Source organism: Bradyrhizobium sp. 192, from assembly GCF_023100965.1.
Taxonomy (GTDB): domain Bacteria; phylum Pseudomonadota; class Alphaproteobacteria; order Rhizobiales; family Xanthobacteraceae; genus Bradyrhizobium; species Bradyrhizobium symbiodeficiens.
The window spans coordinates 1,251,262-1,708,763 of sequence record NZ_CP064690.1; the positions used below are offsets into that span (position 1 = coordinate 1,251,262).

The 457,502-nt window shown below is 63.5% G+C and carries 408 protein-coding genes, 3 tRNA genes, 1 other RNA gene, 8 pseudogenes and 1 riboswitch (2 of these 421 only partly in view); of the genes and pseudogenes, 244 read left to right on the forward strand and 176 right to left on the reverse strand.

The features are described from left to right. A protein-coding gene (locus IVB24_RS05900) for a cyclic nucleotide-binding domain-containing protein (protein WP_166467942.1) crosses the window boundary here: on the forward strand, positions 1–461 show its 3' portion. 16 nt of this gene lie to the left of the window's left edge; only the last 461 of its 477 coding nucleotides appear in the window; its start codon lies off the left edge, out of view; the stop codon is at positions 459–461. Between the two features lie 63 nt (positions 462–524). Here the strand turns inward: IVB24_RS05900 and IVB24_RS05905 are convergent, their stop codons facing one another. From IVB24_RS05905 to IVB24_RS05915, 3 genes are all read right to left on the reverse strand, one after another. Then, positions 525–668, reverse strand: a complete 144-nt coding sequence (locus IVB24_RS05905) for a hypothetical protein (protein ID WP_155527948.1) — start codon at positions 666–668, stop codon at positions 525–527. A gap of 913 nt (positions 669–1,581) precedes the next feature. Continuing rightward, entirely contained in the window at positions 1,582–1,932 is a 351-nt protein-coding gene (locus IVB24_RS05910; protein ID WP_247772358.1) for a RidA family protein, read from the reverse strand. Positions 1,933–2,009: 77 nt separating this feature from the next. Further along, a tRNA-Thr gene (locus IVB24_RS05915) sits at positions 2,010–2,084 on the reverse strand. Between the two features lie 314 nt (positions 2,085–2,398). Here IVB24_RS05915 and IVB24_RS05920 point away from each other — a divergent pair. From IVB24_RS05920 to IVB24_RS05980, 13 genes are all read left to right on the forward strand, one after another. After that, positions 2,399–2,599, forward strand: coding sequence for a hypothetical protein (locus tag IVB24_RS05920; RefSeq protein ID WP_247772359.1), 201 nt, complete (start codon positions 2,399–2,401; stop codon positions 2,597–2,599). A gap of 12 nt (positions 2,600–2,611) precedes the next feature. Further along, a complete protein-coding gene (locus IVB24_RS05925; protein ID WP_247774050.1) occupies positions 2,612–4,318 on the forward strand; it encodes an FAD-dependent oxidoreductase in 1,707 nt (568 codons plus the stop codon). A gap of 267 nt (positions 4,319–4,585) precedes the next feature. Then, positions 4,586–4,894, forward strand: coding sequence for an EthD family reductase (locus tag IVB24_RS05930; RefSeq protein WP_094976523.1), 309 nt, complete (start codon positions 4,586–4,588; stop codon positions 4,892–4,894). A gap of 195 nt (positions 4,895–5,089) precedes the next feature. Then, complete coding sequence (locus IVB24_RS05935) at positions 5,090–5,599, forward strand: hypothetical protein (protein ID WP_247772361.1); 510 nt, start codon at positions 5,090–5,092, stop codon at positions 5,597–5,599. A 128-nt stretch (positions 5,600–5,727) separates the two neighbouring features. Beyond that, positions 5,728–6,552 carry an alpha/beta hydrolase gene (locus IVB24_RS05940; protein ID WP_247772362.1) on the forward strand — a complete coding sequence of 275 codons (825 nt, stop codon included), beginning with the start codon at positions 5,728–5,730 and terminating at the stop codon, positions 6,550–6,552. Between the two features lie 228 nt (positions 6,553–6,780). Further along, the gene (locus IVB24_RS05945; protein ID WP_247772363.1) at positions 6,781–6,945 is read left to right on the forward strand and encodes a hypothetical protein; all 165 of its coding nucleotides are present in this window, start codon (positions 6,781–6,783) and stop codon (positions 6,943–6,945) included. 82 nt (positions 6,946–7,027) lie between these two features. Continuing rightward, entirely contained in the window at positions 7,028–7,477 is a 450-nt protein-coding gene (locus IVB24_RS05950; RefSeq protein WP_094976526.1) for a DUF2948 family protein, read from the forward strand. Positions 7,478–7,620: 143 nt separating this feature from the next. After that, on the forward strand, positions 7,621–8,916 hold the full coding sequence (hisD, locus tag IVB24_RS05955; RefSeq protein WP_094976527.1) for a histidinol dehydrogenase: 1,296 nt from the start codon (positions 7,621–7,623) through the stop codon (positions 8,914–8,916). Continuing rightward, positions 8,913–9,410, forward strand: a complete 498-nt coding sequence (locus IVB24_RS05960; RefSeq protein WP_094976528.1) for a UPF0262 family protein — start codon at positions 8,913–8,915, stop codon at positions 9,408–9,410. Before hisD ends, IVB24_RS05960 begins: the two co-directional genes overlap by 4 nt. Before the next feature lie 6 nt (positions 9,411–9,416). Continuing rightward, the gene (locus tag IVB24_RS05965) at positions 9,417–9,884 is read left to right on the forward strand and encodes an arsenate reductase ArsC (protein WP_247772365.1); all 468 of its coding nucleotides are present in this window, start codon (positions 9,417–9,419) and stop codon (positions 9,882–9,884) included. A 159-nt stretch (positions 9,885–10,043) separates the two neighbouring features. Next, complete coding sequence (locus tag IVB24_RS05970) at positions 10,044–10,673, forward strand: Maf-like protein (protein ID WP_094976530.1); 630 nt, start codon at positions 10,044–10,046, stop codon at positions 10,671–10,673. A gap of 74 nt (positions 10,674–10,747) precedes the next feature. Further along, positions 10,748–10,930, forward strand: a complete 183-nt coding sequence (gene yacG, locus IVB24_RS05975; RefSeq protein WP_166467944.1) for a DNA gyrase inhibitor YacG — start codon at positions 10,748–10,750, stop codon at positions 10,928–10,930. Between the two features lie 174 nt (positions 10,931–11,104). Continuing rightward, positions 11,105–11,180, forward strand: a tRNA-Phe gene (locus IVB24_RS05980). 62 nt (positions 11,181–11,242) lie between these two features. On the opposite strand, the gene IVB24_RS05985 is transcribed toward IVB24_RS05980, so the two are convergent. Genes IVB24_RS05985 through IVB24_RS05995 form a run of 3 tightly spaced genes read right to left on the reverse strand, consistent with a single transcriptional unit; the run spans position 11,243 to position 14,570 of the window. Next, on the reverse strand, positions 11,243–12,460 hold the full coding sequence (locus tag IVB24_RS05985) for a cyclopropane-fatty-acyl-phospholipid synthase family protein (RefSeq protein WP_247772366.1): 1,218 nt from the start codon (positions 12,458–12,460) through the stop codon (positions 11,243–11,245). A 3-nt stretch (positions 12,461–12,463) separates the two neighbouring features. Further along, entirely contained in the window at positions 12,464–13,252 is a 789-nt protein-coding gene (locus IVB24_RS05990) for a DUF1365 domain-containing protein (protein ID WP_247772367.1), read from the reverse strand. 4 nt (positions 13,253–13,256) lie between these two features. Further along, positions 13,257–14,570, reverse strand: a complete 1,314-nt coding sequence (locus IVB24_RS05995; RefSeq protein ID WP_247772369.1) for an FAD-dependent oxidoreductase — start codon at positions 14,568–14,570, stop codon at positions 13,257–13,259. A gap of 168 nt (positions 14,571–14,738) precedes the next feature. On the opposite strand from IVB24_RS05995, the gene IVB24_RS06000 reads away from it, so the two are divergent. Next, positions 14,739–15,542 (forward strand): DUF1295 domain-containing protein, encoded by an 804-nt coding sequence (locus IVB24_RS06000; RefSeq protein WP_247772370.1) that lies wholly within the window; start codon positions 14,739–14,741, stop codon positions 15,540–15,542. Positions 15,543–15,666: 124 nt separating this feature from the next. Beyond that, positions 15,667–16,068 (forward strand): DUF2177 family protein, encoded by a 402-nt coding sequence (locus IVB24_RS06005; protein ID WP_094977058.1) that lies wholly within the window; start codon positions 15,667–15,669, stop codon positions 16,066–16,068. Between the two features lie 35 nt (positions 16,069–16,103). Here the strand turns inward: IVB24_RS06005 and IVB24_RS06010 are convergent, their stop codons facing one another. From IVB24_RS06010 to IVB24_RS06025, 4 genes are all read right to left on the reverse strand, one after another. Then, entirely contained in the window at positions 16,104–16,403 is a 300-nt protein-coding gene (locus IVB24_RS06010; RefSeq protein ID WP_247772371.1) for a hypothetical protein, read from the reverse strand. 19 nt (positions 16,404–16,422) lie between these two features. Further along, entirely contained in the window at positions 16,423–17,007 is a 585-nt protein-coding gene (locus tag IVB24_RS06015) for a sigma-70 family RNA polymerase sigma factor (RefSeq protein ID WP_247772372.1), read from the reverse strand. 79 nt (positions 17,008–17,086) lie between these two features. Next, positions 17,087–17,728: a ChrR family anti-sigma-E factor gene (locus IVB24_RS06020; RefSeq protein ID WP_094976541.1), complete on the reverse strand. Its 642-nt coding sequence runs from the start codon at positions 17,726–17,728 to the stop codon at positions 17,087–17,089. Further along, a complete protein-coding gene (locus IVB24_RS06025) occupies positions 17,725–18,270 on the reverse strand; it encodes a sigma-70 family RNA polymerase sigma factor (RefSeq protein ID WP_140481387.1) in 546 nt (181 codons plus the stop codon). Before IVB24_RS06025 ends, IVB24_RS06020 begins: the two co-directional genes overlap by 4 nt. Positions 18,271–18,568: 298 nt before the next feature. Here IVB24_RS06025 and IVB24_RS06030 point away from each other — a divergent pair, with 298 nt between their 5' ends. From IVB24_RS06030 to IVB24_RS06045, 5 genes are all read left to right on the forward strand, one after another. Beyond that, positions 18,569–18,817 (forward strand): hypothetical protein, encoded by a 249-nt coding sequence (locus IVB24_RS06030; protein ID WP_166467951.1) that lies wholly within the window; start codon positions 18,569–18,571, stop codon positions 18,815–18,817. A gap of 180 nt (positions 18,818–18,997) precedes the next feature. Continuing rightward, the gene (locus tag IVB24_RS40005; RefSeq protein WP_256471568.1) at positions 18,998–19,126 is read left to right on the forward strand and encodes a hypothetical protein; all 129 of its coding nucleotides are present in this window, start codon (positions 18,998–19,000) and stop codon (positions 19,124–19,126) included. A gap of 173 nt (positions 19,127–19,299) precedes the next feature. After that, positions 19,300–19,962 (forward strand): heme-binding beta-barrel domain-containing protein, encoded by a 663-nt coding sequence (locus IVB24_RS06035; protein ID WP_247772374.1) that lies wholly within the window; start codon positions 19,300–19,302, stop codon positions 19,960–19,962. A 21-nt stretch (positions 19,963–19,983) separates the two neighbouring features. Continuing rightward, complete coding sequence (locus IVB24_RS06040) at positions 19,984–20,691, forward strand: dihydrofolate reductase family protein (RefSeq protein ID WP_247772375.1); 708 nt, start codon at positions 19,984–19,986, stop codon at positions 20,689–20,691. 9 nt (positions 20,692–20,700) lie between these two features. After that, on the forward strand, positions 20,701–21,972 hold the full coding sequence (locus tag IVB24_RS06045) for an NAD(P)/FAD-dependent oxidoreductase (RefSeq protein ID WP_247772377.1): 1,272 nt from the start codon (positions 20,701–20,703) through the stop codon (positions 21,970–21,972). Positions 21,973–22,006: 34 nt separating this feature from the next. On the opposite strand, the gene IVB24_RS06050 is transcribed toward IVB24_RS06045, so the two are convergent. Next, on the reverse strand, positions 22,007–22,327 hold the full coding sequence (locus IVB24_RS06050; protein WP_247772379.1) for a hypothetical protein: 321 nt from the start codon (positions 22,325–22,327) through the stop codon (positions 22,007–22,009). A 167-nt stretch (positions 22,328–22,494) separates the two neighbouring features. After that, positions 22,495–23,064 carry a cysteine hydrolase family protein gene (locus IVB24_RS06055; RefSeq protein WP_247772380.1) on the reverse strand — a complete coding sequence of 190 codons (570 nt, stop codon included), beginning with the start codon at positions 23,062–23,064 and terminating at the stop codon, positions 22,495–22,497. Positions 23,065–23,331: 267 nt separating this feature from the next. On the opposite strand from IVB24_RS06055, the pseudogene IVB24_RS06060 reads away from it, so the two are divergent. Further along, positions 23,332–25,157: pseudogene (locus IVB24_RS06060) on the forward strand (AMP-dependent synthetase/ligase). A 94-nt stretch (positions 25,158–25,251) separates the two neighbouring features. Then, positions 25,252–26,812 (forward strand): annotated as a pseudogene (locus tag IVB24_RS06065) (oleate hydratase). Positions 26,813–26,815: 3 nt separating this feature from the next. On the opposite strand, the gene IVB24_RS06070 reads toward IVB24_RS06065, so the two are convergent. The 4 genes from IVB24_RS06070 to IVB24_RS06085 form a co-directional block, all read right to left on the reverse strand. Continuing rightward, a complete protein-coding gene (locus tag IVB24_RS06070; RefSeq protein WP_166476302.1) occupies positions 26,816–27,412 on the reverse strand; it encodes a hypothetical protein in 597 nt (198 codons plus the stop codon). Positions 27,413–27,608: 196 nt separating this feature from the next. After that, positions 27,609–28,922: a tetratricopeptide repeat protein gene (locus IVB24_RS06075; protein WP_247772381.1), complete on the reverse strand. Its 1,314-nt coding sequence runs from the start codon at positions 28,920–28,922 to the stop codon at positions 27,609–27,611. Between the two features lie 15 nt (positions 28,923–28,937). After that, positions 28,938–29,960, reverse strand: coding sequence for an aldo/keto reductase (locus IVB24_RS06080; protein ID WP_247772382.1), 1,023 nt, complete (start codon positions 29,958–29,960; stop codon positions 28,938–28,940). A gap of 152 nt (positions 29,961–30,112) precedes the next feature. After that, positions 30,113–30,538: a PaaI family thioesterase gene (locus IVB24_RS06085; protein WP_162308767.1), complete on the reverse strand. Its 426-nt coding sequence runs from the start codon at positions 30,536–30,538 to the stop codon at positions 30,113–30,115. 71 nt (positions 30,539–30,609) lie between these two features. Here IVB24_RS06085 and IVB24_RS06090 point away from each other — a divergent pair, with 71 nt between their 5' ends. Beyond that, positions 30,610–31,236, forward strand: a complete 627-nt coding sequence (locus tag IVB24_RS06090) for a CoA pyrophosphatase (protein ID WP_162308766.1) — start codon at positions 30,610–30,612, stop codon at positions 31,234–31,236. Positions 31,237–31,289: 53 nt separating this feature from the next. Continuing rightward, positions 31,290–32,507 carry a hypothetical protein gene (locus tag IVB24_RS06095; protein ID WP_247772384.1) on the forward strand — a complete coding sequence of 406 codons (1,218 nt, stop codon included), beginning with the start codon at positions 31,290–31,292 and terminating at the stop codon, positions 32,505–32,507. A 63-nt stretch (positions 32,508–32,570) separates the two neighbouring features. Here IVB24_RS06095 and IVB24_RS06100 read toward each other — a convergent pair whose 3' ends face one another. Next, positions 32,571–33,938 carry an IS30 family transposase gene (locus IVB24_RS06100; protein ID WP_247770902.1) on the reverse strand — a complete coding sequence of 456 codons (1,368 nt, stop codon included), beginning with the start codon at positions 33,936–33,938 and terminating at the stop codon, positions 32,571–32,573. Positions 33,939–34,091: 153 nt separating this feature from the next. Continuing rightward, complete coding sequence (locus tag IVB24_RS06105) at positions 34,092–34,397, reverse strand: hypothetical protein (protein ID WP_094976556.1); 306 nt, start codon at positions 34,395–34,397, stop codon at positions 34,092–34,094. Between the two features lie 197 nt (positions 34,398–34,594). On the opposite strand from IVB24_RS06105, the gene IVB24_RS06110 reads away from it, so the two are divergent. The 5 genes from IVB24_RS06110 to IVB24_RS06130 all read left to right on the forward strand — a co-directional run bounded on the left by IVB24_RS06110 (position 34,595) and on the right by IVB24_RS06130 (position 39,833). Continuing rightward, positions 34,595–35,074, forward strand: a complete 480-nt coding sequence (locus tag IVB24_RS06110; RefSeq protein ID WP_247772385.1) for a hypothetical protein — start codon at positions 34,595–34,597, stop codon at positions 35,072–35,074. A 277-nt stretch (positions 35,075–35,351) separates the two neighbouring features. Continuing rightward, positions 35,352–36,299, forward strand: a complete 948-nt coding sequence (locus IVB24_RS06115) for a TAXI family TRAP transporter solute-binding subunit (RefSeq protein ID WP_247772386.1) — start codon at positions 35,352–35,354, stop codon at positions 36,297–36,299. Between the two features lie 145 nt (positions 36,300–36,444). Beyond that, positions 36,445–38,562 (forward strand): TRAP transporter permease, encoded by a 2,118-nt coding sequence (locus IVB24_RS06120; protein ID WP_247772387.1) that lies wholly within the window; start codon positions 36,445–36,447, stop codon positions 38,560–38,562. Beyond that, positions 38,523–38,936, forward strand: coding sequence for a DUF1850 domain-containing protein (locus tag IVB24_RS06125; protein WP_247772388.1), 414 nt, complete (start codon positions 38,523–38,525; stop codon positions 38,934–38,936). Before IVB24_RS06120 ends, IVB24_RS06125 begins: the two co-directional genes overlap by 40 nt. Positions 38,937–39,026: 90 nt before the next feature. After that, a complete protein-coding gene (locus tag IVB24_RS06130) occupies positions 39,027–39,833 on the forward strand; it encodes a glucose 1-dehydrogenase (RefSeq protein ID WP_247772389.1) in 807 nt (268 codons plus the stop codon). Between the two features lie 54 nt (positions 39,834–39,887). On the opposite strand, the gene IVB24_RS06135 is transcribed toward IVB24_RS06130, so the two are convergent. Together IVB24_RS06135 and IVB24_RS06140 are read right to left on the reverse strand one after the other, a co-directional pair. Then, complete coding sequence (locus tag IVB24_RS06135) at positions 39,888–40,658, reverse strand: hypothetical protein (protein WP_247772390.1); 771 nt, start codon at positions 40,656–40,658, stop codon at positions 39,888–39,890. An 82-nt stretch (positions 40,659–40,740) separates the two neighbouring features. Then, positions 40,741–42,318 (reverse strand): sodium:proton antiporter, encoded by a 1,578-nt coding sequence (locus IVB24_RS06140; protein ID WP_247772392.1) that lies wholly within the window; start codon positions 42,316–42,318, stop codon positions 40,741–40,743. A gap of 92 nt (positions 42,319–42,410) precedes the next feature. Between IVB24_RS06140 and IVB24_RS06145 the strand changes: the two genes are divergently transcribed. The 5 genes from IVB24_RS06145 (at position 42,411) to IVB24_RS06165 (ending at position 48,148) form a co-directional block, all read left to right on the forward strand. Next, on the forward strand, positions 42,411–43,172 hold the full coding sequence (locus tag IVB24_RS06145; protein ID WP_166467963.1) for a tetratricopeptide repeat protein: 762 nt from the start codon (positions 42,411–42,413) through the stop codon (positions 43,170–43,172). A 119-nt stretch (positions 43,173–43,291) separates the two neighbouring features. Then, entirely contained in the window at positions 43,292–44,677 is a 1,386-nt protein-coding gene (locus IVB24_RS06150; protein ID WP_247772393.1) for a tetratricopeptide repeat protein, read from the forward strand. A 239-nt stretch (positions 44,678–44,916) separates the two neighbouring features. Continuing rightward, positions 44,917–46,827: a propionyl-CoA synthetase gene (locus IVB24_RS06155; RefSeq protein WP_094976566.1), complete on the forward strand. Its 1,911-nt coding sequence runs from the start codon at positions 44,917–44,919 to the stop codon at positions 46,825–46,827. A gap of 123 nt (positions 46,828–46,950) precedes the next feature. After that, positions 46,951–47,220 carry a hypothetical protein gene (locus IVB24_RS06160; RefSeq protein WP_247772394.1) on the forward strand — a complete coding sequence of 90 codons (270 nt, stop codon included), beginning with the start codon at positions 46,951–46,953 and terminating at the stop codon, positions 47,218–47,220. A 181-nt stretch (positions 47,221–47,401) separates the two neighbouring features. After that, a complete protein-coding gene (locus tag IVB24_RS06165; protein ID WP_247772395.1) occupies positions 47,402–48,148 on the forward strand; it encodes an OmpW family outer membrane protein in 747 nt (248 codons plus the stop codon). Between the two features lie 111 nt (positions 48,149–48,259). On the opposite strand, the gene IVB24_RS06170 is transcribed toward IVB24_RS06165, so the two are convergent. After that, positions 48,260–48,955, reverse strand: coding sequence for a cell cycle transcriptional regulator TrcR (locus IVB24_RS06170; protein WP_162308764.1), 696 nt, complete (start codon positions 48,953–48,955; stop codon positions 48,260–48,262). 243 nt (positions 48,956–49,198) lie between these two features. On the opposite strand from IVB24_RS06170, the gene ispH reads away from it, so the two are divergent. Genes ispH through rnhA form a run of 3 tightly spaced genes read left to right on the forward strand, consistent with a single transcriptional unit; the run spans position 49,199 to position 51,618 of the window. Further along, a complete protein-coding gene (gene ispH, locus IVB24_RS06175) occupies positions 49,199–50,167 on the forward strand; it encodes a 4-hydroxy-3-methylbut-2-enyl diphosphate reductase (RefSeq protein WP_094976570.1) in 969 nt (322 codons plus the stop codon). A gap of 6 nt (positions 50,168–50,173) precedes the next feature. After that, complete coding sequence (locus IVB24_RS06180; protein ID WP_247772396.1) at positions 50,174–51,157, forward strand: homoserine kinase; 984 nt, start codon at positions 50,174–50,176, stop codon at positions 51,155–51,157. Further along, positions 51,154–51,618 (forward strand): ribonuclease HI, encoded by a 465-nt coding sequence (gene rnhA, locus IVB24_RS06185; protein WP_247772397.1) that lies wholly within the window; start codon positions 51,154–51,156, stop codon positions 51,616–51,618. The genes IVB24_RS06180 and rnhA overlap by 4 nt, the downstream gene beginning before the upstream one ends. 132 nt (positions 51,619–51,750) lie before the next feature. On the opposite strand, the gene IVB24_RS06190 is transcribed toward rnhA, so the two are convergent. The 6 genes from IVB24_RS06190 to IVB24_RS06215 all read right to left on the reverse strand — a co-directional run bounded on the left by IVB24_RS06190 (position 51,751) and on the right by IVB24_RS06215 (position 59,396). Then, positions 51,751–52,236: a peroxiredoxin gene (locus IVB24_RS06190; RefSeq protein ID WP_247772399.1), complete on the reverse strand. Its 486-nt coding sequence runs from the start codon at positions 52,234–52,236 to the stop codon at positions 51,751–51,753. 106 nt (positions 52,237–52,342) lie between these two features. Next, the gene (locus IVB24_RS06195) at positions 52,343–52,897 is read right to left on the reverse strand and encodes a DUF924 family protein (RefSeq protein WP_247772400.1); all 555 of its coding nucleotides are present in this window, start codon (positions 52,895–52,897) and stop codon (positions 52,343–52,345) included. 16 nt (positions 52,898–52,913) lie between these two features. Beyond that, positions 52,914–54,599 carry a long-chain fatty acid--CoA ligase gene (locus tag IVB24_RS06200; RefSeq protein ID WP_140481361.1) on the reverse strand — a complete coding sequence of 562 codons (1,686 nt, stop codon included), beginning with the start codon at positions 54,597–54,599 and terminating at the stop codon, positions 52,914–52,916. A 188-nt stretch (positions 54,600–54,787) separates the two neighbouring features. Beyond that, positions 54,788–56,275, reverse strand: a complete 1,488-nt coding sequence (locus tag IVB24_RS06205) for a D-alanyl-D-alanine carboxypeptidase family protein (RefSeq protein WP_247772402.1) — start codon at positions 56,273–56,275, stop codon at positions 54,788–54,790. A 189-nt stretch (positions 56,276–56,464) separates the two neighbouring features. Continuing rightward, positions 56,465–58,261 (reverse strand): glucan ABC transporter ATP-binding protein/ permease, encoded by a 1,797-nt coding sequence (locus IVB24_RS06210; RefSeq protein ID WP_247772404.1) that lies wholly within the window; start codon positions 58,259–58,261, stop codon positions 56,465–56,467. An 85-nt stretch (positions 58,262–58,346) separates the two neighbouring features. Then, positions 58,347–59,396: an ABC transporter substrate-binding protein gene (locus tag IVB24_RS06215; protein ID WP_247772405.1), complete on the reverse strand. Its 1,050-nt coding sequence runs from the start codon at positions 59,394–59,396 to the stop codon at positions 58,347–58,349. Between the two features lie 225 nt (positions 59,397–59,621). Between IVB24_RS06215 and IVB24_RS06220 the strand changes: the two genes are divergently transcribed. From IVB24_RS06220 to IVB24_RS06260, 9 genes are all read left to right on the forward strand, one after another. After that, positions 59,622–59,990 carry a hypothetical protein gene (locus IVB24_RS06220; protein ID WP_247772406.1) on the forward strand — a complete coding sequence of 123 codons (369 nt, stop codon included), beginning with the start codon at positions 59,622–59,624 and terminating at the stop codon, positions 59,988–59,990. Between the two features lie 116 nt (positions 59,991–60,106). Further along, complete coding sequence (gene hisE, locus IVB24_RS06225; protein WP_247772407.1) at positions 60,107–60,511, forward strand: phosphoribosyl-ATP diphosphatase; 405 nt, start codon at positions 60,107–60,109, stop codon at positions 60,509–60,511. 45 nt (positions 60,512–60,556) lie between these two features. Beyond that, a complete protein-coding gene (locus IVB24_RS06230) occupies positions 60,557–61,159 on the forward strand; it encodes a YqaA family protein (protein WP_162307746.1) in 603 nt (200 codons plus the stop codon). 47 nt (positions 61,160–61,206) lie between these two features. After that, positions 61,207–61,725 carry a hypothetical protein gene (locus IVB24_RS06235; RefSeq protein ID WP_140481356.1) on the forward strand — a complete coding sequence of 173 codons (519 nt, stop codon included), beginning with the start codon at positions 61,207–61,209 and terminating at the stop codon, positions 61,723–61,725. A gap of 30 nt (positions 61,726–61,755) precedes the next feature. Further along, positions 61,756–63,156 (forward strand): aspartate ammonia-lyase, encoded by a 1,401-nt coding sequence (locus IVB24_RS06240; protein ID WP_094976581.1) that lies wholly within the window; start codon positions 61,756–61,758, stop codon positions 63,154–63,156. Positions 63,157–63,342: 186 nt separating this feature from the next. After that, positions 63,343–64,311, forward strand: a complete 969-nt coding sequence (locus tag IVB24_RS06245; RefSeq protein WP_247772408.1) for a nitronate monooxygenase family protein — start codon at positions 63,343–63,345, stop codon at positions 64,309–64,311. 147 nt (positions 64,312–64,458) lie between these two features. Beyond that, complete coding sequence (locus IVB24_RS06250) at positions 64,459–65,232, forward strand: thioesterase family protein (RefSeq protein WP_094976582.1); 774 nt, start codon at positions 64,459–64,461, stop codon at positions 65,230–65,232. A gap of 163 nt (positions 65,233–65,395) precedes the next feature. Continuing rightward, entirely contained in the window at positions 65,396–66,895 is a 1,500-nt protein-coding gene (locus IVB24_RS06255) for an ATPase domain-containing protein (RefSeq protein ID WP_247772409.1), read from the forward strand. Further along, a complete protein-coding gene (locus IVB24_RS06260; RefSeq protein WP_247772410.1) occupies positions 66,892–68,946 on the forward strand; it encodes a hybrid sensor histidine kinase/response regulator in 2,055 nt (684 codons plus the stop codon). Before IVB24_RS06255 ends, IVB24_RS06260 begins: the two co-directional genes overlap by 4 nt. 364 nt (positions 68,947–69,310) lie before the next feature. On the opposite strand, the gene IVB24_RS06265 is transcribed toward IVB24_RS06260, so the two are convergent. Continuing rightward, positions 69,311–70,873: an AMP-binding protein gene (locus IVB24_RS06265; RefSeq protein ID WP_247772411.1), complete on the reverse strand. Its 1,563-nt coding sequence runs from the start codon at positions 70,871–70,873 to the stop codon at positions 69,311–69,313. Between the two features lie 123 nt (positions 70,874–70,996). Between IVB24_RS06265 and IVB24_RS06270 the strand changes: the two genes are divergently transcribed. The 4 genes from IVB24_RS06270 to IVB24_RS06285 all read left to right on the forward strand — a co-directional run bounded on the left by IVB24_RS06270 (position 70,997) and on the right by IVB24_RS06285 (position 73,997). Further along, a complete protein-coding gene (locus tag IVB24_RS06270; RefSeq protein WP_247772412.1) occupies positions 70,997–71,971 on the forward strand; it encodes a nitronate monooxygenase in 975 nt (324 codons plus the stop codon). 140 nt (positions 71,972–72,111) lie between these two features. Beyond that, on the forward strand, positions 72,112–72,360 hold the full coding sequence (locus tag IVB24_RS06275) for a hypothetical protein (RefSeq protein WP_094892973.1): 249 nt from the start codon (positions 72,112–72,114) through the stop codon (positions 72,358–72,360). 131 nt (positions 72,361–72,491) lie between these two features. Beyond that, complete coding sequence (locus tag IVB24_RS06280; protein ID WP_247772413.1) at positions 72,492–73,208, forward strand: hypothetical protein; 717 nt, start codon at positions 72,492–72,494, stop codon at positions 73,206–73,208. 87 nt (positions 73,209–73,295) lie between these two features. Continuing rightward, on the forward strand, positions 73,296–73,997 hold the full coding sequence (locus IVB24_RS06285; RefSeq protein ID WP_247772415.1) for a hypothetical protein: 702 nt from the start codon (positions 73,296–73,298) through the stop codon (positions 73,995–73,997). A gap of 63 nt (positions 73,998–74,060) precedes the next feature. Here IVB24_RS06285 and IVB24_RS06290 read toward each other — a convergent pair whose 3' ends face one another. Further along, the gene (locus IVB24_RS06290; RefSeq protein ID WP_247772416.1) at positions 74,061–75,620 is read right to left on the reverse strand and encodes a winged helix-turn-helix domain-containing protein; all 1,560 of its coding nucleotides are present in this window, start codon (positions 75,618–75,620) and stop codon (positions 74,061–74,063) included. 391 nt (positions 75,621–76,011) lie between these two features. Between IVB24_RS06290 and pcaB the strand changes: the two genes are divergently transcribed. The 4 genes from pcaB (at position 76,012) to IVB24_RS06310 (ending at position 79,814) form a co-directional block, all read left to right on the forward strand. Then, a complete protein-coding gene (pcaB, locus tag IVB24_RS06295; RefSeq protein WP_247772417.1) occupies positions 76,012–77,373 on the forward strand; it encodes a 3-carboxy-cis,cis-muconate cycloisomerase in 1,362 nt (453 codons plus the stop codon). Positions 77,374–77,486: 113 nt separating this feature from the next. After that, positions 77,487–78,743, forward strand: a complete 1,257-nt coding sequence (locus IVB24_RS06300; RefSeq protein WP_094976590.1) for an aminopeptidase — start codon at positions 77,487–77,489, stop codon at positions 78,741–78,743. 25 nt (positions 78,744–78,768) lie between these two features. Beyond that, positions 78,769–78,930 carry a hypothetical protein gene (locus IVB24_RS06305; protein WP_247772419.1) on the forward strand — a complete coding sequence of 54 codons (162 nt, stop codon included), beginning with the start codon at positions 78,769–78,771 and terminating at the stop codon, positions 78,928–78,930. A gap of 428 nt (positions 78,931–79,358) precedes the next feature. After that, on the forward strand, positions 79,359–79,814 hold the full coding sequence (locus tag IVB24_RS06310) for a cupin domain-containing protein (protein WP_162308762.1): 456 nt from the start codon (positions 79,359–79,361) through the stop codon (positions 79,812–79,814). Positions 79,815–79,895: 81 nt separating this feature from the next. Here the strand turns inward: IVB24_RS06310 and IVB24_RS06315 are convergent, their stop codons facing one another. The 5 genes from IVB24_RS06315 to IVB24_RS06335 form a co-directional block, all read right to left on the reverse strand. Continuing rightward, positions 79,896–80,948, reverse strand: coding sequence for an amidohydrolase family protein (locus tag IVB24_RS06315; RefSeq protein WP_247772421.1), 1,053 nt, complete (start codon positions 80,946–80,948; stop codon positions 79,896–79,898). Positions 80,949–81,059: 111 nt separating this feature from the next. Continuing rightward, positions 81,060–81,581 carry a hypothetical protein gene (locus tag IVB24_RS06320; protein WP_247772422.1) on the reverse strand — a complete coding sequence of 174 codons (522 nt, stop codon included), beginning with the start codon at positions 81,579–81,581 and terminating at the stop codon, positions 81,060–81,062. 64 nt (positions 81,582–81,645) lie between these two features. After that, the gene (locus tag IVB24_RS06325; RefSeq protein ID WP_247772423.1) at positions 81,646–82,458 is read right to left on the reverse strand and encodes an MBL fold metallo-hydrolase; all 813 of its coding nucleotides are present in this window, start codon (positions 82,456–82,458) and stop codon (positions 81,646–81,648) included. 91 nt (positions 82,459–82,549) lie between these two features. Beyond that, positions 82,550–84,079, reverse strand: coding sequence for a permease (locus IVB24_RS06330; RefSeq protein WP_247772424.1), 1,530 nt, complete (start codon positions 84,077–84,079; stop codon positions 82,550–82,552). Beyond that, positions 84,076–84,825, reverse strand: coding sequence for an ABC transporter ATP-binding protein (locus IVB24_RS06335; RefSeq protein WP_247774051.1), 750 nt, complete (start codon positions 84,823–84,825; stop codon positions 84,076–84,078). The genes IVB24_RS06330 and IVB24_RS06335 overlap by 4 nt, the downstream gene beginning before the upstream one ends. Positions 84,826–85,098: 273 nt before the next feature. On the opposite strand from IVB24_RS06335, the gene IVB24_RS06340 reads away from it, so the two are divergent. The 6 genes from IVB24_RS06340 (at position 85,099) to IVB24_RS06365 (ending at position 91,889) form a co-directional block, all read left to right on the forward strand. Next, complete coding sequence (locus tag IVB24_RS06340) at positions 85,099–85,974, forward strand: branched-chain amino acid ABC transporter permease (protein ID WP_094976597.1); 876 nt, start codon at positions 85,099–85,101, stop codon at positions 85,972–85,974. A gap of 5 nt (positions 85,975–85,979) precedes the next feature. Next, positions 85,980–87,131, forward strand: coding sequence for a branched-chain amino acid ABC transporter permease (locus IVB24_RS06345; RefSeq protein ID WP_094976598.1), 1,152 nt, complete (start codon positions 85,980–85,982; stop codon positions 87,129–87,131). After that, complete coding sequence (locus tag IVB24_RS06350) at positions 87,128–87,886, forward strand: ABC transporter ATP-binding protein (protein WP_247772426.1); 759 nt, start codon at positions 87,128–87,130, stop codon at positions 87,884–87,886. The genes IVB24_RS06345 and IVB24_RS06350 overlap by 4 nt, the downstream gene beginning before the upstream one ends. A 3-nt stretch (positions 87,887–87,889) precedes the next feature. Further along, the gene (locus IVB24_RS06355) at positions 87,890–88,678 is read left to right on the forward strand and encodes an ABC transporter ATP-binding protein (protein WP_094976600.1); all 789 of its coding nucleotides are present in this window, start codon (positions 87,890–87,892) and stop codon (positions 88,676–88,678) included. A gap of 91 nt (positions 88,679–88,769) precedes the next feature. Next, positions 88,770–90,608 carry an AMP-dependent synthetase/ligase gene (locus IVB24_RS06360; protein WP_247772427.1) on the forward strand — a complete coding sequence of 613 codons (1,839 nt, stop codon included), beginning with the start codon at positions 88,770–88,772 and terminating at the stop codon, positions 90,606–90,608. Positions 90,609–90,689: 81 nt separating this feature from the next. Further along, complete coding sequence (locus IVB24_RS06365) at positions 90,690–91,889, forward strand: ABC transporter substrate-binding protein (RefSeq protein WP_247772429.1); 1,200 nt, start codon at positions 90,690–90,692, stop codon at positions 91,887–91,889. 172 nt (positions 91,890–92,061) lie between these two features. Here IVB24_RS06365 and IVB24_RS06370 read toward each other — a convergent pair whose 3' ends face one another. Both IVB24_RS06370 and IVB24_RS06375 read right to left on the reverse strand, forming a co-directional pair. Continuing rightward, positions 92,062–93,174 (reverse strand): lysozyme inhibitor LprI family protein, encoded by a 1,113-nt coding sequence (locus tag IVB24_RS06370; RefSeq protein WP_247772431.1) that lies wholly within the window; start codon positions 93,172–93,174, stop codon positions 92,062–92,064. Positions 93,175–93,354: 180 nt separating this feature from the next. Beyond that, on the reverse strand, positions 93,355–94,086 hold the full coding sequence (locus tag IVB24_RS06375) for a transglutaminase-like cysteine peptidase (RefSeq protein ID WP_247772432.1): 732 nt from the start codon (positions 94,084–94,086) through the stop codon (positions 93,355–93,357). Positions 94,087–94,743: 657 nt separating this feature from the next. Here IVB24_RS06375 and IVB24_RS06380 point away from each other — a divergent pair. Together IVB24_RS06380 and IVB24_RS06385 are read left to right on the forward strand one after the other, a co-directional pair. Beyond that, on the forward strand, positions 94,744–99,309 hold the full coding sequence (locus tag IVB24_RS06380) for a VCBS domain-containing protein (RefSeq protein WP_247772434.1): 4,566 nt from the start codon (positions 94,744–94,746) through the stop codon (positions 99,307–99,309). A 76-nt stretch (positions 99,310–99,385) separates the two neighbouring features. Beyond that, the gene (locus tag IVB24_RS06385) at positions 99,386–101,617 is read left to right on the forward strand and encodes an adenylate/guanylate cyclase domain-containing protein (RefSeq protein ID WP_247772436.1); all 2,232 of its coding nucleotides are present in this window, start codon (positions 99,386–99,388) and stop codon (positions 101,615–101,617) included. Between the two features lie 124 nt (positions 101,618–101,741). Here IVB24_RS06385 and IVB24_RS06390 read toward each other — a convergent pair whose 3' ends face one another. Further along, positions 101,742–103,337, reverse strand: a complete 1,596-nt coding sequence (locus IVB24_RS06390; protein ID WP_247772438.1) for an ABC transporter substrate-binding protein — start codon at positions 103,335–103,337, stop codon at positions 101,742–101,744. Between the two features lie 199 nt (positions 103,338–103,536). Between IVB24_RS06390 and IVB24_RS06395 the strand changes: the two genes are divergently transcribed. The 12 genes from IVB24_RS06395 (at position 103,537) to IVB24_RS06450 (ending at position 116,928) form a co-directional block, all read left to right on the forward strand. Further along, positions 103,537–105,195 carry an ABC transporter substrate-binding protein gene (locus IVB24_RS06395; protein WP_140481337.1) on the forward strand — a complete coding sequence of 553 codons (1,659 nt, stop codon included), beginning with the start codon at positions 103,537–103,539 and terminating at the stop codon, positions 105,193–105,195. Positions 105,196–105,385: 190 nt separating this feature from the next. Beyond that, positions 105,386–106,339 carry an ABC transporter permease gene (locus IVB24_RS06400; protein ID WP_094976608.1) on the forward strand — a complete coding sequence of 318 codons (954 nt, stop codon included), beginning with the start codon at positions 105,386–105,388 and terminating at the stop codon, positions 106,337–106,339. A 216-nt stretch (positions 106,340–106,555) separates the two neighbouring features. Continuing rightward, positions 106,556–107,458: an ABC transporter permease gene (locus tag IVB24_RS06405; protein WP_247772440.1), complete on the forward strand. Its 903-nt coding sequence runs from the start codon at positions 106,556–106,558 to the stop codon at positions 107,456–107,458. 3 nt (positions 107,459–107,461) lie between these two features. Further along, the gene (locus tag IVB24_RS06410; RefSeq protein WP_247772442.1) at positions 107,462–108,523 is read left to right on the forward strand and encodes an ABC transporter ATP-binding protein; all 1,062 of its coding nucleotides are present in this window, start codon (positions 107,462–107,464) and stop codon (positions 108,521–108,523) included. Next, complete coding sequence (locus IVB24_RS06415) at positions 108,520–108,717, forward strand: hypothetical protein (RefSeq protein WP_094976611.1); 198 nt, start codon at positions 108,520–108,522, stop codon at positions 108,715–108,717. Before IVB24_RS06410 ends, IVB24_RS06415 begins: the two co-directional genes overlap by 4 nt. Continuing rightward, positions 108,714–110,129, forward strand: coding sequence for an amidase (locus tag IVB24_RS06420; protein ID WP_247772444.1), 1,416 nt, complete (start codon positions 108,714–108,716; stop codon positions 110,127–110,129). The genes IVB24_RS06415 and IVB24_RS06420 overlap by 4 nt, the downstream gene beginning before the upstream one ends. Further along, complete coding sequence (locus IVB24_RS06425) at positions 110,126–111,103, forward strand: ABC transporter ATP-binding protein (RefSeq protein WP_247772446.1); 978 nt, start codon at positions 110,126–110,128, stop codon at positions 111,101–111,103. Before IVB24_RS06420 ends, IVB24_RS06425 begins: the two co-directional genes overlap by 4 nt. Before the next feature lie 218 nt (positions 111,104–111,321). Continuing rightward, positions 111,322–111,591: a GlsB/YeaQ/YmgE family stress response membrane protein gene (locus IVB24_RS06430; RefSeq protein WP_094976614.1), complete on the forward strand. Its 270-nt coding sequence runs from the start codon at positions 111,322–111,324 to the stop codon at positions 111,589–111,591. A 263-nt stretch (positions 111,592–111,854) separates the two neighbouring features. Continuing rightward, on the forward strand, positions 111,855–113,603 hold the full coding sequence (locus tag IVB24_RS06435; protein ID WP_247772448.1) for a type I secretion system permease/ATPase: 1,749 nt from the start codon (positions 111,855–111,857) through the stop codon (positions 113,601–113,603). Continuing rightward, positions 113,600–114,934: an HlyD family type I secretion periplasmic adaptor subunit gene (locus tag IVB24_RS06440; protein WP_140481331.1), complete on the forward strand. Its 1,335-nt coding sequence runs from the start codon at positions 113,600–113,602 to the stop codon at positions 114,932–114,934. The genes IVB24_RS06435 and IVB24_RS06440 overlap by 4 nt, the downstream gene beginning before the upstream one ends. A 165-nt stretch (positions 114,935–115,099) precedes the next feature. After that, positions 115,100–116,569 (forward strand): AMP nucleosidase, encoded by a 1,470-nt coding sequence (locus tag IVB24_RS06445; protein ID WP_247772450.1) that lies wholly within the window; start codon positions 115,100–115,102, stop codon positions 116,567–116,569. An 83-nt stretch (positions 116,570–116,652) separates the two neighbouring features. Next, on the forward strand, positions 116,653–116,928 hold the full coding sequence (locus tag IVB24_RS06450) for a DUF1488 family protein (protein ID WP_166476272.1): 276 nt from the start codon (positions 116,653–116,655) through the stop codon (positions 116,926–116,928). 171 nt (positions 116,929–117,099) lie between these two features. Here the strand turns inward: IVB24_RS06450 and IVB24_RS06455 are convergent, their stop codons facing one another. After that, on the reverse strand, positions 117,100–117,582 hold the full coding sequence (locus IVB24_RS06455; RefSeq protein WP_247772451.1) for a CinA family protein: 483 nt from the start codon (positions 117,580–117,582) through the stop codon (positions 117,100–117,102). Between the two features lie 144 nt (positions 117,583–117,726). Between IVB24_RS06455 and IVB24_RS06460 the strand changes: the two genes are divergently transcribed. From IVB24_RS06460 to IVB24_RS06470, 3 genes are read left to right on the forward strand one after another with little or no spacing between them, the layout of a single operon-like run. Continuing rightward, positions 117,727–118,785, forward strand: a complete 1,059-nt coding sequence (locus tag IVB24_RS06460) for an amidohydrolase family protein (RefSeq protein ID WP_166467993.1) — start codon at positions 117,727–117,729, stop codon at positions 118,783–118,785. A gap of 25 nt (positions 118,786–118,810) precedes the next feature. Beyond that, on the forward strand, positions 118,811–119,920 hold the full coding sequence (locus IVB24_RS06465) for an amidohydrolase family protein (RefSeq protein ID WP_247772453.1): 1,110 nt from the start codon (positions 118,811–118,813) through the stop codon (positions 119,918–119,920). After that, complete coding sequence (locus IVB24_RS06470; RefSeq protein ID WP_247772454.1) at positions 119,920–120,333, forward strand: Rieske (2Fe-2S) protein; 414 nt, start codon at positions 119,920–119,922, stop codon at positions 120,331–120,333. The genes IVB24_RS06465 and IVB24_RS06470 overlap by 1 nt, the downstream gene beginning before the upstream one ends. Before the next feature lie 117 nt (positions 120,334–120,450). Here IVB24_RS06470 and IVB24_RS06475 read toward each other — a convergent pair whose 3' ends face one another. Together IVB24_RS06475 and IVB24_RS06480 are read right to left on the reverse strand one after the other, a co-directional pair. Continuing rightward, positions 120,451–121,776, reverse strand: coding sequence for an MFS transporter (locus IVB24_RS06475; protein ID WP_247772455.1), 1,326 nt, complete (start codon positions 121,774–121,776; stop codon positions 120,451–120,453). A 143-nt stretch (positions 121,777–121,919) separates the two neighbouring features. Beyond that, positions 121,920–122,819 carry a transcriptional regulator GcvA gene (locus tag IVB24_RS06480; protein ID WP_247772457.1) on the reverse strand — a complete coding sequence of 300 codons (900 nt, stop codon included), beginning with the start codon at positions 122,817–122,819 and terminating at the stop codon, positions 121,920–121,922. 110 nt (positions 122,820–122,929) lie between these two features. Between IVB24_RS06480 and IVB24_RS06485 the strand changes: the two genes are divergently transcribed. Both IVB24_RS06485 and IVB24_RS06490 read left to right on the forward strand, forming a co-directional pair. Then, positions 122,930–123,133: a DUF1127 domain-containing protein gene (locus tag IVB24_RS06485; protein WP_094976623.1), complete on the forward strand. Its 204-nt coding sequence runs from the start codon at positions 122,930–122,932 to the stop codon at positions 123,131–123,133. Between the two features lie 68 nt (positions 123,134–123,201). After that, positions 123,202–123,825, forward strand: a complete 624-nt coding sequence (locus IVB24_RS06490) for a GNAT family N-acetyltransferase (RefSeq protein WP_094976624.1) — start codon at positions 123,202–123,204, stop codon at positions 123,823–123,825. Between the two features lie 201 nt (positions 123,826–124,026). Here the strand turns inward: IVB24_RS06490 and IVB24_RS06495 are convergent, their stop codons facing one another. Both IVB24_RS06495 and IVB24_RS06500 read right to left on the reverse strand, forming a co-directional pair. Further along, a complete protein-coding gene (locus IVB24_RS06495; RefSeq protein WP_247772458.1) occupies positions 124,027–124,857 on the reverse strand; it encodes an enoyl-CoA hydratase in 831 nt (276 codons plus the stop codon). Between the two features lie 155 nt (positions 124,858–125,012). Then, a complete protein-coding gene (locus IVB24_RS06500) occupies positions 125,013–125,714 on the reverse strand; it encodes an SDR family NAD(P)-dependent oxidoreductase (RefSeq protein WP_247772460.1) in 702 nt (233 codons plus the stop codon). 232 nt (positions 125,715–125,946) lie between these two features. Here IVB24_RS06500 and IVB24_RS06505 point away from each other — a divergent pair, with 232 nt between their 5' ends. Next, entirely contained in the window at positions 125,947–127,731 is a 1,785-nt protein-coding gene (locus tag IVB24_RS06505; RefSeq protein WP_247772462.1) for an acyl-CoA dehydrogenase family protein, read from the forward strand. A gap of 47 nt (positions 127,732–127,778) precedes the next feature. Further along, complete coding sequence (locus IVB24_RS06510; RefSeq protein ID WP_094976628.1) at positions 127,779–128,867, forward strand: Zn-dependent alcohol dehydrogenase; 1,089 nt, start codon at positions 127,779–127,781, stop codon at positions 128,865–128,867. Between the two features lie 33 nt (positions 128,868–128,900). Here IVB24_RS06510 and IVB24_RS06515 read toward each other — a convergent pair whose 3' ends face one another. From IVB24_RS06515 to IVB24_RS06535, 5 genes are all read right to left on the reverse strand, one after another. Then, positions 128,901–130,271 carry a hypothetical protein gene (locus IVB24_RS06515; RefSeq protein ID WP_247772464.1) on the reverse strand — a complete coding sequence of 457 codons (1,371 nt, stop codon included), beginning with the start codon at positions 130,269–130,271 and terminating at the stop codon, positions 128,901–128,903. Between the two features lie 289 nt (positions 130,272–130,560). After that, positions 130,561–132,033, reverse strand: coding sequence for an amidase (locus tag IVB24_RS06520; protein WP_247772465.1), 1,473 nt, complete (start codon positions 132,031–132,033; stop codon positions 130,561–130,563). Between the two features lie 84 nt (positions 132,034–132,117). Next, on the reverse strand, positions 132,118–133,089 hold the full coding sequence (gene mbfA / locus IVB24_RS06525; protein ID WP_094976631.1) for an iron exporter MbfA: 972 nt from the start codon (positions 133,087–133,089) through the stop codon (positions 132,118–132,120). Between the two features lie 67 nt (positions 133,090–133,156). Next, on the reverse strand, positions 133,157–134,305 hold the full coding sequence (locus tag IVB24_RS06530) for an alpha/beta hydrolase (protein ID WP_276578219.1): 1,149 nt from the start codon (positions 134,303–134,305) through the stop codon (positions 133,157–133,159). 154 nt (positions 134,306–134,459) lie between these two features. Next, complete coding sequence (locus IVB24_RS06535; protein ID WP_247772466.1) at positions 134,460–135,104, reverse strand: TetR/AcrR family transcriptional regulator; 645 nt, start codon at positions 135,102–135,104, stop codon at positions 134,460–134,462. A 90-nt stretch (positions 135,105–135,194) separates the two neighbouring features. On the opposite strand from IVB24_RS06535, the gene IVB24_RS06540 reads away from it, so the two are divergent. From IVB24_RS06540 to IVB24_RS06550, 3 genes are read left to right on the forward strand one after another with little or no spacing between them, the layout of a single operon-like run. Then, on the forward strand, positions 135,195–136,271 hold the full coding sequence (locus IVB24_RS06540) for an efflux RND transporter periplasmic adaptor subunit (RefSeq protein WP_247772468.1): 1,077 nt from the start codon (positions 135,195–135,197) through the stop codon (positions 136,269–136,271). Continuing rightward, positions 136,268–137,341, forward strand: a complete 1,074-nt coding sequence (locus IVB24_RS06545; RefSeq protein ID WP_247772470.1) for an efflux RND transporter periplasmic adaptor subunit — start codon at positions 136,268–136,270, stop codon at positions 137,339–137,341. The genes IVB24_RS06540 and IVB24_RS06545 overlap by 4 nt, the downstream gene beginning before the upstream one ends. Continuing rightward, complete coding sequence (locus IVB24_RS06550; protein WP_247772471.1) at positions 137,338–140,391, forward strand: efflux RND transporter permease subunit; 3,054 nt, start codon at positions 137,338–137,340, stop codon at positions 140,389–140,391. The genes IVB24_RS06545 and IVB24_RS06550 overlap by 4 nt, the downstream gene beginning before the upstream one ends. Positions 140,392–140,416: 25 nt before the next feature. Here the strand turns inward: IVB24_RS06550 and IVB24_RS06555 are convergent, their stop codons facing one another. The 4 genes from IVB24_RS06555 to IVB24_RS06570 all read right to left on the reverse strand — a co-directional run bounded on the left by IVB24_RS06555 (position 140,417) and on the right by IVB24_RS06570 (position 143,877). After that, a complete protein-coding gene (locus IVB24_RS06555; RefSeq protein ID WP_247772473.1) occupies positions 140,417–141,289 on the reverse strand; it encodes an MBL fold metallo-hydrolase in 873 nt (290 codons plus the stop codon). Between the two features lie 15 nt (positions 141,290–141,304). Next, positions 141,305–141,916, reverse strand: coding sequence for a glutathione S-transferase family protein (locus tag IVB24_RS06560; protein ID WP_094976635.1), 612 nt, complete (start codon positions 141,914–141,916; stop codon positions 141,305–141,307). A gap of 184 nt (positions 141,917–142,100) precedes the next feature. Continuing rightward, positions 142,101–142,943, reverse strand: coding sequence for a fumarylacetoacetate hydrolase family protein (locus IVB24_RS06565; protein WP_247772475.1), 843 nt, complete (start codon positions 142,941–142,943; stop codon positions 142,101–142,103). A gap of 85 nt (positions 142,944–143,028) precedes the next feature. Next, a complete protein-coding gene (locus IVB24_RS06570; protein ID WP_247772477.1) occupies positions 143,029–143,877 on the reverse strand; it encodes an MBL fold metallo-hydrolase in 849 nt (282 codons plus the stop codon). Positions 143,878–143,990: 113 nt separating this feature from the next. Here IVB24_RS06570 and IVB24_RS06575 point away from each other — a divergent pair, with 113 nt between their 5' ends. Further along, positions 143,991–144,467 carry a DUF3775 domain-containing protein gene (locus IVB24_RS06575; RefSeq protein ID WP_162308759.1) on the forward strand — a complete coding sequence of 159 codons (477 nt, stop codon included), beginning with the start codon at positions 143,991–143,993 and terminating at the stop codon, positions 144,465–144,467. 94 nt (positions 144,468–144,561) lie between these two features. Here IVB24_RS06575 and IVB24_RS06580 read toward each other — a convergent pair whose 3' ends face one another. Further along, positions 144,562–145,344, reverse strand: coding sequence for an SDR family oxidoreductase (locus IVB24_RS06580; protein ID WP_140481313.1), 783 nt, complete (start codon positions 145,342–145,344; stop codon positions 144,562–144,564). Positions 145,345–145,469: 125 nt separating this feature from the next. Continuing rightward, positions 145,470–145,982, reverse strand: coding sequence for a CvpA family protein (locus IVB24_RS06585; protein ID WP_247772478.1), 513 nt, complete (start codon positions 145,980–145,982; stop codon positions 145,470–145,472). A gap of 120 nt (positions 145,983–146,102) precedes the next feature. Between IVB24_RS06585 and IVB24_RS06590 the strand changes: the two genes are divergently transcribed. Next, positions 146,103–146,864 (forward strand): SDR family oxidoreductase, encoded by a 762-nt coding sequence (locus IVB24_RS06590; RefSeq protein WP_140481312.1) that lies wholly within the window; start codon positions 146,103–146,105, stop codon positions 146,862–146,864. A 166-nt stretch (positions 146,865–147,030) separates the two neighbouring features. Here the strand turns inward: IVB24_RS06590 and IVB24_RS06595 are convergent, their stop codons facing one another. Both IVB24_RS06595 and IVB24_RS06600 read right to left on the reverse strand, forming a co-directional pair. Beyond that, a complete protein-coding gene (locus tag IVB24_RS06595; protein ID WP_247772480.1) occupies positions 147,031–148,629 on the reverse strand; it encodes a choline dehydrogenase in 1,599 nt (532 codons plus the stop codon). 140 nt (positions 148,630–148,769) lie between these two features. Then, entirely contained in the window at positions 148,770–150,203 is a 1,434-nt protein-coding gene (locus IVB24_RS06600; RefSeq protein WP_247772481.1) for a coniferyl aldehyde dehydrogenase, read from the reverse strand. Positions 150,204–150,515: 312 nt separating this feature from the next. Here IVB24_RS06600 and IVB24_RS06605 point away from each other — a divergent pair. The 4 genes from IVB24_RS06605 (at position 150,516) to IVB24_RS06620 (ending at position 153,412) form a co-directional block, all read left to right on the forward strand. After that, positions 150,516–150,592, forward strand: a tRNA-Met gene (locus IVB24_RS06605). Positions 150,593–150,982: 390 nt separating this feature from the next. Continuing rightward, positions 150,983–152,152 carry a HipA domain-containing protein gene (locus IVB24_RS06610; protein ID WP_247772483.1) on the forward strand — a complete coding sequence of 390 codons (1,170 nt, stop codon included), beginning with the start codon at positions 150,983–150,985 and terminating at the stop codon, positions 152,150–152,152. After that, the gene (locus tag IVB24_RS06615) at positions 152,128–153,144 is read left to right on the forward strand and encodes a helix-turn-helix transcriptional regulator (RefSeq protein ID WP_247772485.1); all 1,017 of its coding nucleotides are present in this window, start codon (positions 152,128–152,130) and stop codon (positions 153,142–153,144) included. The genes IVB24_RS06610 and IVB24_RS06615 overlap by 25 nt, the downstream gene beginning before the upstream one ends. 10 nt (positions 153,145–153,154) lie before the next feature. Then, positions 153,155–153,412, forward strand: coding sequence for a hypothetical protein (locus tag IVB24_RS06620; RefSeq protein WP_247772486.1), 258 nt, complete (start codon positions 153,155–153,157; stop codon positions 153,410–153,412). Positions 153,413–153,423: 11 nt separating this feature from the next. On the opposite strand, the gene IVB24_RS06625 is transcribed toward IVB24_RS06620, so the two are convergent. Beyond that, positions 153,424–154,577 (reverse strand): IS3 family transposase gene (locus tag IVB24_RS06625; RefSeq protein WP_247768201.1). Its coding sequence is split into 2 segments (ribosomal slippage): positions 153,424–154,328 and positions 154,328–154,577, totalling 1,155 coding nucleotides; the frame shifts between segments, so codons are not numbered across the junction. A gap of 98 nt (positions 154,578–154,675) precedes the next feature. Between IVB24_RS06625 and IVB24_RS06630 the strand changes: the two genes are divergently transcribed. Together IVB24_RS06630 and dusA are read left to right on the forward strand one after the other, a co-directional pair. After that, entirely contained in the window at positions 154,676–155,026 is a 351-nt protein-coding gene (locus tag IVB24_RS06630) for a hypothetical protein (protein WP_247772487.1), read from the forward strand. A 695-nt stretch (positions 155,027–155,721) separates the two neighbouring features. Then, positions 155,722–156,669 (forward strand): tRNA dihydrouridine(20/20a) synthase DusA, encoded by a 948-nt coding sequence (dusA, locus tag IVB24_RS06635; protein ID WP_140481309.1) that lies wholly within the window; start codon positions 155,722–155,724, stop codon positions 156,667–156,669. 180 nt (positions 156,670–156,849) lie between these two features. On the opposite strand, the gene IVB24_RS06640 is transcribed toward dusA, so the two are convergent. Then, complete coding sequence (locus tag IVB24_RS06640) at positions 156,850–157,341, reverse strand: hypothetical protein (protein WP_140481308.1); 492 nt, start codon at positions 157,339–157,341, stop codon at positions 156,850–156,852. Between the two features lie 289 nt (positions 157,342–157,630). Here IVB24_RS06640 and IVB24_RS06645 point away from each other — a divergent pair, with 289 nt between their 5' ends. The 3 genes from IVB24_RS06645 (at position 157,631) to IVB24_RS06655 (ending at position 162,740) form a co-directional block, all read left to right on the forward strand. After that, positions 157,631–160,684 carry an adenylate/guanylate cyclase domain-containing protein gene (locus IVB24_RS06645; RefSeq protein ID WP_247772488.1) on the forward strand — a complete coding sequence of 1,018 codons (3,054 nt, stop codon included), beginning with the start codon at positions 157,631–157,633 and terminating at the stop codon, positions 160,682–160,684. Between the two features lie 323 nt (positions 160,685–161,007). Beyond that, the gene (locus IVB24_RS06650; RefSeq protein WP_247772489.1) at positions 161,008–162,222 is read left to right on the forward strand and encodes an OpgC domain-containing protein; all 1,215 of its coding nucleotides are present in this window, start codon (positions 161,008–161,010) and stop codon (positions 162,220–162,222) included. A 29-nt stretch (positions 162,223–162,251) separates the two neighbouring features. Next, positions 162,252–162,740 carry a DUF2059 domain-containing protein gene (locus IVB24_RS06655; RefSeq protein WP_247772490.1) on the forward strand — a complete coding sequence of 163 codons (489 nt, stop codon included), beginning with the start codon at positions 162,252–162,254 and terminating at the stop codon, positions 162,738–162,740. Between the two features lie 9 nt (positions 162,741–162,749). Here the strand turns inward: IVB24_RS06655 and IVB24_RS06660 are convergent, their stop codons facing one another. The 4 genes from IVB24_RS06660 to IVB24_RS06675 all read right to left on the reverse strand — a co-directional run bounded on the left by IVB24_RS06660 (position 162,750) and on the right by IVB24_RS06675 (position 169,140). Beyond that, on the reverse strand, positions 162,750–163,862 hold the full coding sequence (locus IVB24_RS06660) for an ABC transporter permease (RefSeq protein WP_140483617.1): 1,113 nt from the start codon (positions 163,860–163,862) through the stop codon (positions 162,750–162,752). A gap of 2 nt (positions 163,863–163,864) precedes the next feature. Further along, positions 163,865–166,636, reverse strand: coding sequence for a ribosome-associated ATPase/putative transporter RbbA (rbbA, locus tag IVB24_RS06665; protein ID WP_247772491.1), 2,772 nt, complete (start codon positions 166,634–166,636; stop codon positions 163,865–163,867). Continuing rightward, positions 166,633–167,700: an HlyD family efflux transporter periplasmic adaptor subunit gene (locus IVB24_RS06670; protein ID WP_247772492.1), complete on the reverse strand. Its 1,068-nt coding sequence runs from the start codon at positions 167,698–167,700 to the stop codon at positions 166,633–166,635. The genes rbbA and IVB24_RS06670 overlap by 4 nt, the downstream gene beginning before the upstream one ends. 234 nt (positions 167,701–167,934) lie before the next feature. Then, positions 167,935–169,140, reverse strand: coding sequence for an ABC transporter substrate-binding protein (locus tag IVB24_RS06675; protein ID WP_247772493.1), 1,206 nt, complete (start codon positions 169,138–169,140; stop codon positions 167,935–167,937). A gap of 209 nt (positions 169,141–169,349) precedes the next feature. Here IVB24_RS06675 and IVB24_RS06680 point away from each other — a divergent pair, with 209 nt between their 5' ends. Next, positions 169,350–170,963: an acyl-CoA synthetase gene (locus IVB24_RS06680; protein WP_247772494.1), complete on the forward strand. Its 1,614-nt coding sequence runs from the start codon at positions 169,350–169,352 to the stop codon at positions 170,961–170,963. Between the two features lie 15 nt (positions 170,964–170,978). Next, positions 170,979–171,986, forward strand: coding sequence for an NAD(P)-dependent alcohol dehydrogenase (locus tag IVB24_RS06685; protein ID WP_247772495.1), 1,008 nt, complete (start codon positions 170,979–170,981; stop codon positions 171,984–171,986). Positions 171,987–172,032: 46 nt separating this feature from the next. Here IVB24_RS06685 and IVB24_RS06690 read toward each other — a convergent pair whose 3' ends face one another. Then, positions 172,033–173,235 (reverse strand): MFS transporter, encoded by a 1,203-nt coding sequence (locus IVB24_RS06690; protein WP_166476250.1) that lies wholly within the window; start codon positions 173,233–173,235, stop codon positions 172,033–172,035. Positions 173,236–173,400: 165 nt separating this feature from the next. On the opposite strand from IVB24_RS06690, the gene IVB24_RS06695 reads away from it, so the two are divergent. The 4 genes from IVB24_RS06695 (at position 173,401) to IVB24_RS06710 (ending at position 177,818) form a co-directional block, all read left to right on the forward strand. Then, positions 173,401–174,204, forward strand: coding sequence for an MBL fold metallo-hydrolase (locus IVB24_RS06695; RefSeq protein ID WP_247772496.1), 804 nt, complete (start codon positions 173,401–173,403; stop codon positions 174,202–174,204). A gap of 156 nt (positions 174,205–174,360) precedes the next feature. Beyond that, the gene (locus IVB24_RS06700; RefSeq protein ID WP_247772497.1) at positions 174,361–175,371 is read left to right on the forward strand and encodes an alpha/beta fold hydrolase; all 1,011 of its coding nucleotides are present in this window, start codon (positions 174,361–174,363) and stop codon (positions 175,369–175,371) included. 14 nt (positions 175,372–175,385) lie between these two features. Next, entirely contained in the window at positions 175,386–176,333 is a 948-nt protein-coding gene (locus tag IVB24_RS06705) for a fatty acid desaturase (RefSeq protein WP_247772498.1), read from the forward strand. Between the two features lie 810 nt (positions 176,334–177,143). After that, on the forward strand, positions 177,144–177,818 hold the full coding sequence (locus IVB24_RS06710) for an EAL domain-containing protein (protein WP_247772499.1): 675 nt from the start codon (positions 177,144–177,146) through the stop codon (positions 177,816–177,818). Between the two features lie 55 nt (positions 177,819–177,873). Here IVB24_RS06710 and IVB24_RS06715 read toward each other — a convergent pair whose 3' ends face one another. Both IVB24_RS06715 and IVB24_RS06720 read right to left on the reverse strand, forming a co-directional pair. Further along, positions 177,874–178,116 (reverse strand): hypothetical protein, encoded by a 243-nt coding sequence (locus tag IVB24_RS06715; protein ID WP_106947956.1) that lies wholly within the window; start codon positions 178,114–178,116, stop codon positions 177,874–177,876. A 138-nt stretch (positions 178,117–178,254) separates the two neighbouring features. Further along, entirely contained in the window at positions 178,255–179,235 is a 981-nt protein-coding gene (locus IVB24_RS06720; protein ID WP_247772500.1) for a YafY family protein, read from the reverse strand. Positions 179,236–179,321: 86 nt separating this feature from the next. On the opposite strand from IVB24_RS06720, the gene IVB24_RS06725 reads away from it, so the two are divergent. Continuing rightward, positions 179,322–179,966: a glutathione S-transferase family protein gene (locus tag IVB24_RS06725; RefSeq protein WP_140481296.1), complete on the forward strand. Its 645-nt coding sequence runs from the start codon at positions 179,322–179,324 to the stop codon at positions 179,964–179,966. 18 nt (positions 179,967–179,984) lie between these two features. Here the strand turns inward: IVB24_RS06725 and IVB24_RS06730 are convergent, their stop codons facing one another. The 3 genes from IVB24_RS06730 to IVB24_RS06740 form a co-directional block, all read right to left on the reverse strand. Beyond that, positions 179,985–180,770 (reverse strand): enoyl-CoA hydratase/isomerase family protein, encoded by a 786-nt coding sequence (locus IVB24_RS06730; protein WP_247772501.1) that lies wholly within the window; start codon positions 180,768–180,770, stop codon positions 179,985–179,987. Between the two features lie 12 nt (positions 180,771–180,782). Next, positions 180,783–181,889: a cyclic nucleotide-gated ion channel gene (locus IVB24_RS06735; protein WP_247772502.1), complete on the reverse strand. Its 1,107-nt coding sequence runs from the start codon at positions 181,887–181,889 to the stop codon at positions 180,783–180,785. Positions 181,890–182,097: 208 nt separating this feature from the next. Further along, positions 182,098–183,543: a TAXI family TRAP transporter solute-binding subunit gene (locus IVB24_RS06740; protein ID WP_247772503.1), complete on the reverse strand. Its 1,446-nt coding sequence runs from the start codon at positions 183,541–183,543 to the stop codon at positions 182,098–182,100. Positions 183,544–183,959: 416 nt separating this feature from the next. Between IVB24_RS06740 and IVB24_RS06745 the strand changes: the two genes are divergently transcribed. Further along, on the forward strand, positions 183,960–184,307 hold the full coding sequence (locus tag IVB24_RS06745) for a DUF3307 domain-containing protein (protein WP_049801962.1): 348 nt from the start codon (positions 183,960–183,962) through the stop codon (positions 184,305–184,307). A 275-nt stretch (positions 184,308–184,582) separates the two neighbouring features. Further along, positions 184,583–184,981 (forward strand): hypothetical protein, encoded by a 399-nt coding sequence (locus IVB24_RS06750; RefSeq protein ID WP_247772504.1) that lies wholly within the window; start codon positions 184,583–184,585, stop codon positions 184,979–184,981. On the opposite strand, the gene IVB24_RS06755 is transcribed toward IVB24_RS06750, so the two are convergent. Together IVB24_RS06755 and IVB24_RS06760 are read right to left on the reverse strand one after the other, a co-directional pair. Further along, positions 184,978–185,292: a YkgJ family cysteine cluster protein gene (locus IVB24_RS06755; RefSeq protein ID WP_244621259.1), complete on the reverse strand. Its 315-nt coding sequence runs from the start codon at positions 185,290–185,292 to the stop codon at positions 184,978–184,980. The two genes, IVB24_RS06750 and IVB24_RS06755, sit on opposite strands and share 4 nt — an antisense overlap. A 29-nt stretch (positions 185,293–185,321) precedes the next feature. Further along, a complete protein-coding gene (locus IVB24_RS06760) occupies positions 185,322–186,020 on the reverse strand; it encodes a YafY family protein (RefSeq protein ID WP_094892883.1) in 699 nt (232 codons plus the stop codon). A 113-nt stretch (positions 186,021–186,133) separates the two neighbouring features. Here IVB24_RS06760 and IVB24_RS06765 point away from each other — a divergent pair, with 113 nt between their 5' ends. Then, positions 186,134–186,394 carry a hypothetical protein gene (locus IVB24_RS06765; protein WP_166476238.1) on the forward strand — a complete coding sequence of 87 codons (261 nt, stop codon included), beginning with the start codon at positions 186,134–186,136 and terminating at the stop codon, positions 186,392–186,394. Between the two features lie 37 nt (positions 186,395–186,431). After that, positions 186,432–187,160, forward strand: coding sequence for a glutathione S-transferase family protein (locus IVB24_RS06770; RefSeq protein WP_094976665.1), 729 nt, complete (start codon positions 186,432–186,434; stop codon positions 187,158–187,160). Between the two features lie 194 nt (positions 187,161–187,354). Here IVB24_RS06770 and IVB24_RS06775 read toward each other — a convergent pair whose 3' ends face one another. The 11 genes from IVB24_RS06775 to IVB24_RS06825 all read right to left on the reverse strand — a co-directional run bounded on the left by IVB24_RS06775 (position 187,355) and on the right by IVB24_RS06825 (position 196,798). Continuing rightward, on the reverse strand, positions 187,355–188,506 hold the full coding sequence (locus IVB24_RS06775) for an ABC transporter substrate-binding protein (protein WP_094976667.1): 1,152 nt from the start codon (positions 188,504–188,506) through the stop codon (positions 187,355–187,357). A gap of 90 nt (positions 188,507–188,596) precedes the next feature. Next, positions 188,597–189,016: a thioesterase family protein gene (locus tag IVB24_RS06780; protein ID WP_094976668.1), complete on the reverse strand. Its 420-nt coding sequence runs from the start codon at positions 189,014–189,016 to the stop codon at positions 188,597–188,599. A gap of 12 nt (positions 189,017–189,028) precedes the next feature. After that, on the reverse strand, positions 189,029–189,790 hold the full coding sequence (locus IVB24_RS06785; RefSeq protein ID WP_247772505.1) for an SDR family NAD(P)-dependent oxidoreductase: 762 nt from the start codon (positions 189,788–189,790) through the stop codon (positions 189,029–189,031). Positions 189,791–189,817: 27 nt separating this feature from the next. Then, positions 189,818–191,701 carry a feruloyl-CoA synthase gene (locus IVB24_RS06790; protein WP_247772506.1) on the reverse strand — a complete coding sequence of 628 codons (1,884 nt, stop codon included), beginning with the start codon at positions 191,699–191,701 and terminating at the stop codon, positions 189,818–189,820. Continuing rightward, the gene (locus tag IVB24_RS06795) at positions 191,698–192,507 is read right to left on the reverse strand and encodes a crotonase/enoyl-CoA hydratase family protein (protein ID WP_094976671.1); all 810 of its coding nucleotides are present in this window, start codon (positions 192,505–192,507) and stop codon (positions 191,698–191,700) included. The genes IVB24_RS06790 and IVB24_RS06795 overlap by 4 nt, the downstream gene beginning before the upstream one ends. A gap of 128 nt (positions 192,508–192,635) precedes the next feature. Further along, positions 192,636–193,034, reverse strand: a complete 399-nt coding sequence (locus IVB24_RS06800) for a type II toxin-antitoxin system HicB family antitoxin (RefSeq protein WP_094976672.1) — start codon at positions 193,032–193,034, stop codon at positions 192,636–192,638. Between the two features lie 5 nt (positions 193,035–193,039). Further along, positions 193,040–193,228, reverse strand: coding sequence for a type II toxin-antitoxin system HicA family toxin (locus tag IVB24_RS06805; protein ID WP_094976673.1), 189 nt, complete (start codon positions 193,226–193,228; stop codon positions 193,040–193,042). A 44-nt stretch (positions 193,229–193,272) separates the two neighbouring features. Further along, complete coding sequence (locus IVB24_RS06810; RefSeq protein WP_247772507.1) at positions 193,273–193,734, reverse strand: DUF3237 domain-containing protein; 462 nt, start codon at positions 193,732–193,734, stop codon at positions 193,273–193,275. Between the two features lie 12 nt (positions 193,735–193,746). Further along, positions 193,747–195,066, reverse strand: a complete 1,320-nt coding sequence (locus tag IVB24_RS06815) for a TRAP transporter permease (protein ID WP_094976675.1) — start codon at positions 195,064–195,066, stop codon at positions 193,747–193,749. A gap of 2 nt (positions 195,067–195,068) precedes the next feature. Beyond that, positions 195,069–195,578 carry a TRAP transporter small permease gene (locus IVB24_RS06820; RefSeq protein ID WP_094976676.1) on the reverse strand — a complete coding sequence of 170 codons (510 nt, stop codon included), beginning with the start codon at positions 195,576–195,578 and terminating at the stop codon, positions 195,069–195,071. A 203-nt stretch (positions 195,579–195,781) separates the two neighbouring features. Further along, complete coding sequence (locus tag IVB24_RS06825; RefSeq protein ID WP_094976677.1) at positions 195,782–196,798, reverse strand: TRAP transporter substrate-binding protein; 1,017 nt, start codon at positions 196,796–196,798, stop codon at positions 195,782–195,784. A 266-nt stretch (positions 196,799–197,064) separates the two neighbouring features. Between IVB24_RS06825 and pobA the strand changes: the two genes are divergently transcribed. Both pobA and IVB24_RS06835 read left to right on the forward strand, forming a co-directional pair. Next, positions 197,065–198,234: a 4-hydroxybenzoate 3-monooxygenase gene (gene pobA / locus IVB24_RS06830; RefSeq protein WP_140481288.1), complete on the forward strand. Its 1,170-nt coding sequence runs from the start codon at positions 197,065–197,067 to the stop codon at positions 198,232–198,234. 125 nt (positions 198,235–198,359) lie between these two features. After that, entirely contained in the window at positions 198,360–198,779 is a 420-nt protein-coding gene (locus IVB24_RS06835; protein ID WP_247772508.1) for a PaaI family thioesterase, read from the forward strand. Between the two features lie 134 nt (positions 198,780–198,913). Here IVB24_RS06835 and IVB24_RS06840 read toward each other — a convergent pair whose 3' ends face one another. Continuing rightward, positions 198,914–199,798 carry a LysR family transcriptional regulator gene (locus IVB24_RS06840; protein WP_094976680.1) on the reverse strand — a complete coding sequence of 295 codons (885 nt, stop codon included), beginning with the start codon at positions 199,796–199,798 and terminating at the stop codon, positions 198,914–198,916. A gap of 120 nt (positions 199,799–199,918) precedes the next feature. Between IVB24_RS06840 and IVB24_RS06845 the strand changes: the two genes are divergently transcribed. Beyond that, positions 199,919–200,539, forward strand: coding sequence for a pyridoxamine 5'-phosphate oxidase family protein (locus tag IVB24_RS06845; RefSeq protein WP_247772509.1), 621 nt, complete (start codon positions 199,919–199,921; stop codon positions 200,537–200,539). A 45-nt stretch (positions 200,540–200,584) separates the two neighbouring features. On the opposite strand, the gene IVB24_RS06850 is transcribed toward IVB24_RS06845, so the two are convergent. Genes IVB24_RS06850 through IVB24_RS06860 form a run of 3 tightly spaced genes read right to left on the reverse strand, consistent with a single transcriptional unit; the run spans position 200,585 to position 204,131 of the window. Next, positions 200,585–201,316 carry an ABC transporter ATP-binding protein gene (locus IVB24_RS06850; RefSeq protein ID WP_247772510.1) on the reverse strand — a complete coding sequence of 244 codons (732 nt, stop codon included), beginning with the start codon at positions 201,314–201,316 and terminating at the stop codon, positions 200,585–200,587. Then, the gene (locus IVB24_RS06855; RefSeq protein WP_247772511.1) at positions 201,313–203,082 is read right to left on the reverse strand and encodes a branched-chain amino acid ABC transporter ATP-binding protein/permease; all 1,770 of its coding nucleotides are present in this window, start codon (positions 203,080–203,082) and stop codon (positions 201,313–201,315) included. The genes IVB24_RS06850 and IVB24_RS06855 overlap by 4 nt, the downstream gene beginning before the upstream one ends. A gap of 8 nt (positions 203,083–203,090) precedes the next feature. Then, entirely contained in the window at positions 203,091–204,131 is a 1,041-nt protein-coding gene (locus IVB24_RS06860; protein WP_166476228.1) for a branched-chain amino acid ABC transporter permease, read from the reverse strand. Positions 204,132–204,307: 176 nt separating this feature from the next. Between IVB24_RS06860 and IVB24_RS06865 the strand changes: the two genes are divergently transcribed. Further along, the gene (locus IVB24_RS06865; protein WP_140481282.1) at positions 204,308–204,841 is read left to right on the forward strand and encodes a MarR family transcriptional regulator; all 534 of its coding nucleotides are present in this window, start codon (positions 204,308–204,310) and stop codon (positions 204,839–204,841) included. A 128-nt stretch (positions 204,842–204,969) separates the two neighbouring features. On the opposite strand, the gene IVB24_RS06870 is transcribed toward IVB24_RS06865, so the two are convergent. From IVB24_RS06870 to IVB24_RS06915, 10 genes are all read right to left on the reverse strand, one after another. Next, on the reverse strand, positions 204,970–206,253 hold the full coding sequence (locus IVB24_RS06870; RefSeq protein ID WP_247774053.1) for a glycerate kinase: 1,284 nt from the start codon (positions 206,251–206,253) through the stop codon (positions 204,970–204,972). Between the two features lie 193 nt (positions 206,254–206,446). After that, positions 206,447–207,676 carry an ABC transporter substrate-binding protein gene (locus tag IVB24_RS06875; RefSeq protein ID WP_094977067.1) on the reverse strand — a complete coding sequence of 410 codons (1,230 nt, stop codon included), beginning with the start codon at positions 207,674–207,676 and terminating at the stop codon, positions 206,447–206,449. 174 nt (positions 207,677–207,850) lie between these two features. Next, positions 207,851–209,080 (reverse strand): ABC transporter substrate-binding protein, encoded by a 1,230-nt coding sequence (locus IVB24_RS06880; RefSeq protein ID WP_247772512.1) that lies wholly within the window; start codon positions 209,078–209,080, stop codon positions 207,851–207,853. Between the two features lie 258 nt (positions 209,081–209,338). Further along, the gene (locus tag IVB24_RS06885) at positions 209,339–210,565 is read right to left on the reverse strand and encodes an ABC transporter substrate-binding protein (RefSeq protein ID WP_247772513.1); all 1,227 of its coding nucleotides are present in this window, start codon (positions 210,563–210,565) and stop codon (positions 209,339–209,341) included. A 120-nt stretch (positions 210,566–210,685) separates the two neighbouring features. Beyond that, a complete protein-coding gene (locus IVB24_RS06890; RefSeq protein ID WP_247772514.1) occupies positions 210,686–211,921 on the reverse strand; it encodes an ABC transporter substrate-binding protein in 1,236 nt (411 codons plus the stop codon). 31 nt (positions 211,922–211,952) lie between these two features. After that, entirely contained in the window at positions 211,953–212,972 is a 1,020-nt protein-coding gene (locus IVB24_RS06895; protein WP_094976689.1) for a branched-chain amino acid ABC transporter permease, read from the reverse strand. A gap of 2 nt (positions 212,973–212,974) precedes the next feature. Then, on the reverse strand, positions 212,975–213,853 hold the full coding sequence (locus IVB24_RS06900; RefSeq protein WP_094976690.1) for a branched-chain amino acid ABC transporter permease: 879 nt from the start codon (positions 213,851–213,853) through the stop codon (positions 212,975–212,977). Between the two features lie 14 nt (positions 213,854–213,867). Then, positions 213,868–214,581, reverse strand: coding sequence for an ABC transporter ATP-binding protein (locus IVB24_RS06905; RefSeq protein ID WP_018318824.1), 714 nt, complete (start codon positions 214,579–214,581; stop codon positions 213,868–213,870). Beyond that, positions 214,578–215,375, reverse strand: coding sequence for an ABC transporter ATP-binding protein (locus tag IVB24_RS06910; RefSeq protein ID WP_094976692.1), 798 nt, complete (start codon positions 215,373–215,375; stop codon positions 214,578–214,580). The genes IVB24_RS06905 and IVB24_RS06910 overlap by 4 nt, the downstream gene beginning before the upstream one ends. A gap of 66 nt (positions 215,376–215,441) precedes the next feature. After that, positions 215,442–216,308 carry an IclR family transcriptional regulator gene (locus IVB24_RS06915; protein ID WP_162308938.1) on the reverse strand — a complete coding sequence of 289 codons (867 nt, stop codon included), beginning with the start codon at positions 216,306–216,308 and terminating at the stop codon, positions 215,442–215,444. Between the two features lie 131 nt (positions 216,309–216,439). On the opposite strand from IVB24_RS06915, the gene IVB24_RS06920 reads away from it, so the two are divergent. The 6 genes from IVB24_RS06920 to IVB24_RS06945 all read left to right on the forward strand — a co-directional run bounded on the left by IVB24_RS06920 (position 216,440) and on the right by IVB24_RS06945 (position 225,134). Continuing rightward, positions 216,440–218,536, forward strand: coding sequence for a 3-hydroxyacyl-CoA dehydrogenase NAD-binding domain-containing protein (locus IVB24_RS06920; protein ID WP_094976693.1), 2,097 nt, complete (start codon positions 216,440–216,442; stop codon positions 218,534–218,536). A 158-nt stretch (positions 218,537–218,694) separates the two neighbouring features. Then, entirely contained in the window at positions 218,695–220,377 is a 1,683-nt protein-coding gene (pimA, locus tag IVB24_RS06925; RefSeq protein ID WP_247772515.1) for a dicarboxylate--CoA ligase PimA, read from the forward strand. Continuing rightward, positions 220,374–221,561 carry an acetyl-CoA C-acyltransferase gene (locus IVB24_RS06930; protein ID WP_247772516.1) on the forward strand — a complete coding sequence of 396 codons (1,188 nt, stop codon included), beginning with the start codon at positions 220,374–220,376 and terminating at the stop codon, positions 221,559–221,561. The genes pimA and IVB24_RS06930 overlap by 4 nt, the downstream gene beginning before the upstream one ends. Before the next feature lie 151 nt (positions 221,562–221,712). Then, positions 221,713–222,903: a pimeloyl-CoA dehydrogenase large subunit gene (pimC, locus tag IVB24_RS06935; RefSeq protein WP_140481275.1), complete on the forward strand. Its 1,191-nt coding sequence runs from the start codon at positions 221,713–221,715 to the stop codon at positions 222,901–222,903. Positions 222,904–223,072: 169 nt separating this feature from the next. After that, a complete protein-coding gene (gene pimD / locus IVB24_RS06940; RefSeq protein WP_247772517.1) occupies positions 223,073–224,215 on the forward strand; it encodes a pimeloyl-CoA dehydrogenase small subunit in 1,143 nt (380 codons plus the stop codon). Positions 224,216–224,360: 145 nt separating this feature from the next. Continuing rightward, a complete protein-coding gene (locus IVB24_RS06945) occupies positions 224,361–225,134 on the forward strand; it encodes a glucose 1-dehydrogenase (protein ID WP_166476222.1) in 774 nt (257 codons plus the stop codon). Positions 225,135–225,149: 15 nt separating this feature from the next. On the opposite strand, the gene IVB24_RS06950 is transcribed toward IVB24_RS06945, so the two are convergent. Both IVB24_RS06950 and IVB24_RS06955 read right to left on the reverse strand, forming a co-directional pair. Next, complete coding sequence (locus IVB24_RS06950) at positions 225,150–226,001, reverse strand: hypothetical protein (protein WP_247772518.1); 852 nt, start codon at positions 225,999–226,001, stop codon at positions 225,150–225,152. Between the two features lie 44 nt (positions 226,002–226,045). Further along, positions 226,046–227,404 carry an MBOAT family O-acyltransferase gene (locus IVB24_RS06955; RefSeq protein WP_247772519.1) on the reverse strand — a complete coding sequence of 453 codons (1,359 nt, stop codon included), beginning with the start codon at positions 227,402–227,404 and terminating at the stop codon, positions 226,046–226,048. A 121-nt stretch (positions 227,405–227,525) separates the two neighbouring features. Between IVB24_RS06955 and IVB24_RS06960 the strand changes: the two genes are divergently transcribed. The 3 genes from IVB24_RS06960 to IVB24_RS06970 all read left to right on the forward strand — a co-directional run bounded on the left by IVB24_RS06960 (position 227,526) and on the right by IVB24_RS06970 (position 230,351). Continuing rightward, complete coding sequence (locus IVB24_RS06960; RefSeq protein ID WP_244642671.1) at positions 227,526–227,951, forward strand: endonuclease domain-containing protein; 426 nt, start codon at positions 227,526–227,528, stop codon at positions 227,949–227,951. 278 nt (positions 227,952–228,229) lie between these two features. Further along, positions 228,230–229,735 carry a glycerol kinase GlpK gene (gene glpK, locus IVB24_RS06965; RefSeq protein WP_247772520.1) on the forward strand — a complete coding sequence of 502 codons (1,506 nt, stop codon included), beginning with the start codon at positions 228,230–228,232 and terminating at the stop codon, positions 229,733–229,735. Positions 229,736–229,757: 22 nt separating this feature from the next. Continuing rightward, positions 229,758–230,351, forward strand: coding sequence for a GNAT family N-acetyltransferase (locus IVB24_RS06970; protein ID WP_247772521.1), 594 nt, complete (start codon positions 229,758–229,760; stop codon positions 230,349–230,351). A gap of 79 nt (positions 230,352–230,430) precedes the next feature. Here IVB24_RS06970 and IVB24_RS06975 read toward each other — a convergent pair whose 3' ends face one another. Both IVB24_RS06975 and IVB24_RS06980 read right to left on the reverse strand, forming a co-directional pair. Next, positions 230,431–231,009 carry a hypothetical protein gene (locus IVB24_RS06975; RefSeq protein ID WP_247772522.1) on the reverse strand — a complete coding sequence of 193 codons (579 nt, stop codon included), beginning with the start codon at positions 231,007–231,009 and terminating at the stop codon, positions 230,431–230,433. An 8-nt stretch (positions 231,010–231,017) separates the two neighbouring features. Next, positions 231,018–231,488 (reverse strand): DUF6636 domain-containing protein, encoded by a 471-nt coding sequence (locus IVB24_RS06980; RefSeq protein ID WP_247772523.1) that lies wholly within the window; start codon positions 231,486–231,488, stop codon positions 231,018–231,020. A gap of 63 nt (positions 231,489–231,551) precedes the next feature. On the opposite strand from IVB24_RS06980, the gene IVB24_RS06985 reads away from it, so the two are divergent. Then, positions 231,552–232,181: a glutathione S-transferase family protein gene (locus tag IVB24_RS06985; protein WP_247772524.1), complete on the forward strand. Its 630-nt coding sequence runs from the start codon at positions 231,552–231,554 to the stop codon at positions 232,179–232,181. 223 nt (positions 232,182–232,404) lie between these two features. Here IVB24_RS06985 and metH read toward each other — a convergent pair whose 3' ends face one another. Together metH and metF are read right to left on the reverse strand one after the other, a co-directional pair. Further along, positions 232,405–236,250, reverse strand: coding sequence for a methionine synthase (gene metH / locus IVB24_RS06990; RefSeq protein WP_247772525.1), 3,846 nt, complete (start codon positions 236,248–236,250; stop codon positions 232,405–232,407). A gap of 6 nt (positions 236,251–236,256) precedes the next feature. Next, a complete protein-coding gene (gene metF / locus IVB24_RS06995) occupies positions 236,257–237,177 on the reverse strand; it encodes a methylenetetrahydrofolate reductase [NAD(P)H] (protein WP_166468039.1) in 921 nt (306 codons plus the stop codon). Between the two features lie 399 nt (positions 237,178–237,576). On the opposite strand from metF, the gene IVB24_RS07000 reads away from it, so the two are divergent. Continuing rightward, on the forward strand, positions 237,577–238,590 hold the full coding sequence (locus IVB24_RS07000; RefSeq protein ID WP_247772526.1) for an LLM class flavin-dependent oxidoreductase: 1,014 nt from the start codon (positions 237,577–237,579) through the stop codon (positions 238,588–238,590). A 49-nt stretch (positions 238,591–238,639) separates the two neighbouring features. On the opposite strand, the gene IVB24_RS07005 is transcribed toward IVB24_RS07000, so the two are convergent. Both IVB24_RS07005 and IVB24_RS07010 read right to left on the reverse strand, forming a co-directional pair. After that, on the reverse strand, positions 238,640–239,500 hold the full coding sequence (locus tag IVB24_RS07005; protein ID WP_247772527.1) for a prephenate dehydratase: 861 nt from the start codon (positions 239,498–239,500) through the stop codon (positions 238,640–238,642). 39 nt (positions 239,501–239,539) lie between these two features. Then, positions 239,540–240,280: a 3-deoxy-manno-octulosonate cytidylyltransferase gene (locus IVB24_RS07010; RefSeq protein ID WP_247772528.1), complete on the reverse strand. Its 741-nt coding sequence runs from the start codon at positions 240,278–240,280 to the stop codon at positions 239,540–239,542. Positions 240,281–240,513: 233 nt separating this feature from the next. Between IVB24_RS07010 and IVB24_RS07015 the strand changes: the two genes are divergently transcribed. The 6 genes from IVB24_RS07015 to IVB24_RS07040 all read left to right on the forward strand — a co-directional run bounded on the left by IVB24_RS07015 (position 240,514) and on the right by IVB24_RS07040 (position 249,015). Beyond that, positions 240,514–241,068, forward strand: coding sequence for a cytochrome c family protein (locus IVB24_RS07015; protein ID WP_094976712.1), 555 nt, complete (start codon positions 240,514–240,516; stop codon positions 241,066–241,068). A 212-nt stretch (positions 241,069–241,280) separates the two neighbouring features. Then, positions 241,281–243,182, forward strand: coding sequence for an extracellular solute-binding protein (locus IVB24_RS07020; protein WP_247772529.1), 1,902 nt, complete (start codon positions 241,281–241,283; stop codon positions 243,180–243,182). 14 nt (positions 243,183–243,196) lie between these two features. Then, entirely contained in the window at positions 243,197–245,083 is a 1,887-nt protein-coding gene (locus IVB24_RS07025) for an extracellular solute-binding protein (protein WP_247772530.1), read from the forward strand. A gap of 2 nt (positions 245,084–245,085) precedes the next feature. After that, positions 245,086–246,195 (forward strand): microcin C ABC transporter permease YejB, encoded by a 1,110-nt coding sequence (locus IVB24_RS07030; RefSeq protein WP_247772531.1) that lies wholly within the window; start codon positions 245,086–245,088, stop codon positions 246,193–246,195. After that, on the forward strand, positions 246,195–247,373 hold the full coding sequence (locus tag IVB24_RS07035; RefSeq protein ID WP_247772532.1) for an ABC transporter permease: 1,179 nt from the start codon (positions 246,195–246,197) through the stop codon (positions 247,371–247,373). Before IVB24_RS07030 ends, IVB24_RS07035 begins: the two co-directional genes overlap by 1 nt. A gap of 4 nt (positions 247,374–247,377) precedes the next feature. Then, positions 247,378–249,015 (forward strand): ABC transporter ATP-binding protein, encoded by a 1,638-nt coding sequence (locus IVB24_RS07040; RefSeq protein WP_247772533.1) that lies wholly within the window; start codon positions 247,378–247,380, stop codon positions 249,013–249,015. Positions 249,016–249,021: 6 nt separating this feature from the next. Here IVB24_RS07040 and IVB24_RS07045 read toward each other — a convergent pair whose 3' ends face one another. Together IVB24_RS07045 and IVB24_RS07050 are read right to left on the reverse strand one after the other, a co-directional pair. Beyond that, positions 249,022–249,864 carry a C40 family peptidase gene (locus IVB24_RS07045; protein WP_247772534.1) on the reverse strand — a complete coding sequence of 281 codons (843 nt, stop codon included), beginning with the start codon at positions 249,862–249,864 and terminating at the stop codon, positions 249,022–249,024. After that, positions 249,857–251,230: a leucyl aminopeptidase family protein gene (locus IVB24_RS07050; protein WP_247772535.1), complete on the reverse strand. Its 1,374-nt coding sequence runs from the start codon at positions 251,228–251,230 to the stop codon at positions 249,857–249,859. Before IVB24_RS07050 ends, IVB24_RS07045 begins: the two co-directional genes overlap by 8 nt. A 201-nt stretch (positions 251,231–251,431) precedes the next feature. Here IVB24_RS07050 and IVB24_RS07055 point away from each other — a divergent pair, with 201 nt between their 5' ends. Next, complete coding sequence (locus IVB24_RS07055; RefSeq protein ID WP_140481260.1) at positions 251,432–251,635, forward strand: hypothetical protein; 204 nt, start codon at positions 251,432–251,434, stop codon at positions 251,633–251,635. Positions 251,636–251,827: 192 nt separating this feature from the next. Next, positions 251,828–252,643, forward strand: coding sequence for a tetratricopeptide repeat protein (locus IVB24_RS07060; protein WP_247772536.1), 816 nt, complete (start codon positions 251,828–251,830; stop codon positions 252,641–252,643). Between the two features lie 72 nt (positions 252,644–252,715). Here the strand turns inward: IVB24_RS07060 and IVB24_RS07065 are convergent, their stop codons facing one another. The 10 genes from IVB24_RS07065 to IVB24_RS07110 form a co-directional block, all read right to left on the reverse strand. Then, positions 252,716–253,690: a type II secretion system F family protein gene (locus IVB24_RS07065; protein ID WP_247772537.1), complete on the reverse strand. Its 975-nt coding sequence runs from the start codon at positions 253,688–253,690 to the stop codon at positions 252,716–252,718. A gap of 9 nt (positions 253,691–253,699) precedes the next feature. Further along, positions 253,700–254,677, reverse strand: a complete 978-nt coding sequence (locus tag IVB24_RS07070; RefSeq protein ID WP_247772538.1) for a type II secretion system F family protein — start codon at positions 254,675–254,677, stop codon at positions 253,700–253,702. A 10-nt stretch (positions 254,678–254,687) separates the two neighbouring features. Next, positions 254,688–256,157 (reverse strand): CpaF family protein, encoded by a 1,470-nt coding sequence (locus tag IVB24_RS07075; RefSeq protein WP_247772539.1) that lies wholly within the window; start codon positions 256,155–256,157, stop codon positions 254,688–254,690. A gap of 20 nt (positions 256,158–256,177) precedes the next feature. Further along, complete coding sequence (locus IVB24_RS07080) at positions 256,178–257,446, reverse strand: AAA family ATPase (protein ID WP_094976723.1); 1,269 nt, start codon at positions 257,444–257,446, stop codon at positions 256,178–256,180. After that, on the reverse strand, positions 257,443–258,177 hold the full coding sequence (locus IVB24_RS07085) for a CpaD family pilus assembly protein (protein WP_166468046.1): 735 nt from the start codon (positions 258,175–258,177) through the stop codon (positions 257,443–257,445). Before IVB24_RS07085 ends, IVB24_RS07080 begins: the two co-directional genes overlap by 4 nt. Before the next feature lie 20 nt (positions 258,178–258,197). After that, on the reverse strand, positions 258,198–259,673 hold the full coding sequence (locus tag IVB24_RS07090; RefSeq protein WP_247772540.1) for a type II and III secretion system protein family protein: 1,476 nt from the start codon (positions 259,671–259,673) through the stop codon (positions 258,198–258,200). Positions 259,674–259,684: 11 nt separating this feature from the next. Further along, a complete protein-coding gene (gene cpaB / locus IVB24_RS07095) occupies positions 259,685–260,482 on the reverse strand; it encodes a Flp pilus assembly protein CpaB (RefSeq protein WP_162308752.1) in 798 nt (265 codons plus the stop codon). A gap of 127 nt (positions 260,483–260,609) precedes the next feature. Continuing rightward, positions 260,610–261,134: a prepilin peptidase gene (locus tag IVB24_RS07100; protein WP_018318783.1), complete on the reverse strand. Its 525-nt coding sequence runs from the start codon at positions 261,132–261,134 to the stop codon at positions 260,610–260,612. 123 nt (positions 261,135–261,257) lie between these two features. After that, positions 261,258–261,398, reverse strand: coding sequence for a hypothetical protein (locus tag IVB24_RS07105; RefSeq protein WP_162406235.1), 141 nt, complete (start codon positions 261,396–261,398; stop codon positions 261,258–261,260). Between the two features lie 74 nt (positions 261,399–261,472). Beyond that, on the reverse strand, positions 261,473–261,637 hold the full coding sequence (locus IVB24_RS07110; protein ID WP_094977073.1) for a Flp family type IVb pilin: 165 nt from the start codon (positions 261,635–261,637) through the stop codon (positions 261,473–261,475). A gap of 270 nt (positions 261,638–261,907) precedes the next feature. Between IVB24_RS07110 and IVB24_RS07115 the strand changes: the two genes are divergently transcribed. From IVB24_RS07115 to IVB24_RS07130, 4 genes are all read left to right on the forward strand, one after another. Continuing rightward, entirely contained in the window at positions 261,908–262,735 is an 828-nt protein-coding gene (locus IVB24_RS07115) for a sterol desaturase family protein (RefSeq protein WP_140481254.1), read from the forward strand. Between the two features lie 151 nt (positions 262,736–262,886). Further along, positions 262,887–263,387: a pilus assembly protein N-terminal domain-containing protein gene (locus tag IVB24_RS07120; protein WP_247772541.1), complete on the forward strand. Its 501-nt coding sequence runs from the start codon at positions 262,887–262,889 to the stop codon at positions 263,385–263,387. Between the two features lie 223 nt (positions 263,388–263,610). Beyond that, positions 263,611–264,192, forward strand: a complete 582-nt coding sequence (locus tag IVB24_RS07125; protein ID WP_247774054.1) for a TadE/TadG family type IV pilus assembly protein — start codon at positions 263,611–263,613, stop codon at positions 264,190–264,192. Positions 264,193–264,215: 23 nt separating this feature from the next. Beyond that, positions 264,216–264,830 (forward strand): TadE/TadG family type IV pilus assembly protein, encoded by a 615-nt coding sequence (locus IVB24_RS07130; protein ID WP_247772542.1) that lies wholly within the window; start codon positions 264,216–264,218, stop codon positions 264,828–264,830. 101 nt (positions 264,831–264,931) lie between these two features. Here the strand turns inward: IVB24_RS07130 and IVB24_RS07135 are convergent, their stop codons facing one another. The 3 genes from IVB24_RS07135 to IVB24_RS07145 form a co-directional block, all read right to left on the reverse strand. Next, positions 264,932–265,144 carry a cold-shock protein gene (locus IVB24_RS07135; RefSeq protein WP_028142093.1) on the reverse strand — a complete coding sequence of 71 codons (213 nt, stop codon included), beginning with the start codon at positions 265,142–265,144 and terminating at the stop codon, positions 264,932–264,934. A 265-nt stretch (positions 265,145–265,409) separates the two neighbouring features. Continuing rightward, complete coding sequence (gene infA / locus IVB24_RS07140; protein WP_007599789.1) at positions 265,410–265,697, reverse strand: translation initiation factor IF-1; 288 nt, start codon at positions 265,695–265,697, stop codon at positions 265,410–265,412. 23 nt (positions 265,698–265,720) lie between these two features. Next, on the reverse strand, positions 265,721–267,319 hold the full coding sequence (locus tag IVB24_RS07145) for a DEAD/DEAH box helicase (RefSeq protein WP_247772543.1): 1,599 nt from the start codon (positions 267,317–267,319) through the stop codon (positions 265,721–265,723). Between the two features lie 480 nt (positions 267,320–267,799). On the opposite strand from IVB24_RS07145, the gene urtA reads away from it, so the two are divergent. The 16 genes from urtA to IVB24_RS07225 all read left to right on the forward strand — a co-directional run bounded on the left by urtA (position 267,800) and on the right by IVB24_RS07225 (position 282,117). Next, on the forward strand, positions 267,800–269,122 hold the full coding sequence (gene urtA, locus IVB24_RS07150; RefSeq protein ID WP_166476204.1) for an urea ABC transporter substrate-binding protein: 1,323 nt from the start codon (positions 267,800–267,802) through the stop codon (positions 269,120–269,122). An 84-nt stretch (positions 269,123–269,206) separates the two neighbouring features. Continuing rightward, the gene (gene urtB / locus IVB24_RS07155) at positions 269,207–270,814 is read left to right on the forward strand and encodes an urea ABC transporter permease subunit UrtB (protein ID WP_247772544.1); all 1,608 of its coding nucleotides are present in this window, start codon (positions 269,207–269,209) and stop codon (positions 270,812–270,814) included. Further along, positions 270,811–271,977 carry an urea ABC transporter permease subunit UrtC gene (urtC, locus tag IVB24_RS07160; RefSeq protein ID WP_247772545.1) on the forward strand — a complete coding sequence of 389 codons (1,167 nt, stop codon included), beginning with the start codon at positions 270,811–270,813 and terminating at the stop codon, positions 271,975–271,977. The genes urtB and urtC overlap by 4 nt, the downstream gene beginning before the upstream one ends. A gap of 6 nt (positions 271,978–271,983) precedes the next feature. Further along, positions 271,984–272,745, forward strand: coding sequence for an urea ABC transporter ATP-binding protein UrtD (urtD, locus tag IVB24_RS07165; protein ID WP_094976735.1), 762 nt, complete (start codon positions 271,984–271,986; stop codon positions 272,743–272,745). A gap of 88 nt (positions 272,746–272,833) precedes the next feature. Then, positions 272,834–273,529 carry an urea ABC transporter ATP-binding subunit UrtE gene (urtE, locus tag IVB24_RS07170; RefSeq protein ID WP_094977074.1) on the forward strand — a complete coding sequence of 232 codons (696 nt, stop codon included), beginning with the start codon at positions 272,834–272,836 and terminating at the stop codon, positions 273,527–273,529. Between the two features lie 31 nt (positions 273,530–273,560). Further along, positions 273,561–274,391, forward strand: a complete 831-nt coding sequence (locus tag IVB24_RS07175) for an urease accessory protein UreD (protein WP_247772546.1) — start codon at positions 273,561–273,563, stop codon at positions 274,389–274,391. 24 nt (positions 274,392–274,415) lie between these two features. After that, a complete protein-coding gene (locus tag IVB24_RS07180) occupies positions 274,416–274,718 on the forward strand; it encodes an urease subunit gamma (protein ID WP_247772547.1) in 303 nt (100 codons plus the stop codon). An 11-nt stretch (positions 274,719–274,729) separates the two neighbouring features. Next, a complete protein-coding gene (locus IVB24_RS07185) occupies positions 274,730–275,035 on the forward strand; it encodes an urease subunit beta (protein ID WP_094976737.1) in 306 nt (101 codons plus the stop codon). Between the two features lie 54 nt (positions 275,036–275,089). Next, positions 275,090–275,629 carry an HD domain-containing protein gene (locus IVB24_RS07190; RefSeq protein ID WP_247774055.1) on the forward strand — a complete coding sequence of 180 codons (540 nt, stop codon included), beginning with the start codon at positions 275,090–275,092 and terminating at the stop codon, positions 275,627–275,629. 34 nt (positions 275,630–275,663) lie between these two features. Next, positions 275,664–277,379 (forward strand): urease subunit alpha, encoded by a 1,716-nt coding sequence (gene ureC, locus IVB24_RS07195; RefSeq protein ID WP_094976738.1) that lies wholly within the window; start codon positions 275,664–275,666, stop codon positions 277,377–277,379. 129 nt (positions 277,380–277,508) lie between these two features. Further along, a complete protein-coding gene (locus IVB24_RS07200; RefSeq protein WP_092032158.1) occupies positions 277,509–277,808 on the forward strand; it encodes a putative quinol monooxygenase in 300 nt (99 codons plus the stop codon). A 23-nt stretch (positions 277,809–277,831) separates the two neighbouring features. After that, positions 277,832–278,131, forward strand: coding sequence for a putative quinol monooxygenase (locus IVB24_RS07205; protein WP_247772548.1), 300 nt, complete (start codon positions 277,832–277,834; stop codon positions 278,129–278,131). A gap of 10 nt (positions 278,132–278,141) precedes the next feature. Then, on the forward strand, positions 278,142–278,792 hold the full coding sequence (locus tag IVB24_RS07210) for an urease accessory protein UreE (RefSeq protein WP_247772549.1): 651 nt from the start codon (positions 278,142–278,144) through the stop codon (positions 278,790–278,792). After that, positions 278,773–279,501 carry an urease accessory protein UreF gene (locus IVB24_RS07215; protein ID WP_247774056.1) on the forward strand — a complete coding sequence of 243 codons (729 nt, stop codon included), beginning with the start codon at positions 278,773–278,775 and terminating at the stop codon, positions 279,499–279,501. The genes IVB24_RS07210 and IVB24_RS07215 overlap by 20 nt, the downstream gene beginning before the upstream one ends. Positions 279,502–279,537: 36 nt before the next feature. Then, on the forward strand, positions 279,538–280,161 hold the full coding sequence (ureG, locus tag IVB24_RS07220) for an urease accessory protein UreG (RefSeq protein ID WP_247772550.1): 624 nt from the start codon (positions 279,538–279,540) through the stop codon (positions 280,159–280,161). A 297-nt stretch (positions 280,162–280,458) separates the two neighbouring features. Then, positions 280,459–282,117 (forward strand): HWE histidine kinase domain-containing protein, encoded by a 1,659-nt coding sequence (locus tag IVB24_RS07225; protein WP_247772551.1) that lies wholly within the window; start codon positions 280,459–280,461, stop codon positions 282,115–282,117. A 12-nt stretch (positions 282,118–282,129) separates the two neighbouring features. On the opposite strand, the gene IVB24_RS07230 is transcribed toward IVB24_RS07225, so the two are convergent. The 5 genes from IVB24_RS07230 to IVB24_RS07250 all read right to left on the reverse strand — a co-directional run bounded on the left by IVB24_RS07230 (position 282,130) and on the right by IVB24_RS07250 (position 286,287). Beyond that, entirely contained in the window at positions 282,130–282,744 is a 615-nt protein-coding gene (locus IVB24_RS07230; RefSeq protein ID WP_247772552.1) for a TetR/AcrR family transcriptional regulator, read from the reverse strand. Between the two features lie 102 nt (positions 282,745–282,846). Further along, on the reverse strand, positions 282,847–283,989 hold the full coding sequence (locus IVB24_RS07235) for an OpgC domain-containing protein (RefSeq protein ID WP_247772553.1): 1,143 nt from the start codon (positions 283,987–283,989) through the stop codon (positions 282,847–282,849). A 186-nt stretch (positions 283,990–284,175) separates the two neighbouring features. Next, complete coding sequence (locus IVB24_RS07240) at positions 284,176–284,631, reverse strand: hypothetical protein (protein WP_140481241.1); 456 nt, start codon at positions 284,629–284,631, stop codon at positions 284,176–284,178. Positions 284,632–284,724: 93 nt separating this feature from the next. Next, a complete protein-coding gene (locus IVB24_RS07245; RefSeq protein WP_247772554.1) occupies positions 284,725–285,096 on the reverse strand; it encodes a DUF883 family protein in 372 nt (123 codons plus the stop codon). 78 nt (positions 285,097–285,174) lie between these two features. Next, on the reverse strand, positions 285,175–286,287 hold the full coding sequence (locus IVB24_RS07250; RefSeq protein WP_247772555.1) for an AI-2E family transporter: 1,113 nt from the start codon (positions 286,285–286,287) through the stop codon (positions 285,175–285,177). A gap of 209 nt (positions 286,288–286,496) precedes the next feature. On the opposite strand from IVB24_RS07250, the gene IVB24_RS07255 reads away from it, so the two are divergent. The 3 genes from IVB24_RS07255 (at position 286,497) to IVB24_RS07265 (ending at position 288,470) form a co-directional block, all read left to right on the forward strand. Beyond that, positions 286,497–287,267, forward strand: coding sequence for a L,D-transpeptidase (locus tag IVB24_RS07255; RefSeq protein WP_247772556.1), 771 nt, complete (start codon positions 286,497–286,499; stop codon positions 287,265–287,267). A gap of 11 nt (positions 287,268–287,278) precedes the next feature. After that, entirely contained in the window at positions 287,279–287,926 is a 648-nt protein-coding gene (locus tag IVB24_RS07260) for a DUF2865 domain-containing protein (RefSeq protein ID WP_247772557.1), read from the forward strand. 388 nt (positions 287,927–288,314) lie between these two features. Continuing rightward, positions 288,315–288,470: a Thivi_2564 family membrane protein gene (locus tag IVB24_RS07265; RefSeq protein ID WP_007599832.1), complete on the forward strand. Its 156-nt coding sequence runs from the start codon at positions 288,315–288,317 to the stop codon at positions 288,468–288,470. 68 nt (positions 288,471–288,538) lie between these two features. Here IVB24_RS07265 and IVB24_RS07270 read toward each other — a convergent pair whose 3' ends face one another. The 3 genes from IVB24_RS07270 to cysD form a co-directional block, all read right to left on the reverse strand. After that, positions 288,539–290,704: a malate synthase G gene (locus IVB24_RS07270; RefSeq protein WP_247772558.1), complete on the reverse strand. Its 2,166-nt coding sequence runs from the start codon at positions 290,702–290,704 to the stop codon at positions 288,539–288,541. Positions 290,705–291,062: 358 nt separating this feature from the next. Beyond that, complete coding sequence (gene cysC, locus IVB24_RS07275) at positions 291,063–292,979, reverse strand: adenylyl-sulfate kinase (RefSeq protein WP_247772559.1); 1,917 nt, start codon at positions 292,977–292,979, stop codon at positions 291,063–291,065. Between the two features lie 22 nt (positions 292,980–293,001). Next, complete coding sequence (cysD, locus tag IVB24_RS07280) at positions 293,002–293,796, reverse strand: sulfate adenylyltransferase subunit CysD (protein WP_094893529.1); 795 nt, start codon at positions 293,794–293,796, stop codon at positions 293,002–293,004. A 236-nt stretch (positions 293,797–294,032) separates the two neighbouring features. Here cysD and cysG point away from each other — a divergent pair, with 236 nt between their 5' ends. The 12 genes from cysG to IVB24_RS07340 all read left to right on the forward strand — a co-directional run bounded on the left by cysG (position 294,033) and on the right by IVB24_RS07340 (position 305,256). Next, entirely contained in the window at positions 294,033–295,469 is a 1,437-nt protein-coding gene (gene cysG, locus IVB24_RS07285) for a siroheme synthase CysG (protein ID WP_247772560.1), read from the forward strand. After that, entirely contained in the window at positions 295,466–295,783 is a 318-nt protein-coding gene (locus tag IVB24_RS07290; protein ID WP_140481233.1) for a DUF2849 domain-containing protein, read from the forward strand. Before cysG ends, IVB24_RS07290 begins: the two co-directional genes overlap by 4 nt. An 11-nt stretch (positions 295,784–295,794) precedes the next feature. After that, a complete protein-coding gene (locus tag IVB24_RS07295; RefSeq protein ID WP_166468060.1) occupies positions 295,795–297,450 on the forward strand; it encodes a nitrite/sulfite reductase in 1,656 nt (551 codons plus the stop codon). Continuing rightward, positions 297,437–297,952, forward strand: coding sequence for a DUF934 domain-containing protein (locus IVB24_RS07300; RefSeq protein WP_247772561.1), 516 nt, complete (start codon positions 297,437–297,439; stop codon positions 297,950–297,952). Before IVB24_RS07295 ends, IVB24_RS07300 begins: the two co-directional genes overlap by 14 nt. Continuing rightward, positions 297,949–298,680 carry a phosphoadenylyl-sulfate reductase gene (locus IVB24_RS07305; RefSeq protein ID WP_247772562.1) on the forward strand — a complete coding sequence of 244 codons (732 nt, stop codon included), beginning with the start codon at positions 297,949–297,951 and terminating at the stop codon, positions 298,678–298,680. The genes IVB24_RS07300 and IVB24_RS07305 overlap by 4 nt, the downstream gene beginning before the upstream one ends. Positions 298,681–298,800: 120 nt before the next feature. Then, a complete protein-coding gene (locus IVB24_RS07310; RefSeq protein WP_247772563.1) occupies positions 298,801–299,802 on the forward strand; it encodes a sulfate ABC transporter substrate-binding protein in 1,002 nt (333 codons plus the stop codon). 87 nt (positions 299,803–299,889) lie between these two features. Further along, positions 299,890–300,675, forward strand: a complete 786-nt coding sequence (gene cysT / locus IVB24_RS07315; RefSeq protein WP_244621258.1) for a sulfate ABC transporter permease subunit CysT — start codon at positions 299,890–299,892, stop codon at positions 300,673–300,675. A gap of 9 nt (positions 300,676–300,684) precedes the next feature. Beyond that, a complete protein-coding gene (cysW, locus tag IVB24_RS07320) occupies positions 300,685–301,596 on the forward strand; it encodes a sulfate ABC transporter permease subunit CysW (protein WP_247772564.1) in 912 nt (303 codons plus the stop codon). Continuing rightward, entirely contained in the window at positions 301,586–302,623 is a 1,038-nt protein-coding gene (locus tag IVB24_RS07325) for a sulfate ABC transporter ATP-binding protein (RefSeq protein WP_247772565.1), read from the forward strand. The genes cysW and IVB24_RS07325 overlap by 11 nt, the downstream gene beginning before the upstream one ends. Positions 302,624–302,711: 88 nt before the next feature. Beyond that, positions 302,712–303,212 carry a CAP domain-containing protein gene (locus tag IVB24_RS07330; protein WP_094976760.1) on the forward strand — a complete coding sequence of 167 codons (501 nt, stop codon included), beginning with the start codon at positions 302,712–302,714 and terminating at the stop codon, positions 303,210–303,212. A 78-nt stretch (positions 303,213–303,290) separates the two neighbouring features. After that, positions 303,291–304,466, forward strand: coding sequence for a patatin-like phospholipase family protein (locus tag IVB24_RS07335; RefSeq protein WP_247772566.1), 1,176 nt, complete (start codon positions 303,291–303,293; stop codon positions 304,464–304,466). A 1-nt stretch (position 304,467) separates the two neighbouring features. Beyond that, positions 304,468–305,256, forward strand: a complete 789-nt coding sequence (locus tag IVB24_RS07340; RefSeq protein WP_094976762.1) for a 3-hydroxybutyrate dehydrogenase — start codon at positions 304,468–304,470, stop codon at positions 305,254–305,256. A 118-nt stretch (positions 305,257–305,374) separates the two neighbouring features. Here the strand turns inward: IVB24_RS07340 and IVB24_RS07345 are convergent, their stop codons facing one another. The 3 genes from IVB24_RS07345 to IVB24_RS07355 all read right to left on the reverse strand — a co-directional run bounded on the left by IVB24_RS07345 (position 305,375) and on the right by IVB24_RS07355 (position 308,733). Beyond that, positions 305,375–306,199, reverse strand: coding sequence for a sulfite exporter TauE/SafE family protein (locus tag IVB24_RS07345; protein WP_247772567.1), 825 nt, complete (start codon positions 306,197–306,199; stop codon positions 305,375–305,377). A gap of 196 nt (positions 306,200–306,395) precedes the next feature. After that, positions 306,396–307,754 (reverse strand): flippase, encoded by a 1,359-nt coding sequence (locus tag IVB24_RS07350; protein ID WP_247774057.1) that lies wholly within the window; start codon positions 307,752–307,754, stop codon positions 306,396–306,398. 139 nt (positions 307,755–307,893) lie between these two features. Continuing rightward, entirely contained in the window at positions 307,894–308,733 is an 840-nt protein-coding gene (locus IVB24_RS07355) for a protein-disulfide reductase DsbD domain-containing protein (protein WP_094976764.1), read from the reverse strand. A gap of 142 nt (positions 308,734–308,875) precedes the next feature. On the opposite strand from IVB24_RS07355, the gene IVB24_RS07360 reads away from it, so the two are divergent. Then, positions 308,876–309,520 (forward strand): YqgE/AlgH family protein, encoded by a 645-nt coding sequence (locus IVB24_RS07360; protein ID WP_140481223.1) that lies wholly within the window; start codon positions 308,876–308,878, stop codon positions 309,518–309,520. 104 nt (positions 309,521–309,624) lie between these two features. Here the strand turns inward: IVB24_RS07360 and IVB24_RS07365 are convergent, their stop codons facing one another. Then, positions 309,625–310,512, reverse strand: a complete 888-nt coding sequence (locus IVB24_RS07365) for a TauD/TfdA family dioxygenase (protein ID WP_247772568.1) — start codon at positions 310,510–310,512, stop codon at positions 309,625–309,627. Positions 310,513–310,662: 150 nt separating this feature from the next. After that, positions 310,663–311,442, reverse strand: a complete 780-nt coding sequence (locus IVB24_RS07370; RefSeq protein WP_166468069.1) for an SDR family NAD(P)-dependent oxidoreductase — start codon at positions 311,440–311,442, stop codon at positions 310,663–310,665. Positions 311,443–311,540: 98 nt separating this feature from the next. On the opposite strand from IVB24_RS07370, the gene IVB24_RS07375 reads away from it, so the two are divergent. Together IVB24_RS07375 and IVB24_RS07380 are read left to right on the forward strand one after the other, a co-directional pair. Then, on the forward strand, positions 311,541–312,278 hold the full coding sequence (locus IVB24_RS07375; protein WP_140481221.1) for an SDR family oxidoreductase: 738 nt from the start codon (positions 311,541–311,543) through the stop codon (positions 312,276–312,278). 83 nt (positions 312,279–312,361) lie between these two features. Then, the gene (locus IVB24_RS07380; protein ID WP_094976768.1) at positions 312,362–312,730 is read left to right on the forward strand and encodes a CsbD family protein; all 369 of its coding nucleotides are present in this window, start codon (positions 312,362–312,364) and stop codon (positions 312,728–312,730) included. A gap of 172 nt (positions 312,731–312,902) precedes the next feature. Here the strand turns inward: IVB24_RS07380 and IVB24_RS07385 are convergent, their stop codons facing one another. Together IVB24_RS07385 and IVB24_RS07390 are read right to left on the reverse strand one after the other, a co-directional pair. Next, the gene (locus tag IVB24_RS07385) at positions 312,903–314,615 is read right to left on the reverse strand and encodes an SGNH family hydrolase (RefSeq protein WP_247772569.1); all 1,713 of its coding nucleotides are present in this window, start codon (positions 314,613–314,615) and stop codon (positions 312,903–312,905) included. Positions 314,616–314,784: 169 nt separating this feature from the next. Further along, entirely contained in the window at positions 314,785–316,170 is a 1,386-nt protein-coding gene (locus tag IVB24_RS07390; RefSeq protein WP_247772570.1) for a lytic murein transglycosylase, read from the reverse strand. Positions 316,171–316,388: 218 nt separating this feature from the next. On the opposite strand from IVB24_RS07390, the gene IVB24_RS07395 reads away from it, so the two are divergent. Continuing rightward, complete coding sequence (locus IVB24_RS07395; RefSeq protein WP_094893300.1) at positions 316,389–317,264, forward strand: UTP--glucose-1-phosphate uridylyltransferase; 876 nt, start codon at positions 316,389–316,391, stop codon at positions 317,262–317,264. 195 nt (positions 317,265–317,459) lie between these two features. On the opposite strand, the gene IVB24_RS07400 is transcribed toward IVB24_RS07395, so the two are convergent. Continuing rightward, positions 317,460–318,956 carry a diguanylate cyclase gene (locus IVB24_RS07400; protein ID WP_094976771.1) on the reverse strand — a complete coding sequence of 499 codons (1,497 nt, stop codon included), beginning with the start codon at positions 318,954–318,956 and terminating at the stop codon, positions 317,460–317,462. 156 nt (positions 318,957–319,112) lie between these two features. Here IVB24_RS07400 and IVB24_RS07405 point away from each other — a divergent pair, with 156 nt between their 5' ends. Further along, positions 319,113–319,382 carry a hypothetical protein gene (locus IVB24_RS07405; RefSeq protein WP_094976772.1) on the forward strand — a complete coding sequence of 90 codons (270 nt, stop codon included), beginning with the start codon at positions 319,113–319,115 and terminating at the stop codon, positions 319,380–319,382. 154 nt (positions 319,383–319,536) lie between these two features. Here the strand turns inward: IVB24_RS07405 and IVB24_RS07410 are convergent, their stop codons facing one another. Next, positions 319,537–322,413 (reverse strand): EAL domain-containing protein, encoded by a 2,877-nt coding sequence (locus IVB24_RS07410; RefSeq protein ID WP_162308747.1) that lies wholly within the window; start codon positions 322,411–322,413, stop codon positions 319,537–319,539. A 139-nt stretch (positions 322,414–322,552) separates the two neighbouring features. Beyond that, complete coding sequence (locus IVB24_RS07415) at positions 322,553–323,551, reverse strand: NAD(P)H-quinone oxidoreductase (RefSeq protein ID WP_247772571.1); 999 nt, start codon at positions 323,549–323,551, stop codon at positions 322,553–322,555. 116 nt (positions 323,552–323,667) lie between these two features. Here IVB24_RS07415 and IVB24_RS07420 point away from each other — a divergent pair, with 116 nt between their 5' ends. Next, positions 323,668–323,859: a DUF1192 domain-containing protein gene (locus tag IVB24_RS07420; RefSeq protein WP_247772572.1), complete on the forward strand. Its 192-nt coding sequence runs from the start codon at positions 323,668–323,670 to the stop codon at positions 323,857–323,859. Between the two features lie 464 nt (positions 323,860–324,323). Next, complete coding sequence (locus IVB24_RS07425; RefSeq protein ID WP_094976775.1) at positions 324,324–324,833, forward strand: DUF1465 family protein; 510 nt, start codon at positions 324,324–324,326, stop codon at positions 324,831–324,833. 178 nt (positions 324,834–325,011) lie between these two features. Here IVB24_RS07425 and rpmE read toward each other — a convergent pair whose 3' ends face one another. Further along, positions 325,012–325,239, reverse strand: coding sequence for a 50S ribosomal protein L31 (rpmE, locus tag IVB24_RS07430; RefSeq protein ID WP_008137002.1), 228 nt, complete (start codon positions 325,237–325,239; stop codon positions 325,012–325,014). A gap of 197 nt (positions 325,240–325,436) precedes the next feature. Here rpmE and IVB24_RS07435 point away from each other — a divergent pair, with 197 nt between their 5' ends. Then, entirely contained in the window at positions 325,437–327,287 is a 1,851-nt protein-coding gene (locus IVB24_RS07435) for an ABC transporter ATP-binding protein/permease (RefSeq protein WP_094976776.1), read from the forward strand. Positions 327,288–327,357: 70 nt separating this feature from the next. Here the strand turns inward: IVB24_RS07435 and IVB24_RS07440 are convergent, their stop codons facing one another. From IVB24_RS07440 to IVB24_RS07480, 9 genes are all read right to left on the reverse strand, one after another. Next, positions 327,358–328,416 (reverse strand): DMT family transporter, encoded by a 1,059-nt coding sequence (locus IVB24_RS07440; protein ID WP_247772573.1) that lies wholly within the window; start codon positions 328,414–328,416, stop codon positions 327,358–327,360. Positions 328,417–328,439: 23 nt separating this feature from the next. Then, positions 328,440–328,811 carry a hypothetical protein gene (locus IVB24_RS07445; protein WP_247772574.1) on the reverse strand — a complete coding sequence of 124 codons (372 nt, stop codon included), beginning with the start codon at positions 328,809–328,811 and terminating at the stop codon, positions 328,440–328,442. A gap of 30 nt (positions 328,812–328,841) precedes the next feature. Next, complete coding sequence (locus IVB24_RS07450; protein ID WP_247772575.1) at positions 328,842–331,961, reverse strand: efflux RND transporter permease subunit; 3,120 nt, start codon at positions 331,959–331,961, stop codon at positions 328,842–328,844. A 9-nt stretch (positions 331,962–331,970) separates the two neighbouring features. Continuing rightward, entirely contained in the window at positions 331,971–333,608 is a 1,638-nt protein-coding gene (locus IVB24_RS07455; protein ID WP_247772576.1) for an efflux RND transporter periplasmic adaptor subunit, read from the reverse strand. A gap of 165 nt (positions 333,609–333,773) precedes the next feature. Beyond that, the gene (locus tag IVB24_RS07460; RefSeq protein WP_247772577.1) at positions 333,774–334,208 is read right to left on the reverse strand and encodes a hypothetical protein; all 435 of its coding nucleotides are present in this window, start codon (positions 334,206–334,208) and stop codon (positions 333,774–333,776) included. 155 nt (positions 334,209–334,363) lie between these two features. Beyond that, positions 334,364–334,591: a hypothetical protein gene (locus tag IVB24_RS07465; protein ID WP_247772578.1), complete on the reverse strand. Its 228-nt coding sequence runs from the start codon at positions 334,589–334,591 to the stop codon at positions 334,364–334,366. 79 nt (positions 334,592–334,670) lie between these two features. After that, positions 334,671–335,117, reverse strand: coding sequence for a GNAT family N-acetyltransferase (locus tag IVB24_RS07470; RefSeq protein ID WP_247772579.1), 447 nt, complete (start codon positions 335,115–335,117; stop codon positions 334,671–334,673). Next, positions 335,117–336,145 (reverse strand): peptidoglycan -binding protein, encoded by a 1,029-nt coding sequence (locus tag IVB24_RS07475; protein WP_247772580.1) that lies wholly within the window; start codon positions 336,143–336,145, stop codon positions 335,117–335,119. Before IVB24_RS07475 ends, IVB24_RS07470 begins: the two co-directional genes overlap by 1 nt. A 4-nt stretch (positions 336,146–336,149) precedes the next feature. After that, entirely contained in the window at positions 336,150–337,169 is a 1,020-nt protein-coding gene (locus tag IVB24_RS07480; protein ID WP_162308746.1) for a flagellar motor protein MotA, read from the reverse strand. Positions 337,170–337,336: 167 nt separating this feature from the next. Between IVB24_RS07480 and IVB24_RS07485 the strand changes: the two genes are divergently transcribed. The 5 genes and pseudogenes from IVB24_RS07485 to IVB24_RS07505 all read left to right on the forward strand — a co-directional run. Next, positions 337,337–338,356: a cyclopropane-fatty-acyl-phospholipid synthase family protein gene (locus IVB24_RS07485; protein WP_247772581.1), complete on the forward strand. Its 1,020-nt coding sequence runs from the start codon at positions 337,337–337,339 to the stop codon at positions 338,354–338,356. A 219-nt stretch (positions 338,357–338,575) separates the two neighbouring features. Next, positions 338,576–339,766: an efflux RND transporter periplasmic adaptor subunit gene (locus tag IVB24_RS07490; RefSeq protein ID WP_094976782.1), complete on the forward strand. Its 1,191-nt coding sequence runs from the start codon at positions 338,576–338,578 to the stop codon at positions 339,764–339,766. Positions 339,767–339,772: 6 nt separating this feature from the next. Next, positions 339,773–342,928, forward strand: a complete 3,156-nt coding sequence (locus IVB24_RS07495; protein WP_276578220.1) for a multidrug efflux RND transporter permease subunit — start codon at positions 339,773–339,775, stop codon at positions 342,926–342,928. Positions 342,929–343,350: 422 nt separating this feature from the next. Then, positions 343,351–344,481: an AAA family ATPase gene (locus IVB24_RS07500; protein WP_166476177.1), complete on the forward strand. Its 1,131-nt coding sequence runs from the start codon at positions 343,351–343,353 to the stop codon at positions 344,479–344,481. A gap of 531 nt (positions 344,482–345,012) precedes the next feature. Then, a pseudogene (locus IVB24_RS07505) lies at positions 345,013–345,158 on the forward strand (IS5/IS1182 family transposase); the annotation flags it as partial. Between the two features lie 11 nt (positions 345,159–345,169). Here IVB24_RS07505 and IVB24_RS07510 read toward each other — a convergent pair. The 8 genes from IVB24_RS07510 to tkt form a co-directional block, all read right to left on the reverse strand. Next, complete coding sequence (locus tag IVB24_RS07510) at positions 345,170–345,955, reverse strand: inositol monophosphatase family protein (RefSeq protein WP_166476176.1); 786 nt, start codon at positions 345,953–345,955, stop codon at positions 345,170–345,172. Between the two features lie 98 nt (positions 345,956–346,053). After that, positions 346,054–347,124, reverse strand: coding sequence for a tetratricopeptide repeat protein (locus IVB24_RS07515; protein WP_247772582.1), 1,071 nt, complete (start codon positions 347,122–347,124; stop codon positions 346,054–346,056). An 8-nt stretch (positions 347,125–347,132) separates the two neighbouring features. Next, positions 347,133–347,822 carry a thiamine phosphate synthase gene (locus IVB24_RS07520; protein WP_247772583.1) on the reverse strand — a complete coding sequence of 230 codons (690 nt, stop codon included), beginning with the start codon at positions 347,820–347,822 and terminating at the stop codon, positions 347,133–347,135. A 3-nt stretch (positions 347,823–347,825) separates the two neighbouring features. Then, positions 347,826–348,851: a class I fructose-bisphosphate aldolase gene (locus tag IVB24_RS07525; RefSeq protein ID WP_247772584.1), complete on the reverse strand. Its 1,026-nt coding sequence runs from the start codon at positions 348,849–348,851 to the stop codon at positions 347,826–347,828. A gap of 222 nt (positions 348,852–349,073) precedes the next feature. After that, positions 349,074–350,141, reverse strand: a complete 1,068-nt coding sequence (gene fba, locus IVB24_RS07530; protein WP_166468085.1) for a class II fructose-bisphosphate aldolase — start codon at positions 350,139–350,141, stop codon at positions 349,074–349,076. A gap of 39 nt (positions 350,142–350,180) precedes the next feature. Beyond that, positions 350,181–351,377: a phosphoglycerate kinase gene (locus tag IVB24_RS07535; RefSeq protein WP_247772585.1), complete on the reverse strand. Its 1,197-nt coding sequence runs from the start codon at positions 351,375–351,377 to the stop codon at positions 350,181–350,183. 149 nt (positions 351,378–351,526) lie between these two features. Further along, the gene (gene gap, locus IVB24_RS07540; RefSeq protein ID WP_140481205.1) at positions 351,527–352,534 is read right to left on the reverse strand and encodes a type I glyceraldehyde-3-phosphate dehydrogenase; all 1,008 of its coding nucleotides are present in this window, start codon (positions 352,532–352,534) and stop codon (positions 351,527–351,529) included. A gap of 150 nt (positions 352,535–352,684) precedes the next feature. Then, entirely contained in the window at positions 352,685–354,670 is a 1,986-nt protein-coding gene (gene tkt, locus IVB24_RS07545) for a transketolase (protein ID WP_247772586.1), read from the reverse strand. Positions 354,671–355,071: 401 nt separating this feature from the next. Here tkt and IVB24_RS07550 point away from each other — a divergent pair, with 401 nt between their 5' ends. From IVB24_RS07550 to IVB24_RS07575, 6 genes are all read left to right on the forward strand, one after another. Then, positions 355,072–355,362 (forward strand): DUF4164 domain-containing protein, encoded by a 291-nt coding sequence (locus IVB24_RS07550; protein ID WP_094976793.1) that lies wholly within the window; start codon positions 355,072–355,074, stop codon positions 355,360–355,362. After that, positions 355,359–355,742 (forward strand): cell division protein ZapA, encoded by a 384-nt coding sequence (locus IVB24_RS07555; RefSeq protein WP_106948090.1) that lies wholly within the window; start codon positions 355,359–355,361, stop codon positions 355,740–355,742. The genes IVB24_RS07550 and IVB24_RS07555 overlap by 4 nt, the downstream gene beginning before the upstream one ends. 251 nt (positions 355,743–355,993) lie before the next feature. Next, positions 355,994–356,155: non-coding RNA, 6S RNA (gene ssrS / locus IVB24_RS07560), on the forward strand. Positions 356,156–356,274: 119 nt separating this feature from the next. Next, positions 356,275–356,871 (forward strand): 5-formyltetrahydrofolate cyclo-ligase, encoded by a 597-nt coding sequence (locus tag IVB24_RS07565; RefSeq protein ID WP_247772587.1) that lies wholly within the window; start codon positions 356,275–356,277, stop codon positions 356,869–356,871. After that, complete coding sequence (locus IVB24_RS07570; RefSeq protein WP_247772588.1) at positions 356,849–357,673, forward strand: TIGR00282 family metallophosphoesterase; 825 nt, start codon at positions 356,849–356,851, stop codon at positions 357,671–357,673. Before IVB24_RS07565 ends, IVB24_RS07570 begins: the two co-directional genes overlap by 23 nt. Before the next feature lie 411 nt (positions 357,674–358,084). Continuing rightward, positions 358,085–358,885 (forward strand): tetratricopeptide repeat protein, encoded by an 801-nt coding sequence (locus tag IVB24_RS07575; RefSeq protein WP_166468089.1) that lies wholly within the window; start codon positions 358,085–358,087, stop codon positions 358,883–358,885. 785 nt (positions 358,886–359,670) lie between these two features. On the opposite strand, the gene IVB24_RS07580 is transcribed toward IVB24_RS07575, so the two are convergent. From IVB24_RS07580 to IVB24_RS07605, 6 genes are all read right to left on the reverse strand, one after another. Beyond that, complete coding sequence (locus IVB24_RS07580; protein ID WP_094976797.1) at positions 359,671–360,807, reverse strand: DSD1 family PLP-dependent enzyme; 1,137 nt, start codon at positions 360,805–360,807, stop codon at positions 359,671–359,673. Between the two features lie 190 nt (positions 360,808–360,997). Next, positions 360,998–362,341, reverse strand: a complete 1,344-nt coding sequence (locus IVB24_RS07585; RefSeq protein ID WP_247772589.1) for a cytochrome c — start codon at positions 362,339–362,341, stop codon at positions 360,998–361,000. Next, the gene (locus IVB24_RS07590) at positions 362,338–364,506 is read right to left on the reverse strand and encodes a molybdopterin cofactor-binding domain-containing protein (RefSeq protein WP_247772590.1); all 2,169 of its coding nucleotides are present in this window, start codon (positions 364,504–364,506) and stop codon (positions 362,338–362,340) included. The genes IVB24_RS07585 and IVB24_RS07590 overlap by 4 nt, the downstream gene beginning before the upstream one ends. A gap of 8 nt (positions 364,507–364,514) precedes the next feature. After that, positions 364,515–364,979 (reverse strand): (2Fe-2S)-binding protein, encoded by a 465-nt coding sequence (locus IVB24_RS07595; protein WP_247772591.1) that lies wholly within the window; start codon positions 364,977–364,979, stop codon positions 364,515–364,517. Between the two features lie 444 nt (positions 364,980–365,423). Next, positions 365,424–366,848: a methyl-accepting chemotaxis protein gene (locus IVB24_RS07600; protein ID WP_247772592.1), complete on the reverse strand. Its 1,425-nt coding sequence runs from the start codon at positions 366,846–366,848 to the stop codon at positions 365,424–365,426. Positions 366,849–367,026: 178 nt separating this feature from the next. Then, complete coding sequence (locus IVB24_RS07605; protein WP_247772593.1) at positions 367,027–368,775, reverse strand: methyl-accepting chemotaxis protein; 1,749 nt, start codon at positions 368,773–368,775, stop codon at positions 367,027–367,029. A 203-nt stretch (positions 368,776–368,978) separates the two neighbouring features. On the opposite strand from IVB24_RS07605, the gene IVB24_RS07610 reads away from it, so the two are divergent. The 6 genes and pseudogenes from IVB24_RS07610 to IVB24_RS07635 form a co-directional block, all read left to right on the forward strand. Next, entirely contained in the window at positions 368,979–369,725 is a 747-nt protein-coding gene (locus IVB24_RS07610) for a YebC/PmpR family DNA-binding transcriptional regulator (RefSeq protein WP_094976803.1), read from the forward strand. A 72-nt stretch (positions 369,726–369,797) separates the two neighbouring features. Beyond that, positions 369,798–370,325: a crossover junction endodeoxyribonuclease RuvC gene (gene ruvC, locus IVB24_RS07615; RefSeq protein ID WP_140481196.1), complete on the forward strand. Its 528-nt coding sequence runs from the start codon at positions 369,798–369,800 to the stop codon at positions 370,323–370,325. Then, positions 370,322–370,939, forward strand: coding sequence for a Holliday junction branch migration protein RuvA (gene ruvA / locus IVB24_RS07620; protein ID WP_094976805.1), 618 nt, complete (start codon positions 370,322–370,324; stop codon positions 370,937–370,939). Before ruvC ends, ruvA begins: the two co-directional genes overlap by 4 nt. Positions 370,940–371,064: 125 nt before the next feature. Then, entirely contained in the window at positions 371,065–372,123 is a 1,059-nt protein-coding gene (gene ruvB / locus IVB24_RS07625) for a Holliday junction branch migration DNA helicase RuvB (RefSeq protein WP_094976806.1), read from the forward strand. A 129-nt stretch (positions 372,124–372,252) separates the two neighbouring features. After that, positions 372,253–373,173: a metallophosphoesterase gene (locus IVB24_RS07630; RefSeq protein WP_247772594.1), complete on the forward strand. Its 921-nt coding sequence runs from the start codon at positions 372,253–372,255 to the stop codon at positions 373,171–373,173. A 15-nt stretch (positions 373,174–373,188) separates the two neighbouring features. After that, positions 373,189–373,323, forward strand: a pseudogene (locus IVB24_RS07635) (acyl-CoA thioester hydrolase); the annotation flags it as partial. Here IVB24_RS07635 and IVB24_RS07640 read toward each other — a convergent pair. The 3 genes from IVB24_RS07640 to queD form a co-directional block, all read right to left on the reverse strand. Further along, positions 373,305–375,008, reverse strand: a complete 1,704-nt coding sequence (locus IVB24_RS07640) for a recombinase family protein (protein WP_018454587.1) — start codon at positions 375,006–375,008, stop codon at positions 373,305–373,307. The pseudogene IVB24_RS07635 and the gene IVB24_RS07640 overlap by 19 nt on opposite strands. Positions 375,009–376,181: 1,173 nt before the next feature. Further along, positions 376,182–376,325, reverse strand: coding sequence for a hypothetical protein (locus IVB24_RS07645; protein WP_247406398.1), 144 nt, complete (start codon positions 376,323–376,325; stop codon positions 376,182–376,184). A 485-nt stretch (positions 376,326–376,810) separates the two neighbouring features. After that, a complete protein-coding gene (queD, locus tag IVB24_RS07650; RefSeq protein ID WP_018454585.1) occupies positions 376,811–377,173 on the reverse strand; it encodes a 6-carboxytetrahydropterin synthase QueD in 363 nt (120 codons plus the stop codon). Between the two features lie 784 nt (positions 377,174–377,957). Between queD and IVB24_RS07655 the strand changes: the two genes are divergently transcribed. Both IVB24_RS07655 and IVB24_RS07660 read left to right on the forward strand, forming a co-directional pair. Continuing rightward, positions 377,958–379,385: an MATE family efflux transporter gene (locus tag IVB24_RS07655; RefSeq protein ID WP_247341737.1), complete on the forward strand. Its 1,428-nt coding sequence runs from the start codon at positions 377,958–377,960 to the stop codon at positions 379,383–379,385. Between the two features lie 626 nt (positions 379,386–380,011). After that, on the forward strand, positions 380,012–380,263 hold the full coding sequence (locus IVB24_RS07660; protein ID WP_245288394.1) for a hypothetical protein: 252 nt from the start codon (positions 380,012–380,014) through the stop codon (positions 380,261–380,263). Between the two features lie 856 nt (positions 380,264–381,119). Here the strand turns inward: IVB24_RS07660 and IVB24_RS07665 are convergent. The 3 genes from IVB24_RS07665 to IVB24_RS07675 all read right to left on the reverse strand — a co-directional run bounded on the left by IVB24_RS07665 (position 381,120) and on the right by IVB24_RS07675 (position 385,226). Further along, entirely contained in the window at positions 381,120–382,826 is a 1,707-nt protein-coding gene (locus IVB24_RS07665) for an outer membrane beta-barrel protein (RefSeq protein ID WP_247772595.1), read from the reverse strand. 1,167 nt (positions 382,827–383,993) lie between these two features. Beyond that, the gene (locus tag IVB24_RS07670; RefSeq protein ID WP_247411991.1) at positions 383,994–384,293 is read right to left on the reverse strand and encodes a hypothetical protein; all 300 of its coding nucleotides are present in this window, start codon (positions 384,291–384,293) and stop codon (positions 383,994–383,996) included. Positions 384,294–384,611: 318 nt separating this feature from the next. Then, on the reverse strand, positions 384,612–385,226 hold the full coding sequence (locus IVB24_RS07675) for an IclR family transcriptional regulator (protein ID WP_247772596.1): 615 nt from the start codon (positions 385,224–385,226) through the stop codon (positions 384,612–384,614). A 239-nt stretch (positions 385,227–385,465) separates the two neighbouring features. On the opposite strand from IVB24_RS07675, the gene IVB24_RS07680 reads away from it, so the two are divergent. From IVB24_RS07680 to IVB24_RS07705, 6 genes and pseudogenes are all read left to right on the forward strand, one after another. Next, positions 385,466–386,254 carry an ABC transporter ATP-binding protein gene (locus tag IVB24_RS07680; protein WP_247299133.1) on the forward strand — a complete coding sequence of 263 codons (789 nt, stop codon included), beginning with the start codon at positions 385,466–385,468 and terminating at the stop codon, positions 386,252–386,254. After that, positions 386,238–387,011: an ABC transporter permease gene (locus tag IVB24_RS07685; RefSeq protein ID WP_247283999.1), complete on the forward strand. Its 774-nt coding sequence runs from the start codon at positions 386,238–386,240 to the stop codon at positions 387,009–387,011. Before IVB24_RS07680 ends, IVB24_RS07685 begins: the two co-directional genes overlap by 17 nt. 33 nt (positions 387,012–387,044) lie before the next feature. Further along, positions 387,045–388,067 carry an ABC transporter substrate-binding protein gene (locus IVB24_RS07690; RefSeq protein ID WP_247406405.1) on the forward strand — a complete coding sequence of 341 codons (1,023 nt, stop codon included), beginning with the start codon at positions 387,045–387,047 and terminating at the stop codon, positions 388,065–388,067. Between the two features lie 54 nt (positions 388,068–388,121). After that, a complete protein-coding gene (locus IVB24_RS07695; protein WP_018454575.1) occupies positions 388,122–389,387 on the forward strand; it encodes a CoA transferase in 1,266 nt (421 codons plus the stop codon). A gap of 55 nt (positions 389,388–389,442) precedes the next feature. Next, positions 389,443–390,270 (forward strand): citryl-CoA lyase, encoded by an 828-nt coding sequence (locus IVB24_RS07700; protein WP_018454574.1) that lies wholly within the window; start codon positions 389,443–389,445, stop codon positions 390,268–390,270. After that, positions 390,267–391,147, forward strand: a pseudogene (locus tag IVB24_RS07705) (SMP-30/gluconolactonase/LRE family protein); the annotation flags it as partial. The gene IVB24_RS07700 and the pseudogene IVB24_RS07705, both read left to right, overlap by 4 nt. Positions 391,148–391,724: 577 nt before the next feature. Here the strand turns inward: IVB24_RS07705 and IVB24_RS07710 are convergent. Then, a complete protein-coding gene (locus IVB24_RS07710) occupies positions 391,725–392,237 on the reverse strand; it encodes a GNAT family N-acetyltransferase (RefSeq protein WP_247445048.1) in 513 nt (170 codons plus the stop codon). 600 nt (positions 392,238–392,837) lie between these two features. On the opposite strand from IVB24_RS07710, the gene IVB24_RS07715 reads away from it, so the two are divergent. After that, a complete protein-coding gene (locus IVB24_RS07715; protein ID WP_247406410.1) occupies positions 392,838–394,052 on the forward strand; it encodes an EAL domain-containing response regulator in 1,215 nt (404 codons plus the stop codon). Between the two features lie 620 nt (positions 394,053–394,672). Continuing rightward, complete coding sequence (locus tag IVB24_RS07720) at positions 394,673–394,876, forward strand: 4Fe-4S binding protein (protein ID WP_083926370.1); 204 nt, start codon at positions 394,673–394,675, stop codon at positions 394,874–394,876. A 21-nt stretch (positions 394,877–394,897) separates the two neighbouring features. On the opposite strand, the gene IVB24_RS07725 is transcribed toward IVB24_RS07720, so the two are convergent. Next, positions 394,898–395,164: a hypothetical protein gene (locus IVB24_RS07725; RefSeq protein WP_247772597.1), complete on the reverse strand. Its 267-nt coding sequence runs from the start codon at positions 395,162–395,164 to the stop codon at positions 394,898–394,900. Positions 395,165–395,521: 357 nt separating this feature from the next. Between IVB24_RS07725 and IVB24_RS40010 the strand changes: the two genes are divergently transcribed. The 3 genes from IVB24_RS40010 to IVB24_RS40015 all read left to right on the forward strand — a co-directional run bounded on the left by IVB24_RS40010 (position 395,522) and on the right by IVB24_RS40015 (position 399,101). Continuing rightward, entirely contained in the window at positions 395,522–395,647 is a 126-nt protein-coding gene (locus IVB24_RS40010) for a hypothetical protein (protein ID WP_256471577.1), read from the forward strand. Positions 395,648–395,979: 332 nt separating this feature from the next. Continuing rightward, positions 395,980–396,175, forward strand: a riboswitch (cobalamin riboswitch). A 99-nt stretch (positions 396,176–396,274) separates the two neighbouring features. Then, a complete protein-coding gene (metE, locus tag IVB24_RS07730) occupies positions 396,275–398,590 on the forward strand; it encodes a 5-methyltetrahydropteroyltriglutamate--homocysteine S-methyltransferase (protein ID WP_247772598.1) in 2,316 nt (771 codons plus the stop codon). A gap of 382 nt (positions 398,591–398,972) precedes the next feature. Continuing rightward, on the forward strand, positions 398,973–399,101 hold the full coding sequence (locus IVB24_RS40015; protein ID WP_256464700.1) for a hypothetical protein: 129 nt from the start codon (positions 398,973–398,975) through the stop codon (positions 399,099–399,101). 439 nt (positions 399,102–399,540) lie between these two features. Here the strand turns inward: IVB24_RS40015 and IVB24_RS07735 are convergent, their stop codons facing one another. Together IVB24_RS07735 and IVB24_RS07740 are read right to left on the reverse strand one after the other, a co-directional pair. After that, entirely contained in the window at positions 399,541–399,705 is a 165-nt protein-coding gene (locus tag IVB24_RS07735) for a hypothetical protein (protein WP_247408877.1), read from the reverse strand. An 838-nt stretch (positions 399,706–400,543) separates the two neighbouring features. After that, positions 400,544–401,611, reverse strand: a complete 1,068-nt coding sequence (locus IVB24_RS07740) for a cytochrome-c peroxidase (protein WP_018457668.1) — start codon at positions 401,609–401,611, stop codon at positions 400,544–400,546. A gap of 2,026 nt (positions 401,612–403,637) precedes the next feature. Here IVB24_RS07740 and IVB24_RS07745 point away from each other — a divergent pair. From IVB24_RS07745 to fdxB, 9 genes are all read left to right on the forward strand, one after another. Further along, positions 403,638–403,931 carry a hypothetical protein gene (locus tag IVB24_RS07745; RefSeq protein WP_247347497.1) on the forward strand — a complete coding sequence of 98 codons (294 nt, stop codon included), beginning with the start codon at positions 403,638–403,640 and terminating at the stop codon, positions 403,929–403,931. A 2,067-nt stretch (positions 403,932–405,998) separates the two neighbouring features. Then, the gene (gene nifD / locus IVB24_RS07750) at positions 405,999–407,501 is read left to right on the forward strand and encodes a nitrogenase molybdenum-iron protein alpha chain (RefSeq protein WP_247772599.1); all 1,503 of its coding nucleotides are present in this window, start codon (positions 405,999–406,001) and stop codon (positions 407,499–407,501) included. An 80-nt stretch (positions 407,502–407,581) separates the two neighbouring features. Continuing rightward, the gene (gene nifK / locus IVB24_RS07755; protein ID WP_247347533.1) at positions 407,582–409,141 is read left to right on the forward strand and encodes a nitrogenase molybdenum-iron protein subunit beta; all 1,560 of its coding nucleotides are present in this window, start codon (positions 407,582–407,584) and stop codon (positions 409,139–409,141) included. A 119-nt stretch (positions 409,142–409,260) separates the two neighbouring features. Continuing rightward, positions 409,261–410,895 carry a nitrogenase iron-molybdenum cofactor biosynthesis protein NifE gene (gene nifE, locus IVB24_RS07760; RefSeq protein WP_247347534.1) on the forward strand — a complete coding sequence of 545 codons (1,635 nt, stop codon included), beginning with the start codon at positions 409,261–409,263 and terminating at the stop codon, positions 410,893–410,895. 9 nt (positions 410,896–410,904) lie between these two features. Next, a complete protein-coding gene (gene nifN / locus IVB24_RS07765) occupies positions 410,905–412,287 on the forward strand; it encodes a nitrogenase iron-molybdenum cofactor biosynthesis protein NifN (protein ID WP_247347500.1) in 1,383 nt (460 codons plus the stop codon). Positions 412,288–412,309: 22 nt separating this feature from the next. Continuing rightward, complete coding sequence (nifX, locus tag IVB24_RS07770) at positions 412,310–412,705, forward strand: nitrogen fixation protein NifX (protein ID WP_247347502.1); 396 nt, start codon at positions 412,310–412,312, stop codon at positions 412,703–412,705. A gap of 10 nt (positions 412,706–412,715) precedes the next feature. Beyond that, the gene (locus IVB24_RS07775; RefSeq protein ID WP_018457677.1) at positions 412,716–413,186 is read left to right on the forward strand and encodes a NifX-associated nitrogen fixation protein; all 471 of its coding nucleotides are present in this window, start codon (positions 412,716–412,718) and stop codon (positions 413,184–413,186) included. A 7-nt stretch (positions 413,187–413,193) separates the two neighbouring features. Continuing rightward, positions 413,194–413,394 (forward strand): CCE_0567 family metalloprotein, encoded by a 201-nt coding sequence (locus IVB24_RS07780; RefSeq protein ID WP_018457678.1) that lies wholly within the window; start codon positions 413,194–413,196, stop codon positions 413,392–413,394. Between the two features lie 13 nt (positions 413,395–413,407). After that, a complete protein-coding gene (gene fdxB, locus IVB24_RS07785) occupies positions 413,408–413,692 on the forward strand; it encodes a ferredoxin III, nif-specific (protein ID WP_018457679.1) in 285 nt (94 codons plus the stop codon). 317 nt (positions 413,693–414,009) lie between these two features. Here the strand turns inward: fdxB and IVB24_RS07790 are convergent, their stop codons facing one another. Next, a complete protein-coding gene (locus IVB24_RS07790; RefSeq protein ID WP_247347505.1) occupies positions 414,010–414,450 on the reverse strand; it encodes a hypothetical protein in 441 nt (146 codons plus the stop codon). Positions 414,451–414,867: 417 nt separating this feature from the next. Here IVB24_RS07790 and IVB24_RS07795 point away from each other — a divergent pair, with 417 nt between their 5' ends. The 9 genes and pseudogenes from IVB24_RS07795 (at position 414,868) to IVB24_RS07835 (ending at position 424,950) form a co-directional block, all read left to right on the forward strand. After that, positions 414,868–416,157: a cytochrome P450 gene (locus tag IVB24_RS07795; protein ID WP_247347535.1), complete on the forward strand. Its 1,290-nt coding sequence runs from the start codon at positions 414,868–414,870 to the stop codon at positions 416,155–416,157. Between the two features lies 1 nt (position 416,158). Further along, complete coding sequence (locus tag IVB24_RS07800) at positions 416,159–416,467, forward strand: ferredoxin (protein ID WP_247347507.1); 309 nt, start codon at positions 416,159–416,161, stop codon at positions 416,465–416,467. After that, a pseudogene (locus IVB24_RS07805) lies at positions 416,454–417,289 on the forward strand (SDR family oxidoreductase). Before IVB24_RS07800 ends, IVB24_RS07805 begins: the two are co-directional and overlap by 14 nt. A 5-nt stretch (positions 417,290–417,294) precedes the next feature. Further along, a complete protein-coding gene (locus tag IVB24_RS07810; RefSeq protein ID WP_247347509.1) occupies positions 417,295–418,632 on the forward strand; it encodes a cytochrome P450 in 1,338 nt (445 codons plus the stop codon). A gap of 148 nt (positions 418,633–418,780) precedes the next feature. Next, positions 418,781–419,779, forward strand: coding sequence for a polyprenyl synthetase family protein (locus tag IVB24_RS07815; protein ID WP_247347536.1), 999 nt, complete (start codon positions 418,781–418,783; stop codon positions 419,777–419,779). A gap of 250 nt (positions 419,780–420,029) precedes the next feature. Continuing rightward, positions 420,030–421,580 (forward strand): hypothetical protein, encoded by a 1,551-nt coding sequence (locus tag IVB24_RS07820; protein WP_247772600.1) that lies wholly within the window; start codon positions 420,030–420,032, stop codon positions 421,578–421,580. Continuing rightward, a pseudogene (locus IVB24_RS07825) lies at positions 421,577–422,478 on the forward strand (hypothetical protein). Before IVB24_RS07820 ends, IVB24_RS07825 begins: the two are co-directional and overlap by 4 nt. Before the next feature lie 85 nt (positions 422,479–422,563). Next, positions 422,564–423,613, forward strand: a complete 1,050-nt coding sequence (fni, locus tag IVB24_RS07830; RefSeq protein WP_247772601.1) for a type 2 isopentenyl-diphosphate Delta-isomerase — start codon at positions 422,564–422,566, stop codon at positions 423,611–423,613. Between the two features lie 1,190 nt (positions 423,614–424,803). Further along, positions 424,804–424,950 (forward strand): hypothetical protein, encoded by a 147-nt coding sequence (locus IVB24_RS07835; protein WP_247347514.1) that lies wholly within the window; start codon positions 424,804–424,806, stop codon positions 424,948–424,950. A gap of 732 nt (positions 424,951–425,682) precedes the next feature. Here IVB24_RS07835 and IVB24_RS07840 read toward each other — a convergent pair. Beyond that, positions 425,683–426,273 (reverse strand): hypothetical protein, encoded by a 591-nt coding sequence (locus IVB24_RS07840; RefSeq protein WP_247347515.1) that lies wholly within the window; start codon positions 426,271–426,273, stop codon positions 425,683–425,685. A 328-nt stretch (positions 426,274–426,601) separates the two neighbouring features. On the opposite strand from IVB24_RS07840, the gene IVB24_RS07845 reads away from it, so the two are divergent. The 13 genes and pseudogenes from IVB24_RS07845 to IVB24_RS07905 all read left to right on the forward strand — a co-directional run bounded on the left by IVB24_RS07845 (position 426,602) and on the right by IVB24_RS07905 (position 438,344). Continuing rightward, the gene (locus IVB24_RS07845) at positions 426,602–426,922 is read left to right on the forward strand and encodes an iron-sulfur cluster assembly accessory protein (protein ID WP_018457691.1); all 321 of its coding nucleotides are present in this window, start codon (positions 426,602–426,604) and stop codon (positions 426,920–426,922) included. A 39-nt stretch (positions 426,923–426,961) separates the two neighbouring features. Continuing rightward, complete coding sequence (locus IVB24_RS07850) at positions 426,962–427,255, forward strand: NifU family protein (RefSeq protein WP_247406768.1); 294 nt, start codon at positions 426,962–426,964, stop codon at positions 427,253–427,255. A gap of 18 nt (positions 427,256–427,273) precedes the next feature. Then, the gene (nifS, locus tag IVB24_RS07855) at positions 427,274–428,467 is read left to right on the forward strand and encodes a cysteine desulfurase NifS (protein ID WP_247347524.1); all 1,194 of its coding nucleotides are present in this window, start codon (positions 427,274–427,276) and stop codon (positions 428,465–428,467) included. Continuing rightward, positions 428,464–428,685 (forward strand): putative nitrogen fixation protein NifT, encoded by a 222-nt coding sequence (gene nifT, locus IVB24_RS07860; protein ID WP_247336471.1) that lies wholly within the window; start codon positions 428,464–428,466, stop codon positions 428,683–428,685. The genes nifS and nifT overlap by 4 nt, the downstream gene beginning before the upstream one ends. A gap of 475 nt (positions 428,686–429,160) precedes the next feature. Beyond that, a complete protein-coding gene (locus IVB24_RS07865) occupies positions 429,161–431,278 on the forward strand; it encodes a prolyl oligopeptidase family serine peptidase (protein WP_247772602.1) in 2,118 nt (705 codons plus the stop codon). A gap of 626 nt (positions 431,279–431,904) precedes the next feature. Beyond that, entirely contained in the window at positions 431,905–433,461 is a 1,557-nt protein-coding gene (gene nifB, locus IVB24_RS07870; protein ID WP_247299144.1) for a nitrogenase cofactor biosynthesis protein NifB, read from the forward strand. A 15-nt stretch (positions 433,462–433,476) separates the two neighbouring features. Then, a complete protein-coding gene (locus IVB24_RS07875) occupies positions 433,477–433,698 on the forward strand; it encodes a 4Fe-4S binding protein (RefSeq protein ID WP_247299039.1) in 222 nt (73 codons plus the stop codon). 1,115 nt (positions 433,699–434,813) lie between these two features. After that, a complete protein-coding gene (locus IVB24_RS07880) occupies positions 434,814–435,134 on the forward strand; it encodes a nitrogen fixation protein NifZ (RefSeq protein ID WP_247347529.1) in 321 nt (106 codons plus the stop codon). Continuing rightward, positions 435,131–435,370: a nitrogen fixation protein NifZ gene (locus tag IVB24_RS07885; protein ID WP_247347531.1), complete on the forward strand. Its 240-nt coding sequence runs from the start codon at positions 435,131–435,133 to the stop codon at positions 435,368–435,370. Before IVB24_RS07880 ends, IVB24_RS07885 begins: the two co-directional genes overlap by 4 nt. Positions 435,371–435,381: 11 nt before the next feature. Beyond that, positions 435,382–435,742, forward strand: a pseudogene (locus IVB24_RS07890) (hypothetical protein). A gap of 725 nt (positions 435,743–436,467) precedes the next feature. Then, positions 436,468–437,219 (forward strand): IS5 family transposase gene (locus IVB24_RS07895; protein WP_247772603.1). Its coding sequence is split into 2 segments (ribosomal slippage): positions 436,468–436,798 and positions 436,798–437,219, totalling 753 coding nucleotides; the frame shifts between segments, so codons are not numbered across the junction. Between the two features lie 283 nt (positions 437,220–437,502). Continuing rightward, positions 437,503–437,766, forward strand: coding sequence for a hypothetical protein (locus IVB24_RS07900; protein WP_247341862.1), 264 nt, complete (start codon positions 437,503–437,505; stop codon positions 437,764–437,766). A gap of 428 nt (positions 437,767–438,194) precedes the next feature. Next, a complete protein-coding gene (locus IVB24_RS07905; RefSeq protein ID WP_247299031.1) occupies positions 438,195–438,344 on the forward strand; it encodes a hypothetical protein in 150 nt (49 codons plus the stop codon). Positions 438,345–438,672: 328 nt separating this feature from the next. On the opposite strand, the gene IVB24_RS07910 is transcribed toward IVB24_RS07905, so the two are convergent. After that, positions 438,673–439,227 carry a peroxiredoxin gene (locus IVB24_RS07910; protein WP_247341865.1) on the reverse strand — a complete coding sequence of 185 codons (555 nt, stop codon included), beginning with the start codon at positions 439,225–439,227 and terminating at the stop codon, positions 438,673–438,675. A gap of 517 nt (positions 439,228–439,744) precedes the next feature. Here IVB24_RS07910 and nifH point away from each other — a divergent pair. The 7 genes from nifH to IVB24_RS07945 all read left to right on the forward strand — a co-directional run bounded on the left by nifH (position 439,745) and on the right by IVB24_RS07945 (position 447,570). Further along, positions 439,745–440,635, forward strand: a complete 891-nt coding sequence (gene nifH / locus IVB24_RS07915; RefSeq protein WP_247341867.1) for a nitrogenase iron protein — start codon at positions 439,745–439,747, stop codon at positions 440,633–440,635. 66 nt (positions 440,636–440,701) lie between these two features. Then, the gene (locus IVB24_RS07920) at positions 440,702–441,430 is read left to right on the forward strand and encodes a nitrogen fixation protein NifQ (RefSeq protein ID WP_247341870.1); all 729 of its coding nucleotides are present in this window, start codon (positions 440,702–440,704) and stop codon (positions 441,428–441,430) included. Positions 441,431–441,598: 168 nt separating this feature from the next. Then, complete coding sequence (locus tag IVB24_RS07925; RefSeq protein WP_247341874.1) at positions 441,599–443,281, forward strand: hypothetical protein; 1,683 nt, start codon at positions 441,599–441,601, stop codon at positions 443,279–443,281. 13 nt (positions 443,282–443,294) lie between these two features. Next, entirely contained in the window at positions 443,295–443,627 is a 333-nt protein-coding gene (nifW, locus tag IVB24_RS07930; RefSeq protein WP_247341877.1) for a nitrogenase stabilizing/protective protein NifW, read from the forward strand. A 1,173-nt stretch (positions 443,628–444,800) separates the two neighbouring features. Next, complete coding sequence (locus IVB24_RS07935) at positions 444,801–445,913, forward strand: electron transfer flavoprotein subunit alpha/FixB family protein (RefSeq protein WP_247341983.1); 1,113 nt, start codon at positions 444,801–444,803, stop codon at positions 445,911–445,913. An 11-nt stretch (positions 445,914–445,924) separates the two neighbouring features. Continuing rightward, positions 445,925–447,232 carry an FAD-binding protein gene (locus tag IVB24_RS07940; RefSeq protein WP_247772604.1) on the forward strand — a complete coding sequence of 436 codons (1,308 nt, stop codon included), beginning with the start codon at positions 445,925–445,927 and terminating at the stop codon, positions 447,230–447,232. Positions 447,233–447,273: 41 nt separating this feature from the next. Continuing rightward, a complete protein-coding gene (locus IVB24_RS07945) occupies positions 447,274–447,570 on the forward strand; it encodes a ferredoxin family protein (RefSeq protein WP_247341882.1) in 297 nt (98 codons plus the stop codon). 381 nt (positions 447,571–447,951) lie between these two features. Here the strand turns inward: IVB24_RS07945 and IVB24_RS07950 are convergent. Beyond that, positions 447,952–448,703 (reverse strand): IS5 family transposase gene (locus IVB24_RS07950; RefSeq protein WP_247341885.1). Its coding sequence is split into 2 segments (ribosomal slippage): positions 447,952–448,373 and positions 448,373–448,703, totalling 753 coding nucleotides; the frame shifts between segments, so codons are not numbered across the junction. 1,578 nt (positions 448,704–450,281) lie between these two features. Further along, the gene (locus tag IVB24_RS07955) at positions 450,282–451,115 is read right to left on the reverse strand and encodes an RMD1 family protein (RefSeq protein WP_247341986.1); all 834 of its coding nucleotides are present in this window, start codon (positions 451,113–451,115) and stop codon (positions 450,282–450,284) included. A gap of 720 nt (positions 451,116–451,835) precedes the next feature. On the opposite strand from IVB24_RS07955, the gene IVB24_RS07960 reads away from it, so the two are divergent. Together IVB24_RS07960 and IVB24_RS07965 are read left to right on the forward strand one after the other, a co-directional pair. After that, positions 451,836–452,519, forward strand: a complete 684-nt coding sequence (locus IVB24_RS07960; RefSeq protein WP_247341890.1) for an energy-coupling factor ABC transporter permease — start codon at positions 451,836–451,838, stop codon at positions 452,517–452,519. 399 nt (positions 452,520–452,918) lie between these two features. Further along, entirely contained in the window at positions 452,919–453,551 is a 633-nt protein-coding gene (locus IVB24_RS07965; RefSeq protein WP_346730927.1) for a thermonuclease family protein, read from the forward strand. A gap of 1,868 nt (positions 453,552–455,419) precedes the next feature. Here the strand turns inward: IVB24_RS07965 and sugE are convergent. After that, on the reverse strand, positions 455,420–455,734 hold the full coding sequence (gene sugE / locus IVB24_RS07970; RefSeq protein WP_247336440.1) for a quaternary ammonium compound efflux SMR transporter SugE: 315 nt from the start codon (positions 455,732–455,734) through the stop codon (positions 455,420–455,422). A gap of 114 nt (positions 455,735–455,848) precedes the next feature. Beyond that, positions 455,849–456,556, reverse strand: a complete 708-nt coding sequence (locus tag IVB24_RS07975; RefSeq protein WP_247446678.1) for an SPASM domain-containing protein — start codon at positions 456,554–456,556, stop codon at positions 455,849–455,851. Between the two features lie 929 nt (positions 456,557–457,485). Here IVB24_RS07975 and IVB24_RS07980 point away from each other — a divergent pair. Continuing rightward, a protein-coding gene (locus IVB24_RS07980) for a hypothetical protein (RefSeq protein WP_247341897.1) crosses the window boundary here: on the forward strand, positions 457,486–457,502 show its 5' end (the start). Its footprint extends 250 nt past the window's final position; only the first 17 of its 267 coding nucleotides appear in the window; it begins with the start codon at positions 457,486–457,488; its stop codon lies off the right edge, out of view.

Sequence of the window (457,502 nt, forward strand, 5' to 3'; positions counted from 1 at the left end):
CCGATCTGGAAGCGTTCCTGCTCGCGACGCCGTTTTTCGGCGGTCTCCCGCAGCCGAGCCTCGACCTCCTGATGTCCATGCTGGTCGAGCGCAGCTTCGAGGCAGGCAGCACCGTCGTGTCGGAAGGCGAGCCGGGCCGCTCGATGTTCATCGTCAAATCCGGCCGCCTCGCGGTGAGCAAGCGGACGAAGGCGGGCCGCGTCATCCCGATTTCCGTGCTGCAGCCCGGCGACTTCTTCGGTGAGATGACGCTGATCGAAATGCAAAACCGCTCTGCAACCGTGGTCGCGGAGGCGCCGACGGTGCTGTACGAGCTGACCGCGCAAAATCTCTACGCCTGCTACAAGGCCGACATCCACGCCTATGTGATCGTGCTGCAGAACATCAACCGCGAGCTGAGCCGGCGCCTGCGCCGGTCGGATGATCGGTTCGCGAGGCGCGCGGCGGACAACGACAATTGATCGTCCTACCAGCTACGGTGGACAAGCCGCCCCACCAATCCGCGAGCCCGCGCCCTGATACGGCTACAGCAACGCCATCGAGTGCAGCGAATTTCTATGAAAGCCGAAGGCGACGATGCCGGAGAGAAGCAGCGCAGTCCCAGTCACGATCAGGAAAAACGCGATCACTAGCAAAACCTCCGGTTCGTCACGAATGACGAAGACCATAATAGATAAAACTTTACCGACAATCGAAAGGAAGGATTAACCTTACCAGCGCGGCCCAGTCGCGACCCGTCGGGCAAAACACCTCAACCCCGTCAATCCCCCGCCGCGAAAATATTCCACTTTACCGAAATTCGGAATTACGGCATATTCACGTCATCCCGGCCCGAGGAGAGGGGCGATCGTACGTCGCAACGAACGTGGGCGGGGGTGCGGTGGACGCGGCTGCGTCGGGCACGGCAAGGCGGGACCAGGGCGGGTGAACCCCGTGAGGTCCTTCTCCGTGCGACGAACGAAGCAGTCGCGTACGGCTAAACCACGTGGTCCTGGCTGTCGTTGCTACAGCCAAGCCTTCGCGAAGATGCATCGGCCAACCGGACGCGGTGCATCGGTTTTCGCGAGGTGACGGAGGCCAGAAGGAATTCGGCTCCGGGGAGAGCGGGCATAGGCCGTCAACCCATCGCGCAGGGAAGGCCGGGTGTTTCCGGCCCACCTGTTGTCCGCCTGCGCATTTGCGTGTGCAAATTATTCGCGCAGCGGGTCATGGGTGCCAGCCGGCACCCGGTCTTCCCTGCGCCTTCTTCAAGGAAGAGGGCGAAACAGGAGAGCAAAACTCGGGCGTTTCAAGCCGCGAGAACGTAGCTTCATGTGTGCAAACAGGAACGAACCGACGATCCGCCTCGCAGGTCCCGTGTCTCAGCGCCGCCGGGAGCAAGCGCAAATGAAGCCGACTTCGCTTGCGGCCATCCTTCGAGACGCCCGCCGTTGGCGGGCCCTCAGGATGAGGACCGAATGCGTGGCTGCAGGTCCACGAGCTTCGATGCTGCCTAGCCTCATCCTGAGGAGGCGCCCAAGCGCCGTCTCGAAGGACGAGGCGTGCGCCCAGGTCGCGCACCATCTCATCTGCAATGGACTGTCACCGACGGGCGGCGATCGCCGTCAGCTCCAGCCTGACGCCTGGGCCGAGATCCGCAACGCCCACGGCCGCACGCGCCGGCAGATGGTTCGCGGTGAAATAGCGCTTCCACACCTCGTTGAACACCGCCTTGTCGGCGAGATCAGCCATAAAGATCGTCACCTGCAGAACGCAGGAGAGATCGGAGCCGGCGCCATCGAGCAGGGTCTTCAACTGGCGCAGCACATCGTCGGCCTGGCCCGTCATGTCGAACCCCGCATCTTCAGGGACGATGCCGCCGAGATAGAGCACGCCGTTGTGCTCGACGATCTCGTGGAGCAGTCCTTCATAGGGCAGGGAACGGGTGATCACGATCGCATCCGTGGGTGTTGCGGGCACGCTGCCAAAGGCAAGGCTTGTTTCAACAGGGCTCGCTTCGATGGGGAAAATGGTGCTGCCAGACAGGATTGAACTGTCGACCTCTCCATTACCAATGGAGTGCTCTACCACTGAGCTACGGCAGCATGTGCTGGTGAAGAATCGGGCGCCCTGGGGGCGCTACCAAGCGGGCCGATATCTGCCACAAGCCCCCCTCCTGTGCAAGCTTGCTGGGCCGGTCAAACCGAGAAAATCGGGTCGATATCAGGACCAAAATGCCCGTTTCGGCGCGAAACTGCCGACTTTCTGGCGATTCTGCTCCGATATCCCCGCCAAATGGTCAGTTGCTCCAGGCATCGGATTCGATCCAATTCGCGTTTCGCACGAATGGATCGCGCTCGCCTCTTGAGCTGTCGCCATTCGGTGGCATCCTGCCGCCGACCGATGTGATGGACCCGTGATGGCCGACGAGACCGACAAGAGCACGACCCGGGCGAGGACGTCCCGGGACGACCGCCTGAAATCGGCGCTGCGTGAAAACCTCAAGCGGCGCAAGCTGCAGGCGCGCGAACGCGCCGCGGGCACGGAGCCCTCGCAGAATGAAGATGGTTCCCTAAATGAGGGGGCCGCCGGCAAAGCCGGCACCTGGAATTCGGAATGAGTGAGAATGACGATGGGGCAGAACGGACGGCAACCAAATGACGGTGAGGCGCTGATGTCGCGCTTCATCCGCCCCGAGCAGACCTTTCCGACGCTGACGCCCGCCGAGATCGAGCGCATCAGGCATTTCGGTGAAGTCCGCAGCTATGCCGACGGCGAGTTCCTATTCGAGACCGGCAAGCCCGGGCCCGGCATGTTCGTGGTGCTGAAGGGCCATGTCGCCATCACCCAGCGCGACGGTCTCGGCCACGTCACCCCTGTCATCGACCAGGGACCGGGGCAATTCCTGGCCGAACTCAGCCAGCTCTCGGGACAGCCGGCACTGGTCGACGGCCGCGCCGAGGGCGATGTCGAGACGCTGCTGTTGCCGCCGGAGCGCTTGCGTGCGCTGCTGGTCGCCGAGGCGGAACTCGGCGAGCGCATCATGCGCGCGCTGATCCTGCGCCGGGTCAATCTGATCCAGGACGGCATGGGCGGTCCTGTGCTGATCGGTCCGTCGAACTCCGCCGGCGTGGTGCGATTGCAGGGCTTTCTCACCCGCAACGGTCTGCCGCATCATCTGCTCGATCCCGCAAGGGATCGCGACGCCGCCGAGGTCATCGCGCGCTATTCACCGAAGCCGGAAGACTGGCCGCTGGTCGTTGCCGCCAACGGCGCCGTGCTGCGCAATCCCAACGAGACCGAGCTTGCCCGCGCCATCGGCATGATCGGCGGCGCCAAGGACGATCGCATCTATGACGTTGCAGTCGTCGGCTGCGGCCCGGCCGGGCTCGCCACCGCCGTGTACGCAGCGTCGGAAGGATTGTCCGTCGCGGTGCTCGATACCCGCGCCTTCGGTGGCCAGGCCGGCGCCAGCGCGCGCATCGAGAATTATCTGGGCTTTCCGACCGGCATTTCGGGCCAGGCCCTGACTGCGCGCGCCTTCACCCAGGCGCAGAAATTCGGCGCCGACATCATGATTCCCGTGACGGCGAATTCGCTCGATTGCACGCGCAAGGATGGCGCCTTCGCTGTGGCGCTCGACGGCAGCAATCCCTTGCGTTCGCGTTCGATCGTAGTCGCCAGCGGCGCGCGCTATCGCCGGCCGGAGATCGACAATCTCGACAAGTTCGAAGGACGCGGCGTCTGGTATTGGGCCTCGCCGGTCGAGGCGAAGCTGTGCGCCGGCGAGGAGGTCGCGCTGGTCGGTGCCGGCAATTCGGCGGGCCAGGCCGCGGTGTTCCTGTCGGGTCACGCCAAGAAAGTCCTGATGATCATCCGCGGCGGTGGCTTGGGAGCCAGCATGTCGCGCTATCTCATCGAGCGCATCGAAGCGGCGCCGAACATCGAATTGATGTTCAACACCGAGATCACGGCGCTCGAGGGCGACGAGGCCGCGCTGCTGCGGCGCATCCGCTGGAAGAGCCGGCTGTCCGATGACGAGGATTCCGCCGACATCCGCAATCTGTTCCTGTTTGTCGGCGCCGATCCCGCCACCTCCTGGCTCGACGGCTGCGGCGTGACGCTAGATCGCGGCGGCTTCGTCGTGACCGGCGCGCAGTCCGAGCAGAACCAGGGCAGGCTGGTGGCGCCGCTCGAGACGTCGGTGCCCGGCGTCTATGCCGTCGGCGACGTCCGCTCCGGCTCGGTCAAGCGGGTCGGCGGCGCCATCGGCGAGGGCGCCCAGGTCGTGGCCTCCCTGCACGGCTATCTCGGCGACGCCGCAAAACCGGCGCTATAGAGCACGATCCGGAAAAGTGTGAAGCGGTTTTCCGGCAAGATCGTGCTCAAAGAAATAAGTCAAGGACAAGACAAGGTAATGGCAAGTCGAATGAGGCTTGCGGTTTTGCCGGCAACTGCAGACTATCTCCTCATCCTGAGGAGCGCGTAGCGCGTCTCGAAGGATGATGGCCCGGATTCAACAGCCGGGCCTGCATGGTTCGAGACGGCGCTCGCGCGCCTCCTCACCATGAGGGTCTAAAGACAACAAACTCAACGGGAGGACTAAATGGCTGAAATCGTCGTGCTGTACAAAACCCCCAAGGATGCTGCTGCCTTCGACAAGTACTATGCCGAGACCCACATTCCACTCGCCAAGAAACTTCCCGGCCTGAAGAAATACGCCGTGAGCAAGGGGCCGGTCGCATCTCCCGCCGGCCCATCCGGAATCCATCTCGTTGCCATTCTCACCTTCGACAGCGTGGCCGACATCCAGAAGGCTTTCGGCAGCGAAGAGGGCAAGGCGACCGGCGCCGACGTGCCGAAATTCGCCAGCGGCGGCGCCGACCTCCTGATCTTCGACACCAAGGAAGTTTGAATTTCCGATTCAACTTTCGTCGAAATCTGCCGTCGTTTGTGACAGCGGTGCAAAAAATTCAGCCATGCGCTTGTCGATTCGCACGATGGCGCATGGCTTCGCACCTGCATGTGACGACAACGCAGGTGGCAATCCCATGAGGGTCGTAATACTAATCTCCTGAATTTTAATGCCGGACGATTAGGAGACGATGTCATGGTCCTTGGCTTGAGCTTGCCCGCCTTCACGTTGGTCCATGTCGTCATCAGCCTGATCGGCATCGTCGCCGGCCTCGTCGTGATGTTCGGCCTGCTCGGCTCGAAGTCGATGCCGGGCCTGACCGCGATCTTCCTTGCTTTCACGATCCTCACCAGCGTCACCGGCTTCCTGTTTCCGTTCGAGAAGCTGCTGCCGTCGCACATCATCGGCATCATCTCGCTGGTGCTGCTCGCCATCGCCTGCTTCGCGCTGTACGGCATGAAGCTCGCGGGTGCCTGGCGCCCGGTCTATGTCGTGACCGCGATGATCTCGCTCTATTTCAACGTCTTCGTGCTGGTCATCCAGTCGTTCCTCAAGGTCCCGGCGCTTGCCGCGCTCGCGCCCGCCGTGGCGCCGGCGCCTCCGTCGGGCCCCGTGTTCGCGGCGGTGCAGGGCGTCGTGCTGGTGTTCTTCGTCGTGCTCACCATCGGTGCCTGGCGTCGCTTCAAGCCGATGGCATTTGCCTGATCACACGATTCTCAACGTCCCGGTCGATGCGAGGCGTCGCATTCGGGATCGCGCGCGATTACCTGCGCAACGTCGGCGCGTGCCTGTTCACGCGTAACGCAATCGAACTGCACTGAAAGAGAGCGATCATGCCCACCATCACCACCAAAGACGGCGTCGAGATCTTCTACAAGGACTGGGGCAGTGGCCAGCCGATCGTGTTCAGCCATGGCTGGCCGTTGTCGGCCGATGACTGGGACGCGCAGATGATTTTCTTCGCCAACAACGGCTATCGCGTCATCGCCCATGACCGCCGCGGCCATGGCCGCTCGTCGCAGGTTTCCGACGGCCATGACATGGATCACTATGCCGACGACCTCGCGGCCGTCACCGCGCATCTCGACCTCAAGAACGCCATCCATGTCGGCCATTCCACCGGCGGCGGCGAAGTCGTGCACTACATCGCGCGCCATGGCGAGAGCCGGGTGGCGAAGGCGGCGATCCTCTCCGCGGTGCCGCCGCTGATGGTGCAGACTGCGGCCAATCCCGGCGGCCTGCCGAAGAGCGTGTTCGACGATCTGCAGAAGCAGCTCGCCGCCAGCCGCACGCAATTCTATCGCGACCTCCCTGCCGGCCCGTTCTACGGCTACAACCGTCCCGGCGCAAAGCCCTCGGAAGCGGTGATCCAGAACTGGTGGCGCCAGGGCATGATGGGCGGCGCCAAAGCGCATTACGACGGCATCGTCGCGTTCTCGCAGACCGACTTCACCGAGGATCTCAAGAAGATCAACGTGCCGGTGCTGGTGATGCACAGCGAGGACGACCAGATCGTGCCCTACGCCGATTCCGGGCCGCTGTCGGCCAAGCTGCTGAAGAATGGCACGCTGAAGACCTACAAGGGTTTCCCGCACGGCATGCCGACCACGCACGCCGAAACCATCAACGCCGACCTGCTGGCGTTCTTCAAGGAGTAAGGCGCCTCACGTCAAGATCGCCCTGATCGCACGGAAACGCCGGCCGGTGTATCCTTGCGACAGGGCGGTCGCCGCATGAGCGGCGATGCCCTTGGGGACATCCGGATGCGAGGCATCATCTTCGGCGCGACCGGCATGGTCGGGCAGGGCGTCTTGCGCGAATAACTAGTCGAAGCCGGCATCGACCATGTGCTCGGGCTGCGCGGCGCCCGGTCCAGGACCGCCTGGGTGCAGGCGGTCTATGCCGCAACCCGGCCGCTCTGGCCGGTGCTGCGCCGGATCTTGCCGCGGCTGGTCACCTCGACCGGGCAGATCGGCCGCGTCATGATCCGGGTCGCCCGCGAGGGGTATCCGCGGAAGGTGCTGGAGATGGCGGATATCAATAGCCTCTAGCCAGCCGGCCCGTTAGTTTGAGCGGAAATTTCGGCGCCGGTCCGCGTTGAGCCCCGTCCATTCCGAAGGAGAAGCGTCGGCGATGTCGCCCCAGCTCAAACTGATCGCCCTCGACGCCGACGATCTCGCCGTGATCTCGACCCATGTCCAGGATGCCCGGGTCCAGGTCTCCGACATCATCTGGCGGCAGAGCGAGAAGCGGCTCGTAGTCGGTCTGAGCCGGCTGGACTGGGAGCAGACGCTGGGAGGACAGACCGAGCCGCGCCGGCTCGTCTCTGCGCTCCGCTTCGACCGCGTCCTCGCCTGCAAGGCTCGCAACATCGACCTGGCTGCGCCCGAGAAGGTCATGGACCTCGTCGGCATCGAGTTTCACCCGAGGGACGGGCGCGAGGCGGAGCCCGGCGGCAGCGCCCTGCTGTTGTTCGCGGAAGGCGGCGCCGTCCGGCTCGACGTCGAATGCCTGGAATGCGAGCTGACCGACCTCGGGGACGACACGCTGGGGACGGGGCTGGAGATCGAGGGGGAGCTGTGAGGCCCCCGGTATACCAGCCGCTCCGGCTCAAGCCTGCGCCAGAACGGCGGCTTGCGAGGGTTGACGCCGCTTCCCCGCCGCGCCATTGAGCAGGGGACCTGGTGCGCCAATCGCCCCAAGACCAGCCAGAAGCCAAGCCTGACATGCCCGTTCGCCTCGACCGCAGCAGCGCCGATTTTGACCAGCGATTCGCGGCCTTCCTCGCCGCCAAGCGCGAGATCTCGGCCGACGTCGAGGCCGCCGCGCGCGCAATCGTCGACGACGTGGCCAGGCGGGGCGATGCCGCGCTGCTGGAGGCGACCGCCAAGTTCGACCGCCTGAAGCTGGACGCATCCGGCCTGCGCGTGACCGCTGATGAGATCGAGACCGCGACCAAGGCCTGCGAGCCTGCGACGCTGGATGCGCTCAAGCTCGCGCGGGATCGCATCGAGACCTATCACCGCCGCCAACTGCCGCAGGACGAGCGCTTCACCGATCCGCTCGGCGTCGAGCTCGGCTGGCGCTACACCGCGATCGAATCCGCCGGCCTCTATGTGCCCGGCGGCACCGCGGCCTATCCGTCCTCGGTGTTGATGAACGCGGTGCCTGCAAGGGTCGCCGGCGTCTCGCGTCTGGTGATGGTGGTGCCGTCACCCGACGGCAAGCTCAATCCACTGGTGCTGGCGGCGGCGTATCTCGGCGGCGTCACCGAGATCTACCGCGTCGGCGGCGCGCAGGCCGTGGCCGCGCTGGCGCACGGCACCGCGACGATCGCGCCGGTCGCCAAGATCGTCGGCCCCGGCAATGCCTATGTCGCCGCGGCCAAGCGGCTGGTGTTCGGCAAGGTCGGCATCGACATGATCGCAGGTCCCTCCGAGGTGCTGGTGATCGCCGACGACACCGGCAATGCCGACTGGATCGCCGCCGATCTCCTGGCGCAGGCCGAACACGATGCCAGCGCGCAATCCATCCTGATCACCGATTCCGCGCGCCTTGCCGCCGACGTCGAGAAGGCGGTCGAGGCGCAGCTGAAGACATTGCCGCGCGCGGCGATCGCAGGCAGCTCCTGGGCGGATTTCGGCGCCATCATCATGGTGAAGAACCTCACCGACGCCATTCCGCTCGCGGACGCCATTGCCGCCGAGCATCTCGAGATCATGACCGTGGATCCCGACGCGTTGGCGGCGAAGATCCGCAATGCCGGCGCGGTATTCCTCGGGCCGCATACGCCGGAGGCGATCGGCGACTATGTCGGCGGCTCCAACCACGTGCTGCCGACGGCGCGCTCGGCGCGATTCTCCTCAGGGCTCTCGGTACACGACTTCATCAAGCGCACCTCGATCCTGAAATGCGGCCCGGATCAGCTGCGTGCGCTCGGACCTGCCGCGATGACGCTCGGCAAGGCCGAGGGGCTGGACGCCCATTCGCGTTCGATTGGATTGCGCCTCAATCTGTCATGACAGAGCTGCCTGAACAGGACGACTCCAGCAATCGCATCGTCGGCGTCACGCTCGACGAGGACTCGATCGGCCGTTCCGGGCCCGACATCGAGCATGAGCGCGCGATCGCGATCTACGACCTGATCGAGCAGAACCTGTTCGCGCCCGAGGGCGCCGAGGGAAGGGGTCCGTTCACGCTGCATATCGGCATCACCGGTAATCGCCTGATGTTCGACATCCGCCGCGAGGACGGCACGCCCGTGGTCGCGCATCTGTTGTCGCTGACGCCGTTCCGGCGGATCGTGAAGGACTATTTCATGATTTGCGACAGCTATTACCAGGCGATCCGCACCGCGACCCCCGACAAGATCGAGGCCATCGACATGGGCCGCCGCGGCATCCATGACGAGGGATCGCGCACGCTGCAGGAGCGGCTGAAGGGCAAGGTGCGGGTCGATTTCGAGACATCGCGCCGGCTGTTCACGCTCATCACCGTCCTTCATTGGAAAGGATAATCGCGGATGGCTGCGCCTCCACGCGCAAGCAATCCGCAGTCCGTGCTATTCGCCTGCGCGATGAACAGCGTGCGCTCGCCGATGGCCGAGAGCCTGCTGCTGCACATGTTTCCCCAAGGGCTCTACGTGAAGTCGGCGGGAACGCGGAAAGGCGAGCTCGATCCGTTCGCGGTGTCCGTGATGGCCGAGCTCGGCCAGGACATCTCCGCCCACAAGCCGCAGACCTTCGAGGAGCTGGAGGATTGGGAGGGGCTGAATTTCGACCTCATCATCACGCTCTCGCCGGAGGCGCACCACAAGGCGCTGGAGCTGACGCGGACGCTGGCGGCCGATGTCGAATATTGGCCGACGCAGGATCCCACCACCATCGAGGGCAGCCGCGACCAGAAGCTCGCCGCCTATCGCGACGTCTGCGACCAGCTGTCGATGCGCATCCGCAAGCGCTTCGCGAAATTGGGCTCGGCGCCGGTCTGACACGAGGAGCCGTGCGTAACACCCGCGTCACAGAGCGTAGGCAGATGCGTGGTGGGGAGCCTCGAATCACCAAACTCCCGGTTCCCGGGTTGTGAAATCAGCCCCCTTCCGATAGGTTCCGCGCGCAATTCACCCCCTGCTCATCCCCCAAATCACCTGATGCTTGGCCGCCCCAAATTCGTACTTGCCTCCGGTTCGCCGCGGCGCCTGTCGCTGCTCAACCAGGCCGGCATCGAGCCGGACGCGCTCCGCCCGGCCGACGTCGACGAGACGCCGAAGCGGGGCGAGCTGCCGCGCGCCTGCGCCAATCGTCTTGCGCGGGCCAAGGCCGATGCGGCGCTGAAATCGGTGCAGCTCGACGACGAGCTGCGCGGCGCCTTCATCCTCGCCGCCGATACGGTGGTCGCGGTCGGCCGCCGCATCCTGCCCAAGGCCAATCTGGTGGACGAGGCCGCGCAGTGCCTGCGCCTGCTGTCGGGCCGCAACCACCGCGTCTACACCGCGATCACCCTGGTGACGCCGCGCGAGGCGTTCCGCCAGCGCCTGGTCGAGACCCGCGTCCGTTTCAAGCGGCTCTCGGAAGACGACATCCAAGCCTATATCGGCTCCGGCGAATGGCGCGGCAAAGCCGGCGGCTACGCCGTGCAGGGCATCGCCGGCTCCTTCGTGGTGAAGATGGTGGGGTCCTACACCAACGTCGTCGGCCTGCCACTCTACGAGACCACCACGCTGCTCGGCGGCGAGGGCTTTCCGATCCGCTTCGGCTGGCTCAACGCCACCGCCATTTGAGCCGGCCGCCCGCCCGCGGAACCCGTTGCCCGACAGGCTCTTGAACCCTTCACCCCGTGCACGCCGCCGACATCATGGACGACCAAGTCAAAAAGCCCGCCAGCCCGCTCAAAACCTGCCCGATCTGCGGCAAGCCGCAGTCCGAGGCCACCCGCCCGTTCTGCTCCTCGCGCTGCCGCGACGTCGATTTGAACCGTTGGCTGAAAGGCTCCTACGTCATCCCCAGCCGCGACGACGAAGTCGACGACCTCGAATAAATAATAATATCAATAGTTTGCCGGACCGTGCACCCCGCCGCGCGCCAGCCGGGGCAGCTTGTGCACAGCCGGGCCGCGCCCGGCGGAGCCTCTTGGCGAAGCCGGGTGGACAGGCCGCCCCGAGCCCACTATAAACCGCCCGCTCGATGGGCTTTGGCCCCTCTCTTGGAGCACGCCCAGGTAGCTCAGTTGGTAGAGCATGCGACTGAAAATCGCAGTGTCGGTGGTTCGATTCCGCCCCTGGGCACCATTTGCTTCCTGAAGCATCTGCAGCCCGGCATCGCTTGGCAGAGCCGTTGTCTCTGACCCGCCTCACCCCCGCCGCGCAAACACCAACTGCCCGACGTCGATCTTCCCCGCCCTGAATCCGGCCTCGCAGTAGCAGAGATAATATTCCCACAGCCGCCGAAACGGCTCGTCGAACCCGAGCGAGGTCAGGTCGGTCCAGGCCTGGCTGAAATTGTCGCGCCAGAGGGCGAGTGTCCTGGCGTAGTCCTGCCCGAAGACGCGCTCGCGGATGACGGGCATGTCGAAGCGTTCGCCGAGCGCGCGCAGGATGTTCGTCGACGGCAGCATGCCGCCCGGGAAGATGTAGCGCTGGATGAAGTCGACGCGTTGCCGATAGCTGCCGAAGAGTTCGTCGCTGACGGTGATGGCCTGGATGCCGGCCAAGCCGCCGGGCTTGAGCCGCTGGTTCAGCTGATTGAAATAGGCCGGCCAGAACTGCTCGCCGACGGCCTCGATCATCTCGATCGAGGCGATGCGGTCGAAGCGGCCGTCCTGGTCGCGATAGTCCTGCAGTCGCACTTCAACCTTCTCGGCGAGCCCGGCTTCGTGGATTCGCCGACGGGCAAATTCATGCTGCTCTCTGCTGATGGTGAGGGCGAGCACGCTGGCGCCGTAGGTCTTGGCGGCGAATTCGGCGAAGCCGCCCCAGCCGCATCCGATTTCGAGCACGCTCTGACCGGGCTGCAACTCGATGGCCTGCGCCAGCTGCTCGTATTTGTGTCGTTGTGCGGCGGGAAGGTCGGCTGTCTCGGCCGGAAACAAGGCCGATGAATAGGTCATGCTGGAATCGAGCCACGCCGCGAAGAACTCGTTGCCGAGATCGTAATGACGGTGGATGTTGTGCCGCGATCCCTGCCTTGTGTTGCGGCGCAGGAGATGGACTGCCCGCCGGCACAGGCGGACCAGCATGTTGCCGGCAAAGGCGTTGTCGACCAGATCTTCGTTGAGACAGAGCACGTAGAGAAGCTGGGCGAGATCGGGCGTGGTCCAGTCGCCGCGAATATAGGCCTCAGCCATGCCGATATCGCCGCCGATGACGAGGCTGCGCGCGAACCTGTAATTATTCAATTCGATCGTGGCCGACGGGCCCTGAAGCTGGCCACGCAAGGTCACCATCCTGTGGTCGGGCAGGCGCACGTGAACGGTGCCACACCGAAGTTGCGATGCAAGGCGCAGAGCCAGTCGGCCAAAGAACGGGACGCCATCGAATTGCATGGCCTGATGGGTGGCTGCGAGGTCCATGGTCTAGATCTCACGTTGTTTCAAACGAGGCACGTAGGGAACACCTTTCAGCCAGAGCCGCATCGCTTCCCAGTGAATGGCTGCGATCACCTTGAACGTCAGGAATGGCAGGCCGACCAGCGCCGCCAGCAGGGAGCGGCTGGTCAGGGGACGACGTCGTCCGGAGAATGCTGCCGCAAACATCGGGCCCTGATCGCTGCTTTGCAAAATCCGGACTCTCACGTCCCGCTGCGGTGGAGAAACGCTGAAGCGGTACTGTGTTTCCATCTCCATGAAGGGCGAGACGTAAAACTCCTTCGCCTGGGTTTGCCGTATGGCGCAGCCCGCGGCGGCCTCCCGCACCGGCAGGACGTAGCAATGCATTTCGCCGAAGGTGTTGCGGACTTCGTAGATCAGCAGCGCAAGAGCGCCGGACGCGGCATAGCAGAAGTAGACCGAAAGCGGGTTGAACACGTAGCCGAGCACCCTGGGATAACAGAGAAGCAGAACGCGGCCTCCCGTGAGGTCGATGCCTCGTTCGGCTGCGAGGTGCCGGGCGTGTTGGCTGAGGCCCGCGCTCGTGCCTTCGCCGTGATCGCGCTCGTGGAAGCTGAAAGCCGCTGATCGATTGACGCCGAACAGCCGGGATTGGCGATCGGCTTCGTTCAACCTGTCGAGATCAATCAGCAGGCTCATCACGCGGTAGGTGAACCGGTGCAGCACGGGCCGCCATCGCGCGTGCATCACCTTTCCCCAATAGAGCGCGGCGGGCGCTGTCGCATCCTCCACGCTGGCTGGTTTCGCTGGGATCATCGCTTTACTCGGCAGCTTGGGCCAGCAACGGCTCCGGCCGGCGCCACGGTACTTCGCTGCCAAGTGCCTCGGCAACGGAGATGCCGGCCTGCAAGCCATCCTCGTGAAAGCCATAGCCGGTCCAGGCGCCGCAGAACCAGGTTCGGCGACGGCCCTGGATGGCGGGGAGCCGTCGCTGCGCCGCGAACGCTGCCAGATCGTATTGCGGGTGATCGAAGCTGAACTTTCCGAACGTCAGGTGTGCCGCAGGCTCGAACGGAGGGTTGAGGCTGACGAACAACGGCTTGCGGTCGTCGATGCCTTGCAGCCTGTTCATCCAATAGGTCACCGCGACGTCGCTCTCGGCAGGCGTCTGCCGCTCCCATCGCAGGAAGTTCCAGGACGCCCATGCCTGCCGCCGCTTCGGCATGAGGCGGGGATCACGGTGCAGGTAAATGGTGTTGGGGGCATATCTGATCGCGCCGAGAATGGAACGTTCCTCGGCATCGGCATCCGACAGCGCCGCCAGGGCCTGATCGCTGTGACAGGCCATCACGACGGCATCGTAACTTTCCTCACCGCCGTGACTGTCGCGGACGGTCACGCCACGCCCGGTTCGGTCGATCGACGTTACCGCGCAGCCCAGCCGAATGTTGTGCGCGAACGAAGCGGTCAGCTTGTCGACATAGCGTCGGCTGCCGCCCTCCACGGTCCGCCAGCGCGGCCGATCGAGGTGCAACAGCCGGTGGTTGTCGAAGAAGGCCACGAAGTTCTCCGCCGGAAAGGACAGAATGTCGTCGGACGAGGACGACCAGATCGCCGCGCCCATCGGGCCGAGGTAGTCGGAGAACAGCCGCGGCCCGAAGGATTGCCCGCGCAAATACTCACCGAGCGTCAGGTCGCGCAGCCGGCCGGCACTTAGATCGGCCACGCTCTGCCGGTTGAACCGCGCGACCTCCGCCAGCATGCGAAAATATGACGGCGAAGCGAGGTTGCGTGGCTGGGCGAACAGGCCGCAGACTGTTTGCAAGGCCGTCTCGCCGCCACCCCGCCATTCGAACCGGCCTTGATCGGCGGAGAGGGCGAAGCTCATGCAGGTCTCGACCGTCTTCACGCCCAGATGGGAGAACAACGACGTCAATTGCGGATAGTTCGTCTCGTTGAACACGATGAAGCCGACATCGACGTTGAGAGGCTCGCCGTCATAGTCGATTCGAACGGTGTGGCTATGTCCCCCCGGCTGTTGCTCGCGCTCGTAAACGGTGACGGCGTAACGCTTCGACAGGAGCCATGCGGCGGCATTGCCGGCAATTCCCGTCCCGATTACGGCCAAACGCATTCTCTTTCGCCCCCACTGCGGTACCGCCAGCTACGGTCCTTTGAAGCACCGGACAGGAAACGTTTGGCGCGATGGCCCGGATCACTTGGCTGATCGCCTGGAACCCGCCGCCAAGGCGAAACCGCGGCCCGGACATGACGTACAGACAAAGGTCGAATCGGTGAGAGCATGTTCCTTCCATACGTTCAGGCGATTGCCGGCATTGCGCTGGCCCTCTGCCTCCTGATGGCACTGGCCTGGGTCGTTCAGCAGCGCACCGGCAATTCCGGCTGGGTCGATGCGATCTGGTCCTATGCGACCGGCCTCGTCGGCGCGGCCGCGGCCTTGTGGCCGCTGGATGATGGTTCGCCGGCCCGCCGGGTGCTTGTCGCGGGGCTCGTGCTGTTTTGGTCGGTGCGGCTGGGGACGCACATCGCGCAACGCTCCGCAGCCGGGATCGACGATCCCCGCTATGCGAACTACGCGCGCCAATGGGGCGCCGATGCGCCTCGCCGGATGTTCCTCTTCCTGCAATCGCAGGCGCTGGTCTCGTTGCCGCTGCCGTTCGCCGTCTTCCTCGCGGCGCATGCGCCCGGGCCTGAACTGCGGCTGCCGGACTACGCCGGGATCGTCATCATCCTGGTTGCCGTTGCTGGCGAGGCCTTGGCGGACCGGCAGTTGCGGCAGTTCAAGCGCAACCCCTCCAGCAAGGGCCTCGTCTGCGATGTCGGCTTGTGGCGCTGGTCGCGTCACCCGAACTATTTCTTCGAATGGCTGGGATGGCTGGCTTACCCGGTCATCGCGCTATCGCCGGGCTATCCATGGGGGTGGGCCAGCCTGGCAGCGCCCGCGATCATGTACTGGATCCTGGTCCATGTGACGGGCATACCGCCGCTAGAGGAGCAGATGCTGCAATCGCGCGGGGACCGCTATCGCCGATATCAGGCCCGCACCAACGCCTTCTTTCCATGGCCGCCGCGGCGGGAACCGTGATGGACCCTGGTCGCTGCGCCGCAAAGCCGAATGAATCGCCGATGTGATCCGACATGGCTCCCGGGTCGTTAACCTGGCGCTGCTCGACAAGCCGGCCGGATGCAGGGCGACGGGAAACACGGACATGACTCTTTTCTTGACCTATCTCGCGGTGGCCGTGACTTTCGTCGCCGTCGACATGGTCTGGCTGACGATCATGGTCGACAAGCTGTATCGGCCCGTGCTGGGCGACATGTTGCGGGCTCAACCCGATCTGCCCGCCGCGGCAGCTTTCTATCTGCTGTATCCCCTCGGCTTGATCTGGTTTGCCGTGTTGCCTGCACAGCAAGACGGCGGCGCGCTGCGCGCCTTCACATCCGGCCTGCTGCTCGGCTGCTTCACCTATGCGACCTACGATCTGACCAATCAGGCGACGCTGCGGAACTGGTCGACCGGACTGACCCTTGCGGACGTGTGCTGGGGCTCGTTCCTCGCCGGCGTCAGCGCCTGGATCGGGTTTCTCGTCGCTCAAAAGCTGTCGCACTGAGCGACGGCGCCGGGTCAATCAGCCTGCCGATCGCGTCAGGTATGCGTCCGGTCTCCGACCTGCTCGAACGCTTCCCTGGTTTCCGCGATCTTGTCGGACAAGGATATGAAGGCCTTCCGGGCCTGCAGCTTCGACTCCTCGTCGAGCACGAGGGTTGCGAGATCGACCAATCGGTCGCCCATGCGCTCCATGATTGCGAGCAGCCGGTCGACGCCGGCTTCAGGCTCGTCGGCCACGATTCGCTCGACTTCTCTCACGATGGTTTCGAGCCTTGCGATCGAGGAGACGAGCTGGTCGCGTCCACGCTCGGGAAATTCAATGATCTCTGCGGCCATGCACGCTTTCCTGCCGCCTTCAGGCCGCCGCCATCGTGGCCAGGCAATCCTTGCGCACGACCAAAATGGTTCGGTGCAGCCAGGTCTTGATGGTGCCGACCGGCACACCGAAGCGCCGCGACAGGCTCGCGCGGCTCTCGCCTTCCAGATAGGCCAGAGCGACCAGCCTGCGGCGATCTTCCGGCAAACGGGCCAGCGCGCCGCGGGCAACGGGTTCGGCGCCGGCGTAATCGAATTCCTCGGTCGGTGACGGCGCAGCGTCTGCCGCGACCGCAAGCGCCTTCTCCAATTCGACACTCGGCTGTCGTCGGGTCCGCAGATGATCAATGGCGGTGTTTCGGACGATCGCGGACATCCAGGCCATGGCGGGGGCCCGCCCGGAATCGAACCGGGCAGCGTTGCGCCAGATCTTCAGAAAGCTGTCCTGGAGGATATCGTCGACGTCGTGCGGCGCGGCTCCAACGGCCAGCGCGGTCCGGCCCAGCCTGCCGCGGGTCAGCGTATGGAGCTCCGCGAAGGCACGTGTCTCGCCAGTCGAGACGCGGGCCAGCAATTCGCGCAGAATCTCGCTTGGTGCCTGGCTTGGCAGGTTCGAACCGGCCATGTCCTGTCTCCGTTGCGTTTCAAAGAAAACGCTCCGGACGCAGGCCCGGATCACTCGACAGGAGAGGGACGAAGCGCAATCACAGCCGTACGAACGGTCCGATCAATCGGCCGAGGAAACCGTTCATGCGCAGGTCGCCGGTCATGGCGACCAGGCAGACGCAAGGGCCTTCGTCGCCGACGATGGGACGATGATCGACCTCGTCGTCGCCATAGTCGAAATCCCCGGGGCCGAAGCGTCCGCCCTCATGGCTGAAGCTGCCCTCGAGCACCAGCGTCAGCTCGGTGCCGGTGTGGGTGTGCTCGAGCATGCGCGAGCCCGGCGCTGATCTAAGCAGGAAGGCGCGTGCGCTGCCCGAACCGGACAACTCGATCGGTCTCATGCTGAGACCGGGCGCGACGCGCCGGCGCTTGCCGATGCGATAGTTCCGCAGTGCCGGCGGCAGATCATGGTCAATGTCGGACGCGAGGCGGGGCGCGGCGGTCTCCGCCGGAGACAGATGAATTCGCGACATCACGCGGTCGAATGCATCGGGCGCGATCGGCACCGGCTCGACATCCTCCAGCGCGGCGCCCGCAAGCTGCTCGATGGCCCGCACGAAGCGGGCGCACCGTGGGCAGCCAGCCACATGCACCCCGACAACCAGTTGATGAGCCTCTTCCAGATTGCCGGCCGCGAAATCGGCCAGAAGCTCTTCCGGCGGATGATGGCTGATCGTCATGCTTCTTCGTCCAAAATGTCTCGCAACCGGTTCATCGCGAGCCTGATCCTTGACTTGACAGTTCCGAGGGGAATCCCGAGGGTGCTCGCGATCTCCGGATGCGGTCGCTCCTCGATGAACGACAGCCTCACCACCGTGGATTGCTCTGCCGAGAGTTGCTTGATCGCCGCGGCGATCCGCGCCGCATCCTGCACGCGCGACATCAGCACGTCGGCCGTCTCGGCTTGATCCGGTGCATCAGGCAGCTCGGAATCGGATTGCAGCCGGTCCGTCCGCGCCCTGCGGCGGAATAGATCGATCCGCAGGTTGCGCGCGATCGTGAAAATCCAGGCCGGCGCGCCCGCCGTCGCGGGATCGAACTGGTGCGCCTTCCGCCACACGGCGATCATGGTGCCCTGGGCGATCTCTTCCGCCTCATCGGAGCTGCAACCGGCCTTGAGCATCAGCCCCTTGATGCGAGGCGCGAAATGCTCGAACAGCCGCTTGAAAGCCTCCCGGTCGCCGTTGGAGGCGACGTGTCCGATCAAATCAGCCCAGTCCACCTTTGCCTTCGGCCCTTCGCTCGCACCAATCGACAACAGCGCCGCAACTCTCCGGGGTAAACCGGCCTCAGCCCGGATCGGCACCTCTAAAGCCCGGATAGCAGCGATCATAGCGCCTCGACAAGCGACCTCTTGGGCTGGAAACGACCGAGGCAGGCCGCCGGATCACTTGGGGATGCCTGTTGTTGTGGGTTCCATGACCTCCCGGAGATCGCGCTCCGCGTCTGGCACCCGGCTTGCTCAGTCATGACCAAAGCCGGGCCTCGATAGAGAGACCCGTTTCAGGTTGAGGCATGCGATGCAAGAAATGTCCCGTTCTGGTACTGCCGGCGAACTCCGGCTCGATGCGCTGATCGCCGATTTGTGGTGGCGCGTTCGGCTGTTGAATACCGATATTCTCGAGGAGGAGGCCAAAGCCGGCGTGTTCGACGTGCTTGCGCCGACCTATCCGCTGCTCGCACTCAACCTTCGCGCGCGGCGCGACAATTTGGTCGCCACGATCGGCGTGCTCGAGCAGCGCGCGAATTCAATGTCGGAAGCGGCCTGAGAGCGGCCGTCGGCAAGGTCGTGCACCCGATCGTCGGCACGTGACCGACGGCACATATTTCTCTCACGGGTCAACCTGGCTTTGCCGTCCGGTGGTTCGCAGTGCTCCATCAGGCAAAGGACAAGACTCACGCGCAATACCATCCTTGCGGCTTTCGCGGCGCTCATTCTGGCAGGCGCGGTGACGCCCGCGAGCGCGCTGACCATCGTGCGCGATCATCGCGATCCGCCCATCGTGCGCGACCATCGCAATCAGACCATCGTCAGGGACCACCGCACGCAACCCGAGGTCCGCGATCACCGCCACTAAGCGTCCCGGCGGCGGAGCCGAACAGGACAGGTTCGGCTCCGTTTCGCGTCATGTGAGGCGCGACGATCGTCTGCACGTGGCGCCTGTGTCCATTCGCGATTGTGCGGTCTGGGCACGAGCCACACCGGCTCCGCCATGCTATGGCTGCCTCCGCAATATCCCGTGAGGCCGCCATGCTCCCCATTCCCGCCGACATCTTCACCGAGCCCGAGGACGTCTCGCCCGACGGCCTTGCCAATCTCGGCCCGCTCCGCCGTCTCGCAGGGCATTGGCAGGCGGACAAAGGCATCGACATCAATCCGAAGGCGGAGGGGCCGGAGCGGCGGACCTTCATCGAGCACATCCGCATGGACCCGATCGATCCGCAGGCCAACGGGCCGCAGCTGTTGTACGGGCTGCGCTATCACATCCACATCAACACGCCCGAAGAAGACATCACCTTCCACGACCAGGTCGGCTACTGGTTATGGGAGCCTGCGACCGGGCTGATCATGCAGACGCTGGCGATTCCGCGTGGGCAGGTGCTGCTGGCCTCGGGCAAGGCCGGGCCCGACGACAGGACGATCTCGGTCACCGCAAAGCGCGGCGACACCGCCTACGGCATCTGCTCCACGGATTTTCTGGAGCAGGCGTTCCGCACCGACTCCTACCGCTGCGACATCACCTTCAACGACGACGGCAGCTGGACCTATCTGATCCAGACCGCGTTGTTCGTGCGCGGCGCGCCATTCGACCATCGCGACACCAACACACTGCAGCTCGTCGCGCCGCCGAAGCTCAATCCGCTCGCGGTGATCGTCAATGATCGCGGTAGGGCCGATGGGCCGGCGGTGTGAAGCGTGGCGTCGGAGGATCGCATGAAGCTCTATGTCATCTGCCTGATGCATTCCAGCCTCGACGGCCGCACGCATCCCAGTCGCTGGCGCCCGAAGGGTGCGGGCACGGACTGGTTCGAGAAGATCCATGACGAACTCGGCGGCGACGCCTGGGTGATCGGCCGCGTCACCGGCTCGGAGTTCGCCAAAGGCCAGCCTTATCCCGCGACGGACATGAAGCTGCCGCGTGAAAACTGGTTCGCGCGGCGTGATGCGAAAACCTATGGAATCGTGCTCGATCCGCGGGGCAAGATCGGCTGGGGCCGCTCGGACATCGGCGGCGATCCGATCGTCGTGGTGCTGACCGAGAGCGTGCCGGATTCGCATCTTGCGGGCCTGCGCGGGGAGGGCGTGTCCTATATCTTCGCCGGCCAATCCGAGCTCGATCTGGCGCTCGCGCTCGACATTCTCGGCCGCGAGCTCGGGGTGAAGCGGCTGCTGGTCGAGGGCGGCGGTGTCGCCAATGGCGCGTTCCTGCGGGCCGGTCTGATCGACGAGTTCAACCTGATCCTCAGCCCCGCGATCGACGGCGCGGCGGGCGCCCCTTTCGTGTTCTCTTCGACGGAGGAAGATAGCGACAAGCGTGCGCCGATCGCCGCGATGTCGCTGGAGAGCACGCGCGAGCTCGGCGGCGGCGTCCTGCTGCTGCGCTACCTGATCAGGAACGATCCGCAAGCCGCGAGCCGGTGACGCGTGGCCATGCGCGAGGTAACAGAGCACATCGTCATCGTCGGCGCCGGCGCGGCCGGCCTGATGGCGGCGCGCGAGTTGGCGCGGGCCGGCCGCAAGGTGACGGTGCTGGAGGCGCGCGAGCGCTGCGGCGGCCGTATCCATCCGTTGCCGGACGCGGAGTTCGGCTATCGCGCCGAAGGCGGCGCCGAATTCGTCCATGGCGAGGCGCCGGTCACGCGCGGATTGCTGCGCGAGGCCGGGCTGCCCCTTCACGGGATCGCAGGGGAGCGGTGGAGCTTCGACGGGACGGCGCTCTCGCGTGAGGTGCGCGACGATCCGCACGAGGCCGAGCTGCAAGCCGTGCTTCGGAACCTGAAGGAAGATCTCTCCGTTGCCGAACTCCTGCGCCGGCATTTCGCCGGCGAGGACTATGCGCCGATGCGCCGTTCGATCTTGCGGATGGTCGAGGGCTACGACGCGGCCGACCCCGAGCGCGCCTCGACGTTGGCGCTGCGCGAGGAATGGATGGATGGCGGGCACGCCGCGCAGGCGCGCATCGACGGCGGCTATGGCGCGCTGATCGACTTTCTGGTGGCCGACTGCCGCGGGTTCGGCGTGACCATCCATCTCGGCTGCGTGGTGTCGGCGATCGAGGAGAACGGCGACAGGGCGGCCGTTCGCTGCGTCGGCGGCGATGTCCATGGCTGCGATCGTGTGATCCTCACGGTGCCGCTGCCGTTGCTGCGCGAGATCGCGCTGCCGGCGAGCGCGCGCGAGAAGCTTGCCGCGGCGGGCGACATCGGCTTCGGCAACGTCATCAAGATACTGCTGCGCTTCGCGCGGCCATGGTGGCAAGAGCGACACCAGGATCTGGCGGGCATGACCTTCCTGTTGTCCGACCGGACCATCCCGGTGTGGTGGACGCAATATCCGAGCCGGCAGGCCGTGCTCACCGGCTGGTTCGGCGGCCCGCACACGGCGGAGTTGGACAGCCTCGATCCGAAAGCATTGATCGATGCTGGGCTCGATTCGCTTGCCGCCATCTTCAAGCTGTCGCGCGAAGAGGTCGCGCGCGATCTCGTGGCCGCGGCGGCGACCAACTGGGCGCATGATCCCTTTGCCCGCGGCGCCTATTCCTGGGCGATGCCGCGGACGCGCGCGGCACAAGAAATCCTCGCGCGTGCCGATGGTCTGCTGCTGTTGTCGGGCGAAGCGCTCTATCGCGGCCGTGACATGGGTACGGTGGAAGCAGCGCTGGCGAGCGGAGTGGAGACGGCGGGGCTGATTCTGCGCGGGTAAAGAAAAAGGCCCGCATTTCTGCGGGCCTCATCTCTTACCAGCGTCCGCCGCCGAAGCTGAACGTCACGCCGGGACCGCCGCCGCCGTAATAGCCGTACGGCCCGCCGCCGTAATAGCCGTGATGCCGCGGATAATAACCATAGTTCCGGTGATGCGGACGATAATAGCCGTGATGGCGGTGGTGAGGACGCCAGTGATGATGGCGATGGCCGTGGTGACGGTGCTGCGCGCTGATGTCGGTCGATTGGGCGGCCGGCGCGTTCTGCTTCGCGCTCGACTTGCCAGCCGCGCTCGCCGCCGATCCGCCGGCAAGTGCCGCAGCTCCGACCGCGATCGCGACAATGAGATACTTCATGGTGTCATCACTCCAGTTGAATGTCGTGTGACAACAGATGGGCGTCTGCTGCGTTCCGGCCAGCGCGGGCGTCGAAACGACGCAGCGCGCGGCGTGCGATTCGCGACGAATGAGCGTACGCCGTGAGATTCATTGTCGCATCCTCGGCACTGATCGCATTGCTGCCATTACTTGGCCGCGAATGAGGCGACTACGCCGGCGGTTGTGACGATCCGCGCGAACTCGCCGTCGAGATTCGACAGCGTCATGGCATGGATCTCCTCGGCGGAATGCTGGTCGCCGTCGGGGCCGATGCGGTCGAAGGTCCATGTCGCATCGCGCACGAGGCATGCGTCGAAGCCGAGATTGCCGGCCATCCGCGTCGTCGTCTCCACGCAGTGATTGGTGGTGGCACCGCAGATCACGAGCGTGCCGATGCTGCCAGCGCGCAGGCGCTGCTCCAGGTCGGTGCCGATGAAGGCGCTGTTGACGCGCTTGATGATCACGGTCTCGCCCGGCTGCTCGCGTGCCTCGTCCTTGACGGCATAGCCGGAACGCGACGGCAGGAACGACGAATTCGGTTTCGTGCCTTCATGGCGGATATGAAAGATCGGCGCGCTGTGCGTCCTGAAAGCCCGCAGGAGATCAGCGATGCGCGCCACCGCATCCGGATTGTTGCGCCGCTTTCCCGCCGCCTCCCATTCGTCGAACGCGCGCTGGACGTCGACGACGATGAGGGCGGGGAGGGGGTGAGGCATGATCGGACCTTTCGCGCGGATATGGAGGCAAATATGCGAGGCGGCAGGGACGACGCGCAATGCCGATCTTCCCTCGTTTCGCGACAACTCTCGTGCCCCGGACGATGCCAAGCATCGCCTAGGCTGCATCGCGTCCGGGACACGAAAGTTGCCCGAGCGGTGTTCTCATCCTTGCATGGTTGCTTGCTGAGGATCAAAGCGGCGAGGGCTGGCCAGTCTAGTGTCGAGTCACCAAATGATCAGGATTCGATGATGCGGGAGGACGCCATGCCGGGGCCGACGAGTCAACTGGACGGACTTGCCGGGATCAGGACACTGCCGGAGCTGCTGCGCTGGCGCGTCGGGGCGACACCGGCGGCGGAGGCCTATCGGCATTTCGATGCGACCGCGCAGCGTTGGGTCAGCCAATCCTGGCACGAGATCGATGCGGAATTCGAGCTGTGGCGGCGGCGCTCGCCGCGGAGGCGTTCGCGACCGGCGAACGCGTCGCCATCCTGATGCCGAACGGCATTGCGCATATCGCCATGGACCAGGCGGCGCTGTCGCGCGGCCTCGTGCCGGTGCCGATGCATGCCGTCGACAACCCCGACAGCATCGCCTACGTCCTGGTCGATTCCGGCGCGCTGCTCCTGTTCGTCGATACGCTGGAGCGCTGGCAGGCGATCGTGGCGACCGGCCAGCCGCTCGACCATCTCAAACGCGTCGTCTGCGCGGATGCGGGCGGGCTGATCACGCCGGATGGGCGCATCGTCGGGCTCGACCACTGGCTCGCACAAGCACCCGGCGCGACCGCGCCGCTGCCCGACGTCGCGATCCAGCCGGACGACCTCGCCGCCATCGTCTACACCTCGGGCACGACCGGGCGGCCGAAGGGTGTGATGCTGTCGCACGGCAACGTGGTCGCCAATGTGAAGGCGATCGCGCATCGCATCGCCGCCGAACCGGGCGACGTCTTCCTGTCCTTCCTGCCGCTTTCGCACACGTTCGAGCGCACCGGCGGCTATTACTACCCGATCGCGGCCGGCGCCTGTGTCGCCTATGCCCGCTCGGTGCCGCAACTCTCGGAGGATCTGAAGCATGTGCAGCCGACGGTGCTGGTCTCGGTGCCGCGGATCTACGAGCGCATCTACGCGTTGATCATGCAGCACCGCGCGTCAGCGGGAGGCATCGAGCGCGCGCTGCTCGACCTCACCATCGCCGTCGGCGGCCGGCGTTTCGATGCGCGGCAGCGGCATGGCGTGCCGTCGCTGCTGGACCGGCTGGCCTGGCCGCTGCTGAAGCGGATCGTCGCCGACAAGGTGCTGGCCCAGCTCGGTGGCCGCCTGCGTGTCGCGGTCTCCGGCGGCGCGCCGATTGCGGCACCCGTCATTCGCCTGTTTCTCGCGCTCGGGCTCGACGTGCTTCAGGGCTACGGCATGACCGAGACCTCGCCGGTGGTCTCCGTCAACACCATCGACGACAATGATCCGCATTCGGTCGGCCATGTCCTCGACGGCGTCGAGGTCAAGCTGGGCGAGAACGACGAATTGCTGGTGCGCGGTCCCAGCGTGATGCTCGGCTATTGGCACAAGCCGGACGAGACGCGCCGCGTCAAGGACGCCGACGGCTGGCTGCATACCGGCGACCAGGCCCGCATCGAGAACGGGCGCATCACCATCACCGGCCGCATCAAGGATATCCTGGTGACGTCGACCGGCGAGAAGATCGCGCCGGTGGATCTTGAGACCGCGATCCTCGCCGATCCCCTGTTCGAACAGGCGCTGGTGGTCGGCGAGCAGCGGCCGTTCCTCACCGCGCTAGTGGTGCTGAATGCAAAAGCCTGGGTGCAGGAGAGGGAAAGGCTGGCTGCCAGCGGCAGGCAAGGCGGCGCGGAGGAACGGACTGCTCTGCTGGCGAGAATAGCGGCGCCCGTGAAGGCCTATCCGTCCTACGCGACGCCGCGCGCGGTGTGGTGGACGCTGGACCCGTGGACCATCGCGAGCGGCCTGCTCACGCCGACGCTGAAGAACAAGCGGCCCGCGCTCGAGCGCCGCTTCGCGGACGAGATCGAGCACGTCTATGCGAAGAAGCCCGCGGCGATAACGGCGACGTGATTTCGCCTCGTGCCCCGCTTGATCCAGCGCAACTTCGGCCGCTGCCTCGCGATGCAATGTCATCCGTGAATTCGAACGGCAATCGAGGCAAGTCATGAAGGCGTATTTCATCGGCGGTGGCATTGGATCGCTCGCGGGCGCGGCGTTCCTGATCCGCGACGCGCAGCAGGCAGGGCGTGACATCGTGATCTACGAGGCGCAGCCGCTGGTCGGCGGCAGTCTCGACGGCGCGCTGCTCGCGAACGGCGCCTATTCGCTGCGCGGCGGGCGCATGCTCACCACCGACCATTACGAATGCACCTGGGATCTGCTCTCCAGCATTCCCTCGCTCGAGCATCCCGGCCTCAGCGTCCGCGACGAGACCATCGCGTTCAACGTGGAGAACCCGGCGCACTCGCAGGCGCGGCTCGTCGACCGCAACCGCTTCAAGGTCGATGTCTCGCATATGGGTTTTTCCGCGCGCGACCGGCTCGAGCTGCTGCGGCTCACCGAGGCCTCGGAAGAGGCGCTCGGCAACAGCCGCATCACCGACTGGCTCTCGCCGAAATTCTTCGAATCCAATTTCTGGTACATGTGGCAGACCACCTTCGCGTTCCAGCCCTGGCACAGCGTGGTCGAGCTGAAGCGCTATCTGCACCGCTTCATGAGCGAGTTTCCGCGCATCGAGACGCTCGCCGGCGTCAAGCGCACCGTCTACAATCAGTATGATGCGATCGTGCGGCCGCTGGCGGACTGGCTGAAGCGGCAGGGTGTGCAGTTCGTGCGCGGCACTGAAGTCACCGACATGGCGATCGAGAACGAGGACGGACGCCTGCGGGTGCGCCAGCTCGTGCTCGACCGCGACGGCCGCATCGCCAATGTCCGGCTCGAGGACGGCGATCTCGTGTTCTTCCAGAACGGTTCGATGACGGACGCCTCGAGCCTGGGCACGATGACCGAGCCGCCGCCGCATCTGACCAAGAAGGACAGCCAGGGCTGGGCGCTGTGGGAGACGATCGCGCAGGGACGTCCCGAATTCGGCAATCCCGCCGCCTTCAACAGCTCGATCCCGGAATCCTACTGGTTGTCCTTCACCGTCACCTGCCGCGATCCACGCTTCTTCGACCGGATGGAGGCGTTCTCCGGCAATACGGCCGGCACCGGCGGCCTGGTGACATTCAAGGACTCCAACTGGCTGATGTCGGTCGTGCTCTATCACCAGCCGCATTTCGCCGGTCAGCCGAAGAACGTGCAGGTGTTCTTGGGGCTATGCGCTGCATCCCGATCGCGTCGGCAATTTCGTCGCCAAGCCGATGTCCGAATGCGGCGGCGCGGAGATCCTGAAGGAGCTGTGTGGCCATCTGAATTTCGATGGCGCCGTGTTCGAGGACGCGATCTGCATTCCCTGCCGCATGCCCTACATCACCAGCATGTTCATGCCGCGCAATCTGGCCGACCGGCCGCTGCCGGTGCCGAAGAATTCGGTCAACCTCGCTTTCGTCAGCCAGTTCGTCGAAATCCCCGACGACGTCGTGTTCACGGTCGAATATTCGGTGCGCGCGGCGCAGATGGCGGTCTATCAGCTGATGAAGATCGATCGCCCGGTGCCGCCGGTGACGCGGCACGACAAGTCGCTCGCGGTGATCTTCGCGACGCTGGAGAAAGCGTTCGCGTGACGGCTACTTGAACGGATCCTGGATCGCGGGCGCCGACTGCCGGATGCGGCGCACGCTCACCGGCTTACCGTCGGAGACGAACAGCAGTTCATATCGTCGGCCTTCGTTGTCGGTTGCCGAGCAGGTCACGTCGTTTACCTTCTTGGCAGCGAAGTTGCCAGTCTGGCGGCAGAGACCGGTGGAGGTCTGCTCCGCCGGCACCGGCAGGCCGTCGACCTTCGGCCGGTCCTTGGAGTTGAGCAGCATGCGGTCGATCGGCAGCTCGTAGGAATTGTCGTCGGCGCGCTTGCCGTTCTCGCCCGAAAACGACACCACGTGATTGGCATCGGAGGGGTCATCGACCGCGACCGAGAAATTGACCCGGCCCTTGTCGCCATGGGCGTAGGCGACCGTCTTGCAGGCGAAGGTGCGACCGGCGACCTTGAGCGTCTTGCAGTGGCCGGACATCAGCGCCAGCAGGTCGATATAGGCATTCTGCGGCGCCGGCGGATTGTTGACCGGGATCGGTCTGGAAGCTTCGGCAAAACAAGGACTTAACAGCGCGGCAAGGGTTGCGGCGGCAACAAGCGTGGCGGCCAGCAGCGGTCGGAAGAGGCGCATCGGAAGGCTCAATGGCAAGGAAACCACGGACAGGTTCCGAACCATGACCATCGAACCGCAAATTGGTTGCGATCCCGTTTGTTCTACAATTCCCGCCTGGAATACCACCGCGCCACCCCGACGACGATTTGTCCAAATCGCCCAAAACCGTCCCGCAGGCACTTGCCGTCAGGCCGGTGTTTTTTTCGTGGCAGCGCTAACCCGTGGCCGCCTGCCAGCGGGTGTCGCGAAGGGAGGGCCGGCGGTGCAGGCGGGCATCCAGCACGGCACGGGCGCGGGCGAGCTCGCCGCTGCGCATCAGCGCGACGATGTAGGTGTCCTCGATCAACTCGCGCTGGGCGCGGCTGCCGCCGATCCGCACGACCTCGCCGAGAACGGACGCGAGCGTTTGCGCGCAAGTCCCGTAATCCTCCTCGGCAAAGGCCGCCAGCGCGCGGAAGATCGCGGGCACCACGGGGCCGGCCGGCAGCTTTCCCTCGGCGAGGCGCTGCTCGATGGTCGCAAGGCGCGCGCCGAGCGCGGCGTGGTTTTGCGTCGCCGCCGCGAACAGGGCCATGTGGATGTCGGCGAAGGACAGGCCCGACTTCGGAAACAGCTTTTGCGCGCTGGCGTCGGCGTCGAGCCACAGCGCTTTCGGCACGGTGTGTCCGTAAGCCGACAGGCGCCACAGCAGCGACGCCGCGTCGGTGACGAGGTTGAGCGGCGGCGCCTGCGTGACGGAAGGCTGAAGCACGTCGGCATAGATCGACAACGCGCGCGCCGCATCGCCATGCTCGAGTGCGCCGAGCGCCTGATGCCAGCGGATGTGGCCGTGCAGGATTCCGGCGCGGTCGTAAGAGGGAATCCAGTCGTCGACGAGGCGGTCGGCCGCCTCGATCGAGCCGTCCTCGAACATTGCGTGCAGCACCGCATGCGCGGCGTGGGCGTTGGCCCGGCGTAAATTGAAGCCGCGCTCGGTCACGGCGCGGCCGCGTGCCACGTCGCCATTCTCCGTCATCGCCCAGCCGGCCATGGTGAGAAACCACCAGTCCTCGCCGTAATGCCGCGCGAGCCGCTCGCACAGCTCATGCCGCGCGCGGTCGTGGTCGGCCATGCCGGAGAAGGCGAACAGGCCGAACGCGCCGAGCGGCAGCGACAGTATCAAGGCATCGCGCGGCCAGCTCTCGATGTGTCTCAGCGTCGATGCGATCGCCTCCGGCAGCCGGCCTTCGATCGCCAACGCCAGCGTCTCGACATGCGAGCGCTCGCGCTCCGTGCCGCGTTTGGCGACCAGCTCGCGCGCGTGCGCCGCCTTGCCTCGGGCCAGATCGCCCTGCTGGTAGAAAGCGTGCACGCGGGCGCGGGCGATATGGGGAAGCGCAAAGTCCGGGTCGGCCGCAATCGCGCGCTCCAGCATCTCCGCCGTGCCGGTCCACCCCGCGAGCATGAGATCGACACCCTCGCGATAGGCGGATGCGGCCGCATCGGAGGTGGTGGAGAGCGGCAGGCCGTAGCGGTCTTCGAGCGCCATCGACGTCTCCCGCTCTCACGCCGTCCGCGGGCGGCGGCCTTCGATCGGATAGGCCGGGTCGTTGTAGCCCGGCGTCGAGGGATGGCCCGGCACGACCAGCCGGTCGATCAGGGCCTCGTCCTCCGCGGTGAAGCGATAGTCGAGCGCGCTGATGTAGCCGTCCCATTGCTCCTCGGTGCGCGGGCCCGCGACGATCGAGGAGACGAAGGCGGAGTTGAGCACCCAGGCGACCGCGAACTGGCCGGCGGTGATGCCCTTCTTCTCGGCGTGATGCTTGATCTCCTGCGCGAGCTGCAGCGATTCCGGCCGCCATTCGGTTTGCATCATGCGGGTGTCGTTGCGGCCGGCGCGCGTCTCCTTGTCGGGGGCGGCATCCGGCTTGTACTTGCCGGTGAGCACGCCGCGCGCCAGCGGACTGTAGGGCACGATGCCGAGGCCGTAATAGGAGCAGGCCGGGAAGTGCTCGACCTCGGGCATGCGGTTCATGGCATTGTAATAGGGCTGGCTCACCGCGGGCCGGTCGATGCCGAGGCGGTTGCAGATGTTGCAGATCTCGGCGACGCGCCAGGCGCGGTAGTTCGACACGCCGAAATAGCGCACCTTGCCGGCGCGGATCAGATCGCCCATCGCGCGCACCGTCTCCTCCAGCGGCGTCGCATGGTCCTCCTTGTGCAGATAGTAGATGTCGATGTGGTCGGTGCCGAGCCGCTTCAAGCTCTCATCGGCGGCTTGCAATACCCAGCGACGTGACAGCCCGCCGCGATTGGGATCGTTGCCCATCCCGGTGTTCATGGGGTTGGCGAGTTTCGTCGCGAGCACCCAGGCGTGGCGATTGCTCGCGATGGCGCGGCCGACGACCTCCTCGGAGCCGCCCTTCGAATAAGCGTCCGCCGTGTCGATGAAATTGATCCCGGCGCCGTGCGCCTTGTCGATGATCCGTTTTGACGTGGCTTCATCCGTGGGCCCGCCGAACATCATGGTGCCCAGACAAATCGGCGACACTTTCAGGCCGCTGCGGCCGAGTTGACGGTATTGCATGGGCTATCCTCGATGTTGGTGAGGGCAGCATAGCCAGCAACGGCCGTCATTGCGAGCGCAGCGAAGCAATCCGGAGCTGCATCCGCGGAGAGATGCTGGATTGCTTCGCTGCGCTCGCAATGACGGGGAGAAGACGGCGGCAGCCCGACCAACTACCCCGGCCCCTTCAAGATCTTGAACACGCCGTTCGCCATCACGAGGCAGCGACCATCCACTGTCACCTCGGTGCTCATGAAGATCAGGCTGCGGGTCGAGCGCACCACGCGAGGGCGGGAGATCAGGATGTCGCCGATCTTGCCGGCTTCGACGAAATGCGTGTCGAGCTGCACGGTCGCCAAGTATTCCTTGCCCGAGCCGTAGCGGGCGGCCATGCCGCAGGTGCGGTCTGCGAAAGTCATCATCACGCCGCCCTGGACCATGCCGCGGCGGTTGTGGTGCTTGTCCTCGGTGGCGAGTGCGAATTCGTGATGACCGTCGACCTTGCGCTCCCACAGCGGGCCGATCAGGTGCATGAAGCCGGTGGTTTCGAGGATGCTCCAGCCCTCTGATTTCAGCCTTGCGGCGGCCTTGTTGGTCATCTTTCCGTTCATCCCTGCAACGCGTCTCTCTCCTCGTTTCATCAGATGCGGTCCTGGTGTAGTCAAGCATCATGAGACCTTTCGGCGATGCCACCAGACGGAATATCGAAGCCGCCTGCGCCTCCTTCGCGCGACTGCCTGACGAGGCTGCGCCGTCGGCGCTGAAGCGCGCCGCGGTGGTGCTGGCGCTGACTGAAGCCAATGACGGCGATGACACCGCCTTCCTGCTCACCAAGCGCGCATCGAGCTTGCGCGCGCATCGCGGCCAGTGGGCGCTGCCGGGCGGACGCTGCGATGCCGGCGAGACGCCGGTCGAGGCGGCGCTGCGGGAGCTGGATGAAGAGCTCGCGCTGAAGCTTTCGGCCGACGCGGTGCTCGGTCTGCTCGACGATTATCCGACCCGTTCCGGCTATCTGATCACGCCCGTGGTGGTGTGGGCGGCCGACAGTGCCGCGATCCGGCCGAACCCGGATGAGGTCGCTTCCGTCCATCGCATTGGGCTCGACACGATCGAGCGCGACGAGGCCTTCGATTTCACAGCGATCCCCGAGAGCACCCGCCGCGTCATCCGCTTCCATCACCAGATGAGCCTGATCCATGCGCCGACGGCGGCCCTGATCTACCAGTTCCGCGAGGTGTTGGCCGGGCGGCAGACCCGCGTCACTGAGCTGGAACAGCCGGTATTCGCCTGGAAATGAAGGTAAACGGCACGTTAACGTGACGGTTACCGGATGCCTGCTAAGAGGGCGGCATGCATCATTCGATTCGAAACAAGCTCGCGCTGGTTCCACTTGCGCTCGTCCTGATCACACCTGTCGCGCGTGGCGGCGAGGTCGACGCGCTGCCGCCGGCGGTCCGCAATGCCAATGCCCAGCTGCTGTCGCAGTTTTTCGCGCAAAGCGCGGGAGCTTCTCCCGCCGTGCTCGAATATCGCCGCAAGCTCGCGGAATATCAGGCGGCGCGCGCGGCCTTCGATGCCGAGGCGGGTGCCTATTGGAGCCAGATCTCGGAGAAGCGAAAAGGCCGTAACGCCAAGCGGCGCAGCGGGCAGCAGGTGACGCTCGATGATTACGTGCTGGAGCATCCGCCGCTCTATAACGGGCCGAAGAAGCCGGTGAATCCGGAGCCGGAGGAAACGCCGGACCGTCCCGCCAAAAAGCCCATTCCGGTGGTCGCCGACTTCCTGCGCGCGGCGCAGGAGCTCTACCAGTTCACGCCGCAGCGCCCGGCGAGCGAGATCGAGTTCAAGCGCGCCTATGCACGCTACGCGCTTGCCTCCGGGCTGACCCGCGAGCAGGCCGTGCGGGTCTATTCGTTTGAGACCGGCGGCACCGGCAACCACGACGTGCAGGCGGGAATCGAGCATGGCGGCAAGCGCGCGATCTCGACCGCGATGGGCTATAACCAGCTCCTGACCACCAACAGCGTCGAGCTCCTGGCCGAGCAGGGCCATGAACTCATCCGGGCGCTCTCCGAGAAGGTGGCACGGACGTCAGGACCGGCGCGCCACGCGCTCGAGCACAAGCTCGTCGTGTTGAAGAAGATGGTCGCCCATGCGAAGTCCGTGCCCGATACCTGGTCGGAGCACGAGAAGATCGGCAACACCGCGCAGGGTTGGGCCATGCATGCCATGGTGCTCGACATCGACATCGGGCCGATGCTGCAGACCCACAAGCTGCTGACCTCGGTGCTGTTCGCGCGCGCCAAGGGCTACAGCCGTCCGCTGACGGCTGCCGAGCTAGAAATGATGAATCTCACCGGCGACGGCACCGGGCTCGACATGGTGACGATGCCGCAGGCAATGCGCGAGCAGGTGCCGACCTCGAACTTCTTCCAGCGCGGCGGCTACGAGCGCAACCCGGTCGCGATCCGCCACAACACGGTGGCGAAGCTGCTCGCGGTGACGGACGACCGGATGGATGCGAACAGCAGCAAACCCGGCGCTAGGGAAATGGCGGCGGCGTTCTAGGCCGCTGCCCTGCCACATCCTCCGCTGTCATGCCCCGGCTTGACCGGGGCGTCCAGGGCGGATTCAACCGTTCGTCGCAACAGTCTGTGTATCGCTCACTTGGAGCAGTTCGTCGAGGGTTTCTGCCGGTGTTTTCCAGCCGAGGGTTTTCCGGGGCCTGGTGTTAAGTGCAAGAGCCACGGCCTCGAGATCGTCGGCATCATGCATGCTGAGATCCGTCCCCTTTGGAAAGTACTGGCGCAACAACCCATTCGTGTTCTCGTTGGTGCCGCGCTGCCACGGGCTATGGGGGTCGCAGAAGTAGACCTGCACGCCTGCATCAATCTTCAGACGCGCGTGCTGAGCCAGCTCAGCTCCTTGATCCCAAGTTAGAGACCGCCGCAGTTGCTCGGGCATGGTGAAGATTGCGCGGGTGATGGCGTCGCGCACGGCCTCAGCGCCATGTCCGGCGAGTGCAGGTCCGTTCTTCACGCGAGCTTCCTGTTTCTGACCGGTCATGCGCGGCAGATGCAGCAGAATGGTAAAACGGGTCGTGCGCTCCACCAAGGTGCCGATCGCGGAACTACCAAGCCCCATGATGAGGTCACCTTCCCAGTGACCCGGCACAGCTCGATCGGCGGCTTCCGCCGGACGTTGACTGATCATGATCTCGGAAGGAATGAAGCTTCTGCCTTTGCAGGCGCGCGCCCTCGGCATCCGCAAGACCCGCCCGGTGCGCAAGCAGGCCGTCAGTTCGCGGCGCAAAGCTCCTCGACCCTGCACATAAAGTGCCTGATAAATTGCTTCGTGACTGATGCGCATCGTCTCATCCTCGGGAAAGTCGAGCCGAAGACGCCGAGAAATCTGTTCCGGGCTCCATGCCCTCGCCCAGCGTCGGTTTTGCCGATGCACGGCCCGGCGTCCCTTCCACACGACCTTCGGACCAACGAGGGGCAACCCGTCTGGCTTGGCGATCATACCGGCAAGCCTGTCCTGCACATAATCCCGCAGGGTCGGGTTGATTGCCAACTTCGCCAACTTGGGCCGTCGGGCGGACCGATCAGCGTGCCATTGGGCCGTGGTCGCTCGGTACTCTGGAGCGCCGCGGCGGCGCGCCACATTGCGCCGGAGCTCACGAGAGATCGTGCATGGAGGCCGACCGAGCTGACGAGCGATGGCTCGCACCCCATGCCCCTGCGCACGCAAGATGGCAATCTCCTCACGTTCGGCAAACGACAGATAGCGCGCCGACGGAGGTTTGGACGATCGCGACAAATGTGTTGGCGGCATACCGCCCGCCCTCCGGAACCAGCGTACTCCGACCGACGGCGACACCCCGGCCTCAACTGCAGCATCCCCGCTCGATCGTCCCAAGGCAATCGCAGCCCAGAACGGTCTGTAATCCTCTCGAAGCGCCTCTCGAGCACGACCTGCCCGCACACCCTTCTCCATCGCAACCTCCTTGTTAGACTGTTGCGACGAACGGTTGAATCCGCCCAGTACGCTGCGGCCTCTCGATTCAATCACAACGGCCTCTGGAATACTGGATCACCCGCTTTTGCGGGTGATGACACCGAGTATGGGGCGGCACCGTTGCCCCGCGCCCTACTGATCCGGGCCGAACTTGAACTTGCCGTCGCCTTCCAGATACGGGCCGCTGCGCATGTAGAGCTGGCCGTTCTGACCGATGAAGAACAGCGTGCCCTTGGGCACCTTCTTGGCCCCCTTCAGCAGTTCGCCGGCATTGCTCGTGCCCATCTTGTAGGAATAGGTCTTGCCGCTCTTGTCATAGGCGTAGCCCATATCGGGCTTGAGCTCCCATGGCGTCGCCCCAGTTTGCGCCAGTGCGGAGCCCGAGAACGCGCCGAGCGCGGCGACGAGTGCAAACGTCCTGATTGAAAATGCCGTCATCCCATAACTCCCCGCGGTCGGGACATTTCAGGCTTGAACAAATCACGAACGGTGTGTCCTGGTCAATTTGCGAAAGCGCCGCAGCGCATCACGTCTTGCCCAGTAGTTTGTGATTTTCCCTTCGTCCCCGCGCGACTATGTTCCGCTTTCCGTCTAGAACGCAATTCGACAAAAATATTGGGTAGGGGATGATTCGGATGAACCTCGTCACTAGAGCTTGTTCGGCCGCCGGCCTGTTGCTGACCGCGTTGACGCCGGCCGCCTGGGCCGATGATTACCAGCTTAGCCACAACCAGCGCATTTCGTGCAGCCGCGGCCTCGCCCCGGGCAAGCTGAACACGGCGACCTGCAAATCCTACACCTATCTCTTCAACACCAAGACTTCGGAATATTTCCGCTGCCAGGTGTCGCTGGCGCTGACCCGCGACAACAAGGAAGTCATCAACGTCCAGACCGACGGCGGCTGCACCAAGAAGCCGCGCATCTTCGAGACCGACGGCAAGTATGATTTCGACGCGACCGAGACCGAGCCGCCGAACACCAATTCGTTCTTCGGCCCCGGCGGCTATTCGGTCTGGGCCGCCGATGTCGGCGCGCAGAAGATCCGCGGCTGCATCACCATCTCGTCCGGCCTCGGTTCCGACATCTCCAAGTGCCTGGATATGACGTTCCAGTGAGGGCTGTCTCCCGCGATGGGGCGATCCCCTGGAGGAAAGAACCCTCACCCCGCCTTCGGCGCGACCTCTCCCGCAGGCGGGAGAGGTGATTGAGCCAGCCGCGCGAGTGATCGAATCTCCCGTAAGTCAGCGACTGCGCCACCTCGCCGCACCCGCGGGTTCCCCGAAAATCGAGCCGGATCGACCGTTTACCGCAGCCCAGCTTTATCTTTTGGATGGGTTGACCCGCGTCCCTCATCCGGCCACTTTCGCCGCCGGTTTGGGGAGAACAACAACCATGAAACGGACCATTTTCGGCGCGGCCGCGGCTCTTGCTCTGGCGGCGTCGGCACCTTACGCGCAGGCGCAATCCTTCATCAACGTGCTGACCGGCGGCACCTCCGGCGTCTATTATCCGCTCGGGGTCGCGATCGGGAAGATCTACGGCGACAAGATTCCGAACGTGAAGACGCAGGTGCAGGCCACCAAGGCGTCGGTCGAGAATCTGATCCTGCTGCAGCAGGGCCGCGGTGAGTTGGCGTTCACGCTGGGTGACTCGCTGAAGGCCGCCTGGAACGGCGAGGAGGAGGCGGGCTTCAAGACCAAGCTCGACAAGCTCCGCACCATCGGCGCGATCTATCCGAACTACATCCAGATCGTCGCCACCGCGGACAGCGGCATCAAGACGCTGGCTGACCTCAAGGGCAAGAGCCTCTCCGTCGGTGCGCCGAAGTCCGGCACCGAGCTGAATTCGCGTGCGATCCTGGCTGCCGCCGGCATGAGCTACAAGGATCTCGGCAAGGTCGAATATCTGCCGTTCGCCGAATCCGTCGATCTCATGAAAAACCGCCAGCTCGCAGCGACGCTGCAATCGGCCGGCCTCGGTGTCGCCTCGCTGAAGGATCTGTCGACCTCGAGCCCGATCACGGTGGTGTCGGTGCCGAAGGAGACCGTCGACAAGATCGGCCCGCCCTTCGTCTCCGCGATCATTCCGGCCAACACCTATAGCGGCCAGGACAAGGACGTGCCGACGGCGGCCGTGATCAACTATCTCGTCACGAGCTCTGCCGTGTCCGACGATCTCGCCTATCAGATGACCAAGCTGGTCTACGAGTCGTTGCCGGAATTGCAGAATGCGCACGCGGCCGGCAAGGAGATCAAGCTCGAGACCGCGGCCACCGGCAGCCCGGTTCCGCTGCACCCTGGCGCGATCCGCTATTACAAGGAAAAAGGGCTGATCAAGTAGGGTACTCGTCATGGCCGGGCTTGACCCGGCCATCCATCCTTTAAGATCGTTTGCCAACGGATGCCCGGGTCAAGCCCGGGCATGACGCATTCAGAGCGCAGCGAGAATGCTGTAAGAACGCCCGTCAGGGCGCGGGGACATATCGATGTTGCAGGCAGAGGGCACGGCGACGGCGCCCGACAAGATCAAGGTCGAGTTCGACAATTTCGAACACGGTTTCCCGGAAGGCTTCGGTCCGCGCGGGTGGGGCGCGCTTGCCTATTGGATCGGCATTGCCTTCGCCGTCTTCCAGCTCTATGTCGCCGCTTTCAACTATCTGCCGAGCCAGGTGGTGCGCGGCGTCCATGTCGGCTTCCTCGTCCTGCTCACCTTCGGCCTGATCGCCAACTTCACCGCGAAGAGCAATTTCGGCCGCGCGCTCGGCTGGGCGATCGGCGGCGCCGGGTTCATGTGCGGGCTCTACCAGTGGATATTCTACGCCGATCTCATCGCGCGCGACGGCGACCCGACGCGGCTCGATCTCGTGGTCGGAACGGTGCTGGCCGTGCTGATCTTCGAGGGCACGCGGCGACTGATGGGGGCGGCGCTGCCGCTGATGTGCGGCGCCTGCCTCGTCTACTGGTTCTTCGGCCAGTACCTGCCGTCGCCGCTCAACCATCGCGGCTATGATTTCGACCAGATCATCACGCATCTGTCGTTCGGCACCGAGGGATTCTACGGCGTGCCGATCTACGTGTCGGCGACCTACATCTTCCTGTTCATATTGTTCGGCTCGTTCCTGGAGCGCGCCGGCATGATCCAGCTGTTCACCGACGTGTCGCTCGGCCTGTTCGGCCGCACCCGCGGCGGCCCCGCGAAAGTCGCGGTGTTCGCCTCGGGCATGATGGGCACGATCTCGGGTTCGGGCGTCGCCAATGTCGTGACCGTCGGCCAATTCACGATTCCGCTGATGATCCGGTTCGGATATCGCCGTGCGTTCGCCGCCGGCGTTGAGGCCACGGCCTCGATGGGCGGCCAGATCATGCCGCCGGTGATGGGCGCGGTCGCCTTCATCATGGCCGAAACCCTCGGCGTGCAATATTCGGAGATCGTCAAGGCGGCGGCGATCCCGGCGATGCTCTACTTCGCCTCTGCCTTCTGGATGGTGCATCTGGAAGCCGGCAAGCACGGTCTCATCGGCATGAAGCGCTCGGAAACGCCGAGCGCCTGGAAAGCGCTGGTCAAGGGCTGGTACCTCGTGCTGCCGCTCGCCGCGCTCGTCTACATGCTGTTCGAGGGTTTTACGCCGCTCTATGCCGGCAGCATGGGCCTCGCGCTGACGGTGGCGCTGATCCTCGGCACCGCCATCACGACGGGCGCGTCGTCGGTGGCGATCCGCTACATCTTCTGGATCGGGCTTGCGCTCGTCGTCGCCGCGCTGTCGCGTGATGGCCTGCAGATCGTCCCGGTCGCCAGCGTCGTCGTCGGGTTGATCGTGATCACGGCGTTCGTGCGCGGCGGGTTCAAGGCCTTGCGCGATTGTCGCGATGCGCTGGCCGAAAGCGCGAAGTCCGCCATCACCGTCGGCATGGCCTGCGCCATCGTCGGCGTCATCATCGGCATGATGTCGCAGACCGGCGTCGGCACCATCTTCGGCGGCTGGGTGATCGGGCTCGGCGAGAAGAGCCTGTTCCTGGCGCTGATCATGACCATGCTGCTGTCGATCCTGCTCGGCACCGGCATCCCGACCATCCCGACCTACATCATCACCGCCGCGCTCGCCGCGCCGGCGCTCGCCAAATTAGGGGTGCCCCTGATCGCGAGCCACATGTTCGCGTTCTACTACGGCATCATGGCCGACCTCTCTCCGCCGGTGGCGCTGGCCGCGCTCGCGGCGGCGCCGATCGCCAAGGAGAATCCGGACAAGATCGGCTGGGAGGCGATGCGCATCGCGCTCGCCGGCTATGTCATCCCCTTCATCTTCGTCTATTCGCCGGCCTTGATGCTGCAGGCCGGAGATCCCATGGCGGCCAAGCTCGGCTTCTATGGCGCGGTGGCATTGGCGAGCGTGAAAGCCTTGGTGGCGATCGCCCTGTTCGGTATGGTGGCGATCGGTTTCCTGTTCACGCGGCTGACGCTGATCGAACGCCTGGTCGCGCTCGGCGCCGCGTTCTGCCTGCTCGGCGACTTCCAGCTCAGCGACACCGCGGGCTTCGTGCTCGCTGCGGCCATCGTGCTGTGGCAATGGCGGCAGCGCCCGCCTGCGCCTGTCGAGGCGGTGTGAGCCTCTGCTTCGCCACCGCCGGCGGCGTGAAGGCGCTGGCGATGTCCGCGTTCACGCTCGTCTGGACGCATTCGATCGCGAAGGTCGACTGGCAGGAGGACTGGCGCGTCACCCCCGCCGGCCTCGAACTGGTGCAGGCCCGCGTCAAGGGCACCGGCCCCGGCATGGAGCCGCCGCCCGAGGCGCGGCTGGTCGACGGCTGGTTTCAGTGGCAACCGAAGCGCGCAGCCATGCCGGAGGTCGTGCTCGGCAATTCGGGCGCGGCCGGGGAATGGCGGCTGTGCCATGACGGACAATGCCGGACGCTGTCGGAGATTGTCGGGCACCCCATTGGTGCTAACGTCACCACGATGAAAGTCTGCAAGGACCCGTAGCCCGCATGAGCGGAGCGATATGCGGGAACGGCTGCCCCGGATATCGCTGCGCTCATCCGGGCTACAAGAGCAACAACAAGGAGACACAGGATGGAGCGGCTCAAGGGCAAGGTTGCGATGGTGGTCGGGGCCGGTTCGATCGGACCGGGCTGGGGCAACGGCAAGGCCACCGCGGTGACCTTTGCGCGCGAGGGCGCGCAGGTGTTTTGCGTCGACCGCAACGGCGCCGCGGCCGAGGAGACTGCGAAGATCATTACCGGCGAAGGCGGCAAGGCGATCGCCTTCACGGCCGACGTGTCCCGCGCGAGCGAGATCGAGGCGATGGTGGCGGCGTGCCTGAAGGCCTATGGCCGCATCGACGTGCTCGACAACAATGTCGGCATCGCCGAGATGGGCAGCGTGGTCGAGGTCACCGAGGAGAGCTGGGACCGCGTCTTCAGCGTCAACCTCAAGAGCGCCTATTTCGCCATGAAGCACGTCATTCCCGTGATGGCGAAGCAGGGCGGCGGCTCGATCATCAACATCTCCTCGATCGCCTCGATCCGTCACGTCGGGATTTCCTATGTCAGCTACAACGCCAGCAAAGCGGCGATGAACCAGCTGACGCGCTCCACCGCGGTCGAGTTCGCGAAGAGCCATGTGCGGGTGAATGCAATCCTGCCCGGCCTGATGAAGACGCCGATGGTGGAGCACTCGGCGGGTCTTGCCAACAGCTACGCCAAGGGCGACATCGAAGCGATGTGGCGCGCCCGCGATGCGCAGGTGCCGATGGGCCACATGGGCGAGGCCTGGGACGTCGCCAACGCGGCGCTGTTCCTGGCGTCGGACGAGTCGAAATATGTGACGGGGATCGAGCTGGTGGTGGACGGCGGGATCACGTGCAAGGCGGGGGCGTAGTTTCAATCTCCACTGTCGTTCCGGGGCCGGGACGACAGTGGAGTGTTTGGCGACCTACTGCGCGAGCGCCAAAATCCCGCCGGCGAACGAATGCCACCCGGCCGTCTCACTGATCGGCCAGTTCAGCACCTTCACCGCCAGCAGCGCCAGCGTGCCATAGATGTAGACCGGATGCACACGGCCTTCGCTGCGCCAGTCGCGCACCATCGCGACCACGAGCAGCAGCGAGGCGACGACGGCGGGTGCGATCGTGACCGGCACCGGCGGCGGGCCGGGCGGTCCCGGAGGCGCCAGGAAGGTCAGAAACCAGCGTGCGATCGCGGCGTCGAGGATCGAGACCGCGGCCAGCAGCATCAGGCGCTTGTGAATTTCGGGCTTGCGCGTGTTCATGATCGCCAGCACGAAGACGATTGCGAAGAACGCGATCCCGCTCATCGGCACGATCGAGAATTCGATGCCGGCCTCGCGCTGGCCGAGGGCTGCGGAATGCTGCATCACGTGCACGGAGGCAAGAAAGCCGAAGATCGTCATCGCGGTGGCGAGCGACACGCCGGCGATGCCCAGCGAGCGGTGATTGACCACGCGGCCGGAGGCCGCGAGCCAGGTCTGGAGCACGAAATAGAGCGACCAGGTGAAGAACAAGAGTCCGTGAAAGTGAATCACGGGGCTTGCGGATAGCGTCCGGTTGGCGAGCGGCACCCAATAGGTCGGCGCGAAGCCGAGAAAGGCGGTGGCCGCGCAAGCCAGAGACATGTGCAGATAAAAATATCGTGCAGGCGCCGCATCTCGCGCGCGTACACGACGGTCGTCGGTCAGGGTCGTCATGTGGAGTGAGTCTGAGGAGGCGGGGTTTGGTTCAACGTCTCTCTCCCCCGTTCTTACGAGGAGGGGCGGGGTGAAGAAAGCCTCATCCCCCCGCGCTCAATTCCGCGCGATCGAGCTCCTCTTCGATCCGGTGGAACGCATCGTCGCCGATCACCTCGGTGTCGCGGAGCGCGATGACCGATTTGCGCGCGGCCGCGATGGCGCGGCGGCGCAGGGGATCGGCGGGCAGTTCGCCGTTGGCGACGCCGCCGTTGGGATCGCCCTCCGCCTGCATCAGGATGGCGCGATATTCGAGCCGCAGGATCTCCGCCTCCTCCGACGGATCGCTCTCGATCGCATCGAGCGCGGCACGATAGGCGACGGCACGCGCGCGCGCGACCTCGGTGCCGACGGGATCGTCGTCTTTGAGGCCGAACGCCAGGATCAGCGGCCGCAGCGTCAGGCCCTGGATCACCAGCGATCCCAGCACCACCGCAAAAGCGATGAAGACGATGAAGTCGCGATAGGGAAAATTCTCCGGCAGGGCGAAGGCGGTGGCGAGCGTGACGAGGCCGCGCATGCCGCACCAGGAGATGATGAGGCCGCCCTTCGGCGAGGCCACGGCCTTGGGGTCCTTGGGATGAAAGATTCCCCGCGCCACCAGCACGCGCAGGATCGCGCGATAGAACGTCACCCAGAGCAGCCGGACCAGCACCACGGTGAGCAGGATCCACGCGGCGGCCACGCAATATTCCCAGCGGACGTCCGCATTGAGCCGCGTCCAGATCGGCCGCATCTGCATGCCGATCAGCATGAAGGCCAGCACGTTGAGCACGAACACGGTCGTCTCCCAGACCGCATAGGACGGCACCCGCAGCCGCGCCGGCATGCGCTGCCCCGCCGAGCGCGCCATCGTCATGGCGTAGACGACGATGGTGAGAATGCCGGAGAGGCCGAGATGCTCCGCGGCGATCCAGACCATGAAGGTGGTGGCGAACTGCACGATGATCGCGCTCGGCGCTTCCTTGACGCGTTCCAGGAGCAGCGGAATGATGTAGCCCGCGAGCAGGCCGGCGACGACGCTGCCGACCAGGGCCAGCGCCATGGTCGGCGCGACCTGGCTCCAGGTCAGATGCTCGGCGGCGACGGCACCGACCGCGATGCGATAGATCAGGAGCGCGCTCGCGTCGTTGAGCAGGCTTTCGCCCTCCAGAACCTTCACCATGCGATGGGGCAGCTTGACCTGGCTCAGGATCGCGACCGCGGCGGCCGCATCGGGCGGCGCCACGATGGCACCGAGCGCGACCGCGGCGGCCCATGGCATCCCGGGCATCAGCTGGTGCGCGACGAAGGCGACGCCGGCCGTGGTCAGGCCGACCGCGGCGACGACCAGGGTCGACACCGGAACCCAATTGTTCCGCAAATCGCGCAGCGAGGTGTCAAAGGCGGCATCGAGCAGCACCGGTGCGACAAAAAGCGCCAATGCCAGGTCCGGCTCCAGCGCCCAGGACGGGCTGTTCGGCACGAAAGCGATCAGCGCGCCGCCGATGGCGAGAAAGGTCGGGTAGGGGACCTTGATCCGCCGCGCCAGCGCCGATAAGGCAACGGCGCCGAGCAGAAGCGCGATGATCCATTCGAATGTCGACACGACGATCCCCGAAGCGGGTTTGAGCGCCGCCACAAGCTAGCACCAATCCGGCCGTATGATGGATAGTGCGGCCCCGAGGCAAGACTCAAGGCAAGACCGAAAGCAGACTTCTCACAGCAACGAGCATGCGTCTTAAAAAACTCATTCAATCAGGCGCCGTATCGCTTTGCGCGCTGTCGTTCAATGCCGCCCAGGCTGCGACCGGCGGCGAGCCGGCCGCGGTGATACAGGTCGATGTCGCCTCATGCCTCGCGGCGGCTGCAGCCGATGACATGGACAAGGCCGCGACGGCCTGCGCCGCCGTGATCGACAATGAGAAGACGGCGAAGGCGGATCTGATCAAGGCGCTGATCGCGCGCGCCGCGCTCCATGCGCGGCACGACCAGATCGACCGCGCCATCGCCGACGACAGCCGCGTTCTTTCGCTCGACCCTGCGCTCGCCGACATCTGGAATGCGCGCGGCGAGCTCTGGCTGAAGAAGGGCGACAAGCCCAAGGCGGTGCAGGATTTCGGCGCGGCGCTGAAGATCGACCCGAACCACGAGAAGGCCAAGGCCAATCACAAGGCAATGGCGCGCGAGATCGAGCGTATCGGCGCGCAGATGGCGGTGGCGGGGAAGCCGAGCTTCAATTGCAGGAGTGCGGCCCGTGCCGTGGAGAAGGCGATCTGCGGCAACCGCGAGCTCGCCGATCTCGATCGGGAGATCTTCGGGTCGAACGCGCGAGCGATCCGGGAGGCGCGCAATCCGGCGGAAGCGAAGAGCCTCCAGCGCGAGCAGGATGAGTTCATTGCCCGCCGCAATGCGGGGTATGGGCGGGCCGGCTACGATTTGAAGAAGGCGATGCAGGAGCGGCTGCAGCGGATCAACGGCGTGGACGGGTACTGAGGCGTAAGAACTGGGCGAGGGAGTGCAACTGCCGTCCGCCCCTGACGACAGGCCCGAATGAACCCATCCTCTATCTGCCGCGACAATGATGAGAACCCGACGCCACGGAGCCCTATGCCATGTGCGGCATGCATTCTTCCGCGCAAGCGCCTTCGCTTGCCAAAACCTCGCTTCGCGCCTTTCTTCTCGGGGCGGCAATGAGCCTCGTCCTTGCAGCCCCCGCCTCGGCGGACACCGATTGCGTCATGGGCAGCAAGGCTGCTCCTGCGGAGCTGATCCCGGCCTGCACAATCATCATCGAGCAGGGCGGAAATCCCGCGCCCGACCGCGCCGCGGCGCTGCTGGTTCGTGCCGACGCCCATGCCCGCACCTCGGGCGGCCTCACGCAAGCCTTGCGGGATATCGACCGGGCCATTGCGCTCGACGGCAGGAATGCAAAGGCCTGGCGCCTGCGCGGCGACCTCCTGCGCGAGGCCGGCGGCGATCTCAATCGTGCGGCGGCCGACCTCAGCAAGGCGATCGAGCTCGATCCGCAGGATGCGGAGGCCTATGAGCTGCGCGGTGTCGTCTACACGACCCAGCGCAGGCTCGACCGTGCGCTCGCCGATTACGACCAGGCGATCAAGCTGAAGCCGGACGATGCGCAGGCCTGGTCCGACCGCGGCGTGAACTACTATCTGGGCGGCGACAACGAGAAGGCGATCAAGGATCTCAGCGAGGCACTGCGGCTCGATCCCAACCGTCCCCGCACCTACACCAACCGCGGCGCCGCATACAAGAAGCTCGGCCAGCTCGACAAGGCGGTGGCCGACGACGGCGAGGCGATCAGGCTCGATCCGAAGGTGCCCGAATACTTTGACAATCGTGGGCTCACCTATGCCGCGATGAAGGAGTACGACAAGGCGATCGCCGATTACGATCAGGCGCTGCGCCTGGCGCCCCGGCCGAACTTCTTCACCAACCGCGGTGATTCCTACCAGTTCAAGGGTGAGCTCGGAGCTGCGCTCGGCGATTACGAGGCTGCACTGAGGCTCGATCCGAATTTCGCGCTGACCTACAACAACCGCGCCGTGCTCTACAAGAAGATGGGCGAGCGCAAGAAGGCGCTGGCCGATTACGAGACGGCGCTCAAGCTCGATCCCGGCAACGAGAACGCTGCCAACGGCCGCCGCAGCATGATCGCGGAGATCGCGAAATTCGGAGATGAGCCGCTGCGGCCTCTCGCGGTCGCTTCCGGCAATGGTCCGTCCTTCGCATGCGCGACGGCCAAGCGCGAGGTCGAGAAGGTGATCTGCGCCGATCCGCAGCTCGGCATGCTCGATCGCCAGATCGCCGAGACCTACGAGCGCGTGCTGAAATCGGCGGGCAAGCGCTCGGCCAGCGAGCTGCGCAAGACCCAGCGCAATTTCCTCAGCCTGCGCAACGCCAGCTTCGGTCGCCCGGGCTACGACCTGAAGAAGATCATGCAGGAGCGGTTGCAGAAGCTGAATTCGACGGAGAGTTGAGGCAAGCTCCCCGCGAGTCCAGCTCTAACTGTGATTGCGGATGCAGCCCCTCGCTCCGACCCTCTCCCCCGTAAGAACGAGGAGAGGGAGAAATGACCCATCCTTTTGAGCTTGAACCGCGGCCCGTTCCCGGGAAAATAGCTCCCAAACAAGGCCGACATTGATCCGGGTCATGGCGGGGCGACCGTCCTGCCGCAAGGTTCAAGGTCAGGCCAATAAAGGGTAGAGGGAGCGCGGGAATGAGCATCCAGGGCAAGAGCAGTTATCACGAAGTCCATGCGCGCTCGCTGGCCGATCCCGAGGGGTTCTGGGCCGAGGCGGCGAAAGAGATCGACTGGATCGAGCCGCCGAAGACGATCTTCGATCCTTCGCAGGGAACCTACGGCCGTTGGTTCACGGGGGGCGTCGTCAATACCTGCTACAACGCGCTCGACCGCCATGTCGAAGGTGGCCGCGCCGACCAGGTCGCGCTGATCCATGATTCGCCGCTGGCGGGCAGCGTCACCAAACTCACCTATGCCGAATTGCTGCACGAGGTGCAGGCGCTTGGCGCCATCATGCAGGATTTCGGCGTCGCCAAGGGCGATCGCGTTATCCTCTATATGCCGATGGTACCGGAGGCCGTGGTCGCGATGCTCGCCTGCGCGCGGATCGGTGCGGTGCACTCCGTGGTGTTCGGCGGCTTCGCGGCGAAGGAGCTTGCCACCCGCATCGACGACGCGCAGCCGAAACTCATCCTCTCGGCAAGCTGCGGCATCGAGCCCGGCCGCATCGTGCAATACAAGCCGCTGCTCGACGAGGCGATCAAGCTGGCCGGCAGCAAGCCGAAGGCCTGCATCGTGCTGCAGCGTCCGCAGCTCACCTGCGACATGACCGCGGGCCGGGACTATGATTGGGCGAGCCTGCGCCGCAAGGCGATGAACGACGGCAAAAAGGCGCCCTGCGCGCCTGTCGCCGCCACCGATCCCCTCTACATCCTCTACACCTCGGGCACCACGGGCATTCCGAAGGGCGTCGTGCGCGACAATGGCGGCCATCTCGTCGCGGTGAAATGGTCGATGTTCAACCTCTATGGCGTCAAGCCCGGCGAGGTGTGGTGGTGCGGCTCCGACATCGGCTGGGTGGTCGGCCACAGCTACATCGTCTACGGCCCGCTGCTGCACGGCGCGACGACGATCATGTACGAGGGCAAGCCGGTCGGCACGCCCGACGCCGGTGCATTCTGGCGCGTGATCGCCGAGCACAAGGCGGTCGCTTTCTTCACCGCGCCGACCGCGTTCCGCGCGATCCGGAAAGACGATCCGGAAGGAAAGTTCATCCGGCAATACGACCTGTCGAAATTCCGCACCCTGTTCCTCGCCGGCGAGCGGGCCGACCCGCCGACCGTCGAATGGGCGGAGCAGCAGCTGAAGGTGCCGGTGATCGACCATTGGTGGCAGACCGAGACCGGCTGGTGCATCGCCGGCAACCCGGTCGGGCTCGGCATGCTGCCGGTGAAGCACGGCTCGCCGACGGTGCCGATGCCGGGCTACCAGGTCGACGTGGTCGACGAGGCGGCAAAGCCGGTCGGGCCCAACACCATGGGCTCGATCGTCATCAAGCTGCCGATGCCGCCGGGTTGCCTGCCGACGCTGTGGAATCAGGACGAGCGCTTCAGGGAAGCTTATCTCAGCGAATTCCCCGGCTACTACAAAACCTCCGATGCCGGCTATAAGGACGAGGACGGCTATGTCTTCGTCATGGGCCGCACCGACGACATCATCAACGTCGCCGGCCATCGGCTCTCCACCGGCGGCATGGAGGAAATCCTGGCCTCGCATCCCGATGTCGCCGAATGCGCCGTGCTCGGCGTCAAGGACGCGATCAAGGGCGAGGTGCCCTGCGGCTTCCTGGTGCTCAAGACCGGCGTGAAGCGTGCGCCCGCCGAGATCGAGAAGGAGATCATCGCGCTGGTGCGCGACAAGCTCGGCCCGGTCGCGGCCTTCAAGCTCGCTATCACCGTCGGCCGCCTGCCCAAGACGCGCTCCGGCAAGATCTTGCGCGGCACCATCAAGAAGATCGCCGACGGCGATAGCTGGACCATGCCGGCGACGATCGAGGACCCCAAGACCCTCGACGAGATCGGGGAGGCGCTGAAGGGGCGGGTGTGAGCGAAGCTGCTCGTACTGGATTCCTCGCCCTCGCGGGGAATGATGGCGTGCGCGGAACGACGTCCGGGGACTTACAATCTCCTCATTCCGCGCTAAACAGGGCCGGCCAACAGGGGACCTCGTATGCCATTCGCCGCCGTGCCGCGCCTGCTTGCAGCCTTAGCTCTCGCCATCGCTCTCTCCGCCTGCTCCGCGCGCTACCAGACGCCGGTGGCGGTGGGCGGCGACGATGACGATGCGGTCTGCCTGAGCCGGGGCAATGCGCAGGGCTCGCCGGAATACGTGGCCTGCCGCAAGGACCGCGACGTCCAGCGCAACGCCGCCACCGCCCGTGCCGACCGCCGCCAGCGCGACCTCGGCGAATACATGCTGAACCTTCCCGATCGGCCCTGATATCGGACGCGGTATCATCCGGCATCTTCACGCACATTGGTCGTGACAGATCTGCAACGCTGCGGCCAAATCGCGGCGCGTTTCGCCCGATTTGATCGGCATCAAATCCTCCAGCGCCCCCTTTCTGCTCAGACGCTCATATCGCGCAACGACGCGCGGAAGATGGCTGAAGGGGACTACAATGCAGAGAACGACAAGAAACCTGGCGCGGCTTGCGACGGTCGGCGCGATGCTCGCGGGCAATTTTGCATCAGTGCAAGCTGCCGATCTGCCGGTTTACAAGAAGGCGCCGCCGCCGGTGGAGGCGTTCAATCCTTGGATGGTGCGTCTGCGCGTGCTTGGCGTGTTGCCGGATGGCGGTGGCTCAACCGTCAACGTGGCGGGCGTGCCCTCGCTGTCCTCGCCGAATTCCGGCCTCTCGATCAGCGACCAGGTCGTCCCCGAGCTCGACATCAGCTACTTCTTCACCAAGAACATCGCGGCTGAACTGATCCTCGGCGTGACCCGGCACTCGATCAGCGGCACCGGCTCGCTCGCGAACCTGCCGATCGGCAAGACCACTCTGCTGCCGCCGACGCTGACGCTGCAATATCACTTCGACCAGTTCGGCGCGTTCAAGCCGTATGTCGGCGCCGGCGTGAACTACACCGTGTTCTTCAACAATTCCGCGGCCAATACGCCTGCCGCAATCGTCGGTCCGCCCGCGATCGTCGCCACCACCACCAATTTGCATGTCAGCAACGCTTGGGGCGGCGCCGTGCAGTTCGGCTTCGACTACATGATCGACCGGCATTGGGGTCTCAACGTCGACGTCAAGAAGCTCTGGTTGCGTCCGGATTACAGCGCCACGGTCTCCGGCCTGCCGGTCACCGGCACCGCGCATATCGATCCGTGGCTGGTCGGCGCGGGCGTGACGTACAAGTTCTGAGGCTGAAGCGGGAGGCGCGGCGTCCCGACCAGGCCAAGGCCGCAAGACAAAACGCGGCGGGTTTTCCCGCCGCGTTTCAAATTATGTCCGATCGCGAACGACGAGCGGAGCTTACTGCTCCTCGTCTTCCTGCTTCTTGCCGCCGAGCGTCTTCAGCTTGGCGAACACGGCGTCGAGGTTGAGGTCGTCGCTCGATCGCTCGGCCGGCTCGAACTCGTCCTTCTTGGTGGTCTCGGACGCCGGCAGCAGTGTGGCGCCGCCATAGGCTGTGTCGATCGGCTTCTCCTTGGCGGCGCGCGCCACCTCGAAATCGAGCTCGATCTGCGAGCAGAGACCAAGGGTAACGGGGTCGATCGGGGTCAGCTGGGAGGTGTTCCAGTGGGTCCGGTCCCGCACGCTCGCGATGGTGCTCTTGGTGGTGCCGACCAGGCGCATGATCTGGGCGTCCTTGAGCTCGGCATGGTTGCGCAGCAGCCAGAGGATGGCGCTCGGTCGCTCATGGCGGCGCGAGACCGGGGTGTAGCGCGGGCCCTTGCGCTTGGGCTGGGGCGGCAGCACCACCTTGCTCTCCTGCAGGCGAAGCCGATAATCCGGATTCTTCTCGCCCTTCTCGATCTCCTCGCGGGTCAGCTGGCCGTTGGAGAGGGGATCCATGCCCTTGATGCCCTGGGCAGCATCGCCGTCGGCGATCGCGCGCACCTCGAGGGGATGCATCTTGGTGAAATCGGCGACCTGGTCAAAGGTCAGCGCGGTGTTGTCGAGCAGCCAGACGGCGGTCGCCTTGGGCATCAGAGGTGCGTTGCTCATGGCAAATCTCCTTTGTGCTTCGCCCACCCCTCTGGAGGCGAAGCCGGTGGTCATCAGCGATGACTGGGAATTCGGGCTATATAAGCCCGGAGGGGGTAGCCACGCAATGGTTCTGCTATAGATAGTGCCTTGACAGCGCCCGAAAGGGGGCCCAATTCCCTGTAAGCCCGTACCTAAGCCCTATTCAATCCATCGACCGCTTCCCGCCCATTTGGCGAGGTGATTCGGTCCCGAGATCGCTCAATGTCAGCCAAACCAGACCTCAAGATCGTGCTTTGTTCTCCCCGCGGCTTCTGCGCCGGGGTAGTCCGGGCTATCGACACCGTCGAACGGGCGCTCGATAAGTACGGCGCGCCCGTTTACGTTCGCCATGAGATTGTGCACAACAAGTATGTCGTCGACGGGTTGAAGAAGAAGGGCGCGATCTTCGTCGAGGAGCTCGCCGAAATCCCGGAGAACACCTCCGCGCCGGTGGTGTTCTCGGCCCACGGCGTGCCGAAGTCGGTTCCGGCCGACGCCCAGTCCCGCAATCTGTTCTCGCTGGATGCGACCTGCCCGCTGGTGACCAAGGTGCACCGCGAGGCCGCGATCCACTTCAAGCGTGGCCGCGAGATATTCCTGATCGGCCACTCCCATCACCCCGAGGTCGTCGGCACGCTCGGCCAGCTTCCGGCCGGCGCCGTGACCCTGATCGAGACCGCCGAGGACGCCAAGACCATTTCCCCGAAGGACCCCAACAACCTCGCCTTCGTGACCCAGACCACGCTGTCGATCGACGACACCGCGGAGATCGTGGCCCTGCTCAAGGAGCGCTTCCCGAACATCAACGGACCGCACAAGGAGGACATCTGCTACGCCACCACCAACCGCCAGCTCGCGGTGAAGAAGGTGGCGCCGGTAGTGGACGCGCTCATCGTCGTCGGTGCCCCCAATTCGTCGAACTCGCAGCGCCTGCGCGAAGTCGCCGAGCGTGAGGGCTGTCCGATCGCGGTGCTGGCGCAGCGCGCCGCTGACCTCGACTGGAAGCGGTTCGAAAACATCACCAGCCTCGGCATCACCGCGGGCGCCTCAGCGCCGGAGGTGATCGTCGAGGAGATCATGGACGCGTTCGCCGAGCGCTTTACGCTGCATGTGGAGACGGTGTCGGCCGCGGAAGAGAACGAGTTCTTCCCGCTGCCGCGCCAGGTGCGCCCCGAAGCTGCCGCCGAGTAGACCTTTATGGCGGTCTACACCGACGTTGCCGCCGACGAACTTGCGGATTTCCTGAAGCACTACAACCTCGGCGAGTTGCTCTCCTACAAGGGCATCGCCGAGGGCGTCGAAAATTCCAACTTCCTGCTGCATACGACCAAGGGGTCGTTCATCCTCACGCTCTATGAGAAGCGCGTGGCGAAGAACGATCTGCCGTTCTTCCTCGCGCTGATGACGCACCTCGCCGAGCACGGCGTCAATTGTCCGCTGCCGGTCAAGGCGAAAGACGGCGAGGCGCTGCGCGAATTGTCGGGCCGGCCGGCTGTGATCATTACCTTTCTCGAAGGCGTCTGGCCGCGTAAGCCGACTGCGGCCCATTGTGCCGGCGTCGGCGAAGGGCTGGCCCGAATGCATCTGGCCGGCGCGAATTTTGCGATCAGGCGCGCCAATGCGCTGTCGGTCTCGGGCTGGCGGCCGCTGTTCGATGCGGCGTCAAACCGTGCCGACGAGGTGCAGCCGGGCCTGCGCGCGTTTCTCGCCGCCGAGCTCGACTATCTCTCGAGCGGGATCTGGCCGGGCAATCTGCCGGAGGGCGTGATCCACGCCGACCTCTTCAACGACAATGTCTTCTTCCTCGGCGACCAGCTCTCGGGGATCATCGACTTCACCTTCGCCTGCAACGACATGCTGGCCTATGACGTCGCGATCTGCCTCAACGCCTGGTGCTTCGAGCCTGATCATTCCTTCAACGTCACCAAGGCGCGCGCCTTTCTCAACGCCTATGGCCACGTGCGAAAGCTCTCGGACGCCGAAGAGGCCGCGCTGCCGTTGCTGGCGCGCGGTGCTGCGATCCGTTTCCTGCTGACGCGGTTGGTCGACTGGCTCAACGTGCCCGAAGGCGCGCTGGTCAAGCCGAAGGATCCGCTGGAATATGTCCGCAAGCTGCGCTTCCACCAGAGCGTGACGAGCGTACGCGATTATGGGCTGATGCCGTCGGGGCTAGTGGCGTGAGCGAGCTTCCCAATGTCACGATCTATACCGACGGCGCCTGCTCGGGAAATCCCGGGCCGGGCGGCTGGGGCGCGATCCTCAAGTTCGGCGACAAGGAAAAAGAGCTGAACGGCGGCGAGCGCCACACCACCAACAACCAGATGGAGCTGATGGCGGCGATCTCTGCCCTCGAAGCGCTGAAGAAGCCGTGCACCGTCGACCTCTACACCGACAGCCAATATGTCCGGCAGGGCATCACCGGCTGGATCCACGGCTGGAAGCGCAACGGCTGGCGCACCGCCGACAAGAAGCCGGTCAAGAATGTCGAGCTATGGCAGCGCCTGGACGCCGCGCTGAAGCAGCACGAGATCCGCTGGCACTGGGTCAAGGGCCACGCCGGCCATCCCGAGAACGAACGCGCCGATCGGCTGGCACGGGACGGGATCGTGAAGGCTAGGTTGCAGCAGAGGCTGGCGGAGTAGCGCTCGCTCTCTCCACGCGTCATGGCCGGGCTCGACCCGGCCATCCACGTCTCATCGCGCGTGACCAAGAACGTGGATGCCCGGGACAAGCCCGGGCATGACGTCGTTTTTGGAACGGGCTGGGTCTAAAGCTCAGAGCTGCCCGAGCAGCGTATCGCCGCCGGAGACCTCGACCTTGCCGGGCATCGCCTCGAGGTTCAGCTTCTTGACCACGCCGTCCTCGACCAGCATCGAATAGCGCTTGGAGCGGATGCCGAGGCCGTTGGCGGAGGCGTCGAGCTCCATCCCGATCGCCTTGGTGAAATCGGCATTGCCGTCGGCGAGGAAGATGGCCTCGTCGCGCTGGTCGGTGTCGCGCTTCCAGGCGTTCATGACGAAGGGGTCGTTGACGGACACGATGGCGATGCTGTCGACGCCCTTGTCCTTCAGGGCGTAGGCGTTCAGGAAGATGCTAGGCAGATGCATCTTGTGGCAGGTGCCGGTGTAGGCGCCGGGCACCGCGAACAGCGCCACCTTCTTGCCCTTGAAGATCTCGTCGGTGGTCTTCACCTGCGGGCCTTCCGCCGTCATCACGCGGAATTTCGCCTCGGGCAGCTTGTCGCCAGTCTGGATCGCCATCGTCAGTCTCCCTGAATATCGATCCCGCTTTTTAGACCGTGCGGCGGGCCTGCACAATATTGCCGGCGGGCAAAGCGGCATCACGGTCGCCTTTCACCGGGATGACTCAGCCGGAAAAGCCGCCATTGTCGAGGAAGGCCTGCTCCTCGTCGGTGGTCGGGCGCCCGAGCATGCGGTTACGGTGCGGGAAACGACCGAAACGGCGGATGATGTCGGCGTGCTCCTGGGCGTATTTCAGGTTCTCGGCATTGTCGGCGTCTTGAAACAGCGCGATGCAGTGCTCCTGGTCCGGCAGGTGCTCCGAATGCATGAAAGGCATGTAGAGGAATTCGAGCAGGGCCGGATCGATCCTGCGATCCACTGCCCGATCGATGGCGCGGCGGGCAACATCGCGGGCCGGCGCGTCGCCGGAGAACGTCATGGGATCGCCGCGAAACATGTTGCGGGGAAACTGGTCGAGCACGATGACGAGCGCGAGTGCGCCCTCGTCGCTGGTCTCCCATGACCCCAGCTCGCCCGCAGCCGCCCTCTGCCATAGCGCGCAAAAGCGGCGCCTGACCTCCGCGTCGAAAGCGTCATCGCGCTTGTACCAGCGCTCGCGGCCGGCCTCGCGCCAAAAGGCGAGAATGTCGGCGGGCGTGATGTCCCCGACGTCAGTCATCAGCGGAAGGCGGGCCTTACGCTGCCTGCGCCTTCTTCTCGTCGCGCAGTTCGCGTCGCAGGATCTTGCCGACATTGGTCTTGGGCAGGTCGCTGCGGAATTCGATGTGCTTGGGCACCTTGTAGCCGGTGAGCTGCTCCTGGCAGAACTTGATCACGGCTTCCGGGGTGAGGTTCGGATCCTTCTTGACGATGAAGGCCTTCACTGCTTCGCCCGACTTGGAATCAGGGATGCCGATCACGGCGCATTCGAGCACGCCCGGATGGCTCGCGATCACTTCCTCGACCTCGTTGGGATAGACGTTGAAGCCGGAGACCAGGATCATGTCCTTCTTCCGGTCGACGATCTTGGTGTAGCCCTTCTCGTCCATGATGCCGATGTCGCCGGTGCGGAAATAGCCGTCCGCGGTCATCACCTTGGCGGTATCCTCGGGCCTGTTCCAGTAGCCCGACATCACTTGCGGGCCCTTGGCGCAGATCTCGCCGGCCTGGCCGAGAGGGACTTCGTTGCCATCGTCGTCGCGGATCGAGATGTAGGTCGAGGGCACGGGAATGCCGATCGTCCCCGTGAACTCGGTTGCCGTTGCCGGATTACAGGTCAGCGTCGGCGAAGTCTCCGACAGACCGTAACCCTCGGCGATGAAGCAGTTGGTGATCGCCTTCCATTGATCGGCGACGGGGCGCTGCACCGCCATGCCGCCGCCGTTGGAGATCTTCAGCTTGGAGAAGTCGAGCTTCTTGAAATCAGGGTGGTGCATCAGGCCGTTATAGAGCGTGTTCACGGCCGGGAAGCTGTTGACCTGGTATTTCGCCAGCTCCTTGACGAAGCCGGGGATATCGCGCGGGTTGGGGATCAGGAGATTGCAGCCGCCGGCGCGCACCGCGAGCAGGTAGCAGGCCGTCAGCGCGAAGATGTGATAAAGCGGCAGCGCGCAGACGATCATGAGCTGGTCGACATGCGGCGGCGCGGCGAGCGCCGGCTGGAGCCAGGCGTCGTTCTGCAGAACGTTGGCGACGATGTTGCGGTGGAGCAGCGTGGCGCCCTTGGAGACCCCGGTGGTGCCGCCGGTATATTGCAGGAAGGCGACGTCGCCCGGCGAGAGTTTCGGCTTGTTGAACGTCATGCCGCGGCCGGCCGAGAGCGCGTCGTTGAAGGAGATCGAGCCGGGCAACGACCATGCCGGTACCATCTTCTTGACGCGGCGGACGACGAGATTGACGATCACGCCCTTGAAGCCGAGCAGATCGCCCATGGCCGCGACGATGACGTGCTTGACCTGCGTCTTGGCGATCACCTGCTCGACGGTGTGGGCGAAATTCTCCAGCACGATGATGGCTTCGGCGCCGGAATCCTTGAGCTGGTGCTCGAGCTCGCGCGGGGTGTAGAGCGGATTGACGTTGACCACCGCGAAGCCGGCGCGCAGCACGGCCGCGGTCGCGACCGGGTATTGCAGCACGTTCGGCATCATGATGGCGACGCGTGCGCCGCGCTGCAGTCCGCGGCCCTGCAAATAGGCAGCGAGCGCGACCGACATCTGGTCGAGGTCGCGATAGCTGATGGACTTGTCCATGCAGATGAACGCCTTGCGGTCGGCGAACTTAGTGAAGCTCTCTTCAAGAAGGTCGACCAGCGATGCGTATTGGGTCGGCTCGATATCGGCGGGCACGCCGGGCGGATATTGCTTGAGCCAGATGCGCTCCATGGAAAACTCCCCTCATCTACCAGAGCCCGCTGTGTCTCGGGCTTGCCTCATTGCCGCCAGTATCGAGCCTGCCGGAACGGGAGGCAAGTCGTCGAGGCTTAGGACAAAGGTCAGGGAGTGGCTACTGGATTCGTCCAGAAGCCGCGCTGCCGCAGGTGCGAAGCGCGGCGGCCCGGGTCGGTGCGGCGTTAACTGTTGTTGGCCGGCTTGGTGGCGGGCTTGGTCGCGGCCTTGGGCTTGGCGGGGCTGCTTGCCACAGGCTTCTCGGCGGGTTTGGCCGCAGCATCGTGCTTGGCGGCAGCATGCTTGGGTGCCGCCGGCTTCGCCGCAGTCTTGGCGTCGTTCTTGGCGTCGTTCTTGTCGTTGTTCTTGCCCTCAGCCGGCTTGGCAACAGGCTTCGCCGCCGCCGTCTTGATGTCCTTCGCGCCCTTGCCCGCGTCCTTCGGCTTGTCGGCCGCATCAGGTTTCTTGGCCACGCGCGACTTCTTGCCACGCGGCTTCGACGCCGTCTGCTGGTCGGCATCGGCCGCGACCGCCGCGATCAGGGCGGTGCCGGTGCGGGTCGGGCCGGTATAGACCGGCACGGGCTCGGCCGCCGCGGGGGCCTGCGCCATCAGCTCGGAGGCCTTCATCAAAGGCGGCTGGAGGCCGGCGGTGAAGAAGGTCACCTGGGCTTCGCCACCGGTGGCCGAGGCCGATCCGCTGGTGCCGCCATTGGCCGCAATCAGCGCGTCATCGTCGTCGCTGGCCGGCCGCTTGCGATGGGCGCCGCACATCTCGTCGCGCAGATTCGGCGGCGAGGCGTCGACCGGCACGAGGTTATCGACCGTGCCGAGCGAGGGGCGCAGCCACGTCAGATTGTCCTGGCTGAAGCCGCGCTCCAGCAGCTGCGCCGCCTTCACCGCGCGCGCCGTGCCGGAGCTGGAGCCGAGCACCACCGCGATCAGCCGGCGGCCGTTGCGGGTCGCGGAGGCGACGAGATTGTAGCCGGAGGCACAAATGAAGCCGGTCTTGAAACCGTCGGCGCCTGGATAGCGGCCGATCAGCTTGTTGAAATTGCCGGTGACGCGTTTGCCGAAGCGGATCGCCGGGATGTGGACGAAGTATTCGTATTCCGGCAGGTCGCGCAGGAACGAGCGCGCGAGGATGCCGAGGTCTCGCGCCGAAGTGATCTGGCCGTCGGCGGGCAGGCCGTTCGGATTGACGTAGCTGGTCTGCGTCATGCCGAGCTTCTTCGCGGTATCGTTCATCATCGCGGAGAAACCGTCGATCGAACCGCCGATGCCTTCGGCGAGCACCACGGCCATGTCGTTCGCCGACTTGACCATCATCATCTTCAGCGCGTTGTCGACGGTGAGCTGCGTTCCCGGACGGAACCCCATCTTCGAGGGCGATTGCGAGGCCGCCGTCGGCGATACCGTGAGCAGCGTGTCGAGCGTCAGCCTGCCGTCCTTGACCGCCTTCAGCGTCACATAGGCGGTCATGATCTTGGTGACGGAGGCCGGATACCAGGGAATGGTCGCGTTCTCCGCCTGCAACACCTTACCGCTGTCGGCCTCGATCAGCAGCAGGGCTTCGGCGCTCGCCGCGCGTGGCGCGAGCAGCGCGGCACATGCGAGCGTCGCAGCGAACAGGTTGAACAGGGATTTGCGAAGCAGCGGGCGTAGGGCGTGCACTATCCGATTCCGGTCCTTGGAGACCCGCCTGATACGGGCGGTGCTCGTGATCTGATTGTCGGTTCTGATATCCAGCGCCGCCGCTTGCGGCGCCGCAAACCTATACCGGCTGGTGCGTCGAGAACAGGGGCATGAGCGGGGTATTCCGCAATGAAATAGGCCGAATTTCGACGATCCTGTGAGGACTTGCTAGGGGGATTTGGCAGCAGTCGCAGCAGCCTCAGCGGCTGTCACACTGGAACGTGTGGTCTCGTGAACCATGAACTGGGCCCTGGCGAGCTCGGCGAAATGGCCGCCCTTGGCCACGAGTTCATCGAAAGTTCCGCTTTCGATCACCCACCCGTTCTCGAACACCAGGATCCGCGTGGCGTTGCGAATGGTGGAGAGGCGATGGGCGATCACGAAGGTGGTGCGGCCCCTCATCACTTCGTCGAGAGCGGCATTCACCTTGGCTTCGGTGACGGCGTCGAGCGCGCTGGTGGCTTCGTCCAGGATCAGGATCGGGGGATCCTTCAACAGCGCGCGGGCGATCGACAGCCGCTGCCGCTCGCCGCCGGACAGCATGCGGCCGCGCTCGCCGGCATTGGTCGCAAAGCCGCCGCTGCGATCGATGAAATCGAGCGCCTGCGCACGCTCGGCCGCCTTGCGCATCTCGGCCTCGGTCGCGTCCGGCTTGCCGACGCGCAGATTCTCCTCGATCGAGCGGTTGAACAGCAGCGCCTCCTGGAACACGACGCCGATATTCCGGCGCAACGAGGTCAGCGTGACGCCGCGCACGTCCATGCCGTCGATCCTGATGAAGCCGGATTGCGGATCGAAGGCGCGATGCAGGAGCGCGATCGCGGTGGATTTGCCGGCGCCGGTCGGGCCGACCAGCGCGATGGTCTGGCCGGGCAGCGCGGTGAAGGTGAGGTCCTCGATCGCCGGCCGCTTGCCGTCATAGGAGAAGGTGACGTCGTTGAACTCGACGAGGCCGGATAGCCTGCCGGCGTCGATTGCGTCGGGCCGGTCGTGCACCGCGGGCACGGCGTCGAGCACATTGAAGAACTCGCGCAGGCGGGGCGCCTCCATGAACACGTTGTTGATGAAGCCCACCACCTGCTCGAGCTTCTGGATCAGCAGCGTCGCAAAGCTCACGAACATCACGATCTCGCCGACCGAGGTCAGCCCTTGATCGTGCAGCGCGATGCCTAGCGTGAAGATCGCCAGCACCGTGATGGTGGTGGAGGCGCGCGTGATGACGGTGACCAGCGCCCACCACGACAGCACCGGCATTTGCGCCGCGAGCAATTCGTCGGCGACGGAGCGCAGGCCCTTCACCTCGGATTCGACGCGGACGAAGCTCTGCACCAGCGCGACATTGCCGAGTGCGTCGGAGGCGCGCGCGGACAGCTCGCTATATTGCTCCTCGACCGCCATCTGCATGCCGAAGGTCTTGCGCACCACGAAGGTCGTCAGCGCGGTGAAGACGATGCAGAGCACGAACAGCAGGATGGCCAATCGCCAGTTCAGGTAGAGCGACAGCGGCAGCAGCACCACGACCGAGAGGATCGCGGCAAAGTGCTCGCGGAAGAACCCGAGCCACAGCCGCCACAAGGCGTCGGTGCCGTTGAGCATCACCTTCATCAGCCGGCCCGAATGGGTGCCGGAGTGGAAGGTCAGCGGCAATTGCAGGATGTGCTCGAAATAATCGGTCAGCACCGCCTGGCGCTGGCGGTGCGAGAGCCGGTCGGCCTGCAAGGCCACGAGCGCGCTGCAGAGAATGGTGAACAGCCCGAACGCGACCCACGCCACCAGGAACGGCCAGGCCGAGCTCGACCCGGCCACCGTCTTGCCGGAGAGCACGTCGACGATCCGGCCGAACAGCACGGGCTCGGCGAACTGTGAGGCAGCGAGCAGGAGATTGGCAAATGCCAGCAGCCAGCCCAGCCGCGCCTCCTTGCCGAGCAGCTCGAGGACGCGGGTGTAGAGGCTGAAAATGGACATGCGGACCAGCAACTCGAGCGGACAATGGAGCCCGCATTCTAAGCAGGGATCGCCCGCGAGATATAGCGGAAGCTGTGAGTTTTACTCAGTTGACCAGCCGCCCCGCGACCGGCGGTAGGAAACGGTCGTCGAAAATATCGCCCGCCGTGGGCCGCTTGCGGAATTTGAAGTCCTGCGCGATCTGGTCGATCGAGCGCTCCAGGCGCGCCGGCTCGACGCCGCCGAGGCCGTTGCGCTTGACCTCGTCGGTCAGGATGTTGTCGGCGAGGACGGTGCGCAGGCGCGCCAGCTCCAGGTCGCGGTCGCCGCCGTCGATGCGGCCCGCCGCCTCGTCCGCCGCACGCGCCGGCTCCTTGACGGTCGCATTGATGCCGGCGATCAAGGCGCGGACGAAGCCTTTCACGGCATCCGGCTTTGCTGCGGCGAAGGCGGGATTGGCGACCACTGCGAAGCCATAGGCCTCGCAGCCATAGTCGGCAAAACGCAGCACGACGAGATCGGCTCCGGGCACGCCGCGGTCGCGCAGGTTCACCGCGGAGAGATAGTTGAAGCCCGCGACCGCATCGACCTGTCCCGCGGACAGGATCGGCTCGCGGACCGCAGCGCCGATCTTGTGGAATTTGACGCGCGATGCCTTAACGCCGTTCTGCTGCGCCAGCGCCGGCCACAGTCGCATCGACAGATCGCCGTCGGCAACGCCGACGGTCTTGCCGTCGAGATTGGGCAATACCTCGATGCCGCGGCTCCTGCGCGCGACGATCGCGTAAGGCGCGCGGTTGAATAGCACGAACACCGCCTTGACCGGCGGCGAGTCCTCCTTGTCGCGAAACCGGATCAACTCGTTGATGTCGACGAGCGCAAGCTCGCTGTCGCCCTTGGCGACGCGCGCGAGCGCCTCCGGCGATCCGGTTGCGCTGTTGAAGGACACGTTGAGGCGTTCGGCACTGAACCTGCCGTCCTTCGCCGCAAGGAAGAACGGCGCCATGCTCGCGTCCAACGGGCGGTCGAGGGTGAAATGGATCGCAACGGACGGCGCAGCGGTCTCGGCCGCACCGACTTCGCGTGCAACGAGCGTTGCAAGCGAGATCGAGAGAGCCAGCAGGCAACGGAGAGTGGTCGTCTTGAATCCTGACATCGATTGCGCCGGTTCCGCATTGTTAAGTTTTGTGACGCTCGCGGCGCCGGCTGCGGCCAGTCTCTCCGCGCCAATATGAACGGCGGATGAGCGGCGGTTGCGTCACGATCACGCAACCCCGTTCAGCTTGTGTTGGGGTTGGGGAACCCAACATGGGATGCGGGTGTTTGAAAGACATGAGCCTGTCTGCAGGCCCCATTCGAGGTCCCAAGGAGGGTCCAGAACATGTTTGACAACTTTTCGAAGTTTACCGGCCGCAAGGCCGTTTTCGCCACCGCCGCGGTGCTGGCGCTGACCGCGGTTGCCCCTACCGCTTCGTTCGCGGGAGGCCACCACTGGCATCGCGGAGGTGGCGGGGCTTTTGCCGGCGCGGCCATCGCCGGCGCCATCGGCACCGGCCTTGCGATCGCCGCCACCCGTAATGCCTACGCCTACGACGCTCCGGCTTACTATGGCGGCGGCCCGGTCTATTACGACGAGGGTCCGGTCTATTACGGCGGCGACTCCTATATCGGCCCGCGCCCGTTTCACCGATGCGGCGGCCCCTACCAGTCTGCGCAGGGCGGCCAGGGCCAGATCTCGACCTGCTACTGAGCGGGCTCGCCCGCTTGACCTGAACAGGCCGTCGCGGTTGCCGCGCCGGCCTGTTTTCTGCTTTTATTATCGGACGTTAACACGCCCGCCATTTGTTTAGAGTAGTTTCGAGTACCATGAGTGATTCGCTTGAGCGGCTATATCTGGCTGTGCTCGCGGCCAGAGATCTTGATCCGGCAACGTCGCGGACGGCCCGGCTGTTTCAGCGCGGGCCCTCGAAAATGGCAAAGAAGCTCGCCGAAGAGGCCATCGAGGTCGTGATCGATGCCGTCAATGGCGACACCGATGCCGTGATCCGGGAAAGCGCTGACCTCTTGTACAATCTCACCGTGCTCTGGGCCTCTGCGGGCGTGCGCCCCGAGGACGTCTGGCGCGAAATGACGCGGCGGGAAGACATGCTCGGCATCGCCGAGAAGCTGCCGAAATCGTCGATGAAGCTGCCTAAAGTCGCGTCACCGCGCGTGGCTGCCAGGCGGCCGATTGTCGCGCTCGAGGGCCGAACCGTGCGCAAGCGCCACTAGAAACGTCATAATTCGCCTCAATCTCGGCATGGACAAATCCGTCCCATGGTGCTTCATCGCGGCGCCATGCTGAAACGTATCTACGATTGGTGCATCGACGCCGCCCATAAGCCCTACGCGCTCTGGATCATGGGAGCCGTGTCTTTCGCCGAGAGCTCCTTCTTTCCGGTCCCGCCGGATGTGATGCTGATCCCGATGTCGCTGGCGCGCCCGCAGCGGGCCTGGCTTTATGCGATGGTCTGTACCGTCACCTCGGTGCTCGGCGGCATCGTCGGCTACGCCATCGGTGCGCTGCTGTTCGACTCCGTCGGCCAATGGCTGATTCAGGTCTACGGCCTGGGCGGCAAGGTCGAGGCCTTTCGCGCCTCCTATGCGGAATGGGGCGCGGTGATCATCCTGCTCAAGGGGCTCACCCCGATCCCCTACAAGCTCGTGACGATTACCTCGGGCTTTGCGGGCTACAACATCCTCCTGTTCGTTCTGTGCTCGATCGTTGCGCGTGGGGGACGCTTTTTCATCGTGGCGATTCTGCTCAACCGCTATGGCGACTGGATCCGCGTGAAGATCGAGAAGCATCTCGGTCTCGTGGTGGCGGTCGGTGCTGCCGTGCTGGTGCTCGGCTTCGTGGTGGCGATCAAGCTAATCTAGATCCACGGCGCTTTGCCGCAGGGGCGGCTTCGGCTACGGTTGCCATCATGATGGTTCGATCCGGCAATTCGGCCGCGCGGCTCGGGACGCTGATGTCAGCAGTGCTGCTCCTGCTCGCTGCTTGCGGGACCGGGTGGGCGCAATCGGCGCCGCCGTCGCTTGGCTTGCAGGAGCAAGGGCCTCAGGCTGCGCCGCCGCCCTCGACGCCTCCGCCTGCAGAAAATCCCGGGCTGATCCATGAAATGGGCAAGCTGTTCGACAAGCTGCCCTCGATCCTGCCGCCGATCAAAAGCCCCAGCGAAACCATGAACGACCTGTCGCGGCTGGCGAAGCCCTCGACGATGGTGTCGGGACGCACCGCCTGCCCGGCATCGTCCAACGGCGCGCCCGATTGCAAGCAGGCCGCCGACCAGCTTTGCCAGAGCAAGGGCTACAAGGAAGGCAAGAGCCTGAACGCCGATTCCGCGGAAAAATGCTCGGCCAAGGTTCTCATTCCGGGCAGGCAACGTAAGCCGGATGACTGCCGCACCGATACTTTTGTGACCAGTGCGCTGTGCCAGAACTGAAGGACGTCGCGCGAGCAACAAGGAGCGCCCATGAGCCGTACGGAGCAGGACTTCCTCGGACAGCGTGAGATCGCCGACGACATCTATTACGGCGTCCAGACCATCCGGGGTAAGGAGAACTTCCACATCACCGGCATTCCGATGAACCAGGAGCCTTTCTTCGTGAAGGCGCTCGGTTACGTCAAGAAGGCCGCCGCCATGGCCAACCGTGATCTCGGCGCGATCGACGCCAAGGTCGCGGACGCCATCATCGTCGGCTGCGACCGCGTCATCGCCGGCGACATGATGGACCAGTTCGTCACCGACTTCATCCAGGGCGGCGCCGGCACCTCCACCAACATGAACGCCAACGAGGTGATAGCCAACCTCGCGCTGGAATCGCTCGGCTTCAAAAAGGGCGACTACCAGCACGTCAGCCCCAACGATCACGTCAATTACGGCCAGTCGACCAACGACACCTATCCGACCGCCTTTCGCCTCGCGCTGATCCTGCGGCTCGAAAGCTACATGACCGCGCTGCGCCAGTTGCAGGAAGCCTTCTTCACGAAGGGCCGCGAGTTCGACCGTGTGCTGAAGATGGGCCGCACGCATCTGCAGGACGCGGTGCCGATGTCGCTAGGGGCCGAATTCCGGGGCTGGGGCACCACCATGGGCGAGGAGGTCGATCGCATCTCCGAGGCTCGGGCGCTGCTGCGCGAGATCAATCTCGGCGCCACCGCGATCGGCACCTCCGTCACGGCGGCCCACGGCTATCCCAAGCTCGCGGTCCGGCATTTGAGCGCACTCACCGGCGTCGACTTCATTCTCGCCGGCGACCTCGTCGAGGCGACCTCGGACACCGGCGCCTATGTGCAGCTCTCCGGCGTGCTGAAGCGCACCGCGAGCAAGCTGACCAAGATCTGCAACGACATCCGCCTGCTCGCCTCCGGCCCACGCGCCGGCTTCAACGAGATCAACCTGCCGCAGTTGCAGCCGGGCTCCTCGATCATGCCGGGCAAGGTCAATCCCGTCATTCCCGAGGTCGTCAACCAGACCAGCTTCCTCGTCATCGGGCTCGACACCACGGTGACACTTGCGGCCTCGGCGGGCCAGCTCCAGCTCAACGTGATGGAGCCGGTGATCTCGTTCGCGCTGTTCTTCTCGATCCGCACCATGGAGCGCGCGGTCAACAGCCTGCGCGAGAATTGCGTCGTCGGCATCACCGCCAATGAAGAGCACACCCGCAACATGGTGCTCAATTCGCTCGGCATCGTCACGGTGCTGAAGCCGCTGCTCGGCTACAAGCAATGCGCCGAGATTGCGCGCGAGGGCTACCAGAGCGGCAAGTCGCTGCACCAGATCGTGGTGGTCGAGCGCAAGCTGCTGACCCAGGAGAAGTGGGACGAGATGTTCTCGTTCGAGCGACTGATCAATCCGGATCTGCTGGGGTAGGGGCTGTCATTCCGGGCTCGCGCCAAGAGGCGCGCCCCCGAATGACAGCAACGGAATTCCGCGCCTAGGAATTGCTGCCTGGGCATCCGTTCCGGCGCCAAAACGCAATACTTGACAGTGGAAAGATTGCCTTGTTGGTATGGCGGTCAACCTTCCATCGACCGGCCAACAGAGGATCGTCCCGCAATGTCCATGCCTGCCTTGTTCAAAGGACGCCTGTCGATCCCCGTTATCGGCTCGCCGCTCTTCATCATCTCGGTGCCCGATCTCGTGATCGCGCAGTGCAAGGCGGGTGTGGTCGGCTCGTTTCCGTCGCTGAACGCGCGGCCGCCGGAGCTGCTTGACGAATGGCTGGCGCGGATCACCGAAGAGCTTGCGGCCTATGACCGCGCCCATCCCGACAAGCCGTCGGCGCCGTTCGCGGTCAATCAGATCGTGCACAAGTCGAACAATCGGCTCGATCACGACATGCAGCTCTGCGCCAAGTACAAGGTGCCGATGGTGATCTCCTCGCTCGGCGCGCGCGAGGAACTGAACCAGGCGGTGCACGGCTGGGGCGGCATCGTCTTTCACGATGTGATCAACCAGAAATTCGCGCACAAGGCGATCGAGAAGGGCGCCGACGGCCTGATCCTGGTCGCGGCCGGCGCCGGCGGCCACGCCGGCACCATCTCGCCGCTGGCCTTCGTTGCTGAAACACGTAAGTGGTTCGACGGTCCGATCGCACTGTCGGGCGCCATCGGCAACGGCAGGGCAATCCGCGCCGCGCGCATTCTCGGCGCCGACTTCGCCTATATCGGCTCCGCCTTCATCGCCACCAAGGAAGCCAACGCGGTGGAGAAGTACAAGGAGATGATCGCAGGCTCGACCGCCGACGACATCGTCTATTCCAACCTCTTCACCGGCGTGCACGGCAATTACCTGAAGCCCTCGATCCTGGCCGCCGGCATGGATCCGGAAAACCTGCCGACCTCCGATCCCTCCAAGATGAATTTCGGCACCGACGCATCAGGCGAGCGCGCCAAGCCGAAGGCCTGGAAGGAAATCTGGGGCTCGGGCCAGGGCATCGGCAGCGTCGAGGCCATCTTGCCCGCCGCCGAGCTGATCGCGCGCTTCAAGAAGGAATACGACGAGGCGAACGATCCGCCGTTATAATCGCTCGCGTGTCCCGGACGCGCTGCAGCGTTTGGCGCTGCTGCGCAGAGCCGGGACTCATCGACGCAACGCATGGACCCCGGATCGGCAGCGCACCGCTACGCGCTGCGCAGCGTCCGGGGAAGGTCAACTAGGACTGATCTGAGCATGACCGCCATCTACCACGTCGACGGCAACAACGTCGTTACCAGCCCTGATGCCGCGGGCCCTTGGGACCGGCGCATGCAGCACGGCTCGGCGCCGGCCTCGCTGGTGACCTGGGCGGCCGAGCGCATTCCGACACCGTCGCCGATGAACATTGCGCGGGTCACCATCGACCTGATGCGCCCTGTGCCGGTGGCGCCGCTCACGATCGAGACCACGATCCTGCGCGAAGGGCGCAAGATCCAGCTCTGTGAAATCAAGCTGCTCGCCGACGGCGTGCAGGTGGTCGGTGCCACCGTGCTCAAGATCAGGACGCAGGCTCAGGCGCTACCCGATGACGTCAAGGAGTTGCCGGTGACGCTGCCGTCGCCCGAGGATTCGTTCGCCGAGGACGGTCACGCCGCCACCAGTCCATTCGTGCGATCGGTTTCGATGCGCGCCGCGCGCGGCCGCTTCGGCCAGGCCGGTGCCGGCGCGATCTGGTTTCGTGTCGACCACCCGCTGATCGAGGGCGAACCGCTCTCGCAGGCGATGCGCGCCGTGGTCGCAGCCGACTTTTCCAACGGCACGGCCTCGACGCTCGACTTCCGCGCCTGGACCTACATCAACGCCGATCTCACGGTGAACTTTTCGCGCCAGCCGGTCGGTGAGTGGATATTGCTTGACGGTGAATCCTGGATCGGGCCCGACGGCGCCGGTCTCGCGATGTCGCGGCTTGCTGACCGGCAGGGCTATTTCGGCCGCGCGGTGCAGAGCCTCGTCATCGAGAAGCGATAGGACCCTCCAAGTCTACAGCCGTTTTCTGGACGCGGTACTGGATCCGTTCCATCTTGTCGAAGATCTTTCGGAAATGGCCTTCTCTCGACCCTGCATGGGTCGTGAAGATCGAAGCGCGGAACCGATTGTTCCCTTCTCGGTTTTATCCCCGTAGAGGGAAAACATGGCTTCGATTAAGGAATTTTCCGGAAGGGCCCAAACTGGAGTTTGGGGTCTGGACAACATCCTGTCCGGGGGATTGTCGCGTGGACACGTGTTCCTCGTGGAAGGTGCGCCCGGTACGGGCAAGACCACGGTAGCGCTGCAATTCCTGCGAGAGGGCACCAAGGCCGGCGAGAGGTGCCTGTACATCACCTTGTCCGAGACGGAGCGTGAGTTGCGCGAAGGCGCGGCTTCGCACGGCTGGACGCTGGACGAGGGAATTACCGTCTTCGAACTGCTGCCCCCTGAGAGCCTCCTTGATTCAGAACAGCAGCAGAGCCTTCTCTACTCCTCCGATCTCGAACTCGGCGAGACGACCAAGCAGATTTTCGAGGCGGTCGATCGGATCAAGCCGCATCGCGTCGTGCTCGACAGTCTTTCTGAAATCCGGCTTCTCGCCCAGAGCTCGTTGCGGTACCGCAGGCAAATTCTGGCCATCAAGCACTTTTTCTCCAGGTTCAATACGACCGTGATGCTTCTCGATGATCTCACGGCCGATGTCGCCGACAAGACCGTCCACAGCGTCGCTCATGCGGTTCTGCGCCTTGAGGAGCTCGCTCCGGATTATGGCGCGGAGCGCCGCCGTGTCCGCGTCATCAAGTATCGTGGCACCAGGTTTCGCGGCGGTTACCACGACGCAACCATCACCACGGGCGGCCTGAACGTGTTTCCGAGGCTGGTTGCGTCCGAGCACCGCGCCGATTTGCGGCGCACGACGTTTTCCAGCGGCATTGCGGGCTTCGACCAGTTGCTGGGAGGTGGGGTGGAAACGGGCTCGAGCACGCTCGTTCTCGGACCATCGGGTACAGGCAAATCCCTCATCGCGATCGTGTTCGCCGTCGCGGCGGTGGCGCGGGGAGAGAAAGCGGCGCTGTTCGTGTTCGACGAGGAGCTTGGTCTGCTATTCTCGCGCATGAAAGGCATGGGAATCGATCTCGACGCGCTGCGACGGACGGGCAGTATCGCGATCGAGCAAGTGGACGCGGCCGAACTCTCCCCGGGGGAGTTCGCGCATATGGTCCGCAAGCGGGTCGACGAGGAGGGCATCAAGGCCGTCGTGATCGACAGTCTCAATGGCTATCAGGCTGCCATGCCCGAGGAGAATTCGCTCATCCTCCACATGCACGAACTGTTGCAATACCTCAATCGCTGCGGTGCCGCGACATTCATGACGGTTGCCCAGCACGGCCTCGTCGGTGACATGCGGGCGCCGGTCGACGTCACCTATCTCGCCGATACGGTCATCCTCCTGCGCTATTTCGAAGCGCTGGGCACCGTGCGACGTGCGATATCCGTGATCAAGAAGCGAATGGGCCAGCATGAATCGACCATTCGCGAGTTCCGCATCGGCGGTCGTGGTCTGGCCATCGGCGAGCCTCTCGAGGAATTCCAGGGCGTTCTGCGCGGCGTGCCCGTTTACATGGGCGACCCGCGACCTCTGCTCCAGGAGCCTGGTGCGTGAGACCGGGCGACACGTCCGAACGTGCCGTTGTGCTTGCTCCGACGGGCCGCGACGCAAATGTCGCCGCGAGCCTGATCCGCGAAGCAGGCTTTGCGGCTGACGTCTGCCCCGACCTCGATGCGCTCGTTCGCGAGATGGCGGCCGGTGCGGGGCTTGCCATCATCGCCAACGAAGCCGTGAAGACCGCAGATTTGCGCAGTCTCGTCAGGTGGCTGAACGAACAGCCCTCATGGTCGGACTTTCCGATCGTTTTGCTCACCCGCCAGGGCGGCGGTCCGGAACGCAATCCGGACGCCATGCGGCTCGGTCAGGCACTCGGCAATGTGACGTTCATCGAACGGCCGTTCCATCCGACCACGCTGGTGAGCGTCGTAGGATCGGCGATCCGAGGGCGGCGCCGCCAGTACCAGTCACGCGCGATCCTTGAGACCCTCACCGAGAGCGAAGGCCTGCTGCAAACGGCATTGAGTGCCGGTCGGCTCGGTGCACTCGAACTGCATCTGCCGTCCCTGAGGCTCGAGGCCTCCAATACCTGCAAGCTGTTCTTCGGGCGACGGCCAGAGCAGGAATTTTCCTACCAGGACCTGCTCGAATCCGTGCACCCGGACGACCGCGTCCGCCGGCAGACCGTGTTCGACCGCGCCCTCGCCAGCGGCGGCGATTACAGCATCGAATATCGAAACGTCTGGCCGGACGGCTCCCAGCACTGGGTGGATATAAGGGCGCGAGCGGTGCTTCGGCCCGACGGTACTGTGCGATCGCTGGTCGGGGTGTGCTCCGACATCACCGCGCGCAAGGTCGCCGAGATCGAGCGCGAAAATCTGCTGGCCCAGCTTGCTGCTGAACGGACCGCGCTCGCCGAACTCACGGCCACACTCGAGCAGCGCGTCGAGCAGCGCACCGCGGATCTGATGACCGAGGTCGCCGCGCGCGAAAAAGCGCAGGATCAATTGCGGCAGGCGCAGAAAATGGAGACCATCGGCCAGTTGACCGGCGGCGTTGCGCACGACTTCAACAATCTGTTGATGGCCGTGATGGGCAATCTCGACCTGCTGCGCAAGCGCATCCCGGACGACCCGCGCCTGCGCCGGCTGATCGACGGCGCGTTGCAGGGCGCGGAACGGGGTGCCTCGTTGACGCAACGTCTGCTCGCGTTCGCCCGCCAGCAGGATCTGCGGGCCGAAGCGGTCGACCTCGGCACGTTGATTCGGGGGATGAGCGACCTGCTCGAGCGATCGCTTGGTCCCCGGGTCGAGTTGCGCCTGGACGTTCCGGATCGCGTGCCCCCGGCACGAGTCGATTCCAACCAGCTTGAACTCGCGATCTTGAACCTCGCCATCAACGCGCGCGATGCGATGCCCGATGGCGGCTCGATCGAAATCCGCATCCGCGACGATCAGGCGGACGAAGAGGCGCGGCTGCCGCCGGGTCAGTATCTCGCGCTGTCCGTGATCGACACCGGCGAAGGCATGTCTGCCGAGACGTTGAAGCGGGCGGTGGAGCCGTTCTTTTCCTCGAAGCCGGTTGGGAAAGGAACCGGACTTGGCCTTTCGATGGTGCACGGTCTTGCCGTGCAGCTCGGCGGCGCCCTTCAGCTCTCGAGCGAGGTCGGAGTTGGCACCACGGCGACCCTGATTCTTCCGGTCGCCACCCAGCTTCCGAAAGCGGAGGCGTCTATCCCGGCGCGGCGACAGGCCGGCCGATCTGCCGTCATCCTTTTTGTCGACGACGATCCGCTGATCGCCATGTCGACCACCGAGATGCTCGAAGATCTCGGGCACCGCGTCATCGGCGTCAGCTCGGGCCTGCACGCCCTCGATATCATTCGCAGCGGGCAGCAAATCGATCTCATGGTGACCGATCACGTCATGCCCGGCATGACCGGGCTCGAACTTGCGGCCGCCTCGCGTCAGTTGCGACCGTCACTGCCGATTCTGCTGGCCACTGGATATGCCGAGCTGCCTGAGGGGTCTCAACTCGATCTGCCGCGACTGGCCAAGCCCTATCACCAGGATCAGCTTCGCGATCGCCTCGATCAGATGCTTCGCTGAAAGGCCGGCGCGGAAAGCATCGGCGACCCCACTTGAACGGCAGGCTTCCGCCGCCGCGGAAGTGATGCTTGGTCGCGAGCCTCGTCTTGCCTCAAGGTCTCTTGTTCGACGCAGGCATCCTGCCTGTTCAGATGCCGTAGAAGATCTTGATCTCCCACAACACGACAATGATCGCCGTGATCAACGTGACCGCGGCCACTGCACTTTCCAGGGAAGCGACTCTCATCTCACTCTCCGCTTCCCAGCCCCGATAACGCTCTAGTTGATTCCTCGATTCGCCGGCAATTGTGCGAGCAGTGCCCGCGCGCACTCTGTGGCGCGTTGTGGCGCCGAGGCCACAACGGCACCCGTAAAATCCCGGGAGTTACCCCACCATCCGGTCCCGCCCGCTCCAGAAACCCGCGCGCAAAACCTTCTTGTCGACCTTGCCGACGCCGGTCATCGGCAGTTGCTTGACGAACTGGATCTGCTTCGGCGCATGTGCCGAGCCTTTTCGGGTCTTCACGAGGTTGATCAACTCGTCCGGATCGGGCCTTGCGCCCTCGCGCGGCACGATGATGGCGGTGACGGCTTCGCCCCATTTCTCGTCGGGGATTCCGACGACCGCGACCATCGCGACATCGGCGTGCTGCGACAGCACGTCCTCGACCTCGCGCGGGAAGATGTTGAAGCCGCCTGATACGATCATGTCCTTCTTGCGGTCGAGGATGAACATGTAGCCGCGCTCGTCCTTGCGCGCGATGTCGCCGGTGTGGACCCAGCCGTTCTTCAACGTCTCGGCCGTGATGTCGGGCCGCTTCCAGTACTCTGCCATCACATGCGGGGCTCGCACGCAGATCTCGCCGGCCTCGCCCGTCTTCACCTCCTGGTCGTCGTCGCCGAGGATCTTGACCTCGCAGGCTGCGATCGGGAAGCCGCAGGACAAAAATAGCTCCGGCGTCCTGGGATCGTGATCCGCCTTGCGCAGCACCGAGACCGGGTAGCATTCGGTCTGGCCGTAGAGCTGCGAGAACACCGGTCCGATGCGCTCGATGCCCTCGACCAGCCGGCTCGGCGACATCGCCGACGCCCCGTAGAGCACCAGCTCGAGCGAGGACAGATCGGTCTTGCTGAGCGCGGGATGGTCGAGCAGCACGTAGATCATGGTCGGCACGAACAACGTGAAGTTGATGCGCTCGCGCGCGATCGTGGCCAGCACGGCCTCGGGATCGAAACCTTTGAGCATGTGCACGGTGCCGCCGCGCATCAGGGTCGGCAGCACCTTCGTGCCGGCGACATGGCTGATCGGGGCGACCGTGAGGTAGCGTGCGGCCTCGGGGATCTCGAAATCGGCGAGGATCGCGGCGGCGGCTCCGGCATTCTCGCGATGATAGCGCAGCGCGCCCTTGGATTTGCCGGTGGTGCCGCCGGTGTAGTTCAGCGTGGAGAGATCGTCGAGGCTGGCAAGACAAATTGCGCTGGCGTGTCCCGCGCTCTCGATGGCCGCCAGCAGATCGACGCCGTAGCCGGCCGGTCCCATGGTGAAGACCGCCTTCAGCCGGGTCGCCCGCGCGCAAAGCTCGCCGCCGCGGTCGCGGAAGGCGGCCGCATCGACCACCAGCATCTCGGCCTCGGAATCCTCGAGCTGGAACAGCTGGTCTTCCAGCGATCCCAGCGGATGCAACCAGGTAATGCAGAGCCGCGACAATTGCGCGGCGACGCCGGCGCACCAGGTGTCGGCGCGGTTCGCAGTAAGGAAGGCCACGCGCGCACCCGGCTGTAATCCGAGCCGCATGAACACGCCCTGGATGCGCCCGATCAGGTCGATGGTGCCCTGATAGCTCAGCGATCCCTCGGGCCAGGCGAACGCGGTGCGGCCGGGATAGCGCGACAGCGCCCGTAGCGTCTGCGCACAAGTCGGCGACGATGCGTGAAGCGGATCGGACATATGTTTCCTCGTTGCTTTGTCACCGGCTTCTGGCGTGCCAATGTTGCCGCGACGCTAGCACAGAGACTGCGGGAGGAAACGACAAAGCCCGCGCGGCGGTGCATGCGTGACGAGGAGATTTGTGTGACATCCGATCGACTGCAACGCTTCGGCGATCGTCTGGCTCTGCCGCTGATCGCGGCTCCGATGTTCCTGGTGTCGGGCGTCGAGCTCATGGTCGCGGCCTGCCGCAACGGCGTGATCGGCAGCTTCCCCACCGCGAATTGCCACAGCACGGAGCAGCTCGATGAATGGCTCGCCGCGATCGCGGCGCGGCTGCGCCAGCACGAAGATCAGACCGGCCGCAAGGCGGCACCGTTCTGTCCGAACCTGATCGTGCATCGCTCCAACGCGCGGCTCGCGCAGGATCTCGCCGTGCTGCTGCGGCACAGGCCGGAGATCGTCATCACCTCGGTCGGCTCGCCCGCGTCGGTGTTGAAGCCGCTGCATGACGCCGGCGCGCTGGTGCTGGCGGACGTCGCCTCGATTCGCCACGCCGAACGCGCGGCGGAAGCAGGCGCCGACGGGCTCGTACTGCTCACGGCGGGCGCGGGCGGCCAGACCGGCTGGCTCAACCCGTTTGCCTTCGTTCGCGCGGTGCGCGCATTCTACGACGGCATCATCGTGCTCGCCGGCGGCATCAGTGACGGCCATGCACTGCACGCGGCCGAAGTGCTCGGCTGCGATCTCGCCTATATGGGCACGAAATTCATCGCGACGCGCGAGAGCATGGCGGACGAACGCCACAAGCGGATGCTGGTCGAGAGCAGCGCAGACGACATTTTGCTCACCACTGCGTTCACGGGTTTGCAGACCAGCATGCTGGGACCGTCGATCGTGGCCGCCGGCCTCGATCCCGACGATCTCCCGGCACGCGGCGCGATCGACATCTCCGAGGACATCGACGTTGCCGCGCGCGAGAGCCGGCCAAAGCGCTGGCGCGACATCTGGAGCGGTGGGCATTCCACCTCTGGGGTCACCGACGTGCTCGCTGTCGACGATCTCGTCGCGCGGACGGCGGCCGAATATCGCGAAGCGAGAGTGCGCCTTTCCCCGTAGAATTGCGGAAAGAGCCGGCGCGCTCGTCCCGATCACAGTTAATCGAGCGCTCGTTCGGGACGCCCCATTTAACGGCAGATTAACCAACGCGGGCCAAGAATCCCTCCACGGCCACCAATCAGGGCCGAGAGGGACAGGCGATGGACTTCGATTTTCTCAACAGCAAGACAGCGGCTTCGCTGGACGAAATCCGCGTCCGCGTCGCTCATGCCCTGGCGCGTCATCCGCTGTGCCGCAGCGTCCGTTTTGACATCGTCAGCGTCCCCCGCACCCGCCGGGGCGGCAACTGGACGGTGACGCTGCAATCGGTCGAGCCGCGCGGGGTCTGGGAGGCCTCGGAGATCGTCGCGGACATCCAGGACGCCTACGATCTGGCGGCAGCTGCCTGATTTCCTTGAACTTCCAGGCGATGTCGCCGGAGTCCGCGCGATTGCCGCCGCATTGGCACGGTTAAGCCTTAATTATCGCCCAGTTTCCGGGCAGTGATCACGTGGACTTGAAGTTGGGCGCGGAGAATCGTTTGTCCAGAGCCATCACCATCGTCGTCCTGACCTGTTTCCTCGTCCTGGGCGCCGCCACCACCGCCATTCTCGGCCGGGACGGCGTGCCCAGCGTCAGCGAAGAGATGATCGCGCAGACGCCTCCGGCCAAGCCCCTCGCCACCAACCGTGCCGCCAAGGCCGATCGTCTGGTTCCGACCTTGGCGCTAGCTTCGGCCGCGATCGAGCCGGTTCAGGTGCCGGCCGACAGGCTTTCGCAGGCGCCCGTGCTGGCCGAGCCGCTGCGCCAGGCCTTTGCCGCCGCCACGCCCTCCGATTTCCCGATGCCCAAGGCGTCGAGCCTATCCGAAGCGCCCGCCGCGGCGGAGGTTCCCGCCGTCGAAGTTCCGGCCAAGCCGAAGGTTGTCGCCAAGCCGCAGCCGCAGAAACATTATACCCTGCTGTCCGACGCACAGATCTCCGGCATCCGGGATCGCCTGAAGCTGTCCTCGTCGCAGGAATATTACTGGCCTTCGGTCGAGACCGCGCTGCGCAACGTTGTCCGCAAGATCTCGGCCAACAAGCTCTCCAATCCGAACGCGCCGCCCAGCGCGCAGATCGATCCGAACTGCGACGAGGTCCAGCAATTGAAGTCGGCCGCAATGCCGCTGCTGTTCCAGCTGCGTGACGATCAGAAGGAAGAAGTGCGCAAGCTCGCCCGCCTGATCGGGCTTGAGAAGGTCGCGCAGCAGATCTGACTCGCGGGTTTCCTCTAGGAACCGCGCCTGCATCAGGAACATCTGGCAATCGACGCGCGTTGCTCGCCCCAAAGAGGGAGTGGATCAATGCGCGCCTCGACAGCATATTTCGTCGGTGCCGGAACTATCGTCGCGGCCATTGCCATCGGTCTCGGCGGCGGCATCGTTGCCGGCAACATCATGAACCCGGTCGCGTCCAAACAGGGCCCGGACACCAGCAAGATGGCGCAGCGCGCCGAATCCGCTGGCACGGCGGCACAGGCGAGCGCGGCGTCGGAACGCGTCAATTATCTCACGGGGTCGCAAGCCTTTGGCGGAATGATCGCCGCGCCGGCGCAAGCCGAAGCGAGGCCGCAAGCCGATGCGCAGCCCGCTCAGGCGAAAGCCGAATCGCCGGCCCCGCCGCTCTCACAAGCGGCCGCGGTTGAGCCGCCCAAGGAACAGTCGAAGGAACAGTCGAAGCCGACGGTCGCATCGTCACCGAAAGCAGCAAAACCCACCGAGCAGCAGGCATCGGCCGACCCGGCCTCTTCGCCCGAGAACGCCTATGCCAAGGCGAAAGATTCCGACGTGAAGCGCGCGGCGCCCGAGCGGCGCCGGATGGAGCGTCGTGAGCGCTGGGCCGAGCGCCGCCACTATGACACCCGCGAGCAACGCGGCCAGCGCGACCGCACCGATTGGGACGACGTCGCGCGCAACATCCGTGAAGATTCCGATTCGCGTGATTATGCCGACCGGCCGCGCGGCGGCTTCCCGCAGATCAGGCTGTTCGGGCCGGACGACGATTAGCGTTTAGCGCGCGGTTGACGCTGCAATGGAAGAAAGGTGCGCCATCATTGTCGCGCACCGCTGTTACTTCAATCCCGCGCGCCGCAATCCTTCGAGATAATGCGCACGATCCTCGTTCCGCAGCATCGGCAGCTCGCGCGTGATCCAGGCGAGCGAGACCTCGGGCTGGGCGCGGCGCAGGCCCTCAAGGGCGGTCGCTGCGAGCGCCGGATCTCCTGACATACCGGCGGCGGCCGTCAGCACGCGGTGCGCGCCGACGAAATCGTTACGCTGCCGCATCGACTCCCGCGCCATCTGCACGGCTCCGTCGTAGTCACGGCCGATGAACCGGGCATAGGCCGCAACCCCGCAATAGATCGCCGCGAGCGGATCGCGCGGACTGAGCCGCAGCGCGCGGCGTGCGGCGGCATCGCCGTCCTGCCATCGTCCGGCGTAGCACAGCGTCACGCCGTAAAAGGCATGAGCCATGGCGAAGTTCGGATTGAGCTGCAGCGCCAGCTCGAACTCGGCGAGCGCATCGTCGAAGCGGCGCCGGAACAGATAGGTGTAGGCGAGGCCGTGATGGGCCCAGGCATCCTCGCGATCGGCCTCCACCGCCGCGAGCGCCGCGCGTTCAGCGATCGGCACGGTCGCGGCCATGTCGGCCCAGCCCATATGCGCGCCGAAGATATGACTGGTCGCGAGCAGGCCCAGCGCCTTGCCATAGGCGGGATCGATCGCGACGGCTTTTTCGAGCAGACCTTGCGCGGCGGCATTGTCCTCGCGCGTGCTGCGCCAGTGATACGACAAGGCGCGCATCACGAGGTCCCAGGCGTCGAGACTCCCTGGCGGCTTCTGCTGGGCGCGAAAACTTTCGGCGGCATAGAGTTGCGGCTCGATCGCGGCGACGATCGCCTCGGTGATCTCGTCCTGCACGGCGAAGATGTCGGCAAGCTCGCGGTCGTAGCGCTCGGCCCAGAGATGGCTGCCGGTCGAGACGTCGTTGAGCTGGGCCGAGATTCGCACCCGTTCGCCGCTCCTTCGCACGCTGCCTTCGACCACGTAGCGCACCCCGAGCTCCTGCGCGACCTCGCGGATGTGCACGGCGCGGCCCTTGTAGACAAAGGAGGAGTTGCGGGCGACGACGAAGAACCAGCGCAGCTTCGACAGCGCGGTGATGATGTCCTCGCTGATCCCGTCGGAGAAATAGTCTTGCCCGGCTTCGCCGCTCATATTGGTGAAGGGGAGCACGGCGATCGCGGGCCGCTCGGGAAGCGCGAGCGCCGGGCGGGGCGCCCCGGCGGCGTGACCAGGTTCTGGCGCGATCGCGCCGTCCTTGGCCTCGACATCGCCGACGAAGCGAAAACCCTTGCGGGCTATGGTGCGGATCAGCGCCTGGCTCGCGCCATTGTCGCCGACGGCCTTCCGCGCCGCGTTGATCCGGCTGGTCAGGGTGGATTCGGAGACGCTGCGCCTGTGCCAGATCTTGTCGATCAGTTCGTCCTTGCTGACCACCCGGTCGCGGTTCTGCATGAGGTGGACGACGAGATCGAAGACCTGCGGCTCCACGGCAATGGGAACTTGCTCGCGGCTCAGCTCGCGCCGGTCGGTATCGAGAAGGTGGTCACGGAACAGAAACTGCACGTCGAAAACTCAGGCCTCATGACGAGATCGGTCAGGCGAAATGACAAAAAGAAATTTTGGTCGAAAACCGTGAGTCTGCCGAAGCGGCCGCTGGGTTCATCGCGATCACGTGAGGGCAGTCATGCGGTTTCGGATGGGAATACAACCGCGGCTGGAATGTCGCAGTGTGGGCGGGATTGCCGAAGGCTTGGGGCGCCGGACCCCCAACCGGCGAGCGACGTCCCGGGCGGGTCGTCCTGCATATATCGCTGCGCGGCGCCCTCTCGTCGTCTCCGGGCTCGCGCCACGCGGGGCCATCGGATTGGCGAACGTGCCGGCTTTATCCATTGCCGAACACCATGACCTGCGTAAGGTACCGCTCACATAAAACGCAAACCACAAAGAAACGCCCATGCCCGCCTTGTCGCCCTCCACCACCGTGCTCGATTCCATGCTGTTCCGCGACGCCTTCGGCACGCCTGAGATGCGTGACGTGTTTTCCGACCTCGCGACGGTCGCGCGCTATGCCGAGGTCGAGGTGGCGCTGGCGAAGGCGGAAGCCCGATGCGGTGTGATTCCGCAGGAAGCCGCCGACGCGATTGCGGCGCGGACCGACGTCGCCGGGTTCGATTTCGAACTGTTGCGGCAGGAGACCGACATCGTCGGCTATCCGATCCTCCCTCTGGTGCATCAGATGGCGAAGCAATGCGGTGAGGCCGGCCGCTACGTGCATTGGGGCGCGACGACGCAGGACATCATGGACACCGCCGTGGTGCTGCAGCTCCGTGCCGCGCTGGAGATCGTCACGCGCGACATCGCGGAGTTGCGCAAGATCCTCGCCGATCTCTCGACGCGATATCGCGACACGCCGATGGCGGGCCGCACCCATCTCCAGCAGGCGCTGCCGGTAACCTTCGGCTACAAGACGGCGATCTGGCTTGCCATGTTCGATCGCCACGCCGACCGCTTGGCGCAATTGAAGCCGCGCGTGCTGGTCGGCCAGTTCGCTGGCGCTGCCGGCACCTTGGCCTCGCTCGGTGACAAGGGCTTTGAGGTGCAGGAGGCGCTCTGCGCGGAGCTGGAGCTCGGCGTTCCCGCCTCGACCTGGCACGTCGCGCGCGACGGGTTTGCGGAAGGCGTGAATTTTCTCGCGCTCGTCACGGGGTCGCTCGGCAAGATCGCGCTCGATATCATGATCATGGCCTCGACCGAGTTCGCCGAGGTCTACGAGCCCTTCGTCAAGGGACGCGGCGCCTCGTCGACCATGCCGCAGAAGCGCAACCCGATCTCGTCGGAGCTGATGCTGGCGGCGTCCAAGGCGGTGCGCCAGCACGCCGGCCTGATGCTCGACGCCATGGTGCAGGATTTCGAGCGTGCCACGGGCCCCTGGCACGCCGAATGGATGGCGATCCCCGAGAGCTTCGTGCTGACCGCGGGCGCGCTGCACCAGGCGAAGTTCGCACTCACGGGCCTGATCGTGGACGAGGCGAAGATGAACGAAAATCTCGCCGTCAGCCGCGGCCTGATCGTGGCCGAAGCGGTCATGATGGGGCTCGCACCGCAGCTCGGCCGGCAGGAGGCCCATGACGTGGTCTATGACGCCTGCCGTCAGGCCAACGAAAAGGGCATGAGCCTCGCCGATGCGCTGTCCGCGGACACGCGGGTCGCGAGCCGCATCGATCGTGCCACAATCGAGGCGCTCACCTCACCGAAAAATTACCTGGGGCTCGCGCCCGCCATGGTCGACCGGGTGCTGAAATCGGCAACGCGTTGAAAACCAAATTGCGTGAAACCGCGTACCTCCCTCATGTCGCAAGGTGCTCGCGCACTTGCGTCTCGCGATGCTAGACTTAGATTGAACGAGAGACTTTCGGCAGAGGGCCCCGCATGACTGATCAGCGCAATTCCACCGCTCCCATCGATCCCGTGAAGCTCGACCGGCTGGCCGAGGTGGCGGTGAAGGTGGGCCTGGGCTTGCGGCCGGGACAGGATCTTCTTCTGACGGCCCCCGCCATCGCGCTGCCGCTGGTGCGGCGGATCGCCGTGCACGCCTACAAGGCCGGCGCCGGCATCGTGACGCCGATCCTGTCGGACGAGGAGATGACGCTGGCGCGCTATCGCCACGGCCACGACAACAGCTTCGATCGCGCCGCCAACTGGCTCTACGAGGGCATGGCCAAGGCGTTCTCGGACAACACCGCGCGGCTGGCCATCGTCGGCGACAATCCGATGCTGCTGTCGGGCGAGGATCCTTCCAAGGTCGCGCGCGCCAGCAAGGCGAATTCGATGGCCTACCAGCCAGCCCTGGAAAAGATCGTCAATTTCGACACCAACTGGAACATCATCGCCTATCCGAGCCTGTCCTGGGCGAAGCAGGTGTTCCCTGATGATCCCGAGGACGTCGCGGTCGGCAAGCTCGCGGATGCGATCTTCGCAGCGTCTCGCGTCGATCGCGAGGATGCGATGGGCAATTGGGCGAGCCACAATGCGGTGCTGCGCGAGCGCACCAACTGGCTCAACGGCCAGCGTTTTCGCGCGCTGCAGTATTCGGGGCCGGGCACCGATCTCACCATCGGCCTTGCCGACGGTCACGAATGGGAGGGCGGCGCCTCGTCCGCCAAGAACGGCATCAGCTGCAACGCCAACATTCCGACCGAAGAGGTCTTCACCACGCCGCATTGCCGCCGCGTCTACGGCCATGTCGTGAGCTCGAAGCCGCTGTCCTATCAGGGCACGCTGATCGACAACATCGCGGTGCGCTTCGAAGACGGCAAGATCGTCGACGCAAAGGCTTCGCGCGGCGCAGAGGTGCTGAACAAGGTGCTCGACACCGACGAGGGCGCCCGGCGCCTCGGCGAAGTGGCGCTGGTGCCGCATTCCTCGCCGATCTCGCAGAGCGGGCTGTTGTTCTACAACACGCTGTTCGACGAGAACGCAGCGTCCCACATCGCGCTTGGCCAGTGCTATTCGAAGTGCTTCGTCAACGGCGCGCAACTCACCCCGCAGCAGATCGCCGCGCAAGGCGGCAACCAGAGCCTGATCCATATCGACTGGATGATCGGGACGGCCGAGACCGATATCGACGGCATCTTGCCCGATGGCAGCAAGGTACCGGTATTCCGCAAGGGCGAGTGGGCGAAGTAGCTTCACCTCTCCCCGTTGGGGAGAGATGAACGTCGTCGCAATAGTCTCGCTGCTCCGCCGCACTCCGCATCTCCGCGAGGTCGCCGCCGGAAAATCTGAGGATGTCGACCCAATAGGGGCGGTCGACGACAAGCTGGACGAACGCCTCGAACGTATCGGCGATAATTCCCGTCTGGCCGTCCGATAAGACGTAGAGCACGTTCTGCGGCGGCAGCAGCACGAGCGCGCGCCCGGAGCCGTCACTGCCGATCTGCCGGGGGCCTCGATGCCGTCGATGGTGAACCAAGGCTCCTCGTCCGGCGCGAAGGAGACATTGAGGCTGACCAGCCAGGCGAGGGCCTCACGATTGGCTGTCACGACCTCGGGTGAGAGAGGCATCGGCGTGGCTCCGTTTTGGGCTCCCGCGCACTTTGTCGCACCCCGGAAAAGATCGGTTCATGTGCTCGAATTTGCAGGAGAATCGCGACGTCAACCGTTTCGCACCTGCAGCTTCCGGCTGATTTTCGAGGCCTGCGTAAGAAAGAATTAAAAACCGGTGACTAGCGTTCCAGACATCATTCGAAACGATCCGGGCCGAGCCCCGGCAATATTTTATTATATCCCCTGGGGCAGAAGATGTCGCGTTCATTAATTGAAATCGGTAGTTGCAATGTCGAGCTCGAGCTGCGGCCGATCGAGCCGTCCTGGATCATCGAGGGCAACCCCGTGTCGCGCTCGCACATCCTGTCAACCAGTGCCGACGGCACCGCCTCGACCATCATCTGGCAGTGCACCGAAGGCCGCTTCAACTGGTACTACGATATCGACGAGACGATCATGATCATGGAAGGATCGATCGTGCTCGAAAGCGACGGGATGCCGCCAAAGCGCTACGGCCCCGGCGACGTGATCTTCTTCCGCGACGGTGCGCATGCCAAATGGCATGTCGAAGGCCACGTCAAGAAGATCGCCTTCTGCCGCAAGACCAATCCGGTGATGATCGGCTTCCTGATCCGTGTCGTCAACAAGCTGAAGAAGATCTTCGCCTTTACCGGCGAGCGCCGTCCGGCCTCCCTGTTGGGTGCCGGCTAGAGCACGCAATAACGTTTCAAGGACGCTTCCCAGCGGCCACGACGAAGAGGGGTCGGGATCAACATCCCGGCCTCTCCTTCGTTATGACGGCAGTTCGAGCCGGTAGACATCGATCGCTGTCCGCGAGAACAGCGCCGTTTTCTCGGCCTCGCTCAGGGACGACGCGATGCGCTTGAAAGCGTTGAAGATCACCTGGTAGCTGCATTGGCCCTTGTCCGGCGGGAAATTACTCTCGAACATCGCGCGCTTCGCCCCGAAAGCCTCGATGCAGGTCTCGATATAGGGGCGCCAGGCCACGGCAAGCTCGTCGGAGGACGGCGGCCTCTCGCGCAGATGGAAATCGTAGCCGAGCAGGCACATCGCGAGGCCGCCGAGCTTCACCACCACGTTCTCACATTTAGCAATCTCGCGGATCGAGGTGCGCCATTGCGGAAACACCTCCTCGCGCCGTCCTGCGAAGCGGCCTATTCCCGCCGGGCCGCCGCAATGGTCGAGCACGATCCGGGTGTCAGGGAAGGCGCGCGCAAGCTCGGTGAGTTCACCGATCTGCGGATGGAATAGCCAGGCATCGAAGCTGAGCTTCAGGGGTGCGAGGCAGGCAAATCCCTTGCGAAAGGTCTGGTCCTGCAACAGCCCCTTCGGCCTGTTCGCATACATGCCGGTGACAACAGGGTCTTCGTCCCAGGCCGAGGAATGCCGAACACCGCGAAAGCGGCCGTTGCCCGCAGCGATCTCGGCTTCCAGCACCCCCTTTGCGGCGTCGCCCAGCAGCAGATTGGCGTGGCTGACGATGCCGGCGCAGATCGCCGCCTTGCCGTAAGCACCGCTTGCGCTCATGGCGGCGACGCCGTTGGCGAACTCGACTTCGCCGACCGGCCGGAAAGCTTCGGGCCCATGTGCGCGGTACATCGAACGGCAATCGACATAGACGGTGGCAACGATGTTGTGGCCGGAAGCGATGTCGGCCGCCATTTCCTCGATCAGGTAGCGGTGCCCGCGATTCCAGAGATGGTGATGGGGATCGACGATCGGCCGCAACGGATCGATGATCTCCTCCTGATGCAGCGCAAGCCAGTCCTCGCGCGGCTCGACGAACAGCCCGCTCGTGTTGGCGGGCACACCGCTTGCTGCCATCTGCGTTCGCTCCCTCTATGTCTTTTGCGATGGGAGCCTAGCATCTTATCTCGCCACGCGGCAGCGCGCGCCATGCAACCGCACCTGTCGCCGCGAGCACAGCGGCTGTCGTCAGCCCTTGCGCCGCCTTGCCCTCACATCCACCACCAACCGCCAGCTCACTGCCGTGGCAGGCTTGACCTCGCCAAGCCAATGGTAGGAATCGCCGGTGATGTCCGTAAAGCTCCAGCGCGTCAGTTCGCCGGCTTCGGTCGTGCCTTCCTGCACGATGTCATCGCCCCGCGGACGACCGATCTGCTGGCGGAACACGCTCCGGCCGGGATCGAGCCAGGAAATTCGCCACGCATCGATGGTCGGATCGTAGACGCGCAGCGTCGTGCCGTACCAGTTGCCGGCGATCGGAAAGGCCGGGCTGCTTGCCCGGTGGGGGATGATCCAGACGTCCTGGACGGCACGGCCCTCCAGCACCCAGCCAAAATGGATTTCGCCGGGGGCGGTATGTTTCGTCGCATCCGGGCCGTGAGCGGTGATCTCGGCGTCCCAGTCACCGACGAAGCGGCCGTAAAGCCGGAGCGCCGCGGCGTGCTCGGGATTTGGTCCGTCCGCGTGCAACAATCTCGCAAAATAGGTCATGTTGATCTCCTCTCGCGGGAGATCAGCACTGAACGGCGGCGGCCGGCTTGGAGAAAATTGCGGCTCAGACCCCGTCGAGGATGATCACCGTCGGCTTCGGCGGCAGCGCATCCCGCGACACCCGGAACGACCGCCCGGAGCGCCGGTCGATTTCGAACTGCTGGCCGATGCGGTGCATGAAATCGTCGAGCGGGGTGGCAAAGCGGTGCATGGGCAGCACCACCGAGGCGCGCAACCGCTTGGTGATGTCGGAGACACCGTCCAGCGACATGGTGTAGGTGCCGTCGATCGGCACCATCACGATATCGAGCCGTCCGATCTGGGCGAAATGGCTGTCGTCAAGCTTGTGATGGAGGTGGCCGAGATGGCCGATGCAGAGGCCGGCGACCTCGAAGATGAAGATCGAATTGCCGTCGCGGATCATGTCGGTGCCGGCGTCGTCGCCGAAATAGCGGCGGATGTCGGTGGTGACATTGCGGATGAAAGTGTCACTGATGCGCTCCGACACGATCGCCGGCTTGCCGTCTTCACTCCAGCCATGCAGCACGCGAGGAATGCGCTTGTCGGGGAACAGGGAGTAATGCGTGCTGTGGGCGCGGTTCATGGTCACGACGTCGGGCAGCCGTCCCACCTGGTAGGCGCCACTGTAGTCGGTCGCGATGCGCAAGCCGCCGGGCGTGTCGATGAAATAGGTGGAGTGGCCGGCATAGGTGATCTCGACCTCAGCCGTGCCGGCTGCCGGCCGAAACGCAACCGGCGTGGCCCGCGGGGCCGCGTTGGCCATCGCTAGGCACTCGCTGCGCTGTGGCTGCTGGGCGAGGGCAGGTGTCAGGAATGCGCCGAACAGCGCCAGAGCCGCCGAAACCAGTCGCCGCATGGATCCGTCCCCGATGACTTCACAACGAAGTCTAGCGTGCAATGCGGCGCTGCGCCAATGGCGTGGGATCGCCAGTGCGTCCGTGTCGCACCTATTGCTCGTGCTTCGGGCTGAACTTCCAGGTGATCGCGACGAGGCTCGCGGTGATCAGGCCGCTGATAAGGCCGGCGATCGGCAAAGCAAGTAGCAGCGCGGCGCTGGCGGCCCAGCCGATCGAGGAGAAGGCTTCGGCGAACGTGGCCAGCCGCGACGAGGTCTGGCGGCGGCGGAATTGGCTGCGCCGGGCCTGCACCCGGAACCAGAGCTGGATCGCGGTCGCGGAGGCCGCGCTGATGATGATCGCGGCGGCACTGATCGCAGCCTGGATCGGTGCCGCGAAAGCGAGCGCGGCGATCAGCGGGCAGAAGATGACAGCGATCGCGATCAGCACCACCTCGATCTTGGCGCGGATGACGGCGGATGGCGTCAGTGGCGCAGTTGCGACGAGGTCGGGGGCGTCCTCGCCCGAGATCGTCAGCCAGGCCAGCCCGCCGGCAAGCTGTCCGGCCGCCATCACCACGACCGGCGTAATCAGCGTCAGCGCCGCGGAGCTGTCGGCAAAATTGCGCCAGAGCAGCAAGGCCGGCGGCACCAGATAGAGCAACTGCATCAGGGTCTGCGAGATCAGCCAGGGATCGCGCCAGAGCAGCAAGAATTCCTTGCGCCGCAGCGCCTGCTGCCGCGATCCGCCGCGGAACGGGCGCTCCTTCGCGCGCCTGCTGCCGGAAGTGCCGTAGGCCGCGGCATCGATGGCCGTGTCGGCAAAGCGGTGCGAGAAGATCGCCATGACGCTTCCGAGCAGCACCAGGGCGAGCGCCAGGAGCAGCAGCAGCGCTTCGCTGTCGCCCATCGCCGCCCGCGCCGGCCACCACCAGATGCTGTCGACGTCGGGGGCATGCGCGGCCACGCTGCCCGACGTCAGGATGGTGAAGCGCGACAGCGTGCCGTAGGACATGATCGCGGCGACCTGGAGCGCGATCACGAAGCCGGCGCCGATGATCGCGGCGACGATCTGGGCGATCAGGCGTGTCCGCGCCGGGCCTATCAGCCGAAACAGCAGGATGGTGATGGCGATCGCGACCGCCGCGGCCGACAGGCCCATGGCGACGATCAGCCCGAATGCGCTGAGCCAGCGCGCGCCGCCGCCGATCACCAGCACGTCGATGAAGGGCGTCGAGAACAGCAGCGCGATCAGGGTGACGGTCAGCGCGATCGCGGCGATGCGGACCGAGAACAGATTGGCGAGCGTCGCCGGCGAGGACATGATCAGGTCGAGATCGGCGCGGGCATAGAATACCCGCGTCACCGATTCGATCGCCTGCGACAGCATCAAGGTCCAGGCGAGGAAGATCGTCGCCGAGATCACGATCAGCGAGGATTTGTCGAGCGGCAGCTGCAGATCGGCGAAACGGCCGATCACCGCCCAGGCCGGCAGGTGCAACAGCGCGGCAAAGCAGACCATGCCGATGATTGCGGCGCGCGTCCGCTTGCGCCGCCCTCCGGTCATCATGGCGAACCATTCGCGCCAGGCGAGCCGGAGCTCGTGGCGTGCGAACCAGGACAGCGCGGTTGCCGAGCTCATGCGGCTTCCGAAAGCGTCACCAGCGCGATGAAGAGATCCTCCAGGCTGGTGTCGGCATGGCCGTTCTGCTGGCGCAGCTCGGTCAGCGTGCCCTCGGCGACGAGGCGGCCCGAGGCGATCACGCCGATGCGGTCGGCCATGCGCTCGGCGACCTCGAGAATGTGGGTGGTCATGATGACGGTGCAGCCGGCGTGGACACGCGCGCTGAGAAGTCCCTTGACGTGGCGGGCGGAGACGGCATCGAGCCCGGTCAGCGGCTCGTCGAGGATGATGAGGCGGGGATCGTGCACCAGCGCGCCGGCGAGCGCGACCTTCTGGCGCATGCCCTTGGAAAAGCCTTCGCAACGCTCGTGCCGATGCGGCTCCAGACCGAGCGAAGAGAGCAGGTCCTGCGCGACCGGCTCCGAGACCGACGGGGCGATGCCCCAGAGGCCGGCGACGAATTCGAGATATTCGAGCGGCGTCAGCTTGTCGTAGATCATCGGTTCGTCGGAGACCCACGCCATCACCTGCTTGGCGGCGACGGGGTTTTCGAGCGCATCGATGCCGAAGATCGAGACCGCGCCGGCATCCGGGCGCAAGAGGCCCGCAACCATGCGCAAAGTGGTGGTCTTGCCGGCGCCGTTGGGGCCCACCAGCGCATAGAATTCGCCGGCGTGGATGGTGAGATCGAGGCTATCGACCGCCAGACGGTCAAAACGCTTCGTTAACACCTTAACTTCCAGCGCCGAGCTGTCCGGCTTCATGACGGCCACACCATCCGGTTTTGCATCGCTCGCGACCATGACCTGAAGATGTTTCGGCACCATGAATCGCGCTGCCGCAAATCCCGTCATCCGGATTGGACTAATGGCAAGTCGCCGTGCAAGTCACCGTTTGTTGACAGCGCTGAACGGTTCAGGCTGAATTGGTTCCGGACAAATGGCGCTAACGCGGCGAAACGGCTGCGTAGCGACTGGACACAAGATGCGGCAAGGCGGTCAAAAGAACCGCCGGTTGTATCGGGAGGACGCGCGTCAATGCTGGATTTCGTTCAGCAGCTGGTCAGCGGTGTTGCGCTCGGCTGCGTCTACGGCCTGATCGCGCTCGGCTTCGTGCTCGTCTACAAGGCCACCGAGGTCGTCAATTTCGCCCAGGGCGATCTGATGATGCTGGGCGGCTTCTTCGCCTTTACCTTCATCGGCATGATGGGCCTGAACTACTGGATCGGCTTTGCCGGTGCGGTGGCCGCAATGGCGCTGTTCGGCATGCTGGCGGAGCGCGTGGTGGTGCGGCCGATCCTCGGCTATCCGCAATTCTCGATCATCATGGCCACCATCGGCCTCGGTTACTTCCTGCGCTCGATCGCCGGCATGATCTGGGGCACCGACGATCTGAAGATCGAGACGCCGTTCAGCCACGGCGTGCTGCGCATCGGCTCGCTGGTGCTCGCCTACGACAAGCTGTCGGTGATCGCGGCGACGATGATCCTGTGCACGCTGCTCTATCTGTTCTTCAACAAGACCACGCTCGGTACTGCGATGCGTGCGAGTTCCGAGAACATGCTGGCGGCCTACTACATGGGCATTCCGGTCAAGCGCGTGGTGTCGATCGTCTGGGCGATCAGCGCGGCGGTCGCCACCTGCGCTGGTGTGCTGCTGGCGCCAATCACCTTCATCCATTCCAATGTCGGCCTCGTGCTCGGCCTGAAGGCGTTTCCCGCGGCCGTGCTCGGCGGGTTCGGCTCGATCCCGGGCGCCGTGGTCGGCGGCGTCCTGATCGGCGTGATCGAGAGCATGGCCGGCTTCTACCTGCCCGAAGGCTGGAAGGATGTCGCGCCATACCTCGTGCTGCTCGCCGTGCTGCTCTTGAAGCCCGAAGGCCTGTTCGGCCACCACGTCCGCAAGAAGGTCTGAACGCCATGCGCTTCCTGTTCAAGACCGACTATGAGGATGACATCAAGCTGTTCCCGCATTCGGGCTATTACGTCTCCTACGGCATTCTGCTCGCCCTGCTGCTGATCGCGCCTTTTGTGCTCTCCAGCTATCTGATGAGCCAACTGGTCTTCGTCTGCATTTATGCGACCGTCGGGGTCGCGCTGCTGATCCTGACCGGCTTTACCGGCCAGGCCTCGCTCGGCCACGCCGCCTTCCTCGCCATCGGGGCCTACACGGCGGCCTATTTGCAAAAGTATAACGTGCCGTTCCCGGTCTATTTCCTCGCCGCAGGAGGTTTGACCGGCATCATCGGCGCGATGGTCGGCTTTCCCGCGCTGCGCCTGACCGGCATCTACCTCGTCATCGCCACCATCTCCTTCGCCCTGATCGTCGAGGAGATCCTGGCGCGCTGGGAAAGCGTGACCAACGGCAACGAGGGCATGCGGGTCAAGACGCTGTCGCTGCTCGGGGTCACGGTGCCGCGCGACAGCCCCACCTTCTATTTTCTCTGTCTCGCCGTGCTGGTGCTGACCATCGTCGGCACACTCAATCTGCTGCGCTCGCCCACGGGGCGTGCCTTCGTTGCGATCCGCGACAGTGAGACGGCGGCGCGCAGCATGGGCATTAATGTCTCGCTCTACAAGGTGAAGTCGTTCGCGATCTCGGCGGCGATTACCGGCTTTGCCGGCGTGCTGTTCGCCCATAAGCTCTCTTTCATCTCGCCCGAGATGTTCACGCTGCAACTCTCGATCGAGTTCATCATCGTGATCCTGATCGGCGGCACTTTCAGCCTGCACGGCGCGGTGCTGGGGGCGATCTTCATCGTGATGATCGATCCGTTCCTGACGTACCTCAAGGACGACATGCCTGGCATGATCGCCGGGGTCGCGGCGACGTTCGGCGCCGGCCCGGCCGCCGCGGGAAACATCAAATCGACCGTCGCCGCCTTTGCCTCGCTCAACGGCCTGAAAGGCGCGATCTACGGCATCATCATCGTGCTGTTCGTGCTGTTCGAGCCGCTCGGACTCTACGGCCGCTGGCTCAAGATCAAGCTGTTCTTCCAGCTGTTCCCGCTCTACAAGCGCGCGACTTTCAAGCGGCAGAAGATCTACGTGAAGTCGGAGCGGAACCGATGAGCTATTTCCGCGCCGAGAATTTGTCGCTGCACTTCGGCGGCCTCAAGGCGGTCGATGCGGTCTCGTTCGCGGTCGAGAGGGGCGAGATTCTCTCGATCATCGGCCCCAACGGCGCGGGCAAGAGCTCGATCTTCAACCTGATCTCGCGCATCTACCGGCCGACCTCGGGCCGTATCTTCTTCGAGGACCAGGACATCACGGAAGAGGCGCCCTACGACATCGCCAGGCTCGGCATCGCCCGCACCTTCCAGAACATCGAGTTGTTCGAGAATGCGACCGTGCTCTCCAACCTCCTGGTCGGTCGGCATCGCCACTCGACCACGCAGCTCTGGCAGGAGCTGCTGTTCCTGCCGAGCGTACGGGCCAACGAGAAAGTGCACCGCCGCAGAGTCGAGCAGGTCATCGAATTCCTCGACCTCGAGCCCTATCGCGACAAGCTGATCTCCGGCCTGCCCTACGGCGTACGCAAGGTGATCGAGTTGGCGCGCGCGCTGTGCTCGGAGCCGAAGCTGATCCTGCTCGACGAGCCGTCCTCCGGCCTCAATGTCGAAGAGACCGACGACATGTCGTTCTGGATACGCGACATGAAGAGCGAGCTCGGCGTCACCGTTCTGATGGTCGAGCACGACATGTCGCTGGTCAACCGCGTCTCCGATCGCGTCATCGCGCTCAACTATGGCCGCGTGCTGGCGATGGGCTCGCCCGCCGAGGTGCAGCAGCACCCCGACGTCGTTGCCGCGTATCTGGGAGCCTGACGCATGGACGCCGCCGTCAAGCCCGAGATCATCCTGAAACTCTCCAACATCGAGAGCTATTACGGGCCGATCATGGCCATCCGCGGCATCTCGCTGGAAGTGCCGCGCGGCCGCATCGTCACGCTGCTGGGTGCCAATGGCGCCGGCAAGACCACCGTGCTGAAGACCATCTCCGGCATTCTCGACCCGCAGAAGGGCTCGATCGAATTTTTGGGCAAGCCGATCCAGCGCATGGAGGCGGACCGGATCGTGCGGCTCGGTCTCAGCCATGTGCCGGAGGGGCGCGAGGTGTTTCCGTTCCTGTCGGTGCGCGAGAACCTGATGATGGGCGCCTATCCGCGCAAGGACCGTGACGGCGTGGCCGAGGATATCGAGCGCGTCTACGGCTATTTCCCGCGGCTGAAGGAGCGCATCAACCAGCCGGCCGGCCAGCTCTCCGGCGGCGAGCAGCAGATGCTGGCGATCGGACGCGCCCTGATGAATCGGCCGACGCTGCTGCTGCTCGACGAGCCCTCGCTCGGCCTGTCGCCGCTGCTGGTGAAGGAGATCTTCACCATCATCCGCCGCGTCAACGAGGAGCAGGGCATGTCGATCCTGCTGGTCGAGCAGAACGCCAAGGTGGCGCTGGAGACGGCGCATTACGGCTACGTGCTGGAGATCGGCCGCATCGTGATGAACGACAGCTGCGACCGCTTGATGCATTCCCAGGACATCCAGGAGTTCTACCTTGGCGCCAAGGAAGCGGGCGCCCGAGGCGAGCGGCGCTGGAAAAAGAAGAAGACGTGGCGGTGAGGACAAGCTGGCAGTAAGATGAGCCTGTCATCCGCAACAGAGACCGCCGGCAAGGCAGGCAGCGGAGGCAGGCGACAGGGAGGAGAGGCGCATGGCCCGACCGGCGGTGCTGACGGTCGCTGATACGATCGCGAAGAGCTTCTTGCGCGCTGCGGAGACGCGGGGCGACCGGCCGGCCATCCGCGAGAAGAAATTCGGCATCTGGCAGCCGACCAGCTGGGGCGAGTGGTTGGAGATCTCGAAGGAGATCGCCTACGCGCTTCGCGCGATCGGCTTCATGCCCGGCGACGTCGCCTCGATCATCGCCAACGCCGTGCCGGAATGGGTCCATGCCGACATGGGCATCCTGTGCGCGGGCGGCGTGTCCTCCGGAATCTATCCGACCGACGCGTCGTCCCAGGTCGAATATCTCGTCAACGATTCCCGCACAAAAGTGATCTTCGCCGAGGACGAGGAGCAGCTCGACAAGATCCTCGCCTGCAGCGCGCGCTGCGCGAGCCTGCAGAGGATCATCGTGTTCGACATGGAGGGCCTCAGCGGCTTTTCCGACGACATGGTGATGTCGCTCGACGAGTTTCGCGCGCTCGGCCGCAATCACATGGTCGGCCGTGAGGCGCTGTGGCAGGAGATGATCGACAGTCGCAGCGCCGGCGATCTCGCCATCCTGGTCTATACCTCAGGCACGACCGGCCCGCCCAAGGGCGCGATGCACGCCAACCGCAGCGTGACGCACCAGATGCGGCACGCCAACGACTTCATCCCCGCGCGGGAGGACGAGGACCGGCTGATCTTCCTGCCGCTCTGCCACGTCGCGGAGCGCATCGGCGGCTATTACATCTCGGTCGCGCTCGGCTCGGTGATGAATTTCGCCGAGAGCCCGGAGACCGTGCCGGACAATCTGCGCGAGGTACAGCCGACTATCTTCCTCGCGGTCCCCCGCATCTGGGAAAAATTCTACTCCGCCATCACCATCGCGCTGAAGGATGCGACACCGCTGCAGCAATGGGTCTATCGCCGCGCCATCGCCATCGGCTACCGCATGGTCGATTACCGGATCGAGGGCAAGCCGCCGCCGCTGTCGTTGCGCCTCGCAAGCCGGATCGCCTACCGGTTCGCATTCCGCAACATCCGCCGCATGATCGGGCTCGATCGCTGCCGCACCGCCTTCACCGGCGCTGCCCCGATCGCACCGGAGCTGATCCGCTGGTATCTCGCGCTCGGCATCGACATCCACGAGGTCTACGGCCAGACCGAGAATTGCGGCGTCGCCACCATGATGCCGACGGAGAGGGTCAAGCTCGGCTCGGTCGGTACCGCGGTGCCCTGGGGCGAAGTCGCGCTATCGCCCGATGGCGAGATCCTGATCAAGGGCGATTTCCTGTTCATGGGCTATCTCAACCAGCCGGAGAAAACGGCGGAAGCGATCGATCCTCGCGGCTGGCTGCGCACCGGCGATGTCGGCACCATCGATAACGAGGGCTTCGTCCGGATCACCGACCGGATGAAGGACATCATCATCACCTCCGGCGGCAAGAACATCACGCCGTCCGAGATCGAGAATCAGCTGAAATTTTCGCCTTACATTTCCGATGCCGTCGTCATCGGCGACAAGCGGCCGTACCTCACTTGCCTCGTGATGATCGACCAGGAGAATGTCGAGAAGTTCGCCCAGGATCACGACATTCCCTTCACCAATTACGCGAGCCTGTGCCGGGCGACGGAGATCCAGGGCCTGATCGGCCGCGAGATCGAGCAGGTCAACGGCAATTTCGCCCGCGTCGAGACCATCAAGAAATTCCACCTGATCGAACGCCAGCTCACGCCGGAGGACGAGGAGCTGACGCCGACGATGAAGCTGAAACGCGGCTTCGTGAACAAGCGTTACGCCGCCGAGATCGAGGCGATGTATCGCCAGCGCGCCGTAGCCTGACGCGCAGGACTACTCGGTCAAGCGAAGGAGCGACGGCCCTCGCCCTTCGTCCTACACGGGCCTTTAGGAGAGGAGACGTCGATGTCGAAATCGTTCAGCGCATTCGGCCTTGCTGTGGGTGCCGTGGTGCTCACCTGTCTGCCGGCCGCGGCGCAAACCAAGGTCACCAACGAAGGCATCTCGGCAAGCGAGATCGTCGTCGGGACCCATCAGGACCTCTCGGGCCCGATCAAGGGCTGGGGCGTCCCTGTTTCCAACGGCATGAAGATGGCGGCGGAAGAGATCAACGCGGCGGGCGGCGTCAACGGCCGCAAGATCCGGCTGGTCGTCGAAGACAGCGGCTACGATCCGAAAAAGGCCGTGCTGGCGTCGCAGAAGCTGATCGAGCGCGACAAGATCTTCGCGATGGTGGGGCCGATGGGATCGCCCACCGTGCTCGCCGCGCAGGACATCCTGCTCGACGCCGGCGTGCTTCAGCTGTTCCCGCTCACGGCGGCCGAGTTCACCTTCAAGTTCGATCCGGCCAAGCCGCAGGAGCGGCTGAAGTTCAACAATCTGCTGCCCTATGTCGAGAGCACGCGCGCGGCGCTCAAATACATGATGGAGTGGAAGAACTTCAAGAAGCCCTGCATCATGCACCAGGACGACGAGTACGGAAAGAACGTGCTCGACGGCTTCAACCAGCAGCTCACCGCGATGAAGGTGCAGCCGGCCTCGATCACGAGCTACAAGCGTGGCGCCTCCGACTTCAGCGCCCAGGTCGCCAAGATGAAGTCCGACGGCTGCGACCTCGTCGTGCTCGGCGCAGTGCTGCGTGAACCCATCGGGGCCATGACCGAGGCCAAGAAGCTCGGCTGGGACGTCACCTTCCTCGGCGCGACGCCTACCAACGTGATGGAAGTGCCGATGCTCGGCAAGGAGGCCGTCGAAGGTCTCTACGCCGCAAGCGGATTCGAGATTCCCTATGAGGACACCGCGAAGGGCAAGGTCAAGGACTGGCTCGTCAACTACAAGAAGATGTTCGGTACCGACGCCAACACCCAGGCGATCATCGGCTATAATGCAATGATGACCTTCGCCTTCTACGCGCAGAAGGCGGGCAAGGACCTCACGGGTCAGAAGATGCTGGACTCGCTGGAGTCGGGCGAAAAATTCCTCGACATCTTCAACTCGCCGCCGACCAAGTTCTCCAAGACCGACCACCTCGCCAACACCATCACCCAGGTGCAGCAGGTCAAGGGCGGCCGCTGGGTGCTGGTGAAGGACAATCTGATGTTCTGATCTCTCGCCGCGATGACGGTGCACCCTCGCCCCTTGCGGGAGAGGGTGGATCGCCGCGAAGCGGCGAGCCGGGTGAGGGGTTTTCTCCCAACGAACGATCTTGCGAGGGGAGAGTACTCCTCGTCCGGCGCTTCGCGCCGCCTTCCCACAAGGGGAGAAGGAAAGCAGGAGTTCAAGACCCCCCGCTCGCCGTCCCAGAATTCACCGGCGCCATCTCGTCCTCCCGGCAGCGCCAGCCGTCGGCGGCTTTGACGAAGGCAAAGGTTCGCTGGATGCGCAGGCGGCGCGTCACGTTGAAGGCTTCTGCCGAGCGCTCCCTGTTGGCGGCGCCTGGCTGCGGACGCCCCGTCCTGGCGTCCCAGCAAGTGCCGGTGCAGCTGGAAGCGACCTTGCTGCACATGGTGAAGGGCGCCAGCACCACCATCTCGATCTCGCCCGTGACCTGCGCTTCGTGCTCGGTCACCTGGCTGTCGAGGGCGTAGACGCGGTTGATGCGGAGGAAGTTGCCGCACGAATTGGCCGCATGGATCCGCGCCGCGCAGAAATCGACCGCGTCGGTATCGGGCGAGCGGGCCGCGACTTGCCGGCCGAAGACCTTTTTGGGATCTCCCTTCGCCGCGCGGATTTCGTCGGTCCTGCGCTTCAAATGCTCGGCAAGACATTCCTCCGCGGTTTCCAGCTCCTGCAGCGGCACGTTCTCCTTGCCGACCAGATTGCATTTGCGATCGCGCTCCCGTGTCCACCGACCATATTCGGCGAAGGCAAAGCGCGCCGCGGTCGGGTCGAGCTTGCCGATCAGGCCGAGCACCTGGCCATTGAGCTCCGTTTCGGCAAGCGCCAGCGAGGGGTCCGCACAGATCAGCGCGCCCGCTGCGGTGTTGGCTGCGAGGCAGTCGAAATCAGGATCGCGCAGGATCGCGGCGCGCTCCTCGGTCACCTTGAGCAGGCAGGCCTTCACTCGCTCGAAATAGTCGGGGCGGATCGCGGTCTGGCCGACGATGCCGCAGCCGAGATTGCGTTGGCGGATCCAGATCGCATTCTCCTCGATCGCGGGCAGGCGATCGGGCAGGCGGGCGAGCCGCGCCTCGATCGCCGTGTTCAGCTTCTCGGCGGCGGCGGCAAGCGCGGCATCGCCGCAGAACAATTGATTGCCGGGGTCGCGAATCTGCTGGCAGTTGTTCTTGGCAAACAGCGGCAGCCTGTCGGCGATGGAGCGGTCGGACTGCGCGAACGTGGGTGCGGCGAGCGCCAGCAGCGCAATCACAGTCAGCACGATGAACCGCATTCCCCTCGCCCCCGCAAAAGCCCTCGCCATGCTACCCGCCCGGATCGCGTGGTGGAATGGGTTTTTGCTGAGTGAGCGGTGTGAGGTCCGCAGCCCGGATGGAGCGAAGCGCAATCCGCGACCGGTGCTAGCGGTGAGAATCCCGGATTTCGCTGCGCTCCGTCCGGGCTACGAGATGGATTAACGGGCCGCGGCGGCCATCATGGAGACCTGCACCGGTTCGTCGACATATTTCAGCACGGTCGACTGCTGGAGCGCGAACAGCGGCTGGTAGCTCCGCGCAGCGTCGTCCTCGACCATTGCCATGCGGCGGTTGTCGAGCATCAGCCAGTGGCCGTCGAGACGCGCGGCGACAACCGCGTGCTCCTCGCCGGCCCTGACGTCGCGCACCACGAGGATGCGGAGGTCCGAGGTGGCCACGCCCGCCAGCCGCAGCGCGGCCAGCTTGGCGATGGCATAATCCTCGCAATCCCCAGTGCCGCGCGCGAAGGTCGCAAGCGGCGAGCTCCAGACGTCGTCGATGCCGTCATCGGCGGCCCGGATCGCAAGGTTGATGGCGCGGTTGGTTTCGCCGAGCCGGGCGCGGCCGTCGCGGGCGCGGGCCTGGTCGACGATGGCGAGCAGCCTCAGGGCCGCAGACGAGGCGCAATTGTCCCGGTCACCGTCGCATAGCGCGAGCTGCACCATGTCGCCGTCAAGCCTGTCCTGCAGAGCGAGCCATTTCTGTTGCAGGCTGCCGGCGGAGATGGCGAAGGCGAACACGCCGAACGGCTCGGCGGATTTGCGCACGAGAACGCCTGCGCCGGGCGACAGCAGCGTGCCGGCGCGAAGTTCGGCGGCCGATCCGAAAAGGATCAATCCGCACAGGACAAGGATTGCGCGCCAAGCGCGCGAGCGAGCAGCCGTCTCCATCTGACATCCCCTTCCGGCTTCGGCCCAAGTCCCCCTCGACCTGAACGTGCCGGGCTTTGTTGCTTTCGCGGAGATAGTGCGAGGCGGGCCGTTTTGTTCTGCTTAACGCGCCCGGCTGGGATCCCAAAACCGGGGAACAGGCTGAAATGGGTCTGCCCGAATTGCGTAAAACTTTACGGTTCGCCGGCTAGGAGGTGTCCGGTCGCCGCGAAATCGAGCCAATTGCAGACAGAGGTTGTGGGGGCGCCAAATCTGGATCCTATGGCTAACGACCCCCTATTTCATGGGGTTCTGTTAGTTAGGTCACAGATTTAACTCCGTATTTGCCGCAGGATGCTGCGGGACCTCGTGAAGGGAAGATAACGCAAGTATCTCTTCCATGACTATACGGAAAGTTACTTTGGATGACTGGGAATGCGTGGAAACAGGCCGAGTTCGACTTCCGAACATTTGAGGGATTACATTCGCTACTCTGTAGGGCGCGGATCTGCGGGGGCCTCGAAGGGCCAAGTGATGCGAAATCACACAAGCAATAGATGGTATCCCTAAGGACTTGCTAATGCTATGCAAGCTTAGGCGGTCGATACTTACTTAAATTTTAACTCTTTTCACGGTGCCCGGTTGAATTACGCTGGCCAATTTGACGCCGCGATTTCTTTGGACGGCCAGGGTTCCCGTTCGCCCGCCGGCGCCCATGTCGATTCCTTTACGGCGAAAGCGCACGGTCACGTGCCCGAGGGCGCGTTCGTCGTTCCCGACCCCAACCTGATCTTCAACGGCGAGTTCAAACGCGCGGGCCTCGATCTCGTGCTGTCCCATGAGGGGCACGAGTTCGTCGTTCACGATTATTTCAGGGGCGAAAAGCGCGCCGCGCTCGCGTCACCCGACGGCGCCCATCTCACCGGCGACATCGTCAACGCGCTCACGGGCCATGTCCAGGTCGCTCAAGCCGCCTCCGGAGGCGCGGCTGCGGCCCAGGTCATCGGCCATGTCACCAAGCTCGCGGGGAGCGCGACCGCGATCCGCAACGGCGTCTCGGTCATCCTGAACAACGGCGACAATGTCGAGAAGGGCGACGTGGTCTCGACCGGATCGGATTCGACGCTCGGCATCACCTTCATCGACGGCACCGTGTTCGGCCTGTCCTCCAATGCGCGGATGGTGCTGAACGAGATGGTCTACGACCCCAACGGTTCGAGCAATTCTTCGCTGCTCAGCCTGGTCGCAGGCACCATCACCTTCGTCGCCGGCGAGACCGCCAAGCACGGCGACATGAAGATCGACACGCCGGTCGCCACCATGGGCATCCGCGGCACAGCCGTGCTGACCCAGATCAACTTCGTCGTTCCCGCTGGCGGCGGCGATCCGCAGCCGCAGGCGAGCTTCCAGGTGCTGGTCGAGCCGAACGGCACGACGGGCTCCTACATCCTGTTCGACAAGGTGACGCTGCTGCCGATCGCGACGGTCAACCAGGCCGGCCAGATGATCCAGATCAGCGGCGGCAACGTCTCAATCTCCAATGCGCTGATGTCGCCGGACGTTCAGAAGCTGATCACCGACGTGTTCACGCTGAAGTTCACCGACAACAACACCAACACCAAGCTGACCACGAACTTCACCGACACGCTCACGCCGATGAGCCAGGACGTGGTGTTCAAGTCGGGGTCCGGCGCCGTCGTGACCGCGACATTCGTCAACCTCAATCCGCAAGGGCAGGAGGGGCCGAGCACTCCCCCGCCGCTCGTCACCCGTATTCCCGGCCAGCCACTGGTGCAAAGCCTCGATTCCAGCGGCAATGTGAAGACGGCCTTCGCGCTGACCGAGCGCCCGGACACCACGGGCGACACGCATGCCGACACGGTTTCCGGCCGCATCACCTTCGTCGATCAAAATCTCGGCGACCGGCCGTCGGTGAGCGTAAGCCTCGCGGAGGCGCCGAACTACCTCTACAAGAATGCCGGTCAGCAGGACGTCACCGGCTCGCTCACCGCGCTGCAGAAGCAGGCCATCGCGGCGACGCAGATCCAGATCAGCGTCGCCCCAGATCCCGGCAACAACAACAACGGCTCGGCGGTCTGGACCTACACGATTCCGGACAAGGTCTTCGACTTCCTCGCCGCCGACGAAACGGTGACGCTGACCTACATGGTCCGCGTCGACACCAATTTCGCGGTGAGCCCCGAGAGCAAGTTCATTCCCATCACCGTCACGATCACGGGAACGAACGACAAACCCACCGTCGCGACGTCAGGTGGCACCGTCATCGAGCTGATCGGAACCGGCAACGAGGCGCTCAACGTCATCACGGGCACGGTCACCTTCACCGACGTCGATCTGACTGACCGGCCGATCGTGAGTGCAGAGCTCTCGTCCGTCCAGCCGTTCAAATACCTTGATGCCGAAGGTAACGATATCACGGCGACGTTGACCCCGGCGCAGCTCGCGGCGATCGCCGCCGTCAAGGTGCCCCTGACCGTGGTTCAGGGTGCTGGAAACGGCAACAACGGGACGGCCACCTGGACCTACAAAGCTCCCGACCATCTCTTCGATTTCCTCGCCGAGGACGAGAAGCTGATCCTCAACTACGTGGTGCAGGTCGATGACGGCCACGGCGGTGTCGTCAGCACGCCGCTCACGGTCTCCATCGACGGCGCGGACGTCAATGTCGAAGGTACGAATGACGTCCCGACGATCGTCGAAGATTCGACGACGCCGAGCGGCGCGGTGACCGAGGATACGTCGTCGGCGACCCTGACGGCGATCGGCACCATTACCTTTAACGATCCCGACCTCACGGACACGCACACTGCGAGTTACGTCCTGAAGTCGACGACGTCGAGCGCGCATCTGCCTGGCTTCGGCAACGGCACGTCGCAAATCGGCACTTTCGCGCTTGCAGCGGTGAACGAGAGCCCGGGCGCCAGCTCTCGCGGGTCGGTCGGCTGGACCTTTACGCTCAACAACAACGATCCGGTGCTGCAGTCGCTGGCCGAAGGCCAGACCATTACCCAAGTCTACACCGTCACTGTCGACGACCATCACGGCGGAACGGTCACCCGGGACGTCACGGTCACCATCACCGGAACCAACGACGCGCCGACCATCACGAGCGATGAGGCGGCCGCCAAAGGAACGGCGACCGAGGATACGGGGCTGACGCTGCTGGTTGGCGGCACGCTGGCGATCCAGGACCTCGATTTGATCGATACGCATACGGCGGAGGCGATGTTCAAGTCGTCAACGTCGAGCGTGCATCTGCCCGGCTTCGACGACGATACGTCTCTTGGCACCTTCACGATCGATTCGGCAGTTGCCGGGTTCAACACCGATACCGACAACAGCGCGACGCTGGGCTGGCACTTCTGCCTGAACAACAACAATGCCCTGCTGCAGTCGCTGGCCCTGGGCCAGTCGATCACCGAGGTCTACACTGTCACCTTCACGGACAATCATGGCGCGCATGTCTCGCAGGACGTGACCGTCACCATCAACGGCGTCAACGACGCGCCGACCATCACGAGCAGCGCTGCGGCTGCCACCGGCTCGGTGATCGAGGATACGGGCGCGACACTGTCGATCGGCGGCACGCTGGCGATCCAGGACCTCGACCTCATCGACACCCACACCGCGACCACAACGTTCAAATCGTCGTCCGTGAGCTCGTATCTGCCGGGCTTCGGCTCCAATTCGCACATCGGCGCCTTCACCATCGATCAGTCGGTGATCGAACTCGCCACCGATACCAACAACGGCGCGACACTTGGCTGGCAGTTCAATCTCGACAACAGCAATGCGGTGCTGCAGTCGCTGGCCGCAGGTCAGACCATCACCCAGGTCTACACCGTCACCTTCACCGACAATCACGGCGCCACCGTCGCGCAGGACGTCACCGTCACCATCACTGGTACGAACGACGAGCCGACGCTGTCGGACGTCAACGCTGGCACGCTCACCGACACGGCGGCGACCGACACCTTCTCCGATCTCACCGGCACGCTCGCCGGGATCGACGTCGATACCGGTGAAACGGCGACGCTGGTCTATTCGGCCGTCGGAGCCGACAGTCATGGGAAAGTTGTGGGCAATTACGGCTCCCTGACCGTCAACGCCAACGGAACGTATGACTACGTCCCCGACGAGGTCGCGATCAACGCGCTGTCGGGGGGGAATCATACCGATACTTTCACAGTCCAGACCAAGGATATCCATGGCGCGACGGGTACGGCGACATTCACTGTTGCTGTTGCCGGCGCCAACGATGCGCCGACGCTGTCCGACGTCAACGCCGGCACGCTCACCGACACGGCCGCGACTGACACCTTCTCCAATCTGACGGGGCATCTGACCGGCAACGACGCTGATACCGGCGAGACGGCGACGCTCACCTACTCGGTCCTGAATGCGAATAGTCAGGGATCGGCGACGGGGCATTACGGCGCCCTGACGGTCGACTCCCACGGCAACTACACTTACGTTCCGGACGCCGCCGCGATCAATGCTCTGCCGGCGGGCTCATATCATGACGCGTTCACGGTTCAGACCACCGACGCCCATGGTGCGGCCGGCACGGCGATACTCACAGTCGACGTGACGGGCGCCAACGACGCGCCGGTGTTCAACGTCGGTGGGATCAGCGTAAACCAGCACGGCGACGAACAGGTGATCGTGCACGGTCTCTCGGTCTTCGATCCAGATGCTGTCGCCAATGAGTCCTACACGATCGTAGCGTCCACGGCGGCGGCAGGCAGCAATGTAAGCCCCTCATCGGGCTCGGGTTCTTTGGCCAGCATCAATGCGACGCTGCATACAGTCACCTACAATGAAGGCTCTGGAGAACCTTCCACGGACAAGTCCACCCTGACGGTCACCGACGGCCATGGCGCCAGTGATACGATCAACTTGCTGTTCAATCTTGCCGAGAACGCTGGCGATCACGTCAGTCTCGTTGGCACTGCAGGCAAGGACGTGTACTTCGGGACCGGCTATCAGGACCAGTTCGTGTTTGCGGCCCATTCGAATCACGATCAGATTGTGAACTTCACCTCCGGGACAGACCATATTGACCTGTCGGTCGTTGTGACGACCTCCAATACCCAAAATTGGCTGGATCAGCACGCGACCTTGTCAGGAGCCGACACCCTGATCACGATCACTGCGGCGGACACTATCCTCCTGAAGGGCGTAACCCACGTCCACGCGAGCGATTTCATCGTCCACGCCTGATGACCTGCCGGTTGGCCTCTGATTGATCGACGCATGGGACCTGCCACGGGTCATGGAAGCGTGATATCCAACCAGCATGAAGCGTCTAAAAATCCTGCGGCGGTGGTTTGCGCGGAAGCTGGGCTATGCGCGGCTGATGTGCCTTGCGCTGCTGGTCGTGTTCGCCGGCGCGCGCCTGTGGGATCCGCCGCCGATCCAGGAATTGCGGCTGCGCACCTTCGACATGTTCCAGCTGATCGATCCGCGCCACAAGACGGCGCGACCGGTCACCATCGTCGACATCGACGACAAGAGCCTCGCCAGGCTCGGCCAGTGGCCGTGGCCGCGTACGCGGATCGCCGATATGATCCAGAACCTCACCAGCAACGGCGTGGTGGCGATCGGCTTCGACGTGGTGTTTTCGGAGCCCGACCGGCTCAATCCAGATCTGGTCGCGAGCCAGATGCGCTCTCTCGACGATGCCACCCGCGCCAAGCTACGCGAACTGCCGACCAACGACCAGATCCTCTCCGAGGCGATCAAGCGCTCGCGCGTGGTGCTGGGCGAGACCGGACAGCGGGCGATCTCGTCCGAGCTCGACAAGTCGCTGCCGTTCACCGGCATCGCGACGGTTGGCGAGGAGGGTGCTGAACGTTTCCTGTTCGAATTCCCTGGCCTGCTCCGCAACGTGCCCGTCATCGAGAAGGTCGCGGCCGGCCGCGGCCTGTTCACCATCAAGACCGAGCGCGACGGCTTGATCCGCCGCGTGCCGATGGTGATGCGCGCCCAGGGCAACATCATGCCCTCGCTCAGCCTCGAGATCCTGCGCGTCGCCACGGGCACGCCGACGGTGCTGATCCGGACCGACAAGACCGGCGTGCGGGCCGTACGCCTCAAGGGCGTCGAGATTCCGACCGACAAGAACGCTCAGCTTTGGGTGCATTATGCGCGCCAGGACCCCTCGATCTACGTCTCGGCGGCCGACGTCCTCGACAACACCGTGCCGCCTGCCAAGCTCGCCGGCAAGCTGGTGCTGGTCGGCACCTCCGCAGTCGGGCTCAACGACATCAAGACCACGCCGGTGTCCTCGACCATGCCTGGGGTCGAGATCCATGCCCAGGTACTCGAGAGCCTGCTGAGCGGCGCGGTGATCTCGCAGCCGAACTACGCCCTCGGCGTCGAATTGCTCGCCGCGCTCGTCATCGGCCTGCTCGTCATCATCTTCACGCCGAACTTCGGGCCGGTACGCCTGGTGCTCGCGGGCGCGACCTTCGCCGCCATCTTGATCGGCGTGTCCTGGTTCTTCTACGCGCAGTACCGTTACCTCATCGATTTCACCTATCCGCTGCTCTCGACCACGGCGGTCTATCTGACGCTGATCTTCGCCAGCTTCGTGCGCGAGCAGCGCCAGCGCGTGCAGATCCGCGGGCAGTTCGCGCAATACATGTCGCCGGTGCTGGTCGAGCAGCTGGCGCAGTCGCCGGAAAAGCTCGTGCTCGGCGGCGAAGAGCGCGAGATGACGATCATGTTCTCGGACGTGCGCGGCTTCACCACGATCTCGGAGAGCTACAAGCACGACCCGCAAGGCCTGATTGCGCTGATGAATCGCTTCCTGACGCCGCTCACAGACGTGATCATCGAGCGGAAGGGCTATATCGACAAATACATGGGCGACGCCATCATGGCGTTCTGGAACGCGCCGCTCGACGATTCTGAGCACGAGGTCAACGCCTGCGAGGCCGCGATCCAGATGCTGGAGCGGATCGACGCGGTCAACAAGGAGCGCGAGCTGGAGGCCGCCGAGGGCGGCCATGTCTACATTCCGCTCAATGTCGGCATCGGCCTCAACACCGGCATCGGCGTGGTCGGCAACATGGGCTCGGACCTGAAGAAGAACTATTCGGTGCTCGGCGACAGCGTGAACCTGGCTTCACGGCTGGAAGGCCAGTCCAAGGAGTACGGCTTTCCCATCATCGTGGGATCCAGGACCGCGCTTGCCGCCAAGGACAAGTTCGCGATCCTCGAGCTCGACTTCATCATGGTCAAGGGCAAGACCGAACCCGAGGTGATCTACGCCATCGCGGGCCGCGATGACGTGATGCATTCGGCCGCCTTCCAGCGCCTGCGCAACATCACCATCGAGACGCTCGCCTGTTACCGCGGCCGCGACTGGCAGGGCGCACTCGATGCGATCGAACGCGGCCGCAAGAGCGAGGACGCCGATACGCTGGAAAAGCTGTTTAAGCTGTACGAGGCGAGAATCAAGGATTTCCAGCTCAATCCGCCGCCGGAAGGGTGGAACGGGGCGTATGCGTTGCTGACGAAGTAGTTGCCACAATTACGGCTCTCGTAAGGTGGGCAAAGGCGCGTCAGCGCCGTGCCCACGATCTTACTTCGCAATGGTGGGCACGCTTCCGCTTTGCCCACCCTACGGCAGCGGTGTTCGCCGCCCCTCACTCCATCCCGATCGTCGTCAGATCCTGGAACCAGTGCTGCGCCTGCACGAACTGCTTGATCTTCGGCGACAGCGCATGCGGGTTGGTATCGTGGACGACCCACACCAGCGCGGCATCGTCCACGATCAGCGCATGCGCCTGCGCGATCAGATCGTCCTGCTTGGCAGTGTCGAAGGTCTGCTTGGCCTGATTGATCAGCGCGTCGACCTTCGGGTTCTTGTAGCCGCCCCAGTTGACGCCGACAGGCGCGATCTGGTCGGAGGCGAAGAAGCGGACGATGGCGTACAGCGGATCGGAAGTGACATAGGCGATGTTGTTTGCGGTGATGCCGGCGTTGATCTCGTCGGCCGCGCCCTTGCGCCAATGCGTATAGAGCGTCTCGAGCTCGACCACCTTGAAGTCGATGTCGATGCCGATCTCCTTGAAGCTCTGCTGCAGGAATTCGTTCATCGGCAGCGACAGCATCTGGCCGGTGCCGCCCTGCGCGATGATGAAGGTGGCCTTCAGCGGCTTCGCCTTGGAGTAGCCGGCTTCCTCGACCAGTTTCTTGGCTGCGGCCGGATCGTATTTCAGCTCGAAGCTAGGCTTGCCGAACCAGGGGCTCGACGGGTCGACCTGGCCCTTCGCGGGCTTGGCAAGGCCGTTCATCAAGCCGACCACGGCGTCGCGGTCGATCGCGAGGTTCAGCGCCTTGCGCAGGCGGATGTCGGTCCAGGGCGAACCCGGCAGCACGCTGAGATGGTAATTCCAGACATGCGGCGTGACGTTGTCGACCAGCTTCATGCCGGCGGCCTTGAGCTGCGGCACGGCGTCCGGCGCCGGCGTTTCGATCAGGTCCACCTGTCCCGCGAGCAGCGCATTGGTCCGCGTCAGCGCTTCCGGCATCGGCACCAGCACGATCTTGTCGACCTTGGGAATGCGCTTCTTGTTCCAGTAGTCCGGATTCTTGCTGAGCTCGGCGAGCTCGCGCGGCACCAGCTTCGTCAGCTTGAACGGGCCGGTGCCCGACGGCTGGCTGGCGAACTTGTCCCAATCCTTGCCGAGCTTGTCATATTGCGCCGGGCTCGACACCAGGAACCACAGCATCTGATAGGGAAAGAAGGAATCGACGGTTTTGGTCGTAATTTCCACGGTGGAATCGTCGATCTTGGCGTAGCTGGCGACGGAGGGCAGGCGGGTCTTCACCTGCGCGCTCTGCCGCTTGTCGAATTGGGGCGCCTTGTCGTTGAGCACCTTGTCCAGATTCCAGATCACCGCGTCGGCGTTGAACTCGCTGCCGTCGTGAAACTTGACGCCCTTGCGAAGCGTGAAGCGCCATTTGGTCCTGTCGTTGTCATCCACCTTCCACTCGGTCGCGAGCCCCGGCACCAGCTTGCCGGGACGGTCCGCGACGTCCATCTCCCACGCCACAAGCGGATCGTAGATCGTATAGGCCGTGAACTGATAGGCGCCGGCGCCGCGATCGGGCTGCCCCGTGGTCAGAGGAATGTCCGCCATCGAGATGCCGTAGCGCACCACCGTTTCGGCGCGCGCCGAGATTGCGGACAACGCCAGTGCAAGCACGGCGAGACAAGTCGATAGACGGATACGCATGGCCCAAAGCTCCCAGGAGATTTCGGGGCTGAGCCTGCAATCTTGATGCCAGAATAGGCAGCGCGGTGCGTGCGCGCGCCTTCAGTCTCTAAGGACTTGTCGCCGCAGGGCCAAATCGCAGAATAAGTTTCTCTTTGGCATAGCCATTGCATACGATTGCATCAAAAATAGTCATCGAAGCCGGAAAAGGATTGAGGCGATGCTTATGAAAAAGACCACGCGCGCGGCATTGATCGCGGTACTCGCTCTAACGACGGCGGCTGCATGGCCGCGTGCGGTCAGCGCCGAGACCGTGCTGCGCATCGGCATGACCGCTGCCGATATTCCGCGCACGCTGGGCCAGCCCGACCAGGGCTTTGAGGGCAACCGCTTCACCGGCCTCACCATGTATGACGCGCTGACCGGCTGGGACCTGTCCTCCGCCGAGAAGGCGAGCGTGGTGATTCCCGGCCTTGCGACCGAATGGAAGGTCGACGATGCCGACAAGACCAAATGGACCTTCAAGTTGCGCCCCGGCGTCACCTTCCACGACGGCTCGCCGTTCAACGCGGATGCGGTGGTATGGAACGTCGAGAAGGTGTTGAAGCAGGACGCGCCGCAGTTCGACGCCAGCCAGGTCGGTGTCACGGCCTCGCGCATGCCGACGCTGGCCTCTGCCAGGAAGATCGACGACATGACGGTCGAGCTCACCACCAAGGAGCCCGACAGCTTCCTGCCGATCAACCTCACCAACCTGTTCATGGCGAGCCCGGCGAAGTGGCAGCATTTCTATGACAAGGCGGAAGGCGCCGACGCCAAGGCCAAGTCGCAGGCCGCCTGGACCGCGTTTGCCAAGGATGCCGCGGGAACCGGCCCGTGGAAAATGGCGAGCTTCACGCCGCGCGAGCGACTCGAGCTCGTGAAGAACGCGAATTATTGGGACAAGGCGCGCGTGCCCAAGGTCGACAAGATGGTGCTGCTGCCGATGCCGGAAGCCAATGCCCGTACCGCGGCGCTGCTCTCCGGGCAGGTCGATTGGGTCGAGGCACCCGCGCCGGACGCGCTGCCCGAGCTGAAGCAGCGCGGCTTCAAGCTCTACGCCAACGAGCAGCCGCATGTCTGGCCCTGGCAGTTCTCGCGGGTCGAGGGTTCGCCCTGGAACGACATCCGCGTGCGCAAGGCCGCGAACCTCTGTATCGATCGTGAAGGCCTCAAGGACGGCTTGCTCGCCGGCCTGATGGTGCCCGCGACCGGCACCTTCGAGCCCGGCCATCCCTGGCGCGGCAAGCCGACTTTCGAAATCAAGTACGACAAGGCGGCTGCGCAGAAGCTGATGCAGGAGGCCGGCTTCGGTCCCAACAAGAAGCTGACGGTGAAGACGCAGACGTCGGCGTCCGGTTCGGGCCAGATGCAGCCGCTGGCGATGAACGAATATCTCCAGCAGGCGTTGGCCGAATGCTATTTCGACGTGAAGCTCGACGTCATCGAGTGGAACACGCTGTTCACCAATTGGCGCCGCGGCGCCAAGGATCCCTCGGCCAACGGCTCTAACGCGACCAACGTGACCTACGCGGCGATGGACCCGTTCTTCGCACTGGTGCGCTTCCTGCAGTCCGGCATGGCCCCGCCGGTCTCGAACAATTGGGGTTTCATCAACAATCCCAAGTTCGACGAGCTGGTGAAGAAGGCGCGCCAGACCTTCGATCCTGCCGCGCGTGACGCAGCGCTGGCCGAGCTGCACGCCGCCTCCGTCGACGATGCCGCCTTCCTCTACGTCGCCCACGACGTCGGCCCCCGGGCGATGAGCCCGAAGGTCACGGGCGTCGTGCAGCCGAAGAGCTGGTTCATCGACTTCTCGCTGGTCTCGATCGCGCAGTAGTTCGCGTCGCATACTCGGTACGCCCTCTCCCCCTGTGGGAGAGGGCGGCTTCGCCAAGCGAAGCCGGGTGAGGGGTCTCTCTCCGCGAGTGACCCTCTCTCATCCGATAGTGCTACAGCAGGCAGAACCCCTCATCCGGCGCTTCGCGCCACCTTCTCCCACAAGGGGGAAGGGAAGAAAAAGAAACAACGTGCTCGCCTATATCGCCAGACGCATCGTCTACGTCATTCCGATCGTCATCAGCGTCGCGCTGGTGTGTTTTCTGCTCGTGCACATCACGCCGGGCGATCCGCTGGTCGCGGTGCTCCCCGCAGATGCCTCGCAGGAGCTCGCGGCGCAGCTTCGCACCGCCTACGGCTTCGACCGTCCGCTACCGGTGCAGTTCGGGCTTTGGCTGCTTCGTGCCCTTCACGGCGACCTCGGCAATTCCATCGCCACCGGGCGCCCGGTCCTCGCGGAGGTCATGCGCGCGGTCAGCAATACCGTTACGCTCGCGATTGCCGCCGCCATTATCGGCTTCACCATGGGCGTCCTGCTCGGCTTGATCGCCGGCTATTTCCGCGAGACCTGGATCGACAAGCTCGCGACCTCGTTTGCCATCGCGGGCGTGTCGGTGCCGCATTACTGGCTCGGCATGGTGCTCGTCATCATCTTCTCGGTGCAGCTCAACTGGCTGCCCGCAGTCGGCGCCGGGCCGAACGGCTCCAACTCCTGGGCCTGGGACTGGGCGCATCTGAAATATCTCGTGCTGCCGGCGATCACGACCTCGGTGATTCCGATGGGCATCGTCACCCGCACGGTGCGTGCGCTGACCGGCGACATTCTCAGCCAGGACTTCGTCGAAGCCTTGCGCGCCAAGGGGCTGCACGAGCGCGGCGTGTTCCGCCACGTCATCAAGAACGCCGCGCCGACCGCGCTGGCGGTGATGGGGCTTCAATTGGGCTACATGCTCGGCGGCTCGATCCTGATCGAGACCGTGTTCTCCTGGCCGGGCTCGGGCTTCCTGCTCAACTCCGCGATCTTCCAGCGCGATCTGCCGCTGCTGCAGGGCACGATCCTGATCCTGGCGCTGTTCTTCGTGTTCCTCAATCTCATGGTCGACATCGCGCAAGCCGCGATCGACCCCCGCATCAAGCGGGGCTAGCGGGATGAGATCGAGCCCAGCTATAGCCGCGACGGCAGTGCGCTCCCTGCCCCGCCTGCGGGGGAGGGTTGGGGAGAGGGTGTCTCTCCTCGCGAGAACCCCCGAGTGGAGAGAACCCTCACCCGCGCCTGCGGCGCGACCTCTCCCGCAAGCGGGAGAGGTGCACCGCCGCTTTGGCTTGCATCGAGTGACCCATTGCTCACCGGGAGCCTGCCGATGAGCGAGCTTCCGTTGTCCGCCACCAGCGACGCCGCGCTGCAAGCCGCGCCCGCGACCAAGGCGCGCGGTTATTGGGCGACCGTCGGTCGCCGCATCCGGCGTGACAAGGTCAGCATGGCCTGCGCGCTGGTGCTGCTGCTGATCTTCCTGTCTGCGATCCTCGCGCCATGGCTCGGCCTGGAAGATCCCTATAAGGGCTCGATGATCCGTCGCCTGCGCCACATCGGCACGGCAGGCTACCCGCTCGGCACCGACGAGCTCGGCCGCGACATGCTGGCGCGCCTGATCTATGGCGGCCGGCTGTCGCTGGTGATCGGCATTTTGCCCGTGATCCTTGCGTTCTGCATCGGCACCTCGCTGGGTCTCGTCGCCGGTTATGTCGGCGGCAAGCTCAACACTGCGATCATGCGCACGATCGACGTATTCTATGCCTTTCCCTCGGTGCTGCTGGCGATTGCGATCTCCGGCGCACTCGGCGCCGGCATCCTCAATTCCATCGTGTCGCTCACGGTCGTGTTCGTGCCGCAGATCACCCGCGTCGCCGAGAGCGTCACCACGGGCGTGCGCAACATGGACTTCGTCGAGGCCGCGCGGGCCTCGGGCGCCGGACCCTTCACCATCATGCGTGTGCACATTCTCGGCAACGTGCTGGGTTCGATCTTCGTCTACGCCACCAGTCTCATTTCGGTCTCGATGATTCTGGCGGCAGGTCTCTCCTTCCTCGGCCTCGGCACCAAGCCGCCGGAGCCCGAATGGGGCCTGATGCTCAACACGCTCCGCACCGCGATCTACGTCAATCCGTGGGTTGCCGCATTGCCGGGCGCCATGATCTTCGCGGTCTCGATCTGCTTCAATCTGCTCTCGGACGGCCTGCGCAGCGCCATGGATATCAGGAACTAGGCCATGAGCGAGAGCAACACATCCGTTGAAATGCTCGAGCCGGTTGAAGACGTCGGCGGCGTCGCGCAGCCGCTGCTTCAGGTCAACGGCCTCACCAAGCACTTCCCTGTTCGCGGCGGGCTTTTTGCCGCGAAGCGTACCGTGCGCGCCGTCGATGACGTCTCCTTCGCCGTCGCCAAGGGCGAGACCGTCGGCATCGTCGGCGAATCCGGTTGCGGCAAGTCCACCACCGCCCGGTTGTTGATGCACCTGATGCCCCGCGATACCGGCGACATCATCTATGACGGCATGACGGTCGGCCAGTCGCTCTCCTTGCGCGAATTGCGCCGCGGCATGCAGATGGTGTTCCAGGACTCCTACGCCTCGCTCAATCCGCGCCTGACGATCGAGGAATCGATTGCCTTCGGCCCGAAGGTGCACGGCATGGCCGATGGCGCGGCGCGTGCATTGGCGCGCGAACTGCTCGGTAAGGTCGGCCTGGTTCCTGCAAACTTCGCCAACCGCTATCCGCACGAGATCTCCGGGGGCCAGCGCCAGCGCGTCAACATCGCGCGTGCACTGGCGCTGTCGCCGCGTCTGGTGATCCTGGACGAAGCCGTCTCCGCACTCGACAAATCGGTCGAGGCGCAGGTGCTCAACCTGCTGGCGGACCTCAAGCGCGAGTTCGGGCTGACCTATCTCTTCATCAGCCACGACCTCAACGTCGTGCGCTACATCAGCGATCGCGTGCTGGTGATGTATCTCGGCGAAGTCGTCGAGCTCGGCCCGGTCGACCAGGTCTGGGATAACCCCGCGCATCCCTACACGCGCGCACTCCTTGCGGCGATGCCGTCGTCCGACCCCGACAGGCGTACCGAGCAGCCGCCGATCACGGGCGATCCGCCCAATCCGATCGATCCGCCACCGGGCTGCCGCTTCCACACCCGTTGCCCGTTTGCGGAGCCGCTCTGCGCAAATGCGACACCAAAGCTCGTCGCGCTCGATAAGATGGGCCACGAGGCCGCGTGCTACATGGCGATACCGGGTTCAGGCCATAGCCGCGCGCCCAGGGAGAAGACCACATGACGAGACCAACACCGAAAGAGATCAAGCCAATCGCCCAAATCGCCGGCGTCCCCGTCGACGACGAGATCGCGACGCGCATCTCCAATTCCATCGGGCCTGCCTTCGAAGGCTTCGCGACTATCGCCGGCACGCTGCCGTTCGATCTCGAGCCCGCGCTCTATCCGGTCGTGCAGGCGCAGAAGGTGTCGAAATGAGCAGTGAGCCTGCATTGATGACGCTCACCGAGGTCGCGCGCGCGATCGCGATGAAGCAGGTGTCCTCGCATGAGGTGACTCGCGCGCTGCTGCACCGTATCGCGCAGTGGCAGCCGCATCTCAACGCCTTCATGTCGATTGAGGCCGAGGCTGCATTGAAGGCGGCGGATGCCGCCGATGCCGAGCTGGCCAAGGGCAATGTCCGTGGCCCCCTGCATGGCGTGCCACTCGCGCACAAGGACATGTATTACGATTCCGGTCACGTCGCGACTTGCGGCTCGCTGATCCGCCGCGATTTCGTGCCGACCGTGACCTCCACGGCGTTACAGCGGTTGAAGGACGCCGGCCAGATCAGGCTCGGCACGTTGCATCTGGCCGAATTCGCCTATGGCCCGACCGGGCATAACGCTCATTACGGCCCGGTGCGCAATCCCTGGAATGTCGCCCACATCACCGGCGGCTCCTCGTCCGGCTCCGGCTCGTCGGTCGCCGCGCGCCTGACGTTTGCGGCGCTCGGCTCCGACACCGGCGGCTCGATCCGCATGCCCGCGCATTTCTGCGGCGTCACCGGGCTCAAGACCACGGTCGGCCGTGTCAGCCGCGCCGGCGCGATGCCGCTGTCGCAATCGCTCGACACCGTCGGCCCGCTCGCCCGCACCGCGGAGGATTGCGCCCTGCTGCTGGCGCTGATGGCTGGCCCCGACCCGGCGGACTCCACCTGCAGCCACGAGCCGCTGTCGGACTATGTCGGCGCGACCAAGGGCTCGCTGAAAGGCCTCAAGATCGCCGTGCCCACCTCGTTCTATGTCGACGATCTCGACAGCGAGGTTGCGCGCGTGCTCGACGAGACCATCGCGGTGCTCAAGCGCGAGGGCGCCGACATCGTCAAGGTCGAGCTGCCGGACCAGCGGCAATTGTCGTCGGCGAGCCAGCTCGTGCTCGCGGCCGAGGCTGCCGCCTTCCACAAGCGCTGGATGATCGAGCGGCCGCAGGATTATGGTGCGCAGGTTCTGATGCGGCTGCAGAACGGCCTCGCCGTTCCTGCCATCACCTATCTCGAGGCGATGCGCTGGCGCGGTCCGGCGCTCGCCGCGCACAACGCTGCGACCGCTGGCGTCGATGCGGTGATCGCGCCGGCATCCCCGGTGCCGGCACCGACGATCGAGGAGAGCGACGTCGGCGGCGGTCCGAACGCGCCGGCCATGGTGCAGCGCCTGACGCTGTTTACCCGCCCCGTGAACTATCTCGGCCTGCCGTCCCTCACCATTCCCTCGGGCTTCACGAAGAGCGGCCTGCCGGTCGGCATGCAGCTGATCGGCCGCTCGTTCGACGAGGCGACCCTGCTCACCATCGGCGCCGCCTTCCAGCGCGTCACCGACTATCACGATCGATTGCCGAAACTGCCGTCATGACAAAGCTCGTCGACATCTCAGGTCTCAACATCCGCTTCACCGGCGAGCGCACGGTCTATGCCGTGAACGACCTCAGTCTCTCGCTCGGGGACGGCGAGGTGCTGGGCCTGCTCGGCGAGTCCGGTTCGGGCAAGAGCGTGACATTGCGCGCGCTGATGCGGCTGTTGCCGAAGAAGCGCACGCAGATCGCGGGCAAGGTCGACGTGATGGGCCGCGACGTGCTCGCCATGAACGACGACGAGCTGTCGTCCTTCCGCGGCCAGACCGTGTCGATGATCTTCCAGGAGCCTGCGTTGGCGCTGGATCCGGTCTACACCATCGGTGCGCAGATCGCCGAAAGCGTCGTGCGCCACGAAGGCAAGAGCTACGCGGAGGGCAGGGCACGCGCGCTGGAAATGCTCGAGGTCGTACGCATTCCCTCCGCAAAGCGCCGGCTCGACGCCTATCCGCACGAGATGTCCGGCGGCATGCGCCAGCGTGCGATGATTGCGCTGGCGCTGGCCTGCCGGCCAAAAATCCTGCTGGCGGACGAGCCGACCACCGCGCTCGATGCTACCGTGCAGATCCAGATTCTGCTCTTGCTGCGCGAGCTGCAGCGCGAATTCGGCATGTCCGTCATCTTCGTCACCCACGACATTGGAGTGGCGATCGAGATCTGCGACCGTGTCGCGGTGATGTATGCCGGCCAGATCGTGGAGCAGGGCACGCTTCGCGACATCGTCCGCAACCCCGTGCATCCCTATGCCAAGGGCCTGCTCGCCTCGACCATTCACGGTGCCAAGCGTGGTGCGCGGCTCGAAACCATCCCCGGCACGCCGCCCTCGCTGGCCGAGAAACCCCACAATTGCTCCTTCGCCCCGCGCTGCGCCGTGGCGCAGTCGCGTTGCCTGGAGCAACTGCCTGCCAATGTGGCGGTCGGGCCGGGCCGGGCGGCGCGATGTGTGCTGGCGGAGCAGGCGGCGGCGCTGTCATAATATTTGAACGCTGTCGCCGCTACGCTCCTTCCTTTGAAATTCCTCTGCGGCAACACCGGGTTGTCACAGTTCACGTAGCACTGCAGGCAAACGCCGTTCTACTTTGCATGGGGTTGGTTTCGACATTTTGGTCGGAGCCGTCTGAGGCGAACAGCATTCAGACCCCATTCATTCCGGTTCCCGTTCCATGCGGCCATTCATGGAGAGGAACCAGATTTATGTACATTTCCAACGAAGGCCTGCTCGTCATCCTCTTCGTCGGCCTCGTAGCCGGCTGGCTCGCCGGCAAGGTCGTGCGCGGAACGGGATTCGGGATCATCGGTGATATCGTCGTTGGCATCTGCGGTGCGCTGGTGGCGAGCTTCCTGTTTCCGAAGCTCGGTATTCGCATCGGCACGGGCCTGGTCTCAGAGATCGTCTATTCCGCCATCGGCGCGGTCATCCTGCTGCTGGTGGTGCGGCTGGTGCGGGGCGGCGGGCGGTTCTAGCAGCCACCCGGTTCGATCGATCGGAACTTGCCGCCCTCTCTCGAACTCTGGGAGAGGCGGCGAGCACTGCACTAAAAAGCCGCAAAGACTGTGAAATACCGGACTTGTGCGCGAGGCTATCCCGGGTAGATGTGACCCATCAGGGCTTTGGATGAGCCCGGCTGTGTTGGACGCAGGGTGAACCTGATGTTAATCGGGGGCGAGTACCCTGAATCGCCCGTGAAATCAGGGGCCTTGGCCCCCACCTGAAAGAGATCAGACTGATGGCAGCCGGTCCCGGCGTCCGCCGTTCAGAACTCGGTGACGCCTTGCGCGCCTGTCGCACGGCGTTCGTCGGCGTCGGCTTGATGAGCTGCATGATCAACCTGCTCTATCTGACCGGGTCGATCTTCATGCTGGAGGTTTACGACCGGGTGCTGCCGAGCCGCAGCATCCCGACGCTGGTCGGCCTGATCATCCTCGCCAGCTTCCTCTACATGGCGCAGGGCGTGCTCGACATGATCCGCAACCGGATCCTGGGGCGGATCGGCACCGCGCTCGACGATGCCCTCAACAAGCGCGTGTTCGACACCATCGTGCGTCTGCCGCTGCTGGTCGGCAGCCGCAACGAAGGTCTCCAGCCGCTGCGTGATCTGGACAACGTCCGTTCCTTCCTCGGCGGCATGGGTCCTAGCGCGTTCTTCGACCTGCCCTGGCTGCCGCTCTATCTCGCCATCTGCTTCGCCTTCCATGTCATGATCGGCGTCACCGCTCTCGTCGGCGCCATCATCCTGGTCGGGCTGACGCTGGTCACCGAGTTCATGTCCCGCCAGCCGGCGAAGGACGCCATGGGCCTTGCCGCGCAGCGCAACGATCTCGCCCAGGCCAGCCGCCGCAACGCCGAAGTCATGGTGTCGATGGGCATGGCCGGCCGGATGAACGCGCGCTGGAGCGAGGCCAACGAAAAATATCTCGCCGGCAATCAGCATGCGAGCGACGTCGCCGGCGGTCTCGGTGCGGTCGCAAAGGTGCTGCGCATGATGTTGCAATCGGCCGTGCTCGCGGTCGGCGCCTATCTCGTCATCCACCAGGAGGCGACCGCCGGCATCATCATCGCCGGCTCGATTCTCTCCGCCCGCGCGCTCGCGCCGGTCGATCTCGCGATCGCGCACTGGAAATCCTTCGTCGCGGCACGCCAGAGCTGGCACCGCCTCACCCGCTTGCTGGAGCAGATGCCGGCGCAGACGATGCCGACCCAGTTGCAGGCGCCCACCAGCCGGCTCTCGGTCGAAGGCGTCGCCATGGTGCCGCCCGGCGACCAGCGCCTGATCGTGCAGGACATCACCTTCGCGCTCGCCGCCGGCAACGGCCTCGGCGTGATTGGCCCGAGCGGCTCGGGCAAGTCGTCGCTGATCCGCGCGCTGGTCGGGGTCTGGCAGCCGGTACGCGGCAAGGTGCGGCTCGACGGCGCGGCGCTCGATCAATGGTCGTCCGACGTGCTCGGCCGGCACATCGGCTATCTGCCGCAGGACGTTGAATTGTTCGGCGGCACCATCGCCCAGAACATCAGCCGGTTCGATCCCGAGGCGACGTCAGAGGGCATCATCGCGGCTGCGAAAGAGGCCGGCGTGCACGAGATGATCATCAAGATGCGCGAGGGCTACAACACGCAAGTCGGCGAGCAGGGCACCGCGCTTTCCGCAGGCCAGGCGCAGCGCGTGGCGCTGGCGCGCGCGCTCTATGGCAACCCCTTCCTGATCGTGCTCGACGAGCCCAACTCAAATCTCGACACCGAAGGCGACGAGGCGCTGACCCGCGCCGTCCGAGCCGCCCGCGAGCGCGGCGCCATCGTCGTCGTGGTGGCGCACCGCCCGATCGGCGTCGAGGCGGTCGACCAGGTCCTGGTGCTGCGCGACGGCCGCATGCAGGCGTTCGGCCCCAAGGAGCAGGTGCTCGCCCAGGTGCTGCAACCGCGCGTGACCCCGCCGGCCCCGATCAAGATCGTCAGCGAAGGCGGAGTGGCCAAGCCATGAGCACGATGGCCATCGGCGGCGCGAAGCCGGCTGCGAAGAAGTCGGTGCAAGACTCGATCAAGTTCCACCTCCTGCTCGGACTTGGCATCGTGGTGGTCCTGGCCGTCGGTCTCGGCGGCTGGGCGTCGACCGTGCTGATCTCGGGCGCGCTGATCGCGCCGGGCCAGATCGTGGTCGAATCCAACGTCAAGAAGGTGCAGCATCCGACCGGCGGTGTGGTCGGCGAGGTGCGCGCCCGTGACGGCGACCTGGTCAAGGCCGGCGACATCGTGGTGCGGCTCGACGATACCGTGACCAAGGCGAATCTCGCCATCGTCACCAAGAATCTTGATGCCGCGCTGGCGCGTGCGGCGCGCCTGCAGGCCGAGCAGCGCGGTGTCGACAGGATCGAGTATCCGCAAGCGTTGCTCGATCGCGCCGGGGATCCCGACGTCAAGCTGCTGCTGTCCGCTGAAACCAAGCTGTTCGACGTCCGCGTCAACGGCCGCACCGGACAGAAAGCCCAGCTTCGCGAGCGCATCACGCAGCTCAACGAGGAGATCGCGGGCCTCGCCGCCCAGGAGAAAGCCAAGGACCAGGAGATCGCGCTGGTGCTGAACGAGCTCACCGGCGTGCGCGAGCTCTACGACAAGCGTCTGGTGCAGATTTCGCGCCTGACCCAGCTCGAACGCGACTCGGCCCGTCTCAACGGCGAGCGCGCGCAGTACATCGCCTCGCGCGCCCAGGCCAAGGGCAAGATCACCGAGACCGAACTCCAGATCATCCAGGTCGACAAGGACGTGGTGAGTGAGGTCTCCAAGGACCTGCGCGAGACCAACGACAAGATCGGAGAGCTGATCGAGCGCAAGGTCGCCGCCGAAGACCAGCTCCGGCGTATCGATATCCGCGCGCCGCAAGCCGGCATGGTGCTGCAATCCAACGTGCACACCGTCGGCGGCGTCGTCACCGCCGGCGACGCACTGATGCTGATCGTGCCACAGGGCGACGATCTCCAGGTCGAGGCCAAGGTCAATCCGGTCGATATCGACAAGCTTCAAATCGGCCAGAAGACGCTGCTGCGCCTCTCCGCGTTCAACCAGCGCACCACGCCCGAGCTCAACGGCCTCGTCAGCCGCGTGTCGCCCGACGTCACCACCGATCAGCGCACCGGGCAGAGCTACTACACCATCCGTGTCACGATGCCGGCCGAAGAGATCGCCCGTCTCGGCGACGTCAAGATGATCCCGGGCATGCCCGTGGAAGCCTTCGTCCAGACCGGCGACCGCACCATGCTGTCCTATCTGATGAAGCCCCTGCAAGACCAGCTGATGCGGGCGTTCCGGGAGAAGTGACGCGCGGCAAACTCGATCTCGTAGGGTGGGTTAGGCGAAGCCGTAACCCACCGCTTCTCCATCCGCACAAGCGGAAGTGGTGGGTTACGCTGCGCTAATCCACCCTACGACACCTTCTTCTTTGCTATAGTTCGACTCAAGCCTCAGCAACCCGGCGGTCGAACCATGCAATCCCTTCCCACCATCGCCACCGAATCCTTCTCCGACGCCTCGCTTGCCGTGGCGCGGCTCGAAGAGATCTACGAGCGCAACACCAAATTCCTGCGCGACCGGTTCGAGGCTTACGTCAATGGCGAGGCGATCACGACGCGGGTGCGGGCCTATTATCCCTTCGTGCGCGTCACCACGGCGACGCATGCGCGGCTGGACTCGCGCCTTGCCTATGGTTTCGTCGCCGGCCCCGGCGTGCACGAGACCAGCGTGACGCGGCCGGATCTGTTTCGCGCCTACCTGACCGAGCAGATCGGCCTCCTGATCCAGAATCACGGCGTGCCCGTCGAGATCGGCGAATCCGCCGAGCCGATCCCGATCCATTTCGCATATCGCCGCGACATCAACATCGAAGCCGCGATCACCACCAGCGAGAATTCCCCCGTCGCGCGATCGCTGCGCGATGCGTTCGACGTGCCCGTTCTTGCCACCATGGACGATTCCATCGCCGACGGTACCTTCGAGCTTCAGCCCGGAGCGCCCGAGCCGTTGTCGTTGTTCCGCGCCGCCCGCGTCGATTACTCGCTGCGCCGGCTCTATCACTACACCGGCACCGACCCCGAGCATTTCCAGAATTTCGTCATCTTCACCAACTATCAGTTTTATGTCGACGCCTTCGCGCAGCTCTCCCAGCAGCGGCTCCAGGCGAGCGAGGCTGGCCTCGATGCCTTCGTCGCGCCCGGCAACGTCGTCATGCGCAGCGGCGGTGCCACCAGTGGAGATGCACCGGCGCGCATGCCGCAGATGCCGGCCTTCCATCTGGTCGCGCCGGGCTATCGCGGCATCACCCTGATCAACATCGGCACCGGCCCGTCCAACGCGCGCAATGTCACCGACCACGTCGCCGTGCTGCGCCCGCATGCCTGGCTGATGCTCGGCCATTGCGCCGGCCTGCGCAACACGCAACGCCTCGGCGACTACGTGCTCGCCCACGGCTATGTGCGCGAAGACCACGTGCTCGACCGCGAGCTGCCGCCGTGGGTGCCGATCCCTGCGCTGGCCGAGATGCAGGTCGCGCTCGAGGAGGCGGTCGAGGACGTCACCGGCCTCGAGGGGTTCGAGCTCAAGCGCCTGATGCGCACCGGGACTGTGGCCAGCGTCGACAACCGCAATTGGGAGATCAGCGGCCCCGAGGTGATCCGCCGCCTGTCCCAATCGCGCGCGGTCGCGCTCGACATGGAATCGGCCGCGATCGCCGCCAACGGCTACCGCTTCCGGGTCCCCTACGGCACGCTGCTCTGCGTTTCCGACAAGCCGCTGCACGGCGAGATCAAGCTCGCCGGAATGGCCAGCGAATTCTACCGCCGCCGCGTCGGCCAGCATCTCGAGATCGGGCTGAAGGCGCTGGAACGGCTCAAGCAGCAGGAATCGGAGCGGCTGCATTCGCGAAAGCTCCGCAGTTTTGCCGAAGTCGCGTTCCAGTAGGGGCGGTGCTCCCGTCGCTTCGCTGCTGACAGGGGTGGAGATTTTCAGCATTGTCGGCCCTGGGGCCGACCGGACCGTTCTCAATGCCGCTCACGCGCGACAGGATCATCGGCCATGACCGCGAACGGCTGGCTTTCCGCTTCACCATGCTGAACGACGGCGAGGTCGTGCAGTGCCAGATCAGCGATGCCGCGATGGACGAGCTCGCCGGCATGCAGGGCACCGAAAGCAGCGCGCGCCAGGCGCAATTCCTGTCCCTGCGCGAGACCATCGAACGGATCGCGTCCGATATCTACGACGAGGCGCCGCGGGTGCAGGGATATGTGGTGCGGATCTTCATGAGGCATTTGGGGCGGTAGTTGATGCTCCAATCTCCGCTGTCATCGCCCGGCCTTGACCGGGCGATCCAGTACGCCGAGACGGTCGTGATTAAATCGCTAGGCCGCGGCGTACTGGATGCCCCGCTTTCGCGTGGCATGACAGCGGTATTGGTGGCGAGATTGTCCCGGCTCGCTGGCTTCCACAGCAGCTCACCCTTCCAATTTCCTCAGCAACAGCTTCAGCGCCGTCGCCGCAAACACCTGCATGTTCGCAAGCCGGTCGCCGCTTCCCGTCTCCAGCGTCATCACCTCCGCCACAGGTCCGCTCACCGCCATGCAGCTATGGCCGGCGGCGTCGCCGTAACGGTTGCCGGTGGGGCCGGCTGCGCCGGTTTCTGACAGGCCCCAGTCGGAGTTGAAGCGGCTGCGCATCTGCTCCGCCAGCAGTCGCGCGTAGGGCTCCGACGAGGAGCGAAAGCCCTTCATTCCTTCGTCCGAAATATCCATCAGCACGCGCCTGGCATCGCGGGTGTAGACCACCGCGCCGCCGAGAAAATAGGCGGACGCGCCGGGCACCGCGAGCAGGCTGGCCGCGATCAGGCCGCCGGTCGAGGATTCCGCGACGGCGATGGTCTGCTTGCGCGCGATCAGCTGCGCCGCGACCTGTTCCGCAATGCCGACGAGCTCTTTCATCCCTGACCCCTTATCCCTTCGCAACCGAGCTCAGCCTTCCTAGCATATGACAGGACGCTTGGCCGAGTTGCGGGCGACGGGCAGGCCTGCTTGAATAGCGGGTACAAGAAGAGACATACGAGCAAACGTGAGAAGGGAGACGTCATGGCGTCCCTGATCGCCGGCGGGGTGGATTGCGACGTGCATCCGGCCGTGCCGCATCTGACCAGCCTGCTGCCCTACCTGAACGACTATTGGCGCGACCAGGTGACGACGCGCGGCATGGTCGACCTCGTCTCGCAATCCTATCCGCAGAATTCACCGATCACGGCGCGGCCCGACTGGCGCCCCGAGAGTGGAAAACCCGGCGAGAGCCTGGAGGACATGCAGCGCCATGTGCTCGATCCCTTCCAGCTCAGCTACGCGATCTGCAATCCGCTCTACGGCGTGCAGATGGTATTTTCGGAAGATTTGCAGGCTGCCTTCTGCCGCGCGCTGAACGACTGGCTGGTGAAGGAGTGGCTCGACCGCGACAAGCGGCTGCGCGGCTCGATCGTGATCCCGACGCAAAGCGTCGAGAAGGCCGTGGCCGAGATCGAACGCTGCGCGCAGGACAAGCGTTTCGTCCAGGTGCTGATGCTGGTGATGGGCGATACGCCGCTCGGCAAGCGCGCGCTGTGGCCGATCTATGAGGCCGCGGAACGGCTGGAGCTTCCCGTCGGCATTCACGCGGGTTCCGCCTATCACAATCCGCCGACCGCCGTGGGATGGGGGTCCTACCACATCGAGGATTATGTCGGGCAGGCCCAGGCGTTCCAGGCCCAGCTCACCAGCCTGATTGTCGAGGGCGTGTTTGCCAAATATCCGCGCCTGAAAATGGTGATGCTGGAGTCCGGCGTTTCCTGGATCTCCCCCTATCTCTGGCGCCTGCACAAGTTCTGGCGCGGGGTGCGGATGGAGACGCCTTGGGTCGATCGCGCGCCGCTGGATATTGTGCGCAGCAACATCCGCTTCTCCTTACAGCCATTTGATGCGCCGCCGGAGGCCGAGACATTAATTCGCCTGTTTGATCATATGCAGTCCGATGAATTGGTCCTATTCTCCACGGACTATCCGCACTGGCAGTTCGACGGCCAGGACGCGCTGCCCGAAGGTCTCACCCCCGATCTCGTGCGCAAGATCATGATCGAAAATCCGCATGCGACCTATCCCCGCCTGACATGAGCCCGCTGCCAAAGGAGGCAAGGCGATGAATATCCAATTCCGCGAGAGTCAAGAAGCCGCTTCCCCATTGACCGTCAAAACCGCGATCGCGGACTGCGACATCCATCCGGCACGCGCCACCCGGACCGAGCTTTATCCCTATCTCGCCAAACGCTGGCAGCATCATCTCGAGATTTACGGCGTCCATGCCTATCAGGGCATGATGGAAGGCCCGCCCTATCCGAAGGCCCAGCCCAACGCCTCGCGCCGCGATGCCTATCCGCCCGAGGGCGGCCCGCAAGGCTCCTCGCTGTCATTCATGCAGAAGCAGCTGCTCGATCCCAACAACGTGCAGCTGGGCGTGCTCAATCCCCTAAACACCGGGCAGGGCATCCGCAATCACGAGCTTTCGGCCGCGTTGTGCTCGGCGATCAACGACTGGCAGATCGACAAATGGACCAGCAAGGACAAGCGGCTGAAAGCCTCCATCGTCGTCGGCAATGAGGACGGGCTATCGGCCGCCGCCGAGATCCGCGAGCGCGCCGGCGACAAGAATTTCGTGCAGGTGCTGCTGCTCAGCCGCAATGTCGAGCCGCTCGGCCAGCGCCGCTACTGGCCGATCTACCAGGCCGCGGAGGAAGCCGGTCTTCCCGTCGGCGTCCACGCCTTCGGCTTCGGCGGCAACCCGATCACGCCGTCGGGCTGGCCGTCCTATTACATCGAGGAGATGGTGGGCCATTCGCAGTGCCAGCAATCGGCGCTGGCGAGCCTCGTGCTGGAAGGCGTGTTCGAGCGCTTCCCGAAACTGAAGATGGTGATGATCGAGGCCGGCTTCGGCTGGGCGCCTTCGCTGGCCTGGCGGCTCGACAAGGTCTGGCAGCGGCTCAGGAGCGAAGTGCCGCATGTAAAAAGGCCGCCGTCGGAATATATCCGAGAGCAGGTGTGGTGGACCACGCAGCCGATGGAGGATCCGGAGCGGCGCGAAGATCTGTTCGACGTCATCAAGTGGATCGGCTGGGATCGTCTGCTGTTCGCGACCGATTATCCGCATTGGGATTATGACGAGCCGTCACGCGTGCTGCCGGCTGGTGTCAGCGAAGCCAACCGCGAGGCGTTCTATTTGGGCAACGCCAAGAAGCTGTACGGCATTTCCTGATGGCAAGACACGTCATTGCGTCGGTCGACGAGTTGCCGCCCGGCACGCGAAAACTCCTGGAGATCGAGGGGCGGCCGATCGCGATCTTCAACATCAAGGGCGAATATTTCGGCCTGATGAACCGCTGCCCGCATCAGGGCGCGGCGCTGTGCGAGGGCCCATTGATCGGTCTTGCTCAGTCGAAGGAGCCCGGTGAGATCGAGTATACGAAACTCGGCGAGATCATCCGCTGCCCCTGGCACGGCTGGGAGTTCGACATCCGTACCGGGCAGTCCTATTGCGATCCCCGCCGCTTCCGCGTGAAGGCCTATCCGGCCCATGTCGAGCCGGGTGCGAGCGTCGTGAAGGGGCCGTATGTCGCCGAGACGATCCCGGTGAGCGTCGAGAGCGATTACGTGGTGGTGGAGCTGTAAGCCTCCGTCATTCCGGGGCGCGCGTAGCGCGAGCCCGGAATCCATTTTCTCCCAGCACTCTTGTCGCACGATGGATTCCGGGCTCGCCTCCTCGACGCACCCCGGAATGACACCAATCTAGTGCCCCGCCACTGGCTCCGCCACGGCATCATACGTTGTCACCGCCCGGCGGCCGCCGCGGTAGACCGTCGCTGCCGCGATGATGCCGAGCACGGCCGCGAGCATCAGCCAATAACCGGGCGATGCCTTGTCGCCGGTATGCGCGATCAGCAAGGTCGAGGCGAACGGCGTGAAGGTGCCGAACAGGGCGGCGGCGAGCGCGAAGGCGAGCGAGAAGCACGTGGTGCGCACATGCGCCGGCACGATCTCGACCAGCGCGCCGAGCATGGTGCCGCTGTAGACGCCGAAATAGAACGAGAACATCATCTCGACCGCGAGCAGCTTGCCGAAGCTCGGCGCCGCCACCAGCCAGTGCAGCGCCGGATAGGCGGTGACCAGCGACAGGCAGGCGATCGTGATCAGCACCGGCTTGCGGCCGATGCGGTCGGACAGCGCGCCGCCGACCGGATTCCAGAAGAAGTTGGTCACGGCAACGAGCAGCGTGACCAGCAGTGCGTCCTGCGTCGACAGCTTCAGCACGGTCTTGCCGAAGGTCGGCGTGTACACCGTGACGAAGTAGAACGTCGTCGTGGTCAGGATCGCGATCATCATGCCGAGGATGACGATGCGCCAGTTGGCGAGCGCGGAGGCAAACACCTCGCTGGCCGTCGGATGCTTCTTCATGGCGAGGAAGGCCGGCGTCTCCTCCAGCGTCCGCCGCAGGGAGAAGATCAGGGGGATGATCAGGCAGCCGACGAAGAAGGGAATGCGCCAGCCCCAGGCGGCGACGGTGTCGGCCGGCATCACCTCGGACAGGAGATAGCCGAGGATCGACGCCACGAAGATCGCGACCTGCTGGCTCGACGACTGGAACGAGGTGTAGAAGCCGCGATTGCCCGGCGTGGAGATCTCCGAGAGATAAACCGACACGCCGCCGAGTTCGACGCCGGCGGAGAAGCCCTGCAGCAAACGTCCGATCAGCACGATGACGGGCGCGGCGATGCCGATGGTCGCGTAGCTCGGACAGAACGCGATGACGACGGTGCCGATAGCCATGATCCCGAGCGTGACGATCAGGCCCTGGCGGCGGCCGATGCGGTCGACGTAAGAACCGAGCACGATCGCGCCGACCGGCCGCATCAATGCGCCGAGCCAGAATACGCCGAAAGTATTGAGCAGCGATGCCGTTTCATCAGAGGACGGGAAGAACGCTTTGCCGATCGCGGCCGCATAGAAGCCGAACAGGAAGAAGTCGAACTGTTCGAGGAAATTGCCTGAGGTGGCACGCAGGATCGCGCCGATGCGCGATTTGAGTTCAGGCGGATTGGTTGCTGGTCCAACCATGGCGTTGCTCCCTTTCGAGACGTGGCCGGACCGGGAATCATTTCACGGCAAGGCGACAGATTGTTGCTGTGACAATATGTCCCATCCTTTCTCGCGCAGGACGCGGCGAGTCAATCGATTTTGCCGCGGAAGCTGATGATTTTTCAGGCTTTATTTTGCGTTGCAGCGAGCATCCATTGGCGGAATGCGGTCAGCTTCGGCGTTTCGCGGCGCCCCTCGGGCGCGACCAGGTAGAAGCCGGCGTCGGCCGGCAGCGCGATCTTGAAGGGAACCACGAGGCGGCCCTTGGCGATGTCGTCCTGGACGTAGGAGGTCCGTCCCATCGCCACGCCGATGCCGTCGATCGCGGCTTGGATGGTCATGAAGATCATGTCGAAGGTGATACCGGGCTGCCGCGCGATATCGGCCGGTAGCCCCGCCGCGGTCAGCCATAGCCGCCAATCGTCGCTGTTGGCGTTCGAGGTGTGCAGCAGCGGATAGCCTCGCAAATCCTCCGGTTGGCGCAGCGGCTTGTCGCCGCGCAGCAGCGACGGGCTGCACACCGGAAACAGCTCGTCCGCCATCAGCCAGTCAGTGCGCAGGCCCGGCCATTGGCCGCGGCCATAGCGGATGGCGGCATCGACATTGTCGCGCTGGAAATCGACCAGGCTGGTGGATGTGGTGATGCGCACGTCGATGCCGGGGTGGCTTTCCTGGAAATCGGTCAGCCGCGGCAGCAGCCATTTTGCCGCGAGCGAGGCCAGCGTCGAGACCGTCAGCACCTTGTCGTCGTCCTTGCGCAGTAGACGATCGGTGGCCAGCCGGAGATCGTTGAAGGCGGCGCGGACGCCCGGGAGGTAGTCGCGCGCTTCCGGCGTCAGCGCCAGCGCGCGGTTCTGCCGGATGAACAGGCGGATGCCGAGCTCCTCCTCGAGCCTTCGGATCTGATGGCTGATCGCGGTCTGCGTCACGTTCAGCTCGGAGGCCGCCAGCGTGAAGCTGAGGTGGCGCGCGGCGGCCTCGAACGCCCGCAATCCGTTGAGGGAGGGCAATCTGGCAGTCATCTGGAAGCAGGATACATGACGTTAATTCATGCGAATGGGTACAAATTGTCGTTTGTCGCAGTGCACTAAGAGGAAGATATTAGCAGTGAAGTTAGCTCAAGGAGCTTCAAATGTCTACTTTGACCCATAATTCGATGACAAATCATCATGCGCCAAGCCTGATCCAGCAGATCGGCGAGGCACTTCATGTCTGGCACGAGCGCTACCGCACCAGGCGCGAGCTGGCCCATTGGACCGCGCGCGATCTCCACGACGTCGGACTGTCCTGGTCCGATATCGCCTATGAGGCCGACAAACCCTTCTGGCGGGCCTGATTGGCCGCCAGGCCGGCGCCGCCTGATGACAGGGGCGCCGGCGGTCCCTTTTGTGAAGGGCTCGTATCATGAGCACTCTCCGCCTTGAAGACCTCAAGCAATATTCGGACACGCTGCGCACCCGCGATGGCACAGCGCTCGACGTCCGCTTCGTCGAGCCGCGCGATACCGAGGAGCTTCAGCACTATTTCCGCTCGCTCTCGACCCGCTCCCGCTACAACCGCTTCTTCGGTGCCATCAGCGAACTGCCGAACGGCCTGCTCCACGACTTCCTCCAGATCGGTGAGCGCGAACGTTTCACCGTGGTCGCGACCATGATGGTCGACGGCTTCGAGACCATCGTCGCCGAAGCGCGCTATGCGTTGCACGCTGAAACCGCGACGCTCGAATTCGGCCTGTCGGTCCATGATCGCTGGCAGGGCCGCGGCATCGCCACAGCGCTGATGAAGAATCTCGAATGCCGCGCCGCCGCGCTTGGCGCCGAGCATATCTTTGGCGACACGCTGCGCTCCAACGAGACCATGATCTCGCTCGCGCGCAAATCCGGCTTCGCCTTCGTCACTCACCCCGATGATTGGAAGCTGGTGCGCTTCGACAAGGGGATCAGCGTCGCAGCCAAGGATATTCCCTGCGCCAGCTGGCGCCTCGCCGCCCTTTCCCGTCAGGCCGAAAGCCCCTCAGCCTCGGTTTGACACAACTGCAAGCCCGGCCTGGTTTTCAGTGCCGGGCTTCTTTTGCTTTCTCGCTGTCATTGGATGGGCGAGCTGTTTCCACACCGTCACTCCGGGGCGCGCGTAGCGCGAACCCGGAATCCATTTCACCAGGTGTTTTGCGGCTCGATGGATTCCGGGCTCGATGCTGCGTATCGCCCACGGAATGCCGGGCGAATCCCGCTACTTCCCCGTGAACACCGCCTTGCGCTTCTCGATGAATGCCTGCACCGCCTCCTTGTGGTCGGCGGTCGTGGTGAGGCGGATCAGCCGCTCGGCTTCGTGGTCGCGCGCGGTTTCGAAGTCGAACAGCACGGCCTCGTCGAGATTGTCCTTCATGTAGCGCAGCGCCAGGCGCGGGCCTTCGGCGAGCGACTTCGCCAACGCAAAGGCTTCGGCCTGCAATTTGTCGTCAGGCACGACGCGGTTGACGAGGCCGATGGCCTCGGCGCGCGCGGCATTGACGCGGTCGCCGGTGAACATCAGCTCCCGCGCCCGCGCAGTCCCGACCAGACGTGTGAGCAGCCAGGCGATTCCGTAATCACCGCTCAGCGCGATGCGGGCATAGCCGGTGGCGACGAAGGCCGATTGCGCGGCGATGCGGATGTCGCAGGCCATGGCGATGGCAAGCCCGGCGCCGACCGCGGGGCCGGGCAGGGCGGCGATGGTCGGTTTGCGCACAGACACCAGCGCGCCGGTGATTAGCCGCTGCCGTTCCTGCAGATCGGCGATGCGATCTTCAAGTGGCATATCGAGCTTTGACTTGTCGCGATGCGCGCCCATGCCCTTGACGTTGCCGCCGGCGCAGAACGCTTCGCCTGCGCCGGTGATCAAGAGCGCGCCGACGTTGCGATCCTCGCCGCAACTCCGGATCATCGTGCGCAGCGCCGGGGTCAGCGCATCCGACAGCGAATTGCGCGCCTCCGGCCGGTTCAGCGTGATGATCGCGACGCGGTCGCGGATGACGCAGAGGAGCTCGTTGGTGCCGGTGTCGATCGTGGATTCAGTGGTCATTGTTCCTCCCTGCTCTCGTTTGCTTCTCGTAGGGTGGGTTAGCCGTGCGGGCTGCGCGAAGCGCAAAACCGCTCGGCGTAACCCACCACTTCTGTCACCGCGGAGATAGAAGAGGTGGGTTACGCCTGCGGCTAACCCACCCTACGACCTCGTCTTCAAAACTTCTCCACCCAGGGCCGCAGTTCGAGCTCCCAGCTCCAGGCGTTGCGCGGCTGCTGCAGGACGTTCCAATAGCTCTCCGCGATCGCATCGGGATCGAGCATCGAATCCGGCTTGTCTTCGGCTTCCGTCCTCGCCGCACTGCGGATGCCGCCGTCGATGACGAAATGCGCGACATGGACGCCTTGCGGCGACAATTCGCGCGCCAGGCTCTGCGCGAGGCCGCGCAACGCGAATTTGCCCATCGCGAACGAGGCCGACTGCGCGTAGCCCTTGACGCTGGCGGAGGCGCCGGTGAACAGGATCGCGCCGTGCTTGTTGGGTAACATGCGCTTGGCCGCCTGCTGCGCCACCAGGAAGCCGCCATAGGCGCTGATCGCGATGGCTTGCGCGACGTCGGCCGGAACAAGGTCGACGAACGGGCCGCGGGTGCGGTCGCTGGCGTTGTAGACCACGACGTCCGGCGTGCCGATCTCGCGCTCGACGAGGCCAAACAACCGCTCGACCTCGTCGGGCTCGGTCGCGTTGCAGGCATAGGCCCTGGCGCCGGTCTCGCTACAGAGCGCGCCGAGCTTCTCGATCTTTCGCGCGGCCAGCGCGACGCGGATGCCCTGCTTGGAGAGCAGTCGTGCCAGCGAGGCGCTCAGGCCTTCACCGGCGCCGACGATGAGAGCGATCTTGTATTTCGGATGTTCCATGGCGTGATCTCTCGGAGACAGGGAGCCGCTGATCTATGCACGGTCCGGGCTGACGACCAGTCGAGTTGGTCACAATTCCGCAGAGCGAATTGCTCCTTCACGGCGCTCATGCCTCCCTGACAATTTGCGGCTTTATCGCTTCTCTTGCCTGGAGCATGATCGACATCATTCAACGCGGCAAGCGCCAAATCAGCGCAAAATGTTCGCAGGGGTAGGAACGAAGAGGACGATCATGCACAAGCCGGTCACAGGGCAGGCAAGACATGTCGCGGCCGCACCATCCGGCCTGCTGGCGCCCGATACATCAGGCATGAACTTCTACCGCGCCGACCCCGCGCTGGCCGACCTGTTGCGCATCCACCTGCCGGACGCGCTGTTTCGTCACATCGAGCCGCATCTCGACCGCCTCGGCGCGCTCGCCGGAGGTCGCCTCGACGAGTGCGCGCGGCTTGCCGACCGGCACACGCCGGTACTGCACCAGCGCGACAAGTTCGGCCGCGACGTGCAGTGGATCGAATATCACCCGGCCTATCGCGAGTTGGAGAACGCCGCGTTCGGCGAGTTCGGCATCCACGCGCTTTCGCTCCGCAAGGGCATCATGGGCTGGCCGGACAAATACCCTGTCGTGGCCAAGCACGCCTTCACCTTCCTGTTCAACCAGACCGAATTCGGCATGGGCTGCCCGATCAACGTCACCGACGGCTGCGCCAAGCTGCTGGCGAATTTCGGCAGCGAGGCGCTGAAGGCGAAATATCTCGACGGCCTGACCTCGACCGACATGAGCAAGCTGACCCAGGGCGGCCAGTTCATGACCGAGAAGGAGGGTGGCTCCGACGTCGGCACGCTGACCACGCGCGCGGTGCAGGAGGGCGACCATTGGCGGCTCTTTGGCGAAAAATGGTTCTGCTCGAACGCCGACGCTAAGGTCGTGATGCTGCTGGCGCGTCCCGAGGGCGCCGGCCCCGGCACGCGCGGCGTCGGCCTGTTCCTGATGCCGCGCTTCCTCGACGATGGCTCGCAGAACCACTACCGGATCGTGCGCCTGAAGGACAAGCTCGGCACGCGCTCGATGGCCTCGGGCGAGATCAAGCTCGAAGGCGCGATCGCCTATGCCGTCGGCAAGCTCGATCGCGGCTTCGTGCAGATGGCCGAGATGGTGAACTCGTCGCGGCTCTCCAACGGCGTCAAGTCGACCGCGCTGATGCGCCGCGCCTATCACGACGCCATGACGGTCGCGACCAACCGCGTGGTGTTCGGCAGCCGCATCATCGACCTGCCGCTCGGCCGGCGGCAGATGCTGAAGATCATGCTACCGGTCGAGCAGGCGCTGTCGATGAGCTTCCTCACCGCCGACGCGCTCGACCGTGCCGAGGCCGGCAGCCAGGATGCGGCGGCATTGTTGCGCATTCTCACCCCGACGCTGAAATTCCGCGCCACCCGTGATGCGCGAAAGGTCTGCGGTGATGCGCTCGAGATGCGCGGCGGCATCGGCTATATCGAGGAGTTCGCCACGCCGCGCCTGCTGCGCGACGCGCATCTCGGTTCGGTCTGGGAAGGCACCGGCAACATCGTCGCGATCGATGCGCTCAGGCGCGCGGTCGGCCGCCATGGCGCGGAATCCGCGCTTGCGGCCGATCTGCATGCCCGGCTCGATGACAGCGCGTCAGTGCCGCAGGCCTGGCGCGACAATCTGCGCGGCCTGGTCGATCGCGCCGTCGGCTTCGCGCGCGAGGTTGCGGGGAAATCCGAGAACGAAGCCGATGCGCGTCGTGCGACGAGCCTGCTCTATCATGTCGCAAGCGCGGTCGCGCTCGCCTGGGAAGCACACCGCATCCACGAGATGCGCGGCGATGCGCGCCGGCTGCTGTTGTCGCGGCTGGTGATCGATCATCGGGTGGCACCGAGCGATCCGTTCCGGCTCACGGAAAATGCCACGCAGGCCAGGCTCGCCGCGCTGCTGCTCGGCGAACGCTCAGCCGGCATGAGCGAGGTTGGCGAACTGGTTCTGGCAGCGTAGGCTGCACGCCACGATCAAACCAAGAAACGCGACAGGGAGTGTGCTTAATGAAGGCCGCCGTCCTCTATGAAGTCAACCAGCCGCTGGTCATCGAGGATGTCAGCCTGCCGAAGCCCGGCCCGCGCGAAGTCCTGATCCGCACCACGGTCGCCGGGCTTTGTCACTCCGACCTGCATTTCATGGAAGGGCTTTACCCGCATCCGCTGCCCGCGGTGCTCGGCCACGAGTCCGCCGGTGTCGTCGAGCAGGTCGGCTCCGATGTCACTTACGTCAAGCCGGGTGACCACGTCGTCACCTGCCTGTCGGTGTTCTGCGGCACCTGCGACAATTGCACGACGGGCCGCACCGTGCTCTGCACCGACACCACCGTGAAGCTGCTGCCGGGCGTCTCGAACCGGATGCAGTGGTCGAAGCCCGAGAAGCTGCACCAGTTCCTCAATCTCTCGTCCTTTGCCGAGCAGATGCTGGTGCACGAGAACGCGATCGTCAAAATCCGCAAGGAAATGCCGCTCGATCTCGCCGCGCTGATCGGCTGCGGCGTCATCACCGGCTATGGCGCCGTGGTGAATACTGCGAAAGTGACGGCGGGTGAAACCGTGGCGGTAATTGGCTGCGGCGGCGTCGGCATGGCCGCGATCAACGGCGCCCAGATCGCAGGCGCCGGCCGCATCATCGCCATCGACACCAATCCGGCCAAGCTCCAGCTCGCGACCAAGCTGGGTGCGACCGACATCGTCAACCCCGCCGACGGCGACGTGGTGAAGCAGGTGCGCGACCTCACCAATGGCGGGGTGCATCATTCCTTCGAGGTGCTTGGCCGCAAGGAAACCGCTGAGCAGGCGTTCGGCATGCTCGCCTCCGGCGGCACGGCCACCATCGTCGGCATGATCCCGTTCGGCCAGAAGATCGAGCTGCACGGTTTCGATTTCCTGCGCGAGCGCAGGATCCAGGGCTCCTCGATGGGCTCGAACCATTTCCGCGTCGACATGCCGCGACTGGTCGATTTCTACCTGCGGGGACGGCTGCATCTGGAGGACTGGATCTCAGCGAAATTGAAGCTGAGCGAGATCAACGAAGGCTTTGCCAACATGAAAGCCGGCAAGACGCTGCGTAGCGTGATCGTCTTCGACAGCTAGCGCAACGGACGCCGTCGTCGCCGGGAACTCGAGTCAACGCGACGCAGCGAGAGCGTCGGCCGGGGCGCAGCGCGTCTCCTTCACGAGCAGCAGCGTCATGGCCGTGGCGAGACCTGCGACGAGCATATAGGCGAGGGATACGTTCAGGCCGGGACCCGCGAACAGCAAATAGGAGAACAATCCCGCGGTCGATGTGGTGAAGCCAAGCCAGGCAAACCTCGCAAAGCGAAATCCAATTTCGCCGTGGCGTAGATCGAGCACGAGGTAGAACACGAGAACGGTGTTGCAGAGCGCCGCCGGCAGCAGACCCATGACGATCCCGCTCTCGAATGCGAGATATGATAGTACGCCATCCACCTGGGCGATCACCGCGAAGGGCAGATAGCGCAGATTGAGGCAGGCCAGGGCGATGGACGCGAGTTCGAACGCATAGAAATAGCGCTCGTGCATCTTTGGAAGCAGGTAGGGCATGAGGACGAGCGATACGCACGCGACGAGCAGAATGAACTCCGGGCCCGTCCGCTTGGACTGTGCGATGAAGATCGACAGGGCAAGTCCGCTCGCCGCTGCGAGCACGAGGCCGGCGGCAACTCCGACCGCGTACGGCGTTCCGCCGGCGAATACCCAGACATTCGCTGCATTCATCGTGAGGCGGTGAAAGGTGTGAGCCTGGTCGAGATAGACCCCGAGCACGGAGACCACGGATCTGCCGGCGACGAGGACCGGAATGGCGAGGACCGCATAGGCTGCCGGAATTGCGGCAAGCCATGCCAAATGGATCCTGCGACGCAGGATCATGCCCAACACGAACGGCCCCAGGAAGACGCCCTGGGCCTTCACCGAACAGGCGACTGCGAATGGCACAACGCCGTTTCGGTCCCCCATGAACATCGCCACGGAAATCAGCGCGAAGAAAGCCCAGATCGAATCGGCCTGTCCCCACATGGCCCCGTTGAAGAGCGCCGTCGGCGCAAGCCACACCGCGCAGAAAGCCAGCGACGCGCGCAACGGCACGCTTGTCACGCGCCAGACCATCCGGGCCACGACGACCGCGCAGCCGACCTCGAAGATTGCCGAGATCATCTTCACGAGGGACAGCGGCTGGCCCAGCCAGTCAAATCGGGCAGCGATCAGCAGCAGGTAGCTGTAAAACGGCGTGTAGTTGGTGAAAGCCTCGGCCAGCCCGCCAATGCCATGATCTCGCGCAAAGGTATACCAGGTGATGTACTCGGCGGCGTCGGCGGTCGCGTGTTCCCGCGCGAGGTAACGGAGCACGATGCCCAGAAGCCCGCATCCGATCGCTATGGCAATCGGAGTGCGCCATCTCTCGGGCAGCGTCTCGTCCGGATTGGCGCGATGATAGGGATCGCGGAGCGCGCCTATCTCGATTGTGTCCTTTATCACGCAATCACTCTTGCTGGATTTGAGCGGTCGCCTTCACCAGGCTCAGAAGCACTCCGGATTTCGCAACGCGCCCCCCGCGACTTCCTCTCTGGGGGGCTGCCGTGACCTGCAATGTCTAGTGGCGAACAATTGCCAGCCGGATAAACGCCAGATGTCCGGTTGGCACATCGCCCGGGAAAAGATTGTTTGGTTAGCGATTGATTTATGGGCAGCAAGCAATCCAGGAATGTCTCCGCGGATGCAATCTGGATTGCTTGGTCGCAAGGGCTCCTCACCCCGACGGGGAGCACTAATCGTCGAACATTTTCGGCGGCGTGAACCCGCCGAATTCGCGCTCGATTAGCTCGGCAAGCTTCAGCGGCGTGCGGTCTTCGAGGAAGGGGCCGATGATCTGGACGCCGACCGGCAGGCCCTCCTTGGACAGACCGAGCGGAACGGCCGTGGCCGGCAAGCCCGTCAGCGTGGCGATGCCGGGCCAGGCAAGCTGGTCCGGATAGACATGGTCCTTGCCATCGATATTGATCTGGCGCTTCTCCTGCTCCGGCGAATGGTCATGCGGATAGGCGGGGGTCGGCATGATCGGACAGATCACCGCATCGAATGTCCTGAACAACTGCCGCCACTGCGCGCGCAGCCCGGCGCGCGCGCCCTCGTCGAACACCCAGGCCTGATGGGTGCTGGTCATGCCGCGGAGCCGCTCTGCAGCAAGGCTCTTGTCGTCGGGTGAGAGCTGCGCCGCGCCGGCCCGCGCGCCGGCGAGGATGTCGGGCGGAAAGAAGGCGCCCAGGAAGCTCATCAACATGCGCATATAGAGGCGCGTGGCCTCGCGGAAGTCGGGAAACAGCGGGCTTTCGCGCGCGACGCTCGCGCCGGCGCCCGTCAATCGCCCGGCCAGCGTCTCGATCGCGCCGCGAATGTCGGCATTCGCGGGCAACAAGGGATGACTGTCGATCACGAGCAGGCGGAAATCCTTCAGCTTGTCGTGGCGTGCATCCGGCAGCGCGAGCTTGTAGCCGACGCCGAGGTCGATCGGATCGGGACCGGCCATCACGTCCAGCAGCAGCGTCAGATCGGCCGCACTCCGCGCCATCGGACCGATCACCGCCATATCGCGTTCCATCGGGATCGCCGGAAATGGCGGCGGCGTATGGCCGCGCGTCGGGCAGATATTGTAGGTCGGCTTGTGCGCATAGACACCGCAATGGAATGCGGGCACGCGCAGCGAGCCGCCGATGTCGGATCCGAGCGAGAGCGGTCCGTAGCCGGCCGCAAGCGCTGCCGACGAGCCGCCCGATGAGCCGCCGGGCGTGCGGCCGAGATCGTATGGATTGTTGGTCGTGCCGTAGATGTCGTTGTAGCTCTGCCAGTCCCCCAGGCCCACGGGAACGTTGGTCTTGCCGAGAATGACGCCGCCGGCGTTCTTCACCCGGGAGATCGACAGCGCGTCCTCCGTCGGCTTGAAATCCTTTTGCGGCGTCCAGCCCCAGGTCGTGGGCAGGCCAGCAATGTTGAAGGATTCTTTCACCGTGACGGGCAGGCCGAGCAAGGGCTTGCGCTCGCCGCGCGCCAAGGCGGCGTCCGCATCGCGCGCGGCACTCAGCGCGCGGTCGAAATCGCGCACACAGATCGCATTGACCTTGTCGTCGTGACGCTCGATGCGGTCGATGGCATCCTGGGTAAGCTCGAGCGCGGAGACCTTCTTTGCGGTCAACGCGGCCGACAGTTCGACCGCGCTCTTGAAACTCCATTCCGATCTCGCCACGGCGCTTCTCCTGCTCTTGTTGTCGGAGGATGATGCGCAGTTTGTCCGAATGCTGCAACGGCTGTTTGACCGCGATTGACGCGCCTACGCCGCCCCGATCAATATCCCCACCGCCAGCACGATCGCGCCGCCGAGCACGATCTGGAATACGGCCTGGAGGAACGGCGTGTCCATGTAGCGCGCGCGGATGAAGGCGATCGCCCATAATTCGAAGAACACGACGACGCCGGCGATCGCGGTCGCGATCCAGAACGCGTTGGCCCAATGGTCCGGCACGAGATAGGGCAAGGTATGGCCGAGCCCGCCGAGCGTCGTCATCGCCCCGCAGGTGAGACCACGCAGCCAGGGCGAGCCGCGGCCTGTCAGCGAGCCGTCGTCCGAGAGCGCTTCCGCAAACCCCATGCTGATGCCGGCGCCGATCGAGGCGGCAAGACCGACGAGGAAGGTCTGCCAGTTCTGGTGCGTGGCGAAGGCCGCCGCAAACAGCGGCGCCAGCGTCGAGACCGAACCGTCCATCAGGCCGGCGAGGCCCGGCTGCACGTATTGCAGCACGAACATGCGGCGGTTGGTGCGATCCTCCTCGGCGCGGACGTCGGAATTCAGGATCTCGCCGGTCAGCTTTGCGGCGGTCTCCTCATGGGCCTTCTCGGCTTCGGCGAGATCGCCGAGCAGGCGGCGCACGCCGACATCCTGGGCCTGTTGGGCGGCCTTCACATAGAAGCGCTCCGCCTGCATCTCCATGGTCTCGACTTCCCTGCGGATGGCGTCGAGCGACAGGTTCTTGGTCAGCCAGACCGGGCGGCGGCGCAGGAATCCCTTGACGTCCTCGCGCCGGATCGGCGGCAGATGCGGGCCGAAGCGCTGCTCATAGAGTTCCAGCAGCATATGGCGATGGCCGCGCTCCTCCTCGGCCATCTGCTCGAACAGCTTGGCAGAGTCCGGATAGCGTTCCTTCAGGTCCTCCGCGAAGGTCATGTAGATGCGGCTGTCCTCCTCCTCGGAGGAGATCGCGACCGCAAGCACCTCGCGCTCGGTCAGGTCGGCAAAATTCTTCACGGCGGCCCTGTTTCGATAGTTTAGAATTATTCTAAACTATATAGGGCGCCTCCGTTTCCGGGTCAAATCAGGCCGTGCCGGCCCTGGCGAGGAAGTCGAGCAGCAGCCGGCTTACCTCGGCGGGTTGCTCCTGTTGCACCCAATGGCCGGCGCCGTCGACGAGGTGGCACCCGAGCATCTTCGTGCAGCCGCGCCCCTGCATCGCCTCGAAGGTGCCGGGGCGCTGATAAGTGCCCCAATCCTGCTTGCCCGAGATGAAGCATGAGGGCACGTCGATACTGCGGCCCGCGAACAATTGCATCTCGCTGTTGAGCATGCCCGTGGTGCCGTAGCGGTACCATTGCAGCCCGCCCTGGAATCCAGTGCGACCATATTCGGCGGCATAGTAGGCGAGGTCGCTATCCGGCAGCCATCGATTGGCGGCGATCGCCGCGGCCGACGGCATCTCCTTCGCGACCGTCTCGGCCATGGTCTCGCCGGCATCCATCACATAGTAAGTCGGCAGCTTTGCCAGCTCGCCGGCTGACCACGATTTCAGCGGATACGGCTTGTTATCGGTCCAGTCGGCGCTCTTGTGATGATAATAGGCGCGCAGGAAATCATGCACGCCCTGCGGCGCGTGCAGCATGTCCGCATTGGCCGGGCGTGTCGAATAGTACCATTGATAATGAATGCGCGCGCGCGGCAGCGCGGCGAGCTCGCGATGAACAGGGTCTTCGGCGGGCGGCTTTGCCGGTGTGTCGACCGTATTGAACGGCAGCGTCGGCGCTCCGCCGAACGGCGCGCTCATCAGCGTCACCGAGCGAAATACGTCGGGCCGGATCAGTGCGCACCAGGCCGCAACCGGGCTGCCGAAATCATGCCCGGCCAGATCGACCTGCCTGTAGCCGAACGCCGACACCAGGGCGAGCGCATCGCGCACGAGGTTGAGAAGCGAGAACGGCGTGAGGTCGCCGTCATAGTCCGCTGTCCAGCCCGTGGTGCGGCCATAGCCGCGCTGGTCCGGCGCGATCACGTGATAGCCGGCAGCAGCCAGCGTCGGCATCACCTTGCGCCAGGAGAAGGCGAGCTCCGGAAAACCGTGCAACAGCAGGATGCAGGGACGGCCCTTGGTCTCGAAGCCCGCCTCGAGCACATGCATGCGCAAGCCGTTGATGCCGTCGACGGTGCGCGAGCGGATTCCGGCGGGCAGGGGGATGTCGGGGAGTTCGGCCATGATGTTTCCCGATGACTGAGGATTTGCTGCTGCGGCCTGTTGCGAGGGACAATTGTAGGGACATTCGGACCGGCAACAAGCACGGCGCCAGGATCATGGCGTGATCCGATATGCGTATCGTCCAGCCGCGGCCGACGATCTCGACCGCCCCCCGTCAGCCGCGATTGTGATGCAAGGCAGGTTGCACGATGCCTTGCATCAGCAAGTCGATACTCGCCTCGGTAAATGCTTCAACGTCGATCGGCCGGCGACTGCCGAAAAGCAGCGACCAGAAGCTGAGGAACAAGCCTGGACTCAACATCAGTTCGGTGAATGCCGAAGCAGGAAACGGCCGGAACTCACCCGCGGCGATGCCGTCTGCGATCAGCTCCTCGAAACGCTCGATCATCGGGCGAATGAATTCGTCGTAGTGCCGGTCGACCAAGCCGGGAAACCGGCTGCCCTCGGCGATCAGGAAGCGGAGCGTCTCGCGCGAGGATCGGTCTTCGGCGATGTACTTATGGACGAAGACGATCATCGATCGCAGGCGCTCTGCACAGCTACCATGCAATCCGCTCGCGTAGTCTTGAATTTTGGGAAAGAACGACTGTGACTTGTAGCGGATCATCTCGTCGAAGACCCGCTCCTTGGTGTCGAAGTAGAAATAGATTGTCCCTTTCGTCACCCCGGCGCGCGCGGCGACGTCCTCCAGGCGAGTGGCGGCATAACCGCTTTTCACGAACTCCTCGAACGCCGCTTCAAGAATTTCCCCGGGACGCTCCGCCTTCCGACGGGCTCGTTTCTTGGGTTCACCTGTCATTTACCACCACAAAATCACCGCCACGACATTATTATTGACTTTGCAGTTAGTCAATAATAATCCTGCCTTGCTACTTTGCATAGGCAGGCGATGCGATCACTCTTCCGGATTCAACTTTTGGTCTTGCTGGCGGTATCGACTTCCGCCTGCGGGAGAGACCAGGCGCCTGTTCGTCCTGCGGCGCTGGTCAAATCCGAGGTCGTTAGCCTGAAGCCGCGCCAGACTGCCATCCGCTTGTCCGGCGATGTCCAGGCGCGCGTCAGCAGCGAATTGTCGTTTCAGGTGAGCGGGCGCGTGACCGAGCGCCTCGTCGATGTCGGAGCCCACGTCAAGGCCGGTGAAGTGCTGGCCAGGATCGATCCCACCGAACAGCGCGCCGACCTCGAAGGCGCGGAGGCCGCCGTGACCTCGGCCGAAGCGCAATTGCGGGTGGCCACGGCAAACTTCCAGCGTCAGCAAACCTTGATGGCCAGCGGATTCACGACCCGGCCATCTTACGATCAGGCGCAGGAAGCGCTCCATACCGCCGAAGGAAATCTCGAAGCCGCGAGGGCCCAATTGGGCACTTCGACCGATGCCCTCGGATATACGGAGCTTCGGGCAAGTGCGGCAGGCATCATTACGGCCCGCACCATCGAGGTCGGCCAGGTCGCGCAATCGGCGCAATCGGCCTATACGCTCGCCGAAGACGGTGCGCGCGACGCGGTCTTCAACGTCTACGAATCCATCTTCCTGCAAAAGCCCGAAGGCGACACGATCAAGCTCGCGCTGGTGTCGAAGCCAGACATTACCGCGCTCGGCAAGGTTCGCGAAATTTCCCCCACGCTCGATCCCAAGACCGGGACCGTCAAGGTCAAGATCGATATCCTGAATCCGCCCCCGGAAATGACCCTGGGCAGCGTCGTCATCGGGGAAGGCAAGAGCCGGCCCGTCGACAAGATCGTGTTGCCCTGGGATGCAATGTCGGCATCCCTGAAGGGGCCAGCCGTATGGGTCATCGACCCCGCGACCCATGCCGTTTCACTTCGGGACATCCTCGTCGAAAGCTACGAAACGAGCACTTTCGTGGTCGGCGCCGGGCTTGCTCTCGGCGAGCGCGTCGTCACGAGCGGCGGGAAATTGCTGCGGCCCGGCCAGATCGTGACCTTTGAAGGGGACGACGCATGAGCCGCCTCCGGACCCTTGGCATGATCGCGGCCTGCGCGATCCTCGCCGGTTGTGGCGACAAGTCCGCCGCGCCCGACCCGATCCGGCCGGTTCTCTCTATGGTGGTTGTCCCGCGCGGTGCCGCCAGCATCAGCGTGGTTGGAACGATCCAGCCGCGATATCAGACCGACTACGGATTTCGCATGCTGGGCCGCCTGATCGCGCGGAGGGTCAATGTCGGCGACATTGTCGATAAGGGGCAGCCGCTCGCGGCCGTGGATGCGACCGCGGCCGAACTGGCTGTGAGGTCCATCATGGGGGCGCTGACTACTGCCCAGGGGCAGCTGTCCAACGCGTCCGGCACGGCGGGGCGGCAGCGCACCCTGCTCGAAACCGGTGCCACCACGCAAGCAAGCCTCGACTCCGCCGAACAAGGCTATGCGGCGGCACAGGCCGGGGTCGTTCGCGCCCAATCCGATCTCGCCAAGGCGCGCGAGCAACTCGGCTATACCAAGCTCAACGCAGAATATGCCGGTGTGGTGACGGCCGTCGGCGCGCAGGTCGGACAGATCGTCAGTCCCGGGCAGACCGTCGTTACCGTGGCTCGGCCCGACGTCCGCGAGGCGGTGATCGACGTCGCCTCCGATCTGGCCGAAACCCTGCAAACAGGCATGCCGCTGACAGTCAGCCTGCAGCTCGATCCCGACAGCCGCGCCGAGGGCAAGTTGCGCGAGATCGGCCCGCAATCCGACGCGCTGACGCGTCTGCGCCGTGTTCGCATCACGCTCGAATCGCCGCCCGAAACATTTCGCCTGGGATCGACGATCACGACATTCATTCCAGGCAAGCCGGTACCGGGATGTCGTCTACCGTCGTCGGCGATCCTGACCCGGGACGGCAAGTCCAGCGTCTGGGTGTTCGATCCCGCGACGAGGTCGGTCGCAACGCGCAATGTCGAAGTCATCTCGAACGATGACGGCTCGGTCGACGTGACGAGCGGTATCGCGGCCGGCGACCGTGTGGTGACCGCCGGTGTGCATCATCTCAAGGAGGGCCAGAAGGTCCGCCTCGAACAGGAACCCGCAAATTGAAACCCTTCAATCTTTCCGACTGGGCGCTGCATCACCGCGCGCTGGTCTGGTACTTCATGATCGCCTTCATGGCTGTCGGCCTGTATGCCTATGTCAATCTGGGGCGCGAGGAGGATCCGGCCTTCACGATCAAGACGATGCTGATCCAGGCCAAATGGCCGGGCGCTTCGGCTGAGGAGGTCACCAAGCAGGTCACCGACCGGATCGAGAAGAAGCTGGAAGAGCTCGAAACGCTCGACTACACGAAGAGCATCACGACGCCCGGTCAGACCACGGTGTTCGTGAATTTGCGCGATACCACCAGGGCTCGCGACGTCGTGCCGACCTGGCTGCGCGTCCGCAACATGATCGCCGACATCCAGGGCGACTTTCCGAGCGGTGTCGTCGGCCCGGCATTCAACGATCGCTTCGGCGACGTTTTCGGCAACATCTACGCGCTCACCAGCGACGGCCTGACACAGCGCCAGTTGCGCGACCGCGTCGAGGACGTGCGCGCCAAGGTGTTGCAGGTCCCGGACGTCGGACGCGTCGATATCGTCGGCGCGCAGGACGAGGTGATCTATCTCGAGTTCTCGACCCGAAAGGTCGCGGCGCTCGGGCTCGACCAGCAATCGATACAGTCCTCGCTCCAGGCCCAGAACGCCATCACGCCGTCGGGCGTGCTGCAGGCGGGGCCGGAACGCATTCTCGTCAGGGTCAGCGGCCAGTTCACCACCGAAGAGAGCCTGAAGTCGATCAATCTGCGCGTCAACGATCGCTTTTTCCCGCTGACGGACGTGGCAACCGTCCGTCGCGGCTACGTCGATCCGCCGACGTCGCTGTTCAGGTTCAACGGCAAGCCGGCGATCGGCCTCACCATCGGCATGAAGCCGGGCGCCAATCTGCTCAAGTTCGGCGAGGCGCTGCAGAAGGAGATGGCGCGCATTTCCGGCGACCTGCCGGTCGGCGCCGAGATCCATCTGGTATCGGACCAACCGAAGATCGTGGATGAGGCGGTCTCCGGCTTTACCCGTGCCCTGTTCGAGGCGATCGTCATCGTGCTGGCCATCAGCTTCATCAGCCTCGGCTTGCGCGCGGGCCTCGTGGTCGCGATATCGATCCCGCTGGTGCTCGCAATCACCTTCGTTGTCATGCTCTATACCGGCGTCTCGCTGCAGCGCATTTCGCTGGGCGCGCTCATCATCGCTCTCGGCCTGCTGGTCGACGACGCCATGATCGCAGTCGAGATGATGGTGGCCCGGCTGGAATTGGGCGATACGCTCGCCAAGGCGGCGACTTACGTCTATACCTCGACAGCCTTTCCCATGCTGACGGGCACGCTGGTCACCGTCGCCAGTTTCGTCCCGATCGGTCTCAACAGCAGCGCGGCCGGCGAATTCACCTTTACCCTGTTCGTCGTCATCGCCGTCTCGCTCATCGTGTCGTGGATCGTCGCGGTGTTGTTCACGCCTTTGCTCGGGGTTGCCATCCTGCCGAGCAGGATGGAAGGCCATCACGAGAAACAGGGCAGGTTCTCGGCTGCCTTCGGCCGCGCACTCAGGTTCTGCATGAACCACCGCTGGCTCACCATCGGCGTGACGCTCGGCGCCTTCCTGCTTTCGGTCTTCGGTCTGAGCTACGTGCAGCAGCAATTCTTTCCGTCGTCGGATCGCAACGAGTTGATCGTGGACTGGAATCTGCCGCAGAACAGCTCGATCGCGGAAACCAACGCGCAGATGGCGCAGTTCGAGCGGGAAGCCCTGCAAGGGCAGCGCGACATCGATCACTGGTCGACCTATGTCGGGCAGGGGGCTCCGCGCTTCGTGCTGTCTTTCGACGTGCAGCCCGCGGACGTCTCTTTCGGTCAAATGGTGATCGTCACCAGGAATCTCGAGGCCCGTGACCGGCTGAGAGGCGAATTACAGGCCTACCTGAAGAAGATGTTTCCCGGGACCGACGCCAACGTGAAGCTGCTCGACATCGGCCCGCCGGTCGGCCGGCCGGTGCAGTACCGGCTCAGCGGTCCGGACGTCGGAAAAGTCCGCGCCTATGCCCAGCAACTCGCGGGGTTGATGTCGGGCAATCCGCATCTCGGCAGCGTGGTGTTCGATTGGATGGAGCCGGCCCGCGTCGTAAAGGTCGAAGTCTTGCAGGACAAGGCACGCCAACTCGGCGTCACCACCAAGGATATCGCATCGACGTTGAACGGCATCGTCGATGGAACCTCAATCACTCAGGTGCGCGACGACATCTATCTGATCAACGTGCTCGGCCGCGCCAACGACTCGGAACGCGGCTCGATCGAAACCCTTCGGAATCTTCAATTGTCGGGCAGCAGCGGTCAGTCCGTACCGCTCGCGGCCGTGGCGCAATTCCGCTACCAGCTCGAGCAGCCGACGATCTGGCGACGCTCGCGACTTCCTACCATCACGCTGGCCGCCGGCGTGCTCGACGACGTGCAGCCGGCCACCATCGTCAAGCAATTGCAGCAGCCGATCGCCGAATTCTCGGCGAAACTGCCGGTGGGCTACCAGGTGGTGATCGGCGGTGCCGTCGAGCAGAGCGCCAAATCGCAGGCGCCGATCGCCGCGGTCATTCCCGTCATGTTGTTCATCATGGCGACCATCCTGATGATCCAGTTGCAGAGCTTCAGCCGGCTGTTTTTGGTATTTGCGGTGGCGCCCCTTGCGCTGATCGGCGTGGTCGCGGCGTTGCTTCCGAGCAGGGCTCCGCTCGGCTTCGTCGCCATCCTTGGCGTGTTGGCGCTGATCGGCATCCTGATCCGGAACTCGGTGATCCTGATCGTGCAGATCGAACATCTGCGCGAGGAAGGAAAGCCCGCTTGGCAGGCCGTGATCGAAGCCACCGAACACCGCATGCGCCCGATCCTGCTCACCGCCGCCGCGGCCAGCCTCGCGCTGATCCCGATCTCGCGGGAGGTTTTCTGGGGGCCGATGGCCTACGCCATGATGGGCGGCATCATCGTCGGCACCGTGCTGACCCTCCTGTTCTTGCCGGCGCTTTACGTGGCCTGGTTCCGCATCAAGCCGGAGGATGGCGCCGCGGCATGACATGCAGCGGCTCCAAACCCCCGCATTATGTCGCCGCCGCGCAGACAAAGCCGCTGCCCTTGCGCCTGATCTTCCCCACCGATGGCGAGGGGAAATGCGCGGTGCAGCACAGCGTGTCGGTGTCGCAATAGCGCTCCAGGAAGTTGCGGCGTGTCGTTGCCGCCGCGGCCGGGTCGACGTCAAACTTCACCGACATTTCCGGATAGAGCGTCTGGATCGGCGAGTGCATGAGATCGCCACTGAAGACAGCGTCGTCTTTGTCGCGACCAAAGGTGAACGCGACGTGGCCGGGCGTGTGGCCCGGCGTCGGCAGGATGCGGACGTGGTCGCCGATCTGATGATCATTGCCGACGACTTCATGGCGCTTCGCCTCGACCACCGGCAGCACGCTATCGACGAAGGGCGGCACGGGTGCCTTCGCATTTTGCTCCGTCCAGTAGTCGAACTCCTGCTTGCCGAACACGTAGCGCGCCTTGGGGAAGGTCGGCACCCAGCGGCCGTTCTCCATTCGCGTGTTCCAGCCGACGTGATCGACATGCAGATGCGTGCACATCACGAAGTCGATGTCGTCAGGTGAAAAGCCCGCGCTCGCGAGTCCGCGCAGGTAGGTGTCATCGGTCTTCATGTTCCATTTCGCCCGCTGCGGCCTCGGCTTGTCGTTGCCGATGCAGCTGTCGACCAGAATGGTGTGATGCGGCGTCTTGATCACATAGGACTGGAAACACAGGATCAGCGTATCCTGCTCATCCAGCGCCTTTGCTTGCTGCATCCATGCGCGGTTCTCCGCCAGCACCTCTGGCGTCAAACCCGGCAACATCTCCAGCGCCGGCAGGAAAGTCGTTTCCTGCTCGATGACGCGATGGATGGTGAGATCGCCGACCGAGAACTTCAGGCTCATGAGGACTCCAGTTGCTTACGCTGCCGGCGGCACCGAGATCTTGACCGAGGGCCGCTGCAGCATCTTCTGATGGAAGGCATCGAGCTTCGGATAGGCCTTGCGCCAGCCGCAATCGGCGAAGCGGAAGTCGGCATAGCCGAGCACGCAAACGAGGCCGATCTGCGAGATGTCGAACGGGCCGTTCAGAACCTCAGGCATGTTCTCGAACCGCGCCATGCCGGTCCACGCCCTGTTCCAATGGTCGTCCGACCATGCCTGCCATTGCAGGCCCTGCGGCCGCACCATTTTCTCGTAGCGGCACAGCAGCATGGAATCGAGCATGCCGTTGAGCAGGGAATGATTGGTCTTGGCCTTCCAGCGCGCGGGACCGTAACCGGGGATCAGGGCTCCGCCGGCGATCTCGTTGAGATATTCGACGATGACGTAGGAGTCCAAAATCACGTCGCCGTCATTGGTGATCAGCACCGGCAGCTTCTTCAGCGGCGTGATCTTGGAATAGTCCTCATTGGCCGTGCCCGGCGCGACGCTTGCGGGCGTGAATTCGATCTTGTCGATCAGCCCAAGCTCGATCGCAGCGATGCGCACCTTGCGGGCGAAGGGCGAAGCGGGGGAAAAAGAGAGTTTCATGGGAAATAACCTCTATCCAGACAGACGGTCCTCATCCTGAGGAGCGCGCCCCTTGGCGCGCGTCTCGAAGGATGGCAGCGGGAGGTGTTCTCTCGTCACCCGGCGCGAACGTCGGGCGACTGTTTTCTTGGCGCATCCTTCGAGACGCGCGCTTTGCGCGCTCCTCAGGATGAGGGCGGACCGCTTACGCCGCCACGATCTCCTGCCTCTGCTCGCCGAGGCCCTCGATGCCGAGGGTCACGACGTCACCGACATTGAGGAAGGTCGGCGGCTTCATGCCGAGGCCGACGCCGGGCGGGGTGCCGGTGGTGATGACGTCGCCGGGCAGCAGCGTCATGAACTGCGAGACATAGGAGATGCACTTGGCCATGGAGAAGATCATGGTCTTGGTCGAACCGGTCTGGCGGCGCTGGCCGTTGACGTCCAGCCACATCGACAGGTCCTGCACGTCCTTGATCTCGTCCTTGGTGGCGAGCCAGGGGCCGAGCGGGCCGAACGTGTCGTGCGACTTGCCCTTGGTCCACTGTCCCAGGCGCTCGATCTGGAAGGCGCGCTCGGAGACGTCGTTGCAGACGCAATAGCCGGCGACATGGTTCAGCGCGTCGGCTTCCGAGACATATTTCGCACGGGTGCCGATGATGGCGGCGATCTCGACCTCCCAGTCGAGCTTGGTCGAGCCGCGCGGCTTCTCGACCGCGTCGTTCGGGCCGGATAGCGAGGTGTTGGCCTTCATGAAGATGATCGGCTCGCTCGGGATCTCGGCGCCGGTCTCCTTGGCATGGTCGGAATAGTTGAGGCCGATCGCGACGAATTTCGAGATGCCGGTGACGGGGGCGCCGAAACGGGGCTTGCCGGAGACCGCGGGCAGCGAGGCCGGATCGAGGCTTGCCAGCTTCTTCAGGCTCTCGGGCGAATAGGCCTCGCCAGTGAGGTCCTTCACATGCGCCGACAGGTCGCGCAACTGGCCGGATTTGTCGATCAGGCCGGGCTTTTCCGCACCCTTTTCGCCGTAACGAACAAGCTTCATTCTCGTTTCTCCCTGGAGATTGGACCGATCGGTTAACAGCTTCATGGAACAGGGCGGCGGGAAATTCAACCGCTCAAAACGGAGATCACCCCAGCGCCACGAACCTGAACGCGTCGCCGTCCCGCTTGATATGCCCGGCCGAGAAATGTCCGCCGATCACCAATGTCGGCGTGTCGGCAAAGCGGCCGAACAATTGCCGCCGCGTGTCGGCCGATTGCGCCTGGTTGGAATCCGCGGTCGAGGACCAGTCGAGATGCGCCATCTGGCAGGGGTGATGGGCGACGTCGCCGGTGAGCAGGCCCTGCTCGCCGTCCGACTGGACGAGAATGCTCATGTGCCCGGGACTGTGGCCCGGAGTCGGGATCATGCTGATCTCCTCGCAGAGCCGGTGGTCGCTCGGGATCAGATCGGCCTTGCCGGCATCGACGATCGGCTGCACGGAATCATTGAACACCGCCGCCTTGTCCGGCTCGGTCGAATGCTCGCGCCAATGCTCGTATTCGGTCCTGCCGAAAACGTAGCGCGCGTTCGCAAAGGTCGGCACCCACTTTCCGCCGACCAGCTTCGTATTCCAGCCGACATGGTCGACATGAAGATGTGTGCACAGCACGGTGTCGATGCTTTCAGGGGCAAAGCCCGCCGCGGCCATGGTCTCCAGGAACGGTGTGCTGCGGCTGTTCCAGGTCGGCACGTTGCGGCCCTGCTTGTCGTTGCCGAGGCCGGTGTCGACCACGATGCGGCGCGACGGCGTCTCCACCACCAGCGAATGGATCGACATTTTCAGCCGGCCCTCGTCGGTGGCGAAATGCGGGATCAGCCAGGGCAGCTTCTGGATCTCGGCGTTATCAGCGAGCGGCAGGATGAAGCGGGTCGAGCCGACCGTCTCCAGCTCCACAACTTTGGTGATTTTGACCTGCCCGACCTTCCACTGCATCCGGCGCCCTCCCATTTTATTGCTTTGGCGCCGAAACATGCGGTTTTCCGCCATAATCCGCAATGGATCATCTGACGCGATGCGGCGTTATCGCGGGAACCGGAGGAGGAGCCATGCCAGAGCTTGCAATATCGGCTGAAAAGCTCGCGTTCATCATCGAGAAGGCGCGTGAGTTCGACGTCAAGGAAGGGAATTCCGATCCGGATTCCGGCTCCAACCCCGGCGATGACGATGCGCTCGATGTCCTGGAGGACGACGGCTCCGATCCCGTCGTCCAGGAGCTCGGCGGCTTCATCATCGCCTTGAACGAGGACGAGCAGCTTGATCTCGTCGCGCTGACCTGGCTCGGCCGCGGCGACGGCACGATCGACGATTGGGATGATTTGCGCGCCCGCGCGGTGGAGGCGCGAGCTGAGTACGGCAGTCCGCGCCGCGAAACCGTGCGCTATCTGCTCGGCGACCCCATGCTGGGCGATCTGCTCGCCAACGGGCTCGACGAATTCGGCATCGACTGGACCGACGAGCGCACGACGGCCGATTCCTCCGCTCCCAGTCAGCAGGACGAAGACGAGCCGACAAAGCAGCGGTGATGATCGGGCTCTGACGCCTCCGCATCGTCATGCCCGGAACAAGCCCGGGCATGACCATCTTTGTGAAAATGGGCGTTGCGGATGTGATGGTGGATTACAGCGTGCCCGGAAACGCACCGCCATCCAGCAGGATGTTCTGGCCGGTGATGAAGCCGGCCTTGGCACCGCAAAGGAAGGCGCAGGCATAGCCGAACTCGTCGGGCTGGCCGAAGCGGCCGGCCGGGTTGAGCTTGGCGCGCTCGGCCAGGACCTGCTCGGGCGTCGTGCCGCGCTTGTCGGCTTCACCCTTCGCGGTGCTGGTCAGGCGATCCGTCTCGAACGGGCCGGGCAGCAGGCCGTTGATGGTGACGTTGTTGATCACGGTCTTGCGCGACAGGCCCGCGATGAAGCCGGTGAGGCCGGCGCGCGCGCCGTTGGAGAGGCCGAGGATGTCGATCGGCGCCTTCACCGCCGCCGAGGTGATGTTGACGATGCGGCCGAACTTGCGCGCCATCATGCCGTCCACGGTCGCCTTGATCAGTTCGATCGGGGTCAGCATGTTGGCGTCGATCGCCTTGATCCAGTCGTCGCGGGTCCAGTTGCGGAAATCGCCGGGCGGCGGGCCGCCGGCATTGTTGATCAGGATGTCGGGCTCGGGGCACGCCTTCAGCACGGCCTCGCGGCCGGCCGGCGTCGTGATGTCGCCGACGATCTCGGTGACCTTCACGCCAGGATAGGCTTTCCGGATCTCGTCCGCCGTTTTCTTCAAAGCTTCGGCGCCGCGCGCGGTGAGCGTGACGTCGACGCCGGCCTCCGCCAGCGAGATGGCGCAGGCACGCCCAAGGCCCTTGCTGGATGCGCAGACGATGGCGCGGCGACCTTTGATCCCAAGATCCACTGTTTCACTCCCGTAAATTGCAGGCAGGTTTTGGATGGCGGCACTCTAGCCAACATCGGCGCCGCTGATAAGGCATGGGCCCGCGTCAAAATGCATGGCGCTCGGCGCGGCGATGCAAATGCGCTCTAGATCCGCCGTTCCTGCTTGAGGCGGTCGATCGCGGAGGCCGCCTCCGGTGGCAGCGATTTGAAGCCCATCTGACCCGCCGTCGAGAACAGCGGCCGCAGATACGAGCCGGCGAGAAAGGGCGGCTGCTTGTTGGCCGGCACGATCTGGTCGAACACCAGCACCAGCGTGGTGGCGACGAGGCCGACCCTGACGGCGCCGAGCGCGGCGCCGCCGAGCCGGTCGCCGATGCCGGCGTCGCGGATCGTGTCGTTCAGCGCCAGGCCGCCGATATAGCCGAACAGCATGCCGACCACCACGAAGATGCCGAACAGCCAGATCCAGTTCTGCAGCCATGGCGCATTCGGGTTGCCGGCGATCTGCGGCACGATCAGCGGCATCAGCGCCACCGCGATCGGCGCGGCGAGCAGATAGGCGAGAATGGTCATGGCGCTGCGGAGCAGGCCGGTCCTGAAACCGAAGCCGACTGCGATGGCGAGCGCGGCATAGACCGCGAGATCGAAACTGTTCATCAGAAGAAACTCGCCTCGGTTAAACGAATGAACGCCGGACCGATCATTCCGGTTTCAGATCGATAAAATCGTCTGTATTGATGGCTCCAAAAGCTCGAGGGTTACGCCGGGGAAATCGTCATGTCAGGCCTATTCGACGTCAGTAAAGAAACCATCCTCGTCACGGGCGCGAGCCAGGGGCTGGGGCGGCAATTTGCCCGGGTGCTGGCGGCCCATGGGGCGGCGGTCGCGCTCGCGGCGCGTCAGGCCGACAAGCTGAAGAGCCTGGAGGAGGAGATCCGCGGCAAGGGCGGCCGCGCCGCCGCGGTCGCGCTCGACGTCACCGACACCGCCTCGATCGCGCGGGCCGTCGACGCGGCGGAGGCCGTGCTCGGTCCCGTCACCGTGCTGATCAACAATGCCGGCATCGCCATCGAGAAGCTTGCGACCGAGCAGACCGAAGCGGATTGGGACGCGGTGATCGGCGCCAATCTGAAGGGCGCCTATTTTCTGGCAACGGAAGTCGCGCGGCGCATGATCGCGCGCAAGCAGTCAGGCAACATCGTCAACATCGCCTCCGTGCTCGGCACCGGCGTGTTGAAGGCGGTGTCGCCCTACGCGATCTCCAAGGCCGGCATCATCCAGGCGACGAAAGCGATGGCGCTGGAGCTCGCCGGCCAGAACATCCGCATCAACGCGCTCGCGCCCGGCTATATCGACACCGAGATGAACCACGCCTTCTGGTCGACGCCGGCAGGCGAGCGCCTGGCCAAACGCATCCCGCAGCGCCGCGTCGGCGCCGAGTCCGATCTCGACGGCGCGATCCTGCTGCTGGCATCACAAGCGTCGCGGTACATGACCGGAAGCGTGGTGACGGTCGATGGCGGGTTCTTGCTGAATTGAACGCTGCGGTCGTCCCGGGGCGCGCGCAGCGCGAGCCCGGGATCCATAGCCACAGGAAGCAGTTTTGCGAAGATTTGGAGTTGCCTGTTTACCCCACAGGATAGCCTGTGGTTATGGATCCCCGCCTTCGCGGGGATGACAGCGGAGGATGGCGCGACACCGTCGCTCAACTCGCCTTCATCTCCGCCCTGATCATGTCTGCCGCCTTCTCCCCGATCATGATGGTCGGCGCGTTGGTGTTGCCGCCGATCAGCGTCGGCATGATCGAAGCGTCGACGATGCGTAATCCTTCGACCCCGTGCACCTTCAGGGCCGGATCGACCACGGCCATCGCATCCATCCCCATCTTGCAGGTGCCGACGGGGTGATAGACGGTGTCGACGCGCTCGCGCAAAATGTTGCGGATGTCGTCGTCGGTTCGGACGTCGGACGTGAACATGTCCTTCTTCTGCAGCGCGCGCAGCGCCGGCGTCTCCATCAGGCGGCGCGTGGTCCTGAAGCCTGCGACCATCCCCTCGACATCTTCTTCCTCGCCGAGGAAATTCGGATCGATCATCGGCGCCGCGAGCGGGTCGGCGCTTTTCAGCCAGACGCTGCCGCGGCTCTTCGGCCGTAGCAGGCAGACATGGCACGAGAAGCCCGCCTCCTTGTGCTTTTTACGGCCGTGGTCGTCGAGCATCGCGATGACGAAGTGGAGCTGGATGTCGGGTACGTCGAGATCAGGCCGGGTTTTCAAGAAGCCGCCGCACTCGGCAAAATTGCTGGTCATCAGGCCGCGCCGTTCGCGGCGATATTGCTGGATGGCGCGGAGCAGGGACGGCAGCCGGCCGAGCGAGGCATGAACAAAGTGCGGATAATCGGAGGCGTAGACGAACACGAAATCCGGGTGGTCCTGCAGATTGCGCCCGACGCCCGGCAGATGATGGACGGCGTCAATGCCGTGCGTTCGAAGCGCATCGCCGTCGCCGATGCCCGACAGCATCAGCAATTGCGGCGACTGGAAGGCGCCGCCGGCAAGGATCACCTCGCGGCGCGCGCGCAGCTGCTTCGTCTGCTTGCCCTGCAGGTATTCGATGCCGACCGCGCGCCCTCCTTCGAACAGGATTTTCGTGGCGTGTGCGCCCGTCTCGACGCGCAGATTCGCGCGCTTGTCCGTGTGAGGCTGAACATAAGCCCGCGCCGCGCTCCAGCGCTCGCCATTGTGCTGCGTCGCCTGGTAGCTGCCGAGCCCTTCATGGTCCTCACCATTGAAGTCGTCGCGGATGCGAAACTGCGCCTCTCGCGCGGCTTGATGGAAGACGTCATGGATCGGATTGTCCGAGCGCAGCCTGTTGACATGCAGCGGGCCGCCCTTGCCATGATACTCGCCGTCGAAATCGGAATTGTTCTCCGAGCGCTTGAAATAAGGCAGCACGTCCGCATACGACCAGCCGGCATTGCCGAGCGAGGCCCAGTGGTCGTAGTCGGAGCGATGGCCGCGGATGTAGACCATGGCGTTGATCGCCGAAGAGCCGCCGAGGCCCCTGCCGCGCGGCTGATAGCCGATGCGGCCGTTCAATCCCTTTTGCGGCACCGTGTCGAAAGCCCAGTTGGCCGCGCTGTAGGGCAGCGCGAGTCCGAACGGCGTGGTGATCCGCCAGCTGTCGTTCTTGCCGCCGGCATCGAGCAGCGCCACGGACGTCGCCGCATCCTCGGACAGCCGCCCCGCCACGGCGCATCCGCCGGAGCCCGCGCCCACGACGACGAAATCGAATGTGTCAGTCACTGATGTTTCCCCCATTGCGAGCTTTTTGTTGTTTCGTCATTCCGGGGCGCGCGTAGCGCGAGCCCGGAATCCATTCACCACAATTGATGCCGATAGATGGATTCCGGGCTCGCGCTACGCGCGCCCCGGAATGACTGCCCCTACGACATGAACCGCATCAATTTCTCCAGCCGCGCGATCCTGCCGCCATAGGGCGGATAGAGATCGGCGAGGCGGTTGAACTTGGAGCGATAGAACACCGGCTTCAGCTTGCTGAACGTGCGAAAGCCCCATTCGCCGTGATAGGCGCCGGTGCCGGATGCGCCGACGCCGCCCATCGGCTGGTTGATTTGCGTGAAGTGAAACAGGCAGTCGTTGACGGTGACACCGCCGGAGACGGTGCGTGCCAGCACCTCGTCGCGTGCGGCGCCGTCCTTGCCGAACCAGTACAGCGCCAGCGGCCGGTCGCAATGGTTGATGAAAGCGATGGCATTACTGGGATCGCGATAGCCGAGAATCGGGAGAACTGGCCCAAAAATCTCCTCCTGCATCGCCGCCATCGCTTCGGTCGCACCGACGATCAGCGTCGGCGGGAATTTTCGATGCGCCTTCCAGTTCGGGTCGTCCGCCTTCGCCGGTTGCAGGATCTTTGCGCCGCGCTGCGCCGCGTCCGCAACGAGATTTTCGAGCCGGGCGTAATGCCGGTCCGAGATGATCGAACTGTAGTCCTTGTTCGAGGGATCGGTGCCGAACATCCGCCGCATCTGCGCGCGCACCTTCTCGGCGAAGGCCTGCAGCGCCTGCTCCGGCACCAGCACATAGTCCGGCGCGATGCAGGTCTGCCCGGCATTGAGCAGCTTGCCGTAGGCGATGCGCTCGGCCGCTTCGTCTAGGTCGGCCGAGGCGTCGATGATCGCAGGCGACTTGCCGCCGAGCTCGAGGGTGACCGGCGTGAGGTTACGCCCCGCGGCCTCCGCCACGATCCGCCCGACCCGGGTCGAGCCGGTGAACACGAGGTGATCGAACGGCAGGCGCGCAAACGCCTCTGCGATCTCGCCCTCGATGCCGGTGACCAGCAGCTCGGTCGCATCGAACCGCGCGGCGACCGTCTCCTTCAGCAGGCCTGCGAAATGCGGCGTGAGCTCACTCGGCTTGATCAGGACGCGATTGCCGGCGGCGAGCGCGCCGATCGCCGGCGCGAGCGTGAGCTGCAGCGGATAGTTCCAGGGCGCGATGATGCCGACGACGCCGAGCGGCTGCGGTATCAGCCGGTTGCGCGCGGGCAGGAATTGCAGCGCGGTCGCGACCCGCTGCGGCGTCATCCAGCTCTTCAGGTGCTTTGTGGCGTGCCGGATCTCGGAAAACACCAGCATCGTCTCGGCGATGGTGGTCTCGACCGCCGAGCGGTGGCCGAAATCGGCCGAGATCGCCTGCCGGAAACGCTCCTCGTTGTCGGCGACCACGGCCCGCAGCCGCGCCAGCCGGTCGAGCCGCTCGGCAAGGCCGGCGGGCGGCTCGTCCCGCGACCGCGCGACCATGGCGTGGAAGGCGTCCTCCAGCGCTCCGACCGGGGCGCTCGTCAGGGATTTGTCCACGGGCGTTCCTCCCTCAAAGGCGCGTTTCAGCCTTATCTTGTTGCCGCAAGCTGGCCCTTTGTGGAACTTCTGGCAAGAGCGCGGGGAACGCAGCGGAAATTGGTCGATTCCCCTGTCATAAAGTCGAAAAAAACGTTCCCGCAGCCCTTTCCAAAGACAGCCCGCCTTGATACATACGCCCAGCACCCGACGGGCTTTGCCCCGGGTTGCCTTCCAAGGAAGCCTTTGGGACGGACGAGAAAAGCCACGCGAACAGCGCCGGCCTCAACCAACCGTCCCCGGGATCCAGCTGAAGGCAAAGCAAGTGTTTAACGCGGGGTGGAGCAGCCCGGTAGCTCGTCAGGCTCATAACCTGAAGGTCATAGGTTCAAATCCTATCCCCGCAACCAAATTCGGATTTTACCGGATCCGATACGAAAATGGCCCGCATGAAGCGGGCCATTTCTGTTTAAGGAACTCACCGATGGATTGAGCAAACTGCAACCGGACCGCCGTTCCGGTTTCGCCAGCTCAAGTTTCGGGGCATGCCGGTCTCTCGGGTCGATTGAGTGCACCGTCACCGTAATTCCCATAACCCGACTAGCTATAGGACTCAGTCAGAGCAGAGTGGAGGCGCTAACCCATTTAAAATTGAATCTATAGCTTCCTAATGAAATGGCAATTATTATATGATAACCTATGCCTTCCTAAATGGATTGAAGTCGATATTCTACTAACCCATATATCCCTAAGTTCGTGAAAATGGCTGTTTTGTTGCCACCAAGAAGCTAAGGCTTACCATGGCGCTCAGGAAAGCAGAAGTCCTATTCAAGGATGAGTCCGCGGGCACGTTTGAAGAAACGGCCGGAGGCGGAACACGCTTTACCTATGCCCCAAATTGGCAGGCGCCGATTGCCTGCGCGCTTCCGGCTTTGCAGCGTGAGCATGAGTGGGCTCAAGGTGTGCATCCATTCTTTCAGCATCTTGGTCCGGAGGGTTGGCTGCGCGAGAAACAGGCGCGCACCGCCCATATCGCCGAAGAAGATGATTTTGGTCTCCTGCTCCGCTACGGCGCGGATTGCATTGGCGCAGTCGGTTTACGACCGGCCCCCGGCTCTGTTGCGAAAGATATTCCGCCCAACGAGCTAGCTGCCAATCCTAACCGCACTCTCTCAGGCATTCAGCCTAAACTCCTTGTCGTTAAGCAAGGTGCGGCCTTCGTACCCGCCGGGTCGACCGGCGCGGCCCCTTATATTGCGAAGTTCAATTCAGAGCGCGAGGGTGCAGGCTCGCTCGTGCGCAACGAAAACCTAAGTCTACGCTGGTGCAGCGCGCTGTTAGGCAAACAAGAGGTCAACGAATTCGAGATTGGGACCGTCGAGAATAAGACCGCGCTTATTGTCACGCGCTTCGATCGTACCGCCGACGGCGGCAAAATACGCCTGGAAGACTTCGCGCAAATTCTCAATAAGCCGAGGGGGCGTGACTTCGCAGGCAAGTACGATGCGAGCTATGAAGACGTCGCAGCCGCAATTAAGGAGCATTCCGCCCGCCCTGAGATCGACCTAGCGAAATTTTTCCGCAGGCTCGTGATTTTCATCCTGGTCGGAAACTGCGACGCACATCTCAAAAACTTCTCGCTGCTCGAAACCAAGGACGGGTTGAGGCTTTCGCCCGCCTACGACATTCTCAATACGGCTCTCTATGACGGCCTCGATCAAAACATCGCGCTATCTATTGATGGCAAGAAGCCGAACCTCGATCAAGTCACCCGCGCCATTCTAGAGAAGTTCGCGGAAAGCATCGGCATCGCGCCGCGTGCCATTGCGCAAATTTTTAATGAGCTAAAGAAGGACGTGCAGCGCGCCGCGAAGATCCTTGAGTCGCCGCAAGGCGAGCCGCCCGAAGGTTTTGTCCATCGTTACGAAGAGATCGTGAGCCGAGCATGCCTTCGAATCCTCGGGGAATAATTCCCCTCAATTGGCCTGAGCTTGTCGCGGAGGCGATCCGCCGCCGCAAAGAAGAGAAGCTTACGCAGAAGGAACATGCGGCGTTAGCGAACGTCAGCATCCCAACCATCGTGTCCTTTGACCGCGGCGAACTGACGCTCAGTCTCAGCAAGGCCTTCGATATTCTTCGTGTCGTCGGCCTTGTCGAAGAGCCGAACCAAGAAGGCGCGCAAGGCGCCTTTGTGCAGGAAGCCTTCGCCCGCTGGCGCGAACTCACGAGCGCGCTTTCCAAGGATTCACCGGGCCGCTTTCCGGACGGATGGTACCGGATTGACTACGCGCTGGAAGGCGATCTAAAGACAGTTGAGCTTCACCATTTTGAAGACTTGTTGCGTAAGGCTCAGCGCCGCAACACCGGCTGGCCCCTGTTCTTGTTTTTAACGCGGCCCGAAGTGGTGCCCCGAGAAGTGGACGGCGTCATCGAGTGCTGGCTCAAGCCAGCGGACGCGGGCGTTGACCGTCCCTTCGGCGATGCCGCCCATTGCGATTTTTGGCGCGCCGCGCCCACCGGCCGCGCCGTCATCATGCGCGGTTATCAGGAAGACGTTCAGGACACCTTCGCGCCGCGAACAATCTTTGACACCACGTTGCCGACATGGCGTTTGGGAGAGGCCCTGCTGCACGCCGAAGCCCTTGCGGACCAGTTGGCCGAGGAAAAGGACAAGGTGAACGTGCGCCTGCGCGTTCTCTATACCGGTCTCAGCGGGCGTGTGCTTCGCGCCTGGGCAAGCCCAATGGCCGATCTCTTCATGGAAGGCGGTGCCGCACGCAGTGATGAGGCCATGCTGGAGACCGTCGTTCCCGCGAAGGAAATTCCCTCCAATCTCGCGACGTATCTCCATCCTCTGATTGCGTCGCTGTTTGAGCGGTTCGGCGTTGCGGGCCTATCGGTTGAACGCGTGGAAGCTGAGCTAGAGAAGATGCTCGGCAATCGAACCTCTGTCCGCAGCTAAGCAGGTTTGAATGGTCGTCACATGGAAAGAGCTCGTCGCCGCGATTGAGAAGAATCCCGATCTCAAGAATATGCCCACCGAGCCTCCTGTTCTGGACGAACGGGAACAGAGGGAAAAGGCCGAGATGGAGAGCCTGTTCAATTTCATCGGTATGTATGTGGTCGTCTTTCAAGACTTGGAATCCAAGCTCGATCAGATCATCCAACTCGCCATAGGCCTTGATCGCCGACATGTCAGTGATGGCGTTATTGAGCTGCTGCCGGTTTGATGGACACCAGGTTAAGCTAATCCCACCTTACGCTCGAACTCAACGGGGCTGAGATAGCCGATGGTCGAATGACGCCGGACGGCGTTATAGAACCGCTCGATGTAGTCGAACACATCTGCTCTTGCCTCGTTCCTGGTGCGATAGGTCTTGCGCTCGGTGCGCTCGGTCTTCAACGACGAGAAGAAGCTCTCCATCGCCGCGTTGTCCCACACATTGCCGGATCGGCTCATGCTGCAAACGATCCCGCTGTCGGCCATCAGGCGCTGGAACTGTTCGCTGACGTATTGGCTGCCGCGATCGGAATGATGCATCAAAGCATCCGGGTTGCCGCGGCGCCAGACTGCCATCAACAGGGCATCGGCAACCAATTGCGCTGTCATACTAGAGCTCATCGACCAGCCGACCACACGGCGCGAGAACAGGTCGATCACGGCCGACACGTAGAGCCAGCCCTCGGCGGTCCAGATGTAGGTGAAGTCGGCGATCCACTTCTGGTTCGGCCGCTCAGCCACAAACTGACGATCCAGAAGGTTCGCCGGCACGTTCGCTATCTGCCGGTCGCCTTCGTCCTTCGGCAGGCGCCGGCGCCTTGGTCTCGCCCGCAAGGCCTGCAGGCGCATCAGCCGCTCGATTCGATGCAGGCCGCAGTCGACGCCGTCTGCCAGAAGGTCTCTCCAGACGCGCCGTGCGCCATAGGTCCGGTCGCTGGCAACGAAGCTCGCCTTGACCCTCTGGCCTACCGTCTCGTCGCTTCGGGATCTGGCGCTGGGCGATCGGTTCAGCCAGGCATGGAAGCCCGACCGCGATACGCCCATTGCTTCGCATAGCCATGCCACCGGCCAGATGGTCCGGTGCTTCGCGATGAAGCCGAACTTCATGTCGCTTCCTTCGCGAAGTAGGCAGCGGCCTTTTTTAGGATGTCCCGCTCCGCCTTCAGCTTGGTGACCTCGCGCCGCAGCCGCTCGATCTCCAATTGCTCAGGCTTCATTTGCCCGTGGCCGGGGAAGGCCTGAACGGGATCGGAGCCGAACTCCTTCACCCATTTGCGCAGCACGTTCTCATGAACCCCCAGGTCGCGGCCGGCTTGCGCCACCGACACCCCTCGTTCCCTGACAAGCTTGACCGCCTCGACCTTGAACTCTCGACTGAACTTCCGTCTCTGCATGACCACCTCCGGCTTCATGAAACACCCAATCTCGGTGTCCATCAAACCGGCAGCAGCTCATTATCGCTCTTTTGTCGAACAGCCAGAAGATTGATTTGGTGCAGTCGATTGTGCATTCTTCGGAGATCGCAGACGGCAGTCCGGTTCAAGAGGAGTGGGTAACATCCTTTGACGAGGTCATGCAGCGGCTTCGGGCCGAAGTCACCCGGCGCAACAAGATCGTACACTCGCTCTATATTTTTGACTTCATGAAGATCGGCTACCCTCCGCTGCGCAGCAAGCGAACGCGAAAGAAGACCGGGGCTTCGTTCGACCAAGAGCACGTGGACGCCGCTTACATCAGCAAGGCGACGTCAGACGTGGCGATACTTTCATTCGATGCTGGGATGGCCTTGGTGCAACTGAGGCACTGGTATGAAAAGCTCAAGCGCGGGCTCCCCTCAACCTAGCGAAGAGCCAGCCGACAACGGGTAACCGGATGAGAGGTCCGCCGCCTCGCTACGCCGTGGAGGTTGGTGTGAAGCGGGCGTAATAGAGCGCCGATAGCTCAAGCTCCGCTTGTCTAAAATGATCCCGAAGCGCTTGGCCGTCCGTTGGACCAAGCCCTATCGTGCGCTAATTCTGTGCCTCAAAGACCGGAGGATCGATCGAAAACTCAGCGCTGCGATCCTTCTGTTCCAGAAGATCATGGCGGCCGCACCTGACGATGTAGTGCGCGAGAGCTCCGAAAGTTTCGGCGGGCCAAGCATTGGTCGAATGTGTTCAGGCAAGCGTTGTCTGGTCCTGCCAGCCTTGTCAGATCGATTTCGCGCGCCACCGCCATCCCCACTCTTCAGCGTCTTCCCTTTCTCGAAGTGCCCTCTGTGAATTCGAACGCGCCAGCTTCTCGACGGCAGCCTGACAATGGATCATACTCGTCCTTTTTCAGGAAACGTTGGATCTCGAAATCGAACAGGTCGCTTCCTGCTGCGGATCAATTTTACAGAGCTCTGCGCTGCAATGAGGCCTGCTTGGTTCGGGCATTGCGAGGGCCGGCTCGGGTTGAATTGTGGTGACCGCCGCGGTATCTCCCATGCTGGAAGCACGTTCCTCCAAGAAGGCAGCAGGTTTGCAGATCTCGCCAAGTCGCTTTTCCGTGGCCCCCATGATGGATTGGACTGACCGCCATTGCCGGGTGTTCCACCGTCACCTGTCCCGGTCGGCGTTGCTCTATACGGAAATGCTCACGACCGGCGCCGTCATTCATGGCGATCGGGAACGGCTGCTTGGGTTCGACCAGATCGAGCACCCGGTCGCGTTGCAGCTTGGCGGCTCGAATCCCGGCGACCTCGCGGAGGCCGCGCGGATCGGCGAGGGCTTCGGCTATGACGAGATCAATCTCAATGTCGGCTGTCCGTCCGATCGGGTGAAGGACGGTCGCTTCGGTGCCTGCCTGATGGCGGAGCCGCAATTGGTGGCCGAGGGCGTCGCCGCGATGAAACGGGCGGTCGCCATTCCCGTTACGGTGAAATGCCGCATCGGGATCGACGACCAGGATCCTGAAGTCGCGCTCGATACGCTGGCGCGGGCAGTGGTCGCCGCTGGTTGCGATACGCTGATCGTGCATGCACGGAAAGCCTGGCTCAACGGCCTGTCGCCGAAGGAGAACCGTGACATCCCGCCGCTCGACTATGACCGCGTCTATCGTCTCAAGCGCGCAATGCCGGACGTGCCCATCATCATCAATGGCGGCATCTTGAGCATCGACGAGGCGAGAGGGCATCTTGCGCATGTCGACGGCGTGATGCTGGGCCGCGCGGCATATCAGGAGCCGTGGCGGTTACTCTCGGTGGATGCCGACATCTTCGGCGAGGTGCCGCCTCACGAGACCATGCAGGATGCGCTCGAGGCGATGATACCCTATGTCGAGCGGCAGCTTTCACGCGGCACTCGGCTGCACGCGATCACGCGGCATTTCGTCGGCGCATTCCACGCGGTCCCTGGCGCGCGATCGTTTCGCCGGCATCTTGCCGAGCAAGCGACCCGGCCGGGGGCAGACATTGGCGTATTGAGAGATGCGATCGGCAAGCTGGCGTTCACGCAGGCTGCTTAACGCGTCGTCCGTGGCCTGGAAAACTTCGCGCTTCGCCAGTTGTACCCTTTTCGCGATAGCAACCTAACCGATCTCCCGGGCCGCGCGCCCATACGCGCGCGGCGGCAACGGACCGCTTCCTTTCAGCTCGGCGAGGCAGGCGACTAGATCGGAGGCATCGCTTCCGGGGTGGATGGGGGATCAATCCTTGTACGGACAGACCATCGTCAGATAGAGCAGCGTCGGCTTGTCCGAGCCCTTCTTGTATTCCCACTCCAGCCGGATCTCGTGCCGGTGGGCATAGGCGTCGCTCGGCGCGTGGACGATGATGTTGGTCTTCATCGGGATCGGCGGCTCGGAGTTGAAGCATTTCCGGACGCAGGCATCGAGCAGATCGCACCGCGTCAGGGGAATCACGCCTGGTTCGTCCCTGGACAGCGGGACCGTGTTCGGCTGGGTGCTGAGGTCGAGGCGGGCCCGGCCCTTTTCCTTGTGCCAGTACTTGGCGCTGCCTTGCGGCCATCTCGACGGCGGGTTCAAGATCAAATGGTACTGGCCGTATTCCAGGGTCGGCAGATCGATATCGTCGGATGCCTTGAGCTTGGCGACGCTCTTTTTCATGTTCGCCAGGGGAAAGTAATTGGCGTTCATCAAGTCTCGAAATGCCTTGCCGCTATATGGCTTTCCGCCCATCGTCTTGTCCTTCGATACGATCTAATCAATCAGGGAATCGTGCAGCCCAGCAAAAGCTCGTCGACCATCATGAAAGCCTCGGCGCCCCGACCAACGCGCGGCCCCATTTTCGCGCGACGCGAAGCTACCACCCGAAAATGCATTTCGTCCAGAGAGCCACCTTGGACGACACAGCTATGTTTCGCTGCAAGTTCGATTGCCATGCATGTCCCGATAGGTATTCTACGCTAGGCTCCGCCGCGAGCACCGGTCGGCATGGGATGCCGTCGTGACTTTTGAAGGCTCAGGAATGCATTGTGTCGCATGTCAGGCGACGATCGACCCGAGCGATAGCTGGTGCGCGAAATGCGGGCTGGCCGTGCGACGTTCCGATCCCGATAGCGAACGCCGGTTCGTCACCATTCTTCGTGCCGACGTCATAGATTCGACCGGGCTGGTGGCCGAGCTGGAGCCGGAGGAGGCGATCTCGCGCCTTGAGCCGGCCCTGGCCGCGATGAGAGGGGCGGTGCGTCAGTTCGGGGGCATTGTCAGCAAGGAACTCGGTGATGGGATCGCCGCGGTGTTCGGCGCTCCCATCGCGGACGACAACCATGCCCCGCTGGCCTGCCATGCGGCGCTCGAACTCGTCCGGCGCGTCGGAAGCCTCGGCGATTCCGACCTGCAGGTGCGGGTTGGTCTCCATTCCGGACATGTCGTCGCCTACATGGTCGCCAGCGAGTTTTCCAAGGTCTACGAGATCGGCGGGGCCGCCCAGCATCTGGCAGCGCGGCTGGAATCGGCGGCGGAAGCGAATCAGATCTATGTGTCGGAAGCCTGCCAGAAGCTCGCGGATGGGCATGTCCGGTTTGAATTCCTGGGCGGCAGGACCCTGCGTGGCTTCAACCAGCCCCTGCCGGTCTATCGAATCGTCGGCGCCAGCGATCTTTCGAGTTGGCGGGTGCGGCGCGCGCGCAGCGTTTCACGGTTCGTCGATCGTGTCACAGAGCGCGCGCTGCTCAGCCGCGCCGCAGGAAGTGTGGGTGTCAGCCGTCAGACGGTTCTGCTGCTGGGTGATGCGGGCATCGGCAAGTCGCGGCTGGCGCACGAGTTCGCCCAGGAACGCAAGGCCGATGGCTGGCGGCTGGTCGATGCCGAATGCAGCCCGAACCTCCAGGGCGCTCCGTTCAGTACGCTGAAGCGCCTCTTGCTCTCGTTGCTTGAGGCGGTCGGGAAGGATCCGGATGGCTCCTGGGACCCGCGAAGCGATCTGCCGCCGATCCAGCAAAGCGCCCTCGACGCCGTGCTGGACCTGCCGATCTCGGAGCCTGAGTGGAATGAGCTGGAGCCTCACGCACGGGGGCGCGCGATTTCCGATGCGAGCTGCGCCGTCGTCGAGGGCCTCGCTCGCCGTCAGCGAGCGGTCCTTTTGCTCGAGGATCTGCATTGGATCGACCGGGCCAGCGATACGGTCGTGGCCGCGATTGCTTCGTTGCAGGCGCCCGGTCTTCTCGTGCTCCTCACCTCCAGGCCGAACGGAATGCCGGTGTGGATCGCGCGCTGCCGCGCCGAAATCGTGGCGATGCGGCCCCTCGATGACGATTCGGGGCTGGCTATGCTGGCAGACATGCTCGGTCCCTCTACCGCGAACGACGATCTCAAGAACCGGATCATTTCGCACACGGCCAATGTCCCTCTGTTCATTGAGGAGGTCTGCCGCGGGCTGAGGGATAGTGGAACGCTTCGCGGCCAATGGGGCGATCTCGCGCTCATGCGTCCCATCGACGAGCTCGGCATCCCCTCGAGCATCCAGGGCGTGATCGCAGCACGCCTCGATCGCGTGTCGCGGCAGGAACGTTCCGTCTTGCAGATCGCGGCAGCGCTTGGGCCGCGATCGAGCGTAGCCATGCTGCGCAAGCTCGTCGAGTTTCCCGTGGGTAGCGTCGAGGATTGCCTTGCCGCGCTAGATCGCGCCGAACTGCTGGTCAGGATCGACAGCGAATTGGGCGATGAACTCGAATTTCGGCACGAGATGGTTCGCCAGGTCACATACGACTCGATGGTCGAAAAGGTGCGCGAGGAGATTCATGCACGCATTCTCGGGACGCTGGAGAGCGACGAAACCCGCGCGGATGAGCCCGATACGCTGTGCTATCACGCGGTGCGCGCCAAGGATTGGCACAAGGCCTTTGTCCACGGCAGGAGTGCCGGACGAAAATGTTTGAGCCGGTCGGCTTTTGCGGACGCGGCCAACTATTTCGGGATCGCGATGGGCTCGCTCGACAAGACGCCGATGAGGGTGCCGCGGGAGGCCGACGCGATCGATCTGCGGATGGAGGCGCGCTCGGCGTTCATCGCGTCCGGTCAGGTCGCCGAGTGGCTGGACCTGGGAAAGGAGGCCGAACGGCGGGCCGACGCGATCGATGACATCGGACGCAAGGTCGCCGCGATGACGGTCAGGGCCGGCGCGAAGAACTTCTATGGAGCGCCGGTCGAAGCGGTCGCGGTCAATGAAGAGGTCGTCCGCCTCGCGGAAGGGTGGGGCAATCTGGGTTGGCTCAATCTCGCAAGATATGGTCTCGGGCAAGCCTATTTCCTTGCCGGCCGTTACCACGAAGCAGAGCGGACGGTGTCATTGGCGCACGCTCAATTGGCGGGACCGGAAGCCAGCGCTCCGATCGGGACGACTCCAAGGTATTTGCTTCTCCTCTGCTGCATGATGAAGAGCTTTACCCACACGGTCATGGGCGAGTTCGATGCCGCCGAGCAGCTCCAGCGCGAGGCCGCCGCGATCGCGGCAGAGACCAATCGCCCGTATGATCTTGCGGGAGCCGCCTATAGCGGCGGCTGGCTGATGCTCGGCCGGGGCGATGCGGCGGCGGCCGCCGCCATTCTCGAGGACGGTTTTGTGCTGGCGCAGAAGCACGGCATCCGCCTGTTCGTGCCGGTGCTCGCCTGTCACCTCGGCATTGCCTATCTGGAGCAGGGGCTGTTCGACCGGGCGCGCGGCGTGCTGGCCGAGGCGCGCGAGGAGGCCAAGGCGGTCGGCTATACCTCGGCGGTACTGCGCAGCTCGATCTATCTTGCGCTCGCGACCTGCCGCCTCGGCGACGTCAGGGCCGCGCAGAACATGCTGCGCGAGGCCCGCAACACCGCCCGACAGCAGGGGTTTTCGGGCCTCGAGGCCGAGGCCCTGTTCGGCGAGGCCGTCGTGACGCCGGCCTCCAGTGCGGAGAGCAGGGCGGCCATTCTCGCGTCCCTGCGCGCCGCCATCGCGATCGCCTCCCAGAGCGGCGCGCGGCCGCTCCAGCGCAAGGCCGAGGCGATGCTGACCGAGGTGCTCGGCCAGGGCAGCGAGCTCATCTGACGCCGCGTCCGATCGGGTCTGCACTGCGCCGCCGCGGACCGAGCCGTCGGCCCAAAATGCCCAAAATGCCGATAAATCTCATAGGCGGCACAAAGGGTTAGCTACTGTGCATGGGGTTGTTTTCGAGATTTTTGGTCGGGCCCGTCGCCGGGCGGCTGCGAGAGGCAGCCTCGCACACCGCAGTGACGAAGCCCTTGCACCGAAGCCGAGGTCGGCTACCGTCGGTGCTAGCCGCAGGGCCAGATGACTTTTGATCTGCATTTTTTAGCATCGCATTTTGCCGGCGCCGCCATGGCGCGACGCCCACCGGACGAGGCGGGGTCATGATCATGCGGGACCAGTCAGCTTTGTTGGCGCCGGTCGAGCGCGATCTCAGGCTCGATCTCTTCCGCGGCATCGGCCTTTGGATGATCTTCCTCGACCACATCCCGCACGACGTCGTGGCCTGGCTGACGCTGCGCAATTACGGCTTCAGCGATGCCGCCGAATTCTTCGTCTTCATCTCCGGCTATCTGGTCGGCTGGATCTACGGCCCGATCGTTGCCGGCGGCTGGCTTCTCGCCGCGATGAAGCGGCTGTGGCGGCGGGCGACCGAGTTGTATGTCGCGCACATCATGCTGTTCCTGCTGTTCACCGCGCAGATCGCCCGCACCACGCGCCGCTTCGACAATCCGATGTACCAGCACGAGTTTAATGTGTTCAACTTCCTGTCGCATCCGGACGAACTGATCGGGCAGGCGATCCTGCTGAAATACAAGCCGGTCAATCTCGACGTGCTGCCGCTCTACATCATGCTGGTGCTCGTCTCGCCTTTCATGATCTGGTGCCTGGTGCGCCGGCCGAACCTGACGCTCGCCGCCTCCGTCGTGCTCTACGTGCTGTCGCGCTGGTTCAACTGGAACATCGCTTCCTATCCGCCCGGCACGACCTGGTACTTCAACCCGTTCTGCTGGCAGCTGATGTTCGTGTTCGCGGCATGGTGCGGCGTTGGCCAGATCGACAAGGTCGCCAGATGGGTGTGGTCCAGGGCGGCAATGGGGCTGGCAGCGGCCTGGCTGGTGTTCGCGCTGCTGAGCGTGATGACCTGGCACGTCCCCGCGCTCGAGGCGTTGATCCCGAAATGGATGATCAAGGCGATCTACCCGATCGACAAGACCGACCTCGACATGCTGCGCTTCACGCACTTCCTGGCGCTGGCGATCTGGGTGACCCATTTCATCTCGCGCAAATGGCGGGTGCTGCACGGGGCCTGGCTGCGGCCCGTCATCCTCTGCGGCCAGCATTCGCTGCCGATCTTCTGCCTCGGCGTGTTCCTGTCGTTCTCGGCGCACTGGATCCTAACGCAATACACCAACGGGGTCTGGGAGCAGCTCGCCGTCTCTCTCGTCGGCATCGCCATCATGATCGGCGCGGCCTGGCTGCTCGACCGCGCCAAGCGCGTGCCGGACCTGTTCGTGAAGGTGACCGAGGTCGAGGAGCCGGAGATCGTCGAGAGCGCGCAGGCCGCGACCGCCGGTGCGGCTCCCGCGAACCGCTGAAGCATCGTCCGCATGTCCAGGAGATCCCCATGTCCAAACGCTTGTTGACGATCGCCGGCACGCTCCTGTTTTTCATCTGCGGTGCGTCGGCACAGGCGCCGTCGCCGGAGGCGATGAGCGCGGCGCGCAAGCTCGTCGTCACCTTGAAGGTCGCCGATCAGTACCGCGTATTGCTGCCGCAGCTTCTGCTCAAGCTTCGGCCCGTGGTTGCGCAGGACAGGCCGGAGATCGAGCGCGACTACGAGGCGGTGACGGCACCCGGCTCCGGGATCTATGCTCCGTTCGTGGCGTCCATGGTCGAGCGGATCGCGGTGGTCTATGCCCAAAGCTTCAGCGTGGACGAGCTGCGCCAGATCGACTCCTTCTACGCCCAGCCGGCCGGGAAGAAGCTTTTGGAGAAGTCGGACGCGCTGGCGCAGGCGAGTGCGCAGATCGGCCAGGACGTCAGCCAGAAGGCCGCCGACGAACTGAAGCAACGCCTGATCGAGGCGCTGCGCCAGAAGGGGCACAAGCTCTAAAGCCGAGGCCTAAGCCAGGAACGCGCGGAAGCGCCGCAGCGCGATCACGAAGAAGACGCCGCCGATCACGGCGAGCGCGACCAGTTGGGGCCACACCGCCTCCAGGCCCGCGCCGCGGAACAGGATTGCCTGCGCGAGCATCACGAAATGCGTGTTGGGCGCCGCCAGCATGATGTCCTGGACGAATTGCGGCATGCTCTCCCGCGGCGTCATGCTGCCCGACAGGGTCTGCAGCGGCAGCAGGGTCATCATCAGGAGCAGTCCGAACTGCGGCATCGACCCCGCGACGGTCGCGAGGAAGATGCCCATGCTGGTGGTCGCGAACAGCTGCAGCGCCGCCCCGAGCAGAAACAGTGCGACCGAGCCGTCGATTGTGACCGCCAGCCAACCCTTGACCACGAAGACGATGGAGAACGCGGAGGCCGCCAGCACCACGAGCCCCATCGACCACACCTTGCTGACCATGATCTCCAGCGGCGTGACCGGCATCACCAGCAAATGCTCGATCGTGCCGTGCTCGCGCTCGCGGATCAGCGCCGCGCCGGTCAGGATGATCGAGAGCATGGTGATCGAGTTGATGAGTTCATCGACGGCACCGAACCAGGATTTCTTCAGCTCCGGGTTGAAGCGTGCCCGCAGCGCCAGCTCGATCGGGGGCGACTGTGCATTGCGGGTGCGCGCCAGGAATTCGGCAATTTCCGCGCTGACGATCTGCTCGATATAACCGCCGCCGTTGAACGCCTGCGAGATCCGCGTTGCGTCGATGTTGAGCTGAATAGCTGGCGACTTCCGTGCCAGAAGGTCGCGCTGGAAGTCTGGAGGGATATTCAGCGCAAAGGTGTCGAGGCCCGCGTCCATCCGCTGGTCCATCTCATATTGCGAGATCAGGCGCGGTTGGGAAAAGTAGGGCGGCGTGAATGCCAGTTCGATGCGGCTCGACACTGGCGAACGATCTTCGTCGACGATGGCGATTGCAGCGCGGTTCAGGGTTTCCGGCAGCGCCTTGGCCCCGGCATAGATCGCCAGCGTGAAGGAATAGACGATGAGCACGAGCAGCATGGGGTCGCGCACCACGCCGCGCAATTCCTTTACACCGAGCTGAAAGACGTTGTCCAAGCGCATGGTCACCGGGCCTGTTTCTTCAGCAGCATCGCCCCCACCGTCACCAGAATGGGTACCATGACGGCGAGTGCCAGCAGATCGCTATGGAGGTCCTCGAAGCCGAGGCCCTTGGAGAAGGTGCCGCGCGAGATCGTGACGAAATAGGTTGTGGGATAAAGTTTCCCGATCACAGCCCCGAGCCCCTGGAGCGACGAGACCGGATCGATCAGGCCGGAATACTGGATGGCCGGAATCAATGTGATCAGGACCGTGCCGAACAGCGCGGAGATCTGGCTTTTCATGAAGGCCGAGATCACCAGTCCCATGCCGGTCGTCGCCGTGACGTAGAGCAGCGCCGCGAGGGCATAGGTCGCAAAGCTCCCGGTGAACGGCACGCGGAAGACGACGAGGGCAAAGCCGACGAGAAGGAGGAAGTTTCCGAACGCCAGCACGACATAGGGCAGCTGCGTGCCGAGCAGGAATTCCAGCCGCGTCACCGGCGTCACGTAGAAGTTGACGATCGAGCCGAGCTCCTTCTCGCGAACCACCGCCAGCGCGGCGAGCACGGCAGGGATCATGATCAGCAGCAACGGGATGATGCCCGGCGCCATGGCGACGACGCTGATGACGTCGGGATTGTAGCGGTAGCGCAGCTGGAGCTGGTAGGAGCCGGCGATCGCGGCCTCGCCATAGAGCTCGCGGCCCTTTTGCGCGAGCCAGGTGGCGTGGATCGCCTGGGCGTAGGAGCGCAGCGTTTCAGCCCGCGTCGGATTGGCGCCGTCGACCCAGGCGCCGATCTCGACATGGCGGCCACGGCTGACGTCGCGGCCGAAGCCGGGCGGCAGCTCGATGGCGAGGCCGATCTCGCCGGCGCGCATCCGGCGGTCGAGATCGGCATAGTCGATGATCGGGGATTTCTCGGTGAAATAGCGCGAGCCCGCGATCTGGAGGCTGTAGTCGCGGCTGATCGCACTGTCGTCGCGGTCGAGCACGGCGAAGGTCAGGTTCTCGACGTCCATGCTGATGCCGTAGCCGAGCACGAACAGCAGCAGCACGCTGCCGAGGATCGCGAGCGTGGCGCGGATCGGATCTCGCCGCAGCTCGAGTGCTTCGCGCCGGGAATAGGCGAGCATGCGCGTCGGATTGAATGTCGTGCCGCGCTTGCGTGGCGGCTCCGCCGTCGCGGCCGGTAGGGGCGAAGCGATCGAAGGCTGGCCGGCCGGTTCCGGCGTGTCCGCAATCGCCTCTTCCAGGCAGGCGATGAAGGCCTGCTCCAGCGTCGCAGTGCCGCGCGCGGCCACTATCGCCGCGGGTGTGTCCGACGTCAAAACCTTGCCCGCATGCATCAGCGAGACCCGGTCGCAGCGTTCCGCCTCGTTCATGAAGTGGGTCGAGACGAAGATGGTGACGTTGTCCTTGCGCGAGAGTTCGGCGAGGATCTGCCAGAAGCGGTCGCGGGCGACCGGATCCACGCCCGAAGTCGGTTCGTCGAGGATGAGGATGTCGGGCGCATGGATCATGGCGACCGCCAGCGACAATCGCTGCCGCAGCCCGAGCGGCAGGGTATCGGGCAGGGCGTCGACGACGCCGGCAAGATCGAACCGGGCGGCCATCTCGTCGATGCGCGCGGCGATGGTTTCCGCCGGAAGCTCGAACAACCGCGCGTGCAGGTCTAGATTTTGTGCGACCGTGAGCTCCGAATAGAGCGAGAAGCCCTGCGACATGTAGCCGATGCGCCGCCGCACCGACATGTCGCTGGCATCGATGGTGTTGCCGAACAGCCGCGCGGTGCCCTCGCTGACCGGCAACAGGCCGGTGAGCATCTTCATGGTTGTGGTCTTGCCGCACCCGTTCGAGCCGAGGAAGCCGAAGATCTCGCCCTTCCGGATGCGAAAGCTGACGTCGTCGACGGCGACGAAGCCGCTGAACCGTCGGGTCAGGTGGTCGGCCTCGATCGCGATCTCGCTGTGGCTGTCGTTCCGCGGCGGGATCACGACAGCGGTATGGTTGCTTCGATCCGCGTCGGGCAAGAGGCGGATGAAGGCCTCATCGAGCGTATCGGCTCCGGTCTGCCGCTTGAGCTCGGCGGGCGTTCCGGTCGCCAGCACGCGGCCGGCGTTCATCGCGATCAGGACGTCGAACTGCGCGGCCTCTTCCATGTAGGCGGTCGAGACGATCACGCTCATGCCGGGCCGCCCATGCCGGATCGAGGCGATCAATTCCCAGAACTGGCGGCGCGACAGCGGATCGACGCCGGTGGTCGGCTCGTCCAGGATCAGGAGTTCGGGATCGTGGATCAGCGCGCAGCACAGCCCGACCTTCTGCTTCATGCCGCCGGAGAGATTTGCCGCCGGCCGGTCGGCGAAGGGCGTCAGCCCGGTGTCGCGCAGCAGGCCGGCGATCCGCCTGTTCCGCTCGGCCTTGCCGTGTCCGAACAGGCGGCCAAAGAAGTCGATGTTCTCGAACACCGACAGTGTCGGATACAGATTCCTGCCGAGGCCCTGCGGCATGTAGGCGATGTCGGGGCAAACGTTGCGGCGGTGGCGCGCGCTCGCCATATCGCCGCCGAGGACATTGACGTGCCCCTGCTGGATCGCGCGGGCCCCGGCGATCAGCGAAAGCAGGCTAGATTTGCCGACGCCGTCGGGGCCGATCAGTCCGACCATGCAGCCGGACGGCAGGTCGAGGGTGATGTCATCGAGCGCCCGGGCCTTGCCATAGCTCAGGCCTACGCCTTCCAGATGCACCACGCTGCCGGCGGCAGCCGATGCATCGGCTGTGGCGGTCGCGTTCATCGGGTCAGCTTGATCTTGAGATTGTCGGGCCATTGCGCGGCCGGATCGAGCTGCACATAGGCCATGCCGGGCAGGCCGGTCTTCACATGCTCGATGTGCTGCCGCAGCAGCTCGGGTGCGATATGCGCCTTGATCCGGAACATCAGCTTCCGCCGCTCCTCCTCGGTCTCGACGGACTTGGGCGTGAATTGCGCGACGTCGGCGACGAAAGTGGCCTTGGCAGGGATCACATATTGCGGGATGGCGTCGAGCACGAGGCGGACCTCGGCGCCGATCGCGACACGCCCGGCATCGGCCGTCGGCAGGAAGAACGTCATGTAGACGTCGCCGAGATCGACCATGTTGAGGACGCGGCCGCCGGCGGCGAGCACTTCGCCGGGCTGCGATACGCGATATTGTACCCGGCCGTCGCGCGGCGCCTTCAGCACGCTGTCATTGAGGTCGGCGTTGATGCTTTCGATCGCGGCCTTCGCGGCGTCGACTGCAGCGCCGGCATCGATCACCATGGCGCGGGAGGAGCTGATCGCGGCTTCCGATGCGGCGACCTGGGCGTGGGACGCGGCAAGCGCCGCCTTCGCCGTGGCGTTGGCGGAGCGGTCGTCGTCGAGGACCTGCTGCGACACCGCGCTCGTCTTGATCAATTGTTCGGAGCGATCGAGCTTGCGGCTCGTGGTGTCGAGTTGAGCGATGCGCTGGTCGACCACGGCTTCGGCAGCCTTGCGTTCGGCTTCCCGCTGGTTCACCAGGCTCTTCGCGGTCTCGACATTGATGGACGCGCGCTGGAGCTGCGCCTCGGCCTGGCGGCGCTGGGCCTGCAATTGCTCGGTGTCCATGCGCGCCAGAACCTGGCCCACACGCACGAAGTCGCCTTCGTTGACCAGAATCTCGCGAATCCGTCCCGGTGTCTTGGTGGCGATGTCGATCTCGACCGCTTCGATCCGGCCGTTGCCGCGGGCGAAGCCTGCCGGCAGCGTGTTGGTATCGCGGTGCTGCCAATAGTAATAGCCGCCGCCCGCAACGAGGACGGCGATCGCGGCGATGACGCGACCCGGAGTGAAGTTCATCTGTTCAAAACGCCGTGAAGCGGCGCCCATTGTTGAGATACGAACGCCCGGCCGCTGATCGCGGGAGGGCGGCCTCAACATTGCAGCGAATTCCGCATCGCAACTTGATGCAGATCAGCCCGCGGCGCGAGGCGTCCTGCCTCTATTTTGGGCCTGCGCTGATGACCGCTCGTCCGCTTGAGCGGACGAGCGAAAATCGCTGAACGGATTGCTGTCGGCTCGATTCGGGCCGTCTCACTTCACCAACGGGCAGCCGCCGTCCTTCAGCGGGCGGAACGCCTGGTCGGCGGGAACTTCGGCGAGCAGCTTGTAATAATCCCACGGCCCCTTCGATTCTTCCGGCTTCTTCACCTGGAACAGGTACATGCTGTGCACCATGCGGCCGTCTTCGCGCAGAATGCCGTTGTCGGTGAAGGCGTCCTTCACCGGCAGCTCGCGCATCTTCGCCATCACCGTCTTGGTGTCCCTGGTGCCCGCGGCCTGTACAGCCTTGAGGTAATGCAGCGTCGCGCTATAGGTGGCAGCCTGGTTCATCGTCGGCATGCGCTTGGCGCGCTCGATGAAGCGCTTGCCGAAGGCACGGGTCTTGTCGTTGAGATCCCAGTAATAGGCCTCGGTGATGATCAGGCCCTGTGCGAGCTTCAAGCCCAGGCTGTGCACGTCGGAGATGAACATCACGATCGCCGCCAGGTTCTGGCCGCCGGCGACGATGCCGAACTCGCCGGCCTGCTTGATCGCGTTGATGGTGTCGCCGCCGCCGTTGGCGAGGCCGATGATCTTGGCCTTGGAAGCCTGCGCCTGCAGCAGGAAGGACGAGAAGTCCGCGGTGTTGAGCGGATGCTTGACGCTGCCCAGCACCTTGCCGCCCGCGGCCTTCACGACATCGCCGGTGTCGCGCTCAACCGAATGGCCGAACACGTAGTCGGCGGTCAGGAAGAACCAGGTGTCGCCGCCGTTCTTGACGATCGCGCTGCCGACGGTGTGCGCGTTGGCGTAGGTATCGTAGGTCCAGTGCGCGGTGTAGGGCGAGCAGGATTTTCCGGTGATGTCGGAGCTCGCCGCGTCCGTCACGATCATGATCTTCTCGTACTGCTTCGACAGCTCCATCACCGCGAGCGCGGTCGCCGAGGTCGGCAGGTCGATGATCATGTCGACGCCCTCGGTCTCCCACCATTTGCGGGCGATGGTGGAGGCGACGTCGGGCTTGTTGAGCACGTCGGCGGAGACCATGTCGATCGGCTTGCCGAACATCTGCCCGCCGAATTCCTCGATCGCCATCTTGGTGGCCTCGACATTTCCCACGCCGCCGATATCGGAATAGACGGACGAGAAGTCGGAGAGTACGCCAATCTTGAGCGGCGCCTGCTGGGCCGAAGCCGAACCGACCGAGGACGTCAACAGCAATCCAATCGCAACGGCAACGCCCGCATTCCGGTACATGAACATTTCCCCCGTGAAATTATTATTTATGGCGCACAAACTTAGGTTCGCGCCGCCGACGCGCCAAATCTTGCGTGATGGCGTCGGAGCGGGGCCGATTTGACGCGGCCTGTTGCGGCCATTACGCTTCGCGCAGATCCAAAAGGGCGCACATGTCGAGGCTGTCCAAGCCGGCATTTGCGTCGACAACAAATTCCAGGGGAACGGAAATGTCGAGCGATACCGCAGCCACCATCGCGAAGGCGCGCGAGCATTCGATCGGCGATCTCCTGCGCCGTTCTGCAAGCCGCGAACCGGACAAGCTTGCGGTGAGCTGCGGCAATGTCAGCTGGACCTTTGCCGAGATGGACGCGATCTGCAACCGGCTCGGCCGTGGTCTGCTCGGTCTCGGCGCCAAGAAGGGTGACCGCATTGCGGTGCTCTCGCGCAATTCGCATGCCTTTGCCGCGCTGCGCTTCGCGGTGGCGCGGATCGGCGCGGTGCTGGTGCCGATCAACTTCATGCTCAATCCGGACGAGATCAATTTCATCCTGAAGAGCTCCGGGGCAAGATTGCTCGCGACCGGCCCCGATTTCGTCGAGCCGGCGCGCGCAGCCAGCGCCAAGGATTGCGCGGTCGAGAAGATGATCTGGCTGCCGGGCGAGGATCCCGCGTCGGCGCCCGCGGGTCTCACCACCTTCGGCGATCTGCTTGATGCCGACGGTTCGTCCCTCGAAGCGTCGGTCGACAGCCGCGATCTCGCCCAGATCGTCTACACCAGCGGCACGGAATCCCTGCCCAAAGGTGCGATGCTGACCCATGAAGCCGTCATGTGGCAGTATGTCAGCTGCATCATCGACGGCGGCATGAGCGTGGAGGACAAATTCCTGCACGCGCTGCCGCTCTATCACTGCGCCCAGCTCGACGTGTTCCTGGGGCCGCAGATCTATCTCGGTGCCTCCGGCGTGATCACGGGCAAGCCGACGGCCGACAACATTCTCGCGCTGATTCAGGCGCACAAGATCACGTCCTTCTTCGCGCCGCCGACGATCTGGATCGCGATGCTGCGCTCGCCGAATTTCGACAAGACCGATCTGTCCACGCTGCAGAAGGGTTATTACGGCGCCTCGATCATGCCGGTCGAGGTGCTGCTCGAACTGCAGCGCCGCTTGCCCAAGGTCAAGTTCTGGAACTTCTATGGCCAGACCGAGATCGCGCCGCTCGCGACCGTGCTACGGCCGGAGGACCAGCTGCGCAAGGCGGGCTCGGCGGGCAAGCCCGTGCTCAATGTCGAGACGCGCGTGGTCAATACGTCGATGGAGGACGTCAAGGTCGGCGAAGTCGGCGAGATCGTGCATCGTTCACCGCATCTATTGTCCGGCTATTACAACGACCCTGAAAAGACCGCGGCCGCGTTCGCCGGCGGGTGGTTTCATTCCGGCGATCTCGCCACCGTCGACGAAGAGGGCCACATCACCGTGGTCGATCGCGTCAAGGACATGATCAAGACCGGCGGCGAGAATGTTGCGAGCCGTGAGGTCGAGGAGATGGTCTACCGCATCCCTGCGGTCTCCGAGGTCGCCGTGGTCGGCCTGCCCGATCCGCGCTGGATCGAGGCGGTCACCGCCATCGTCGTGGTCAAAAGCGGTGAAAAGCTCGACGAAGAATCGGTCATCAAGCATTGCGCCGGCCAGATGGCGCATTTCAAGGTGCCCAAGCGCGTCATCTTCGTGGATGCCTTGCCGAAGAACCCGAGCGGCAAGCTGCTCAAGCGCGAGCTGCGCCAGCGCTTCGTCGGCGGCGAGACGCTCGACAAGGCGGTGCAGAAGAGCTTTGAGAGCTGAGGCGGAGCGATCGGCATGAAAGTCTGGCAGGTTGTGCGGGACTGGTCCATCGAAGGCCTCGATCTGGCTGATTTGCCGGAGCCTGCGCCCGGACCGGGTCAGGTCGCGGTGCGGATGAAGGCGGCATCGCTCAACTATCGCGATCTACTCACCATACATGGCAAGGGTGGCGTCTCCAGATTGCCGTTGATCCCGTTCTCCGACGGCGCCGGCGAGGTGGTCGCCGTCGGCGACGGCGTGACCCGGGTCGCGGTCGGCGATCGCGTCTGTCCGATGTTCTTCCAGTCCTGGATGGATGGGAAAGTTTCGGCGACCAGCCGTCGTTACGCGCTCGGCGGCACGCGGCCGGGCGTGTTGCAGAAGGTGATGGTGCTCGACGCCGAGGGCGTCAGCCACATTCCTTCGCATCTGTCGTTCCAGGAGGCTGCGACGCTGCCCTGCGCCGGCCTCACGGCCTGGCGCGCGCTGTTCGAAGAGGCAAATGTGAAACCCGGCGACACCGTGTTGGTGCAAGGCACCGGTGGCGTGTCGATCTTCGCGCTGCAATTCGCCAAGCTCGCTGGCGCAAGCGTGATCGTGACGTCGTCGAGCGACGAGAAGCTCGAACGCGCCAGGGCGCTCGGTGCCGACCATACCATCAACTATCGTTCCGTGCCGGATTGGGGCAAGGCTGCAGCGGAGTGGACCGGCGGAGGGGTCGATCACGTCGTCGAAGTTGGCGGCAAGGACACTTTCGCGCAATCGCTCGAGGCGGCGCGGGTCGGGGGCACCATTCTCGTGATCGGCGTGCTCACGGGCGTCTCGCAGCAGATTGCAATCCCGACTCTGTTCGCCAAGAACCTGCATGTCGTTGGTCTCTCCGTCGGCAGCCGCCGCATGTTCGAGGGTATGAGTGCTGCAATCGGACGGAATACGATGAGGCCCGTGATCGACCAGGTGTTTGCTTTCGAGGCGGTGCCCGAAGCGCTGCGCCTGATGCAGCAGGGTGGTCATTTCGGAAAGATCGTGGTGGAGTTTCCCTGAGCGGAACTCGGAACATTGGAGCGCGCTCCGCGCCTCGCAATGACGATCAATACTTCTTCACCGCCGCCCCGAACGCCAGCCACAGTGCCATCGAGGCGAGGCCAAAGCCGCCGAGCAGCAGGAAGGTCGGTCCGTAGCCGATCCATTGCGCGATCCAGCCGCCGAGCGCGGGACTGAGGCTGGCGCCGACGCCCTGCACCGTGATCACGGCGCCCTGGCCGAGATTGATGCGGCCGGTGCCGTTGAGCGCGCGCGCGACTATGCCGGGAACGGCGACCGTCTGCAGTCCGGTGCCGATGCCGTCGAGCACCTGCATCGGTACCACGCCCCACCATCCCGTGACGAAGAAGGCCAGCACGCCGCGGATGGGCAGGAACATGAAAGAGATCAGGATGATCGGCCAGTAATTGCGCTTGCTCGCGGCCTTCATCGCGATCAGCGACGTCACGACCATCACGCCCTGCGCGATCACCACGGTGGTTGCGACGAAGCTCGGGCCGTTGGCCTGTCCTTCGGCCACCGCCGCAAGGCCGTAGAGCGGAACGATCGCGGCATTGCCGAGATGAAACAGTGCGAGCGCCAGCGCCAGCACAAGCAGCGCCCGGTGCTTGAGCAGCATCGTGAATGCGTCCGGCGCGCTGTCGGGATCATCCTCCTTGCTGCCGCGTGCGGCGCGATCGTCGATCGCCTTGGCCGGGATCATCATCACGCAGGCGATCGCGATGGCGCCGAACACGGCCGCCAGCACGAATACGGCGACGTAGCCGAATCTGTAGCCGAGATAGCCGGACAGTGCCGCGCCAACCATGTTGCCGGCGTGGTTGAACGCCTGGTTGCGGCCGTTGAGCGCGTTGAAGCCCTTCTGCTTGGCGATGCCGAGTGTGATCCCGGTGACCGCCGGCACGATGGCGGCGCTCGCCAGCGACTGCGCGACCTGGGAGAACGTCACCGCCCAGAAATTCTGCGAAATCAGGATGATGGCGGAGGCGAGAACGACACAGACGCCGGGAATGACGACCCACAGGCGTTTGTTGCGGCTGGAATCGATGAAGCCGCCGATCGGCGTCGTGACCAGCATGCCCGCGACATTGCCGATCGTCATCGCGGTGCCGATCAGCCCGGTCGCCCAGCCACGCTCCTGGAGAAAGACGCCGACGAACGGCCCGATGCCCGACTGCATGTCGGCCATGAAGAAGTTGAGCGCGAAGAGGGGCCAGATACGGGACGAGGAGGGAGGCCGCGAAGTCATCGATACCTGAACATGCTCGCGATCCTCTTGGCCAATCGCTCCGGCGTGGACCAGAACGTAACCGGCGCTCGTCGCGTTGGTTCCAGTCACGCCCCTGCTGCTCGTCGACCTTGCTGAAAGCGTGTTCGCAATGTCATCTTGCGATCTTCTCACGGAGCTCTGGTCATGCCTCTCTGGACCTGCGAAACCTGCGGCGCGCAATTCCCGGACGGCGGAAATCCACCCGCCTCCTGCGTGATCTGCGAGGACGAGCGGCAGTTCGTGAACTGGACCGGGCAGACCTTTCTCACGCGCGAGGAACTCGCGCGGAGACACCGGCTGGTGCAACGCGACGATCTCGGCCTCACCGGAATCGGCATGGAGCCGAGCTTCGCCATCGGGCAGCGCGCGCTGCTGGTGCCTCAAGGCGACGGCTGCGTGATGTGGGATTGCATTCCGCTCGCAACCGACGACGCCATCCCATACGTCGCAGCGCTCGGCGGCCTGAAGGCGATCGCGATCTCGCATCCGCATTACTACGGCGCGGCCGCCGACTGGAGTGACGTCTTTGGCGGCGTGCCGGTTTATCTGCATGCCGACGATCGCGCTTTCGTCACGCGGCCGCATCCTTCCATCGTGCACTGGACCGGAGAAAGCCACCGCATCTCCGACGATGTGCTGCTGCTGCGCACCGGCGGTCATTTCGCCGGCGCCACCATGCTGCACTCGGCGCGCAGTGCGGATGGCAGGGGCGCGCTGCTCACCGGCGACATCGCACAGGTGACGATGGACCGCCGCTTCGTCAGCTTCATGTATTCCTTCCCCAACTACATGCCGCTCAATGCAGCCGCGGTGCGGCGGATCGCGGCTGCCGTCGAGCCGCTCGCCTTCGACCGCATCTATGGCGCCTGGTGGGGGCGCAACATCGCTGGCGGCGCCAAGGCGGCCTTCGCGGCATCGGTGGAACGCTATCTGGCGGCCATCGCGTGAACCGGCGGGCGTTCGGATTTATCTTGCCGGCCCGTCATAACTGGACTAAAAGTACAGTTATTGGGCGTGGCGCAACGGCGCGTCCGCTGGGCCCGGCATGATCGATGCATTGCCGCGTCAGCGGCGTATTCTTTGGCTGCGGGCGGAGTTCGGTTCATGACGGCGCACTACGAGATCTTCGAGGCTGGCGAGGTCACCCTGCAGTCCGGGACCGTCTTCCCCTCGATGAAGCTCGCCTACAAGACCTACGGCACGCTGAGCCCGGCCAAAGACAACGTCATCCTCTATCCGACCTCGTTCAGTGCGCAGCACGCCGACACCGAATGGCTGATCGGTCCGGACGGCGTGCTCGACCCCACGCGCTACTTCATCGTCATCCCGAACCTGTTCGGCAACGGCCTGTCGTCTTCGCCGTCGAATACAGCAGTGCAGTTTCCCGAGGTGAGTTATCACGATGCCATCGCGGTCCAGCACCGGCTCCTTACCGAGCGCTTCGGCATCACGAAGCTTGCTCTCGTCTATGGCTGGTCGATGGGCGGCATGCAGGCCTATCACTGGGCGGCGCTGCACCCTGATATGGTCGAGCGTGCCGCCGTGGTCTGCGGCAGCGCGCGTTGCGCGCCCTACAATTACGTCTTCCTGGAGAGCGTGAAGGCCGCGCTCACCGCCGATCCCGCTTTCCGCGACGGCCGCTTCGCCGAGAGGCCCGTTGCCGGTTATCGCGCCATGGGGCGGGTCTATGCCGGCTGGGCGATGTCGCACGGCTTCTATCGCGACGAGCTCTGGCGCGAGGCCGGGTTCACCTCGCTGGAGGATTATCTCGTCCGTGTCTGGGACGTGACGTTCGCTCGCCGCGACGCCAATGACCTGCTGGCGCAGATCGGCATTTGGCAGAATGGCGACATCAGCCGCTGTGCGACCTTCGCCGGCGATTTCGATCGCGCGCTGGCGGCGATCAACGCGCACATGCTGCTGATGCCGGGCGCGACCGACCGCTATTTCGATGTCCGCGACAACGAAGACGAACTCGGCCGGCTGACTGGCGCGAGATCGGCGGTGCTGCGTCCGATCCCGTCGCTGCATGGCCATCGCGCCGGCAACCCCATTGGCAATCCGCGCGACCAGGCCTTTCTCAGGGCCGAGGTCGCGGCGCTTCTCGGCAAGTAAGGCAGGGATCGATCATGACCGACGCGACCGTTTCAGAGTCCGGCCACCGCCTGAAGCCGCTGACGCCGGTGATGCTGCGCGAGCTGTCGGTCCGCTCCGATCTCAGGGGCGCGGCGCAGAGCCTCGGCCATTATGGCGTGATCGTGCTGATGGGGGTGCTGATCTGGAAGATTTCGTCGAATTGGGGCGTGCTCTGGGCGCTGCCGTTGATGGCGGTGCAGGGCTATGTCGTCGCCTTCCTGTTCATGGCGGTGCACGAGACCGCGCACAAGACCGCGTTCAGGAGCCGGAGCCTCAACCTCGTCGTCGGTTATCTCTCGGCCTTCCTCATCGGACTGCCTTACGAATATTACTGCCTGTTTCACTGGGACCATCACCGCTACACCCAGGATCCGGACAAGGATCCCGAACTGATCGTCGGGGTGAAGCCGACATCCGACACGCAGCTCGCGATCGCCTATAGCGGTGTGCTCCAGGTCGCCGGCCGCCTCCGGCTGATGCTCGGCCATGCGGTCACCGGAGAGGTCACCGTGCCCTGGATCCCCGAAAACAAGCGCGCCGTCATCGTGAGAGAGGCGCGTGTCTATGTCGCGCTCTATGCGCTGCTGCTCGCGCTGTCGCTGTGGTGCTCCTCGGCCTTCCTGCTCTGGGTCTGGATCGTTCCGCTCGTCATCGGGCAGTTCTTCCTGCGGCCCTATCTCTATGCCGAGCATACCGGCTGCGAGCGCACCCGCAGCGCTTTCCAGAATACCCGCACCACCTACACCGGCGCGATGGTCAAATGGTTTGCGTGGAACATGCCCTACCATGTCGAGCATCACGCCTATCCCTCGATCCCGTTTCACGCGCTGCCGAAGTTGAACGAGATCGTCGATGACGACATCGTCCATCGCGGCCGCGGCTACATCAGAACGACGCGCGAGACCTGGGCCTGGTTTCGCCGGCAGCGGCGGGCGGGCTAGTCGCGCGCACGCATTTGCCAGCTTCCGATAGAGAGCTTCACGACGCGTTCATTGCAATTGCGCATGGCGCGGAATATTCCGCTACCGCTCCGCCGAGCTTCAAGAAAACACCATGAAAATCAATCGCTTGAAGGCCGCAAAACGTGCCTAACGTTTCCTTCCGGATCTGGAAAGTTTTAGCCGTCTTGTATTCATGACCAGGGGAGGCCGCTGCTCTAGGTTGACGACATCAACGCCGCCGACGTGTGGAGAGATGGGTGATGAGTGCGACGAGAGGCCGTCTACTGGTGGTCGACGACGATCTGGTGCAACGCGTTTTGATCGGCAAGATCGGGGCGAAGCTCGGTTACGAGACGGTCGTTGCTTCCTCCTACGAGGCGGCAACCGAGCTTCTGACGCGCGAGGCCTTCGAGATCATGGCACTCGACCTGTCGCTCGGCGAGCGTGACGGAGTGGAGTTGTTGCGCTTCGTCGCGGAAGCTGACCTCCGCGCGATGTCGATCGTGATCATCAGCGGTTGCGATGACCGCATCATGAAGGCCACGCGACGGGTCGCGAACGGTTTGAAGCTGTCGCTCGGCGGATGCCTGACGAAGCCGCTGGATCTGAACCGCCTGCGCAGCGCACTGGAATTACCGGGCCGCGCGCCGCCGGCCGCGACGTCCGCCTCGCCGCAGTTCCGGATCACACCGGAGAGGATTTTGCGAGGGCTCGCCGACGGCGAATTCTTCGTCGAGTTTCAGCCGAAGGTCGCGCTCCAGACCGGCAGGGTCGTCGGCGCCGAGGCGCTGGCGCACGGCCGAATTCGGAATGGTCTCGCCGATGGTCTTCGTTCCGATCGCCGAGGAGGCCGGCCTGATGCGCGAAGTGACCGATTGCATCCTGTCATCGGCGATGTCGCAGGGCCGCAAGCTGATCGAGCGCAATCCCGGTTTCACCATTGCCGTCAACATCTCGGGCTCGCTGATGTCGGATCTGGCCCTGCCCGATCGGATCGAGGAGATCCTGCGCCGCGAAAACATCTCTCCGTCGTCGCTGACGGTGGAGATCACCGAGACTTCGGCGATGGCCGACGTCGATCGCGCCAACGACATTCTGGTGCGGTTGCGGATCAAGAAGATCGGCACGGCAATCGACGATTTCGGCACCGGCTATTCGTCGCTGGCGGCCTTGGCGCGACTTCCGTTCAGCGAGCTGAAGATCGACCAGTCCTTCATCAAGGGCTGCGCATCAGACGACGACATGATGAAGATCGTCGACGCCTCCGTGGCGCTCGCGAAGGCGTTCAACATGAAAGTGGTGGCCGAAGGCGTCGAGCCTCCGGAGGCGCTCGAGATCATCCGTCGGATCGGCTGTGACGTCGCACAGGGCTTCCTGTTTGCGCCCTCGCTGCGGCGCTCGCGCGCCGAACGATGGATCTCTGAACGCAATGCTCTCGCGGACGACCAATCCGCATCCGCGACCCCGACGGCTCTCGCGAGTTGAAGCGGCGAGCCCCGGTCGCGGAACGACCGGGGCTGCGTCGACCGATCAGGCCGGCTCAGTAGATGCCGTAGGCGCAGACATTCACGACGCGCACGCGCAGGCCGTGGCGGGTCCGGACGAGGCGCTCCTGGTAGCAGTTGCTGACGCCGGTGTTGAGGTAGATGCCGCCGCCGTAGCCCCAGCCGTGACCCCAGTGATGATGAGGATAGAAGCCGCCGGCCGACGCCGCGGTGGGCGCGAGAGCGGCGACGCCGAGCGAACCGGCAGCGATCAGACCAAGAGCAAGCTTACGAAACATTTTCATTCTCCAGTGTGGCGCTAAGGCCGTTGTTGTGTCCCTGCATCTCGGTCGGGCCGAAACGCGAATGCGTTCACACGGCAAGGGGAGAATCGTGTTTCAGGACTGTTTCGTGGGCGTCGGCGAAATATGCCGGCGTCATGTTTTTCGCGCCGCGCGATATCGCGCGGCCATCGCCTCCGTCATCTCGGCCATTTTTTCGCGGAGATCGGCGGGCTCCAGCACTTCGACCTCGGAGCCAAGCCGCAGCAATTCGGACGCGGCGTGCCAGGACGTCTTGCCGACAGGCACGCGCGCGATGCGCCAGCCGTCTGCATCGGCTGTCTCCTCAAGCTGCGTGCGCGCCTTGACGTAAGGCTGGCTCAGCGCGTCCAGTAGTTTGACGCCGAACGGCGACAGCCTGACGATCGCGATATTGGGATGCATCTCCGCTTCGAGGCGGAGCGTCGCGGCCTGCCAATAGCCGGCGAGATCGAAATCGGCGGGACGATCGAAGCGGTCGTCGAGCGCGGTGCAGTCGAGCACGCGCGCGATCCGGTACGTGCGCACGCTGGTGTCGACTTGTCCGGCCAGATACCAGCTGCCGCCCTTCAGCACGAGGCCGAGCGGCGCGAGGCGACGCTGCTTCTCCGCGCGCCAGCTCTGATAGCGGATCTTGATCAGCGTCCCGCGCAGCACGGCGCCCGCAATCGTGCGCAGATGCTTCGGCTCCTCGGCCTCGCCGAACCAGCCCGGCGCGTCCAGATGAAACCGTTCCTGCATCCGGCCGGCATCCTGGCGCAGGTGGACTGGCAGCGCCGCCATCAGCTTGTTCTGCGCGGCAATCATTGCCGCATCCAGCCCGAGCGCCGCCGCCGGGCCCGGCAAGCCCGCCAGAAACAGCGTCTCGGCCTCGCTCGGCGACAGGCCGTTCAGCCGCACGCGATAGCCGTCGAGCAGCCGATAGCCGCCCTCCGCGCCACGGTCGGCGTAAACGGGAACGCCGGACGCGGCGAGCGCGTCGATGTCGCGATAGATCGTACGGACCGAGACCTCGCAGGCCTCCGCGAGTTCAGGCGCGGTGACCTGCCCCCTGGCCTGGAGCGTGGTGAGGATCGACAACATCCGGCTCGCGCGCATGATTGTTTAAACCATACCTGACACAAGATGTCAGGTATGGCCCGCTACAAGCTGCGCCATCGCCAGCAGGCCAGATAGGATTTGCCATGACCGATTCGAACCGCGTTACCCTGTATTACTCGCCGCAAAGCCGCGCCACCGGCACGCGGGTGCTGCTGGAGGAACTGGGCGCGCCCTACGATCTCCATGTCCTCAACATGAAGGCCGGCGAGCAGCGCCAGCCCGCTTATCTCGCCATCAATCCGCTCGGCAAGGTCCCGGCGATCAGCCACGGCGGTGCCCTGGTGACCGAGCAGGTTGCGATCACCATCTATCTCGCCGATCTCTTCCCGCAGGCAGGTCTGACGCCCGCGCTGAACGATCCGTTGCGCGGGCCCTATCTGCGCTGGATCGCCTATGCCGGCTCATCCTTCGAGCCGGCGCTGATCGACAAGTTCATGCAGCGCGAGCCGGCGCCGATCACGCAGTCGCCCTACGCCGACTACGACACCATGCTCGGCGCGCTGGAAGCGCAGCTGTCGAAGGGTCCGTATCTGCTCGGCGAGCGCATGACGGCCGCGGATGTGCTGTGGGGTGTCGGGTTCAACTGGACGATGATGTTCGGGATCGTGCCGAAGAAGGACGTCTTCGTCCGCTATGCCGAACGCATGACCGCGCGGCCGGCATTCCAGCGCATCAATGCGGCGGACGAGGAGATGGCGACGCAGCATGCGAAGGCGGTTGGGGGGTAGGGTCAGCTCCACACTCGCTCAAAACCGCGGCGCTCGCTTCTCCGCGAACGCCTTGATGCCTTCCTTGATCTCGTCGCCGCGCATACTATCGCGGTGACGCTGGTCGGCGGCGGCTTCATCGAGCTCGCCGCGGGCGAATTCGTTGATCGCGCGCTTCATGCCGCGCATCGCTTGGGGCGCGTTGCCGGCGAGGATATTGGCGAGCTTGTCGACTTCCTCGTCGAGCGTCTCCTCGGGCACCATCGCGGTGAGATAGCCGATGCGCAGCATCTCCGGCGCGCTGATCTTCTGAGCCGTCAGGAACAGCTTCTTCGCATTGTCGACGCCGAGTCGCGTCACGTAGCGCTTGATGCCGCTCCGGTAATAATGCAGCCCGAGCCGCGCCGCTGGCATGAACATCTCGGCAGTGTCGATGCCGATGCGGAAATCGCAGGCGAGCGCGAGATCGGTCGAGCCGCCATAGACGCCGCCGTTGAGCCGGCAGATCGTCGGCACGCCCAAATCCTCCAGACGGTTGACGACCACCTCGAAGGCGGAGCCCGCACTCGGCTGCGCGTTGGCGCTGACCGCGCGCTCGGCGACCGAATTGAGGTCGTAGCCCGCGGAAAAGGCGCGGCCGGTACCGGTCAGCACGAGCACGCGGATCTCAGGATCAGCCTCGATCATGTCGAACAGCCTGACGAGCTCGCCGAGGTCCTCAGCCTGAAGCCGGTTGAGATGCTTGGGCCGGTTGAGGCGGATGGTGACGCGTGCGCCGTCGCGTTCGAGCACGGGGCCGGTGGCTGCGTCGGTGATGTCCGACATTCTCGTCTCCTTTTACCTGTTTTCGAGTGCGCGCCGTTTCGCTTCGGCGTCGATGGTCTCCGCGAGATCGGGGTGCCGTGCCATCAGCACGCGGAAGTCGACGAGGTCGAGCACCAGAAGCCGCGACACTTTCGTGGTCGAGACATTGGCGCCGCGCATGTTGTTGCCGAGCAGCGCCATCTCGCCGAAGAATGCGCCTTCGCCGAGTTGCACCTTCTTGCCGGGCAGGTCGACCTCGACCTCGCCGGCCGCGATGAAATACATGCAGTCGCCCTGCGCGCCCTTGCGGATGACCAACGTGCGCGCCGGCAGCTCCATAGTCCGCAGCATGTGGGTGACGTCGGCAATCGCGGAGGGCCCGAGGGCTGCGAAGAACGGCACCTTGCTGACAGCCTCCCAGGTCCTGAGGAAATTGTCGCGCCGCGTCTCGGCGGCAAATCCTGTCGCCAGGATACCGGTCCAGAGGCCGAACACGCCGAGGCCCGAGATCATCACCGCGGCCGCCACCAAGCGCCCGAGCGGCGTGACCGGCACGGCGTCGCCATAGCCTGTCGTCGTCAAGGTGACTACCGCCCACCACAGCGCGGCCGGCACGCTGCCGAAGGTCTGCGGCTGCACGTCCCGCTCCAGGAAATATTCGGCGACGGAGGCGAGGAAGACCACCATCAGGAAGATCACGAGCACGCTGAGCAGCGGGCCCGATTCCAGCACCAGCACGCGGCGAAGCTGCCGCAGGCCGGGAATGCCCGGCACCACCTTCAGCACCCAGAGCACGCTCAGCAGCCAGGCCGTTCTGGGCTCGGCGCCAAGGAGAAGCGCGACCGGCACGGACAGCGCCCCGATCGCATCGACCAGCCCGGCCGAGGAGGACACATAGAGTGACAGCCGCCCCTGCCGCGCCATATGGCGCAGCCGGACCAGCCATTCGAACACGAAATAGGCGAGGCAGCTCCAGAGCAGGCCGCTGACCCACTTGTGCGCCTCGTCGGCCCGCCTGTCCGTCAGCAGCACCATGCTGAGCACGCCGGCGGTCACCGCGACATAGGCCGCCTTGGTCATGTTGCGGCCGGCCGTGGCGGCCGTGAACTGGGCCAGAGCGGTAGTCAGCGGCTTGGACATGCGGGAAGGCGGCTCGGTATCGGGACTGGTCTTACGAGGTCCCTGCTGGGACGGCGGCGCCAAAGTGCCTGCCTGTGCGGAGGCCGTCAACGAGGGGGAAGGCTCTATCTGCGCCGCGGCGTCCGGGTCCCGACTCTGCGCCGCAACGCCTTTGGGCGCTGCAGCTTGTCCGGGACAAAAGAGCAAGGGGCGGCCGGCCGGCGTGCCGTCAGGCGCTCTGGGCGGTCTTCACCACCACGACATTGCTGTCGTCGTGCTGGGCAAGGCCGGCATCGCGCACCGTCTTTTCGGTTTCGCCGGCATGGCGCTTCAGATAGTCGCGGCGCATGCCGATCTCGTCGCGGACGAATTCGTAGCCGAGCTTGAAGGTGTCGAGCCCGTCGGTACTGATCGTGCCGTCCCTCAGGCCGATGACGGCGCCGCGCAGGATGCCCTCCAGCTCGTCCTGGAGACATTCGAGCTGGTCCAGAGAGTGGGCGTGCTCGATCCGCTCGCCGACGTCGAGGATGGCGGTGGAGAGCTCGCTGGCCTTCTCCGGCGCGATGCGGGTGATCTTGGCGTAGATCGCCGCGAAGATCGATCCGATGACGCTGAGCGCGACGGCGCCCAGATACATCAGGTCGCTGTACTTATCCATGAACGACTTGGTATCGTCGTTGATGTAGTCGGCCGCCCCTTGGTGCGCCATCACGAAGGCGTCCTTCTCTGTCGAGGCCGGCTCGATTCTGGTAGCAAAGCCGTTGTCGAGCCCGAGTGCGGATTTGTTCTCGAAGATCGTGCGCGCCAGCTCGCCGGCTGTGGTCGGAGACATCCTGGATTGCGTAACCAGCAGCCATTCGAGCCCGATCGTGTCGAGGTCGTCGTCGGGAATTTGCGGCGAGGTCGATAGCGTGCCCGCCGTCAGCGTCTCGCTGGAAATGCCGGGAAGCCTGCGCGCCAGCGCCTTGGCCTCGTCGATCGCGTTGAGCGTGAAGCCGCCGCGCTTGGCGACCTGCTCATAGGTCTTGTCCCTGACAGCCCTGGAGGCATGGACGATGGCGATCACCGCGCCAAAGCCGTTCGACGGCGCAAACAACTTGTCGAGCGTTGCGCCCTGCGGCGCCATCTGGATCTTCGCGGCGTCCGGACGGTCGGGGATGTCGAGAATGCTGCGGACGAAGGCGAGCGAGGCTTCGCTCTCGGCGAGAACGGCGATCTTCTTTTTCTTCAGCTCGGCGATCGACTTGATTTTCTTGTTGCCGGGACCAAGCAGAAGCACGAGATCGTGCTCGAGGATCGCGAGCGTGCGCGCCCGCAGCGGCACCTTGGCGTCGGTGCGCAGCACGGCGAGATCGGCCTGCTTGCGGTCGAACTGCGCGAGCGCCTTGGCGTTGTCAGGGTTGTTGACGACCTTGATCCGGAAGCGCGAGGCGTTGGTCTTCAGCACCGTGGCGAGCTTGGCCGCGAACAGCGCCTCGTCGCTGTTGGGGGCGCCGACGGCAAAGGTCAGCGTCTCCGAATTGTGCAGCAGGGCGCGGCCGCCCCAGACGGTGGCGAGCGACAGCAGCAGGGTCAGCACGACGTAGAGGAAGACCTGTTGCTGATTGGTCTTGATCACCTTAGGGCGCCGCGGCGGCGGCTCGATCGGAGATGCGGTGGGGCCTTCAGTACTCATGTTCAGTACTCATGGCAGCACTCTGGCCTTATTCTCGGGTGACGAGCAGCTCGCGGACGTGATCGCGGCGGATGCCCTGCAATTCCTAAAGCTCTGAAAAAAGAACGATAATCTGTGCCGGCAATGATAGCGCGCCAAGTCCGGAATGCAAATTTCGAGCCGAGGGTAACCTTACTCGTCGCGGCCTCGGCGAAAGGGCATCCTATCACCGGTTAGCCACACTTGGCGATTTTCCGGTTCCCCCGGCTGCATTCCGACACGGGAGATGTCATAAATCAGAGGTCCCGGCGATTTGACCGGTCCAAGAAGAAGTTGCGCTGAACGCTCCAATTTTTCTTGTCACCTCAATGAGGGCGTCGGCCTTGTCGTTTCCACCCATGTCATCGGCGGTTCCGGTCGAAGCGCTCATTGGCTGGATGTTGCTGCTCACCTTCAAGCACATCATCGCCGATTTCGTCCTGCAGACGGCCTGGATGGCGCACGGCAAGGACCAGAAGCACGGCTGGGCCCTGCCGCTTCTGGTGCATTGCCTGATTCACCTTGCGGTTGCGCTGCCGCTGATCCTGATCGTGGCGCCGAAATTCTGGTTCGTGGCCTTCATCGACTTCGTGATCCACATCACGATCGACCGCGCCAAGGGGCTGGTCTCGGCTAATTTCGGGGTCGACCTTGCGCATCCCTGGTTCTGGACCCTGATCGGCGTCGACCAGGCGCTGCACCACCTCACCGGCTTCGGCTTGTCCATCTTCATGGCGGCGAACTGAGGGCCGGCCCAGTTTGGCTGCTCGGACTTCATGGTTCGAGGCGCGCCGTCAGGCGGCGTTCCTCACCATGAGAGTTTGGGATCTCGCCGCGAACCAATTCCTCATCCTGAGGGCCCGCCAAAGGCGGGCGTCTCGAAGGATTGCCGCAACCGCAGTCCCGGCCAGCGCCTCTGATTCGCGGCGCGCGCGCAAGCACACCGGGTGACTACCGGGCAGGGTGGTTAACCTTTCATTAGAGAATTGCGCTGCATCTTCGGCGTCGAGGGAGAACTGCAATGTTTTCAAGCCGCGACGCCTTTGAAAGCGATTTCTGCCCGGTTCAGGACGAACTCCTTGGCGAGATGTATCGCGCCAGCGAGAGCGGCCTGCCGAGGCTGGTTGAGAGTGTTTCCCCAGACGCACGCGCGAAGCTGGCGCTGTTCTGCTATCGCCGCAGCCATCTGCATTCGCTGGCGGTCGCGATCGCGGGAAGCTGTAACGAACGCGACCTGATCGAGAACGGCGGCCGCGTCGGCTCGACGCTCTATGCGCTGTCGCGCGAAAGCACGGCGAAATCCTCGCCGTCGCTGTCGGGCGGGCGCAAGCCGATCACGCTGTCGACCAAGCCGCTCTCGGTGCTCGCACCGCTGGACGACGAGATCGACGACGACATCAGCGAAGCCGTTCCGGCCTAAACGCTGGGGATCACGGGTAACCCGAACTTCCGCCGCGCCATCGCGCATTCGGCATCGCCCGGCATGCAGGTGCGGCACACTTCCGGCCGTACCGCATAGATGCCGCATGCGGTCGCTTTTCCAATATCTCCCTGCAGGGCCGAGCAGCGATCGCCCTCGCAACGCATGCCGGATTGGCGGTCGTTGACCAGCGCCTCCGGAATCGCGGCAAGCTCTTCGTCGCTCTCGATCGAGAAGCGCGGCCAGTTGGCCGAATAGCCGCAGCAGGCGCCGCAACTCTGGCAACAGCTCGACGGATCGATCTCTTTCATCGTCGTCATTTGTCCTTCGAGCATCCTTGTCAGGTGTCCTTGGGCGGACCCCAGACCAGGCTCTGCCGCCATTTCGCCCGCAGCACGTCGCGCCGCTCCGGATATCTCTCGTCGAGATAGTTGGCATCGACCACGCGGTCGGTGCGGAAGCTGCGGAAGTCGCCGCGTAGCTCGCACCAGGCTGCCAGCAGCCGCACGGCCTCGAGATAGCCGACCGAGATCGGCCAGATCATGCGCTCGCTGGCGCGGCCCTGCTCGTCGCGATAGCGCAGCATGATCTTCTTGCCTTCGTGGATCTGCGTGCGCGTGCGTACCATGTCCAGGCGGTCCGGCTCCCTGTTCCAGCTCGGCCGTGCCCGGCTCGCCGGCTCCAGCACGAAGGGACGCAGGCGCTCGGGCACGGTGTCGGCGATCTTGGCCATCAGATCCTCGGCCGCGCGTGCCAGTGCCGAATCGGCATGGCCGGCGACCCATTGTGCGCCCAGCACCGCCGCCTCGATCTCGTCGGGCGTCAGCATCAGCGGCGGCAGGTCGAAACCCTTCTCCAGAATATAGCCCATGCCGGCTTCACCGCGGATCGGCACGCGCTGGCCGATCAGCGTCGCGATGTCGCGATAGATCGTGCGCTTCGAGGTCTCGAGCTCGGCCGCGATGGCGTCCGCCGTCAGCGGCTTACGCGTGCGCCTCAGCACCTGGATGATCTGAAACAGCCGGTCGGCGCGTCTCATGACGGGTCTCTCGTTGGAGGTCTTTTCAGAAAGCGGCGCGCGGCTGCTGACAGGATGTTGGCAGCAGGGGGGTTCTATACCGGGACAACACATCGACTGAAGGGGATTTGTCCATGATCATTCCGACCCATTTCGGCCCGGCCATTCCGATGCTGCGGGCACAGGCGTGGTCCGCATCGGCGTTCGGCCGCCTCGTTTCACTCGATCTCATGGCCGTCGACCTCCGGTTTGCCCTCGCCAGCGTGGTGACACGCTCGCTGATCCAGGCTGCGGACGCGCTGGCCCGCCATGTGATGAGCCGTGCCTGGCGGGGGGCCCGTTTCGCAGAAGATATCACGGCTGCTGCCACCATGGTGGCAGCAGCCCGTCACTAGGTTCCGTCAACTTTTTCGGTGGTTCAGGAGAAGCTTCATGATCACGCTCTACGGATTTGGCACCGGCTTCGGCCTGCCGGAAATCAGCCCCTTCGTTACCAAGACGGAGGTGCAGCTCAAGATGGCGGGATTGCCCTACCGGAAGGAGCGGGCGATGCCGCCGGCCTCGCCCAAGGGGCAGTTGCCGTTCATCGACGACGGCGGCGAGGCGGTGGCCGATTCCACCTTCATCCGCGCCCATATCGAGCGCCGCTACGGCTTCGATTTCGATGCCGGCCTGTCGCTGGCCGAGCGCGCTCAGGCCTGGGCGTTCGAGCGGATGATCGAGCACCACGTCTATTGGGGGCTGGTCGGCGCGCGCTGGGTCGATCCGGTCAATTTCGCCAAGGGGCCTGCGCATTTCTTCGACGGCGCACCGGAGCACAATCGCGAGAAGCTCCGCGAGGATGCGCAATTCCGCGTCGCCGAGAACTATCTGCTCTCGGGGCTCGGCCGCCATGGGCCCGATGACGACGTCGCCCTCGCCGTGCGTTCACTGTTCGCGCTCTCGGTGCAGCTCGGCGACAAGTCCTATCTGATGGGCAGCAAGCCCTGCGGCGTCGACGCCACCGCCTTCGGCATGCTCGCCGGCATCCTCTCGCCGTTCTTCGAATCGGCGCTGCGCGAGCGTGCCGAGGGCTTTCCGAACCTCACCGCCTATGTCGATCGCATGATGGACAATTACTATCCGGAGTTCGCCTGGACCCCGCTGCGGCAGGCAGCGTGAGGAACGCAGCGTATCCGCTTCGTCATGCCCGGGCTTGTCCCGGGCATCCACGTTCTTCGCGCCGCGTGGCAAGGCGTGGATGGCCGGGACAAGCCCGGCCATGACGACCTCAGTGGCAAGGCCATTCTAGAAGCACGAAACAAAAGAGCCGGCCCTTTGAGCCGGCTCTCATCGTCTCAAATCTCTCGCAGCGCCTACTTCACCAGCGAGTACTTGCCGTCCTTCACCGTGAGCAGGATGCGCGAGCGGTCGTCGAGGCCGTAACGGTCCTTTTCGGTGAAGTTGTAAACGCCCTGGCTCGCCGCCAGCTCCTTCTCCGACAGCAGCGCCTGGCGGATCGCTTCGCGGAATTCCGGCGTACCGGGTTTTGCGGTTTTCAGCGCCGCGGGAATGATGCGCTTGAGGATCTCGAACGCATCGTAGGAATGGCCGGCGAACTGGCTGCGGCTGTTCGGGCCGTATTTGGCTTCATAGGCCGAGTTGAGCGCCAGACCCGGCTTCTTGGTCAGCGCGCTGTCCGGCTGGTCCTCGGGATCCATGACGGGACCGGAGGCCATCAGCACGCCCTCAGCCGCCTTGCCGGCGATGCGGATGAAATCCATGCTGGCGGCGCCGTGGGTCTGGTAGATCAGACCCTTGTAACCGCGTTCGCGCAATTCGGTCTGCGGCAGCGCGGCCGCGGTGCCGGACGCGCCGACCAGGATCGCGTCGGGATTGGCGGCGACCAGCTTCAGCACCTGGCCGGTCACCGAAGTATCGGGACGGGCAAAGCGTTCCTCGTCGGCGATGGTCATGCCCATCGGCACGGCCTGTGCCTTCAAATCGTTGAACCAGAGGTCGCCATAGGAGTCGGAATAGCCGATATAGCCGACTGTCTTCACGCCCTTGCTCTTCATGTGCTCGTACAGCACCTTGCCCACGATCGGGATCGGCTGCGGCATTGCCACCGACCACTTCATGCGCTCCGGCGTGATCGGGAACGGCGCCAGGCCGAAATGCGGAATGCCGGCTTCGTTGGCGACGTTGGAGACCGCGATCGTCGGCGGCGTCAGCGCCGAGCCCATGATGATGTCGGCCTTGGATTCGGTCACGAAGCGGCGCGCGTTGGTGGTCGCGGTGGTGGGATCGCCGCCGTCGTCGAGCACGATCACCTTCAGCGGCACGCCGCCGATTTCCTTCGGCACGAATTCCAGCGCGTTACGCTCGGGAATGCCGAGCGCTGCGCCGGGGCCGGTCGTGGTGGTGGTGATGCCGATGGTGATTTCGCTGGTCTGGGCCAACGCGGGCAGCGCCGGCAGGGCAAGCGTCGCCGCGGTGATGGCGGCGGTCAGGTAAAAGCGTTTCATTTATTCCTCCCTTTACGTGTTTCTTTGAAAGCAGAAATCGGGGGGTAATTCAGCCCCCTCTTTTGGTGATGCGGCGATTTAGCTCCGGACTTAGCTCCCTGTGAACTTGGCTACCATTTCAGCCGGGAACGGTGCCGATTTCAGCTTGTCGGGGTTAACGGGATCGCGGCCGACCAGAACGCGGGTCTCGAAACCCTCGATCGCCAGCGCCTCGCCCTTGTAGACGTTGTGCTTCACCTCGAAGCTCGATCGCTTGATGCTCTCGATCTTGGTTTCGATGGTGATCCAGTCGCCATAGGTCGAGGGGATGTAGAACTTGGACCGTGTGTCGACCATGGGGATGCCCACCAGGCCGTATTTACGGACCAGGTCCTGCTTGGAGAACCCCGCGACCTCGAACAGGGTCGACGTCGAATCGTCGAACATCGCGAAATAGCGCGGGTAATAGACGATGTTGGCGGGGTCGCAATCGCCCCACTGGATCTGGACCTCGCGCCGGTTCACGAACATGTGTCGCGGACCTTATTTCGGCGCCATGCGCAGCGAGCCGTCGAGGCGCACCACTTCGCCGTTCAAGTACGAATTCTCGACCATGTGCAAAGCGAGCGCGGCGAATTCGTCGGCATGGCCGAGCCGGCGCGGGAAGGGGATGGCGGCGGCGAGCGAGTCCTGGGCTTCCTGCGGCAGGTTCGCCAGCAGCGGAGTCAGGAACAGGCCGGGTGCGATGGTCAGCACGCGGACGCCGAATTGCGCCAGCTCGCGCGCGATCGGCAGCGTCATGCCGACGATCCCGCCCTTGGACGCGGAATAAGCCGATTGCCCGATCTGGCCGTCATAGGCGGCAACGGAGGCCGTGTTGATGATGACGCCGCGCTCGCCAGTCGCTTGCGGCTCCAGCTTGGACATCTCGGTGGCGGCGAGGCGCAGCATGTTGAAGGTGCCGATCAGATTGACCTTGATCACCTTGTCGAAATCGGCGAGCGCCATCGGGCCGTCGCGACCGACGACGCGCTTGGCAACGCCGATGCCGGCGCAATTGACCAGCACGCGCGCCGGGCCGTGAGCTTTCGCAGCCTGCGCAACAGCGGCTTCGGCCGAGGCGGCATCGGAGATGTCGCAGGTGATTGCGACGCCCTTGATCTCGGCGGCGACGGTCTCAGCGAGCTTGGAATTGAGATCGCAGACCGCGACCTTGGCGCCCTGTGCCGCCAGCTTTCGCGCGGTGGCAGCGCCCAGTCCCGATGCGCCGCCGGTGACGATGGCTGCCTGATCCTTCAACAACATGGCGTTCTCCTCTAATTTATGTCGGGGTCAACCGACCGATATCACACGGTCCGATGGATTGGCAGCATAGAGCTCCTCGATCAATTCGGTGCGGTGCTCGAGCACGGCGCGCTGGTTGATCGAGCCCTTGTCGGTGACTTCGCCCTTGTCGATCGAGAGCGGCGCGTCCATCAGGATCGCGCGCGTGATCCGGGTCGAGGAGCCGGTGGCCGAAGAAAGGAAACGGGTCAGGCGCTCGCGAAAAGCCTCGCGGACCAGCCGGTCGCGCGTCGCGACGACGAGATCGTCGGTCGGCAGCGTCGGGTTGATCAGCCGGCAGCCGTCGAGGTCGAGCACCACGAGCGCCGAGACCTCGTCGCGGTTGATGCCAGCGATGACGACGTCGCGCACCAGCGGAGCGCAGGCCGCCGTGAGACGCGCGCGGAGCGGGCCGACGCTGACCCAGGTACCGCTGGCGAGCTTGAAGTCCTCACCGACGCGGCCGTCGAAATCGAAGCCGGCGTTGAAATCATTGGGATCGGACGGCTTGAGCGCGTCGCCCATCTTGTAAAATCCTTCCTCGTCGAAGGATTTCGCGGTGATGTCGGGCTGGCGCCAGTAGCCAGGCATCACGTTCGGCCCCTTGGCGCGCACTTCCAGCTTGCCGTTGTTCGGCACCAATTTGGCGTCATTGCCCGATACGGGCAGGCCGACATGGCCGGAGCGGCTGGTGCGTGGATTGACCGACATGAAGAACGGCGCGGTCTCGGTCGCGCCGAGCCCGGTCAGCATCGGCACGCGATAGCCTTTTTCCTTCACGGCGAGCTCGTCGAGGCTGTCCCAGATGAACGGCGACAGCGCGGCGCCCGAGAAGAACATCGCGTGCAGGCGGTCGAAGAATTTTGCGCGCAGGCCCTGGTCGTCGCGCAGATAGGGCAGCAGCGATTCATAGCCCTTGGGCACGTTGAAATAGACCGTCGGCGATATCTCCTGGAGATTGCGCACGGTCTCCTCGATGCCGCCGGGCATCGGCTTGCCGGCGTCCAGATACATCGAGCCGCCGTTGTAGAGCGTCAGCCCGATATTGTGGTTGCCGCCGAAAGTGTGATTCCAGGGCAGCCAGTCGATGATGACGGGCGGCTCGTCCTTGAGGAAGGCCAGCGTCTCGCGCAGCATCACCTGGTTGGCGCAGATCATGCGCTGGGTGTTGATGACGGCCTTGGGGTTGCCGGTCGAGCCCGAGGTCAGCAGGAATTTTGCGATCGTGTCCGGGCCGATCCTGCCATGGACATCGTCGAGATCGCTGCGGATCGGCGTCGCCATGAGGTCGGCGAGCGTGGTGACGTCGCGGCCCGGCACGTGGCCATAGGACGTGGCGATCTCGGTGCCGAGCGAGACGTTGGCGGCAAGCGCATCGGCGAACTTGTCGGCATCCTCGGCGAAGACGAGGCCGGGCGTCAGCAGCTTCATCAGATAGGACAGCTTGCCGTAGTCCTTCGACACCAGCGAATAGGCCGGCGACACCGGGCAGAACGGAATGCCGGCATAGAACGCGCCGAACGCGAGCAGGGCGTGGTCGATCGAATTGCCCGAGAGGATGACGACCGGCCGCTCCGCCGACAGGCCGCGCGCGATCAGGCTCGATGCGATGTGACGGCTTGCGACGAGCAGCTCGGCGTAGCTGATCTTGCGCCAGAAGCGGCCGCCTTCGCGCTCGGCCATGAAGACGCGGTCCGGCGTCGTGGCGGCCCAATGATGCAGGCGGTCGGTGAGGCGCACCGGATAGTCGCCGAGCGGCTGTGTGGGTCTGAGGTAAATCGTGCCGTCGTCGCGTCGCTCGATGTTGACGGCGGGATCGCCGAACGAGATGGGCCGCAGCGGGAAAGTGCTCGCGCCGCGCTCCATGCTGGAAGAGGACGGCTGCGCGCTCATGACTTCGGCTTCACCTTTGCGGTCTTGTGTTCGAGGAATTCGCGGATCCTGCGCTTTGCCTCCTTGTCGCTCTGCGCGACGGTCGCCATCAGCGATTCCATCAGCAGGCCGGTCTGCGGATTGGCCTCCGCGATCATCGGCAGCGCCTGGAGCACGGCGAAGTTCGTCAGTGGCGCGTTGGAAGCGACTTTGGTTGCAAGCTCCATCGCCTTGCCGAGCCCGTTGCCGGCTTCTGTGACATATTGCGCGAAGCCGTAGGATGCGCCTTCGGTCGCGCTGTAGACGCGGCCCGTCAGCATCATGTCCATCATCCGGGCGACGCCGATCAATCGCGGCAGCCGCACCGAGCCGCCGCCGCCGACGAAGATGCCGCGCTGTCCTTCCGGAAGCGCGAAATAGGTTGAGGGCTCGGCGACGCGGATATGCGCCGAGCAGGCGAGCTCCAGCCCGCCGCCGATCACGGCGCCCCTCAGCGCCGCGATCACGGGGACGCGGCTGTACTGGATGCGGTCGAACACCCGGTGCCACATCTGGGAATGCAGCAGGCCGCCGGTCGCGTCATGCTCGGTCAGTTCGGACAGGTCGAGGCCCGAGGAGAAATGATCGCCGATGCCGTGGATGACCACCGCGCCGATATCCTCGGGCAGGGACGCAAAACACTCGCCGATTTCCAGGATGATGCCGTCATTGAGCGCATTGCGCTTGGCCGGCCGGTTCAGACCCACGGTCAGAACCCGGTCCGCCCTCTCGATCCGGAGTAGCCCGGAGGCGCCCGCGTCAGCGGTCTCGGCGTTTCCCTGTGTCATTTGCGTCCTTGTTAGAATAGTTATGTTGTATAACGAATTTCCGGGGAGTCAAGGAGGGCCGTCCTCGCAGTCGCGAGGGTGAACCATCAGGTAATCGGTGCCACATGGGCGCAAGACGCGGAAATGCTTCAGGCGGCTTCAGTCATCAGCTTTTTTGCGGCCTGGGCAAGCAGGCCCGATCGTGTGTAGCCGTGGGCTTCAGCGTACTTGTCGATCTGCTCCAGGACGTCACCGGGCAACGTGACATTGACGCGTACGATCTTGGGCTGGCCATCTTTCACCGACACCAGAATGGCGACGCCAGAGCGGTTCGCGGGATCCGACATGATGTCTTCGAGCGACGAAGGCTCGGGAATAGCCTCGCCGTCTTCTTCCAGCCCTTCAAGATGAAACGCCAGCGCTTCTTCGGCCATGTCCCGCGCTTCATCCAGGGTGGACCCCGCAGTCACAACGCCGGGCAGGTCAGGAAACGACACGCCGAAATCGCTGTCGGCATCCTTATGGATAAGACCAATATAGTGACGCATGGCGCTTACCTCAGTTGCAGTCCTGATTGCTGTTCAATGCTCTTCAACGTTCCGAGCGCGATGTCTCGCTTCGGATGAGGGACCGTCACGCGGCCCTTTTTGGTCGGATGCCTGAACTGGACGTGGCTGCCCTTCTGAGCCACTTGCACCCAGCCATCCCTGTGAAGGGCCGAGATGATGTCTCGGCTATTCATGGTGTGTATTTATACACACCGATGTGGCGGCGGTCAATGCGGCCTCACATCACCTGATGCACGTCGATCACGACGCGGTCCGCATGGCGCGCGGCCGAGCCGACGAAAATGCGCTCCATCAGCCAGCGATATTTCTCATGTCCGGTCTCGAATTTCGGCACGGTGCGGAAGTAGATCAGCATGGGATCGACCGGCTCGCCGCGCTTGAGCTTTTGCAGAAGCTCGACCGGACCGAAGCGCATGCCCTTGTTCTCGACATAGACGATGGCGCCGTCGTCGGTTTCGAACGCGTATTTGGCTTCGAGATCGATCAGTTCGTTGGGGCGAATGGTCTGGAAGTCGGCGCCGAACGGCAGCACCGTTCCTGAAATCGCGCCTGTCACCTCGCCGCCGACGATCGGAATGATGCGGCGGAGGCCGATCCCGGTCTCGCCGGCGGTGACGACGTCGCCGATGCGCGCGGTGACGGTGAAGACGTATTTGGTCTCGAGCGTCGGTGTGGTCATCGCTTCACCTCTTCAATTCGCCATCATCCGCGTCGGTAGCCAGGTCGCCAGCAGCGGGAAGGCGATCAAGATCACGAGGCGGATCAGGTCCGTGACCACGAAGGGAATCACGCCCTTGAAGATCGTGGAGAAGGAGACGTCCTTCACCACGCTCTTGATGACAAAGACGTTCATGCCGACCGGCGGGTGGATCAGGCCGAGCTCGACGGTCATCACGATGATGACGCCGAACCAGATCGGGTCGAAACCGAGATGCGTGATCACGGGGAAGATGATCGGCACGGTCAGGATGATCATCGCCATGGCGTCCATCAGGCAACCGAGCACGAGATACATTACCATGATCAGCGCCAGCACGCCGTAGGGGCCAAGGCCGAGGCCGGTGAGGAATTCCGTCACCTTCTGCGGCGTCTGCGTCACCGTGAGGAAATAGCCGAAGATCAGCGCGCCGATCAGCACGGTGAAGACGGCGGCCGCGGTGCGCGTCGCCTGCAGCAGCGACGCCAGGATCTTCTCGCGGTCGAGCCGGCCGGTCACCACGCCGATGATGAACGCGCCGGCGGCGCCGACGCCGCCAGCTTCGGTCGGTGTGAAGCGCGGCAAATAGGGCAGGCCGTAGAGTCCGCCGATCACGAAGATGAACAGCAGCACCGGCGCCCAGATCTCCTTCAGGCCGGCAAAGCGCTCGCGCCACGGCGTCACCTTGCCCTTCGGCAGGAAGTCGGGACGAAAATAGCCGATCAGGAAAATCGTGATCATGTACATGCTCATCGCCAGCAGGCCCGGGATGATGCCGGCGATGAAGAGCTTCCCGATGTCCTGCTCGGTGATGATGCCGTACACCGCAAGCACGGTGGAGGGCGGCAGCATCGCGCCGAGCGTGCCGCCGGCGGCGATCACGCCGGTGGCGAACGATTGCGGATAGCCGAAGCGGCGCATCTCGGGATAGGCGACGGCGGAGAAGGTGGCGGCCGTCGCGACGGAGGAGCCGCAGATCGCGGCAAAGCCGCCGCAGGCGCCGACGGTGGCGATGCCGAGCCCGCCGCGCAAATGTCCGACGAAGCCGTTGGCGGCGCGGAACAGCTCGCGGCTCATGCCCGAATTGGACACGAACGAGCCCATCAGCAGGAACATCGGGATGACGCCGAAGGTGTAGTCGGTCACCGTGCGCATCGAGGTCTGGCCGACCAGCTTCAGCGCCGCATTGCCGTTGACGAGATAGGCGAAGCCGGAGACGCCGACGAGGCCCATGGCCATGCCGACGGGCACGCGCAGCAGCATCAGGACGAACAGGGAAACGAAGCCGATTAAGGCGACGGCATCGGTGCTCATGATTACTCCGTCGCCTTCAATTTGGGATCGTGCATGTCTTCGGGATGAAAGATCAGGCGGTAGGTGCGGATCGCGATCAGCAGCACGGCTGCGGCATCGCCGATCCATGCGACCGCAAAGAACGGCCATGTCGGCATGTGCATGTCGAAGGTCTGGACATTGTCGTTGTAGGTGCCGCGCACCTTGTCGAACAGCGTCCAGGTCTGCACGGTCACGACGAACAGCAGCACCAGCGTTGCGAACACGTCGATCCAGCGCTGCTGGCGCGGCCCGACATTGCCCCACACGAGGTCGACCGTGATGTGGGTGCCGCGATAGGAGGTCGCCGCGATCCCCCAGAAGATGAGGATGCCGAGCAGCAAGCGGCCGATGTCGAAGCTGTCGGGGATCGAGTAGTTCAGCGTGTTGCGCAGCAGCACCGACAGGAAGATGTCGAGCGCGACGATACCGACGAAGCCGGCCGCGATCCATTCGATCGTGTCGATGACGCGGTCCATCCAGGAGCGCTTCATGAGGGAAGAGTCCTATCTAAAATCCAGCGAAGTCGGGTTCCGAGAGGGAGGTGCGCTCCCTCTCCCGCTTGCGGGGGAGGGCTGGGGTGGGGGTGCATCCGCAATGAACGATCCCAAAGTGGAGAGAGCCCCCACCCGGCGCTTCGCGCCGACCTCCCCCGCAAGCGGGAGAGGTGCAGCGAGTGCGTGATCGCGTCTCGGCTTCACTCCGCCAGCGCGTTGTACTTCTTCAGCGAGGCCTTGAGCTCCGCGAGCGCGGCATCGGGATCGGCGCCGGTCTTCTTCGCGCCCTCGGACCAGGTCTTGACCAGCGGCTCGGCGGCCTTCTTCCAGGCGGCGGTCTGCTCGGGCGTCAGCTTGTAGACCTCGTGGCCGGATTCCGCCTTCACCTTGTCGATGCCGGCATCCTCGAACTTGCCCCAGTGCTCGCCGACCACGCCGGCCATTTCGGTCGAGCAATTCTTGTCGATCGCGGCCTTCTGCTTGTCGGACATCGCATTGTATTTGTCCTTGTTCATTACGAACACGAAGGTCGTGGTGTAGAGCGGCGCCTCCATGTCGTACTTGGTCACCTTGTCGATGCCGAACAGCACCAGGGAACCCCAGGGGAAGGTGACGCCGTCGGCGACGCCGCGCTCGATGATGTCGCGGACCTCAGGCGCGGAGGACTGCACGTTGGTGCCGCCGAGCGATGTCACGAAGTTCGCCATGGTGGCGTGCGCCGGGCGGATCTTCATGCCCTTCACGTCCTCGGGCATCACGATCTTCTTGGTCTTGGAATGGAACGAAGAGGGCGAGTGGACGAACGCCAGGCAATATTTGACGTCCTTCATCTCCTTCTCGGCATATTTGCGATACCAGGCGTCCAGGCCCATCGAGCCGCCCTTGGCATCCGAGATCAGGAACGGCAGCTCGCCGGCGCCGATGATCGGGAAGCGGCCGGGCTGGTAACCGGGATTGACATAGGTGACGTCGGCGATGCCGTCGCGCGCCATGTCGTAATGGTCGAACGCTTTGCCGAGCTGCTGGGCCGGAAACACCTTGCCCGTGATAGTGCCGCCGGAATCCTTGTTCACCGCGGCTACCCAGTCTTCCAATGATTTCTGCAGCGGATGCGAGGCCGGCACCCAGTGCGAGACCTTCAGGTCGAAGGTCTTGTCCTGCGCAAACGCAGGCGTCACGCTTGCTGCCAGCAGCAAAGCCAGACAGGCTTTCCTCATCACACGTCTCTCCCTTTTTGGCGAGGCGGGCTTCGATGGCCCGGTCTCATTAATTAACATGTTATCTAAATGGCGGGCCTGTTCAAGCCGGAACTGACGCGCGCGCTCGCGCATCCTCACCGTCAGCCTTGGTGCATGGATTTGTCGCCGTTCGCGGCGACCGGCACTCCCCTTTTGCCCAACCGTTATATGATATAATTATCCTGCACAGAGCAATGCGACAAGCGGGCTGCGACGAAAGCCTAAGGGATCGGGAGGAGCAAGTATTGCGGACAAAAGTCGCAATTATCGGGGCAGGACCGGCAGGATTGTTGCTGGGGCAACTGCTGCACGCTTACGGCATCGAGAATGTCATCCTGGAGCGGCAGAGCCCGGATTACGTGCTCGGCCGGATCCGCGCCGGTCTTCTGGAAGAGGGAACCGTCGGGCTGCTCGACCGGATCGGCGCCGGCGCGCGGGCGCATGCCGAGGGTCTGGTGCATGAAGGCATCGAGCTCGCCTTCTCCGGCCGCCGTCACCGCATCGACATGAAGGGTGCGACCGGCAAGACGGTCATGATCTACGGCCAGACCGAGGTCACGCTCGATTTGATGAATGCGCGGAAAGCTGCGGGTCTTACTTCGGTCTACGAGGCCAGGGACGTGCAGCCGCATGATTTCGACGGCAGTCACCCGCGCGTAACCTGGGTGAAGGACGGCGTCACCCACACGCTGGATTGCGATTTCATCGCCGGTTGCGACGGTTTTCACGGCGTCAGCCGCGCCAGCGTGCCCGTAACGGCGATCGAGGAGTTCGAGCGGATCTATCCGTTCGGCTGGCTCGGCATTCTGTCGGAGACGCCGCCGGTCAGCCATGAGCTGATCTACTCCAACCACGCCCGCGGCTTTGCGCTTTGCACCATGCGCTCGACGAAGCGCAGCCGTTATTATGTGCAGTGTTCGCTCGACGATCATGTCGACCAATGGCCGGACGACCGTTTCTGGGACGAATTGAAGCGCAGGCTCGACCAGGAGGCGGCCGACAGCCTCGTCACGGGCCCCTCGATCGAGAAGAGCATCGCGCCCCTGCGCAGCTTCGTCGCCGAGCCGATGCGCTTCGGCCGGATGTTCCTGTGCGGCGATGCCGCCCACATCGTGCCGCCGACCGGCGCCAAGGGCCTGAACCTCGCCGCCAGCGACGCGCATTATTTATCGAGCGCGCTGCGCGAATTCTACGACGAGAAATCCAGCGCCGGCCTCGACGCCTATTCCGCTACGGCGCTCGCGCGGGTCTGGAAGGCCGTGCGCTTCTCCTGGTGGATGACCTCGATGCTGCACAAATTCCCCGACAACGGCACCATCGGTGCCCGCATCCAGCTCGCCGAACTCGATTACGTCACGCAGTCGCAGGCCGCGATGACGTCGCTGTCGGAGAATTACGTGGGATTGCCGTTTTAGGGCGGCACCGTCATATGGCGCCGCCTGTTTCAAACACCCGCGCAAATTCCGTTTGAAACTTTGTAATTGATGCAACCGTCATCGCCATCGCGTTCAATGCTGGTGACCAGCAACGCGAGATCGCCATGGCCAACACCAACATTCCCGCCGGCTTCGAGCCGCATTTCCGCAAAGCGCCGCTCACGGATCCCTGGGAGCCGCTCTATTCGAAGAAAGCCGAAAAGGGTGTCACCGTGGGGCTGCGCCTGGCGACGCCGCACACCAACGCGCGCGGGCTGATTCATGGGGGGCTGATCGCCGCGCTGGCCGATGCCGCTATGGGCTACAGCTGCGCCCAGGCAACGGGCTGGACCACGTCGTTCGTCACGATCTCGTTGTCGGTCGACTATGTCGGTGCCGCCGAGACCGGCCAATGGCTCGCGGTCGAAGGTGAGGCGATCAAGACCGGCAGCACGATTTGTTTTGCGCAGTGCCTGGTGAGAGCCGATGACGCCGTGATCGCGCGGGCGAGCGGCACGTTCCGTGTGGTGCCGAAGAAGGGATAGTCTCTCCATGTCCCGGACGCGCTGCAGCGTGCAACGCTGCTGCGCAGAGTCGGGACCCATGTCTCGACAGGGTACCGTGCGGCCTTCTGGGTCCGGGCTCTCCGCCACTACGCGGCGCGTCCGGGACACGGGCCTCACCCGAACCTCCACTCCGCCGTTTCCACCACGAGATCGACGAACGCGCGCACCTTGGCCGAGAGCAGGCGCGAGGTCGGGTAGATGATGTGGATCGGCAGCGCCGGCTGCTCGTATTTCGCCAGCACGATCTTCAGCCGTCCGCGCTTCAGCCCCTCGGCGGCTTGATAGGCCAGCACGCGCGTCACGCCGCCGCCGGCCTCGGCGTATTGCAGGGCGGCGTCGGCGCTGTTGCTGATGAAGCGGGGCGATGGCGTGACCTCGATGTCGCGGCCGTCCTGCACGAAGTGCCAGCCGGCGGTTGGGCCGAACTGGATGGTCTGGTGTTGGAGCAAAGCTTCCGGCGTCTTCGGCTCGCCGTGGCGCTTCAGATAACCCGGCGTCGCCACCACGATCCGCCGCATCTCGCCGACCTGGCGCGCCACCAGCGTGGAATCGGCGAGATGACCGATCCGCACCGCGACATCGACGGCGTCCTCCACGAGATTGACGAGATGGTCGGACAGGCGCAATTCCGCGCCGACCTCGGGATAGCGTTTGAGATAGGCCGTCATGACCGGCCCGACATGCAGCCGTCCGAAGCCGACCGGTGCCGAGACCACCAACCGTCCGCTTGGCCGGTTGCGCTCCTCCCGCGCGGAGCCGTCGGCCTCCTCGACATCGGCGAGGATCCGCCGCGCGCGCTCGAGATAGCGCGTGCCGACGTCGGTCAATCTCACCTGCCGGGTGGTTCGCTGCAACAGCCGGGCGCCGAGATGCTCCTCCAGCGCCGCGATCAGCCGCGTCACGGCCGAGGGCGACAAATGCAGCTTGCGCGCCGCCGGTGCGAAGCCGCTGAGATCGGCTACGGTGACGAAGACGTGCATGGCTTCGAGGCGGTCCATCTCATTATTGCATATATCGCAATGATGAAGTGTCAAGCAGGTAGATTGTTTTGATCGGCGGAAGGTCCATGTTGGGAGGCGAAAGACGCAGCAATGCGCCGGAATTCAGGAGATGTTCCGATGACGACGGCAGTCCACACTTATGCAAGCGACGTTGCCTTCACCCCCGCGGTGAAGGCGATCCAGGCGCGCAAGGGTTCGCGCGAGGCTTATGGCCGCGTCGAGCAGCGCGGCTGGCGCACCGAGGTCGATGAAAACCTCGAGGCCTTTCTCACGGACGCGAACAGCTTTTACTTCGCCACCGCATCGGCCGATGGCCAGCCCTATATCCAGCACCGTGGCGGCCCGAAGGGCTTCCTAAAGATACTGGATAAGCAGACGCTCGCCTTTGCCGACTATGCCGGCAATCAGCAGTTTATCACCCAGGGCAATCTCTCGGAGAATCCAAAGACCTATATCTTCGTGATGGACTACGCCCATCGCCGCCGGGTGAAGCTCTGGGGCGAGGCGCGCGTTGTCGAGGACGACGAGGCGCTGACAGCGTCGATGATGCCGAAGGGCTACCGCGCTCGGCCCGAGCAGGTGATCCTGTTCAAGATCGAAGCCTGGGACACCAACTGCCCGCAGCACATTCCGCAGAAATTCGACGCGGGCGATGTCGCCGCGGCGCTGGCGGCGAGGGATGCGAGGATTGCGGAGCTGGAGGCAGAGGTGGCGGCGTTGAAGGGAGAGGCGAGCTGAGCGGTTTCTTCGCCTCTTCCCGCCTGCGGGACGAGGAAGAAAAACCTAAATCACACTCTCGCCTTCATGCTGGAAGCCGAGATAGCTGGCTGCCACCCGCTCGTTCGCCGCGATGTCGCTGGCCTTGCCGCTGAGCACGAACTCGCCGAGCTCCATCACGTAAGCCTGGTCCGCGATCTTCAGCGCGGCCTGCGCATTCTGCTCGACCAGCAGCACGGAGACGCCGCTGGCGCGCAGCTCGGTGACGATGCGGAAGATGTCGGCGACGATGATCGGGGCGAGGCCGAGGCTCGGCTCGTCCAGCATCAGCAGTTTCGGCTCGCCCATCAGCGCGCGGCCCATCGCGAGCATCTGCTGCTCGCCGCCGGAGAGCGTGCCGGCGAACTGCTTGCGCCGCTCCTTCAATCGCGGAAACAGAGTGTAGACGCGCTCCATTGATGCTTTCGCCTTGCGCTTCTCGATGCGGAAGGCGCCGAGCTCCAGATTGTCCTCGACATTCATGGTCACGAACAATTCGCGGTGCTCAGGCACGAGGCCGAGCCCCATCGCGACGCGGTCCTCGATGTCGAGCCGGGCGAGATCCTGCCCCGCAAAGGTGACGCGGCCTTTCAGCGGCAGGATGCCGATGATAGCCGACAGCAGCGTGGTCTTGCCGGCGCCGTTGGCGCCGACGATGGTGACGATCTGGTTCTGGCCGACCTCGAGCGAGACCGAGCGTACCGCCTCGACCTTGCCATAGGCGACATGTGCGTCGGTGACGGACAACAGCGCGCTCATGCCGCCACTCCGAGATAGGCCTTGATCACTTCGGGATTGGTTTTGATCGTGGCAGGCGTGCCTTCGGCGATCTTGGTGCCGAAATCGAGCACCACGATGCGGTCGGCGAGGTTCATCACGAAGCCCATGTCGTGCTCGACCAGGAGCACGCTCATGCCGCCGTCGCGCAAGTCGCGCAGCAGCTTGGCGAGCTGCTGCTTCTCCATGTGGCGCAGGCCGGCAGCCGGTTCGTCGAGCAGCAGCAGCATCGGATCGACGCAGAGCGCCCGGGCGATCTCGACGATGCGCTGCTGGCCGAGCGAAAGGCTGCCTGCGAGCTGATGCATCTGGTCGACAAGGCCGACGCGCTCGATCTGGCGGGCTGCTTCGGCGAGCAATCTGGCCTCGTCGGCACGGTCGAGCCGCAGCATCGAGGCGATTGGCCCGGAATGACCGCGCAGATGCGCGCCGATCGCGACGTTCTCCAGCACGGTCATGTCAGGGACCAGTTTCACATGCTGGAAGGTCCTGCTGATGCCGAGCTTGACGATCTCCTGCGGCGGCGCCTTGTCGACCTTCTTGCCGAGCACCGAGACCGAGCCTGACGTGGCCGACAGCACGCCGGTGATCAGGTTGAAGGTCGTGCTCTTGCCGGCGCCGTTCGGGCCGATCAGCGCTACGATCTCGCGGGCCTGGACGTCGAAGGAGACGTTGTTGACCGCGACCACGCCGCCGAACTGTTTTCGCGCCTTGTCGACCTGGAGCAGGATGCCGGACTGGCCGGGCGCGCGGGGTCGCTGCTCGAGCTTCAGCGAGGTGTCCGGATTCTTGCCACTGGTCCGCTCCGGCAGGAACGACATCAGCCACGGCCAGAGGCCGCCGGGTGCAAGTTGCAGCAGTGCCACCAGCATGATGCCGAATACGATGGTCTCGACCTGCCCGGAGCCGGGCAGGATCAGCGGCAGATAGCTCTGCAGCACCTCCTTCAGCACCACGACGATCGCAGCGCCGAGCACGCCGCCCCAGACATAGCCGGCGCCGCCGACCACCGCGATGAAGAGATATTCGATACCGGCCTGCGCGCCGAACGGCGTCGGGTTCACGGCGCGCTGGAGATGCGCGTAGAGCCAGCCCGAGAGACCGGCGAGCACGGCGGCATGGATGAACACCAGCAGTTTGGCGCGTGGCGTGTGCACGCCGAATGCCTCCGCCGCGACATGGCCGCGCCGGAGCGCACGGATGGCGCGGCCGGTGCGGGAATCCAGCAGGTTCATGGTCAGCAGGGCCGAGACGATCACCGCGATCCAGATCGCGTAATAGATCGAACCGGGCGAGAGCATCTTGAACGTGCCGATCGACAGCGGCGGAATCGCCGAGATGCCGTCGTTACGGCCTAGGAATTCCAGCTTGCTGAAGAGATAGAACAGGCCGAGCCCCCAGGCGAGCGTGCCGAGCGGCAGATAGTGGCCGGAGAGGCGGACGGTGATCAGCCCGAGCAGCACCGCCAGCGATCCGCTGACCACAAGCGACAGCGGCAGCGTCAGCCAGGGCGACAGGCCGTAGGCCGTCGACAGCACCGCGGTGGTGTAGGCGCCGAAGCCGACGAAGGCCGCCTGTCCGAACGAGGTCAGGCCGCCGACGCCGGTCAGCAGCACGAGGCCCATCGCGACGAGGGCCGCAAGCCCGATATTGTCGAGCAGCACGATCCAGAACGGCGGCATGCCCGGGACGAACGGAATCGCGGCCATGACGAGTGCGAAGACGATGATGGGAAGGCGGCTCTGCATCTTAAGCCTCAGTCCTTCTCTTCTTCGACGGCGGGCGCGGCGAGCGAACGCAGCAGCAGCACGGGGATCAGCAGCATGAAAACGATCACCTCCTTGTAGTTGGAGGCATAGAAGGACGAGAACGCCTCGACGAGGCCGACGACCAGCGCCGCGGCGGCGGTGAGAGGATAGCTGACGAGGCCGCCGATGATCGCGGCGACGAAGCCCTTCAGGCCGATCAGGAAGCCTGAGTCATAGTAGAGCGTCGTGATCGGCACGATCATGATGCCCGACAACGCGCCGATGACGGAGGCCAGCAGAAAGGCAATCTGCCCCGACAGCGTGGTGCGGATGCCGACGAGACGCGCTCCCAACCGGTTCACGGCGGTCGCGCGCAGCGCCTTGCCGTAGAGCGTCAGGCCGAAGAACAGCCAGAGGCCGACGATGAAGGCGATGGTAATGCCGTAGACGGTGAGGCTCTGGCCGGTGAAGCGCAGCGAGCCCGCGGTGAATGCGCCGGACAGCACCGCAGGTCCGCGCTGGCCTTCGGCGCCGAAGAACAGCAGGCCGAGGCCCTGCAGCGCCAGATGGACGCCCACGGATGCGATCAGCAGCACCAGCACGGAGGTGTGTGCCAGCGGCTGGAATGCGACGCGATAGAGATAGAGGCCGATCATCGCCACGATCACCAGCGACAGCGCGATCGAGACCGCGACCGGTGGCTTCTGGGCGGCAAAGTACACGGTCAGCGCCAGCACGACGGCCGGCAGCACGATATTGGTGAGGGCGCTGCGGACGATCAGGCGGCCATGCAGCGCCTTGCGCGCGACGAACAGGTCGAAAGCGAAGGCGCCGATGCCGAGCGCCAGCGCGAGCTTGGCCGTACCCGGCATCTGGCCTGCGGCCAGCGAAGCGTAGGTCAGCGCGCCATAAGTGACGAATTCGCCCTGGGGGATGAGGATGACGCGGGTGACGGCGAACACCAGCACCAGCGCCAGGCCGAGTAGCGCATAGATCGCGCCATTGGTGATGCCGTCCTGCACCAGGAACAGCATGATGGTGGTATTCAAGACCGGACGCTCCCCCTTAAGATAACGGACCGGTCCCCCCGATTGCGGTGGACGGTCAGCTCACAGCCATTGAAAAACGCTGACGATATTTGATATGGTCCATAACAATTATCAAATATAACATCAAGGGCGGGAACGATCCCTCCCGAATTTAGCGGGATTACGAGCACGAGGCGATGACCGTTTCCAAAGCCGCCGAAAAGTCCTCCGAAAAGCTTGCCGACACGGCCAAGGGCCGCAAGGACGCGGCCGAGCTGCAAGGTCAGGGGGCCGGCGAAGCGCTCCAGCTCGGCGAGCTCTCGGAACAGCTCGGCTATGTGCTGAAGCGGGCGCAGCTCAAGGTGTTCGAGAACTTCCTGCGCTGCATGGCCTCGCTCCAGCTCACGCCGGCGCAGTTTTCCGTGCTGCTGCTGGTCGAGAAGAACCCGGGCCGTAACCAGACCGAGATCGCCTCCACCCTCGGCATCCTCAGGCCGAACTTCGTGGCCATGCTCGACAATCTCGAGAGCCGCGACCTTTGCGCGCGGATCCGTTCCACCAACGACCGCCGCTCGCACATCCTGGTGCTGACCGACAAGGGCAAGGCGGTGCTGGCCCGTGCCAAGAAGCTCGTCGCCACCAAGCACGAGGCCCGCCTGAACGAGCTGCTCGGGCAGGCCAACCGCGAAGCCCTCATCGCGATGCTCGCGAAGGTCGCGAGCGACTTCTGAGGCGGATTGTCTTCGTCCGCGAAGGCAAACGATCCGGTATTCCAGCGGCCGTCATGGGATACGGAGAAGCCGCGGCGTACTGGAGTCCCCCCTTCGCGGGGAATGACACCGTCATTGGCGCAGGCGCCTCAGTCCACCAGGATCACCCTGATGTCGTTCACGTTGGTCAGCGTCGGTCCCGGCAGCAGCAAGTCGCCTGTTGCCTCGAAGAACGTCGTGGCGTCGTTGTTGTCCAGGTACGCCTGCGGCTGGAGCCCCTGCGCCTTCATCTTTGCGAATGTCGTCGCATCGATCAGCGCGCCGGCGGGGTCGGTGGGATGGCCGGCGCCGCCGTCGGCACCGTCGGTGTCGCCCGCCAACGCCGAAACATCAGGTGTGTCCTGCAGCAGGGCGGCCAGCGCCAGCGCGTATTCCTGGTTCGGTCCGCCGCGCCCCTGGCCGCGCACGGTGACCGTGAGCTCGCCGCCGGAAAGGATCGCGAGGCGCTTGCCTTGCGCGCGCGCTTGCAGCGCCAGCCTGGCGTGATCGGCGGCGACCTCGCGCGCCTCGCCTTCGAGATCGGCGCCGAGGTCGATGGTCTCGTAACCGGAGGCGCGCGCGAGCTTCACCGCGGCGTCGAGCGACTGCTTCGGCCGTGCAATCAATTCGAAATGCGCGCGGGCGAAGGCGGCATCGCCGGGCTTGCAGCTTTCGTTGGCGGGATCGTCGAGCGCGCGGCGCACGGCATCGTCGATGTCGAGCTTGTATTTCGCGACGATGGCGCGCGCATCGGCCAGCGTGGTCGGATCAGGCACGGTGGGACCGGAGGCGATCGCGGAAGGATCGTCATGCGGCACGTCCGAGATCGCGAGCGTCACGATCTCGGCGGCATTCCTGCCGGCACGTGCGAGGCGGCCGCCCTTGATCCGCGACAGATGTTTGCGCACGACGTTCATCTCGCCGATCGGCGCGCCCGAACGGAGCAGCGCCTTGTTGACCGCCTGCTTCTGCGCAAAGCTGATGCCCTCGCTGGGGGCGATCCAGTTCGCCGAGCCGCCGCCGGTGAGCAGCACCAGCAGCAGATCGTCAGGGCCGGCTTCGCCCGCGAGCGCGAGCGTGTCGGCGGCGCCCTTGAGGCCAGCTTCATCCGGCACGGGATGACCGGCCTCGACCACGCCGATGCGGCGCGTCGGCACGCCGTAGCCGTGGCGCGTGGTGGCGATGCCGACCATGCGTTCCGGTGCGAGCTGCAGCGTGTCGAGATAGTGCCGTTCGGCCGCCGCGGCCATGGCGGCTGCGCCCTTGCCGGCGGCCAGGCAAATCACGCGTCCCTTGGGCGCCGGCCGCAAGTGCGGCGCCAGCACCACATTGGGATGAGCGGCGGCAACGGCAGCGTCGTACAGCGCGCGGAGCAGGGGACGGCGATCGGTCATCACGATGGCTTTCGGCAGACGGAAGAAATCGGCGGCCTTTGCCGCTTCACCTGCCTACCGCATCGGGCGCCAAAGCGTAAGCCGGCTTTGCCGTCATTCGATTGTGCAATCGCGTGATCACAATCGGCAGGCAAGCAAGAGCCCCCTGCGACGGTCTCGCAGGGGGCCTTTTCCTCGTCGTGTGCTTCAGATGCTAGCCGCCGGCTTGAGCGTTGATCACGTCGCCGAACAGCTCCCATCGCTCGCCCTTGAAGCGCTGCAACTGCAGCGAGCTGATCGGCGCGAAGTCGGTCGCCGACGTGTTGATCTTGATGCCGGGCAGCAGCACCTCGGTGCGGAAGTCCTTCAGGCTGGCGGCCTGCTTCATGACGTTCGCGCGCGTGAGGTCGTCGCCGCAGTTCTTGAGCACCTGGACCAGTGTCTGCGCCACGCCGTACCCGACGATCGTGCCGCCATCGGTCTTGTCGCCTTCGGGGAAGTATTTCGCCATGAAGTCGAGGAAGCCCTTCATGCCGGCGTCGTTCGCCCATTGGGTGTCCGTGGTGTCCTTCAAATAGGCCGCCGAGATGACGCCTTGCGCGTTTTCGAAGCCTGCCGGCTTGATCACGCTTCCGACCGACGCCGAGACGTTGTTGAGGAAGTGGGTGGGCTTCCAGCCGATCTCGGCATTCTTCTTGATGGCCTGCGCGGCAAATTTAGGCGTGGTGATGTTGACGAAGACGTCGGCGCCCGTCGCCTTCAGCTTGACGATGTGGTTGTCGATCGTCGGCTCCGAGGTCTCGTAGCTTTCCTCGGCGATGATCATGCTCGCGGCTTTCGATCCGAGGCCGTCCTTCAGGCCCTTGAGATAGTCCTTGCCGTAATCGTCGTTCTGAAACAGTACGGCGATCTTGGCGTTCGGCATCTCTTTGAGAATGTATTTCGCATAGATCTGCGTTTCGCTCTGGTAGTTGGGTTGCCAGCCCATGGTCCATGGGAAGTCCTTCGGATCGTTCCACTTGGTGGCGCCGGTGGCCACGAACAGCTGCGGCACCTTCTTCGAGTTCATGTATTTGTGGATCGCAGAGTTCGGCGGCGTGCCGAGCGAGTTGAAGATCAACAGCACCTCGTCGCTCTCGACCAGCTTGCGCGCCTGCTCGACGGTCTTGGGCGGCGAATAGCCGTCGTCGTAGGAGATGAAGTTGATCTTGCGGCCGTTGATGCCGCCCTCCTCGTTGATCTTCTTGAAATAGGCGGCTTCGGTCCGCCCGATGATGCCGTAGGCGGAGGCCGGTCCGCTGTAAGGCATGATGTTGCCGATCTTGATCTCGGTATCGGTCGCGCCGGTATCGTATTTCTTCTGGGCCGACGCGGTGGAGGTCGTGGCCGCAATGAGCGCAAGCGCCAGTGACGCAACCGCAAATTTGCCGGTGACAGCAGGCATTCCATTCTCCCTATTTTTCTTGGTGTGTGCGTCCCTTTTCTTGGCCTGATTGTTTTTGGCGACGCGCCCGCAATTGAATACGATTTGCCCGAAAGCTTCAAGGAAAAGCCCCCGCGGCATGGCCGCGGGGGCTGCGTCTTTAGTCGGTGGCTGGATCCTGGGCGACTGGCAAGGTCAGCCGCCGACGTCGCCGCTCAAGATATCGCCAAATCGCTCCCAATGCTCGCCCTTGAATCGGATCAATTGAACCTGGGAAATGGGTGCGAAGTCGCTGGCCGACGTGTTGACCTTGATGCCGGGCAGCAGGCCCGCCGGCTCGTAGTCCCTGATGTTGGCGGCCTGCTTCATGATGTTCTCGCGGGTCAAATTGTCGCCGCAAGCCTTGAGCACGTGCACGAGACCCTGGCTCACGATGTAGGCGTACATCACCGAGGCGTCGGCGCGGTTCGCCTCCGGATAGTACTTATCCAGGAATTCGTTCCACGCGATCATCGCCGGGTCAGTCTTCCATTGGGCATCGGTGGGGTCCTTGAAATATTGCGACGAGATGATGCCCTGCGCGTTCTCGAAGCCGGCCGGCTTGATCACGCTGCCGATCGAGCCGGAGACGTTGTTGAGGAAATGCAGCGGCTTCCAGCCGAGCTCGCCGTTCTTCTTGATCGCCTGTGCCGCAAATTTCGGCGTGGTGATGTTCATGAAGACGTCGGCGCCCGAGGCTTTCAGTCTCACGATATGCGAGTCGATGGTCGGCTCGGAAACCTCATAGCTGTCCTCGATGACGATCATCGAGGCCGCCTTGGCGCCAAGCCCATCCTTGAAGCCCTTCAGATAGTCCTTGCCGTAATCGTCGTTCTGATAGAGCACCGCGATCTTGGCGTCCGGCTTGTTCTTCAAGATATACTTCGCATAGATGATGGTTTCGCTCTGGTAGTTGGGTTGCCAGCCCATCGTCCAGGGAAACTCCTTCGGATCGTTCCACTTCGTGGCACCGGTGGCGACGAACAGCTGCGGCACCTTCTTCGAATTCATGTATTTCTGAATTGCGGAGTTGGGCGGCGTACCGAGCGAATTGAAGATCAGCAGCACCTCGTCGCTCTCGACCAGCTTGCGCGCCTGCTCGACCGTCTTCGGCGGCGAGTAGGCATCGTCATAGCTGATGAAGTTGATCTTGCGGCCGTTGATGCCGCCTTCGGCGTTGATCTTGCGGAAATAGGCTTCTTCCGTCTTGCCGATCACGCCATAGGCGGACGCAGGTCCGCTGTAGGGCATGATGTTGCCGATCTTGATTTCGCCGTCGGAGGCGCCGGTGTCGTATTTTTTCTGCGCGAACGCCGTCGTGGACAGGACGGCAGCCAGCGCGAGGGCAGCCGAGAAGGCGCCCAACCGCACATGCATTGCAGGCATCTTGATCTCCCTGGGTGGATTTGAATGTGTCGTATTCTTGATTGGGAGCGATCGTTGCGCGCCGCTCCGACACACATTGAATACCCTTCCCGGGCGGCCAGCAAGCAGAACGCCTCGCGGGCGCTGTCGCAGCGAGGCGCTCTTTTTTCGAGAGGATGCGGAATATTCCGGCGCGCGAGATGAAATTCGTCTGCACTCGGCCACGCAGAAATTGTCTTGCGAAGTCCGGCTATTTTGAGTTGCGTGTTTGCGCGGGCTTCAGTGATCGATCTCGCTCGAGATCACATCGCCGAACAGCTCCCACTTCCGGCCCTTGAAGCGCATCATCTGCAGCTGCTCGATCGGGGCGAAATTGTCGGCTGCGGTGTTGATCCTGATGCCGGGCAGCAGCGTGTCGGGCTCGAAATCCTTCAAGGACGCTGCCTGCTTCATGACGTTGTCGCGGGTGAGGTCGTCGCCGCACATCTGCAGCACCTTCACTATGGTTTGAGCTGCGGCATAGCCGAACACGACGCCGGCATCGAGCTTGTTGGCCTTGGGATCGTATTGCGCGACGAAGTTGTAGAATTTCTTCATGCCGTCGTCGGCATTCCACTGCGGATCGGAGCCGTCCTTGGTGTAGCTCGCCGACAGCAGGCCTTGCGAGATCTCGAGGCCCGCCGGTTCGATCACGCCGCCGACGGAGGCGGAGACGTTGGAGACGATCTGGACCGGATGCCAGTTGATCTCCGCCGCCTTCTTGATCCCCTGCGCGGCGAATTTCGGCGTGGTGATGCTGATGAAGACGTCGGCGCCCGAAGCCTTCAGCTTCACCACGTGCTCGTCGATCGCGGGCTCGGAGGTGTCGTAAGCCTCTTCCAGCACGATCATCGAGGTCTTGGGCCCGAGGCCGTCCTTCAGCCCCTTCAGGTAGTCCTTGCCGAAATCGTCGTTCTGGTAGAGCACGCCGATCTTTCCGTCCGGCTTCTCCTTCATGATGTACTTGGCGTAGATGCGCGCCTCGCTCGCGTAGCTCGGCTGCCAGCCCATGGTCCAAGGATATTGCCTGGGATCGTTCCACTTCGAGGCGCCGCTCGCCACGAACAATTGCGGCACCTTCTTCTCGTTCATGTATTTGCGGATGGCGCTGTTGGTGGAGGTGCCGAGCGAGCCGAAGATCAGCAGCACCCCGTCGCTCTCGACCAGCTTGCGCGCCTGCTCCACCGTCTTCGGCGGCGAATAGGCGTCGTCATAGGAGATGAACTTGATCTTGCGGCCGTTGATGCCGCCCTCGGCATTGACCTTGTTGAAATAGGCCTCCTCGGCCTTGCCGATCGCGGCATAGGCCGAGGCCGGGCCGCTATAGGGCATGATGTTGCCTATTTTGATCTCGGTATCGGAGGCGCCGCTGTCGTACTTTTTCTGCGCCAGTGCCGGGTTGCTTATCGCGGTGCACAAAGCGAGCGCTGACCAAAGGGCCGCAACCTGAAAACGAACGGCGGTCATTGTTCTCCTGCCCCGAGTTGGATCGGCGCCGCATTGAACAAAATTGGCGCCCGCCGTCAACAAAAAGCCCCCGCGATCGCTCGCGGGGGCCTCTTGGACTTGGACTATTACGTCAGCGTGTCATTCGGACTTGAGGTCGCCGCTGATGATCTCGCCGAACAGTTCCCACTTCTCGCCCTTGAAGCGCTGCATCTGGAGCTGGGCGATCGGAGCGAAGTCGGTGGCGCTGGTGTTGATCTTGACACCGGGCAGCAGCGTATCCGGCGCAAAGTCCTTCAGGCTCGCGGCCTGCTTCATGATGTTTGCGCGGGTGAGATCGTCACCGCACATTTCCAGCACCTTGGCGAGGGTCGATGCGGCGCCATAGCCGTAGACCATGCTGGTGTCGGACTTGTCGGCGCCGGGCATGTACTTGTCGACGAACTCGTTCCACTTCTTCATGCCGGGGTCGTTGGCCCATTGCGGATCGGTGGAGTCCTTGGCATAGGCCGCCGACAGCACGCCCTGCGCGGCCTCGAAGCCGGCCGGCTTCATCACGCTGCCGACAGAGATCGACACGTTGGTGAGGATCTGGAGCGGCTTCCAGCTGAGCTCGGCCGTCTTCTTGATCGTCTGGGCCGCGAACTTCGGTGTGGTGTAGATCAGCAGCACGTCGGGATTGGCCGCCTTGATCTTGACGATGTGGCCGTCGATCGAGGGCTCGGACACTTCATAGCTCTCTTCCATGATGATCATGGACGAGGCCTTGGCGCCGAGGCCGTCCTTGGTGCCCTTGAGGTAGTCTTTGCCGAAATCGTCGTTCTGGTAGAGAATCGCGACTTTGGCGTCGGGCTTCTCCTTCATCAGCCATTTGGCGTAGATCTGCGCTTCGCTCTGGTAGGAGGGCTGCCAGCCCATGGTCCAGGGGAAGTTCTTCGGATCGTTCCACTTGGTGGCGCCGGTGGCGACGAAGAGCTGCGGGATCTTCTTGGCGTTGAGGTATTTCTGGATCGCCGAGTTCGAGGGTGTGCCGAGCGGGTTGAAGACGACGAGAACCTCGTCGCTCTCGACCAGCTTGCGGACCTGCTCGACGGCCTTGGGCGGCGAATAGCCGTCGTCATAGGTAACGAAGTTGATCTTGCGGCCGTTGATGCCGCCCTTGTCGTTGATCATCTTGAAGTAGGCTTCTTCGGTCTTGCCGATGATGCCGTAAGCCGACGCCGGACCACTGTACGGCATGATGTTGCCGATCTTGATCTCGGTATCGGAAGCGCCGGTGTCGTACTTCTTTTGGGCGAGTGCTGCGCCCGAGGTGATAGTGATGACCGCCGTTGCCGTGATAAGCGCGGCGGCTCGCAGTGTTCTTCCAAGATGCAAATCTAGTCTCCTTCGCTAAGGTAACAGGTTTTCAGTTTCTTCTGAGCTTGCCGGCGAGTTGCTGGCCCATTATCGCGATCTGCCTTGCGCCGTGCGGCACGAGGTAGATGACGAGGAACAACAGCACGCCGAACACGGCGCCGGACAGGCCCTTGGAGATGCTCTCCGCCATGTTCGGCACGAAGATGATGAAGGCCGCACCGACGAACGAGCCGGGCAGCCAGCCGACGCCGCCGACCACCATGCCGAGGAACAGCGAGATCGCGAGCGTGATGGTGTAGCTGTCGGGCGCCACGAACTGCACGGCAATGGCGCCGAGCGAGCCGGCTACGCCGGTGACGGCGGCGGAGACGCCAAAGGCGAGCGTCTTGTAGAGGGCGACGTCGACGCCCATGGCCGATGCCGCGATCTCGTTGTCGCGGATCGCCATGAAGGCGCGGCCCGAGCGGGAGCGCAGCAGGTTCACCGCGAAGATGTAGATCGCGATCGTCACGACCAGCGTGAAGTAATACAGCCACATGTCCTGCGACATGGGCAGCCCGAACGGCGCGTCCGGCTTGGTGACGACGAGGCCCTGCACACCGCCGGTCCAGTGCTCGAGGAAGTTCAGCTTCAGCAACTGCGGCATCGCGGTGGCAAGCGCGAACGTCGCGAGCGCGAGATAGACGCCCGACAGCCGCAGCGCCGGCTTGCCGAACAGGTAACCGAATCCGAAGCAGACCACGGCGGAAACCGGAATTGTCAGGGCATAGTTGACGTTGAAGTACTCCATCAGCACCGCCGACGTATAGGCGCCGACGGCGTAGAACGCGCTCTGGCCGAGCGAGAACTGGCCTGAGCCGCCGGTCAGGATGTTCAGCGCCAGCACGGCGAGCCCGTAGATCAGGAGCATCGTCATCTGGAAGATGATGAAGTTCTTGACGAGCAGCGGCACGATCAACAGCGCCGCCAGCACCACCAGCGAGGTGCCGGTGCCCAGCGTCATGGCCCGCTTCGGAACGGCCTCGACCGCCTGGTGGCCTTCGGCAACGACTTCTTCTGCTGCGCTCATGATCAAACTCGCTTGACGATGTGCCGGCCGAACAGGCCAGCGGGTTTGACGACCAGGACGGAGATGATCAGCGCGAGCGCGATCGGGAGTTTCAACTCGTTGCCGACGCCTGGGATGTAGGTGCCGGCGAGGTTCTCGAAGATGCCCATGAGGAAGCCGCCGACGACGGCGCCGAACGGGCTGGTCAATCCGCCGAGCACGGCGGCTGCAAAACCGTAGATCAGAACGCCGCCCATCATGTTGGGCTCCAGGAACACGACCGGCGCGATCAGCATGCCGGCGATGGCGCCGATCGCCGAGGCCATGCCCCAGCCGAGCGCGATCATCCAGGAGGTGTTGATGCCGACGAGGCGGGCGGATTCAGGCACCGAAGCGGCGGCCCGCATGGCGAGGCCGATCCGCGTGTACTGGAAGAAGAAGTACAGCGCGATCAGCAGCAGCACCGTGACGCCGATCATGCCGGCCTGGTGGGTCGAGATCAACTGGCTGCCGAGGAACGGCGAGGAGCCGAACGGGGTCGGGTATTGCTTGATGGTGAAGTCCCAGATCAGGCCGGCCGAGGAGTTGATGATCGCGAACAGCGCGATGAAGCCGGCGACATTGGTCAGCACCGGCGCCTTGGCGAGCGGCTTGAACAGGATACGCTCGATCGCGACGCCGCCGACGAAGGCGAAGGCCAGCGTGATCACGAACGAAGCCCAATAGGGCACGCCCCACTGCATCAGCTGCCATGAGACGAAAGTCGCAAACATCGCCATCTCGCCTTGCGCGAAGTTGAGATGGTCGATGGCCTGGTAGATCATCACCACGGCCAGCGCCATGCAGGCGTAAATGGCACCGGTGGCGATTCCAGCCAGGACCTGGTTGGTGAAAAGCTCCATTTGTCCCGGCTCCCTCAGTAACCCAGATAGGATTTGCGGATTTCTTCGTTGTTCGCGATGTCCTTGGCGTTGCCCGACATCACGATGCGGCCGGTCTCGATCACATAGGCCTGGTCGGCGAGCTCGAGCGCGAGCTGGGCGTTCTGCTCGACCACCAGGATCGAGACCTTGTCCTCGCGGTTGATCTTGCCGAGGATGCCGAACAGGTCGCGCACCACCAGCGGCGCGAGGCCGAAGGAGGGCTCGTCCAGCAGCATCAGGCGCGGTCGCAGCATCAGGGCGCGGGCGACCGCGAGCATCTGCTGCTCGCCGCCGGAAAGCGTGCCGGCCTGCTGGGTGTGGCGCTGCTTCAGCACCGGGAAATGCGCGTACATACGCTCGATGTCGGAGACGATCCCGGCGCTGTCCTTGCGGGTGATGGCGCCGAGCTGGAGGTTTTCCTCCACCGTCATGGTGGTGAAGGTGCCGCGGCCCTGCGGCACGTGGGCGATGCCGAAACGCACGATGCTCTCGGTGGAGCGGTTGTTCAGCGGCTTGCCGTCGAACTCGATGCCGCCGGTGGAGCGCACCATGTTGCAGATCGCGCGCAGCGTGGTGGTCTTGCCGGCGCCGTTGGCTCCGAGCAGCGTCACGAGCGAGCCCTCGTTGAGCGAGAAGGACAGGCCATGGAGCGCCTGGACCTGGCCGTAATAGGCGCGCAGGTCCTTGACGTTGAGCAATGTCGTCATTGGTCTTTGCTCCCGAGATAGGCCTTGATGACGTCGGGGTCCGCCTGCACCTGGCTAGGGGTGCCCTCCGCGAGCTTCTTGCCGAAATTCAGTGCGACGACGTGGTCGGCGATCGACATCACGAGGCCCATGTGATGCTCGACCAGCAGCACCGTCATGTGGCGCTCGCTGCGGATTTTGCGGATGAGGTCGCCGAGCACGTAGACTTCCTCGTGGTTAAGGCCGCCGGCGGGTTCGTCGAGCAACAGGATCTTCGGGTCCGCCGCGAGCGCGCGCGCCAGCTCGACGCGCTTCTGCGTGCCGAAGGGCAGGCCGGACACGACGGTGTGGGCGACGTCCTCGAGGTCGAGATAGGCGAGGATCTCGTGCACCTTCTTGTTCACGTCGCTCTCGCTGCGGCGGATCCAGGCCAGGCGCAGCGAGTCGCTGATGATGTCGCTGGAGGTTCGGGCGTGGGTTCCGACGCGGACATTGTCCATCACCGAGAGGTTCGGGAACAGCGCCACGTTCTGGAAGGTGCGGCCGATGCCGATCTCGGCGATCCGGTGCGGCGGCCGCGACAGGATGCTCGCACCTTCCATCAGGATGTCGCCGGACGACGGCTGATAGAGCCGGGACAGGCAGTTGAAGAGCGTCGTCTTGCCGGCGCCGTTGGGGCCGATCAAGCCTAGGATCTGGCCCTTCTGCATGTCGAAGGACACGCCGTTGAGCGCGATGATGCCGCCGAACACGACGCTGACGTCGCGAACCGCGAGCAGGGGCGATGTCCCCTGCGCGAGCTGTGCCTGCGTCATCTCGTCTCGCTCACGTCGTTCAGTGAGCGAAGGAGCGATGCGAACCGCTCCCGATGATGACAAAGGCTATCTGATCCCCTCGGCCACACGAGCAAGTTTCCCTCCTGATTTCAGCTTTTTGCTGACGTCTTTTTTGGAATGCGGCATCAGACCCCCGAGTGCCGCTTCGATGTTCCTTACCATCGCTAGCAGACGCGGTCCAATGTCGTTGATCAAACGCTCTTCCGTGAAGCGGAATGCGGGCGCGCCGCAATTGAATGCGTACGGACCGGTTCCGTCGTTGAGCCTGAGTGCGACGCCGGCGGCGCCGATGTCGTCGTGCCAGTCGCCGACGGAGATCGCAAAACCGTGTTTCGCCACGGTCTCGCCGGAACGTTCCAGTCCGTCGCGCATCTTGGGCCAGCGGCTGCCGTAATGTTCGCGCAACAGGCGCGACAGCTCTGCGCGGTCCGTGTCGTCGAGCGCCCAGAAATAGGCACGGCCCATCGCACTGGTTGCAATCGGCACGCGGGCGCCGACGTCAAGTTGAACCCCGACGGTCTCGCTGCCGCGGCTTTGCCCGAAATAGATCATGCTGTGACGGTCGCGGCCGCCGACGGCGACGGCGCCGCCGGTCGCGCGCATCACGTCCTCGCGGAACGGCTCGGACAAATGCCGAACGCCGAGATTGGCGAGCGCGGCGTAGCCGAGCGACATCGCCGCAGGTGTGAGCTGGTACTTCTCGAAGCGGGGAACCGGGGCAAGATAGCCGAGCTTGGTCAAGGTGTAGGTCAGCCGCGACACGGTCGGCTTCGGCAGATTGGTCCGAGCCGCAATCTCCTGGTTGCCGAGAAGGCCGTCATTGGGGTGGAATGCGCGCAATACGTCCAGTCCGCGGGAGAGCGCGACGACGAAATTCCGATCGGTCGCGGTCTTCTTTCCTGTACGCTTCATCCCTGATCTGCTTCTTGCGCGGAGTCGTTGACAAGCCACGTGCTTCAAAATAACCCTGCCGTCAAGATGCGGAATTAAATTCCGCACCGCGAAATCGAACAAAAGTAAATCCCCACCAAGGAGGGAACACCGTGAGCGAAGTGGTCAAGCTTGAGCGTCATGACGAGGTCGGGATCGTCACGGTCGACAGCCCTCCGGTCAATGCTCTGAGTGCCGCAGTCCGCGGTGGCATCCTGGAGTGCATCAAGGCCGCAATCGCCGATCCCGCCATCAAGGGCATCGTGCTGACCTGTGCCGGCCGCACCTTCATCGCCGGCGCCGACATCACTGAATTCGGCAAGCCGCCGAAGCCGCCCGGCCTCAACGAAGTGCTGGCCGAGATGGAGAATTCGCCGAAGCCGATCGTGGCCGCGATCCACGGTACCGCGCTCGGCGGCGGCCTCGAGGTCGCGCTGGCCTGTCATTTCCGCGTGGCTGTTAAAGAGGCAAAGCTCGGTCTGCCTGAGGTGAAGCTCGGTCTCCTGCCCGGCGCCGGCGGCACCCAGCGTCTGCCGCGCGCGGTGGGTCCCGAGCTCGCCGTCAAGATGATCGTCGGCGGTGATCCGATCGGTGCGGCGGAAGCCCTCAAGACCGGCCTGATCGAGGAGATCGTCGAGGGCCCGGCTTCAGGCGGCGAGGCTTTCGTGCGCAAACTGCTCGCCGAGAAGCGCCCGCTGCGCCGCCTGCGCGACGACGATTCCAAGATCGCTGCCGCCAAGGCCGACCGCTCGATCTTCACCAATGCGGTCGCCGCCATGACCAAGAAGTCGCGCGGTCTGGAAGCGCCGTTCGCCGCCGCCGACGCCGTCGGCTACGCCATTGACCTACCCTTCGACGAAGGTCTGAAGAAGGAGCGCGAGGGTTTCCTCAAGCTCGTCGCCAGCGATCAGTCCAAGGCGCAGCGTTATGCCTTCTTCGCCGAGCGTGAGGCCGCCAAGATTGCGGGCGTCCCCGAGGGCACCAAGCCTCGTCCCGTGAACCGCGTCGCCATCCTCGGCGCCGGCACCATGGGCGGCGGCATCGCGATGTCCTTTGCCAATGCCGGCATTCCCGTCACCCTGATCGAGACCGGCGAGGAGCAGCTCAAGCGTGGCATGGGCATCATGCAGAAGAACTGGGAAGCGACCGCGGCGCGCGGCGGCATCCCGGCCGACGCGCCCGCCAAGCGCATGGCGCTGATCAACGGCGTCGTCGGCATCGAGAACGTCGGCGATGCCGACCTCGTCATCGAAGCCGTGTTCGAGACCATGGCGGTGAAGAAGGAGGTGTTCGGCAAGCTCGACCAGTACGTCAAGCCCGGCGCCGTGCTCGCCTCCAATACGTCCTATCTCAACATCGACGAGATCGCGAAGTCGACCAAGCGTCCGCAGGACGTGCTCGGCATGCACTTCTTCTCGCCGGCCAACGTCATGAAGCTGTGCGAGATCGTGCGCGCCGACAAGACCGCGCCGGATGCGCTGGTCACCGCGGTGAACATCGCCCGCAAGATCGCGAAGGTGCCGGCTGTGGTCGGCGTCTGCGATGGTTTTGTGGGCAACCGCATGCTGGCCCAGCGCGGCAAGCAGTCGGAAAAGCTCTTGTTCGAAGGCGCGTTGCCGCAGCAGGTCGATGCCGTCGTCACCAAGTTCGGCATGCCGATGGGTCCGTTCGCGATGGGCGACCTCGCCGGCCTCGACATCGGCTGGCGCTCGCGCAAGGACCGCGGCATCAAGTCGGAGATCGCGGACGCGCTGTGCGAAGCCGGCCGTTTCGGCCAGAAGACCGGCAAGGGCTACTACAAGTACGAAGCAGGCAGCCGCTCGGCGCTGCCCGATCCGGAGGTCGAGAAGCTGATCGACGAGACGCTTGCCCGTCTCGGCCGCAAGAAGCGCGTCGTCAGCGACGACGAGATCCTCGAGCGCATGATGTATCCGATGATCAACGAGGGCGCGAAGATCCTCGAAGAGGGCATTGCCGCGCGTCCCTCCGACATCGACGTGGTCTGGCTCTACGGCTATGGCTGGCCGATCTACCGCGGCGGCCCGATGTTCTGGGCCGACAGCGTCGGCCTCAAGCACATCGCCGATCGCCTCGCCTTCTACGCCAAGGAGACCAACGATCCCAGCCTCGAGCCGGCGCCGCTGCTGAAGAAGCTCGCGGCCGAAGGCAAGACGTTCGCTTCGCTCGCGGCGGCGTCGAAGGCGGCTTGATGGCCGCTTCGTCTCAACCCTCGTCATTCCGGGATGCGCCGCAAGGCGCAGGCCCGGACTCCATAATCCCAGCTGGTGGTTATGGATTCCGGGCTCGCGACTTTGTCGCGCCCTGGAATGACGGTTTGTGTTAGTTGCACGCTCAAACAATCAAGAAAATGACCCATCCCGGCGAACAGTTTTACCCCGAGGGCGTGCGTTGGGACGACACTATCGTCCAGGGCTCGCTGCCTGATCTGCTGTCGAAGTCGGCCGCCGACTACGGACCGCGCACCGCACTCGAGTTTCGCGATCGCCCGATCACCTACACCGAGCTCGCAGCTCGGGCCGAGCGCGCGGCGGCTGCGTTCCTGCGCGCCGGTTGCGGCAAGGGCACGTCGGTCGCGCTGTTCCTCGGCAACACGCCCGATCACCCCGTCAATTTCTTCGGCGCGTTGAAGGCGGGGGCCCGCGTCGCGCATCTGTCGCCGCTCGACGGCGAGATCGCGCTGACCCACAAGGTCTCGGATTCCGGCTCGCGCCTGCTCGTCACCTCGAACCTCCAGGCCCTGCTGCCGACCGCGCTGAAGTTCCTTGAAAAGGGGCTGATCGACCGTCTCGTCGTCTGCGAGGACGATGATTGGGGCAAGGTCGGCACGCCGCAGGCGGCGATCCCCGACGACCCCCGCATCGTCACCTTCAAGGCCTTCGTCGAAGGTGCCACAGCGCCCGCGCAATGGCCGTCGGTCACGGCCGACGACGTCGCGCTGCTCCAATATACCGGCGGCACCACCGGCCTGCCCAAGGGCGCCATGCTCACGCACGGCAATCTCACCGCCGCGGTGTCGATCTACGACATCTGGGGCAAGCCGTCGCGCGCGGCACGCGGCGATACGATCGAGCGCGTTATCTGTGTGCTGCCGCTGTTTCACATCTACGCGCTGACCGTCGTGCTCTTGTCCTCGCTCAGCCGCGGCAATTTGATTTCGCTACATCAGCGCTTCGACGTCGAAGCCGTGATGCGCGACATCGAGGTCAAGCGCGCGACGTATTTTCCGGGCGTGCCGACGATGTGGATTGCGATCGCGGCGCTGCCTGATCTGGACAAGCGCGACTTTTCCTCGCTCGCCACCATCGGATCCGGCGGCGCGCCGCTGCCGGTGGAGATCGCGAACTTCTTCGAGCGCAAGGTCGGCAAGAAGCTGCGCAGCGGCTGGGGCATGACCGAGACCTGCTCGCCCGGCACCGGCCATCCGCCCACAGGCCCCGAGAAGCCGGGCTCGATCGGCCTGATGCTGCCCGGCATCGAGCTCGACGTCGTCGCGCTCGACGATCCCACGAAGGTGTTGCCATCAGGCGAAGTCGGCGAGATCCGCATCAAGGGCCCGAACGTCACCAAGGGCTATTGGAACAGGCCGGAGGGTTCTACTGATGCCTTCGTCGACGGCCGCTTCCTCACCGGCGACATCGGCTATGTCGACGCCGACGGCTATTTCTTCCTGGTCGATCGCAAGAAGGACATGATCATCTCCGGCGGCTTCAACGTCTATCCGCAGATGATCGAGCAGGCGATCTACACGATTGCAGGCGTGCACGAGGTGATCGTGCTCGGCATTCCCGACCAGTATCGGGGCGAGGCCGCCAAGGCCTTCATCAAGCTGAAGCCCGGCGCAAAGCCGTTCTCGCTCGACGAGCTGCGCGCGCAGCTCGCCGGCAAGGTCGGCAAGCACGAGCTGCCGGCCGAGGTCGAGTTCGTCGACGATTTGCCGCGCACGCCGGTCGGAAAATTGTCGCGCCACGAATTGCGCCAGCAGCAGAAACCGTCACAATCCACTCAAGCCATATCAGGAGGTCGCTCTTGACCGACGCCGTCATCGTTTCCACCGCCCGCACCCCGATCGGCAAGGCCTATCGCGGCGCGCTCAACGCCACCGAGGGCGCAACCCTGCTCGGCCACGCCATCGGCGAAGCCGTCGCGCGCGCGAAAGTCGATCCGAAGGAGATCGAGGACGTTGTGATGGGCGCCGCGCTGCAGCAAGGCGCGACCGGCGGCAACATCGCGCGCAAGGCGTTGCTCCGCGCCGGCCTTCCCGTGACCGTCGCCGGCACCACCATCGACCGGCAATGCGCCTCCGGCCTGCAGGCCATTGCGCTGGCCGCGCGCTCGGTGATCTTCGACGGCGTCGAGATCGCGGTCGGCGGCGGCGGCGAGTCCATCTCGCTCGTGCAGAACGACAAGATGAACGTTTTTCACGCGCAGGACCCCGCGCTGCTCAAGATCAAGGGCGAGGTCTACATGCCCATGATCGACACGGCCGAAGTCGTCGCCAAGCGCTACGGCATCTCGCGCGAGAAGCAGGACGAGTATTCGCTGGAGAGCCAGCGCCGCACGGCGGCTGCCCAGCAGGGCGGCAAGTTCAAGGACGAGATCGCGCCGATCACGACGCAGATGGCGGTCACCGACAAGGCGACCGGCGCGGTGTCGATGAAAGAGGTAACGCTGTCGCAGGACGAGGGCCCGCGCCCCGAAACCACGCTCGAAGGTCTCGCCGGCCTCAAGGCTGTCCGCGGCGAGGGTTTCAGCATCACCGCCGGCAATGCCAGCCAGCTCTCGGATGGCGCCAGCGCCAGCGTGATCATGAGCGACAAGGAAGCTTCAAAGCGCGGCCTCAAGCCGCTCGGCATCTTCCGTGGCTTCGTCTCCGCCGGTTGCGAGCCGGACGAGATGGGCATCGGTCCGGTCTTTGCCGTGCCGCGCCTCCTCAAGCGCCACGGCCTCACCGTCGACGACATCGGCCTGTGGGAGCTCAACGAAGCCTTCGCGGTGCAGGTGCTCTATTGCCGCGACAAGCTCGGCATCGACCCCGACAAGATCAATGTCGACGGCGGCGCGATCGCGGTCGGCCATCCCTACGGCATGTCGGGCGCGCGCCTCACCGGCCACGCCTTGATCGAGGGGCGCCGCCGCAAGGCCAAGTACGCGGTCGTCACCATGTGCGTCGGCGGCGGCATGGGCGCGGCCGGCTTGTTCGAGGTGTTGCAGTAAATGTTTCTGTCATTCCGGGGCGCCGCGAAGCGGCGAGCCCGGAATCCATAACCACCAGTCGGGGATATGGATTCCGGGCCTGCGCCTTGCGGCGCATCCCGGAATGACGGCGGAATTCGTTGAAAACAAGATTCGCTCACAGGAGGATCCGATGGATCTCGCATTCACGAAGGAAGAGCAGGCGTTTCGCGAGGAAGTGCGGCAGTTCTTCCGCGACAACGTGCCGCCGGATACCCGGCGCAAGATGGTCGAGGGCCGCCACCTCAGCAAGGACGAGATGGTGACCTGGTGGCGCATCCTCAACAAGAAGGGCTGGGGCGTCAGCCACTGGCCCAAGCAATATGGCGGCACCGGCTGGACCTCCGTGCAGCACTACATCTTCAACGAGGAACTGCAGTCCTATCCGGCGCCGCAGCCGCTCGCCTTCGGCGTCAGCATGGTCGGTCCCGTCATCTACACCTTCGGCAATGAGGAGCAGAAGAAGCAGTATCTGCCGCGGATCGCCAATGTCGACGATTGGTGGTGTCAGGGCTTCTCCGAGCCCGGCTCCGGCTCCGACCTCGCCTCGCTCAAGACCAAGGCCGAGCGCAAGGGCGACAAGTGGATCATCAACGGCCAGAAGACCTGGACCACTTTGGCCCAGCACGCCGACATGATCTTCTGCCTCTGCCGCACCGACAACAATGCCAAGAAGCAGATGGGCATCTCCTTCATCGTGTTCTCGATGAAGTCGAAAGGCGTCACCGTGCGCCCGATCCAGACCATCGACGGCGGCGTCGAGGTCAACGAAGTGTTTTTCGACGACGTCGAGGTGCCCTACGAGAATCTGATCGGTGAGGAGAACAAGGGCTGGGATTACGCAAAATTCCTGCTCGGCAACGAGCGCACCGGCATCGCCCGCGTCGGCGTCTCCAAGGAGCGGCTGCGTCGCATCCGTGATCTCGCCGGCAAGGTCGAATCCGGCGGCAAGCCGATCATCCAGGACGCCGCGTTCCGCGAGAAGCTGGCGGCCTGCGAGATCGAGCTGAAGGCGCTCGAACTCACCCAGCTGCGCGTCGTCGCCGACGAGGGCAAGCACGGCAAGGGCAAGCCCAATCCGGCGTCGTCCGTGCTGAAGATCAAGGGCTCCGAGATCCAGCAGACCACTACCGAGCTCCTGATGGAAGTGATCGGCCCGTTCGCCGCGCCCTACGACGCGCACGGCGACGACGGCTCGAACGAAGCCATGGACTGGACCGCCCAGATCGCGCCGAGCTACTTCAACAACCGCAAGGTCTCGATCTACGGCGGCTCCAACGAGATCCAGCGCAACATCATCGCGAAGGCGGTGCTGGGGCTTTGACGCAACAAAGACGGTGTCGTCCCCCGCGAAGGCGGGGGACCCAGTACGCCGCGGCGGTCGTAAGTACGACGGACGGCTGCGTTTACTGGATCCCCGCCTTCGCGGGGATGACGTCTGAAGATGAGGCGACGGCCGGCGAGAAGCGCTGCGTCGATTTTTGGAGAGAGAAATGGATTTTGATCTGAACGAGGAGCAGCGGCTTCTCAAGGACAGCATCGACGGCCTGCTGACCGATTCCTACGATTTCGAGAGCCGCAAGAAGTACATGAAGGAGAAGGGCGGCTGGAGCAAAGCGGTCTGGCTCAAGCTCGCCGAGCAGGGCCTGCTCGGCCTGCCGTTCGCAGAGGCCGATGGCGGCTTCGGCGGCGGCGGCGTCGAGACCATGATCGTGATGGAGGCGCTCGGCAAGGCGCTGGTGCTCGAGCCGTATCTCGCCACGGTCGTGATCGGGGGCGGCTTCCTGCGCCATGCCGGCACCGACGCGCAGAAGGCCGCGCACGTGCCGGGGATCATCGACGGCAGCAAGACGCTGGCCTTCGCCCAGCTCGAGAAGAACTCACGCTACGATCTGTTCGACGTCGCAACCACCGCGAAGAAGAAGGGCGACGGATGGGTCATCGACGGCGAGAAGTTCGTCGTGCTCAACGGCGAGAACGCCGACACCCTCATCGTCACCGCCCGTACCAAGGGCGACCGGCGTGACAGGTCCGGCATCGGTGTGTTCCTGGTCCCAGCCAACGCCAAGGGCGTCGCCAAGAAGTCCTACCCGACCCAGGACGGCCTGCACGCCGCCGACATCACCCTCACCGGCGTCGAGATCGGCCCCGATGCCGTGCTCGGCAACCCCGAGGATTCGCTCGCGCTGATCGAGCGCGTCGTCGACGAAGCCCGCATCGCGCTCTGTGCCGAGGCGGTCGGGCTGATGGACGAGTCGCTCAAGACCACTGTCGAGTACATCAAGACACGAAAACAGTTCGGCGTCGCGATCGGCTCGTTCCAGTCGCTGCAGCATCGGGCGTCCGACATGTTCGTCGCCGCCGAGCAGGCGAGATCGATGTCGATGTTCGCAACCATGGCCGGTGATTTCGAGGACGCGAAGGAACGCTCCAACGCGATCGCCGCGGCCAAGGTGCAGATCGGCAAGTCGCTGAAGTTCGTGGGCCAGCAGGCGATCCAGCTGCATGGCGGCATCGGCATGACCATGGAGGCGAAGATCGGCCACTACTTCAAGCGCCTCACCATGATCGAGAACTCGTTCGGCGACACCGACTACCACCAGCGCCGCGTCGCGGATGGCGGCGGGTTGATCTGAGGCATACCATGACTGTCATCCCGGGGCGCGCGAAGCGCGAGCCCGGGATCCATAACCACGATCGGGAGTATGGATTCTCAGGGGCGCAATTGCGCACCATAGCTCGCGCTACGCGCGCCCCGGAATGACCAGAGAGAGCAGAACAATGAAAAACACCCCGTTCGATCTCACCGGCAAGGTCGCAATCGTCACCGGCTCGAGCCGCGGCATCGGCCGCTCCTCCGCCGAACTGCTGGCGAAGCTCGGCGCCAAGGTCGTGGTCTCCTCGCGCAAGGCCGAGGCCTGCCAGGAGGTCGTCGACGGCATCATCGCGGCCGGCGGCGAGGCGACCGTCATTCCCTGCAACATCGCGCGCAAGGCCGAGGTCGAGGCGCTGATTGCGGGCGCCACGAAGCAGTACGGCAAGATCGACATCCTGGTCTGCAACGCCGCCGTCAATCCTTACTATGGCCCGCTGCTCGACATCACCGACGAAGCCTTCGACAAGATCATGGGCTCCAACGTCAAGAGCAACATCTGGCTCTCCGCGCTGGCGATCCCGCAGATGGCCGAGCGCGGCAACGGCTCCGTCGTCATCATTTCCTCGATCGGGGGCTTGCGCGGCTCCACCGTGATCGGCGCCTACGGCATCTCCAAGGCCGCCGATTTCGCGCTGTGCCGCTCGCTCGCCGGCGAATGGGGCCCGAAAGGCGTCCGCGTCAACTGCATCGCGCCCGGCCTCGTCAAGACCGATTTCGCCCGCGCGCTGTGGGAAGACGAAGCCAACCTCAAGCGCCGCACCGCCACCACGCCGCTGCGCCGCATCGGCGAGCCCGACGAGATCGCCGGCGCGGTGGCCTATCTTGCCTCAGATGCGTCGAGCTTCATGACGGGGCAAACCATCGTGATCGATGGTGGTGTGACGACGGCGGCGGTGTAGCCGCCGCTCGCAGGGCTAGGGTCCGCGCGCGTCGCGCCGCCCGGCGAGTGCGCTTTCGATGGCGCGCGCGACGATCAGGGAGGATCGTTCGTCGAGATGCACCCCGTCGTCCCAGCGCAGCTCGCTCCCCGGCGGATCGACCGGCAGCCAGAGGCTGCGATCGGGGAAGACTTCGTGGACGATCTCGCCGGTCGTCCGGACCATGCGCGAGCCCTCGATCTCCGGCGCGAAGGGAATGTGGATCAGGAAGACACGAACGCCGCGCCGCTGCAGCTCGTCGATGAGTTGCCGCATGCGGACCACATTCGCGCGTGCCGGGGCGGTCGGGTCGCCGTCATTCATCTGCTGCAGCGCGCGGTCGAGATAGACCTTGTTGTCGAACGTACCAGGCGGGCGGCTGAGCAGGCGATCCTGCTCGGCGCGCGACCGGGCGGCATCGGGGCCGGCATGATTCCAGGTCTCATAGGCGGCGATCGCCGTCCGCACCGGCCGCAGCAGCAGTGCCTCCGCGCCCGCGCCATGCGAAAATTTCTCGATCAGCGCGCCGTCGGCTTCGCGCGACAGCACATTGGTCTCGATCAGAACGATCTTCGGCAGGCGCGCTTGCCCGGCGACGACTGCGAGTCCGGTCACCGGTGAGCCGCCGGCCAGCGCCAAATTGCGCAGGCGCGGAAGCGAGAAATACTCTTCCTTGAGACGCCACGTGACCGAGCTGCCGACCAGCACGATGTCGGGCGTCGGCTCCTGAACATAGCGGTTGAGGGTGACGATTGTACCGTCTCGTGTGGTGACGGCAGGCTGCTGCAGGCCCGAGCCGTAGCGTGGGGTGGCCAGGCTGCAGGCCAGCAGCAGAGCGGCCGCGGTCACCGCGCACCTGACCAGCCATGAAAGCGTCGAGACCTGCTGCATCGTCAAAACTGGAAGTAGATGAAGGCGCTGTCGGGGCCGGCTTCGAGATGAGCCAGCGCCGCGAGCCCGCCATAGAGATATGGCTCCCATCGCCGCAACCGGCCCGCGACCAGCACGCCGATGCCGGCATGTTGGAGGATCACCGGCAGTGCGTAGAGCAAAGCGAGATTGGTGAACAGCTTGGGCGGATTGGGCGCGTCGGTCGCGATGAACATCCCCTGGAGGTAGCCGAGCGCATGGTCGAAGTTCGGCAGCTTGAAGAAGATCCAGAGCATGGTGACGCAGAAGAACACGATGCCCATCCGGATCACCCGCAGCGCCGGAGCGTCATTGCTGACGAGCTTCAGGAACGGCCGCTCGACGACCAGCAGCAGCCCGTGCGCCATGCCCCACAGCGCGTAGCTCAGGCTCGCGCCGTGCCAGAGCCCGCCGAGCGTCATCACGATCATCAGGTTGAGATAGGTGCGCACCCGTCCATGCCGGTTGCCGCCGAGGGGAATGTAGAGATACGTCCTGAGCCAGGTCGACAGGGAGATGTGCCAGCGCGTCCAGAACTCGGAGAACGACGTCGAGATGTAGGGCAGGTTGAAGTTCACGGGCAGGCGATAGCCGAACAACAGCCCGAGCCCGAGTGCAATCGCCGAGTAGCCGAAGAAGTCGGCGTAGATCTGGTAGCTGTAGAGAAACACCAGCAGCCAGCGATCCTGCGTGCGCAGCGTCTCGTAGAGCGGGAAGTCCATGTAGGACGTCATCTCGTTGAGATTGTTCGCCACGTACAGCTTGAAGAAATAGCCGACGAGAATCCACTTCGCGGCCTCGACGAAGGCGACGTCGCCGATCCGCTTCGGCACGATCTGCGGCATGAACTGCGCCGCACGCGTGATCGGCCCGGACACGAGCTGCGGGAAGAAGATAATGTAGAGGAACATTTCGCGCAGGCGCACGGTGCGCTTCTCGCGCGTGAGGTCGACCAGCAGGCTGATGTTGTGGAACACGAAGAACGAAATGCCGATCGGTAGCGGCAGCCGCAGCAGGAAGTCGATCGGCCCGGCGCCGGTCAGCTGCGCTGCGCCGGAATCGACGAACAGGAACTTGTATTTGAAGAAGGCCAGCAGGCCGAGATTGAAGACGATGCCGGCCGGCATCCAGACGGCGCGATTCTCGAACGCGAGCACCAGGCAGACGTAAGTGCCCAGCACCGCGACGAGCAGCAGCGGCAGCAGCTCGGGCTGGCCGAAACCGTAGAAGAACACGCTCGCGAGCACCAGCAGCTGCACCTGGAAACGGCGCAGCGGGGCCAGGTAATAGGCGCCGAACACGACCGCGACGAAGATGCCGAACTGAAAGGAAGTGAATGTCATGCCGCCCCGTTGTCCCGGCATGGCGTTTAGCATTTTGGTCGAGATGGTCATAGCCTTGCAGGCCATGCAGGGATGCGACTTTTGGTTGCCGGCATGAGGGGCCTCGCTTACCCTCCCCTGGATGGGCACGACGGGATGGGGTGAAGCCAGGGCCATGGTGTCAACATCAATCCGACGCAACGCCGCGAAAAAGCTGAGGGCGAATACAACCCCACATGAGCGGATCCTGTGGCGTGCCCTCAAGGAATTGCCGATCGAGGGCTCACACTTCCGCCGTCAAGCGCCGATCGGTCCATACATCGTCGACTTCTTCTGCCCCGCCAAGCGTCTCATCATCGAGCTCGACGGCGGCCACCACAATGAAGACGCCGTGGCCGCACGCGACCTCGACCGCCAACGTTGGCTCGAACGCGAAGGTTACCGCGTCATCCGGTTTTGGAATTCGGAGATCACAGGAGACCTGACAGCAGTTCTCGAACGAATCTATGTCGAGCTCTACGGATCGCGCGAAGCCGAGACTACGCCGCTGAAGCATCGCCGAACTTAGCGGATCGGGCGCTCTTCTCTTACCCTCCCCTGGAGGGGGAGGGTCGGCTCACATTGAGCGTAGCGAAATGTGAGACGGGGTGGGGTGACGGTCTCTCCACATCCGACACCGCCCGTGTTGAGAGATCACCCCGCCCCGCTCGCGCTACGCGCGATCGACCCTCCCCCTCCAGGGGAGGGTAAGGAACGCGCCCTGCATCCCACCTTGACCTTCTGCTTCCAATCCGCTCCCTTTGGCCCGACACAACGACTCCTCCGGGAAACGCCAAGGTAACTTCCATGTCTTTCGTCCTCGCCATCGACCAGGGCACCACCTCCTCGCGCGCGATCGTGTTTCGCGGCGACATATCCATCGCGGCGAAGGCGCAAGCCGAGTTTCCGCAGCATTTCCCGGCCTCGGGCTGGGTCGAGCACGAGCCGGAGGATATCTGGACCTCGACCGTGAAGGTCTGCCGCGACGCCATTGCGCAGGCCGGCATCGGTGCAAAGGACATCGCCGCGATCGGCATCACCAATCAGCGCGAGACCACCGTGGTGTGGGACCGCGCGACGGGGCAGGCCGTGCACCGCGCCATCGTCTGGCAGGATCGCCGCACCGCTGACATCTGCGCAAAACTCAAGGCCGATGGCCGCGAGCCATTGATCTCGCAGAAGACCGGCCTGATCATCGATCCCTATTTCTCCGGCACCAAGATCGCATGGATTCTCGACCACGTCCCCGGCGCCCGCGCCCGCGCCGCGCGCGGTGAGCTGATGTTCGGCACCGTTGATTGCTATCTGCTGTGGCGCCTCACCGGCGGCAAGGTGCACGCCACCGACGCCACCAACGCCTCGCGCACGCTGCTGTTCAACATCCACACCGGCCAGTGGGACGACGAGCTGCTGGAGATCATCGGCGTCCCGCGCTCGATGCTGCCCGAGGTGAAGGACTCCTCCGCCCGCTTCGGCGAGAGCACGCCCGATCTGTTCGGCGGTGCCATCGCGATCTCCGGCATCGCCGGCGACCAGCAGGCCGCCACCATCGGCCAGGCCTGCTTCCGCCCGGGCATGATGAAGTCGACATACGGCACCGGCTGCTTTGCGCTGCTCAACACCGGCACCACGCCCGTGGTGTCCAAAAACAAGCTGCTCACGACGGTCGCCTATCAGCTCGACGGCAAGCGCACCTACGCGCTCGAAGGCTCGATCTTCGTTGCAGGCAGCGCAGTGCAGTGGCTGCGCGACGGCCTCGGCATCATCAAGCACGCCGCCGAGACCGGGCCGCTGGCGGATCAATCCGACTCCATGCAGAGCGTCTATCTCGTCCCCGCCTTCGTCGGCATGGGCGCGCCCTACTGGAATCCGCGCGTGCGCGGCGCGCTGTTCGGCCTCACCCGCAACACCGGCCCGGCCGAGCTCGCCCACGCCGCGCTGGAAAGCGTCTGCTACCAGACCTTCGACCTCTGGGCCGCGATGCGCGCGGACTGGCCAAGCTCGGAAACCGCCAGCGTCGTGCTCCGCGTCGACGGCGGCATGACCGCATCGGACTGGACCATGCAGCGCCTCGCGGATTTGCTGGATGCCCCGGTCGATCGCCCCGTGATCCAGGAGACCACGGCTTTAGGCGCCGCCTATCTCGCCGGCCTCCAGGCCGGCGTTTATCCCGAGCCGACCAAATTCGCCGACAATTGGCGGCTGGAGCACCGCTTCAAGCCGGCCATGAGTCAGGCGACAAGGGAGCGGAAGCTTGCGGGATGGGCGCGGGCGGTGAAGGGCGTGCTGGCGAGTGACGAGGGGGAGGGGTAGCGGTCAACCTGGCTGTGAGAAAATGATCCTTCCCGACGGATATTCCGACGTCCCCGCCGGCAAGATCGCCGCCATCGTCACTCATCTGGAGATGACCGCGCCTCCCGCGCGCCGCGATGATCCGCCGGGCGCGTGGACCCTGCGCAAGGTGGACGCCCCCGCACTCGATTGGTATCGCGACATCTTCCGCCGCGTCGGCGAGGAATGGCTGTGGTTCTCGCGCGCCCGCATGAGCGATGCCGAGCTTGCCGCAATCATCCATGCGCCTGATATTGAGGTCTACGCCCTGGCGGCGGACGGCCACGACGAAGGCCTGCTGGAGCTGGATTTCCGCGAGCCCGGCCAATGCGAGCTGGTCTATTTCGGCGTCACCGGTAGCTTGATCGGCACCGGCGCCGCCCGCTTCCTGATGAACCGCGCGCTGGAGCGCGCCTGGTCACGCAACGTCAGCCGCGTTTGGGTGCACACCTGCACCCTCGACCATCCCTCAGCCGTCGCGTTCTACCAGCGCTCCGGCTTCCGCCCGTTCCGTCGCCAGATCGAGATCGCCGACGATCCTCGGCTGGATGGTACGGCGCCGCGGACGGCCGCGAGGCATGTGCCAGTCATCGATTAGCTGTAGCCCGGATGAGCGAAGCGCAATCCGGGAGGCGATTCCCCGCATGTCGCTTCGCTCATGCGGGCTACGCTCCGTGTTATTGGATTGCACGGTAACTCGGCTCTGGCGGATCATAGGAAACGAGACGCCATGGCCGTTCGGAAAGCGGCTGTACGGCAGGAGCTTGAAGCTCTCCGTAGCTGGAGCGCAGCGGCAGGTCAGGCTCCCAACGATGGATGACGAACACGACACGATACTCGTTAGCTGCAGGCAGCCTTTGCCGGTAATCGGTCTCGATCTCCGTCTCGCCATCTGCGGTCAGGAACATCTCGTTCCACGCCATCTCTGAATGGTCCTTGGGATTGGTCGGGTCAATCTGAGCGAAGTCATGAGGATTGAATCCTGCGTCCGGATTCTCCACGAGCACTTCGAGAACAGCGGCATCGTCCATATGGGAGTGCAGCTCGTATTCCCAATCCTGTTTCTCTTCAGGAGTCAGCGGCACGATTTCGTCACCCCTGTCGCCGTGGCGCAAGATGTCCTTCACTTCTTCGCTGAAATTGGGCGGATCTAAGGAATCGATCAACTCCCGGATGAAGCGGGCATAGGCAACTTTGTCCGCGCTGTAGGAGTAGACGCCCAGAATAGTGAGTGAGGGAGCCTTGTCAGCGGTCATGTCGTTGCTCAAAACACCTCCTGCTTCCCCCGCGCTAGCGAAAACCCGCGCTGCATTGCATTGAAGCACGTCAGCCCGGTCTGCTCCGATCGGCACGTAAACCCCGCGCGCTGCCACACCTCGCCATAGGCGAGCACCGGGAACGACGGGTCCATGATGGTGTCGCCGGCGCAGATGCGGCCCGAGTTGCCCTTTGCGCTCATCTCGAAGGCGTTGCCCCATTCGAGCTCGCAATCGGCGGGCCGGCGCGGGCGGCTTTCCAGGTTCATGATGTCGCAGCGGAGCACGGCCTGACTGTTATCGGTGAAGACTTGGCAGGCGATGTTTTTTGACGGGGTCTGGAAGCCGATCGGGCGATCCTGCGCGTGGGCGGCGCCCGCGGCGAGCAGGCAGAGTCCAAATGCCAGCGTCGCTAGTCGCCGCGTCATGCGTGTCTTCCCGCTCAGATCGTCATGCCCGGACTTGATCCGGGCATCCATCAAACTCTAGTCTGAAGCGTGATGAATTGCCGGGTCAAGCCCGGCAATGACGAGAGGTGACCCATGTTCCTGATCGGCCAATACGACTCCCCCTTCGTCCGCCGCGTCGCGATTGCGCTGAAGCTCTACGGCCTCGCTTTCGCGCACAAGCCGTGGTCGACCTTCGGCGATGCCGACAAGATCGCGCCGTATAATCCGCTGCGCCGCGTGCCGACTTTGGTGCTCGACGACGGCGAGGCGCTGATCGAGAGCATGATCATTCTGGACTATCTCGACGAACTGGTGGGGCCGGAAAAGGCGATGCTGCCGCGCGGCGGCGCCGAGCGGCGAAAGCATCTGCGCATCTGCGCGCTGGCCTCCGGTCTCGGCGACAAGGCGGTCAGCCTGCTCTACGAGCGCGTGTTGCGGAAGGAGCAGCTCACGCTGTGGGTCGAGCGGTGTCAGGCGCAGATCGGCGATGTCCTGAAAGTGCTGGAGGCCGAGCGCGCGAAGGTGACGACGCCGTATTGGCTGGGCGATCGCATCGGCCACGCCGATGTTGCGGTGGCCTGCGTCGTCCGCTTCACTCGGGAGGCCCATCCACAGCTGTTCGACGCCGCGCGCTATCCGGCACTGAGCGCACATGCCGAGCGTTGCGAGGCCTTGCCGCCGTTCCAGGAGATCGTGCAGCCGCTGGCCCCGCCGAAGGGGTGAGACGCTTCCGCGTCCGGGGCACGAAAACCGAGCGCAAGGTGAGGGGCGCGCCCTATCCGCCGCGACTGCGAAGACCGTCGCAGCAGCCGATCTTGCAACGATACGCCTGTTTTGCCCGACGTCGCAAAACCCGCCCGACGCCACAAAGAAATTGCTGAATTTTTTCAACCCCATCGCTACTGTGCATGGGGTTGTTTTCTCATATTTTGCTTTGGAGCCGCGCCTAACCCGCGCCGGCGCGCTTCTTCTGCCAGACGAGGTGCACGGCGCAAGTGCAGCCCGGCGGATGCGAGGCGAGATCCGCCGGGGGCTCGTCGTTCGCGGGCGTCGCGGCAAACGTCTTGTCCTCGCGCGACGGGATGTAGTTCAGCACCGGTGCGAGCCAGCGCTCGGTCTCGGCCACCGTCATGCCCTTGCGCGCGGCGTAGTCCTCGACCTGGTCGCGCTCGATCTTGCCGACGCCGAAATAATAGCTCTCAGGCGCAGCGAAATAGAGCCCGGACACGGACGAGCCCGGCCACATCGCAAAGCTCTCGGTCAGCTTCACACCGCAATTTGCCTCCGCATCGAGCAACTCGAACAGCGTCGCCTTCTCGGTGTGGTCGGGCTGGGCGGGATAGCCCGGCGCGGGGCGGATGCCCTGGTACTTTTCGAGGATCAGATCCTCGGTGGAGAGCGTCTCATCCGGCGCGTAGGCCCAGAACTCGCGGCGCACGCGGGCATGCATGCGTTCCGCGAACGCCTCGGCGAGGCGGTCGGCCAGCGCCTTGCACAGGATCGAGGAGTAATCGTCATTGGCCATCTTGAAGCGGTCGGCGACCGCATCCTCGCCAATGCCTGCGGTGACGACGAAGCCGCCGACATAGTCGGGAACGCCTGCCGGCGCGACGAAGTCGGCGAGCGCCGCGTTGAAACGGCCCTCGCGCTTCTCGAGCTGCTGGCGCAGCGTGTGCAGCGTCGCGATCGTCTTGGTGCGGCTCTCGTCGGCATAAAGCACGATGTCGTCGCCTTGCGCGTTCGCCGGCCAGAAGCCGACGGTCGCGCGCGCCCGGAACCATTTTTCCTTGACGATGGTGTCGAGCATCTTGCGGGCGTCGTCATAGAGCGAGCGTGCGACCTCGCCGACCTTGGCGTCGTCGAGGATGGCGGGGAAGCGGCCGGCGAGCTCCCAGGTCTGGAAGAACGGCGTCCAGTCGATGTAGTCGACAAGCTCGGCGAGATCGTAGTCGTCGAAGCTCTTGATGCCCAGGAAGGTCGGCCTCACCGGCTTGCTCTTGGCGAAGTCCACCGGCACGCGGTTGGCGCGCGCTGTGGCGAGCTTCAGGCGCTTCTTGTCGGCCTGCGCGCGCAGATGCGCCTCCGAGATCTTGGCGTACTCGGCGCGCACCTCGGCCGCATAGGCGTCGCGCCTCTCGGGCGAGAGCAGCGAGGAGGCGACGCCGACCGCGCGGCTGGCGTCGTTGACGTGCACGACGGGGCCGGCGCGATAGCTCGGGTCGATCTTCACCGCGGTGTGCACGCGGCTGGTGGTGGCGCCGCCGATCAGCAGGGGCAGCTTGAGGCCTTCGCGCTGCAATTCGCCGGCGAAGAACGCCATCTCGTCGAGCGAGGGTGTGATCAGGCCGGAGAGCCCGACGATGTCGGCCTTCTCGGCCTTCACGGTCTCGACGATCTTGGCGGCGGGCACCATCACGCCGAGGTCGATCACCTCGTAATTGTTGCACTGGAGCACGATGCCGACGATGTTCTTGCCGATGTCGTGGACGTCGCCCTTCACGGTCGCGAGCACGATCTTGCCGGCGGAGGAAGAACCTTCGGTGCCGATGCCGTTCGCGGCGTTGCGCGCCTTCTCTTCCTCCATGAACGGCATCAGCCAGGCCACGGCCTGCTTCATGACGCGGGCGGACTTCACCACCTGCGGCAGGAACATCTTGCCGTCGCCGAAGAGGTCGCCGACCACGTTCATGCCGGCCATCAGCGGGCCCTCGATCACGTCGAGCGGACGCTTCGACGCCTTGCGGGCCTCTTCGGTGTCCTGCTCGATGAACTCGGTGATCCCATGCACCAGCGAATGCGAGAGACGCTTGGCGACCGGCCATTCGCGCCAGGCGAGATCGGCCTCCTTGGTCTGGGTCTTGTTGCCGCGGAATTTCTCGGCCAGCGCCAAGAGGCGTTCGGAAGCACCGGGGTCGCGATTGAGGACGACGTCCTCGCAAGTTTGGCGCAGCTCGGGGTCGATGTCGTCATAGACGATCATCTGCCCGGCATTGACGATGCCCATGTCCATGCCGGCCTTGATGGCGTGATACAGGAACACCGAGTGCATGGCCTCGCGCACCGGCTCGTTGCCGCGGAACGAGAAGGAGAGGTTGGAGACGCCGCCCGAGATATGCGCGCCCGGCAGATTCTGCCGGATCCAGCGCGTCGCCTCGATGAAGTCGACGCCGTAATTGTTGTGTTCCTCGATGCCGGTCGCGATCGCGAAAACGTTCGGATCGAAGATGATGTCCTCGGGCGGGAAGCCGACCTTGTTCACCAGGATGTCGTAGGCGCGCTTGCAGATCTCGGTCTTGCGCTTGAACGTGTCGGCTTGGCCGACCTCGTCGAACGCCATCACCACCACCGCCGCGCCGTGGCGCCGCGCGATGTTGGCTTCGTGAATGAACTTCTCCTCGCCTTCCTTCATGGAGATCGAGTTGACGACCGGCTTGCCCTGCACGCATTTCAGGCCGGCTTCGATCACCGAGAATTTCGAGGAATCGACCATCACGGGGACGCGGGCGATGTCGGGCTCGGCGGCGACCAGGTTGAGGAAGGTCACCATCGCGGCTTCGGAGTCGAGCAGGCCCTCGTCCATGTTGACGTCGATGATCTGCGCGCCGTTCTCGACCTGGTCGCGCGCGACCTGCAGCGCGGCGGTGTAGTCGCCGGCGGTGATCAGCTTGCGGAAGCGGGCCGAGCCGGTGACGTTGGTGCGCTCGCCGACGTTCACGAACGGGATCGCGTCGGTCAGCACGAAGGGCTCGAGGCCGGAGAGCCGCAGGCGCGGTTCGATCTCGGGCACGATGCGCGGCTTGTGCGGGGCGACGGCTGCCGCAATCGCAGCGATATGGTCAGGCGTGGTGCCGCAGCAGCCGCCGACGATGTTGACCAGGCCATCGCGCGCGAACTCGCCGACCAGGCGCGCCATGTATTCGGGCGTCTCGTCATACTGGCCGAATTCGTTGGGCAGGCCCGCGTTTGGATAGGCGCACACCAGCGTGTCGGCGACGCGGCCGATATCGGCGATGTGCGCGCGCAAATCTTCGGCGCCGAGTGCGCAGTTGAAACCGATCGTGATGGGCTTGGCGTGCCGCACCGAATGCCAGAACGCCTCCGGCATCTGGCCCGAGAGCAGGCGGCCGGACTTGTCGGTGATGGTGCCCGACACCATCACGGGCACGTCGATGCCGCGTGCTTCGGTGATCTCGGCGACGGCGTAGAGCGCCGCCTTGGCGTTCAGCGTGTCGAAGATGGTTTCGACCAGCAAGAGGTCGACACCGCCGTCGAGCATGCCGTTGATCTGCTCGCCGTAAGACTTGCGCAGATCGTCGAAGGTGACGGCGCGGTAGCCGGGATTGGACACGTCTGGCGAGATCGAGGCGGTGCGGTTGGTCGGCCCGATGGCGCCGGCGACGAAGCGCGGCTTGCCGTCCTCGGCCTCGACGCGGCGCGCGGCGTTGCCGGCGAGGCGGGCGCCTTCACGCGCCATCTCGTAGACGATGTCGGTGAGGTCGTAATCGGCCTGCGCGATCGAGGTGGTCGAGAACGTATTGGTCGCGACGATGTCGGCGCCCGCGCGCAAATACGCTGCGTGGATGTCCTCGATTGCCTGCGGCTGGGTCAGGATCAGCAGATCGTTGTTGCCGCGCAGGTCACGATGGAAGTCCTTGAAGCGCTCGCCGCGGAAGGCCGCTTCGTCGAACTGCAGGTTCTGGATCATCGTGCCCATGGCGCCGTCGAGCACGAGGATGCGCTCGCGCGCGGCGTTGAGCAGGGCAGTTCGCTTCGGAGAGATGGGTACGGTCATGTCGTCTTAGGCCGCCTTCTGCGCGCTCTTGGCGCGGATGCCGAGCAAATGGCTGATCGCGAACACGAGATCGGCGCGGTTCATGGTGTAGAAATGGAAGGTGTCGACGCCATTCTTGGCGAGCTTCTGCACCTGGCCGGCGGCAACCGTCGCGGCCACCAGCTTGCGGGTCTCGGCGTCGTCGTCGAGGCCCTCGAACTTCGCGGCGAACCAGTCCGGCACCGTGGTGCCGGCCCGCGTGACGAAATTGCGCGCCTGCTTGAAATTGTGCATCGGCATGATGCCCGGCACGACCGGAATGTCGATGCCGCGCGCGCGGACCCGGTCGAGATAGCGGAAGTAGAGGTCGTTGTCGAAGAACACCTGGGTGATCGCGCGCGCCGCACCGGCATCGACCTTGGCCTGCAGCGTGTCGATGTCGGCATCGAAGTCGCGCGCTTCGGGATGCTTCTCGGGGTAGGCCGACACCGACACTTCGATGTCGCCATGCCGCTTCTTGATGCCGGCGACCAGATCGGCCGAGTTCTGGTAGCCGTCGGGATGGCTCGAATAGGGCGTGCCGATACCGCCGGCGGGATCGCCGCGCAGGGCCACGATGTGGCGGACGCCGACTTCGTGATAGCGGTCGACGATCTCGTCGATCTCGCCGCGCGAGGCGCCGACGCAGGTCAAATGCGCGGCCGGCAGCAGCGCGGTCTCTTTCAGGATGCGGGCGATGGTCGAATGGGTGCGCTCGCGGGTCGAGCCGCCGGCGCCGTAGGTCACCGAGACGAATTTCGGGTCGAGCGGGGCGAGCCGGTTGATGGTCTCCCAGAGATTGCGCTCCATATCCTCCGTCTTGGGCGGAAAGAATTCGAAGGAGATCGCAGGTCGCTTGAGGTGCCCGTCTTGCCCGTCGGCCCGGGCAGGAATCGTCAGATCGGTCATGGCACCATTCGCTCCAGATATGTCGCCAGATCCTGGCGGCCGACGGTCAGGTCTAGCTTGGGAGTGCCTAAGATAGGGCAAAGGCTGTTCGATCGACAGCCCATCGGAGATGGGAAATAGCCCACTTACACCGGTCATCTCCGGATTACCGGTCGTAATCCGATTTTGTTGGGCCGTCGTCGGAGCGACGAAATTATATGAATATCAATGCAGTAATGAATGTTGAGATGGAATTTGGAAGCAGAATCCATGGTGGGCAATAGGAAAATGTGGTCCTATGGACTTTAATCGGCCCAATCAGCTCGTGTTGACCAGGCCCCTCGGCTCGCGACCTGCACACGTCAGATCTGCGCAGCCACCCCATTGTCGCCGCCCGGTCCTCCACTAGGTTAGCGCGCCATGATCCCGCTCTCAGTTCTCGACCTCTCGGTCGTCACCACAGGCACCAAGCCCGCTGCGGCCTTGCGCAACAGCATCGACCTGGCGCGCCATGTCGACGGGCTCGGCTATGTCCGCTACTGGCTCGCCGAGCACCATAACCTCGCCTCGGTCGCGAGCCCGGCGCCCGACGTCATGATCGGCCAGATCGCGGCGGTGACGAAGCACATCCGCGTCGGCTCCGGCGGGGTGATGCTGCCCAATCATGCGCCGCTGGTGGTGGCCGAACGCTTCAAGATGCTGGAAGCGCTGTTTCCCGGCCGCATCGATCTCGGCCTTGGCCGGGCGCCCGGCACCGACGGTGCCACGGCCTACGCGCTACGCAGCCGGCTCGACCGCCGCGAGGGCGACGATTTCCTGGAGCGGTTGCACGAACTGATCCTGTGGGAGACCCGCGAATTCCCCGCAGGGCACCCCTACCACAACGTCGTCGCCATGCCCGACGACACCGCCCTGCCGCCGATCTGGCTGCTCGGCTCCAGCGATTATTCTTCGGAACTGGCCGCGCAAGTCGGCATGGGCTTCGCGTTCGCTCATCATTTCGCGTCCCACGACGCGGTCGATGCGATGGTGCACTATCGCAACCGCTTCCAGCCTTCGGCCTGGCGTGCGAGCCCGCACGCCACCCTCGCGGTCGCCGTCATCACCGCCGATACCGACGAGGAGGCCGAACGGCTTGCCTCTTCGTTCGACCTCAACCGGCTGCGCCGCGACCGCGGACAATATCTGCCGCTGCCGAGCGTCGAGGAGGCGCTGGCCTATCCTTACTCCGACGCCGAGCGCACCTCGATCCTCCGCAACCGCTCGCGTCTGTTCGTCGGCAGCCCCACGACGGTGCAGAAGAAACTGCAGCTGCTGATCGACGTGAGCAAGCCGGACGAACTGATGGTGATCACCGCCGTGTACGATCACGAGGCGCGGAAGAAGTCGTATTCGCTGCTGGCGGAGGCGTTTGGGCTCCGAGCGGCCGCGTAAACACTATCGTGCCCCGGACGCTCGCGCTTCGCGCGGCCGGGACACGCGACTAATCCTGCTTCGACTCACTGAACGTGGCGCGGAACGGATGGCCCGGATAGACGCCGACGATACGGAATTCGCGCGAGAAGAATTTCAGCTCCTCGATCGCGAAGGCCAGGCCTTTGTCGTCGGGATGGCCGTCCACGTCGGCGTAGAACTGCGTGGCGAAGAAATTGCCGTCGACCATGTAGCTCTCGAGCTTGGTCATGTTGACGCCGTTGGTGGCAAAGCCGCCGAGCGCCTTGTAGAGCGCGGCCGGCAAATTGCGCACCCGGAACACGAAGGTCGTGACCAGCGGGCCGGAGCCTTGCGCCGCCCATTTCGGCTCGCGCGCCAGCACCACGAAGCGGGTGGTGTTGTGGGCCTCGTCCTCGATGTCCTCGGCGAGGATGTCGAGGCCGTAGATCTTGGCGGCGAGGCGGGACGCGATCGCGGCCACCGTCTTGTCCTTGCGCTCCGAGATGTCGCGGGCGCTGCCGGCGGTGTCGGCGTGCACGATCGGCTTGATGCCGAGCTTGCGGATGATGCGGCGGCATTGGCCGAGCGCATGGACATGGCTCTCGACGCTCTTGATGTCTTCGAGCCTGGTGCCCTTCACCGCCATCAATTGATGCCGAACGGGGAGAAACCATTCGCCGATGATGAAGAGGCCGGAGGCCGGCAGCAGATGATGAATGTCGGCAACGCGGCCCGCGACCGAGTTCTCGATCGGGATCATGCCGAGATCGGCCTCGCCCGAGGAGATCGCCGACAGCGCGTCCTCGAAGGTGGCGCAGGGCAACGGCTCGGCGTCGGGATAGGCCTCGACGATGGCGATGTGGGAATTGGCTCCGGGCTCGCCCTGGAATGCGATCTTCATCTTGCTCATGTCTTAAAAGTGCTCCTGGGTCGGCCTTGTAACAGCGGCTCAGGATTTGGAAAGGATGCTGCGGGCGGTTTCCAGGTCCGCCGGCGTGTCGACCCCGCGGGGCACGGTGTCGACGATGGTGAAGTCGATGCGCATTCCCGCCTCGAGCGCCCGGAGCTGTTCGAGCTTCTCCTGCAATTCCAGCGGCGAGGGCGGCAACAAAACGTAACGCTCCAGCGCCGCGCGGCGATAGGCGTACAGACCGATATGGTGGTAACGCGGTCCGTCGCCGGTCGGCGCGGTCGCACGGGTGAAATAAAGTGCGCGCATGCGCTTGCCGCCGAGCGAGGTTCCGATCGCCTTCACGACGCTCGGGGCGAGGTCTTCCTCCTCGGTGTGGATCTGCGAGGCCAGCGTCGCGATGTCCACGGCCGGGTCTTGCAGCGGCGGCAGCACCTGGCGGATGTTGTCGATCGTGATGGTCGGAAAATCGCCCTGCAGATTGACCACGATCTCGGCCTTGCCGTCCGGGTCGAGCTTCTGCATGGCCTCGTGGATGCGGTCGGAGCCGGAGGGGTGTGCCGGGCTGGTCATCACGGCCTCGCCGCCATGGGCCGTCACGACAGAAGCGATCTCCGGCGTATCGGTCGCGACCGCGACCCGGCCGATACCGGCGGCCTCGGCGCGGCGCAGCACGTGCACGATCATCGGCAGCCCCGCGATATCGGCGAGCGGCTTGCCGGGCAGGCGGGTGGCGGCCATGCGGGCCGGGATCAGCACCAGGATGCGAGGATCGATCATTGGGTCTGGAGATCCGGGGTCAGGAGCCTGGAAACGGGGCGTTTTCCGCGCCGGGAAATGGGTGGGGACGGGTCGAAAGCGGGGTCGCTTATACGGGTTGCCAGACCCCGGGCAAACCGATATCTCAATGGCAAAACTCGGGGAAACAGTAAGGAACGATTGATTCTCCCGAGGCTCGTCCTGGCGGCCGCCCGGCCGCTCGATCCTTCTTGCGGTGTGGGGCCTGGCCGGAAATGGACTCTTTCGAACTCAACAAGATTCTCGGTGCCGTGCTCGGCACCTGTCTCCTTCTGCTGGTGACGAGTTTCACCGCCAATGCGTTGTTCTCGCCCAAGATGCCGGAAAAGCCGGGTTTCGAGATCGCCGTGAAGGAAGATGCCGGTCACGGCAAGGAAGGCGCCGCTGCCGCCGCGCCCGCCGAGCCGATCGAAAAGCTGCTCCAGACCGCGTCTGTCGAGAAGGGCGCTGCCGCCGCCAAGAAGTGCGCCGCCTGCCACACCTTCGAGAAGGGCGGCCCGAATCGCGTCGGTCCGAACCTCTATGGCGTCGTCGGCGACCACCGGGGCGAAGGCCGCAACGGCTTCAACTTCTCGGCGGCGATGAAGGCCAAGGGCGGCACCTGGACGATCGACGATCTCAACAAGTTCATTGCCAATCCGAAGGGCTTCATTCCCGGCACCGCGATGGGCTTCGCGGGTATCCAGAAGGACTCCGAACGCGCCGACGTCATCGCGTACCTGAACAGCCTCTCCGACAGCCCGAAGCCGCTACCGACCGCGGCGAAATAAGGCGCCTCGGTATCGATCTTGGAATATGCGGCCAGGCTGAGAAGCCTGGCCGTTTCCTTATCCGGGCCTCGCGGTGAGTTTATCGGGGCGTTTGGCCGCATCCGACAGGCCGCACGGCCTTCCAAGATGAGGAAAAAGCAACATATTCGGTCGAAACCTCGCCTATATTGGGACCTTAAAGGAGTAGCCTCCTTCAAGACAGGACTATTGATTTGGCCATTACCCGACGCGATCTCCTGCTCACCGGCACTGCGGTTGCAGCGCTTCCCGCCCTCGGTTCCGTGGCGGGCCTCTCCGTCGTCGGTAGCGCCGATGCGCAAGCGGCGAATGAGCTTCCCTGGCGCCACGGGTTGTCGCTGTTTGGAAAGGTCAAGTACCCCGCCGATTTCAAGCGCTTCGACTACGTCAATCCGGAAGCGCCCAAGGGTGGCGTCGCGCGGCAGATCGCGGTTGGCACTTTCGACAATTTCAACATCGTCGTATCGGGTGTGAAGGGGCAGGTCGCCGGTGCCGTGGCATTCATCTACGAATCCCTCACGACGCCCTCGCTTGACGAGGTCTCGACCGAATATGGCGCGCTGGCCGAGGCCGTGAGCCATCCCGATGATTTTTCCTTCGTCACCTACCGCCTGCGCCCGCAGGCCAAATGGCACGACGGCAAGCCGGTTACCGCCGACGACGTGATCTTCTCGCTCGATTCCTTCAAGAAACACCACCCGATGTACTCGGCCTATTACAGCCATGTGGTGAAGGCCGAGAAGGTCGGCGAGCGCGAGGTGAAGTTCGTGTTCGACGCGCCGGGTAATCGCGAGTTGCCGCAGATCGTCGGGCAGCTCACCGTCCTGCCGAAGCATTGGTGGGAAGGGACCGACGCGCAAGGTCGCAAGCGCGATGTGTCCGCCACCACGCTTGAGGTGCCGCTTGGTTCCGGTCCCTACAAGGTCAAGGACTTCGTCGCCGGACGGTCGATCGCGCTGGAGCGCGTCAAGGATTATTGGGGTCGCGACCTCGCGGCCAATGTCGGCCGCAACAATTTCGACGAGCTGCGCTACGAATATTTCCGCGACGCCACCGTCGCGATCGAGGCTTTCAAGGCCGACCAGGTCGATTGGCGTACCGAGAACAGCGCGAAGAGCTGGGCGACGGCCTACGACTTCCCGGCCGTGAGCGAAAAGCGCGTGATCCTCGAGGAATTCGCCAATCGCAGCTCGGGCGTGATGCAGGCCTTCGTGCCGAACCTGCGCCGCGGCAAGTTCAGCGATCCCCGCGTGCGGCGTGCGCTCAATTATGCGTTCGACTTCGAGGAGATGAACAAGCAGATCTTCTACGGCCAGTACAAGCGCATCAGCAGCTATTTCGACGGCATCGAAGATCTGATGGCAACCGGCCTGCCGCAGGGCAAGGAGCTCGAGATCCTCGAAACCGTCCGCGCCCAGGTCCCGCCCGAAGTCTTCACCACCGCCTACAGCAACCCGGTCGGCGGCAGTCCCGAAGCCGTGCGCGACAATCTGCGCGAGGCGCTGCGCCTGTTCAAGGAGGCCGGCTACGAGGTGCGCGACCGCAAGCTGACCGACGTCAAGACCGGCGTCCAGTTCTCCCTGGAACTGCTGAACTCGGATCCGAGCTTCGAACGGATCACGCTGTTCTACAAGCCGTCGCTGGAGCGGCTCGGCATCGCGGTCAGCGTGCGGACGGTTGATCCGACCCAATACGAGAACAGGACGCGCGAGTGGGATTTCGACATCGTCACCAACTCCTGGGGCGAGTCGCAGTCGCCGGGCAACGAGCAGCGTGAGTTCTGGTCGTCCAAGACGGCCGACATCGCCGGCTCGCGCAACCTTGGCGGCATCAAAAATCCCGCGATCGACAAGCTGATCGAACGGGTAATCTACGCCAGGGATCGCGACGATCTCGTCGCCGCAACCAAGGCGCTCGACCGCGTGCTGCTGTGGAATCACTACGTCGTGCCGCAATGGACCTATACGAAGGTGCGCACCGCGCGCTGGGATCGTTTCGGCCGCCCGGCGGAGTTGCCCAAATACGGTCAGTCCGGCTTCCCGTTCATCTGGTGGTACGACGCAGACAAGGCGGCGCGGATCGCAAAGAAGTCGTGAAGGACATTTTCCGCATGACGCAGATGTCACGCCGCCACGTGCTGTCCCTGGGTGTCGGCGGCGCCGTCGGTGTGTCGCTGAATGCGCAGCTGTTGCGTGGGGCTCATGCATCGGAAGGAGGAAGCGAGGCGCACGGAATCTCGGCGTTCGGCGATCTCAAATATCCCGCTGACTTCCACCATTTCGACTACGTCAACGTCGATGCGCCGAAAGGCGGCACGTTCTCGCTCATTCCGTCGGTACGCGCCTATAACCAATCCTACCAGACCTTCAATTCGCTCAACGCCTTCATCCTGAAGGGCGACGGCGCGCAAGGCATGGACATGACCTTCGCGCCGCTGATGGTGCGCGCCAGCGACGAGCCTGATGCGATGTACGGGCTCGCGGCCAAATCCGTCCAGGTATCGCCGGATAGACTGGTCTATCGCTTCACCATGCGGCCGGAGGCGAAATTCCACGACGGCACGAAGCTCACCGCGCATGATGCGGCGTTCTCGCTGATGGCTCTGAAGACGAAGGGCCATCCCCTGATCCTCGTGCAGCTGCGCGACATGGTCGGCGCGGAAGCTATCGACGATGCAACGCTCGTCGTCACCTTTGCCAAGGGGCGCGCGCGCGACGTGCCGCTCTATGCCGCGAGCCTGCCGATCTTCTCGAAGGCATACTACGCGTCCCGCCCGTTCGATGAAACGTCTCTGGAGATCCCGCTGGGCTCGGGTCCGTACAAGGTCGGCAAGTTCGAGGTCAATCGCTATATCGAGTATGAGCGGGTGAAGGACTGGTGGGCTGCGGATCTTCCGCCCTGCCGCGGCACTTATAATTTCGACGTCGTGCGGTATGAGTTCTATCGTGATCGCGACGTCGCTTTCGAGGGGTTCACCGGCAAGAACTATCTCTACCGCGAGGAGTTCACGTCCCGCATCTGGGCGACGCGCTATGATTTCGCTGCCGTCAAGGAGGGTCGTGTCAAGATGGAAGTCGTGCCCGACGAGACGCCGTCGGGCGCGCAGGGCTGGTTCATCAACACGCGACGTGAAAAATTCAGGGACGCGCGGGTGCGCGAGGCCCTGATCAATGCGTTCGACTTCGAGTGGACCAACAAGACCATCATGTACGGCGCCTATGCCCGCACGGTGTCGCCGTTCCAGAACTCCGATCTCATGGCGAGCGATGGCCCGCCGACCCCGGACGAATTGAAGCTGCTCGAGCCGTTCCGAGGCCAAGTCCCCGACGAGGTGTTCGCAGCGCCTTTCTCCCCGCCGATCACGGACGGATCCGGACAGGATCGCAGCCTGCTGCGCAAGGCGCAGCAATTGCTGACCGATGCCGGTGTGCCGATCAAGGACGGCAAGCGCGTCCTGCTGAACGGTGAGGTCTTCCGCATCGAATTCCTGCTGGACGAGCCCTCGTTCCAGCCGCACCACGCGCCCTATATCAAGAATTTGGGGACGCTGGGCATCGAGGCCAACATCCGGCTCGTCGACGCCGTGCAATACAAAGCGCGCCAGGAAGATTTCGACTTCGACATGACGATCCAGCGCTTCAGCATGTCGGCGACACCAGGCGACGCCATGCGCGCGTTCTTCTCCTCGCAGGTTGCGGCAACCAAGGGCTCGTACAATCTCGCGGGTGTTGCCAGCCCGGCCATCGACGCCATGATCGAGAAGATCATGGCGGCCGACAGTCGCGAGGAGTTGACCGTCGCCTGCCGGGCCTTCGATCGCCTGTTCCGCGCCGGCCGTTATTGGGTGCCGCAATGGTATAACAAGACGCACCGGCTGGCTTATTGGGATCAGTTCGGTCATCCGCAGAAATTGCCGCGTTATGCCAATGGCGTCGGCGCGCCCGACATCTGGTGGCATGACCCCGCCAAGGCCGCCAAGCTCGAGCAGGCGAAATAATCATGAGCGCCTATATCGCCCGCCGCATCCTCCTGATGATTCCGACCCTGCTCGGAATCCTGTTCGTCTCCTTCGTCGTCGTGCAGTTCGCGCCGGGAGGCCCGGTCGAGCGCGTGATCGCGCAGCTCTCGGGAGCCGACACCGGCGGCACCTCGCGCATTTCCGGCGGCGGCGATTTTGCGCAGCGTGCGCCGGGGCAGCTGGGGGCCGGCGGCGATGCCATCAACTCGAAATATCGCGGCGCGCAGGGCCTTGATCCCGACTTCATCAAGAAGCTGGAAAAGCAGTTCGGCTTCGACAAGCCGGCACCGGAGCGCTTTGCGCTGATGGTCTGGAATTTCGCCCGGTTCGATTTCGGCAAGAGCTATTTTCGCGACGTCAGCGTCCTGCAGCTGATCAAGGAGAAGCTGCCGGTCTCGATCTCGCTCGGCCTGTGGCTGACGCTCCTGACCTATCTGATCTCGATCCCGCTCGGCATCCGCAAGGCGGTGAAGGACGGCACACGCTTCGACACTTGGACGTCGACCGTGCTCGTGCTCGGCTATGCGATTCCCGGCTTCCTGTTCGCAATTCTCCTCATCATCCTGTTTGCCGGCGGCTCCTTCTTCAACTGGTTCCCGTTGCGCGGACTGACTTCGGACGGCTGGTCGCAGTTCCCCTGGTACTGGAAGATCATCGATTACTTCTGGCATCTGACGCTGCCGCTGATCGCCATGGGGCTCGGTGCGTTCACCACCATGACGTTCCTGACCAAGAACTCGTTTCTGGACGAAATCCGCAAGCAGTACGTGATGACCGCGCGCGCGAAGGGCTGTAGCGAGAACCGGGTGCTTTACGGGCACGTCTTCCGCAATGCGATGCTGATCGTGATCGCAGGCTTTCCCAGCACCTTCATTCACGCGTTCTTCTCGGGCTCACTTCTGATCGAGACCATCTTCTCGCTGGATGGGCTCGGGCTGCTCAGCTTCGAGAGCGTGCTCAACCGCGACTATCCCGTGGTGTTCGGCACGCTCTACATCTTTTCGCTGGTCGGCCTCGTGATCAACCTGGTCTCCGACCTGACCTATATGTGGATCGACCCCCGGATCGATTTCGAGGCGCGGGAGGTCTGATGACGATTACCGCGCCGACGCCGATCGAGACCACGACCCAGTCCCCGCTGGGTGAGGTCGTTCCGATCACGCGCAAGCCCTTCGTTCCTTCGCCGCTCAACAGGCGGCGATGGCAGAACTTCAAGGCGAATCGACGCGGTTATTGGTCGTTCTGGCTGTTCATCGCCCTGTTCTTGCTCTCGCTGTTCGCCGAGCTGATCGCCAATGATCGGCCTTTCCTGATCAAGTTCGACGGCCGTCTCTATTGGCCCGCCTTCGTCACCTATTCGGAAACCACCTTCGGCGGCGACTTCGAAACCGCGGCGGACTACCGCGACCCCTATTTGCAGAAGCTGATCAAGGACAAGGGGGGCAGCATCCTCTGGCCGCTGATCCGCTACTCCTACGACACCCACAATCTCGACCTGCCGACGCCGGCGCCGTCGCCGCCGACCTGGATGCTCACGGAAGCGCAATGCAAGCCGGTGGTGGAGAAGAAGGGGCTGAAGAGCTGCCGCGACCTCGAATATAACTGGCTCGGGACGGACGATCAGGGGCGCGACGTGGTCGCGCGGCTGATCTATGGCTTCCGCATCTCGGTTCTGTTTGGCCTTTGTCTCACGATCGTCTCGTCCGTCATCGGCATCGCGGCGGGGGCGGTGCAGGGCTATTTCGGCGGCCGGGTCGATCTCATCTTTCAGCGTTTCATCGAGATCTGGACGGCGATACCCTCGCTCTATCTTCTCCTGATCCTGTCCTCGGTGCTCGTGCCCGGCTTCTTCGTGCTGCTCGGCATCCTCCTGCTGTTCTCCTGGGTCTCTCTGGTCGGTCTGGTGCGGGCCGAGTTCCTGCGCGGCCGCAATTTCGAATACATCCAGGCGGCGCGCGCGCTCGGCGTCTCCAATCCCGTCATCATGTTCCGCCATTTGCTGCCGAACGCGATGGTCGCGACCATGACGTTCCTGCCCTTCATCGTGTCGAGTTCGGTGATGACACTGACGGCGCTCGATTTCCTCGGCTTCGGCCTGCCGCCGGGATCACCTTCGCTGGGCGAATTGCTGTCCCAGGCCAAGTCCAATGTGCAGGCGCCCTGGCTCGGCTTCTCCGGCTTCTTCTCGGTCGCGATCATGCTGTCGCTCTTGATCTTCATCGGCGAAGCGGTGCGCGACGCCTTCGATCCGCGCAGGACGTTCAGGTAGACCAATGGACGCGATCAACCAGCCCCTGCTCGCCGTTCGCGACCTTTCGGTGGCCTTCCACCAGGGCGGCGCCACCACGCTCGCGGTCGACAAGGTCTCGTTCCAGATCAAGCGCGGCGAATGCCTGGCGCTGGTCGGTGAATCCGGCTCCGGCAAGTCTGTCAGCGCGCTCTCGATCCTGAAACTGCTGCCCTATCCGAACGCCTCGCACCCCTCGGGAAGCATCCACTTCAAGGGGCAGGAGCTGATCGACCGCTCCGAGCAACAGATGCGGGAGATTCGCGGCAGCGACATCTCCATCATCTTCCAGGAGCCGATGACCTCGCTCAATCCGTTGCACACGATCGAGGCGCAGATCGGCGAAATCATCCAGCTGCATGCTCCGACCAGTAATGCCGAGGCGCGCAAGCGAACGCTGGAATTGCTGACGCAGGTCGGCATTCCCGAGCCGGAGACGCGGCTGAAGAGCTACCCGCACCAGCTCTCCGGCGGCCAGCGCCAGCGCGTGATGATCGCGATGGCGCTCGCCAACGAGCCGGATCTGTTGATCGCGGACGAGCCGACCACGGCGCTCGACGTCACCGTGCAGGCGCAGATCCTGGCGCTGCTCGCCGAGATCCGTTCGCGGCTCGGCATGAGCCTGCTCTTCATCACCCACGACCTCGGCATCGTGCGCCGCATCGCCGACACCGTCTGCGTCATGAAGGGCGGCGTGATCGTCGAGCAGGGGCCGGTCGAGCAGGTCTTCAAGGGCCCGAAGCATCCCTATACGCGCGACCTGCTCGCGGCAGAGCCGAAGCCGGATCCGGCGCCGCCGCAGCCGGATGCGCCGGTGGTGATGTCGGCCGATGACCTGAAGGTCTGGTTTCCGATCAAGCGTGGCCTGATGCGCAAGACGGTCGGCCACATCAAGGCGGTCGACGGCGTCAGCATCGCGGTGTGCAAGGGTGAGACGCTCGGCGTGGTCGGCGAATCCGGCTCGGGCAAGACCACGCTGGGGCTGGCCCTGCTGCGGCTGATCTCCTCGAACGGGCGCATCGTGTTCCTGGGGAAAGACATCCAGGGGCTGCACTTCAAGGAGATGCGGCCGTTCCGGCGCGACATGCAGATCGTGTTCCAGGATCCGTTCGGCTCGCTCTCACCGCGCATGTCGGTCGCCGACATCATCGCCGAAGGTCTTTCGGTGCATCAGCCGAAGCTGACGCGGGAAGAACGCGAGGAGCGCGTCGTCAAGGCGCTGGAAGACGTCGGGCTGAAGCCGGATACCCGCTTCCGCTATCCCCACGAATTCTCCGGCGGCCAGCGCCAGCGCATCAGCATCGCGCGGGCGGTGGTGCTGGAGCCGGATTTCGTTGTGCTGGACGAGCCGACCAGCGCGCTCGACATGCTGTTCCAGGCGCAGATGGTCGATCTGTTGCGCGAGCTTCAGCGCAAGCGCGAGCTCACCTACATGTTCATCTCCCACGATCTGCGCGTCGTCGCCTCGCTTGCGAGCCACCTGATCGTGATGCGCGGCGGCAAGGTGGTCGAAGAGGGGCAGGCCGCCGAGCTGTTCAAGAACCCGAAGACGGATTACACGCGCGCGCTGTTCGCGGCCGCGTTCCGGCTCGAGACGGCGGGCAACGGGGCGGTGGGAACGTAAGGCCCGTCACAGCCGCTTGATTGCAACGACCTCGCTGCCGGCCTGCCTGATCCGCGCGATGGCCGGCTCGATCGGTTCGATCGCGGTCGCCATGTGATGCGCGTTGGCGTGAACCATGGTGGTCCGATCGCGCACGATGGCGACATGCCCCTTCCAGAAGATCAGATCGCCGCGCAGCAAGCTGCTTCGCTCATGCGGCTCCAGTGCGCGGCCGAGACCGGCCTGTTGCATGTCGCTGTCGCGCGGACAGCCGATCCCCGCCGCTGTCAGCGAGACCTGGACGAGGCCGGAACAATCGATGCCCAAACTGCTCTTGCCGCCCCAGAGATAGGGCGTGCCGACGAAGCGCTCGGCGACCGCGACGAAGTCCGGCTCGCGATGACCGAGCGGGGCGAGATGCGCCTTCGGCAGGTATTGTCCGTCGCGCGTCACGGCGAAGCTGCCATCCTCGCGCGTCACGGCGAGCCTTGATCCCATCACGAGCGTCACGGTAGGCGGCAGCTTGATCGAGGGACCGGGGAACGCGAATGTCCGCAGCGCGCTGACCACATGGGTCGGCGCCGCCGAGGGCTTCATGAGCGCTGCATCCGGCAGCCAGCCGACATAACCGTCGCCATTGAGCTGGCCCCAGGCCCAGCCCTCGCCGTTGCGGTCGTAGACGGTGACGCGTTCGCCGCGCAGCGCCTCCGTCATCAGCATGGCGTTTGAGGACGGCTGCTCGCGCACAGGCGCGACCGCATCGACCACCTCGAATTCCTCGCCGGCGACGAAGCGATCCGCCTCGACCTTGCCTTCGAGATATTTCGCGGCGAGGTCGCTCCGCGCCGGGGTTATTCGCGGATCATGCATAGCGCTCGCTCAGAAGTGCATAGATGGCACGCGCGGCCTGGCACTCGCCGCCCTCGGTACGCGCTGGCTTCGCCGACGGTGTCCAGCCGTAGATGTCGACATGCAGCCAGCTCTTCGCCTGCTCGACGAAGCGTTGCAGGAACAGCGCGCAAATGATCGAGCCGGCAAAGCCGCCTGACGGTGCGTTGGTGATGGTAGCGGTCTTGGAGTCCAGCCAGGAATCGTAAGGCGGCCACAGCGGCATGCGCCACAACGGATCGTTCTCCTGCACCGCGCAGCGCGCGACATCGGCGGCAAGGGTCTCGTCATCGGTGTAAAAGGGCGGCAGATCCGGTCCGAGCGCGACGCGCGCGGCGCCGGTCAGGGTGCCCAGATCGATCAGCAGATCGGGCTTCTCCTCATCGGCCAGTGCCAGCGCGTCGGCGAGTACCAGCCGGCCTTCCGCATCGGTATTACCGATTTCCACCGTGATGCCCTTGCGCGAGGTAAAGATGTCGAGCGGGCGGAAGGCGTTGCCGGCGACCGCGTTCTCCACCGCCGGAATCAGCACGCGCAGCCGCACCTTCAGCTTCGCATCCATCACCATGCGCGCCAGCGCCAGCACGTTGGCGGCGCCGCCCATGTCCTTCTTCATGATCAGCATGCCGCTCGACGGCTTGAGGTCGAGCCCGCCGGTGTCGAAGCAGACGCCTTTGCCGACCAGCGTCACCTTGGGATGATCAGGATTGCCCCAGCCGATGTCGATCAGCCGCGGCGCGCGGTTGGAGGCCATGCCGACGGCGTGGATCAGCGGGAAGTTCTTCTCCAGCTCAGCGCCGATGGTGCAGGCGAAGCTTGCTCCGAATTCGGCTGCGAGCGCTTGCGCCGCTGCGGCGAGCTCTTCCGGTCCCATGTCGTTGGAGGGCGTATTGATGAGGTCGCGCGCGAGCATGGCGGCATCAGCGATCCGCTCGATCTCGGCCGCATCGACGCCTTCAGGCGGCACCAGTCGTACGTCGGGTCTGTCAGCCTTGCGGTAGCGCGCGAAGCGGTAGCGCCCCATCGCAAAAGCGAGCGCCGCCAGCCGGACATCGTGTGGCGCATTGGCAAAGCGATAGATGCCCGGCGGCAGCAGGCCGGGCAGGGCGCCAGGCCGGAACAGGTCGCGCGATCTTGCACTCTCTTCCTCGAGGCCGAACAGCACCTGCGCGATTGCGCCGTCGGGCGCAGGCAGCGCCAGATAGGCGCCCGGCTTGGCGGCAAAGGCGCATGCCGTGGCGAACGCGCGTTGCGGCGCCGGCAGCGTCTCGGCGACCTGGTCCCAGCTCGATTTGGTGACGAAGCTGATCGGGATGGCGACGGCAGACGTCTCGAAGACAGAAGGCATTGGCTGGTCCGGATCGTCAGATCAAACGGGTGATGCGAATGGATGAGACTTCGCAGAGTTTCGCCGCCGCTGCAATCGGCTTTGCTGTCACCGTTCAGCGAGCCGCTACTCGCGGCAAGGGGGTCATGATAAGGTTCCGGCAACGGTCGCCGGAGTTGGACATCATGCGGCCGACAACGAAGCGCGCCGGGAGGACATGCAATGGAATTCGTGTGGAGCGTGGTCGCATTCATCGGCGAGGCGATCGAGGCGATCTTCGGCTATGTCGAGCACCACCACTGGCTCTTTGCGCTCCTTGCCGGCGGTTACGTCTTCTATCTCCACGACCGCTCCGTCCATGCGCGGTTCGATGCGCTCGACAAGCGCGTCGACGAAATCCGCAGGCGGCTTGCCATCGAATATTGAGGCGGCAATTGCCAAGGCATCCGAGCGAACAGGTGAGGGTGCTCGGCCTCGATCTCGGCCTCGGCGAAAAGGCACCGTCGCAGACCCCGCCGTGAGCCGCGCGGCCTGGGAACGGTGTTAACCGGCCGTTAGGGTTAACGGTCTATTGCTGGCGCGTTCGGCTCGATCAATCGGCTCGAGAGTCACAGCGTCATGCGTCTACGGTTCAGTCTTGCCCGGCTTGTTGCGTCCACCTCGCTGGTCGCGGTGGTGGCCATGGGCCTCGGCGGCTGCACGGGCATGTCGAAACTCTCCGACGTGACGGGCTCGATCGGCGGACCACGGGCAGAGGCGGCTCCCACCGATCCGGTGCGCGCCATCGAGGTCTTTGGCGAGCGCTACCGCGCCAATCCCAAGGACGCCGATGCCGCGCTCGCCTACGGTCAGGCGTTGCGCGCCAACGGACAGCGCGCCCAGGCCGCCGCCGTGCTCGAGCAGGCGACCATCGCCAATCCCGGCAACAAGGCGCTGCTCGCCCAATACGGCCGCGCCCTCGCCGACAACGGCAATTTCCAGCAGGCCTACGACGTGCTGTCGAAAGCGCATTCGCCTGACAATCCGGACTGGCGCCTGCTCTCGGTGCAGGGCACCACGCTGGACCAGATGGGCCGTCACGAGGAAGCGCGTTCCTACTACGCGAGCGCACTCAAGATCGCACCGGGTGATCCCGGCGTGCTCTCCAATCTCGGCCTGTCCTACATGTTGTCGAGAGACCTTCCGAAGGCCGAAGAGGCGCTGCGGCAGGCCTACGCTTCGCCGCGTGCGGGCGTCCGGGTGCGGCAGAATCTCGGCCTTGTCGTCGGTCTGCAGGGCCGCTTCGCCGAAGCCGAGACCATCGTGAAAGCAGATCTGCCGCCGGATCAGGCCGCGGCCAACGTCGCCTATCTCAAGGAGATGCTCAGCCGCAGCGACGCTCCCCGCGGCGCGCCGAAGCGGACGCCGGTCGCCTCGCTCAGCCGACCGGACTGATCAGGGCCGATCGTCCCTTCTATCGTCATCTGAAAACCGCCCCCGAGCCGCATGCGCGGCCCGCGTCTTGCGTCATTGCATCTCGGAGATCTTGATGCCGGTCGGTCCGAGAATGACGACGAACAGCACGGGCAGGAAGAACAGGATCATAGGCACCGTCAGCTTCGGTGGCAGCGCGGCCGCCTTCTTCTCGGCCTCGTTCATGCGCATGTCGCGATTCTCCTGCGCCATGACGCGCAGCGAATGTCCGAGCGGGGTGCCGTAACGTTCCGCCTGCTGAAGCGCGAGACACACCGACTTGACGCCTTCGAGCCCGGTGCGTCGCGCCAAATTCTCATAGGCGACCTTGCGATCCTGCAGATAGGATAATTCGGCCGTCGTCAGCGTGAACTCCTCCGATAGTGCGATCGACTGTCCGACGATCTCGGTGGCGACTTTCCGGAACGCCATCTCGACCGACATGCCGGATTCGATGCAGATCAGGAGCAGGTCGAGCGCGTCGGGGAAGGCCCGCTTGATCGAGAGCTGGCGCTTGGAGATCGCGTTCCTGAGGAACAGCATCGGCGCCTGGAGGCCGAGATAGGCGGCGCCGATGCAGATGCCGATCTTGATCGGCATGGCCTGCTGCATATGCGCGATCACGAAAACGTAGACGACCGAGCCGATGAAGAGCACCATCGGCGCGACCATGCGGGCAAACAGGAAGGTGATGTAGGGCGCCTGACCGCGATACCCGGCCATGATCAGCTTGTCGCGCGCGGCTTCCTGCGCGAGCCATTTGGTGAGGTTGAAGTCGTCGACGACCTTGGAGACGAGCTGCTTCGGTGTCTGGCGCAGCGTGACCTTTTCGCTCTTGTGAAGGCGCTCACGCTCGCGCTGCCGGATGCGCTCGCGCTCGCTCGCCACCGCCTTCATGCGCTTGGAGAGGCCCTCGCCGGCGAACAGGGGCATCACCAGCGTATAGACGGTGGCGCTGGCGGCAATGGCCGCCAGCATCATGGTCATGAAGTGGACGTCATGTAGTTTCGCAACGAGAAACTGGACCATACTGCACCGTCAGAAATCGAAATTGATCATCTTCTTCATCACCATGATGCCGACCGCCATCCAGACGACGCAGCCGACCAGCATGAGCTGGCCGGTGGGATGGATCCACAGCACCGAGATGTAATTCGGCGTCGTGAGATAGACGAGGAACATCACGATCGGCGGCAGCGAGCCGATGATGCCGGCCGAGGCCTTGGCTTCCATCGACATCGCCTGGATCTTCTCCCTCATCTTCTTGCGGTCGCGCAGCACCTTGGAAAGGTTGCCGAGCGCTTCGGAGAGGTTGCCGCCGGATTTCTGCTGGATCGAGATGACGATGCCGAAGAAGTTGGCTTCCGGCAACGGCATGCGATCATAGAGCCGCGTGCAGGCCTCGCCGAGTGGCATGCCGATGGCCTGGGTCTCGATGATCGCCAGAAACTCGCTGCGCAGCGGCTCGGGCGCGTCGGCCGCGACGACCTTGATCGATTCGAACAGGGGCAGGCCCGCCTTGATGCCGCGAACGATGACGTCGACGGCGTCGGGCAGCGCCGCCAGGAACTTGGCCTCGCGACGCTTCTTCAGGAAGCCGAGCGCCCAGCGCGGCAGGCCGAAACCGCCGGCAAAGGCGAGACCGACAGCACCGATCAGGCCGCCGCCGGCGAACAGCGCGGCCGCGAAGAACACGCCCGCCACGACAGCGGAGACGATCCAGAATTTCTGCGGCGTCCAATCGAGCCCTGCCTGCGACAGGCGAACGGGCAGCGGAGCGCTCTTCTGCTGCAGGCGTCGCGCCTCGAGGTCCTTCAGCGAGGTCTCGACCTGCTCGCGACGCGAGCGCTGGCTCTTCTCGGCCTGGCGGACCGTGGGCGCCTCGGCGCGCGAGATCGAGGCGCGACGGCTTTCGGCCTTTCGTTCCCCCGACAGCAGCGGATAGAGGAAGACCCAGGCGATGCCACCGACCGCTGCGGTGGCAAGGAATGCGAGGGCGAGGACCTGCATGTTCATGCTGACCTGCTCACGTCTTCGGCGCGACTTCCGCCGCGTCCAGCGCAGCGGCAAGGCGCTTCTCGTCGCCGTAATAGCGGGCGCGTTCCCAGAATTTCGGACGGCCGATGCCGGTCGAGCGGTGCCGGCCGATAATCTTGCCGTTGGCGTCCTCGCCGACTATGTCATAGAGGAAGATGTCCTGGGTGATGATGGTGTCGCCTTCCATGCCCATCACCTCGGTGATGTGGGTGATGCGGCGCGAGCCGTCGCGCAGGCGCGCCGCCTGGACGATGACGTCGATGGAGGCGCAGATCATCTCGCGGATGGTGCGTGAGGGCAGCGAGAAGCCTCCCATCGTGATCATGGATTCGCAGCGCGACAGGGCTTCGCGCGGGTTGTTGGCGTGCAGCGTGCCCATCGAGCCGTCATGGCCGGTGTTCATGGCCTGGAGCAGGTCGAACGCCTCGGGTCCGCGGACCTCGCCGACGATGATACGCTCGGGGCGCATACGCAGACAGTTGCGCACCAGCTCGCGCATGGTGACCTGGCCCTCGCCCTCAATGTTGGGCGGTCGGGTTTCGAGCCGCACCACGTGAGGCTGCTGGAGCTGGAGCTCGGCGGCGTCTTCGCAGGTGATGACGCGCTCGTCATGCTCGATATAGTTGGTCAGGCAGTTGAGCAGCGTGGTCTTGCCGGAGCCGGTACCGCCGGAGATCAGCACGTTGCAGCGGACGCGGCCGATGATCTGGAGGATTTCGGCGCCTTCCGGCGAGATCGCGCCGAACTTGACCAGCTGATCGAGCGTCAGCTTGTCCTTTTTGAATTTGCGGATGGTGAGCGTGGGGCCGTCGATCGACAGCGGCGGCACGATGGCGTTGACGCGGGAGCCGTCGGCGAGACGCGCGTCGCAGATCGGCGAGGATTCGTCGACGCGCCGGCCGACCTGGCTGACGATGCGCTGGCAGATGTTGAGGAGCTGCTGGTTGTCGCGGAAGCGGATGCCGGTCTTCTGGATCTTGCCGTTGACTTCGATGAAGACGGTGTTGGCGCCGTTGACCATGATGTCGGCGATGTCGTCGCGCGACAGCAGCGGCTCGAGCGGACCGTAACCCAGAACGTCGTTGCAGATGTCGTCGAGCAGCTCTTCCTGCTCGGCGATCGACATCACGATGTTCTTGATCGCGATGATCTCGTTGACGATGTCGCGGATTTCCTCGCGCGCGGACTCCGAATCGAGCTTGGCGAGCTGGGCGAGGTCGATCGCCTCGATCAGCGCGCCGAAGATGGTCGCCTTGACCTCGTAATAATTGTCCGAGCGCCGGCTCTCCATGGCCGGAGGCGGCGGCGCCTTGGCAGGCGCGAGCGGGGGCGAGGCGACCGCCGGCGGAGCCGGGGCGCGCGACGCCGTCGGCGCCGGAGCCTGGGCAGGCTCGGGCGACACGGCGCCGGGCTTGGGCGCCCGAAGGTCGGTGTCTGTTCCGCTACGCTTACCGAACACTTAACAACTCCATGCGGGACCTATTTTCCCCGCAACTTGTCAATCAGGGGTGAAAGCAGGGACGACTTTTGTTTCTTGGTCTCGCTGCGGCCGGTCAGGCGCTGGGCGATCTGCAGGAACATCTCGATCGATTTGTGGTTGGCGGAGATCTCCGCGATCATCTGGCCGTTATTGGCGGCCGAGCCGAAAATCTGCGGCTCGAACGGGATCGAGACGATCGGCTGGCTCTCGATCGCCTTGGCGAACTCCGTGGCGGCGATTTCGGGCCGTTTCGGCACCCCGACCTGGTTCAGGCAGTAGAGCGGCGGCCGGTCGTTGGGGCGCGCGGCCTTCAACAGATCGAACAGGTTCTTGGTATTGCGCAAATTGGCGAGGTCAGGCGCGGCCACGATCAGGATGTCGTCTGCCCCGATCAGGGCGCGCTTGGTCCAGCCCGACCATTGGTGCGGAATGTCGAGCACGATGCAGGGCATGGTGGAGCGCAAGGTGTCGAACACGGCGTCGAATGCGTCGGTGCCGAAATCATAGACCCGGTCGAGCGTCGCCGGCGCCGCCAGCAGGCTGAGATGGTCGGTACATTTCGACAGCAGGCGGTCGATGAAGGCGGTGTCGACCCGATCGGGCGAGAACACGGCGTCGGCAATGCCTTGCGGCGGGTCCTGGTTGTAGTCGAGCCCGGCGGTGCCGAAGGCGAGGTCGAGATCGGCGACGACGGCGTCCATCGCAAGGTCGCGCGCGATCGCCCAGGCGACGTTATGGGAGATGGTGGAAGCCCCGACGCCGCCCTTGGCGCCGACCACGGCGATGATGCGGCCGACCGCCTTGGCTTCCGGCGCGGAGAAGAGGTTGCAGATCGAACGCACGACGTCGATCGCGCCAACCGGCGCGAGCACGTAGTCGCTGACACCGCGGCGCACCAGCTCGCGGTAGAGCGTGACGTCGTTGATGCGGCCGATCACGACCACGCGGGTGCCGGCGTCGCAGACGGTGGCGAGCTGGTCGAGCCCGCCGAGCAGGTCGTTGCGTCCGTCGCTTTCGAGCACGATGACGTTCGGCGTCGGGGCCGAGCGGTAGGCCTCGGTTGCCGCGGCCATGCCGCCCATCTGGATCTTGAGGTGGGCCTTGCCGAGACGGCGGTCTTCACCGGCCGCCTGGACCGCGGCAGCAGTCTCCACGGTCTCGCAGAAGGCCTGGACCGAGACGCGCGGCGCGGGCGCAATATGCTCCTCGACCGGCGGAGGAGCTGCGTCCGGCTGCTCTTCGTGTGTCTGGCGTGCGTAGCTGATCATTTGCCGGTGTCGCTGAGTTTGGCCTTGTCGGACTCGGGATAGGTGGTCGCCGTCGTGAGACCCTTGCGATATTTCTCGAGAGAGGTGATGCGCCGCGGCGTGTAGGACGGAGTTTCAGGACGCGGCTGCTCGAGGTCAGACGGATTGTCGACCATCGCCGCGAGGTTGCGCTGATAGGCGCAGCCGTAATTGTAATAGTCCTTGTTCTCGAACCAGGTCTTGTTCTTCATCGAAGGGCCGATGTCGTCCGGCCACAGGCCGCAGGGACCCGCGACCGCAGCGATCTTGGAATATGTGAGCCGGATCGGCGGCAGGAAGCGCTTGTCGTCCGGCTGGTAGGGGCGAACGTTGACGCCGCGCGGCGGAACGCCCGCTCCCGCGAGCATCGCCTGGATTTCACGCATCGTGTCCGCGACCGGACGCGCATTGGGCGTGCCGGACGGCACGTCGATACGGATGGCGCCGGTGCCTTCCTGCAACCATGCAGATGCGACACCCATCACATCGGCGCGCTGGGCCGCGGTCAATCCACCGCGGGCATGGCCGACGAAGACGACGATCGAACGATTCTGCTCCTCGATCGCGATCGGATGGCGCTGCTTGTAGTCGTCGGGAATTGAGGCTGTGACGGCCTGGTCATGCTGGCAGCCGCCGAGCGCGAGCGCCATGCCGACGAGCGCACCACCAAGGCGGATGGCGCGTTTGCGAAGCTGGGGTGGTCTTATGATCATCTTGAAGTCCCCGTTCCGCCTCACTCGGTGATGAAGCCGTAGGTACCGCGGTAATTCTTTGCCGGTTCGGTCCGGCCGGGCACGCCGTAGATGCGGTTGATGTTGCCGAGCAGCTGGGCCTGTGGATCCGCAGGCGGGGCGAAGCCGTCATCCGGCCGCGACAGGTCCTTTGGCGCCACTGCGCGAACGACATAGGGCGTCACGATCACGACCAGTTCGGTCGCGTTGTTGACGAAGTCGCGGCTGCGGAACAGCGTGCCGAGGATCGGGAGCTGCATCAGTCCCGGTAATCCGCTGATGGCTTGCTTGGTCTGCTGCTGGATCAGGCCGGCCATCGCCATCGCGCCGCCGGAGGGAATTTCCAGCGAGGTCTCGGCGCGGCGGGTCCTGATCGAGGGCACCGTCAGCGAGTTCACCGACGTCGAGGTCACGGCCTGGGACAGCGTGATCGCATTTTCGTTCGACAGCTCGGAGACCTCGGTCATGACGCGCAGGCTGATCTTGCCTTCGCTCAGCACCACGGGGGTGAAGTTGAGCGAGATGCCGAACTTTTTGAAGCTGATCTGGGTGGTACAGACATGCGTTACGGGGTCGCACGCATAGCCTGCCGGCACGGGGAATTCGCCGCCGGCGATGAACGTCGCCGATTCACCGGAGATCGCGGTCAGGTTCGGTTCGGCCAGCGTGCGGATCACGCCCGCGGTTTCCATCGCGCGCAGGGTGGCCTGCACCGACGTCGCGCCGCCAAACTTGGTCGTCAAATTGTTGCCGTCCACGAGGTTGTGGCCGAGCGCGGTGAACGGATTGGAGTTCGTGAAGCTCACCACCGACGTGCCGTAGTTGAGGCTGGCGCTCAGGTCGATGCCGAGCTGCTTGACGATGGTGCGCTGGACTTCCGCCACCGTCACCTTGAGCATGACCTGGTCGCGGCCGCGCACCACGATCGAGTTCACCACCTTGTCGGCGCCGCCGGCCAGGCGCGCGGCGAGCTCGTTGGCCTGCTGCGCTTCCATCGGGTTCGCCGCCGTGCCGGTCAGGACGATGCCGTCGCCGAGTCCGTCGATCTGGATGTCCGAATTGGGCAGGACCTGCTTCAGCGCCGCCCGCACACCATTGAGGTCGCGCTTGACTGCGATGTCATAGGCCGCGATCTGCTGGCCTGCGGAATCGAAGAACACGATGTTGGTCTGGCCGATCGCGGCGCCGATGATGTAGGCGCGCTGCGCCGAGCGGACCACCGCATTGGCGATCTTGGGGTCAGCGACCAGCACGTCCTTGATGTCGCGCGGAAGGTCGATCACGATCGACTTGCCGATGCCGAGCGAGAGGAAGCGGGCGTTCATCTGGCCGTCGGCGGCGGGCGGCGCGGCGGGACGATAGTCGGCGGCGACCACGGGGGTCAGCACCGGGTTGAACGCCAGTGCGAAGGCGGCCGAGAACGACAGGGCGCGGACCATTGAGGTTCGCATCGTCGCCAGATCTGCCCTGCATTTCATGTCGCCTGTCCTCATCGTGCTTTCGCCGTCGAGCTCGGGACGCCGTAGCGAATGATCGAGATGCCGTCGCGCTTCTGAGCGGATTCGTCGAGAGTGATTTCGCTCATCTTGACGTCGGCAATGCTGCGCAGCGCCAGCGACAGCGTTCCGGCCTGACGGGCCGAGGAAAGCGCCTGGGTCTGTGCGGAAGTGAGTTCCAGGGTCACGGTCTTGCCGACCACGGCGTTCTGGCCGTCCTTCTCCTTCGGAGCCTGGTCGATGGCGAGCACGCGCACATTGACCAGGATGATCTCGGACGTGACGACGTCCTGGCCGCCGGCGGCCTGGTCCGGGTTCTTGAGACGGCGCGTGAGGAGGACGTCGACGCGGTCATTGGGCAGGATGAAGCCGCCTGCGCCGGTCTCCGGCGAGATTTCGGTCGAGATGGCCCGCATGCCGCTGGGCAGGATGGCCGCCATGAATCCGGAGCCCTCGGCCTTGACCAGCTTCTGGTCGCGGATCGGCTCACCCTGAATGAAGGGGGCGCGCGCGATCGAACCGGTCACCTGGGTCACGCCCTCGGGACGCTCGTTGCGGCGGATGAAGGTGGCGCTGGCGGTCGCGGCCGGCCAGGTCTGCCATTGCACATCTTCCGGCTTCACGGTCTGGCCGAGGCCGATGTCGTTCTTGGCCACGAGGACGTCGACGGTCGCAAGCTGCGCGACCGGGGCCTGAGGCGGCGCAGAATTGTCCGAGCCGCTCGCCAGGTACGCGGCGGCACCGCCGGCGCAGATGGCGACCGTCAGGACGACAATGCGTGCCCTATTCATACGCTTCACTTTCCACAAAACGCCGCGACGCTGCCGCCGCCTTGATCGGCAGTTGACCAGCTATTCGTCAAAGCATGGTTAATGAGGCGTATCTAAATCGCCTTAACGCCGGGTTTACCCAGTGCGTTCAGCGCAGCGCGAGGTGAGCGAGATCAATCGCCTTCACCCATTCGGTCTCCGGGTAGACCATCAGCGCACTCAGCGCGAGCGCGATGCCGTAGGGGATGCCGCTCTCCTTGGCGTGCAGCCGGGCGAGCCAGGCCTGGCCCGCCAGCCCGTAGGGCAGCGGCCATTGCCGGAATTGCAGCAGGAGCAGCGTCAGCGCGCCGCCGAACAAGGAGGCGTAGAGCAGGAAGTTCATCAGCGGTGCGAAGCCGAACCAGAGCGCGACCGAGGCCGCGACCTTGGCGTCGCCGCCGCCGACCCAGCCCATCGCAAAGCAGGTGAAGGCGATGACCAGGAGAAGCGCGCCGGCGCCGACATGACTGAGCATCTCGTAAGGTGCCATACCACCGGCGAGGGCGAGCGCGAAGAAGCCCGCGACCAGCGCCAGCGACACGCGGTTCGAGATCGTCATCGTGAATAGATCGCTCGCGGCTGCGAACGCCATCAGGGCCGGGAAGAGCAGAAGGCGCGCGAGGTCGAGGATCATGGGCTGCGTCTTGAGGCCTGGGATTGCCGCGGGAACCGGCGTCGGCCGATGCTAGCCGGCAGTGCTAAACAAACCGACAACGGCAGCAAGTCCCGCGCGAGCCTGAAGCCGCAAAACGCGTCGTCACCACAGGCTGGCGATGCGGGCGGCGAGCGCGGCCGTCGCAAGCAGCAGCGCAACGCAGACCCAATAGACCGGCGAGCCGGCCTGTGCCTGCGCCGTCGCATTTGCCGCGACCGCGGCATCGGTTCTGTATTTACGCAACGCCACCGGAACTCGCCGTCTTCAAAAACAAAGGCCCCGGAGGTCCCGGGGCTCTTGCCGTCGTTCGTCCGGCTTTACTTGAGGCCGGTCGAGATCGCGGTGAACTTGGTGTTCAGCGTGGTGCCGAGATTGTTGACGACGGTGATGATGGCCAGCGCGATGCCGGCGGCGATCAGGCCGTATTCGATGGCGGTGGCGCCGGATTCATCCTTCGCGAAACGTGCAATCAGGTTCTTCATGAACATAACTCCAACTGGGGTGGGGATCGCCTCGTTCGGCGCCGTCATTGACGTGATGACCATGAGAGCCGAGCTCTTTCGGTAGAGTTAATTCGATCGGGCAAACCCGCTTGCGGCGCGATGCTTTAATGCAGAGTGAATTTCGTCTTAAAGGCAGCCGCTGTCATTCGTTCCGGTTCCGGATGTACCGTCGGCGCGGCGCCGGCTTCACGCTCCCTTAAATTTCGCGGCGTAGGCGTAACGGAGCTGGAATTCGCAAGAGAGGCGACGATGTCGAGCCTGCCCATGCAAGTCGCCCTGATGCTCGGCGAGACCATCGTCAAGGTGATCCCCATCACCTTCGCGCTCGCGGCGGTCTTCACCGTGCTCGAACATCTCTGGGCCTGCAATGCCGGTGCGCCGTGGTGGCGCAAGCGCGAGATCGTCACCGACATCTGCTACTGGTTCTTCGTTCCGGTGTTCGCCCGCACCATGCGGATCGGACTTCTGATCGTCGGTGCGAGTCTCGTCTTCAACATCCACGACGCCGACGAACTCATCGCCTTCTACGACAACGGCCACGGCCCGCTCTCGTTGATGCCGCTGTGGGCCCAGGCCGCGCTGTTCCTGGTCCTGTCCGACTTCATGCTGTACTGGCTGCACCGGCTGTTCCACGGCGGCGGGTTCTGGAAGTACCACGCGATCCATCACTCCTCGGAGGAGATAAGCTGGATTTCGGCGGCCCGCTTCCATCCCGTCAATCTCGTGCTCGGCTCGATCGGCGTCGACGTCGTGCTGCTGATGGCCGGCATTTCCCCGAACGCGATGGTCTGGCTCGCCCCGTTCACGACCTTCCATTCGGCCTTCGTGCACGCCAACCTGAACTGGAGCTTCGGGCCGTTCAAATATCTGCTGGCGACGCCGGTGTTCCACCGCTGGCACCACACCTCGCTCGAGGAGGGCGGCGACACCAATTTTGCCGGCACGTTCCCGGTCTGGGATGTCCTGTTCGGCACCTTCCGCATGCCCGAGGGTGAACTGCCGCAGGAATACGGCAAGGACGAAGCGACCATGCCGAAGGAGATCACGGGTCAGCTCGCCTATCCGTTCCGCCGCTAGCTTCGATGGCGGCAAAACGCCAGTCTGTTCAAACAATCATCGGCGAGTTTGCGGAACGTTCACGAATTAAGGGCAGGTTAGCGGGGTCGGGCACCGGCTCCGCTGTTATCTGTTCGCTTCTGCCGGTTTGTGACGTCCCGGGGGTAAGAGTATGCGTAAAGAGTTGCTGCGCCGTCGTGCGCGCGTCTGTCTTCTGGCTGCGGCCGCGGTGCTGGCAGCGCCGGCTGCCGGCCTTGCCGACCCGACCGCCGACACCATCGCCGTCAATGTCGACCAGGCCAAGCTGGTGCGGCTCCCCGGCAAGGTGGCGACCCTGGTGGTCGGCAATCCCCTCATCGCCGACGTCACGCTCCAGCCCGGCGGCATGATCGTCGTGACCGGCAAGGGCTATGGAGCCACCAATTTCATCGCGCTTGACCGGGCCGGCGAGATTCTGGTCGACCGCCAGATCCAGGTCGAAGGTCCGAGCGACCGGCTCGTCACCGTCTATCGCGGGATCGAGCGCGAGTCCTACAGCTGCATGCCGCTTTGCCAGCGTCGCGTGACGCTCGGCGACAGCGACACCTACTTCAACAACACGATGAACCAGGCCGGCTCGCTGAGCGCCAGCGCCAGCGGTGGTGGCGGCGCCCCTCCGGCCAAGTCCAACTAGCAGGATCGTTCGGCGGGTTTGCCCGGGCAGGATCGCCTCAGGCCGCTTGCGGACGAGGCAGGGGTCTCCGCGCGCCGCGCTTTCCGTGGGCTTGGGGTCGCGGCTGGTTAACGCATTCTTAACGGCGCGGTCCGCCGGCTGCGGATCGCCTGAAACACTTAAACAATCAGTTTCCGCTATTGAACGGAACAGTTGATCGCCCGTTGCTGGGGAATTTGACGTGATGCCAACGCCTGCACCTACGAGGTTCACGCTCCGGAAAGCGCTGGGCCGGTTTCGCGGCAACCGCCGCGGTTCCGCGGCCGTCGAGTTCGCCCTGGTCGCCCCGATGTTCTTCGGGCTGCTGTTCGCCATCATCGAAACGGCGCTCATGTTCTTTGCGAGCCAGGTACTCGAGACCATCACGCAAAATTCCGCGCGCGCGATCCTGACCGGCCAGGCGCAAGCGCAGGGCGGTTCGGTGGCGGCCTGCCAGACCACGCCCGGCGTGGTCATGGCGTGCGACAAGGCGACGTTCAAGGCCTATGTGTGCACGCAGATCCCGGCGCTGTTTGATTGCAGCAAGCTTTACGTCGACGTCGTGAGCACCAGCTCCTTCGGCTCGCTGAGCCTGACGAGCTACGGCGATTCCTGCAATTTCAACCCGGCCGGCATGCAATACAGTGCCGGGACCTCGGGCCAGGTGGTCGTAGTGCGGCTGTTCTATCAGTGGCCGCTCATCGTCACCGGCCTCGGTTACAATATCGGGTGCAGCAACAAACGGCTGATGGTGGCGACCACGGCGTTCAAGAACGAACCCTTCTGAGACAGATGGATCCGAGCATACCGATGCAGGCGATTGCGAATATCTGGCGGAATGCATGTCGTTCCGTGCGCGACTTCGTCGCCGACAAGCGCGCGCTCGCGGCGACCGAGTTCGCGGTCATCGTCCCGCTGATGCTGGTGATGTTCTTCGGCACCGTCGAGTTCTCGTCGGCCGTGGCGATCGATCGCAAGGTCACGTTGATCGCGCGGGCTCTGTCCGATTTGACATCGCAGTCGACGACGCTTGCCGATGGCGACATGAAGGATACGTTCACGGCGAGCATCTCGGTCATCATGCCCTACGACGCCAGTCTGGTGAAGGGCACGGTCTCCCAGATCTATATCGATGCCAACAGCATTGCCACGGTTCAATGGAGCAAGGCCGGCACCATTGCGAGCGGCGCGACGCAAGCGACGCTGGCGACCTCGGCCCGCAAGGCCGGCGACAAGGTCACCACCATGATTCCCTCGACGCTCTTGATCCCGTCGACCTACCTCATCCTCAGCGAGGCGAATTACACTTACACGCCTTCTGTAGGCTACGTGCTGAAGTCGAGCATAAACTTGAGCGATCTGTCCTACACGCGGCCGCGCCAGGTCACCTGCGTTCCCTACAACGGCGTCCCGTCGACGTGCTGAAATCCGCGCGCAGGCGCTAAAATGAAAAAGGCCGTGCGTCGCGCACGGCCTTCTTGCTTTCTTTGGCTTGCGCGAGCCGATCGGGCCACGCGCGCGGCGGCTCAGCCTTCGGAGCGGAGGTTGTCCGCTGCCGACTTGCCGGAACGGCGGTCGGCCACGATCTCGTAGGAGAGCTTCTGGCCTTCACGCAGCGTGCCGAGGCCCGCACGCTCCACAGCGCTGATGTGGACGAACACGTCCTGGCCGCCATCGTCGGGCTGAATGAAGCCGAAGCCCTTGGTCGCGTTAAACCACTTCACGGTTCCCATGCTCACGGGGATAGTCCCTTCTCAGATAACACAATGTTGCAGCCCACTTGCGCAGGCCAGTTAGATCGAATTTTTGGAAGGGTCGTCAGCGTGTCTGAACCGGCTGTACCGGTGGATGCTAATGTCGTCCGGCCGAAAATCGATGAATTCATTTTATCGGAATTGGGGCCCCAAAACAATCCGGACGTGCACGATTTTTTGATCCGCCGCGAGGTCCGCGGCGGATCGACATTTAGGCCAGAATTTCACTTCCAAGGGTGCCGGCAGGCGCCTAGCGCCGGCGGAACTGGCCGCCGCGCTGGCCTGGGCGGGGCGGTCCACCCATCCCGCTGGGACGCTCGTCCTTGTGGCGGAAAATCAGCCGGCCCTTTTCGAGGTCATAGGGCGACATCTCCACCGTCACGCGGTCGCCCGCCAGCGTCTTGATGCGGTTCTTCTTCATCTTGCCGGCGGTATAGGCGACGATCTCGTGTCCGGCATCGAGCTGCACGCGGTAGCGCGCGTCGGGGAGGATTTCGGTGACCAGTCCTTCGAACTGGATCAGCTCTTCCTTAGCCATGAATTTCTCCAGGTCGTGGACGGCTAGTGCGAATGGGGTTTGCGGGTCGGTTGGCCGTTCGGCCGACTCTCCCGGCGCAAAAAGGCCACGCCTTGTATCCCATCAGCCGCCCCGGCGCTATGCACGGAACGCTGTTCCGGACGGCCGTTTGGGGAAGAATTCGCCTTCCCCCCAGAGCGCGGACGACGAGACCCCTTCGAGGCGTTCGGGCCGTTGCCGGGCCGCCCGTCAGCATGTCGCGCTTCGCCGCCATGTCGGCCTTCACCGGGACGTCCATCACCCTGCTTGCCGGCGGTATGGTGGCGTCCGTCGGAATGTCGTTCCTCGTTACGACGTCCGTCACCGTGACGTGCCTCGCCATGCCTTGCGCCTTGCGGACGCTGGCCCGGGCGGCCTCCGCGGCCCTGCCGTTGCTGCGGCGCGGGAGCGCCCGCATCGCGGCGGCCGGCGTCGGTGCGGAGATCTTCGCGCGGCAGTGCCACCTTGATCAGCCGTTCGATGTCACGGAGATAGCTGAGTTCCTCGCCACCTGCGACCAGCGAGATCGCGGTGCCCTCGGCGCCGGCACGCGCGGTGCGGCCGATGCGGTGCACATAGGTCTCGGGCACGTTGGGCAGGTCGAAATTGATGACGTGAGTGATGCCGTCGACATCGATGCCGCGGGCGGCGATATCGGTGGCAACCAGTGTGCGGATGTCGCCGGAGCGGAACTGGGCCAGCGTCCGTTCGCGATGGTTCTGCGACTTGTTGCCGTGGATGGCGCTGGCGGCGATGCCGGCCTTCTCAAGGGTTTTCACCACCTTGTCGGCGCCGTGCTTGGTGCGGGTAAAAACCAGTGCGCGGTTGACCTGCTCCTGTTTCAACAGCTTGGCGAGGAACGCCGGCTTCGCGGAGAAATCGACCTGGATGATGCGCTGCTGGATGCGCTCCACGGTCGAGGAGACCGGGGTCACCGCGACGCGGGCGGGGTCACGCAGCATGGCGTCGGCGAGCTCGGCGATATCCTTCGGCATGGTGGCCGAGAAGAACAGCGTCTGCCGCTTGATCGGCAGCTTGGCGACGATTTTGCGGATGTCGTTGATGAAGCCCATGTCGAGCATGCGGTCGGCCTCGTCGAGCACGAGGAATTCGACGCTCGACAGTTTCAGCCCGTTGCTCTGCACGAGGTCGAGCAGGCGGCCGGGGGTGGCGACCAGGACTTCGACGCCCTGCATTAGCGAGCGAACTTGACGGCCCATCGGAACGCCGCCGATGGCGAGCGTCGAGGACAGGCGGATGTGGCGGCCATAGGCGTTGAAGCTGTCGAGGATCTGGCCGGACAGCTCGCGGGTCGGCGACAACACCAGGACGCGGGTGGTCTTGGGCTGCGGCTTGATCCGGTGCTCGAGCAGGCGGTGCAGGATCGGCAGCGCGAAGGACGCGGTCTTGCCGGTGCCGGTCTGGGCGATGCCGACGACATCGCGGCCGGTCAGCGCCGTGGGAATGGTCTGGGTCTGAATGGGGGTGGGAGTGACGTAGTTCTCTTCTTGAAGAGCGCGCGCGATCGGTTCGGCGAGGCCGAAGTCCTGAAACGAAGTCAAAAGAGGGGTTCTTTCCATGTCAAAAGCGGGCACCCGGCGCATTCAGCGCGGCGCACGCAAAAGGGTGTCGAGAAGACACCTGCGTGTTTGGGGTGTCGGATGGCTTGGGAGATTATGGGCAAGCCAGAGGCCCGTAAGGGCTTAAGAACACGCGGCTCGCGACGACCGCCTGATTCGCAAGAGGTCTCTGAGCGTCATATGGAACATTGAAGGGGCGCTTTCAAGGCGGAGCTGCCTGAAATGGTTATTGCGGTGCAAAAATATTTATGCCGGAATTTTAGCCACAAGCAGGTAGATGCTCAAAAAATAAACTGACTGCCGCATAAGCATACATTTTGATCGCCCAAATTCTAAGCAATTGAACTGCGGCTAAACTTGGATTGCAATAGAATTGTCTAATCTGACCAATGAGTTGGCAGGTGCCCAGGCCATGGCACGGTTCTTGCGATTCCGTTAATCGCAGGCGGCCGTGGGGCCGTTTCGCAGCGTTTTTCACGTCTGCGTCAGGGAGATGAGACACTCATGTTTAGCAAATCTACTCACGATATAGCGGCGTCATTTAGCCGCCGCGGTGTGCTCGCCGCGACCGCCGGCCTGGTGCTCGGTCTGGCTTCATTGACTGGCGCCAAGGCCGCGGACGACACCATCAAGGTCGGCGTGCTGCACTCCCTTTCCGGCACCATGGCCATCAGCGAAACCACGCTGAAGGACACCATCCTCTTCCTGATCGACGAGCAGAACAAGAAGGGCGGCGTTCTCGGAAAGAAGCTCGAAGCCGTTGTCGTCGACCCCGCGTCGAACTGGCCGCTGTTCGCCGAAAAGGCGCGCGAGCTGATCACCAAGGACAAGGTCGCGGTCGTGTTCGGTTGCTGGACCTCGGTGTCGCGCAAGTCGGTGCTCCCGGTTTTCAAGGAGCTGAACAACATTCTGTTCTACCCCGTGCAATACGAGGGTGAGGAGAGCGAGCGCAACGTGTTCTACACCGGTGCTGCGCCGAACCAGCAGGCGATCCCCGCCGTCGACTACCTGATGAAGGAAGAGAAGGTGAAGCGCTGGGTGCTCGCGGGCACCGACTACGTCTATCCGCGCACCACCAACAAGATCCTGGAAGCCTATCTGAAGTCGAAGGGTGTCGCCCAGGAAGACATCATGATCAACTACACGCCGTTCGGTCACTCCGACTGGCAGACGATCGTGGCCGATATCAAGAAGTTCGGCTCGGCCGGCAAGAAGACCGCGGTGGTCTCGACCATCAACGGCGACGCCAACGTCCCCTTCTACAAGGAGCTCGGCAACCAGGGCATCAAGGCCAAGGACATCCCGGTGGTCGCGTTCTCGGTGGGTGAGGAAGAACTCGCCGGCATCGACACCAAGCCGTTGCTCGGCCATCTCGCCGCCTGGAACTACTTCGAATCGATCAAGACCCCGGCGAACGAGAAGTTCATCAAGGACTGGCAGGCCTACACCAAGAATCCGAAGCGCGTGACCAACGACCCGATGGAAGCGCACGTGATCGGCTTCAACATGTGGGTGAAGGCCGTCGAGAAGGTGAAGTCGACCGATCCGGACAAGGTGATCGATGCGCTTCCCGGCATCGAAGCGCCGAACCTGACCGGTGGCGTGTCGAAGATGCTGCCGAACCACCACATCACCAAGCCGGTGTTCATCGGCGAGATCAAGGGCAACGGCCAGTTCGACGTGGTCTGGAAGACCCCGGGTCTCGTTGCTGGCGACGCCTGGTCGAAGGAGCTCGACGGCTCCAAGGACCTGATCGGCGACTGGGTCGGCAAGAAGTGCGGCAACTTCAACACCAAGACCAACAAGTGCCTCGGTTCGGGCTCCTGATCCGGATCTGACACGCCATTGCACGACCGGAGAAGGCGGCGATCCCGCCGCCTTCTCCACTCATTTCTGCCGGGGTCATTCACAGTGCCAGCCAATTTGTCCGCGCGTCTCTGCTCGCTTGCGCTCTCGTTGTTCCTGATCGCGTTCGCGCTGCCGGCTCTCGCCGGTCCGTTCGAGGATGCGGTCGCCAAATTCGCCAACGACGATTATTCCGATACGGACGAGGCGATCGGCGTGGTCGCGAGCAGTGGCAATCCGCTGGCTTTCCCCATCATCAGTGCGCTTCAGGACGGCCGCCTGATGGCCGACCTCGACAGCAAGAAGGTCTACGTCACCGGTGCCGACGGCAAGTCGATCGACGCCGCGACCGGCCAGGCGGTGGCCAGCGTTCCCGACAGCGCGAGCGCGGTCCGGCTCAACAACCGCCTGCGCCGCAGCGTCGACGCCGCGCTCGGCAGCCTGACGCTGCAGTCGCCGGACGTCGGGACGCGGCTCCAGGCGGCGCAATCCGTCTTCAAGTCACATGAGGAGACCGCGCTCGAGGCGGTCGATGGCGCGCTCGCCAAGGAGACCAACAAATCCGTCAAGGCTGCGCTCGGCGACGCCCGTGCGGCGATCCTGCTGTTCAAGCCGGACGCTACCGAGGTCGAGAAGCTGGAGGCGGTGGCCACCCTCAAGGGGCGCGGCGATCAGGAGGCACTGGCGCTGCTCACAGGCATGGGCGACCAGCCGGCGTCGGTGACCAAAGCCGCCGCGAGCGCGATCGGCTCCATCCAGAACTCGCTCGCGATCTGGTCCATGGTGCAGAATGCCTGGTACGGCCTCTCGCTCGGCTCGGTGCTGCTGCTCGCCGCGATCGGTCTCGCCATCACCTTCGGCGTGATGGGCGTGATCAACATGGCCCATGGCGAGATGGTGATGATCGGAGCCTACACCACTTTCGTGGTGCAGGAGGTGATCCGGACCAGCTATCCCGGCCTGTTCGACTATTCGCTGCTGATCGCGGTGCCGCTCGCCTTCCTCGTCGCCGGCGCCATCGGCGTGCTGATTGAGCGCAGCATCATTCGCTTCCTCTACGGCCGTCCGCTGGAGACGCTGCTTGCGACCTGGGGCCTGTCGCTGGTGCTGCAGCAGGCGGTCCGCACCATGTTCGGTCCGACCAACCGCGAGGTCGGCAATCCCTCCTGGATGAGCGGCGCCTTCGAGCTCGGCCAGATCACCATCACTTATAACCGGCTCTGGATCCTCGTCTTTACGTTAGCCGTGTTCGCGATCCTGCTCGCGATGCTGCGCTACACCGCGCTCGGCCTCGAGATGCGCGCGGTGACGCAGAACCGCCGCATGGCAGCGTCGATGGGCATCGCGACCTCGCGGGTCGACGCGCTCACCTTCGGGCTCGGCTCGGGCATAGCCGGCATCGCCGGCGTGGCGCTGTCGCAGATCGACAATGTCAGCCCCAATCTCGGCCAGAGCTACATCATCGACAGCTTCATGGTCGTGGTGTTCGGCGGCGTCGGCAATCTCTGGGGCACGCTGGTCGGCGCCTTCACGCTCGGCATCGCCAACAAGTTCCTGGAGCCGGTCGCCGGCGCCGTGCTCGGCAAGATCGCGATCCTGGTTCTCATCATCCTGTTCATTCAAAAGCGCCCGCGCGGCCTGTTCGCGCTCAAGGGCCGTGCGGTGGAAGCATGACCCCTCACATGCTGACGCGATCGCTGGACCGCAGTGCGACGATCTTCCTGGCCGTCGTCGCGGCCTGCGGCATCCTGATCCCGCTCTCCAATTTGCTGCTGCCCGCGGGCTCGTTCCTGCAGGTGCCGACCTATCTCGTCGCGCTCTGGGGCAAATATGTCTGTTACGCGATCCTGGCGCTTTCGATCGATTTGATCTGGGGCTATTGCGGCATTCTCTCGCTCGGCCACGGCGCCTTCTTCGCGCTCGGCGGCTATGCGATGGGTATGTACCTGATGCGGCAGATCGGCACCCGCGGCGTCTACGGCAACCCTGTTCTGCCCGACTTCATGGTGTTCCTGAATTATTCGAAGCTGCCCTGGACCTGGTACGGCTTCGACATGTTCTGGTTCGCGGCGCTGATGGTGCTGGTCGTGCCCGGCCTGCTCGCCTTCTGCTTCGGCTGGCTCGCGTTCCGCTCCCGCGTCACCGGCGTGTATCTCTCGATCATCACGCAGGCGATGACCTATGCGCTGCTGCTTGCCTTCTTCCGCAACGATTTCGGCTTCGGCGGCAACAACGGCCTGACCGACTTCAAGGACATCCTCGGCTTCAACGTGCAGGCCGAGGGCACCCGCGCGGCGCTGTTCGCGCTGAGCTGCCTGGCGCTGATCGCGGGCTTCCTGGTCTGCCGTGCGATCGTCTCCTCCAAGCTCGGCAAGGTGCTGATCGCGGTGCGCGACGCGGAGTCGCGCACCCGCTTCCTCGGCTACCGCGTCGAATCCTACAAGCTGTTCGTGTTCACGGTGTCGGCCTGCATGGCCGGGGTCGCCGGTGCGCTCTACGTGCCGCAGGTCGGCATCATCAATCCCTCCGAATTCGCACCCGGCAATTCGATCGAGGCGGTGATCTGGGTCGCCGTCGGTGGCCGCGGCACGCTGGTCGGCGCGGCGCTCGGCGCCGTCGTCGTCAACTACGCCAAGACGTTCTTCACCTCGGGCGTGCTGGCGCCGTACTGGCTGTTCATGCTGGGCGCAATGTTCATCCTGGTGACGCTGCTGCTGCCGAAGGGCATCGTCGGCACCTTCAATGCATGGTGGGACTCCTCGAAGGAGAAACGGGCCGCGACGATAGCGAGTGCCGCGGCCGAGGACGGCGTCACCGAACCCAAGATGGCGGAGTAGGCGCACATGAACGTCATGGACAACCGCGCGACGTCCGCGATGCTCTATCTCGACGGCGTGCACGTCTCGTTCGACGGATTCCACGCCATCAACAATCTGTCGCTGACGCTCGAGCCCGGCGAGATGCGCGCCATCATCGGTCCGAACGGCGCGGGCAAGACCACGATGATGGACATCATCACCGGCAAGACCAAGCCCGACGAGGGCACGGTGCTGTTCGATGGCGTCACCGATCTGACGCGGCTGGACGAGACCCGCATCGCCGAGCTCGGCATCGGCCGCAAATTCCAGAAGCCGACCGTGTTCGAGAGCCAGACCGTGCAGGACAATCTCCTGCTCGCGCTCAATGTCGATCACAGCGTCAAGGGCACGCTGTTCTGGCGCGGCAGCAAGGCCGAGGCAGAGCGCATCGACAGGGTGCTGGAGACGATCCGCCTCACCGAGGCGCGCAACCGCCTCGCCGGCAGTCTCAGCCACGGCCAGAAGCAGTGGCTCGAGATCGGCATGCTGCTTGCGCAGGACCCAAAACTGCTCCTGGTCGACGAGCCCGTCGCGGGGATGACCGACGTCGAGACGCATCTGACCGCCGAGCTGCTGAAGGAGATCAACAAGACCCACACCGTGATGGTGGTCGAGCACGACATGACGTTCGTGCGCGAACTCGGGGTCAAGGTCACCTGCCTGCACGAGGGCACGGTGCTCGCGGAAGGAACCATCGACCAGGTCTCGTCCAACGAGCGGGTCATCGAAGTGTATCTGGGTCGATAGCGAATGGTGAATGGGGGGTAGCGAATGGAATGGCAGTTCCTCCTATTCGCCACTCCCCATTCGCCATTCGCCTGCAAAGGTGTATCCGATGCTCGAAGTTAAAGACATCAACCTGTTCTACGGCGCGGCGCAGGCGCTGCGCGGCGTCTCGATCGCGGCCGAGCCGGGCAAGGTCACTTGCGTGCTCGGGCGCAACGGCGTCGGCAAGACCTCGCTCTTGCGCGCCATGGTCGGGCAATATCCGATCTCCTCAGGCGCGATCGTGTTCGATGGCAGCGATATCACCGGCCTGAAGCCCTATGAGCGTGCGCGCAAGGGCATCGGCTTCGTGCCGCAGGGCCGCGAGATATTCCCGCTGCTGACGGTCGAGGAGAACCTCAAGACCGGCTTCGGTCCGCTCAAGCGCCAGGACAGGAACATTCCGGACGACGTGTTTTCGCTGTTTCCGGTGCTGCAATCCATGCTCGGCCGGCGCGGCGGCGACCTCTCCGGGGGGCAGCAGCAGCAACTCGCAATCGGCCGCGCGCTGGTGATGCGGCCGAAGCTGCTCCTGCTCGACGAGCCGACCGAAGGCATTCAGCCCTCGATCATCAAGGACATCGGCCGCGCCATCTCCTATTTGCGTAATCTCGGCAACATCGCCATCGTGCTGGTCGAACAATATCTCGACTTTGCCTGCGAACTCGGCGACAGTTTTGCCGTGATGGATCGCGGCGCGGTGAAGTTCACCTGCGATCGCGCCAATTTGGACGCGAGCGAGATCAGCCGCCAGATGGCGCTGTAAGCATTCTGCCGCGACCGGCTGGGGGAGGCGGATGCGCAGCGACGTTTCGGTCACGTCAGGGGTTTTCGAGGCGAATCGTGCCCGCGGCGCGGTGCGCTTCGACGTCCATGCGCGAGACGGCGTGACACGGCGCGGCGTCTTGCATGAGTCCGGCTCGCTGCGCGTGCGCTTTCCCTCCCCGGAAGGCGAGGGTCTGTCCGGCGTGTTCGTCAACACGGCCGGCGGCGTCGCGGGAGGGGACAGTTTCGAGATCGACATCGCAGCGGGCGAGCGCTCGCGCCTGACCTTGACGACGGCGGCGGCCGAAAAGGTCTATCGCGCGCCGGCAGCGGCAGCGCAGCTCAATATTTCCTTGAAAATCGCCGCGGGCGCGCATCTCGGCTGGCTGCCGCAGGAGACGATCCTGTTCGATCGCGCCCGGGTCCATCGCCGCTTCGATATCGAGCTCGATGATGCCGCCTCGCTTCTGCTTTGTGAAATCGTCGTGTTCGGCCGCACAGCTATGGGCGAGCGGATGGAGCAGGGCGAGTTCATCGACCGCTGGCGGCTGCGTCGTGGAGGCAGGCTGGTGTTCGCCGAGACCGTCAGGCTCGACGGAAATATCGGCGCAAAACTCGGGCGATCGGCGGTGGCCAAAGGTGGGGCTGCGATCGGCACGGCGCTGATCGTTCCCGGCGACGAGGCCTTGGTCGAGCGCATCCGGGAGGCGTCGGAATCCTTCGCCGGCGAGGTCGGGATATCCACATGGAATGGATTTGCAATGGCGCGCTTCTGTGCCCAAGATGCGGCGCGCTTGCGCGCCGACATGATGGCCGTGCTGGCGCGCACCGGCGCTGCGCTGCCGCGGCTCTGGTTGAATTGATGTATTGAACGGAAGAGATTTCGCATGAACCTGTCTCCTCGCGAAAAGGACAAGCTCTTGATCTCGATGGCGGCGATCGTGGCCCGCCGGCGGCTGGATCGCGGCGTCAAGCTCAACCATCCCGAGGCGATCGCGATCATCTCCGATTTCATCCTCGAAGGCGCCCGCGACGGCCGCACCGTCGCCGAACTGATGCAGTCAGGCGCGCAGGTCCTGACCCGCGGCCAGGTGATGCCGGGAATCCCTGAGATGATCCACGACATCCAGGTCGAGGCGACCTTTCCGGACGGCACCAAGCTCGTCACCGTGCACGAGCCGATCAGGTAGGAGCAAGACGCATGATCCCCGGCGAACTCTTCATCCAGGACGGCGAGATCGAGCTCAACGCCGGCCGCAAGACAGTGACGCTGACAGTGGCCAACACCGGCGACCGCCCGATCCAGGTCGGCTCGCACTACCATTTCTTCGAGACCAACCCGGCGCTGAAATTCGACCGTAAGAAAGCCCGCGGCATGCGCCTCGACATCGCCGCCGGCACCGCCGTCCGCTTCGAACCCGGCCAGACCCGCGACGTCCAGCTCGTCGCGGTGGCGGGGAAGAAGATGATTTACGGTTTTCGCGGCGATGTGATGGGGAAGCTGTGAGCGCAGGAACGAGCATGGCGCGGTGCGGTTGAGGCGGAAATGGAAGTCTTTGCCATGCTGTCGCCCATTCGCCTCGTCTCCGAAGCCGCCGAACTCGCCGCGCACAGCCACAACGGCATGGCACGCAAGGGGCGCGGCAACGAGCCCTATATCAATCACCTCGCCGAGGTCGCGAACCTGCTTGCGACCGCGACCGACGGTGCCGACGCCGAATTGGTCGCGGCCGGCTGGCTGCATGATGTGATCGAGGACACCGATACCACGCGCGATGAGCTGGCGCAGAACTTCTCGGAGCGTGTCGCCTCCCTCGTCATCGAATGCACGGATGATATGACCCTGCCGAAGGCCGAGCGGCGGCGGAAGCAGATCGAGGACGCTCCACACAAGTCCCCCAGCGCAAAACTGATCAAGATCGCCGACAAAATCAGCAACATTGGCGCGCGCGTTCAAACCGATCCCAGTGCCGAGGAGCGCGACGATCTCGCCGATTACGTCGGATGGGCTACGCAGGTCGTTGCCGGCTGCCGCGGCGGCAATGCGTGGCTCGACGAGAAATTCGATGGTGCCGTGAAAGCAGCGAGGGCCTTGCTTTGATCCACCAAACATTCAAACGCAAACGGGGCTAGCGATGTCCGTCAAAATAAAGCGTTCCGTCTATGCCGACATGTTCGGCCCGACCACCGGCGACAAGGTACGGCTCGCCGACACCGACCTCATCATCGAGGTCGAGAAGGATTTCACCACCTATGGCGAGGAGGTGAAGTTCGGCGGCGGCAAGGTGATCCGCGACGGCATGGGGCAGTCGCAAGTCACCAACAAGCAGGGCGCGGCCGACACGGTCATCACCAATGCGCTGATCGTCGATCACTGGGGCATCGTGAAGGCCGATGTCGCGATCAAGGACGGCATGATCGCCGGCATCGGCAAGGCCGGCAATCCCGACATCCAGCCGGGCGTCACGATCATCATCGGTCCCGGCACCGACGTGATCGCGGGCGAAGGAAAAATCCTCACCGCCGGCGGCTTCGACAGCCACATCCATTTCATCTGCCCGCAGCAGATCGAGCACGCGCTGATGTCCGGCGTCACCTCGATGCTGGGCGGCGGCACCGGCCCGTCGCACGGTACATTCGCGACCACCTGTACGCCGGGGCCATGGCACATGGGGCGGATGATCCAGTCGTTCGACGCCTTCCCGGTCAATCTCGGCATCTCCGGCAAGGGCAACGCTTCGCGTCCCGCCGCTCTGGTCGAGATGATAAAGGCCGGCGCCTGTGCGCTGAAGCTGCACGAGGATTGGGGCACCACGCCGGCGGCGATCGACAACTGCCTGTCGGTGGCTGATGCCCACGACATCCAGGTGATGATCCATACCGATACGCTGAACGAATCCGGCTTCGTCGAGGACACGATCAAGGCGTTCAAGGGCCGCACGATCCATGCCTTCCACACCGAGGGTGCCGGCGGCGGCCATGCTCCAGATATCATCAAGGTCGCGGGGCTCAAGAACGTGCTGCCGTCCTCGACCAACCCGACGCGGCCGTTCACGCGCAACACCATCGACGAGCATCTGGACATGCTGATGGTGTGCCACCATCTCGATCCCTCGATCGCGGAAGACCTGGCGTTCGCCGAAAGCCGCATCCGCAAGGAGACGATCGCCGCCGAAGACATCCTGCACGATCTCGGCGCACTCTCGATGATGTCGTCGGACTCGCAGGCGATGGGCCGGCTCGGCGAAGTCATCATCCGGACCTGGCAGACCGCCGACAAGATGAAGAAGCAGCGCGGGTCACTGCCGCAGGACAAGGGCAAGGACAACGACAATTTTCGCGTCAAGCGCTACATCGCCAAATATACCATCAACCCCGCGATCGCGCATGGCGTGTCGAAGCTGATCGGCTCGGTCGAGAAGGGCAAGCTCGCCGATCTCGTGCTGTGGTCGCCGGCCTTCTTCGGCGTCAAGCCGGACTGCATCGTCAAGGGCGGAACGATCGTTGCGGCGCCGATGGGCGATCCCAACGCCTCGATCCCGACACCGCAGCCGGTGCATTACCAGCCGATGTTCGGCGCCTTCGGCAAGGCGCGTACGGCGTCGTCCGTGGTGTTCACCTCGAAGGCGGCCATCACTGGCGGTCTGGCGCGCAAGCTCGGCATCGAGAAGAAGCTCTATGCGGTCCAGAACACCCGCGGCAAGATCTCGAAAAAGAGCATGATCCACAACGACGCCACGCCCAACATCGAGGTCGATCCGGAGACCTATGAGGTGCGCGCCGACGGCGAATTGCTCACCTGCGCCCCCGCCGAGGTGCTGCCGATGGCACAACGATATTTCATGTACTGAAACAGCGCCTCAACGCATGTCCCGGGCGCTTGCCCGGGGGGGCGGCTTTTCCGGTTTTGCGTTCCATCCCGGCTGGTCTAATGTCCCGCCCGCTATCGAACCCTAGAAGAAAAGCCGGGAGGATTTCTCGTGATCTACGTCGTTGCCACCCTGACCATCAAGCCCGAGACGCGCGCCGAATTCATTGCAGCCGCCACCGCCTGCATCAAGGAGACGCGGAAAGAGCCCGGCAATATCGCCTATGACCTACATGAGAGCGTCACCGACCCTGCCAAGATGGTGTTCGTCGAGCAGTGGGAGAACGCCGAGGCGCTGGTGCCGCATCGCGGCCAGGAGCACATGAAAACCTTTGGCCGCGTCGCGGTGAAGTGCTTTACCGCCCCGCCTAAGATCGAAGTGATCACACCCGAGAAGGTCGACGTCCGCTAACAAGAACAACAGGGAATAACCCCATGATCTATGTCATCGCCACCACGCCCATGAAGCCGGAGAACAAAGACGACTTCATCAAGGGGCACAAGGCCTGCACCGTCGAGACCCTCAAGGAGAAGGGCTGCATCTCCTATGACGGCAATGTCAGCGTCAACAATCCCAATCTGTACGTAGTGGTCGAGCGCTGGGAGACCCGCGACGATCTCACCGCACATGCCAAGGCGCCGCACAAGAAGGTTTGGCGCGAGTATTCCGCGCAGATGAAGACGGCGCCGACGGTGATCGAGATCATCAGCGACGGCAAGGTCGAGAAGCTCTGAGGTATAGCGCATGATCCGGGCGACGCAGGTCAGGGGACAGCACCGCTTCACGGAAGCGCCAGCGGATACGGTCGTGCTCGATTTCGACGACCGGCACCGCCGCCGCATGGCCATGACGGGGACGCGCGGCCTCGAATTCCTGCTCGACCTCGAGAATGCCGTTGCGCTCCGCGGCGGCGATGCGCTGGTGCTGGAGGACGGCCGGCTCGTCGAGGTGGTCGCGGCGCCCGAGCCGCTGCTCGAGATCCGCGGCCGCGATCCGCATCACCTCTTCCGCGTCGGCTGGCACCTCGGCAATCGCCATCTGCCGACCCAGATCATGGCCAAGGCCTTGCGCATTCGCCGCGATCACGTCATCGAGGCGATGGTGAAGGGCCTCGGCGCGCGCGTCATCGAGATCGAAGCGCCGTTCGATCCTGAAGGTGGCGCCTATGCCGACGCGGGCCATGCGCATGGACACGACGACCATGCGCATCATGATCACGGACATCATCATGACCATGGTCACGATCACCATGATCATCAGGGCCACGATCATCACGCTCACGACCACCACCCTCATGATCATGCCGCGCATGATCATGGCCACCATCACCACGACGAGCATTGCGACCATCCCGACCATCACCACGGCCACAAGCATGCTCATGACCACAAGTGAGCCGGTCGCGGCCTGCGACCTCGCCGAACGCGAGGCAGCGGCGCTGTACCGGCTGATGACCTGGCTGTCGCCGGCATTCCCGGTCGGCGGTTTCTCCTATTCCAGCGGCATCGAATGGGCGGTCGAGGTCGGCGACATCGTCGATACGGCCACGTTGGCCGACTGGCTCGACGCGATGCTCGGCGACGGCTCCGGCTTTTGCGACGCGACGTTCCTGGTCCACGCCTATCGTGCCGCCGAGGCGGGCGAGGAGGCCACTTTAGGCGATATCGCCGAGCTCGCCGCGGCCATGGTGCCGTCGCGCGAGCGGCAGCTCGAGACGAGCTCGCAGGGCCGTGCCTTCATCGACATTTCCCAGGCAGCATGGGATGCAGACGGCTTGGATGCCATGGTTGCGGCATGCCGCACGCCGCTGGTCTATCCTCTCGCCGTCGGCGTGGTCGCAGCCATGCACGGCGTGCCGCTGGCGCCGACACTGCACGCCTTCCTGCATGCGCTGGTCTCGAACTGGATCTCTGCGGCCAGCCGGCTCATTCCGCTCGGTCAGACCGACAGCCAGCGCGTGCTGGTAAGGCTGGAAGCGGCCGTCGCCGCCACCGCCAATCGTGCGCTGAATGCGACATTGGACGATCTCGGCGGCGCGACCTTCCGAGCCGATCTCGCCAGCCTGCGGCACGAGACCCAATATACGCGACTGTTCCGGTCGTGAGCGGTGCGGCCTTCCAATCGAGAAAGAGCGAATCACATGTCGAAATCTCACGGCCCCTTGCGTGTCGGCGTCGGCGGCCCGGTCGGATCGGGCAAGACGGCGCTGATGGACCTGCTCTGCAAGACCATGCGCGAGCGCTATGACATCGCCGCGATCACCAACGACATCTACACCAAATGGGATGCGGAATTCCTGGTGCGTTCGGGCTCGCTGACGCCGGATCGCATTGCCGGCGTCGAGACCGGCGGCTGCCCGCACACCGCAATCCGCGAGGACGCCTCGATGAATCTCGCTGCGGTTGCGGACATGCGGGCGAAATTTCCCGGGCTCGACCTCGTGCTCATCGAGTCCGGCGGCGACAATCTCGCTGCCACTTTTTCTCCGGAGCTGGCCGACCTGACCATCTACGTCATCGACGTCGCTGCCGGCGACAAGATCCCGTCCAAGGGCGGTCCCGGCATCACCCGGTCCGACCTGCTGGTCATCAACAAGATCGACCTCGCCCCCCATGTCGGAGCCTCCCTGGAGAAGATGGACACGGACGCCAGGCGCATGCGGGGCGAGCGTCCCTTCGTCATGACCAACCTGAAGAAGAGCGAGGGCATTGACCGCATTGTCGGCTTCATCGAGGCCAAAGGCGGCCTGAAACGGGCGGGCTGACAGCGCGCGACGACTTGGCGCATGCTTTCTTTGGCGTTAACCGTGGGGTCGGGGCCGCAACCGCGGAACAAATTTCGGACACGGCGATTGACTACCTCCGGAGTCCGGGCAAGTCGTCCCGGTCAGACCATCGGACGGACGGATTAAGCTTTTCAGGCGACCCACGTTGCGTACCGATGTCTCCTCCTTCATTATCTCTGCCAGCGGGGTTCACCCCGTTTCGGCAGGTGGCCGTTCGAGCGGCGTTGATATGCTCCTTGTTTATTGCCGACCTCCTGCTTTCGCCTGAGTAGTCGCGTGGTCCGGCTGGGTTTCATCATCGGTTTCATTGCTCTGCTCGGAGCCTTGCTCTCCGGGCTTGCGGCCTATCGCGTCCACGACCAGGAGCTGGCGCTGGATCGGATCGCGCTCGCGCGTGCGATCGACGTTCACGCCAGCCTGGTGCAGGACCGGCTCACTGAGCGCGAACTGCTCGCCCGTGTTGCCTCAGGCCTGTTCCGCGCGCCATCGGTGATCAAGCCGAACATGCTGGAGCCGCTGCGCTCGGCCATCTACGCCTTCAAGACCGATTTCGTGGTAGCCGGCTGGATCGCCCGGCTGAAGCCGAACGAGCTCACGGCGGCGCAGACCGCCATTGCCGGCGCCGGCTTCCCGAATCCCACCATCCGTACCTATGACGACAAGCCGATCAATCCGGCCGAGATCACCCAGCCGATCGACGTGCTGCTGGATCTCGAGCCGCGCAGCGACGAGACCAAGGCTCTGCCGGGCCGAAGTTACGACCAGGATCCGGTTCGCGGCGCCATGCTGACGCGCGCCCGGATCGAGAAAAGGTCGGTGGCCTCGGACCCGATTCCGCTGTTGCGCGGCAACGGGCCGGTCGGGATCATCGTGGCAGCCCCCGTCATTCCCGAGGGTGCGACCGAGCCGGCCGGGTTCGTCACGTTTTCCTACGAACTCGCCTCGCTGATGCTGACCAATGACGACATGTCCCTGTTCTCGGTTGCGCTCAGGGATCCGCGCAAGGAAGGCGTCGAGCTGATTGCCAACGACCAGGGCGTGGTTTCGACGCGCAGGGCGGCGGTGGACGGACCGGCGCCGTCGGCAACGCGCACGGTGAGCTTCGGTGGCCGTGATTGGCAGCTCGGCTATTATGCCAAGGCCAACTCGGCGCGTCGCGCCGAGCAGACCGCGATCATCGTGGCTGCGATCGGTTTTGCGATCACTGCGATGGTGTGCGGCCTGTTTGGCTATGTCGCCTACAACAATCTGCGGCTCAGCCGGGAAATCCAGGTCCGAATCGGCTTCGAGCGCCGCCTGACCGCGGTGATCGACGAGCTCAACCATCGGGTCAAGAATATCCTCGCGGTGATCCAGTCGATCGTGACGCGCACCTTGCGTCACGGCGCCGACATCGACGGCGCGCGCGAGCTGCTGATCGGCCGCATTCACGCCATGTCCAACGTGGTCTCGCTGCTCAGCGAGAGCCAGTGGCAGGGCGTCAAGCTGAAGGGCCTGTTCGAAGCGCGCGCCATCCCGCACGCCGACCGCATCGCCGTCACGGGTCCTGATATCGCGGTCAGTGCGCGCGCGGCGCAGAGCCTCTCGCTGCTGTTCTTCGAACTTGCCTCGCATTCCGACGAGGGCCTGTCGCTGGTTGGAAAGCATCCGCACATCACGGCCAGCTGGACGGTGACGGGCGACGGCACCGACGAGATCTTCCATTTCCGCTGGGAGGAGCTCAACACCAGCGAGGCGACGCGCCGCCCTGATTCCGATTTCGGCCTGATCCTGCTCGACCGTGTCGCGCCCGAGGCGCTCGGCGGCACCGCCAAGCGCTATTTCACCGACGCTTCCTATGTCTACGAGCTGACCGCTCCGATGGAGACGGTCGTCGACATGACCGAGCGCGATCGCACGGACAAGATCTCGGCGCCGGTGCGGCCCGCGCGATAGCTAACCCTTGGGTTAACCCTTGGGCCGCAACACCAGGTCGACCAGATTGCGGGCGTAGGCCGGCGTGATCGGCGCGATGCCGAAGACGTAGCGGTAGAACAAGCTGCCATAGATCGCGTCGTAGAGATCCTCAGCCGGCCCGTCGGCCAGGATGCTGCCGTCGTTCTGCCCCGCCGCAATCATCTCGACCAGCGCGTCGCGACGGAATTGCAGATAGCGGGCGTAGAACAGCTCGGCGGAGCCGGTCCTGGAAATGCATTCGGAGATGACGGCGAGCTGAACCTTGCCGAACTCGCCCTGGAGCGCTTCGGCGTAGGCCGCGGCATGGCGGCGGGCGCGCGCGGCGGGATTGCCGGAGCTCACCGGGGGCAGCGGCAGCATCTGCGCGGCATGTTGAAGAAAGGCGTCGATCAAGAGCGCTTCGCGGGATGGCCACCATTTGTAGATCGTCATCTTGGAGACGCGGGAATGGCGGGCGACTGCGTCGATGGTGGTGGCGGCAAGGCCGGTGGAAGCCATCAGCGCATAGGCGCTTTCGAGAATGGCATTGCTGGTCTCGATCGATCTCGGCCGGCCGCGCCGGGGGGCGCTGTCGGCCCCGTCACCCCCGCCATTCGCCGTCACCACGCCCGGTCTCCTCGCCAAATCGCTCCTGCTCGGGATAGCGCAGCCTCATCGGCCGGCCTAGGGGAAATCACAAGGCGTATGCGCTAACGCACGATGAGATATCTAGGCCTGCTGCCGCAAGGCGGTTGGCAGATCCTGCCACTTCGACCAAGCGACGTAATAAGCCACCGCGGTCATCGCGGCGAAGCCGGCAAGGCTCACGACGATCTGCATCGCCACCAGATTGGCGCTGGTGATCAGGATGAGATGGCCGGCGAACGACAGGAACACGCCGACGCAGAACACGGCGAGCCATTCCTCGCCGCATCTGATCACTGCCTGGAGCGGCTTCAACCGCAGGCCGGGGTGATCGGCTGGAACGAGATGGGTCGCCAGAAAGGTGAGCGCGAGGAAGTGAACCACGCGATAGGGGGCGAGGTTTTCCTTGTCGGTCGGCGCGATGCTGTCGAGGAGGAGGTCCGGCAAATAAGCCGACATTGCCGACGAATGGCGCAGCAAGGTGATGGCCATCGCGAAGATGAGATAGGTGCCGGCGAGAATCCGCAGCCAGGGCATGTCGCGTAACGCGCGCCCGGGCGCGCCTGTCACGGCAAACCAACCCCCGAACACCATCAGCATCTGCCAGCACAGCGGATTGAAGGTCCATTCCTGGTCCGGATAGACCCGAAAATTCCAGTCGAACCAGCGTGCGGCAACATACAACGCGACCGATGCCGCCAGGGTCAGGTTCGGCCGTCGCAACAGGCCCCACAGCGCGAAGGGAAAGAACGCCATCAGCGGGATCATCAATTGCAGGAGGTCGAGGTTCAGCGGCTCCTCCTGGAGCATGAGGCCGCGGACCAGGATCCGCAGCGGATGCTCGAGAATGCCGGAGATGTTGTATTCGTGGATGATCTCCGGCGCCATCGATTGCGAGGCGACGTAGGTGATGGTGGCGATATAGATCACGAATAGCACGACATAGGCGGCGTAGAGCCGCCAGACCCGGCGGAAGATGCGCGTCGCCGCCACGAGGTAGTCCCGTTCAAGCGCCATCCGGCCGTGGATGATGGCGACGCCGTAGCCCACGACGAACACGAACAGGTCGGCCGCGCCGCTGAAGCCGAAATTGCGCAGCGTCAGCAGATTGACGACGTTGTCGGGGATGTGGTCGACGAACACCGACCAGTTGGCGATGCCGAGTGTCAGATACAGTCTGGCGTCGTGATGGAATGCGGCGAGGTTCGCCTTGACGGACGGTTTCATTGATTAAAATAGCTTTGGGAATCAGGATGGTGCTTTTAGCGGCAACCACCTGCTCATCCGAGTAGCATTTGCGTGATGGCGGAGGACGTCCGCACCGCCTGGCGCAAAATGCTGCGCGTCCTGGGCCGAATTCCGATAGATGCGCTCCGAGGACTCACAACGAAATATTCTAACGCGCTCTTACCGCTATTCGGCCGGTTCGGCCGATGCCTCGTCCGGCACGCCGGCGCGGCTCGCCATGATGCCGAGGGCGACGCCGCCGATCGCCAGGATCGGCAATAGCCGCTTGACCCCGATGGCGCGAACGATCTGCAGTCCGGTGGCGAGCAGCATGGGGTCCGCGAGCATGCTTGGCGCCGCCGATTTCGCGGCACGCTCGGCCGCGATTTGCGCGCGCTTCTGCAACTCGCGCTTGTAGCCCCAATAAGAACCTGCCGCAGCCAGCGTCAGCAGGAAGAAGATTCCGGCGCCGGCGAGACAAGCCTGCACCGGGCCATATTTCTCCAGCACCGAGATGAAGGCGGCGGCACACAGGAAGCATGTCGTCACGAGCAGCGCGAACGCCGCGCCTGCGGCAAGCGAGGTCAGCCGCACCGCCGTGCCGGTGGATGCACTGATCCCGTCGATGATGCGCTGAAACATGGCCCTCGTTCCTCAATTCCCCTACAAGCCAAACCGTCACGGGTCGACACCGGCAATGCGCCGGTGCCGCCGTTCTACAGGCGTCCGCAAATCTCACCGGCGCCAGGCGGCACCGATCAGGAAGCCGATGCCGAGCGCTAGCCCGACGGTCGCAAGCGGCCGCTGTGTGATCGCGTCTTCGAGCGATTCCTCGATCGAGCCGTAGGCTTCCTGGGCCGCCCCCATCATTGCACTGCTGCGCTCCGACATGTCGTCGAGCGCGGTATCCATGTTATCGCGGGCCTGGCGATAGCCGCGGCGGGCCTGTTTGCTGGTGGAATTGGCAAAGGTGTTGAGGGCGTCGGTGATCTGGTCGGTGAGGGCGGCGATATCGCTTTTCACGGCTGCTACATCCTTCTCGAGGCGTTCTCTGGTGGCTTTGTCGGTCCAGTCTTTCATCCCGGCTTCGGCATTGGTCGTGGACATCGGGAGCTCCAAACTGTTGACGGCTGAGATAGCCGGAGAACGTTTCGTCTTGGGGTAAGTTCCGTTCACGGAAACCGGTCAGTCCTGCGGAAGCTGCGGCGCATCCGCCGGCATCAGATGCTCCTTCAGGATCAGCGCGACGATCAGCAGCGGCGACGACAGGAAGGCGCCCATCGGCCCCCAGAGCCAGGTCCAGAACGCGAGCGCCAGCAGCACGGCGAGCGCATTCAGCGCCAGCCGCCGCCCGATGATCATCGGCGTGACGAAATGTCCCTCCAGGAAAGTAAGGCCGCCGAAAGCGAGCGCCGCCAGCAGGCCGCCGCTGATGGTCGGGAAGGCGACCAGCCCCACCACGACCAGCACCGCGAACATGGCGACCGGCCCGATGATCGGGATGAAGTTGAGGGTCGCGGCGAGTGCGCCGAGGCCGGCGGCGTTTGGCATGCCGGTGATTGCGCAAATGAGGCCGGTGCCGACGCCGACGCCAATATTGATGAGCGTGACGGTCAAGAGGTAATTGCCGAGATGGACCTCGATCTCGTTGAGGATGCGGAGCGTGCGCAGCCGCGCATCGTGGTCGCTGAAGTTCATGATTAGCGCCCGGCGCAGGTCTCGCCAGCTCGCGATGAACAGGATCAGGGTGACGAAGAACAGCAGGAATTCGGTAAAGGTCGGTGACAGGAATTCCAGCGTCGGCTGGACCCACTCGAATTTCGGCATCTGGAAGCTCGGCAGCCCTTCCGAGCCGCCGACCATGACCTGCAGCTCGCGCCACAGCGCCAGCGGCCGGTCGAACACGTGCAGCTTGTCCTTCAATTGCGCGCCGAGCTCGGGCAGGCGCGAGCTCCATTCCATCACAGGTGAGGCGATCAGCGCGATGACGAAGGCAACCAGGGCGGTCACGGCGATTACGATCAGCGCGGCGCCCAATCCGCGCGGCACCTTGTGGTTTTCCAGGAAGGTCGCCGCCGGTGACAGCATGGTGCCGACGACGAAGGCCATCACCACCGGCAGGAAAAATGCCCTGCCGACATAGAGCACGGTGACGATGGCGATCAGCAGGAGGCCGGCAAGCGCGAGGGCCACGAATTCGGTGCGGCGGATAACCGGCGGGATCTCGGAATGACTGTCGGGAAGCGGACTGCCTTCGCTGCTGCCGGTCGTCAAACGTTCACTGGGAAGGACACGCACAATATCTCTCCCGCACGGGAGCCTCGATCCGCGCGCCCATCGACGCGGTGATAATGCGCGAGTGGCAAAGCGGTTCCATCGCGCCTTCGTGATTACGTCCTCGCTTGACCGTGACTGGGATGCCGCGTGCAGGGCCGGAACTTGAATCGCCCCCGCGGCGTTTGTTCGCAAGCGCATCTCCCTGATGCACGCATCCAACGGGGCAGCACATGACCAGGTCCTCCACAGTCCGTCGCAGCTTCTCGCCGCGCGCCGCCGCCTTCGCCTTCGCAACCACTCTGCTTACGGTGCCGTTTGCCGGCGCGAGCGCGCAGACACTTGGCTACGCGCCGATGCAGCAACAGGCCTATCCGCAGGACCAGGGTTACGCCCAGGGCTACGTCAACGACGCGCCGCAGGCGGCTGACGAGGATGCCCAACTGCCCGATCGCCTGCGCAAGCAGATCGTCGGCTTCGACCGCAGCGAGCCGGCCGGTACCATCGTCATCGACACCAACAACACCTATCTCTATTACGTGCTCGGCAACGGCCGCGCGATCCGTTACGGCGTCGGCGTCGGCCGGGAAGGCTTCACCTGGTCCGGCGTGCAGAGCGTCAGCCGCAAGGCGGAGTGGCCGGACTGGCGTCCGCCGGCCGAGATGATCGCGCGCCAGCCTTATCTGCCGCGCTTCGTCGCCGGCGGTCCCGGCAACCCGCTCGGGGCGCGTGCGATGTATCTCGGCTCCAGCGAATACCGTATCCACGGCACAAACGATCCCTCCACGATCGGCAAGTTCGTCTCTTCCGGTTGCATCCGCATGACCAACGAAGACGTCACCGACCTGTTCGGCCGCATCAATGTCGGCGCCAAGGTCGTGGTGCTGCCGAAGAACGCGCCGCTGATGGCCAAGGGCGGCGACCCCGTGCGCAAGCGTCCGGCCATGACGGCGCTACCCTCTGGCCGGCAGGCGCTGAACGTTACGACGACCGCCGTGAACTAAGAGTGAGTCATATGAGCAGACGCCTGATTGGCAAAGTGGCTGGTGGAACGGCGATCATGGTCGTTGTCTCCGCCGGTCTGGCCTTCGCACCATCGGCACATGCGGAAGATTTTTTCTCGGCGCTGTTCGGTGGGTTCGGAGCGCGGCCTCCACAGATCCGGACGCCGTTCCCCGGTGATGACATGCCGCGGTATGACGCCCCGCGACAGCGCGCCGCCCATGGCGGCGGCACGGCCTATTGCGTACGGGGCTGCGACGGCCGCTACTTCCCGGCGCAGGGCAACGATGCCGAGAGCAAGGCGCAATCCTGCAAGAGTTTCTGCCCCACGTCCGAGACTTCGCTGGTTTATGGCGGCGATATCGACGACGCCACCACCGACAAGGGAAAGCCCTATTCCGAGCTGCCTAACGCGTTCCGCTATCGCAACGAAATCGTTGCGGGCTGTACCTGCAATGGCAAGGACGCGGTCGGGCTTGCATCGGTGAAGATCGAGGACGATCCCACCCTGCGCAAGGGCGATATCGTCGCCGGCGCGAACGGCCTCGTGGTCGCCAGCCGTAACGCCAACGACCGCCGCGGCGTCGCGATGAATTTCTCGCCGCTACCCGACTCGGTGCGCGCCAGATTCCGGCAAGTCCCGGTGGTGGCGAAGGAATAGGGAACTGCTTCTACGTCGTCCTGGCGCAAGCGGGGGCGGCTCGAAGCGCGTTGCTCCAGCCTGGCTCATGTTGCCGCGAATCTTCACGAGATAATGCGTCCGCGGACTATGCCAATCCCTGCACAGTGAAGTCGGTCTCGCGGGCCCAGGTGACCGCGCGGCTGGCGATGCCTGCCGCATGCGCGGCCTGCTGGCGGATGCCGTTCGAGGCAGATCGTTCTTCGACGGCGGCGGGACGCTCTCAGCGCTTGCAGAATTACGCATCTCGCATTGCAATAAGCGCAAAAATTCGAAAAACTCAAATGTTTGAACAGGTTGCCAAACTGGAACCTCGTCCCGGGTCCGGATGTTGAGTCGTCAGTCGCAATCGCCTGAAGGGGGCAATCCAATGCTGGTCGGCGTACTCGTCACCTTTCTCGTCGTTATTCTGGTCCTTTATCTCATCAACATGTTGCCGATGGACGGCCGCGCCAAGCAGATTGCGCGCGTCGTCGTCATCATCATCGGCATCGTGTCGCTGCTGAAATATCTCGCTGTGTTTTAGCGAGTCCGCTCGGTATCAAAGAAAAAAGCCCCGGTTTGCGCCGGGGCTTTTTGACCTTGTGGCTTGGGTCAGCCGAGTGCCTTGGCCTCGCGGCGGCGCGCGGTGAGGATGTATTCGGTGTAGCCGTTCGGCTGCTCGCGGCCCTTGAAGACGAGGTCGCAGGCGGCCTTGAAGGCTGTGCCGTCGAAGGCGGGCGCCATCGGCTTGTAGATGGCATCGCTGGCATTCTGCTTGTCGACCACGACGGCCATGCGCTTGAGCGATTCCATCACCTGCGCCTCGGTGATCACGCCCTGGTGCAGCCAGTTGGCGAGATGCTGGCTGGAGATGCGCAAGGTGGCGCGGTCTTCCATCAGGCCGACATCGTGGATGTCAGGCACCTTGGAACAGCCGACGCCCTGGTCGATCCAGCGCACGACGTAGCCCAGAATACCCTGGCAGTTGTTGTCGATCTCCTGCTTGACGTCGTCGGGTGCCCAGTTCGACTTCGACACCGGAATGGTGAGGATGTCTTCGAGCTTTGCGCGCGGCCCGCCCTTGGTCAGCTCCTGCTGGCGCGCGATGACGTTGACCTGGTGGTAGTGCAGCGCGTGCAGCGTTGCGGCGGTCGGTGAGGGCACCCAGGCCGTGGTGGCGCCGGCCTGCGGATGGCCGAGCTTCTGCTGCAACATGTCCGCCATCTTGTCTGGCGCGGCCCACATGCCCTTGCCGATCTGGGCATGACCGGGCAAGCCACAGGTCAGGCCCATGTCGACGTTCCAGTCCTCATAGGCCTTGATCCAGGCCTGCGCCTTCATCTCGTTCTTGCGGATCATCGGGCCCGCTTCCATCGACGTGTGGATCTCGTCGCCGGTGCGGTCGAGGAAGCCGGTGTTGATGAACATGATGCGCTTGGAGGCGCGCTGGATGCAGGCCTTGAGGTTGACGGTGGTGCGCCGCTCCTCGTCCATGATGCCGACCTTGAGCGTGTTCTCGGGCAGCGACAGCATCTTCTCGACGCGGTCGAAGATCTCGCAGGTCAGCGATACCTCGTCCGGGCCGTGCATCTTCGGCTTGACGATATAGGCAGATCCCGTGCGGCTGTTCTTGACCTTGGAGTTGCCCTTGAGGTCGTGAATGGCGAGCAACCCCGAGACGGCGGCGTCGAGCAGGCCTTCCGGGACTTCCTCGCCCTTCTCGTCCAGCACCGCGTCGGTGAACATGTGGTGACCGCAATTGCGCATCAGCAGCAGGCTGCGGCCGTGCAGCTTGACCTCGCCCTTGCCGTCGGGCGTCTTGTAGCTGCGGTCGGCGTTGAGCGAGCGCGTCAGCGTCTTGCCGCCTTTCTCAAAGTCCGCCGACAGCGTGCCGTTCATCAGGCCGAGCGTGTTGCGGTAGACCAGCACCTTGTCCTCGGCATCGACCGCGGCGACCGAGTCTTCCATGTCGAGAATGGTGGAGACCGCGGACTCCATGACCATGTCGGCGACGCCGGCCGGATCGTCCTTGCCGATCGCGCTGCTGCGGTCGATCTTGACCTCGACATGCAGTCCATTGTTGGCGAGCAGCACGGCGCTCGGGGAAGCCGCATCGCCCTGGAAGCCGGCGAACTGCGCCGCGTTCTTCAGCGCGGTAGCGTTGCCGCTCTTCAGCTTCACCGCGAGCTGGCCCGCGACGACGCTGTAGGCGGTGACGTCGGTGTGGCTGCCGGTCGCGAGCGGCACGGCGGCGTCGAGGAACGCCTTGGCCTTGGCGATCACCTTGTCGCCGCGCGCTTTGTTGTAGCCCTTGCCGCTCTCGGAAGGATCGTGCGGGATCGCGTCGGTGCCGTAGAAGGCGTCATAGAGCGAGCCCCAGCGCGCGTTCGCGGCGTTGAGCGCGTAGCGCGCATTGGTGAGGGGAACGACGAGTTGCGGTCCGCAGATCTTGCCGATCTCCTCATCGACATTGGCGGTCTCGACCTTCTGGGTCGCCGGCTCCGGAACGAGATAGCCGATCTCCTTCAGGAAGGCGGTGTAGGCGTTGAGGTCGAACGCCTTGCCCTTGTTGGCGCGGTGCCAGTCGTCGATCTTGGCCTGCAGCGTGTCGCGGAATGCGAGCAACGACCTATTCTGCGGCCCCAGCTCCTTGATGATGGCAGCGAGTCCGGCCCAGAACGCGTCCGGCGCGATCCCCGTTTTCGGGGTCGCTTCCTTGGCGATGAAATCGAACAGGACGGGAGCGATCTTCAATCCGTGGGCGTCGACGCGTTTCATGATGGGCTTTCTTGTTGGAGATGGCTGTTTTTGGCTGCTTTTGACCCGACAGCAGCAAAATGCGTCCATGAAGGACGGCTTTCAGGGCCCTATTAGCCCCAAAATCGGGGCGGTGAGAAGACCCCTAAAGGTTTGTCAAAATGTCAAGGAGAGTGGGGCGGCCCCACGCACAGCTGTCATTCCCCGCGACCCGGCTACGCCAAGGCTTCGCCGGGGTCGAGCTCCAGGGGCGCCGAAGCTTCAGCGTAGGCGGCAGGCGGGGAATCCAGTACGCCGCGGCTTCTCTGAATCCCCACGCGGTCTCTGGAATATGGGTCGCCCGGTCAAGCCGGGCTACGACAGCGGGAGTAGCACAGACTCAAATATTCGCGGCGAGGTCCACGACCTCGTCGAACAGCACACCGGTCGTCTTCAGCATCTGCTCGATCTCGTGGACCGCATCGGCGACATTCCGTGTCGAGGTGTCGATCACGAGCTCGGCTGCCTGCGGTGCTTCGTAGTCGTTGCCGATGCCGGTGAACGACGCCAGCGCGCCGGCGCGGGCCTTCTTGTAGTGCCCCTTGGGATCGCGATCCTCGCAGACTTCTGCCGGTGTCGCGACGTGGATCTCACGGAACGCTGTGTCGGCGATGCGGCGCGCGGCGGCGCGGTCCTCGCGCGCGGGCGAGACCGCCGCGACGATCGCGATGTGGCCGTTGCGCGCGAGATGCGTCGCGACTTCGGCGAGGCGGCGGATGTTCTCGCTGCGATCGGCCGCAGAGAAGCCGAGATCGCTGTTGAGCCCGGCGCGCAGCGTGTCGCCGTCGAGCAGGACCGGCGAGCCGCCATTGCTGAACAGCCGCCGCTCCAGAGCCTTGGCGAGCGTCGACTTGCCCGAGGCCGGCAGACCGGTGAGCCAGACCACGGCGCCGTTGTGCTGATAACGCGCGGAGCGTTCGTCGGGGCGAAGCGCGGATTCGACCGGCACGATGTCGACCGGTACGGCGCGCTGGCCGGCATCGACCGACAGCACGAGGCCGCCGCCGGCGATGCGCCCCGAGACTTCGATCACGAGGCGTCCGGTTCGCGGATTTTCGGTGTAGGGATCGGTGGCAATCGGATTCGACAGCGAGATGTCGATCTCGCCGACATGATTGCGGCCGATCGCCTTGTTCTCGACGCTCGACAATTCGCCGGGATCGACCGCCTTCTCGATTTCCACCACGGTGGCGCGGCTTTCCTTCGGCCCCGACCGAACCAGCAACTGGTCGCCCTTGGCGAGCGGCTTGTCGTGCAGCCAGAAGATGCGGGCGCGCAGCCGCCGCGTCTCGCGCGGGGCAGCGCTCACATGCGCGATGATGTCGCCGCGCTCGATGAACAATTCGCGGTCGAGCGTGATGCCGACCGAGCGGCCCGCGCCCTGCCGTCCCGCCACCGGCGTCACCGGCCAGCTTTCGACAGTCTTGATCTTCGCGATCTTGCCGGCCGGCATGATCACGATCTCGTCGCCGGCAATGAGGCTGCCGGATTCGATCCGGCCCGCCACGATGCGGCGGTCGTCGAACTTGTAGATCGCCTGCACCGGCAGCCGCAGCGCCAGCGCTTCCAGCGGCCGAGCCGGCTCGAGGGCGTCGAGCGCCTCGACCACCGTCGGACCCTTGTACCAGCCGATCCGGTCGGTACGATCAGCAACGCCGTCGCCGTCGCGCGCCGAGATCGGGATCACCGCCGTGGGCTTCACGCCGAGGCCGTTCAGATGCGCGGAAATCTCGTCGCTGATTTCCTTGAAGCGCGCGGCGGAGAAATCGACGCGGTCCATCTTGTTGACGACGATCGCGACCTGCTTCACGCCGAGCAGATGCAGGAGATAGCCGTGCCGCCGCGTCTGGTCGCGCACGCCTTCGAGCGCGTCGATGATGAGTACCGCGCCGTCGGCCTGCGAGGCGCCGGTGATCATGTTGCGCAGGAATTCAGCGTGGCCGGGCGCGTCGATCAGCACGATGTCGCGCGAATTGGTGCGAAAGCGGATCTGCGTGGTGTCGATGGTGATGCCCTGGTCGCGCTCCGTCTGCAGCGCGTCGAGCAGGAACGACCATTCGAACGGCATGCCGCGCCGCGCGCTGACGGCCTTGAGCATTTCCAGCTTGCCGTCGGGCAGGCTGCCGGTCTCGTGCAAGAGACGGCCGACCAGCGTCGATTTGCCATGGTCGACATGGCCGACGATGACGATGCGGACCTGCGGACGCGTGGTGCCGTTCGGGGTCGCGGGCGAAGCGGGGGTGACGATCATGTTCATGGCCGCGTTGCGTCCTCAGGAATCAGAGATAGCCGGCGACGCGCAGACGCTCGAAGGCGTCCTCGGTCTCGTGGTCGAGCGCACGGCCGGCACGTTCCGGCACCTTGGTCTGCTCGAGCTCGATCAGGATCTCGTCGATATTGGACGCGGTCGACGCGACCGGGTTGGTGATGTCCTGATCCCCCAGCGAGCGATAGCGCTTGCCGTCCTTGGCGAGATACAGCGGGATGATCGGGATGTTCTCCCGCTTGGTGTAGGCCCAGATGTCGGCTTCGGTCCAATGCAGGATCGGATGGATACGCAAATGCGCGCCCTGCGGCGGCGAAGCGTTGAAATGGTCCCAGAATTCCGGCGGCTGATCGCGCACGTCCCAATTGCCTTCGAGGCCACGCGGCGAGAACACGCGCTCCTTGGCGCGCGTTGCCTCCTCGTCTCGGCGGATGCCGGCGATCAGGCCGTCGAAGCCGTATTTGGCGAGCGCCATCTTGAGGCCTTCGGTCTTGCGCGCAGCGGAGCGGGCAGCCGGCGGCAGCGTCGGATCGACGGCATCGATGGGCGGGCAGGGCTCGACGCGCAGATCGAGTTCCCATTCTTTGCCGTAGTGATCGCGAAAGCGGTACATCTCCGGAAATTTCTTGCCGGTGTCGACATGCAGCGCCGGGAACGGCACGCGGCCGAAGAACGCCTTTCGCGCCAGCCAGATCATGACGTTGGAGTCCTTGCCGAGCGACCACAGCAGGGCGATCTTCTTCAAACGGGCAAATGCCTCGCGAAGGATGTAGATGCTCTGCGCCTCCAACTGATCGAGATGGTCCATGCTGGGGGCGGTCTGCGCGACCGGAATTTGCTTGGAAACGGGAGCGGTGAAGCCCAGCCCATCTGCGCCGGAATCGGACCTGAGAAGATGCATCTCTGCCACTTTGCGTCTGGAGGCGAAAATTCTATAGTTGCGGTGCGCAATAGAAGAAAAAATTTTCTCTTTGCGCGCTCGAAACGACACATATATAGAAAATAATTCCAGTCAACCCCGGATGTTGGGGAAGCGGGTATCGCATGCGGTTCTTGCCGGTGTTTCTCGATCTCAAGGCCGGTCCGGTGGTCCTCATCGGCGCGGGTGAGCTTTTGCGTGCCAAGCTGCGCGTGCTCTCTGCGGCCGGTGCGCGTCTCCGCGTGCATGCGATCGATGGCAATCAGGACCTGGGTCTGAACTCCGAGGACGCGGCGCGCACCGATATCGCGACGGGGGATCCGCTTACGGCTGATCTTGCAGGCGTCATAGCTGTGGTCTGCGCCGGCGCAGGCGATGTCGGTGTGGCGATGTCGGCTCGCGCCAAGGCGCTCGGCCTGCCCGTCAACGTCATGGACGATCTCGAACATTCCAGCTTCATCTTTCCGGCGATCGTGGATCGCGGCGATGTCGTGGTCGCGGTCGGCACCGGCGGCACTTCGCCCGTCGTGGCACGGCGCGTGCGTGAGAAGATCGAGGCGCTGCTGCCCGCCCGTATTGGTGAGCTCGCCGAGTTCATCGGCGGCTTCCGTAAATCCGTCAACGAGCGCATCGCCGAGTTTCCGTTGCGCCGCCGGTTCTGGGAGCGCGTCATCGACGGCTCGATCGGCGCCGCCGTGCTCGGCGGTCGCAGGAGCGAGGCGGATGCTGCGCTCAAGGCGATTGCCGATCCCTCCGATTTCGCGCGTGCCGACAAGCCGGAAGGCTCGGTCGTGCTGGTCGGTGCCGGACCCGGCGATCCCGATCTTCTCACCATCAAGGCGCTGCGCGCATTGCAGGATGCCGACATCGTCTTCCATGACGAACTGGTTTCGTCTGACATTCTCGACCGCATCCGCCGCGACACCACGCGCGTTGCCGTCGGTCGCCGTGTCGGCAAGCCCGGCATCGGCCAGGACGCCATCAACCAACGGATGATCGAGGCCGCGCAAGCCGGCCAGCGCGTGGTGCGTCTGAAGGGCGGCGATCCCTTCGTGTTCGGTCGTGGCGGTGAAGAGGTCGAAGCGCTGCGCGCGGCCGGCGTTGCCTATTCGATCATTCCCGGCATCACCGCCGGCCTTGGCGGTGCAGCCGATTTCGAGGTGCCGCTCACCTATCGTCATGAAGCCACCCGCATCACCTTCCTGACCGCGCACAAGGCGCGCGACGCGGAAGCGGTGGACTGGTCGACCTTGACCGACACCAGAATGACCGTGGTGGTCTATATGGGCATGACCGCCGCGCCCGCAGTGCGCGCCGGCCTGTTCGCTGCAGGCCGTTCGCCGGAGACGCCGGTTGGCGTGTTCGCGCGCGTGACGCGTCCCGATGCGCAAGGCGCGATCGGCACGCTGCGCGACCTTCCCGAGCTTGTGCGGCGGGTCAGCGGCGGTCCCGCCATTCTCATCATCGGCGAGGTGGTCCGGCATGCCGGCTCGCTTCGCCGCGACACCCCCGAGAAAACCCCGAAGCAAATCATCTCTGACCTATTGGATGCAGCCGAATGACCTCCCCGCTCGAACAGAAGAAGATCAAGATCGCCGGCCCCTCGGTCGTGACCGCCAACCGTACCTGGGATGGCATCGTGGTTTATCGCACCGCCGCCAAGAGCTGGTCCGCGGACCTCTCGGAAGCCGCGATCGTGCGCAACTCCGACGAGGCCAAAGCGTTGCTTGCGGAGTCCGTCGCCGATGACGTCGGCGCGATCGGTCCCTATATCGCACCGGTGCAGGTCGGCGCGGACGGCAAGATCGAACCCGGCAATCTGCGCGAACAGATCCGCCGCACCGGTGTGACCATCGGACAGTCGGCCCAGGCTTAAGGCGCTTTCCTATGTATGCTTACGACGAAATCGACCGCACGCTCGTCAACGAGCGCGTTTCGGAGTTCCGCGACCAGGTGAAGCGGCGTCTCTCCGGCGAGCTCACCGAGGACGAGTTCAAGATACTGCGGCTTCAGAACGGCGTCTATCTGCAACTGCATGCCTACATGTTCCGCGTCGCGATTCCCTACGGGACGCTGGCGTCGAACCAGCTGCGGGCGCTTGCCCACGTCGCGCGCAAATACGACCGCGGCTACGGCCACTTCACGACGCGGCAGAACATCCAGTTCAACTGGATCAAGCTCGCCGAGCTGCCGGACGCGCTGGAAGATCTCGCCGAGGTCGGCATCCATGCGATGCAGACCTCCGGCAACAACATGCGCAACGTCACGTCGGATCAGTGGGCCGGCGTCGCGCCCGGCGAGATCGAGGATCCCCGCATCTGGTCCGAGCTGATCCGCCAGCACACCACGCTGCATCCGGAATTCTCGTTCCTGCCGCGCAAGTTCAAGATCGCGATCACGGCGTCCGATCACGACCGCGCCGCGATCAAGATTCACGACATTGGTCTGCGCCTCATCAAGAACGAGAAGGGCGAGACCGGCTTCGAGGTGCTGGTCGGCGGCGGTCTCGGCCGCACGCCGTTCATCGGCAAGACCATCAAGCACTTCGTGCATGGCCGCGACATCCTCAGCTATATCGAGGCGATCCTGCGGGTCTACAACCAATACGGCCGCCGCGACAACATCTACAAGGCGCGCATCAAGATCCTGGTGCACGAGCTGGGCATCGAGAAGTTCTCCCGTGAAGTCGAGGAGGAGTGGCAGCACATCCGCAACTCCTCGCTCCAGATCGACGACGAGGTGATCGAGGACATCCGCTCGCGCTTCACCTATCCGGCCTACGAGAAGCTGCCGCACATGCCGGACGAGCTGCGGCAGGCCGCGGCCGATCCTGAGTTCGAGGCATGGCGCAAGAACTCGGTGGCGCCGCACAAGGTGCAAGGCTATTCGATCGTCACGATCTCGTTGAAGCCGATCGGCGGGCCTCCGGGCGATGCCACCGCAGAGCAGATGGATGCGCTGGCCGATCTTGCCGACAAATATTCCTTCGGCGAAATCCGCGTCGGCCACGAGCAGAACCTGGCGCTGCCCCACGTCGCCAAGCGCGATCTGCCGGCGTTGTGGAAGGCGCTCGACAAGCTCGGCCTCGCGACGCCGAACGTCAACCTGATCACCGACATTATCGCCTGCCCGGGCCTCGACTATTGCTCGCTGGCGAATGCGCGCTCGATCCCGATCGCGCAGGAATTGACGCGGCGGTTCGCCAACCACGAACTCGCCAACCTGATCGGCCGGCTCCACATCAACATCTCAGGCTGCATCAATGCCTGCGGCCATCACCATGTCGGCCATATCGGCATTCTGGGCGTCGAAAAGAATGGCGAGGAGGTCTACCAGATCACCATCGGAGGCCGCGCTGACGAGAACGCCGCGCTCGGGAACCTGATCGGGCCGGGCGTCAAGTTCGACGAGGTCGCCGACGTCGTCGAGGACATCGTGGAAGCCTATCTGGCGCTGCGCGAGCGACCGGATGAGCTGTTCATGGACACAGTGAAACGCCTCGGCGTCGAACCCTTCAAGGAGCGAGTCTATGCCACTCGTTAACGGCGGAAAGATCGCCGACGACGGCTTCGTCAAGCTGGCCGTCGACACGCCGCTGCCCCAGGGCGGCGACATCCTGGTGCCGGCCGAGCGCTTTATCGTCGAGGCCGACGCGCTGCTCAAACGCGCCGGCAAGGTCGGCGTGATCTGGCCGAACAACCGCGACATCAGCGAACTCGTGCCCTATCTTGGCAAGCTCGCCGTGGTCGCGCTGGTGTTCCCGACCTTCCGCGACGGCCGCGCCTACAGCCAGGCCCGCCTGCTGCGCGAGCGCTACAATTACCGCGGTGAACTGCGCGCCACCGGCCAGGTGCTGCGCGACCAGTTCGTGTTCATGCTGCGCGCCGGCTTCGACTCGTTCGAGGTCAAGAAGCAAGCCGACGCGGAAGCCTTCATGCAGACCGCGAAGCGTTACTCGGTGTTCTACCAGCCGACCGGCGACGGCCGCATCACGGCCTTGCACCGGCGCATGCAGTTGCGCCATTCCGAAGGTGTCGGCACGTGAACGCGATCGCGCCTCAGGTTTCGTCAGTGTCCGTTTCCGCGCTGCCCTCCGTGGCGGAGCTTCATCGCGCTTTGCGCGATGCTTCGCCCGCGGAGATCATCGCCGCGGCGCTGAAGGCTGTCGGGCGCGAGAAACTGGCGCTGGTGTCGTCCTTCGGGACGGAATCGGCGACGCTGCTGAAGGTTATGGCGGACGTCGACCCCGCGATCCCCGTTATCTTCCTCGATACCGGCTGGCTGTTCGAGGAGACGCTGGCCTATCGCGACACGTTGATCGCGACGCTTGGCCTGAAGGACGTCCGCTCGATCAAGCCGGCTGAGGAGGCGCTGTCGCGCGAGGATACCGATCGCGAGCTCTGGTTCTCCGATCCCGACGCCTGCTGCCGCATTCGTAAAGTCGAGCCGCTGGCGCGGGCACTGAAGCCGTTCTCGGCCTGGCTCAATGGCCGCAAGCGCTTCCAGGGCAATGCGAGGGCCGACATTCCCGTGGTCGAAGACGATGGCGTGCGGTTGAAGTTCAACCCCTTCGCCAACGTCTCGCGCGAGGAACTCGAAGCCATCTTCGTCCGCGCCAAATTGCCACGTCACCCCTTGGTCGCCTCCGGTTTCCGGTCGGTTGGGTGTATGCCTTGCACGAGCAGAACGGCCGAAGGCGAGGATGAGCGCGCCGGTCGCTGGCGCGGCCGGGCCAAGACAGAATGCGGCATCCACACGATGAAGACTTCGTAGCACAGCCGCGCTGCGAGCTAGCGAACAAGAAAATCCGGTTTCGTTGACTCAAACGTGTTTCGCCGCGAGTTTCGCCTTCCTTCGCTGACGCCGACGTCAGTGAAGCGAATGGAGATGGACATGATGCGCCGTATCGTTCCGCTCGCTGCAGGACTCATCGCGACGGGTTTTTTGGCAGGCGCGGCTCTCGCTGCTGACATCAACCTGCTCAACGTGTCGTATGATCCGACTCGCGAGCTCTATGCCGAATTCAACAAGGCGTTCGCGAACGCCTATCAGAAGGAAACCGGCAAGAGCGTCGAGATCAAGCAGTCGCATGGCGGCAGCGGGTCGCAGGCCCGGAGCGTGATCGACGGATTGCAGGCCGACGTGGTGACGCTCGCGCTCGCCTACGACATCGACGCGATCGCGAACAAGGGTCTCACGGCGACGGATTGGCAGAAGCGGTTGCCGCAGAACGCGTCGCCCTACACCTCCACCATCGTGTTCCTGGTGCGCAAGGGTAATCCCAAGGCGATCAAGGATTGGGATGATCTGATCAAGCCCGGCGTCGCCGTGATCACGCCCAACCCGAAGACGTCGGGTGGCGCGCGCTGGAATTATCTTGCCGCCTGGGGTTTTGCGCAGAAGAAATACGGCTCGGCCGACAAAGCCAAGGACTTTATCGGTAAGCTGTTCCAGCAGGTGCCGGTGCTGGATACCGGTGCGCGCGGCGCCACCGTGACCTTCGTCGAGCGCGGCGTCGGCGACGTCTTGCTCGCCTGGGAGAACGAAGCGTATCTCGCACTGAAGGAATTCGGTCCGGAGAAATTCGAGATCGTGGCGCCGCCGCTCTCGATCCTCGCCGAGCCGCCGGTCGCGATCGTCGACAAGGTTGCCGACAGGAAGGGCAGCCGCAACGCTGCCGATGCCTACCTCCGGTATTGGTATACGAAGGAAGGACAGGAAATTGCCGCGCGCAACTTCTACCGTCCGCGCGATGCCGAGGTTGCCAAAAAGTACGAAAATTCCTTCGCAAAGGTCGAGATGTTCACGATCGACGAATTTTTCGGCGGTTGGACCAAGGCGCAGAAGGAACATTTTGGCGACGGCGGCGTGTTCGATCAGATTTACAAGAACTGATCCGGCGCCGTCTTAGAGATGTTGACAGGGGGCCTGGTGAGCGCACTCGCAGCACGACGCCGGACATTGCCGGGCTTCGGTCTCACGATGGGGCTGACGCTTTCCTGGCTGTCGATCATCATCCTGATTCCGCTCGCCGGCCTGTTCCTGAAATCGCTCGAGCTCAGTCCCGAGCAATTCTGGAATATCCTCTCCAGCCGCCGCACTCTGAACGCGTTGCGCGTGTCCTTCGGACTCGCCTTCGCTGCGGCCTGCGTCAATCTCGTCATGGGCAGCCTCATCGTCTGGGCGCTGGTGCGCTATCGCTTCCCCGGAAGGCGGTTGTTCGACGCTATCGTCGACGTGCCCTTCGCGCTGCCGACGGCGGTCGCGGGCGTCGCGCTGACTGCGCTGTTCGCCGAGAAGGGCTGGCTGGGGGCGCCACTGGCGGCGCTCGGCATCAAGGTGGCGTTCACGCCGGTCGGCATCTTCGTCGCCATGATCTTCATCGGCATTCCCTTCGTGGTGCGCACGGTGCAGCCGGTGCTGCAGGATCTCGATCCTGAGATCGAGGAAGCCGCGGGCAGCCTCGGCGCCAGCCGCTGGCAGACCATCGTCCGCGTGATCCTGCCCTCGCTGGCGCCGGCGCTGCTCACCGGGCTCGCGCTCGCCTTCGCCCGCGCGGTCGGCGAATACGGCTCGGTGATCTTCATCGCCGGCAATCTGCCCAACGTCTCCGAGATCGCGCCGCTGCTGATCGTGATCCGCCTCTCCGAATTCCGCTATGCCGATGCAACGGCGATCGCGGTCGTCATGCTCGTCGTCTCCTTCGTCATCATCTTCGCCGTCAACCGGCTCCAGCGCTGGGCGCAGAGCCGGATTCCGGTGCGTTGAGGGCGGACCATGACGATGCAGATCGCCCATTCAGGCCCGCTCACTTCGTCCGACGAGAAGGCCCGCGCACGCGAAGCCCTCGCGCGGGACAATCTGCGCACCGAACCGAAGGCCGTGCGCATCGCCATCATCACGATCGCGATCACCTTTCTCACTGTCTTCGTCGTGCTGCCGCTGGTGGTGGTGTTCGCGCACGCGCTCTCGAAGGGGATCGCCGCTTATCTGTCTGGCCTCGCCGAGCCCGAGGCGCTTGCGGCGATCAAGCTGACGTTGATCGTCGCTGCGATTTCAGTCGGTCTCAATCTCGTCTTTGGCCTCGTCGCCGCCTGGGCGATTGCAAAATTCGATTTCCCGGGCAAGACCTTCCTGATCACGCTGATAGACCTGCCGTTCTCGGTGAGCCCGGTGATCTCCGGCCTCGTTTTCGTGCTGCTGTTCGGCGCGCAGGGCTATTTCGGCAGCTGGCTCAGGGATCATGACATCCAGATCCTGTTCGCGGTGCCTGGCATCGCGCTGGCCACCACCTTCGTCACCTTCCCGTTCGTGGCGCGCGCGCTGATCCCCTTGATGCAGGAGCAGGGCACGCAGGAGGAGGAGGCGGCGGTTTCGCTCGGCGCCTCCGGCTTGCAAACCTTCTTCCGCGTCACCTTGCCCAACATCAAATGGGGCGTGCTCTACGGCGTGTTGCTCTGCAACGCGCGCGCGATGGGCGAGTTCGGCGCAGTCTCCGTCGTCTCCGGCCATATCCGCGGCGAGACCAACACGATGCCGCTGCTGGTCGAGATCCTCTACAACGAATACCAGTTCGTCGCCGCCTTCGCGATCGCCTCGCTGCTGGCGATGCTGGCGCTGATCACGCTGATCGCAAAGACCGTCCTGGAACGTCATCTCGACGAAGGGGAAGACGCAAGTGACCATTGAAGTCAGAAATCTCGTCAAGACGTTCGGCAGCTTCAAAGCCCTCTACGGTGTCGACCTCAAGGTCGAGAGCGGCGAGTTGGTTGCGCTGCTCGGGCCGTCCGGATCGGGAAAGACCACGCTGCTGCGGATCGTCGCCGGGCTCGATTGGCCTGACTCAGGTGAAGTCCTCATCAACGGCGAGGACGCGCTGGCGCAGGGCGCGCGCGAGCGGCATGTCGGCTTCGTGTTCCAGCATTACGCGCTGTTCCGCCACATGACGGTGTTCGAGAACGTCGCTTTCGGCCTGCGCGTACAGCCACGTGCGGTCCGGAAAGACGAGGCGGCGATCCGGGCGCGGGTCAAGGAGTTGCTTGATCTCGTGCAACTCGACTGGCTCGCCGATCGCTACCCGAGCCAGCTTTCCGGCGGCCAGCGCCAGCGCATCGCGCTCGCCCGTGCGCTCGCGATCGAGCCGCGCATCCTCTTGCTCGACGAGCCCTTCGGCGCGCTCGATGCCAAGGTGCGCAAGGAGCTGCGCAAATGGTTGCGCTCGCTTCATCGCGAGATCAGCGTCACCTCCATCTTCGTGACCCACGACCAGGAGGAGGCGCTCGAGGTCGCCAACCGCGTCGTCGTCATGGACAAGGGCAGGATCGAGCAGATCGGCTCGCCCGACGACGTCTATGAAAGCCCGGCAAGCGCGTTCGTCCACGGCTTCATCGGCGAATCCATCGAGCTGCCGGTCCAGGTCGAAGCAGGCGTGATCAGGCTCGGTGGCCGGCCGTTAGGCCTCACGGCGGACGGACTTGCGCCTGGCGCGTCAAAACTGTTCGTGCGGCGACATGACATGCTGGTCGGGCCGCCCGGCAGCGGCGTCTTCGAGGGCGCCGTGCGACACGTCCGTAACTTCGGTCCCGTGCAGCGTGCCGAGGTCGCATTGTCAGGCGGCGAGACCATCGAGATCGACGCCCCCCGCGACAAGGAACTGCACGCCGGCGACACCATCGGCCTCGAGCCCCGCCGCTACCGGATATTTGCGGGCAGTTGAGCCGTCGCGTCAGGTCGAATTTTCTTCAAAATTCACCTTTCAGCCACGGTTGGTATGCAACAACGGCCCCTCATTCGGGGGCCCCTACATGCGCGCTGCGGCCGCAATTCTCATCATTTTGCTGCTTGCCGGCTGTGCCGGCAACGAGGCACCGGTCCAGCAGCCGTCGATGTATGCCGACATGGCGGTCCCGGGCTCAAAGCTCGATGCGCAGGCGGCCGCGATCATGATCTCGCAATACCGCCAGAACAACGCGCTCGGCACCGTCGTCATCGACCCCGACCTGATGCGGCTTGCCGAATCCCAGTCGAATGCCATGGCGGCGGCCAACAAGATGGACCACGACGTCCGCGCGCCGCTAGCCAAGCGCCTAGCCGCCGGCGGCTATCCCGCGACCGTGGCGGTCGAGAACATTTCGGCCGGCTATCATACGCTGGCGGAAGCGTTTTCCGGCTGGCGCGACTCGCCACCCCACCGCGCCAACATGCTCAAGGGCGGTGTCACAAAATTGGGCATAGCGGCGAGCTATGCTCCCGGCACCAAATACAAGGTGTTCTGGACCATGATCCTGGCCTCGACGGAGCGGTAAGCCAGACTTGATCCCGGCATGCATTGACGCCGCGGCGGAGGGTCGCCACGGTGGCGCGCCATTTGATATTGTTCCCTTATGACCGATCATATCCCGGAATCCGCCAGCATCCCCGCGAATGCGCAACGCGTCCTGGTCCTCCAGGGCGGCGGTGCGCTTGGCTCCTATCAGGCCGGCGCTTATCAGGCGCTGTGCGGCCAGGGCTTCGAGCCGGAATGGGTCGCCGGCATCTCGATCGGCGCGGTCAACGCCGCCATCATCGCCGGCAATGAGGGCCCGACGCGCGTCAAGCGGCTCAAGGAATTCTGGGAGATGGTCTCCGCGCCGGTGCCGTGGAAACCGATCGGCAAGAGCGACCACAGCCGCGAACTGTTCAACTCCACCAGCGCCGCGCTGATCGCGACCTTCGGCGTGCCCGGCTTCTTCACGCCGCGGATTCCGCCGGCGCCGCTCTGGCCGCCCGGTAGCCCGCAGGCCGAGAGCTATTACGACACCGCGCCGTTGAAGAAGACGCTGGAGCGTCTGGTTGATTTCGACCGCATCAACGACCTCAAGACGCGCCTGTCGGTCGGCGCGGTCGGCGTCACCTCGGGCAACTTCAAATATTTCGACAATTACGAGTTCAAGAAGCTCGGCAAGACCATCGGTCCCGAGCACATCATGGCCTCCGGCGCGCTGCCGCCGGGCTTTCCCTCGGTCCTGATCGACGGCGAGCATTACTGGGACGGCGGCATCGCCTCCAACACGCCGCTGGACTACGTGCTCGATGCCGAGGTCGATCGCGACATGCTGATCTTCCAGGTCGACCTGTTCTCCGCCCGCGGCGATTTGCCGACCTCGCTGCTCGAGGCCACTGAGCGCGAGAAGGACATTCGCTTCTCCAGCCGCACGCGGATGAACACCGACAAGAACAAGCAGCTGCACAACGCCCGCAAGGCCGTGCGCGACCTGATTTCCAAATTGCCCGATTATCTCAAGAACGACCCTTCCGTGGAATTCCTCGCGAAGGTATCGCGTGAAAGCACCGTCACCGTGGTGCATCTGATCTACCGCAGCAAGAACTACGAATCCTCGTCCAAGGATTACGACTTCTCGCATGTCGCCATGGTCGAGCACTGGGAGGCCGGCGTGCACGACGTGCATCTGTCGATGCGCCACAAGGATTGGCTCGAGCGGCCGCAATCCGGCGAGACCATGGTGACCTACGATCTCACGGGGAACGTCTCCGCGCCCCCGGCAAAAAGGAGCGAATAGAATGGGTAGTCTGTCAGGCAAGAACGCCGTCGTGACCGGGTCCACCAGCGGCATCGGGCTCGCTTACGCACGCGCCTTCGCCGCCGCCGGCGCCAATGTCGTCATCAACGGCTTCGGCTCGCCGGAGGACATCGAGAAGGAGCGCTCGAAGATCGAGTCCGATTTCGGCGTCAAGGCGATCTATTCGCCCGCCGACATGACCAAGCCGGCCGAGATCGCCGGCATGATCGCGCTTGGTGAGAAGACCTTCGGCTCCGTCGACGTCCTCGTCAACAATGCCGGCATCCAGTTCGTCTCGCCGATCGAGGAATTCCCGCTCGAGAAATGGGACCAGATCATCGCCATCAACCTGTCCTCGGCCTTTCACGCCATCCGCGCAGCGGTGCCCGGGATGAAGAAGAAGGGCTGGGGCCGCATCATCAACACCGCATCGGCGCATTCGCTGGTCGCCTCGCCCTTCAAGTCGGCCTACGTCTCGGCCAAGCACGGCATCGCCGGTCTCACCAAGACCGTGGCGCTGGAGGTTGCGACCCACAAGATCACCTGCAACTGCATCAGCCCCGGCTACGTCTGGACGCCGCTGGTGGAGAAGCAGATCCCCGACACGATGAAGGCGCGCAATCTCACGCGCGAGCAGGTCATCAACGACGTGCTGCTCGACGCGCAGCCGACCAAGGAGTTCGTGACGTCCGAGCAGGTCGCGGCCTTGGCGCTGTTCCTGTGCGGCGATGATGCCGCCCAGATCACCGGCAGCAATCTCTCGATCGATGGCGGCTGGACGGCGGAATAGGGGCAGTGCCGTAGGGGGGCAAAGGCGCGTAAGCGCCGTGCCCACCATCACCCTCAATTGAAAAAGTGGTGGGCACGCTTCGCTTTGCCCACCCTACGATTCCGCCGCTCGGTTGGGCCTAATGCGTCCAGGCCAGCGCAGTCTCGAAGGCCGCCGACAAATTCAACTCCACAAACATGATCTTGCCGGCGACCACGAACAGCACGCTGGCGAGCGTCAGCCGCAGTACCGTCTCCGGCACCCGCGTCGCGCTGAAACTGCCGACAATGATGCCGGGCAGCGAGCCCATCAGCAGCACGCCCATCAGCGCCCAATCGACGTCCCCGAGCGCCCAATGCCCGATGCCGGCGACCAGTGTCAACGGCACCGCATGGGCGATGTCGGAGCCGACGATGGTTGCCATCGGCAGGCGAGGGTAGAGCAGCAGCAGCACGGTGACGCCGACCGCACCGGCACCGACCGACGAAATCGACACCAGCACGCCGAGCACGATGCCGGTGACGACGGTCGCAATCGCGGTGCTGCGCTCGTCGACCTGCTCGAGCCGGCCGCGATAACGCTCCATGATGGATTTGCGGAAGATCAGCGAGGTCGCGGTCAGCAGCAGCGCGAAGCACAGCACCAGATTGATCAGGCTGCGCTCGGAATCGCCTCTGAGATCGAGCTTCCACAGCACCAGCAGCGTCAGCGCGCTCGCGGGAATGCTGCCACAGGCGAGCCGCAGCACCGCCGGCCAGTGCACGCTGCGCGCCCAGCCATGCACCACGCTGCCGCCGGTCTTGGTGGCGGCGGCATAGAGCAGATCGGTGCCGACCGCGGTGGAGGGATGAACACCGAACAGCAATATCAGCAGCGGCGTCATCAACGAACCGCCGCCCACGCCGGTCATCCCGATGAGGAGGCCGACGCCGAAACCGGAAGCGACGTAGAGTGGATCGAACATATCTGGAGAATCTTAGGTTGATCTCGTCGGTTGGGCAATACGACGTAGAATAAACCTTCCCTGGGACGCAACCGCTTGGGCTGAATAAGAAAAATCGTACTGCGCGTCGGAAATTGAGAGGTATTTCCGGTTGTTCCCAGCCGCGCTGCGAAACAGTCGTTCCCCAAGGAAGCAAGCAAAGGCGGCGACGTAGTGCCTATTTACCAAACGCCAGCACGTGCAGCCCAAGCCGCTGCCGCACGATCCAGAACAGCAGCACCGTCTCGAAGGTGAGCGAGATCGAGGTTGCGGCTGCGGCGCCGTGGCCGCCGTAGCGCGGCACGAGTGCGATGCAGAGCACGAGGTTCATCACGAAGGCCAGCGCATAAGCGAGCGCGCAGATCTTCTGCTGGCCGAGCATGTTGAGCAGCCGCTCGACCGGTCCGATCGCGGAGCGCACCACGAGTCCGATCGCGGCGACGAACATGATGTCGTAGCCGACGGTGAATTGCGGCCCGAACAGCCAGAGCAGCGGTTTGCCGAGGGCGAGCAGCACGATGGTCGCGGCCAGCGACGGCCAGAACGTCCAGCTGATGGCGTGCGCGACATAGGCCGACAGCCGCGCCTTGTCGCCGCTGGCGTTGTATTCGGCGAAGCGATGCGCCGTCGTCGCCGACATCGCGTAGTGGATGAACGAGACCAGCGCCAGCGTCTTCACCACCGCGAAGTAAACGCCGACCTCGTCGGAGGGGCGGAATTGCTGCAGCACCAGCACGTCGGTATAGGACAGCAGCAGGTAGAAGCTCTCGACCAGCAGGATCGGCAGCGAGACGGCGAGCCAGCCGCCGATGTCGTAGGTCTTGGGACCGGGCTCGATATGGTCGGCGAGCTTGCGGTTCAGCACCACCATCTGCCCGGTCATCGCGATCCAGACCGCGCCGGCGCTCGCAACCATCGCCGCGACCGCGCCGAGATGGTAGCCGAGCAGAAAGGCAGCGCCCGTGATGGCGATGATCAGTCCCTGGCGGATGATGAATTGCGGCATCAGGCCGAGCTGCATCCAGTCATGCGAGCGCGCGATGCCGTCCTGGGTGTTGGCAACGACGAAGGCGGGCAGGGTCATGCAGCCGATATAGAGCGGCAGCTCCTCGGCCGGGTCGATCCAGGGCGACAGCAGCCTGACGATGCCGGCGAGGGCGAGCGAGACCAGTGTCGATACCGCAAAAGTCAGCCAGCGGCTGCCGGAGAGAAAGCCGCGCAGCAACGCCTGCTCGCCGCTGGCGCGATACTCCGGAATGATTTTTTGAGCCGAGGCCGAGATGCCGAAATCCATCATGCTGCCGAGCAGCAGCACCCAGGTCCAGACATAGACATAGATGCCGTAGTCGGACGTGCCCATCCAGCGCGCCAGCAGCACCTGCGAGACATAGGCAAGGCCTGCGCTGATGACGCGGATGATGAAGATGGTGCCGGCCAGCCGCCGCGTCAGCGATGCTTCGCTCGAGCCGCCCGTCAGCCTGGCCCGCAACCGCGCGATCAGCGCGGCCGGTCCGGTCGTTGCCGGTTCTGCATCCATCACGGCCAATTCGAAGGGTCCCCGGGGCGCACGCGCATGCCGCGGCAGACTTGCCGCAGCAGCCTTGGGAATTAGCAACCATTCGTTAAGATTCGGTTGGGTGTTCCCAATGTGGTCCTGGCCTTCGCCAGGACGACGGCTACTCCAGGTTCGTATTGAACTCGTACGATTTCTCCGGCCCGACCAGTGTGAACTTCAGCGCGGCGCCATCGGGCTTGGCGCCTGGCGGCAGGCCATCGAGCTCGAAAGAGAAACGCTTCACACCAGCCGGGCTGTCCTTGACCGGCTCCGGAATCGGCAGTGCCCAATCCGGCGTGGGCCCTTCCACATACAGATTGACGTTGCGGCTGTCGGGCACAACGACGTCCACCACCACGTTCTTGGGCCCGTCGCGCTTGACGTCGCGGATGGTGAGCGGATTGGGATCGCCGATATTGGCAGGCTTGGGCACGGTGTCGAGTGCTGCACGCAGATTGGCGTCCTCGGTCGAGGCGACGTTGTTGAAGCCGAGCTCGGCGCTGGCCTCGACCGGAATGCAGAGCTTCTCGCACACCGCGTAGTTGATCTCGGCACGCAAGGTCACGGGCTTGTCGGCCGCCTTGGCGACGATGCGCAAAGGCAGCACGATCTGGTTGTGATAGCCGATCGAATGGCCGCCTGCGCCGTCGTCGAATTTCAGCGGCGCAGGCCACATCACCGTCACCGCCTCGACATTGTCCGATTTCGAGAAGTCGAACCGCGGCGGGACGCCGGAATCGCCGGGCATGCGCCAGTAGGTTTTCCACCCGGGCTGGATCTGGAACGCGATACCGCCGAGCAGAACCGCGCCGCTGCGCGATCCCGCGAGCAACCGTACCGCGGAATGTCCGTCGCGCTGCCACGGCGATGCGTCGTCGGCACGGGCTGCGATGGCCAGCGACGACGCAAGCAGGGTTGTCACGACGCCAATCGCCGCACGCAGGGGAACTCTTGTGAGCATGATACGTCTTTACAGGGTCACCCCTGGGCAAACCATTGAATTGCTTGTGATGGAGGGATTTGAATCGCGTCCCTGCAAGCCTTGATTTGACAGCAGCCCGGCCCGACATCAGGATAGGAATTGAAACCGGAGTGCTTTACCGATGGCTCCCACAGGCAAGAGAACGGGCGAAAGCACCCGCAGCGCGGGGCCCGCGCTGCCCAATTCAGCCGGTTATCTCGACGGCCGGCTGCTGATCGCGATGCCCGTCATGGGCGATTCCCGCTTCGAACGTTCGGTCATCTATCTCTGCGCCCATTCGGCGGAGGGGGCGATGGGTATCATCGTGAACCATCCGGCCGGCAGCATCGATTTTCCCGAGCTGTTGCAGCAGCTCGGCATCATCAAGAAGGGCGAGCACATCAGGCTCCCGGAGAATGCCGAAAGCATGAAAGTGTTGCGTGGCGGCCCGGTCGATACCGGCCGCGGCTTCGTGCTGCATTCCAGCGACTTCTATATCGAAAACGCGACGCTGCGGATCGACGACGGCGTCTGCCTCACGGCGACCGTCGATATTCTGCGCGCGATCGCCAACGGCTCGGGTCCCAAGCATGCCATCCTCGCGCTCGGCTATGCCGGCTGGGCGCCGGGCCAGCTCGAGACCGAGATCCAGAGCAACGGCTGGCTGCATTGCGATGCGGATTCGGATCTGATCTTCGGTGACGACGTCGACGACAAGTACGGACGCGCCTTGCGCAAGATCGGCATCGATCCCGGCATGCTCTCGAACGAGGCCGGGCACGCGTAGCTGCTCTGGTCGCGACCGCGATATACTCCGCGGTGGTGCGTCCTCCCCCCGCTGTCGTCCCGGATCTTCGCCTCGCCCGTCCGGGGCGACACCGGAATGCGCCGCTACTCCGCCGCCTGCTGCTGCACCGTCGGCTCCGTCCCCGCCACCGTGGCACGGCGCATGTCGCGGGGCTGCGATTGGTCGTAGCGGCGGACGCGGTGCATGGTCTGGCGGTTGTCCCACATCACGAGATCGTGCAGCTTCCATTTGTGGACGTAGACGAACTCTGCTTGCGTCGCGTGCTCGTTGAGATCGCGCAGCAAAAGGCGGCCCTCCGGCACGCTCATGCTGACGATCTTGCCGGCATGCGATGACAGATACAGCGACTTGCGGCGATGGACCAGATGGGTTCGCACGAGACGTTGCAGCACCGGCTTGAACATCTCCTTCTCGTCGTCGGTATATTCGGTGAAGCCGAGCGAGCCCCGCGAATACATCAGCGAATGTTCGCAGACGAGGTCCTCGATCTCCGTCTTGGTCTCGTCGTCGAGTGCGTCATAGGCGGCACGCATGTCGGCGAATTCGGTGTTGCCGCCCTTCGGGTTCACCACGCGCGCCGACAGCAGCGAGAATTTCGCCGGGATGGGACGGAACGAGCTGTCGGAATGCCACAGGCAGTTGCCGAGATTGAACAGATGCGTGCGGCTGTCTTTCGCCAGCGGCCTGCCGTCCTTGCCGAGATTGGACACGTCGTTGAGGCCCGACTGGAGCCGGTAGTCCTGCGCCTTGGTCACGGTGCCGCCACGCGCATCCTCTCGCTGACCGAAGTTCAGCGCAAAAGCCATCTGCTGCTCGTCGGTGATGTCCTGGTCGTGGAAAACCAGCACCGCGTATTTGTCCATCGCGGCCTCGACCTCGCGCGCCTCAACCTCGGTGAGGGGCTTTCGCAAATCGAGGCCCGAAACCTCGCCGACAAAATGCTTGTGAAGCTGCCGGATGGCGATCGTCATGGCGTTTCTCCCGCATGTGCGAGCGGTTGGTCCCGCTCTGTCGGCGAAAAAGCTACTCCCGCGCTCGTACTTGTCAACGCTCGCCGCGCATGGCTGCCCGTAGGCTGGATTGCGCTGCGCTCCATCCGGGCTACGGCAACTTACCAGCTCTCACGCATTCCGCGCCATCAACCCACCATCGACTGGGATCACCGCGCCGGTGAGGAAGGAGGCCGCCGGCAGGCACAGGCTCAGCGTCATATGCGCGACCTCCTCGGGATCGCCGTAGCGGCCGAGTGCGGTGCGGCGTCTGGCATAAATTGTCTTGTGCTCTTCCGAGATGCGGTCGGTGATGGCGGTGCGGATCGGACCCGGGCAGATGCAGTTGACGGTGATGCCCTCGCGGCCGAGTTCGACCGCGAGCGAGCGGGTGAGGCTCGCTACGCCGCCCTTCGCAGCCGAATAGGGGCTGTGCAATGCGGTGGCGCCGAGCGCCTCGGTCGAGGCGATGTTGACGATGCGCGGGCAATTCGACTTGCGTAAATGCGGCAGCGCGGCGCGGATGATGCGCGGATGCGCCGTCAGCATCACCGCGATGCCCTTGGCCCATGCGTCCTCATAGGCCTCGTCGTCGATCGCGACGCGCACGGAGATGCCGGCATTGTTGACGACGATATCGAGTCCGCCGAAATGTGCAGCGGCATCATTCACCACGCGCTTGATCTCGCCACCATCGGCAACGTCGAGCGTCCAGGCCTTTGCCGAACCGCCGCTCGCCGCGATCTCCTCCGCGACGGCGAGCGCGCCTTGCTCGTCATGGTCGGTGACGGCAACGTGGGCGCCCTCCGCGGCGAATACGCGCGCGGTGGCGCGCCCCATGCCGCTGGCGGCGCCGGTGACGAGAACGGTCAGGCCCTTGACGGACCGGCTGAGCTGCTTGAACTCGGACATGCTGTTTCCTTGGGAGCCCGCTTGTTCTTGTTATGATTGACAAGGCTGGCATCGATCCGCAGACAGGTCAAACAAGCAAGACAAAAGGGGAGGCCGCGATGGCGAACGAGCTCGATTTCTCAGGCAGGCAGGTGCTGGTGGTCGGCGGTTCGAGCGGGATCGGCAACGGCATCGCGCAAGCATTTCGCACGAGGGGCGCGGCTGTCGCCGTTTGCGGCACGCGCGCTCACGCAACGGAATATTCAGCTGAAGAAGGCTCCGATCTCACCGGTCTCGCCTACGCGCAGCTCGACGTCAGCAACCCCGCTGCGATCGAGGCGTTCAAGCCGTCCTTCGAGCGGCTCGACGTGCTCGTGCTGGCGCAAGGCGCCGTGCTCTATCGCCGCGGTGAATTCGAGATGAGCGGTTTTCGCAAGGTGGTCGAGGTCAATCTGATGAGCCTGATGGCTTGCGCCACGCGGTTTCATTCCATGTTGCGGGATGCGAAGGGGTCGCTGATCATGGTGTCCTCGACCGCGGCCTATCATTCCACCATGGGCAATCCCGCCTATAACGCCTCGAAGACCGGTGCGGTCGGATTGACGCGGACGCTGGGCGAGGCCTGGGCCGAGGACGGCATCCGCGTCAACGGCATCGCGCCGGGGCTCGTCGACACCAAGATGACGAAGGTGACGACCGACAATCCCAAGCGGCTCGAAGGTGCACTATCGCGCATTCCGCTGCGGCGATTGGGCACGCCGGCCGACATGGCGGGCGCGGCGCTGTTCCTGGCCTCGCCGCTGTCGTCCTACATCGTCGGGCAGACGCTGGTCGTCGATGGCGGGCTGATACTTTAGTCAACCCGACAACACTTTCGCCACGGCGTGGAACTGCGCCGCTGCTGATCGGTTACTTGGGCTGACCCCCGAGGAGGACCATCATGGATACGGACCGGATTGTTGGAGCGGCCAAGGACTACGCAGGTAAGGCGGAAAGCGCGATCGGAGACATCGCAGGCGATTCCAAGACGCAGGCCTCAGGCAAGGCACGCGAGGCCGCAGGCACGGTGCAAAATCTCTACGGCCAGGCCAAGGATGCCGTGCGCGATGCCACGGACACCGCGGCGAGCTACGCCAAGGACGCCTATGACAACAGCGGCGACACTTTCCGCGACGGCTCGCAGGCGATTGCCCAGAAGGTGAAGGACAACCCGCTCGGCGCGCTGATGGTTGCCGGCGGCATCGGCTTTGCGCTGGCTCTGCTAATGGCGCGCCCCGCCCGCCGTCCACCGCAGCGCTGGCGCTACTGAGCGCCTGAGCCAGGAAACGTCTCTCCGTGCCCCGGCTCTGCAAGGCGGCGTGCAACGCCGCCTTGCAGAGCCGGGGCGCATTCTTTTTTGCGAATGTGGTGAGACAGCTGGATCCCGGCTCTGCCCTGCATCACCAGGAGGTGCTGCGAGGCGTTCGGGAAGGGACCTTCGCTTACCGGAACACCTCGGCCGAGCGCCCGACGTTAGCCGGCGGACGCGGAATACCTGGATTTGCGTTCGGATTTGGGTTGCGCGGCGCAGGCGCCAGTTGACGCGGCGGAGGCGCCGGCGGCGGCGAACCGAAGCCGAAGAAATCACGCATCGACGGTTGGGCCTGTGGCGGCTGCTGCACCACCGGCGGCTTCTTCGGCGCGAGTTTTTGTGGCGCGATCGCCGCAGCTGCGCCCGGCGCGGTGGAAGCCGCGCCGCCGTCAGGCGTCGTCGCGGCAACGGGCGTATCGCCCTTGGCCTGCTCGCGGCCGACTTCGCGGCGCGGCCAGGCGTAATCGTCGGCACGGCCGGCGGGAGCCGCCAGCGGCTCACCCTTGACCATCGTCTTTGCAGCCAGCGCATCGACGGCGGCGGGACGCGAGCCCGGGCCACCCAGCAATTGATCGGTCGAGATCGAGGCTGCAACCAGCGGCACGATCGGCCCCGCCAGCGGCCGCGGTGCGGGCTTGCCGGGCTCGGCGCTGGTGTCTGGCGTCGCCGGCTCGCTCGGCAGCGCGATCGGGCCGGAGCGTCCTGCCAGCAGGCGTGTGATCTCGCGCTCGACATAGTGCGCGAGTTTGCGCGCGCCGGGCTTGGTGAAGTAAACGCCGTCACCGCTGCGGAGCTGGCGGATCTGACCTTCGAAGTCCGGGCCCTTCTGCAGGAAGCGGCCGGCCTCATCGACAAAACCGTCCCAGACATCGACATAGGTAATGCCGGCCTTGGCCGCGCCTTCGCGGTAGAGCGAATCCAGGAACAGCATGTCCGCCGTGCCCTTCTGGCCGCGGATCGCGGGCAGGCCGACCCAGAGCACCGGCACGCCCTTGCTCTTGAGGACGCCCGCGAGCTCTTCGATCTTCTTGCCGTAGAGCTCGATCCAGCGCTCGTCGCGGAATTCATAGAGGCCGTTCGGGTTGCGCGCGGTCTTCTCCGGCGCGGCCGCCGGCGTGTCGGCGTTGTCGGCATCGTCCTGCGGCAGATCGGCATCGGCAGGCTTGTCGTCGGGCTTGGCGGCGGTGTCGTTTCCTTGCTTGGCGTCCCCCGGCTTTGCTGGCTGTTTGGCGCGCGCGCCCTTGTCGTTCTTCTTGTCCTTGTCGGCGGCGGCCTTGTCCGTCTTGTCGGCGGCCGGCTCGCGGATCGCGCTGCGGTCGTTGAGGCCCAGCATGACGACGATCACGTCGGGCTTTTCGGTCTCGAGGATGCCCCTTGCCGCAGCCGCCCAGTCAGAGGGCTCGCCGCGCGGCTGGTACTTGATCAGGCCTGACGTGGTCCTGTGCTTGCGGATCACGCCCATGTCGGGCTGCTCGGTGTAGGCGTCTTCCAGACCATAAGCGAGCCAGTCGGCCATGGCGTCGCCGATCACCAGCACGTTCTTCTCGGGGATGGTGTCGCGCTTGGCGGGTGAGGGCGCGCGCGAAAAATCCTGGCGCGGCGCTTGCGGCTGTTGCTGCTGGAACGGTGTAAAGAAGTCGCCGCCGAACCATCCGCCGCCTCCACCACCGCCGCGGTGTGGTGGCGGAGCCTGGCGCTGCGGCGGGCCGCCGAAGCCGGGGAAGTTGAAGAACTGCGCCGAGGCGGGTCCCGCGACCGAGACCAGAATCGCAAGCGCCGTCCCCAGCGCGATCAACGGGCCGGTCTCGGTCAGCACCTTGAACAGGGACTTGGGCTTCGACATGCGATCTTGGGCCAGCGCAATGGGGGTCGGAGTAGCTCAATATAATAACGGAATCAGGCGCCGAACGGGCAAATTCCGTTGCAGATTCTTGTGCCATACATCGGGGAACAACCGCCTCCGTCAAGGCGGGCTGCCAAAATCCCTGTTCAGGGTTACTTTCGGCGCGATTTTACCGTCCGCGTAGCCGTTCCAGTGCGTCGGAGGAGGCAAAACCGTCCGCGGGTACTCCGATCGAGGCCTGGAAATTGCGCAGGGCTTCCCGGGTCTGGCCGCCGAACTGGCCGTCCGGGGTGCCCTTGTAGAAGCCGCGCTGGGCCAGAATTTGCTGCAGCTCCAGCCGCTCGGTGCGGGACAGCTCGCGTTCCTGCCGCGGCCAGGGCTGCACGAAGGGCTGCCCTCCGCGCAGGCGGTCGGCGAAATGGCCGATCGCCAGCGCGTAGGCCTCGGCCGGGTTGTACTTCATGATGACCCGGTAATTCTGCAGCATCAGGAAGCCCGGCCCCTGCGCGCCGGCGGGGGCCAGCAGATAGGCTTTCTCTCCCGGATGCGGGAATGGCTGGCCGGTCGCCCGCTTGAGCCCGAGCTTCTCCCATTGCGCGATCGGCATCGCCTTGGCGCGGTCGGCCAGCATGTAGTTGAAGCCCTTGGGCACCACGACTTCGAAGCCCCAGGTCTGGCCGGCCTGCCAGCCGTCTTTCTTGAGGTTGTTGGCGGTCGATGCAATCAGGTCAGTGGGATTGTCGACGACGTCGCGCCTGCCGTCGCCATCGCCATCGACGGCAAAGCGTTTGAAGGCGGTCGGCATGAACTGGGTCGGACCGAACGCGCCGGCCCAGGAGCCGCGCATCTGCTCCGGCCTGAGATCGCCGCGGTTGACGATCTCCAGCGCGGAGAGGAACTCGTCCTTGAAATAGGCCTGGCGGCGGCCGATGCAGGCCAGCGTGGCGGTCGATTGCAGCACGCTGCGGTCGCCCATCTGCGTCGAGTAATTGGACTCGATGCCCCAGATCGAGGCGATGATGTAACGGTCGACGCCGGTTGCCTTTTCGGTGGCGTCGAACTGCGCCTTGTATTTGGCGAGCACCTCGCGGCCCTTGGCGAGGCGGTTGTCGTTCACGAGGATGTCGAGATAGTCCCAGATCGACTTGGTGAACTCCGGCTGCGAGTCCATGAGGTCCATGATGCGCAGATCGGGCGAAAGCCCGGCCGTGAAGCGCTGAAAATTCTCCTGCGTGACGCCGCGCCGTGCGGCATCCGGCCACATCGCGGCGACGCAATTGTTGAAATTGGAGGCCGCCTCGCGGATCGCCGCGGCCGTCATCAGCGGATGGCCGGAAGCGCCGTCCTCGCCGCTCCAGGGGAGGGCGCCGCCATGACCGGGCGGTGCTTGCGAGGGCGCCGGGTTCGCACCCGAGAAGATGCCGCCGAACAGGTTGGACAGGCCGTTCTGAGTCTGGGCGTGTGCGCTGACGGGCAGCAGCAAAGCCGCCGCGATCATCGCCGCGCCGGTCACGGATCCCGCCCGTCTTGCCTGTCCTGCCACCAATTGCGTCATGTCCCACCCATAGGCCTGAAAAATCCGGCATCAGGAGGCCCGGTTACGGTTGCCAATAGCTTAACAAAGGTAAAATTTTGGTGGCGGCCTTTTTCTTAACTCTGCGCGGGTGAGGCCCCACATCCGCCTTTGTTGGCGGCTGCAAACAGGCTAGCAAGTTGCCATTGCTCAGTTCCCAGCTTCGTTCCCATGTGCCCCCAGGTATTCGAAACGATCACATGAAAATTCGCAAAGCCGTATTCCCCGTCGCCGGCCTCGGCACCCGTGTCCTGCCCGCCACCAAGGCGATGCCGAAGGAAATGCTCACCATCGTCGACAAGCCGCTGATCCAGTACGTCTATGACGAGGCGCGGGAGGCAGGCATCGAGCACTTCATCTTCGTCACCGGCCGCAACAAGAGTGTCATCGAAGACCATTTCGACCGGATGTACGAGCTCGACGCCACGCTGGCCGCGCGCGGCAAGAAGGCCGAGCAGGACGTCCTGGCGCAGAACCAGCCCGAAGCCGGCGCCGTCAGCTTCACCCGCCAGCAGGCGCCGCTGGGCCTCGGTCACGCGGTCTGGTGCGCGCGCGACATCGTCGGCAACGAGCCGTTCGCCGTCGTGCTGCCCGACGAGCTCGTGCTCAACTCGCCCGGCTGCCTCAAGCAGATGATCGAGACGGCCTCGACGCTTGGCGAGAAATCCAATCTGGTCGCGGTCGAGGCGGTGCCCGACCATCTCACCCATCAATACGGCATCTGCGGCGTCGGCAAGCGCAACGGCAAGATGTTCGAGGTCGACGGCATGGTCGAGAAGCCTGCCAAGGGCACCGCGCCCTCCAATCTCTCGATCACCGGCCGCTACATCCTCCAGCCCGAGATCTTCAAGATCCTCGAGACTCAGGAGCGCGGCGCCGGCGGCGAGATCCAGCTCACCGACGCCATGATCGGGCTCGCCAAATCGCAGAAATTCTACGGCGTCGAGTTCGAGGGCGAGCGCCATGATTGCGGCTCCAAGCCCGGCTTCCTCCGCGCCAACATCGCCTACGGTCTGAAGCGCCCGGAACTGCGCGACGGACTGATCGCGGAGATGAAGAAATATCTGGGGCAGTAGCTGCCACACATTCCGCTGTCGTCCCCGCGAAGGCGGGGACCCATACCGCGTGATCCATCGATCGCGTTTGACAGCAGTACTGCACGACGAGTCTTCGCCAAACTTTTCCCTGGGGTTATGGGTCCCCGCCTTCGCGGGGACGACACCGAGGCTGTTGCGGATTGCGTCGCGCGCAACCGCAGTGAGTAGTGTGTCTCACGCCACCAGCGACAGCTTCGGCACGCTCGCGACCACCGACTGATTCCGTCCCCCGGCCTTCGCCGCATAGAGCGCCTTGTCGGCGGCGGTGACCAGGATCGCCCAGTCCATGCCGGCGGAAGGAACGAGGCTGGCGACGCCGCAGGACACCGTCGAAATCACCTCGTCGTCGGACCAGCCCTGCACCTTGGCGCGGATCGTCTCGGCGACCTTGAAGGCGTCGGTTGCCGACGTGTTCGGCAGCAGCACGGCGAATTCCTCGCCGCCATAGCGTGCGGCGCAGTCGCCGGCCCGGCTCACCGAATCGGAAATGCAGATGGCGATGCCGACCAGCACCTGGTCGCCGGCCTGGTGGCCGAAAGTGTCGTTATAGGCCTTGAAGTGATCGGCATCGATCATCAACAGCGCGACCGGCGCCTTCTGGCGCATGGCGCGCCGCCATTCGACGTCGATGACGGAATCGAACTTGCGGCGGTTTCGCAGGCCGGTGAGCGCGTCCGTCGTCGCCATCTCCTCGAGCTTGCGCTCGGCCTCGGCGCGGCGGCCGATCTCGCGCGCGAGCACGAGCGTCGATCCCAGCACGAACAGGATGAGCGCCACCACCACGGCGCCGATCCGGTAAGCCTCCGTCCGCCACAGCTCGAACACTGCGCTCAAGGGCTTGCCGGCAACGACGAACAGTGGGCTCGTGCCGCTGCTTCGAACATACAGCCTCGGGGTCGTGTCGACGGGGCCCTGGCCGGCATAGGCGCTGCCGGCGCGCAGATTGTCCGCCTTCCAGTCCTGGCGCGTGCCAAGGTTCTTGCCGATCACGTCGAGGTCGAACGGCCGCCGCATCATGATGGTGCGGTCGCGGTTGAGCACGGTGATGGTGTCTTCGGGGCCGAGGTTGAGCCGGTCGAACAATTCGTGGAAATAGCTGAAGCGGATCGAACCGGCGACGACGCCCATGAAGCCGCCATCGGTGTCGCTGATGCGCCGGCTCAGCACGATCGAATAGGCGCCGCGAAACAGCATGGGGCGGCTGACGAACAGTCCGGCTCCGGGGTTGTCGCGATGGACCTTGAAGTAGTCCTCCTCGCTCCGGTTCTCCGGTGCAGGATCGAGCGTGGAGGCGTCGATCGTCAGCCTGCCCCCGGCATCGAACACCTGGATGGCGCCGAAATGCCTGGCGGTCATGGCATGGTCGAACAGGATCAGGTGACGGATCGGCTTCGACACGGTCGCGAGTTCGGGCAGCAGCATGTTGCTGGCGACCGCCTTCAGCGCCAGGTCGTAGATCTCGATATTGCGGCCGATGTCCGACTCGATGGTCGTCGCCAGGTTCTCCAGCGTCTGGCGGGCGAGCGCCTCCTCGCCCCGGCGCATGTCGAGCATGACGTTGACGCAAATGGCGGAAAAGCCGATCACCGTCACCACGGACGAGATGATCAGCAGCTTCGCCGAAATCCGCCACGGCCGGCGGGCCGTGACGTCGCGCCATCCAGACAGCATCGTTTGCTCCCGATCCACTAGTGGATGCGCCGGAAAGCTTGCGCAGTGTTTAAGGAAGGACGGCGCCGTCGCAATGAGTTAAGAATCGGTTTATGCGGCGCACGGTTTTGGGCAGCCTCGTGTGGCCGGATCTGGGTTTCGGACGAGAGGACTGATGTGAACGACTACGACGCGTTGCGCGACTATCTGCTGCGGCAGAAGCAGGCCGAATTCGTCCTGAGCTTCGAACAGATCGAGGAGATCATCGGCGCCGCCTTGCCGCGCGCGGCCAACCGTGCCTCATGGTGGGACAGCCTGCGCAGCCCCGACATCCAGATGCCGCAACGCGAAGCCTGCCTCGCCGCGGGGTTCAAGGCCGTGCGGATGCCGGACGGCCAGAGCGTGCGGTTCACGAAGATGAAGAAGGACGGGCGGCGGCCGGGGTAGGGCGCAGGCGGTTTCGCCCGCTGCTGACGAGTGCAGTATCGTAGGGGGGGCAAAGCGGAGTGTGTCCACCATCTCTTCGTCATCGGAAAGATTGGTGGGCACGGCGCTTCGCGCCTTTGCCCACCCTACGACACCGGACTCGCGGTAGCGAAGATCAGCTCGCAGCTTCCAGCCGCACTTCCGTCAGCAGCCGCATCGCGGCGTCCGCGTCCATCGGCTCGCCGAAGGCGAAGCCCTGCGCGTATTCGCAGCCCATCTGGTAGAGCTCGACCGCGTCGGAATCGGTCTCGGCGCCTTCGGCCACCACGTCCATGCCGAGGTCATGCGCGAGCGCGATGATCGACTTCAGGATCACCGGGCGGGTGCCGCGGTTGGTGGTGCGCACGAAGGACTGGTCGATCTTGATGGTGTCGAACGGGAAGCGCTGCAGATAGGCCAGCGACGAATGGCCGGTGCCGAAATCGTCGAGCGACAGCCCTGTGCCGAGTTCGCGGATCCGCGTCAGCATTTGCGCCGCGTGCTCCGGATTCTCCATCACCAGCGATTCCGTCAATTCCAGCTTGAGCGTGCCGCGGGCCACCGAGGAGCGCGACAGCACGGTGCGGATGTCGTGGATCAGATCGTGGCGCAGCAACTGCCGCGACGAGACGTTGACGGAGGCGAAGATCGGCTCGCGCGAGCGCATCGCGCGCTGCCAGATCGAGAGCTGCTTTGCAGTCTGGTCGAGCACGAACATGCCGAGGTCGACGATCAGTCCGGTTTCTTCCGCGATGGTGATGAATTCCGAGGGCGCCATGCGGCCGAGCTTCGGGTGATCCCAGCGCACCAGCGCTTCGAAGCCGGCGACCGAACGATCCTCCAGCCGCACGATCGGCTGGTACAGGATGGTGAGCTCCTGCCGCTCGATGGCGCGGCGCAGTTCGCTCTCCAGCGTCAGGCGGTCGGTCTTCCGCGCCCGCATCGCCGGCTTGTAGACGTCGATGCGGTCGCCGCCGATGCGCTTGGAGTGATACATCGCAAGTTCGGCATCCTTGATGATCTCGTCCGTCAGCTGCGTTTGCGGATCGGAGAGCGCAAGGCCGATCGACGCCGTGAGGAAGATCTCGCGCTCGTTGAAGGCGATCGGCGCGCGGATGGTCTTGCGGATGGTCTCGGCGAAGGCGGTGATGCGGGCCGGGTCCTGCTCCGACAGCAGGATCAGGCCGAACTGGTCGCCGGCAAGCCGGGCCAGCGTGTCCTGCGGCTTCAGGATGCGGGTGAGGCGGCGGGCCAGCGTCAGCAGGATGGAATCACCGACTGCGATGCCGACGGAATCGTTGACCTGCTTGAAGCGGTCGAGGTCGATCACCATCAGCGTTGGCCGCAGCGTCGGCATGGTCTTGGAGAAATGCGCCACCGCGCCCAGCCGGTCCATGAACAGTTTGCGGTTGGGCAGGCCGGTGAGGTTGTCATGCACGGAATCGTGCAGCAGGCGCTCTTCCGCGTTGCGGAGTTCGGTGACGTCGGTGAGCGTGCCCACCACGCGCGAGACCTCGCCGTCGGAGCCGACCACCGGGCGCGCCTTGAGCGCGAACCACATGAAATGGCCATCGGGGGTGCGCAGGCGGAAATCTTGGACGAGGCGGCCGCGGCGCTGGTCGAGCACGCTGTCGAGCGCGGCGCGGAAACGGTCCTGGTCGAGCGGATGCAGCACTTCGAGCCAGGAGGCAGCCGGGCCTTCCAGCGTGCCGCGCTTCAGTCCGAGCAGGGCTTCGGTCTCGGGGCTGGTGAAAACCTTGTCGGCGGAAACGTCCCAGTCCCAGATCAGGTCGCCGGAGCCGGCCAGCGCCAGGGCGCGCCGCTCGATATCGGAGACCACGCCGGTGGTGGCGCCGCCGCCGGCGAAGGCGTGCTGCATCACCGTGAAGCCGATCAGCATCACGATGAGAACGAGGCCGCCGAGCAGGGCAGGGCCGACGATGTCGTTGGTCACCGAACCCGCGACCGTCATGCCCGCCGCGACCACCCAGACCACCAGCAGGAACCAGGTCGGGATCAACAGCACCGCGCGGTCGAAGCCGTGGGTGGAGAGGTAGACGATCAGCGCGAAGCCGGCGAAGGCGATCAGCACCAGCGAGATGCGCGCGATGCCGGAGGCCACCGCCGGATCGAACAGGGCCAGTGCCACCAACGAGCCCAGGAACGCCAGCCAGCCCACCGTGATGTGCGAATAGCGCACGTGCCATCGGCTGAGATTGAGATAGGCGAAGAGGAACACCAGCAGCGTGGCCGCCAGGATCGCCTCGCCCGCCGCGCGCCAGATGCGCTCGGCGTTGTTCGACATGTCGAGCACCTTGCCCCAGAAGCCGAAATCGACGCCGATATAGACCAGCACCGCCCAGGCCAGCGCGGCGGCGGCCGGGAACATGATGCTGCCCTTGACCACGAACAGAATGGTCAGCACCAGCGCGAGCAAGCCGGAGATGCCGATCACGATGCCCTGGTACAGTGTGAACGAGTTGACCTTGTCCTTGTAGGCTTCCGGCTCCCACAGATAGAGCTGCGGCAGCTTGTCGGTGCGCAGTTCCGCGACGAAGGTGATGACGGCGCCGGGGTCGAGCGTGACGCGGAACACGTCGGCAGTCGGGCTTTCCTGCCGCTCCGGCCGGTCGCCGGTCGACGGCGTGATGGTCGCGATGCGCGACAGGCCGAGGTCGGGCCACAAGAGGCCCGAGGAGACGATGCGGTAATGCGGGGCGACGATCAGCCGGTCGAGCTGGTCGTCGGTGTTGTTGGCGAGCGCGAAGACCACCCAGTTCTGGCCGCCTTCGCGGGCGCGCACCTCGATGCGGCGGACGATGCCGTCGGTGCCGGGCGCGGTGGAGACCTGGATGCGGTCGGCATCGCTGCGCTGATGCTCGAGCACGCCGGTGAGGTCGATCGCGGGCGCGTCGCTGCGGACGCTGACGGCGTCGAGCGCGCGCGCGGGATACGCGGCGACGAGAATCATGAGGCCGAGCGCGATGGGCGCGAGGCACCTGATCAGACGCAAGGTCAGTTCTCCGCGTTCGACGCAAACTCTTCAGGTGAAGACGATTTCAGACCGAACGGGTACGTCCGGTGCGTCGCGATAGATGCCACGAAAGCGAGGAGAATCAAAGGGTTTCCGCCGCTGCCTGTGGGTCAGCGGCCTAGACCTCCAACACAATTTTGCCAATATGTGCGCTCGTCTCCATGCGCCGGTGCGCATCGGCCGCCTTTTCCAGCGGGAAAGTGCTGTCCATCAGCGGTTTGACCCGGCCTTCGCGCAAAAGCGGCATCACTTTCGCTTCAATTGCGGCCACCATCGCCGCCTTGTCCGCATTAGTACGGGGGCGCAGGGTCGAGCCGGTATGGGTCAGGCGCTTGACCATCACTTTGGCGATGTTGACGGTGACCTTGGGCCCGTTGAGGGTTGCGATCTGCACGATCCGGCCATCGACCGCGGCGGCATCATAATTGCGGTCGACATATTCGCCGGCGACCATGTCGAGGATCAGATTGACGCCTTCCTTGTTGGTCGCTTCCTTGACCACGGCGACGAAGTCTTCGGTCTTGTAGTTGATGGCGCGGTCGGCGCCCAATTTGAGGCAGGCATCGATCTTGTCCTGCGATCCCACGGTGACGAACACCTTCGCCCCGAACGCCTTCGCCAGCTGGATCGCCATGGTGCCGATGCCGGAGGAGCCGCCATGGATCAGCAGCGTCTCGCCCGACTTGAGGCCACCGCGCTCGAACACATTGTGCCAGACCGTCATCAGGGTTTCCGGCAGCGCGCCGGCTTCCTTCATGGATAGCGCGGGCGGAACGCTCATCGCCTGGGCGTCCTGGGCGATGCAGTACTGCGCATAACCACCGCCGGCGACGAGCGACATCACCTTGTCGCCGATCTTGTGCCGCTTGGCGTTGCTGCCGACCGCCACCACTTCGCCCGCGATCTCGAGACCGGGCAGGTCGCTCGCGCCGGGCGGCGGCGGATAGGCCCCCGAGCGCTGTGCGACGTCGGGCCGGTTGACGCCGGCGGCCTGCACCCTGACCAGGATCTCGTCAGGACCCGGCTGCGGCACCGGCCGCTGCTCAGGCACCAGCACCTCCGGTCCGCCGGGCTTGGAAATGGCGACGACCGTCATTTGTGCGGGCAGCTTGTCCATGATGTGTCCTTGGGTGAAGGTGCGGGATGAACGAGGCCTTTGATTAGCCAGCACGGTCCGGACTGGCAACTGCCTCAGCCGTGTGGTCCGGTCCGCGGACGAGAGGAGGAACGAGGATGGCGACGGAAGACGACGACCGCCCGCGCAAGAAGATCAGCCATGAAATCGGACAGGATCTCTCGCTCTTGTCGGTCGAGGAACTGACCGAGCGCGTCACGCTGCTGAAGTCCGAGATCGCAAGGCTGGAAGAAGCCGCCACCAGTAAGCGCGCCTCGCGCGACGCGGCCAACAGCATGTTCAAGTCGTGAGACCGACGCTCCCCTCTCGTGTCCCGGATGCGGTGCGAGACCTTTCCTCGCTCGTCATTCCGGGCTCGCGACTTCGTCGCGCCCCGGAATGACGAGTGAAAGTTTGTTCCGCACGCCACTCGGCCTCTGACCGACATGGCTAACGAACCCTCAAAAAAAACGCTCGTTTACGGTCGATTAAGCTTTCGGGTTTATGACTTGGAACTGTCCTCGTTTGGACACCGAGTGGCTCCTGTCCACTCTGTTTGACGCCTCCCTGTTATCAACTTTCAAAGCCGCCGGTTTTCCGGCGGCTCTTTTTTGCGTTTTTTGCATCGCGTTGCAGTTGAATTCCGAAGGATGACCCGCGGAAACCATATCCGCGCTTGTCACTGGACTCCGCGTCCCGCCCGCGCAATGATTTGTTCATCATAAGCCGGCTGCCAAAGCCGGGCAGTCAAACAGTTGCGTAAGAGGCGTTAACCATGGAACGTTTGCAGGCCGACGGCGCTCTCGTTCAACTCAGCGAGCGATTCACCAATTCTGCGGCGTTCGGCGTCCTGTTCCGCGAGGGCATGGACCTCGTCGAGGAGACCGCCGCCTATCTCGACGGCGCCGGCCGCACCGAGGCCAAGGCGCTCGACCGTGCGGTCAGCCTCACCTACGCGACCGAGAGCATGCGCCTCACCACTCGCCTGATGCAGCTCGCCTCCTGGCTGCTGTTGCATCGCGCGGTGAAGGAAGGCGAGATGACGCTGGGCCAGGCCAACCGCGAGAAGACCAAGGTCAAGCTCAGCGCCGCCGATCCCGGCCCCGCCGATACCATCGAGAAGCTGCCCTCGCAGCTCCAGGATCTGATCCATCGTTCGATGAGCCTGCAGACCCGCGTCCGCCGCCTCGACACCACCATCCACACCCCGCCGGCCGAACACATCGCGATCGGCAATCCGCTGGTGCCGCACCTCAATGCGCTGAAGGCGGCGTTCGAGCGGTAAGGTCCAGGTGCCGGAGTAGGGTGGGCAAAGGCGCGTAGCGCCGTGCCCACCATCTGCCTTTCGGGCTCGTGATAGGAAGTGGTGGGCACGCTTCGCTTTTGCCCACCCTACAGATCCCAAAAACAAAAACGCCCCCGTCTTTCGGGGGCGCTTTCGTCTCCAGCCTTTGCGAGGCGGATCAATCCTTTTTGAGAAAGCCCGAAAACTTCTTCTGGAAGCGCGAGACGCGGCCGCCACGGTCCAGCATCTGGGCGTTGCCGCCGGTCCAGGCCGGATGCGACTTCGGGTCGATGTCGAGGTTCAGCGTGTCGCCTTCCTTGCCCCAGGTCGAGCGGGTCAGGTACTCGGTTCCGTCGGTCATCACGACCTTAATTGTATGATAGTTCGGGTGAATTTCGGCTTTCATGGCAATTCCTCGGCGCCCCGGCGCCTTCTTGGGTGGCTAGCGAATGACGGATTTGGGCGGGTCTATACCTCACGAAACCCCGCAAAACAAGCCATCCCGGGTCGCGAACCGGGGTTTGCCCCTAAGGGACATCCCGGATTTGCCACTACCCTTGCACCGGCCTATTGGGAGCAAACGAATGCAATGGGTCGGATCTCATGAGCGCAGTGGAACGGCTTGATGACCAGTATGTCGATCAGCCCGGAATGAACGCCGCGGACACCCCCTCGATCGAGGCCGAGCTGATCGAAGAGCCGGCCAAGGGTCGCGCCAAGCTGCGGCCGCTGCTTGCGCTGGCGCCCTATGTCAGCCGCTATCGCGGCCGGGCAGCGCTGGCCTTCGTCGCGCTCACGGTCGCGGCATTGACCACGCTGCTGGTGCCGGTCGCGGTGCGCCGGATGATCGATTTCGGCCTGACGCCGGAGGGCATCGAGCTGATCAACAGCTACTTCTCGGTGATGCTCGCGGTGGTCGGCGTGCTCGCGCTCGCCAGCGCCGCGCGCTACTACCTCGTGATGACGATCGGCGAGCGCATCGTCGCCGACCTCAGGCGCGACGTGTTCGCTCACCTGCTCTCGCTGTCTCCCGCCTTCTTCGATTCCGCACGCAGCGGCGAATTGATCTCGCGGCTCACCGCCGATACCACCCAGCTCAAATCGGCGGTCGGCGCCTCGGTGTCGATCGCGCTGCGTAATCTCATGATGTTTCTCGGCGCGACGGCGATGATGGTGATCACGAGCCCGAAGCTGTCGGGCTTCGTGCTGCTGGCCATTCCCTTGATCGTGCTGCCGCTGGTTGCGTTCGGGCGCTGGGTGCGGCGTCTGTCGCGCAATGCGCAGGACACGCTGGCCGAGGCGTCGGCCTATGCGGGCGAGTTGGTCGGCGCGATCCGCACCGTGCAGGCCTATACCAGCGAGTCATTCGCCGAGAAGCGTTTCGGCGGCGAGGTCGAGCAGGCCTATGAGGCCGCGCGCACCTCGACCCAGGCGCGATCCGTGCTCACGGCCATCATCATCTTCATCGTGTTTGCAAGCGTGGTCGCGATCCTCTGGGTCGGCTCGCATGACGTGCTCACCGGTGCGATCTCGCCGGGCCGGCTCGGTCAGTTCGTGCTTTATGCCGTGTTCGCCGCAGCGGGCCTCGGCCAGCTCAGCGAAGTCTGGGGCGAGGTCTCGGCGGCGTCAGGCGCGGCCGAGCGCCTGTTCGAGATCCTGCGTGTGCAGCCCGACATCAAGGCGCCCGCCACGCCGCGCGCGCTGCCGGTGCCAGGACGCGGCGAGGTCGGTTTCGATCAGGTCAGCTTTGCCTATCCGGCGCGGCGCGACGTCAAGGTGCTCGATGCCGTCTCGTTCACGGTGCGCCCCGGCGAGAAGGTCGCGATCGTCGGTCCGTCCGGCGCCGGCAAGAGCACGATCTTCCACCTGCTGCTGCGCTTCTACGACCCGCGCAGCGGGGCGATCTCGCTTGATGGCGTGCCGGTCAGATCCGCGGACCCCCGCGATTTCCGCGCGCGCATCGCGCTGGTGCCGCAGGAATCGAACGTGTTTGCCGCCAGTGCCCGCGAGAACATCCGCTTCGGCCGGCCCGGTGCGACCGACGCCGAGGTCGAGCGCGCCGCCGAGCTCGCGCACGCCGCCGAGTTCATCCGCCGCCTGCCCGAAGGTTTCGACACCCCGCTCGGCGAGCGCGGCGTGACGCTGTCCGGCGGCCAGCGCCAGCGCATCGCGATCGCGCGCGCCATCCTGCGCGACGCGCCGCTCCTGCTGCTCGATGAAGCCACCTCCGCGCTCGACGCCGAAAGCGAGACGCTGGTGCAGACTGCGCTCGAAGAGCTGATGCGCCACCGCACCACGCTGGTGATCGCGCATCGCCTCGCGACAGTCTTGTCCTGCGACCGCATCCTGGTGATGGACCAGGGCAAGATCGTCGAGCAGGGCACGCATGCCGAGCTGGTCGCCGCGAACGGGCTTTATGCGCGGCTGGCGAGGTTGCAGTTCGAGGGGGCGTGAGGCCGACGGTGTCGGTCTCGGGTTTGCTCCTGAAGCGACGCAGGGGCAGCCGGTCGCCAAGAGAAGATGCTCAATGCGAATGCCGGTGGTGCAGATCGGGATAATGCGGGTGTTTATGCCGTAGCGGCTTGTGCTCGTGCCAGTGCGAGTGGGGTTCATCGGCAGCTCCCGCGTGATCATGCCGGTGATGCTCGTCGTGAATATGCTTGTGCTCATGGGCAATGGCTTCATGAACGTGCTCGTGTTCGTGCTGCTCCGTTAGATGGAGCCAGAGGCCCAATCCCATCAGCAGTGCGGCGATGACAAGCTTCGGCGTGAAGGGGTCACCGAGGCCCACGGCCATCAGCGCGCCTATGAAGGGAGCGAGCGAAAAGTAGGCGCCGGTACGGGCAGTGCCGAGATGACGAAGTCCGAGCACAAACAGAACGAGGCTCACCCCGATCGCGAAGAATCCCAAGATTGCCGCGAGGATCGCCAGGCCGGTGGGCGGTAAGCTGTTGCCGAGCCAAAGCCCGCCGGCGACGTTTGCCGCACCGGCAAACAGGCCCTTGATCATTGCGATGACGACGGGATCGGCAGACGACAGTTTCCGCGTCAGATTGTTGTCGATGCCCCAACACAAGCAAGCCCCGGCAATCAGCGCCGCGCCTGCATCCAATGAAGGGCCCTGACCTTCCCAGGACAGGGCTATTGCGCCGAGGATGATCGCCAAGGCCCCCAACAACAGGCGCCGATCGACGTTTTCGCGAAATACGAGCCACGCAATCCCCATCGTCGCGAGACTCTCGAGATTCAGCATCAATGACCCGGACGAGGCCGGCGTTCGGCCCAGCCCGAGCATCAGCAATGCCGGACCCAGAATTCCCCCGAAGACAACGATGGCTATCAGCCAGGGCGCGTCGTGCCGTCTTGGCGGAGCCTCCGGAACCGATAGCCCGATCGCGGTCCGTGCGACGTGGACCGCGGCAAGGCCAAGACCCGCACCGAGGTAGAGCAAGCCCGCCAGCATCTGGGGATCGATGCTGGCGAGCAGCAGCTTCGAAAGCGGCGTTGCAGCACCGAACAGGAGAGCCGAACCAAGCGCCAACGGGACGCCAGGCAATTGGACCGATGATCGATCTCGCTGCATGTGCTTCGCCTTTCACGCGGCAATTATTCCACAGTGTATTTCGCCGTCAGGGAATGACCGTGCAAGCTTGCCGAAAAGACTACGATGGCCTTTGGCGACAGTTCCGTCTGCACCTTTCCCGACATCATGTTGGGACTGGCGGGAGTAAGTGGAACGGTGACGGTCTTGCCGCCGTCCTGAATGGTTGCGCGACCCCGCATGTCCTTGGTCGAGAGCGGAGAACCGTCGTCGTCTCCGACATAAAAGACGATATCCGTGCCCTTGCGAACAAACTCGATCGGATGTCCCTGCGATTTGACCACGGGACCACCGTTGCCACCCTTCGTCTGTGCCGCGGCAAAATCAGGCATGGCGGCGATCACAGTCATCATGGCCAGGAAGATGTACTTTCTCATTGGTAGCTCCTCGGTGGTCTTGTGCAGAGGTCAATAGGCTTCCGCGGGGGTGAACGTTCCGGCGTGTCCGGCGGCCAGCCGCTCCAGCGGCTGTTTGCCAAACATCAGAAACAGGATCGGGGTCACGACGGTATCGAGGATCGTGGCGCTGAGCAGACCGCCGAAGATCGTCACGGCCACGGGGTGCAGGATTTCGCGGCCCGGCTCGTCCGCGCCGATCAGGAGCGGCGTAAGCGCCAGTCCCGCGCAAAGTGCCGTCATCAGAACGGGGCTGAGGCGCTCCATGCTGCCGCGAACGATCAATACGGTTCCGAAACGCTCGCCTTCGTGAATCGCGAGATTGATGTAATGGGAGATCTTCAAGATACCGTTGCGCGCCGAGATGCCGGCGAGAGTGATGAAGCCGATCATCGATGCCACCGACAATGGTTGACCAGCTATCTTCAAGGCAGCCACGCTGCCGATCAGGGCGAGCGGGATACCGCCCATGATGATGAGCGACAGCGCGGTCGATCGATAGCGGCTGTAGAGAACGATGAAGATCGTTGCCAGGGAGCCCAGCGAGAGAATGCCGATGCGCCAGGACGCCTCCTGCTGCGCCTGAAATGCGCCTTCGAGGTTGGTCGTGTAGCCTTGCGGAAGATCGAGGTCCCGAATGGCCTTCTGAATGTCGGCAGCGATATCGGCGATGTCGCGGCGTCCATCCCCGTTGCCGTAGACCACGATTCTGCGCTGGGTGCCCTCGCGCTGAATCTGGTTCGGCCCATCGGTCTCGATGACGTCAGCCAAAGCGCTCAGCGGCACGAATTCCAGGCCGGCCGGGATCAGCAAATTTTGCAGTCCCGTGGTCGAGCGGTCCTGCTCCGAAAGGCGCATCACCACGTCGAAACGGCGGTTGCCGTCGACGATCTGCGAGACCTTCCGGCCTTTGGACAGCGTATCGAGCGCCTGTGTAATGGCAGCCGGCGTCAGGCCATGGAGTGCGGCGCGGGCATGATCGACCTGAACCCGAACCTGGGGAATCAGAACCTGCTTCTCGACCTGGAGATCGACGAGGCCCGGGATCATTGAAAGGCGCTGGCGCGACGTTTCGGCAAGACGCCGCAACATCTCGATATCCTGCCCGTAAATCTTGAGCACGATCTGGGCACGAATACCCGACTGCAGATGATCCAGGCGGTGGCTGATCGGCTGTCCGATCGCAACCGACGCCGGCAGCGCGGACAGGGATTCCCGGATGCTGGCGTAGATGTCCGCCTTCCGGCGTTTGGATGGAACGAGATCGACATCGATTTCGCTGTAGTGCACGCCTTCGGCGTGCTCATCGAGTTCGGCGCGGCCGGTGCGGCGTCCAACCGACTTCACCTCGGGCACCCTTGCGAGCAACTGTTCCGCCAGCAATCCAAGCCGGTGCGACTCCGCGAGAGAAATGCCGGGATTGTATTGCAGCGAAAGCACGAGCGTGCCTTCGTTGAACGGCGGAAGGAAGCTGCGGGGCATCTGGCTTGCGGCGTAGCCGGCCACGACGACCGCCGCCGCGACGGAGCCCAGCACGAGACCCCGCCGTCCGAAAGCCCATCCAAGCACCCGCCGATTCGCCTGCTTCAGCCTGGTGACGACAAAACTCTCACGGTCACCTGAATGAGTTCGTCCCGAAAGCAGATAGTAGGACAACACAGGCGTTACCGTGATCGACGTCAGCAGCGACGCAAGGATCGAGACCACATAGGCCACGCCGAGCGGCGTGAACAGTCGCCCTTCGATTCCCGGAAGGGCGAACAGCGGCACGAAGACGAGAACGATGATCATCGTGGCATAGACGATGCTGGAACGAACCTCCTGGCTTGCCCCGGAAATTACCTCCAGAACGGGACGCGGCGTGTTCGACGCGGCGTTCTCCCGCAGGCGCCGAAGGATGTTTTCAACGTCCACCACCGCATCGTCGACAAGTTCACCGATGGCAATGGCAAGTCCGCCCAGCGTCATGGTGTTGATCGTGAGGCCGAAGGCATGGAACACAAGGACCGTCACGAGGATCGATATTGGGATCGCCGTCAGCGAAACGAACGCGGCCCGTCCGTTCATCAGGAACACGACCAGGACCAATGCGACGACGATGGCGGCCTCGGCGAGAACGCGCTCGACATTGCTTATCGAGGTTTCGATGAATGTGGCCTGACGGAATTGCACGTTGGTGACGTTGATCCCCTTGCGCATGGTGCGTTGCAAGTCCCCAAGCGTGGCTTCGATATTGCGCGTCAGTGCCACGGTATCCGCGGCCGGCTGCTTCATGACGCTGACGATGACCGCCGGCTTGCCGTTGTACCCGGCGTCTCCCCGCTTGGTGCGCGCCGCAAAATCCACGGATGCGACCTGCCTCAGCAGGATCGGCTGCGCGTCGCGGTTGGCGACGACGGTGTTGCCGAGGTCTTCAATCCGCCTGGTAAGGCCAACATTGCGGATCAAATACTCGCGGCCATGCTGGTCCACGAAGCCGCCGCCGCTGTTTGTGCCGAACTTTGCGACCGCCTGCTCGATCTGGTCGTGGGTGACGCTGAGCGCCTGCATGGTCGCAACGTTCGGCGTCACGCGGTATTGGCGGACCTCGCCGCCGATCGGGATCACCTGAGCGACACCGGGAAGGGCGAGGAGCTGCGGCCTGACAACGAAATCTGCGATCTCGCGCACTTCCATGGGCGAAGCTGTGCCGTCGCTGGTCAGCGCGATCAGCATGATCTCGCCCATGATCGACGTCACCGGTCCCATCTGAGGGTTGACCGAAGACGGCAATTGTTCGCGGATCAGCGCCAGCCGCTCCGAGACGAATTGCCGGGCGCGATAGACGTCGACACCCCAATCGAATTCGACATAAACGACCGACAGGCCGATGCCGGAGACCGAGCGCACCCGGATCACGCCGGGCATGCCGTTCATCGACGTCTCGATCGGGAACGTCACGAGCTGTTCGACCTCCTGGGGCGCCAGCCCCTCCGCCTCGGTCAGGATGTTGACGGTCGGACGATTGATGTCCGGCAAGACGTCGACGGAAATGGTCGGCAGGACGAAAAGGCCGTAGCCGACGAGCACGGCGGCAACCGCCAGCACGAACAGCCGATTGCGCAAACTTGCCTGGACGATCAGCTTGAGCATGGGCCGTCCCTACCGGATCTGATTGATGAGGTCGGTACCGCGAATGACGATGCGTTCGCCCTCGTTGAGGCCGGCCGCCACCATCACGCGGTCTGCGTCGACGGGCAGTACGCGAACGGGTCTCGGCTCGAAGCGCTCGGGCTCGGAGTGCAACCAGACGATATTCTCGCCATTGCCGCTCCGAACGACGGCATCGCGTGGAAAGATCAGGCCGGCCACGGGTGCGCCGGTCTGGACCATCACATTGAGCGGCTGGCCGATATTGAGGCCCGTTGGCGGCTCCGGTATCGCAAACTGAACGACCGATGCATGCTGGCGCAGTGCCCGGCTGGTTCCGACGAAAGTCAGCGCAATCCGCTCCCCGTTCGGGGCGATCGCGCTCGCGCCTTCAGGCTGCTTCAAACCTAAATCGTCATAGGCCAACGCCTCGACCCAAAGGCTGCTGGGGTCCGCGATTTGAAACAGGACGTCTTGCGGTTGAATGACCTGGCCCTGCACGACCTTGGCAGCCGTGATGATGCCGTCGGTCGGCGCCCGAAGCTCCTCGAATCCGGTGCGGGAATTTCGAACGGTTTCGCGGCGCGCCCGCAAACCCTCCAGTTCGCTTTCGAGGTCGTTGACCTGCCCTTGCGGCACGGCGCCCCGCTCGGCCAGCGGCCGCAGACGCCGCAGCTTGTTTTCGGTGATCGCCGTCAACTGTTCGATCTCGCCGACCTTCTCGAGGATCGTGGTGCGGTCTGCAATCGGCAGATGCGGCTCGATCTGGATGAGCAGATCGCCCTTGCTGACGGCTTGTCCGATCCGTGGTATGCCGCCATTGCCCGGAACAACACGTCCCCCATAGACGCTTTGCACGATGCTGCTGCGGTTGGGGTCGGCGATGACGCGGCCGATCAGAGTGACGGCGGAACGAATGGTCTGCGGCTCTGCGGCGGCGGTGCGCACATCAAGCAGCCGCTGCGTCGGCTTGGCCGCAAAGACAGTGCCGTCTTGTAGCCGTCGCGGGGCATCGCTCAGGGCCGGGACATCCGGCGGATTTGCCTGCCTAGCGTTGGTTCGGCTTTCGCCGAACGCGATGGCGCCGAGAATGACAAATGCGCCTGCCATCGCCACTGAAACGGAAGCGGCCATGCTGCGACCACGCCGTCTCCAGTAGCCGAAGAGAAGGCCGAGCCCCACCGCAGCAAGGGCGGAGGCCGCGACGACGGTTCGGCTCGAAAAGAGCCAGCCATGTTCTTGCTTCTGCTCTGCCGGCGGCACATCACCGGCACGCGTCGGCACCAGCGAGTCCACCAGCAGATCGTTCCCCTTTTTGGCGCTGACCGAGAATATGACTGCAACTGATCCGGGCGGCGTGCCGTTCGGAACGACCGCCGTGTAAATGCCCTCCTCGGTTTTCGCAGCTTCGATCGCGGCGGAATCGCCGATCGTGACCTGCAAGGCCGCGTCCGAAACCGGTTCGTTCGTGACGGGATCGTCTATGAAGACCGAAAGCCTGCCCTCTTTCAGAATGCCGACGATCTCGTAGAGCTCGGATCGCGCCGCAACCCTGGGGTAGGCTGACGACACGACGGCCGCTTTTTCGGCGTCGCCGTGATCGTGCCCCTCGTGGGCAACGGAGCCTGACAAACTAAAGAACAGGCTCACCAGCCAACAAATACTGGCTAGACCAAGCCTCGCTGGGCCAAATCGTTTTTGGCCAAGTCTTGTTTGGCCAAATCTTGCGGGCCGCCCTTTCGGGCAGCGCTGATTCCTCAACATGGAAAATTCCTTCAGACATGCGAAAAGTCGGCGGCCGAAGGGCCGCCTGGATTACGCGATGCTGAAGGTACTTGGTGGCCGGGTAAGTTCGTCGGGCCTGACGCCGACAAGGGCTCGCGCAATCGGCCGCTCGACGGGGATCAGCACCTCGAAGGGGCTGAGCAGGGGCGTGAACTGCGGTGACGCGATCGAAGCGCCGAACATGTCCCAAGCGAGGCTTGGAGCACCCTCGTCGTCATCGTGATCCGACCCGTCATGGACGTGGCCTTCGGCGCCGTCACCTCCGTGGGAGTGCACGTGGCCTGCCAACTGATCGTGGAAATGCAGGGAACCGCTCAACGTGACGGCAGGCGCCGGCAATTCACCAACTGCGGCCTTCGCCTGCGAGATCGAAATCAGGGTCACCTGAAGCATAAACGCCGCTATCGCCACGAACATGGCTGTTCTGGCGAGTTGAGGAAGGCGTTGAAGAAGGCCGCGCTGCACGGCAAGAATCTAGGCGTTCCCAGGCCCGCTTTCAAGCCGACCTTCCGTGCCCAGGAGCCCGGCGCAAGCCATTGATTTCGCTATCACCGGCTACTGTGCATGGGGTTGTTTTCGCAGATTCGGTTTGCAGCACGGGCGATGACCCGCGCGTGGGTCTACGGACATTTCGGCGACAGCGCCGGCACGTTCGGCCAGGGCCAATTCTTCCAGGTGCCGTCCTCGCCGACGCAGGCCGATGGGGCAGGGCCGCTTGTGGGAGCAGGAGAGCCCGTCGTGGTGGCCTGCATCACAAAGCGCTGGTCGACATAGGTCGTCGACAGATATCCGGCGAGGATGACGCCCAGAAAGACCGAGGAACCCTGGGCCAGATCGCGCAGCTTCATCGATCGCCTCCATCCGCTTGTCATCGCTGCTCCGGCACCAACGACTAGCAGACGTCACTGGATCCCCGCGTGACGGGCCTCACGCGCGCCACGCCATCTTCAGCACCGGCCGGCCCGAGGTCGGATTCACGTCGTCACCGGCGTGGGCAAAGCCGTTGCGCTCGTAGAAGCGGATGGCGCGGGAATTGTCCTTGTTGACGAGCAGCGTGATGCCTGAGGGCGACAGGCGTTTCGCTTCGTCGACCAGCAGACGAGCCGCGTCCGAACCCCAGTGGTCAGGGTCGACCACGAGCTGGTCGAGATAGCCGTCGACGTCGATGGTGACGAAGCCGGTCAGCGCGCCGTCCTGCTCGGCGACGACGATCGAGGCGTTCGGCACCAGATCCTTGCGCCAGCGCTCGCGCCACCAGTCCAGGCGGGCCGCGAAATCGATCTGCGGATAGGCCTGCTGCCAGGTGCGATGCCAGAGGTCGATCGCGGCGGCTTCGTCCTCGACGCGATAGGGGCGGAGGAGGATCGCGCTCACTACCGCTCCGTCAGCTTCAGCTCGATACGGCGATTGCGCTTGTAAGCCTCTTCGGTGTTGCCAAGATCGAGCGGCTGGAATTCGCCGAAGCCGGCCGCGACGAGCCGCTGGGCGGGCACGCCGAGCGAGACCAGATATTGCACCACCGAGATCGCGCGCGCCGCGGAGAGATCCCAGTTCGACTTGAAGTTCGGGCCGTTGACCGGACGCACGTCGGTATGGCCGTCGACACGCAGCACCCAGGGGATCTCGCTCGGGATCTTCTTGTCGAGCTCGATCAGCGCGGTCGCCAAAGTGTCGAGCTCGGTGCGCCCCTCGGGCAGCAGCGTCGCCTGTCCGGTGTCGAAGAACACCTCGGACTGGAACACGAAGCGGTCGCCGACGATGCGGATGTCGGGCCGGTTGCCGAGGATGGCGCGCAGCCGGCCGAAGAATTCCGAGCGGTAGCGCGACAATTCCTGCACGCGCTGCGCCAGCGCCACGTTGAGGCGGGAGCCGAGATCGGCGATGCGGTTCTGCGATTCCTTGTCGCGCTTTTCGCTGACATCCAGCGCCTCTTCCAGCGCCGCCAACTGCCGCCTGAGCGCGCTGATCTGCTGGTTCAGCACCTCGATCTGCGCCAGCGCCCGCGCCGAGACCGCCTTCTCCGAATCCAGCGCCTTGCCGAGTTCGGAGGTCTTGCCTTGCGCGTCGTTGCCGGCGGCGGCGAGGCCGTCATAGAGGCCCTTGATGCGGTCGCGCTCGGTCTCGGCCGAGGCGAGGCCGGCCTTCAATTGCGAGACCTGGTCGTCCAGCGTGAGCTTGCCGAGCTTCTCCAGCGACAGCAGCTCGTTGAGCTGGGCGATCTTGGCGTTGAGCTGCTCCAGCGCCTTGTCCTTGCCGGTCACCTCCTGCGACAGGAAGAACTGCACCACGAGGAACACCGACAGCAGGAACACGATCGACAGCACCAGCGTCGACAGCGCGTCGACGAAGCCGGGCCAGTAGTTGAAGGAGGTGTCGCCGCGGCGGCCGCGCGCCAGAGCCATATCGCTAACTCTTTTCCGGCTGGCGGGCGATGCGCTCCAGCAGGCGGCGGATCTCGCGGTTCTGCTCGCCCTGGCCGTCGGCCCATTCGCGGATCATCTGCTGTTCGGTGCGCATGTGCGAGACCAGCGCCTGGATGGCTTCGGCAAGGCTCGCCATCGCCGCCGTGGTGCCGCGGCTGGCGCTGCCTTCCTCGAGCACCGAGCGCAAGCGTTCGACCGCGGCCTGGAGCTCGCCGCTGGCGACCCCGCCGCCGCCGGAAGCGACCGCGACCTCGCCGCTGTCATATTCGCGCACGGTGGTGGCGAGCCAGTCCTCGAGGTCGGTGTAGAAGCGGTTCTGCGCCTGGCTCGATTGCAGATCGAGGAAGCCGAGGATCAGCGAGCCGGCAAGGCCGAACAGCGAGCTGGAGAACGAGATGCCCATGCCGCCGAGCGGGGCGGCGAGGCCCTCCTTCAGCGTGTCGAACAGGGCGCCGGAATCGCCGCCGACCTTGAGCCCGTCGATCACCTTGCCGACCGAGCCGACCGTTTCGATCAAGCCCCAAAAGGTGCCGAGCAGGCCGAGGAAGACCAGCAGGCCCGTCATGTAGCGCGAGATGTCGCGGGCTTCATCCAGGCGGGTCGCGATCGAATCGAGCAGATGCCGCATGGTGGTCTGGGTGATCGACATCCGCCCGGAGCGCTCGCCGCCGAGGATCGCCGCCATCGGCGCCAGCAGCTTCGGGTGCCGGGCCGGCGCCAGGCCGGGATCGGCGATGCGGAAATTGTTGACCCAGGACACTTCGGGATAGAGCCGGATGACCTGACGGAAGGCCAGGATGATGCCGATGAACAGCACGGCGCCGATCAGGGCGTTGAGGCCGGGATTGGCGAAGAAGGCCTGGATGATCTGCTTGTAGAGCACCACGCCGACCAGCGCGCACAGCACCAGGAAGACCAGCATCCGCACCAGGAAGACGCTGGGTGAGGACAGCTTCGTGTACTCGATATCCATGGTGGAGCGGGGCGAGGTGCCTGACGGCATGGCCGGTATCATCCATTCCAAAAGCTTGCTTGCGGTGCGCACTATGGCACAGCGCCAGCCCAAAAAAAGCGCCGGATGCGCCGATTTCGGGGCCAGCTGGGGAACCGGGACCGGAAGCGGCGCTTTGATAAGCCAGTATTTGCAGAGATTTGCCACTCAGTGGGCGCATGAGCGTCGTTTCCGCGATCATCGGGACTGCCGAACGCGTGCCGCTGCCGGACGTCGTGATCCGCGCCGCGATCCAGCGCCTGTGCTCCCGCAGCGCAACCCGCCTTGCGGCACGTGATGCGGCTACCGACGCCGCCTTCGCCGGGCGGATGATGCTGCGGCCGATCGCCGAAACCGCGGTGGCCGGTCGCGAGGAGGTGCCCGCTTCGTTCTTCGCCCAAATGCTCGGCCCCAACCGCAAATATTCCTGCTGCTTCTACAAGACCGATGCGACCACCTTGCAGGAGGCGGAGGAGGAGGCGCTGCGCCAGACGGTCGAGCATGCCGGCCTCGCCGACGGCCAGACCATCCTCGAACTCGGCTGCGGCTGGGGCTCGCTGTCGCTGTGGATGGCGCGGCAGTTTCCGCACGCCCGGGTGACGGCGGCGTCGACTTCGCAGGCGCAGCGCGCTCATGTCGAGGAAGCGGCGCGGCGGCGTGGCCTGCTGAACCTGTGCGTGGTCGCCGCGGACATGAACGTGTTCGCGCCCGACGGCCAGTTCGACCGCATCGTCTCGGTCGAGATGTTCGAGCAGATGATGAACTGGCGCAAGCTGATGACGCGGCTGCGGTCATGGCTCGCGCCGGACGGGCGCTTCTTCATGCAGATCGTCACCCATCGCTCCGGCTCGCAGCTGTTCGACCGGCTCGATCGCGAGGACTGGATCGCGCAGCACGTCTTCACCGGCGGGCTGATGCCGAGCCATCATCTCGTCAGGCAGTTCGGCGACATCTTCACGGTCGAGAAGGAATGGTGCTGGAGCGGCACGCATTACCAGCGCACCGCCAACGACTGGCTCGCCAATTTCGACGCGCATCGGGATGCGAGCGAGGCGTCCCTGCGCCAGGTCTATGGCGAGCAGACCCCCCTGTGGATGCGGCGCTGGCGCTGGTTCCTGCTCGCGACATCGGGCCTGTTCGGCTATGCCGATGGAACCGAATGGGGCGTCAGCCACTATCGGATGAAGGCTGCGGGGTAATTGCGATGTTCCGTCGCAGCACGCCGCGATGGAACCCGATTCACGATCCGGTGACTCCAAAATATACCCGTTTTTAGAATGGGATAGGTCGTGTGACAATGAGCCGCCGATCGTCTCATTGCGTCGCAGCAAACACCGTTTATTTTCATTTGCAGGCCAGACTGTCCGGAACCTTCTGGAAGCCTGAAACCAATGCGATTGAACGGGGCAACTACCCATATGTCACCACTACATGCGCGATCCGTCTGCGTGGCCATGATGCTCGCGGTCGCGGCGCCGCTGCTTGCGGCCTGTGATGAATCAAACTCTGCGATCGTCCAGGCGCAACCGACCGAACCCGACGTCAGCGTCGTGACCGTCAGGCCGCAGCCACGCTCCATCGTGCGGGAACTGCCTGGACGTATCGCGCCGACGCGCGTCTCCGACGTTCGGCCGCGCATCTCGGGCATCGTGGTCGAGCGCCTGTTCCACCAGGGCAGCGAAGTGAAGGCGGGCGATCCGCTTTACCGCATCGATCCGCGTCCGTTCGAGGTCGAGGTGTCGGCCAACCAGGCCGCGCTTGCCAAGGCGGAGGCTGCGCTGATGCAGGCCAAGCAGCAGGCGCACCGCATCGCCACGCTCACCAGCCAGCGCGCCGCGCCCGAGGCGGAGAACGAGAAGGCAATCGCTGCCGAGCTCCAGGCTCAAGCCGAGGTCGAGGGCCGCAAGGCGGATCTCGCGCGAGCGAAGCTCAATCTCGACTACGCCACCGTGCGTGCGCCCATCGACGGTGTCGTCGGCGCCGCGTTGGTCAGCGAGGGCGCTCTCGCCGTGCAGAACGAGACCAATCTCGCGACCATTCAGCAGCTCGATCCGATCTACGCTGATTTCACCCAATCGGTGAACGAGCTCAATCAGCTCCGCCGCGCCTTCGCGAGCGGGGACCTCGAGCGCATTGCGCCCGGTGCCGCCAAGGTGCGTCTCGTGCTCGACGACAACACGATCTACCCGCTGACCGGCAAACTCCTGTTCTCCGATGCGAAGGTCGACGCCAATACCGGGCAAGTGACATTGCGCGGTGAATTTCCCAATTTGCACCGCGAATTGCTGCCCGGCATGTATGTTCGGGTACGGATCGAGCAGGGCATCGACAGCGACGCGATCGCCGTGCCGCAGCAGGCGGTTCAGCGCAATGGCGGCGGCGGCAGCGAAGTCTTCGTCGTGAAGGACGATCACCGCGTCGCGGTGCAGCCCGTGCGTACCGGCTCGGTGCAGGACGGCGTCTGGTTCATCACCGAGGGCCTGAAGTCCGGCGACAAGGTCGTCGTGGAAGGCTTCCAGAGGTTCGCGGCGGGCGACAAGGTCAAGCCGCAATCCTGGGCCGAGGCCGAAGCCATCGTGGAAAGTCAACGCGCCCAGATGATGCAGTAGCGCATCATGGCGAGTTTCTTCATCGACAGGCCGATCTTCGCCTGGGTGGTCGCGCTGTTCATCTGTCTGATCGGCGCGATCGCGGTGCCGTTGCTGCCGATCGCGCAATATCCGATCATCGCGCCGCCCTCGATCTCGATCTCCACCAGCTATCCCGGCGCTTCGCCCGAAAACCTCTACAACAGCGTCACGCGGCTGATCGAGGAGGAGCTCAACGGCGCCTCCGGCATCCTCAATTTCGAATCGACCAGCGACTCGCTCGGTCAGGTCGAGATCATCGCCAATTTCCAGCCGGGCACCAATACCAACGACGCCTCGGTGGAGGTCCAGAACCGCATCAAGCGCGTCGAGGCACGCCTGCCGCGCGCGGTGATGCAACAGGGCATCCTGATCGAGGAAGCCTCCAGCGCGGTGCTTCAGATCATCACGCTCAGCTCGACCGACGGCAGCCTCGATGAGGTCGGCCTCGGCGATTTCATGATCCGCAACGTGCTCGGCGAAGTCCGCCGCATTCCCGGCGTCGGCCGCGCCACGCTCTATTCGACCGAGCGATCGCTTCGCGTCTGGGTCGATCCGGCCAAGCTGGTCGGCTATGGGCTCACCGCCGACGACGTCAACAAGGCCATTGCCGCGCAGAACGCGCAGGTCGCCTCCGGCAGCATCGGTGCCGAGCCGTCGACGTCGAACCAGCGCACCTCCGCGCTGGTGCTGGTCAAGGGCCAGCTGTCCGCGCCGGACGAATTCGGCGCCATCATCCTGCGCGCCAATGCCGACGGCTCGACCGTGCGGCTGCGCGACGTCGCACGTATCGAGGTCGGTGGCCTCAGCTACCAGTTCAACACGCGCCTGAACGGCAAGCCGACCGCCGGCCTTTCGGTGCTGATGTCGCCGACCGGCAACGCGCTGGCGACCGCAAGCGCGGTCGAAGAGAAGATGAAGGAGCTGTCGCGCTTCTTCCCGGCCAACATCACCTACGAGATTCCCTACAACATCACGCCCGTGGTCGAAGCCTCGATCGAGAAGGTGCTGTCGACCCTTGTCGAGGCCGTGGTGCTGGTGTTCGTAGTGATGTTCCTGTTCCTGCAGAACATCCGTTACACCATCATCCCGACCATCGTGGTGCCGGTGGCGCTGCTTGGCGCCTGCACGATACTGCTGGTCGCCGGCTATTCCATCAACATGCTCTCGATGTTCGGCATGGTGCTCGCGGTCGGCATCCTCGTCGACGACGCCATCGTCGTGGTCGAGAACGTCGAGCGCATCATGGCCGAGGAAGGCCTGTCGCCGAAGGAGGCAACGCGCAAGGCGATGTCGCAGATCACCGGCGCCATCATCGGCATCACGCTGGTGCTGATGGCGGTGTTCGTGCCGATGGCGTTCTTTCCGGGATCGGTCGGCATCATCTACCGCCAGTTCTCCGTGACCATGGTCGCCGCGATCGGCTTCTCCGCCTTCCTCGCGCTGTCGCTGACGCCGGCGCTATGCGCCACGCTGTTGAAGCCCGTTGCCAAGGGGCACGGCCATTCGACAAATTTTGTGTTCAGCCGGTTCAATCATCTGCTCGAGGCCTGCCGGTTTCGCTACGCGCGCACCGTCGGCTTCTCGCTGAAACGGACCGGGCGCATGATGCTGGTCTATGTCGCGCTGCTCGTCGGCCTGTCCTGGGCTTTCGTCAACCTGCCCGGCGGCTTCCTGCCGATCGACGATCAGGGTTTCGTCACCACCGACGTGCAGACGCCGTCGGATTCGTCCTACGCCCGCACCGAATCCGTGATCGAGAAGGTCGAGAAATATCTCGCCGAACGTCCGGGCGTGAAGGATGTCACCTTCCTCACCGGCTTCAGCTTCTCCGGCCAGGGCATGAACACCGCGCAGGCCTTCATCACGCTGAAGGACTGGCCGGACCGCGGACCGAAGGATTCCGCTGCGGCCATCGTCAACGACATCAACCGCGATCTGGGGGCGTCGATCCGCGACGCCAAGATCGCCGCGCTGCAGCCGCCGCCGATCGATAATCTCGGCAACTCCTCGGGCTTCTCGTTCCGCCTCCAGGATCGCGGCCAGAAGGGCTATCAGCAATTGATGCGCGCCGCCGACCAATTGATCGTGGAAGCCAATGCGAGCCCGGTGCTGCAGAAGGTCTATGTCGAGGGCCTGCCGGAGGCGGGCGTGGTCAATCTCGTGATCGACCGCGAGAAGGCCGGCGCCTTCGGCGTCACCTTCGAGGACATCAACAACACGATCTCGACCAATCTCGGCTCGAACTACATCAACGACTTCCCGAACCGCGGCCGCATGCAGCGCGTCGTGGTGCAGGCCGACGCCCGCGACCGCATGCGGACCGAGGACATCCTCAACTACAACGTCAAGAACAGAAGCGGCCAACTCGTGCCGTTCTCCTCCTTTGCCACGGTGGAATGGGCGAAAGGCCCGACGCAGATCGCGGGCTTCAACTATTATCCTGCGGTACGCATCTCCGGCGAGGCCAGGCCCGGCTTCACCTCGGGTGATGCGATCGCCGAGATGGAGCGTCTTGCCGGCAGGCTGCCGCGCGGCTTCGGTTATGAATGGACCGGCCAGTCGCTGCAGGAAAAGCTGTCGGGTTCGCAGGCGCCGTTCCTGCTGGCGCTGTCGGTGTTCGTGGTGTTCCTGTGTCTCGCCGCGCTCTACGAAAGCTGGACCATTCCGCTCGCGGTGCTGCTCACGGTGCCGCTCGGCATCGTCGGCGCCGTGATCGCGGCCATGCTGCGCGGCCTGCCCAACGACGTCTATTTCACCGTCGGCCTGATCACCATCATCGGCCTTGCCGCCAAGGACGCGATCCTGATCATCGAGTTCGCCAAGGATCTGCGGAAAGAAGGCAAGCCGCTGGTGGACGCCACCATCGAAGCCTGCCGTTTGCGCTTCCGCCCGATCCTGATGACCGGCCTCGCCTTCATCTGCGGTGTGCTGCCGATGGCCGTCGCCCACGGCGCCGGTGGCGCCAGCCAGCAGGCGCTCGGCTCCATCGTGATGGGCGGCATGATCGCAGTGGTGATCCTGGCGCTCTTGATGGTGCCGGTGTTCTTCGTCTCGGTGCAGCGTGTGCTGGCGGGGGATCGGGAGCCGAAGGCGGCGAGGGACGGCGAGGCGTACGGGCCGCCGGCGCCGGCCAAGCTGTAAGGAGAGGTATCATGCCCCGCGAAGGCGGGGCAGCCAGTACGCCGCGGCCCATATGAGGCGCGCAGTGTGGCGGCATCGGCAGTGAGCTCCCTCCCCCGTTTGCGGGGGAGGGTTGGGGAGAGGGCTGCCTCAGCGACGGGTCTGTCGAGACTTGCGGCGGAAATCCCCAAGTGGTGAGAACCCTCACCCGCCGCGCGCGGGACGATGCTTCGCATCACCCGGGGCGCGTCGGCCTCTCCCGCAGGCGGGAGAGGCGGAGCAAGCCCGCGGTCCTCGTAACATCGACATGCGATTGTCCGGCTGAGCACGTGGCCCGTCCGCTTGCTTTCAGGGAACCGTCGATCCAGACTGCATCCCTGGATTGAAATCCCGTGCAATTCCCCCGCGAATGCACACTGAGCGTTGTCAATTGAGAGCCTGCGATGCGTCTGACCGACATTGCGATCACCAATTATCGCTCCATCCGGCGGCTCTCCATTCCCATCCACCCTTTGTCCGTGTTTGTCGGCGAGAACGGTGTCGGCAAATCCAACCTCTACAAGTCCCTGTCGCTGCTACGCGACGCGGCGACCGGGCGGATCACGCGAACGATCGCCGACGAAGGCGGATTGAATTCGGTCTGCTGGTCGGGCATCCGCAAACGCGGCGAGGACGGGCGACTGCAATTGTCGGCCAGGTTCGATCGCCTGAGATATTCCATTGAGATCGGGTTTCCCAGCCCGCTTTCGGCGTCGTTTCGCGGCGAGCCGATGATCAAGGAAGAAAGCATCGAGACGACGCAGGGCAAACGAACGGTTCGCTTGATGGAGCGGAAGAATTCGCTTGTCAGCATCCGCGACGACAGCGGTGCATGGGTCAACCACAAGGATGCGGTGCTGCCGTCCGAGCCGGCGCTGGCGGGCTTTTACAACGGCAAGGAATGCCCCGAGATCGATCTGATCAGAAATGCGATGCTGGGTTGGCGCTTCTATCACGATTTCCGCACCGACCCGGCCTCGCTGATCCGAAAGCCGTGTCTGGCGATCACGACGCCCTCGCTCAGCGCAGATGGAAGCGATCTGGCTGCGGCCCTGGCGACGCTCTACACCATTCGCGGAGACGCCACCGATTTGCAGGATGCGATCCAGGATGCATTCCCGGGCGCCGAGCTCAGTGCATGGGAAGAGGGCGGCCGGTGCGAATTCGCTCTGCAACTGGAGGACATGCCGCGGCCGTTCGGGGCCCATGAACTCTCCGACGGCACGCTGAAATACATCTGCCTGCTCGCGGTCTTCATGGGCTACCGCCTGCCGCCGTTCATCGCGCTGAACGAACCCGAGACCAGCCTGCATCCGTCGCTGCTGTCGCCTTTGGCCCGGCTGATCGCCAGGGCGTCGAGCCGCGCCGACATCTGGATCGTCACCCATTCGGAACAGTTGATGGAAGCCTTGCGAAGCGAGAGCGCGGTCCCGCTCCGCCGGGTCATCAAGTCGAAAGGCGCCACGAATATCGAGGGCCTGACCATGGCCGGTGAATATCGCGAGGAGGAGCCGGAGGATGAGGACGGCTCTTAGGCCGTGTACTCATAACCTGTGGCGATGTCCGCTTTGCGCCGATAGCGACCGCGGTTGTGCAGCCACAGCAAGTGACGCGATGGGCCAACATGCGACATTGCTCGCTTAGTCTGATATGAAACAACTGCAGCGATTTAGGGAATGTAGCTTTGACGAACGAAGAGATTGACGCTGCTTGGAGCCAATCCGTTGGGTCTATTACAGCCGTGACGTTAATCCACGCGAGGCTTCTCGCGGCATCAGAACAGGACCGCGCGACTGCAATCATTGCGGAGGAAATCCGCGTGCGCCTAATCGCAGGTGATCGCCCGGACCGGGAAAACTGGAAGTACAAATCAAAATAGGCCACTGCCGGTTTTCATAACCGGCCACCAACCATCAAAAAGAGCCGGTACCGCTGGCTCAATACGAACAGTTCGGCAACCGAGACTTTTCCTGAAGTCGGCAGATGTCGTTACGACCTACCGCATGTCTCTTGTGGGTCACTTTCGTCTTCTTTGGTGGAGATCGTCGGCAGATTGAGGTCCGCTTCTGTCCTTGAGCGCTGGGGAGGCTTACGACGCTCCACCTGCGGGAAGGCTGCTGTCTCGCCTCAAATCTAGTCAATGCTGTGTGCTGACCGCGGCTATGACGCCGGCTGGCTCAGAGAGCTTGCAATGAAAAATGGCGCAACCGCCGCGTTCCGCCCCTACTTCCGCAAAATCTTCACCAGCTCCCCGTGCACGAACTCATTCCCGCACACCACATTTCCCGTCACCAACGCATCTCCCGGCGTCGCAATATCGCTCACCGTGCCGCCCGCCTCGCGCACCATGATCAGACCGGCGGCGACGTCCCAGGATTGCAGGTTGCGCTCCCAATAGCCGTCGAGGCGGCCGGCGGCGACGAAGGCGAGGTCCAGGGAGGCGGCGCCGAAGCGGCGGAGGCCGGCAACGCGGCCCTGGATCGCGGTCATCTCGCGGCGGAATTCCTCGTGGTCGCCGCGGCCGATATGGGGCAGGCCGCAGGCCACCACGCATTCGTTGAGCTGGCGGCGGCCGGCCACCCGCAGGCGCTGGTCGTTGAGGAAAGCGCCCTTGCCGCGCTCGGCGATGTAGAGCTCGTCATTGGCGGGGTTGTAGATCACGCCCGCAATGATCGTGCCCTCGCGCGACAGGCCGATCGAGATCGCGAATTGCGGGATGCCGTGCAGGAAGTTGGTGGTGCCGTCGAGCGGATCGACGATCCAGGTGTGGCTCTTGTCGCTGCCCTCGCGGGTTCCGCCCTCCTCGCCGATGAAGCCGTAGCCGGGCCGGGACTTGGCGAGGTCCTCGTAAAGGATCTCCTCGGCGCGCTTGTCGGCGAGCGAGACGAAATTCGCCGGCCCCTTCAGCGAGACCTGGAGATGCTCGATCTCGCCGAGATCGCGCTTGAGGCTGCGGCCGGCGCGGCGCGCGGCCTTGACCATGACGTTGATAGTGGCGGAATACAGCATGAGCTCTGGGTCTTGATCGGGGGAAAGGGCGCGAAATCGCGCCTGTTTGAGGGATTGGGTGCCCTGCAAGGGCCCTCAGGTCAAGTCATTGCGTCAGGTCATTTGGTCCCGAGCCACTTTCTGGCGGCGGCCTCAGCCTTGGCCCGGTCCTCGGCCGGCAGGTCGGACAGCTGCTTGTCGAGCTCTGGGTCGCCCTTGCCGGCGGTTTTGGCCACCAGGTGCCATTTGAAGCCCTCGACCTTGTCCATGGGAACGCCCACGCCGTTGATCAGCACCCAGGCCAGCCGGTTCTGCGCGATCGCGCTGCCCTGGCGCGAGGCCTTGCGCAGCAGGGCGACGGCGGCCGGCTGGTTCTTCGGGGTGCCGGTGCCGTTGAACATGGCGATGGCGTATTCGACCTCGGCGTCGACATTGTCGGCGAGCGAGGCCGCCTGCAGCAGCCGCACCGCGCGTTCCGGGTCCTTCGGCACGCCGGTGCCTTCCTTGTAGAAGGTCGCCAGCGCGTATTGCGCCTCGGGCAGGCCGGCATCCGCGGCCTGCCGCAGCAGCTCGGCTGAGCGCCTGACGTCCTGCGGCAGGGTCTGGCCGTCCAGATAGAGCAGCGCGAGGTTATAGGCCGCCTTGGGCTCGCCGAGCTTGGCGGCGGACGCCATCAGCTTGACAGCCTCGCTCTTGTCGAGCGAGCCGCCGCGGCCCGAAATGCGCAGCATGGCGAGCGCGAACATCGCCTCGCGGTCGCCGGCGTCGGCTGCCCGCTTGTACCACTCGGCCGCCTTGGCGTAGTCGCGCCGGATGCCCATGGCGTTGGAATAGAGCTCGCCGAGCATGGTCATCGCCTTGGGGTCGCCCGCTTGCGCGCGGACGGTGGCGAGGTCGAACGCCGTCTTGTACTGGCCGCGCTGATAGGCGCCGAACACCAGATCGGCGTTGGAATTGTCGGTCGGCGGCGCCGGGATCACGGTCGCGGCCGGCGTCGGCGTCGGCCTGGGCGAGGCCGAAGGCTTCGGCGCCGGCGCGGCCTCCTTCTTCTTGGTGATCGTGTGCGGCTTGGGCTTCTGTTTCTCGGGCGCAGCGCTCGGGATCGTCGCCGGCGGCGCGATCTGGAGCTGCGCGGCCGCGGGCCCCGTGAGCAGCAGCGTGGCCAGCATGGTGATGCAGGGAAGCTTCATGTCGGGCGCTAGCCGTGCTCGCTGCCTGCAGGATTTTGGTCGGCCGTCGCCGTCGCATGGGCCTGCCTGATCGCGGCGTCCGCTTCGATCAGCGCGGCCTTTGGCCCGCGCGGATCGGCCCAGACGAAGTCGCCAACCAGCACGAAATCGGCGCCGCTGCCGGCGAAGTCGCGGGCTTCCTGCAGCGACATGGCAAAGCCGACACAGGGCGGCTCGAACAGCTCCGCCCACCAGTCGATACGTTCTGCGATCGCCTGCGCCGAGGGACGCTGGCCCTTCGCATCGGGCTCGCCGAACAGCAAATAATCCGCGCCCAGCTCGCCCGCATCCATGGAATGGTGCCGCGTCGTCAGCCCGCCGACGCCGGCGATGCGATCGGGCTTGAGCGACGGCAGCGCCTCTTTCAGCGCGGCGATGCCGGGCAGGTGCGCACCGTCGGCGCCGCCGCGTGCCACCAGCTCGGCATGGCCCTCGACCAGCAGCGCGGCGCCCGCCTTCTGCACCGGCGGCGCGAGCGCCTTGATGCGCGAGATCATGGTGCGCTGGTCGGTCTCCTTCAGCCGCAACAGCACGGCCGCGACATCGGCGGCGGCGAGCAGGCCCGGCAGCTCGGCCAGGAGCGCAGCGGGATCATCGACGACAGGCGTCGCGAGATAGAGGCGCGGCGCCGGGCGCGGCGGAGGCGGTTTGTTCGACAAGATCTAGGCTGCCTTCTGTTCCAGGCTACTTTGCCATTCGCCTCTGGAGGCGAGGCCGTTCATGCGTGCGCGATGGCTGAAGGCGGTTTGGCCGGCCGCGACGTTCTCGGCCTTGCCGGCCCAGGCCTTCTGCGGCGCGGCCTGCAGCGCGCGGCCGTAGGAGAAGGTCAGGCCCCAGGGCAGCGGGCCGAGCTTGTGCATGGCGTTGAGATGCGCGGTCGCTTCCTCATCCGACTGGCCGCCGGAGAGGAAGGCGATGCCCGGCACCGCTGCGGGCACGCAAGCCTTCAGCAGCCTTATCGTCTTCTCCGCGACTTCCTCGACGGAGGCTTGCTTCGGGCACTTCTTGCCTGAGATCGCCATGTTGGGCTTGAGAACCATGCCTTCGAGCGCGACGCGCTGCACGCGCAATTCCTGGAACGTCTTGTTGAGCACGCGTTGCGTGACCTCATAGCAGCGATCGATGTCGTGGTCGCCGTCCATCAGCACTTCCGGCTCCACGATCGGCACGATCTGCGCGGCCTGGCACAGCGCGGCGTAGCGGGCCAGCGCATGGGCATTGACGCTGATCGCGGTCATCGAAGGAATGCCGCTGCCGATGTCGATCACCGCGCGCCATTTGGCGAAGCGCGCGCCGCGCTCATAGTACTTCTTCAACCGCTCGGCCAGCCTGTCGAGCCCGACGGTGACGAGTTCGCCCGGACACATCGGCAGGGCTTGCGTGCCCTCGTCGACCTTGATGCCGGGAATGGCGCCGCTCTGTTCGATCAGCCTGACCAGCGGCGTGCCGTCCTTGGCATCCTGCCAGATCGTCTCGTCATAGAGGATCACGCCGGAAATATACTGGCTCATGGCCTCCTTGGAGCGGAACAGCATCTCGCGATAGTCGCGGCGATTTGATTCCGTCGATTCCACGCCGATCGCGTCAAAACGCTTCTTGATGGTGCCGGAGGATTCGTCGGCGGCGAGGATACCCTTGCCCGATACGACCATGGCGGTCGCGACTTTATTGAGCTCAGTCAGATTCATCGAGAGGTCCTCCCAAAACGACTCTGCCCTTGCCTGTGAAGTTAGACCGTTCTCGGGCAATTGCCGAGTTAACGTTCGTCGCAGGGTAAAGGGGTGGGGGACTGGTCATTCCGGGGCGCGCCCCTTGGCGCGAGCCCGGAATCCATTGATCCGCGTCGATGGTGGCACCATGGATTCCGGGCTCGCGCTAAGCGCGCCCCGGAATGACGGTGCCTGCGTTCCTTACGCGACCTTCGGATCCAGCTCGCCCTTGGCGTAGCGCTTGGCCATTTCGGCGGTGGTCAGGACCCGCTTGATCTTGGAGGCCTGGCCGGCGGTGTTGAACTCCTGGAGCCGCTGCTTGCACAGCTTGGTCATGGCTTCCATCGCCGGCTTGAGATATTTGCGCGGATCGAACTCTTCCGGATTGTCCTTGAGCACCTTGCGGATCTGGCCGGTCATGGCCATGCGGTTGTCGGTGTCGATGTTGATCTTGCGCACGCCGTTCTTGATGCCGCGCTGGATCTCGGCCACGGGCACGCCCCAGGTCGGCTTCATCTTGCCGCCATTGGCATTGATGATTTCCTGCAAATCCTGCGGCACCGAGGAGGAGCCGTGCATCACCAGATGCATGTTCGGCAGCTTGCGATGGATTTCCTCGATCACGTTCATGGCGAGAATGTCGCCGTCCGGCTTGCGGGTGAACTTGTAGGCACCGTGCGAGGTCCCCATCGCGATCGCGAGCGCGTCGACCCTGGTCTCCTGCACGAACTTCACGGCTTCGTCCGGATTGGTCAGGAGCTGATCGTGGCTGAGCTTGCCTTCGGCGCCATGGCCGTCTTCCTTGTCGCCCATGCCTGTTTCGAGCGAGCCGAGCACGCCGAGCTCACCCTCGACCGAGATGCCGCCGAGATGGGCCATGTCGGTCACGGTCTTGGTGACGCCGACATTGTAGGCCCAGTCGCCGGGGGTCTTGCCGTCGGCCTTCAGCGAGCCGTCCATCATGACCGAGGTGAAGCCGGCCTGAATCGCGGTCATGCAGGTCGCGGCCTCGTTGCCGTGGTCGAGATGCACGCAGACCGGGATGTGCGGATAGATTTCGGTGACCGCGTCCATCATGTGCTTGAGCATGATGTCGTTGGCGTAGGAACGCGCGCCGCGCGAGGCCTGGATGATGACGGGCGCGTCGACCTGGTTGGCCGCGTCCATGATCGCCAGCGCCTGCTCCATATTGTTGATGTTGAAGGCCGGTACGCCGTAATCGTTCTCCGCCGCGTGGTCGAGCAATTGACGTAACGTGATCCGAGCCATCTGTCTTGTTCTCCCGTTGGGGCCTGCTAGGCCGCTTGCTTACTTGATGCGCAGAACTTCAACGCCGGGCAGGGGCTTGCCTTCCATCCATTCAAGAAATGCGCCACCGGCGGTCGAAACATAGGTGAAGTCACCGGCCACATGGGCCTGGTTGAGGGCTGCAACGGTGTCGCCGCCGCCTGCGATCGAGATCAGTTTCTTCGCCTTGGTGCGCTCGGCGGCGTGCCTGGCGGCCGCCATCGTGCCGCGGTCGAACGGCTGCATCTCGAAGGCGCCGAGCGGGCCGTTCCAGACCAGGGTCGCCGCATCGTCGATCGCGGCATGGACGCGGGCGATCGATTGCGGGCCGACGTCGAGGATCATGCCGTCGGCCGGGATCGCATCGAGCCCGTAGGCGTGCGACGGCGCGTTGGCGGCGAAGTGATAGGCGACGGTAGCGTCGACCGGGAGGATGATGGCGCAGTTGGCGGCTTCCGCCTTTTCCATGATGCGCAGCGCGGTCGGGGCCAGATCCTTTTCGGCCAGCGACTTGCCGATTCCGATGGCCTGGGCGTGCAGGAAGGTGTTGGCCATGCCGCCGCCGATCACCAGTGCATCGACCTTGGTCACGAGGTTTTCGAGCAGGTCGATCTTGGTCGAGACCTTGGCGCCGCCGATGATCGCGATCACGGGCTTGGTCGGTGAGCCCAGCGCCTTCTCCAGCGCGTCGAGCTCGGCCTGCATGGTGCGGCCGGCATAGGCAGGCAGCTTGTGGCCGAGGCCTTCGGTCGTGGCGTGGGCGCGGTGCGCCGCCGAGAACGCGTCATTGACCCAGATGTCGCCGAGCTTCGCCAGCTCCGCGACGAAGGCCGGATCGTTCTTCTCTTCCTCTTTGTGGAAGCGGGTGTTCTCCAGGCACAGGATGTCGCCGTCCTTCAGCGCCGCCACGGCCTTGGCCGCGGCTTCGCCGATGCAGTCGTCCGCGAAGGCGACGGGCTTCTTCACCACTTTCGCCAGCGCCTCGGCGACAGGCTTGAGCGAGTCCTTGGCATCGCGGCCCTTCGGACGGCCGAAATGCGCGAGCAGGATGACCTTGCCGCCCTTGTCCGAGATTTCGGTGATGGTAGGCGCGACGCGCTCGAGCCGGGTCGTGTCGCCGACGCGGCCATTGTCCATGGGCACGTTGAGATCGACGCGCAGCAGCACGCGCTTGCCCTTCAATTCGACGTCGTCGAGGGTGCGGAATTTGTTGGTCATCGGATGGCCCTTGTCCCGGGCGCACCGCGGCGCGCAGTGCCGCTGTGCAGAACCGGGACCCATGTTGCAGCGAGTCCGGCGGTCAAATGGGTCCCGGATCTGCGACGCAGCGTTTCACGCTGCATCGCGTCCGGGACACGAGAGCGAAGTTAGATCACCTTCGCGATCGCAGCGGCGGTGTCCGCCATGCGGTTCGAGAAGCCCCACTCGTTGTCGTACCAGGACATCACGCGCACCAGCGTGCCGTTCTGCACCTTGGTCTGATCCTCGTGGAAGGTCGAGGAGTGCGGGTCGTGGTTGAAGTCGATCGAGACGTTCGGCGCGCTGGTGTAGCCGAGGATGCCCTTGAGCTGCTGCTCGCTGGCGCGCTTCATCGCCGCGTTGATTTCCTTGACGTCGGTGGCGCGCTTGGCGACGATCTTGAGGTCGACCACCGAGACGTTCGGGGTCGGCACGCGGATCGCGACGCCGTCGAGCTTGCCCTTGAGCTCCGGCAGCACGAGGCCGATCGCCTTCGCAGCACCGGTCGAGGTCGGGATCATCGACATCGCAGCCGCACGGCCACGGTAGAGATCCTTGTGCATCGTATCGAGCGTCGGCTGGTCGCCGGTATAGGCGTGGATCGTGGTCATGAAGCCGGTCTCGATGCCGACGAGATCGTTCAGCACCTTGGCCACCGGCGCCAGGCAGTTGGTGGTGCAGGAGCCGTTGGAGATGACCAGGTGCTCCTTGGTCAGCGTGTCGTGGTTGACACCGTAGACGATGGTGGCGTCGGCGCCGTCGGCGGGCGCAGAGACCAGCACGCGCTTGGCGCCGGCGGTCAGATGCGCGGACGCCTTGTCCTTCGAGGTGAAGATGCCGGTGCATTCCATCGCGATGTCGACGCCGAGATCCTTCCAGGGCAGCTTCGATGGATCGCGCTCGGCGGTCACCTTGATCTTGCCGCCGCCGAGATTGATCGTATCGCCGTCGACTGTGACGGTGCCGGGGAAGCGGCCATGGACGCTGTCGAAACGGAGCAGATGGGCGTTGGTCTCGACCGGGCCGAGGTCGTTGATGCCGACGACCTCGATGTCCTTGCGGCCGGACTCGGCAATAGCCCGCAGGATGTTGCGGCCGATGCGGCCAAAACCGTTAATTCCAACGCGGACTGCCATGTTTCGTCTCCTTCAATGACCGTTGTCATCCCGCACAACGCGGCACTTACGCGCCTGCGAGGGTTTTTTAGGGGCGGACGCCCGGTTCAGCCGGGCGGTGCGTGATCATATGAGGGATTACCTAGTCCTTTTTTCGGGCAAGCTCAACACTCAGGAAACGCGCTTCAGGACAGCGTTAACCGCGGCCTCGGCGGTAATACCGAAGTGCTGGAAGATCTTGTTGAGCGGGGCGCTGGCACCGAAAGAGTGCATGCCGACGAACTCGCCATCCTGGCCGATCACGGCGTCCCAGCCCCAGCGCACGGCGGCCTCGATCGCGACCTTGATCGGTGCGTCGCCGATGATCGCATCACGGCGTTCCTTTGGTTGCGCTAACAACAGCTCGAGCGACGGCACGGAGACCACCCGTGTCGGAATGCCGCGCTCGGCGAGCTGCTTCTGGGCGGCGACCGCCATCTCGACCTCGGAACCCGAGGCGAACAGCGTCGCCTTGGCTTCGCCCTGGGATGCCACGAGCTCGTAGGCACCATGCTGGCAGGGATTGTCGTTCGTCGCGGTGGTACGCAGCTGCGGCAGGTTCTGCCGCGTCAGCGCCAGCACGGTCGGGCCGTCAGTGCGGTTGAGCGCGAGCTCCCAGCACTCGGCGACCTCCATCGCATCGCAGGGACGAAACACGCGCATGTTCGGAATGGCGCGAAGTGCGGAAAGATGCTCGACCGGCTGATGGGTCGGGCCGTCTTCGCCAAGGCCGATGGAGTCGTGCGTCATCACGTAAACGACGCCGGTGCCCATCAGCGCTGCAAGGCGCATCGCCGGACGCGCATAGTCGGTGAACACCAGGAAGGTCGCCCCGTTCGGCGCGAAACCGCCATGCAGGAAGATGCCGTTCATCGCAGCCGCCATGCCGTGCTCGCGGATGCCGTAATGGATGAAGCGGCCCTTCGGTGTCTTGGCGGAGAAAGCCGTCGCCGACTTCGCCTTGTTGTTGTTGGAGCCGGTGAGGTCGGCCGAGCCCGCGAGGAATTCCATCGGCATGGCGCCGGCAATGACCTCGATCACGGCTTCGGAGGATTTGCGGGTGGCCGCGTTCATCGGCTTTTCGAGCAGCTCCTTCTTGTAGGCCTTGAACGCCTTGGCGAGCGCAGCCGGACGCTCGTGGCGCAGGCGGCGCTCGAACTCGGCGCGCTTGCGGCTGCCGAGCTCACCGAGCCTTGCTTCCCATTCCTGACGCGCAGACGCGCCGCGGCTGCCGGCCGCGCGCCAGGCCTTCAGCACATCGTCGGGCACCGAGAACGGCTCGAGCGAAATGCCGAGATTTTCCTTGGCGGCCTTGAGCTCGTCGGCCCCGAGCGCCTCGCCGTGCACCTTCGAGGTGCCTTGCTTGTGCGGCGCGCCGAAGCCGATGGTGGTGCGGCAGGCGATCAGCGTCGGCTTGCTGGATTTCTGGGCGCGGGTGATGGCAGCGGCGATCGCCGCCTGGTCGTGGCCGTCGATCTTCTCGGCGGCCCAGCCGGCGGATTTGAAGCGCTTCACCTGGTCGACGGAATCGCTGATCGAGGTCGGACCGTCGATCGAGATGCCGTTGTCGTCATAGAGCACGATCAGCTTGTTGAGCTTCCAGTGCCCGGCCATCGCGATCGCTTCCTGCGAGATGCCTTCCATCAGGTCGCCGTCCGAGGCCAGCACGTAGGTGTGATGGTCGACGATCTTCTTGCCGAACTCGGCGGCGAGCATCTTCTCGGCGAGCGCCATGCCGACCGCGGTCGAGATGCCCTGGCCGAGCGGACCGGTGGTGGTCTCGATGCCCTTGGTGTGGCCGTGTTCGGGATGGCCCGGGGTCAGCGACCCGATCTGACGAAAGTTCTTGAGCTGGTCGATCGTCATCTCGGGGCTGCCGAGGAGATGGAGCAGCGAGTAGAGCAGCATCGAGCCGTGGCCGGCCGAGAGCACGAAGCGGTCGCGGTCCGGCCATTCGGTCGCAGCGATATCGAATTTCAGGAACTGCGTGAACAGCACCGTGGCGATGTCGGCGGCGCCCATCGGCAGGCCGGGGTGGCCCGATTTTGCCTTCTCGACAGCGTCCATCGAAAGGCCGCGGATCGCGTTGGCCATGCGGTTGTGGTCGACCTGCGTCATGTCTGAAATCCGTCTGAAATGAGGCGCTTGGCGGCGACGTGCGCCCGCGCGGGAGGAGCCTGGCGGCCTGAAGGTCGGGGCTGGGATAGCACCTCGGTTCCGGGAGTCCAAGGCAGTCAAACGCCGATTTGGCCGTAAAAGTTGCCTCGGCCCGGAGCGGTTTTGCGGCGCGATCGGATCGAGGACGATCCGATGGATTGCGGTGATCTTGTCCCGATTGATCGGTGCATAGTTTTGCGGCGGCGTTGCGCTAGGCTAGCTTGCCACGTAAATTTCTGCTTCTAACCGCTTGCCGAACCGAGTCTTTTGCCGGACGGCACGCCCCAGGAAAAGGCCACTGGGCGAAGGCCACAGGTTCCACCGCTGATGAGATGAACGATCGCGTGTCCAACAGTTCTGCCATGACGGAGTCCTCCGCGGTCGAGATCGAGATCGCGACCCGCAGGCTGATGGCGGCGCTCGACGCGCTCGAAAGCGCGGTTGAGCGACGGCGCGACGCCGATCGCGACGAGAACGAACTCGCGGCACGAATCCAGGCGCTTGGCGCGGACCGCTCGCGGCTTGCCGACGAGCTCGACGGCGCGCTGGTGAAGGCGCGCAAGCTCGAGCGAAGCAACCGCGAGATTTCCGATCGGCTGGATTCCGCGATCGTCACGATACGCTCGGTGCTCGATACCGGGGAGGATGGATGAGCCACATCAACGTCACCATCAATGGCCGGCAATACCGCATGGCCTGCGAGGAGGGCCAGGAGGTGCGGCTGCTCAAGCTCGCCGAGAGCCTGGAGACCCGCATCCAGTCGCTGCGCGGAAAATTCGGCGAGATCGGCGACGCGCGTCTCACCGTGATGGCGGCGCTGACCGTCTGCGACGAGCTGGTCGATTCCGGCAACCGTCTCCGCACCATGGAGCAGGAGCTGACCGAGCTCAGGGACTTCCGCAACGCCGCCGTCGAGCGCGCCCGGATGACGCAGACCGCCGTGGTGAACGCGCTGAACGCGGCAGCCGAACGCATCGAGAAGTCGACCCAGGTCCTGAACCGCACCGTGGGTAATGGGATTGCGATCGGCTGACGGGCTGAAGCTCGATGGTGGCCACGCGGCCAGTGCGCTCCCTCCCCCGCTTGCGGGGGAGGGTTGGGGAGAGGGTGTCTCCACGATCGAGGACCCCCAAGAGGAGAGAGCCCTCACCCGCGCCTTCGGCGCGACCTCTCCCGCAAGCGGGAGAGGTTGAGCGAGCCAGCGGCGCGAGCAACTAACCCAAATACCATCCCGCCCTATGCGCCGGGCTGGCGATTCGTCAGTATCGTTGTTACATTGCCCCTGCGAGGCTGCGACGCGCGTCAGGAGCCATAATATCCCCGGGGCCTTATCGATCCTTTAGGGAACTGTCCCTGGCCGGGCCCGTGGGCCCGGACATATGGTGCCCACCTACTTTCGTAGGGAACTCCGGGATCGAGTGCTTCAACGGCGTTCGCGGCTTCGCACTAATTCTTTCTCGAATTGCGTTCTTCGAATTGCGTCCACGACAAACCGGCGGTCCAGTTCACTCTCAGTGTCATGTCCGTCCGTTCTTGCGGACGATGACGGCGGGGCGAAAACGCGCATGACCAACACCAAAGCCGAACTCCGCGCCAAAGCCCTCGCGGCGCGTGACGCACTGAGCGAGAAGAAGCGCGCCACCGCCGCCGCAAAGCTCGCCAAGCGCGGGCTGCCGTTCGAACTGCTGCCCGGCAGCATCGTCTCCGGCTATTCGCCGATCCGCAGCGAGATCGATCCGATGCCGCTGCTGAAGAAGCTCGCCGAGCAGGGCGCAAGACTGGCGCTGCCTTGCGTCACCGCGCGCGGTCAGTCGCTGATCTTCCGCATCTTCCATCCGAACGACCGGCTGATGATGGGCCCGCTCGGCATTCCCGAGCCGTCGCCGGCGGCGGCTGAAGTCATTCCCGACATCATGCTGACGCCGCTCGCGGCGTTCGATCGTCTCGGCCATCGCATCGGCTATGGTGCGGGGCATTACGATTTCACCTTCGCGCATCTGCGCAAGACCAAGACTATCGTCGGCATCGGGCTCGCTTTTGCGGCGCAGGAGATCAAGGCGGTTCCGGCACTAGCCCACGACGTCGCACTGGATTATGTGCTAACGGAAACGGACGTGTTCGATTTCCGGAGTTCTGAAGTTGCGCATTCTCTTCGTGGGTGATGTCGTCGGTCGTAGCGGCCGCAACGCAATCGCCGAATATCTGCCCGGCCTGGTCAAGGACTGGTCGCTCGATCTGGTCGTCGTCAACGGCGAGAATTCCGCCGGCGGCTTCGGCATCACGGAAGCGATCTATCAGGAGTTTCTCGATGCCGGTGCCGACGCGGTGACGCTCGGCAACCATTCCTGGGACCAGCGCGAGGCGCTGGTGTTCATCGAGCGCGCCGAGCGGCTGGTGCGTCCCGCGAACTATCCGCGCGGCACGCCCGGCCGCGGCGCCGCCCTGGTCGAGACCAAGAACGGCAAGCATGCCCTCGTCGTCAACGCGTTGGGGCGTGTCTTCATGACCCCGTTCGACGATCCCTTTGCCGCGCTGGAGCGTGAGCTCGGCGCCTGTCCGCTCGGCGTTGCCGCCGACGCCATCGTCGTCGACTTCCATTGCGAGGCGAGCAGCGAGAAGCAGGGCATCGGCTTCTTCTGCGACGGCCGCGCCAGCCTCGTCGTCGGCACGCACACGCATGTCCCGACCGCCGACCACCAGATCCTCACGGGCGGCACCGCCTACATGACCGACGCCGGCATGACCGGCGATTACGATTCCATCATCGGCATGCAGAAGGAAGAGCCGCTGCGCAGGTTCACGTCAGGGATTCCGTCGGGCCGGTTCGAGCCGGCGGCCGGTGCGGCGACGCTCAGTGGTGTTGCGGTGGAGACCGATGATGCGACAGGACTCGCACTGAAGATCGCGCCGGTGCGCATCGGCGGACGACTGGAGCCGGCGACGCCGAAATTCTGGTTGAGCTGAAAGGCGAAGCCACTCACCCGGTGTCGTCCCCCGACGGACCACATCAGCTTTGCCCTCAGCAGTGGACATCGGCGGGCAACTCGAGGGGCGTCGGGTTGGCTCAGTTCCGTCATTCCGTGGGTCGGAAGCTGCAACAAACTTAACAACGCCTGGCTCTTGCCGATCTTACTCACGCCGGTCGGCTTTCCCGCATCGATCGTCATTCTCGCGATCAGATGGATTGCCCGCTCAAGCGACCAGAAGCCGATTTATCGATCGTCGTGTGGCAACTTCCGCTTCGGATCAGAAGCGTCTCTCAGCGCGCATCGCCGCGAAGGTCAGCTACGGGCGGATAGGCGACCTGCTTGCAAAGGCACGGATCCGGGCTAATGCGCAATGGCGTTCGATTGTGTCCGCAAGAGGCCGTCGGCGGTGAACCTTTCGCGGGAGACCCGCTACAAACAAGCTGCCATCGTCGCGACGGCGGCGCGCGCCGCGCCTATCGCGCGACGCCAATTGAGGTTTCTCATGCCGATCGTCCGGATCCTCCTGGTCTTTTTCGCTCTCGCTTCGCCGCTGTCGATGGCGGGATCCGCTGTTGCGGGGCCGCTCGAGGACGCGCAGGCGGCGCATAGCAGACGCGACTACGCAACCGCGCTACGGCTCTGGCGTCCGCTGGCCGATCAAGGCAATGCTGAAGCGCAGTACGCACTTGGGTTCATGTACGACGGCGGCCAAGGTGTGCCGAAAAATTACGCTAGGGCTGCAAAGTGGTGGCGCCTCGCAGCCGATCAAGGCCATACCTTCGCTCAGTACAACCTGGGGACATTGTACGACAACGGCAATGGGGTGCCTCAGAACAAAGCTGAAGCATTGAAATTGTATCACCTTGCCGCCGAGCGCGGTAACGATGGTGCGCAGTTCAACGTCGGGGTCCTGCATTTCGCGGGCGTGGCCGTATCCGAGAACCGGATCGAGGCTGCGAAGTGGTTTCGCCGCGCTGCAGACCAAGGTCATATTGGAGCGCAGGTATATCTTGCCCTCTGTTACGCTACGGGACTAGGCGTGCCGCAGGACAGTATTCAAGCATACATGTGGCTCAGTTTGGCGGCTGCGCGAAGTGACCAAGATGCGATCAGCAATCGAAATCGCATCGCGCAGCAGATGACCCCGACACAGATCGCCGAAGCGCAGAAGCTGGCGGTTGAGTGGAAGTCGAAACCGGAACGGTAGATTCCCGTGCATCGCGGAAGCGATGTCTGTTGTGGGTCCACAAGCAGACCAAGGCTGACGCGGTCTCGATGTCCGATCTGGTGCAAAGGACAGACTTTGGTGAGCGTTGGTCGCCGCGCGTTGCTGTCGCCCTGGGCGGCCTCACCTCCGTACACATTCCCAGCCCGTTAAAGTCAGGCGCTCAGTATCCCTGAAGCAGTTTGGCTTCGTGAACGCTATGAATACCAAAACTACTACGATGCAAATCAAAATGGCCCAGCCGATCCGCTTCAAGCGAAGAACCTCTGAAATCGGCCCAATTTTGCCCCCTGGATGTCCTAACTAGGACAGTAACAGAATACGAAAGTCACCAGATCGACACGCTGTCAACGATGGCAATGCCTCCTAACGAAGGAAGAGCCATTCGTGTCTCGCGTGGACCGCGGATATCGAGGCACACCACCTGACTCCCTAGCCATCGCGAGCCTCGTGGTCTGGCGCAAACCGAAGCAGACATTGGCATTCAGCGCGGCCAAGGTCAGCTACGGGGTCATTTGTCGACGTTCCCAGTCGGGTCAGACCACGTCTGCTCATCCCTCGGAACGGGCAGTCCCGAATGATAAGTGCACGCCTTGCTGCGCAATTGCCAACCAGGGGCCGTGCCCCATAACCGCAAGGGCCAATTGTTTCGCGAAGCTGGTCGCCCCACGTCTTCGCCAAACGCTTGCTGCCGCGTATGGGTCCCGGATCTGCGCTTCGCTTGTCCGGGACCACGGTGGAGATCGACGCGCGCTCGTGCGTCAATCTCAGGTGATCGCGCCGCGCGCCGCGATCGGCCAAAGCGCCTCCACGCGGGCATCCGGCGTGTTGAAGCCGCGCACGCCGACATACCAGTCGTAGAGATTGACGGTCGGGTCGCAATGACCGGGGATCAGCGTCACCCTGTCGCCGATCGCCAGCCGCGACGCAGCACTGTCGAAATCGAGCAGGCCATGCTCGTCGGAGGGCCTGTGATAGCGCAGGTCGGGACGGCCCAGCACGGCCGGAAATCCGCTGTCGTTCGACAGCGCCTTGTGGCCGGCATCGATGACCGCGCGTTCGCCGGAGGCGGTGCTCATCACGGTCGCGATCACGAACAGCGCATGCTCGAACGGGCTAGAGTTGCGCGTCCCGTCGGCGACGTTCTTCGCGTAGTCGGCGTCCATGAAAATATAGGAACCCGCCTGCAATTCATTCCAGATGCCGCTCGCGCCTTCGAGCTCGAACGTCCCGGTGCCCGCGCCTCCAATCGTCCGGCATTGAAAGCCCGCGTCCTTGAGGACGCGCAGCGTCTCGGTGGTCGCTTTCGCGGCACTGGCGATGGCCGCGCGCCGCTCCTCCGGCGTGCGCAAATGCTGGGCGGCGCCGTGATAGGCCTGCAAGCCGCCGAACGACAGGAAGCGCGACCCCGCCACCTGCCGCGCCAGGCCGGCCGCCGCCGGGCCCGGCCTGACGCCGCAGCGACCTGCGCCGACATCGATCTCGACCAGCACTTCGATGTGCGAGCCGGCGCGCTCCGCGGCGAGCGCCAGTTGTTCGACCACGATGGAATCGTCGACGCAAACGCTGATGCGCGCATGGCGCGCGAGCGACGCGAGCCGTTCCAGCTTCCGCGGGCCCACCACCTCGTTGCTGACGAGCACGTCGCTCACGCCGCCTGCCACCAGGATCTCGGCCTCGCCGACCTTCTGGCAACACATGCCGACCGCGCCGCGCGCGATTTGCTTGGCCGCGATGATCGGCGACTTGTGGGTCTTGGCATGCGGTCGCAACCGAACGCCGAGCTTGCCGACCGCTACTGCCATCGTGTCGATGTTGCGCTCGAAGGCGTCGAGGTCGATGATCAGCGCCGGCGTATCGATCTCGGACAACGGCGCGCCGATTTGGGCGGGTGGAAGGGACATCGAAAGCCAGTCGATTGTGTTCGGGTCCGCGCCCCGAATGTGCGGCAGCCTTTCTATGGCAACAACGGTCGCCGCACCAGTGGCGGCGCCTTCGATGCTCGGGGCAGGCGGCGGGGGTGAGCCGCCTGCCTCCGCTTCGCGCCACCTTCTCCCGCAAGGGAGAACGTGCAGCGTCAGTCGCGGCGGAGACCTATTCCGCTGTCTGCTTCCTCAGCTCCGCGACATCCTTCGCCGTCAGCTTCGAGCCCTTCGTCCCAAACCTTCCCGTGACGTAGTTCGCCACCGCCGCGATCTCGTCGTCGGTATACGCATTGCCGAACGCCGGCATCGACAGCGCGCCGTTCGGCGTACGGCGCTTCGTGCCAGAGATCACGATCTGCGCGACGTTGGTGGCGGCGGGGTCGTTGACGGCCCAGGTGCCGGTCAGCGTCGCCATCGGCGACACCGGGCTTTCGCCGCTCCAGCCATGGCAGCTGGCGCAGGCGCCGGCAAACAGCATCTTGCCGCGCGCGTCCGCGGTGATGCCTTCCCTGTGCGATGCGGGTGCGACAGGCGCGGTGGTGGCAGGCAGGTCGGGCGAAGGCTGCGGCGGCACGCTGCGCAGATAAGCAACGATAGAACGAATATCCTCCGGCGCAAACTGGCTGAAGCTGTGGTCGACCGCTTCACCCATCGGACCCGAGGCCGAGCCGTGACCCGGTGCGTGGCCGAGCGACAGGTACGAGATCAGGTCCGCATCGCTCCAATTGCCGAGACCTGTCGCCTTGTCGGAGGAGATGTTGAAGGCGCGCCAGCCCGCCGCGATCGCGCCGGCGAATTTCCTGCGGTTGTCGAGCGCAAAACCGAGATTGCGCGGGGTGTGGCATTCGCCGCAATGCGCCAACGCTTCGACAAGATACGCGCCTCTGTTCCACTCCGGGCTCTTCGAGGTGTCGGGCGCAAAGCGCGTGTCCGGATTGAACACGGCCGACCAGGCGATCATCGCCCAGCGCTGGTTGAACGGGAACGACAGCGTATTCTCCGGCGCCTTCGCGCGCACCGGCGGCAGGCTGAACAGATACGCCTTCACCGCCAGCACGTCCTCGTCGGTCATGAAGGTGTAGGACGTGTACGGCATCGCCGGATAGAGCCGGGCGCCGTCACGGCGCTTGCCGTGCTGGACCGCCTTCAGAAAATCCTGGTCGCTGTAATTGCCGATGCCGGTGTCCTGGTCCGGCGTGATGTTGGTCGAATAGAGCGTGCCGAACGGCAGCTTGAAGCCGAGCCCGCCGGAATAGTCCTTCTCGCCCGGCTTGGTGTGGCAGACCATGCAGTCGGCGGCCTTTGCAAGGTATTCGCCGCGTTCGATCAGGCTGGCCTTCTCGAGCTTGGCGGGCACGCCGCTCGGCTTGCCCGCGCGGTAATCGGCTAGCGGCACCTTGATGCCGCCGGCAAAGTCGAGCGGGCCGGGCCCGCGGATGATCCAGACGCCGAGCGCCACTGCGACGATGGCGATCACGACCAGGCTTGTGAGGATACGCATCTTGCCGCTCATGCCTTCTTCCCCGCAGCCAGCAGTTTCCGGTCGATCGGCAGGCGCCGAAGCGCCACGCCGGTCGCAGCGTAGATCGCATTGCGCAGCGCCGGCGGTCCCGCCGTCGTGCCGGTCTCGCCAATTCCGCCGGGCGCCTCGCCGCTCTTGACGACGTGAACCTCGATCTTCGGCGTCTGGTTGATCCGCAACATCCGGTAGTCATTGAAGTTGGACTGCTGGACGCGCCCCTTCTCGATGGTGATCTCGCCGTAGAGCGCTGCGGTCAGGCCAAAGATCAATCCGCCCTCGACCTGAGCTACGATCGTGTCAGGGTTGACGGCGATGCCGGTATCCACCACCGAGGTCGCACGGCGCAGGTTGATCTCGCCTTGCTCGTCGACCTCCGCTTCCACGACGGTGGCGATGAAACTCCCGAACGACGGCTGCAGGCACACGCCGCGTCCGACGCGCGCCGGCAAGGGTTGACCCCAATTGGCCTTCTCTGCCGCGAGATTGAGTACGGACAGGAAGCGCGGCTGATTGGCCAGCATGCCACGGCGAAACTCGACCGGGTCCTTGCCCGCCTTGCGCGCCAGTTCATCGATGAAGCATTCGACCGCAAACACGTTGTTGTTGGGCCCGACCCCGCGCCAGAACCCCGTTGGGATCGCCGGCGGTTCGGCCCGCACATATTCGACGTGGACGTTCGGGATGTCGTAGGGCACGTCGGTTGCGCTGTCGATCGCGTCGATGTCGATGCCCTTCTGGAACGCCGGCGGCAGCCAGCGCGCGATGATCGCAGCGCCGGCGATCTTGTATTTCCAGCTTGCGATCTTGCCGCCCGACAAGGTCGCTGCGATCGTGTCGCGATACACCGGGCGATAGATATCGTGCTGAATGTCTTCCTCGCGGGTCCACACCACCTTGACCGGGCCGTCGACCTCCTTGGCGATGCGAACGGCTGCGACCACCATGTCGGGCTCGAGCTTGCGGCCGAAGCCGCCACCGAGCAGGTGCTGGTTGACGGTCACTTTCTCGACCGGGAGCCCGGCGGCCTTGGCCGCCTCCGATTGCACGCGCGCCATGATCTGCGTTCCGGTCCAGATTTCGCAGGAATCGGGCTTGCAATGCACCGTGGCGTTCAACGGCTCCATCGTTGCGTGCGCGAGGAACGGCAGCTCGAACGAAGCCTCGATCCTTTCGCCGGCGGCGAGGCCCTTGGCGATGTCGCCGGTGGATTTGGCGACAACGCCCTCCTTTGCGCTGGCTGCGCGCAAGTCGTCCCAGATCGCTTTCGAATCGATCTTCGCGTTCGGTCCCTCGTTCCACGCGATGTCGAGCGCATCCAGGCCTTTCTTCGCCGCCCACATGTGATCCCCGACGACGGCAACGAGATCGTCGAGCACGACGATCTGCCGCACGCCCGGAATCTTCTTGGCGGCACGGTCATCGACCTTGCCGACCTTGCCCCCGAAAACCGGGCACTGCGCCAACGTCGCGAACTTCATGTTTGGCACGATGGCATCGATGCCGTAGACGGCCTTGCCGTTGACCTTCTCGGGGGTGTCGAGTCGCTTCAACGGCTGGCCGATGTAGACGAAATCCTTGGGGTCCTTGAGCGGGACGTCCTTGGGCGGCGTCTGGCCGCTTGCGGCAGCCGCAAGCGCGCCATAGGCGAGCATGCGCCCGCTCGCCTTGTGGGTCACCTCGCCCTTGGATGTCGTGCAACTGGCGGGATCGACGCCCCATTGCGCAGCCGCGGCCTGCACCAGCATTGCGCGCGCGCTGGCGCCGGCTTCGCGCAGCGGCTTCCAGAACGCCCGGACCGATGTCGAGCCTCCGGTCGCCTGAATGATGAAAATCGGATTGCCGTACAGCTTTTCGTTGGCTGGAGCGTGCAGCAGCTGGACCTTCGACCAGTCGGCGTCGAGCTCCTCGGCCAGGATCATCGAGACCGCGGTGTAGATTCCCTGTCCCATCTCGACTTGCGGCATCACCAGCGTCGTCAGACCTTCAGGGTCGATGCGGATGAAGGCGTTGGGCGCGAACTTGCCGTCGGTCGTGTCAGGCGGCTGCACCGGTTCGTTGACGGCGGCGCGCAGCGGCAGGTGGAACGCGAGCAGGAAGCCGGTAGCAAGACCGCCGGTCAGAAGCGTGCGGCGGGAGACGCTGTTGTGCGCATTCATGGCAGACCTCACGACTGACGGCCGTTGGCGGCCTGCTTGATGGCCTGGCGGATGCGCACATAGGTGCCGCAGCGGCAGATGTTGCCGGCCATGGCGGCGTCGATGTCGGAGTCGTCGGGGTTCGGTGTTGCCGCCAGCAGCGCCGCGGCCGACATGATCTGGCCGGACTGGCAGTAGCCGCACTGGATCACTTCGGCATCGAGCCAGGCCTTCTGCACCTTCGCACCAACAGGCGTGGTGCCGACATGCTCGATGGTGGTGATGGCGCGGTTCACGACGGCGCTCACAGGCAACACGCAGGAACGCACGGCCTTGCCGTCGACATGCACCGTGCAGGCGCCGCATTGCGCGATGCCGCAGCCGAACTTGGTGCCGGTCATGCCGAGGATGTCGCGCAACACCCACAGCAGCGGCATTTCAGGTGGCGCGTCGAACGATTTCGTTTCGCCGTTGATGGTGAGAACAGTTGCCATATGCATCCCCTTGCTCGCTCGATCGCTTGCGGCGATCTAATCGGCGAATTCGCGCGCGACAATAATCATACCGATACGAAACAATGAAGCGTCGCAATCTCCGGCAATGCATATTTGCGCTGCTGACGCGTCAGCCCATGATGTTCACGAATTTGTGCGGCGCTCGCTGCACGCGTTTTGGGCTCGTTGATATGATAATCGTCATGTTTTGACGCTTTTTCGTCGCGCGCGTCGTCGATCGCCGCAGATCGTCGTGCGGATGCGCAAAATCATGCGGTGACGAAAGTCGTGCGATTGGGAAAGCCGGGTGGCGGCGGCCGTTTTGCCCGACGCGTCAAACGCGTCCTGCACCTGCCGGCGCAAGCCATTGATTCGGCTAGCCCCGGCTACTGTGCATGGGGTTGTTTTTCGATTTTTTGATTCAGGACCCGCCGCGCGCGCTCGTCAGCCCTGCCGGAAACCCATCCGGAAGGAGCCCCAGTGCTTGCCGCGGATGATGATCGGCGAGGACAGGTCCTTCATCAGCACGAACTGGCCGCCTCCCATGTCGCGGCGGTAGGTCTGGAGCAGGAACGGCTTCGTGCTGCCTGCGACCTTCTTCACCGTGCGGTCGTTGAACAGGCGGCGGTTGCGGCAATTGGCGTTATTCCACACGGCGTCCTTGCCCTGCGGCAGGCGGTAGTTGGGATTATGGGTCGGCAAATATCCGCTACGCGCCCAGGCGACGCAATAGACGATGCGCGGATCGGATTTCTGAAGCGGATCCTGGATCGCGGGCAGCACGCGGTCGGTGAAGTCGACGTAGTTGGTGAGATACTGCTTGGGATCGGTGCCGGGAATTTCGCGGTAGGTCTCGTCCATGAGCTGGGCGAGCGTGATGTCGCCGCGATCGATCGCGGCTTCGAACTCGGCCGAGATCCGCTTGGCGGTATCGACCACGATGCGGATCAGCGGTGTGTCAGACGTTTCGACGCCGCTGTCGGCGATCAGTGCGATCAGGCCCTCGGATGTGTCGAGCAGCTTCGCCACCCGCTCGTCGGCGTTCTTGAGATCGCGCGAGGAGAGGTCGACGCCCTTGGCGAGTTCGTCCAGCTCGCTGATCACGGTGTCGCAGTGTCCGAGATTGGAGGTCGCCGCGCGCGTGACGCTGCCGATCTGCGCCTCCACGGAGGCGAACCCTTGCTGGACCCGCGAGATGATGCCGGAGATCTGCTGGGCGCCTTCCCCGGCGGTCTTCGCGCGCTGCGAGGCGTCGCTGCTCTCGCCGATCAGGCCTTCGATCTGGCCGTCGAGATCGCGCACGGTGTCGGAGATCTGGTGCGTGGCCTGGCGGGTGGCTTCCGCGAGGTTCTTCACCTCGCTTGCGACCACCGCGAAGCCGCGGCCGGCATTGCCGGCGCGGGCGGCTTCGATGGTTGCGTTCAGCGCGAGCAGATTGGTCTGCTTCGCGATCGCCTCGATCGAGCCGGAGACTTTCGCGACCTGCGCCAGCGCCGAGCCGACGGCGCTGAGGCGCGCTTCGATCCGCTCGACCGCTGCGACGAGCTCGGAGATGTGGCTGACCGCGGCGTCGACGGCGCCGCGCGATTGCGCGATCTCGCCGACCGCCGCGGACGTGGTGGTTTGCACGGCCTGCGATGCATTGGCGATGTCATGGTTGGCCGAGACCATCGTCTCGGCGGTCTCCTGGAGATGGTGGAACCGTTCCGACTGGTTGGCGACGCGGTTGGCGACTTCCTGGACGTTGCCGGCGATATCGGCGAGTTCCACGCCGAGGCCGCCGATGCGGTCGGCGAGCTGATCAATCAGCCGCTCGGCAAGCGTGCGGTTGGAGCCGGTGTCCATGACTGCAAGTTGTACGACAGACATGTTCGATGAGTCCTCCAGTCAGAGCCGTAAACCCGGCCCACGGCGGCATTCCCATTCCAATCCGCTTAAAAGGATGATTCGCGGCCGGCGTCTTGCCTGAGCGTGCACTCAGGCGTATTTCGCGCCTTATTTCGCTATTCCGTTCGAGAAGATGCGGCACATATTTTCGGACCAGGCTCTAGAGCTTGTAAGCCGTGCGGAATCCACCCCAGTGCCGGCCCTGCACGCGGATCGGGACGTCGATCTCGCGCATCATCACCGTATTCCCATTGCCCATGTCGCGCGCATAGCTCTGCACCAGATACGAGCGCAGGTTGCGTGCGGCCGCCAACCCCGCCGGATCGTTGAAGATCCTGCGGTTGCGGCTGTTGGCCGTGTTCCAGGTGGCGTCGCCCGGACGCTGCGGATGCGAATAGATCCTGTTGTGCACCGGCAGGAAGCCGTTGCGGTCGACCATGGCGCAGAACGCCATGCGCTGGTCCTTGGCCAGAAAGGCTTCCTGGAACGGTGGCAGCGCGCGGTCGGCCCAGTCGAGATATTTCGTGCGGTATTGTTGCGGATCGGTTCCGGCGATTTCGGCATAGTCGGTGTCGAAGAGGTCGTCGATTTTGACTTCGCCGCGCGCAACCGCTTGTTCAAATATCTTCGTCAGCGCGTTGCCCGCCTCCATGGCGCGGGTGACGAACTCGGTGTTCTCTTCGTGGATCGACCAGAGCCTGTCCTCGATCTTTTCGCGGAGCTCGGCATTGGGGCTGACGAATTGCGCGCGGGCCCCGGCCTTGGATTGCTCGATCACCCGCAGGCGGCAGGCGCCGACGGCTTCGAGGGTGCCTTCGATGATCGCTTGCGGTCCAAGCCGGCCTGCTTCCGCGCCGCCGATCAGCACGCCGTCCATCGCAATTTCATAGACCGGCATCACGCCGCGCGCGGTTTCGAGCTTCAGATGGCAGGGCAGCCGCTCGGTCTTGCGGCGGTCGTCGTGCTCGCTCTGGCCGAGCAGCACCGCGCAACGCGATTTCAGCTTCTGTGCGAAGGTGGTCACGGCTTTGCCGGCGCTGGCGACGTTCTCGCCGTGGCTCTCGGCTGCCTTGGTCGCGGCGTCGATCTCGGCTGCGCTCTCGCCGACCGAGACGATGAACTCCGAGGCGCTGGCGGCGTTGCCGGAAACTTCGCTGGTGGTGGCATTCTGTTCGGCGACCGCGCCGTTGACGGTCTCGAACACCGGTCTGATCGCCTCGATCGCCTGCGAAATGCGGTGCACAGCCTCCGCGGAGCCGGCCGCGTCGCGCTGCAACGCGTCGATCTTCTTCGTGATCTCTTCCGTCGCCCCTTGCGTCTGCACCGCGAGGGCCTTGACCTCGGTCGCGACGACCGCAAAGCCTCTGCCGGCTGCGCCGGCGCGCGCGGCCTCGATCGTCGAGTTGAGCGCGAGCAGCGTCGTCTGCCGCGCGATCTGCGCGATCAGATTGACGACGTTGCCGATGGCGGCGGAGGACTCGCGCAGGCGATCGACGTTGGCACGGGCTTCCTGCGCCGCAGCGCTGGCCTCGTCCGCGAGCTTGCCGGCCTCGCGAACCTGCGCGCCGATCCCCAGCGCGGACCGGGTGAACTTGTCGGCGGCTTGGGCGAAGGTGGAGGCGGTCGATTGCGCGGCGTTGGTCCGGCCGGTCAGGGCATCGGTGCGATCGCGGATGGCGGCAAGCGTCGTGGCCGTCGCCTCGGCGCCGCCCGCCACCGAATTGGCGGCGCGCTCGAGCTGGCGGATCATGGCGCCCAGCTCGAGTTCAAGCAGTTCCAGTATCTCCCGGGCCGAATCAGTTTCGGCCGCGGGAACGGGCTCGGAATGGGCCGCCGGCTGCGGAGCCGCTGGTGCGGTCGCAGGCGCAGCCAAGTCCGGCAGACGCTTCCGAAATAGTCCGAACGCCATCAGGTCTCTCTTGTCGGAGGACGAGCAAACGCTATTTTCGCAAGCCGGAATGAAATCAGGGTTAACGTTGCCTGACTTTTGGGCTGATGTGCTACGATACTACCTTAAAGTCGTAGAACCCCTTTCATTCCGGGCAGTTGGCGGCCTATAAGGCCGCGCTTTCCGCGATCACCTTTGGCTGACGATTCCCCGAGAGACCACGCATGGCCGGACATTCCCAATTCAAGAACATCATGCACCGCAAGGGGCGGCAGGATGCCCAGAAGTCGAAGCTGTTCGGCAAGCTGGCGCGGGAAATCACCGTCGCTGCCAAGCTCGGCACGCCCGACCCCAACATGAACCCGCGCCTGCGTGCGGCGATCATCGCGGCGCGTCAGGAGAATATGCCGAAGGACAATATCGAGCGCGCCGTCAAGAAAGCGCTCGGCAACGAGGGCGAGAACTATGACGAGATCCGCTACGAGGGCTATGGCCCCGGCGGCGTCGCCGTCATCGTCGAGGCACTGACCGACAATCGCAACCGCGCCGCCTCGGACATCCGCTCCTTCTTCACCAAATCGGGCGGCAATCTCGGCGAAACCGGCTCGGTGTCCTTCATGTTCGACCGTACCGGCATCATCGAGTACGACCGCAGTGTCGCCTCCGACGACGCCATGCTCGATGCCGCGATCGAGGCCGGCGCCGACGACGTCGTCTCCGGCGAAGGCGGTCACGAGATCTACGCCTCGACCGAAGGCTATCGCGACGTCGCCAAGGCGCTGGAAGCCAAGTTCGGCGAGCCCCGCAAGGCCGCGCTGATCTGGAAGCCGCAGAACACTGTTACAGTCGACGACGAGACCGGCGAGAAGCTGCTCAAGCTGATGGATTTGCTCAACGAGCACGACGACGTCCAGCAAGTCTACGCCAATTTCGAGGTGTCGGACGCGCTGATGGCGAAGATGGGCGGGTAGGGGCTCGCTTTCCCCGGGGACTTTCGTTCTGTTTCTGTTTCGCTCCTCCCGGCCAGCCGCTATCACTGGCCCATGACTGCGCTCCCGATTCGCGGCCCCGTCCGTATCATCGGCATCGACCCCGGCCTGCGCCGCACCGGCTGGGGCGTGATCGAGGCTGACGGCAATCGCCTGATCTACGTCGCCTGCGGTTCGGTGGAACCGCCGGACGATTTGCCGCTGGCAAGCCGGTTGCTCGCGATCCACGAGGGGCTCGCTTCCGTGCTCTCCAACCACAAGCCGATGGAAGCCGCGGTCGAGCAGACCTTCGTCAACAAGGACGGCGTTGCGACGCTGAAGCTCGGCCAGGCCCGCGGCGTCGCCATGCTGGCGCCCGCGATGTTCGGCATCAGTGTCGCCGAGTATGCGCCGAACCAGGTCAAGAAGACCGTGGTCGGCGCCGGCCATGCCGACAAGCAGCAGATCGCGATGATGCTGAAGATTTTGCTGCCGAAGGCCGAGCCGCCGTCCGCCGACGCCGCCGACGCGCTCGCCATCGCCATCACCCACGCCCATCACCGCCAGAGCACCGCGCTGCGGCTGAAGGTGGTGGGGCTATGATCGGCAAGCTCAAGGGCCTGATCGATTCCTACGGCGAGGATTTCGTCATCCTCGACGTCGGCGGCGTCGGCTACCAGGTGCACTGCTCGACGCGCACGCTGCAGCATCTGCCGTCGCCCGGCGAGGCCGCCGTGCTGTCGATCGAGACCTATGTCCGCGAGGACCAGATAAAACTATTCGGCTTCCGCACCGATCAGGAGCGCGAATGGTTTCGCCTGCTCCAGACCGTGCAGGGCGTCGGCGCCAAGGTCGCACTCGCCGTGCTTGGGACGCTGGCACCCTCCGATCTTGCCAATGCCATTGCGCTTCGTGACAAGGCCGCGGTGGCGCGCACGCCGGGCGTCGGCCCCAAGGTCGCCGAGCGCATCGTCACCGAGTTGAAAGACAAGGCGCCGGCTTTCGCCAATGTCGATCCCGCCGTCGTGCATCTTGCCGGCGCCGTCGACGACCAGCGCGCGCCGCGCCCCGTGGCGGATGCGATCTCAGCGCTGGTCAATCTCGGCTATGGCCAGCCGCAGGCGGCCGCAGCCATCGCATCGGCCGCGCGCAGTGCCGGCGAGAGCGCCGAGACCGCGCAGCTCATCCGGCTCGGCCTGAAGGAGCTTTCGAAGTGAGCGCGGCAATGATCGGTCTCGTAGGGTGGGCAAAGCGCAGCGTGCCCACGATCTTTCAATCGATCAGAGACTTCGTGGGCACGGCGCGAAGTGCGCCTTTGCCCACCCTACGAGGAGCTCGCTGAGTGAGCGATCCGAAAGCCTCTCGCATCGTCACGCCCGAGCGCCGTTCCGACGATGTCGGCGACACTGCGCTGCGCCCGCAATCGCTGTCCGACTTCGTCGGCCAGCAGCAGGCGCGCAAGAATCTCTCGATCTTCATCGAGGCGGCGCGCAAGCGTGGCGAGGCGCTGGATCACGTGCTGTTCGTCGGCCCGCCCGGCCTCGGCAAGACCACGCTGGCGCAGATCGTGGCCAAGGAGCTTGGCGTTGGCTTTCGCGCGACGTCAGGTCCCGTGATCGCCAAGGCCGGCGATCTCGCAGCCCTCCTCACTAATCTCGAAGAGCGCGACGTGCTCTTCATCGACGAGATCCATCGCCTCAGCCCTGCCGTGGAAGAGGTGCTCTATCCCGCGATGGAGGACTTTCAGCTCGACCTCATCATCGGCGAGGGCCCGGCGGCGCGCTCGGTCAAGATCGAACTGTCGAAATTCACCCTCGTCGGCGCCACCACGCGCGCCGGCCTGCTCACCAATCCCTTGCGCGATCGTTTCGGCATTCCGGTCCGGCTGAATTTCTACACCATCGAGGAGCTCGAAAGCATCGTCACCCGCGGCGCGCGCGTGCTCAACGTCGGCATGAGCGCGGACGGTGCCAACGAGATCGCGCGCCGCGCCCGCGGCACGCCGCGTATCGCCGGCCGTCTGTTGAGGCGCGTGCGCGATTTCGCCTCGGCAGCCGATGCCGACAAGATCGATCGCAAGATTGCCGACCACGCATTGAGCGCGCTCGAGGTCGACGCCGCGGGTCTCGATGCTATGGACCGCCGCTACCTCACGACCATCGCGATGAACTATGGCGGCGGCCCGGTCGGCGTCGAGACCATGGCCGCTGCGCTGTCCGAGCCGCGCGATGCGATCGAGGACATCATCGAGCCTTATCTGATCCAGTGCGGCTATCTCCAGCGCACCCCGCGCGGCCGCCTGCTCACATCGCACGCCTTCCGCCATCTCGGCATCGCCGAGCCCTCGCGCGATGCGGCGTCACAGTTCGGCCTGTTCGGCACGGACGAGAGCGACGACTGATCCGCGCAAATGCCGCGCGCTCCTTCTGTCATGAATTTCTGGTAATCTCGTGCAGATGGTCTGCACGAACGCACCCCAATTCCGCTCCAATCGGACCGCATCAACGAGGCGCATTGCGATCGGGTTCCCATGATCACGCGCCGTCATCTCATCCGTTCCATCGGCGGTCTGTCCGCCCTCGGCGTCTCGACGGCGGCCTACGGCGTCGGCATCGAGCCGGTGCTGCGGCTCCGCGTCACCCGCTATCATCCGACGCCGCGGCAATGGCCGGCGGATCTTCCGCTGAAGATCGCTGCCATCGCCGACATCCATGCCTGCGATCCCTGGATGTCGCTGGAGCGGATCGAGTCGATCGTCGACCGCACCAACGCGCTGAACGCCGATCTCATCGTGCTGCTCGGCGACTATGTCGCCGGCGTGCACCAGGTCACGCGCCTGATCCCGTCGCGCGAATGGGCGAGGGTGCTGGCCGGCCTGAAGGCGCCGCTCGGCGTCCATGCCGTGATGGGCAACCACGATTATTGGGACGACAGAACGGTGCAGCAGGCAGGGCACGGGCCGACCATCGCTCATCGTGCATTGGAAGCAGCCGGCATTCCCGTCTACGAAAATGACGTCGTGCGGCTGTCCAAGGACGGCCGCCCGTTCTGGCTCGCGGGCCTCGGCGACCAGCTCGCCTTCCTGCCGGCGCGCCGCTTTCGCAGCACGGGACGCTTCGGCGCCGACGATCTCAACGCCACGCTCGCCAAGGTCACGGACGACGCGCCGGTCATCCTGCTCGCGCACGAGCCCAACATCGCACCGCGCGTGCCGGCGCGCGTCGCACTGCAACTGTCCGGCCACACCCATGGCGGCCAGGTTCGCCTGCTCGGCTGGTCGCCGGCGGTTCCGAAACAGCACGGCCTGCGGCTCGCCTATGGTCACTTCAGGCTGAAATGCGACGTCATCATCTCCGGCGGTCTCGGCTGCAGCATCATGCCCGTCCGCGTCGGTGTGCCCCCGGAGATCGTCGAGGTTACGCTTGGAAGGACGGGGCCGGCGGTGGCGTAACCTGCGCTTGCGCGGCTGGCCGTTTTTGCGCAAAACGGGCCGGTTGCAAAAAGCGAAGAGGCTCGCGACGTGACTGCCCATCTCGACGGCGAGATCCGCGACGGCCGCCACCACATGCAGGTCCGCGTCTATTACGAGGACACGGATTTCCCTGACTTGCCATTGTCGTAGTAGGCAAACGTGCTGATTTCTCGCGCCTTGCTGCGGTTTTCTGGGAAAAGGTTCTTGCCGTAAAGCGCGGAGCTGTTCAGGTAGGGCGTATATTCGTAGGGCATCCGCTTGCGAACCGGATGCACTACTATGCATTCGATCAAGTTGCGGAAGGCTACGCGAGTTTCGATCGCCTTCGGATTGGCCTTGAGCGCGGTGACCAGTCTTCTAACCTCCGAACGGTATCGGTCACCGAATTTCGGGTGATCGAAGCCAATGACATTTTCGCCGCCAGCGCCCAGCAGCCGCAAGCGCTCTTCAACGCTTTCCCGCTCCAGGTCGCACTCATCGATGCGCTTGAGCAACTCGTCCGGCTTCCGGCGGCTATTTGCGATGGCATATGACAGGCGTTCCATCTCGGTAGTCAACACGCGGCGTCGCCGCTCTAGCTTAGAGTGTTCGCTGCCCTTGTTCCGATCGTTTTTGCGCTCCTCCTTCCAGGCACACATCGCCTCTTCAATGGCTTTCGGCGAAAGCAATTTCAGTTGGATTTTGTCGGAGGCATCCTCGAGCAGAACGTCCATGTCGAAGCTACGGGTGTGCTCGCACGTGCCCCGCTGATGCGCGCTCGCGCATGCCGCGCGCGGTGCACCGTTACGCGAGGATTGAGCGATTCGCATGTGGCCATTGCAGACGCCGCACCGGAGCACACCGGCAAGCGGGTGCTCGTTGTTGCGCGGGATCACGGCGCGACGCCGCGGCTTGCCAGTCGGACCGAACATAGATACGGCGCGCGCGCTACGAACCTCATGCGCTCGATTCCAGAGCGCTTGCGGCACGATCCGTAGCTCCGGCTTCTTAACTATGATGTGGCGCTCTTCTGGATTGCGGCGCTTCTGTTTCTTCTGGGTCTCCGGGTTGAGAATTGTCGAGCGAACGTTCCAATGTATCTCGCCTATATATAGATCGTTGCCGATAATACCGCGACCATGCCGGCCGCCTGTAATGCACTGGTGATTCCAGGTGGTACGATCAGCCTTGTTCTTGTGACGAGTTGCCCCTGGTGAGGGCACGCCTTCGCGGGTGAGATCAGCGGCGATAGTTCGGGTCGAGCGGCCCGCTGCATATTCGCTGAAGATGCGGAGCACAATCTTTGCTTCGTTGTCATCGATCACGCGTTCGCCCGGCGCGCCCGGCCTCGGTCGATAACCATAGGCGCATGAGCCAGGAATTCTTCCGTTGGCAACAGCGTTGTCATGGCCGCGCCGAACCTTTTCGGCGAGCTGCGGCTTGTAAATCGTGTTGTAGAGACTTGCGATGCTGATGTCAGTGGCGGTCGCATAGACCCCCTTCTGATCCATCAGCTCAACGCCGTTGAACTCGAAAACCTGCTTGAGGCGCTGGATGGTTGCGGGATCGCGCGACAAGCGGTCGAAATGCTCAACCACGACTACGTCAAAGTCCCGGTTTCTCACACCGTTGAGTAAACGCTGATAGCCGTCCCGCGCACCTTCGGTAAGACCAGATTTTGCGGCATCGACAAACTCGCCGATGACATCGAGGTCGTTGCGCAATGCGACCTTCCGGCAGAGCAATAGCTGACCATCAATCGAGGTCGCCTTTTGCATGTCGCTGGAATAACGGGCGTATAGTACGGCCGTTTTCTTCGATGACGCTGTCGTCATGTCGGTCCTTTATCGGCTGCCCCGAGCCGTGATTTTCATCCCGTGCGACCTGACGTCCGATAGCGCGCGCCAACTCAAACCAGATTTCCTCATTGTCCGGATTATCCCAGCTCTGAGGATGTGAGGGGGCGAGCGGTCGAATGATCGCTCGTTGTCTTCGGAGAGATCGGGTGCGGGTACGCATTTGCAAACTCGCGAGCAGAAGCTAGCCTAAATTTCTGCGCTGCGCTACAGCCAAGCCGCAGCGATTACTCGCAACGCTTCTCGCATGCTGACTTCGGCAGCGTCGAATGAAAATGAAATTGTTGAAGTGCCGCGGCGCGCGTGAGGGCATTCCTAGCGATGAGGCGCGTAGTCGAGAGCAGATACGCTAAGCAAAGCGGAGTAAAAATACTTGCGGGTGACGGCGACGAAGTCCGTGGCTGCGTGAGCTGTGCCTAGCGGACCCGTTCTCGGTTCATGAGGCTTCTCGTACAGTCGTACAGATGTGTAGTGGCCGGCGCGGAGCGCCGGCTCGTCCATCAACCGCTGGCGGACGGATTGTCGCGCACAGCCCAGACGCCGTGGTTCGACCCAAGGAACCGTCGCTGGTTGGGGCTTTCTTATTCCGTTGGTTCGATGACCCTTGCGTCGAGCCTCCAAGAGCAAGCACTCGCGTGTGGGTGAGCTCCGCAAGCGCGCGTCGAAAAAGCACTGTCAGAAAAACGCTTACTTCTGACAGAGTCCTCCCGTTCCGGCATCCAAGCAGTTCAAAACTGAACTCGCTTCAGCTCCCGTCCGGCGTCTGGATCCCCGCGGATTTCCTCCCTGTCGGCTGGCGAGACACCGTCGATGATGCTCCGTGGCGCCTCACCAGCGCTGGCGATATACGCGACCCGCTGGCCTGTGGTGGGAAGAGCACGCCGAGTCTGCCGTCTCGGCCAAGATCGGGTTGGACAGGATACCTTCGCCGTTTTCCACGAGGAATCAGCCAGCCCGCAACGGGAATCGCGGCTCCGTCGAGGCATTAGGATGGCCGCCTCGGTGCGTCGGAGTGGTGTAATTATGTTTTGTCCTATTTTATTGAACGTCTTCGCGTTTATGCGTCCATGTTTTGTGGGAACGGAGACCACGATGCCAAAGCATCAGACCTCGCTTGAAAAGATCGAGCGCAAGAAGGATGACGCTGTCTTCCTAGTGTGTGAGTTCACCAAGCTCGGCGGTGAAGATCAGGCCTTGCGCGCGCTTCGCACCCCTCTGGGCAAGGGCCGTCTTGTACGGCTCGGCCACGCCCCATGGCCGTGCCAGTCCCTCGAGGCTGACGCCGGATGGCTTCACCGGCGCGGCGCGTCAAGCGCTCGACGAGCGTGGCGTGGAAGGGGAACCTACCGAAGCCGAAAGTGCCCTATGATGAGGGCCTTCTCGACTCAGATTCCCGTCAAACCCGGTCGTCCCTCAAGGCCGCCTCTCGCGTAAAGGTCCTGATCATCATCCATGCAGGCACATACACCAGGTCGTCGCGGGAGGCATAAATCGGCTCAACCCGGGCAATTGGTCCGGCGGGCTTCGGAGGCCTACGGCTGCCGCATTTGCTGATGAAGGCGGCGGCTCATGGCGCTGTCGATGGCTGCCTCGCGCTCCTTGAGATCCTAGCCTTGCAGGGCGCCGTCGTCTGACCTCCCGCGAGATCCAAAGGGCCTCCCGTGAGCGAGGGAATCTGCCCGCGGATCGGGCCGATGAGGAGCCGAAGCGCAGATCGTCGGTTTCGGAGCCGAAGAAGGACAGGCGCGCCGCATCAATACAGCCCAAAATGAGCGCGGAATTCAGCGATCGGGCCCCTCATATTCGGCCCAACAATCTGTCGTCTCGTACACCCTCACGCTCGAGAGTTGCGCAAGGCGCGGTTTCGCGTGCTGCCAGATCCAGATGGCGATATTTTCCGCCGTCGGATTTTCGAGTCCCGGGACTTCGTTCAGGCAATGGTGATCGAGCTTCTTTAGAAGAAGACCGAACGCTTCTTCCATGCTGAAGAAATCCATTACGAACCCGGTGTGCGGATCGACGGGCCCGTTCAGCACGACCTCGACGCGATAGGAATGACCGTGCGTCCGATGACAGCGATGTGTCTGCGGGACGGTTGGAAGTCGGTGCGCTGCCTCGAACTTAAATACCTGGGATATCTTCATCTGATGCCGGGATGTTTGTGACATTGCACGCTGATTCGCCATTTCCGATGAGTCAGGCGTTGCGCGACGGCCTGCCGCATGTGGTCGACGGCGCCAGGGCCGTCTGTGGGCCGAAGCAGAAATCGTCCGAGCCCTCTCATCGAACCGCCGGCACACGGCTGCGGCTACACGAATTTTGAGTTCGTGTCCGCGAGCGATGGCCAGTGCGGCGCGATTTGCTGCCGCAAACCCAGTTACCACGCCGGCCGGGACCAGCAGCCTGCCGTTCGTCTCGATCGCGACAAGGAACCCGAGATCATGGAGCGCTTGCACGACATCTCGCCGAACCTAACACTGGTTCTGGGCACGTTCATTGCGTGTGCCATGCAGACGATGGAGCGTCTACTACAAGATCCGGTAGATGCCAAAGCCAAGTTGAGGCTCTAGGGTCCGGCCGCGTTCCCCCGCCGATCATCATCGAGGAAAAACGCAACGGATGAGAAGTCAACAAAGGGCAGAACGGCACAATATGACTGGCAGAACCTAGGTGGCTACGCACGGACACCTCAATCAGGATCCTCGTTGTTCTACTTAAGAGCCGCAGAAGCCTGCGATTGGCGGGAGGCGTATGCCTAGGGAAAATCGATCAAGGCAAAAATCAGCTTGTGAAACGTCAAACGGGTCCACCCGATCACGACGATCGATCGGCGCAGATAAACTTATGTACCGCTGTGCAAGAGCGGATCGGAAAAGCCTGCGCTGAGTGCGCGATCAGCGAATTTGGAAAGTAGCGACACGTTCATGCATGAATGAGCCGGATACGGAATTCGCGCTCGAGAGCGAGCCAAGTTTGATGCCACAGAAGAAACAGCACATCGATCTATCGGACCCGAATCTCTCGAGCCTTATCCTGCGGCTCGCCATTCCATCTGTTGTTGGGTTATCGATCCATGCTTTACAGCAGGTCGTCAATGCGATCTTTGTTGGCGCACTTGGCGCGCAGGCGACCGCAGCTGTGAGCATGACCTTGCCGATCATGGTCCTGCTCGCGGCAGCCGCACAGGGAATCGGTGTTGGAACGGCGTCCTTCATATCTCGTCATCTGGGCGCTCGTGAGTACCTAGAGGCGAGTCGAGGCGCAAGTACAGCTCTCGCGCTCACCGCTCCGATTGGCATCATAGTTACCGTCGCTCTGCTTCCTAGTCTGCCAGCGATATTCGCAATCCTCGGAGCGACTCCAACCATCATGCCCGTGGCGCTCGACTACGCGGGAACGCTTTTGTTCGGGAACACCCTGATGCTTCTAAACATCGTTAGCGGGTTCATTGTCAGAGCCGAAGGCGATACGCGATTCAGCATGTGGGCGATGCTTACCGCGTTTCTACTGAACGCTGTGCTTGACCCTGTCTTCATATTCTTGTTTGACCTTGGCGTGCGTGGCGCAGCCCTCGCAACGCTGGTATCGCAGATCGCCGCTATTGGACTTTATATTGCGTATTTTGCGAAGCTTGGCGGGACAGTTCTCGTCAGGATATCTCACATATCATTGCGAGCAGATCGCATCAGACAGCTCGCGTTGGTGGGCGCGCCAGCGACAATGACGAGTATCTTATCGGCTCTTGCGGTTATGCTCTTGTACGGAGCTGCCGCACCGTTCGGCGATGATTCCATCGCTGCAGTTGGAATAGCTGTGCGAATCTTGATGGTCGGCGCACTGCCTATCACCGGGTTCTGCATAGGCGCTCAAGCTATCCTGGGTTTCGGTTGGGGCGCACGCGACTATGTTCGTATTCTGAAGGCTGCGAAGTTCATGCTCTTCGTGACGGTCGCATTCTCCATCGCGTATTCTGCGGCCGTTGTTGTTTTTGCAAGGCCTTTGGTGAGTCTATTTAGCGATAACGAGAATGTCACGGAAATAGCCGTCTCGTCCTGCATCGTGTTCCATCTCTTCTTTGGGCTGTTTGGGGTTCAGAGTTTCGTGACGGCAATGCTTCAGGCGTTTGGGAGAGCACGCCTCAGTGCAATTGTGGCCCTGGCGAGGCAGGGCTATCTCTTCATACCGGCCGTACTGTTATTCCCGGTGGTTGCGGGTTTCGATGGGCTGTTAGCCAGTCAAGCAATCGCTGAGCTGGGCGCCGGAATGATCGCTCTGTTCGTCATGTTCCATCAGTTCGGTGAGCTCAGACGAGCGCTCCGGCACCGTGGCTCAAGAGCGATCGGGATAGCGGGTTGACCTTAGAATGGATGTCATCGAACCCAGAGCATTGGGCGCAAGCCTCCCGAGAAGCTCGCGGCAAGACCGGCTGCCAGTGGGCACGGATTTTGCGGGCTCGCGGGCGTGCGATCCGCGCGGTCCTTCCTCCAGCCGTGCTCCTCGCACTCGCGGATCGCACCGGCTCGCCTAGCGGACGGATCGGGCAGTTCGGCGAGCGATAGCCGATGTGCTCCCGCTCGCCAGGCGGGGTGGCAAGGGCTCTACGCGCGGTCGAAAGGCTCGGCTTTAGCAGAGTGGGTGGTTTCTGCGCTTATGCAGGTTTGTCTCTTAACCCGCGTCTTTGGAGCTGACTTGAATGCCGCCGCTTTGGGTCGACACTTCGCAGGACGCTCTTGAATTTTCGCCTGCCACGATTTGCTGTTGGGCCGTCGTGGCCGCCTCGGTCAATCTCGCTTTCATCGCATTGGTGATATTTCTGGCGTGACCGCGAGACGCAATCTTGCTGATTGGACTAGTTGTCTCACCCGCGTCTGAAACGCGCAACACGCACCAGGGAGCTCGGTGCTCTGAAGCACAAGCATTCCGACGTTTCATATCCAGGCTCAGGAGCTATCGTGACTGTCTGCACTGGGCAAGTGTTTGAGATGGCCGTAAAGCAATTCGAACTGATCGCGAATTATCCCGAGGATACCAGACGACCTAAGAACCCGCCTGCTGATGCCGAAGGAATCTGTCACGGTATTGTTCAAGGCTTTGGAGATGTCGGTTCGATCACCGCACTCGAGCTACACAATATGCGAGCGAAAGTGATCGGAGTCAGAGATCACACGGGCGCGCTTTATCGACCTCGGCGCTCGATATACCACAGCTGGTCGGACATGCTGCCTCCTAGGTAGCCTGGATGGCCACTCCAGCGAGCTTGCTCTAGACCCAGGCGAGCTGCTGACGATCCCGTGTGACGTGCTTGTTCCGGCTGCCCGGAACGGGGCATCGACCGCGAAATAGCCAGTAGCAAGGCCATCAGGAGCAGATCTTTCTCATCCCCATATTCTCCGCAACTCGGGCGGTGTCGTGGTCAGCTACTTTGAATGGGGTGCAGGGCTTCCAACGACTATTCTGGGAGGAGGAGGAAGTCACGAGTAGGGAGTATCAACTTTGGATCGTGCTTTCGAGCGCGTCTTGGCGCGAAGCAAACGTGAAAACAATCGCACGGCAGCCATCGCGATAGGTGTCGAGCGCGTTCGTGGAGCAAAAGAAACACGCGGACGGTTTCCCCATTAGTGTGATCTCGCTGAATGTCTTTGTTATCCAGTTCGATATGCCGGGCCGATGACGGACCGGAGTTTCTGCACCGTAGGCCTAGGTGGGTCACCGCCGAAGTTCACGGCGGCGGCCCCTTCTTTACTAGTGAATGAGTGCGTGCGTCTTACGAACCGCCCGTCGATCAGAATTGAACCTTGTTTTCACCCGTCACACTTCGCGAATCGTCCTACAAAGGCAAATGCGGAGCTTGTTGAAGTTACCGATTTCAGCCTGGCGCCGCTTCCACGTTTCCATCAGCTGCTCGACAGTATCTCACTATTATTTGGCGGCGGAATCCAACGTAAATCCGGGCGGGCCACGCCGGTAATGACTTCCAGCTTCGAAAACGCCTAGGACGGTTCAAGGTACTTCTGCCAGGGAAACGCGTACGGCTTCAGGATGCTCGTCCAGCAGGGCTGGTGTCTGGAGCTTGACTAAGGTGGGGCCTTTTCAATTGACCTTGTAAGAGGCCTGAAAGAACGTACCCCAGCGCTCCATGCTGAACTTTGAAAACTGAATCGCAGTGGTTCCCCGATAACAGCCTGTGCACGTCGTTTCGCTGTCCTTTTCGCTCCACATTGCCCAATAGCGCCCGCCGACGCCGATGCTGAGATTATCGGTAATGAAGTAGGACAACACGCCTTCAACCTGTACACCCCCGCCTCCGTTGCCGCGTTGATCAACGAAGGTCGTCCCCGGGCGCAAGAGATGGTGGTCGCGACCAGCGAAATCGGTCCAAGGCAGGTAAGCGACATCCGTGCTTAAACGCCAACGCTCGGTAAGCATGGTTTCGGCGCTCAGGCCGACGCGAGGTGCATTCCACTGCGTATCCTGGCTGCCAATGATTTGATCAGCCGACGCCGGGCATAGTGTCATGGGGTTGGCAATCTGCATGCATCCCATCGTGTCGGAGTTCTGGGCGTAATAGGCCCAGCCGATAAATCCGCCTAGCTTGTAGTTGGCGCCGCGCAAAAAATCGTAACCCGCGTCGACCGTATAATAGGTGAACCTTCCGTTTGCCTGGCCCGATATCGTGTTGCTATAAGAGACCCTGCTCGGGAGGCTCCAATCTTCATCGTTCATCTTTCCTTTATCGAAGCGCCCGATGCCGACGTTGCTCTTCAGGAACACTCCCCACGGGCTGTCAAGACGGCCAAATAATTCCCCGGAAAGTCCGTCGAGGCCATGGTAGGTGAGCCTTGATACAAGAATGTTAGGATCTCCAGTAGCGATCCCATGGGGAACAGCGCTGGCGTCCCATTGGAATCGTCCCCGGCTGAGCCAGAGCCGCGATCCGCCTTCGAACGACCAACCGGCCGTGTAAGCAATCGGCGGCGCGCCGGCAGGTGCTTTCGCATACAGCGGCGCATCGGCCCATTGCGCCGCCCATGGGGCGGCGCCAAAATGGTAGTTCAACCCGATCTTTCCGATGTGATAGCTGCTGGACAGGCTCGTTGTGTTCGCCGGAAGAATTGCGAACGGCGGAAGCTGCACCGTCGGAGGCGTTGCGACGCTTGGCCCACCGAAATGCAGATAGTCATACTCTACGTTGACCGACCATGCAGGCGTAAGCGCTTGTTCGACGCCCAGCCCGATGACGCCACCGACCTGACCATAGTCGAAATGAGTTTTCTTCTGTAGCCCGAGGTCATTGAATTCGTAGTTATTGAGGACGTTGCCCTGATTGTATTGCCAAGCCACGCCTCCCTTGAGATAGGCCAGCGTATGGCCGAGAGCGTCCAACACGTAACCGACGCGACCGGTCCCGGTGGTAAAGAGGTTTGGACCAGCCGTGCAGTTTGCGCTCACAACAAAGCCGGAGGCGGCCAGACAAGTATTTGTGCCATCGGAGACAGCGCCGCTGGCATCTAGTTCGACGCCAAAGACCCAGCCGTTCTTCTGCCAATTGTAGCCGATCTGGCCTCCTGCGAGGAACACTGGGGTATCGACGACGCCGCCATAGATTGACGGACCGTAGGGATTACCGAAGGAGGTTCGGCCGTACCCACCGCCGACGTGCCCGCCAATATAGCCTCCGGACCAGCTCCACACTGCTGGTGGCAGTTTCACTTCTGGCTCAAGGTCCGCCGCATTGGCTGCACCGGTTGCGATGAGCGCAATTGTTGTGGCTCCCGAAAGAAAAACTCCAGATCGCACCAATACTTCCTTCCCTGCATTTTCTCGGTCGACAACCGAGCGCCCTTAAGTTATCGCCGCAGCAAAACGTCGGGGCGGACCAGACGCTAACGGCGATGCGCCGAGCCCGTCCCGAAGACCATCGCACTGCGTGGTGATGATGATGACTGAGTAAAGCAAACCTCGTGCCGAAGAGAGTTCGAAGCTCTGCAGGCACTCCGTGAGGTGTGTAGCGTCAAGTTGCTGACATTTGTCTCAAGACTGACAGTCTGCGCTGCTATCGTCCGACAGGGCGTCGCGCTTCGAACAGTTGTCCCATCGCCCCTCAATACGCCGGTGTAGGGCATGCAACTCCGCATCGTTCAGCGCGGTGATCGAGGAAGCGCCGCTTGGTGTCGTCGGTCCCCGGGGCGATCGCCGCTGCAACCGCGGCCGGCAAGAGAGCTAAAGAACGGCGGCATCAGTTGCGTGATGCTCTCCGCCGACACCATCCAACCGCGCGCCGACTGGTGCTGATCGCCAGCGACGATCTCATTGCCGCCCCCTCAATCGCAATGGCCTCAAGACCGGCAACGGCAATCGCGTACCCCGAGCGCGTCACATCAATGCGCTCGAACTACCATATCCCGGTGTTTAAGCCTGCCGATGGCGGAGTAGTGTGGTCGCCGCCGGGCCGTGTCCCCGTTGGTCTGCTTCACCGGGATCGAGATTGGACCCGTGGCGCCAGCAACGCGCCTGTCGCGATCCGCCCAGTTCCTCGACCTGGTCGAACACCATCTTGATCCTGGACGCGCCGATCCGGGTCTTTCTCATAACGGTCGCCGGGCTTCATGAAGCCGACGGGCGCTGCCATAACCAACTCGCCCCGGAGCGCCTTCTCACAGCGTGCCGAGAGCGAGCGCTGGCGCAACAGATCCGGTTCGTACTCGTTGAGGCTGCCCCTTACCCCGAGCAGCAGGCGGTCGTTGCCATGCCTCAGCGCTTAGATGGTCTCCTGATCGACCAGAACCGGTATCGGCCACGCGGCACATCTCGATGAGTTGCTGCCAATCCCGACTGTTGCGAGCGAAGCGCGAGACGTCGCGGGCGCAAACCGCACCAACCCTACCAAGGCAAACCTCCGCTACCATTCGCTCGAAGCCGGCGTGTGTAAGCCGCCGGCGGCTGAACGACCGAGATCATCATCGATCACTTCGATCTCTGAATAAGCTGGGTGATGACGGACTGAGATAGGCGGCGTATCAGGCGGATGTCGAGCCTGCCAGAAGCTCTCAAGGAGCGCCGAAAGGTCGAGAGGCCATGGTGCGGTGTGTGGAAACGGCACTGAGCAATGCACGCCGCCGCGCGCCAGTTCAACACCACGCCGAAGATGGTGGCCAAATGGGTCGAACGGCCGCACAATCTGCGCAACGTTCTGGCCGCGCTTGCATCGATGTCAGCGCGCCGCAGCTTGGCCCTCAGCAGATGCCGGCTCCAGAACACCAGCACATATATCCAGCAGCGTAGCCTTTGAAGAAGCCTCCCTCCTGATGCCCGTGTACAGGTGGGTGGCGTCGAGCTCGAGGATGATCTGCGGCGGGATCACTTGGACGACTCCAGGAACGGCTTCAGGGGCATCACCACTGCACGACGCTCTGTCGTTGTCAGGGCATTCCTTCCACCACCAAATTCTTGTTGCAAAAGAACGCCTCGCCGATTCGCGCCCCGATGCTCCTCAACAATGTGAAAAATGCACGCTGCGCTTAGGAGAGGCCCTGGCGGCACCCGCTGAGCTGTGCGTCATGAACGGAACGCTGCCATTGTAGTTCAGCGCTCGCTTGCGGGCAGCAGACCGATCAGCGCTTTAGCCTCCGACTTCAGAACTAGAATCGCAGCCTTCCGAGCATCTACATCAAACCGACTCCGAATGGCGGAGACCGAGAGAGCGCCGCGCAATTGGCCATGAACGTCGATCACAGGCACAGCTGCGGCCGCGACCTCACGATCCCGCTCGCCGATCGAGACGTAGAAGCCACGATCTCTGACCTTCTTTCCATCAGTTGATGCAGAATCGCGGTAGGCGGTAAGAACACGGCCGGCAGCGCCGCGGTCAATCGGCAGTCGGTGACCCTCTTCGAGGTGATGCCGGACCGAACGCGGAGAATTGACGCGATAAAGGCAGATGCGCTCGTCGCCCTCCGCGATGTAGAAGGATGCGGTCTCTCCGGTAGCCTCGACCAGACGATGGAGCGAGGGTCTGATCAGGTCACCAAGGTCGAGCCCGCGCTGATAGAGCGCCCCAAGGCGCCATAGCTCCGGTCCGGGTCGAAATAGCCGGTTCGTACCCCGCACCAGGAAGCCATCCGCCTCCAGAGATGCGGCAAGGCGAAGGACTGTGCTCTTGTAGAGGTCAGTCGCATTCGCAATCTCCGTCAGCGTCATCGCGGCGCGCTCCGGGTCGAATGCCTTAAGGATTGCCAGTGCCCGCCCGACCGCATCAACCCCTGTTCTTACCATCGCTACCTCTGGTTCTGCTCTGCAGAACCAATAGTCAAAATGACGCCAGGAGTCCACCCAAGTTAGCGCGAGCACAATCCTGCACGCCAGAATACGATTGACTCCTCGTGAGAACGCGAGCTACTCGGTTCCAGGTTTCAGAACAAGTTCTATGGAGCGAAACAATGGGGCGGCCGGGACTTGCCGTGGACTTGCACGACGTCATGATTCGCTTCGGCGACTTCACGGCAGTCAAAAGCATGAACCTCCAGGTGGCCGAGACGGAATTCGTTGCAGTGGTGGGGCCGACCGGCTGCGGAAAATCGACCATTCTCAACACTGTCACCGGACTGCTGAAGCCCGCCGCCGGCGACGTTCGCATTTTCGGCAAGTCTCTTACGGGCCTGAACGGTCAGTCCGGCTACATGCTTCAACAGGAAGGGCTGCTGCCCTGGAAGACCGCCCAGGACAATGTCGGCCTCGGGCTCGTCTTTCAGGGCAGGTCGGTCGCGAAAGCGCGCGAGCAGGCACGGCCCTGGCTCGCCAAGGTCGGATTGAAGGGATTCGAGGAGCGCTATCTGCATCAATTGTCCGGCGGCCAACGCAAGCGCGTTGCGATGGCACAAACCCTCATCATGGAGCCCAAAATCGTTCTCATGGATGAGCCGTTCTCCGCGCTGGACGTTCACACACGCCGACTCATGCACCGCATCCTGCTCGACCTCTGGCAGGCGGACCGGCGCTCGCTCATCTTCATCACCCATGATCTCGATGAGGCGATCACGCTGGCGGACCGCGTCGTTGTGATGTCTGCCGGTCCCGCCAGCCGCATGGTTGCCGACGTCAGGATCACGCTCCCTCGTCCGCGCGATGTTTCTGCGCTGCAGACCACCGACGAATTCGTCGCGCTCTATCGTGAAATTTGGTCGCTGCTCGGCGCCGAAGTGGAGAAAAGCTATGTCACGCAGGGGTAGGGTCGCTCTCACGCAGTTCGCCATCCTGCTTGGCATGATCCTGATCTGGGAATTGGGCGTCTGGGCCGGACTGATCGATCCCTTCTTCTTTCCGGCACCGTCGACACTTGTCGTAAGGATCGGGGAGTGGATGTCGACGGCGGACTTTTGGGGCGATATTGGCATAACATTGCTGGAGACGGTCCTGTCGTTCCTGGCTGGCATCGGGATCGGCACAGCGCTTGGGATCTGGCTGGGCTTAAGCCCATTTGCTGCCGAAGTCGTTCAGCCCTTTATCAAGATGTTCAACGCCATCCCGCGGATCTTGCTTGGACCCATTTTCGTCATCTGGTTCGGATTGGGCCTCACCTCCAAGGTTGCGCTCGGCGTCACGCTGGTTCTATTCGTCGCATTCTTCAATACGTTCCAGGGCGTCCGCGAGGTCAATCCGGTCGTGCTGGCGAATGCCCGCCTGCTGCGTGCATCGAAGTCGTCCCTGCTACGGCACGTCTACCTGCCGTCCGCCACGACCTGGATTTTGTCGAGCCTGCGGGTGTCCGTCGGCATGGCTGTGATGGGAGCCGTGGTCGCGGAATATCTCGGCTCGTCCGCAGGATTGGGGCACTTAATTGCGCAGGCCGAAGGCGTCCTCGATGCGACCGGAGTGTTCGCAGGAATTATCGTTCTCTCCGCCTTCGTCGTTGTCCTCGATGCCATTGTCGACTGCGCGGAAAAGCGGCTCCTGGTCTGGCGGCCGGCGCCTGCGCACGAAAGCTGATCGTACGCTCTCCCCTCAATTATGGAGGTTCGCATGCACGTTTCCATAAGATTGATGCCGGTGGTGGCGCTGGCCGCATTCTCGGTCATTTTGGCGCATGCCACCGAGCCCGAGAAAACAAAATTGAAGATCGCGGTGGGGTCACAAATCCTCAACTATATGCCTGTCGAACTTGGAGTGAAGCTTGGCTCCTTTAAGGAAGAAGGCCTTGACGTTACCGTCGAGAACTTCCAGGCCGGTGGCTCAAAGGCTCTGCAGTCCCTGATCGGCGGCTCTGTCGACGGGACTATCGGCTTTTACGATCATACCATTCAGATGCAGGTGCTGGGTAAGCAAATTTCCTGCGTGTTCCTGCTGAATGACATTCCCGGCGTCCTGCTCGGTGTCCGCAGCGACCTCGCCGACAAGGTCAGATCCGGCGCCGACCTGAAGGGGCTCAGGCTCGGGATCACGGCGCCGGGGTCATCGACGGAGAGTATGGCGCGCTACTACATCAAGAAGTCAGGATTGGGTTCACGCGATGTCAACATCATTGCCGTCGGCAGCGGCGCACCGGGCATGGTGGCGCTTGAGGCCATGAACGTCGATGCCCTGGTCTATTTCGATCCCATCGCGACGCTTCTCGCGCGCAAAAAGAACGCGACAGCGCTGTTCGATGCGCGCACGATCGAAGGCTCAAAGCAGGCCTTCGGCGGGTCCTATCCGACCGCGTGTCTCTACCTTCAGCAGACTTTCATCGACAAAAATCCCGAAACGGTCCAGCGCCTGGTCAACGCCTTGCTCAAAACTCACCGCTGGATCAACGCAACGCCGACGGAGCAGCTCGTCGATACGATTCCTCCTGGTTACAAGACTGACAATCGCGAGGTGAATATCGAAATCATGAACGCATCGAAAGCGCTCTTCTCGCCAACCGGACAGATGGACATCGAGGCGGCCAAGGTCCCGCTGGCCGTCCTAAGCGACTTTGATCCAAAAATTGCTGCCGCAAAGATCGACTTGAACAAAACCTTCACCAATCGTTTTGCGGAACGCGCCGCACAACAACTGAAATAGCTGCCAGCCGGCCAAGCCCTCACCATCGGATCACCTAAAGGAAGGCGTCTTCAGATGTCTCTGCCGCTCACCGGCATCCGCGTCCTGGACCTGTCGAACGTGTTGGCCGGTCCGTTCTGCGGTTATCATCTCGCGCGTCTTGGCGCGGAGGTCATCAAAGTCGAAAATCCGAACGGCGGCGACCTCGCGCGGCGCCTCGGCGCCGATCCGCAAAGGGCAGAGCGCTTGCAGGGCCTCTCTTTTGTCGCGGTGAACGCCGGCAAGCAATCCGTGGCGCTGGACTTGAAGTCGGAATCGGGCCGCGAGGTATTCTTGCGACTCGTCAAGGAAGCCGATGTGGTGCTCGAAAGCTTCCGGCCGAAGGTGATGGAACGGCTTAGCCTAGGCTTTAATGTGCTCAGCAGGCACAACCCGCGTCTCGTCTACTGCGCGATCTCCGGCTTTGGGCAGAGCGGGCCATGGTCCGCCCGTCCGGCCTATGACCAGATCGTTCAGGGTCTGTCTGGTGCCATGAGCGTCACTGGCGATACGGCCTCGGCTCCCCTGCGCACCGGCTTTCCAATCTCGGACACGATTGCGGGACTCACTGCTGCCTTTGCCATCGCCGCGGCTCTGGTCGAACAGCGGCATAGCGGCCGCGGTCGGTTCATTGACGTGTCCCTGCTCGAAGCCACCGTTGCAGCGATGGGATGGGTCGTCTCCAACCACCTGAACGCTGGTGTGGAACCGCAGCCCATCGGCAACGAGAACTTCACCGCGGCTCCCTCCGGCACGTTCCGCACCGCAACAGGCCCGCTGAACATTTCCGCCAACGAGCAGAAGCAGTACCAAGCCCTATGCGACCTGATTGGCCGACCGAACCTGAAGACGGATCCACGCTTTGCTGAGCGCGAGATGCGCAAGGTCCATCGCGCAGCGCTGAACACGGAGTTGAACCAGGCGTTGAGTTGCAAGCCCGCTGAAGAATGGGAGGCCCAAATGAATCTGGCTGGAGTCCCCGCAGGCTGCGTGCTGACGGTCTCCCAAATCTTGCAGCAGCCACAGCTCCTAGAGCGCGGATTCGTCGAGACTTTGGCCCCAGAACAAGATGGTGCGCAGCCGTTACGAATCATGCGGCCGGGCTTCCGGCTGGATGAGGAGTTTTCGGTGCCTTCACCACCTGCGACGCTCGGAGCAGACACCGAGCGATGGCTGCAGCGGCTCGGCTATTCGTATGCGGAGGTCGAGCAGCTGGTCTCAACCCGGGCCGTCGGGACGCCAAAGCAACGGGCGGCTGATTTCCTGCCCGTCCGCGTAGCCGCGGACGGACCAATATCATGATATTCGACGGCTTGCGGCGATCGGCAATGGCAGGGTTGAAGGGGCGGAACCGCAAATGAGCGAAGAAGAATTGCGGCAGCAAGCGGCCCGTTGGTGGCGAACCTCCATCTGCGACATCGCGCCCGGTCGCATCGCCTATCGGGGTTATCCAATCGAAGATTTGATCGGCCGGATTTCCTTTCCCGCCATGATCTGGCTGATGTTGCGCGGCGATCTGCCGACGCCAGCGCAGGAGCGGCTGCTGCAAGCTGCGCTGGTCGCGTCCGTTGACCACGGTCCGCACGCGCCCTCCATCGCAATTGCGCAGATGGCGGTGAGCTGTGGGCTGCCCCTGAATGGTGCGATGGCGTCCGCCATCAATACACTCGATGAGGTGCACGGCGGAGCAGGGGAGCAGGCGGTCGAACTCTACGAAGATGTGCTGCGGAGGCGCGATGGCCTAGAGATCGGCGAGGCCGCGGCCGCCGCAATTGACCATTTCACTGCAAGGTGCGGCAAATATCTGCCCGGCTTCGGCCACCGGTTTCATTCGGTCGACCCCCGCGCCGCACCGCTATTGGCGCTGGTGGATGACGCAAGTGCTGAGGGCAGTGTCAGCGGCGACTATGCCAAGGCCGCCCGCGCGATCGAGCGGGTGATGCAGCAGCGCAAGGGCAAACTCATCCCAATGAACATTGATGGCGCGACCGCGGTCATTTACGGCGAGCTCGGATTCGCGCCACCGCTGGCGCGCGGCGTCTTCTGCCTGTCGCGAGCGGTCGGAATCCTGGCCCACGCCTGGGAACAGACCAGGCGCAAGGATCGTAACAAGGGACCGATGCCCAAGCAGTTTGGCTACAAATATGAGGGACAGCCGCGCCGCACGCTGGGAGGCCCGTCATGATGTATCTCGACAAGCCGCCTCAGCTGGCTGAGACCCGCGTGTTCTCGTCGATGCCGCGGAATTTCGTCGCCGTGGTGTTTCCTCGAAATGGGCCGGATGCCAACCGCGGAGGCCATCGGTGGATTGTTTCATCGAGGGGCCGTCGTTCGACAAGTCCGGGGATCTCTACGTCGTCGATATCCCCTTCGGCCGCATTTTCCGGATTTCGCGCGACGGGATCTGGTCTCTGATAATCGAATATGACGGCTGGCCGATTGGTCTGAAGATCGCACCTGATGGCCGGGGGCTGGTGGCCGACTACATGAACGGCCTCATGGAGCTCGATCCGCAGCGGGATACTATCAGCCCGCTTCTGGGGCAACCGCAATTGCGAGTCCTTCAGAGGCTGCAACGACCTGCATACCGCGACTAACGGCGACATCTATTTCACCGATCAGGGGCGAACTGGAGTGCACGATCCGACCGGCTGGGTGTCCGACTGTGTCCTGCCGGCCGGCTCGATTGCCTGATTTCGAACTGGCCAAGCCCGAGCGGGCTGGTGCTCAGCGCCGACGAGGCCGTGTTGTTCGTTGCAATGACGCGCGACAACAGCAGCAGGCGCGTGCCGCTGATGCGTGACGGCGGGGCTGCGAAGGTGGGACGGTTCAGCTTGTCCTTCGGGACCAGCGGTCCTGACGGGCTGACGATGGATCAAAACGGGCGGCTCTTTGTCGCGCTCGCCTCCCTCGGCCACGTCTTCGTCATGGCGCCGAACGGCGAAACGATCGCCCGCATCAAGTCCTGCGCTGGGGCGACCTGCACGAACCTCGTATTGGAGGCGGCAAACGGCACATTGCTCATTACAGAATCCTCTACCGAATCAGTGTTGATGGCTGATTTCGTCACCTTCCTTGAACGTTCGCCAGCAGGAGCGACAGCGTGGTACCGAATCCCTTTACGCGACGGTCCACCGAATCAAGTTGCAGGAAGAAGCCCCATAGATGATTGGCTTGCCAGTTGCCGAGGCATTGGACTTGGCGACGAATGGATCGCATTTGTGTGCGGTGATCCCAAACTGGCGGCATTGTGTGGGAAGCACGAAAGAACGACTCGGCTATCGTTTGTAAGGCTGGGTCGGGCTTCGCCCGCAACGGGCCGCCGCCGACCTGGCTCCGCGCCTTCTAGCCGGGCAGGTTTCCGCTCGCGGTCCACGAGCCTTGAGAAGACCATCGTATCGCTCCGCACCATGAAGAACGATTTGATGGTTGATACCCGCCAAAAAAGTCGAAGAGGTAACCCGCTCGCAGTGGGAGTAAGCACCGCATCAGCGCCGAGGTTCTCGATTGTCCTCGGCCGCGACGCACGCGTTGGAGCGTTCGTTTTGAGAGCAACAAGCAGCAGGATTTTCTGCCTTGAAAGTCTTTAGTGACAGGACCAGGAGCGCTTTTAAGTGTGGAGCAGAGGTCGCAGTACTGTCATAGCCTCTTGCGCGCGCGCAATCCTCCAACCCGATATCCCCTCTCCTCGTAGAAACGGCGTACCCGTTCTAAGGCCGGATAGCCATCAGGGGGCAACGCAACCTCAATCATCTGCCAGCCTCGGCGCTTCGCCTCCGAACGTACCGCCTCGAGATGCCCACCGCGGTCAGAGCTTCGGAAGTCCCGAGAAATCCATAGCTCCTGAAGCACGCCGTACGCTCCAGCTGCTCTCACGGCCAGTACGGCGGAGATGGCAGCGATCCCTACAATCTGCCCGGTGGCTTGTTCCTCGATGACAAAAATGAAGCCCTCTTCGGGATCCTGAATCAGGCGCAAAGCAGTCTGCTTTGCGCCTTCAAGGCTGAACTCTGGTCCGAGACCACCTAATTCAGAAAGTAGCTTTCCGACGGCTTCTACGATCGCGTTCTCATCTCCTGGCACGCCTTTGCGCAAAGCCGTGCCCCCGTGGGGCAAGCCTTGCGCTTCAGCGCCAACACGAACACCCGTCACGTTAGTCCCTCCAGTCCCTCTTGAGGATATCCATGTTCAGAAGGATACAGAGAACGCAACTGAGAGAAACTATCAAGCTCGATAGGGAATAGGACGTCCGCACTCGCTATAACCAACAGAGGTGAGGTAAGTGCAAGCTGTTGCCGTTCTCAGAATCGACCGCGGCTTGACCCGCTGCGAACTCAGTTGGATCTCCTTCGACTAGATAGGGAATCCACGAGACGGCACATTCGCGCGTGGGCAGGCCGGCCATGCCGATCAAACATTTCGTAGGAGTGATTGCTGATCATCACTCACGAGAGTCGATTCAGTACATCTTGCAGCATGATCATCGCCGTGGCATAGGGCGCATCAGCTCGGTGCGTCCGAAGGTGAGATTCCCCACACTCGTGTGCGTCACTCGTACAAAGTTGCGCGAGCCGGGACAGGTATCATACGCGTGCGCCCGACAAAATCGTCTGAACAACATCGCGAAAAGATTTTGCACGCTAATGCACTATCTTAAGCTTACCTCGAAGAATCGAAAGATAATGGCAAGCACTGCTTGTTTGGACCTTCGCTCCTCGTTTAAGGGACCTTCACGGAAGGGGAGTGGTTGCGATGGAGCATGGGCAGGCCGAACTGGTCGGAGGGAAACCTGTAATCTTCGGCCAGCGTAAGGTGCGGCCGCGAGCGTGCGTGGCCGTGGGCAAGCGGCATCTGCGCGCCTTTCTACGCGATGTGCTAGAGGATATGGGGTTTGTGATCAGCGAATGCGGGACTGCTGACGAGCTGCCGCGCGTACTCTGTACGGACTTCCCTGATCTGATCCTGCTCGGCATTGGCTCGGATCGCATCGAGCCTGGACGATTGCTCGAGATACTCGTACGCGAAGAATTTGCAGGCAGAGTGCTGGCGTTCGGCGCCCGCGAGTCGATCGTCATGACGGCAGTGCAGCAGGTCGGGGGCGAATATGGACTTGATATGCTGCCGCCGCTGAGGACGCCGTTTGCAGCCGAGACGCTGCGCGATCGGGTCGCCATGCTCTTGCCCAGAGAGCCGGCGCCCCGTCCCGCAGTCCATGTCGGAGAAGCCTTACACGCTGGCTGGCTTGAGCTCTGGTATGAGCCGAACTTTGACCCGTGTACCCTCAGCCGCCGCGGCGCCGAGGCGCTTGTGCGAATGCGGCATCCGACCTGGGGCGTTGTTCCACCAGCGTATTTCATCCCGGAGGCTCACGATCCGCATTTTAGGGACTTGTCGCAGTTCGTGATCGACCGCGCGATCAAGGATTGGAAGTATCTTCTGGAGCAGCAAACTTCGACCGATCTCTCCATCAATCTCCCGGCAGCATTCCTGATTGACCCGCAGGCGGTACGCGATCTCTGTCAGCGCATGCCGTCGCACCCCGCTTTCGGCGGCTTGACGATCGAAATCGAGAGCGAGGAAGCGATCCAGAACCTAGATCTCCTGATCGAGGTCGCGCGTGAGGTTCGCTTTCACAACATTGGCCTTGCAATCGACAATATCGGCGCCAATTGGCCGCAGCTGATGGGGCTCGAAAAATTCCCGTTCATGAAATTAAAAGTGGACCGGCAGTACGTCGCCGGTTGCGGAAATGGGCCCCTGAAGCGAACGGTGTGCCGCCATATCGTCGATCTAGCCAAAGAGTACAGTGTGCGCACCGTCGCCGCAGGCGTGGAGAGCCACGCCGACCTGATCGCTGTGACCGAACTCGGCTTCAACCTTGCGCAGGGCCATCTGTTCGGAAAGGCCATGCCGCTGAAGCAATTTGCACAGTCATCTTTCAGCCCTGTTCCACTTCGTCCAAAATAGTTGCATGAGGAGTGACTGAGCACAGCCAGGCAAAGCGTACCAGCGCTGGCCCGCGCGGCCATGCCTACTCGGCACCAGGCATGCGGCTGACGGCAATTAAATCGGCCACTTTGCAAACCCAGTATCGCTTCTCCCGGCCGAACTTCATTTCCCTCCGAAGCGATGCCGAAGGTTATTGTAGCACAAAGCCCTTTTGGCAAGCCTCCAGCGAGTCAATCCGCGGAGTTAACGTTGCAGGCGTGAGCGCGGCTTGGACAAAATCTCCGGTCAGGGCGTGTGACCGGAGGTTTGCCGACATCCGGCGTAGACGTGCGTCGGCTCGCGGCTTCTACTCGCGCCGCCGGTTTCGGGAATCGTCGAGCGTCGCTTGGCCCCGCGCTGCCATGCCAGACAAACCGACGGAAGCTCGCAGCAGTCGAGTCGCGACTGGCTATCGGAGTAGGGGCCCGAGGGCTCGCACGGCTTGATATTGAAGCGGCCCATGCTGTCGCAGATGCAACATGGTCTCAGACCCCGCACAGCACCATTGGGCAAGTTGCCCATCATTGAGCGCGCCTGTCCTTGGCACGGCATTTGAAAGGGATCGCCAATGGCATCGCTCGCCTAAGGAGTCGGAAGGCATGGCTTACAAGATCGTCGCTTCGCAATGTACCGTTTGTGGGGCATGTGAGTTCGAGTGTCCCAACGCGGCGATCAGCCTCAAGCGCGACATTTACGTTATCGATGCAAAAAAGTGTACGGAGTGCGAGGGCCATTCCGACACGCCGCAATGCGCTGTGGTCTGTCCGGTGCCTGACACCTGTGTCCCGTCTAAGACAACATAAGCAGCCCGCGTCCAGAAGGCTTCACCGCTCGATTTCGCGCACGAAGGAGTAGATGTCGAGCTTGTGGTGGCCGCCTTCCGCGTGCGGCGCATCGAGGTCGATCAACATCGTTATGAGCTTAAGGCGCTGATCGACTCCGAGAAACCCTCGAAGGGCTCTGTCAGAGGAGACCGTCAAATTTGTCTCGAATAATGACAAGGCCGCCTCGATGCTCCAGGTCGTCGCGTTGAGGCTTATCGTCATTGGCTGACGAGCCGAGGCGAGGTGGACGGGCGTCGAATATCCCAAGATCAGCTTGCAGGATATCTAAAGCTACGTCGCTTCGAAGCCGAAGAGACGGTCTCCACGCGCGACGAGATCGGTCCGGAGATCCTGAAGACGTACGAGAAGCTGGGCATCCGCTTGCCCACGGTCACGATGCACGAGTGCATGGAGCTAGGGTCGTAACAGGATCCCCGCCGCCCGCGCTCTCGCTGCTTACTCCAGTTTCGCAAGTTAGCGCGCATCCTGACGTCCGGAACTGTTCCTGCGATGCCGCGCAGGCCAACGTCCAGGCTGCACTACTCGCCAGCGGCGACGGAAACAACGAATGCGCGGCCAAAGTCGCTCAGCACGTAAGTGCTTGGCACACCGAAGGAGATCATCTTGACCAACGCCACGGAGCGATCGAGCTCACGGCTCGTCGCGGGGGCCGCCGAACACAGGCAGTCCGGGCAGTCCGGCCTGATCATCCGTTTGATCCTGGAGCAATCCGGCCTTGACAATTCCTAAGGAGCCTCATGGCGCTGTGATCAAGCGGATGCCGGCCGAGGATGATCGCAAACGTCCTCGCGGGCGAGTTCGAGAAGCTGCTGACGGAAAAGACCGGATTTGTCGCGATCACGCAGATGTCGAAGCGCCCACCGCGTTCGTTCTGCTCGCGTTGGCTCATCCGAGTACGCCAAGCGGGTGTTGACGGACGCATTCACAAGCGGAGGCTCCACAGATCTAGGCGTTTTTACCAGGCCGGGAGTAAGACCGTTGTGCCCTAGCTGGTACAGCTCGCAATCGCTTGGGCAATATCGCGGCGACACTTAGTAGGTTGACGGATCGATCCTCGTGCGCCTAATGCCAGCCGTCGTGGTCTTCGGATTCGTTTGATCCGGAGCTAAGAGGGAAGCCGGTGCAATGCCGGCGCTGCCCCCGCAACTGTAAGCGGCGAGCCGCTGTCCAACGAAGTCAAGCCATGCGGCTTCGGGAAGGCCGGACAGCAGCGACGACCCGCGAGCCAGGAGACCTGCCTCGACAATATATCGTCCACGGGCGGGGTGTCCCGGTGTGCGCCAAGCAGCTGTCGCTCACGCGATATTCGCTGCATGCGTCCGCCATGGCCTTTGCCCCAATCATGGGGTCTGAGCTATGTCTTTTCTTTCGCTTCCCGTTGCCACACTGGGGACGTCACGCATCGGCCCACGACGCGAACTCAAAGTCGCGCTCGAGAGCTACTGGGCGGGAAACTCCAGCGAAGCCGAGCTCCTCGAGGCGGGGAGTGGACTTCGTGCCGCTAATTGGGCACGGCAGAAATCCCGCGGTGCGACCGTCATTCCTTCGAATGACTTCTCGTTTTACGACCATGTGCTCGATACCAGCCTAATGGTTGGCGCCATTCCCGACGTCTACGGCTGGACCGAAGGTCCTGTGTCGCTCAAGACCTACTTCACCATGGCGCGTGGCGCTCAGGACGGTGGTCACGCTCAGCATGGGCCTGGCGTAGCCGCTCAGGAAATGACGAAGTGGTTCGATACCAACTACCACTACATGGTGCCGGAATTTCACCGGGATCAGATCTTTAAGTATTCCTCTCGAAAGCCGATCGAGGAATATGAGGAGGCAAAAAGCCTCGGCTACCAAACGCGCCCCGTCCTAGTTGGCCCAGTCACTTTCCTGAAGCTTGGCAAAAGCGCAAATCCCGCATTCAATCCGCTGTCGCTGCTCGATCGGCTCCTCCCAGTCTATGTCGATGTTCTCCGCGAACTATCCTCGCGCGGTGCTGAATGGGTTCAGCTGGACGAGCCATGCCTAGTGATGGACGTCGACGAAGCATCGCGGGCGGCTGTCCGCTGGGCCTATGCTCATTTCGCAAAGGTTGTGCCGGCCCTTAAAATAATGCTGGCCACATATTTCGGGGCTATCGGCGACAATCTTGAAACAACCTTGGCCTTGCCCGTTGCCGGGCTTCATGTGGATCTGGTTCGGGCACCTGACCAGTTGGACGCAATTGTCGCCACAACCCGTAGAGATCTCGTGGTCTCACTAGGCGTCGTTGATGGTCGGAACGTGTGGCGCTCCAATCTTCCGGCGCTGCTCGACCAACTTGCTCCTATGGTCCAAAAATTGGGCAGGCACCGTGTTCAGATTGCTCCTTCCTGCTCGCTGCTTCATGTTCCGATCGACATTGAGCTAGAGACCGATCTCGATCCCAATCTGAAGACATGGCTGGCGTTCTCAGTTCAGAAGATCAAGGAACTTTCGATATTGGGCAAAGCGCTGGCCGGCCATGCTGCCGAGGTGGCCGATGAACTTGCGCTTTCGGAGGAGGCAGCCGTCACCCGCGAAACATCGCCCGAGATCCACAATGCGAATGTCGCCGGACGAATCGCCGCGATCGACGATAGCATGCTTCGCCGTCGCAGCGCGTTCACCCAGCGTGCCGACGTCCAGCGCGTCTCGTTCGCATTGCCGATGTTTCCAACGACAACCATCGGATCCTTCCCGCAAACGGCCGATGTCCGGAATGCGCGCGCGGCTCATGCGCGGGGAACGTTGAATGACACGCAGTACGAGCAGCTTCTGAAAGCGGAGACAGCCCGTACCGTGAAGTGGCAGGAAGATATCGGCCTGGACGTGCTCGTACACGGTGAGTTCGAGCGCAATGACATGGTTCAATACTTTGCCGAGCAGCTGTTGGGCTTCGCTTTCACCAAGCATGGCTGGGTTCAGTCTTATGGCTCGCGGTACGTTCGTCCGCCTATCCTGTTCGGAGATGTCTCCCGGCCGAAGCCCATGACCGTTGAATGGTGGCGCTATGCGCAGTCTCTGACCAAAAAACCCGTCAAGGCTATGCTGACCGGACCGGTGACGATCCTGAACTGGTCGTTTGTCCGTGACGACATCTCGCGGAGCGAGACATGCCGACAGATCGCTCTCACGATCCGAGATGAGGTCATCGACCTTGAGGCGGCTGGAGCGACCATGATCCAGATCGACGAGGCTGCGTTGCGGGAGGGATTGCCGCTACGCAAATCGCAGTGGAAGAACTATCTCGATTGGGCGGTGGACAGCTTCCGCCTTTGCTCCTCCCCGGTCGCCGACGGAACTCAGATCCATACTCACATGTGTTATTCCGAGTTCAACGAAATCATCGATGCGATCGCAGCAATGGATGCCGACGTCATTTCAATCGAGACGTCGCGTTCTAAGATGGAATTGCTCGAGGCCTTCAAGAGCTACAAATATCCAAATGAGATCGGGCCCGGCGTCTATGACATTCATTCACCGTGCATTCCCGCAGCGGCGGAAATCAAGCAGCTGATTGTGTTGGCGCGGCAGCGAGTTTCCGATCGGCAGCTCTGGATCAATCCCGACTGCGGACTGAAAACGCGAAGGTGGGAGGAGGTGCGTCCCGCGCTCGTCAATATGGTGGCCGCCGCACGCGAGTTGCGGGCCGAGCCATGATGGGCCGGAGCGTTTCGCCAACGCGTTTGTGAACAAGATGCACGCGCTTTGGGGGCTTACGATGTCCTTGGGAGCTTTCAAAGTTCCCAGCGCCGCGGAATGCGGGCGGGCGTCGGCGGAGGCGGTCGCATACAGCCGGCGACAAGCTCGATTCTCGACCCGACGGCCGACAGCATGCCGGCGAGGTCCGATCAGGTCCTATTGCGACGTCATTAACGCTCGACGCGAAGCACAGCCCGACTTTTTCATTTATCCATCGCGTGGATGCGTCTCATCACAACAATCTATTTTACGGTCCTTACGGAACGTCATACGAAATTCAGGCCCTGGCACGCTCTTCGGGAGAGGTAATCGAGCGTTGTTGGTTTTTGGGGACGTGCCAATGCTGCTGTGCGACGGCAAACTGCCGCTTGTGTTTCAGGGCACGGCAGCCAAACCGGCGCAGGATCCCATCTCGGTCAAGGCACTGCCATCCCAACCGGACAGCGGGCGAGTGGTGGAAAAGTCGTGAAGTTTCCGACAGGAGCGGAAGGCAAACGGCTCCAGATTTCGCGCGGAGTGATATCCGTTTCTCCTTGTTTGACGGCGAATGCCCTCGCCGAAGATCGATCGGCGGTAAGTCCTCCCTGCCGACGAAAGCTGGTGCGATGCGTAAAGCAGCGTCGTTCCTGCGTGACTTTCGCTTGGCCTCCGGAGGAGGCCGGGCTTTTTTTGGTGCGCCAGGCATGGCGCGGACCGCCGTGACTGGCGCGATTCGACCGGAGTGGTGTCCGGTCGATGACTTGGAGGTCAGAGTCCTTTCCTGGGCACCATCAACTTCTTGATGTGCAGCAATTCGAGAAGTTATGCTCTTTCAGAGTGTTGCGCTGGCCCCGACTGTGTAACAATGGGGTGTAACATTGCTGTTCAGGGTTGTTCGGCCGATGCGCCGGGACGGGTCTTGCTTTCCTTCATTCGTGCGGCGCATTCCAGCGGACGTCCGCGCCAAGGCTGCGGGCATCGAGCTGGCTATTCCGCTCGGTGATGATTTCGTTTTTGTGACGCCTAGCGAGAGCGCTCAGGCCGTTCGATTTTCCCTCCGCACCCACAGAGCCCAGCGAAGCGAAGTCGCGCATGGAGTCGCCGCGGCCTATCTAGAGGGTGCTTGGCAGGCCGTCCGCAATGACGCTCCCGTGCATCCGACCCACCGCCAGGCAACGGCCTTGGCAGGCGAACTCCATCGCGTCTGGACGGACAGCGAGAGCCGCGCCCGGAGTGTCGCCATAGTTCATGCGCCGGGTGTCGGCTGGCTGGACGCCGGACACTGAGAGTCACGAGGAGCAGGAAGCTCACTGGGCGGCCGTAACGGAGATGTGGGAGAGGGTCGGCCAAAAAAATAGAGAAGCTGCTCGGGCCCATCGTGGACCGCGTCTTACTGACCAAGGGCATCCGCGGCGTGGACAGCGAATCGCGCGCTCTCTTGATCACCGGCTTTGGATGGCGCTGAGGGACGCGTTCGCAAGCCGGCACCGCAACGCTGGCCGCGACTATTCGTCCGACCCCAAGGCGGGCCTCTGGCGCCCGTGGAAGCGACCATGGACACCTGCCAAGCGCTTGATGCAACGTGGGCTCGATCCGGAGCGGGCATGGCAGTCGGCCTTCAACGGCCGTGGCCTGGTGGAATGCCGGGGCCAGCCACATGAACGACGCTTATCGCGCCGCCTTTTTCGTGCACCTCGGTCTGCCGTTCCTCATTGGACTGCACCGCCATCTCAATCGGGCTTGACTAACCGCGGTTTACGGGTCCGTACGTAGGGTGGTGTGGGAGGGGGAAGCCGCGAGGCTTCCTCCTACCCGATCGCTTGGTTATGAGTGACAGCACGGGATCATTCATTTTAACGTCATTGCGGGACGCCGGGTTCTTGCGTCGCATCTGCTATCATTCGGCAAGATATGAGGCCGGTGCTGTTAATCCTATCTGTCTATTGAAGGCTTCGGCGTCGTGTTCGTCCGGGTGGGTAGTATCGGATACTCGATCTTAGGTAGCCGCCCGGTAAGCGAATTCAGGAACGCGACAATGTCGTTTTCTTCCCCATCGCTAAGCTTGGCGCCGAGCTGGATTTCACTCATCAAGGCAACAGCTTGCTTCAGGCTCCAAACCTGGCCCGAATGGAAGTAAGGGGCTCGCAAAGCAACGTTCCGCAACGGCGCAGCGCGGAAGACATATTCGTCGCCGACCGCCTTGGTGACCGCGAATCGGCCCTTATCGGCTTGCGGAAGCAGGGTTGCGTCCGGCTTCTTCATCACGCCGAACTGGAAGTAGGCCTGTCCACCGACATTGATTCCATTGTGGCAAGAGGAGCATCCCTTCTCCATAAACAGCGCCAACCCTGACTTCTGCTGATCATCGAGAGCATGTGTATTGCCCTCCAAATACTGATCGAACGGGGCCGCAGGTGTGATGAGAGTGGCTTCAAAAGCCTCGATTGCCTTCGCAAAGTTTTCAAAGCTGACCGGTCTCGCCTCGTTCGGGAAAGCATTTTTGAACAAGACGACATAACTGGCCATTGAGTTCAAGGTGTCGAGCACATGATCCGGAGTCGCATTCATTTCGGCACTCGCCTGCACAGGGCCAGTTGCTTGCGCCTTGAGGTCCGCGGCGCGTCCGTCCCAGAATTGCGCCGAATTGAACACCGCGTTGTAGACGGTTGGGGCCCGACGTAGGCCGACCTTCCAGCCGTGACCGACTGAGGTCGGACCGGCATCGACTCCGCCGCTGCCGAGATTGTGGCACGTATTGCAGCTAATGATCTCGCTTGCCGATAGCCGCGGATCGAAGAACAGAATTTTGCCAAGCTCGACCTTTTCATGCGTGACTGGATTGTCCTTTACCGCAGGAATGATTGAGGGGATCGGATGGAAGATCTGCCTGGCGGTTCTCATCAGATCATCGTCCGCGCTAGCTCCTGACGACATCAACAGGCCAATCGCCAAAACAGATGCTTCAGCCACAAGCCGAAGCTCCCGGATCGATTTGTTCATACACCCGCCTCATCAGTTCTGATTGATACGAAGGAAACAGTCGAAAGCGATGCCACACTCTGTTCCCTCAACGGGCCGGCGCAGCATGCACCGGATCCTGTGAAGCGAGGCTGCATCAAATATTCGATTTCGAGGTGCTCGCTGCCGGCGTTCGCCCAAGAGGCTTTAAGCCGTTATTTGATTCGCGAATTCGCTTTGAGCTTAGATCACGACCTTGGTAGATCAGACTAGCGCCTCAACCTTCGGAATGATGGCCGATCTGACAACAATAAGCGTGCCGAAAAAGGATAATTTGTCCGGTGGCCGCATCGGTTCTCCATTGAGCGATTGGGTGGCCAATACGCTCCAGCGAAGTTGATCTATCCGTGTTGCACCGCTGGTCGCGCTCAGCGCTCACGGTGTCGCTGGACAATAGCAACCCCCATGCCAGTCTTGCATCTGACATGCAAGCTGCTGATTTAGGTACAAAACGAGTCCGGGCTGCCGAACAACGTCGGATGTCTTGCTTTGATGAATACATACAGTGTCACAGATGCGACAAGCGCCAGTCCCGGCTAGACATCATCGCTCAGGAAGTTTTGTGATGAGATCCGATTGCCAGGCTTGCCGGCCACACGTGGCACGGCGGTACAAAGATCTACGCTGGCCTACGGCGAAACACTGAGCCGAGGCGCCCGGCGGTGCGCATCGCTCACGATTTCGCCTCGCCCTGCCGACTGAAGGCTCGCCGACTCAGTTCGGGTCGGCTCTTTGCGCGCCGCCTCCGAAATCGCGCTCGTTTGTAACAGACGAGCCCCGAAGCCTGAACATGGCTTGTCTTGAATCCCACCTGGGGTTCGCTGGCAGAGCAATTGCCCATCTCAAATCTGTTACCTAGACTAGAGTTTGACGGTACGACCGTCCGATTTACTCGGATATTCCCATTCGAGACCAGCTGAAGTGCCGGCCTGACACCTGATCGGGCCGCGTGTGGGTTGGGATAAGATAACCATTTCGACCCACTCACGGCCGAGTGGCAGCTTTTGAAATCCTGCGCGCTGGTCGCAAGAATCGCTGAACTTCTGCAGAAGCAATGGTCACTTCGTGCTCTTGCGTTGAAAGACTTCCGTACAAGAGGACATGTTGGTAGGAGATCTTTACATCATGTCCGCAGATGGCCAGGTCGTGAGATCTCATCCGCGTCTTACTGAGGGAAGGACGTGATTGACCAGTTGTCCATGGCTGGTTCAAGTTAGATATGGCGTCGGTGATGGCTGCGATTGACGATCGATTGAATGAGATCCGACACGTGCGGAATGACATTTGGCGCTGTCGAAGAAGGCTTAAAAGCGAGCTGAGTGATCTCGAGCGTAAGGTTCTCGAAGATCGCCTGCTTGAGCGGCAATCTGCCTTTGAACGGCTCCTAGCGACCACGTTTCCTTTTACATTGACACTGTCAAGCAAAATTCGGGAGCCGCAGGTCATTGGCGCGCAAAATGGCGTCGGCTCATAGAACGCATGCGCCTGCGTCAGAAACGTAGGCTCCGTCGCCGCGGACCGCCGCGCCATCATGGCCGCCGCCGAGCTGAAATGCGTCGGTCCTCAGCCTTTTCACCGATGTGCTGGCCCGCGGCGCACGGTGAGCGCCGATAATGAAACCGTTCGGGCCGGCCATCCAGGACCACGGCTGGGGGACACCGATTGCGCCGTTTCTGCGAAACCGCGGTCACCATGAGTAGCTTTCATCCGACAGAGCGATCGAAGAAGCTTGAATCGGCCGTAGCGTCAGGTTGTACAGAGCAGGCGAACGATACTCCAGACTAGGTGTAGCCGAATGAGAAGAGCCGCTATCGCTTTTGCATTATGTTCCGCTCTCGAGCTGCTCGGGCTAAGCGCGAGCGCGGTTGCGGACACAAGGCGGTACGCGTGCACGATCACTGCCGCCGATCGAGAGCCGGTCGGAGTTCGGAACGAGCGGGTCATTCTCACGGTTCAATATGGCTGCCGGATCGCGGATGGTCTCTCGCGTGACGCGGGGATTACAGCAGTGTCGGTCAGCGAGTGGGCTGCTGATAAAGGAACGTACCTAGCGTCCCTGGAATTTCACCGCGCGCTGGAGGGAGTTGCAATTGGGCAACTCTCCGAGGCGACCGGCTTCTCTAGCATGGAAGGGGAGCAAGGCATTGCGGTCGCAACTTCCGGCACGACAGTATTCAAGTTCGCATCTGGCTCATTGGCAGCCCTTTCAGGGAAGACCCTTAAATTCACCACCAAACTTACTGGCCTACGTAGCTTCGAATTGGAGTTCACAGATTGGCCAGAATCTGTTTTTTGGAAGTGACTCGTGTCTTACGCTTTATTTCCGCAAGCGCAGAAATATCCAAAGGAGTGAAGAGAGCGACGGACATTCTGCAGCAGATCGCACTGGAGGGGACTCCGCGCGGAGCTCGATCGGATGTTGCCGCTGGTGCTGCGGGTGATCCGTCAAGAGCCTGGGCGCGCATCTTCCACGGCGACACTCATGTCGAAGATAAGGTTCTCAGCGTGTTCGAGCCGCCGGCCCGAGATCATCCGTAAGGACAAGCCGGCAAGCCCAATGAGTTCGGCAAAATGATCAAGCTGCAAGATTGTCGACTAACTCTATGTCCGGCGGCGCAATGGCGATCTGTTGATCACGGCCATCGCACCTACCAGGGGGCGTGCCGCGGCTGGTGGCGACTGACGCCGGATTCTACTCTGCCAGAACGAGGCCGCTGCGAGAGCATTGGGGGGTATGCATCCCCAATCGACCGAGCAAAAGCCCTGAGCGCAAGCGCGAACAGAAGAAGCGCTGGTTCCGCGATGCCAAGAATGGCGCACGCGATGGACGCATCAGCGTGGTTAAGCGGCGAAACGGCTTCAATCCATGCTGGTAGAAGGATGACGCCGGAATGCAGCGCTGGCTCGCCCTCGGTGTAATCTCAACCTCCGCAACATCGGCCGGACGATGAGCAGCCGAGCCGCTCCGTAGATCTCGGACCCATCATGCTCGCTTCAGGCCCCCGCCGTCCAGCCGGCGGGTTTGTTTTGCCCCATGCCGTTGCCCTAAGGCTGGAAAGCATCAATTTCGCGCCGGGAAGTAGATAAAAGTAGGCTATCCACGGGCCCTATTTGCCGAACGGAGAATATGCGAAGCTTCATTGACGGAGGATGAACGCTCAACGCGAATTTGAGGGCAGCCCGCGCTGATGGAGCCGCTCTAGTGGTGTCCGTCTGTAGTGGGAGCAGCGCCTCGCGCTCATCATCAGACAGGCCTCGTTGTCGCTGCACTCGGTGCCGCGTGCCGGCGTCGGCTCACCGCGTCACGCTCCCGCAAGCGGCGTTAGAAAAAAGTCGACGGGCGAGCGATCCAAGCGCCGAATTGCGTCGGGGCGTGCCTTCCCGAGATGCTGAAGCGAGCTGCAACTGGGCTGCCGAATGACGCAGAACGCCGACCTCTTTACCCCGATTGAGCAAGGGCCAGGAGCTTGCGCCTTTAAGGCTATCGCGGGTTGAGAATCGATCAGCCCCAATGCTCTCCACGAGATCGGGTGTCGCCACTTAGAGCGCGTCTCCACGAGAGATCAACTGGAATGACGAGCGAAGCGAAAGATCGCCTGTAAGTGAAACAACGCCTTCTGCTGACACCTGAGTTCTCTTAGTCATCCAGAAGAGGTGCTGCAGCGCTCAACATCACTTGCTCAGTATCGATCGCAAACACCATGGGCGCATCTACGTGCGCTGAACTCTCTCGAGCCGATCGTGTTTGCGATCGCTCGATGGGGCGCCAAGCAAAGCTGCGCACCGGAGTGACGCCGGCGCGCGGGAAGACTCTACCTATCTCGCTGGCGGAGAGCGCAAGTGATTGTTTTGTTTCAGACAGAGCGTTAGCGGGCACGCCTGTCGGTGCCACGTAGGGTCGGGTTTATAACATCCGCATCCTGCCAGCTATCTAGCTCTACAGACGTGGGTTTTTCGTGTTCAACCAGCGCTGGCACACTCGTTGCAAACCCCTGCGCAACAGGCGGCTGTTAGCCCTTTGCATCGACATGCAGAGGGGCAGGCCGCCCCTGATGGCACGCGAGCGAGTAAAGAAGCCGATATGACCAAGGCTGGAGGGCAGGCATGACATCACCGAGACGCGTCTTGGTCACCGATTCCGTCGACAAATCAACAGCGTCACACATGGCGCTCGCAAGCGCTTAGCCGAGATGAGCTGCAACATTCTGATCGATCGCTGCGGCATGATCCAGAACCCCGCGGAGTTGCGTCCGGTAGGACCGGCCAGCGAGATTGCACGCTTTACACCTCAACGCCGGATCGGAAATCCGTCGGTCTACCGGAAAAGCGCCGCTTCTTCATTTGAGACGACAATCGAAAGGAAATTTGTATGAGCCGAGCAACTACCGAGAGCGTCGCAGAGATCAAGGCGCGCAACAAGCAGCTAATCGATGAGGTGTTGAAGGTCTACCCAGAGAAGACCGCCAAAAGGCGCGCCAAGCATCTGAGTGTTCACGAGGCGGGGAAGTCCGATTGTGGCGTCAAGTCGAATATCAAGTCCATTCCGGGCGTAATGACCATCCGCGGCTGCGCCTACGCGGGCTCCAAGGGCGTGGTCTGGGGGCCGATCAAGGACATGATCCACATTAGCCACGGTCCGGTCGGCTGTGGTCAGTACTCATGGGGCTCGCGGCGCAACTACTACGTCGGCACGACCGGCATCGACACGTTCGTGACACTGCAGTTCACTTCCGATTTCCAGGAAAAGGATATCGTGTTCGGCGGAGATAAAAAGGTCACCAAACTCATCGACGAGCTACAGGAGCTGTTTCCTCTCAACAGGGGCATTACCATTCAGTCCGAATGTCCGATTGGTTTGATCGGTGACGATATCGAGGCAGTCTCCAGAGAAAAGTCAAAGGAATATGGCGGCAAAACCATCGTGCCTGTGCGGTGCGAGGGTTTTCGTGGCGTGTCACAATCGCTCGGCCATCACATCGCGAACGACGCCATTCGAGATTGGATCTTCGACAAGAGCGCCACAGAAGCCAGCTCTAAATTTCAGCCGACCGCATATGACGTCGCCATCATCGGTGACTACAACATCGGCGGCGACGCCTGGTCGTCACGGATCCTGCTCGAAGAAATGGGCCTGCGCGTCATCGCCCAGTGGTCCGGGGATGGATCTCTCGCTGAATTGGAGGCGACGCCGAAAGCGAAGCTCAACATATTGCATTGCTATCGCTCGATGAACTACATCTCACGGCACATGGAGGAAAAATTCGGGATTCCCTGGTGCGAGTACAACTTCTTCGGGCCTTCCAAAATCGCGGAGTCGCTGCGCAAAATTGCAAGCTTCTTCGATGATAAGATCAAGGAGGGCGCCGAGCGCGTCATCGCGAAATATCAGCCGCTGGTCGATGCGGTGACCGCGAAGTACCGGCCGCGGCTCGATGGCAAGACCATAATGCTGTTCGTGGGCGGCCTACGTCCTCGCCACGTCATCGGCGCGTATGAGGACCTCGGCATGGATGTTGTCGGCACAGGCTATGAGTTCGGTCACAACGACGACTATCAGCGCACCGCCCAGCACTACGTCAAGGACGGCACGCTGATCTACGACGATGTCACCGGCTACGAATTCGAGCGCTTCGTCGAAAAGATCCGGCCCGACCTCGTCGGCTCCGGTATCAAGGAAAAATACGTCTTCCAAAAGATGGGCGTGCCGTTCCGCCAAATGCATTCCTGGGACTACTCGGGTCCTTACCACGGTTATGACGGCTTCGCGATCTTCGCCCGAGACATGGACATGGCAATCAACTCCCCGATCTGGGGGAAGACCACCGCACCTTGGAAGGACGCTCCGCGGCCGAGCCTCATGGCGGCGGAATAGGAAAGCCGACGCTCGGGCCCTTTCCTCCGCAGAGGAGGGAAGGGCAGGAGAACGAACACAAGAACCTGAAGAGTGCCATGATGACACAGAACGCCGAACACATCCTCGACCACTCCGAGCTTTTCCGGGGAGACGAATACCAGCAGATGCTGGCCAATAAGAAGGCGCTATTTGAGAATCCGCACGATCCCGCCGAAGTCGACCGTATCGGAGAATGGTCCAAGACGCCCGAATACCGCGAGAAGAACTTCGCCCGCGAAGCGCTAACCGTCAATCCGGCGAAGGCTTGCCAGCCGCTAGGTGCGGTGTTCGCCGCGCTCGGGTTCGAGCGCACACTGCCGTTCGTCCACGGCTCCCAGGGTTGCGTCGCGTATTATCGCAGCCATTTGTCGCGGCACTTCAAGGAGCCGACTTCGTGCGTCTCCTCGTCCATGACGGAAGACGCGGCTGTGTTCGGGGGGCTCAACAACCTGACCGACGGGCTTGCCAACAGCTACAACATGTACAAGCCGAAGATGATCGCGGTCGCCACGACCTGCATGGCGGAAGTCATTGGCGACGACCTCAACGCCTTCATCAAAACATCAAAGGAAAAAGGTTCAGTCCCCGCGGATTACGACGTACCATTCGCTCACACTCCTGCATTCGTCGGTAGCCACATTACCGGCTACGACAACACGCTCAAGGGCATCCTCGAGCATTTCTGGGATGGCAAAGCCGGCACGGCGCCTAAACTCCAGCGCAAAGCGAACAACTGGATCAACTTCATCGGTGGCTTCGACGGCTACACTGTCGGGAACATCCGTGAGATAAAGCGCATCTTCGAGCTGATGGGGATCGGCTACACGATCCTCGCGGATAACAGTGATGTGTTCGATACCCCCACCGACGGCGAGTTCCGCATGTATGATGGCGGCACGACACTAAAGGATGCCGCGAACGCAGTACATGCGAAGGCAACCATTTCCATGCAGCAATATTGTACGGAGAAGACGTTGCCCTTCATCAAGGGGCACGACCAGGAGGTCGTCTCCTTCAATCACCCTCTGGGTGTCAGCGCCACGGACGATTTCCTGATGACGCTGTCGCGTATCACCAACAAGGCAATTCCCAATGCGCTGGAGCGGGAGCGCGGGCGTCTGGTAGACGCAATGGCTGACTCTAGCGCGCATGTTCACGGCAAGAAGTTCGCGATCTACGGCGATCCCGACCTCTGCTATGGCCTGGCCGCATTCTTGCTGGAGCTTGGCGCTGAGCCGACGCACGTGCTCTCGACCAACGGAAGTAAGGGCTGGGAGCAGAAGATGCAGGCGCTGTTCGCGAGCTCGCCGTTCGGTAAAAACTGCCGCGCCTTCCCGGGCAAGGATCTCTGGCACATGCGTTCGCTCCTGTTCACAGAACCAGTCGATTTCCTGATCGGTAACACCTACGGCAAGTATCTCGAGCGTGACACTGGAACGCCGCTAATCCGCATCGGGTTTCCCATCTTCGATCGCCATCATCACCATCGTTATCCAGTGTGGGGCTATCAGGGTAGCATGAATGTGCTGGTCAAGATTCTCGACAAGATCTTTGATGAGATCGATAGAAAAACCAGCTCAGTTGGCAAGACGGACTACAGCTTCGACATCATACGTTGAGGCGAGCGCCCCGCCTCATCGTCCGCAGGAACAGCAGCGCTGTGGCGGGGATCCCGGGTTATCCGCCGGGCCATCCTCTTGGTCTGTGCGAATGTCTTGACATCCCCGAAAGAGACACCATGACTTCACTTCCCACGACCATACAGGACGTCTTTAACGAACCGGGCTGCGCCAGGAATGCGAGCAAGTCGAACGTCGAGCGCAAGAATGGATGCACCAAGCAGCTGAAGCCGGGCGGCGTCGCCGGTGGGTGTGCCTTCGATGGCGCCAAAGTCGCACTGCAGCCCTTCACCGACGTCGCCCATCTTGTGCATGGTCCAATCGCCTGTGAGGGCAATTCTTGGGACAATCGCGGTTCCGCCTCCTCCGGCTCCGATCTGTGGCGCAGAAGCTTCACCACGGACATGAGCGAGACCGACATCGTGTTCGGCGGCGAGAAGCGGCTGTACAGGGCAGTCAAGGAGATCACAGAGAAATACGACCCGCAGGCCATCTTCGTCTACCAGACATGCGTGCCCGCAATGATCGGTGACGACATCGATGCGGTCTGCAAGGCAGCGTCCGCCAAACTTGGCAAACCGATCATTCCCATCAATGCACCGGGATTTGTGGGGTCGAAGAACCTTGGCAACAAGCTCGCAGGCGAAGCACTGCTGGAGCACGTCATTGGTACCGGAGAGCCCGATTACACCACTGCTTATGACATCAACATCATCGGCGAATACAACCTGTCCGGCGAGCTCTGGCAGGTCAAGCCGCTGCTCGATGAGCTCGGAATCCGGATCCTGTCGTGCATCTCGGGGGACGGCAAGTATCGCGAGGTGGCTTATTCGCACCGAGCCAAAGCCGCGATGATGGTCTGCTCAAAGGCAATGATCAACGTCGCACGCAAGATGAGGCAGCGCTACGGCATCCCGTTTTTTGAAGGCTCGTTCTACGGTATTGAGGATTCCAGCGATTCACTACGCCAGATCGCGCGCATGCTGATCGAACGCGGCGCGCCGGCTGAGCTGATGGAACGCACACAAGCCCTGATCGCACGCGAAGAGACCAAAGCCTGGGCTGCGATTGAACGTTTCAAGCCACGCTTTGCCGCAAAGAGGGTTGTTCTCATCACCGGTGGCGTGAAATCCTGGTCGATGGTGTCCGCTTTGCAAGAGGCCGGGCTCGAGATCGTCGGCACGTCCGTGAAGAAATCGACCAAGAAGGACAAGGAACGTATCAAGGAGTTAATGGGCCAGCACGCCCACATGATCGAGGACATGTCGCCTCGCGAGATCTACAAGATGCTAAAGGACGCAAAAGCCGACATCATGCTCTCGGGCGGCAAGTCGCAATTCGTCGCACTAAAGGCGGCGATGCCGTGGCTCGATATCAACCAGGAGCGCTGCCACGCCTATATGGGCTATATCGGCATTGTCAAACTCATGGAGGAGATCGAGAAAGCGCTCTACAATCCGATATGGGATCAGCTCCGCCAAGCCGCGCCATGGGATGAGTTCGACCGAATGCGTCAGGCAAGGACGTTTGCGCAGATGTATGCGCAAGCCGCTGATCCAGTTCGAGACGCGAGCAAGAACGGCGTCAATACGATAAGTCTCTCCAATAAAAATGAGGCCAGCGGTGGCGAGAGCGCGATTGCGGCCCATGGCCTGAACCTCGCCAAGCCATGCACCAATTCCACCGCACGGTGCGTTGCTTGTAAGGACATTCGTTCCGATTTGCAGCCCCCTGCGCTGCAGGCGGCCGAGTAGGGGAACGGCATGGCGGTCGTCACTACCTCGAAGAAAGCCTGTTCGGTCAATCCGCTCAAAATGAGCCAGCCGATCGGCGGCTCATTTGCCTTCCTGGGACTGCGCGGCGCGATGCCGCTTTTGCACGGTCCGCAAGGTTGCACCTCCTTCGGGCTAACGCTGTTCGTGCGCCATTTCAATGAAGCCGTGCCGATGCAGACGACGGCCATGAGCGAGGTTGCCACCGTGCTCGGTGGCCACGAGAATCTCGAACAGGCGATCCTCAACATCTACAATCGGCTCGAGCCTGAGATCATTGGTATCAATTCGACTGGCGTCACCGAGACCAACGGCGATGACGTCGAAGCCTTCATCCGGTTGATCCGACAGAAGCATCCGAAGCTCGAAAAGCTCCCCCTTGTCTACGTCTCGACCCCGGATTTCAAGGATGCCTTTCAGGATGGCTGGGGCAAGACAGTGGCGCGGATGATCGAGATGCTTGTGGCTCCCGTCGACACGGCGAGACCGCGCGATATCTCCCGCGTCAACGTGCTACCTGGATGCCACCTCACGCCCGGCGATCTCGACGAGCTGCGCACGATTTTTGAGGATTTTGGGCTCAAGCCCTCGTTCCTGCCGGACGTCGCCGGTTCGCTGGACGGTCACATCCCCGACGAATTCACGCCCACCACGATCGGGGGCATTGGAGTGGACGAGATTGCGACCATGGGGCAGGTGGCCTGGACGATCGCGATCGGCGCGCAGATGCGCCGTGCGGCCGAGGCCATGCAGGTGCGGACAGGCGCGCCGTTCCGCCTGTTCGAGCGGCTCTGTGGCCTTATCCCAAATGACGAATTCATCGCCTTCCTGAGCCAGATCAGCGGCCGGTCGGTGCCCTGGAAATATCGCCGGCAGCGTGGACAGCTGGCAGACGCCATGCTGGATGCACATTTCCATATCGGCGGCCGCAAGCTCGCGATCGGCGCCGAGCCGGACTTGTTATTCGATCTCTCCAGCTTGCTCCACGAGATCGGCGCACAGGTAAGTGCTGCGGTGACGACGACGAACTCACCGGTGCTCCAGCGGGTCAGGACCGAGGACGTCCTGATCGGCGATCTGGAGGACCTTGAAGAGCTTGCCAGGTCGCGTGACTGCGACCTCTTGATGTCGCATTCACATGGTCGCCAGGCCGCTTCGCGACTCAATGTCCCGTTCTTCCGGGTAGGCTTTCCGATGTTCGATCGCCTTGGTGCTGCGCACCTCACGATGGTTGGCTATCGCGGCACGCGCGATCTGATCTTTGACATTGCCAATCTGATCATCACCGACCGCGAAGCGAACCATGGGCCGACGCCCGACACCTGGCGATCAAGCTGCGGCGGCCCACAGCTCCATCCACCCCAGTTGCATTGAGCAGGGAGAGAAAACAACCCGGATGAAAGTTGCATTCGCCACTCAGGACTTGAAGCACGTCGATGCCCACTTCGGCTGGGCCAAGAACATCGTGATCTACGAGGTAGGCCCGGACGGGCATCGGTTTATCGAGGCGATCCAATTCGACGGTGACCTCACCGAAGACGGCAATGAGGATAAGCTCGCGCCGAAGATCGAGGCGATCAGGGAGTGCGCAATCCTCTATGTTGCGGCGATTGGCGGCTCGGGTGCTGCGCGAGTCGTCGCCAGGAACATCCATCCGATGAAGGTGCTGCAGCCAGAGCCCATCCACGACCTTTGCGCCAAACTCGAAACCGTGCTGAAGGGGTCGCCGCCGCCCTGGCTGCGGAAGCTGCTCACCAAAAGCCGGGATCGTACGGTGGATTTCGAAGCCTGAAGGAATAAAGATGGCCGATCCGTCTGAAGTCACTCCAGCCGCCGCCGCCGCGGAATGGCCATTTCTGAAAGAGCTCATCAAGATCTGGCGCGCCCAGGACACCCACGGCGCCTGGGAGGGCAAAAAGGATCTTGAGCTGCTCGAACCCTACGTTCTCGACAAGCGCAAGCGCCGTGCGCTGCCGATCGTCGGCAATCCCGACCCGGACACGACATGGCGGCTGGAGCTGTTCTTCGACGCCGTTGCGCTCTCTATCGAGAAGGCAACCGGTGTGATGATCTCGCCAATGCTGAAGATGCATCACGAAGGGTTCGGTCGGATCGTGCTGATCGGCGGCCGGCTCGTTGTCGTGAGCAAGCAGCTGCGCGACGTGCATCGCTTTGGTTTCGACCATCTCTCTGATCTCGCCAATCAAGGCGACAAATTCGTCAACAGTGGCGTTGAGATGATCCGTAAGTTCCCGGAAGTGGCGAGTTGTTGAGGCAAGTGTGAGCGACATCGAAACTCTGAAAGCGGAAATAAAGAAGCTGTCGGCCAAGGCGACCCAGGCCAAGATGGACCTCCACGACCTCTCCGAGGAGCTGCCGGTCAACTGGTCGTCGATCCTGAGCGTGGCCCAGAAGGCCCACGCTGCCTTCAGCGAGCTCGAAAGCAAGCGCCAATATCTCGAGGCGCTGGACAAAACATAGCGGACGGTTAGCCATGTCATTCAGGACCCGCGACGGTCGCAATTGGAGGCCGGACTACCTGGTTTCTATCGATCCCAACAAGTGTATCGGCTGCGGCCGCTGCTACAAGATCTGCGGCCGTGAGGTCATGACGCTGAAGGGGCTAAGCGAGGGTGGCGAGATCATCGATCTCGACGAGGACGACGATGAGCTCGAAAAGAAGGTCATGGTGCTGAAGGACGAAGGCGCTTGCATCGGCTGCAGCGCCTGCGCCCGGGTGTGCCCAACAAACTGTCAGACCCACACACCACCTGGTTGATTCAGCTTTCTCCGACGAGATCGACGAGTGAGTTGTCAGATACAAGCTGGTAGGGAACTCCCAGATCCGACCTGTTCTGGCGTGAAGCCGGCAGTTGCCGAATCGGGCCGCGACCTCGCATGGACCGCCGGCGGCGAAGGCCAGCAGGATCGTGAAAACGACAATGCCGACACCTCGTTGAAAAGTGACTCGCCCTGCATCTCGACCTCGAGACTTTCAGGTGCCTTTACATTTTGAGCGTACCCATGACCGCCACCGCATCGGTCAGGCTGATGAGGCCGCCAAACACCAGCGCCAAAGACAGCGGCAGCGACTAACTAAGGAGACCAGCGGGCTGCCAGAATAGAAAGCCAAGGATAAACGTCGACGATCGTGGCGAAGGTGGCAAGCTCGATTCGGGGTACGGCGCGGCTTACCAACGTTGCGAGATCGACGTGGAGCGCTCCCCCGAAGAGCAAGAACCTAACAGTCCCGGTCATCACGACGGACGTGAAGTCGATCTGGAGCACTGTCTTTGTTAGCGCTTCGAGCAGATGCGTGGCGACGAAGGCAGAGATCCCGCGTTTGCCTGACGCTTCTGGCTCGATTGCAAGGTTCGCGATAGTGATGACGAAACAGTGGATCAGCATACCGTAAGCCCTGTGCAAAAAAGCGGGCTTCGTGCCCCAAACCTTCATTGGGAACGCGTGTGCGCGGATCTCATTATGGCCTGCCTGCAACAGCAGTCCACTTGCGAGAGGCCGCATATATTCCAGCAACTGGAATCGTCATTCAGGAGAACTGATAAAGAAGGTGTCGCCAGTCTGGCGTCTGGCGACTATCCGACACTGTTCTGTCGCCTTTGTTGGTCCGCGACACTGGCCTAGTTCGCGAGCTCTTGTCTGGCCTCAGGCTAATCCGCTGAAAGCAATCACAATCTTTTCCTTCTGCTGGGTCGGCCAGATTGGCACGAGTTTTGAAGCTCCTTCGTTGCGAGCCGGGAGCCGCCGACCGACCTTCATTTCGTGGATGACACCGCCATCGATGGAACGAAGAAAGAAAAGCAAAATGTCAAATCCGCATCAGACAGCATTCTATGGGAAGGGGGCCTCGGCGAAATCGCCCCGATGTTCTCAGCAGTTTGCCCGAGCGCCTGGCGCGCGCCGGTCGGATCAGCCAGCCAACAGATAAGGAAGATGGACGTGCAAGAAACCACGGCAGCATGCCGGGACGCCTTCGCCGAACTGGCGTCGCCAGCGCGCACCCACGACCCATATCCGTTTATGCGGTGGCTGCGCGAGCACGATCCGGTGCATCGCGCGGCGTCGGGCCTCTTTCTATTGAGCCGCCACGCCGATATTTACTGGGCGCTCAAGGCCACGGGCGATGCGTTTCGGGCACCAGCGCCGGGCGAACTGGCGCGCTATTTTCCGCGTGCGGCGACCAGCCGGTCACTCAATCTGCTGGCGTCTACAATAGCGATGAAGGACCCACCGGCGCATACGCGTCTGCGCAGGCTGATCTCGCGCGATTTCACCATGCGCCAGATCGAGAACCTGCGGCCGAGCATCGCGCGCAACGTCGCAGCGCGCCTGGACGGCATGGCGCCCGCGCTGGAGCGCGGGGAGCCGGTGGACCTGCATCGGGAATTCGCGCTGGCCTTGCCCATGCTGGTCTTGGCCGAACTGTTCGGCATGCCCCAGGACGACATGTTCGGGCTCGCCGCCGTCATCGACCCCATTCTGAAAGGCCTGGGCCCGCACGCCAGCGACCCCCAGCTCGCCGCGGCGGACGCGGCCAGCGCCAGGGTGCAGGCCTACTTCGGGGACCTCATACAGCGTAAGCGCACCGATCCCCGCCACGACATCGTGTCGATGCTGGTCGGCGCACACGACGACGATGCCGACACGCTGTCGGATGCGGAGTTGATCAGCATGCTTTGGGGCATGCTGCTGGGCGGCTTCTCAACCACTGCTGCGACCATCGACCATGCGGTGTTGGCGATGCTGGCCTATCCCGAACAGCGGCACTGGCTTCAGGGAGACGCCGTGGGGGTGCAGGCATTCGTCGAAGAAGTCCTGCGCCGCGATTCGCCCGTCATGTTCAGCACCACTATGCGTATCGCCCAGCGCGACATCGAATTGGGCGGCGTGGTGATCCCGAAGAACGCGGACGTGCGCGTGCTGATCGCGGCCGGCAATCGCGACCCGGACGCCTTCGCCGATCCCGATCGCTTTGATCCCGCGCGGTTCTACGGCACCAGTCCCGGCATGTCGACGGACGGAAAGATCATGCTGAGCTTCGGCCACGGCATCCGCTTCTGCGTCGGTGCGCAACTGGCCAGGGTGCAGTTGGCAGAGAGCCTGCCGCGGATCCAGGCGCGCTTCCCCACGCTGGCATTGGCCGAGCCGCCGACCCGGGAGCCCTCCGAGTTCCTTAGGACGTTCCGCGCGCTGCCGGTGCGGCTGCGTGGGCAGGGGGGCTGAGATGCGCGTCGTGGTCGACCAGGATCTGTGCGCAACCACCGGGCAGTGCGTGCTGACGCTGCCGGGCGCCTTTCGCCAGCGCGAACCGGACGGCGTGGCCGAAGTGTGCGTGGCGACGGTCCCGCAGGCGCTGCACGCCGCCGTGCGGCTCGCGGCCAGCCAATGCCCAGTCGCCGCCATTCGGGTCATCGAAAGCGACGTTGGCGATGACGAGCGCGCCAGCGCCGACCCTGCGCCTTCTCCGGGGGAGGCCGAGCTGCATGCCGCGAAAGAACAACGCAATCCAGGAGGACACGATGGCGCGGTTTGAAGGCAAGGTGGCCGTGGTGACCGGCGCTGGCGCCGGCATCGGCAAGGCAGCGCCCTCGCCATCACGCGCGAGGGCGGCAGAGTGGTGGTGGCCCACATTGATGGCTCGGCGGGCATCGCCTGCACCGCGCAGATCGCGGCCGAAGCGGGCCACGCGGCTGGCCGTGGCCATGGACATCGCGGACGCGCAGTCGGTGGCAGCGCTGCTCGAAACGGCGGAGCGGCACTTCGGTGGGGTTGACCTGCTGGTGAACAACGCGAGCGACATGCATCTGACCCCGCGCCACTGCGCGATCCTCGACCTGGACCTGGCCCTCTCGGATGAGACCATGGCGACCAATCTGCGCGGCACGCTGCTCTGCTGCCCGCAGGCCATATCGCTCGCGGCGGTGGCGCGATCGTCAACATGGGGTCGTGGCAGGGGCTCAGCGCTGACCCCGCGCAGACGTCCTACGGCGCGTCGAAGGCGGCGATGAAAATGCTGTGGGCCTCGCTCGCCACCCAGTACCGTCATGCGCAGATCCGCTGGAACGCGATTGCGCCGGGTCTCGTCATGACCGAGCGTCTCCTCGCCAAGCTGGACGAGTGCATGCAACAGCATCTGCGGCGGCACCAGCTCCTGCCGCGCGTCGGCTGCGCCGAGGGACGTGGCCGCGCTGGTGGCATTCCTGCTCTACGACGATGCTGCGTTCATCGCCGGCCAGGTCGTGTGCATCTACGGCGGTATGCTGGCGCATGTGCCGACGTACGCCGAGCGTGGCAACAGCCGCGCCGCGCGGCCTGCCGGCACACCGCCGAAGCGGCCGCGGCGCCGCGCTGCTGACGGACATGCTGCTCAACCCGCTGGACCGTCGTCACCGGCTGCGGCACGACATCCCGGTCGTGCCCGGCGCTTTCCCCCTGGTGGGGCATCTTCCCGCCATCGTCTGCGACCTGCCGCGCCTGCTGCGGCGCGCGGAAGGGATGCTGGGCAGCCACTTCTGGCTGGATTTCGGCCCTGCCGGACACATGATGACCTGCGTGGATCCGGATGCGTTCGCACTGCTCCGGCACAAGGACGTGTCCTCGGCGCTGATCGAAGAGATCGCGCCCGAATTGCTTGGCGGAACGTTGGTTACCCAGGACGGCGGCGCGCACCGGCAGGCGCGCGATGCGATCAAGGCGGCGTTCCTGCCCAAGGGGCTGACCCAGGCCGGCATCGGCGACCTGTTCGTGCCCGTCATCCGAGCGCGGGTGCAGGCGTGGCGCGACCGCGGCGACGTAACTATCCTGCGCGAAACCGGCGACCTGATGCTCAAGCTGATCTTCAGCCTCTTGGGAATCCCCGCGCAGGACCTGCCGGAATGGCATCGCAAGTACCGGCAACTGGTGCAGTTGATCGTCGCGCCCCCGGTCGACCTGCCCGGACTGCCCTTGCGGCGCGGCCGCGCCGCCCGCGACTGGATCGACGCGCAGTTGCGCCAATTCGTCCGCGACGTGCGCGCGCATGCCGCGCGCACCGGGTTGATCAACGACCTGGTGAGCGCCTTCGATCGCAGCGATGATGGGATGTCCGATGACGTCCTGGTCGCCAATATCCGCTTGCTGCTGCTTGCCGGTCACGACACCACTGCCTCGACGATGGCCTGGATGGTGATCGAGCTGGCGCGGCAGCCTGTGCTGTGGGACGCCCTGGTCGAGGAGGCGCAACGCGTGGGCGCGGTGCCGACCCGGCACGCGGACCTGGCGCAGTGTCCGGTCGCCGAGGCGCTGTTCCGCGAGACGCTGCGCGTGCATCCGACGGCCACGCTCCTGCCGCGTCGCGCGCTGCAGGAATTGCAACTCGGCCAACGGCGCATTCCCGCGGGCACCCATCTGTGCATCCCGCTGCTCCATTTCTCGACCTCGGCGTTGCTGCACGAGGCGCCTGATCAGTTCCGCCCGGCGCGGTGGCTGCAACGCACGGAGCCGATCCAGCCGCTGGACATGCTGCAGTTCGGTACCGGCCCACACGTCTGCATCGGCTACCACTTGGTATGGCTGGAACTGGTGCAGTTCTGCATTGCCTTGGCGCTGACCATGCACAAGGCCGGGGTGCGGCCGCGGTTGCTCAGCGGCGTCGAAAAAGGCCGGCGCTATTACCCAACCGCACATCCGTCCATGACAATCCGCATCGGCTTCTCATGAGCTGGCATCGCATCCCCGTGTGGCGAGGCAGCGGCGCCGGCGACGGGCGGCATTGCTGCACTGGGCGCGTGCGCTCGGTGCGACGCCGGCAACACCGCGGCGGCTCGGCGCTCGCCGTCGCCGTGTCAGGTACAAGGACATGAACAACATGCAGACCGGTTCTACGCTACACGACGACCGAACTGGCGTTTCCGCGCTCGGCGGATTGGGCGCGCAGGTGCGCGGCGCATCCGGCAGGCTGCTGCCGGAGATCTGGATGCAGGACGGCGCAAAGCGGGTCGAACAGGCGTTGGCGCGTCTTCTCTGCGCCGAAGACGATGGTGAGGCCGAGCTGATGGCGGCGATGCGCTACGCCACCTTGAATGGCGGGAAGCGCACCCGCGCCTTGCTCTGTCTGGCTGCCGGCGCACTGGCCGACACGCCGGCGCACATGCTCGACGACATCGGCGCCGCCATCGAGATGATGCATGCCTGTACCCTGGTCCACGATGACCTGCCCGCGATGGACGACGACGTGCTTCGCCGCGGCCTTCCGACCGTACACGTCAAGTTCGGCGAAGCCACTGCGATCCTGGTCGGCGATGCGCTGCAGGCGCACGCCTTCCTGACCCTGGCGAGGCTGGATGTGCCGGGCGACAACCGTATCGCGCTCGTGCGCGAACTGGCGCAGGCGGTGTCCGCCGAGGGTGCCGCAGGCGGGCAGGCCATGGATCTGTCGCTGGTCGGAAAGCACGTCGAGCTGGACAGGATCGTGGCGATGCACCGGATGAAGAGCGGAGCGCTAGTGCGCGCGTCCGTTCGCATGGGCGCGCTATGCACCATCGCCGAAGATGCCGTGCACGCTGCGCTGTACTGTGCGCTCGATCGCTACACGGCCTGTTTCGGCCTGGCATTGCAGGTGGTCGACGACATTCTCGACGCGACAGCTGATACCGCGACGCTGGGCAAGACCCCCGGCAAGGACGCGGCGGCGCAGAAGCCGACCTGCGCGTCGATCATGGGGCTGCAGGCAGCGCGCCAGTTCGCGCTGGATTTATTGCGCGACGCCGGAGAGGCCATCGCCCCACTGGGGCCGCGTGCGGAACGGTTGGCGCAGATGCTGCAGCGGGCCAACGCGTATCTGTTCAAGCACGCGCCATGCGCATGAACGCGCCCGTCTACGTGGAGTCGCACCTGTGCCGTTGCGATCGGCCGGCGGCAGCGGTGCATGCTGCACTGTGTCCGAGTCCGCGGCGCCAATCGCAGCGGTTGCCCAGCACGGCCCCGGCGCGCTGCGCGCAAGCCTATGCGGCGGATCGGCGCCAGCATCGGCGCGTTGCCGCATGCGCGGGGCCGCGACGGGCCCGCGGCGACGTGCGCGGCGTCTGCCCGGACCGTCTGCAGAAGGAAAATCCCGAGTGAACGCGCTTTCCGAACAGATCCTTTCCGAATTGCGCCACCTGCTGAGCGAGATGAGCGACGGCGGCAGCGTCGGCCCGTCGGTCTATGACACGGCGCGAGCTCTACAGTTCCGCGGCAACGTCACCGGTCGGCAGGACGCATACGCATGGCTTATCGCGCAGCAACAGGCCGATGGCGGATGGGGAAGCGCGGACTTCCCGCTGTTCCGCCATGCGCCCACTTGGGCGGCGTTGCTGGCATTGCAGCGTGCCGATCCTCTTCCCGGCGCTGCCGACGCAGTCCAGGCTGCAACACGGTTCCTCGAGCGCGAGCCCGATCCCTACGCGCATACGGTGCCGGAAGACGCGCCGATCGCCGCGGAGCTGATCCTGCCGCAGTTGTGCGGCGAGGCCGCATCCTTACTGGGCGGCGTGGCGTTTCCGCGCCACCCGGCGCTGTTGCCGTTGCGGCAAGCGTGCCTGGTCAAGCTGGGGGCGGTAGCGACGTTGCCGAGCGGCCATCCGTTGCTGCACTCCTGGGAAGCCTGGGGAACCTCGCTGACCACCGCATGCCCGGATGACGACGGCAGCATCGGCATCAGTCCGGCGGCCACCGCCGCGTGTCGTGCGCACGCCGTGACACAGGGGAGCACGCCGCAGGTCGGGCGCGCCGACGCGTATCTGCTGGCGGCATCGCGGGCGACGCGCAGCGGCATCGAAGGTGTCGTTCCCAACGTCTGGCCGATCAATGTGTTCGAGCCATGCTGGTCGCTGTACACCCTGCATCTGGCCGGGCTGTTCGCGCATCCCGCGCTCGCCGAGGCGGTGCGCGTGATCGTCGCGCAGCTCGACGCGCGCCTCGGCGTGCGCGGTCTGGGCCCGGCCTTGCACTTCGCGGCCGATGCGGACGACACCGCCGTTGCGCTGTGCGTCCTGCGCCTCGCAGGCCGCGACCCGGCGGTCGATGTGTTACGCCATTTCGAAGTCGGCGAGCTGTTCGTCACCTTCCCCGGCGAGCGCAATGCCTCGGTGTCGACCAACATTCATGCCCTGCATGCGTTGCGACTGTTGGGAAAGCCCGCCGCCGGGACCAGTGCCTACGTCGAGGCCAATCGCAACCCGCATGGTGTATGGGACAACGAAAAATGGCACGTTTCGTGGCTGTATCCCACCGCGCATGCGGTCGCTGCGCTGGCGCAAGGCAAGCCCCAGTGGCGCGACGAGCGCGCGCTGGCGGCGCTGCTGCAGGCGCAGCGCGACGACGGCGGCTGGGGCGCCGGTCGCGCGTCCACATTCGAGGAAACCGCCTATGCGCTGTTCGCGTTGTACGCAATGGACCGGAGCGAAGAGCCGACAGGGCGCCGGCGCATCGCGCAGGCGGTGGCGCGTGCGCTCGAGTGGATGCTCGCCCGCCATGCGGCGCATGCATTGCCGCAGACGCCGCTGTGGATCGGTAAGGAACTGTATTGCCCCACCCGGGTCGTGCGCGTGGCCGAACTCGCCGGGTTGTGGCTGGCGCTTGGTTGGGGGCGGCGCGTCGCGGCCGAGGGAGCAGGAGCGGCGCCATGATCCAGACCGAACGCGCGCTGCAGCAGGTGCTGGAGTGGGGGCGTTCCCTGACCGGGTTCGCCGACGAGCATGCCGTGGAAGCGGTCAGGGGCGGCCAGTACATCCTGCAGCGCATCCAGGCGAGCCTGCGCGACACCAGCGCCCGCACCGGCCGCGATCCGCACGACGAAACGCTGATCGTGGCGTTCTATCGCGAACTGGCGCTGCTGTTCTGGCTCGACGATTGCAACGACCTTGGCCTGATCGCGCCGGAGCAGCTCGCTGCCGTGGAGCAGGCGCTGGGGCAGGGCGTGCCGTGCGCGCTGCCCGGATTCGAGGGCTGCGCTGTGCTGCGCGCTTCGCTGGCCGCGCTCGCCTACGATCGTCGCGACTATGTTCAGCTTCTTGACGATACCCGGTGCTACTGCGCGGCGCTGCGCGGCGGACACGCGCAGGCGGTAGGGGCGGAACGCTGGTCCTACGCCGAGTACCTGCACAACGGCATCGATTCGATCGCCTACACGAACGTGTTCTGTTGCCTGTCGTTGCTGTGGGGGCTGGACATGGCGACCTTGCGCGCGCGTCCGGCGTTTCGCGAGGTCCTGCGGCTCATCTGCGCGATAGGGCGCCTGCACAACGATCTGCATGGACGCGACAAGGACAGGTCGGCCGGCGAGGCCGACAACGCGTCGATCCTGCTGCTGCAGCGCTATCCGGCTATGCCTGCGGTGGAGTTCCTCAACGACGAGCTGGCCGGCCATACGCGCATGCTGCACCGGGTGATGGCGGAAGAACGCTTTCCCGCGCCGTGGGGACCGTTGATCGAGGCCATGGCGGCCATCCGCGCGCAGTACTACCAGACCTCGAGCAGCCGCTACCGCAGCGACGCTGCGGGGGAGGCCAGCGTGCGCCGGCCTGAAGGCGCGGGAGGCGGCGGCGTGCGCGCGCTGCCGTCGGTCCGATCCGACGCAACGCCGTCGCCCGATGCGACGGACGGAGCGAGCATGAGCGACACCGCCCTGAGCCGGCGCAAGGACGACCATCTCGACATCGTGCTGGACCGACGAACGGCGCCGGCCACGATCGCCCCCGGCTGGGAGTACGTCCGTTTCGAACACTGCGCATTGCCCGAGTTGGACCTGACGCAGATCGACCTGCGCGCCTCGCTGCTGGGCAAGACCATGCGTGCCCCGCTGCTGATCAGCTCCATGACTGGCGGCATGTCACGCGCCGAGGCCATCAACCGGCATCTGAGCGAGGCAGCGCAAGCCTTGGGGATTGCCATGTGCGTCGGTTCGCAGCGCGTGAGCCTGCAATCCCGCAACTCCCAGGGGCTGACGCGCGCGCTGCGCCGCCTAGCCCCAGACATTCCCTTGCTGGCCAATATCGGCGCCGCGCAACTGCGCGAGGCCGACGGCCTGGACCTGGCGCGCCGCGCGGTGGATGCGCTGGAGGCCGATGGACTCATCGTCCATCTCAATCCGCTGCAGGAAGCGGTACAGCCGGAGGGCGACCGCGACTGGCGCGCCGTCCTGGCGCAGATCGCTCGCGCCGCGCGCAGCGTGGGCGTGCCGATCGTGGCCAAGGAAGTGGGGTCGGGCCTGTCCGCCTCGGTGGCCTGTGCGCTCGTCGAGGCGGGCGTGGCGGTGATCGATGTCGCCGGCGCCGGCGGCACCAGTTGGGCCGCGGTGGAGGGCGAGCGCGCCCGCGATGCCGCCGACCGCACAGTGGCAATGGCGTTCGCTGATTGGGGAATTCCGACCCCAGCCAGCCTGCAGGCGGTACGTGAGGCGCTGCCAACGGTGAAGCTGATCGCGTCGGGCGGGATCCGCGACGGCGTCGACGTGGCCAAGGCCATTCGCCTGGGCGCGGACATCGCCGGGCAGGCGGCCGGCGTGCTGCGCGCGGCTACGGTATCCACCGAGGCGGTTGTCGCGCATTTCGAGATCGTCATCCGCCAGTTGGCCGTCGCCTGCTTCTGCACCGGCTCGGCTGATCTGGCGGCGTTGCGTCACGCGCGCTTGTTGCCATCGGCGCATCTGCCCGCCGGTTGATGGCGGCGTCGCCCGGACTTGCGGCGGGCGCCTAGTCTTACTCAGCTAGAAAGTCGCGGATGCGGGGGATTCGCGGTGCTGGCGGATTTGCTCGGGTGCTGCTTCGTGATCAGGGAGGCGCCCCGCCATGCCCGACTGGACAGCCGAGAGTGAAGCCGCGTCCGGCGCCTATGTCGATGCTTTGATCGGGGTGATCGGCCACGCCGAACGAGCTGAGCCTCTGACGGGGCCGGAACTAGGTGCGCCGGGAGACCGGCAAGGAGTAGATGGTGCAGGTCCATTGCAATGAAGGAGTAGCGATCGACCCCGAGTCATGGGCGATCCGTCGTGAGGAGACCGGTAATTTCTGTGGTGTCAAACAAGGGTTGTTAGGCTCTAGCAGTCCCGTTAGCATCGTTTTGAGACAAAGCGATGGCGGTGGAATGATCGAGGGCCGGAACGAATTTGACGACACATGCCGGAAGGAGGTCCGCATAGACAAGAGCTGGGAGAGCCTGTTCGACTCGACATCTGCTTGTCGATAACCGATAGCTAGAAGATCATGGCAGCGCTGCAGAGCGCGGTCGTGAATCATGAGGCGGAGACATATGCCCTTCTCGCCGGTTTTGCCCGGACTGCCATACACTCCGACCGGTCACCGACTACACGACACGCCGGATCCGAACCGTCTGCGGCACCATTGAGGTTCGCAATCCCCGATGGATGCTGTGCCGGGAATGCCATCCAGGGCCGATCGAACGACACCGGAGCTGATGGAACTGATGGCGCGGCTAGGAAGCATGCTGCCCTACCGGCAGGCGCCAAAGGTGCTGGCCGATTCCTGCCCACTGAACCGACTGAGACGCATGCGATCGTGCGCAAGGTACGATCAGGATCGGCAAGCGGCTCGACGACCAGGTCATGCAGGAAACTGGCGTGCGAGGTCCCAAACGGATGACCGATGGCACCTTGAGATGCAGCTTCCCGGAGCTCGGCGCAAAGAGTTCGTCATCAGCATCGATGCGGCGTACGTTCGTAGCGCTGATCAACATTCGGCGCGAATTTTCGAGCTCGTCGCGGCCAGATGCGCCCGCGGGGGACGGGGAGAAAGGGGCGGTCGCTATTTCTTAACCGGCAGCACCGACCATCAGGCAATCCGCGATCGTGCTCTTCGCCCGCTCTAGGAAGTCGGATATGGCGGCTTTGGGGATGTGACGGTGATCTCGGACGGGGCCGAAATCTTAAAGCGGCTGCCCCGCGCCATGCCGAAACCAACGACCCACATCATCGACTGGTTTCATATTGCCATGGAGATCCAGCCCATACAGCAGATCGCCGATCGCATCGGGCCCTTTTGAGTGCTTCCAGCCATCGGCAGGGACGTCAGAACTGTGAAGTGGCGTCGTGGCATGGGCGGGTCGGCCGCGCGATCCGCGACCTGGAGCAACTTCCCAGGACAGATTCAGTTGCGGCATGCTGCATAGCTTCGCTTCGTTCTCACAACATTGAAGACGTGCGGCCAAGTCTGCTCAGCTATCGCTTGGCCTGGCTCGACCAACCGGCACCCCGCTGTCGCATTTTACGGCTCTGCGGAATTGCATGTACGAGGCAAACCGCTTGACACTGGCTCCCTGGGTTCTCTGGAACGATGCAAACGTGCGCGTTACTTAGTCCCCCTCGGTCTCCATCATTCATGGGCGCAGCTCGCCGATAATTTCGGCTGGCGAGCATCGAACGCGCGACATCTCTGCGCTACGCAGGCTGGCAAAGGCCTGGAGCACAGCGCCAAAGCCGAACCATACATCGGCGATCCGCCCTCTGAAATGTGACCGCGACCATCATCCGATCAGCATTGGATTGTCCGGATCCCCATGGATGCAGTCAGGCGGACGGTCGTGGCCAGCCGGCCCTCAGTGCAGTTGACGACAGTGCTCTTGGCCGACACACGAGTAGCAGAGTGCCGTGTGATCTCCCGAAAGGGAGGCCGGTAGTCCATCACCAGGGTTTTGTCAGAGCCAGTCCCGGTGAAGCGGGCGCAGTGACTCTCTCCGCGGCATAGTCGTCGAGCTGGCGAGAGAGAGAGGTCTGCCTCAGACGGGGCGGTTTTCGCGTCTGTTTTTCACCGGCTCCATTTTGGCCAGTCCGTACTCGTATGAAACTTCCGTGTATGATCCACCGATGTCCTTGGCCGCGTCGAGCAGGTAGTCGAGCCTACCGGCCGTACCGAGCTTCTTGATGTCATTCTTGTCGACGCCGGCGAGGTCCATCATCTCCTTCCACACAGTTGATTCGTCGCAAGGCAGAATGCGGAAGGTGATGTCGCCTATCTTGGTGCGGTACTTCGCGAGCAGATCAATGTTGTTGCAGAAAATGAAATAGCTGCCTTTGGGGCTCAGCCTGCCATCCAGAACCTTTGCGGCCTGAGGTAGATACGCGAACGAATGCAGATATCCGGCAAGGACTGGGATGGTCGGTTCGCCTTCCTGCGCGATTGCAAGAACTTGTTCAATGGAATAGTCCGGCGGTCGTTTTTCGTCGGCGAGCTGGGCTTGGAACTTCAGCGCGATGTCGCCCCGAAATCCAAATCGCCCCGGCTTCGTTGTCTCGGTCTTAAGCACCGCATTCAGCAACCGCCCCTCCTTGTCCAACTGGCCAAGAGCGGTGTTGTCGATGGACGTCATGGAAGGCTCCTCATCAATCTGTCGTGTACATGCATCGCCAATGCGGCGTGTCCGCTGACCTTATGCAAGTTGTTTGCCGTGCGCCCATGTCTGCAGCGACGCACACGGTAAGCGGCGGATTGGCGCAATGTGCAGGGATAATACGTGCTGGCACCATCACGAGGTCTCGGCCGGATAAGGGCGGGACGCCCGAAAGCCGCCTGTCGCAAACCAGACAGGTCGCAAATCGAATGGTCGCCGCCTTCAAAACCAATGGATTTCAGCTGCATCTCGATTGGCATGGGATTTGCGAATTGTGCCTCCGACAGATACTGAGAGCGAGCCAGAAATGATCAGCCTAACGGACAGCGCCATCAACGCACTGAAGGCCGCAATCTCCTCGACGGCCCAGCCTGCAAGCGGTTTGCGGGTCATGGTCGAAGGCGGCGGTTGCCAAGGGTTCACGTACAAAATGGGTCTTGCTCATGAGCCGGTCTCCGATGAGCCCGTGTTTGAGCAAGACGGGATCAAAGTCTTCGTCGACAAGGCGAGCCGGGCGCATCTCAACGGCACCACGATCGATTTCGTGGTGTCGCTCGAAGGATCAGGGTTCCGCTTCGATAACCCAAATGCCAAATCGAGCTGCTCCTGCGGCAAATCGTTCAGCTGAGCCGCCTTCGGACCATTCGCAATGGAAGGAGCATCGAACATGGGCCTGAAGGCTGAACGAACGAATCAGTCTTCGAGTGCAGAGGCTTCCGATCGCGCGCGGATTGTCCGTGCCGTGCTCGATGAGATTCGGCCAAGCCTCAGGCGTGATCGTGGGGATTGTGAGCTCGTCGGAATCGAAGGCAACAAGATCATGGTCAGGCTCACCGGCGCCTGCATGTTATGCAAGCTTGCGGGAACGACGCTCGCGGCCATTCAGGCGCGCCTGATCGAGCGGCTCGGCGAGTTCGTCCGCCTGATCCCGCTCCCCGCAGCTGCCAAAGAGGGGCCTTAAGTGCAGAGCGGACAGTCCATGCAGCCGATCTACCTGGATAACAACGCGACGACCCGTGCACATCCATCGGTAGTCGCGTCAATGCTGCCGTTCTTCTCTGGGCAATTCGGCAATGCGTCGTCCGGGCATGCATTCGGCATTGAGGTTGCGCCCGCATTGAAACAAGCGCGCCGGAAGCTGCAGGCTCTCGTTGGCGCGGCATTCGATCACGAGATCGTCTTCACCTCGGGCGCGACTGAATCCGACAACACCGCGATCCTGTCCGCGCTCGCCGTGCAGGAGGGACGCGACGAGATCGTCACTACGGCCGTTGAGCATCCAGCCGTGCTGTCCCTTGCCGAGGAGCTGGGCCGACGCGGAATCAAGACCCATGTCATTCCGGTCGATGCAAGCGGCCGATTGAACATCGAGGCTTATCGCAACGCATTGTCGAGGCGGACGTCAATCGCCTCGGTCATGTGGGCCAATAATGAGACCGGTACGATCTTTCCGGTGAAATCCCTGGCCAAGATGGCGCGCTCAGTCGGCGCGCTCTTTCACACCGATGCGGTCCAGGCGGTCGGGCGGATTCCGATTGACCTGAAGACTACGGACGTCGACATGCTGTCGCTCTCCGGCCATAAGCTCCATGGTCCGAAGGGGATCGGCGCGCTGTATGTGCGCAAGGACACCAGGTTCCGACCGCTGATCTTCGGCGGCGCACAGGAGCGGCATCGCCGCGCTGGCACCCAAAACGTTCCGGGCATTATTGGGCTGGGCAAGGCGGCGGAACTCGCTGCGGCACACCTCATACAAGAGCAGACGCAGATTGGCATGCTTCGCGACCGGCTGGAGCAAGGCATACTCGCTCTCGGCTGTTGCATCGTGCTTGGTGATATCAAGAACCGCTTGCCAAATACGTCCAACATCGCATTCGAGCATCTCGAAGCAGAGGCCATCGTCGACCACCTGAACCGCAACGGAATTGCCGCCTCGCTCGGTTCAGCCTGCGCGTCCGGTTCGATGGAGCCGTCCCATGTCCTGCGCGCGATGAGAGTACCACCGGCCTTTTTGCGCGGTGCGGTTCGCTTCTCGCTGTCGCGCGAGACGGCGCCGGGTGAGATCGATCGTGTCCTGCAAGTCCTGGCGGACATCAATGCCAAACAGAGAGCCTTGTGGCGTGCGTGTCAGGAGCGCGCGGGCGAGAGCTCACAAGTTGCGGAGCTCCTATGAAGGTCATGATTCGCCGTTCGCCCGAGACGGGGCTTTCGATTTATGTGCCCAAGAAGGATCTTGAGGAGTCGATTGTCGAATGTGAGCACGAGACGCTGTGGGGTGGTTGGATTAGAATCGCGAACGGGTGGGTGCTCGACCTACCCGCGATGGCGAGTGACACCATCCTTCCAATTACGATCAATGCCAGGAAGCGCGACGGCGAAGCAACCGAATGATGAATGCTGCGACTCCACAGAACCTCGCCAAACCAGCGGATGCGGAAGCTGTTCTTGGCGTAGCGGTCCGGCCTTTGCGAGGAAGGCCACATCAATCCCTGGCTTTGGCTTGGCGTGGTCGAAGGTTCCAGCCGAACCTGCCGATGACTCCGGAAGCGGTCGAACCGTCCTTGGGACCCAAGATGGCGCCGACGCATGGTGTCAAACGCAATACTCGGCCTAGGCCTGCACTGTTGGGCCAGCGAGATGGCGTTGCCGGGGAGGCCTCGCGAGGGCCCATTGTGCTACATCGCCAGCCCGGTCGTTACATTCCGCACATCTTCACAGCGTCAGGCCAATCGCTGCAACTCCGCAAGATGCAGTTTCGAGAGGATTGGATCTCGCACCGGGCCAAGTCGTAGCTCGCAAATCGTGATGCAACGGTCGCGATGCAAATCCTTGAATCAGTCGAATTGCGCGAAGACTAAGGTTGTAAATGACGCATCGTCATACAAGGAGCGTCGACGACTCGCGAACTGGAAGGCCAACGCCCTCCGCTCCTGACGATGATCCCTATCTGTGGTTGGAACAAATAGAAGGCGCGCGGGCGCTGAACTTCGTCGAGCGGCAGAATAGCAGAAGCCTGGAGGTGTTTGGCGGACCCGCAGCCGAACGAGACAGAGATGCGCTGACAGCGATTTACGACCGACCTGACAATATCCCCTATGTCAGCCGGCGCGGCGAGTATCTCTACAATCTCTGGAGGGACGCCAATAATCCACGCGGCCTCTGGCGGCGAACCACTCTGGAAGAGTATCGCAGGCTGAAGCCATCATGGGACATCCTGCTCGACCTCGATCAACTTGCGGTCAGCGAAGGCAAAGACTGGCTTCTGAACGCTACGGCCGCACCGCCTGGAAATCACTCGCGATGGATCTTGAGTCTATCGCGCGGCGGAAGCGATGCCGTCACCTTGCGTGAATTCGACTCAGACACGAAGCTCTTCATCCACGACGGCTTTGTCTTGCCGGAAGCCAAAGGCAGCGGCGTATGGCTCGATTTTGATACGCTGGTCTTGTTAAGCTCCCATGGTGACGGCATGGCCGCGACCACGGGCTATGCGCGCACGGTGAGGCTGTGGCGGCGTGGTACGCATGTTGACAACGCGGAAGTGATCTTTGAGACCAAGGCCGCTCATGTGTCAGTCGGTTGCAGTGTTGACGACACTGTCGTGCCGCCCAGGATCTGGTTCCTCGATGCGACAGACGTCTCCAATTGCGTGGTCTGGCTGGGCGATGAAACGGGAGCCAAGACGAGGCTCGATTTGCCAAGTAACATCTGGATGCGGTCGCATCGCAACTGGCTTGCCCTGAAGCCGCGCGAATCCTGGTCTGTGGCAGGGCACACCTATGCCGCGGATACGGTGCTCGTCATCGCGCTGCCGGCATTCCTGGCGGGCAGCCGCCAGTTCGAGATTCTCTTCGAGCCGGGCCCGCGCCGTGCGCTGCAGAGCTTCTTTTGGAGTGCGGGCAAGCTTGTGCTTTGTATTCTCGACGAACTCCGCCCAGTCTTCGAGATCTGCACGCCATCCGATCATCGCTGGAACGGCGAGCAATTGGGCGGGCTTCCTGATCTTGGCGTCGTTGACATCTGGTCTCTCGATCGCAATCCGTCCGAGAGCAATGGCGACTTGCTGGCTCACGTCGAGGATCCGCTCACCCCGCCGTCTCTCATCCTGCTGGAGCGGGGCGTGGGCAGTCCCGCCGTGCTGAAGCAGGCGCCGAAGACGTTTGCCGCGGAGCACTGCGTGGTCACGCGGCACGAGGCCATCTCGATCGACGGCGAGCGAATTCCCTACCTACAGACCGGGCCGGTCAGACAGACCGGCAACGCGCCGGTCCATCTGAGCGGATATGGCGGGTTTGGAATCTCCGTGAAACCTTATTACAATTCCGCGCTCGGTAAGCTTTGGCTTGACTGCGGCGGCACCACGGTTCAGGCAAATTTGCGCGGCGGCGGTGAGTTCGGCACGCGCTGGCACGACGCCGGCCGGCTGGCCGGCAAGAGATTGTCGCATGACGATTTCGCAGCCGTCGCCGCCGATCTCGTTAAGCGCGGCGTGACACAGGCCAAGCGGATCGGGGCCGAGAGTGGATCGAACGGCGGCATCCTCATTACCAACATGCTAACGCGATATCCTGGGCTCTTTGGCGCACTGTTCTGCACCGTCCCGCTGATCGACCTGCGCCGCTACACCAAACTGCTCGCCGGGGCGAACTGGCTCGCCGAATATGGCGATCCCGACAACCCTGAGGAGTGGGAGTGGCTGAAGACCTATTCTGCCTATCATGCCGCAAGACCCGGGCAGTCCTATCCACCGATCCTGATGGCCACCAGGCGGCGGGACGATCGCGTCCATCCCGGACATGCGCGCAAAATGGCAGCGAAGCTGCAGGCGATGGGCTATGAGGCTTATTTATACGAGCATGCCGCCGGCGGCCACGGCTATGGCAAGGACAACAGGGAGCAGGCCGGCTTGTTGGTGCTGGGCCTGCGTTTCCTGAAGAGCAGGATCGGCTGGCTGGATACCGAGGACGTCAGCGACGTAGTGTAGTTGTTGGACGGCAGTTCGTGCGATGTCGACCGAGGCGGCTGCAGCTTTACGAATCTGAGGTGTCCACACCCGCACCACCTACTCGAGATGCCTACCAACGTTTGGACGCACGGTCCAATCCGTGGCCGTGGGGACCCTGGGCACCAGGCGTTTTCTCTTCACCTGCCCGACAATGCGTCCGGAGTGTCAGGAAGGGGCCCGCGTGATCTTCACGACATAGGTCGGTAACGGGTTTCTTGTCTGCATCTAGGAAGCATCGCCGGTTCAAGTTGTCCTTCAAAGCGTCCGGAACGTCTTTTGCGGATTGTGCTTTGCATACGCGTCACATTTCGGCGACAAGATCAACTTTCAACGACACCAGCCGCCATGCTCTTTGCCCAAGGGCATAGATGAACCAGCGTACCGCCCTCGTAATAGCGCTGCCGGGCGCTCTTGTGATCGCAATTCTGTCAGCTTTCGAACATGAGTTGATAAAACGGACATTCGAACAGACGGTGCCTAACTGCTTGACGCGAAACACAAAATACGTTTGTGGCAGGTATGGCACGCCAGTTGCTCTTGGCTTTTCAGAAACGACTCTGGGGATGCTTGCTGGAAGGATTCGGCTTGCGAAGAGAATTGGAAAAATGAGTACTTCAGCGCAACACCAGGTAGCCTGCGGCGGCGGCGAGATCAGCGAGACCATGCAAGTCATGGCTAAGCACAACAGCTGCGGTACGGTCGGTGGGAGCGGCAAGGCCAGGTGCCGATCTCAGGCCGGCATCGGCAATGTGCCAAATGAGGTCTGGGAAAAGGTGAAGAACCATCCCTGCTACAGCGAGGAGGCGCACCATCATTATGCCCGGATGCATGTCGCCGTCGCACCCGCCTGCAATATCCAGTGCAATTACTGCAATCGTAAATACGATTGCGCAAACGAATCGCGCCCCGGCATTGTCAGCGAGAAGTTGACGCCGGAGCAGGCCGCCAAGAAGGTGCTGGCGGTCGCTTCCGCCATCCCTCAGATGAGCGTGGTCGGCGTTGCTGGCCCTGGCGACCCCCTGGCGAATCCGGACAAGACATTCAAGACCTTCGAGCTCGTCAATAAACTCGCGCCAGATATCAAGCTGTGCCTCTCGACCAACGGTCTGGCGCTAGCTGATCATGTCGACACGATTGCAAGACTTAAGGTCGATCACGTGACGATCACGATCAACATGATCGATCCCGATATTGGCGCAAAAATCTATCCCTGGATCTTTTACCGCCACAAGCGCTACACCGGCATTGAAGCTGCAAGCATCCTCAGCAATCGGCAGCTCCAGGGCCTGGAGATGCTCACCGCGCGCGGCATCCTGTGCAAAGTCAACTCGGTGATGATTCCCGGGATTAACGATCAGCATCTGGTTGAGGTTAACAAGGCCGTGAAGTCGCGCGGCGCCTTCCTGCATAACGTGATGCCGCTGATTTCGTCACCCGAGCACGGCACCGTGTTCGGTCTCAGCGGGCAACGCGGCCCGACCGCACAGGAAGTGACAGCATTGCAGGATAGCTGCGAAAGCGAGATGAACATGATGCGTCACTGTCGCCAGTGCCGCGCCGACGCCGTCGGACTGCTCGGGGAGGACCGCGGCGCCGAGTTCACCATGGAAAAGATCATGGCCATGGACATCAAATATGATGAACAGGCCCGAAAGGAGTATCAGGCCAAAGTCGAGAAGGCGCGCATTGCAAAGCTTGCGGCCAAGCAGGAGCAGCTTGCTGGGCTTGCCAGCGCGTCCAGCGAAATCAAGGTGCTGGTGGCGGTTGCAACCAAGGGCTCGGGATTGATCAACCAGCACTTCGGTCATGCCAAGGAGTTCCAGATCTACGAGCTCTCAACTTCGGGCGCAAAATTCGTTGGCCATCGTCCTATTCATTCCTATTGCCAGGGCGGCGATGGCGAGGACAGCAAGCTCGAAATCGCCATCGATGCCATTAACGACTGCCATGCCGTGCTCGTGTCAAAAATCGGCGGCTGCCCGAAGGCCGAATTGATCAAGGCCGGAATCGAACCGGTCGATCAGTACGCCTGGGAGTTCATTGATGGCTCGGCGATCGCCTGGTTCAAACTCTATCTCCATAAAGTCAATGAGGGGAAGATCAAGCACATTGAGCGGGTCGATCCGGCGGCCCGCCGCAATGCGCTGATTTCCGCCGCCTGAGGATGGGTTCAGACAATGCCGTTCAAGATCATCGCCTCGCAATGCACGGGCTGTTCGGCGTGCGAAACGCAGTGCCCGAACTTCGCTATTTCCGAGCGAGCCGGCGTTTTCCTGATCGATCCTGAGAAATGCACCGAGTGCGCCGCCTACTTTGATGAGCCCCAATGCGTGGCGGTTTGCCCGGTTGACAATACATGCGTGCTTGATACGGCGCTGCCGCGTCACCAGGCTGCTTGAGGGCCACGATGGATGTCACTACGACACTCGTTCAGAAACTCGGGCGGATGATGCTCCGCCTTCACGAGGCGCCGGCCACGACTTTCCCCTTCTCAGACCGGGTGGACGGCTCTCCCTGGTCGCTAACCTTTTCGCCAGTTGTCGACCCATATTCTGGCAACGCGCACGTGGGCGGGAGCGCTCGAGCTATTCCTGTCGACCCGAAGGCCGCTGTCTTGGGCGTCAAGGATCAATTTCGCCGATGGACCCACAAAGGGCTGACCCGTCTTCCACGATATCAATCCAGTCACGTGCGGCCATCATTGAACAGGCGACATTCATGCCCGAGGCCTTCTTCAGTTGGTCATCCGAGAGAGGGCGTCCTCACCGAGCCGTGTCTTGGTCGCACGGTATCGAGCCGGCTAAGCATCATCACAGGGCGACAGGGCTATCCTATCACCTCGATGAAGGTGCAGAAATACACCTGCGCCACGGCAGGGCGTTCGGACCCGATCACGTGATGCGGAAACGAATTTCCTGCCACCGGTGCGGTCGGCGCCACCAAGTTGGAATTCGGCTGCCATGAGAGCACCTCGTGCGGGTCTTCCTGTTCCCGCTCAACGCCTATTGCCGACTTGCAGGTGCGTCTCGGGCAACCCGGCGAAGGACGGCAACTGTCGGAGGCTGCTGGTGCTTTGTCCCGCGGACCATGCTAGCGCCAAGGTATTGTTCGGCACGCTCGAGCGTATGGGCGGGACCGTGAGTGATGACGTCCACAATGCCCTCGGTTGCCGGGGTAATCAGGTCGACTCTGTCAGCTGTGCGCTTCCCGCGCTGAAGCACGCGGCTCGCGGCCGGCTCAAGCACGCCCGGCTCGATCACAGACGCGCGTGCCGCGTCGATGGCTTCTTCAACATCAACCATGGGCTCACGGATAGTTATCTCGAGCATCTGGATTTTAGGCTGCGGGCATTGATGTTGCTGCACCGGGATCCCGACAGGCTCATGCAATCCGTGACCCCAAGCGCCGCCGTGCGGGAATGGAGGGGGTCCATCGAGCATCATGATAGGGCGGTTCGTAAGCCCGGGCGCTCGCGAGGCGCGGTACAGTTGAACCATGGAGCGGGGACGGCAGCATGAGCAACATCGCCCGTGATAGTGACATCGTCGAGCTGACGGACGCCCCCTTCTTTGATTATGGTGACAACGTGCGGGCCAACCGCACCATCCGCAACGACGGCACCTATGTGGGCAAGGAGATCGGTGAGGTTCTGGTCAAGAAAGGAGAGCTTGGCTATGTCGTCTCGATCGGCACGTTCCTGCAACAATTTTATATTTATGGAGTCGAATTCCTCGGCTCCGGCAATCGCGTCGGCATGAAATGCAAGGAGCTCGATCTAGTCACGCCAAGCCACGAAGGCGAGGAGCCGTTGTTGCCAGGAGCGGCACCCCGATGATCGAACCCAGATCGCCAAAATACCGGTCAGGCCAACGTGTCAAGGCGGCGATCGATCTGCTCAACGACGGTTCCTTTCCCGGCGCGTCGGCGGAAGAGTGTCTGGTCAGCGTCGGGTATATTGGTCAGATCGTCCAGGTCGGTCGCCATACGGAAGCGAACCTACCCATTTATATGGTCGACTTCGGCAAGCAGTTGGTGGTTGGCTGCCTCGAGGCAGAAATCTCTGCAGTCTAGGATATCGCGCAATGAACGCAGCAATCATCAGACGACATCATTCTGGATTGCCTGCGCATCCCAACGAGCTCGACCGGTGGCGGATCGTGCGCGCGCTGAAGAAGCGCGAGCACTACCGATATGTCTCGCCAAAGGTGACAGCGGTTGCTGGCGGCTATCTGGTCGAGAGCCCGTGCTGCTCAGGCAATATCAATGCGGAGGGCGGCCTCGGTCGAGGTCGCGCTGCTGCACCACGATAGGACTGGGGCGGCATGGCAGCTGCTCCGCAAAGATCACCGCACGGGCGTTTGGGAGTGGCATTCAACCCATCAACGGCTTGGCCTGGCAACAGCGGTTCTGAACGCCGACCCTGAACGTTTGTTCTGGCAATAGATTGTGGAGATGGTGCTCGAAGGCGTCTTGACGGACATCGAGTAGACGCTCGCCGCTATTCATACAGCCTCTGAGCCCTGCCTGACGCTCCGGCAGAAAGCTCCACATCTTGCCTGGATTTGTTGCGAGGCGTCCGAGATGACGCAGAATCCGTTCCGCCGGGTTGGAAGTTCGACCTGCATCTACTCGACAGTGAAGGTCACTGTTACAGATCACGAATGATCCGCAGCGCGCCGGCATTGTGCTGGCCAAGCGCTCTGGCAAGGCGATCAAGCAATCGCCTGCCGGTGCCAAGCTCACACAGGACGGCTAGGCCCGCGGGTTGCTTGCCATGCCGTAGTGCCCGGCCCGGGAATATCACGATCAGGTCGCTCGCTCGTCCATCGGGTCCATAAGACGGGGACAGGCGATGGTCTCCCAGAACTGTTCGCTGAGGACGGAATCGCCTGGGAACGTCAACGTGGCTTATTAAACCAAGGATACTGCGGTAGATGAAGTTTGGATCAGCGAGCCGTGCTCGATCTGCTGACGAGGAATAACGCTCAGGCTTTGTAAGATGTGCCTTTGTGAGTACTCGCCCTTAGGTCCACCGCCGTGCACTCGCCGTGAAGGCCGGTTGATGATGCGCGCGCAAGTGAGGCAGTGCGACTGTCCCGGCCCATCCGCTCTAGGGTCTGTTGGGATTCAGGATTCTCATCGGGGCTTGGTTGTGATTCAAGCTTGGGATGGACCGATTCGTTTTGACTGACGCCCAATGGGCGAAGATGGAGCCGCATTGTCTTGGCAAGCCAGGAGATCCGGGCCGCAGCGGCAAGGACAACCGACTGTTTGTCGAGGCCGTTCTGTGGATCGCCCGAACCGGCAGTCCCTGGCGGGATCTGCCGGCGATGTTCGGCCACTGGAATAGCACATTCACGCGCTTTCGCGACTGGGTGAAGGCGGATGTCTGGAAGCGGCTGTTCGAGGCCATCTCCGACGATCCCGACATGGAATACGCCATGGTCGACGCCACCATCGTCAAGGTCCACCGCCACGGTCAGGGCGCAAAAGGGGGACGCAAAGCCAGGCGATCGGCCGCTCGAAAGGCGGCATGACCACCAAAATTCTGGCGCTCACCGATGCGCTCGGCAATCTCGTGCGCTTCGTGCTCCTGCCGGGACAGCGTTTCGATACGGTGGGCGTGCCGCCGCTCATCGAGGGATTGGCCTTCAACGCGCTGATCGCTGATAAGGCCTTCGATAGCAACGCCATCATCGCCGAACTCGAAGCGCGTGGCGCCAAAGTCGTCATCTCCCAGCATCCGCGCCGTGCACAGCCTCTCGCCATCGACAAGGAGATGTACAAATGGCGGCATCTCATCGAGAACTTCTTCGGCAAGCTCAAGGAATTCAAGCGCATCGCAATGCGCGCCGACAAGACCGACCAGAGCTTCACTTCAATGATCTATCTGGCCGCGGCCGCGATAAACTCCAGATGAATCCCAACAGACCCTAGTGCATCAATAGTATTGGGGCTTGGAAATATTATACTACAAACTAGTGAGTGAAGTCGGCGCGTTCAAGCAGAAGCGCTTTTCGAGTTGTTGTTTTGAAGACGCATCGAGTGTCCCATCTCTATCGCTTGCTTCCATGTTGAAGGCGCTGACGTGCACGTGGAAAATCAGGTTTGTCACGCGAATAAAGATCCAGATGACAGAGGACAAATTCGCGTGTAGTTCCGGTTCTTATCTCAAAGAGAAAAATCCGCTGGAATAGTTGTCGATGACCATTGATATGGTAATGGGAAGCAGTTGCGTCTTCGCCAAAAACAAGACGCTCCAGGCAGATGTGCAAAGCGAAATCGGAGAACACGTGGCAAAAAGCACCAAGCGCAAAGAGTATAGTAAGGATGACGTCAAGCTGCTCAAGGCGCACTCAAAGGCCCGCACCCCTGTAGCTAGGGTTTCAAAGCTTATGAAGCGATCCGAGGGCTCTCTAAGACAGAAAGCACGTACCTTGGGGATTGGCTTGGGTCACCAGCGCTGATATCCGCCTCAATGTTCGGAAATTGACCGGCGTAATGATCGAGACGGCCAGGCGGCTTACGACCGCCAGGCCACCCGATCGCTTCAGGTCCCTGCGCCCAAGGGTCAGCTCGCGCCATGAACGAGCTGACCGATTTCCTGATAGACCGGCTCACTTGGCCTAAAACTCGTCGAGTCATGGTTTTAATCAGGGACTGATAAGCCCGACTCGTTCGTCTCATAGTGCGGCTTACATCGGTCAATATAGATTTATCGAGCCCGGAAATACGGTCCGCGAGCGTGCCGGCGGATCATCATCCCGGCCGGTAGACGTCATTCGGCGCTGAGCTATCTCCCTCTGCCTCCATCCTTCTCGAGGCGCGGCTACTGGAACCTAGTTGCCCCGAAGAGGGAGCTTGGCACGATTTTTCCGAGTCCGTGGGTGCCGGCATGTCGGCCTACAGCATTAGCGGCCTGCGGCTGACGCAGATCGCTCCGATGATGCTGCGGGCCGGCAAGGCGCAGAAAGAAGGGAATAGCCGCGGTCCGGCCTACGGCGACAACATAAAGGAACTCCGGCAGGAGATGTGCGTCGAGTAGGCGCAGAAGCGTACAAGTATTTTGTATGTTCATGCGGAGCCGCCTCGGCATCCTCTTGTATGCGGGATTTGTTATGAGGTGAGCAAGAGCGGTGGTGAACCTTGTTCATCGTCATCATCGAGGCTGTTGATTTCGCCGCCGCGACTGCCGCGCGCGGACAGCGCGGCGGCCGCGGTAGACTCCATGGTGGCGATGAGAATTGAATTGCGTGCCGCACTCGCTAGCAGCAGGCCGCATTTGCGGTAAGATCGCCTGTATCCAGAAACGATTGAATATGACGTCCTTCGAATTCGGGAGCTGCTCCTTGCTGAACTTTCGATATGTTGCCTCAGGCAATTTTAAGCGTGTCGCCGCCGATTTCGCGGTTGCAAGGGCAGAGCTCTTCCGTCTGTATCGCATCCAGAACGCGTAACGTGTCCGTCGGGCTGCGGCCGACATTGAGGCTTGTCGCATAGACATGCTGGACCGTGTTCTCAGGATCGACGATGAACGTGTAGCGATGCGCGATGCCATCACGCGATCGCACTCCAAGGCCATCGACCAGTGCGCCCTTGGTGTCCGCAAACTGCCAGATCGATAAACGGTGCAGATCCTTGTGCTCACGCCGCCAGGCGAGCTTGCAAAACTCGTTATCGGTCGAGCCACCAAGCACGATTGCATCGCGATCGGCGAAATGCTTGGACAGGCGAGCAAACTCAGCGATTTCGGTTGGGCAGACGAATGTGAAATCCTTCGGGTAAAAGAAGATGACTTTCCATTTTCCGGGGAAACTCCTCTCAGTCAGCGTCTCGAAGGCGCTCTGCCCGTTCTCCTCTGGCAGGTGAAAGCCGGGCTTCACGCCTGTGATGTCGAACGGCGGCAACTTACTTCCAATTCCAGGCATATTGTCCTCACAGCATCGCGTCACACGGAAACAGCGTTCCGCGACTGGCAAAGCAAGCGATATGCCACCCCTCTGATGGCAAGTCCCATCATGCCGGTCGTGGAACATTCGCCTTTGATGATGGCGGTGTCCCTATCTGCACCGTGTGGTCTCCTCAATTGACTCGGCCCGGCATTCCCCGTTGCGCGCTCCTTCGCCCGCCTCTCGCAGGGGAATCCACGCGCCCCGCTTTGTCGGTTTTCTGTCAGAGCCCTTGCCGCTGTCGGGTCCACCACAGCTTCCGGTCTCGGGCGCCGCGCTATTAGTCAAGCCTAATCAGATGCTTAACGCGCGTGCGAACGAATGGCACGCCAGTTGCTAACTGAATGCAGCAACAAGGAGTGACGGGCTGAGGGCACGCCGACGCCGATGGCGAGCGATGGCCTCCTTCCCGAAACCCGTGTGCCCACGTTTCTGAGAGAGAAACAGCCTCGCGCGTTCGGCGCGCAAAATTGGCAATCGGTTGATGGAGAGCAACATGTCTTCGCTGAGACAAATCGCGTTTTATGGCAAGGGTGGCATCGGCAAATCGACAACGTCGCAAAATACGCTGGCGGCTCTTGCTGAGCTGGGCCAAAGGATTCTCATCGTCGGCTGTGATCCCAAAGCGGACTCGACTCGCCTCATCCTGCACGCCAAAGCGCAGGACACCATTCTGAGTCTGGCGGCGACTGCCGGCAGCGTTGAGGACCTCGAAATTGAGGACGTCATCAAGCTCGGCTACAAGGACATTCGATGTGTCGAGTCCGGCGGTCCAGAGCCGGGGGTCGGGTGCGCCGGAAGAGGCGTGATCACCTCGATCAACTTTCTGGAGGAGAATGGCGCCTATGAGGACATCGACTACGTCTCTTACGACGTGCTGGGCGACGTCGTCTGCGGCGGCTTCGCGATGCCTATCCGCGAGAATAAGGCACAGGAAATCTACATCGTGATGTCCGGCGAGATGATGGCCATGTATGCCGCCAACAACATCTCCAAGGGTATTCTGAAGTATGCGAATTCCGGCGGCGTGCGCCTCGGCGGCCTGATCTGCAACGAGCGCCAGACCGACAAGGAGCTGGAGCTGGCAGATGCTCTTGCCAAGAAGCTCGGCAGCCGGCTGATCTACTTCGTGCCACGAGACAATGTCGTGCAGCACGCGGAGCTGCGCCGCATGACTGTGCTGGAATACGCGCCAGAGTCCAAGCAGGCGGATCACTATCGCAATCTCGCGACCAAGATCCACAATAATGCGGGACAAGGCGCCATCCCGACGCCAATCAGTATGGACGAGCTCGAGGATATGCTCATGGAGCACGGCATCATCAAGCCTGTCGACGAGAGCCTGGTCGGCAAGACCGCCGCCGAGCTCGCCGCTGTTTCGGCATAGTTCATCTTGTCGGCCTTCTCGACCGGGGAAGGCCGACATCGTCCACTCAGAAGCTGCGGGACCTTCATGATTGGCATACAAAGCGAATTTGCCAATACGGTGTCATCTCCTGTATCAGCAGCTCACGTCGCCGAGCAGCGCGATGCGAGTGAGCTCTACGGGCTTCTGACCGGGCGCCATCCAACAGAAGTCGACATCAGCGACGATAACGATTTCGATCGCCATGTGCTCGCTTGCGTTCTCGCCGCATCCGCTATGGATGGCGGCCAACTTCCCGAACGGGCCGGCTTGACTAACCAGGAGCTCGATGCGCTGTTGGTGCAATGCTTTCCATCGACGCCGATCAGGAGTTGTACCTGGCGCGAACAGTCCGCGTTACCGGCTCCTGACGAGACGATTATGGTGCGAGACCTCCTGCTTGCGCAACGTTCCACTCATGGAGAGGTCGGCGGCTGGCTCGCGACGATGATCGCGCGGCGCGCCATGGAGCCTAATCACCTGTGGGAAGATCTCGGTCTGCGGGAGCGGGACGAATTGTCCCGCCTCCTGATGCGCCATTTCGGGCCGCTGGCGGCTCGCAACACCAAGAACATGCGGTGGAAGCGCTTCTTCTATCGCACGCTATGCGAAGATGACGGTCTGGTGATGTGTACCACGCCGGTCTGCACGGAATGCAATGATTTTGATCTTTGCTTCGGCGAGGAGAGCGGGGAGAGCCGGATGGCCGGACGCCGGCGGGATCATCTGCGTCGTCTCGATGACTCCGTCCAAGCCATCCGAAGTTCGCAGGGCTGAGCTCATATTGGATGCCCGCTCCTCGGCGCGAGTCCCGGTGTATCGGACCAGCTTTCGGCCAACGGTCACATGACCGGACTGAGGGTTTGAAAAGACACCGGGTAAACAACTTCGCGCAGGCAGCCTAAGCAGGACGCGGCGGGGCCTGATCAACGGGCTTGATAACTGGTGGATGCGACCGTCACATTTACCGCCAATATGTTCTATGTTGACGCGATCGAGGCCAACATCCGCCCTCTCGATCGCGCCCCGCTGACTTTTTACGAACGCCGACTTGTGGTTGGACGATGCGATGGCTCAAGAATCTTCTTCGATCAGCGCCGGGATGCACGCGCCTTCCCCGAACTGTTGCAGCTTGAGGTCAGGCCCGAACCGTTGCCCGGCTGCCAAGCTTTCAAGCTCGGCGCTTGCCTCCAGCTCGGTCGCAAGCGCAGCGAAGCTGGCGCTCCGCCGGTTCCACCCTGTCGGATTTGCGACACACCCGACAAATCTGAAATGCGACGTCATTCACAGGTTCTCGGGAACTCGAGCGGGTTGGCACAGCAGTTGCTGAACAGCTTCCGGAATAAACCTACGGAGCCGCTGATGGCGTTCGCTGCCGCAATCACCGCGCCCGACAAAGATCAGTCGAGGTCCATAGTCCGTAATGACACCACCTTGCGCGACAACAGACACCGGGCGTGGCCTTCGCGACACCGGAAAATGTCTCGATCGCGCGTGTCGCTGGCCGCGGCGGGAGTCACGGAGATCGAGGCCGGCACGCCGGCGATGGGTCAGGAAGAGATTGCCGCGATCCGAGCGGTCGCCGAAGCTGGCCTTGCGGCCACGATCATCGGCTGGTGCCAGATAAAACCCCGCGGATGTGGATGCGGAGATCGAGGCCGGTGTTTCGATGGTAATCCTATCGATTCCATCGTCGGACGCGCAGATTGCGGCGAAGCTCGGTGGCGCCGTTTGGCCGTGCTGGAGCGGGTGAAGCGTGTCGTGGCCCACGCTCGCGACAAGGGACTGGGTGTCGCGCTAGGTGGCGAAGACTCCTCGCGTGCTGATGTCAACTTCCTGATCGACCTGATCGACCTGATCGACCTGATCGACCTGATCGCAAGCGCCAAAGCGGCCAGCGCGCGGCGCGTTCGTCTCGCAGATACGCTGAGCGTGCTCAATCCTGACGCGTCCTTTGCGCTCATGGCCTCACTGCGCGCCAGCACCGATCTCGAGTTCGAATTCCACGACCAAGACGATCTTGCGCTCGCGACGGCTCATACGCTGGCGGCGATCAAGGCCGGTGCGACGCACGACTCTGTGACGCTTATTGGATTGGGCGAGCGAGCCGGCAATGTGCCGCTGGAGGAAGTTGCCGTCGCACTCAGCCAGCTCTACGGGCATGATACCGGCGTGCTGCTCTGCGAGCTGGAAAAAGTCGCGGCCGCCGCTGCGGCCGCAGCGTGCCCCACCATTCCGCTCAACAAGCGATTTGTGGCGAGCATGTCTTGCCCCATGAATCCGCCATCCACGTCAAGACCGGGCCACCTACCAAGCGCGGGACCCGAGGTTGCTCGGCCGCTCCCACCGATTGTGATCGGCGAGCATTCAGAGCTTGCCGCTATCACTTCGCTGTGGTCCGAGTTGCAGCTTTCGGTCATCGCCGACCAAACCCAAACCATTCTTGCGCGCGTCCGTAAGCATGCCGTCGAGCACAAAGGCCCGGTTTCCGAGGAAACGGTGGTGGCGATCTGGCGCGACATTCATGAGAGCTCGCTCCTCAACGGAGGGCGATCAGGTGGTCAGACATGCGCTTCGCGCGATCAGGTTGGAACATTCGGGCCAGGACGGTTCTGGTCGCGGATCTAGATGGAGGTTGAGAATGACGACGGACGGGATCCTTTCGCAATTGAACAAGGCCTCCGCGGCAGAGGAGTTTTTTGCACTGCTCGGCGTCGAGTACGATGCGAAAATCATCGACGTGGCGCGGCTTCATGTTCTGCGTCGCATGGGTGAATATCTCGCGGGCGAGGAGTTTACCGGTGCATCCGATCCTGACATCGCCTCGCGTTGCAAGGCCACGCTCGAGCGCGCCTATGCCGATTTCGTCACGTCCTCCCCGATCGAACAGCGCGTGTTCAAGGTCTTGAGGGATGCGGCCGCACCACAATCGAACAAGCATCCAGCATTGGTGCAGCTCGGTTCTTTGGAGTGAATTCTGTTTATATCGTGCTCTGGAGCGTGAAGGTTCAGAGAACCTGCCAACCACCCCAGGGCGTCGAATTCAAGCGGAAGTTGCAGTTACTGCCGCGGATCCGCAGCTTGGACACTCGCCACCCTAAGAGCCAATCACGGCTCAGCGCTGATATTTCCGCCGTTTTAAGCTGGTGCCCATGGTGCACCTATCTCCTGCAATGGTACGCCGGCCCCGGGGAGCACATATTTGGCGAGGAAAGAGCACCAAGATGCGGATGACTGTCTTCTGTCGCATTCTGGACATAGGTCCAGCACGGTGTCGAATGTTCCGATCGTCGTGAGAGGCTGTCAATCCGATTTCCTTCAGTAAATTCTGTATTGGCGGTCAATTTTCATCGTCTGCGCAATTGGTACGACAATTGCTGACATTTACTCAGCTAGTCTGGAGAAACGAATGCACATCTTGGTCCGCATCGAGTTTGTTTCTGACGCCGCGCAGTTTCGCGCGCGCTGCCTGTCGACACCATGATACGTCGCGACGCCAAAGCGATGGTTGCATATTCCGGCCCGGCTGAGCTGAAAGCTGCGCTTGATCCGCGCCAAAGATTCGTCGACGAAATCACTCCCGCTGGCCGATCTATGGCCGAGGTTTTCCGGGCGGCGCCCTTGCTCTCCGGCGCTGGTCGCGCGGCGCCGTTGACGGGCGGTTTCACCGCCGGCCCTCGTGCCCTCGCCAAGAGTTGCGGGCGTGTCGCTGCAATCGGAAATATTGCGAGGGCATTCGGAGTAATGGATCGCATTTTCACCGGCAAGCTCGCGGCCGACAATGGGACCAGCCGAGCCTCTCGCAGGTCCTCGGTCTGTTCCAACTCGGTTGCATCTCGAAGATGAGCGGGACCAATCGATCGGATCGAGTGACCGCGCGGTTGCGTGCCTCACTAGTTCCATTGCCAAACGGTGGCCCAGAATGCCGAACCGGGCAAGAACGCCCAAGCGCGTGCTTCCGGGCTCGTCGACAAAGGTCCCGCAATGGGTGTCTCGGCCCCGCGCTGCTGCCAGGCGGTGTTGAAAAAATGGCGGCGGGCACGCGGCCGAACTTTAACTGAAGCAATCTTCACCCGCGGATTCAAAGCTGGAGGCGGAGCACGCTTCGCTGGCGAGCCGCTACTGAACACGGATGGGAGTACAGATGATGAGCACCGCACCCAAAAGCGCAGCTCCGGCCCCGGGTGGTGGTCGCGCGGCGACCAAGAGGGAGCTGCCCGAACGATTCAAGGCGTATAAGCACGTCTGGGTCTTCATCGAGCAGGAACGCGGGATAGTGCACCCCGTCTCCTGGGAGCTGATGGGTGCCGGCCGCCGGCTCGCCGACAAGCTCAACGTTGACCTCGCCGCGGTTGTCATCGGCCCGGTCGGGGAGACAACGCAGCAGGCGGTCGCCGAATCCTTCTGCTACGGCGCCGATCTTGCCTATATCGTCGCGGATGATCTCTTGGCCGATTATCGCAATGAATCCTACACCAAGGCCCTGTCAGAGCTGGTCAATACGTACAAGCCGGAAATCCTACTCCTAGGGGCAACCACACTGGGCCGCGATCTCGCCGGCTCAGTGGCCACCACACTGCTCACCGGCCTAACTGCCGACTGCACCGAGCTCGATGTCGATGCCGACGGCTCGCTTGCAGCCACCCGGCCGACGTTTGGCGGCTCACTATTGTGCACGATCTACACACTGAACTATCGTCCACAGATGGCAACCGTCCGTCCGCGCGTGATGCCGATGCCCGAGCGCGTGACCGGCGCCGTCTGGCGCGTCATCTCGCATCCGCTCGGGCTTGTAGAGGAAGATATCGTCACAAAAGTGCTGTCGTTCCTCCCGGACCGCGATTCTACAAAGTCCAACCTTGCCTATGCCGACGTGGTCGTCGCTGGAGGGCTCGGTCTGGGATCGCCTGAGAACTTCCAACTGGTACAGCAGCTCGCGGACGTGCTTGGCGCCGAATATGGCTGCTCGCGGCCGCTGGTCCAGAAGGGCTGGGTCACCTCGGACCGCCAAATCGGCCAGACCGGGAAAACCATTCGGCCAAAGCTCTATATCGCGGCAGGTATTTCCGGCGCGATCCAGCATCGCGTTGGCGTGGAGGGGGGCGACCTCATCGTTGCCATCAACACGGACAAGAACGCTCCGATCTTCGACTTTGCCCATATCGGCATCGTCACCGACGCTATTCGACTGTTGCCCGCATTGACCTCTGCATTCCGCGCGCAACTGTCGCCGCACTCGCACGACCGCATCGCCGGCTAGGGGAGCTTGTTATGATCGAGGAAAGATTCGACGCGATCGTCGTCGGTGCTGGCATGGGCGGGAATGCGGCAGCGCTAACCATGGCCGAGCGGGGCCTAAAAGTGCTGCAGCTGGAGCGCGGCGAGTATTCGGGGTCGAAGAACGTGCAAGGCGCCATCCTCTATGCCGACATGCTGGAGAAGCTGATCCCGAATTTCCGAGAAGATGCACCGCTTGAGCGGCATCTCGTCGAGCAACGCTTCTGGATCGTGGACGAGCGTTCGCACACGGGGATTAACTATCGCTCCGATGATTTCAACGAGGAGAAGCCGAACCGCTACACCATCATCCGCGCGCAGTTCGACAAATGGTTCTCGCAGAAGGTCCGTGAGGCCGGCGCCACGGTGCTGTGCGAGACCACCGTGACCGAGCTCCTCCAGGATTCCCATGGGAGGGTCGTCGGGGTGCGCACAGACCGAGATGGGGGTGAAATCCATGCAGATGTCGTCGTGCTGGCCGAGGGGGTAAACGGAGTGCTCGGGACGGGTGCGGGCTTAAGAGGGCGGCCGAAACCGGACAAGGTCGCACTCGCGGTCAAGGAGATGCATTTCCTGTCGCGCGAGACAATCGATGCTCGCTTCAATCTCAAAGGCGACGAGGGGCTCGTTATCGAAGCCGCCGGAACCATCTCCCGCGGCATGACCGGTATGGGCTTCATCTATTCCAACAAGGAATGCATATCGCTCGGTATCGGCTGTCTTGTTGCCGATTTCCAGCGTACTGGCGAGACGCCTTACGGCCTCCTCGAGGGCTTCAAGCGTCACCCGTCCGTCGCGCCGTTGATCGAGGGTTCGGAAGTAAAGGAATATTCCGCGCATTTGATCCCCGAAGGTGGATACAGGGCGATCCCGCAGCTTTGTGGTGAGGGCTGGGTCGTTGTCGGAGACGCCGCCCAGCTCAACAACGCCATCCATCGCGAGGGGTCCAATCTGGCGATGACGTCGGGCCGTATCGCCGCGGAAGCGATCTGCCTTATCAAATCGCGAAATGATCCGATGACGGCCAAAAATCTTTCGCTCTACAAAAAACTGCTGAATGATTCCTTCGTGATCAAGGACCTGAAGAAGTACAAGGATATGCCGGCACTGATGCACACCCACTCGCAGAACTTCTTTCTCACATATCCGCAGCTCTTCTCCAAGGCGATGCAGGATTACGTGCGCGTCGACGGCACACCAAAGCTTGAGAAAGAGAAGCTGATGCTGAGCTCGTTCGTCAAGGCGCGGTCGTGGAGTGGACTGCTCAGCGATGCCCTGCGCATTGCCCGGGCTTGGCGGTGATCACAAACCAAAGACAACGACGAACGACGGAGCCAGAAGCAATGCCGAGCGAGCCATCCCGACGTGTCGAGGACAAACTATTCTACAACCGCTATCTCGTTGATTCCGGCCGCGCCCATATCAAGGTGCGGCCGCACACCACACCATCCTCGCGGCTCTTCTCGATGCTGAAGGCCTGCCCTGCACGGTGCTACGAGCTCAGCGATAAAGGTCATGTTGAGGTGACAGTCGACGGGTGTATCGAGTGCGGCACCTGCCGGGTGATCTGCGAAGAAAGTGGTGATATCGAGTGGAGCTACCCACGTGGCGGTTACGGTGTGCTATTCAAATTTGGTTAAAGCTTCGGCGTCGGGGCTGATTGGCAGGCTGCGGCGTTCTGGCGGTACAACGAGATCACGCGCGAGTTTGAGATTTCACCTGATTCGATCGAGTCCCGATCTTTCCATCTACCGGGCGGGCCCTTACCAGCTTCCGCTATAATGTGCCCGGAGATAGCCAAAGCGAGCCGGATCCGAAACAGGGCGCAACTCATTGGCGGGATTAGGTCGTCCATCTCGGATGGACCGATCCTGGTTCTCTTCCCAATAGCTGGCCGGTTTCGTCCTTCTTGGAGTTCGCAGCCATCCGTCTGTCGCCGCTGCCTCGCGATTTCGCTTCGCCATAGCCGCCGACCCGACAACGTGCCATCGAGCGCCTTGTAGACTAGCGTCTGTTGAGATTCATCTGGAATGGATGACGGCGGTGGCGAGGTAGATCATCGCCTCGAAACTGCCGTCTGTCTTGTCGCATCGCATTGCGATGCGTTTGAATTCTTTCAGCTTGCCGAAGAAGTTCTCGATCAGGTGGCGCCATTTGTAAATGTCCTTGTCGATATCGAGAGGCTGGGCGCGCCTTTGATGTTGCGAGATGACGATCTTCGCTCTGCGTTCGTTCAGGTCTTCGATGATCCAATTGGAATCGAAAGCCTTGTCGGCGATCAAACCGCCGAATTCGATGTCCTTGATCAAGGGCGCAACGCCGACGGTGTCAAAGCGATGGCCGGGCAGCAGGATGAACCGCACCAAGTTCCCGAGCGCGTCGGTCAGCGCGAGGATTTTAGTGGTCCAGCCACCCTTCGACTTGCCGATGGCCTGATTTTGGGTCCCCCTTTTGCTCCCTGCCCGTGACGGTGAACTTTGACGATTGTCGCGTCGACCATGGCGAACTCCATGTCCGGATCGTCTGATACGGCATCGAAAATCCGTTTGAAAACGCCGGCCTTCACCCAATCGCGATAGCGCTTGAACACCGTATTCCAGTTGCCGAACGTCGGTGGCAGATCCCTCCATGGGCTGCCCGTCCGGGCGATCCACAACACAGCTTCGAGAAACAAACGGTTGTCCGCCCCGGTGCGGCCGGGATCGGTAGGCTTACCCAAGCAAAGCGGCTCCATCTTCGCCCACTGCGCATCCGTCAAAACGAATCGGTGCATGCCGAACTCATTTCGGAGCTTGAATCACGGACATGCCAATCTGTGAATCCTGAATCTCAACAGACCCTAGACAAGCACGGCGGATCACAAAATTAGCGATTTGCGACTCCTCCGCGCGACCGCCGGGTTGCGCATCGTCAGGCGGGCTGCGCGCATGCAGCACACAATTTTGCCCTTTCCTTCGCCTGTATCGCTGGGACATATGGTCGGCCGGAGAGCATGACGATGGTTGGATTACAAAAGAGCAGGGCAGCCGCTAATGCGCGGCGAGCAGAGGCACGCCGTGAGAGTTCGGTGGGCGACATCCAGGCCCGCATGGCTGAACTGAGAAGCTTGCCGCGCGAGAACTCGCGGATGCGGTGTTCATGCTCTCGATGAATGCAAGACGGCAGGGCGAGTTGATACGACATGCGATCGAGAAGCGCGCCGAGGTCGACTTGGACTTTGATCCGCCGCCGAATGCTGATTCGCGACCTATCTCGCAAATGATGTGGTCTCGACCTTACGCCACCACGTTGCTGACCTTCCGACCTTGCTGGACCTGTTGGTTGAGCGAGCGCCTCACGTCTGCTGCACCGTCGACCGGGAGGAGGCCGTTTCGCTGCTAGCCGCAATCATTCGCGAACAGCGGCTCGAAGGAGTCCTTGAAGGCCTCTAGGCTCGCCGGGCTCCTGAACCAGCCAGCGAAGGATTGCAATGCCGAGATCGGTTCGGAAGCGGATTTGAGAGGAGCTGCCGAGCGTGCGTGAGTGTCCAGGGCGCTTTGAGGGACAGTCCTGCAAGATGGAATGTCCAGAGCGGATGGGGACGTCAGAAAATCTCGGCGCCTGCTTGCGAGGTCAAAACCGCCTCGAAATTCGGGGCGTAGCGCCTTTGTCATCCGTTTCCCGTTTATCGCTGGCGCGGAGCCGCTATGCACGTCCGGTCGCAGTCCCCGGCCGCGTCAAGCTCGGCGACCTTCGCGTTAGCGAGGACGAGATCCGCATTCTGAGCTTTCATGTTCAGTTGCAGCGCGCGTTTGCCCGCTGGCGGATCATGGAACCGTTCGCTAACAGCCATGCAAGGGAAATCACGGCAGGAACACGTCGCCCGAGCCGCGGCGATGTGCCAAAGCGGCGAAAGGCGGTCGCTCAACTCGGTGAGGCGTCCTGGTGAAATCGACAGCCCTTGTTTCGGTAGTCGCTGGCTGCGCCCTGGGGGCCGCGGCCCTGGCAAGTATTCCGCGAGCAAGTCGAGAATAGCAGAAAAGCTGAGTGGCGGCCCGCTGCAAATTGGGCGAAAGGGCCTTCTTGGGTGGCGCTGGATCGTCGACATGAACGCTCCGCCGAGCGTCTGCCATAAACCCCCTATCCTTGCTCGAGGCCGGGAAATACGCCGAACTCGCGTCGGCTATTCGCTGTCTTCGCGAGCCGCACCGGCTTTCGCCGAACGTCGTGTCCACGAGCACGCCGAAGACACAGCCGAAATCCGCAGCTGAGTACGGCCGAACGGCGCGTCCAACGTCAATGTCGGCCAGGTCGGTCAGTAGGCCTGCTCAAACCCCACGAAGGCGCCTCACGCGCTGCGGCCAGCCGCACGTCAGTGACCTGCTGCAACAATCTGAAAGCATCCGATCGCAACTTCCATCACGATCAGCACGACTATAACCCACTCAAGACGCAGCGAGCGCCGTGTGTCGATAATGTCCGTCAGTGCGTTAGCCGTTCCGGAGATGGCCGACAGCTTGCGCTCAAGCATCTCAAGACGCTCCTTCAGTTCGTATTCGTCTTTCAGACGCGCATAGAGCCGCTCGAGTTCCGGCTTCTCCCAGAGTGCGTCGGGCTTTTCGGCAATCGCGATGCGGCCCGCGACGCGCTGCTCGACCAGGAGCGCATTGCCGATCAGTTGGAGAATGCCCTTGCGGCCCCGCGGCGTCCGGCCGCGCTCGGCCAGTTCGCGTGCAAAGGGTTCGATCACGTCGAACACCGCGGCGACACGGCGCTCATCTCGCTCCAGCGCCGTGCTCTTGGCTAGCGTATCGGCGATCAGCAGCAGCCGATCGTCACTAAAATTTCTAAGACAAATCCGCCCGCCCGGCAGGATGACCTCAGCGCTCTGCTCGTTGCAGAGCTGCGCCTGCGCGCTATCCTCCTCAAAGGAGGTGAGTTCACCGATGACGCGCGGTATCAGGGTTTCGATCAGAGCGGTTTCTTCCGAGGGCGACAACCCGATGAGCACTACAACGCCATAGCGGAAGACCACGACAAGGCCCGCATGAATGCGGAAAGCGACCGGCGTCGAGGACACCAGCGTTCCGATTTCCAGAGCCGACGGGTTGATACGATCTCCCAGCATGACTGCCCGAATGCGCAGCACCGAGGCGGCCGCCGTCTGTCCGGAGACCACAGCCTTACCGCGCGTAAGTTGATCCATGTTCACTTTAGCGTCCGGTTTGGCGCCACTGCGACGCGATAGCGTTCCCCCAGAAACACGTCCAGAACTTCGTCGCAGATGGTGCAGCGGAATTTGCCGGGCGCGTTGCTGAGAGATGACGCTGAGATCCAGCAAATGCCGGCTCCAGAGTTTGGATGGGTGGTCTCTATTTCATGTTCGTGCATGCTTGCCCGCAAGCTCAATCGAACGCCCAGCAAAGCTCTTCGAGGAATTCGACGATCCCCGGCCGCCAAACATTTGGCTGCGCCGTAGGCGCCTTCCTCGAACAACGTGGAGCAAGATTGATGCCGAACCGGTGTCTTCGCGCCAGCGGCGTCAGGATTTCCGCTTCAATGGGCGAGCGAAAATGATCGATTGGAACGGCGTAGGTTGATCAAAAAGCTGGTCGCGATGTGTGTTCAATTTCCTCCAGAGCATGTCGGCTACAGAACACAGCGAATCTTGCGCGCCGCGGAAGCTTTCAAAGCGCAATCAGAGCCTTAACCGCGGCAGCGGCGCTGGCATAGCTGTTGCTATGAAATGTCGCAAAGACCGAGCGAAGGCTGAGTGCAGACCTGGTCCGATCGGGCGAAAACAGCACGTTGCCCGTGGACCGAAATTGGGGAAGGTGAAGTGCCGTTTCCAACCGTCAGCCACACGAACGTCACGGCAAATTCTTGAGCCAAGGCCCGAGTACAACGGCAGAAAGGACTAGAGACCGTGCATATCGAACCGGGAATAGTAACAGGCGCCAAGTTCGTATTGAGCTGCGCGACAGGCATTGCGATGGGCTGCGTCGTCGCCAAGCTTGTGGTCGAGGCCATACACGACCGGCGCGCTCTGTCATTTGCTGTGCAAGCCATCGCCGCGACGGGCCTTGTGTTCACGTTATTCGAATTCCTGCCGCACTTTGCGGTTTGGGCCTCGGAAGTGCACCTCGTCCTGGGCTCCACGCTGTTCCTCTTGTTTGGCGCGGCGCCGGCGGCCTTAGGTCTTGCGCTCGGCCTCTTGCTGCAAAGCGTCCTCTTTGTTCCGACCGACCTGCCGCAATATCGGATGAATGTCACGACGCCTCTAATGCCGCTGTTTGCGATCAAGGCGCTCGCCAAGCGCCTCATCCATCCAAGGCTGCCTATCGCGATCTGCAGTACGGCAAGGCGCTTGCGCTCTCGACTGCGTATCAATCCGGTATCGCTGTCTGGATCGCGTCTTTGGCGCTCTATCGCGCGGGCTTCGGCGCCGCCAACCTCGGTAAAGTCGCATCGCTCGCGGTTTACTATGCAGTTGTGGCCTTGGTCGAGCCGCTGGCTGATCTGGCTGCGCTGGCGCTCGGGAAACAAATTGGGCGGCGTGAGTGTGAGGGGATCTGTCGCCTACCGCTCCCAGAAGGCATGTTGCGGTTGAAAGTAACGATGGCCGCCATCTCGGCCGCTTTGCTCAAGCGATACGTACGCTTTCCCCGATAGCAGCCGGCTGCAGCGATCCCCGGGCGACGCGCGCTCGCTGTTATCCGCGAGGGGGCCGACTTTAGGCTCATTCCGCACAAGGCGACCAGGAAATCATTCCTCGCCGAATTGCGGCCGGCCGTCTGCGCCGGCCCGGTCGCTGGTGATCGGACGCGCACTACCGATTTCGACCTGCTGGTGCGTGATGTGGCGAAGGCGAACTGCCGCCACGACTTGGAGGAATGGCGGGACGCGCTCAGGGCAGCAGCCTGGTCGCAGAGCATCGGGGGCGAGGTTGGACACGAGGGCGTCTTGCGCTGCTGATACACTGGGAGTCATCCGTCGAACGAGCTTATCCATGCAACATTGGCAGCCTCCTCAGCACAGCCGCGATGGACTGCCGTTCGGCGGCTTCCCATGCTCTGCTGCATTCGGCCGGAATGTTCGCAGTTCGACAAAGAAGATCGCCATGTATGGATTGATCGTGGTGTTGACCACGCTCGCACTGTGCAGCATCGTGTTTGCCGGCGAATTGACCGGGCCGGCAAAGGTCATTAGCACCGACACCCTTGAAATTCACGGGACACGCGTTAGGCTCTGGGGCATCGACGCGCCGGACAAGTCTCAAATGTGCCGAGATATCAACCTCAATCCGTATCGATGTGGCCTCATGGCCGCGAGCGATCTTGAAGCCTTCATTGCAGAGCGCGAAGTCAGTTGTCTGTCAGTCCTGGAGGATGAGTGTGGACGGACATTGGCGATCTGTTCAGCTGATGGCATCGATCTCGGAGAATGGTTGGTGCGCAACGGTCTCGTGCTCGATTGGGAGCGATACTCCAGGGGCCGATACCACACTGCGCAACGCGCGGCCGATCGTGCCGGACTGGGCTTGTGGGCGGGCAGCTTTGCCGTACCTTGGCTATATCGAGCGTGCATTCGGTCAGGTGGTGGACCAGCCAGCTGTTCTGACGACGCGAATGCTCACCCTTGACCGGTATTCCTCACACCAGAATATACGCCAGAGTCGTTCCGCACAAAGTGACCGTCACGGGCGAGCTGGCGTCGGCCGCGAGTGAGCAAGCTTACCACTGCCGCGCCACCATGCTCAAAAGCGGTAAGATGGTCTCAAGCTCTCGTAAGCGCGAAAGTCGCAAGACAGAAAATCGCGAGCTCCACAGGAACGCCATGGTTCTCGCCCTAATTCTTCGGAATCATGGACTCGCAGTCATGCCAAGGCGGCGCCTTTTGAGTTCGAGAGAGCCGCATTTACTCGGAAGAATGGCGGGCTCTCCGGACAAAGCAAAGGCGTGGCACGGAAAACAATCAGTTCCGCCGGGTACAGGTTGAGCGGAAGAAAGAAGGTCAGGGGCGTTCAAGGCACCATTGGGCGCGGTAGGCAACACGAATGAGGCTTGGGATGCAGCCGACCTCCACTCCATTCGACGCAAACTTTCAGGTTTTGACATGCCCGGGGCTCGCAGCTTGATTCCCAGAGGTCGCCAGATGCCGTCCCACCAAAACTCATACACTCGCACTCAAATCTGATGCAGCAAGCCGGTGTGAGCGCTTGCTCAACGCCGGCTCCGCGGGGCCTATCGAAAGGACGGTAATCGAATTGGGCCCTTTGCCGCGGGAACGCCGCATAGGTCCCTTCCCGGACTTCGCTGCTGTTGGCGATATCGGCGGCGATTGCCTTTTCAAGCAACGGCTGCTCCGATTTACGCCAGAATTTGGCCGGGCGCGTAACAAGCTGAACACCACACGCGCGGTTTCGGCGACAAAGACGTGTGGATCTGCCTTGCAGGCGCCGATCACAACAATGCCTCAGAAGACAATGCAGCTGCTCGTTCCGTTGGAAACAGCACGGCTCGCTGACGACTGGCCGGAGATCCGCTGAATGAGCAAAACCGCATGCGACGAGCGCAACTGCTGCGGCAGCCCCAACAAGAACGTCAGATCGCATATCACCTACCGAACACGAAGTGCGCGCCTTCCGAAACGAAACGTGAGCCACTGAACTCGCAGCGCCGCTCCCATAGCCTAGTGGTGTGCAGACTCTGTGCCGACGGGCACGATGCAAGCTCCTGACCTTTTTCGATCGCGATGTCGCCAACCCGACAATAGCAGTCATTGCTCAAACAAGCCCCGGGTTTGAGGTCGAACACGAATCGAATGCCGGGCGCCGGCGCCGCCGGTTAGATGATTTCAGTGAACGCTCCTGCGAAAGAGATTAGGTGATCGAGCTTCTTTGCAACCACACAATGAAGTCGCACCTTAATTCGAGGCGCAGTGCTGAGCTCAGTCAAAGATCGCAAGCTCACCGCTGCGATCTAGGAATTGAACTGGGTCGGTAGTTCCTGATGATGCCGACGCGGCACGCCGGAAGCGGTCCGAAACATACGAACACGATCTGCCGATCTGCATCTTCTCCCATGCTGCTCCGGAGATCAGGCGTCGTATAACTCCGGCAAGCGACCTTTCTTGACCGTCTCCCCGAGATCAGCCCCATAGCTGGGTTTCATTGCTGTTCTATTCGCACGGCGATCTCGGCAGCGAATTGTTCGTGCCGTTCTGGGTGGTGCTATTGTGCCAGACCGATGCAGGTGGGACCCTGATGGGCAGCTGGCGTATCGTTCGCACTAGGGCTTTCGCGTGACGACCAAGTCGCGGCCAGATGGTCTCGGCCCAGAGGCCTTGCATCCGCTCGTTGTTCTTGGCGACTTCCGTGCCACTGTCGGCGCCGCGCCGTTCGGCGGTGCGCTGGAACGTGGCCAGCTCGGTCGTCCATGCCTGGAGAATTAGCGTGCCGGCGATTGTTGCGGCGCTGACCTGGTGGGGTCAATGCTTTCGGTGTTTTCGTTAGGACACGAGCTTCAGCCCGACAATGCCGGCGACGATCAACCCGATGCTGGCAAGGCGAAATGCGGCGGCCGGTTCTCCGAACAAGATGATGCCGAGCGCCGCCGTGCCGACCGCACCGATGCCGGTCCAGACCGCATAAGCAGTTCCAATGGGCAGCGTCTTTAGAGCAAGGCCGAGCAGGGTCACGCTGCCGGCCATGGCCGCGAGCGTGAGCACGGAGGGAACGGGCTTGGTAAAGCCCTCGGTGTATTTGAGGCCGATTGCCCAGGCGACCTCCAGCAGGCCGGCGACCAACAAAATGCTCCAGGCCATGGCGGCCCTCCGTTTATCGCAGGTCGTCCCGGCGGCTGATGTGGTCATGCGCTGGAAGGCCGTCCTTGCTAGGCTCGCGATTCGCCTCGAGCAGGGGTTAACTTCTCTCAAAGATCAGCATTCCGACGTTATTGGTTCGGCGAATTCACACGATCGACAAAGCAGAAAGCCGTCTGTTCCGTTCATGCGATCGGCAATGTTGCAAAAGGCTGCCCCTTCGAAGAGATCCTTGTACCTGTCGCGGAGGAGGTTGCCCAAAACGTGTCGGCGCTCAAAATCCATGCAACAGAATGTAACGTCGCCGTTTGGGAGAAGAACATTACGATATTGCCGTTCGTCAGGACATGTCAGTGCTCCAGCGATTGGCTGCCGCGCTCCAACCATCTTCTCGCCGTTGCCAGCCCTGCTGCGCGGCGGACGCGAGCGAACCAGCGCTTCGTCAGGAATTGTGCCGACAAGTGCGGGATGCACCTCGCCCATGACTATGAAGAGCAACGATGAAATGTCGGCATCGACAAGTTGGCGCATCAAATCGACATAGTTGCGCCTGACGAGACCACTATCCATGTGCGTGCCGTCATCAAAAACATGCACTAGGAAAACGCGGAACTGCATCGCACGCAAACGTCTTAGATCCCGCCCGTTCATTCCTACCAGGGTCGTGAAAATTCGGATTCCATGGCCACACGCATAGGCATGCTCAACCATTTCGGTGCAAGCCGGATTGAGCCAAGGCTCCGAATATCCGGAAAAGCTAATGTCGACGGCTGCTGGTACGCGCGCCAGACATCGCTTGAAATCTTGGAGAGAAAGATGCTTCACGTCGGATATCGCTCTTTGCCGTTCGGCAAAGTTGTCTTGCGGACAATAAGAACATCCGACGACACAGCCAGTTGTCGTAGTTATCTCCAAGACCCTGCCGCCACTGATTGCAGAGCGCAGCTCCTGTGGAGTCATCGATTCTATATTGTCCACTTCCGCGCTCCGCGTTTGGAACAAAGAGATATTTGAGGGGACCGTCGATTTGCATCTCATGCCGGTTCGCTCATGCTTCAGTTCTCGATTCGTCGTCCACCAGCGCGACTCGGCATGGTCGCAAGCGCGGCAGATGAAGAATGCGCCACGGCTCTCTCCCATAACACCCCAGTCCAGCAGGATTGGACGGCTGCCGAATGCACATCCGTCGATGGGGTTCGTCTAACGTCTCCAAGAAGCATCACTCATGCCATTGGCGGTACTGTCCTTAACTCGACACGTCCGCGATGAATGTCCTCCCAAATGCGGGACCGAAGTGAAACTCTACGCAATCGATAGAGTACAATATGACGCTACGTACGATTCAAGCTCTCTCGAAAATGAGCTGAATGACAGCTTTCTTATGAATCTTGACGGTGTAGCCTGCCCCGAGCACCACGTCATCATGATGGTCGGCATCGCGCAGCGACGGCAGGTGCTGACTTCTTGCTGATAAACATCGCCTTGAAATCTATATCAAGACGAGCACGGCAAAACAGGGGGGGGCGCGTACAAAGTCGCAGAGAGAAAGCACCACAACGGATTGGGCCTATCTGCCGATGAGCGCCGATATGACCGGGAAGTCCTCTCTTCAGCAAGCTCACAGATGTGAGCTCCGCATGTCGTGAGCCACCCGTCGAGTCTTGCGACGAGAGTTTACACGAGCCGGGAACAATTCTTCGATTCATCATCGGCACCTGCCTGGTATATGTTTGCCCTCAGGCCGCGGTAATATCATGATCGCGATGACAAT

Excerpts from the sequence above, each read along its gene's own strand:
- IVB24_RS05905 (WP_155527948.1), bottom strand. The coding sequence starts at position 668 with ATGGTCTTCGTCATTCGTGACGAACCGGAGGTTTTGCTAGTGATCGCG.
- IVB24_RS05920 (WP_247772359.1), top strand. The coding sequence starts at position 2,399 with ATGGCCGACGAGACCGACAAGAGCACGACCCGGGCGAGGACGTCCCGG.
- IVB24_RS05925 (WP_247774050.1), top strand. The coding sequence starts at position 2,612 with ATGGGGCAGAACGGACGGCAACCAAATGACGGTGAGGCGCTGATGTCG.
- IVB24_RS05930 (WP_094976523.1), top strand. The coding sequence starts at position 4,586 with ATGGCTGAAATCGTCGTGCTGTACAAAACCCCCAAGGATGCTGCTGCC.
- IVB24_RS05935 (WP_247772361.1), top strand. The coding sequence starts at position 5,090 with ATGGTCCTTGGCTTGAGCTTGCCCGCCTTCACGTTGGTCCATGTCGTC.
- IVB24_RS05940 (WP_247772362.1), top strand. The coding sequence starts at position 5,728 with ATGCCCACCATCACCACCAAAGACGGCGTCGAGATCTTCTACAAGGAC.
- IVB24_RS05950 (WP_094976526.1), top strand. The coding sequence starts at position 7,028 with ATGTCGCCCCAGCTCAAACTGATCGCCCTCGACGCCGACGATCTCGCC.
- hisD (WP_094976527.1), top strand. The coding sequence starts at position 7,621 with ATGCCCGTTCGCCTCGACCGCAGCAGCGCCGATTTTGACCAGCGATTC.
- IVB24_RS05960 (WP_094976528.1), top strand. The coding sequence starts at position 8,913 with ATGACAGAGCTGCCTGAACAGGACGACTCCAGCAATCGCATCGTCGGC.
- IVB24_RS05965 (WP_247772365.1), top strand. The coding sequence starts at position 9,417 with ATGGCTGCGCCTCCACGCGCAAGCAATCCGCAGTCCGTGCTATTCGCC.
- IVB24_RS05970 (WP_094976530.1), top strand. The coding sequence starts at position 10,044 with ATGCTTGGCCGCCCCAAATTCGTACTTGCCTCCGGTTCGCCGCGGCGC.
- yacG (WP_166467944.1), top strand. The coding sequence starts at position 10,748 with ATGGACGACCAAGTCAAAAAGCCCGCCAGCCCGCTCAAAACCTGCCCG.
- IVB24_RS05985 (WP_247772366.1), bottom strand. The coding sequence starts at position 12,460 with ATGGACCTCGCAGCCACCCATCAGGCCATGCAATTCGATGGCGTCCCG.
- IVB24_RS05990 (WP_247772367.1), bottom strand. The coding sequence starts at position 13,252 with ATGATCCCAGCGAAACCAGCCAGCGTGGAGGATGCGACAGCGCCCGCC.
- IVB24_RS05995 (WP_247772369.1), bottom strand. The coding sequence starts at position 14,570 with ATGCGTTTGGCCGTAATCGGGACGGGAATTGCCGGCAATGCCGCCGCA.
- IVB24_RS06000 (WP_247772370.1), top strand. The coding sequence starts at position 14,739 with ATGTTCCTTCCATACGTTCAGGCGATTGCCGGCATTGCGCTGGCCCTC.
- IVB24_RS06005 (WP_094977058.1), top strand. The coding sequence starts at position 15,667 with ATGACTCTTTTCTTGACCTATCTCGCGGTGGCCGTGACTTTCGTCGCC.
- IVB24_RS06010 (WP_247772371.1), bottom strand. The coding sequence starts at position 16,403 with ATGGCCGCAGAGATCATTGAATTTCCCGAGCGTGGACGCGACCAGCTC.
- IVB24_RS06015 (WP_247772372.1), bottom strand. The coding sequence starts at position 17,007 with ATGGCCGGTTCGAACCTGCCAAGCCAGGCACCAAGCGAGATTCTGCGC.
- IVB24_RS06020 (WP_094976541.1), bottom strand. The coding sequence starts at position 17,728 with ATGACGATCAGCCATCATCCGCCGGAAGAGCTTCTGGCCGATTTCGCG.
- IVB24_RS06030 (WP_166467951.1), top strand. The coding sequence starts at position 18,569 with ATGCAAGAAATGTCCCGTTCTGGTACTGCCGGCGAACTCCGGCTCGAT.
- IVB24_RS06035 (WP_247772374.1), top strand. The coding sequence starts at position 19,300 with ATGCTCCCCATTCCCGCCGACATCTTCACCGAGCCCGAGGACGTCTCG.
- IVB24_RS06040 (WP_247772375.1), top strand. The coding sequence starts at position 19,984 with ATGAAGCTCTATGTCATCTGCCTGATGCATTCCAGCCTCGACGGCCGC.
- IVB24_RS06045 (WP_247772377.1), top strand. The coding sequence starts at position 20,701 with ATGCGCGAGGTAACAGAGCACATCGTCATCGTCGGCGCCGGCGCGGCC.
- IVB24_RS06050 (WP_247772379.1), bottom strand. The coding sequence starts at position 22,327 with ATGAAGTATCTCATTGTCGCGATCGCGGTCGGAGCTGCGGCACTTGCC.
- IVB24_RS06055 (WP_247772380.1), bottom strand. The coding sequence starts at position 23,064 with ATGCCTCACCCCCTCCCCGCCCTCATCGTCGTCGACGTCCAGCGCGCG.
- IVB24_RS06070 (WP_166476302.1), bottom strand. The coding sequence starts at position 27,412 with ATGCGCCTCTTCCGACCGCTGCTGGCCGCCACGCTTGTTGCCGCCGCA.
- IVB24_RS06075 (WP_247772381.1), bottom strand. The coding sequence starts at position 28,922 with ATGGCGCTCGAAGACCGCTACGGCCTGCCGCTCTCCACCACCTCCGAT.
- IVB24_RS06080 (WP_247772382.1), bottom strand. The coding sequence starts at position 29,960 with ATGCAATACCGTCAACTCGGCCGCAGCGGCCTGAAAGTGTCGCCGATT.
- IVB24_RS06085 (WP_162308767.1), bottom strand. The coding sequence starts at position 30,538 with ATGACCAACAAGGCCGCCGCAAGGCTGAAATCAGAGGGCTGGAGCATC.
- IVB24_RS06090 (WP_162308766.1), top strand. The coding sequence starts at position 30,610 with ATGAGACCTTTCGGCGATGCCACCAGACGGAATATCGAAGCCGCCTGC.
- IVB24_RS06095 (WP_247772384.1), top strand. The coding sequence starts at position 31,290 with ATGCATCATTCGATTCGAAACAAGCTCGCGCTGGTTCCACTTGCGCTC.
- IVB24_RS06100 (WP_247770902.1), bottom strand. The coding sequence starts at position 33,938 with ATGGAGAAGGGTGTGCGGGCAGGTCGTGCTCGAGAGGCGCTTCGAGAG.
- IVB24_RS06105 (WP_094976556.1), bottom strand. The coding sequence starts at position 34,397 with ATGACGGCATTTTCAATCAGGACGTTTGCACTCGTCGCCGCGCTCGGC.
- IVB24_RS06110 (WP_247772385.1), top strand. The coding sequence starts at position 34,595 with ATGAACCTCGTCACTAGAGCTTGTTCGGCCGCCGGCCTGTTGCTGACC.
- IVB24_RS06115 (WP_247772386.1), top strand. The coding sequence starts at position 35,352 with ATGAAACGGACCATTTTCGGCGCGGCCGCGGCTCTTGCTCTGGCGGCG.
- IVB24_RS06120 (WP_247772387.1), top strand. The coding sequence starts at position 36,445 with ATGTTGCAGGCAGAGGGCACGGCGACGGCGCCCGACAAGATCAAGGTC.
- IVB24_RS06125 (WP_247772388.1), top strand. The coding sequence starts at position 38,523 with ATGGCGGCAGCGCCCGCCTGCGCCTGTCGAGGCGGTGTGAGCCTCTGC.
- IVB24_RS06130 (WP_247772389.1), top strand. The coding sequence starts at position 39,027 with ATGGAGCGGCTCAAGGGCAAGGTTGCGATGGTGGTCGGGGCCGGTTCG.
- IVB24_RS06135 (WP_247772390.1), bottom strand. The coding sequence starts at position 40,658 with ATGACGACCCTGACCGACGACCGTCGTGTACGCGCGCGAGATGCGGCG.
- IVB24_RS06145 (WP_166467963.1), top strand. The coding sequence starts at position 42,411 with ATGCGTCTTAAAAAACTCATTCAATCAGGCGCCGTATCGCTTTGCGCG.
- IVB24_RS06150 (WP_247772393.1), top strand. The coding sequence starts at position 43,292 with ATGTGCGGCATGCATTCTTCCGCGCAAGCGCCTTCGCTTGCCAAAACC.
- IVB24_RS06155 (WP_094976566.1), top strand. The coding sequence starts at position 44,917 with ATGAGCATCCAGGGCAAGAGCAGTTATCACGAAGTCCATGCGCGCTCG.
- IVB24_RS06160 (WP_247772394.1), top strand. The coding sequence starts at position 46,951 with ATGCCATTCGCCGCCGTGCCGCGCCTGCTTGCAGCCTTAGCTCTCGCC.
- IVB24_RS06165 (WP_247772395.1), top strand. The coding sequence starts at position 47,402 with ATGCAGAGAACGACAAGAAACCTGGCGCGGCTTGCGACGGTCGGCGCG.
- IVB24_RS06170 (WP_162308764.1), bottom strand. The coding sequence starts at position 48,955 with ATGAGCAACGCACCTCTGATGCCCAAGGCGACCGCCGTCTGGCTGCTC.
- ispH (WP_094976570.1), top strand. The coding sequence starts at position 49,199 with ATGTCAGCCAAACCAGACCTCAAGATCGTGCTTTGTTCTCCCCGCGGC.
- IVB24_RS06180 (WP_247772396.1), top strand. The coding sequence starts at position 50,174 with ATGGCGGTCTACACCGACGTTGCCGCCGACGAACTTGCGGATTTCCTG.
- IVB24_RS06190 (WP_247772399.1), bottom strand. The coding sequence starts at position 52,236 with ATGGCGATCCAGACTGGCGACAAGCTGCCCGAGGCGAAATTCCGCGTG.
- IVB24_RS06195 (WP_247772400.1), bottom strand. The coding sequence starts at position 52,897 with ATGACTGACGTCGGGGACATCACGCCCGCCGACATTCTCGCCTTTTGG.
- IVB24_RS06200 (WP_140481361.1), bottom strand. The coding sequence starts at position 54,599 with ATGGAGCGCATCTGGCTCAAGCAATATCCGCCCGGCGTGCCCGCCGAT.
- IVB24_RS06210 (WP_247772404.1), bottom strand. The coding sequence starts at position 58,261 with ATGTCCATTTTCAGCCTCTACACCCGCGTCCTCGAGCTGCTCGGCAAG.
- IVB24_RS06215 (WP_247772405.1), bottom strand. The coding sequence starts at position 59,396 with ATGTCAGGATTCAAGACGACCACTCTCCGTTGCCTGCTGGCTCTCTCG.
- IVB24_RS06220 (WP_247772406.1), top strand. The coding sequence starts at position 59,622 with ATGTTTGACAACTTTTCGAAGTTTACCGGCCGCAAGGCCGTTTTCGCC.
- hisE (WP_247772407.1), top strand. The coding sequence starts at position 60,107 with ATGAGTGATTCGCTTGAGCGGCTATATCTGGCTGTGCTCGCGGCCAGA.
- IVB24_RS06230 (WP_162307746.1), top strand. The coding sequence starts at position 60,557 with ATGGTGCTTCATCGCGGCGCCATGCTGAAACGTATCTACGATTGGTGC.
- IVB24_RS06235 (WP_140481356.1), top strand. The coding sequence starts at position 61,207 with ATGATGGTTCGATCCGGCAATTCGGCCGCGCGGCTCGGGACGCTGATG.
- IVB24_RS06240 (WP_094976581.1), top strand. The coding sequence starts at position 61,756 with ATGAGCCGTACGGAGCAGGACTTCCTCGGACAGCGTGAGATCGCCGAC.
- IVB24_RS06245 (WP_247772408.1), top strand. The coding sequence starts at position 63,343 with ATGTCCATGCCTGCCTTGTTCAAAGGACGCCTGTCGATCCCCGTTATC.
- IVB24_RS06250 (WP_094976582.1), top strand. The coding sequence starts at position 64,459 with ATGACCGCCATCTACCACGTCGACGGCAACAACGTCGTTACCAGCCCT.
- IVB24_RS06255 (WP_247772409.1), top strand. The coding sequence starts at position 65,396 with ATGGCTTCGATTAAGGAATTTTCCGGAAGGGCCCAAACTGGAGTTTGG.
- IVB24_RS06265 (WP_247772411.1), bottom strand. The coding sequence starts at position 70,873 with ATGTCCGATCCGCTTCACGCATCGTCGCCGACTTGTGCGCAGACGCTA.
- IVB24_RS06275 (WP_094892973.1), top strand. The coding sequence starts at position 72,112 with ATGGACTTCGATTTTCTCAACAGCAAGACAGCGGCTTCGCTGGACGAA.
- IVB24_RS06285 (WP_247772415.1), top strand. The coding sequence starts at position 73,296 with ATGCGCGCCTCGACAGCATATTTCGTCGGTGCCGGAACTATCGTCGCG.
- pcaB (WP_247772417.1), top strand. The coding sequence starts at position 76,012 with ATGCCCGCCTTGTCGCCCTCCACCACCGTGCTCGATTCCATGCTGTTC.
- IVB24_RS06300 (WP_094976590.1), top strand. The coding sequence starts at position 77,487 with ATGACTGATCAGCGCAATTCCACCGCTCCCATCGATCCCGTGAAGCTC.
- IVB24_RS06305 (WP_247772419.1), top strand. The coding sequence starts at position 78,769 with ATGAACGTCGTCGCAATAGTCTCGCTGCTCCGCCGCACTCCGCATCTC.
- IVB24_RS06310 (WP_162308762.1), top strand. The coding sequence starts at position 79,359 with ATGTCGCGTTCATTAATTGAAATCGGTAGTTGCAATGTCGAGCTCGAG.
- IVB24_RS06315 (WP_247772421.1), bottom strand. The coding sequence starts at position 80,948 with ATGGCAGCAAGCGGTGTGCCCGCCAACACGAGCGGGCTGTTCGTCGAG.
- IVB24_RS06320 (WP_247772422.1), bottom strand. The coding sequence starts at position 81,581 with ATGACCTATTTTGCGAGATTGTTGCACGCGGACGGACCAAATCCCGAG.
- IVB24_RS06325 (WP_247772423.1), bottom strand. The coding sequence starts at position 82,458 with ATGCGGCGACTGGTTTCGGCGGCTCTGGCGCTGTTCGGCGCATTCCTG.
- IVB24_RS06330 (WP_247772424.1), bottom strand. The coding sequence starts at position 84,079 with ATGAGCTCGGCAACCGCGCTGTCCTGGTTCGCACGCCACGAGCTCCGG.
- IVB24_RS06335 (WP_247774051.1), bottom strand. The coding sequence starts at position 84,825 with ATGAAGCCGGACAGCTCGGCGCTGGAAGTTAAGGTGTTAACGAAGCGT.
- IVB24_RS06340 (WP_094976597.1), top strand. The coding sequence starts at position 85,099 with ATGCTGGATTTCGTTCAGCAGCTGGTCAGCGGTGTTGCGCTCGGCTGC.
- IVB24_RS06345 (WP_094976598.1), top strand. The coding sequence starts at position 85,980 with ATGCGCTTCCTGTTCAAGACCGACTATGAGGATGACATCAAGCTGTTC.
- IVB24_RS06350 (WP_247772426.1), top strand. The coding sequence starts at position 87,128 with ATGAGCTATTTCCGCGCCGAGAATTTGTCGCTGCACTTCGGCGGCCTC.
- IVB24_RS06355 (WP_094976600.1), top strand. The coding sequence starts at position 87,890 with ATGGACGCCGCCGTCAAGCCCGAGATCATCCTGAAACTCTCCAACATC.
- IVB24_RS06360 (WP_247772427.1), top strand. The coding sequence starts at position 88,770 with ATGGCCCGACCGGCGGTGCTGACGGTCGCTGATACGATCGCGAAGAGC.
- IVB24_RS06365 (WP_247772429.1), top strand. The coding sequence starts at position 90,690 with ATGTCGAAATCGTTCAGCGCATTCGGCCTTGCTGTGGGTGCCGTGGTG.
- IVB24_RS06370 (WP_247772431.1), bottom strand. The coding sequence starts at position 93,174 with ATGCGGTTCATCGTGCTGACTGTGATTGCGCTGCTGGCGCTCGCCGCA.
- IVB24_RS06375 (WP_247772432.1), bottom strand. The coding sequence starts at position 94,086 with ATGGAGACGGCTGCTCGCTCGCGCGCTTGGCGCGCAATCCTTGTCCTG.
- IVB24_RS06385 (WP_247772436.1), top strand. The coding sequence starts at position 99,386 with ATGAAGCGTCTAAAAATCCTGCGGCGGTGGTTTGCGCGGAAGCTGGGC.
- IVB24_RS06390 (WP_247772438.1), bottom strand. The coding sequence starts at position 103,337 with ATGCGTATCCGTCTATCGACTTGTCTCGCCGTGCTTGCACTGGCGTTG.
- IVB24_RS06395 (WP_140481337.1), top strand. The coding sequence starts at position 103,537 with ATGCTTATGAAAAAGACCACGCGCGCGGCATTGATCGCGGTACTCGCT.
- IVB24_RS06405 (WP_247772440.1), top strand. The coding sequence starts at position 106,556 with ATGAGCGAGCTTCCGTTGTCCGCCACCAGCGACGCCGCGCTGCAAGCC.
- IVB24_RS06410 (WP_247772442.1), top strand. The coding sequence starts at position 107,462 with ATGAGCGAGAGCAACACATCCGTTGAAATGCTCGAGCCGGTTGAAGAC.
- IVB24_RS06415 (WP_094976611.1), top strand. The coding sequence starts at position 108,520 with ATGACGAGACCAACACCGAAAGAGATCAAGCCAATCGCCCAAATCGCC.
- IVB24_RS06420 (WP_247772444.1), top strand. The coding sequence starts at position 108,714 with ATGAGCAGTGAGCCTGCATTGATGACGCTCACCGAGGTCGCGCGCGCG.
- IVB24_RS06425 (WP_247772446.1), top strand. The coding sequence starts at position 110,126 with ATGACAAAGCTCGTCGACATCTCAGGTCTCAACATCCGCTTCACCGGC.
- IVB24_RS06430 (WP_094976614.1), top strand. The coding sequence starts at position 111,322 with ATGTACATTTCCAACGAAGGCCTGCTCGTCATCCTCTTCGTCGGCCTC.
- IVB24_RS06435 (WP_247772448.1), top strand. The coding sequence starts at position 111,855 with ATGGCAGCCGGTCCCGGCGTCCGCCGTTCAGAACTCGGTGACGCCTTG.
- IVB24_RS06440 (WP_140481331.1), top strand. The coding sequence starts at position 113,600 with ATGAGCACGATGGCCATCGGCGGCGCGAAGCCGGCTGCGAAGAAGTCG.
- IVB24_RS06445 (WP_247772450.1), top strand. The coding sequence starts at position 115,100 with ATGCAATCCCTTCCCACCATCGCCACCGAATCCTTCTCCGACGCCTCG.
- IVB24_RS06450 (WP_166476272.1), top strand. The coding sequence starts at position 116,653 with ATGCCGCTCACGCGCGACAGGATCATCGGCCATGACCGCGAACGGCTG.
- IVB24_RS06455 (WP_247772451.1), bottom strand. The coding sequence starts at position 117,582 with ATGAAAGAGCTCGTCGGCATTGCGGAACAGGTCGCGGCGCAGCTGATC.
- IVB24_RS06460 (WP_166467993.1), top strand. The coding sequence starts at position 117,727 with ATGGCGTCCCTGATCGCCGGCGGGGTGGATTGCGACGTGCATCCGGCC.
- IVB24_RS06465 (WP_247772453.1), top strand. The coding sequence starts at position 118,811 with ATGAATATCCAATTCCGCGAGAGTCAAGAAGCCGCTTCCCCATTGACC.
- IVB24_RS06470 (WP_247772454.1), top strand. The coding sequence starts at position 119,920 with ATGGCAAGACACGTCATTGCGTCGGTCGACGAGTTGCCGCCCGGCACG.
- IVB24_RS06475 (WP_247772455.1), bottom strand. The coding sequence starts at position 121,776 with ATGGTTGGACCAGCAACCAATCCGCCTGAACTCAAATCGCGCATCGGC.
- IVB24_RS06480 (WP_247772457.1), bottom strand. The coding sequence starts at position 122,819 with ATGACTGCCAGATTGCCCTCCCTCAACGGATTGCGGGCGTTCGAGGCC.
- IVB24_RS06485 (WP_094976623.1), top strand. The coding sequence starts at position 122,930 with ATGTCTACTTTGACCCATAATTCGATGACAAATCATCATGCGCCAAGC.
- IVB24_RS06490 (WP_094976624.1), top strand. The coding sequence starts at position 123,202 with ATGAGCACTCTCCGCCTTGAAGACCTCAAGCAATATTCGGACACGCTG.
- IVB24_RS06495 (WP_247772458.1), bottom strand. The coding sequence starts at position 124,857 with ATGACCACTGAATCCACGATCGACACCGGCACCAACGAGCTCCTCTGC.
- IVB24_RS06500 (WP_247772460.1), bottom strand. The coding sequence starts at position 125,714 with ATGGAACATCCGAAATACAAGATCGCTCTCATCGTCGGCGCCGGTGAA.
- IVB24_RS06505 (WP_247772462.1), top strand. The coding sequence starts at position 125,947 with ATGCACAAGCCGGTCACAGGGCAGGCAAGACATGTCGCGGCCGCACCA.
- IVB24_RS06510 (WP_094976628.1), top strand. The coding sequence starts at position 127,779 with ATGAAGGCCGCCGTCCTCTATGAAGTCAACCAGCCGCTGGTCATCGAG.
- IVB24_RS06530 (WP_276578219.1), bottom strand. The coding sequence starts at position 134,305 with ATGGCCGAACTCCCCGACATCCCCCTGCCCGCCGGAATCCGCTCGCGC.
- IVB24_RS06535 (WP_247772466.1), bottom strand. The coding sequence starts at position 135,104 with ATGACAGGTGAACCCAAGAAACGAGCCCGTCGGAAGGCGGAGCGTCCC.
- IVB24_RS06540 (WP_247772468.1), top strand. The coding sequence starts at position 135,195 with ATGCGATCACTCTTCCGGATTCAACTTTTGGTCTTGCTGGCGGTATCG.
- IVB24_RS06545 (WP_247772470.1), top strand. The coding sequence starts at position 136,268 with ATGAGCCGCCTCCGGACCCTTGGCATGATCGCGGCCTGCGCGATCCTC.
- IVB24_RS06555 (WP_247772473.1), bottom strand. The coding sequence starts at position 141,289 with ATGAGCCTGAAGTTCTCGGTCGGCGATCTCACCATCCATCGCGTCATC.
- IVB24_RS06560 (WP_094976635.1), bottom strand. The coding sequence starts at position 141,916 with ATGAAACTCTCTTTTTCCCCCGCTTCGCCCTTCGCCCGCAAGGTGCGC.
- IVB24_RS06565 (WP_247772475.1), bottom strand. The coding sequence starts at position 142,943 with ATGAAGCTTGTTCGTTACGGCGAAAAGGGTGCGGAAAAGCCCGGCCTG.
- IVB24_RS06570 (WP_247772477.1), bottom strand. The coding sequence starts at position 143,877 with ATGCAGTGGAAGGTCGGGCAGGTCAAAATCACCAAAGTTGTGGAGCTG.
- IVB24_RS06575 (WP_162308759.1), top strand. The coding sequence starts at position 143,991 with ATGCCAGAGCTTGCAATATCGGCTGAAAAGCTCGCGTTCATCATCGAG.
- IVB24_RS06585 (WP_247772478.1), bottom strand. The coding sequence starts at position 145,982 with ATGAACAGTTTCGATCTCGCGGTCTATGCCGCGCTCGCCATCGCAGTC.
- IVB24_RS06590 (WP_140481312.1), top strand. The coding sequence starts at position 146,103 with ATGTCAGGCCTATTCGACGTCAGTAAAGAAACCATCCTCGTCACGGGC.
- IVB24_RS06610 (WP_247772483.1), top strand. The coding sequence starts at position 150,983 with ATGGCGCTCAGGAAAGCAGAAGTCCTATTCAAGGATGAGTCCGCGGGC.
- IVB24_RS06615 (WP_247772485.1), top strand. The coding sequence starts at position 152,128 with ATGCCTTCGAATCCTCGGGGAATAATTCCCCTCAATTGGCCTGAGCTT.
- IVB24_RS06620 (WP_247772486.1), top strand. The coding sequence starts at position 153,155 with ATGGTCGTCACATGGAAAGAGCTCGTCGCCGCGATTGAGAAGAATCCC.
- dusA (WP_140481309.1), top strand. The coding sequence starts at position 155,722 with ATGATGGATTGGACTGACCGCCATTGCCGGGTGTTCCACCGTCACCTG.
- IVB24_RS06640 (WP_140481308.1), bottom strand. The coding sequence starts at position 157,341 with ATGGGCGGAAAGCCATATAGCGGCAAGGCATTTCGAGACTTGATGAAC.
- IVB24_RS06645 (WP_247772488.1), top strand. The coding sequence starts at position 157,631 with ATGCATTGTGTCGCATGTCAGGCGACGATCGACCCGAGCGATAGCTGG.
- IVB24_RS06650 (WP_247772489.1), top strand. The coding sequence starts at position 161,008 with ATGATCATGCGGGACCAGTCAGCTTTGTTGGCGCCGGTCGAGCGCGAT.
- IVB24_RS06655 (WP_247772490.1), top strand. The coding sequence starts at position 162,252 with ATGTCCAAACGCTTGTTGACGATCGCCGGCACGCTCCTGTTTTTCATC.
- IVB24_RS06660 (WP_140483617.1), bottom strand. The coding sequence starts at position 163,862 with ATGCGCTTGGACAACGTCTTTCAGCTCGGTGTAAAGGAATTGCGCGGC.
- rbbA (WP_247772491.1), bottom strand. The coding sequence starts at position 166,636 with ATGAACGCGACCGCCACAGCCGATGCATCGGCTGCCGCCGGCAGCGTG.
- IVB24_RS06670 (WP_247772492.1), bottom strand. The coding sequence starts at position 167,700 with ATGAACTTCACTCCGGGTCGCGTCATCGCCGCGATCGCCGTCCTCGTT.
- IVB24_RS06675 (WP_247772493.1), bottom strand. The coding sequence starts at position 169,140 with ATGTACCGGAATGCGGGCGTTGCCGTTGCGATTGGATTGCTGTTGACG.
- IVB24_RS06680 (WP_247772494.1), top strand. The coding sequence starts at position 169,350 with ATGTCGAGCGATACCGCAGCCACCATCGCGAAGGCGCGCGAGCATTCG.
- IVB24_RS06685 (WP_247772495.1), top strand. The coding sequence starts at position 170,979 with ATGAAAGTCTGGCAGGTTGTGCGGGACTGGTCCATCGAAGGCCTCGAT.
- IVB24_RS06690 (WP_166476250.1), bottom strand. The coding sequence starts at position 173,235 with ATGACTTCGCGGCCTCCCTCCTCGTCCCGTATCTGGCCCCTCTTCGCG.
- IVB24_RS06695 (WP_247772496.1), top strand. The coding sequence starts at position 173,401 with ATGCCTCTCTGGACCTGCGAAACCTGCGGCGCGCAATTCCCGGACGGC.
- IVB24_RS06700 (WP_247772497.1), top strand. The coding sequence starts at position 174,361 with ATGACGGCGCACTACGAGATCTTCGAGGCTGGCGAGGTCACCCTGCAG.
- IVB24_RS06705 (WP_247772498.1), top strand. The coding sequence starts at position 175,386 with ATGACCGACGCGACCGTTTCAGAGTCCGGCCACCGCCTGAAGCCGCTG.
- IVB24_RS06710 (WP_247772499.1), top strand. The coding sequence starts at position 177,144 with ATGGTCTCGCCGATGGTCTTCGTTCCGATCGCCGAGGAGGCCGGCCTG.
- IVB24_RS06715 (WP_106947956.1), bottom strand. The coding sequence starts at position 178,116 with ATGTTTCGTAAGCTTGCTCTTGGTCTGATCGCTGCCGGTTCGCTCGGC.
- IVB24_RS06720 (WP_247772500.1), bottom strand. The coding sequence starts at position 179,235 with ATGCGCGCGAGCCGGATGTTGTCGATCCTCACCACGCTCCAGGCCAGG.
- IVB24_RS06725 (WP_140481296.1), top strand. The coding sequence starts at position 179,322 with ATGACCGATTCGAACCGCGTTACCCTGTATTACTCGCCGCAAAGCCGC.
- IVB24_RS06730 (WP_247772501.1), bottom strand. The coding sequence starts at position 180,770 with ATGTCGGACATCACCGACGCAGCCACCGGCCCCGTGCTCGAACGCGAC.
- IVB24_RS06735 (WP_247772502.1), bottom strand. The coding sequence starts at position 181,889 with ATGTCCAAGCCGCTGACTACCGCTCTGGCCCAGTTCACGGCCGCCACG.
- IVB24_RS06740 (WP_247772503.1), bottom strand. The coding sequence starts at position 183,543 with ATGAGTACTGAAGGCCCCACCGCATCTCCGATCGAGCCGCCGCCGCGG.
- IVB24_RS06745 (WP_049801962.1), top strand. The coding sequence starts at position 183,960 with ATGTTGCTGCTCACCTTCAAGCACATCATCGCCGATTTCGTCCTGCAG.
- IVB24_RS06750 (WP_247772504.1), top strand. The coding sequence starts at position 184,583 with ATGTTTTCAAGCCGCGACGCCTTTGAAAGCGATTTCTGCCCGGTTCAG.
- IVB24_RS06755 (WP_244621259.1), bottom strand. The coding sequence starts at position 185,292 with ATGAAAGAGATCGATCCGTCGAGCTGTTGCCAGAGTTGCGGCGCCTGC.
- IVB24_RS06760 (WP_094892883.1), bottom strand. The coding sequence starts at position 186,020 with ATGAGACGCGCCGACCGGCTGTTTCAGATCATCCAGGTGCTGAGGCGC.
- IVB24_RS06765 (WP_166476238.1), top strand. The coding sequence starts at position 186,134 with ATGATCATTCCGACCCATTTCGGCCCGGCCATTCCGATGCTGCGGGCA.
- IVB24_RS06770 (WP_094976665.1), top strand. The coding sequence starts at position 186,432 with ATGATCACGCTCTACGGATTTGGCACCGGCTTCGGCCTGCCGGAAATC.
- IVB24_RS06775 (WP_094976667.1), bottom strand. The coding sequence starts at position 188,506 with ATGAAACGCTTTTACCTGACCGCCGCCATCACCGCGGCGACGCTTGCC.
- IVB24_RS06780 (WP_094976668.1), bottom strand. The coding sequence starts at position 189,016 with ATGTTCGTGAACCGGCGCGAGGTCCAGATCCAGTGGGGCGATTGCGAC.
- IVB24_RS06785 (WP_247772505.1), bottom strand. The coding sequence starts at position 189,790 with ATGTTGTTGAAGGATCAGGCAGCCATCGTCACCGGCGGCGCATCGGGA.
- IVB24_RS06790 (WP_247772506.1), bottom strand. The coding sequence starts at position 191,701 with ATGAGCGCGCAGCCGTCCTCTTCCAGCATGGAGCGCGGCGCGAGCACT.
- IVB24_RS06795 (WP_094976671.1), bottom strand. The coding sequence starts at position 192,507 with ATGACACAGGGAAACGCCGAGACCGCTGACGCGGGCGCCTCCGGGCTA.
- IVB24_RS06800 (WP_094976672.1), bottom strand. The coding sequence starts at position 193,034 with ATGCGTCACTATATTGGTCTTATCCATAAGGATGCCGACAGCGATTTC.
- IVB24_RS06805 (WP_094976673.1), bottom strand. The coding sequence starts at position 193,228 with ATGAATAGCCGAGACATCATCTCGGCCCTTCACAGGGATGGCTGGGTG.
- IVB24_RS06810 (WP_247772507.1), bottom strand. The coding sequence starts at position 193,734 with ATGACCACACCGACGCTCGAGACCAAATACGTCTTCACCGTCACCGCG.
- IVB24_RS06815 (WP_094976675.1), bottom strand. The coding sequence starts at position 195,066 with ATGAGCACCGATGCCGTCGCCTTAATCGGCTTCGTTTCCCTGTTCGTC.
- IVB24_RS06820 (WP_094976676.1), bottom strand. The coding sequence starts at position 195,578 with ATGAAGCGCTCCTGGATGGACCGCGTCATCGACACGATCGAATGGATC.
- IVB24_RS06825 (WP_094976677.1), bottom strand. The coding sequence starts at position 196,798 with ATGAGGAAAGCCTGTCTGGCTTTGCTGCTGGCAGCAAGCGTGACGCCT.
- IVB24_RS06835 (WP_247772508.1), top strand. The coding sequence starts at position 198,360 with ATGGCCAACACCAACATTCCCGCCGGCTTCGAGCCGCATTTCCGCAAA.
- IVB24_RS06840 (WP_094976680.1), bottom strand. The coding sequence starts at position 199,798 with ATGGACCGCCTCGAAGCCATGCACGTCTTCGTCACCGTAGCCGATCTC.
- IVB24_RS06845 (WP_247772509.1), top strand. The coding sequence starts at position 199,919 with ATGACGACGGCAGTCCACACTTATGCAAGCGACGTTGCCTTCACCCCC.
- IVB24_RS06850 (WP_247772510.1), bottom strand. The coding sequence starts at position 201,316 with ATGAGCGCGCTGTTGTCCGTCACCGACGCACATGTCGCCTATGGCAAG.
- IVB24_RS06855 (WP_247772511.1), bottom strand. The coding sequence starts at position 203,082 with ATGCAGAGCCGCCTTCCCATCATCGTCTTCGCACTCGTCATGGCCGCG.
- IVB24_RS06865 (WP_140481282.1), top strand. The coding sequence starts at position 204,308 with ATGACCGTTTCCAAAGCCGCCGAAAAGTCCTCCGAAAAGCTTGCCGAC.
- IVB24_RS06870 (WP_247774053.1), bottom strand. The coding sequence starts at position 206,253 with ATGACCGATCGCCGTCCCCTGCTCCGCGCGCTGTACGACGCTGCCGTT.
- IVB24_RS06875 (WP_094977067.1), bottom strand. The coding sequence starts at position 207,676 with ATGCCTGCTGTCACCGGCAAATTTGCGGTTGCGTCACTGGCGCTTGCG.
- IVB24_RS06880 (WP_247772512.1), bottom strand. The coding sequence starts at position 209,080 with ATGCCTGCAATGCATGTGCGGTTGGGCGCCTTCTCGGCTGCCCTCGCG.
- IVB24_RS06885 (WP_247772513.1), bottom strand. The coding sequence starts at position 210,565 with ATGACCGCCGTTCGTTTTCAGGTTGCGGCCCTTTGGTCAGCGCTCGCT.
- IVB24_RS06895 (WP_094976689.1), bottom strand. The coding sequence starts at position 212,972 with ATGAGCGCAGCAGAAGAAGTCGTTGCCGAAGGCCACCAGGCGGTCGAG.
- IVB24_RS06900 (WP_094976690.1), bottom strand. The coding sequence starts at position 213,853 with ATGGAGCTTTTCACCAACCAGGTCCTGGCTGGAATCGCCACCGGTGCC.
- IVB24_RS06905 (WP_018318824.1), bottom strand. The coding sequence starts at position 214,581 with ATGACGACATTGCTCAACGTCAAGGACCTGCGCGCCTATTACGGCCAG.
- IVB24_RS06910 (WP_094976692.1), bottom strand. The coding sequence starts at position 215,375 with ATGACGCAGGCACAGCTCGCGCAGGGGACATCGCCCCTGCTCGCGGTT.
- IVB24_RS06915 (WP_162308938.1), bottom strand. The coding sequence starts at position 216,308 with ATGAAGCGTACAGGAAAGAAGACCGCGACCGATCGGAATTTCGTCGTC.
- pimA (WP_247772515.1), top strand. The coding sequence starts at position 218,695 with ATGACCCATCCCGGCGAACAGTTTTACCCCGAGGGCGTGCGTTGGGAC.
- pimC (WP_140481275.1), top strand. The coding sequence starts at position 221,713 with ATGGATCTCGCATTCACGAAGGAAGAGCAGGCGTTTCGCGAGGAAGTG.
- pimD (WP_247772517.1), top strand. The coding sequence starts at position 223,073 with ATGGATTTTGATCTGAACGAGGAGCAGCGGCTTCTCAAGGACAGCATC.
- IVB24_RS06945 (WP_166476222.1), top strand. The coding sequence starts at position 224,361 with ATGAAAAACACCCCGTTCGATCTCACCGGCAAGGTCGCAATCGTCACC.
- IVB24_RS06955 (WP_247772519.1), bottom strand. The coding sequence starts at position 227,404 with ATGACATTCACTTCCTTTCAGTTCGGCATCTTCGTCGCGGTCGTGTTC.
- IVB24_RS06960 (WP_244642671.1), top strand. The coding sequence starts at position 227,526 with ATGGGCACGACGGGATGGGGTGAAGCCAGGGCCATGGTGTCAACATCA.
- glpK (WP_247772520.1), top strand. The coding sequence starts at position 228,230 with ATGTCTTTCGTCCTCGCCATCGACCAGGGCACCACCTCCTCGCGCGCG.
- IVB24_RS06970 (WP_247772521.1), top strand. The coding sequence starts at position 229,758 with ATGATCCTTCCCGACGGATATTCCGACGTCCCCGCCGGCAAGATCGCC.
- IVB24_RS06975 (WP_247772522.1), bottom strand. The coding sequence starts at position 231,009 with ATGACCGCTGACAAGGCTCCCTCACTCACTATTCTGGGCGTCTACTCC.
- IVB24_RS06980 (WP_247772523.1), bottom strand. The coding sequence starts at position 231,488 with ATGGATGCCCGGATCAAGTCCGGGCATGACGATCTGAGCGGGAAGACA.
- IVB24_RS06985 (WP_247772524.1), top strand. The coding sequence starts at position 231,552 with ATGTTCCTGATCGGCCAATACGACTCCCCCTTCGTCCGCCGCGTCGCG.
- metH (WP_247772525.1), bottom strand. The coding sequence starts at position 236,250 with ATGACCGTACCCATCTCTCCGAAGCGAACTGCCCTGCTCAACGCCGCG.
- metF (WP_166468039.1), bottom strand. The coding sequence starts at position 237,177 with ATGACCGATCTGACGATTCCTGCCCGGGCCGACGGGCAAGACGGGCAC.
- IVB24_RS07000 (WP_247772526.1), top strand. The coding sequence starts at position 237,577 with ATGATCCCGCTCTCAGTTCTCGACCTCTCGGTCGTCACCACAGGCACC.
- IVB24_RS07005 (WP_247772527.1), bottom strand. The coding sequence starts at position 239,500 with ATGAGCAAGATGAAGATCGCATTCCAGGGCGAGCCCGGAGCCAATTCC.
- IVB24_RS07010 (WP_247772528.1), bottom strand. The coding sequence starts at position 240,280 with ATGATCGATCCTCGCATCCTGGTGCTGATCCCGGCCCGCATGGCCGCC.
- IVB24_RS07015 (WP_094976712.1), top strand. The coding sequence starts at position 240,514 with ATGGACTCTTTCGAACTCAACAAGATTCTCGGTGCCGTGCTCGGCACC.
- IVB24_RS07025 (WP_247772530.1), top strand. The coding sequence starts at position 243,197 with ATGACGCAGATGTCACGCCGCCACGTGCTGTCCCTGGGTGTCGGCGGC.
- IVB24_RS07030 (WP_247772531.1), top strand. The coding sequence starts at position 245,086 with ATGAGCGCCTATATCGCCCGCCGCATCCTCCTGATGATTCCGACCCTG.
- IVB24_RS07035 (WP_247772532.1), top strand. The coding sequence starts at position 246,195 with ATGACGATTACCGCGCCGACGCCGATCGAGACCACGACCCAGTCCCCG.
- IVB24_RS07040 (WP_247772533.1), top strand. The coding sequence starts at position 247,378 with ATGGACGCGATCAACCAGCCCCTGCTCGCCGTTCGCGACCTTTCGGTG.
- IVB24_RS07045 (WP_247772534.1), bottom strand. The coding sequence starts at position 249,864 with ATGCATGATCCGCGAATAACCCCGGCGCGGAGCGACCTCGCCGCGAAA.
- IVB24_RS07050 (WP_247772535.1), bottom strand. The coding sequence starts at position 251,230 with ATGCCTTCTGTCTTCGAGACGTCTGCCGTCGCCATCCCGATCAGCTTC.
- IVB24_RS07055 (WP_140481260.1), top strand. The coding sequence starts at position 251,432 with ATGGAATTCGTGTGGAGCGTGGTCGCATTCATCGGCGAGGCGATCGAG.
- IVB24_RS07060 (WP_247772536.1), top strand. The coding sequence starts at position 251,828 with ATGCGTCTACGGTTCAGTCTTGCCCGGCTTGTTGCGTCCACCTCGCTG.
- IVB24_RS07065 (WP_247772537.1), bottom strand. The coding sequence starts at position 253,690 with ATGGTCCAGTTTCTCGTTGCGAAACTACATGACGTCCACTTCATGACC.
- IVB24_RS07070 (WP_247772538.1), bottom strand. The coding sequence starts at position 254,677 with ATGAACATGCAGGTCCTCGCCCTCGCATTCCTTGCCACCGCAGCGGTC.
- IVB24_RS07080 (WP_094976723.1), bottom strand. The coding sequence starts at position 257,446 with ATGATCAGCTACGCACGCCAGACACACGAAGAGCAGCCGGACGCAGCT.
- IVB24_RS07085 (WP_166468046.1), bottom strand. The coding sequence starts at position 258,177 with ATGATCATAAGACCACCCCAGCTTCGCAAACGCGCCATCCGCCTTGGT.
- IVB24_RS07090 (WP_247772540.1), bottom strand. The coding sequence starts at position 259,673 with ATGAAATGCAGGGCAGATCTGGCGACGATGCGAACCTCAATGGTCCGC.
- cpaB (WP_162308752.1), bottom strand. The coding sequence starts at position 260,482 with ATGAATAGGGCACGCATTGTCGTCCTGACGGTCGCCATCTGCGCCGGC.
- IVB24_RS07100 (WP_018318783.1), bottom strand. The coding sequence starts at position 261,134 with ATGATCCTCGACCTCGCGCGCCTTCTGCTCTTCCCGGCCCTGATGGCG.
- IVB24_RS07110 (WP_094977073.1), bottom strand. The coding sequence starts at position 261,637 with ATGAAGAACCTGATTGCACGTTTCGCGAAGGATGAATCCGGCGCCACC.
- IVB24_RS07115 (WP_140481254.1), top strand. The coding sequence starts at position 261,908 with ATGTCGAGCCTGCCCATGCAAGTCGCCCTGATGCTCGGCGAGACCATC.
- IVB24_RS07120 (WP_247772541.1), top strand. The coding sequence starts at position 262,887 with ATGCGTAAAGAGTTGCTGCGCCGTCGTGCGCGCGTCTGTCTTCTGGCT.
- IVB24_RS07125 (WP_247774054.1), top strand. The coding sequence starts at position 263,611 with ATGCCAACGCCTGCACCTACGAGGTTCACGCTCCGGAAAGCGCTGGGC.
- IVB24_RS07130 (WP_247772542.1), top strand. The coding sequence starts at position 264,216 with ATGCAGGCGATTGCGAATATCTGGCGGAATGCATGTCGTTCCGTGCGC.
- infA (WP_007599789.1), bottom strand. The coding sequence starts at position 265,697 with ATGGCTAAGGAAGAGCTGATCCAGTTCGAAGGACTGGTCACCGAAATC.
- IVB24_RS07145 (WP_247772543.1), bottom strand. The coding sequence starts at position 267,319 with ATGCGCCGGGTGCCCGCTTTTGACATGGAAAGAACCCCTCTTTTGACT.
- urtA (WP_166476204.1), top strand. The coding sequence starts at position 267,800 with ATGTTTAGCAAATCTACTCACGATATAGCGGCGTCATTTAGCCGCCGC.
- urtC (WP_247772545.1), top strand. The coding sequence starts at position 270,811 with ATGACCCCTCACATGCTGACGCGATCGCTGGACCGCAGTGCGACGATC.
- urtD (WP_094976735.1), top strand. The coding sequence starts at position 271,984 with ATGAACGTCATGGACAACCGCGCGACGTCCGCGATGCTCTATCTCGAC.
- urtE (WP_094977074.1), top strand. The coding sequence starts at position 272,834 with ATGCTCGAAGTTAAAGACATCAACCTGTTCTACGGCGCGGCGCAGGCG.
- IVB24_RS07175 (WP_247772546.1), top strand. The coding sequence starts at position 273,561 with ATGCGCAGCGACGTTTCGGTCACGTCAGGGGTTTTCGAGGCGAATCGT.
- IVB24_RS07180 (WP_247772547.1), top strand. The coding sequence starts at position 274,416 with ATGAACCTGTCTCCTCGCGAAAAGGACAAGCTCTTGATCTCGATGGCG.
- IVB24_RS07185 (WP_094976737.1), top strand. The coding sequence starts at position 274,730 with ATGATCCCCGGCGAACTCTTCATCCAGGACGGCGAGATCGAGCTCAAC.
- IVB24_RS07190 (WP_247774055.1), top strand. The coding sequence starts at position 275,090 with ATGCTGTCGCCCATTCGCCTCGTCTCCGAAGCCGCCGAACTCGCCGCG.
- ureC (WP_094976738.1), top strand. The coding sequence starts at position 275,664 with ATGTCCGTCAAAATAAAGCGTTCCGTCTATGCCGACATGTTCGGCCCG.
- IVB24_RS07205 (WP_247772548.1), top strand. The coding sequence starts at position 277,832 with ATGATCTATGTCATCGCCACCACGCCCATGAAGCCGGAGAACAAAGAC.
- IVB24_RS07210 (WP_247772549.1), top strand. The coding sequence starts at position 278,142 with ATGATCCGGGCGACGCAGGTCAGGGGACAGCACCGCTTCACGGAAGCG.
- IVB24_RS07215 (WP_247774056.1), top strand. The coding sequence starts at position 278,773 with ATGCTCATGACCACAAGTGAGCCGGTCGCGGCCTGCGACCTCGCCGAA.
- ureG (WP_247772550.1), top strand. The coding sequence starts at position 279,538 with ATGTCGAAATCTCACGGCCCCTTGCGTGTCGGCGTCGGCGGCCCGGTC.
- IVB24_RS07235 (WP_247772553.1), bottom strand. The coding sequence starts at position 283,989 with ATGAAACCGTCCGTCAAGGCGAACCTCGCCGCATTCCATCACGACGCC.
- IVB24_RS07240 (WP_140481241.1), bottom strand. The coding sequence starts at position 284,631 with ATGTTTCAGCGCATCATCGACGGGATCAGTGCATCCACCGGCACGGCG.
- IVB24_RS07245 (WP_247772554.1), bottom strand. The coding sequence starts at position 285,096 with ATGTCCACGACCAATGCCGAAGCCGGGATGAAAGACTGGACCGACAAA.
- IVB24_RS07255 (WP_247772556.1), top strand. The coding sequence starts at position 286,497 with ATGACCAGGTCCTCCACAGTCCGTCGCAGCTTCTCGCCGCGCGCCGCC.
- IVB24_RS07260 (WP_247772557.1), top strand. The coding sequence starts at position 287,279 with ATGAGCAGACGCCTGATTGGCAAAGTGGCTGGTGGAACGGCGATCATG.
- IVB24_RS07265 (WP_007599832.1), top strand. The coding sequence starts at position 288,315 with ATGCTGGTCGGCGTACTCGTCACCTTTCTCGTCGTTATTCTGGTCCTT.
- IVB24_RS07270 (WP_247772558.1), bottom strand. The coding sequence starts at position 290,704 with ATGAAACGCGTCGACGCCCACGGATTGAAGATCGCTCCCGTCCTGTTC.
- cysC (WP_247772559.1), bottom strand. The coding sequence starts at position 292,979 with ATGAACATGATCGTCACCCCCGCTTCGCCCGCGACCCCGAACGGCACC.
- cysD (WP_094893529.1), bottom strand. The coding sequence starts at position 293,796 with ATGGACCATCTCGATCAGTTGGAGGCGCAGAGCATCTACATCCTTCGC.
- cysG (WP_247772560.1), top strand. The coding sequence starts at position 294,033 with ATGCGGTTCTTGCCGGTGTTTCTCGATCTCAAGGCCGGTCCGGTGGTC.
- IVB24_RS07290 (WP_140481233.1), top strand. The coding sequence starts at position 295,466 with ATGACCTCCCCGCTCGAACAGAAGAAGATCAAGATCGCCGGCCCCTCG.
- IVB24_RS07295 (WP_166468060.1), top strand. The coding sequence starts at position 295,795 with ATGTATGCTTACGACGAAATCGACCGCACGCTCGTCAACGAGCGCGTT.
- IVB24_RS07300 (WP_247772561.1), top strand. The coding sequence starts at position 297,437 with ATGCCACTCGTTAACGGCGGAAAGATCGCCGACGACGGCTTCGTCAAG.
- IVB24_RS07310 (WP_247772563.1), top strand. The coding sequence starts at position 298,801 with ATGATGCGCCGTATCGTTCCGCTCGCTGCAGGACTCATCGCGACGGGT.
- cysT (WP_244621258.1), top strand. The coding sequence starts at position 299,890 with ATGGGGCTGACGCTTTCCTGGCTGTCGATCATCATCCTGATTCCGCTC.
- cysW (WP_247772564.1), top strand. The coding sequence starts at position 300,685 with ATGACGATGCAGATCGCCCATTCAGGCCCGCTCACTTCGTCCGACGAG.
- IVB24_RS07330 (WP_094976760.1), top strand. The coding sequence starts at position 302,712 with ATGCGCGCTGCGGCCGCAATTCTCATCATTTTGCTGCTTGCCGGCTGT.
- IVB24_RS07335 (WP_247772566.1), top strand. The coding sequence starts at position 303,291 with ATGACCGATCATATCCCGGAATCCGCCAGCATCCCCGCGAATGCGCAA.
- IVB24_RS07340 (WP_094976762.1), top strand. The coding sequence starts at position 304,468 with ATGGGTAGTCTGTCAGGCAAGAACGCCGTCGTGACCGGGTCCACCAGC.
- IVB24_RS07345 (WP_247772567.1), bottom strand. The coding sequence starts at position 306,199 with ATGTTCGATCCACTCTACGTCGCTTCCGGTTTCGGCGTCGGCCTCCTC.
- IVB24_RS07350 (WP_247774057.1), bottom strand. The coding sequence starts at position 307,754 with ATGGATGCAGAACCGGCAACGACCGGACCGGCCGCGCTGATCGCGCGG.
- IVB24_RS07355 (WP_094976764.1), bottom strand. The coding sequence starts at position 308,733 with ATGCTCACAAGAGTTCCCCTGCGTGCGGCGATTGGCGTCGTGACAACC.
- IVB24_RS07360 (WP_140481223.1), top strand. The coding sequence starts at position 308,876 with ATGGCTCCCACAGGCAAGAGAACGGGCGAAAGCACCCGCAGCGCGGGG.
- IVB24_RS07365 (WP_247772568.1), bottom strand. The coding sequence starts at position 310,512 with ATGACGATCGCCATCCGGCAGCTTCACAAGCATTTTGTCGGCGAGGTT.
- IVB24_RS07370 (WP_166468069.1), bottom strand. The coding sequence starts at position 311,442 with ATGTCCGAGTTCAAGCAGCTCAGCCGGTCCGTCAAGGGCCTGACCGTT.
- IVB24_RS07375 (WP_140481221.1), top strand. The coding sequence starts at position 311,541 with ATGGCGAACGAGCTCGATTTCTCAGGCAGGCAGGTGCTGGTGGTCGGC.
- IVB24_RS07380 (WP_094976768.1), top strand. The coding sequence starts at position 312,362 with ATGGATACGGACCGGATTGTTGGAGCGGCCAAGGACTACGCAGGTAAG.
- IVB24_RS07385 (WP_247772569.1), bottom strand. The coding sequence starts at position 314,615 with ATGTCGAAGCCCAAGTCCCTGTTCAAGGTGCTGACCGAGACCGGCCCG.
- IVB24_RS07390 (WP_247772570.1), bottom strand. The coding sequence starts at position 316,170 with ATGACGCAATTGGTGGCAGGACAGGCAAGACGGGCGGGATCCGTGACC.
- IVB24_RS07395 (WP_094893300.1), top strand. The coding sequence starts at position 316,389 with ATGAAAATTCGCAAAGCCGTATTCCCCGTCGCCGGCCTCGGCACCCGT.
- IVB24_RS07400 (WP_094976771.1), bottom strand. The coding sequence starts at position 318,956 with ATGCTGTCTGGATGGCGCGACGTCACGGCCCGCCGGCCGTGGCGGATT.
- IVB24_RS07415 (WP_247772571.1), bottom strand. The coding sequence starts at position 323,551 with ATGGACAAGCTGCCCGCACAAATGACGGTCGTCGCCATTTCCAAGCCC.
- IVB24_RS07420 (WP_247772572.1), top strand. The coding sequence starts at position 323,668 with ATGGCGACGGAAGACGACGACCGCCCGCGCAAGAAGATCAGCCATGAA.
- IVB24_RS07425 (WP_094976775.1), top strand. The coding sequence starts at position 324,324 with ATGGAACGTTTGCAGGCCGACGGCGCTCTCGTTCAACTCAGCGAGCGA.
- rpmE (WP_008137002.1), bottom strand. The coding sequence starts at position 325,239 with ATGAAAGCCGAAATTCACCCGAACTATCATACAATTAAGGTCGTGATG.
- IVB24_RS07435 (WP_094976776.1), top strand. The coding sequence starts at position 325,437 with ATGAGCGCAGTGGAACGGCTTGATGACCAGTATGTCGATCAGCCCGGA.
- IVB24_RS07440 (WP_247772573.1), bottom strand. The coding sequence starts at position 328,416 with ATGCAGCGAGATCGATCATCGGTCCAATTGCCTGGCGTCCCGTTGGCG.
- IVB24_RS07445 (WP_247772574.1), bottom strand. The coding sequence starts at position 328,811 with ATGAGAAAGTACATCTTCCTGGCCATGATGACTGTGATCGCCGCCATG.
- IVB24_RS07450 (WP_247772575.1), bottom strand. The coding sequence starts at position 331,961 with ATGCTCAAGCTGATCGTCCAGGCAAGTTTGCGCAATCGGCTGTTCGTG.
- IVB24_RS07465 (WP_247772578.1), bottom strand. The coding sequence starts at position 334,591 with ATGAAGCTGCGCGATCTGGCCCAGGGTTCCTCGGTCTTTCTGGGCGTC.
- IVB24_RS07475 (WP_247772580.1), bottom strand. The coding sequence starts at position 336,145 with ATGGCTCTGGCGCGCGGCCGCCGCGGCGACACCTCCTTCAACTACTGG.
- IVB24_RS07480 (WP_162308746.1), bottom strand. The coding sequence starts at position 337,169 with ATGCCGTCAGGCACCTCGCCCCGCTCCACCATGGATATCGAGTACACG.
- IVB24_RS07485 (WP_247772581.1), top strand. The coding sequence starts at position 337,337 with ATGAGCGTCGTTTCCGCGATCATCGGGACTGCCGAACGCGTGCCGCTG.
- IVB24_RS07490 (WP_094976782.1), top strand. The coding sequence starts at position 338,576 with ATGTCACCACTACATGCGCGATCCGTCTGCGTGGCCATGATGCTCGCG.
- IVB24_RS07495 (WP_276578220.1), top strand. The coding sequence starts at position 339,773 with ATGGCGAGTTTCTTCATCGACAGGCCGATCTTCGCCTGGGTGGTCGCG.
- IVB24_RS07500 (WP_166476177.1), top strand. The coding sequence starts at position 343,351 with ATGCGTCTGACCGACATTGCGATCACCAATTATCGCTCCATCCGGCGG.
- IVB24_RS07510 (WP_166476176.1), bottom strand. The coding sequence starts at position 345,955 with ATGCTGTATTCCGCCACTATCAACGTCATGGTCAAGGCCGCGCGCCGC.
- IVB24_RS07515 (WP_247772582.1), bottom strand. The coding sequence starts at position 347,124 with ATGAAGCTTCCCTGCATCACCATGCTGGCCACGCTGCTGCTCACGGGG.
- IVB24_RS07525 (WP_247772584.1), bottom strand. The coding sequence starts at position 348,851 with ATGAATCTGACTGAGCTCAATAAAGTCGCGACCGCCATGGTCGTATCG.
- fba (WP_166468085.1), bottom strand. The coding sequence starts at position 350,141 with ATGGCTCGGATCACGTTACGTCAATTGCTCGACCACGCGGCGGAGAAC.
- IVB24_RS07535 (WP_247772585.1), bottom strand. The coding sequence starts at position 351,377 with ATGACCAACAAATTCCGCACCCTCGACGACGTCGAATTGAAGGGCAAG.
- gap (WP_140481205.1), bottom strand. The coding sequence starts at position 352,534 with ATGGCAGTCCGCGTTGGAATTAACGGTTTTGGCCGCATCGGCCGCAAC.
- tkt (WP_247772586.1), bottom strand. The coding sequence starts at position 354,670 with ATGACGCAGGTCGACCACAACCGCATGGCCAACGCGATCCGCGGCCTT.
- IVB24_RS07550 (WP_094976793.1), top strand. The coding sequence starts at position 355,072 with ATGACGGAGTCCTCCGCGGTCGAGATCGAGATCGCGACCCGCAGGCTG.
- IVB24_RS07555 (WP_106948090.1), top strand. The coding sequence starts at position 355,359 with ATGAGCCACATCAACGTCACCATCAATGGCCGGCAATACCGCATGGCC.
- IVB24_RS07565 (WP_247772587.1), top strand. The coding sequence starts at position 356,275 with ATGACCAACACCAAAGCCGAACTCCGCGCCAAAGCCCTCGCGGCGCGT.
- IVB24_RS07580 (WP_094976797.1), bottom strand. The coding sequence starts at position 360,807 with ATGTCCCTTCCACCCGCCCAAATCGGCGCGCCGTTGTCCGAGATCGAT.
- IVB24_RS07585 (WP_247772589.1), bottom strand. The coding sequence starts at position 362,341 with ATGAGCGGCAAGATGCGTATCCTCACAAGCCTGGTCGTGATCGCCATC.
- IVB24_RS07590 (WP_247772590.1), bottom strand. The coding sequence starts at position 364,506 with ATGAATGCGCACAACAGCGTCTCCCGCCGCACGCTTCTGACCGGCGGT.
- IVB24_RS07595 (WP_247772591.1), bottom strand. The coding sequence starts at position 364,979 with ATGGCAACTGTTCTCACCATCAACGGCGAAACGAAATCGTTCGACGCG.
- IVB24_RS07600 (WP_247772592.1), bottom strand. The coding sequence starts at position 366,848 with ATGTCTGTCGTACAACTTGCAGTCATGGACACCGGCTCCAACCGCACG.
- IVB24_RS07605 (WP_247772593.1), bottom strand. The coding sequence starts at position 368,775 with ATGGCGTTCGGACTATTTCGGAAGCGTCTGCCGGACTTGGCTGCGCCT.
- IVB24_RS07610 (WP_094976803.1), top strand. The coding sequence starts at position 368,979 with ATGGCCGGACATTCCCAATTCAAGAACATCATGCACCGCAAGGGGCGG.
- ruvC (WP_140481196.1), top strand. The coding sequence starts at position 369,798 with ATGACTGCGCTCCCGATTCGCGGCCCCGTCCGTATCATCGGCATCGAC.
- ruvA (WP_094976805.1), top strand. The coding sequence starts at position 370,322 with ATGATCGGCAAGCTCAAGGGCCTGATCGATTCCTACGGCGAGGATTTC.
- IVB24_RS07630 (WP_247772594.1), top strand. The coding sequence starts at position 372,253 with ATGATCACGCGCCGTCATCTCATCCGTTCCATCGGCGGTCTGTCCGCC.
- IVB24_RS07640 (WP_018454587.1), bottom strand. The coding sequence starts at position 375,008 with ATGACGACAGCGTCATCGAAGAAAACGGCCGTACTATACGCCCGTTAT.
- queD (WP_018454585.1), bottom strand. The coding sequence starts at position 377,173 with ATGAAGATATCCCAGGTATTTAAGTTCGAGGCAGCGCACCGACTTCCA.
- IVB24_RS07655 (WP_247341737.1), top strand. The coding sequence starts at position 377,958 with ATGAATGAGCCGGATACGGAATTCGCGCTCGAGAGCGAGCCAAGTTTG.
- IVB24_RS07660 (WP_245288394.1), top strand. The coding sequence starts at position 380,012 with ATGGCCGTAAAGCAATTCGAACTGATCGCGAATTATCCCGAGGATACC.
- IVB24_RS07675 (WP_247772596.1), bottom strand. The coding sequence starts at position 385,226 with ATGACGCTGACGGAGATTGCGAATGCGACTGACCTCTACAAGAGCACA.
- IVB24_RS07680 (WP_247299133.1), top strand. The coding sequence starts at position 385,466 with ATGGGGCGGCCGGGACTTGCCGTGGACTTGCACGACGTCATGATTCGC.
- IVB24_RS07685 (WP_247283999.1), top strand. The coding sequence starts at position 386,238 with ATGTCACGCAGGGGTAGGGTCGCTCTCACGCAGTTCGCCATCCTGCTT.
- IVB24_RS07690 (WP_247406405.1), top strand. The coding sequence starts at position 387,045 with ATGCACGTTTCCATAAGATTGATGCCGGTGGTGGCGCTGGCCGCATTC.
- IVB24_RS07695 (WP_018454575.1), top strand. The coding sequence starts at position 388,122 with ATGTCTCTGCCGCTCACCGGCATCCGCGTCCTGGACCTGTCGAACGTG.
- IVB24_RS07700 (WP_018454574.1), top strand. The coding sequence starts at position 389,443 with ATGAGCGAAGAAGAATTGCGGCAGCAAGCGGCCCGTTGGTGGCGAACC.
- IVB24_RS07715 (WP_247406410.1), top strand. The coding sequence starts at position 392,838 with ATGGAGCATGGGCAGGCCGAACTGGTCGGAGGGAAACCTGTAATCTTC.
- IVB24_RS07720 (WP_083926370.1), top strand. The coding sequence starts at position 394,673 with ATGGCTTACAAGATCGTCGCTTCGCAATGTACCGTTTGTGGGGCATGT.
- metE (WP_247772598.1), top strand. The coding sequence starts at position 396,275 with ATGTCTTTTCTTTCGCTTCCCGTTGCCACACTGGGGACGTCACGCATC.
- IVB24_RS40015 (WP_256464700.1), top strand. The coding sequence starts at position 398,973 with ATGCTGCTGTGCGACGGCAAACTGCCGCTTGTGTTTCAGGGCACGGCA.
- IVB24_RS07735 (WP_247408877.1), bottom strand. The coding sequence starts at position 399,705 with ATGCGCGACTTCGCTTCGCTGGGCTCTGTGGGTGCGGAGGGAAAATCG.
- IVB24_RS07740 (WP_018457668.1), bottom strand. The coding sequence starts at position 401,611 with ATGAACAAATCGATCCGGGAGCTTCGGCTTGTGGCTGAAGCATCTGTT.
- nifD (WP_247772599.1), top strand. The coding sequence starts at position 405,999 with ATGAGCCGAGCAACTACCGAGAGCGTCGCAGAGATCAAGGCGCGCAAC.
- nifK (WP_247347533.1), top strand. The coding sequence starts at position 407,582 with ATGACACAGAACGCCGAACACATCCTCGACCACTCCGAGCTTTTCCGG.
- nifE (WP_247347534.1), top strand. The coding sequence starts at position 409,261 with ATGACTTCACTTCCCACGACCATACAGGACGTCTTTAACGAACCGGGC.
- nifN (WP_247347500.1), top strand. The coding sequence starts at position 410,905 with ATGGCGGTCGTCACTACCTCGAAGAAAGCCTGTTCGGTCAATCCGCTC.
- nifX (WP_247347502.1), top strand. The coding sequence starts at position 412,310 with ATGAAAGTTGCATTCGCCACTCAGGACTTGAAGCACGTCGATGCCCAC.
- IVB24_RS07775 (WP_018457677.1), top strand. The coding sequence starts at position 412,716 with ATGGCCGATCCGTCTGAAGTCACTCCAGCCGCCGCCGCCGCGGAATGG.
- fdxB (WP_018457679.1), top strand. The coding sequence starts at position 413,408 with ATGTCATTCAGGACCCGCGACGGTCGCAATTGGAGGCCGGACTACCTG.
- IVB24_RS07795 (WP_247347535.1), top strand. The coding sequence starts at position 414,868 with ATGGACGTGCAAGAAACCACGGCAGCATGCCGGGACGCCTTCGCCGAA.
- IVB24_RS07800 (WP_247347507.1), top strand. The coding sequence starts at position 416,159 with ATGCGCGTCGTGGTCGACCAGGATCTGTGCGCAACCACCGGGCAGTGC.
- IVB24_RS07810 (WP_247347509.1), top strand. The coding sequence starts at position 417,295 with ATGCTGCTCAACCCGCTGGACCGTCGTCACCGGCTGCGGCACGACATC.
- IVB24_RS07815 (WP_247347536.1), top strand. The coding sequence starts at position 418,781 with ATGCAGACCGGTTCTACGCTACACGACGACCGAACTGGCGTTTCCGCG.
- fni (WP_247772601.1), top strand. The coding sequence starts at position 422,564 with ATGAGCGACACCGCCCTGAGCCGGCGCAAGGACGACCATCTCGACATC.
- IVB24_RS07840 (WP_247347515.1), bottom strand. The coding sequence starts at position 426,273 with ATGACGTCCATCGACAACACCGCTCTTGGCCAGTTGGACAAGGAGGGG.
- IVB24_RS07845 (WP_018457691.1), top strand. The coding sequence starts at position 426,602 with ATGATCAGCCTAACGGACAGCGCCATCAACGCACTGAAGGCCGCAATC.
- IVB24_RS07850 (WP_247406768.1), top strand. The coding sequence starts at position 426,962 with ATGGGCCTGAAGGCTGAACGAACGAATCAGTCTTCGAGTGCAGAGGCT.
- nifS (WP_247347524.1), top strand. The coding sequence starts at position 427,274 with ATGCAGCCGATCTACCTGGATAACAACGCGACGACCCGTGCACATCCA.
- nifT (WP_247336471.1), top strand. The coding sequence starts at position 428,464 with ATGAAGGTCATGATTCGCCGTTCGCCCGAGACGGGGCTTTCGATTTAT.
- IVB24_RS07865 (WP_247772602.1), top strand. The coding sequence starts at position 429,161 with ATGACGCATCGTCATACAAGGAGCGTCGACGACTCGCGAACTGGAAGG.
- nifB (WP_247299144.1), top strand. The coding sequence starts at position 431,905 with ATGAGTACTTCAGCGCAACACCAGGTAGCCTGCGGCGGCGGCGAGATC.
- IVB24_RS07875 (WP_247299039.1), top strand. The coding sequence starts at position 433,477 with ATGCCGTTCAAGATCATCGCCTCGCAATGCACGGGCTGTTCGGCGTGC.
- IVB24_RS07880 (WP_247347529.1), top strand. The coding sequence starts at position 434,814 with ATGAGCAACATCGCCCGTGATAGTGACATCGTCGAGCTGACGGACGCC.
- IVB24_RS07885 (WP_247347531.1), top strand. The coding sequence starts at position 435,131 with ATGATCGAACCCAGATCGCCAAAATACCGGTCAGGCCAACGTGTCAAG.
- IVB24_RS07900 (WP_247341862.1), top strand. The coding sequence starts at position 437,503 with ATGACCATTGATATGGTAATGGGAAGCAGTTGCGTCTTCGCCAAAAAC.
- IVB24_RS07905 (WP_247299031.1), top strand. The coding sequence starts at position 438,195 with ATGTCGGCCTACAGCATTAGCGGCCTGCGGCTGACGCAGATCGCTCCG.
- IVB24_RS07910 (WP_247341865.1), bottom strand. The coding sequence starts at position 439,227 with ATGCCTGGAATTGGAAGTAAGTTGCCGCCGTTCGACATCACAGGCGTG.
- nifH (WP_247341867.1), top strand. The coding sequence starts at position 439,745 with ATGTCTTCGCTGAGACAAATCGCGTTTTATGGCAAGGGTGGCATCGGC.
- IVB24_RS07920 (WP_247341870.1), top strand. The coding sequence starts at position 440,702 with ATGATTGGCATACAAAGCGAATTTGCCAATACGGTGTCATCTCCTGTA.
- nifW (WP_247341877.1), top strand. The coding sequence starts at position 443,295 with ATGACGACGGACGGGATCCTTTCGCAATTGAACAAGGCCTCCGCGGCA.
- IVB24_RS07935 (WP_247341983.1), top strand. The coding sequence starts at position 444,801 with ATGAGCACCGCACCCAAAAGCGCAGCTCCGGCCCCGGGTGGTGGTCGC.
- IVB24_RS07940 (WP_247772604.1), top strand. The coding sequence starts at position 445,925 with ATGATCGAGGAAAGATTCGACGCGATCGTCGTCGGTGCTGGCATGGGC.
- IVB24_RS07945 (WP_247341882.1), top strand. The coding sequence starts at position 447,274 with ATGCCGAGCGAGCCATCCCGACGTGTCGAGGACAAACTATTCTACAAC.
- IVB24_RS07955 (WP_247341986.1), bottom strand. The coding sequence starts at position 451,115 with ATGGATCAACTTACGCGCGGTAAGGCTGTGGTCTCCGGACAGACGGCG.
- IVB24_RS07965 (WP_346730927.1), top strand. The coding sequence starts at position 452,919 with ATGCAACATTGGCAGCCTCCTCAGCACAGCCGCGATGGACTGCCGTTC.
- sugE (WP_247336440.1), bottom strand. The coding sequence starts at position 455,734 with ATGGCCTGGAGCATTTTGTTGGTCGCCGGCCTGCTGGAGGTCGCCTGG.